412 protein-coding genes, 3 tRNA genes, 8 pseudogenes and 2 riboswitches (1 of these 425 only partly in view) are annotated in these 459,908 nt (G+C 69.9%); of the genes and pseudogenes, 242 read left to right on the top strand and 181 right to left on the bottom strand.

Features of this window, described 5'->3' with window-relative positions:
* Both OG395_RS22940 and OG395_RS22935 read left to right on the top strand, forming a co-directional pair.
* Positions 1-996, top strand: the 3' portion of a protein-coding gene (locus OG395_RS22940; protein ID WP_327244632.1) for a DUF2079 domain-containing protein. 477 nt of this gene lie to the left of the window's left edge; only the last 996 of its 1,473 coding nucleotides appear in the window; its start codon lies off the left edge, out of view; its stop codon occupies positions 994-996.
* Positions 997-1,040: 44 nt separating this feature from the next.
* Entirely contained in the window at positions 1,041-2,156 is a 1,116-nt protein-coding gene (locus OG395_RS22935; RefSeq protein ID WP_327244631.1) for a tetratricopeptide repeat-containing glycosyltransferase, read from the top strand.
* A 138-nt stretch (positions 2,157-2,294) separates the two neighbouring features.
* Here the strand turns inward: OG395_RS22935 and OG395_RS22930 are convergent, their stop codons facing one another.
* The 4 genes from OG395_RS22930 to OG395_RS22915 form a co-directional block, all read right to left on the bottom strand.
* Positions 2,295-2,681, bottom strand: coding sequence for an SCO4983 family protein (locus tag OG395_RS22930; protein WP_327244630.1), 387 nt, complete (start codon positions 2,679-2,681; stop codon positions 2,295-2,297).
* Positions 2,682-2,764: 83 nt separating this feature from the next.
* The gene (locus OG395_RS22925; protein WP_327244629.1) at positions 2,765-3,976 is read right to left on the bottom strand and encodes a pyridoxal phosphate-dependent aminotransferase; all 1,212 of its coding nucleotides are present in this window, start codon (positions 3,974-3,976) and stop codon (positions 2,765-2,767) included.
* Positions 3,977-4,190: 214 nt separating this feature from the next.
* Positions 4,191-5,024: an arylamine N-acetyltransferase family protein gene (locus OG395_RS22920; protein ID WP_327244628.1), complete on the bottom strand. Its 834-nt coding sequence runs from the start codon at positions 5,022-5,024 to the stop codon at positions 4,191-4,193.
* A gap of 176 nt (positions 5,025-5,200) precedes the next feature.
* The gene (locus tag OG395_RS22915) at positions 5,201-5,566 is read right to left on the bottom strand and encodes an iron chaperone (RefSeq protein ID WP_327244627.1); all 366 of its coding nucleotides are present in this window, start codon (positions 5,564-5,566) and stop codon (positions 5,201-5,203) included.
* Between the two features lie 126 nt (positions 5,567-5,692).
* Here OG395_RS22915 and OG395_RS22910 point away from each other — a divergent pair, with 126 nt between their 5' ends.
* Positions 5,693-6,559 (top strand): S1 family peptidase, encoded by an 867-nt coding sequence (locus OG395_RS22910; protein WP_327244626.1) that lies wholly within the window; start codon positions 5,693-5,695, stop codon positions 6,557-6,559.
* Positions 6,560-6,643: 84 nt separating this feature from the next.
* Here the strand turns inward: OG395_RS22910 and OG395_RS22905 are convergent, their stop codons facing one another.
* Entirely contained in the window at positions 6,644-7,510 is an 867-nt protein-coding gene (locus OG395_RS22905) for a DUF1206 domain-containing protein (RefSeq protein ID WP_327244625.1), read from the bottom strand.
* A 131-nt stretch (positions 7,511-7,641) separates the two neighbouring features.
* Here OG395_RS22905 and OG395_RS22900 point away from each other — a divergent pair, with 131 nt between their 5' ends.
* The gene (locus tag OG395_RS22900) at positions 7,642-7,809 is read left to right on the top strand and encodes a hydrophobic protein (protein WP_266982112.1); all 168 of its coding nucleotides are present in this window, start codon (positions 7,642-7,644) and stop codon (positions 7,807-7,809) included.
* A 56-nt stretch (positions 7,810-7,865) separates the two neighbouring features.
* Here OG395_RS22900 and OG395_RS22895 read toward each other — a convergent pair whose 3' ends face one another.
* Positions 7,866-8,699: a TetR/AcrR family transcriptional regulator C-terminal domain-containing protein gene (locus tag OG395_RS22895; RefSeq protein ID WP_327244624.1), complete on the bottom strand. Its 834-nt coding sequence runs from the start codon at positions 8,697-8,699 to the stop codon at positions 7,866-7,868.
* An 86-nt stretch (positions 8,700-8,785) separates the two neighbouring features.
* Here OG395_RS22895 and OG395_RS22890 point away from each other — a divergent pair, with 86 nt between their 5' ends.
* Positions 8,786-9,628 (top strand): siderophore-interacting protein, encoded by an 843-nt coding sequence (locus tag OG395_RS22890; RefSeq protein ID WP_327244623.1) that lies wholly within the window; start codon positions 8,786-8,788, stop codon positions 9,626-9,628.
* On the opposite strand, the gene OG395_RS22885 is transcribed toward OG395_RS22890, so the two are convergent.
* Positions 9,620-11,254, bottom strand: a complete 1,635-nt coding sequence (locus tag OG395_RS22885; RefSeq protein WP_327244622.1) for an N-acyl-D-amino-acid deacylase family protein — start codon at positions 11,252-11,254, stop codon at positions 9,620-9,622. The genes OG395_RS22890 and OG395_RS22885 overlap by 9 nt on opposite strands.
* Positions 11,255-11,566: 312 nt before the next feature.
* Positions 11,567-12,880 (bottom strand): alanine racemase, encoded by a 1,314-nt coding sequence (locus OG395_RS22880; protein WP_327244621.1) that lies wholly within the window; start codon positions 12,878-12,880, stop codon positions 11,567-11,569.
* A gap of 137 nt (positions 12,881-13,017) precedes the next feature.
* Here OG395_RS22880 and OG395_RS22875 point away from each other — a divergent pair, with 137 nt between their 5' ends.
* Genes OG395_RS22875 through OG395_RS22865 form a run of 3 tightly spaced genes read left to right on the top strand, consistent with a single transcriptional unit; the run spans position 13,018 to position 15,308 of the window.
* On the top strand, positions 13,018-14,136 hold the full coding sequence (locus OG395_RS22875; protein ID WP_327244620.1) for a sugar kinase: 1,119 nt from the start codon (positions 13,018-13,020) through the stop codon (positions 14,134-14,136).
* Positions 14,133-14,891, top strand: a complete 759-nt coding sequence (locus OG395_RS22870; RefSeq protein WP_327244619.1) for an IclR family transcriptional regulator — start codon at positions 14,133-14,135, stop codon at positions 14,889-14,891. The genes OG395_RS22875 and OG395_RS22870 overlap by 4 nt, the downstream gene beginning before the upstream one ends.
* 6 nt (positions 14,892-14,897) lie before the next feature.
* Complete coding sequence (locus OG395_RS22865) at positions 14,898-15,308, top strand: RidA family protein (RefSeq protein WP_266982100.1); 411 nt, start codon at positions 14,898-14,900, stop codon at positions 15,306-15,308.
* 364 nt (positions 15,309-15,672) lie between these two features.
* Here the strand turns inward: OG395_RS22865 and OG395_RS22860 are convergent, their stop codons facing one another.
* Positions 15,673-17,397 (bottom strand): chitinase, encoded by a 1,725-nt coding sequence (locus OG395_RS22860; RefSeq protein WP_327244618.1) that lies wholly within the window; start codon positions 17,395-17,397, stop codon positions 15,673-15,675.
* A gap of 742 nt (positions 17,398-18,139) precedes the next feature.
* Between OG395_RS22860 and OG395_RS22855 the strand changes: the two genes are divergently transcribed.
* The 14 genes from OG395_RS22855 to OG395_RS22790 all read left to right on the top strand — a co-directional run bounded on the left by OG395_RS22855 (position 18,140) and on the right by OG395_RS22790 (position 30,233).
* On the top strand, positions 18,140-18,988 hold the full coding sequence (locus OG395_RS22855) for a hypothetical protein (RefSeq protein WP_327249424.1): 849 nt from the start codon (positions 18,140-18,142) through the stop codon (positions 18,986-18,988).
* A 247-nt stretch (positions 18,989-19,235) separates the two neighbouring features.
* Complete coding sequence (cpaB, locus tag OG395_RS22850) at positions 19,236-19,943, top strand: Flp pilus assembly protein CpaB (RefSeq protein WP_327244617.1); 708 nt, start codon at positions 19,236-19,238, stop codon at positions 19,941-19,943.
* 7 nt (positions 19,944-19,950) lie between these two features.
* Positions 19,951-21,237, top strand: a complete 1,287-nt coding sequence (locus OG395_RS22845; protein WP_327244616.1) for an AAA family ATPase — start codon at positions 19,951-19,953, stop codon at positions 21,235-21,237.
* Between the two features lie 3 nt (positions 21,238-21,240).
* The gene (locus OG395_RS22840) at positions 21,241-21,711 is read left to right on the top strand and encodes a TadE family protein (protein ID WP_327244615.1); all 471 of its coding nucleotides are present in this window, start codon (positions 21,241-21,243) and stop codon (positions 21,709-21,711) included.
* Positions 21,712-21,714: 3 nt separating this feature from the next.
* The gene (locus OG395_RS22835; RefSeq protein ID WP_327244614.1) at positions 21,715-22,101 is read left to right on the top strand and encodes a TadE/TadG family type IV pilus assembly protein; all 387 of its coding nucleotides are present in this window, start codon (positions 21,715-21,717) and stop codon (positions 22,099-22,101) included.
* Between the two features lie 64 nt (positions 22,102-22,165).
* Entirely contained in the window at positions 22,166-23,503 is a 1,338-nt protein-coding gene (locus OG395_RS22830) for a CpaF family protein (protein WP_037688583.1), read from the top strand.
* An 11-nt stretch (positions 23,504-23,514) separates the two neighbouring features.
* On the top strand, positions 23,515-24,453 hold the full coding sequence (locus tag OG395_RS22825; protein ID WP_266982087.1) for a type II secretion system F family protein: 939 nt from the start codon (positions 23,515-23,517) through the stop codon (positions 24,451-24,453).
* Positions 24,454-24,467: 14 nt separating this feature from the next.
* Complete coding sequence (locus OG395_RS22820; RefSeq protein WP_037689519.1) at positions 24,468-25,355, top strand: DUF5936 domain-containing protein; 888 nt, start codon at positions 24,468-24,470, stop codon at positions 25,353-25,355.
* Between the two features lie 50 nt (positions 25,356-25,405).
* A complete protein-coding gene (locus tag OG395_RS22815) occupies positions 25,406-26,722 on the top strand; it encodes a sensor histidine kinase (RefSeq protein WP_327244613.1) in 1,317 nt (438 codons plus the stop codon).
* A 51-nt stretch (positions 26,723-26,773) separates the two neighbouring features.
* Positions 26,774-27,868, top strand: coding sequence for a response regulator transcription factor (locus OG395_RS22810; protein ID WP_327244612.1), 1,095 nt, complete (start codon positions 26,774-26,776; stop codon positions 27,866-27,868).
* Between the two features lie 221 nt (positions 27,869-28,089).
* On the top strand, positions 28,090-28,320 hold the full coding sequence (locus OG395_RS22805; protein ID WP_037688590.1) for a hypothetical protein: 231 nt from the start codon (positions 28,090-28,092) through the stop codon (positions 28,318-28,320).
* Positions 28,320-28,925, top strand: coding sequence for a pilus assembly protein TadG-related protein (locus OG395_RS22800; protein ID WP_327244611.1), 606 nt, complete (start codon positions 28,320-28,322; stop codon positions 28,923-28,925). Before OG395_RS22805 ends, OG395_RS22800 begins: the two co-directional genes overlap by 1 nt.
* Before the next feature lie 31 nt (positions 28,926-28,956).
* A complete protein-coding gene (locus tag OG395_RS22795; protein WP_327244610.1) occupies positions 28,957-29,574 on the top strand; it encodes a hypothetical protein in 618 nt (205 codons plus the stop codon).
* Between the two features lie 23 nt (positions 29,575-29,597).
* Positions 29,598-30,233, top strand: coding sequence for an OmpA family protein (locus OG395_RS22790; protein ID WP_442818767.1), 636 nt, complete (start codon positions 29,598-29,600; stop codon positions 30,231-30,233).
* A gap of 62 nt (positions 30,234-30,295) precedes the next feature.
* Here the strand turns inward: OG395_RS22790 and OG395_RS22785 are convergent, their stop codons facing one another.
* Together OG395_RS22785 and OG395_RS22780 are read right to left on the bottom strand one after the other, a co-directional pair.
* The gene (locus OG395_RS22785; protein ID WP_327244608.1) at positions 30,296-30,487 is read right to left on the bottom strand and encodes a hypothetical protein; all 192 of its coding nucleotides are present in this window, start codon (positions 30,485-30,487) and stop codon (positions 30,296-30,298) included.
* Between the two features lie 11 nt (positions 30,488-30,498).
* Positions 30,499-31,350, bottom strand: coding sequence for a helix-turn-helix domain-containing protein (locus tag OG395_RS22780; protein WP_327244607.1), 852 nt, complete (start codon positions 31,348-31,350; stop codon positions 30,499-30,501).
* Between the two features lie 307 nt (positions 31,351-31,657).
* Between OG395_RS22780 and OG395_RS22775 the strand changes: the two genes are divergently transcribed.
* Both OG395_RS22775 and OG395_RS22770 read left to right on the top strand, forming a co-directional pair.
* A complete protein-coding gene (locus tag OG395_RS22775) occupies positions 31,658-32,152 on the top strand; it encodes an ATP-binding protein (protein WP_327244606.1) in 495 nt (164 codons plus the stop codon).
* A 398-nt stretch (positions 32,153-32,550) separates the two neighbouring features.
* Complete coding sequence (locus OG395_RS22770) at positions 32,551-33,423, top strand: LLM class F420-dependent oxidoreductase (RefSeq protein WP_442818590.1); 873 nt, start codon at positions 32,551-32,553, stop codon at positions 33,421-33,423.
* Positions 33,424-33,552: 129 nt separating this feature from the next.
* Here the strand turns inward: OG395_RS22770 and OG395_RS22765 are convergent, their stop codons facing one another.
* Entirely contained in the window at positions 33,553-34,023 is a 471-nt protein-coding gene (locus OG395_RS22765; protein ID WP_327244605.1) for a transglycosylase SLT domain-containing protein, read from the bottom strand.
* A 506-nt stretch (positions 34,024-34,529) separates the two neighbouring features.
* A complete protein-coding gene (locus OG395_RS22760) occupies positions 34,530-39,098 on the bottom strand; it encodes a carboxypeptidase regulatory-like domain-containing protein (RefSeq protein ID WP_327244604.1) in 4,569 nt (1,522 codons plus the stop codon).
* A 103-nt stretch (positions 39,099-39,201) separates the two neighbouring features.
* Between OG395_RS22760 and OG395_RS22755 the strand changes: the two are divergent.
* Positions 39,202-40,366 (top strand): annotated as a pseudogene (locus OG395_RS22755) (IS701 family transposase).
* Positions 40,367-40,677: 311 nt separating this feature from the next.
* Here OG395_RS22755 and OG395_RS22750 read toward each other — a convergent pair.
* Positions 40,678-40,908, bottom strand: a complete 231-nt coding sequence (locus tag OG395_RS22750) for a helix-turn-helix domain-containing protein (RefSeq protein WP_327244603.1) — start codon at positions 40,906-40,908, stop codon at positions 40,678-40,680.
* A gap of 331 nt (positions 40,909-41,239) precedes the next feature.
* On the opposite strand from OG395_RS22750, the gene OG395_RS22745 reads away from it, so the two are divergent.
* The 3 genes from OG395_RS22745 to OG395_RS22735 all read left to right on the top strand — a co-directional run bounded on the left by OG395_RS22745 (position 41,240) and on the right by OG395_RS22735 (position 45,134).
* The gene (locus OG395_RS22745; RefSeq protein ID WP_327244602.1) at positions 41,240-41,833 is read left to right on the top strand and encodes a hypothetical protein; all 594 of its coding nucleotides are present in this window, start codon (positions 41,240-41,242) and stop codon (positions 41,831-41,833) included.
* Between the two features lie 126 nt (positions 41,834-41,959).
* Positions 41,960-44,377, top strand: coding sequence for a Tox-REase-5 domain-containing protein (locus OG395_RS22740; protein ID WP_327244601.1), 2,418 nt, complete (start codon positions 41,960-41,962; stop codon positions 44,375-44,377).
* A gap of 25 nt (positions 44,378-44,402) precedes the next feature.
* Entirely contained in the window at positions 44,403-45,134 is a 732-nt protein-coding gene (locus OG395_RS22735; RefSeq protein ID WP_327244600.1) for an Imm52 family immunity protein, read from the top strand.
* 158 nt (positions 45,135-45,292) lie between these two features.
* Here the strand turns inward: OG395_RS22735 and OG395_RS22730 are convergent, their stop codons facing one another.
* Entirely contained in the window at positions 45,293-47,674 is a 2,382-nt protein-coding gene (locus tag OG395_RS22730) for a PT domain-containing protein (protein ID WP_327244599.1), read from the bottom strand.
* Positions 47,675-47,873: 199 nt separating this feature from the next.
* Between OG395_RS22730 and OG395_RS22725 the strand changes: the two genes are divergently transcribed.
* On the top strand, positions 47,874-48,401 hold the full coding sequence (locus OG395_RS22725) for a hypothetical protein (protein WP_327244598.1): 528 nt from the start codon (positions 47,874-47,876) through the stop codon (positions 48,399-48,401).
* A 273-nt stretch (positions 48,402-48,674) separates the two neighbouring features.
* Here the strand turns inward: OG395_RS22725 and OG395_RS22720 are convergent, their stop codons facing one another.
* The 4 genes from OG395_RS22720 to OG395_RS22705 form a co-directional block, all read right to left on the bottom strand.
* Positions 48,675-49,124, bottom strand: a complete 450-nt coding sequence (locus tag OG395_RS22720) for a DUF3592 domain-containing protein (RefSeq protein WP_327244597.1) — start codon at positions 49,122-49,124, stop codon at positions 48,675-48,677.
* 20 nt (positions 49,125-49,144) lie between these two features.
* A complete protein-coding gene (locus OG395_RS22715) occupies positions 49,145-49,729 on the bottom strand; it encodes a hypothetical protein (protein WP_327244596.1) in 585 nt (194 codons plus the stop codon).
* A 35-nt stretch (positions 49,730-49,764) separates the two neighbouring features.
* Positions 49,765-51,798, bottom strand: coding sequence for a hypothetical protein (locus tag OG395_RS22710; protein ID WP_327244595.1), 2,034 nt, complete (start codon positions 51,796-51,798; stop codon positions 49,765-49,767).
* A 189-nt stretch (positions 51,799-51,987) separates the two neighbouring features.
* The gene (locus OG395_RS22705; RefSeq protein WP_327244594.1) at positions 51,988-52,149 is read right to left on the bottom strand and encodes a hypothetical protein; all 162 of its coding nucleotides are present in this window, start codon (positions 52,147-52,149) and stop codon (positions 51,988-51,990) included.
* A gap of 260 nt (positions 52,150-52,409) precedes the next feature.
* Here OG395_RS22705 and OG395_RS22700 point away from each other — a divergent pair, with 260 nt between their 5' ends.
* A complete protein-coding gene (locus tag OG395_RS22700; RefSeq protein WP_266982049.1) occupies positions 52,410-52,817 on the top strand; it encodes a hypothetical protein in 408 nt (135 codons plus the stop codon).
* 221 nt (positions 52,818-53,038) lie between these two features.
* On the opposite strand, the gene OG395_RS22695 is transcribed toward OG395_RS22700, so the two are convergent.
* Positions 53,039-53,410 carry a DUF192 domain-containing protein gene (locus OG395_RS22695; RefSeq protein ID WP_327244593.1) on the bottom strand — a complete coding sequence of 124 codons (372 nt, stop codon included), beginning with the start codon at positions 53,408-53,410 and terminating at the stop codon, positions 53,039-53,041.
* 113 nt (positions 53,411-53,523) lie between these two features.
* Between OG395_RS22695 and OG395_RS22690 the strand changes: the two genes are divergently transcribed.
* The 3 genes from OG395_RS22690 (at position 53,524) to OG395_RS22680 (ending at position 55,777) form a co-directional block, all read left to right on the top strand.
* The gene (locus OG395_RS22690) at positions 53,524-54,327 is read left to right on the top strand and encodes a prepilin peptidase (RefSeq protein ID WP_442818766.1); all 804 of its coding nucleotides are present in this window, start codon (positions 53,524-53,526) and stop codon (positions 54,325-54,327) included.
* An 85-nt stretch (positions 54,328-54,412) separates the two neighbouring features.
* Positions 54,413-55,195, top strand: a complete 783-nt coding sequence (locus tag OG395_RS22685; RefSeq protein WP_327244591.1) for a class I SAM-dependent methyltransferase — start codon at positions 54,413-54,415, stop codon at positions 55,193-55,195.
* Positions 55,196-55,318: 123 nt separating this feature from the next.
* Complete coding sequence (locus OG395_RS22680; protein WP_327249422.1) at positions 55,319-55,777, top strand: hypothetical protein; 459 nt, start codon at positions 55,319-55,321, stop codon at positions 55,775-55,777.
* Positions 55,778-55,828: 51 nt separating this feature from the next.
* On the opposite strand, the pseudogene OG395_RS22675 reads toward OG395_RS22680, so the two are convergent.
* A pseudogene (locus OG395_RS22675) lies at positions 55,829-56,980 on the bottom strand (winged helix DNA-binding domain-containing protein); the annotation flags it as partial.
* Positions 56,981-57,031: 51 nt separating this feature from the next.
* On the opposite strand from OG395_RS22675, the gene OG395_RS22670 reads away from it, so the two are divergent.
* The gene (locus tag OG395_RS22670) at positions 57,032-57,655 is read left to right on the top strand and encodes a hypothetical protein (protein ID WP_327244590.1); all 624 of its coding nucleotides are present in this window, start codon (positions 57,032-57,034) and stop codon (positions 57,653-57,655) included.
* Positions 57,656-57,900: 245 nt separating this feature from the next.
* Here the strand turns inward: OG395_RS22670 and mgrA are convergent, their stop codons facing one another.
* The gene (gene mgrA, locus OG395_RS22665) at positions 57,901-58,941 is read right to left on the bottom strand and encodes an L-glyceraldehyde 3-phosphate reductase (RefSeq protein WP_327244589.1); all 1,041 of its coding nucleotides are present in this window, start codon (positions 58,939-58,941) and stop codon (positions 57,901-57,903) included.
* Between the two features lie 200 nt (positions 58,942-59,141).
* On the opposite strand from mgrA, the gene OG395_RS22660 reads away from it, so the two are divergent.
* From OG395_RS22660 to OG395_RS22645, 4 genes are all read left to right on the top strand, one after another.
* Entirely contained in the window at positions 59,142-59,903 is a 762-nt protein-coding gene (locus tag OG395_RS22660) for an isoprenyl transferase (RefSeq protein WP_327244588.1), read from the top strand.
* A 567-nt stretch (positions 59,904-60,470) separates the two neighbouring features.
* Positions 60,471-61,793 carry a PhoH family protein gene (locus tag OG395_RS22655; RefSeq protein WP_037688637.1) on the top strand — a complete coding sequence of 441 codons (1,323 nt, stop codon included), beginning with the start codon at positions 60,471-60,473 and terminating at the stop codon, positions 61,791-61,793.
* 390 nt (positions 61,794-62,183) lie between these two features.
* Positions 62,184-62,885 (top strand): lytic transglycosylase domain-containing protein, encoded by a 702-nt coding sequence (locus tag OG395_RS22650; RefSeq protein ID WP_327244587.1) that lies wholly within the window; start codon positions 62,184-62,186, stop codon positions 62,883-62,885.
* Between the two features lie 134 nt (positions 62,886-63,019).
* Positions 63,020-64,444, top strand: coding sequence for an AI-2E family transporter (locus OG395_RS22645; protein WP_327244586.1), 1,425 nt, complete (start codon positions 63,020-63,022; stop codon positions 64,442-64,444).
* A gap of 68 nt (positions 64,445-64,512) precedes the next feature.
* Here OG395_RS22645 and OG395_RS22640 read toward each other — a convergent pair whose 3' ends face one another.
* Both OG395_RS22640 and OG395_RS22635 read right to left on the bottom strand, forming a co-directional pair.
* A complete protein-coding gene (locus OG395_RS22640; RefSeq protein ID WP_266982030.1) occupies positions 64,513-65,049 on the bottom strand; it encodes an alkyl hydroperoxide reductase in 537 nt (178 codons plus the stop codon).
* 12 nt (positions 65,050-65,061) lie between these two features.
* Positions 65,062-65,616 carry a peroxiredoxin gene (locus OG395_RS22635; protein WP_037688641.1) on the bottom strand — a complete coding sequence of 185 codons (555 nt, stop codon included), beginning with the start codon at positions 65,614-65,616 and terminating at the stop codon, positions 65,062-65,064.
* Between the two features lie 131 nt (positions 65,617-65,747).
* Here OG395_RS22635 and OG395_RS22630 point away from each other — a divergent pair, with 131 nt between their 5' ends.
* Positions 65,748-66,707 (top strand): hydrogen peroxide-inducible genes activator, encoded by a 960-nt coding sequence (locus OG395_RS22630; RefSeq protein ID WP_327244585.1) that lies wholly within the window; start codon positions 65,748-65,750, stop codon positions 66,705-66,707.
* A gap of 247 nt (positions 66,708-66,954) precedes the next feature.
* Here OG395_RS22630 and OG395_RS22625 read toward each other — a convergent pair whose 3' ends face one another.
* The 5 genes from OG395_RS22625 to OG395_RS22605 form a co-directional block, all read right to left on the bottom strand.
* The gene (locus tag OG395_RS22625) at positions 66,955-69,360 is read right to left on the bottom strand and encodes an FtsX-like permease family protein (protein ID WP_327244584.1); all 2,406 of its coding nucleotides are present in this window, start codon (positions 69,358-69,360) and stop codon (positions 66,955-66,957) included.
* Positions 69,357-70,043, bottom strand: a complete 687-nt coding sequence (locus OG395_RS22620) for an ABC transporter ATP-binding protein (RefSeq protein WP_327244583.1) — start codon at positions 70,041-70,043, stop codon at positions 69,357-69,359. Before OG395_RS22620 ends, OG395_RS22625 begins: the two co-directional genes overlap by 4 nt.
* Positions 70,040-70,564: a PadR family transcriptional regulator gene (locus OG395_RS22615; RefSeq protein WP_327244582.1), complete on the bottom strand. Its 525-nt coding sequence runs from the start codon at positions 70,562-70,564 to the stop codon at positions 70,040-70,042. Before OG395_RS22615 ends, OG395_RS22620 begins: the two co-directional genes overlap by 4 nt.
* A 126-nt stretch (positions 70,565-70,690) precedes the next feature.
* Positions 70,691-70,921, bottom strand: coding sequence for a hypothetical protein (locus tag OG395_RS22610; RefSeq protein WP_327244581.1), 231 nt, complete (start codon positions 70,919-70,921; stop codon positions 70,691-70,693).
* Entirely contained in the window at positions 70,918-71,862 is a 945-nt protein-coding gene (locus OG395_RS22605; protein ID WP_327244580.1) for an SPFH domain-containing protein, read from the bottom strand. Before OG395_RS22605 ends, OG395_RS22610 begins: the two co-directional genes overlap by 4 nt.
* A 223-nt stretch (positions 71,863-72,085) precedes the next feature.
* Here OG395_RS22605 and OG395_RS22600 point away from each other — a divergent pair, with 223 nt between their 5' ends.
* Positions 72,086-74,365 carry a transglycosylase domain-containing protein gene (locus OG395_RS22600; RefSeq protein WP_327244579.1) on the top strand — a complete coding sequence of 760 codons (2,280 nt, stop codon included), beginning with the start codon at positions 72,086-72,088 and terminating at the stop codon, positions 74,363-74,365.
* A 90-nt stretch (positions 74,366-74,455) separates the two neighbouring features.
* Here the strand turns inward: OG395_RS22600 and OG395_RS22595 are convergent, their stop codons facing one another.
* The 4 genes from OG395_RS22595 to OG395_RS22580 all read right to left on the bottom strand — a co-directional run bounded on the left by OG395_RS22595 (position 74,456) and on the right by OG395_RS22580 (position 80,594).
* A complete protein-coding gene (locus OG395_RS22595; RefSeq protein WP_327244578.1) occupies positions 74,456-75,919 on the bottom strand; it encodes a catalase in 1,464 nt (487 codons plus the stop codon).
* A gap of 147 nt (positions 75,920-76,066) precedes the next feature.
* A complete protein-coding gene (locus OG395_RS22590) occupies positions 76,067-78,037 on the bottom strand; it encodes a SpoIIE family protein phosphatase (protein WP_327244577.1) in 1,971 nt (656 codons plus the stop codon).
* A gap of 371 nt (positions 78,038-78,408) precedes the next feature.
* Positions 78,409-79,125: a cytidylyl-2-hydroxypropylphosphonate hydrolase gene (gene fomD, locus OG395_RS22585; protein WP_327244576.1), complete on the bottom strand. Its 717-nt coding sequence runs from the start codon at positions 79,123-79,125 to the stop codon at positions 78,409-78,411.
* Positions 79,126-79,169: 44 nt separating this feature from the next.
* A complete protein-coding gene (locus OG395_RS22580) occupies positions 79,170-80,594 on the bottom strand; it encodes a class II fumarate hydratase (protein ID WP_327244575.1) in 1,425 nt (474 codons plus the stop codon).
* Between the two features lie 106 nt (positions 80,595-80,700).
* Here OG395_RS22580 and OG395_RS22575 point away from each other — a divergent pair, with 106 nt between their 5' ends.
* Positions 80,701-82,230, top strand: a complete 1,530-nt coding sequence (locus OG395_RS22575) for a ricin-type beta-trefoil lectin domain protein (RefSeq protein WP_327244574.1) — start codon at positions 80,701-80,703, stop codon at positions 82,228-82,230.
* Between the two features lie 52 nt (positions 82,231-82,282).
* Here the strand turns inward: OG395_RS22575 and OG395_RS22570 are convergent, their stop codons facing one another.
* Complete coding sequence (locus tag OG395_RS22570; RefSeq protein WP_327244573.1) at positions 82,283-83,611, bottom strand: M18 family aminopeptidase; 1,329 nt, start codon at positions 83,609-83,611, stop codon at positions 82,283-82,285.
* 304 nt (positions 83,612-83,915) lie between these two features.
* On the bottom strand, positions 83,916-85,190 hold the full coding sequence (locus OG395_RS22565) for an MFS transporter (protein WP_442818589.1): 1,275 nt from the start codon (positions 85,188-85,190) through the stop codon (positions 83,916-83,918).
* Between the two features lie 70 nt (positions 85,191-85,260).
* Between OG395_RS22565 and OG395_RS22560 the strand changes: the two genes are divergently transcribed.
* Positions 85,261-86,247 carry a LuxR C-terminal-related transcriptional regulator gene (locus OG395_RS22560; RefSeq protein ID WP_327244572.1) on the top strand — a complete coding sequence of 329 codons (987 nt, stop codon included), beginning with the start codon at positions 85,261-85,263 and terminating at the stop codon, positions 86,245-86,247.
* A 110-nt stretch (positions 86,248-86,357) separates the two neighbouring features.
* On the opposite strand, the gene OG395_RS22555 is transcribed toward OG395_RS22560, so the two are convergent.
* Positions 86,358-88,025, bottom strand: coding sequence for a fumarate hydratase (locus tag OG395_RS22555; RefSeq protein WP_327244571.1), 1,668 nt, complete (start codon positions 88,023-88,025; stop codon positions 86,358-86,360).
* 284 nt (positions 88,026-88,309) lie between these two features.
* Between OG395_RS22555 and OG395_RS22550 the strand changes: the two genes are divergently transcribed.
* Complete coding sequence (locus OG395_RS22550; RefSeq protein ID WP_266981999.1) at positions 88,310-88,984, top strand: DUF1707 SHOCT-like domain-containing protein; 675 nt, start codon at positions 88,310-88,312, stop codon at positions 88,982-88,984.
* 168 nt (positions 88,985-89,152) lie between these two features.
* Entirely contained in the window at positions 89,153-89,524 is a 372-nt protein-coding gene (locus OG395_RS22545) for a WhiB family transcriptional regulator (protein WP_327244570.1), read from the top strand.
* A gap of 204 nt (positions 89,525-89,728) precedes the next feature.
* On the opposite strand, the gene glpX is transcribed toward OG395_RS22545, so the two are convergent.
* Positions 89,729-90,760 carry a class II fructose-bisphosphatase gene (gene glpX, locus OG395_RS22540; protein WP_327244569.1) on the bottom strand — a complete coding sequence of 344 codons (1,032 nt, stop codon included), beginning with the start codon at positions 90,758-90,760 and terminating at the stop codon, positions 89,729-89,731.
* A 167-nt stretch (positions 90,761-90,927) separates the two neighbouring features.
* Between glpX and OG395_RS22535 the strand changes: the two genes are divergently transcribed.
* Positions 90,928-91,446, top strand: coding sequence for a DUF4245 domain-containing protein (locus OG395_RS22535; RefSeq protein ID WP_266981997.1), 519 nt, complete (start codon positions 90,928-90,930; stop codon positions 91,444-91,446).
* A 91-nt stretch (positions 91,447-91,537) separates the two neighbouring features.
* On the opposite strand, the gene OG395_RS22530 is transcribed toward OG395_RS22535, so the two are convergent.
* From OG395_RS22530 to OG395_RS22515, 4 genes are all read right to left on the bottom strand, one after another.
* On the bottom strand, positions 91,538-92,128 hold the full coding sequence (locus tag OG395_RS22530; RefSeq protein WP_266981995.1) for a malonic semialdehyde reductase: 591 nt from the start codon (positions 92,126-92,128) through the stop codon (positions 91,538-91,540).
* A 191-nt stretch (positions 92,129-92,319) separates the two neighbouring features.
* Entirely contained in the window at positions 92,320-92,577 is a 258-nt protein-coding gene (locus tag OG395_RS22525; protein WP_327244568.1) for an exodeoxyribonuclease VII small subunit, read from the bottom strand.
* 66 nt (positions 92,578-92,643) lie between these two features.
* The gene (xseA, locus tag OG395_RS22520; protein ID WP_327244567.1) at positions 92,644-93,855 is read right to left on the bottom strand and encodes an exodeoxyribonuclease VII large subunit; all 1,212 of its coding nucleotides are present in this window, start codon (positions 93,853-93,855) and stop codon (positions 92,644-92,646) included.
* A 111-nt stretch (positions 93,856-93,966) separates the two neighbouring features.
* The gene (locus OG395_RS22515) at positions 93,967-95,313 is read right to left on the bottom strand and encodes an APC family permease (RefSeq protein ID WP_327249420.1); all 1,347 of its coding nucleotides are present in this window, start codon (positions 95,311-95,313) and stop codon (positions 93,967-93,969) included.
* A 115-nt stretch (positions 95,314-95,428) separates the two neighbouring features.
* Between OG395_RS22515 and OG395_RS22510 the strand changes: the two genes are divergently transcribed.
* The gene (locus OG395_RS22510) at positions 95,429-96,454 is read left to right on the top strand and encodes a 4-hydroxy-3-methylbut-2-enyl diphosphate reductase (RefSeq protein ID WP_376337642.1); all 1,026 of its coding nucleotides are present in this window, start codon (positions 95,429-95,431) and stop codon (positions 96,452-96,454) included.
* 129 nt (positions 96,455-96,583) lie between these two features.
* Positions 96,584-97,321 (top strand): polyphosphate--glucose phosphotransferase, encoded by a 738-nt coding sequence (ppgK, locus tag OG395_RS22505; protein WP_327244566.1) that lies wholly within the window; start codon positions 96,584-96,586, stop codon positions 97,319-97,321.
* 9 nt (positions 97,322-97,330) lie between these two features.
* Here ppgK and OG395_RS22500 read toward each other — a convergent pair whose 3' ends face one another.
* Positions 97,331-97,921, bottom strand: a complete 591-nt coding sequence (locus OG395_RS22500) for a DUF6542 domain-containing protein (RefSeq protein WP_376337646.1) — start codon at positions 97,919-97,921, stop codon at positions 97,331-97,333.
* A 194-nt stretch (positions 97,922-98,115) separates the two neighbouring features.
* Here OG395_RS22500 and ychF point away from each other — a divergent pair, with 194 nt between their 5' ends.
* Positions 98,116-99,204: a redox-regulated ATPase YchF gene (ychF, locus tag OG395_RS22495; protein ID WP_266981985.1), complete on the top strand. Its 1,089-nt coding sequence runs from the start codon at positions 98,116-98,118 to the stop codon at positions 99,202-99,204.
* Positions 99,205-99,376: 172 nt separating this feature from the next.
* On the top strand, positions 99,377-100,816 hold the full coding sequence (locus OG395_RS22490) for an ATP-binding protein (protein WP_327244565.1): 1,440 nt from the start codon (positions 99,377-99,379) through the stop codon (positions 100,814-100,816).
* A 439-nt stretch (positions 100,817-101,255) separates the two neighbouring features.
* Here OG395_RS22490 and OG395_RS22485 read toward each other — a convergent pair whose 3' ends face one another.
* Both OG395_RS22485 and OG395_RS22480 read right to left on the bottom strand, forming a co-directional pair.
* On the bottom strand, positions 101,256-101,444 hold the full coding sequence (locus tag OG395_RS22485; protein ID WP_176740223.1) for a hypothetical protein: 189 nt from the start codon (positions 101,442-101,444) through the stop codon (positions 101,256-101,258).
* Between the two features lie 151 nt (positions 101,445-101,595).
* On the bottom strand, positions 101,596-102,810 hold the full coding sequence (locus tag OG395_RS22480) for an IS110 family transposase (RefSeq protein WP_327244564.1): 1,215 nt from the start codon (positions 102,808-102,810) through the stop codon (positions 101,596-101,598).
* 825 nt (positions 102,811-103,635) lie between these two features.
* Between OG395_RS22480 and OG395_RS22475 the strand changes: the two genes are divergently transcribed.
* The 4 genes from OG395_RS22475 (at position 103,636) to OG395_RS22455 (ending at position 106,082) form a co-directional block, all read left to right on the top strand.
* On the top strand, positions 103,636-103,920 hold the full coding sequence (locus OG395_RS22475) for a hypothetical protein (protein ID WP_055570483.1): 285 nt from the start codon (positions 103,636-103,638) through the stop codon (positions 103,918-103,920).
* Positions 103,902-104,315, top strand: a complete 414-nt coding sequence (locus OG395_RS22470) for a PIN domain-containing protein (RefSeq protein WP_327244563.1) — start codon at positions 103,902-103,904, stop codon at positions 104,313-104,315. Before OG395_RS22475 ends, OG395_RS22470 begins: the two co-directional genes overlap by 19 nt.
* Before the next feature lie 226 nt (positions 104,316-104,541).
* The gene (locus tag OG395_RS22460; protein ID WP_327244562.1) at positions 104,542-105,099 is read left to right on the top strand and encodes a hypothetical protein; all 558 of its coding nucleotides are present in this window, start codon (positions 104,542-104,544) and stop codon (positions 105,097-105,099) included.
* Positions 105,100-105,263: 164 nt separating this feature from the next.
* Entirely contained in the window at positions 105,264-106,082 is an 819-nt protein-coding gene (locus OG395_RS22455) for a hypothetical protein (RefSeq protein WP_327244561.1), read from the top strand.
* A 301-nt stretch (positions 106,083-106,383) separates the two neighbouring features.
* On the opposite strand, the gene OG395_RS22450 is transcribed toward OG395_RS22455, so the two are convergent.
* Complete coding sequence (locus tag OG395_RS22450) at positions 106,384-107,154, bottom strand: AfsR/SARP family transcriptional regulator (protein ID WP_327244560.1); 771 nt, start codon at positions 107,152-107,154, stop codon at positions 106,384-106,386.
* Positions 107,155-107,160: 6 nt separating this feature from the next.
* Between OG395_RS22450 and OG395_RS22445 the strand changes: the two genes are divergently transcribed.
* Complete coding sequence (locus tag OG395_RS22445; protein WP_327244559.1) at positions 107,161-108,471, top strand: ABC transporter ATP-binding protein; 1,311 nt, start codon at positions 107,161-107,163, stop codon at positions 108,469-108,471.
* Positions 108,468-108,950 carry a S26 family signal peptidase gene (locus tag OG395_RS22440; protein WP_327244558.1) on the top strand — a complete coding sequence of 161 codons (483 nt, stop codon included), beginning with the start codon at positions 108,468-108,470 and terminating at the stop codon, positions 108,948-108,950. The genes OG395_RS22445 and OG395_RS22440 overlap by 4 nt, the downstream gene beginning before the upstream one ends.
* 212 nt (positions 108,951-109,162) lie before the next feature.
* On the opposite strand, the gene OG395_RS22435 is transcribed toward OG395_RS22440, so the two are convergent.
* The 3 genes from OG395_RS22435 to OG395_RS22425 form a co-directional block, all read right to left on the bottom strand.
* Positions 109,163-109,711, bottom strand: coding sequence for a carbonic anhydrase (locus tag OG395_RS22435; RefSeq protein ID WP_327244557.1), 549 nt, complete (start codon positions 109,709-109,711; stop codon positions 109,163-109,165).
* A gap of 465 nt (positions 109,712-110,176) precedes the next feature.
* On the bottom strand, positions 110,177-111,163 hold the full coding sequence (locus OG395_RS22430) for a hypothetical protein (RefSeq protein WP_327244556.1): 987 nt from the start codon (positions 111,161-111,163) through the stop codon (positions 110,177-110,179).
* Entirely contained in the window at positions 111,163-112,173 is a 1,011-nt protein-coding gene (locus tag OG395_RS22425; protein WP_327244555.1) for a hypothetical protein, read from the bottom strand. Before OG395_RS22425 ends, OG395_RS22430 begins: the two co-directional genes overlap by 1 nt.
* A 426-nt stretch (positions 112,174-112,599) precedes the next feature.
* Here OG395_RS22425 and OG395_RS22420 point away from each other — a divergent pair, with 426 nt between their 5' ends.
* Complete coding sequence (locus OG395_RS22420) at positions 112,600-113,103, top strand: levansucrase (RefSeq protein WP_327244554.1); 504 nt, start codon at positions 112,600-112,602, stop codon at positions 113,101-113,103.
* Between the two features lie 15 nt (positions 113,104-113,118).
* Here OG395_RS22420 and OG395_RS22415 read toward each other — a convergent pair whose 3' ends face one another.
* Entirely contained in the window at positions 113,119-113,487 is a 369-nt protein-coding gene (locus OG395_RS22415; protein WP_327244553.1) for a hypothetical protein, read from the bottom strand.
* Positions 113,488-114,090: 603 nt separating this feature from the next.
* Between OG395_RS22415 and OG395_RS22410 the strand changes: the two genes are divergently transcribed.
* The gene (locus OG395_RS22410; protein ID WP_327244552.1) at positions 114,091-114,573 is read left to right on the top strand and encodes a cupin domain-containing protein; all 483 of its coding nucleotides are present in this window, start codon (positions 114,091-114,093) and stop codon (positions 114,571-114,573) included.
* A gap of 36 nt (positions 114,574-114,609) precedes the next feature.
* Here the strand turns inward: OG395_RS22410 and OG395_RS22405 are convergent, their stop codons facing one another.
* Entirely contained in the window at positions 114,610-115,710 is a 1,101-nt protein-coding gene (locus tag OG395_RS22405; RefSeq protein WP_327244551.1) for a threonine synthase, read from the bottom strand.
* 226 nt (positions 115,711-115,936) lie between these two features.
* Between OG395_RS22405 and OG395_RS22400 the strand changes: the two genes are divergently transcribed.
* Positions 115,937-117,520: a S8 family peptidase gene (locus tag OG395_RS22400; RefSeq protein WP_327244550.1), complete on the top strand. Its 1,584-nt coding sequence runs from the start codon at positions 115,937-115,939 to the stop codon at positions 117,518-117,520.
* Between the two features lie 69 nt (positions 117,521-117,589).
* Here OG395_RS22400 and OG395_RS22395 read toward each other — a convergent pair whose 3' ends face one another.
* Complete coding sequence (locus OG395_RS22395) at positions 117,590-118,987, bottom strand: glycoside hydrolase family 18 protein (protein ID WP_327244549.1); 1,398 nt, start codon at positions 118,985-118,987, stop codon at positions 117,590-117,592.
* Positions 118,988-119,246: 259 nt separating this feature from the next.
* Between OG395_RS22395 and OG395_RS22390 the strand changes: the two genes are divergently transcribed.
* From OG395_RS22390 to OG395_RS22365, 6 genes are all read left to right on the top strand, one after another.
* Entirely contained in the window at positions 119,247-119,999 is a 753-nt protein-coding gene (locus OG395_RS22390) for a GntR family transcriptional regulator (RefSeq protein ID WP_327244548.1), read from the top strand.
* 302 nt (positions 120,000-120,301) lie between these two features.
* Positions 120,302-122,074 carry a purine-cytosine permease family protein gene (locus OG395_RS22385; protein WP_327244547.1) on the top strand — a complete coding sequence of 591 codons (1,773 nt, stop codon included), beginning with the start codon at positions 120,302-120,304 and terminating at the stop codon, positions 122,072-122,074.
* Positions 122,075-122,307: 233 nt separating this feature from the next.
* The gene (locus tag OG395_RS22380) at positions 122,308-122,490 is read left to right on the top strand and encodes an SPOR domain-containing protein (protein WP_266981936.1); all 183 of its coding nucleotides are present in this window, start codon (positions 122,308-122,310) and stop codon (positions 122,488-122,490) included.
* Positions 122,491-122,562: 72 nt separating this feature from the next.
* Positions 122,563-123,042 (top strand): (deoxy)nucleoside triphosphate pyrophosphohydrolase, encoded by a 480-nt coding sequence (locus OG395_RS22375; protein ID WP_327244546.1) that lies wholly within the window; start codon positions 122,563-122,565, stop codon positions 123,040-123,042.
* Between the two features lie 150 nt (positions 123,043-123,192).
* Positions 123,193-123,621 (top strand): ATP-binding protein, encoded by a 429-nt coding sequence (locus OG395_RS22370; RefSeq protein WP_327244545.1) that lies wholly within the window; start codon positions 123,193-123,195, stop codon positions 123,619-123,621.
* A 194-nt stretch (positions 123,622-123,815) separates the two neighbouring features.
* Positions 123,816-126,374, top strand: a complete 2,559-nt coding sequence (locus tag OG395_RS22365; protein ID WP_327249418.1) for a SpoIIE family protein phosphatase — start codon at positions 123,816-123,818, stop codon at positions 126,372-126,374.
* A gap of 51 nt (positions 126,375-126,425) precedes the next feature.
* On the opposite strand, the gene OG395_RS22360 is transcribed toward OG395_RS22365, so the two are convergent.
* The 3 genes from OG395_RS22360 to OG395_RS22350 all read right to left on the bottom strand — a co-directional run bounded on the left by OG395_RS22360 (position 126,426) and on the right by OG395_RS22350 (position 129,928).
* Positions 126,426-127,139, bottom strand: coding sequence for a PspA/IM30 family protein (locus tag OG395_RS22360; RefSeq protein ID WP_327244544.1), 714 nt, complete (start codon positions 127,137-127,139; stop codon positions 126,426-126,428).
* Between the two features lie 111 nt (positions 127,140-127,250).
* Complete coding sequence (locus OG395_RS22355; protein WP_327249417.1) at positions 127,251-129,359, bottom strand: TPM domain-containing protein; 2,109 nt, start codon at positions 129,357-129,359, stop codon at positions 127,251-127,253.
* A gap of 89 nt (positions 129,360-129,448) precedes the next feature.
* A complete protein-coding gene (locus OG395_RS22350; RefSeq protein WP_327244543.1) occupies positions 129,449-129,928 on the bottom strand; it encodes a hypothetical protein in 480 nt (159 codons plus the stop codon).
* A 188-nt stretch (positions 129,929-130,116) separates the two neighbouring features.
* Between OG395_RS22350 and OG395_RS22345 the strand changes: the two genes are divergently transcribed.
* Positions 130,117-131,070, top strand: coding sequence for a hypothetical protein (locus tag OG395_RS22345; protein ID WP_327249416.1), 954 nt, complete (start codon positions 130,117-130,119; stop codon positions 131,068-131,070).
* A gap of 23 nt (positions 131,071-131,093) precedes the next feature.
* Here OG395_RS22345 and OG395_RS22340 read toward each other — a convergent pair whose 3' ends face one another.
* The 5 genes from OG395_RS22340 to OG395_RS22320 all read right to left on the bottom strand — a co-directional run bounded on the left by OG395_RS22340 (position 131,094) and on the right by OG395_RS22320 (position 137,286).
* Entirely contained in the window at positions 131,094-132,611 is a 1,518-nt protein-coding gene (locus tag OG395_RS22340; protein ID WP_327244542.1) for a glucoamylase family protein, read from the bottom strand.
* 249 nt (positions 132,612-132,860) lie between these two features.
* A complete protein-coding gene (locus OG395_RS22335; RefSeq protein WP_327244541.1) occupies positions 132,861-134,063 on the bottom strand; it encodes a glycoside hydrolase family 1 protein in 1,203 nt (400 codons plus the stop codon).
* Between the two features lie 81 nt (positions 134,064-134,144).
* Positions 134,145-135,047, bottom strand: a complete 903-nt coding sequence (locus OG395_RS22330; protein ID WP_327244540.1) for a carbohydrate ABC transporter permease — start codon at positions 135,045-135,047, stop codon at positions 134,145-134,147.
* Complete coding sequence (locus OG395_RS22325; RefSeq protein WP_327244539.1) at positions 135,044-136,036, bottom strand: carbohydrate ABC transporter permease; 993 nt, start codon at positions 136,034-136,036, stop codon at positions 135,044-135,046. The genes OG395_RS22330 and OG395_RS22325 overlap by 4 nt, the downstream gene beginning before the upstream one ends.
* Positions 136,037-136,041: 5 nt before the next feature.
* On the bottom strand, positions 136,042-137,286 hold the full coding sequence (locus OG395_RS22320; protein ID WP_327244538.1) for a sugar ABC transporter substrate-binding protein: 1,245 nt from the start codon (positions 137,284-137,286) through the stop codon (positions 136,042-136,044).
* Positions 137,287-137,521: 235 nt separating this feature from the next.
* On the opposite strand from OG395_RS22320, the gene OG395_RS22315 reads away from it, so the two are divergent.
* Positions 137,522-138,514: an acetylxylan esterase gene (locus OG395_RS22315; RefSeq protein WP_327244537.1), complete on the top strand. Its 993-nt coding sequence runs from the start codon at positions 137,522-137,524 to the stop codon at positions 138,512-138,514.
* A 192-nt stretch (positions 138,515-138,706) separates the two neighbouring features.
* Here OG395_RS22315 and OG395_RS22310 read toward each other — a convergent pair whose 3' ends face one another.
* Complete coding sequence (locus OG395_RS22310; protein ID WP_327244536.1) at positions 138,707-139,777, bottom strand: LacI family DNA-binding transcriptional regulator; 1,071 nt, start codon at positions 139,775-139,777, stop codon at positions 138,707-138,709.
* Positions 139,778-139,934: 157 nt separating this feature from the next.
* On the opposite strand from OG395_RS22310, the gene OG395_RS22305 reads away from it, so the two are divergent.
* From OG395_RS22305 to OG395_RS22295, 3 genes are all read left to right on the top strand, one after another.
* Positions 139,935-140,396: a MarR family winged helix-turn-helix transcriptional regulator gene (locus OG395_RS22305; protein WP_327244535.1), complete on the top strand. Its 462-nt coding sequence runs from the start codon at positions 139,935-139,937 to the stop codon at positions 140,394-140,396.
* Between the two features lie 203 nt (positions 140,397-140,599).
* A complete protein-coding gene (locus tag OG395_RS22300) occupies positions 140,600-141,883 on the top strand; it encodes an MFS transporter (protein WP_442818765.1) in 1,284 nt (427 codons plus the stop codon).
* Between the two features lie 36 nt (positions 141,884-141,919).
* A complete protein-coding gene (locus tag OG395_RS22295) occupies positions 141,920-142,471 on the top strand; it encodes an isochorismatase family protein (RefSeq protein WP_327244534.1) in 552 nt (183 codons plus the stop codon).
* A 6-nt stretch (positions 142,472-142,477) separates the two neighbouring features.
* On the opposite strand, the gene OG395_RS22290 is transcribed toward OG395_RS22295, so the two are convergent.
* From OG395_RS22290 to OG395_RS22275, 4 genes are read right to left on the bottom strand one after another with little or no spacing between them, the layout of a single operon-like run.
* Positions 142,478-143,251 carry a succinate dehydrogenase/fumarate reductase iron-sulfur subunit gene (locus OG395_RS22290; RefSeq protein ID WP_327244533.1) on the bottom strand — a complete coding sequence of 258 codons (774 nt, stop codon included), beginning with the start codon at positions 143,249-143,251 and terminating at the stop codon, positions 142,478-142,480.
* Positions 143,248-145,206 (bottom strand): fumarate reductase/succinate dehydrogenase flavoprotein subunit, encoded by a 1,959-nt coding sequence (locus OG395_RS22285; RefSeq protein ID WP_327244532.1) that lies wholly within the window; start codon positions 145,204-145,206, stop codon positions 143,248-143,250. The genes OG395_RS22290 and OG395_RS22285 overlap by 4 nt, the downstream gene beginning before the upstream one ends.
* Positions 145,207-146,076, bottom strand: coding sequence for a hypothetical protein (locus OG395_RS22280; protein ID WP_442818588.1), 870 nt, complete (start codon positions 146,074-146,076; stop codon positions 145,207-145,209).
* A 9-nt stretch (positions 146,077-146,085) separates the two neighbouring features.
* Complete coding sequence (locus OG395_RS22275) at positions 146,086-146,331, bottom strand: hypothetical protein (RefSeq protein WP_327244531.1); 246 nt, start codon at positions 146,329-146,331, stop codon at positions 146,086-146,088.
* 284 nt (positions 146,332-146,615) lie between these two features.
* On the opposite strand from OG395_RS22275, the gene OG395_RS22270 reads away from it, so the two are divergent.
* The 7 genes from OG395_RS22270 to OG395_RS22240 all read left to right on the top strand — a co-directional run bounded on the left by OG395_RS22270 (position 146,616) and on the right by OG395_RS22240 (position 157,786).
* Complete coding sequence (locus OG395_RS22270) at positions 146,616-148,928, top strand: ABC transporter family substrate-binding protein (RefSeq protein WP_327244530.1); 2,313 nt, start codon at positions 146,616-146,618, stop codon at positions 148,926-148,928.
* A gap of 694 nt (positions 148,929-149,622) precedes the next feature.
* A complete protein-coding gene (typA, locus tag OG395_RS22265) occupies positions 149,623-151,494 on the top strand; it encodes a translational GTPase TypA (RefSeq protein WP_327244529.1) in 1,872 nt (623 codons plus the stop codon).
* 406 nt (positions 151,495-151,900) lie between these two features.
* Complete coding sequence (locus tag OG395_RS22260) at positions 151,901-153,544, top strand: peptide ABC transporter substrate-binding protein (protein ID WP_327244528.1); 1,644 nt, start codon at positions 151,901-151,903, stop codon at positions 153,542-153,544.
* Positions 153,545-153,711: 167 nt separating this feature from the next.
* On the top strand, positions 153,712-154,644 hold the full coding sequence (locus OG395_RS22255; RefSeq protein ID WP_327244527.1) for an ABC transporter permease: 933 nt from the start codon (positions 153,712-153,714) through the stop codon (positions 154,642-154,644).
* Complete coding sequence (locus tag OG395_RS22250) at positions 154,637-155,581, top strand: ABC transporter permease (RefSeq protein ID WP_327244526.1); 945 nt, start codon at positions 154,637-154,639, stop codon at positions 155,579-155,581. The genes OG395_RS22255 and OG395_RS22250 overlap by 8 nt, the downstream gene beginning before the upstream one ends.
* 11 nt (positions 155,582-155,592) lie before the next feature.
* The gene (locus tag OG395_RS22245) at positions 155,593-156,651 is read left to right on the top strand and encodes an ABC transporter ATP-binding protein (RefSeq protein WP_327244525.1); all 1,059 of its coding nucleotides are present in this window, start codon (positions 155,593-155,595) and stop codon (positions 156,649-156,651) included.
* Positions 156,644-157,786, top strand: coding sequence for an ABC transporter ATP-binding protein (locus OG395_RS22240; RefSeq protein ID WP_327244524.1), 1,143 nt, complete (start codon positions 156,644-156,646; stop codon positions 157,784-157,786). Before OG395_RS22245 ends, OG395_RS22240 begins: the two co-directional genes overlap by 8 nt.
* A 307-nt stretch (positions 157,787-158,093) precedes the next feature.
* Here OG395_RS22240 and OG395_RS22235 read toward each other — a convergent pair.
* Positions 158,094-158,452, bottom strand: a pseudogene (locus tag OG395_RS22235) (dipeptide/oligopeptide/nickel ABC transporter ATP-binding protein); the annotation flags it as partial.
* A gap of 243 nt (positions 158,453-158,695) precedes the next feature.
* Between OG395_RS22235 and OG395_RS22230 the strand changes: the two are divergent.
* The 6 genes from OG395_RS22230 (at position 158,696) to OG395_RS22205 (ending at position 165,693) form a co-directional block, all read left to right on the top strand.
* Positions 158,696-160,321 (top strand): peptide ABC transporter substrate-binding protein, encoded by a 1,626-nt coding sequence (locus OG395_RS22230; RefSeq protein ID WP_327244523.1) that lies wholly within the window; start codon positions 158,696-158,698, stop codon positions 160,319-160,321.
* A gap of 95 nt (positions 160,322-160,416) precedes the next feature.
* Complete coding sequence (locus OG395_RS22225; protein ID WP_266981885.1) at positions 160,417-161,340, top strand: ABC transporter permease; 924 nt, start codon at positions 160,417-160,419, stop codon at positions 161,338-161,340.
* On the top strand, positions 161,333-162,307 hold the full coding sequence (locus OG395_RS22220; protein ID WP_327244522.1) for an ABC transporter permease: 975 nt from the start codon (positions 161,333-161,335) through the stop codon (positions 162,305-162,307). Before OG395_RS22225 ends, OG395_RS22220 begins: the two co-directional genes overlap by 8 nt.
* Before the next feature lie 13 nt (positions 162,308-162,320).
* Positions 162,321-163,298 carry an ABC transporter ATP-binding protein gene (locus tag OG395_RS22215; RefSeq protein ID WP_327244521.1) on the top strand — a complete coding sequence of 326 codons (978 nt, stop codon included), beginning with the start codon at positions 162,321-162,323 and terminating at the stop codon, positions 163,296-163,298.
* Positions 163,288-164,478 carry an ABC transporter ATP-binding protein gene (locus OG395_RS22210; RefSeq protein WP_327244520.1) on the top strand — a complete coding sequence of 397 codons (1,191 nt, stop codon included), beginning with the start codon at positions 163,288-163,290 and terminating at the stop codon, positions 164,476-164,478. Before OG395_RS22215 ends, OG395_RS22210 begins: the two co-directional genes overlap by 11 nt.
* 216 nt (positions 164,479-164,694) lie before the next feature.
* Positions 164,695-165,693 (top strand): hypothetical protein, encoded by a 999-nt coding sequence (locus tag OG395_RS22205; RefSeq protein ID WP_327244519.1) that lies wholly within the window; start codon positions 164,695-164,697, stop codon positions 165,691-165,693.
* A gap of 139 nt (positions 165,694-165,832) precedes the next feature.
* Here OG395_RS22205 and OG395_RS22200 read toward each other — a convergent pair whose 3' ends face one another.
* Positions 165,833-167,968 (bottom strand): alpha/beta fold hydrolase, encoded by a 2,136-nt coding sequence (locus OG395_RS22200; RefSeq protein WP_327244518.1) that lies wholly within the window; start codon positions 167,966-167,968, stop codon positions 165,833-165,835.
* Between the two features lie 204 nt (positions 167,969-168,172).
* Between OG395_RS22200 and OG395_RS22195 the strand changes: the two genes are divergently transcribed.
* The 9 genes from OG395_RS22195 (at position 168,173) to OG395_RS22155 (ending at position 176,307) form a co-directional block, all read left to right on the top strand.
* On the top strand, positions 168,173-168,367 hold the full coding sequence (locus OG395_RS22195; RefSeq protein WP_266981873.1) for a hypothetical protein: 195 nt from the start codon (positions 168,173-168,175) through the stop codon (positions 168,365-168,367).
* A gap of 120 nt (positions 168,368-168,487) precedes the next feature.
* Positions 168,488-169,417 (top strand): N-acetyl-1-D-myo-inositol-2-amino-2-deoxy-alpha-D-glucopyranoside deacetylase, encoded by a 930-nt coding sequence (mshB, locus tag OG395_RS22190; RefSeq protein ID WP_327244517.1) that lies wholly within the window; start codon positions 168,488-168,490, stop codon positions 169,415-169,417.
* Positions 169,414-169,860 (top strand): DUF6113 family protein, encoded by a 447-nt coding sequence (locus OG395_RS22185; protein WP_327244516.1) that lies wholly within the window; start codon positions 169,414-169,416, stop codon positions 169,858-169,860. The genes mshB and OG395_RS22185 overlap by 4 nt, the downstream gene beginning before the upstream one ends.
* A gap of 175 nt (positions 169,861-170,035) precedes the next feature.
* Positions 170,036-172,150: a hypothetical protein gene (locus tag OG395_RS22180; RefSeq protein ID WP_327244515.1), complete on the top strand. Its 2,115-nt coding sequence runs from the start codon at positions 170,036-170,038 to the stop codon at positions 172,148-172,150.
* 137 nt (positions 172,151-172,287) lie between these two features.
* Positions 172,288-173,226 (top strand): ABC transporter ATP-binding protein, encoded by a 939-nt coding sequence (locus OG395_RS22175; RefSeq protein ID WP_327244514.1) that lies wholly within the window; start codon positions 172,288-172,290, stop codon positions 173,224-173,226.
* Positions 173,220-173,975, top strand: a complete 756-nt coding sequence (locus OG395_RS22170; protein ID WP_327244513.1) for an ABC transporter permease — start codon at positions 173,220-173,222, stop codon at positions 173,973-173,975. The genes OG395_RS22175 and OG395_RS22170 overlap by 7 nt, the downstream gene beginning before the upstream one ends.
* Positions 173,972-175,150 (top strand): sensor histidine kinase, encoded by a 1,179-nt coding sequence (locus tag OG395_RS22165; protein WP_327244512.1) that lies wholly within the window; start codon positions 173,972-173,974, stop codon positions 175,148-175,150. The genes OG395_RS22170 and OG395_RS22165 overlap by 4 nt, the downstream gene beginning before the upstream one ends.
* Entirely contained in the window at positions 175,147-175,758 is a 612-nt protein-coding gene (locus OG395_RS22160; RefSeq protein ID WP_266981860.1) for a response regulator transcription factor, read from the top strand. Before OG395_RS22165 ends, OG395_RS22160 begins: the two co-directional genes overlap by 4 nt.
* Positions 175,759-175,851: 93 nt before the next feature.
* On the top strand, positions 175,852-176,307 hold the full coding sequence (locus OG395_RS22155) for a GNAT family N-acetyltransferase (RefSeq protein WP_327244511.1): 456 nt from the start codon (positions 175,852-175,854) through the stop codon (positions 176,305-176,307).
* 35 nt (positions 176,308-176,342) lie between these two features.
* On the opposite strand, the gene OG395_RS22150 is transcribed toward OG395_RS22155, so the two are convergent.
* The 4 genes from OG395_RS22150 to OG395_RS22135 all read right to left on the bottom strand — a co-directional run bounded on the left by OG395_RS22150 (position 176,343) and on the right by OG395_RS22135 (position 180,998).
* Complete coding sequence (locus OG395_RS22150; RefSeq protein ID WP_327244510.1) at positions 176,343-177,077, bottom strand: class F sortase; 735 nt, start codon at positions 177,075-177,077, stop codon at positions 176,343-176,345.
* A gap of 151 nt (positions 177,078-177,228) precedes the next feature.
* Entirely contained in the window at positions 177,229-178,485 is a 1,257-nt protein-coding gene (locus OG395_RS22145; RefSeq protein WP_327244509.1) for a hypothetical protein, read from the bottom strand.
* Positions 178,486-179,149: 664 nt separating this feature from the next.
* Positions 179,150-179,986: a transglutaminase-like domain-containing protein gene (locus OG395_RS22140; protein ID WP_327244508.1), complete on the bottom strand. Its 837-nt coding sequence runs from the start codon at positions 179,984-179,986 to the stop codon at positions 179,150-179,152.
* Positions 179,987-179,996: 10 nt separating this feature from the next.
* On the bottom strand, positions 179,997-180,998 hold the full coding sequence (locus tag OG395_RS22135; protein ID WP_327244507.1) for a GNAT family N-acetyltransferase: 1,002 nt from the start codon (positions 180,996-180,998) through the stop codon (positions 179,997-179,999).
* Between the two features lie 117 nt (positions 180,999-181,115).
* On the opposite strand from OG395_RS22135, the gene fdxA reads away from it, so the two are divergent.
* Together fdxA and OG395_RS22125 are read left to right on the top strand one after the other, a co-directional pair.
* Complete coding sequence (gene fdxA / locus OG395_RS22130; RefSeq protein ID WP_037688837.1) at positions 181,116-181,436, top strand: ferredoxin; 321 nt, start codon at positions 181,116-181,118, stop codon at positions 181,434-181,436.
* A gap of 149 nt (positions 181,437-181,585) precedes the next feature.
* Complete coding sequence (locus OG395_RS22125; RefSeq protein WP_327244506.1) at positions 181,586-182,683, top strand: bifunctional succinyldiaminopimelate transaminase/glutamate-prephenate aminotransferase; 1,098 nt, start codon at positions 181,586-181,588, stop codon at positions 182,681-182,683.
* Positions 182,684-182,730: 47 nt separating this feature from the next.
* Here the strand turns inward: OG395_RS22125 and OG395_RS22120 are convergent, their stop codons facing one another.
* Both OG395_RS22120 and OG395_RS22115 read right to left on the bottom strand, forming a co-directional pair.
* A complete protein-coding gene (locus tag OG395_RS22120; RefSeq protein WP_327244505.1) occupies positions 182,731-183,177 on the bottom strand; it encodes an ATP-binding protein in 447 nt (148 codons plus the stop codon).
* 285 nt (positions 183,178-183,462) lie between these two features.
* Complete coding sequence (locus OG395_RS22115) at positions 183,463-184,404, bottom strand: hypothetical protein (RefSeq protein WP_327244504.1); 942 nt, start codon at positions 184,402-184,404, stop codon at positions 183,463-183,465.
* 168 nt (positions 184,405-184,572) lie between these two features.
* On the opposite strand from OG395_RS22115, the gene dapE reads away from it, so the two are divergent.
* Together dapE and OG395_RS22105 are read left to right on the top strand one after the other, a co-directional pair.
* Complete coding sequence (gene dapE, locus OG395_RS22110; protein ID WP_327244503.1) at positions 184,573-185,652, top strand: succinyl-diaminopimelate desuccinylase; 1,080 nt, start codon at positions 184,573-184,575, stop codon at positions 185,650-185,652.
* Between the two features lie 93 nt (positions 185,653-185,745).
* Complete coding sequence (locus tag OG395_RS22105) at positions 185,746-186,504, top strand: TIGR00730 family Rossman fold protein (RefSeq protein ID WP_266981845.1); 759 nt, start codon at positions 185,746-185,748, stop codon at positions 186,502-186,504.
* Between the two features lie 124 nt (positions 186,505-186,628).
* Here OG395_RS22105 and folP read toward each other — a convergent pair whose 3' ends face one another.
* Positions 186,629-187,501 carry a dihydropteroate synthase gene (gene folP, locus OG395_RS22100; protein ID WP_327244502.1) on the bottom strand — a complete coding sequence of 291 codons (873 nt, stop codon included), beginning with the start codon at positions 187,499-187,501 and terminating at the stop codon, positions 186,629-186,631.
* Between the two features lie 103 nt (positions 187,502-187,604).
* On the opposite strand from folP, the pseudogene OG395_RS22095 reads away from it, so the two are divergent.
* Both OG395_RS22095 and OG395_RS22090 read left to right on the top strand, forming a co-directional pair.
* Positions 187,605-188,003 (top strand): annotated as a pseudogene (locus tag OG395_RS22095) (hypothetical protein); the annotation flags it as partial.
* A 137-nt stretch (positions 188,004-188,140) separates the two neighbouring features.
* Complete coding sequence (locus OG395_RS22090; RefSeq protein WP_327244500.1) at positions 188,141-188,728, top strand: DNA-3-methyladenine glycosylase I; 588 nt, start codon at positions 188,141-188,143, stop codon at positions 188,726-188,728.
* A gap of 127 nt (positions 188,729-188,855) precedes the next feature.
* Here OG395_RS22090 and OG395_RS22085 read toward each other — a convergent pair whose 3' ends face one another.
* Positions 188,856-189,671: an enoyl-CoA hydratase/isomerase family protein gene (locus tag OG395_RS22085; protein WP_327244499.1), complete on the bottom strand. Its 816-nt coding sequence runs from the start codon at positions 189,669-189,671 to the stop codon at positions 188,856-188,858.
* Positions 189,672-189,983: 312 nt separating this feature from the next.
* On the opposite strand from OG395_RS22085, the gene OG395_RS22080 reads away from it, so the two are divergent.
* Positions 189,984-190,151, top strand: coding sequence for a DUF3117 domain-containing protein (locus tag OG395_RS22080; protein ID WP_003966491.1), 168 nt, complete (start codon positions 189,984-189,986; stop codon positions 190,149-190,151).
* A gap of 173 nt (positions 190,152-190,324) precedes the next feature.
* On the opposite strand, the gene OG395_RS22075 is transcribed toward OG395_RS22080, so the two are convergent.
* On the bottom strand, positions 190,325-190,990 hold the full coding sequence (locus OG395_RS22075) for an O-methyltransferase (RefSeq protein ID WP_327249413.1): 666 nt from the start codon (positions 190,988-190,990) through the stop codon (positions 190,325-190,327).
* 181 nt (positions 190,991-191,171) lie between these two features.
* Here OG395_RS22075 and sigE point away from each other — a divergent pair, with 181 nt between their 5' ends.
* The 5 genes from sigE (at position 191,172) to OG395_RS22050 (ending at position 196,124) form a co-directional block, all read left to right on the top strand.
* Positions 191,172-191,933 (top strand): RNA polymerase sigma factor SigE, encoded by a 762-nt coding sequence (gene sigE, locus OG395_RS22070; protein ID WP_327244498.1) that lies wholly within the window; start codon positions 191,172-191,174, stop codon positions 191,931-191,933.
* Entirely contained in the window at positions 191,930-192,925 is a 996-nt protein-coding gene (locus tag OG395_RS22065; RefSeq protein ID WP_327244497.1) for a zf-HC2 domain-containing protein, read from the top strand. Before sigE ends, OG395_RS22065 begins: the two co-directional genes overlap by 4 nt.
* 110 nt (positions 192,926-193,035) lie before the next feature.
* A complete protein-coding gene (locus OG395_RS22060; protein WP_327244496.1) occupies positions 193,036-194,769 on the top strand; it encodes a S1C family serine protease in 1,734 nt (577 codons plus the stop codon).
* 99 nt (positions 194,770-194,868) lie between these two features.
* Positions 194,869-195,345, top strand: coding sequence for a sec-independent translocase (locus OG395_RS22055; protein WP_327244495.1), 477 nt, complete (start codon positions 194,869-194,871; stop codon positions 195,343-195,345).
* Positions 195,346-195,464: 119 nt separating this feature from the next.
* Positions 195,465-196,124, top strand: coding sequence for a hypothetical protein (locus tag OG395_RS22050; protein WP_327244494.1), 660 nt, complete (start codon positions 195,465-195,467; stop codon positions 196,122-196,124).
* 173 nt (positions 196,125-196,297) lie between these two features.
* On the opposite strand, the gene OG395_RS22045 is transcribed toward OG395_RS22050, so the two are convergent.
* The 3 genes from OG395_RS22045 to OG395_RS22035 are packed head-to-tail and all read right to left on the bottom strand — an operon-like array spanning position 196,298 to position 199,298.
* Positions 196,298-197,431 (bottom strand): Mrp/NBP35 family ATP-binding protein, encoded by a 1,134-nt coding sequence (locus tag OG395_RS22045; protein WP_266981827.1) that lies wholly within the window; start codon positions 197,429-197,431, stop codon positions 196,298-196,300.
* 45 nt (positions 197,432-197,476) lie between these two features.
* A complete protein-coding gene (locus OG395_RS22040) occupies positions 197,477-198,034 on the bottom strand; it encodes a DUF1003 domain-containing protein (RefSeq protein ID WP_327244493.1) in 558 nt (185 codons plus the stop codon).
* Positions 198,024-199,298: a magnesium transporter MgtE N-terminal domain-containing protein gene (locus tag OG395_RS22035; RefSeq protein ID WP_327244492.1), complete on the bottom strand. Its 1,275-nt coding sequence runs from the start codon at positions 199,296-199,298 to the stop codon at positions 198,024-198,026. The genes OG395_RS22040 and OG395_RS22035 overlap by 11 nt, the downstream gene beginning before the upstream one ends.
* A 202-nt stretch (positions 199,299-199,500) precedes the next feature.
* Here OG395_RS22035 and OG395_RS22030 point away from each other — a divergent pair, with 202 nt between their 5' ends.
* Positions 199,501-200,265, top strand: coding sequence for a hypothetical protein (locus OG395_RS22030; RefSeq protein WP_327244491.1), 765 nt, complete (start codon positions 199,501-199,503; stop codon positions 200,263-200,265).
* A 197-nt stretch (positions 200,266-200,462) separates the two neighbouring features.
* Here the strand turns inward: OG395_RS22030 and OG395_RS22025 are convergent, their stop codons facing one another.
* The gene (locus tag OG395_RS22025; RefSeq protein ID WP_327244490.1) at positions 200,463-201,002 is read right to left on the bottom strand and encodes a hypothetical protein; all 540 of its coding nucleotides are present in this window, start codon (positions 201,000-201,002) and stop codon (positions 200,463-200,465) included.
* Between the two features lie 13 nt (positions 201,003-201,015).
* On the bottom strand, positions 201,016-202,131 hold the full coding sequence (locus OG395_RS22020; protein ID WP_327244489.1) for a magnesium and cobalt transport protein CorA: 1,116 nt from the start codon (positions 202,129-202,131) through the stop codon (positions 201,016-201,018).
* A gap of 409 nt (positions 202,132-202,540) precedes the next feature.
* On the opposite strand from OG395_RS22020, the gene OG395_RS22015 reads away from it, so the two are divergent.
* Positions 202,541-203,176 carry a suppressor of fused domain protein gene (locus tag OG395_RS22015; RefSeq protein WP_327244488.1) on the top strand — a complete coding sequence of 212 codons (636 nt, stop codon included), beginning with the start codon at positions 202,541-202,543 and terminating at the stop codon, positions 203,174-203,176.
* 87 nt (positions 203,177-203,263) lie between these two features.
* Here the strand turns inward: OG395_RS22015 and OG395_RS22010 are convergent, their stop codons facing one another.
* On the bottom strand, positions 203,264-204,496 hold the full coding sequence (locus OG395_RS22010) for an MFS transporter (protein ID WP_327244487.1): 1,233 nt from the start codon (positions 204,494-204,496) through the stop codon (positions 203,264-203,266).
* A 157-nt stretch (positions 204,497-204,653) separates the two neighbouring features.
* Here OG395_RS22010 and OG395_RS22005 point away from each other — a divergent pair, with 157 nt between their 5' ends.
* The 3 genes from OG395_RS22005 (at position 204,654) to OG395_RS21995 (ending at position 206,991) form a co-directional block, all read left to right on the top strand.
* Entirely contained in the window at positions 204,654-205,298 is a 645-nt protein-coding gene (locus OG395_RS22005; protein ID WP_327244486.1) for a DUF6758 family protein, read from the top strand.
* Positions 205,299-205,405: 107 nt separating this feature from the next.
* Complete coding sequence (locus OG395_RS22000) at positions 205,406-206,272, top strand: PHP domain-containing protein (protein ID WP_327244485.1); 867 nt, start codon at positions 205,406-205,408, stop codon at positions 206,270-206,272.
* A 113-nt stretch (positions 206,273-206,385) separates the two neighbouring features.
* Positions 206,386-206,991 carry a MarC family protein gene (locus tag OG395_RS21995; RefSeq protein ID WP_327244484.1) on the top strand — a complete coding sequence of 202 codons (606 nt, stop codon included), beginning with the start codon at positions 206,386-206,388 and terminating at the stop codon, positions 206,989-206,991.
* 77 nt (positions 206,992-207,068) lie between these two features.
* Here OG395_RS21995 and OG395_RS21990 read toward each other — a convergent pair whose 3' ends face one another.
* Positions 207,069-207,221: a hypothetical protein gene (locus tag OG395_RS21990; protein ID WP_167747282.1), complete on the bottom strand. Its 153-nt coding sequence runs from the start codon at positions 207,219-207,221 to the stop codon at positions 207,069-207,071.
* Positions 207,222-207,431: 210 nt separating this feature from the next.
* On the opposite strand from OG395_RS21990, the gene OG395_RS21985 reads away from it, so the two are divergent.
* Entirely contained in the window at positions 207,432-208,319 is an 888-nt protein-coding gene (locus OG395_RS21985; protein ID WP_327244483.1) for an NYN domain-containing protein, read from the top strand.
* A gap of 165 nt (positions 208,320-208,484) precedes the next feature.
* Here the strand turns inward: OG395_RS21985 and OG395_RS21980 are convergent, their stop codons facing one another.
* Together OG395_RS21980 and OG395_RS21975 are read right to left on the bottom strand one after the other, a co-directional pair.
* Positions 208,485-209,324, bottom strand: a complete 840-nt coding sequence (locus OG395_RS21980) for an alpha/beta fold hydrolase (protein WP_327244482.1) — start codon at positions 209,322-209,324, stop codon at positions 208,485-208,487.
* Between the two features lie 158 nt (positions 209,325-209,482).
* Positions 209,483-211,327: a DEAD/DEAH box helicase gene (locus OG395_RS21975; RefSeq protein ID WP_327244481.1), complete on the bottom strand. Its 1,845-nt coding sequence runs from the start codon at positions 211,325-211,327 to the stop codon at positions 209,483-209,485.
* A 475-nt stretch (positions 211,328-211,802) separates the two neighbouring features.
* On the opposite strand from OG395_RS21975, the gene OG395_RS21970 reads away from it, so the two are divergent.
* Positions 211,803-212,537 (top strand): ferritin-like fold-containing protein, encoded by a 735-nt coding sequence (locus OG395_RS21970; protein WP_266981799.1) that lies wholly within the window; start codon positions 211,803-211,805, stop codon positions 212,535-212,537.
* Between the two features lie 24 nt (positions 212,538-212,561).
* Here the strand turns inward: OG395_RS21970 and OG395_RS21965 are convergent, their stop codons facing one another.
* The 4 genes from OG395_RS21965 to OG395_RS21950 form a co-directional block, all read right to left on the bottom strand.
* Positions 212,562-212,831: a hypothetical protein gene (locus OG395_RS21965; RefSeq protein ID WP_327244480.1), complete on the bottom strand. Its 270-nt coding sequence runs from the start codon at positions 212,829-212,831 to the stop codon at positions 212,562-212,564.
* A gap of 234 nt (positions 212,832-213,065) precedes the next feature.
* Positions 213,066-213,293 (bottom strand): DUF3107 domain-containing protein, encoded by a 228-nt coding sequence (locus OG395_RS21960; RefSeq protein ID WP_030915442.1) that lies wholly within the window; start codon positions 213,291-213,293, stop codon positions 213,066-213,068.
* A 148-nt stretch (positions 213,294-213,441) separates the two neighbouring features.
* Positions 213,442-214,083, bottom strand: a complete 642-nt coding sequence (locus OG395_RS21955) for a TetR/AcrR family transcriptional regulator (RefSeq protein ID WP_266981795.1) — start codon at positions 214,081-214,083, stop codon at positions 213,442-213,444.
* 168 nt (positions 214,084-214,251) lie between these two features.
* On the bottom strand, positions 214,252-214,467 hold the full coding sequence (locus OG395_RS21950; protein WP_266981793.1) for a hypothetical protein: 216 nt from the start codon (positions 214,465-214,467) through the stop codon (positions 214,252-214,254).
* A 110-nt stretch (positions 214,468-214,577) separates the two neighbouring features.
* Between OG395_RS21950 and OG395_RS21945 the strand changes: the two genes are divergently transcribed.
* The 12 genes from OG395_RS21945 to moeZ all read left to right on the top strand — a co-directional run bounded on the left by OG395_RS21945 (position 214,578) and on the right by moeZ (position 229,767).
* On the top strand, positions 214,578-215,543 hold the full coding sequence (locus tag OG395_RS21945; RefSeq protein ID WP_327244479.1) for an alpha/beta fold hydrolase: 966 nt from the start codon (positions 214,578-214,580) through the stop codon (positions 215,541-215,543).
* Positions 215,528-216,904: a DUF3152 domain-containing protein gene (locus OG395_RS21940; protein ID WP_327244478.1), complete on the top strand. Its 1,377-nt coding sequence runs from the start codon at positions 215,528-215,530 to the stop codon at positions 216,902-216,904. Before OG395_RS21945 ends, OG395_RS21940 begins: the two co-directional genes overlap by 16 nt.
* Before the next feature lie 155 nt (positions 216,905-217,059).
* Positions 217,060-217,155 carry an Ms4533A family Cys-rich leader peptide gene (locus OG395_RS21935; protein ID WP_323135872.1) on the top strand — a complete coding sequence of 32 codons (96 nt, stop codon included), beginning with the start codon at positions 217,060-217,062 and terminating at the stop codon, positions 217,153-217,155.
* Positions 217,156-217,388: 233 nt separating this feature from the next.
* Positions 217,389-219,113 carry an ABC transporter substrate-binding protein gene (locus tag OG395_RS21930; protein WP_327244477.1) on the top strand — a complete coding sequence of 575 codons (1,725 nt, stop codon included), beginning with the start codon at positions 217,389-217,391 and terminating at the stop codon, positions 219,111-219,113.
* Between the two features lie 2 nt (positions 219,114-219,115).
* Positions 219,116-220,102 (top strand): ABC transporter permease, encoded by a 987-nt coding sequence (locus tag OG395_RS21925; RefSeq protein WP_327244476.1) that lies wholly within the window; start codon positions 219,116-219,118, stop codon positions 220,100-220,102.
* Positions 220,099-221,088, top strand: coding sequence for an ABC transporter permease (locus tag OG395_RS21920; protein WP_327244475.1), 990 nt, complete (start codon positions 220,099-220,101; stop codon positions 221,086-221,088). Before OG395_RS21925 ends, OG395_RS21920 begins: the two co-directional genes overlap by 4 nt.
* A complete protein-coding gene (locus OG395_RS21915; RefSeq protein WP_327244474.1) occupies positions 221,085-222,767 on the top strand; it encodes an ABC transporter ATP-binding protein in 1,683 nt (560 codons plus the stop codon). Before OG395_RS21920 ends, OG395_RS21915 begins: the two co-directional genes overlap by 4 nt.
* 191 nt (positions 222,768-222,958) lie before the next feature.
* Entirely contained in the window at positions 222,959-224,704 is a 1,746-nt protein-coding gene (locus OG395_RS21910; protein ID WP_327244473.1) for a DUF3492 domain-containing protein, read from the top strand.
* Positions 224,705-225,359: 655 nt separating this feature from the next.
* Positions 225,360-226,553: a hypothetical protein gene (locus OG395_RS21905; protein WP_442818764.1), complete on the top strand. Its 1,194-nt coding sequence runs from the start codon at positions 225,360-225,362 to the stop codon at positions 226,551-226,553.
* 184 nt (positions 226,554-226,737) lie between these two features.
* Positions 226,738-227,703, top strand: a complete 966-nt coding sequence (locus tag OG395_RS21900) for an NAD-dependent epimerase/dehydratase family protein (RefSeq protein ID WP_266981777.1) — start codon at positions 226,738-226,740, stop codon at positions 227,701-227,703.
* Positions 227,691-228,503 carry a spherulation-specific family 4 protein gene (locus tag OG395_RS21895; protein WP_327244472.1) on the top strand — a complete coding sequence of 271 codons (813 nt, stop codon included), beginning with the start codon at positions 227,691-227,693 and terminating at the stop codon, positions 228,501-228,503. The genes OG395_RS21900 and OG395_RS21895 overlap by 13 nt, the downstream gene beginning before the upstream one ends.
* 85 nt (positions 228,504-228,588) lie before the next feature.
* The gene (moeZ, locus tag OG395_RS21890; protein WP_327244471.1) at positions 228,589-229,767 is read left to right on the top strand and encodes an adenylyltransferase/sulfurtransferase MoeZ; all 1,179 of its coding nucleotides are present in this window, start codon (positions 228,589-228,591) and stop codon (positions 229,765-229,767) included.
* A gap of 158 nt (positions 229,768-229,925) precedes the next feature.
* On the opposite strand, the gene OG395_RS21885 is transcribed toward moeZ, so the two are convergent.
* The 3 genes from OG395_RS21885 to OG395_RS21875 form a co-directional block, all read right to left on the bottom strand.
* Positions 229,926-231,506, bottom strand: a complete 1,581-nt coding sequence (locus OG395_RS21885) for an alpha/beta hydrolase (protein ID WP_327244470.1) — start codon at positions 231,504-231,506, stop codon at positions 229,926-229,928.
* 109 nt (positions 231,507-231,615) lie between these two features.
* The gene (locus OG395_RS21880; RefSeq protein ID WP_327244469.1) at positions 231,616-233,226 is read right to left on the bottom strand and encodes an alpha/beta hydrolase; all 1,611 of its coding nucleotides are present in this window, start codon (positions 233,224-233,226) and stop codon (positions 231,616-231,618) included.
* A 208-nt stretch (positions 233,227-233,434) separates the two neighbouring features.
* A complete protein-coding gene (locus tag OG395_RS21875) occupies positions 233,435-236,182 on the bottom strand; it encodes a lysylphosphatidylglycerol synthase domain-containing protein (RefSeq protein ID WP_327244468.1) in 2,748 nt (915 codons plus the stop codon).
* Positions 236,183-236,418: 236 nt separating this feature from the next.
* Between OG395_RS21875 and OG395_RS21870 the strand changes: the two genes are divergently transcribed.
* From OG395_RS21870 to OG395_RS21845, 6 genes are all read left to right on the top strand, one after another.
* A complete protein-coding gene (locus tag OG395_RS21870; RefSeq protein ID WP_327244467.1) occupies positions 236,419-236,871 on the top strand; it encodes an MGMT family protein in 453 nt (150 codons plus the stop codon).
* A 209-nt stretch (positions 236,872-237,080) separates the two neighbouring features.
* Entirely contained in the window at positions 237,081-240,449 is a 3,369-nt protein-coding gene (locus OG395_RS21865) for an ATP-dependent helicase (RefSeq protein WP_327244466.1), read from the top strand.
* Positions 240,450-240,876: 427 nt separating this feature from the next.
* Complete coding sequence (locus tag OG395_RS21860; protein WP_327244465.1) at positions 240,877-244,338, top strand: ATP-dependent DNA helicase; 3,462 nt, start codon at positions 240,877-240,879, stop codon at positions 244,336-244,338.
* Between the two features lie 10 nt (positions 244,339-244,348).
* The gene (locus OG395_RS21855; RefSeq protein WP_327244464.1) at positions 244,349-245,743 is read left to right on the top strand and encodes a dipeptidase; all 1,395 of its coding nucleotides are present in this window, start codon (positions 244,349-244,351) and stop codon (positions 245,741-245,743) included.
* Positions 245,744-245,787: 44 nt separating this feature from the next.
* A complete protein-coding gene (nudC, locus tag OG395_RS21850) occupies positions 245,788-246,735 on the top strand; it encodes an NAD(+) diphosphatase (RefSeq protein WP_327244463.1) in 948 nt (315 codons plus the stop codon).
* A gap of 87 nt (positions 246,736-246,822) precedes the next feature.
* Positions 246,823-246,920: riboswitch (ZMP/ZTP riboswitch) on the top strand.
* A gap of 39 nt (positions 246,921-246,959) precedes the next feature.
* Positions 246,960-247,823, top strand: coding sequence for a bifunctional 5,10-methylenetetrahydrofolate dehydrogenase/5,10-methenyltetrahydrofolate cyclohydrolase (locus OG395_RS21845; protein ID WP_327244462.1), 864 nt, complete (start codon positions 246,960-246,962; stop codon positions 247,821-247,823).
* 149 nt (positions 247,824-247,972) lie between these two features.
* Here OG395_RS21845 and OG395_RS21840 read toward each other — a convergent pair whose 3' ends face one another.
* On the bottom strand, positions 247,973-248,215 hold the full coding sequence (locus OG395_RS21840) for a mycoredoxin (RefSeq protein WP_266981757.1): 243 nt from the start codon (positions 248,213-248,215) through the stop codon (positions 247,973-247,975).
* A gap of 132 nt (positions 248,216-248,347) precedes the next feature.
* On the opposite strand from OG395_RS21840, the gene OG395_RS21835 reads away from it, so the two are divergent.
* From OG395_RS21835 to OG395_RS21815, 5 genes are all read left to right on the top strand, one after another.
* Positions 248,348-250,597, top strand: coding sequence for an ATP-dependent DNA helicase UvrD2 (locus OG395_RS21835; protein WP_327244461.1), 2,250 nt, complete (start codon positions 248,348-248,350; stop codon positions 250,595-250,597).
* Positions 250,598-250,761: 164 nt separating this feature from the next.
* Positions 250,762-251,088 (top strand): hypothetical protein, encoded by a 327-nt coding sequence (locus tag OG395_RS21830; RefSeq protein WP_327244460.1) that lies wholly within the window; start codon positions 250,762-250,764, stop codon positions 251,086-251,088.
* A gap of 172 nt (positions 251,089-251,260) precedes the next feature.
* A complete protein-coding gene (locus tag OG395_RS21825; RefSeq protein ID WP_030915514.1) occupies positions 251,261-251,629 on the top strand; it encodes a WhiB family transcriptional regulator in 369 nt (122 codons plus the stop codon).
* 32 nt (positions 251,630-251,661) lie between these two features.
* Positions 251,662-251,985, top strand: a complete 324-nt coding sequence (locus OG395_RS21820) for a hypothetical protein (RefSeq protein ID WP_266990483.1) — start codon at positions 251,662-251,664, stop codon at positions 251,983-251,985.
* 346 nt (positions 251,986-252,331) lie between these two features.
* The gene (locus tag OG395_RS21815; protein ID WP_327244459.1) at positions 252,332-252,535 is read left to right on the top strand and encodes a hypothetical protein; all 204 of its coding nucleotides are present in this window, start codon (positions 252,332-252,334) and stop codon (positions 252,533-252,535) included.
* Positions 252,536-252,617: 82 nt separating this feature from the next.
* On the opposite strand, the gene OG395_RS21810 is transcribed toward OG395_RS21815, so the two are convergent.
* Positions 252,618-254,078 carry an ABC1 kinase family protein gene (locus OG395_RS21810; RefSeq protein WP_327244458.1) on the bottom strand — a complete coding sequence of 487 codons (1,461 nt, stop codon included), beginning with the start codon at positions 254,076-254,078 and terminating at the stop codon, positions 252,618-252,620.
* A gap of 41 nt (positions 254,079-254,119) precedes the next feature.
* On the bottom strand, positions 254,120-255,265 hold the full coding sequence (locus OG395_RS21805) for a ThiF family adenylyltransferase (RefSeq protein ID WP_327244457.1): 1,146 nt from the start codon (positions 255,263-255,265) through the stop codon (positions 254,120-254,122).
* A 271-nt stretch (positions 255,266-255,536) separates the two neighbouring features.
* On the opposite strand from OG395_RS21805, the gene OG395_RS21800 reads away from it, so the two are divergent.
* The 4 genes from OG395_RS21800 to OG395_RS21785 all read left to right on the top strand — a co-directional run bounded on the left by OG395_RS21800 (position 255,537) and on the right by OG395_RS21785 (position 259,330).
* On the top strand, positions 255,537-256,160 hold the full coding sequence (locus OG395_RS21800) for a M48 metallopeptidase family protein (RefSeq protein ID WP_327244456.1): 624 nt from the start codon (positions 255,537-255,539) through the stop codon (positions 256,158-256,160).
* A 107-nt stretch (positions 256,161-256,267) separates the two neighbouring features.
* Positions 256,268-257,863, top strand: a complete 1,596-nt coding sequence (locus tag OG395_RS21795; protein WP_327244455.1) for a TerD family protein — start codon at positions 256,268-256,270, stop codon at positions 257,861-257,863.
* Positions 257,864-257,874: 11 nt separating this feature from the next.
* On the top strand, positions 257,875-258,555 hold the full coding sequence (locus OG395_RS21790) for an AIM24 family protein (RefSeq protein ID WP_327244454.1): 681 nt from the start codon (positions 257,875-257,877) through the stop codon (positions 258,553-258,555).
* Between the two features lie 19 nt (positions 258,556-258,574).
* Positions 258,575-259,330: an AIM24 family protein gene (locus tag OG395_RS21785; RefSeq protein ID WP_266981738.1), complete on the top strand. Its 756-nt coding sequence runs from the start codon at positions 258,575-258,577 to the stop codon at positions 259,328-259,330.
* A 90-nt stretch (positions 259,331-259,420) separates the two neighbouring features.
* Here the strand turns inward: OG395_RS21785 and OG395_RS21780 are convergent, their stop codons facing one another.
* Together OG395_RS21780 and OG395_RS21775 are read right to left on the bottom strand one after the other, a co-directional pair.
* Positions 259,421-259,969, bottom strand: coding sequence for an NUDIX hydrolase (locus OG395_RS21780; RefSeq protein ID WP_327244453.1), 549 nt, complete (start codon positions 259,967-259,969; stop codon positions 259,421-259,423).
* A complete protein-coding gene (locus OG395_RS21775) occupies positions 259,966-261,414 on the bottom strand; it encodes a zinc-dependent metalloprotease (RefSeq protein WP_327244452.1) in 1,449 nt (482 codons plus the stop codon). The genes OG395_RS21780 and OG395_RS21775 overlap by 4 nt, the downstream gene beginning before the upstream one ends.
* Positions 261,415-261,604: 190 nt before the next feature.
* Here OG395_RS21775 and OG395_RS21770 point away from each other — a divergent pair, with 190 nt between their 5' ends.
* The 4 genes from OG395_RS21770 (at position 261,605) to OG395_RS21755 (ending at position 264,859) form a co-directional block, all read left to right on the top strand.
* Positions 261,605-262,747 (top strand): SDR family oxidoreductase, encoded by a 1,143-nt coding sequence (locus OG395_RS21770; protein WP_327244451.1) that lies wholly within the window; start codon positions 261,605-261,607, stop codon positions 262,745-262,747.
* A 119-nt stretch (positions 262,748-262,866) separates the two neighbouring features.
* Positions 262,867-263,328, top strand: coding sequence for a molybdenum cofactor biosynthesis protein MoaE (locus tag OG395_RS21765; RefSeq protein WP_327244450.1), 462 nt, complete (start codon positions 262,867-262,869; stop codon positions 263,326-263,328).
* Between the two features lie 127 nt (positions 263,329-263,455).
* Positions 263,456-263,626: a hypothetical protein gene (locus OG395_RS21760; protein WP_266981728.1), complete on the top strand. Its 171-nt coding sequence runs from the start codon at positions 263,456-263,458 to the stop codon at positions 263,624-263,626.
* 144 nt (positions 263,627-263,770) lie between these two features.
* On the top strand, positions 263,771-264,859 hold the full coding sequence (locus OG395_RS21755) for a YlbL family protein (RefSeq protein WP_327244449.1): 1,089 nt from the start codon (positions 263,771-263,773) through the stop codon (positions 264,857-264,859).
* Between the two features lie 53 nt (positions 264,860-264,912).
* Here the strand turns inward: OG395_RS21755 and OG395_RS21750 are convergent, their stop codons facing one another.
* Positions 264,913-265,482, bottom strand: coding sequence for a PPA1309 family protein (locus tag OG395_RS21750; RefSeq protein WP_266981724.1), 570 nt, complete (start codon positions 265,480-265,482; stop codon positions 264,913-264,915).
* Positions 265,483-265,609: 127 nt separating this feature from the next.
* Here OG395_RS21750 and OG395_RS21745 point away from each other — a divergent pair, with 127 nt between their 5' ends.
* The 4 genes from OG395_RS21745 (at position 265,610) to OG395_RS21730 (ending at position 271,236) form a co-directional block, all read left to right on the top strand.
* The gene (locus OG395_RS21745; protein WP_327249411.1) at positions 265,610-268,471 is read left to right on the top strand and encodes a UPF0182 family membrane protein; all 2,862 of its coding nucleotides are present in this window, start codon (positions 265,610-265,612) and stop codon (positions 268,469-268,471) included.
* Between the two features lie 54 nt (positions 268,472-268,525).
* Positions 268,526-268,599 (top strand) — tRNA-Met (locus tag OG395_RS21740).
* A 212-nt stretch (positions 268,600-268,811) separates the two neighbouring features.
* Complete coding sequence (locus OG395_RS21735; protein WP_327244448.1) at positions 268,812-270,893, top strand: sel1 repeat family protein; 2,082 nt, start codon at positions 268,812-268,814, stop codon at positions 270,891-270,893.
* A gap of 269 nt (positions 270,894-271,162) precedes the next feature.
* A tRNA-Met gene (locus tag OG395_RS21730) sits at positions 271,163-271,236 on the top strand.
* A gap of 66 nt (positions 271,237-271,302) precedes the next feature.
* Here OG395_RS21730 and OG395_RS21725 read toward each other — a convergent pair.
* From OG395_RS21725 to OG395_RS21710, 4 genes are all read right to left on the bottom strand, one after another.
* A complete protein-coding gene (locus tag OG395_RS21725) occupies positions 271,303-272,436 on the bottom strand; it encodes an ABC transporter substrate-binding protein (RefSeq protein WP_327244447.1) in 1,134 nt (377 codons plus the stop codon).
* 44 nt (positions 272,437-272,480) lie between these two features.
* Entirely contained in the window at positions 272,481-273,356 is an 876-nt protein-coding gene (locus OG395_RS21720; protein WP_327244446.1) for an ABC transporter permease, read from the bottom strand.
* Complete coding sequence (locus OG395_RS21715) at positions 273,353-274,162, bottom strand: ABC transporter ATP-binding protein (protein WP_327244445.1); 810 nt, start codon at positions 274,160-274,162, stop codon at positions 273,353-273,355. Before OG395_RS21715 ends, OG395_RS21720 begins: the two co-directional genes overlap by 4 nt.
* 538 nt (positions 274,163-274,700) lie before the next feature.
* Entirely contained in the window at positions 274,701-275,120 is a 420-nt protein-coding gene (locus OG395_RS21710; protein ID WP_266981714.1) for a Fur family transcriptional regulator, read from the bottom strand.
* A 151-nt stretch (positions 275,121-275,271) separates the two neighbouring features.
* Here OG395_RS21710 and OG395_RS21705 point away from each other — a divergent pair, with 151 nt between their 5' ends.
* Positions 275,272-276,741 (top strand): catalase, encoded by a 1,470-nt coding sequence (locus OG395_RS21705; RefSeq protein WP_327244444.1) that lies wholly within the window; start codon positions 275,272-275,274, stop codon positions 276,739-276,741.
* A gap of 81 nt (positions 276,742-276,822) precedes the next feature.
* Here the strand turns inward: OG395_RS21705 and OG395_RS21700 are convergent, their stop codons facing one another.
* Both OG395_RS21700 and OG395_RS21695 read right to left on the bottom strand, forming a co-directional pair.
* Complete coding sequence (locus tag OG395_RS21700; RefSeq protein ID WP_266981710.1) at positions 276,823-277,224, bottom strand: CBS domain-containing protein; 402 nt, start codon at positions 277,222-277,224, stop codon at positions 276,823-276,825.
* Positions 277,225-278,539: 1,315 nt separating this feature from the next.
* The gene (locus OG395_RS21695) at positions 278,540-278,872 is read right to left on the bottom strand and encodes a hypothetical protein (RefSeq protein WP_327244443.1); all 333 of its coding nucleotides are present in this window, start codon (positions 278,870-278,872) and stop codon (positions 278,540-278,542) included.
* 198 nt (positions 278,873-279,070) lie between these two features.
* Between OG395_RS21695 and OG395_RS58410 the strand changes: the two genes are divergently transcribed.
* A complete protein-coding gene (locus OG395_RS58410; protein WP_376335507.1) occupies positions 279,071-279,190 on the top strand; it encodes a hypothetical protein in 120 nt (39 codons plus the stop codon).
* Positions 279,191-279,255: 65 nt separating this feature from the next.
* Here the strand turns inward: OG395_RS58410 and hisN are convergent, their stop codons facing one another.
* Entirely contained in the window at positions 279,256-280,056 is an 801-nt protein-coding gene (gene hisN, locus OG395_RS21690; RefSeq protein WP_327244442.1) for a histidinol-phosphatase, read from the bottom strand.
* Positions 280,057-280,178: 122 nt separating this feature from the next.
* Between hisN and OG395_RS21685 the strand changes: the two genes are divergently transcribed.
* Complete coding sequence (locus OG395_RS21685) at positions 280,179-280,787, top strand: TetR/AcrR family transcriptional regulator (protein WP_327244441.1); 609 nt, start codon at positions 280,179-280,181, stop codon at positions 280,785-280,787.
* Between the two features lie 89 nt (positions 280,788-280,876).
* Here the strand turns inward: OG395_RS21685 and OG395_RS21680 are convergent, their stop codons facing one another.
* The 4 genes from OG395_RS21680 to OG395_RS21665 form a co-directional block, all read right to left on the bottom strand.
* Positions 280,877-281,200 carry a DMT family transporter gene (locus OG395_RS21680; RefSeq protein WP_030915586.1) on the bottom strand — a complete coding sequence of 108 codons (324 nt, stop codon included), beginning with the start codon at positions 281,198-281,200 and terminating at the stop codon, positions 280,877-280,879.
* 90 nt (positions 281,201-281,290) lie between these two features.
* Positions 281,291-282,307 carry a ribosome small subunit-dependent GTPase A gene (gene rsgA / locus OG395_RS21675; RefSeq protein WP_327244440.1) on the bottom strand — a complete coding sequence of 339 codons (1,017 nt, stop codon included), beginning with the start codon at positions 282,305-282,307 and terminating at the stop codon, positions 281,291-281,293.
* Between the two features lie 3 nt (positions 282,308-282,310).
* Positions 282,311-283,627, bottom strand: a complete 1,317-nt coding sequence (gene aroA / locus OG395_RS21670) for a 3-phosphoshikimate 1-carboxyvinyltransferase (protein ID WP_327244439.1) — start codon at positions 283,625-283,627, stop codon at positions 282,311-282,313.
* 103 nt (positions 283,628-283,730) lie between these two features.
* Complete coding sequence (locus OG395_RS21665; protein WP_327244438.1) at positions 283,731-284,444, bottom strand: M50 family metallopeptidase; 714 nt, start codon at positions 284,442-284,444, stop codon at positions 283,731-283,733.
* A 52-nt stretch (positions 284,445-284,496) separates the two neighbouring features.
* On the opposite strand from OG395_RS21665, the gene OG395_RS21660 reads away from it, so the two are divergent.
* From OG395_RS21660 to OG395_RS21620, 9 genes are all read left to right on the top strand, one after another.
* Positions 284,497-285,312 (top strand): SOS response-associated peptidase, encoded by an 816-nt coding sequence (locus OG395_RS21660; RefSeq protein WP_327244437.1) that lies wholly within the window; start codon positions 284,497-284,499, stop codon positions 285,310-285,312.
* Between the two features lie 18 nt (positions 285,313-285,330).
* A complete protein-coding gene (locus OG395_RS21655) occupies positions 285,331-285,981 on the top strand; it encodes an alpha/beta hydrolase family protein (protein WP_442818587.1) in 651 nt (216 codons plus the stop codon).
* Between the two features lie 326 nt (positions 285,982-286,307).
* Entirely contained in the window at positions 286,308-286,964 is a 657-nt protein-coding gene (locus OG395_RS21650; RefSeq protein ID WP_266990480.1) for a sigma-70 family RNA polymerase sigma factor, read from the top strand.
* Positions 286,961-287,272: a mycothiol system anti-sigma-R factor gene (gene rsrA, locus OG395_RS21645; RefSeq protein ID WP_327244436.1), complete on the top strand. Its 312-nt coding sequence runs from the start codon at positions 286,961-286,963 to the stop codon at positions 287,270-287,272. The genes OG395_RS21650 and rsrA overlap by 4 nt, the downstream gene beginning before the upstream one ends.
* 200 nt (positions 287,273-287,472) lie before the next feature.
* Positions 287,473-288,927, top strand: coding sequence for an HD-GYP domain-containing protein (locus tag OG395_RS21640; protein ID WP_327244435.1), 1,455 nt, complete (start codon positions 287,473-287,475; stop codon positions 288,925-288,927).
* The gene (locus tag OG395_RS21635) at positions 288,924-290,195 is read left to right on the top strand and encodes an HD-GYP domain-containing protein (RefSeq protein ID WP_327244434.1); all 1,272 of its coding nucleotides are present in this window, start codon (positions 288,924-288,926) and stop codon (positions 290,193-290,195) included. The genes OG395_RS21640 and OG395_RS21635 overlap by 4 nt, the downstream gene beginning before the upstream one ends.
* 91 nt (positions 290,196-290,286) lie before the next feature.
* On the top strand, positions 290,287-291,279 hold the full coding sequence (locus tag OG395_RS21630) for a tetratricopeptide repeat protein (protein WP_037689618.1): 993 nt from the start codon (positions 290,287-290,289) through the stop codon (positions 291,277-291,279).
* 123 nt (positions 291,280-291,402) lie between these two features.
* Positions 291,403-292,041: a peptide deformylase gene (gene def / locus OG395_RS21625; protein ID WP_037689027.1), complete on the top strand. Its 639-nt coding sequence runs from the start codon at positions 291,403-291,405 to the stop codon at positions 292,039-292,041.
* Between the two features lie 323 nt (positions 292,042-292,364).
* The gene (locus tag OG395_RS21620) at positions 292,365-293,102 is read left to right on the top strand and encodes a D-Ala-D-Ala carboxypeptidase family metallohydrolase (protein ID WP_327244433.1); all 738 of its coding nucleotides are present in this window, start codon (positions 292,365-292,367) and stop codon (positions 293,100-293,102) included.
* A 134-nt stretch (positions 293,103-293,236) separates the two neighbouring features.
* Here OG395_RS21620 and OG395_RS21615 read toward each other — a convergent pair whose 3' ends face one another.
* A complete protein-coding gene (locus OG395_RS21615) occupies positions 293,237-295,117 on the bottom strand; it encodes a family 20 glycosylhydrolase (RefSeq protein ID WP_442818586.1) in 1,881 nt (626 codons plus the stop codon).
* Between the two features lie 131 nt (positions 295,118-295,248).
* Positions 295,249-296,223 (bottom strand): GlxA family transcriptional regulator, encoded by a 975-nt coding sequence (locus tag OG395_RS21610; protein WP_327244432.1) that lies wholly within the window; start codon positions 296,221-296,223, stop codon positions 295,249-295,251.
* Positions 296,224-296,304: 81 nt separating this feature from the next.
* Here OG395_RS21610 and OG395_RS21605 point away from each other — a divergent pair, with 81 nt between their 5' ends.
* Positions 296,305-296,517 (top strand): hypothetical protein, encoded by a 213-nt coding sequence (locus OG395_RS21605; RefSeq protein WP_327244431.1) that lies wholly within the window; start codon positions 296,305-296,307, stop codon positions 296,515-296,517.
* On the opposite strand, the gene OG395_RS21600 is transcribed toward OG395_RS21605, so the two are convergent.
* The 3 genes and pseudogenes from OG395_RS21600 to tnpA form a co-directional block, all read right to left on the bottom strand.
* Complete coding sequence (locus OG395_RS21600; protein WP_327244430.1) at positions 296,514-297,527, bottom strand: ribonucleotide-diphosphate reductase subunit beta; 1,014 nt, start codon at positions 297,525-297,527, stop codon at positions 296,514-296,516. The genes OG395_RS21605 and OG395_RS21600 overlap by 4 nt on opposite strands.
* Entirely contained in the window at positions 297,527-299,923 is a 2,397-nt protein-coding gene (locus tag OG395_RS21595) for a ribonucleoside-diphosphate reductase subunit alpha (RefSeq protein WP_327244429.1), read from the bottom strand. The genes OG395_RS21600 and OG395_RS21595 overlap by 1 nt, the downstream gene beginning before the upstream one ends.
* Positions 299,924-300,079: 156 nt before the next feature.
* Positions 300,080-300,179: riboswitch (adenosylcobalamin-variant (AdoCbl-variant) riboswitch) on the bottom strand.
* 159 nt (positions 300,180-300,338) lie between these two features.
* Positions 300,339-300,725 (bottom strand): annotated as a pseudogene (tnpA, locus tag OG395_RS21590) (IS200/IS605 family transposase).
* 74 nt (positions 300,726-300,799) lie between these two features.
* On the opposite strand from tnpA, the gene OG395_RS21585 reads away from it, so the two are divergent.
* On the top strand, positions 300,800-302,017 hold the full coding sequence (locus OG395_RS21585; protein WP_327244428.1) for an RNA-guided endonuclease InsQ/TnpB family protein: 1,218 nt from the start codon (positions 300,800-300,802) through the stop codon (positions 302,015-302,017).
* A gap of 15 nt (positions 302,018-302,032) precedes the next feature.
* Here the strand turns inward: OG395_RS21585 and OG395_RS21580 are convergent, their stop codons facing one another.
* Positions 302,033-302,548 (bottom strand): GNAT family N-acetyltransferase, encoded by a 516-nt coding sequence (locus OG395_RS21580; protein ID WP_327244427.1) that lies wholly within the window; start codon positions 302,546-302,548, stop codon positions 302,033-302,035.
* A gap of 178 nt (positions 302,549-302,726) precedes the next feature.
* On the opposite strand from OG395_RS21580, the gene OG395_RS21575 reads away from it, so the two are divergent.
* Positions 302,727-303,437 (top strand): N-acyl homoserine lactonase family protein, encoded by a 711-nt coding sequence (locus OG395_RS21575; RefSeq protein ID WP_327244426.1) that lies wholly within the window; start codon positions 302,727-302,729, stop codon positions 303,435-303,437.
* Positions 303,438-303,510: 73 nt separating this feature from the next.
* Here the strand turns inward: OG395_RS21575 and mctP are convergent, their stop codons facing one another.
* The 3 genes from mctP to OG395_RS21560 form a co-directional block, all read right to left on the bottom strand.
* On the bottom strand, positions 303,511-305,166 hold the full coding sequence (mctP, locus tag OG395_RS21570; protein ID WP_266981678.1) for a monocarboxylate uptake permease MctP: 1,656 nt from the start codon (positions 305,164-305,166) through the stop codon (positions 303,511-303,513).
* Positions 305,163-305,417 (bottom strand): DUF3311 domain-containing protein, encoded by a 255-nt coding sequence (locus tag OG395_RS21565; RefSeq protein WP_327244425.1) that lies wholly within the window; start codon positions 305,415-305,417, stop codon positions 305,163-305,165. Before OG395_RS21565 ends, mctP begins: the two co-directional genes overlap by 4 nt.
* 202 nt (positions 305,418-305,619) lie before the next feature.
* Positions 305,620-306,384: a GntR family transcriptional regulator gene (locus OG395_RS21560; RefSeq protein ID WP_327249409.1), complete on the bottom strand. Its 765-nt coding sequence runs from the start codon at positions 306,382-306,384 to the stop codon at positions 305,620-305,622.
* Between the two features lie 305 nt (positions 306,385-306,689).
* Between OG395_RS21560 and OG395_RS21555 the strand changes: the two genes are divergently transcribed.
* The 4 genes from OG395_RS21555 (at position 306,690) to OG395_RS21540 (ending at position 311,422) form a co-directional block, all read left to right on the top strand.
* Positions 306,690-307,973, top strand: coding sequence for an extracellular solute-binding protein (locus OG395_RS21555; RefSeq protein WP_327244424.1), 1,284 nt, complete (start codon positions 306,690-306,692; stop codon positions 307,971-307,973).
* An 84-nt stretch (positions 307,974-308,057) separates the two neighbouring features.
* Entirely contained in the window at positions 308,058-309,044 is a 987-nt protein-coding gene (locus OG395_RS21550; RefSeq protein WP_327244423.1) for a carbohydrate ABC transporter permease, read from the top strand.
* Positions 309,041-309,871, top strand: coding sequence for a carbohydrate ABC transporter permease (locus OG395_RS21545; protein WP_327244422.1), 831 nt, complete (start codon positions 309,041-309,043; stop codon positions 309,869-309,871). The genes OG395_RS21550 and OG395_RS21545 overlap by 4 nt, the downstream gene beginning before the upstream one ends.
* A gap of 9 nt (positions 309,872-309,880) precedes the next feature.
* Complete coding sequence (locus OG395_RS21540) at positions 309,881-311,422, top strand: glycoside hydrolase family 3 protein (RefSeq protein ID WP_327244421.1); 1,542 nt, start codon at positions 309,881-309,883, stop codon at positions 311,420-311,422.
* Positions 311,423-311,789: 367 nt separating this feature from the next.
* On the opposite strand, the gene nagB is transcribed toward OG395_RS21540, so the two are convergent.
* On the bottom strand, positions 311,790-312,575 hold the full coding sequence (gene nagB / locus OG395_RS21535) for a glucosamine-6-phosphate deaminase (RefSeq protein WP_327244420.1): 786 nt from the start codon (positions 312,573-312,575) through the stop codon (positions 311,790-311,792).
* Positions 312,576-312,782: 207 nt separating this feature from the next.
* On the opposite strand from nagB, the gene OG395_RS21530 reads away from it, so the two are divergent.
* Positions 312,783-313,853 carry an SIS domain-containing protein gene (locus OG395_RS21530; RefSeq protein ID WP_327244419.1) on the top strand — a complete coding sequence of 357 codons (1,071 nt, stop codon included), beginning with the start codon at positions 312,783-312,785 and terminating at the stop codon, positions 313,851-313,853.
* Positions 313,854-314,207: 354 nt separating this feature from the next.
* Entirely contained in the window at positions 314,208-315,674 is a 1,467-nt protein-coding gene (locus OG395_RS21525) for a PAS domain-containing sensor histidine kinase (protein ID WP_327249408.1), read from the top strand.
* A 200-nt stretch (positions 315,675-315,874) separates the two neighbouring features.
* Here the strand turns inward: OG395_RS21525 and OG395_RS21520 are convergent, their stop codons facing one another.
* Positions 315,875-316,132: a WhiB family transcriptional regulator gene (locus OG395_RS21520; RefSeq protein WP_003953983.1), complete on the bottom strand. Its 258-nt coding sequence runs from the start codon at positions 316,130-316,132 to the stop codon at positions 315,875-315,877.
* 321 nt (positions 316,133-316,453) lie between these two features.
* Positions 316,454-317,422, bottom strand: a complete 969-nt coding sequence (locus OG395_RS21515; protein WP_327244418.1) for a diacylglycerol/lipid kinase family protein — start codon at positions 317,420-317,422, stop codon at positions 316,454-316,456.
* Between the two features lie 225 nt (positions 317,423-317,647).
* Here OG395_RS21515 and OG395_RS21510 point away from each other — a divergent pair, with 225 nt between their 5' ends.
* Entirely contained in the window at positions 317,648-318,025 is a 378-nt protein-coding gene (locus tag OG395_RS21510; RefSeq protein ID WP_327249407.1) for a hypothetical protein, read from the top strand.
* 81 nt (positions 318,026-318,106) lie between these two features.
* Here the strand turns inward: OG395_RS21510 and OG395_RS21505 are convergent, their stop codons facing one another.
* From OG395_RS21505 to OG395_RS21495, 3 genes are all read right to left on the bottom strand, one after another.
* Positions 318,107-319,033, bottom strand: coding sequence for an RNA polymerase sigma factor SigF (locus OG395_RS21505; RefSeq protein ID WP_327244417.1), 927 nt, complete (start codon positions 319,031-319,033; stop codon positions 318,107-318,109).
* Between the two features lie 23 nt (positions 319,034-319,056).
* Positions 319,057-319,470 (bottom strand): anti-sigma regulatory factor, encoded by a 414-nt coding sequence (locus OG395_RS21500; protein ID WP_030915678.1) that lies wholly within the window; start codon positions 319,468-319,470, stop codon positions 319,057-319,059.
* Positions 319,471-319,701: 231 nt separating this feature from the next.
* A complete protein-coding gene (locus OG395_RS21495; protein WP_327244416.1) occupies positions 319,702-319,962 on the bottom strand; it encodes a UBP-type zinc finger domain-containing protein in 261 nt (86 codons plus the stop codon).
* Between the two features lie 35 nt (positions 319,963-319,997).
* On the opposite strand from OG395_RS21495, the gene OG395_RS21490 reads away from it, so the two are divergent.
* Entirely contained in the window at positions 319,998-321,608 is a 1,611-nt protein-coding gene (locus OG395_RS21490) for a Na+/H+ antiporter (protein ID WP_327244415.1), read from the top strand.
* Here the strand turns inward: OG395_RS21490 and OG395_RS21485 are convergent.
* The 4 genes from OG395_RS21485 to OG395_RS21470 form a co-directional block, all read right to left on the bottom strand.
* Positions 321,575-322,492 (bottom strand): 1-aminocyclopropane-1-carboxylate deaminase/D-cysteine desulfhydrase, encoded by a 918-nt coding sequence (locus OG395_RS21485; RefSeq protein ID WP_327244414.1) that lies wholly within the window; start codon positions 322,490-322,492, stop codon positions 321,575-321,577. The genes OG395_RS21490 and OG395_RS21485 overlap by 34 nt on opposite strands.
* 49 nt (positions 322,493-322,541) lie before the next feature.
* The gene (locus OG395_RS21480; protein WP_327244413.1) at positions 322,542-323,132 is read right to left on the bottom strand and encodes an N-acetylmuramoyl-L-alanine amidase; all 591 of its coding nucleotides are present in this window, start codon (positions 323,130-323,132) and stop codon (positions 322,542-322,544) included.
* Between the two features lie 138 nt (positions 323,133-323,270).
* A complete protein-coding gene (locus OG395_RS21475; RefSeq protein ID WP_327244412.1) occupies positions 323,271-324,467 on the bottom strand; it encodes a globin domain-containing protein in 1,197 nt (398 codons plus the stop codon).
* Positions 324,468-324,550: 83 nt separating this feature from the next.
* Complete coding sequence (locus OG395_RS21470) at positions 324,551-324,997, bottom strand: RrF2 family transcriptional regulator (RefSeq protein ID WP_327244411.1); 447 nt, start codon at positions 324,995-324,997, stop codon at positions 324,551-324,553.
* A 177-nt stretch (positions 324,998-325,174) separates the two neighbouring features.
* On the opposite strand from OG395_RS21470, the gene OG395_RS21465 reads away from it, so the two are divergent.
* The 6 genes from OG395_RS21465 (at position 325,175) to OG395_RS21440 (ending at position 330,806) form a co-directional block, all read left to right on the top strand.
* Positions 325,175-326,581 carry a family 2B encapsulin nanocompartment shell protein gene (locus OG395_RS21465; RefSeq protein ID WP_327244410.1) on the top strand — a complete coding sequence of 469 codons (1,407 nt, stop codon included), beginning with the start codon at positions 325,175-325,177 and terminating at the stop codon, positions 326,579-326,581.
* 264 nt (positions 326,582-326,845) lie between these two features.
* On the top strand, positions 326,846-327,889 hold the full coding sequence (locus OG395_RS21460; protein WP_266981651.1) for a family 2 encapsulin nanocompartment cargo protein polyprenyl transferase: 1,044 nt from the start codon (positions 326,846-326,848) through the stop codon (positions 327,887-327,889).
* A 123-nt stretch (positions 327,890-328,012) separates the two neighbouring features.
* Positions 328,013-328,609, top strand: a complete 597-nt coding sequence (locus OG395_RS21455; RefSeq protein WP_266981649.1) for a GNAT family N-acetyltransferase — start codon at positions 328,013-328,015, stop codon at positions 328,607-328,609.
* A 66-nt stretch (positions 328,610-328,675) separates the two neighbouring features.
* The gene (locus OG395_RS21450) at positions 328,676-329,344 is read left to right on the top strand and encodes a DUF6304 family protein (RefSeq protein WP_327244409.1); all 669 of its coding nucleotides are present in this window, start codon (positions 328,676-328,678) and stop codon (positions 329,342-329,344) included.
* Between the two features lie 128 nt (positions 329,345-329,472).
* Entirely contained in the window at positions 329,473-330,444 is a 972-nt protein-coding gene (locus OG395_RS21445) for a DUF1648 domain-containing protein (RefSeq protein ID WP_327244408.1), read from the top strand.
* A 2-nt stretch (positions 330,445-330,446) separates the two neighbouring features.
* Positions 330,447-330,806: a GntR family transcriptional regulator gene (locus OG395_RS21440; RefSeq protein ID WP_327244407.1), complete on the top strand. Its 360-nt coding sequence runs from the start codon at positions 330,447-330,449 to the stop codon at positions 330,804-330,806.
* A 21-nt stretch (positions 330,807-330,827) separates the two neighbouring features.
* Here the strand turns inward: OG395_RS21440 and OG395_RS21435 are convergent, their stop codons facing one another.
* Positions 330,828-331,283 carry a group II truncated hemoglobin gene (locus OG395_RS21435; protein ID WP_327244406.1) on the bottom strand — a complete coding sequence of 152 codons (456 nt, stop codon included), beginning with the start codon at positions 331,281-331,283 and terminating at the stop codon, positions 330,828-330,830.
* A gap of 125 nt (positions 331,284-331,408) precedes the next feature.
* Between OG395_RS21435 and OG395_RS21430 the strand changes: the two are divergent.
* The 5 genes and pseudogenes from OG395_RS21430 to OG395_RS21410 form a co-directional block, all read left to right on the top strand.
* Positions 331,409-331,718: pseudogene (locus OG395_RS21430) on the top strand (LysR family transcriptional regulator); the annotation flags it as partial.
* A 92-nt stretch (positions 331,719-331,810) separates the two neighbouring features.
* A complete protein-coding gene (locus OG395_RS21425) occupies positions 331,811-332,815 on the top strand; it encodes an NAD-dependent epimerase/dehydratase family protein (protein WP_327249406.1) in 1,005 nt (334 codons plus the stop codon).
* 115 nt (positions 332,816-332,930) lie between these two features.
* Complete coding sequence (locus OG395_RS21420) at positions 332,931-333,293, top strand: DUF952 domain-containing protein (protein ID WP_327244405.1); 363 nt, start codon at positions 332,931-332,933, stop codon at positions 333,291-333,293.
* Positions 333,290-334,201 (top strand): NAD(P)H-binding protein, encoded by a 912-nt coding sequence (locus OG395_RS21415; RefSeq protein ID WP_327244404.1) that lies wholly within the window; start codon positions 333,290-333,292, stop codon positions 334,199-334,201. The genes OG395_RS21420 and OG395_RS21415 overlap by 4 nt, the downstream gene beginning before the upstream one ends.
* Before the next feature lie 66 nt (positions 334,202-334,267).
* On the top strand, positions 334,268-334,888 hold the full coding sequence (locus OG395_RS21410) for a nucleotidyltransferase domain-containing protein (protein ID WP_327244403.1): 621 nt from the start codon (positions 334,268-334,270) through the stop codon (positions 334,886-334,888).
* A gap of 37 nt (positions 334,889-334,925) precedes the next feature.
* Here OG395_RS21410 and OG395_RS21405 read toward each other — a convergent pair whose 3' ends face one another.
* On the bottom strand, positions 334,926-335,537 hold the full coding sequence (locus OG395_RS21405) for a TetR/AcrR family transcriptional regulator (RefSeq protein WP_266981636.1): 612 nt from the start codon (positions 335,535-335,537) through the stop codon (positions 334,926-334,928).
* A gap of 99 nt (positions 335,538-335,636) precedes the next feature.
* On the opposite strand from OG395_RS21405, the gene OG395_RS21400 reads away from it, so the two are divergent.
* On the top strand, positions 335,637-337,109 hold the full coding sequence (locus tag OG395_RS21400) for an MFS transporter (RefSeq protein WP_327244402.1): 1,473 nt from the start codon (positions 335,637-335,639) through the stop codon (positions 337,107-337,109).
* Positions 337,110-337,405: 296 nt separating this feature from the next.
* On the opposite strand, the gene sodN is transcribed toward OG395_RS21400, so the two are convergent.
* Positions 337,406-337,801: a superoxide dismutase, Ni gene (sodN, locus tag OG395_RS21395; RefSeq protein WP_266981604.1), complete on the bottom strand. Its 396-nt coding sequence runs from the start codon at positions 337,799-337,801 to the stop codon at positions 337,406-337,408.
* A 154-nt stretch (positions 337,802-337,955) separates the two neighbouring features.
* Between sodN and sodX the strand changes: the two genes are divergently transcribed.
* Positions 337,956-338,402: a nickel-type superoxide dismutase maturation protease gene (gene sodX, locus OG395_RS21390; RefSeq protein WP_327244401.1), complete on the top strand. Its 447-nt coding sequence runs from the start codon at positions 337,956-337,958 to the stop codon at positions 338,400-338,402.
* On the opposite strand, the gene OG395_RS21385 is transcribed toward sodX, so the two are convergent.
* Entirely contained in the window at positions 338,306-338,935 is a 630-nt protein-coding gene (locus OG395_RS21385) for a CGNR zinc finger domain-containing protein (protein ID WP_327244400.1), read from the bottom strand. The two genes, sodX and OG395_RS21385, sit on opposite strands and share 97 nt — an antisense overlap.
* A 95-nt stretch (positions 338,936-339,030) precedes the next feature.
* Here OG395_RS21385 and OG395_RS21380 point away from each other — a divergent pair, with 95 nt between their 5' ends.
* The 3 genes from OG395_RS21380 to OG395_RS21370 all read left to right on the top strand — a co-directional run bounded on the left by OG395_RS21380 (position 339,031) and on the right by OG395_RS21370 (position 341,190).
* Entirely contained in the window at positions 339,031-339,792 is a 762-nt protein-coding gene (locus tag OG395_RS21380) for a class I SAM-dependent methyltransferase (protein ID WP_327244399.1), read from the top strand.
* A gap of 145 nt (positions 339,793-339,937) precedes the next feature.
* On the top strand, positions 339,938-340,426 hold the full coding sequence (locus tag OG395_RS21375) for a SigE family RNA polymerase sigma factor (protein ID WP_327244398.1): 489 nt from the start codon (positions 339,938-339,940) through the stop codon (positions 340,424-340,426).
* On the top strand, positions 340,423-341,190 hold the full coding sequence (locus tag OG395_RS21370; protein ID WP_327244397.1) for a hypothetical protein: 768 nt from the start codon (positions 340,423-340,425) through the stop codon (positions 341,188-341,190). Before OG395_RS21375 ends, OG395_RS21370 begins: the two co-directional genes overlap by 4 nt.
* Positions 341,191-341,260: 70 nt before the next feature.
* Here the strand turns inward: OG395_RS21370 and OG395_RS21365 are convergent, their stop codons facing one another.
* Genes OG395_RS21365 through OG395_RS21355 form a run of 3 tightly spaced genes read right to left on the bottom strand, consistent with a single transcriptional unit; the run spans position 341,261 to position 343,961 of the window.
* Positions 341,261-342,022: an amino acid ABC transporter ATP-binding protein gene (locus OG395_RS21365; RefSeq protein ID WP_327244396.1), complete on the bottom strand. Its 762-nt coding sequence runs from the start codon at positions 342,020-342,022 to the stop codon at positions 341,261-341,263.
* On the bottom strand, positions 342,019-342,969 hold the full coding sequence (locus tag OG395_RS21360; protein ID WP_327244395.1) for an amino acid ABC transporter permease: 951 nt from the start codon (positions 342,967-342,969) through the stop codon (positions 342,019-342,021). The genes OG395_RS21365 and OG395_RS21360 overlap by 4 nt, the downstream gene beginning before the upstream one ends.
* A gap of 29 nt (positions 342,970-342,998) precedes the next feature.
* Positions 342,999-343,961: an ABC transporter substrate-binding protein gene (locus OG395_RS21355; protein WP_327244394.1), complete on the bottom strand. Its 963-nt coding sequence runs from the start codon at positions 343,959-343,961 to the stop codon at positions 342,999-343,001.
* 524 nt (positions 343,962-344,485) lie between these two features.
* Between OG395_RS21355 and OG395_RS21350 the strand changes: the two genes are divergently transcribed.
* The 5 genes from OG395_RS21350 to OG395_RS21330 all read left to right on the top strand — a co-directional run bounded on the left by OG395_RS21350 (position 344,486) and on the right by OG395_RS21330 (position 348,507).
* Positions 344,486-345,709, top strand: coding sequence for an NAD(P)-dependent malic enzyme (locus OG395_RS21350; protein WP_327244393.1), 1,224 nt, complete (start codon positions 344,486-344,488; stop codon positions 345,707-345,709).
* Positions 345,710-345,913: 204 nt separating this feature from the next.
* Positions 345,914-346,879 (top strand): zinc-binding dehydrogenase, encoded by a 966-nt coding sequence (locus OG395_RS21345; protein ID WP_327244392.1) that lies wholly within the window; start codon positions 345,914-345,916, stop codon positions 346,877-346,879.
* Between the two features lie 80 nt (positions 346,880-346,959).
* Positions 346,960-347,301: a hypothetical protein gene (locus OG395_RS21340; protein ID WP_327244391.1), complete on the top strand. Its 342-nt coding sequence runs from the start codon at positions 346,960-346,962 to the stop codon at positions 347,299-347,301.
* Positions 347,302-347,716: 415 nt separating this feature from the next.
* Positions 347,717-347,926 carry a sigma factor-like helix-turn-helix DNA-binding protein gene (locus OG395_RS21335; protein WP_014154112.1) on the top strand — a complete coding sequence of 70 codons (210 nt, stop codon included), beginning with the start codon at positions 347,717-347,719 and terminating at the stop codon, positions 347,924-347,926.
* Positions 347,926-348,507, top strand: a complete 582-nt coding sequence (locus OG395_RS21330; RefSeq protein ID WP_327244390.1) for a Clp protease N-terminal domain-containing protein — start codon at positions 347,926-347,928, stop codon at positions 348,505-348,507. Before OG395_RS21335 ends, OG395_RS21330 begins: the two co-directional genes overlap by 1 nt.
* A 40-nt stretch (positions 348,508-348,547) precedes the next feature.
* Here the strand turns inward: OG395_RS21330 and OG395_RS21325 are convergent, their stop codons facing one another.
* Positions 348,548-349,543, bottom strand: a complete 996-nt coding sequence (locus OG395_RS21325) for a PadR family transcriptional regulator (RefSeq protein ID WP_327244389.1) — start codon at positions 349,541-349,543, stop codon at positions 348,548-348,550.
* 1 nt (position 349,544) lies between these two features.
* Positions 349,545-350,402, bottom strand: a complete 858-nt coding sequence (locus tag OG395_RS21320) for a DUF4097 family beta strand repeat-containing protein (RefSeq protein ID WP_327244388.1) — start codon at positions 350,400-350,402, stop codon at positions 349,545-349,547.
* A 152-nt stretch (positions 350,403-350,554) separates the two neighbouring features.
* On the opposite strand from OG395_RS21320, the gene OG395_RS21315 reads away from it, so the two are divergent.
* A complete protein-coding gene (locus OG395_RS21315) occupies positions 350,555-351,376 on the top strand; it encodes a hypothetical protein (RefSeq protein WP_327244387.1) in 822 nt (273 codons plus the stop codon).
* 82 nt (positions 351,377-351,458) lie between these two features.
* Here the strand turns inward: OG395_RS21315 and OG395_RS21310 are convergent, their stop codons facing one another.
* The gene (locus OG395_RS21310) at positions 351,459-351,638 is read right to left on the bottom strand and encodes a DUF6104 family protein (protein ID WP_023586593.1); all 180 of its coding nucleotides are present in this window, start codon (positions 351,636-351,638) and stop codon (positions 351,459-351,461) included.
* A 233-nt stretch (positions 351,639-351,871) separates the two neighbouring features.
* Here OG395_RS21310 and OG395_RS21305 point away from each other — a divergent pair, with 233 nt between their 5' ends.
* The 8 genes from OG395_RS21305 (at position 351,872) to fxsT (ending at position 365,533) form a co-directional block, all read left to right on the top strand.
* Complete coding sequence (locus OG395_RS21305; protein ID WP_327244386.1) at positions 351,872-352,471, top strand: CU044_2847 family protein; 600 nt, start codon at positions 351,872-351,874, stop codon at positions 352,469-352,471.
* A gap of 56 nt (positions 352,472-352,527) precedes the next feature.
* Positions 352,528-354,552 (top strand): VMAP-C domain-containing protein, encoded by a 2,025-nt coding sequence (locus OG395_RS21300; protein ID WP_327244385.1) that lies wholly within the window; start codon positions 352,528-352,530, stop codon positions 354,550-354,552.
* A gap of 115 nt (positions 354,553-354,667) precedes the next feature.
* Complete coding sequence (locus OG395_RS21295) at positions 354,668-355,705, top strand: AAA family ATPase (protein WP_327244384.1); 1,038 nt, start codon at positions 354,668-354,670, stop codon at positions 355,703-355,705.
* 7 nt (positions 355,706-355,712) lie between these two features.
* A complete protein-coding gene (locus OG395_RS21290) occupies positions 355,713-359,156 on the top strand; it encodes an SAV_2336 N-terminal domain-related protein (RefSeq protein ID WP_327244383.1) in 3,444 nt (1,147 codons plus the stop codon).
* Positions 359,157-359,375: 219 nt separating this feature from the next.
* Positions 359,376-359,588, top strand: coding sequence for an FxSxx-COOH cyclophane-containing RiPP peptide (gene fxsA / locus OG395_RS21285; protein WP_327244382.1), 213 nt, complete (start codon positions 359,376-359,378; stop codon positions 359,586-359,588).
* A 219-nt stretch (positions 359,589-359,807) separates the two neighbouring features.
* Positions 359,808-361,031, top strand: coding sequence for an FxsB family cyclophane-forming radical SAM/SPASM peptide maturase (locus OG395_RS21280; protein ID WP_442818585.1), 1,224 nt, complete (start codon positions 359,808-359,810; stop codon positions 361,029-361,031).
* Positions 361,028-362,434 carry an aKG-HExxH-type peptide beta-hydroxylase gene (locus OG395_RS21275; protein ID WP_327244380.1) on the top strand — a complete coding sequence of 469 codons (1,407 nt, stop codon included), beginning with the start codon at positions 361,028-361,030 and terminating at the stop codon, positions 362,432-362,434. Before OG395_RS21280 ends, OG395_RS21275 begins: the two co-directional genes overlap by 4 nt.
* 102 nt (positions 362,435-362,536) lie before the next feature.
* A complete protein-coding gene (gene fxsT, locus OG395_RS21270) occupies positions 362,537-365,533 on the top strand; it encodes an FxSxx-COOH system tetratricopeptide repeat protein (protein ID WP_327244379.1) in 2,997 nt (998 codons plus the stop codon).
* Positions 365,534-365,622: 89 nt separating this feature from the next.
* Here fxsT and OG395_RS21265 read toward each other — a convergent pair whose 3' ends face one another.
* The 9 genes from OG395_RS21265 to OG395_RS21225 form a co-directional block, all read right to left on the bottom strand.
* Entirely contained in the window at positions 365,623-369,429 is a 3,807-nt protein-coding gene (locus OG395_RS21265; RefSeq protein WP_327244378.1) for a multifunctional oxoglutarate decarboxylase/oxoglutarate dehydrogenase thiamine pyrophosphate-binding subunit/dihydrolipoyllysine-residue succinyltransferase subunit, read from the bottom strand.
* Positions 369,430-369,688: 259 nt separating this feature from the next.
* Positions 369,689-370,765: a HAMP domain-containing sensor histidine kinase gene (locus OG395_RS21260; protein WP_327244377.1), complete on the bottom strand. Its 1,077-nt coding sequence runs from the start codon at positions 370,763-370,765 to the stop codon at positions 369,689-369,691.
* Complete coding sequence (locus OG395_RS21255; RefSeq protein WP_266981553.1) at positions 370,762-371,499, bottom strand: response regulator transcription factor; 738 nt, start codon at positions 371,497-371,499, stop codon at positions 370,762-370,764. Before OG395_RS21255 ends, OG395_RS21260 begins: the two co-directional genes overlap by 4 nt.
* 235 nt (positions 371,500-371,734) lie before the next feature.
* Positions 371,735-372,427, bottom strand: a complete 693-nt coding sequence (locus OG395_RS21250) for a spermidine synthase (protein WP_327244376.1) — start codon at positions 372,425-372,427, stop codon at positions 371,735-371,737.
* Between the two features lie 113 nt (positions 372,428-372,540).
* On the bottom strand, positions 372,541-373,149 hold the full coding sequence (locus OG395_RS21245; protein ID WP_327244375.1) for a hypothetical protein: 609 nt from the start codon (positions 373,147-373,149) through the stop codon (positions 372,541-372,543).
* The gene (locus OG395_RS21240) at positions 373,146-374,459 is read right to left on the bottom strand and encodes a hypothetical protein (protein ID WP_327244374.1); all 1,314 of its coding nucleotides are present in this window, start codon (positions 374,457-374,459) and stop codon (positions 373,146-373,148) included. The genes OG395_RS21245 and OG395_RS21240 overlap by 4 nt, the downstream gene beginning before the upstream one ends.
* Complete coding sequence (locus tag OG395_RS21235) at positions 374,456-375,259, bottom strand: ABC transporter ATP-binding protein (RefSeq protein WP_327244373.1); 804 nt, start codon at positions 375,257-375,259, stop codon at positions 374,456-374,458. The genes OG395_RS21240 and OG395_RS21235 overlap by 4 nt, the downstream gene beginning before the upstream one ends.
* A 10-nt stretch (positions 375,260-375,269) precedes the next feature.
* Positions 375,270-376,214, bottom strand: a complete 945-nt coding sequence (locus OG395_RS21230) for a hypothetical protein (RefSeq protein WP_327244372.1) — start codon at positions 376,212-376,214, stop codon at positions 375,270-375,272.
* Entirely contained in the window at positions 376,211-376,810 is a 600-nt protein-coding gene (locus tag OG395_RS21225; RefSeq protein WP_442818584.1) for an RNA polymerase sigma factor, read from the bottom strand. Before OG395_RS21225 ends, OG395_RS21230 begins: the two co-directional genes overlap by 4 nt.
* 152 nt (positions 376,811-376,962) lie before the next feature.
* Here OG395_RS21225 and OG395_RS21220 point away from each other — a divergent pair, with 152 nt between their 5' ends.
* Positions 376,963-377,778 carry a rhomboid-like protein gene (locus OG395_RS21220; RefSeq protein ID WP_327244370.1) on the top strand — a complete coding sequence of 272 codons (816 nt, stop codon included), beginning with the start codon at positions 376,963-376,965 and terminating at the stop codon, positions 377,776-377,778.
* On the opposite strand, the gene OG395_RS21215 is transcribed toward OG395_RS21220, so the two are convergent.
* Positions 377,705-378,322, bottom strand: a complete 618-nt coding sequence (locus OG395_RS21215; protein WP_327244369.1) for a hypothetical protein — start codon at positions 378,320-378,322, stop codon at positions 377,705-377,707. The two genes, OG395_RS21220 and OG395_RS21215, sit on opposite strands and share 74 nt — an antisense overlap.
* Positions 378,323-378,362: 40 nt before the next feature.
* Here OG395_RS21215 and lon point away from each other — a divergent pair, with 40 nt between their 5' ends.
* Both lon and OG395_RS21205 read left to right on the top strand, forming a co-directional pair.
* Complete coding sequence (gene lon, locus OG395_RS21210; RefSeq protein ID WP_327244368.1) at positions 378,363-380,783, top strand: endopeptidase La; 2,421 nt, start codon at positions 378,363-378,365, stop codon at positions 380,781-380,783.
* Positions 380,784-380,887: 104 nt separating this feature from the next.
* Positions 380,888-381,100, top strand: coding sequence for a hypothetical protein (locus OG395_RS21205; protein WP_327244367.1), 213 nt, complete (start codon positions 380,888-380,890; stop codon positions 381,098-381,100).
* A gap of 19 nt (positions 381,101-381,119) precedes the next feature.
* Here the strand turns inward: OG395_RS21205 and OG395_RS21200 are convergent, their stop codons facing one another.
* The gene (locus OG395_RS21200; protein ID WP_327249405.1) at positions 381,120-381,800 is read right to left on the bottom strand and encodes a polysaccharide deacetylase family protein; all 681 of its coding nucleotides are present in this window, start codon (positions 381,798-381,800) and stop codon (positions 381,120-381,122) included.
* A 255-nt stretch (positions 381,801-382,055) separates the two neighbouring features.
* Positions 382,056-382,907, bottom strand: a complete 852-nt coding sequence (locus OG395_RS21195; protein WP_327244366.1) for a lysozyme — start codon at positions 382,905-382,907, stop codon at positions 382,056-382,058.
* A 226-nt stretch (positions 382,908-383,133) separates the two neighbouring features.
* Between OG395_RS21195 and OG395_RS21190 the strand changes: the two genes are divergently transcribed.
* Positions 383,134-383,631, top strand: a complete 498-nt coding sequence (locus OG395_RS21190) for a MarR family winged helix-turn-helix transcriptional regulator (RefSeq protein ID WP_376335572.1) — start codon at positions 383,134-383,136, stop codon at positions 383,629-383,631.
* 127 nt (positions 383,632-383,758) lie between these two features.
* Here the strand turns inward: OG395_RS21190 and OG395_RS21185 are convergent, their stop codons facing one another.
* On the bottom strand, positions 383,759-384,544 hold the full coding sequence (locus OG395_RS21185; protein ID WP_327244365.1) for a hypothetical protein: 786 nt from the start codon (positions 384,542-384,544) through the stop codon (positions 383,759-383,761).
* A 366-nt stretch (positions 384,545-384,910) separates the two neighbouring features.
* Between OG395_RS21185 and OG395_RS21180 the strand changes: the two genes are divergently transcribed.
* The 5 genes from OG395_RS21180 to OG395_RS21160 are packed head-to-tail and all read left to right on the top strand — an operon-like array spanning position 384,911 to position 390,605.
* Positions 384,911-387,793, top strand: a complete 2,883-nt coding sequence (locus tag OG395_RS21180) for a sensor histidine kinase (protein WP_327249404.1) — start codon at positions 384,911-384,913, stop codon at positions 387,791-387,793.
* Positions 387,790-388,272 carry a roadblock/LC7 domain-containing protein gene (locus OG395_RS21175; RefSeq protein WP_327244364.1) on the top strand — a complete coding sequence of 161 codons (483 nt, stop codon included), beginning with the start codon at positions 387,790-387,792 and terminating at the stop codon, positions 388,270-388,272. The genes OG395_RS21180 and OG395_RS21175 overlap by 4 nt, the downstream gene beginning before the upstream one ends.
* The gene (locus OG395_RS21170; RefSeq protein ID WP_327244363.1) at positions 388,269-388,682 is read left to right on the top strand and encodes a DUF742 domain-containing protein; all 414 of its coding nucleotides are present in this window, start codon (positions 388,269-388,271) and stop codon (positions 388,680-388,682) included. Before OG395_RS21175 ends, OG395_RS21170 begins: the two co-directional genes overlap by 4 nt.
* Entirely contained in the window at positions 388,663-389,313 is a 651-nt protein-coding gene (locus tag OG395_RS21165; RefSeq protein ID WP_327244362.1) for a GTP-binding protein, read from the top strand. Before OG395_RS21170 ends, OG395_RS21165 begins: the two co-directional genes overlap by 20 nt.
* A gap of 44 nt (positions 389,314-389,357) precedes the next feature.
* Complete coding sequence (locus tag OG395_RS21160) at positions 389,358-390,605, top strand: styrene monooxygenase/indole monooxygenase family protein (RefSeq protein WP_327244361.1); 1,248 nt, start codon at positions 389,358-389,360, stop codon at positions 390,603-390,605.
* A 244-nt stretch (positions 390,606-390,849) separates the two neighbouring features.
* Here OG395_RS21160 and OG395_RS21155 read toward each other — a convergent pair whose 3' ends face one another.
* The 8 genes from OG395_RS21155 to OG395_RS21120 form a co-directional block, all read right to left on the bottom strand.
* A complete protein-coding gene (locus OG395_RS21155) occupies positions 390,850-392,190 on the bottom strand; it encodes a diacylglycerol/lipid kinase family protein (protein WP_327244360.1) in 1,341 nt (446 codons plus the stop codon).
* A gap of 219 nt (positions 392,191-392,409) precedes the next feature.
* Positions 392,410-392,823 (bottom strand): SHOCT domain-containing protein, encoded by a 414-nt coding sequence (locus OG395_RS21150; RefSeq protein WP_327244359.1) that lies wholly within the window; start codon positions 392,821-392,823, stop codon positions 392,410-392,412.
* 117 nt (positions 392,824-392,940) lie between these two features.
* Entirely contained in the window at positions 392,941-393,297 is a 357-nt protein-coding gene (locus tag OG395_RS21145; protein WP_327244358.1) for a carboxymuconolactone decarboxylase family protein, read from the bottom strand.
* 620 nt (positions 393,298-393,917) lie between these two features.
* Positions 393,918-395,087 carry a C40 family peptidase gene (locus OG395_RS21140; protein ID WP_327244357.1) on the bottom strand — a complete coding sequence of 390 codons (1,170 nt, stop codon included), beginning with the start codon at positions 395,085-395,087 and terminating at the stop codon, positions 393,918-393,920.
* A 194-nt stretch (positions 395,088-395,281) separates the two neighbouring features.
* Positions 395,282-397,915 carry an outer membrane protein assembly factor BamB family protein gene (locus OG395_RS21135; protein WP_327244356.1) on the bottom strand — a complete coding sequence of 878 codons (2,634 nt, stop codon included), beginning with the start codon at positions 397,913-397,915 and terminating at the stop codon, positions 395,282-395,284.
* 100 nt (positions 397,916-398,015) lie between these two features.
* Positions 398,016-398,282, bottom strand: coding sequence for a hypothetical protein (locus OG395_RS21130; protein ID WP_327244355.1), 267 nt, complete (start codon positions 398,280-398,282; stop codon positions 398,016-398,018).
* A 33-nt stretch (positions 398,283-398,315) separates the two neighbouring features.
* A complete protein-coding gene (locus OG395_RS21125; RefSeq protein ID WP_327244354.1) occupies positions 398,316-399,065 on the bottom strand; it encodes a TetR/AcrR family transcriptional regulator in 750 nt (249 codons plus the stop codon).
* A gap of 315 nt (positions 399,066-399,380) precedes the next feature.
* Positions 399,381-400,316 (bottom strand): AurF N-oxygenase family protein, encoded by a 936-nt coding sequence (locus OG395_RS21120; RefSeq protein ID WP_266981509.1) that lies wholly within the window; start codon positions 400,314-400,316, stop codon positions 399,381-399,383.
* A gap of 178 nt (positions 400,317-400,494) precedes the next feature.
* Here OG395_RS21120 and OG395_RS21115 point away from each other — a divergent pair, with 178 nt between their 5' ends.
* Positions 400,495-401,598 (top strand): ferritin-like domain-containing protein, encoded by a 1,104-nt coding sequence (locus OG395_RS21115; RefSeq protein ID WP_327244353.1) that lies wholly within the window; start codon positions 400,495-400,497, stop codon positions 401,596-401,598.
* Here OG395_RS21115 and OG395_RS21110 read toward each other — a convergent pair.
* From OG395_RS21110 to ligD, 9 genes are all read right to left on the bottom strand, one after another.
* Positions 401,486-401,854 (bottom strand): alpha/beta fold hydrolase, encoded by a 369-nt coding sequence (locus OG395_RS21110; RefSeq protein WP_327249403.1) that lies wholly within the window; start codon positions 401,852-401,854, stop codon positions 401,486-401,488. The two genes, OG395_RS21115 and OG395_RS21110, sit on opposite strands and share 113 nt — an antisense overlap.
* Positions 401,855-402,134: 280 nt before the next feature.
* Entirely contained in the window at positions 402,135-402,614 is a 480-nt protein-coding gene (locus tag OG395_RS21105; protein WP_442818583.1) for a DUF3291 domain-containing protein, read from the bottom strand.
* 87 nt (positions 402,615-402,701) lie between these two features.
* A complete protein-coding gene (locus OG395_RS21100; protein ID WP_327244352.1) occupies positions 402,702-404,159 on the bottom strand; it encodes a penicillin-binding transpeptidase domain-containing protein in 1,458 nt (485 codons plus the stop codon).
* Positions 404,156-405,535 (bottom strand): FtsW/RodA/SpoVE family cell cycle protein, encoded by a 1,380-nt coding sequence (locus OG395_RS21095; RefSeq protein WP_327244351.1) that lies wholly within the window; start codon positions 405,533-405,535, stop codon positions 404,156-404,158. Before OG395_RS21095 ends, OG395_RS21100 begins: the two co-directional genes overlap by 4 nt.
* Positions 405,536-405,590: 55 nt before the next feature.
* The gene (locus OG395_RS21090) at positions 405,591-406,934 is read right to left on the bottom strand and encodes a HAMP domain-containing sensor histidine kinase (RefSeq protein ID WP_327244350.1); all 1,344 of its coding nucleotides are present in this window, start codon (positions 406,932-406,934) and stop codon (positions 405,591-405,593) included.
* Entirely contained in the window at positions 406,931-407,692 is a 762-nt protein-coding gene (locus OG395_RS21085; protein WP_327244349.1) for a hypothetical protein, read from the bottom strand. Before OG395_RS21085 ends, OG395_RS21090 begins: the two co-directional genes overlap by 4 nt.
* Before the next feature lie 115 nt (positions 407,693-407,807).
* The gene (locus tag OG395_RS21080) at positions 407,808-408,125 is read right to left on the bottom strand and encodes a zinc-ribbon domain-containing protein (protein ID WP_327244348.1); all 318 of its coding nucleotides are present in this window, start codon (positions 408,123-408,125) and stop codon (positions 407,808-407,810) included.
* Entirely contained in the window at positions 408,122-410,293 is a 2,172-nt protein-coding gene (locus OG395_RS21075; RefSeq protein ID WP_327244347.1) for a HEAT repeat domain-containing protein, read from the bottom strand. The genes OG395_RS21080 and OG395_RS21075 overlap by 4 nt, the downstream gene beginning before the upstream one ends.
* Before the next feature lie 138 nt (positions 410,294-410,431).
* Positions 410,432-411,319, bottom strand: a complete 888-nt coding sequence (gene ligD, locus OG395_RS21070; protein ID WP_327244346.1) for a non-homologous end-joining DNA ligase — start codon at positions 411,317-411,319, stop codon at positions 410,432-410,434.
* Between the two features lie 70 nt (positions 411,320-411,389).
* On the opposite strand from ligD, the gene ku reads away from it, so the two are divergent.
* On the top strand, positions 411,390-412,448 hold the full coding sequence (gene ku / locus OG395_RS21065) for a non-homologous end joining protein Ku (RefSeq protein WP_327244345.1): 1,059 nt from the start codon (positions 411,390-411,392) through the stop codon (positions 412,446-412,448).
* A 126-nt stretch (positions 412,449-412,574) separates the two neighbouring features.
* Here ku and OG395_RS21060 read toward each other — a convergent pair whose 3' ends face one another.
* The gene (locus OG395_RS21060; RefSeq protein WP_327244344.1) at positions 412,575-414,524 is read right to left on the bottom strand and encodes a S53 family peptidase; all 1,950 of its coding nucleotides are present in this window, start codon (positions 414,522-414,524) and stop codon (positions 412,575-412,577) included.
* A gap of 397 nt (positions 414,525-414,921) precedes the next feature.
* Here OG395_RS21060 and glyA (OG395_RS21055) point away from each other — a divergent pair, with 397 nt between their 5' ends.
* Complete coding sequence (gene glyA, locus OG395_RS21055) at positions 414,922-416,220, top strand: serine hydroxymethyltransferase (protein WP_442818582.1); 1,299 nt, start codon at positions 414,922-414,924, stop codon at positions 416,218-416,220.
* A 130-nt stretch (positions 416,221-416,350) separates the two neighbouring features.
* On the opposite strand, the gene OG395_RS21050 is transcribed toward glyA (OG395_RS21055), so the two are convergent.
* From OG395_RS21050 to OG395_RS21040, 3 genes and pseudogenes are all read right to left on the bottom strand, one after another.
* Positions 416,351-416,767 carry a type II toxin-antitoxin system VapC family toxin gene (locus OG395_RS21050; RefSeq protein ID WP_327244342.1) on the bottom strand — a complete coding sequence of 139 codons (417 nt, stop codon included), beginning with the start codon at positions 416,765-416,767 and terminating at the stop codon, positions 416,351-416,353.
* Positions 416,764-416,961 (bottom strand): annotated as a pseudogene (locus OG395_RS21045) (CopG family transcriptional regulator); the annotation flags it as partial. The gene OG395_RS21050 and the pseudogene OG395_RS21045, both read right to left, overlap by 4 nt.
* Before the next feature lie 143 nt (positions 416,962-417,104).
* Positions 417,105-417,176 (bottom strand) — tRNA-Arg (locus OG395_RS21040).
* A 207-nt stretch (positions 417,177-417,383) separates the two neighbouring features.
* Between OG395_RS21040 and OG395_RS21035 the strand changes: the two genes are divergently transcribed.
* The 25 genes from OG395_RS21035 (at position 417,384) to OG395_RS20915 (ending at position 443,287) form a co-directional block, all read left to right on the top strand.
* Complete coding sequence (locus OG395_RS21035; protein ID WP_327244341.1) at positions 417,384-417,866, top strand: response regulator; 483 nt, start codon at positions 417,384-417,386, stop codon at positions 417,864-417,866.
* Between the two features lie 55 nt (positions 417,867-417,921).
* A complete protein-coding gene (gene nrtL / locus OG395_RS21030; protein WP_327244340.1) occupies positions 417,922-418,986 on the top strand; it encodes an ArgS-related anticodon-binding protein NrtL in 1,065 nt (354 codons plus the stop codon).
* Positions 418,987-419,012: 26 nt separating this feature from the next.
* Complete coding sequence (gene lysA / locus OG395_RS21025) at positions 419,013-420,404, top strand: diaminopimelate decarboxylase (RefSeq protein ID WP_327244339.1); 1,392 nt, start codon at positions 419,013-419,015, stop codon at positions 420,402-420,404.
* A 96-nt stretch (positions 420,405-420,500) separates the two neighbouring features.
* Positions 420,501-421,856: a homoserine dehydrogenase gene (locus OG395_RS21020; protein WP_327244338.1), complete on the top strand. Its 1,356-nt coding sequence runs from the start codon at positions 420,501-420,503 to the stop codon at positions 421,854-421,856.
* A gap of 6 nt (positions 421,857-421,862) precedes the next feature.
* Entirely contained in the window at positions 421,863-422,933 is a 1,071-nt protein-coding gene (thrC, locus tag OG395_RS21015; protein ID WP_327244337.1) for a threonine synthase, read from the top strand.
* A gap of 259 nt (positions 422,934-423,192) precedes the next feature.
* Positions 423,193-424,110, top strand: a complete 918-nt coding sequence (gene thrB / locus OG395_RS21010; RefSeq protein ID WP_327244336.1) for a homoserine kinase — start codon at positions 423,193-423,195, stop codon at positions 424,108-424,110.
* 384 nt (positions 424,111-424,494) lie between these two features.
* On the top strand, positions 424,495-426,501 hold the full coding sequence (rho, locus tag OG395_RS21005) for a transcription termination factor Rho (RefSeq protein WP_327244335.1): 2,007 nt from the start codon (positions 424,495-424,497) through the stop codon (positions 426,499-426,501).
* 371 nt (positions 426,502-426,872) lie between these two features.
* Complete coding sequence (locus OG395_RS21000; RefSeq protein ID WP_327244334.1) at positions 426,873-427,976, top strand: LCP family protein; 1,104 nt, start codon at positions 426,873-426,875, stop codon at positions 427,974-427,976.
* A gap of 182 nt (positions 427,977-428,158) precedes the next feature.
* Entirely contained in the window at positions 428,159-428,383 is a 225-nt protein-coding gene (gene rpmE, locus OG395_RS20995) for a 50S ribosomal protein L31 (RefSeq protein WP_037689259.1), read from the top strand.
* 183 nt (positions 428,384-428,566) lie between these two features.
* Positions 428,567-429,643, top strand: a complete 1,077-nt coding sequence (gene prfA, locus OG395_RS20990) for a peptide chain release factor 1 (protein ID WP_266981460.1) — start codon at positions 428,567-428,569, stop codon at positions 429,641-429,643.
* A gap of 39 nt (positions 429,644-429,682) precedes the next feature.
* Positions 429,683-430,528, top strand: a complete 846-nt coding sequence (gene prmC / locus OG395_RS20985) for a peptide chain release factor N(5)-glutamine methyltransferase (RefSeq protein ID WP_327244333.1) — start codon at positions 429,683-429,685, stop codon at positions 430,526-430,528.
* A gap of 64 nt (positions 430,529-430,592) precedes the next feature.
* Positions 430,593-431,240: an L-threonylcarbamoyladenylate synthase gene (locus tag OG395_RS20980; protein ID WP_327244332.1), complete on the top strand. Its 648-nt coding sequence runs from the start codon at positions 430,593-430,595 to the stop codon at positions 431,238-431,240.
* Positions 431,237-431,878 (top strand): arsenate reductase/protein-tyrosine-phosphatase family protein, encoded by a 642-nt coding sequence (locus tag OG395_RS20975; protein WP_266981456.1) that lies wholly within the window; start codon positions 431,237-431,239, stop codon positions 431,876-431,878. Before OG395_RS20980 ends, OG395_RS20975 begins: the two co-directional genes overlap by 4 nt.
* Before the next feature lie 82 nt (positions 431,879-431,960).
* Complete coding sequence (gene glyA / locus OG395_RS20970; protein WP_327244331.1) at positions 431,961-433,226, top strand: serine hydroxymethyltransferase; 1,266 nt, start codon at positions 431,961-431,963, stop codon at positions 433,224-433,226.
* Positions 433,227-433,318: 92 nt separating this feature from the next.
* Positions 433,319-434,704: an MraY family glycosyltransferase gene (locus OG395_RS20965; RefSeq protein WP_327244330.1), complete on the top strand. Its 1,386-nt coding sequence runs from the start codon at positions 433,319-433,321 to the stop codon at positions 434,702-434,704.
* A 262-nt stretch (positions 434,705-434,966) separates the two neighbouring features.
* Positions 434,967-435,404, top strand: a complete 438-nt coding sequence (locus OG395_RS20960; protein WP_327244329.1) for a hypothetical protein — start codon at positions 434,967-434,969, stop codon at positions 435,402-435,404.
* A gap of 210 nt (positions 435,405-435,614) precedes the next feature.
* Positions 435,615-436,451 (top strand): F0F1 ATP synthase subunit A, encoded by an 837-nt coding sequence (atpB, locus tag OG395_RS20955; protein WP_266990472.1) that lies wholly within the window; start codon positions 435,615-435,617, stop codon positions 436,449-436,451.
* Positions 436,452-436,523: 72 nt separating this feature from the next.
* Positions 436,524-436,751: an ATP synthase F0 subunit C gene (atpE, locus tag OG395_RS20950; protein WP_030386954.1), complete on the top strand. Its 228-nt coding sequence runs from the start codon at positions 436,524-436,526 to the stop codon at positions 436,749-436,751.
* A gap of 38 nt (positions 436,752-436,789) precedes the next feature.
* Positions 436,790-437,335, top strand: coding sequence for a F0F1 ATP synthase subunit B (locus OG395_RS20945; RefSeq protein WP_266981449.1), 546 nt, complete (start codon positions 436,790-436,792; stop codon positions 437,333-437,335).
* Positions 437,332-438,147: a F0F1 ATP synthase subunit delta gene (locus OG395_RS20940; RefSeq protein ID WP_327244328.1), complete on the top strand. Its 816-nt coding sequence runs from the start codon at positions 437,332-437,334 to the stop codon at positions 438,145-438,147. Before OG395_RS20945 ends, OG395_RS20940 begins: the two co-directional genes overlap by 4 nt.
* 133 nt (positions 438,148-438,280) lie before the next feature.
* On the top strand, positions 438,281-439,852 hold the full coding sequence (gene atpA / locus OG395_RS20935) for a F0F1 ATP synthase subunit alpha (protein WP_327244327.1): 1,572 nt from the start codon (positions 438,281-438,283) through the stop codon (positions 439,850-439,852).
* A 3-nt stretch (positions 439,853-439,855) separates the two neighbouring features.
* Positions 439,856-440,770, top strand: coding sequence for a F0F1 ATP synthase subunit gamma (locus OG395_RS20930; RefSeq protein WP_327244326.1), 915 nt, complete (start codon positions 439,856-439,858; stop codon positions 440,768-440,770).
* Positions 440,770-442,212: a F0F1 ATP synthase subunit beta gene (gene atpD / locus OG395_RS20925; RefSeq protein ID WP_327244325.1), complete on the top strand. Its 1,443-nt coding sequence runs from the start codon at positions 440,770-440,772 to the stop codon at positions 442,210-442,212. Before OG395_RS20930 ends, atpD begins: the two co-directional genes overlap by 1 nt.
* Positions 442,213-442,322: 110 nt before the next feature.
* Complete coding sequence (locus OG395_RS20920; protein ID WP_327244324.1) at positions 442,323-442,697, top strand: F0F1 ATP synthase subunit epsilon; 375 nt, start codon at positions 442,323-442,325, stop codon at positions 442,695-442,697.
* 143 nt (positions 442,698-442,840) lie between these two features.
* Positions 442,841-443,287 (top strand): DUF2550 domain-containing protein, encoded by a 447-nt coding sequence (locus tag OG395_RS20915; protein ID WP_327244323.1) that lies wholly within the window; start codon positions 442,841-442,843, stop codon positions 443,285-443,287.
* Between the two features lie 214 nt (positions 443,288-443,501).
* Here OG395_RS20915 and OG395_RS20910 read toward each other — a convergent pair whose 3' ends face one another.
* The 3 genes from OG395_RS20910 to OG395_RS20900 form a co-directional block, all read right to left on the bottom strand.
* A complete protein-coding gene (locus OG395_RS20910) occupies positions 443,502-445,376 on the bottom strand; it encodes a glycosyl hydrolase family 18 protein (RefSeq protein ID WP_442818581.1) in 1,875 nt (624 codons plus the stop codon).
* Positions 445,377-445,545: 169 nt separating this feature from the next.
* A complete protein-coding gene (locus OG395_RS20905; RefSeq protein ID WP_327244321.1) occupies positions 445,546-446,196 on the bottom strand; it encodes a response regulator transcription factor in 651 nt (216 codons plus the stop codon).
* Positions 446,193-447,389 (bottom strand): sensor histidine kinase, encoded by a 1,197-nt coding sequence (locus OG395_RS20900; protein ID WP_327249401.1) that lies wholly within the window; start codon positions 447,387-447,389, stop codon positions 446,193-446,195. Before OG395_RS20900 ends, OG395_RS20905 begins: the two co-directional genes overlap by 4 nt.
* 151 nt (positions 447,390-447,540) lie before the next feature.
* Between OG395_RS20900 and OG395_RS20895 the strand changes: the two genes are divergently transcribed.
* Positions 447,541-448,083, top strand: a complete 543-nt coding sequence (locus OG395_RS20895; RefSeq protein ID WP_327244320.1) for a hypothetical protein — start codon at positions 447,541-447,543, stop codon at positions 448,081-448,083.
* Positions 448,084-448,140: 57 nt separating this feature from the next.
* Here OG395_RS20895 and OG395_RS20890 read toward each other — a convergent pair whose 3' ends face one another.
* Together OG395_RS20890 and OG395_RS20885 are read right to left on the bottom strand one after the other, a co-directional pair.
* Complete coding sequence (locus OG395_RS20890) at positions 448,141-448,713, bottom strand: cob(I)yrinic acid a,c-diamide adenosyltransferase (RefSeq protein ID WP_266981430.1); 573 nt, start codon at positions 448,711-448,713, stop codon at positions 448,141-448,143.
* 247 nt (positions 448,714-448,960) lie between these two features.
* A pseudogene (locus OG395_RS20885) lies at positions 448,961-449,089 on the bottom strand (ABC transporter ATP-binding protein); the annotation flags it as partial.
* 80 nt (positions 449,090-449,169) lie between these two features.
* Here OG395_RS20885 and OG395_RS20880 point away from each other — a divergent pair.
* The 4 genes from OG395_RS20880 to OG395_RS20865 all read left to right on the top strand — a co-directional run bounded on the left by OG395_RS20880 (position 449,170) and on the right by OG395_RS20865 (position 454,092).
* Positions 449,170-449,811, top strand: a complete 642-nt coding sequence (locus OG395_RS20880) for a TetR/AcrR family transcriptional regulator (protein ID WP_327244319.1) — start codon at positions 449,170-449,172, stop codon at positions 449,809-449,811.
* Between the two features lie 173 nt (positions 449,812-449,984).
* Entirely contained in the window at positions 449,985-450,833 is an 849-nt protein-coding gene (locus OG395_RS20875; protein ID WP_327244318.1) for a 3-hydroxyacyl-CoA dehydrogenase family protein, read from the top strand.
* Positions 450,834-451,069: 236 nt separating this feature from the next.
* Positions 451,070-451,393 carry an STAS domain-containing protein gene (locus tag OG395_RS20870; protein WP_327244317.1) on the top strand — a complete coding sequence of 108 codons (324 nt, stop codon included), beginning with the start codon at positions 451,070-451,072 and terminating at the stop codon, positions 451,391-451,393.
* 212 nt (positions 451,394-451,605) lie between these two features.
* Entirely contained in the window at positions 451,606-454,092 is a 2,487-nt protein-coding gene (locus OG395_RS20865; RefSeq protein ID WP_327244316.1) for an ATP-binding protein, read from the top strand.
* Positions 454,093-454,170: 78 nt separating this feature from the next.
* Here OG395_RS20865 and nucS read toward each other — a convergent pair whose 3' ends face one another.
* Positions 454,171-454,842 carry an endonuclease NucS gene (nucS, locus tag OG395_RS20860; RefSeq protein ID WP_030971518.1) on the bottom strand — a complete coding sequence of 224 codons (672 nt, stop codon included), beginning with the start codon at positions 454,840-454,842 and terminating at the stop codon, positions 454,171-454,173.
* Between the two features lie 271 nt (positions 454,843-455,113).
* Here nucS and OG395_RS20855 point away from each other — a divergent pair, with 271 nt between their 5' ends.
* Positions 455,114-455,506 (top strand): SCO5389 family protein, encoded by a 393-nt coding sequence (locus OG395_RS20855; protein ID WP_030971516.1) that lies wholly within the window; start codon positions 455,114-455,116, stop codon positions 455,504-455,506.
* Positions 455,507-455,583: 77 nt separating this feature from the next.
* On the opposite strand, the gene OG395_RS20850 is transcribed toward OG395_RS20855, so the two are convergent.
* Positions 455,584-456,636, bottom strand: coding sequence for an LLM class flavin-dependent oxidoreductase (locus OG395_RS20850; protein WP_327244315.1), 1,053 nt, complete (start codon positions 456,634-456,636; stop codon positions 455,584-455,586).
* 198 nt (positions 456,637-456,834) lie between these two features.
* On the opposite strand from OG395_RS20850, the gene OG395_RS20845 reads away from it, so the two are divergent.
* Complete coding sequence (locus tag OG395_RS20845; protein WP_327244314.1) at positions 456,835-457,164, top strand: ATP/GTP-binding protein; 330 nt, start codon at positions 456,835-456,837, stop codon at positions 457,162-457,164.
* 21 nt (positions 457,165-457,185) lie between these two features.
* On the opposite strand, the gene OG395_RS20840 is transcribed toward OG395_RS20845, so the two are convergent.
* The 3 genes from OG395_RS20840 to OG395_RS20830 are packed head-to-tail and all read right to left on the bottom strand — an operon-like array spanning position 457,186 to position 459,838.
* On the bottom strand, positions 457,186-458,061 hold the full coding sequence (locus tag OG395_RS20840; protein ID WP_327244313.1) for an ABC transporter permease subunit: 876 nt from the start codon (positions 458,059-458,061) through the stop codon (positions 457,186-457,188).
* Positions 458,058-459,200 carry an ABC transporter ATP-binding protein gene (locus tag OG395_RS20835; protein ID WP_327244312.1) on the bottom strand — a complete coding sequence of 381 codons (1,143 nt, stop codon included), beginning with the start codon at positions 459,198-459,200 and terminating at the stop codon, positions 458,058-458,060. Before OG395_RS20835 ends, OG395_RS20840 begins: the two co-directional genes overlap by 4 nt.
* 17 nt (positions 459,201-459,217) lie before the next feature.
* Entirely contained in the window at positions 459,218-459,838 is a 621-nt protein-coding gene (locus OG395_RS20830) for a hypothetical protein (RefSeq protein ID WP_327244311.1), read from the bottom strand.
* Positions 459,839-459,908: the final 70 nt, after the last annotated feature.

Genomic DNA, 459,908 nt, shown 5'->3' with positions numbered 1-459,908 from the left:
GGTCTCGCGAGCGGGGTCGGCTCCGACTTCCATGAATGGGCCTTCGCCGTTCCCCTTCTCGCGTACTCACTCACGGCTCTCGCGACGGGCCGGATGCGTGCCGCGGTCTGCTGGGCTCTGCCCCTGCTGCTGGTGAAGGAGGACCTCGGGCTCACCGTGGTCGTGATCGGCCTCGTCATCGCCCGGCGTGGCGACCGCAAGCTCGGGATCACAACCGCCGCAGTCGGTCTGGCCGGGGCGCTGTTGGCGACGATGGTCATTCTGCCGGCCTTCAGCCCGAGCGGGTCCTACGACTACTGGCACTGGCTGAACGGCTCGGAAGGCAGTGAGGGTGGGCTGACGGATCTGCTGTACAAGAGCACGATCGGTCTCATCACCCCCGAGGTCAAGATCTCGACGCTCCTGCTCGTGCTGGCCCCGACCCTGTTCCTGGCCCTGCGGTCCCCGTTGATGTGGATCGCAGTGCCGACCCTGTTGTGGCGGGCTGCCTCAGAGCTCAGCACCCACTGGGGCACCGCCTACCACTATTCGCTCGTGCTGATGCCGATCGTCTTCGCGGCCTTCATCGACGCCTTGATCCGACGGAACCCGAGCAAAAGCAGCCTGCGCCGATACCTCGCCGGCTCCGCTGCGATCACACTCCTGGTCCTTCCGCAGTATCCGTTCTGGCAGTTGGTCCAGCCGGCCACCTGGCGGGACGATCCGCGCATCGCTGTCGCCCACCGTCTGATGGACCGGATCCCTGACGGCGCCACGGTCCAGGCGTCCAATCAACTCGTGCCCCAGCTCACGAACCGTACGAGTGCCAGCCTCTACGGCTGGCCCGACAGCCGCCCAAATCCTCAGTGGATCATGGTGGACACCAGGGTGCCGCTCAATGAGCGCTGGCCGCTGAACGTCCTTCAGGAACAGCAGGCCCTGGGCATTGCGCGGGCACAGGGCTATCTCACCGTGAGCAGTGAACAGGGCTTCGTACTGCTCAAGCGTCCGAGCTGACGTCGTGTCGTCGGTCTTCTGTCTCACCGAGTTGGAGGTGACCCGTGAAATCAACGGTCTGCCTGAACATGATCGTCAAGAACGAGGCCCCGGTCATCAGACGCTGCCTCGAATCCGTGCGCCCTTTGATCGACACGTGGGTCATTCTGGACACGGGCTCGACCGACGGCACCCAGGACGTCATCCGTGACGTCTTCAGTGACCTGCCCGGCGCCCTGCACGAAAGTCCCTGGAAGGGATACGACGGGAGCCGCAGCGAGGCGATCGACCTGGCGCGCGCCGAAGCGGACTATCTGCTGTTCATCGACGCCGATGACGAGATGGAGGTGGAGCCCGGCTTTCGCATGCCGGAGCTGACCCACGACGCCTACCAAGTCGCGCTGCACGACGGACCCATCACCCACTGGCGCCTCGCTCTGGTCTCAACCCGGTTGCCCTGGCGCTACGTCGGCGTCCTGCACGAGTACATCGACTGCGGAACGCCGTACACCTTCGGGACGTTCAAAGGCGCCAACATCCTCTCGGTGGGAGGCGGCGCACGCCTGAGAGGAGAAGGGCAGCGGAAGAAGTACCTGCGCGACGCCAAGGTCCTTCAGCAAGGCCTGATCAAGGAACCCGACAACTCCCGCTACGTCTTCTACCTCGCCCAGAGCTGGCGCGATGCCGGAGAGCCGAAGAAGTCACTCGCCGTCTACGACCGCCGGGCAGGCATGGGCGGCTTCGCGGAGGAAGTCTTCTGTTCCCACCTCTACGCCGCACGGCTTGCGGTAGAGCTCGGCAGGCCGCCGGCCGAGGTGATCAACCGCTACCTCCGCGCGCACGAAAGCCGTCCTTCGCGCGCCGAAGCAATCGGTGAACTCGCGCGCTACTGCCGCACGAATGGCCAGCGGTGGCCACTCGCGTACATGTTCGCGCAGCAAGCAGCGCAGATCCCATACCCGAAAGACATTCTGTTCGTCGAGTTCGAGTGGTACGACTGGTGCTCGCTCGACGAACTCGCCGTAGCCGCTTACTGGACCGGAAACTATGAGGAGTCGGAGCGCTGCAGCCAACACCTCCTCGAGAGCGGCAAGGTGCCCCCCGAGCACCACGACCGCGTGGTCGGCAACCTCGAGTTCGCCCGGCAGAAGCTGGGTTCGAGGGAACTCGTGAACGCCTGACCGACGGTCGGCGGGGCCGCGGTGGCCCGGCCGTGGAAGTGTTTCCGCGTCGCAGGCCGGTGGCCGCTCGAGACGGCCGGGTGCGGCACACGAATGGCACCCGGTCCGCGCGCCTCCCCGGCCCGCGGACCGGGGCCGTCAGGGGGCGCCGATCAGCTCGGCGTCACGCAGCGCGGCAGTGTGTGCGTCCATGCGCTCGGCGGTGAGAATCGCGGCGGCGGTGTCCGCGCGGGACGCGGCGACGACGAGCGCGCGGCCGGCGAGGGCGAGCGCCCGGTGGTGCAATGCGGCGGGCTCGGTCCGGGTCAGCGCGGCATGCCGCGCCGGTGGTGTTCCGCGCAGCCGGGCCACCTGCTCGGCAATGCGATCGCCCTGCCGGCCGAGCCCCAGCTCGTCGGTGACGGCGAGCAGGGCGGCCAGATGCCCGGCGAGCTGGATGTCCAGCTCCTCCTCGCGGGTGCGGTGAGGGTACTGCGCCGCGTCGGCCATCGAATGGACCGACTTGGTGCGGATCGGTTCGTACATGGGGATGGCCTCCTGCTCACGGTCAGGAGACCATCCTACATTGGATTCAGTCTAAAGTTGAGTGGTGTCGGGATCCGGCTGCCTCAGGGCTGTCCGTACCCGTCCAGGAACGCGCCGATCCTGGTCACCGCGTCCGTCAGATCCTTGGCCGACGGCAGCGTCACGATCCGGAAGTGATCGGGCTCCGGCCAGTTGAACCCCGTACCCTGCACGACCATGATCTTCTCGGTCCGCAGCAGGTCGAGGACCATCTGCCGGTCGTCCTTGATCTTGTAGACCGCGGGGTCGAGCCGCGGGAAGAGGTACAGCGCCCCCTTCGGCTTCACGCAGGTGACGCCCGGGATCTGTGTCAGCAGGTCGTACGCGACATCCCGCTGCTCCAGGATCCGCCCGCCCGGCAGCACGAGGTCGTCGATCGACTGCCGGCCGCCGAGCGCCGCGGCCACCGCGTGCTGCGACGGCATATTGGCGCAGAGCCGCATATTGGCGAGGATCGTCAGCCCTTCGATGTACGAGGCGGCGTGCCCCTTCGGGCCGCAGACCGCCAGCCACCCCGACCGGTAACCCGCCACCCGGTAGTTCTTGGAGAGCCCGTTGAACGTGAGCACCAGCAGATCGGGCGCGATGGCCGCCGTCGGGGTGTGTGTCGCTCCGTCGTACAGGATCCGGTCGTAGATCTCGTCGGAGCAGACCACCAGGTTGTGGCGGCGGGCGATCTCCGTCAGCCCGCGCAGCATCTCGTCGTCGTAGACCGCACCCGTCGGATTGTTCGGGTTGATGATCACGATCGCCTTGGTGCGGTCCGTGATCTTCCGCTCGATGTCGGCGAGGTCCGGCATCCAGTCCGCCTGCTCGTCGCACCGGTAGTGCACGGCCGTGCCGCCGGCCAGCGACACGGAGGCGGTCCACAGCGGATAGTCCGGTGCGGGTACGAGCACCTCGTCGCCGTCGTCGAGCAGCGCCTGCATCGACATCTGGATCAGCTCGGAGACGCCGTTGCCCAGGTAGATGTCCTCGACGTCGAGCGGGATCCCCTTGGTCTGGTAGTGCTGCATCACCCCGCGGCGCGCGGACAGCAGCCCCTTCGCGTCGCCGTAACCGTGCGCACCGGAAAGGTTGCGCAGTATGTCTTCGAGAATCTCGGGCGGGCACTCGAACCCGAACGCGGCGGGGTTGCCGGTGTTCAGCTTGAGGATGCGGTGACCGGCTGCTTCCAGCCGCATCGCCTCCTCGAGCACGGGGCCGCGGATCTCGTAACAGACATTGGCGAGCTTCGTGGACTGGATGACCTGCATGTCAGCGAGGATACGGTGGTGTTTCACAGGGTGCGCGAGGTTTGCCCGCGGGTTGACCCGCCCGGGGAACCCGGTCCGCCCACCCGGTCTTCCATCGCCATGCACCCGCCGTCCCCGACCGTGGGAACCCTGGCCGGGGGCGGCGGAGCGGCTTGGAATGGATGTGTGACGGGCCTGGACGGGTGAGATGCGCCACGCGAATGGGGCGTCGCCGTCACTCGGGCAGGCGCGTGCCGTCCGGGAGCCGGATGCCGAAGTCGTCCGCCAGGACCCGCAGCACCTCGTCGCCGTTCGCCAGCTCCCGCTCCTTCCGCGTGCCGTCGGGCGCCGTCTCCGTGAGCGTCCGGCCGGACAGGGCCACGTGGCCGTCCCCAGTGGTGCGCTGGACGTACACCAGGTGCTGGAACGGGGAGCGCGGATTGGTCGCGATGTGCCAGTTGATGACCTCGTAGTCCGGCGCCTCGAACGGCTCCAGCGTGAACGCGTACTGGTCCTCCCACTCCCCGCCCGCGGATCGCGTCTGCAGCTTCCACAGTGGCAGTGGGCCGCCGTGCGGTGCGTGGACGAGCCGGTGACGGCGGGGTGCGTCGTGCAGTTCGGCGTCCGCCACCAGCGCGATCGGCTCCAGCAGCGAGCTGCTCGCGCCGAAGCCGACATCGGCGAGATACGGGGTCGGCTCGCCCGGCACCCCGGCCAGCATCAGCATGTGGGTGCGCGGCCGTACGTCCCCGGGCGCAGCCCCCAGCACCACGCGCGCGCAGAGCAGCGTCACCGTGAATCCGAGCTCGGCCAGCACGGCGGCGAAGAGGGTGTTGTGTTCGTAGCAGTATCCGCCGCGCTCACTGCGTACGAGCTTCGCCTGTAGATCCGCGAGCGCGAGCGAGGGTGCGCTGCCGAGCACGGGGTCCAGATTCTCGAACGGGATGCCCAGCGCATGGGCGCGGTGGACGGAACGCAGTACCTCTACGGTGGGGAGGCGCTCCCCGGTCCAGCCGATACGGGCGAAGTACGCGTCGAGGTCGAGAGTGCGGTGGCGGTCGGTCGTCATGGACCGACCGTACGCAACCGGGGCGGCGGGAACCTCCGGCCAGGGATTGATCCCCCCGGTACGCGGGTCCTGGTACATGGGTCCTGGTTCCGGGCCCGACGCGTCTCCCCGCCTCGGATGTACCTCAACTCCGGCGAGGCGAGCGGTGGTACGGGGCGGCCCCACGCGCCACCCCGTCAGCAGACCGTGCCCGGCCGGGCCGCGGTGGCCCTCAACAGGTCGCGCACCAGGTCGAAGTCGATGTTCTCCGGCTTGCGGAAGCGCAGGCAGCCCTTGCCCATGTCCTGTCCGGCCAGCCGCTCCTCGAATGCCGCGCGGACGTCGGTGCGCAGCAGGTAGAAGGAGACGTAGTTCTTCTGGCTCGCGAAGGCGATCTCGGTGACCCCGTCCCGTTCGTAGGCGGGCATGCCGTAGGCCATGATCTCGCCGAAGCCCTTGAGTTCCTGGCGGCACATCAACCGCAGTCTGCGCAGGGCGTTCCGGCGCTCCTCCGGCACCTCGGCCAGGTATCCGTCCACGTCCTCCGCCTTGCTCTGCACCATGCACACAGCCTAAGGGCTGTCCCGAGGCCGGAAAGGGGGTCTTGCCCCCGACCCGCGCACCCCTAACAATGCGCATGACAAAACCGAAGGAACTTCGGTCACAGAGGTCATAGAGGGGACCCCCACATGAAAAAGCCTCTCCTCGGCGCGCTTTTCGCTGTTCTGCTCCTCGGAGCGGGAACGGCACCCGCTGTCGCGGCCACAAGCCACGACGCGGCCGCGCCGCAGAAGACGACACGGGCCGAGCGGATCACGGCCAAGGCGGTCGACTTCGCCGGCACGGTCGCGCTCAGCAACTGCTCCGGCTCCGTGGTCCGCACGGCTGCCTCGCTCCCGAGCGACCCGGCGCTCGTGCTCTCCAACGGGCACTGCATGGAGACCGGCTTCCCCGGTCCGGGCGAGGTCGTCCTCGGCCGGCGGTCCACCCGCAGCTTCACCCTGCTGAACTCGGCGGGCAGCGGAGTCGGCACCCTGCGCGCCAGCAAAATCGCGTACGGAACGATGACCGACACCGACATATCGCTGTACCAACTCACCCGTACCTACGCCCAGATCGAGAGCACCTACGGCATCAAGGCGCTGGAGCTCAACGCCGCGCACCCGGTCCAGGGCACCGCGATCACGGTCGTCTCCGGCTACTGGAAGCGCACGTACAGCTGCAACATCGACGGCTTCGTCTACCGCCTGAAGGAGGGCGAGTGGACATGGAAGGACTCGGTCCGCTACACCTCCGCCTGCCAGACCATCGGCGGTACATCCGGTTCCCCGGTGATCGACAACGCGACCGGCAAGGTCGTCGCCGTCAACAACACCGGTAACGAGGACGGACAGCAGTGCACGGACAACAATCCGTGCGAGGTCGACGAGAGCGGCAATGTGACGGTCCGTCATGGCATCAACTACGCCCAGGAGACGTACGGCATCGTGCCGTGCATCGGCGCCGGCAGCCAGATCGACCTCAACCGGACCGGGTGCACCCTGCCCAAGCCGTAGACGGAAAGCGTCCGCGCGCGTCACCCGGCCCGTCCCGGGCGACGCGCGCGGAGCGTGGTCCCACGCGGTGCGAGCGGCGGGGCGTCAGGTCCTGTGCCACCGGCCGCAGGCGCAGGAGAACAGGCCGAACGCGGCGAGACCGGCCGCGATCACGGCCAGCAGCCACGGGCCGACGGGGGTCTCGGCGAAGGACCTCAGGGTGTCGTCCATCCCCTTGGCCTTTCCGGGCTCGTGGCTCACCGCGGCGGCCACCAGGAAGCCGCCCGCCGTCGCGAAGACGATGCCGCGGGCCGTGCCGCCGAACACCCCGGTGACATCGACCGCCCGGCGCATCCGCTCGGACATCTCGGACATCCGCAGATCCTTGTGGTACTTCCTCAGGGCGGCCCGCCCGGCCGTCCAGAGACCCGCGCCGACGACGACCGCACCGGCGACGCCGGTGATCCACCGGCCCATGGGCAGGTCGAGAACCCTGGCCGTGATGTCCTGCGACTGCCGGTCGCCGGCCCCGCTGCCGCTGCCTCCGATGCCCGCGGCGAACGAGAGGACGGAGAGGGAGACGAAGCCGTAGAAGACCGCGCTCGCCCCCGAGGCCGCACGCGTGGTCACCTTCCGCCCGTCAGGACCTGCCGCGCCGAAAGCTGTCTCGGACAGCCGCCATACGGCCATCCCCACGAGTGCGACACCGGTGGCCCAGAGCAGCACGCTCCCGAAGGGTTGCTGCGCCATCTCGAACAGGGCTCCGCCCCGGTCGGCCTGCACTGCTCCACCGGCCCCGTCGCCACTGCCGCCTCCGTCGTGGAAGGCGATGCGCAGGGCGAGCATTCCGACCAGGAAATAGATCACCCCGCGGGCCGCGAAACCGGCCCGGGCGCCGGCCTCGATCGCCGAACCGTGGGCCGCTCTGCGGGCTTTTCCCCGGCCCCGGCGCAGAATTGCGGAAGTCTTCATGTCAACCGGTTTCCCCGGGGCGGGAAGCAGAAACAACGGGCCCGAAAGGCGCGGCCGGCGCGCCCGTACGGCACCCAACATGTGTGGACGACGAAATGTGGGGCACTCGATGGGCTGGAGGTTGATATCCCATGGTTCCCCTTCTTCTCGTTCTCCTGCTCGCCCTGCTTCTTTTCGGTGCCGGATTCGCGCTGAAGGTGTTGTGGTGGGTCGCCATCATCGTGCTGGCTGTGTGGCTGCTCGGGTTCATCGTCCGGCCCGGGAGCGGTGCGGGCCGAGGCCGCTGGTACCGCTGGTAGCCGGGCCGCCCGACCGCCGCACACCCGTCCCCGCGCGCCGTGAGACCCCACAGGTCTCACGGCGCGCCCGTGCGTCGCACCGCCGCCTCGATCCCGTCCAGCAGCACGCCGAGCCCGGTGGTGAACGTCTCGCGCGCCTGACGCTCCAGGTAGGGCACCGTGTCGTCGGCCGGTGGTGGCTCGGGTGCGCTCTCGCTCTCCAGACGGCCGACGTCCGGGAAGCGGTCCGCGAAGTCCGGGGCCACCTCGCCGAGCAGCGTCGAGCGGGCGAACCACCACTCCTCGTCGGACTGGCCGGTCACCGCCGCGGCCTGCCGGGACTCGGCGACCGTCTGCGCCGAGCCGCGGACGAAGTGGAACAGCGTGCCGATCAGCCGCCGCAGGAGATGCGCGTCGAGCCCGGCCCCGTACAGGAGGCGTACGAGGGTGTTGAGAGCGGTGTACTCGTGCGGGCCCAGCACCGGCCGGGCCTGGGAGACCTGGAGCACCCACGGATGGCGGAGGTGGAAGGCGAGGGTGTCCTCCGCCCAGCGCGTGAGGGAAGCGCGCCAGTCCTCCGTGTCCGGGTAGTCGGACGGGAGTTCGGCATGCACCGCGTCGTACATCAGGTCCAGGAGCTCGCTCCTTCCGGGGACGTACGTGTAGAGGGCCATGGCCGTCCGGCCCAGCCGCTCGCCCACCGCGCGCATCGAGAGCGCCGCCATGCCGTCCGCGTCGGCGACGGCGACGGCGGCGCTCACGATCGCGTCCACGGTCAGTCCGGGCTTGGGCCCCGATCTGGCCGGTCCCGTTCTGCCCGGCCCTGTTCCACCTGGTGCCGGAGCGCTCTCCGTGCGCCACAGCAGGGCGATCGAACGGCGGGCGTCGCCCTGTCCCGCATAGACCACCACTTGCGACTCCTTACGTCATAAAGTAACTTCGCCCAGACGATTCTTTACGGCATAAGGTATCAGGGTGAAAGAAGGTGTCCGCTCCGATGAGTCAGTCGCTGCCGGTGTCGTACGTCCAGGTTGTGGGAGTGGAGCGGATCACGCCGCGGATGGCGCGCGTCACCTTTACCGGAGATGCGCTGGCCGACTTGATCGAGGACCGGCCGGATCAGCAGATGAAGTTCTGCTTCCCGAAGGGGCAGGGCGCGCCCGTGCTGCCGGAACAGGACGCCGACGACACCTACGGGATGCGGTGGTACGAGGCGTACGTCGCGATCACGGAGGCCGAACGGCCGTGGATGCGGAGCTTCACCGTCCGGGCGTACGACCGTGAGCGCAACGAGATGACCGTCGACTTCGTGCTCCACGGCGACACCGGACCCGCCACCCGCTGGGGGCGGACCGCGCGGCCCGGGGACGTACTCGGCATGGTCGGCCCGTCCTCGGCGTATGCCCGGCCGCTGCCCGCCTCCGACTGGCTGCTGCTGGCCGGGGACGCGACAGCACTCCCCGCGATCGGCACGCTGCTCGAAGCACTCCCGGCCGGGATGCGCGCGGTGGCGTACGTGGCGGTTGTCGACGCGGGGGAGGAGCAGCGGCTCTCCTTCGCCGCCGAGGTGACCGTGCGCTGGGTGCACGAGGGGGAGGAACTGACGGACGTGGTCCGCGCGGCGGAGTTGCCGGGCGAGGCGGGGGCGGGGGCCGCATGGCTCGCGGGGGAGTCGGGGACCGTACGGACGCTGCGCCGCCACCTGGTCGAGGAGCGCGGGATGCCCAGGTCGGCGGTGGAGTTCAGTGGTTACTGGCGGCGCAGGCTGACCCAGGACGACGCCCCGACCGAGGAGGACCTGGCCTGGGCGAAGGAGCGGGCGGAGGAGGGTTCACCGTGAGCCGCGCACCGACCGGGGCGACCGGACCGCCCGTCCCGCCAGCACCGAGGTCCGCCTGCCGTCCTCGATGACGAAGCGGCCGTCGATCAGGACGTGCGGGATGCCCACCGGCAGCGTGCGAGGCGCCTCGAAGGTCGAGCCCGCCGCCACCGTCGCCGGATCGAAGAGGACCAGGTCGGCGCGGTATCCCTCACGGACGTAGCCCCGGTCGGGCAGCCGCAGCCGGGCCGCCGGGCGGGAGGTGAGATGGGCGACGCACTCCTCCAGTGAAAGGATGCCCAACTCCCTTACGTACCGGCCGAGATAATGAGGGAACGTGCCGTACGCGCGCGGGTGCGGCTTGTCGCCCTGGAGGATGCCGTCGCTGCCGCCGGTGTGGACGCGGTGGCGCATGATCTGCCGGACGTTCTCCTCGTGGCCGACATGCTGCAGGATCGTCGTACCGAGCCGGTCGCCGAGGAGCAGCCGCCGGGCGGTCACCCAGGGGGCCTCGCCCCGCAGCCGCGCGGACTCGGCCACCGTACGGCCGACATGGTCGGCGAGCGCGGGCACGCTCACGCCGGAGATCTCGATGGTGTCCCACTCGATCGGCACACCGTGGCAGCCGTCCGAGCCGAGGACCTCCAGGTGGTGGCGGACGGTTTCCGCCGTGGCGTCGTCCGCGAGCCGTTCCAGGACGGCCTCCGGGCCACCCTCGCTCGCCCAACTGGGCAGCATGGCCACGAGCGTGGTGCAGCCGGGGGTGTACGGGTACGTGTCGAGCGAGATGTCCGCGCCCGCGGCGAGAGCGTCGTCGAGGAGGGCCAGCAGGTCCGGCGCCTTGCCCTTGTTCACGCCGAAGTTCATGGTGGCGTGCGCGAGATGGAGGGCGCAGCCGGCGTTACGGGTGAGCTGGACCATCTCCTCGTACGCACCGAGCGCGCCCGCGCCGTACGAGCGGTGGTGCGGGCAGTAGTAGCCGTCGTACCGCGCCACCACCCGGCACAGCTCGGTGAGTTCGGCGTCGTCGGCATACATTCCGGGGGTGTACGTCAGCCCGGACGACATGCCGACCGCGCCGTCCGCCATCCCCTGCGCGACGAGCTCCTTCATCCGGGCCAGCTCGGCGTCGGTGGCGGGGCGGTCGTCCCAGCCGACGGCGTACATCCGAACGGTGCCCTGCGGGATGAGGTACGCGGCGTTGACCGCGATGCCCTCGCCGCCGAAGTTGCGGTCGAGACGGTCCAGGTACTCGCCGACCGTGCGCCAGTCGAAGTCGATGTCACCGCCGTCGCCGTTCCAGCCGGTGATCGCCTTGCGCACCTCGGCGAGGGTGCGGGTGTCGACCGGGGCGTACGACAGCCCGTCCTGGCCGAGCACTTCGAGGGTGACGCCCTGGGCGGCCTTCGCGCTGTGATCCGGATCGCGGAGAAGCGCGAGGTCGCTGTGGGCGTGCATGTCGACGAAGCCGGGGGAGAGGGCGAGGCCGCCGGCGTCGAGGGTGCGGCGGGCGGTCGGGCGGGGGCCGTGCCCCTCGCCCTCCTTGCGGATCTCGGCGATCCGGCCGCCGGTGATGCCGATGTCGGCGCGGTAGGAGGGGGTGCCGGTGCCGTCGATGACGGTGGCGTCGCGGATGACGAGATCCATGGTGTGCAGGCCTTTCAGCGCCGGTGTTCTTCCCCCTTCCCGCCCCTTCCCGTAACCGGGGGCGCTGCCCCCGGCCCCCTGGTCCTCAAACGCCGGACGGGCTGGAGTGGACCCGTGACCGGGGGCGCTGCCCCCGCACCCCCGCTCCTCAATCGCCGGAGGGGCTTGAGTGGACCCGCCGGAGGGGTTGGAGTGAACCCGGCGGCGGGCTGGAGTGGACCCGGCGGAGGGGCTTGAGGAGCGGGGGATCGGGGTGGCCCGGCGGGGTGGGAGAGCGCGACGTCCGGCGATTGAGGACGACGCCCGCAGGGATCAGAAGAACGTGCGAATGTAGTCCGTGACCGTGCCGTCCGCCTCGACGAGCGGAATCAACTGCCACTTGTCGAACGACGTGCACGGGTGCGACAGCCCCATGCCGACCCAGTCCCCGACCTCCAGCTCCACCCCGGCCTCGGTGCGCAACCACCCGTGCTGGTCGGACAGCCCGGTGACGGTGATGCCGGTGGCGGCCCGCACCGAACCGTCCCGCCCGGACCGCACGACCTGTGCCTGCGGAAGATCGAGGTCGTACGCCGCGTCCCGCTTCCCCGCGTTCACGAACGCCTGCTCGTCGGACGGCCGCGAGACGACCTGCGCCCAGAGGCGGAACGCGGGCTGCAGGGCGCCCTCCTCCGGAACCCGGTTGAACGGGGTGAGGTGCAGGTAGTGCCCGTCGTCGTGCGAGACGTACGCCCCCGAACGCAGCAGCTTGCATACCGGGCGCGTGAGGTCCGGAATCTCCGCGAAGACTTCCGCGACCGCGTCGAACCAGGCGCTGCCGCCCGCGCTGATCACGATCAGGTCGTCGCCGGCCAGTGTGGCGAACCGGTCCGCCTTGTCGAAGTCGGCGGCCACCCGGACGAGCCGGTGCAGCCAGTCCCGTACCCGCTCCGCGGACGCGTCCGGCACCTCGCCCTCGTAGCCGGCGACCCCGACCAGACGCAGCGTCCCCGCCGCGGCCACCGCGTCGGCGACCGCGACGCAGTCGGCCTCGGTGCGGGCACCCGTGCGGGCCCCCTCACCGGCGCCGAGTTCCACGACCACGTCCACCGGACGTACCGCACCCGCGGCGCGCAGCGCTTCGTCCATCAGCTCGACGCCGCGCACCGAATCGACGTAACAGATGAAGTGGAAGTCGGGGTCGGAGTCCAGCTCGCCGGCGAGCCAGCGCAGTGCGACCGCGTCGACGAGCTCGTTGGCGAGGAAGATCCGTTCGATCCCGTACGCGCGGTACACCCGGACCTGGTGCGGAACGGCGGCGGTGATGCCCCACGCGCCGTGCTCCAGCTGCCGGGCGAAGAGCTGCGGCGCCATGGACGTCTTGCCGTGCGGCGCGAACGCGAGCCCGTGACGTTCGGCGTACGTCTCCAGCAGCGCCAGGTTGTGCGCGACGGACTCGGCGGAGAGGGCGAGGACGGGCGTCGTGAAGCCGCCGGTGAAGAGGTTGCGGCGCTCGGCGGCGAGGGCGGCGACCGTGAGTCCGTCGGCGTCGGGCGGGAGCGCCTTGAAGCGGTGGTCGACGCGCTCGGCGGCGAGTTCGCCGAGCGTGTGGGGAGCTGTCGCGACGTCCTTGTCGGCGGCGGCCATGGACCCTCCTCGAAATCTGGTCGTTGCACCATATGCAACGCCCATTGCGCATATTGCTTGACGCTGTCTAACATCCGAGCCGACGCCGGGTCAATGGTGAGAGCCGGTGCGGAGCACTGACCAGCGAGGAGCCCAGAGTGTCCGGACCCGCAGCCGAGGGACGTGCAGCCGCCACCGCCGATGTCGTCTGCCTCGGTGAGTCCATGGTGACGTTCCTGCCCTCGCAGCCCGGCCGCCTCGCCGACGTCCCGTCCTTCGGCCGTGCGATCGGAGGCGCCGAGTCCAACGTCGCCTGCGCTCTCGCGGCGGCGGGACACCGCGCGAAGTGGGTCGGCCGGGTCGGCGCGGACGGGTTCGGCGACCACCTCGTCGACGCGATCGCGGCCTACGGGGTCGACACGTCGGCAGTCCGGCGCGACCCCGACCGCCCCACCGGCATCTACTTCCGTACGGCGGCGGACCGGGCGACGGGTACCCATGAGGTCGCGTACTACCGGGCAGGGTCGGCGGCCTCCGTGATGTCCCCGGCGAACCTTCCGTACGAGGACGTGCTCGACACGCGCATCCTGCACCTGACCGGCATCACGGCGGCCCTCTCCGCGGACTGCCTGTCCCTGCTCCGCTCCCTCACCGAGCCCCGCCCCGACCGCCCGTTGATCTCCTTCGACGTGAACCACCGCCCGCACCTGTGGCGCGCCGGCGACGAGGGACCGGGCGTGCTGCTCGACCTCGCGCGCCGCGCCGATCTCGTCTTCGTCGGTGAGGACGAGGCGGAGGAGGCCTGGGGGCTGCGGGGCGCCGACGCCATCCGCGAGGCGCTGCCGGAACCGGCGGTGCTCGTGGTCAAGCAGGGGGCGGAGGGGGCGACGGTCTTCTCGGCGCGCCACCCCGAACTCCGGACCGGCGGCCCGGGGGCTGCGCCTTCGACCTCCGACACCGTCACGACTGTCCCCGCCCTCCGCGTGGACGTCGTCGCCGCCGTCGGCGCGGGCGACGCCTTCGCCGCCGGTTTCCTCTCCGCCACCCTCCGCGAGCTCTCCGTCCGGGACCGCGTCCGCCACGGCCACCTCATGGCCGCCGCGGTCCTCACCGTCCCCGGCGACCTCACCGACCCACCGGCCCGTGCCCACGCCGACGAACTCGTCGCTCTCGACGACGCCGCCTGGGGGAGACTTCGTCTCGGTCCCGGCTGGACGGCAGCCGACCGCGCCGGCATCGACCGGAGCCCGGCCCCGCAGGAGGTACCCGCGACATGAGCCAGACCGTCGACCGCGCACTGAGCATCCTCCCGCTCCTGGCCGAGGGCCCCGCCGATCTCGGCCAGGTCGCCGACCGCCTCGGCGTCCACAAGTCCACCGCGCTCCGCCTGCTCCGTACGCTGCACGAACACGGTTTCGTCTACCGCCAGCAGGACCAGCGCTACCGCCTCGGAGCCCGTCTCTTCGCCCTCGCGCAGGAGGCCGTCGAGAACCTCGACGTACGCGAGATCGCCCACCCCCACCTCGTCGAGCTCAACGCGCAGTGCGGGCACACCGTCCATCTCGCGGTGTACGAGGAGGAAGAAGTCCTCTACATCGACAAGGTCGAGAGCCGCTACCCGGTCCGGATGTACTCGCGGATCGGCAAGCCCGTCGCGATCACCGTCGCCGCCGTCGCCAAGCTGCTGCTCGCGGATCTGTCCGAGCCCGAACGGCGGGCGATCGCCGAGAAGCTCGACTACCCCATGTACACGTCCCGTTCGGTCCCGAACGCCGGAGCCTTCCTCAAGGAACTTGCCGTCGTCCGCGAACAGGGCTGGGCCACCGACCTCGGCGGCCACGAGGAGTCCATCAACTGCATCGGCGCCCCGATCCGCGGCGCGGACGGCCGTGTCGTCGCCGCCATGTCGGTCTCCGCACCCAATGTGGTGGTCACGGCCGAGGAACTCCTCACCCTGCTCCCACTGGTGCGCCGCACCGCCGACACCATCAGCCGGGAGTACTCCGGCACCAACCGACCCAAGAAAGCCTGAACCGCGATGACCGAGAAGACCGCCCTCACCCCCAGCACCCACACCACGCCGCCCGCCAAGTTCTCGCACGGCGTGAAGAAGGGGAACATCCTCCAGGTCGCCGGCCAGGTCGGCTTCCTGCCCGCCGTTGAGGGCCAGGCCCCCACCCCGGCCGGCCCGACGCTGCGCGAGCAGACCCTCCAGACGTTCGCCAACGTCAAGGCGATCCTGGAGGAGGGCGGCGCGAGCTGGGACGACGTGATGATGATGCGCGTCTACCTCACGGATGTGGACCACTTCGCGGAGATGAACGAGATCTACAACACCTACTTCGGCGAGCAGAACCTCAAGGAGGCCCCTGCCGCCCGTACGACGGTGTACGTCGGCCTCCCCAAGGGCCTGCTGATCGAGATCGACGCGCTCGCCGTCCTGAGCTGAACGATCCCCGGCTGATCCGCTTGCCCCGCCGCACCACCACGCCACACGGCAAGGCGCTGCCCGAAAACCCCGTCCGCAACGGAGTTGCCCATGCTGCTCGCCGCCACCCCGCAGCCGGTCGAGACGGTCCTCTCGGTGGCGGGGTTCGCGGTGGCGGCGCTGCTGAGTCCAGTGATCTGACGCCGGTGGCGCCGTGGCGCGGGATGCCGGACCGGGCATTCCGCGCTTCTCGGCGCGGCGCGTCGGGCGGCGTCGCCCCTGCGCCACCGTCCGGCCTCCACCCGTCGACCATGCAGCAGCGCCACCGGGGGAGCGGCGGCGCTGCTGGTCAAGGGCTGGTGCGGGGGAACACCGGGGCGATGGGTTACGGCAGGCCGTGGACGTGCGGGGCCACCGCGTTCGACCAGGCGTTGCCCGACTTGGCGTCCCAGTTGGTGGACCAGGTCATGGCTCCGCGGATACCCGGGTAGGTCTTCGCGGGCTTGAAGGTGCCGCAGTTGGTGCCCGAGGCCAGGCAGTCCAGGGCCGCGTTCACGATGGACGGGGAGACATAGCCGCTGCCCGCGCCGCTCGTGGAGGCGGGGACGCCGAGGCCGACCTGTGACGGGTCGAGGCCACCCTCCAGCTGGATGCACGCGAGTGCGGTGAGGAAGTCGACCGAGCCCTGCGAGTAGACCTTGCCGTCGCAGCCGAGCATCGAACCGCTGTTGTAATACTGCATGTTGACGACGGTCAGGATGTCCTTGACGCCGAGTGCCGTCTTGAAGTACTCGCCCGAGGTCGACTGCATGTCGATGGTCTGCGGGGCCATCGTGATGACGAGACCGGATCCGGCCTTCTGCGACAGCGAGCGCAGCGCCTTCGTCATGTAGGTGGAGTTGAGGCCGTTCTCGAGGTCGATGTCGACGCCGTTGAAGCCGTACTCCTGGATCAGCGCGTAGACGGAGTCGGCGAAGTTGGTGGCGGATGCGTCGCTGTTGACGGAGACGGATCCCTTCTCGCCGCCGACCGAGATGATGACGTTCTTCCCGGCCGCCTGCTTGGCCTTGATGTCGGCCTTGAACTGGTCGACGGTGTAGCCGTTCAGGCCTGCCGTGTCCAGGTTGAAGGTGACGGCGCCCGGTGTGGTCGTGGCGTCGGCGAAGGAGACCGCGACGATGTCGTAGTTGGCGGGCACGTCGCTGAGCTTCTGCACGGTCGCGCCGTTGTTGAAGTTCTGCCAGTAGCCGGTCACCGCGTGCTTGGGGACCGAGGTGCCGGGGTTGCCGCCGCCGGAGGTGGCCGTGCGCCCGCTGATCGTCGAGGACTTGACGGACTCACCGGCCGCGTTGGTGGCGGTCACCGCGAACTGGTACGCCGTGTCGGCGGCCAGCCCCGTGACCGTCGCCGATGTCCCGGTGGACGTGGTGACCTTCGTACCGCCCTTGTAGACCGAGTAGCCCGTCGCGCCGGACACCGCGTTCCAGGACAGGGCGATGGAGGAGGACGTGGTCGTGCCGACGGTGAGACCGGCGGGAGCGGCCGGGATCGTCGGCGCGGGGTCGGTGCCGCCGCCGCCGTCGGGGCCGGTGACGGAGATGTCGTCGGCGAGGTAGGCGGCCTGCCCGTACCAGCCGTGGAGGTACACGGTCACCGAGGTGGTGCTCGGGCCGGTCGTGAATCCGGTGGAGAGCTTGGTCCAGCTGCTGGAGTCGGGGGACCAGGTCGACACGTCGGTCGTTCCGGTGCCGGTCACGCCGATGTACGCGTATCCGCCCTGCACCCAGCCGCTGAGTGCGTACGTGGAGTTCGGTTTCACGGCCACGGTCTGTGTGCACTGGGCGTTGTCCTGGCCGGCCGGGGTCGCCTTCAGGGCCGCGGCGCCGCCGTGCACGGGGGAGGAGACGGTGGTGCCGCTGCCGCCCGAACAGGTCCAGTTGGCGAGTCCGGACTCGAAGCCCGCGTTCTTGGCGACGTTGACGTCGGCAGCCTGGGCGGTGCCGACGAGGCCGGTGACGGTCAGCGCGCCGGCGGCGACAACGGCCATGCCCGCGCCGAGGAGCGGGCGGGTGTGACCTCTTCCGTGCCGGGTGCCGGGTGAACGTTCCACTTGCTGCCTCCGTGGGGGAGTGGGGGATGCCAGGGGGATTGCTGGGGATGCCTGGAGTGGTGGCTGGGGGTGCCGGCGAGTGTCGGGGGTAGGACACGGGGATGTCGCGGGGGTGGAGCGGAGGTGGGACGAGGAAACGTGACCACCGCTGGGCGATAAGCTGGTCCAGACCAATCGAGTTGTCAAGACCTCTGGCGGCAACGGCTGTGAGCGACGGGCTCGGTGGCCGTGGTGGGCGCGACGGAATCGCGGGGTTCGGTGGCCCGTACCACCGTCGGTCGAAGTCGTCCGGAGGCAGCCTCCGTTGACGCTTTCCGGTGATCTTTTCGCGCGCGGTTCGAGCGCTCTCGCGAGTGGGCGGGCCGAGATCGTCGGACAGTGACCGAGCCCCGACTCGGAGCCTGCCGCCGATCGGCGGAGATCCATTCTGACGTGCGCGAACGAATTCTGAACATCGGGAATCGGAACCGATTCCAGTAACCCTCCGCAGTGGTACGGAAGTTAACGAGTCTCGGTTTCGTCCGATTTCGCACCGGTGCGTTGCGTGCGGGTCACCCCCGCACCGCGCGCACCTTGTCGTACTGGCCTCCGAAAAGTGTTCTCTGGCTGGTAAGACGTGGATAAAGTGCTGACGCAGAAGCACGGAGCAGGAGCGATTGCGGCCGTTGTCGTGACGACAACGGCCGGAGCCGAACGGGGAACCAGCGTGCCGACCGCAATAACAGTGACCAGTGCTGATCTCGTGCTGCCGCCGACCGACCAGCAGACACCGACAGCCGCTTTACTCCGGGCTCCGGAAGACCAGACCATGGACCAGGCGATCGGCGACATGCATGTGCTGCTGGAGCAGCACGGGTATGTCGTCGCCATCTACTCGGCCAACCTGCCGATCGCCCATGAGCGCAGGATGCACTCCGTCAGATCGGTCCTGGAGAGTGACCGGATCGCCCTGCTCAAGGTGGATCTGCCACCGTTGGGCATCGCCGTACTGGTGCGTCAGCTGCGTCAGTTGTCGATCTGCGACTTCAGCCCGGGGGTGGTGGCATCCGCCGCTCGGCTGCTGCCCCACTACATCCACGCCGGCGCCCTGCTGAACTCCGTCACCAAGCTGGACCGGGTTCCGGTCAGCCTGAAGACGCATGCCAAGTCCTGGGTCCCGGGGTCCCAGTTCGCCGTGCTTGCGGGCCCGAACCCGCAGCTCATCAAGGTCGGTCCGACCGTCAAACCTATGGACGGACCCGAATTCGCGACGGATCTGCTGGTCGCCAAGGGGCAGTCGCAGTCCGAATGGGTGCAACAGACCTTGGCCCCCGCATGGAAGGTCCAGGCCATTCACGAGGCCGCCCTGCCTTCCGATTCCCCCGGCTGGTGGGGGACCGGAAAGCTGGTGGAATTTGCGGCTTACCTTCCGGACATCTCCGTGCTGTACCAACTCGTCGCCTCGGTAAGGCGGGAGATCTGCCACTGGTGCGGAATGGAGCTCATCGGGGACCGTTGCGGATTCTGTACGTCACCGCTTCACGCTCCCGAGAACCGAATGCCTTCCAGCGGTGTCCTCAGCCAGGGGGCACCTGCACCACCGGGCTCCTAGCGCCCCCGGATTCCTCCACAGTCGCATATATCTGCTCCCGCTCCTCGACCACCGCTCCTGAGCCCCACTCCTCGACCACCGCTCCTGCGCCCCGCCCCTGTCATCCGCAGTCCCTGTCAAGCCGCACACAAGGCCCATAGGCAGGTCTACGCGCAGATACAGACGCAGATTCAGACATAAAAAGAGTTACCGCGCATCCTTCTGTCCGCTGCCCCACGCATCCGATACGAACGAGGTTGTCCGGCCCATGAACTCCCGCCAGCGCCGCGGCGTGATACTCCTGCTCCTGTCGGTCCTGTGCGCCTTCGGCGCCTTCGCCGGGGTGCTCTCGGTGATCAGCGACGTCAACTCCAAGGTCGGCCCCGAGGTCTCCGCCTACCAGTTGAAGTCCGACGTCGCCCCCTATACGGCGCTGTCCACCGGACAGTTCAAAAAGATCACGATGCCGAAGCGCTGGCTCTCGACCAACGCCGTGACCGACCTCTCCGAGGTCAACGGCAAGATCGCCGTCACCCAGCTGCGCAAGGGCTCGCTGCTCCAGTCGGACATGATGCAGAAGCGTCCCGAACTGCAGCCCGGTGAGCAGGAGATCGCCATCATGATCGACGCCGCGACCGGTGTCGCGGGCAAGATCACCGCCGGTGCGACGGTCAACATCTATGCCACCTTCGCCGGGGAACGGGACGGCGCGCCGTCCCAGTCGAAGGTCATCGTCTCCAACGCCAAGGTCCTGGACGTCGGCAAGCTGACCGCCCTGGAGCCGGGCCGGGACGCCAAGTCGAACATGGGCACCGAGGCCGTCCCGATCACCTTCGCGCTCAACACGCTCGACACCCAGCGCGTCGCCTATGCCGAGTCCTTCGCGGAGCACGTACGCCTTGCGCTCCTCGCCTCCGGCAGCGACAGCACCATCCGCCCGGGCGACCGCACCTACACGCTCGACAAGGACAAGTGAGGATCGAATGACCACGAGGATCCTCCCGGCGGTCGGCGACCCCGACGCGGCCAGATCCGTCACCACCCTGCTCAGCCAGCTCCCCGACGCCGAGCCAGGGGCTCCCGTCGGCGACTCGACGCAGCTGATCGACACCCTCGCCCGGCTCGCCGGCGAGTCGCTCGACGAACTGCCCGAGGTCGTGCTGGTCCATGAGCGGATCGGCCCGGTGCCGGCTCTGGAACTGATCCGGGAGGTCTCGCTGCGCTTCCCCGCCATCGGGGTCGTGCTGATCACCGCCGACGCCAGCCCCGGCCTGTTCGCCGCGGCAATGGAGTCCGGCGCCCGCGGCCTGGTCACCCTCCCGCTGAGTTACGAGGAGCTGGTCAACCGGGTCCAGTCCGCCGCCCAGTGGTCGGTCGGAGTCCGCCGCCACCTGGGCACCGGAGGCGATGTCTTCACCGGTCCCGGCGGCACGGTCGTCACGGTCAGCGGCGCCAAGGGCGGGGTGGGCGCCACCGTCACAGCGGTCCAGCTCGCCCTGGCCTCCCAGGCGTCGGGCCGTACGGTCGCTCTCGTCGACATGGACCTCCAGGCCGGTGACATCGCCTCGTACCTCGATGTGCAGTTCCGGCGCTCCATCGTCGACCTGGCGGCGATCACCGACATCTCGCCCCGCGTCCTGTCCGACGCCGTGTTCAGCCACAGCTCCGGCCTCGCCCTGCTGCTGGCGCCCGGCGAGGGCGAACGCGGGGAGGAGGTCAGCGACCGGTCGGCCCGCCAGATCGTCAGCGCCCTGCGGTCGCGGTACGAGGTCGTGGTCATCGACTGCGGCAGCCAGCTCCAGGGCGCGAACGCGGCGGCCATCGAAATGGCGGACACGGCGCTGCTGGTCACCACTCCGGACGTGATCGCGGTGCGCGGCGCGAAGCGGACCGTACGGATGTGGGACCGGCTGCAGATCCGCAAGGCGGAGGAGACGCTGACCCTCGTCAACCGGTTCATCCGCAACACCGAGATCCAGCCCCCGCTGATCGAGAAGATCACCGGGACCCGGATGGCGAACACGGCCGTCCCCGCGAACTTCAAGGAGCTCCAGGGCGCCGTCGACGCGGGGCGGATGCATGAACTCGATGCCAAGAGCACGGTGAAGCAGGCGCTGTGGGGCCTGGCCGGAGAGCTGGGGATCGTGAAGGTCCCCGAAAACGCGGACAAGCGCGGCAAGTTCAAGAACGACCGAGGCTCGATCGGACGCCCGCGCAGACGGCGCGACGGTGACACCGGGGGCCGTGCGACGACCGAGGAGGCACGTTGAGCCATGGCGACCACCGAGATGAACGGCCCGGAGATACGGGAAACACAGGGAGTCCGAGGACGGCGTTACCGCACAGCCGACCGTGAGCACGACGGCTGCCGTGTGACGGGGCGGGACCGTGACCGCGGTCAGACCGCCATCGAGTTCCTGGGGGTCACACCGCTGATCATCCTGTTGATGATCGCGCTCTGGCAGTGTGCGCTGATCGGCTACACCTTCTCGCTCGCGGGGAACTCGGCGGACGAGGCCGCCCACAAGGGCGCCATCTCCGGCGGTCTGCGCGCACAGGCATGCAGGCAGGTCGCCACCGAGCACCTTCCGAAGGCATGGCGGGAGAAGTCCAGGACGACGTGCCGCTCCTCGTCCGACATGTACAAGGCCGAGGTCAAGCTCAAGGTGCCGGTCCTGGTGCCCGGCGTCCTGAACTGGCCCTTCCACGTCACCGGCAGCGCCGCCGCACCGCTGGAGGGCTGAGCGATGAACGCACGCACGCACACACCCGCACGCACCACCCGCCGCCGTGACCGGGGTCAAGTCGCCATCGAGTACATGGGCTTCATCCCGCTGCTGCTCCTGGTCGGTCTCCTCGCGATCCAGATGGGCCTTGCCGCGTACGCCGCCAACCAGGCGGGCACCGGCGCCCGTGCCGGAGCCCGCCTGTCCAGCATGTCCGCCAGCGGGTCCGACTGCGCGGGGGCGGGCAGGGACGCGATGAGCGACTGGACCGCGAACAGGGCCCGCTTCAGGGCGAAGCCCTCCTTCGACAAGGTCACCTGCACCGTCCGCGTCAAGGTGCCGCGCATCATTCCCGGCGTCGACATCTGGGGCTGGGCCGAACGAAGCTCCACGATGCCCCGCACCTGACCCCACAGCGCGCCGCACGTACGGCTGAGGCCCCACCGGTAAGCCAGAACGAGGAGTTACGGACATGAGTCTGCGGGCACGCGTCACCGCCCCCGAGAAGCACAGCGGGGCGAGGGAGGACGGCCACATGGTCGCCACCTACCGCGCCAAGCTGCTCGAAGAGATCGACCTGGCGGAGATGTCCTCGCTCGCCGCAGCCGACCGGCGGGCCCGGCTGGAGCGCGTCCTCAGCCACATCATCAGCCGTGAGGGACCGGTCCTCTCGACCGTCGAACGCACGCAACTGATCCGCCGGGTCGTCGACGAGGCTCTCGGTCTCGGCATCCTGGAACCGCTCCTCGAGGACGCGTCGATCACCGAGATCATGGTGAACGGACCGGACCAGATCTTCGTCGAGCGCAGCGGCAAGGTGGAGCAGCTCCCGATGCGCTTCGGTTCGCACGAGCAGCTGATGCAGACCATCGAGCGCATCGTGTCGACCGTCAACCGCCGGGTGGACGAGTCGAATCCGATGGTCGACGCCCGCCTGCCCAGCGGCGAGCGTGTCAATGTGATCATCCCGCCGCTCTCGCTGTCCGGTGCGACGCTCACCATCCGACGCTTCCCGAGGGCCTTCACGCTCCAGGAGATGATCAACATCGGCTCGCTCGACGAGCAGATGCTGATCCTTCTCTCCGGGCTCGTCCAGGCCAAGCTCAACGTCATCGTCTCCGGGGCCACCGGCACAGGAAAGACGACGCTGCTCAACGCTCTCTCCGGGCTCATCCCGGACAGGGAGCGCATCGTCACCATCGAGGACTCCGCAGAGCTCCAGCTCCAGCAGAGCCATGTGATCCGACTGGAGTCCCGCCCGGCGAACGTCGAGGGGAAGGGGCAGATCACCATCCGTGACCTGGTCCGCAACTCCCTGCGTATGCGCCCCGACCGGATCGTTGTCGGTGAGGTCCGTGGCGGTGAATCGCTCGACATGCTCCAGGCGATGTCGACCGGTCACGACGGCTCGCTCGCCACCGTCCACGCCAACAACGCCGAGGACGCGCTCATGCGTCTCCAGACCCTGGCGTCGATGTCCGAGATCAAGATCCCGTTCGAGGCCCTGCACGACCAGATCAACAGCGCCGTCGATGTCATCGTCCAGCTCACCCGGCACGCCGACGGCTCCCGCAAGGTCACCGAGATCGCCGTCCTCGACTCGCACGGCCGTGACCCCTACCGCATCGTGACCGTCGCCCGGTTCAACGCCCAGCCGATGGCCGCCGACGGGCGGATCTACGGCGAGTTCCAGTACCTCCCGATCCCGCGCAAGATCGCCGACCGTCTCTACATGGCCAGCCAGCCCATCCCGCAGGCCTTCGGAGTCGCCGCGTCCGCCGAACAGCTCGCCACCCGAGAGGCCAATTAGGTACCTGTGCCATGACAAATCTTCCTCTTCTCACGATCGGTGTCACGCTGCTCTGCGGCGTGACGGGCGTCATGGGCCTGCACGCCTACTCCGGCGGGAAGGCCGACCAGGAAGCGCTGGTCGACCGGCTGTCGCACACCGGCCAGATCCCCGAGGCAGGGCGCCACCGCCGCTTCCGGGGTGTCGACCGCAGGCTGCGCAAGACCGGGCTGGGCCGCAAGCTCGAACTGAAACTGGCGGCCACCGGACTCGAGATCACGCCCGGCGAATTCTTCGTCTACGCGCTCGCCGCGATGGCCGCACTGTGGATGATCGCCTCGTCGATCCTCGCCAGCTTCTTCGGTCCGGTCGCGGCACTCATCGGGCTCTGGGGCACCAACGCCTTCCTGAACTGGCAGCGGACCAAGCGCACCGAACGCTTCATCAACCAGCTCCCCGAACTCGCCCGCATCCTCGCCAACGCCACCCAGGCAGGGCTCGCGCTCCGCACGTCCATCAGCATGGCGGCGGACGAGATGGAGGACCCGGCGGGCGAGGAACTGGCCCGGGTCGCCCGCCGCCTCGCCGTCGGCGAATCCCTCGACGACGCGCTGAGTGAGCTGACCGACCGGCTGCCGTCGCGTGAACTCGTCGTCCTCGTCACGACGCTCGTCCTGTCCAACCGGGCCGGCGGCACGGTCGTCAGCTCCCTGCGCAACCTCACCGAGACGCTGGAGGAGCGCAAGGAGACCCGGCGCGAGGTCAAGACCCAGCTGTCCCAGGTGACGGTCACCGCCTACGCGGTCCCCGCTTTCGGCCTGGGCGCCATGCTCCTGATGAATGCGGTGATGCCCGGCGCACTCGACCGCATGACCGGCGCCCTCATCGGCCAGGTAGCGGTGATCGTCGCCATCGTCCTGTACGCGATCGGATTCATCGTGATCCGTCGCCTGTCCCGGATCGACGTCTGATGGGCGGCGCGAATATGGACCTGCTGCTCGCAGGCGTCGTAGGACTCGCGGTGTTCGGAGCCATCGCCGGTATCCGCATGTACCGGGCTGACGCCAAACTGCCCAGTGACCTCGCCATCGCCCTGGAGGTCGGCGCCACCCGCACCACTGCGGTCGGTTCCGGCATCGACCGGATGGGCATGCGCTGGGCCCCCATGGTGCTGCGGATGATGGGCCCCAAGGCGGTCAACAAGAAGCGCCGCCAGATCGACATGGCGGGCAACCCGGGCGGTCTGACCATCGACCGCTACGCCGCCCGCCGCTTCGTCTACGGCGCCCTCGGCGCGTTCGGCGCCCTGACGATGCTGATGCGCGGCCAGCTCTTCCTCGCCATTCTACTGATCGCCTTCGGTCTGTTCTGGGTCGAGGTCGGCATCTGGGCGGCGGTTCGTGTCCGCAGGGACCACATCGACCGGACGCTCCCCGACTTTCTCGACGTCCTCGCCGTCGTCGTCTCCGCCGGCCTCGGCTTCCGCCAGGCGCTCGGTCGTGTCGCGGAGAAGTACGAGGGCCCCTGGGCCGACGAGCTCCGCATCACCCTGCGCCAGATGGACATGGGTGTCAGCCGCCGCGAGGCGTTCGAGCAGCTGCGCAAGCGCAACGACTCGGAACAGGTCGCGATGTTCGTGACGACGCTCCAGCAGGGCGAGGAGCTCGGTGCGCCGATCGTCGAGACGCTGATCCAGATCGCCAACGACATGCGGCGTACGGACGCCCAGAACGCCCGCAGGAAGGCGGCCAGGGCCGTCCCCAAGGCGACCTTCGCGGTCACCTCCTTCCTGCTGCCGGGAACCCTGGTGCTGCTGACGGTCGGCTTCGTCTACGGAGCCAACGTCGACTTCAGCTTCCTCTCGGGCGGATGACATGGACGACGGAGCCGATGACCACGACCTACGGAGGAGGTGACAGGCACATGTCGTTCCCAATCGGCAGCGCGCAGACGGGACTGACGTCGGACGTACGTCAGGCTATTGCCGACCCCGGGCCGCGCCCGGCGTTCGCCATCCAGCTCAACGCGCTCCAGGCGATGTGCCGGCAGGTCTTCGGATTCCGGCTCGCCATGATTGGTATGGCCACCCCGTTCGCGATCGCGCACACGGAGCCGGGACCGGCCACCTGGCTGATCGGCTCGGCGATCCTCGTCACCTTCATGGGCTCGTACGTCCTGTTCCGGGACTGGGAGCGCTTCGGTCCCGTCCTGCTCCGCCACCCCTGGCTGCTCGGCATAGACGCACTGTTCGGTGCCCTGCTGCTGGTCACCGCCACACCCGAGTCCACGCTCGCGTACGTGACCGTCTGCACCCCGCTGCTGGCCGGACTCGTCTACGGCTGGCGGGGCGCGGCGGTTTTCGCGGCGCTCCAGACGGTGATCGTCTTCGGCGTGTACGCCACCGACCCGAAGCTGGATTCCGCCGACGCGACGGCACTCCTCCTGCCCGGCTTCTGCATCATCGCGGGCGCCGTCGGCGTGACCCTGCGCAATCTCCTCCTCCGCTTCGGCACGGCCAGCCAGGCGCTCACCGAGACCAGGGCACGGCTCGCGGTGAACGAGGCGGTGGAGGGCGAGCGCACCCGGCTCGCCCGGGAGATGCACGACTCGGTGGCCAAGACCCTGCACGGTCTGGCGCTGGCCGCCGACGGCCTGGCCGGCTCCTCCGACCGGATGGACCCGCTCACCGTCAAGCACCAGGCCGAACTGGTCGCGCGCTCCGCCCGCCGGGCGGCGGCGGAATCGCGGGAGCTCCTCTCCGACCTGCGCCGCGAGTCCGGACTCGACGGGGGAGTGGACGTGGTCAGCGAGCTCCGTGCCCGGGCGGACGACTTCACCCGCCGCCACGGACTCACGGCCACCTTCCGGATGCTCAACGAGGCCCCGGTCCCGTCCGTACCGCAGGTGGTCGCCCGCCAGCTGCTCACGGTCGCCTCCGAAGCGATGGAGAACGCCCATCGCCATGCCCACCCCACCTATCTCGTCGTGCTCGCAGGCGTGAAGGGCGATGTCCTGCGCGTCAGCGTGTACGACGACGGGCGCGGCCTGCCCCCGGGCACGACGCTCGACGACCTCAGGCGCGCCGGTCACTTCGGTCTCGTCGGCATGGTCGAACGCGCCGCGTCCATCGGCGCCCGCATCCGCATCGGCAAGGGCAAGGCGGCCAAGGGCACCGAAGTACGCCTGGAACTCCCGGTGGCCGCTCTCGTCGCCGGTCCGGAAACACAGCAACTGAACTGATCCGCTCCACCCCACCCTCACCCCCCATAGATCCTGAGAGGAGGTCGCAGAATGCCGGACGATGTCTCCCGCGCGTCGGGCCAGAACTGGGCGGCACAGAACCACACCTCCCAGCACACGTCCTCGCACATCACCCCGCTCACCTCGGAGCTCAGCTCCTCCGGGTTCCCCATCCCCCAGCAGCCCGCGGCATCCGAGGTCACACCTCCCTTCCCCGCAGCCCCGCCCCTGGCTCTCCCCAGCCCCCTGCGGGTCGTCGTCGCCGACGACAACCCCGTGGTCCGGGCCGGCCTGGGCGTGCTGCTCTCCGGCCGTGAGGACATCGAAGTCGTGGCGGAGGCCGTGGACGGCCGCCAGGCCTACGACATGGCCGTGCAGCACCGCCCGGACGTCGTCCTGCTCGACGTCCGCATGCCGGGCGTCGACGGCATCTCCGCGCTTCCGCACCTTGTGCGGGTCGCCCCCGTCATGATGCTGACCTACAGCCGCGAGAGCGAGATCGTCCACGAGGCGCTGCGGCTGGGCGCCGGTGGCTATCTGGTGCACGGCGAGTTCACGGCGGATCAACTGGTGCAGGCGGTACGGGACACCAAGAGCGGCCGCGCCCACTTCACCGCGACTGCGGCGAACGCGCTCCTGGCCCATATGCGGCAGGGGACGGCACCACAGGGGCAACCCCTTCCGGAGGGGCTGGGGACGGCGCTGACCACGGGCGTCCCCTACCCGAGGCCTGGATACGACGGACCCCCGGCGGGCGTGGCGCAGCAGGACGGTGCGCATGCACACGGCTCCGGTCCCGAAATGCTTCCACCTGCGCCACAACCGGTCCGAAACGCTCAGGGTCTTTCGCATCTGCAACCGGTTGTGGCACAGTCTTCACTGACCGGGACGGCGGGAACGGCACCCAACAGGCAGCAGTACGGGCTGAGTTCGCGGGAGGTGGAGGTCATGGAGCTGATCGCGTCCGGCATGAGCAACCAGCAGATCGCCGCCACCTGCTTCATCAGCGAGAAGACGGTCAAGAACCACATCAACCGCATCTTCACCAAGCTCCACAGCGGCAGCCGCAGTGAGGCGATCGCCCGCTGGCTCGGCACGGCCCCGACGGGTGGGCCCGGCGCGCGGGGGACTGGTGGCCGTGGCTGAGGCGAAGGTCCGGACATCGGACAACAGCGCGGGCCTCGGGACCCAACTCCCCTTTTGGGCCCGGGAATGGGCCCTGGGACCCTCTGGCGGGCAGGGTGTGCCGCCGTATGTTTCTCATGTCGCCAGCGGGACCGGCCAGGAGGAAGCCGGTACCGCGGGGGGCACCAGAGAAACGTGCGAGTCGGCCGGCTACCGGTCGGCCGAACCCGGAGGGGAACACCATGTCGAACATCACCCTGAAGACCGCCGTCCGCGTCAACGGCTGGGCCAACACCGCCGTCAGCAAGATCCAGAAGCGTTACGAGGCCAAGGACCGCGGTCAGACCGCGTTCGAGTACCTGGGCATCATCCTCGTGGTCGTGGCGATCATCGGTGCGATCGTGGCGACGGGTATCGGCAGCGCGATCTCGGGTCGGATCTCCGGCCTGGTGAGCTCCATCACCGCGGGCTGATGATTGGTCGTCGACGCCGCGATTCAGGGCAGGCCTTCCCCATTTATGTAGTGATGGTGGCGGGCCTGCTCTTTCTCGCGTTGGCGTTCTTCGCTGTCGGTAAGGCTGCAGCCTTGCGCAATGGGGCCCAGGGTGCGGCGGACGCCGCCGCACTCGCCGCTGCCCAGCAGGCTCGTGACGAGTTCGAGGCGCCGTTCCTCGCGTCACTTCCCGGGAACACGCTGGACCTGTATCTCCGCGCGCACCCCGTTGGCGGGTGCACTGCCGCTCAGGGGTATGCCGCAGCCAACGAGGCTGATCTAAAGCGCTGCTGGCCGATTCCTGGTGGCTACCGAGACCGGATCAAGGTCGAGGTCCAGGGACTCAAGGCGGTGGACTCGCCTGTGCTTCCCGGCTCGAAGAAGAAGGTCGCGACGGCCGAGGCGACTGCCGAGATCGAGTTCCGTTGCACTTGGAAGGCATTGGACTTCAATGATGACGGAGTCCAGGACTTGTACATCTTCAAGTGCGGTGGCGGCGGGGTCGTCGAAATCGCGCCTGGCAGCCCACCGCCCTGGTCCCAGGTGAGCAAGATTCTCTTCGACGTGCACCTGATCGACGACTGACAGCGAACGACGACTAAAGGAATCAGAACCCATGAGCATTCGGCGCACCACCAAGTCCCGAAGGGTTGTGGCAGCTGTCTCGCTGACAGCAGCATTGGCCCTGGTCATCACCGGGTGCGGTGCTGACGACGGTGGCGGAAAGACGAAGGACACGGGTTCTGAGTCGTCCTCCGCGCCCTCCAAGTCCTCCGACGGAGACAAGGGGGCGAAGCAGGAGGACACCGCCGCTGGAGACAACGTGGACCCGAATGTGAAGCTCGCCGAGGCCAGGGGGCAGGGCGGACTCACGCTCGTCATCAATCAGGTGAAGCGTGACTCTGGTGGCTTCGTCACCGTGCAGGGTGAGATCAAGAACGGGAGCGATGCGGCGCAGCCCACTGCGGGCTGGGCCGGCTCCGAAGAAGCCGTTGTGAGGCAGAACCCCAACTCCGTCGCCGGTGCTGCGCTGATCGACAAGGTCGGTAAGAAGCGCTACTACATCCTGCGGGACACCGAGAGCCGCTGCCTGTGCACCACGGGAATCCTGCCGCTTCAGCCCGGCAAGTCGACTGCTGTCTTCATGCAGTTCCCGTCTCCCCCCACCGGCACGACCGAAGTTGACTTCATGCTCCCGACCTTCGCCACCACCTCGCTGAAGATCTCCGGGTGATGGCCGACATGACCCACACCCGTATGCGCCGCAGGCCACCGCGTCTCGCGGGACACGTCATCGCGGCCACACTGCTGATGGCCAGTGTCACCGTCCTGGGGACCGCGCAGGCGATTGCCGACGACGGCCCCAGCGTGCCGCCCGGCACCGAGGCGTCATCGGTGCCGCCCGTCAAGGTGGACGGCAACGACCCCGACCTCAAGATGGCCGAGGGGGCCACACTCGCCCCGGCCAAAGTCCTCGACATCATCCAGGTCGTCGAGGACCAGGGCGGCGAGGAGCGCCGCGAGGACAGCAACGCCAGCATCAAGTTCGCGCTCCAGGCGGAAGTCCTCTTCAGCAAGGACAGCGCGAAGCTGAGCGCGGCAGCCAAGTCCCGCATCGCAGCGGTCGCAGCCGAGATCAAGAAGCAGAACGCCACCAAGGTGCGCGTCTTCGGCTTCACCGACAATCTCGGGTCCTCCGCACACGGCGACGTGCTGTCCAAGCAGCGGGCCGATGCGGTGCACGGCGTGCTGGTCGAGTCGCTCGGATCGACGATCACCTTCGAGATCCGCGGTTACGGCGAGCAGTACCCGATCGCCGACAACAGCACGGAAGAGGGCCGGAAGAAGAACCGGCGCGTGGAGGTCTCCTTCCCGCGCGGCAGCGCTTCCTGACCCAGCCGCGTACGCACGGGGCCCGGCACCGCGACTACCTCGCGGTACCGGGCCCTGCGCCGCTACAGCAGGTGGTCGGCGGCGCCGGCCTTGATGTCGCGGATCATCTGCTGGAGTGCTTCGCGGCTGTCGGTGAGGAAGTGCTCCTCCGCACCCGCGATGGTGATGTAGCTGTTGCCCTGCTCATCGGTTCCGATCCGGTAGCAGGAGTTCCCCTCGCCGCAGAACGCGTCTTCCCAGTTGACGTCCGGCATCCGTGATCCCTTCAGAGTTGGCGTGCGATGTTGTGGATGAAGTCCCGCGATTCGCTCGGCGGCAGTGCGATTCCTTCCATCCAGTCCAGGTGGGCCCGGTACTTCGCCAACTGCGCTTCCGAGTAGACGAAGACGGGCCCGTGCGAGTTGTCGATCTGTACGGTGTCGAGCTGGGATACCGGTCCCTCCGCGTACAGGACGGTCTGACCCGCTCCGGGGAACGCGCCTGCCTCGAACGGGATGACCAGCAGCGTCACGTTCGGCTGTTCGGACTTCTTCAGCAGATGCTGGAGCTGGGCGCGAGCCACCCCTCGGCCGCCGAACTGCATGCGGAGCGCGGCCTCATGGACGATGCCGGTGTACGGCGGTGGCGGGTCCCCGTCCAGGACCTCCTGGCGCTCCACGCGATGGGCCAGACGCAGTGCGATCTCGCGTTCCGGCAACTGGGGGATCACCACGCGGAACACGGCCAGGGCATGGTCCGAGGTCTGGAGCAGGCCCGGGATGTGCATGGAGTACGCAGCCCGCATGCGGAGAGCGTGCGCCTCCAATTCGGCGATATCAAGGAGCCCTTGAGGTAGTGACCCCCGGTATCTCTCCCACCATCCGCGACTTCGCGGCTGAGCCATTTCGACGAGCGCGTCGACGTACTTGTCGTCCGTGCAGGCGCAATTGCAGGCCAACGTGCGCAGGCGGTCCGGGCTGATGGGGCGTGCCCCCGACTCGATGTTCGAGATCTTTCCGCGGTCCACACCGAGCAGACCAGCCGCGAACTCGGCCGAGACGTCGGCCGATGTGCGCATTCTCCGCAGTTCGGCCCCAAGCCGCTTCTGGCGTTCGGTAGGCGACGTCCTTGCTGCCATGCCGTTCCTTTCCGCATGCGGTCACCGGCAGTCTGCCGCCTGTGCGTGCGACCCGGCCACGAAAGGGTCCAGTTTCCATGTGGGCAGGGTTATTTTGCCCTCTGGGCGCTACATTGGGTAACGCACTGCTCACGTTGCGATGAGTCGGAAGTGCATCGCGCGGTCCTGCCCGCAACCTCCTGCCCTGGGAGGGGCGTCCCGCGCCAGGGAGACAAGCCACTGCTCATTCAGCAGCGCACGAGCCACCTGTGCGCATCGACGCGATAGAGAGACCGCCAACTCGTCACCCGTACAAGGGGAGTCAGTCATGCCGCAATCTCCGCGTGCCGCGCTCTGCCCGGTAGCCACTGAGGAGCCCGCACCCGACCCGTACCGGACCGCGTACCCGAGGCGCCGCTCCGAGCGTGGGCTCGCGCTCAGTCTCACTCTTCCCGGTGATCCGCGGAGCGCGGCGATCGGACGCGACGCGATCACGGCCTCGCTGCACGCGTACGCGCTCACTCCCTACATCTGGCCGGCCGCGCTCGTGGTGAGCGAACTGGTCGGCGTCACCTCCACCATGACCCCGGGCCAGGAGCTGTACGTCTCCGCTCGACAGCGCGACAACGCGCTCCGCATCGTCGTCTGGGACCAGCACCCGCGCCACTCCGACCCGGACGCTGTCACCCTCTGCGAGACGCGGCGTCGACAGGCCCTGTGGCTGCTGGCGGCGGTCGTGGACGACTGGGGCGGGGAATGGGGTGCCTGCGACGCGCTGCCGCCGCACGCGGGCACCAAGTCCTGGGTGGCGCTGCCGCGCTGACCGGGCCCGAGTGGCGGGGGAACGAGCGCCGCAGGGGCCACGGAAGGAGAGCCCGTGGCCTCCTACGCGGCGTCGGCCGGCCGGAAGAGGACTTCGAAGAGCCGGTCGCGCCGGACGGAGCTTCTCTCCCGGCTGGAGTTCTTGAGAGCGCACGGAGGGATCCATTCGCACCGTCGGCGGCCCCGAACGGGTGAGGGTCGCGCCCCCGAGGCCCGCAGGCCGCGGGAATCGCTCGTGCCGCCATGGAGCCGGCACCCGGTTCGGCAAGGCCGTCGTCGCCGATCACGTTGGCCTCGGCACCCGTCCGGCCGTACAGGCCATGCCCGTACGGCCGGACGCGCCTAACATGACGAGGACTGCACAAGGTTGCCGAAGGTGTCCGGCGTGGAGGAGTGGACGTGAAGCTCGGTCTGCACTACTGGAACTACTCGCAGCCGGCCGATCCCGCACTCATCGCGCCCACGCTCGGCGAGTCGGCGCGGATCGCCGACCAGGGCGGGGTCGCGTCGTTCACGGTGATGGACCACTACTTCCAGATGGAGACCCCGCAGAGCGCGGCCGACGAGCCGATGCTGGAGGGGTACACGACCCTCGGGTACGTGGCCGCGCTGACCCAACGGATGACGCTCGGGCTGATGGTCACGGGCGTGATGTACCGCTACCCGGGCCTGCTCGCGAAGATCGTCACCAGTCTCGATGTGCTCTCCGGCGGCCGGGCGGTGCTCGGGCTCGGCGCCTCCTGGTACGAGCGGGAGCAGCGCGGGCTCGGGGTGCCGGTCGTCCCGGTGGCTGAGCGGTTCGAGCGGCTGGAGGAGACGCTCCAGATCTGCCTGCAGATGTGGAGCGAGGAGGACGGCCCGTACGAGGGGCGGCACTACAAGCTGGCCGAGACGCTCTGCGTGCCGGAGCCGATCGGGGAGCGGCCGCCGATCATGATCGGCGGCGGGGGCGAGAAGAAGACGCTGCGGCTGGTCGCCCGGTACGCGGACGCGTGCAACCTGTTCGCCACCGACGTCGACGAGGTGGCCCACAAGCTCGACGTCCTGCGGGAGCACTGTGCGGCGGTGGGGCGTGACTACGACGCCATCGAGAAGACCTTGATGTTCAGCAGGCCGGTCCTGGACGAGACCGACGCGTTTCTCGCCGACGTCGAGGCGTATGCGGAGCTCGGCATCAGCGCGGTCCAGGTGCTGCCGGACCGGCACCCGGTCAGCTTCGCCGAGCAGGTCGTCGCGCGCATCGTTCCCAGGCTCGCCACGATCGGCCAGTAGAGCCCCGTTACGCGGCCGGCCACGGGATCACCGGTTCCAGGTCTGACCGGGCAGGCTGAGGGCGGGTCCGCATGGCCGGGCCCTTGGGCAGGTCCTGACCGGGTTCGGCTGTGCAACCGACACGTTCGGTCAGTAGGCCGAGTTGACGTTGTCGATGGAGCCGTAGCGGTGGGCGGCGTAGTTGGCGGCGGCGGTGATGTTGGCGACCGGGTCGTAGATGTTCTTGGAGGTGCCGCTGACGTGGTACGAGTTGAACGTGGGGTCGATGACCTGGAGCAGGCCCTTGGACGGGATGCCCTTGGTGGCGTTGGAGTCCCAGTTGTTGATGGCGTGGGGGTTGCCGGAGGACTCGCGCATCAGGTTTTTGCGGATGCCTTCGTAGGTTCCCGGGATGCCCTTCGCGTGCATGACCTTGAGCGACTCGTTGATCCAGGCGTCGACGTTGCCGCCGCCGGACTGGGCGGGGGTGGCGGCCGAGGCGGCCGGGGCGCCTGCGACGGTGCCGGCCACGACTGCGGCACCAGCGGCGAGCATGCCCATCGAGATCTTCTTGGTCTTGGCCATGCGGGCGAACTTCGTGGACATCGCGGTGAACTGCATTCGGTAATTCCTCTTCCGTCGGGGGGTGATGCCAAGAATTGTTAATCGAGGACAAATCCCCGGTCAATGACCCCCCTTTACTAACCGGATTCGTACTGGGTGCCGGAAATGATCGGGAGAAGCGCCGTCAAGGCTGCGGACAGAGTCCCAGTGGCTCTACTATTCGGCTTCGGAGTGACGGCCGTCACGTGGCCCACTCCACACGGCAAATGCCGCGAATCGGGGCAAGAGTGGCGTGGGTCACGTGGTCTGCGTCATATAAAGGACGCCCTATTCGCTCACCGTAATGCTGAATAAACGCAATGTATTGATGGTGGGGTGGCGATTATCGGCGCGAATCGGCAAGGAGTTCCGACCGGTGGCCGGCCTGCGGCCGATCTCGTGTCGACGTCGTGCAACAGGGCCGATTCGGCGTTACGCGGCCGCATGAAGGCAGGGCTGTTGTAAGTGGAGACGGGAAGGGCCCGCGCCGGTGAACGGCGCGGGCCCGGTGGATCAGACTCCTCTCAGCAAGCGGTGGGGCGGAGGACGAAGTCGGTGGTCACCGCCTCGCCCGCCTTGAGGTTCACCATCCTGGACTGCGGCTTCCAGCCATCCTGAGCCGCGATGATCTCGACCGGGTTGTCCCTCGGAGCCCAGATGGCATACCGGCCATCCGCATCGGTCTTCAGGGTGTGGGTCCAGCCCTTCTTGCCGTTGATCTGGACGGTCGCCCCGCGCAGCGCGGTGCTGTTGCCACGGCAGTCGACGCCGGTGACGACGCCCGTCGCCTTGCCCCAGTCCTTGGGCGGCTGCACGGTCATCGTCACGTCGATCGGTGCCACGGGCGGGGTGTCCGACTTGATGCCGAGCTGGGCGGTGTACTTGCCGGGCTGCTGCACGCCCGCCGCCGTGGAGGCATCAAACCTTACGTTCACCGTGATGCTCTGCCCGGGCTGCAGCGTCGCCGAGGTCGGGGACGCGGACAGCCACGGTACGTCGGTGACAGTGGCGCACTGGTCGAAACCGGGCAGCAGTTCGCTGTCCGGTGTCGGGGTGAAGCCGCCGGTCGAGCCACCGACCTTGACGAACCCGCACGCCGCACCCGCCCGGTAGCGGGCGAAGTTGGCGTTGGGCAGCGCCGACCAGGAGTTGGCTGCCGGGTCGTACGCCCAGCCCTGGTTGGTGACCGTGGTGGAGTTGTTGATGACACCGGTGGAGACCATCAGCAGGCCGTTCGCGGTGTCCGCGGCCGTTCCCCAGGCGTCGACCGGCAGGTCGGCCATCTGGGTCCAGGTGTTTGCGCCCGGGTTGTAGGCGTACGTGCTCTTCAGCGTCGTCGGCCCGTTGCCGCCGGTGCAGTAGAGCGTGCCGTCGATCCCGCCGCAGCCCTGCCACGCCACCGCGACCGGGTACGCGGCGACCGTGGTGAACGTGTCGGCCCCCGGGTTGTACCGGACGGTCACATTGGACTTGTTGCAGGTTCCGTCCACGCAGCCGCCGACCAGGTAGATCTGGCCGTCGACCACCCCGATGCCGGGCGCGGCCCGCGGGGCCGGGTTGGTGCCGGCCCGGGTCTCCCACGCGTTGGTACCGGGGTCGTAGGCGTAGACCTTTGCCGACGTGTTGCCCGCCGGGTCCCAGCCACCGAAGACGTAGAGCTTGCCGTCGACGAACGCCGCTGCCGGCTTCTCCAGGGCCGTCGGCATGTCGGCGATCTTCGTCCAGGTGTTCGCCGCCGGGTCGTACACGTAGCTGTTGGCGAGGTTGGCGGCGCCGTCGGTTCCGCCGACCGAGTACACCTTTCCGTCGTACGCGGCCACGGCGTTGTCCATGACCTTGATCGGGTAGTTGGCCGTGTTGATCCACGGCGGCGCGTACGGGGTCGGCTCCAGGACGTCGCCGGGCTTGCTGTCGCCCCGCCAGGCGGGCGATACGCCGCCCCCCTTGACCCGGATGTTCTGCAGGCGCGCGCCACGTTTACCGAGGACGTCGGAGTTGCCGGCCCGCTCGGACAGCTCAAACGTGGCCGGTGCGGTGCCGTCGTTGCGGATTGTCGTCGTCGCCGTCTTGGTCTGGCCCAGCGTGAGGCTGCTCTCCACCGATGGCGGGGTGATGGTCAGCCGGCCCGCCTTGAGAGCGAAGTCCTCCCGCGTGGCCCGGTCAGCCGCCACACCCACCGTGGACGTGGCCGATTTGTACTGGTTTTTCGCCCCGGTGAACGGGTGGTTTCCGGTCAGGGTCGAGAACATCCAGTAGAAGCCGTCGCCGAGTTTGGCGTCGTCCGGAGTCGGGCCGGTCACCGTCTTCTCCGCCGGCTTGTCCTCGCTGGTCACTGTCGCATCGTTGAGCCCGGCGCCGGTGTTGCCGTCCAGCACCCGACCGACCACCAGACCACCCGGGATCGGGTCGCAGGTCCGGTTGACGACCGACACGTTGTCCAGCTCCCACCACCATGCGTAGGTGGCCTGGTAGTGGAACCGGATCCGCACGTCGGACTTCCCGGCCGCCTGCGGCACCGGGATCTCCTCCAGCACCGGACCACGCCGGCTGGTGCTGGTCCAGTGCGACACGTTCTTCCAGGTCGTGCCGTCGTCAACGCTCACGTCGACGTCGGCGAATCCGCCGAGCGCCCGGTAGTCGCTGTTGAACCGCAGCACCGGTGCCGGTACGGCGGACAGGTCCATCGCCGGGGTGATCAGCGCGGTGTCCATCGGCTTGCCGGAACCGGCGTTGTCGCTGTCCGCGATGGCGTACTTGCCGCTGCCGCCGGTGAGGTTGCCCCGGTTCTTCGGGTCGGTGAAGGCCCAGCCGCCGTTGGGGGTGGTGTTCACCACGCTCCAGTCGGCCGGCGTGTCCCCGGACTCGAACTGCTCGGCGACGACCGGTTCGCCGTAGCCGGTCTTGTACCCGGTGGCGTCGCAGGAGGTCTCGACCGCCAGGTCGAAGTTCCGCACCAGGTTGCTGTCACTGACGGTGACTTGTGCCGTGCCCTGCTGGTAAGACGGGTACATCGCCTTGACCGTCAGGCCGTACTCGGCCCCCTGCGGCAGATCGACGCTGTACGCGCCGGTCGCCGGGTCGGTGAAGACCGGGCCACCTGGCTTGCCGGCCACGTCGATGCGCGCGTAGAGCGGCCAGCCATGCCCGGAGCCGTCCTTCACCACGCCGCTGACCTTGCGCAGCGGAACCGGGTCGAGCGCGAAGTTCGCCGTCACCGCGCCACTGTCGGGCACGGTCACCGTCTCGGACTTCGACGCGTAGCCGAATGCCGAAGCGGTCGCCTCGTGCTGACCAGCCGGCAGGGTCAGCTTGTACCCGCCCTGGTCGTCGGTGACGGTGCCGCTACCGCCGACACGGACCGTCGCACCGGCGATCGCTCCGCCACCGGACTTGGTGACCTTGCCGTTCACCTCACCCCGCGGGCCGTTCACGCAGTTGGGGAACTTCATCGCGCCGATGCGGGTCTGCCAGTTGGCGGAGCTGGTCTGGGACATGTACTCGGAGGTGAACCAGAACGTACAGCCGTCCGTCGGGTCCACCGACATCGAGCTGTAGTCGCCCCAGCGGGCCGCCGAGTGGGTCTGTGCGCCGGTCCCGGCGATCAGGGTCCGCTCGCTCTGCCCCAGTTCGCCCAGCGGGTCACCGGAGAGTCGCCCGGCCACCCGGATCGACGGGAAGGACGTGCTGCCCGATGACGAGTAGCCGATGGCCATGTTGCCGGTGACATCCATGGCCGCGCTGGCCATCCACCGGTTCTCGCCGTCCGGCGCGTAGGTGCCCTGCTGATGGATGGCCCAATCGGTGGGCGCGTTGCTGCGCAGTTCGTACCACCGTACGCCTGCGTGGTCGCCGCCGACATCCACGGTGTGGTTGAGCACCATGGAGGCGTGGTCGCCGAAGTTGCGGTAGGCCGCCCGGTACATCAGCCGGTCGGCGATCGCGTCCAGCCGCGCCGTGGTGCCCTGCTGCGGGATGCAGGACCGGGCGCCGTTGCACATGTTCGAGTCGAACGGTGCGGTCTCCAGGGAGCGGTTCGGGGCCAGGTTGTTGCCGAAGGTGGAGTTCGCCGGGTTGGTCCAGTCGACGTGGAAGTCCCACATCAGCAGCCGGTCGGTGGGCGAGGTGCCCCACGCGTCGTCGTCGAACATGGAGAACGGGTTGGGTGCCCCGGCCGGCGGCGCCTGACCCTCTGCGTCGGCGGGCAGCAGGCCGCCGAAGTCCGGACCGAGGTGGAAGTACACCATCCGGGCCGGCTGGCCGGCGAGCATCTTCTCCCGCTCGAAGGCCACCGCTCCGGCGCCGACGAAGGACGGCGCGAACTCGTTGGTGGTCATGTAGTAGGCGTCCGGCCAGATCCCGTACTTCGGGTAGTCGTTCATCCGGGTCTGGTGGTAGAGGAAGTCGTACCGGTAGAAGGCCCCGGTCGGGTCCGGGGTCTGCGAGATCGCCATGCACTGGTGGTTGCCGGCGGATCCGCCGGGCAGGGCGAACTGGGTGATCATCCAACGATCGGCGGTCTCGTCGTAGAGGACCACCGGGTCGCCGTCGTTCCTGGTCTCGCACGGTCCGCCGAAGCCGGCGAAGACCGCATTGCCCGGCAGTGGCCCGAGCAGCTTGTTGCCGCTCTTGTCGAACACGGCGTAGTGGAGGTTGACCATCTGGACGTAGTGGTTGGGGCCGACATCGCCGTTGGTGTCCGGCGGAAGCACCCCGTCGACGTTGCCGACGCCTTCGAAGCTGGCCTTGAACTCGGGTACCTGGCTGGCGGTGAAGCCACGCTGGACCTGGCTGCTGCCCTCCTTCGCGGACGGGTCGACGGCGGCGCGCTCCAGCGAATGGGCCGGCTGTACGGAGGGCTTGGCGCTGCTGCGCTTGGTACCGCCAGGCTTCGCGGAGATGTCACGCAGCTTCGGGGAGAGGTCGTGTTGCACCGCGTCGCGTACCTGCGCCTTCGCGGCCGGCCGGTCTACGGGTGCGGCGGGCGCCGTGTCGGCGGGCTTCGCCATGGCTGGTAGGCCACCGACGAGCAGGGCCAACATGGCCAGGACTGCCACCAGTCCCGCTCGTATCGTTCTTCGTCGTGTACGTCGCATGGGACATTTCCTCCGTGCCTAGTACTGCAACCGCATGTGGCGTGACGGGTCGTCGTTTTGGTCGTTGGGCTGACTGTGTGATGAATCGCTGACGGTCGCGCAGATCGAGGGCTGGTCCGATGGGATAGCCGGGCTTCATGCCCGGTTTGCGGGACGTTTTGGCCGGTCGGAGCCACGTGAGCGGGCGTTGGACTACCTGTCCACGTTGCTCGCGCCGCTGGAAAGGAAGAATGGGTGGACGCTGGCTGAGCAGGCCGAGCCAGCGTCGCCCGGACGGTTTCCAGCGGCTGCTGAACTTCGCCGACTGGGACGAGCACGCGGTCCGCGACGATGTGCGCGACTTCATCGTCGAGACGATCGGCAGCAAGGACGCGGTACTGATCGGGGACGACACCGGCTTCCTGAAGAAGGGCGTCAAGTCGGCCGGGGTCCAGCGGCAGTACTCCGGAACGGCCGGGCGCACGGAGAACTGCCAGATCGGCACGTTCCTGGCCTACGCCTCCGCCGCAGGCCGGGCCTTGATCGACCGCGAGCTGTATATCCCTGTCTCCTGGACGGATGACAGGGAACGGTGCCGGGCGGCCGGGATCGGTGACGAGGTGCCCTTCGCCACGAAGATCGAGCACTTCAAGTGGATGCTGCAACGCGCGATCGACGCACGCGTCCCTTTCGCCTGGGTCACCGCGGATGAGGCATACGGCCAGGTCAAACACATGCGGGCCTGGCTGGAGGAACGACACGTCGCCTACGTCCTGGCCACCAAGGTCAACGACACCGTGCCCACCACCGGCGGCACGGACGCCGAGGTCCGCGACCTGGTCACCGCCGTGCCCCGGCAGGCATGGAAACGGATCTCCGCTGGTGCGGGCGCGCACGGCCAGCGGTTCTACGACTGGGCCCGGATCGCAATCCGCCCGGCATGGGAGGACGGCTTCGGGCACTGGGTCCTGGCCCGCCGCAGCATCAGCGACCCCACCGAGATCGCCTACTACGTCTGCTACGGCCCCGTCACCTCCCGGATGAAAGACCTGGTCAGGACCGCTGGCGCACGTTGGCAGGTGGAGGAATGCTTCCAGATCGCCAAGGGCGAATGCGGCCTGGACCACTACCAGGTCCGTCTCTACCGGGCCTGGTACCGGCACATCACCCTGGCAATGGCCGCCCTCGCCTACCTGACCGCCATCCGCGCCGCAGAAGCCGCAAAAGGGGCAGCGGAAACGACGAGCAAGACCTCATACCCCTCAGCGTCCCGGAGATCCGCCGACTGATCGGGCACGTCGTCATCACGCCCCACTGCCATTCCAACGAGCACCGTCTGCACTGGTCACACTTCCGACGCCGCAGCCAAGCCCGAGCCCGCCGCTGCCACTACCAACGCCGAGGCCATGACCCCCACATGCGGTTGCAGTACTAGGCAAACTGGGGATGTCTCAGACCACGTGGGGGGTTTGGGGTACAGGGGTTCGTATTCGTCGTCCGGGGTCCGGGTGACGTGTCCACAACAGTAAAGAGAAGGTAAGGCCTGCTGAGTAGAGTGATTTCCGGCCACACGTGGAGCCAGAGCCCGGACTCATCTGCCTCAGTCGTTGAGCAGCCGCCACGCGGTGAGGGCGAGCCCGGCCCGCATCGGCCCGGTGGACTCGGTCGGTTCGATGCCCAAGGTCTTTGCGATCGGTTCGAGTCGGCGAGCGACGCTGCTGTGGTGCAGGTGGGGAAGGTCGGCGGCTCGACGTAGGGAGCCGGTGGCGCAGTAGGCGTCCAGAACCTCCAGGTCTTCTGGGATGCCTGCGATTCGGGTGATGGCGGCCACGTCGGCGTTGTCGCGTGAGGCGTCCTGAGGTATCTCGGCCGGCTACCGATCGAGGTGGGTGTTCCGGGTATCGGAGTTGTCGGCGAGAACCACCCACCTGCCGACCGGAACGCCGTCGTCCGTCCGGGACTTCAGCTTTCCGTCCGGGGCCGACTTGGGTCCGTGGGCCCAAGCCCCGTTCCGGCGCGCTCATTACGCTCGTACACGACCAACCGTGAGGCATGTGACGACGCCGCCCCGAAGCGGCAATCCGGCATGCCCGCGCGCACGGAGAACTTCACGCTCCATTCGTACTGGCGAGGTGCCCCCACACCGATGAGGTGAAGTGTCGATGAGTGACGGATTCTTCTACTCGTACCACCTTGGCTGGAGCCGCCCCGATGCCGAGTCGCTGCTCGGTGATCTCGATGCGGCCGGACTGCGGATCACCCACCCCACCACCCGGCGCATCACCCTCGTCACCCCGGGACCCGAGCCTGCGATGACCCAGTCGTGGGTGACCAGGGAGCAGCTCGTGCTCCTGGCGGGCCTGCAGCGGCTCGACGAGATCGGGTTCCTGCTCTGGGTGAAGCGCGGCGCGGAGATCCATGTGCGCATCCGCCGCACGCGGGACGGCGTCGTCTCTCTCGAATTCGGGCTGGGCCGGCTGTCCCGGGACGAGCTGGAACTGGCCGTACGCGCGATCTGGGAGGCGATCGGCAGGGCTTCCCTGCTCTGCATCGGCTTCGTGGTCGACCGGGATGGTGCGTCGGCGGCGACCGACTGGCGGGCGGTCATCGTCAACGGCGCGACGCTCTTCGACAGTTGGCCCGACACACTCGCCGTGCGGCATGAGGTTGCGGACGTGCAGCCGCAGTTGTCGGGGGTGAGGGCCTTCGAGCAGTCGCCATGGATGCTGTTCGGGAGCGAGGTTCCCAGCAGGTAGGGCGGGCAGTCCGGGAGCTCGGGGCCGGGTTTGGGCCCTGGGGCCCATGCCCTGGACGGGGCGATGTGGTCGGATAAATGAAGTGGCCCAAGTCTGGCCACATGCCGACCAGTTGGGGGACTCGTCGTGTCTGGCACAGGCGGAATAGCAGTTCCGGGCGGCGGCGTCTCCCTGACCCGTTCCGGCAGGCAGTCGCTGCCGCGCCCGCTGCAGGCGGTGCTGATTCTCGTCCGGACGCTGTTCGTCTTCGCGGTCCTGGGCGGCATCGGTGTGCTCACGGTGGCGTCGTCGATCAACGAGGTCGACGGAAAGCTGATCGGACTGCTGCTGTACGCGGCACTGCCGAGCGTCTGTGCCTTCGTCCTCTCGCTGTACCTGCGTACCGGCGGCATCTGGATCTGGCGCGGGCTCCTCGCCGTCCACGTCTGGCTCACCCTCGGTGCGCTGGCGACGCTGGGCGCGGGCGGCGGGCGCGGGGCGACGCAGCTGGTGATGCCGGTCGTGATCGTCGTGCTGCTGTTCCGTCCGTCCTCCCGCGACTGGTTCGAACTCCCCCTGGAGCAGCGGCAGCCGCACCGGCCGTTCAGCATCGCGCGGATGATCAAGTGGCGCCGGGACGGCGGCCAGACCGCCATGGAGTACCTGGGCATGGTCCTGGTGGTCGTGGCCCTCATCGGCGGCCTCGTGGCGACGGGGATCGGCGCCCAGCTGACCGGGGAGATCCGGAGCGCGATCTGCCAACTGACCGGCAGCGCGTGCCCGGCGCCGGGTGGCGGTGACGTGGAGGCCGGGGGCGGGACGAACGGCGGGGGTACGGCATCCGGCGGGGGCACGGACTCGGGCGGCGCGGTCGCGGGCGGGGGCACGGACTCCGGCGGATCGGCCGCGTCCGGGGGCTCGGACTCCGGCGGGTCGGACTCGGGAGGCTCCGACGCGTCGGGCGGAACCAACGGCGCGGGCGGCTCCACCGAGGGCTCCGGCGCCTCGGGCGGATCCGACAGCACCGGCGGGAACGGCGGGACCACCGGCTCGGGCGGCACCGACACCACGACCCAGGACGGCGACGTCGACGAGGGCGGCGACGACATGGACCCCACCGAGGGTCCGGACGCCGACTACGGCGACTACGACGGCACCCAGGACAAGAAGGACGACGAGAGCTGCACCTCCGGCGTCGGAGCGTTCTTCTCGTGCGCCGCCCACCAGACCGGCGGCTTCTTCAAGGGTCTGGTCGGCGACGGCCTGTGGGGCGATATCACCGGCACCTTCGACACGATCATCCACCCCATCAAGGCGTGGAACGGCCTGATGGACTACGGCAAGAGCCTCGGCGACAAGTGGGTCGAGGACTCCAAGGACGCGGGCGACAAGTGGTCCAAGGGTGACTACCTCGGCGCCGTCTGGGACTGGACCAAGGCGTCCGGTGGAACGGGCCTGAAGGTCCTCGACGACATGTTCATCGGCGACGAAGTCCGTGACATGTGGAAGAACGGCAACGAGGGCCAGGCGATCGGCACCGGTCTCTGGAACATCGGCTCGCTCTTCATCCCCGGCTACGGCGAAGCCAAGCTGATCGGCAAGGTCGGAAAGCTGGGCAAGCTCGGGAAGCTCGGCAAGGTCGGTGAGCTGGCCCAGAAGGCCTCTGAAGCCGCCTCCAAGGCCAAGAAGCTTGCCAAGGCCGGCGATGTGGGCGGCGCGGAGAAGGCGGCGAAGGAGGCGCGTCAGCACGCCGACGACCTGGAGAAGAAGGTCGAGAGCAAGGGCTGCCCGATCGGCGCGGGCCCTCTCGGCCGTACGGGCATCCGGCCGGGTGCCACCACGGTCACCACGGCCTCCGTACGCACGACGGCAGGCACGACAGCAGCCACGACGACACGTACGACGACATCCGGCGACACACGGGCCACGTACGCCGGATACGCCACCTTCCCCACTGGCTTCCGTGCCGAGGGCTGCGAGGCCTCACCGGATGAGGTCGAGGCGGCCAAGCAGGCGAAGAAGGACGCGGACGACGCCGACAAGGCGGCCAAGGACGCCAAGCGCGAGGCCGAGCGGAAGCGGCTCGCGAAGATGGAGAAGCCGTCCTGGTACGACCAGCTCAAGAACCCGCGGGCGGGCACCAAGGACCTCGGCGACGGCAAGTGGAAGTCGAAGAGCGCCGACACGTACGCGTACCCGCAGGAGATGGGCGCCCGCTACCAGGAGCAGGTCTCCGGCGTGAAGCGCGGCAAGGAGTACGAGGTCCCGCTCGACAAGATGGACGGCAAGCCCGTCGAGTTCGACGGTTGGGACTCCGCGAACCAGACGTACATCGAGACGAAGTGGGGCTACCGCGGGCCCCGGTTCTACAACGAGGCGACGGGTCAGCTCACCAGCCTGGCGACCAACCGCTGGGTGCAGCAGGCGACACGGCAGCTCGACGCCGCGCGCGGAAAGCCCGTGGTCTGGCACATGTCGGACCCCGATGTGGCCCGGGCCACGCAGGAGATGTTCGACGACCGGGGCCTCGACATTACTGTGGAGCCCACCCCGGTGAAGCCCTGACCGGGCAGCGTGAGAGGAGACCCCGTTGCTGAATGTCACGGTCCACGGGCTGTGGGGCGTGCGGAAGGAGGACCCGCAGGAACTCGCCGAGCGCTGGGGGCCCCTGCTCCGTACCCTCGGCGGCATCGATGCCGATGCCTGCGGGACCTGGCGGGCGGCGGAGGCGGAGGACGACCCGACGGCACCGCCGGTGGAGCTCGACGTACCCACGCTGACGGAGTACCTCCTGCTCACCAACCCGGACTCGGACGCCCCCTACATCGGCTACACCGCGTCCCTGTGGTCGGGACGGCTGGACACGGTGAAGGTGACCGTCTCCGTCACCGCGGGAGGATCGGCGAACCGGGCGCCCGACTCGTGCGTGGTGGGGCTCGTCTCGGCCGCGGACGATGCGCCGGAACTGGTGCGCCGCTCCACGGCCGTTCTGGAGGCGCTCGTCTCCTGCTGGGGCCCGGACTGGGGCGAGGCGTACAGCAGGGAGGAGTTCCGTGCGGTGAAGACGGAGTTCGGGCTCCGGGCCGGCGCCCCGCGCGCCGGCCGGTCGGTGTATCTGTCGCCGGGCCGGGCGGACCGCGTACCGGAGGGGCTGCCGGGGACGTACACCCGTACGGCAGATGGCGGCCTGGTCGTCGATCTCACGCGTGGTGGCACGGAGCTGCCCGGAATCGACACGATCACCGAGGTGAACAGGCAGCTGCTGGCGGCCGGGGCGCTGGAGCCGCTGACGGTCCCGTTCGACCGGGCCACGTTCCCGTAGTACTTCGGCAGGTCGTGCCGCGGGACAGCCGGCCGCGACCCTGAACAGACAGCCGTCACAGCACTACCGGGCCGGTCAGGAGGAAGGCCCCGCCCCCTCCTGGATGGAGGGGGCGGGGCCTTCGCTGTGAGCGTCGTGCCTGAGCCGAACGAACGACCCTAGCTCGCGGCGGCCTTACGGCGGCGCATCCACCAGGTCAGGCCCGCTCCGCCGACGGCGAGTGCCGCGGCGACGGAGGCGATCAGGCCGACGGGGGTGTCGGAGCCGGTGTGGGCGAGGTTGCCGTCCGGGTCCTTGGGGGAGCCCGTGGGGGCGGGAGTGCGGCTGTCGGACGGATCCGGTGCCGGGGTGGTGGGCTCGTGGGTCGGCTTGCTGGTGGGCTTGGCCGTGCCGGTCGGCTTCGGGCCCGGGGTCTCGTTCCCGCCGCCGTTGTAGACCTGGCCGGAGCTGGAGCCGCCGAACATGACGGTGTTGCTGTTGCGGTAGGTGACCGTGGTGGTCCTGGACGTCTTGGTGGTGGTGTCCGTCCTGGGGTGCTGGAGGTTGAACTCCGTCTTGGAGATGTTGCGCTTCGGGGCCTTGGAGAAGTCGACGCCGCCCATGATGCAGGTCTTGTTCTGGCCGTCGACCTGGCAGGGGTAGCTGTAGTCGCCCTGCGTGTAGGACTTCATGTACTCGTCCCACGTCTGCTTCGGGGTCCAGGTCCTGGCCTTGCCCCGCAGTGGCCACCGAGCCACGTTGTTGCTGTTGATGAGGGGCCGGAAGTCGGTGACGTGGTCCTTGTCCTGGGTGCGGATGTACTCGGCCGCGACGCGGGCGTTGTAGACGCGGCGCAGGTCGGCGTACGCGCTCCCGCTGTTGACCTTCTCCTCGACGTCGGGGATGACGTACTGCTCGACCAGGCGCTGTGAGGTGTTGACCTGGGCCTCGGTCAGGTCGCACTTGCCGTTGGGGCTGGGGAAGTTGACCTTCTGCGGCTCGGCATTGACCTTCAGCGGCGCATCCAGGATGTACAGGCCGTTGTTGTCGGCGCGGACCTTGGCGGTCTTGGGGACGATCCACAGCCGGATCTGGTGCCCGCACGGGATGTTCGCGGCCGTCATGGCATCCCAGTACTGCTTGCCGATGCCGCTGCGGGGGTCCATGTCACGCGCGTAGTCGTGCTTCATCTCCAGGTCGGCCTGAAGCAGAACACGTCCGGCGTCGGTCTTCCCGAACGTCTTGTCCATGATCTTGTCGGGCTGGTCCGGGTTGAGGTTGACCCAGAACTTGTCCGGCGTCAGCGCCAGCCAGGCGAACATCGCATCGGAGGAGAGCTGAAGGCGCTGCTCACCGCCCCAGCCGGGGTTCTTGTCCTCGTCCTCGACCATGTCGGCCTTGAAGGAGTAGTCGAGACCCTTGCCCTTGGCCGGGTTGCCGACGTACTGAAGCTCCAGGGTGGAGAAGTCGATGCCTCCGGGCCGCCCGAAGCCGCCGCGGGTGTTGACCTGGTTGTACTGGTGCTGGAGCTTGCGTGCCTGCTCAGGGCTCTTCGCCGAGCGCCACACGTCGTCGTGCAGCGGGCCGTAGGAGCCGACGCGGCGCGGATCGGGGTTGAAGACCTTGTCGTAACGGGTGTACCTGTTCGGCGTCCAGCGGGCGTGGCCGTTGGCGCGCTGCTCGCGAATGGTGGCCTGGGGCAGGCCCGTGCCGCGTTCGCTCTGGAGCTGCCGGTTCAGGGACGCGTACTGGCGCTTGGTGTTGCCCGTGGTCTCGTCGCCGGTGATCAGGCGGAGCTTGTGGTCGGCGTACTCCTTGTTGCGCAGGATGTGCTTGTCCCAGCGGAGCTGTTCGGCGATGTGCTTGCCGTTGGACTTGAACTCGACGAACTCTTTGGTCTTGGCGTTGTAGGCGTCGTACTTACGGACCGCCTGCTCGCCGGTCTTGGGGTTGATGACCGCCTTGCCGTTCTTGTCGAAGACCGGCACTTCCTTCTGGCAGATCCACTCCGGTCCGACGAGCTTGAACTGCTTGACGATGCGGGATTCGAAGCCGTCGCCCTTGCGCTGGTTGGCCTCGTTGCCGATGACCCTCTGGTCGAGCCAGAGGGGGAAGTCCTTCATCTTCCGAGGGCCGTCGCCGACGAGCTGCTTGTTGTAGCGGGCGTAGATCTCCAGGGCCCGGTACTGCGGGTCACCGGTCTGGCCGTACTTCTTCTTCCACTTCTGGACGTCGGCTTCGGACTTGCCGGCAGCGTCCAGCTTCGCCTGGTCCGGCGTGGGCATCCCGTCGAAGGCGTGGGAGGGGTTGTCGAAGAAGTAGTCGCCCCAGGTGTCTTCGGGGTTCTGGCTGTAGGGGGTGTTCTTGCCCTGGATGCCGCGGGCCTCGTCCATGTTGTATTTGCGGCCGAGGAACTTCTCATCGCAGCGGATCTTGCCCGGTGCGGCGTCGGCTGTGCCCTGGAAGGCGGGCAGGCCGGTGACGACGAGTCCGGCTGCGGCGGCGGTGGCGAAGCAGGCGGCCAGCCGGAATCGTATGCGTGATCGTATGGAGGTACTCAAGTGTCTGTCCCTGTGGGGGGGGCTCATGGGACACGGAGTTGGACGGTGCGGGCCCCCGTGCTTGCCACCGTCCGGCCCCACACCCTAGAGCCTCATGCGTCGGTCGATACAACGGGTTGTTGAGGTATGGCGTGTCAACTGGCGTGACACGGCGGACAGTTCGTTCCTACGGTCCGGGAGTCTGTCTACAGTGGGCGGCATGGCTGACCGCACGGACCACGGCATCGACCCGCAGACCCACCCCGACCTGCCGGCGTGGCTGGCCGAACGCGCCCGGAACTTCGAGCACTGGGCCGAGGCCACCGGCACCCCTGGGACATGGGACTTCTCACCCCGGTCCCTGGACGCGCTGGAGGCCCTCGTCCGCAGCCGGTTCGACAGCGACGCGGAGACTCTCACAGCGCGACGCGACGCATTCCTTCAAGGGGCGTGCTGGTACATCGGGGAAGTGGTGTGCCGCACCCGGGGGGCGGTGTGGAAGTTCGAGCCGTTCGCCGTGAAGGGCGCCGAACTGCCCTCCCTGTTCGGGGAGGCGGATCCGTCGGGGGTCATCGACGACCCCTGCGTGGGGATGCCGGGCGAGGACACGGAGGAGGCCATCTATCCGATGGGCGCCGTGCACGGACTGTTCTGCACGGAGGACGAGCTGGGCAACCCCATCGAGCAGCACCTCTCCGACGTGCTGGGCGATTTCGACGAGGACGACGAAGACGACGACGTGGAGTAGCCGGGGCCGCCGCGATCACGGCCGGTGGGGCGGATGCGCCCGCCGGCGGAGGCGCAGCGGGCGGTCGACCGGCGCGGCGTGGTGTGGATCCGCGGCGAGACCGGGACCCGGTTCACGACGGACGGCAAGCGGTGACTTCCTGCTACCGGACCGGACCCGACCGGCTTGAGTGGACCGGGCTGGAGGCGGCCCGCTGACCGATACACAGCCACGACGCGAGCGGCGGCACAGGCTCATCCACGTGAGTCCGGACAGCCCGCCCGGACGACGGCCTCAGAGCCAGCCCCGCATCGCCGCGAACCCGACCAGCAGCCCCGCCGCGAACACCCCCAGGACCACCGTGAACACCGCGGGCATCAGTACCGGACCCCAGGCCCGCGGCCCGGCGACCGTGGCGCGCTTCTCCGGGTCCGCCGGATCGTACGAGACCCGGACCGGCGCCCCGACCTCGAAGCCGAAGGGTCCGGGAGCATGGTCGACGAACTCGACCTCGCGGCCGTCGAGCGTGCGGAACGCGAACACGTACTCCGTCGCATAGCTCCGCTCCCGGTCCGCCCCCCGGTCCACGACCCGGCGCTCCGCACACCGCCCCTCGGCCCGCTCCCCGTGTCGTACGAGGCTCAGCACGCGGCTCAGCCGCAGCGCCGACCGTACGGCGAACGCGCCGAGGAACAGGCCGAACAGCAGCAGGAAAGTGGCGGTCCCGCCGGGCAGTACATCCATGAACGCCAGTCCTCCACCCGCTACTTCACGGTGATCGAGCCCACGAACGCGTCGAGATCCTGAGCGCTCAGCGAGCCCTTCACCGCATTGATCCGGATGGCGAACGGTACGTCCTTCGAATCGACCCCCGCCACCACGACCCCCGTCATCCGGGTGCCGCTCGCCGGGGTCTGCTCCTTGCCGGACGAGGTGAACTCGTAATCGATCCGACGCGCCTCACGGGCGCTCTCCTCGCCGGCGAGCCGCACGTCGGTGGTGCCCTTGCGGGTGGCACCGAGGCCGATGCCCGCGCCCGCCGCGGAGGCGGCCTCGCTCGCGTCGTCGATGCCGGTCGCGAAGTCGAGCTGGACCGAGACCATGCCGGTGCGCAGCCCGCTCTCCTCCTTGAGTGCGACGGCCGCGTTGTTCTTGTTGCGGTCGGCGGCGGACTGCTCCTTGTAGCCCTTGTCCTCGGGGTAGCCGACGGACACGCTCCTGGTGTCGAGCGTGCCCCAGCCGTCCGGGACGGCGGCGGCGTCCGAGGAGCCGCAGCCGGTGAGCAGGGTGAGACCGAGGGCGGCGGCAACAACCGCGCCGGACGTCCGGGACTTCCTCACTGCCGTCATCGCCTTTCGTTGTGCGGGGTGCTGCGTAGGGGGGCTCACTTCGCGCAGTAGCTGTACGGGAGGAACGCGCGCTTGTCGCCCTGCGGAGCTCCGAGGAACTGCGCGTCCGTCAGTGTCTCCTTCTTGTGCTCGTCCGAGAGGGAGAATCCGAGGCTCATGCCGAGCGAGACCTCGAAGCCGAACTCCTGGGCGTCCGTCTCGCCGTGGTACTGCATCGTGCTCGACAGACCGTCCTGGAACATCATCTGGTCGAACGGGTCGGTTCCGTCGGGCTTCTGCTGCAGGGACTTGTCGCCGAACATGTACTCGAACGGGGCGGTGTTGTTGCCGCTGCCGTCCAGCCACTGCTCGGCGATGGCCCGCTTGTCCTCGGTCGCCTTGTCGGTGTCCTTGCCGAAGACGATCGAGTTCGTCTGGACCTCGATGCCCGTGTCGCCGGACGAGTCGGTGGCGCCCGCCTTGCCGCCGCGCTTGTCGCCGTCCTTCTTGCCGTTGTCGCCCTTGGCCTCGCCCTTGTCGGACGTGGAGCCCGTCTCGACCGTCTTCGTCATGTCGATACGGACGATCTTGCCGGTCTTCTGGTCACGGGTGACGGTGATGGCCCCGGTACGGGTGTCCTTCGCGCCGGCCGTGCCGGTGAGCGGGCCGGCCGAACCGCTGACCTTGCCCTCCAGTTCGAGCTTGGCGGTGTACGTGTACGACTCGTTGCCGTTGACGTCGTCCTTCGAGATGGTCACGTCCGGGGAGAACTTGGCCTTGCCGCCGAGCTTCGCGCCGAGCTCGGACTCGTCGCCCGCGCTGATGTTGAGACCGCCGTCCGCGTACGCATTGAGGCCGATCGTCGAGTAGGAGATCTTCTTGTTGCCGATCTGCTTCTCGACGTCCTCCTTCTTGTCCGCCCACTTCATCCCCGAGTACCAGTTACCGCCGTAGGCGCCGCTGTACTTCGTGGAGGTCTCCCACATCTTCATTTCCTCGATGTCGTCCCGCATCTTCTTGGCGTCCTCCTCGCTCTTGAAGACCCAGGTGTCACCGTTGGTGATCTTGACGCCGCCACCGACGTCGACATCCGCCTTGCCCAGCTTGCCGAGCTTGAAGCCGGGGGTGCTGGCGGTGGCGCCCACGGACGCGGCGTCCGTGAACGTCATGTAGACCAGCTTGTCGTTCTCGTCGACCTTGCCGTCCTCGTTCACATCCGTGTTGGCCTGGCTGACCTTCTGCTGGAAGCCGTACTCGTTGCCCCACTCGAACCAGCCGATCTTGACCTTGTCACCGACCGTGTCGGAGACGCTGGAGATCTGGCAGAGCTTGGGCTCGTAGTCGGCATCCGTCTTCGGCTTCGCGACCGGGTTGTTGCCACCGGTGGTGCACCCGCCACCGCCGCCACCGAGCGAGCTGATCGCACACCGGATCCGCTCGCCGATCTGGCCGCCGACACCGGCCATCGCCATCGCGCCGATCATCGTGACGACGAGGACGATCACCCCGAGGTACTCCATGGCGGTGGCACCGCTGTCCCGCCATGAGTACGAGTTCGGCGTGACGGACTCCGCGCTGTCGTCCTCCTCCAGCAGCCGGTCGACGGCCAGCCCGGCGGCCGAACCGGTGACCAGCACCACGAACGGCATCAACACGCCCTCGATGCCGACGAGATGCCACGAGACGAAGAGGCCGTACGCGAGTCCGGCGACCGGCACACCCAGGGTGGCGGCCAGATACACCGGGCGGGACTCCCGCTGCTCCTCGGGCAGGACGCGGGCGGCGGCCAGGACGGTGAGCAGAGAGGTGATGACACTGGGCACATGCAGCAGGCCCAGCCGCCAGGTGAACTCTTCGAGCCGCTCACCGGTGGCGAGGGTCTCCACCAGCCCGCGGCTCACCAGGAACCCGGCGACGATGTAGACGAGGGCGCCGACGGCCCAACTGCGCGACAGCGGAAAGAACGCACCGCCGTTGCCCCGGGCTCCGCCGTTCCAGCCGGGGCCGCCACCACCGCCCGGACGGCCGGGTCCCTGCCCCGGCGGTATGCGGCCTGCGCTTCCGTGTCCCCAGCCCCCGCCACTGCTCACGGCTCTCCCTCTCCGACGCTCACTCGCCCTGCACTGCCCCGCTGACCGAACCTCGGGTGTGGCGTGAGCGTACGGGCGAACTGGCCGCGTGACCTGGGCCCTTGGCCCCAAAATCGGGCCCAAGTGCGCAGCGGTGGCGGCGAATTCGGCGGTCGGGCCGGGTCCGTCGGACGGAGTGGCTCGACGTCGTCAGCGGGAGCTCAGGAACCGGATGAACCGGGACGGGCCGGTCGGGGCGCCGAAGATGGCCGTGCCGAACGAGACCGAGCCCTTGGCGATGACTCCGGTGGCATCCGAGCGGACGATCCACCGGGCGTCCCGGCTGCTGTCCGCCGACGGGTCGCCGACCACGAGTCCGGCGCGCCCGTCGACGTCGCCGGGCGCCGTGGCGCCCTCCGCTGACGCGGCCGGCCGACGGCCACGGGGCCTGCAAAAGGACGGTCCTGCTGCCCCGCGACGGCTCGGGCTGGGCCCCGGCATGAGCCCTGGGACCCAAGACGGCCCGGCCGATGGGTCGTTAGCGTCGCATCCCTGAGGTTCTGAACGTTCCGCCGGCACCCACGTACGCACCACGACCGCGGGGCCGCGCGGGCTCCCGGAAGGGTGGAAGGGTGACGACTGGCGTGCAGACGGCGGAACAGCTGACGCTGACCGATGAGGAGTCCCAGCTCCTGCAACAGGGCTTGATCGAGTGGAGCGGCCCAGCACGGTGCACGGAGGAGTTCGCCGTGGCCATGGGCTTCGACGACGCGGACGACCTGAACCGGCGAGGCGCCCGGATCCGGACCGCACTCGCGGCCAAGGAGCCCCTGGAACCGATGGACTGGGCGCGGGCCCTGCTCGCGACGGAGCTGGCGTTCGCCAGCGAGATGGTCGGCTCGGGATACGAATGGTCCACGACCACCGGCTGGTCCGACGACATGACGGTGAAGGTCCTGCGCTCCACCCAGCTGAAACTGATCCGCACGGTGACCCCGCTCGTCGGCCGCGGCCTGGGTACACGCCGCCCGGCCTCCTGAGAGCCTGTCGGGTGACCTCTGATCGGGCGGCCACGCCCTGGCACGCACGCTTCTCCCGCCGCCTTGGAATCGCACGCACCGGACCGCGTCCGCCATCCGATCGAAGGTCACCCGACAGGCTCTGAGCCGTACACCATCGCCCGCCGCGAACGCCCGGACCGAGCCCGGCGCGGCGGGCGGCGAAGCAGATCTCCCCTGACCTCCCGACCCAAGTCCCCGCGTCAGGAGGTCTGGACGACCCGCACCCGGGCCCCGGGCCGCAGCCCCCACTTCTCCATCGTCCCGGCCTCCGACTCGATCACGTGTCGCGACCGCAGTCGCACCATGCCGAGCCGCCCCGGTTTCATCGTGTGGACCGCCACGACGTCGAACTTCCGGTCCAGGTAAGCCACATCGATCGCAAACCGCATCCGGAACGTGTGCACACTCCCGCACGGGGTGATCATCAGTGCCCCGTCGATCCCGTTCTGCCCGAGCAGCCCCTTGGACCGCGCCCGATACGAGGCGGCGATCCGCAGCGGCACCTCCTGCTCCGGTCCGCCCTCCCGGTCCGTGACCGTCAACGTCCCGTTTCCATTGCGCCATTGACCCATGGCCACGACCGTAGCGCCCGGTGACCGTCGCTGGGCCCGGAACCGTGCGCAGTGGGCCCCTGGACCCATGACCCGTGCGCGTCCACCGGCCTAGGGTCGGTTCCGTGTTCGCCATGTTGCTGGGGGTCGCCGCGCTCTGGGGCGCCGCGACCGGACTGCTGGTCCCTCGCGCCGCCTACCGGTTCTCGGTCGAACCGGACGACGCATGGCGGGACACATGCCCCGCCGGCCACCCCTTCAGCGGGGTGGCCCGCGGCTGGCTCGGTTCTCCCCGGTGCGCTGCGTGCGCCGGGGTACGGACGGCTCCGCGAGCGGCGACGGTTGCCGCCTCCGCGCCGGATGCAGGCAGTGATGGAGCCGGGAGAACGACTGAGCGTTACGCCCCCTCCCTCCTCGCCCCCGTCGTGACCGCCCTCGGCTGCATCACCCTGGCCGCGGCCACCGGACTCCGCCCCGAGCTCGTCGTCTGGCTGCTTCTCGCCCCTGTCGCCGTGCTTCTCGCCACCATCGACCGCCGCGTCCACCGGCTGCCGGACCAGCTGACGCTGCCGCTCGCCGGCGCGGCCGCCCTGCTCCTGGGCGGTGCGGCGCTGCTTCCGGAACATGCCGGATCGTGGACCTCCGCACTGCTCGGCGGCCTCGCGCTCGGCGGCTTCTACCTCCTGCTCTTCCTGATCAACCCGAACGGGATGGGCTTCGGCGACGTCAAGCTCGCCCTGTCGCTGGGCGTGGCCCTCGGCTGGTACGGGTGGGCGATCGTCTGCGCGGGAGGCTTCGCCGGGTTCGTGTTCGGCTCGGTGTACGGGTTCGGGCTGATGATCCTGCGACGGGCCGGGCGCAAGACGGGCATCCCGTTCGGGCCGTTCATGATCGGGGGCGCCCTGCTCGGCCTGCTGCTGGGCGGTCTCGCCGCCTAACCTGTCGTACCGCTCACGGACCGCCGGGCACGGCGCACCCGGAATCCGGTCGCGTCCGCGGGCGCACCGGTGACACCATCCCCGTATGCCTGGAACACCCGAAAAGGAACGCGCACGCTTCGACGCGCTCGTGGCCGAGGCCGATGCCGTCTCCGTCGACGGCTGGGACTTCTCCTGGCTCGACGGCCGGGCCACCGAACAACGCCCCTCCTGGGGCTACGCGCGCGCCATGGGGGAGCGGCTGGGCCGGGCCCGCGCCGCCCTCGACATCCAGACCGGCGGAGGCGAGGTCCTCGCCTCCGCGCCGAAGCTGCCTCCGCTCACCGCCGCCACCGAGTCCTGGCCGCCGAACATCGCCCACGCCACCGCCCGACTGCACCCGCTCGGAGTCGTCGTGGTCGCGGATGCGGACGAGCCGCCGCTGCCGTTCGGGGACGCCGCCTTCGACCTGGTGACCAGCCGTCACCCGGTGACCACCTGGTGGACGGAGATCGCACGCGTCCTGCGACCCGGCGGCACGTACTTCTCGCAGCAGGTCGGTCCGGCGAGCGTCTTCGAACTCGTCGAGTACTTCCTCGGACCGCAGCCGCCCGAGGCGCGCGGCGCCCGCGACCCGCAACGGGCCGGCGCCGAGGCCGAGGCGGCCGGGCTGGAGGTCGTCGATCTGCGGCTGGAGACGCTGCGTACCGAGTTCTTCGACATCGGCGCCGTCGTCTACTTCCTGCGGAAGGTGATCTGGATGGTGCCCGGCTTCACGGTCGAGCAGTACCGGCCGCAGTTGGCCGCCCTGCACCACCTCATCGAGACCGAGGGGCCGTTCGTCGCGCACACCACCCGCTTCCTGATCGAGGCCCGCAAGCCGCGGTAGGCGACCAGCGCCGCCCGCGCCCTCCTCGTCGAGATCCCCGAGGGCGCGACGGCCGCCTCATCCACCGACGTACGCCCAAATGATGCGACCCTGGGCGGTCAGTGGACGGGGAAGGAGCAGGCCATGAGGGTGGAGCACGACGAGGAAGCCTTCCGCAGCCCGCGACGCGGGGACTCCGAATGGCTCAGAGGGGCACGGATCACCGGCGTCCTCGGCCTCTTCTACCGGCCGGAGGGGCGGATGGGGGAACCGGAGGCCGTCGAGTTCCTGCTCTCCGACGGCCAGTCGGTTCTCCTGACCTGCGCCTCCGACTGGACCCTGCATGTCGGTCCCGGCACCTGGCCGCAGCTGCCCGACTGGTGCGTACCCGCGGGACAGTGGGGGTTCTCGGCCCTGCCGCACCTGCCGGAACCGCCCGCGGGCGGGTGGACGGTCACCCGCACCGAGGAGCGCCGGGACGAGCGCGGCGAGGTGCACGAAGCCGTCATCCGGTGCGAGGGCGGGAGGTTCGTCGTCATCGGCGGCGACACGGTGGTGATCCGCTTCACCCGGGGGCACCGCGGCGCGGAAGCGGTCACGTAGCGCGTGGGGCCGCTCGTGCGGAGCCCGGACGAAAGACGCTACGCGTGCGGCCCCCACCGTCACCTCCCCCACTGTCAGCTCCGCCGTCCCTTCCAGCACCGCCCCCACCCGTTCCACCTGCTCCTCCAACTCCCGCAGCTGCACGGTGGTGAGCGGGGACAGCGGTTCCACGGTCACCGCGATCAGGCGGCCCGAGCGGCGCTGGTGCCAGACCCCGGCGACCGTTCCGTCGATCAGCAGCACGGGGAAGTTCCCCGCCTGGCCGCGTGCCAGCGCGCGCTCGTACGCCGCGCCGGGGAAGAGCCGCTCGCGCGGCTGGGACGCGATGGCGAACGCGTCGAGATAGGGGAGCAGCCGCACCCCGCGCGCCGGTCCGGCGGGGAATCCGGTGTCGCCCGCCACCAGCCACGCCGTACCGCCGCCACCACCGCTCTCGCACGCCACCTCTTCGATCACCCCGTCCCCGGCCAGCTCCGCGAAGACCGACACCGCCCAACCTTTCGGCGCCGCGAGCCATGTGGCGAAGTGCGCGGGGGTGGCAGGGCCGTACGCGTACAGATAGCGCCGCACAAGTCCGGCGAGCGCCGCCGGACCGTCGAGCGCAGTGGCGCCCGGGTTGGTGAACGTGACCTTGCGGCCCCGGTCCGGGGCGAAGCACAGCACACCGCGGTGGCCCGCCAGATGCATCACCTGCCGCCAGCGCGGCCACAGTTCCTGGAACGCGGGCATCACCCGCTCCCCGGCCCACGGACCCGTGCGGGCGACCACCGCGTCGGACAGTTCGTCGATCGTCAGCTCGGCGCCCGTCAGCGCATCGCCGATCGCCGCGAGGACCTCCTCGGTCTGCCCGGGGCTCATCCGGACGTCCTCCGGGAACGGACCGGCCCCGGCGGGAACGGCGGACAACGCACCGGTCCACATCGGCAGTTCGGCCGCAGGCAGCAGATGCACGGTGCCACGCGGACCGTACGTCCTGACCAGGGTGCGGTCGGTCCACAGCGCGGTGTGTACGTCGGTACGCGTCCCGCCGGTCAGCCGCAGCCCGACGGACATCTCGGCGGCGGACCGCACCTGCGCGTGTGCGGCGAGCATCGCCGCCACGGCGTCGGCGGGGGAAGCGGCCAGAGGGGCGGAGAGGCCCTGGCGCTCGATCCGGCGTGCGTTCGCCCTCGTCCAGGTCACGGTTGCTGCTCGGGTCGTCATGATTCGGAAACTAGCGGCCCATCAGGTCAGAGGCTGTCCCATACTCGGCCGATGACCTTCGCGAGACGTACAGCTGCGGTCCTGATCGCCGCGACGGTGCTGTTCCTGGCTCCGGCACTGGCGGGCTGCGGGAAGGGGCGGACCCCGAGCGCCGCACCGACCGCCGCGGCCCCCGCCGCTGCTTCTGCCTCTGCCACGACGGCGACCGCGCCCACGAGCCCGGCTGCCGCGAGCGCCTCCGCACCCGTCACAGCGTCCGGCTCCCCGCCCGTCGGCGCGAGTCCGTACCAGGAACCCGGCACCGTGGACGGCGCGCCGCACTACAAGGAGAACCACGCCTTCCAGCAGGCGCGCGAACTGTCCCCGGCCGAACAGGCCGAGGGCGATACACGGGCCGCGCGGATCAAGGAGGCGCTGACCCCGGCGGCCCAGGACCCGCACACCACCGACTCCGGTGTCCGCGAGATCCTCACCGAACTGGGCTACGCCTCCAGGGCCATCACGACCAGCTCCCGGGGCCACGATCACACGTACCTGATCGACAACGGCCCGATCTGCCTCGAAGGCGTGGTGTACGGCGCGGTGGACGGCGCGAGCCGCGGCCAGGTCACGGCCGAGGCGCACGGCCGCTACATCGAGGGCACCGGCTGCGTGAAGCCGGAGGGCGGTCACTGACCTCCGGCGGGGAGTGCCCGGCGTCAACCCGGCGCCTCCGGCAGCGCACCCGACTCATCCGCCCCTTCCGCCCCCGGGTGCCGTGCTCGGAACGGAGTCCACCGAATTCGGAGAGTAATTATCGGGTGGCGTGGCACGCAGCATCACTTACGAAGGGTTATGGTGGAAACCCCCCCTCGGGCCGGTCCGTATCCCCCCCCACGGACCGGCCCGTTTTTTGTACCCGTCCGGCGAAGACCGGAGTCTCAGCCCCGTCCGGCCCAGATGTTGGTGCCCGCGGTGTCCACGGCGAAGGTGTCGATCTCCTTCAGCTCCTCGGCCGACAGCGCCGGTCCGGCGAGCGCCGCGACGTTCTCCTCCAGCTGCTTCACGCTCGAAGCTCCGATCAGGGCCGACGTCATCCGGCTGTCCCGCAGCACCCAGTTGAGTGCCAGCTGGGCGAGTGACTGGCCGCGCCGCTGCGCGATGTCGTTCAGCCCGTTCAGCCGGCGGATCACCTCGTCCGAGAGCAGGTCCGGGTCGAGGGACTTGCCCTGGGTCGCGCGCGAACCCTCCGGGATGCCCTTCAGGTATTTGTTCGTGAGCAGTCCCTGGGCCAGCGGCACGAAGGAGATGCAGCCCATGCCGGCCTCCTCCAGGGTGTCGAGCAGCCCGTCGTCCTCGGTCCAGCGGTTGATCATCGAGTAGGACGGCTGGTGGATCAGGGCCGGCACGCCCATCTCCTTGAGCAACGAGGCTGCCTCGGCGGTCTGCTCCGAGTTGTACGAGGAGACGCCCACGTACAGCGCCTTCCCCTGCTGCACGGCGGAGGCCAGCGCACCCATGGTCTCCTCGAGCGGAGTGTCCGGGTCGAAGCGGTGCGAGTAGAAGATGTCGACGTAGTCGAGCTGCATCCGCTTCAGCGAGGCGTCGAGCGACGACAGCAGATACTTCCGGGAGCCCCACTCGCCGTACGGGCCGGGGTGCATCTCGTACCCGGCCTTGGTAGAAATAATCAGTTCGTCCCGGTACTGGGCAAAGTCCTGGTGGAAGATCTTCCCGAAGTTGAGTTCGGCTGAGCCGGGCGGCGGCCCGTAGTTGTTGGCCAGGTCGAAGTGGGTCACGCCGAGATCGAAGGCGCGGCGCAGAATCGCCCGCTGGGAGTCCAGGGAGCGGTCGTCGCCGAAGTTGTGCCAGAGGCCCAGCGAGACGGCGGGGAGCTTGAGGCCGCTGCGGCCGGTGCGGCGGTACTCCATGGAGTCGTAGCGCGAACCGGCGGCCTGGTAGGAGAGAGAAGAATCAGTCACGTTTCCCTCCTTATCACGGACTTGTGACAGACCGGGTTGGGCCGGTGCGGTGCCTGCGCAGTAATGTGGCGGCTTCGGGGACTGCCACGGCACGGCGGAGCAACGGACTCTGCGGACCGGTGCGACGATCCCCACGGGGTCGACCCCGGACCCCGGGAAATGGGGCGGGAGGGCCCGCACAGAACCGAGAGGTGAACTCAGTGAACTTGCGCGACCTGGTGTACGGGCTCTACGCGCGCCGGGTGGAGGCCCGCCTCGACCACGCCCAGGTGCCCAAGCACATCGGTGTCATCCTCGACGGCAACCGGCGCTGGGCGAAGGCGTCCGGCGGCACGGCCGCGCAGGGGCACCAGGCGGGTGCGGACAAGATCCAGGAGCTTCTCGGCTGGTGCAGTGAGACCGATGTCGAGGTCGTCACCCTGTGGCTGTTGTCCACGGACAACTTCGACCGGCCCGAGTCCGAGCTGACACCGCTCCTCGGCATCATCGAGAACACGGTGCGCGACCTGGCGGCGGACGGGCGGTGGCGCGTCCACCACGTCGGCACCCTCGACCTGCTGCCCGCGCACACGCAGACCGTCCTCAAGGAGGCCGAGCAGGCCACGGTCGGGGTCGACGGAATACTGGTCAATGTCGCCGTCGGCTACGGCGGGCGGCAGGAGATCGCGGACGCGGTCCGGTCGCTGCTGCTCGACCACTCGTCCAAGGGGACGTCCTTCGAGGACCTGGCGGAGATCGTCTCCACCGACCTGATCTCGGAGCACCTGTACACGCGGGGGCAGCCGGATCCGGACCTGGTGATCCGCACGAGCGGTGAACAGCGGCTGTCCGGCTTCATGCTCTGGCAGAGCGCGCACTCCGAGTACTACTTCTGCGAAGTCTTCTGGCCGGCGTTCCGCAAGGTCGACTTCCTCCGGGCGCTGCGCGACTACGCCGCCCGAGGCCGCCGCTTCGGCGGCTGACGCCGCCCGTCTCCTCCACGGACCGGGCCAGGGTCTCGCCCGGCCCCGGCCCCCAGGGTGGCCGGTTCCGTCCTTCTCGAACGCCGGACGGGCCGGAGTTGCCCACCCGAACGGCTCAATAAGCGGGCCCGGACCCGTGTTCCGGGGTGGCCCGAAAAGCACGCGTCCGGCGATCGAGGACGCGAGCCCCGGGCCCATGCGGCCCAGGGGCACCACGGCCGCCCACGGCGGCGCCGGGGGCCGGCGCAGCAGACCCACGTGCCCGGGGGCACACTCCCAGCTCAGCCCGCCCACCCCGGGCGGCATGGCTTCGCGTGTTCGAGGGAATACCCCTGTCAGGTCGACGTCCGGTCAAAAACCAGGCGGACGTCGTGTCCAAGTGAGCGGCATGGAGTCCGCTCGCCCGGGAGGCCCTTTGCACACGAAGGACCGTACATACTGTGCGGCTGACGCGGAGGGCCGGCACTCGGCCCGCGCAAGAGGGTCGCAGCCCGGTCCGTCCTCTCCCTTTGGGATGCTCCGCGACGCCGTCGCACCCCAACCTCGTCCGAGGGGGTACGTCCTTCCGTGGTGACCAGCACAAAGCGCCGCATGCCCGACAGGCGCACCTATGTTCTCGACACCAGCGTCCTGCTGGCCGATCCGAACGCCATGGCCCGGTTCGACGAGCACGAAGTCGTGCTCCCGATCGTCGTGGTCACGGAACTGGAGGCCAAACGGCACCATCCGGAGCTCGGCTACTTCGCCCGGCAGGCCCTGCGTCTGCTGGACGACTTCCGGGTCCGGTACGGCCGGCTGGATGCCCCGATTCCGCTCGGGGATCTCGGCGGGACGCTGCGCGTCGAACTCAACCATTCCGACCCCGGCGTACTGCCCGCCGGCTACCGGTTGGGGGACAACGACTCACGGATTCTCGCGGTCGCGCGCAATCTCCAGGCCGAGGGGTACGACGTCACGGTCGTCTCCAAGGACCTGCCGCTACGCATCAAGGCATCCTCGGTCGGCCTCCTCGCGGAGGAGTACCGCGCCGAACTCGCCATCACCGACTCCGGCTGGACGGGCATGTCGGAACTGCCCCTCTCCGCCGAACAGGTGGATCTGCTCTTCGGAGAGGAGACGCTCTACGTCCCCGAGGCCGCCGACCTGCCCGTGCACACCGGACTGGTGCTGCAGTCCGAGCGCGGTAAGGCGCTCGGCCGGATCACCGCCGAGGGCAATGTGCGTCTCGTCCGCGGCGACCGGGAGGCCTTCGGGATCCATGGCCGCAGCGCCGAGCAGCGCATCGCTCTCGATCTGCTGCTCGACCAGGACGTCGGGATCGTGTCGCTGGGCGGCCGGGCCGGCACGGGCAAGTCGGCGCTGGCGCTCTGCGCCGGTCTGGAGGCCGTCCTGGAGCGGAGGCAGCACCAGAAAGTAATGGTCTTCCGGCCGCTGTACGCGGTCGGCGGCCAGGAGCTCGGCTATCTCCCCGGCACCGAGGCCGAGAAGATGAGCCCGTGGGCGCAGGCCGTCTTCGACACGCTCTCGGCGGTCGCCGGGCGCGAGGTGATCGAGGAGGTGCTGGGGCGCGGGATGCTGGAGGTTCTGCCGCTCACCCACATCCGGGGCCGCTCGCTTCACGACGCGTTCGTGATCGTCGACGAGGCGCAGTCGCTCGAACGGAACGTCCTGCTGACCGTATTGTCCCGAATTGGGGCGAATTCCCGGGTCGTGCTCACGCATGACGTGGCGCAGCGGGACAACCTCCGGGTCGGCCGGTACGACGGAGTCGTGGCCGTGGTGGAGAAGCTGAAGGGCCATCCGCTCTTCGCGCACGTCACGCTCACCCGTTCCGAGCGCTCGCAGATCGCCGCGCTGGTGACCGAAATGCTGGAGGAAGGCCAGATCTGATACGGGATACGACCATTGATGCCGCCCGGCGAGCCAAAGAGCTTAGCCGGGCGGCATCGTGCTGCGGCACCTTTTCCGTAAAACACGTGGACCAAACGGGGTGTGAGCTTTCACACGCAACGGAGAATTGCTTCGCGGCGGCCCGTTCCGGCAGAGTCTTGCTTCCGTCAGGCCCCGCATACGGCACACCCGCACCTCCAGAGGTGCCACGCATCAGACAACTCAACAATTGCCGTCCGTATGCCGCCCGCGAGCACCACGCGGCACTCCTCCAGGGGAGTTGCCCACCGGGCCCGTGCCTCCCGTGACCCAAGCAGTAGGGAGGCCAGCGTCAGGGGCACGATTGCGTCCGCGAGGTCACCTAAGCGGGCGATGCTGGAAGGACACCGTGTGAGCCGGATCTCGGTCCGGGGGTTCGCCGTGGCATCTGCCACTGCGGTCACCACCGTCGGCGCCGTCGTAGGCGTTGCATCGGGCAGCACTCCTGCTGCCGACGACAACAACTTCGAGGCGACCGCAGCCGACACGACGCTTCTCGCCGACATCCCTGCGGGCCAGCAGGCCCAGGTGCAGACCGCCTCGCTGACGCAGCAGGCGGACGCCCAGGCGTCCGCAGCCGACGCGGCAGCGAAGAAGTCCGCGGAAGAATCGGCCCGCATCCAGGCCGCCAAGGACGCCGAGTCGAAGAAGCAGGCGGCCGAGGACAAGCTGGAGAAGGAGCGTCAGGCCAAGGAAGACGCCGAGCGCGCCAGCCGGTCCGCGGTGCGTTCCGCCTCCGCCTTCGCCACGCAGAGCTCGTACACCGTGGCCGAAGTCCAGGCGATGGCTCGCCAGATGATCCCCGGCGACCAGTACCAGTGCTTCAGCAACATCGTGAACCACGAGTCGAGCTGGAACTACCGGGCGACCAACGCGTCCTCCGGTGCGTACGGGCTCGTCCAGGCGCTCCCCGGTTCCAAGATGGCGTCCGCCGGTGCCGACTGGCAGACCAACCCGGCCACCCAGATCAAGTGGGGCCTCAGCTACATGGACGGCCGTTACGGCTCCCCGTGCGGCGCCTGGTCCTTCTGGCAGGCGAACAGCTGGTACTAGAACCTTCCGAGGTTCCGGTCTCAACCTTGCGAAGCCCCTCACCGTCCTACGGTGGGGGGCTTCGCGCGTGTACCGTCGTCCGGACGACTCCGGGGGGAGTGGTGGGGAGAGAACTCGGGGGTAGAGGAACACTTATGTCGAAACTGCCAGGGTGGCTCGGGCGGCTGGGCGTCGAACTGACCGAGCTGGGCGATCGCCTGGAGGAACGTCGCGCCGCAGCGGAGGCCGAGGGGGACCTCGAGGGGGGCAGGGACGCGCAGGCCGTGGTCCCGGTCGCGATCGTCGCCGCGGTGTCCACCGCCGAAGACCGGTCCACCGACCCCGGCCGGGTCCCGGCGCCGCCCGCCTACGCACCCGCAGTCGCCGCCCGCCCCGATCCGGTCGCGGCGATCCCCTGGGGGATGCGCGTCGCGGCCGAGGCCGGCTGGCGGCTGCTCGTCCTCGCGGGCACGCTCTGGGTGCTGATGAAGGTCATCAGCGCCGTACAGCTGGTGGTGCTGGCGTTCGTCGCCGCGCTGCTCGTCACCGCGATGCTGCAGCCGACCGTCTCCCGGCTGCGGAGGTACGGACTTCCGCGGGGTCTCGCCACCGCCGTCACCGCGATCCTGGGCTTCGTCATCATGGGCCTGGTCGGCTGGTTCGTGGTCTGGCAGGTCATGGACAACCTCGACACCCTCTCCGACAAGGTGCGGGACGGTATCGACGAGTTGAAGCGCTGGCTGCTCGACAGCCCCTTCCATGTCACCGAGCAGCAGATCAACGATGTCGCGAAGAATCTCAGCGACACCATCGGCACCAACACCGAGGAGATAACCTCCGCCGGGCTCCAGGGCGTCACCGTGATGGTGGAGGTCCTCACCGGGATGCTGCTGGCGATGTTCTCGACGCTCTTCCTGCTGTACGACGGAAAGCGCATCTGGCACTGGGTGCTGAAGCTGGTGCCCGCGCAGGCGCGGCCGGGTGTCGCGGGCGCCGGGCCGCGTGCCTGGCTGACGTTGACCGCCTATGTGCGGGGCACGGTGCTGGTCGCCCTGATCGACGCGATCTTCATCGGGCTCGGCATCTGGTTCCTCGATGTGCCGATGGCGGTGCCGCTCGCCGTCTTCATCTTTCTCTTCGCCTTCATCCCGCTCGTCGGCGCCGTGATCTCCGGAGCGCTCGCGGTGGTCGTCGCGCTGGTCACCGAGGGCGTGTTCACCGCGCTGATGGTGCTGCTCGTGGTGCTGGCCGTGCAGCAGATCGAGGGCCATGTGCTGCAGCCGTTCATCCTCGGCCGTGCGGTACGCGTCCACCCGCTCGCCGTCGTCCTCTCGGTCGCCGCGGGCGGCATGATCGCGGGCATCGGCGGTGCGGTCGTCGCGGTGCCGCTGGTCGCCGTCACCAACACGGTGGTCGGCTATCTGCGGAAGTACGGGCAGGAGGAGGCGCTGCGGCACGCACCGCAGCCGCGCGGTGCCACGGCGGTCGGCGTCGCGCCGACCGGGGCGCCGGGACCGTCACGCGAGGAACGCGGCGACGGTGACGCCTATGGGGAAGCGGTGCAGCCGGAGACGGAGTAGGGCAGAAAGAAGGGCCCCGTGGACGGTCGGTCGTCCTCGGGGCCCTTCTCGTATCAGGGGTCCTGCTGCTACTGCTCGGCGAGCACGGCCTCGGCTTCGAGGGTGACGCCGACCGCCTGGATCACCGAGGCGATCTTGACGGCTTCCTGAATGGTCTCACGGTCCACGCCGGCCTTGCGCAGCACCTGTTCGTGGGAGTCCAGGCACTGGCCGCAGCCGTTGATCGCGGAGACGGCGAGCGACCACAGTTCGAAGTCGACCTTCTCCACGCCCGGCTTGCCGATGACGTTCATCCGCAGACCCGCACGGAGCGTCCCGTACTCGGGGTCCGACAGCAGGTGCCGGGTCCGGTAGAAGACGTTGTTCATCGCCATGATGGCGGCCGCCGACTTCGCCGCGGTGTACGCCTCGGCGGAGAGGTTGGCCTTGGCTTCCGGCTCCAGCTCGCGCAGCACCTTCGGCGAGCGCGAGGCGATCGCGCAGGCGAGGACGGTGCCCCACAGCTGCTGCTGCGGGAGCTCGCTGTTCCCGATGACCGAACCGAGGTTCAGCTTCAGGTCCTTGGCGAAGTCCGGAACAGCGGCCTTCAGTTCGTCGAGTGCCATGTCGGTGTCAGCTCACTCGCCCGAGAGGAGCGCGACCGGGTCCAGGGTGTTCTCGCCCTTGGTCCAGTTGCACGGGCACAGCTCGTCGGTCTGCAGGGCGTCGAGGACCCGGAGGACCTCCTTGGGGTTACGGCCCACGGAACCGGCGGTCACCATCGTGAACTGGATCTCGTTGTTCTGGTCGACGATGAAGACGGCGCGCTGCGCGAAGCCGTCCTCGCCCTCGATGCCGAGGTCACGCATGAGCTCGTGCTTCGAGTCGGCCATCATCGGGAAAGGCAGGTCGGTCAGGTCCGGGTGGTCCTTGCGCCAGGCGTGGTGCACGAACTCGGAGTCACCGGAGAAGCCGAGGATCTGGGCGTCACGGTCGGCGAACTCGTCGTTCAGCTTGCCGAAGGCGGCGATCTCGGTGGGGCACACGAAGGTGAAGTCCTTCGGCCACGCGAAGACGATCTTCCACTGACCCTCGTAGGTCTTGTGGTTGATCTGCTCGAACTCCTTGCCGCTCTCCAGCGAAACACAAGCAGTCAGGTCGAACTCGGGGAACTTGTCACCGACAGTGAGCACGCGCTCTCCTTGTAGCGTAGGAATTCCCTTTTGCGGGACTTCCTGAGGGTTGGACGATGTCCACCATGGCACAGAGTGCATTGATCACGGAAATAGCTACACTTGGTCGTGATGATCGGAGGTGCCTATCAGTGGCGCAGAGTAACCAGGGCAATCGCCCCAAACAGCCCAGCCTGTCGCAGCTGCGCGCCTTCACGGCCGTGGCCGAACATCTGCACTTCAGGGACGCGGCGGCAGCGATCGGGATGAGTCAGCCCGCGCTCTCCGGAGCCGTGTCCGCACTGGAAGAGGCACTCGGTGTCCAGCTCATCGAGCGTACGACGCGCAAGGTGCTGCTCTCGCCCGCCGGGGAACGGCTTGCGGTGCGGGCCCGGGTGGTGCTGGAGGCCGTGGCTGAGCTGATGGAGGAGGCCGAGGCGGTCCGGGCGCCGTTCACCGGAGTGCTCAGACTCGGTGTGATCCCGACCGTCGCCCCGTATCTCCTGCCGGCCGTGCTGCGGCTGGTCCACGACCGCTACCCGGAGCTCGACCTCCAGGTGCACGAGGAGCAGACCTCGTCGCTGCTGGAGGGGCTGGCCGCCGGACGGCTGGACCTGCTGCTGCTCGCCGTACCGCTCGGGGTACCGCAGGTGACCGAACTCCCGCTCTTCGACGAGGACTTCGTGCTGGTCATGGAGCGCAGCCACTGGCTGGGCGGGCGCGCCGACATCCCGCGCGAGGCGCTGCGCGAACTGCCGTTGCTGCTGCTCGACGAGGGGCACTGCCTGCGCGATCAGGCCCTCGACATCTGCCGGGAGGCGGGCCGTACGGAGGGGGCGCCGGTCACCACGACCGCGGCCGGGCTCTCCACGCTGGTGCAGCTGGTCGCGGGCGGACTCGGGGTGACACTGCTGCCGCGCACCGCCGTGACCGTCGAGACCGCCCGCAACGACGCGCTGGCCACGGGGTACTTCGCGGACCCCGCTCCTTCGCGGCGGGTGGCACTGGGAATGCGGACAGGGGCGGCCCGGCAGGGCGAGTTCGAGGAGTTCGCCGCCGCGCTGCGCGAGGCGATGCGGGTGTTGCCCGTACGGGTGGCCACGGACGCCTAGGTCCTGCCCGGTGCATCGCAAGGCGGCCGGACGTCCTTGGACGGGGTCTCCCCTGCTCGAAAACGGAGTGGAGAGCTTGGGGAAGGAACCACCAGGGTTTTTGACCGACGCGGAAGGGGGTCCCCCTGGCCCTCAAGGCATCGGGGGAAGGCGTGCCGGGCGGTGCGACGGGGCAAAAGCTTGCCGGGAGGGGCACTGGAACACGGGGCGTGGTCCGTCCTCCCGGAGGAACCGCGCCCCGCCTCCCTCACTCGGTACGGAGACCGTCCGGCCGCATCAGGCGCCACAGGGCGGGCAGCGAGACCAGAGTGACCAGCAGGATCAGTCCCGCACCCGCACCGATCATCGGCAGGAACAGCCACCAGTCGGTGACCTTCTTGGCGATCATCCGGATCATCACCGCGCCGAGCCCGAGCCCGCCCGCGACCGCCACCACCAGACCGACGACCACCGGTACGGCGGTCTGCCACAGCACCGACCAGCCGAGCGTGGTCCGCCGAGTGCCGAAGGCGACGAGGACCGACAGCAGGCGCCCCCGCTCCCGCAACTGCTCCAGCTGGGAGACCAGCATCGACGCGGCGATCAGCAGCAGGGTCGCGGTCGCGCCGACCTGAAGTCCCCGCTGCACGCTGGCGTACTGCCGGTCGCGCGCGACCGACCTCAGGGTGACCACCCGCATGCCGGGATCGAGCCGGGCCGCCGTGTTCCGTACGTACTCGGCGACGTCCTCGACGCCCTCGTCGACCCGGATCTGCGCCCTGGTCGTCGCGCCCGGCAGCTTGCTCGGGTCGATCGCACCCACGGTCGCCATGATGCCCCAGTGGTCCTCGCCCATCGGGTCGCGGCGGTCGACCACCGTCGGGGCGTCGGCGGGCAGCGTCCAGCGCTTCGCCTCCTTGCCGTTCTGCTGGGCCGAGTCCGAGCTGATCTCCACCTCCTTGCCCTTGCGGGCGGCCTTGTCCACCCAGTCGCTCATCTTCTTGTCGTTCCGCGGGTGGACGACGAACGCGCCGCCCTCCTTGCAGGAGCCGATCCGGGCGAGCTCGCGCAGAGTCGCGCAGTCGCCGATGGTCAGCAAGGTGGTGGGCTGGATCTCGTCGCCGGTGTACGTGCCTGGCTTGGTCGCGTACACCTCGACCGTGCCGATGACCGCCTCCACGCCCTTGGTGGCCCGGAACTCCTTGATGGTCCGGGTGGCGGCGTCACCGCTCACGTTCTCGGAGAACGTGAAGAACTGGGCTCGCGCCGGGTCCTGACCCGTCACCCGGTTGAACTCGTCGCCCACCGCGGCGAACAGCATCTGCAGGGCCACCGCGCCCGCCACCGCGACCGTGATGCCGCTGACCGCGCGGGCCGCCGCCCCGCTGTTCAACTGCAGACGGCGCGTGGCGAGCTGCCAGGGGACCGGTCCGCCGCGCAGCCGCTTCACGCATGCCTCGACCAGCCACGGCAGCAGCAGTGCGAGCCCCACCAGGAACAGCACGGCACCGCCCGCGATCGGATACGGATCGACGGGGGCGTCGGGGGAGACCTTGCCGGTCACCCCGAGTACCACCAGTCCCGCGACCGGCACCAGCAGCCGCCACCAGAGTCGGCGCCTGCGGCTGCGGCTGTTGCGTACGACGCCGAGCGGCTCGATCACCACGGAACGCAGGGCGGTCAGGGTGACGAGCACCGCCGAGACCGGAACCGCCACGGCGATCAACGCGGCCAGCCAGGGCTCGGGCACCAGGTCGGACGGGAACGCGCTGACGTCCCACACCTCGACGCTGCCCACGAACTCACGCCCCACCAGGAACAACGCCAAGCCGGCGAGGAGACCGAGCACCGAACCGAAGAACGCCTCGCCGGCGGCGATCCGGCGGGTCGTCCGGATGTCCGCACCCACCAGGCGCAGTGCGGCGAGCCGGCGGTCGCGGCGGTCGCCGCCGAAGCGGACGGCCGTCGCGATGAAGATCGCGACCGGCACCAGCAGCACGACGCAGATCATGATGATCAGGACGATGAGAACGGGTGTCAGGGGCTCCGCGGGGCCGGGGTCGCCGTAGCCGGCCAGCCGGTGACCGCCACGGGCGGGGGTCAGAGTGTCGCTGCCCGCGTAGAAACGCAGTTCGCCGGGGGCGACCAGGCCGGTGTCGGTGATCGTGCCGGTGATCCTGTACGGCAGCCGCTCCTTGAGCAGACCGCCGTCCGAGGAACCGAGCAGCTCCTTCAGGGCAGGTGAGACGACCATCTCGTCCGGACCCGGGAAGCGTGCGACTCCGGGCGGGGTGACCGGGTGCGTACCGTCCGGACGCATCAGGAAACCCGTGACGGTGCGGCCGCGGTACTCGGTCTCCGCGTCGATCCGCAGGACCGTGGTGTCCGACTTCGGGACGGCGGATCGGGACGGGCCCGCGGCCTCGGTTCGGGCCTGCTCACGCGCGGAGCGGTGGTCGATCAGATGCGGTACGGAGGCGGCGGCCAGCAGCAGCGCCACACCGAGACCCACGCCGACGGCGGTGAGTAGGGTGCGGGTCCAGCCCTCGCGACCCCCTGAGCAGGCGAACCGTATGCCGAGACCGAGATCGCGCAGCAGTGCGGCGAACCGGGAGGGCTCGCTGGGCCGGGGCCGCTCGGTGACCGGGTCCGTCGTGCGGTCGAGCAGGGTCATACCGCGTGCTCCAGATCGAGGGCCCGGCCGTCGCGCACCGTGACGTCACGGTCGGAGTACGCGGCGACGCGGGCCTCGTGCGTCACCAGGACCACGGCGACGTTGGCGGACCGGGCGGCATCGGTGAGCAGCTCCATGACCCGCTCACCGTTGAGGGAGTCCAGGGCGCCGGTCGGCTCGTCCGCGAAGATCACCTTGGGGGAGGAGGCGAGGGCGCGGGCCACGGCCACGCGCTGCCCCTGGCCGCCGGAGACCTCGGCCGGGCGTTTGGCGCCGAGGTCGTCGACCTCCAGGCGCTCCATCCATGTCAGGGCGGTGCGCTCGGCGTCCTTGCGCCGGGCGCCGCTGAGCCGGAGCGGCAGGGCGACGTTCTCCACACAGGTCAGCTCCGGGACGAGCTGGCCGAACTGGAAGACGAAGCCGAACTCGGCGCGGCGCAGGGCGCTGCGTTCGGCGTCGGACATCGTGGAGAGCTCGCGGCCCGCGTAGGTGATCGTGCCGCGGTCGGGGGTGACGATCCCGGCGAGGCAGTGCAGCAGGGTCGACTTGCCGGAGCCGGACGGACCCATCACGGCGACGACCTCGCCGGGGTGGATGGAGAACGAGGCGCCGTCGAGCGCCGACGTCGAACCGTACGACTTGTGCAGGTCGTGAGCGGTCAGCAGGGAACCGGCGGGGGTCATGGGTTCACCACCTTCGCCAGCTGGCCGAGTCGCGCGGCGGTCAGTTCCAGCCAGCGGAGGTCGGCCTCGAGGTGGAACAGCGCATGGTCGCAGATCAGCTGGTCGGCCAGGTCGCCCCTGCGCTTGCGGTCGGTGAGGATACGCATCAGGCGCAGGTGCTCGGAGCGCTGGGCGTCCAGCAGATCGGCGGCGCTGCGGCCGGTGAGCAGGGCCAGGACGACCTTGGTGTAGAGCGTCGACTGGAGATACGGCTCGGGCTTCTCGGGCTGGGCGAGCCAGGCCGAGACATCGGTGATCCCGGCCTCGGTGATGGCGTACCGCTTGCGCTCGGGGCCGCCGCCGCTCTCGATGCCGTCGACCTCGACGAGGCCGTTCTTGAGGAGCCGGGACATGGTCGAGTAGACCTGGCCGTAGTGCAAGGGGCGGTCGTGGCCGAACTTCTCGTCGAACGTGCGCTTGAGGTCGTAGCCGTGGCGGGGGCCGGACTCCAGGAGTCCCAGCAGGGTGTGACCGATAGACATGTCCAGCACTGTACATGGCGTGTATACCTGCGGTGTATACCTGGCCTCGGACCGACCCGTGGACCCTTCCCCGCCCAAGGACTCGATCACCCGACGGGCTGGGTGTCCCGGTCCCTCCGGCGATCGCTACTCGTCCCCGTCGGAGGTCGGTGGTCGTGGAGGGCGGCCGCGGCGCGGCAGGGGACCGGCGGCGCGCGGCAGCCGGCCCGCCTCCGCCAGCGCCCTCCGCAGCAGGAACTCGATCTGCGCATTCGCGCTGCGCAACTCGTCCGACGCCCACCGCGCCACCGCGTCATGCACCGCCGGATCCAGTCGCAGCAGCACCTGCTTGCGGGCGGGTGGCCTGTCTCCTGTCACTGGTACAGGGTGCCCGTATTGAGTACCGGCTGCGCCGCCCGGTCTCCGCACAGCACGACCATCAGATTGCTGACCATCGCCGCCTTGCGTTCGGAGTCCAGCTCCACGATGTCCTGCTCGGCGATCCGGGTGAGCGCCATCTCGACCATGCCGACCGCGCCCTCGACGATCTGCTGACGGGCCGCGACGACGGCCCCTGCCTGCTGTCGCTGAAGCATGGCGGAGGCGATCTCGGGGGCGTACGCGAGGTGGCTGAAGCGGGACTCGATGATCCGTACGCCGGCGGCCTGCACCCGGGCCGTGAGTTCGACGGCCAGCTTCTCGGTGATCTCCTCCGCGTTGCCACGCAGTGAAAGGCCGCCTTCGTCGTGGGCGTCGTACGGGTACTCGATCGCGATGTGCCGGACCGCCGCCTCCGTCTGTGTGGCGACGAACTCCAGGAAGTCGTCGACCTCGAAGAGTGCCTGAGCCGTGTCCTCGACCTTCCAGACGACGATCGCGGCGAGCTCGATCGGGTTGCCGTACGCGTCGTTGACCTTCAGGACCGCGGTCTCGTGGTTGCGGACCCGGGTGGAGATCTTGCGGCTGCTGGTGAGCGGGTTGATCCAGCGCAGTCCGTCGGCGCGGATCGTACCGACGTACCGGCCGAAGAGCTGGATGACGCGGGCCTCGCCGGGCGCGACCATCTTGACGCCGCTCATGCAGAAGAACGAGGCGATGACGAGCAGCAGGCCGAGGATGAAGATCGGGATCCCCGCCCCGTTGTGCCCGTTCGCGCCCAGGACGCCGCCGATGATCGCCAGGCCGACGCCGAGGAAGACGCCGAGGACGGTCAGGAGAAGGCCGAGCCCGCCGGGAATGGAGTGGGCCGTGGTCTCCCGGACCTGGGGTTCCGGCATCTCGGGGAGCGGGTCGGTGTGCGAAGCGGGGTGGTCGGTCATGGAATCCCCCTGTTTGTCTGCTGGAAGAGTACTAGCAATCTGATATCAGATTAACTGTTCTCGCAACCTTGCGCACCTCTCGTTCGTCGGTTCCCTAAGGAACGGGTGCTGATTGTCACGTCCACAAAGGACCGGATCTCTTGCTTTTTGTCCCTGCCGACAGTGTTAGCTGGCTGGGCCGAGGGGGATCCGGGCGAGCAGAGAAACAGGGAGCAACACAGCGATGGGTCGAGCGGATGCGCGACGAGCCCAACAGCGCGGTGCGCGACGGGCCACGAAGAGCGGCGGCATACGCAGACTCTTCACCTGGAAGAAACTGCTGGGCACGTTCTTCGGGTTCTGCCTGCTCGGCATGGGCGCGTTCTTCGTGCTCTACATGATCGTGGACGTGCCCGAGGGCAACGCCCAGGCCAAGCTCCAGAGCAACGTCTACAAGTACCCCGACGGCACCGTCCTGGCCCGCACCGGCAAGGTCAACCGGGAGATAGTGGGGCTGTCCGAGGTCCCCAAGGACGTGCAGCGGACCTTCGTCGCCGCCGAGAACAAGTCCTTCTACACGGACAAGGGTGTCGACTTCAAGGGCACCGCGCGCGGACTGATCAACACGATGTCCGGCAAGGGCAAGCAGGGTGGCTCGACCATCACCCAGCAGTACGTCAAGAACTACTACCTGGACCAGGACCAGACGGTCACCCGCAAGCTCAAGGAGCTGGTGATCTCCCTCAAGGTCGACCAGAAGAAGAGCAAGAACGACATCCTCGCCGGGTACATCAACACCAGCTACTACGGCCGCGGCGCCTACGGCATCCAGGCCGCCGCGCAGGCGTACTACGGCAAGGACGCCCGGGACCTGGACGTCGCCGAGGGCGCCTACCTCGCGGCGCTGCTCCAGGCGCCGAGCCAGTACGACTGGGCCGTCGCCTCGCCCGTGGGTAAGCGCCTGGTCAAGGAGCGCTGGAACTACGTACTGAACAACATGGTCGAGGAGCACTGGCTGGACGCCGGCAAGCGCCAGGGGCTGGAGTTCCCGCTGCCGCAGGACCCCAAGCCCGCGGACGGTCTCACCGGCCAGAAGGGCTACATCGTCAACGCGGCGCGGGCCGTGGTGCAGAAGCAGGAGCACCTCAGCGACGAGCAGTTCGACGCGGGCGGCTGGACCATCACGGTCACCATCGACAAGAAGAAGCAGCAGCAGCTGGAGCAGTCGGTCAAGGCCAGGCTGACCAGCAAGCTCGACACGAAGGGCCGCAGCGTCGACAAGGACGTGCAGGCCGGCGCGGTCTCGGTGAACCCGAAGACCGGCGCGGTCGTCGCCCTGTACGGCGGCACCGGGCTGACCGAGCACTGGACGTCGAACGCCACCCGGCGCGACTACCAGCCCGCCTCCACCTTCAAGCCGATCATCCTCGCCGCGGCGCTCGACCAGAAGGCCCAGACGCAGAACGGGCAGCCGATCACCGCCAACACCCGGTATGACGGCAACAGCCGGCGCCCGGTCGAGGGCAGTGACATCGCCTTCGCGCCGCCCAATGAGGACAACGCGAACTATGGCCAGGTCACCGTCCAGACGGCGATGAACAAGTCCATCAACTCCGTCTTCGCGCAGATGGGCGTGGACGTCCACATGGACAAGGTGATGCAGACCGCGGGCAAGCTCGGCATGGACGTCGAGGGCCTGCCGGTCGTGCCCGCGCAGACCCTCGGTTCGATGGGCGCGAGCCCCATGGAGATGGCCGGGATCTACGCGACGCTCGACAACCACGGCAAGAAGGTCACCCCGTCGATCGTGAAGTCCGCCTCCCGGCAGGGCGGCGCCCCGATCGCGCTGCCCGACCCGATCGGCGAGCAGGTGATCAGCCGCCAGGCCGCGGACTCGGTGACCTCGGTGCTGACCGGCGTGGTCGACGACGGCACGGCCCGGGTCTCGGTGCGCGACGCCCCGGGCCGCGGAGGCCAGCAGGTGGCCGGCAAGACGGGTACCTCGGACAACAACAAGTCGGCCTGGTTCACCGGCTACACCCCGAAGCTCGTCACCTCGGTCGGTCTCTTCGGTGAGGCCGCAGAGTCCCAGAAGGGGGCCGACGGCAAGCAGATCCGGAAGGGTTCGCAGGTCACTCTGAAGGGCGCCGCGGGCGGCGGCCGCGTCAACGGCGGTGGCTTCCCGGCCGAGATCTGGGCGGACTACACGTTCCAGGTGATGGGCGGGAGAAGCGCCTTCGACCTGGACACGGACATGGGGGCGGCCGTGACGCCGCCGCCGTCCTCGACCTCGCCGAGCCCGAGCGGACAGCCGTCGGAATCGGCCAGCCCGTCCGACCAGCCGTCCAGCGAGGCACCGTCCTCCGAGCCGCCGACGGACAGTCCGCCCCCGTCGGCGCCGTCCGACCCGACGCCCTCGGGCGGCACGTCGAGCGGGCCGCCGACCGTCCCGGACCCGACGGACAGCGCCCAAGTCCCGCTGAAACCGGGGGACGGCAGGCAGAACAGCGGAGTGCAGGGCTGACGCGGTCACGCACAGCTCACCGGTTGATACGGCGAAGGGTGCCACGGAGCGTATCCGTGGCACCCTTCGCCGTGTGTCCGGCGTGCGCGGTCAGCCGCCGTTGACCTCCTTGGCGACCCGGTCGCCGAGGTCCTTGTCCACGTTGCGCCAGTACTGCAGCGCCCGTTCCAGGACTGGGCGGCTCACACCATCCAGGAGATGGCCGGAAATGTTCGACACGAGCCGCTCGCGCGCCGCGTCGTCGAGCACCTTGCGGACCATGGTGCCCGCCTGGCCCCAGTCGTCGTCCTCCCGGTGCAGCTTGTACGCCTCGTGGACCATCTCGCCCGCCGTGGCCCAGCCCGCCGGGTCGCCGAAGCGCTCGGTGTCCGCGGCCGGTCCGCCGTACGAGTTCGGTGCGTAGACCGCTCCCGTGCGCGTCGGCTCGTACCGCATCGGGCCGTCCTTCGCGTACGAGTTCCGGCCGAAGCGCGGCCGGTTCGGAGGCAGCTGCGCGTAGTTCGGGCCGATCCGGTACCGGTGGGTGTCGGGGTACGAGAAGAGCCGGCCGAGCAGCATCTTGTCGGGCGACGGGCCGATGCCGGGCACCAGATTCGACGGCTCGAAGGACGCCTGCTCGATGTGGACGAAGAAGTCCTCGGGGTTCTCGTTCAGCGTCATCCGGCCGACCTCGATCAGCGGGTAGTCGCCGTGCGGCCACACCTTGGTCAGGTCGAACGGGTTGAACCGGTAGTCCGGTGCGTCGTCGAACGGCATCACCTGGACGTACAGCGTCCAGCTCGGGTGATCGCCGCGCTTGATCGACTCGAACAGGTCGCGGCGGTGGACATCGCCGTCGATACCGGCCATCTCGTCGGCATCGGCCTGGGTGTAGAAGTCGATGCCCTGGTCGGTCTTGAAGTGGTACTTGATCCAGAACCGCTCGCCACCCGCGTTCACCCACATATAGGCGTGCGAGCTGTAACCGTTCATGTTGCGGTAGGTCTTCGGGATGCCCCGGTCGCCCATCAGCCACGTCACCATGTGCGCGGACTCGGGGGAGAGGGTCCAGAAGTCCCACTGCATGTCGTGGTCGCGGATCCCGCTCTCCGGGCGGCGCTTCTGCGAGCGGATGAAGTCCTGGAACTTCATCGGGTCCCGTACGAAGAAGATCGGCGTGTTGTTGCCGACCATGTCGTAGTTGCCGTGCTCCGTGTAGAACTTCAGCGCGAAGCCGCGGGGGTCGCGCCAGGTGTCGGGGGAGCCCTGTTCGCCGGCGACCGTGGAGAATCGGGCGAGCATGGCGGTCTGCTTGCCCGGTTGGAAGAGGTCCGCCTTGGTGAACTGGCTGACGTCGTTGGTCACGACGAAGGTGCCGTAGGCCCCGGAGCCCTTGGCGTGGACCACCCGTTCGGGGACCCGTTCACGGTTGAACTGGGCCATCTTCTCGATGAGGTAGTGGTCCTGGAGCAGGATCGGCCCGTCGGATCCGACGGTGAGCGAATGTTCGTCGCTCTCCACCGGGATCCCGGCGTTGTTCGTGGTGTAGGGAGTGTTCTTGGTTTTCTCGGACACGAGCGTCCTCCCGTCGGTGCGGGGTGTCGGTCAAATCGTCCAGGCGGCGCCCGGTCACGACTGAAGTCAACTCCGACGACGGGAGGATGGCAACATGTGGAGATCGTCCCTATTTGTCCAAATGTGGCGCGGTGCTGTGAGCTCCTCTTACTGGCTGCGGGTCGGCATCTCGAACCAGACGACCTTGCCGGTCGACAGCCGGGTCGCCCCCCACCGCCTGGCCAGCCGGTTCACCAGGAACAGTCCGCGGCCGCCCTCGTCCATGTCGCGTGCCCGGCGCTGCCGGGGCAGCTGCGGGGCGTCGTCACCGACCTCGCAGCGCAGGATGTCGGTCCGCAGCAGCCGCAGCGTGACCGGCCGCTCCGCATACCGCACCGCATTGGTGACCACCTCGCTGACCAGCAGTTCCACCGAGTCCGAGAGATCGTCGAGCCCCCACCGGCTGAGCGCCCTGCGGGCCAGTCGGCGGGCCCGTCCGGGGGCGGAGTCCTCCGGTTCCAGGAACCAGTAGGCGACATCGCTCGGCGCGATCCCGTCGAAGCGGGCGGCGAGCAGCGCGATGTCGTCGTCCCGGTCGCCGGGGCCGAGCATGTCGAGCACGTCGTCGCAGAGCGCCTCCAGCGGCGGCGAATGGTCCGGTCCGGTGAGCCGGGCGGTGGCGGCGAGCCGTTCGCGCAGCTGCTCGATCCCGGTCCAGACGTCCCGCAGCCGGGACTCCACCAGACCGTCGGTGTACAGCAGCAGCGTGGCGCCCGAGGGCGCGTCCAGCTCGACCGCCTCGAAGTCGACCCCGCCGACGCCGATCGGGGCACCGGGCGGCACCCGAAGCACTTCCGCGCGGCCGCCCAGGTGAAGCAGGACGGGCGGCGGGTGCCCTGCGTTGGCGATGGTGATCCGGTGCGCGACCGGGTCGTAGACCGCGTACAGGCAGGTCGCCATGCGGTCGCTGCCGAGTCGCTGTGCCTGCTCGTCGAGGTGGTGCAGGACCTCCTGCGGCGGCAGGTCGAGCCCGGCGAGGGTCTGCGCGGTGGTACGCAGCTGCCCCATGATCGCCGCGGAGGTCATGGAGTGGCCCATGACGTCGCCGACGACGAGGGCGACCCGGCTGCCGGGCAGCGGGATCGCGTCGTACCAGTCGCCGCCGACCCGGGCGGTCTCGGCGGCAGGAAGGTAGCGGGAGGCGAGCCGGACACCGGTGGGCTGCGGCAGCGAGTCGGGCAGCATGGTGCGCTGCAGTTCGTCGGCGATGTACGCCTCGCGCCCGTACAGCACGGCCTTGTCGATGCCGAGCGCGGTGTGCGTCGCCAGCTGCGCGGCCACCAGCAGATCGTTGGCCTCGAAGGGGGGGCGCTCGGTCCCGCGCAGGAAGACGGCAGCACCGATCACCCTCCGGCGGCCGCGCAGCGGGGCGAGGATCGCCCGGTGGCCGGAGGGTACGGTGCCCCCGGCGCCGAGCAGCTCGGGCAGGGCGACGCGGGCCGTCGCGGAGTCACCGAAGACGGGCCGTACGCCGCGCAGCACCTCCGCGAGCGCGCCGCCCGCCCGGACCTCGCAGAGCTCGGCCGCGGGCATCAGATCGGCGTGCGGGTCGAGGGCGGGCAGCCGCAGCCGCTCGCTCTCCGCGGAGGGGGAGACATCGGAATCGTCATCGTTTAAACGCAGCCGGTCGGACCGGCGCAGCCGCAGCACGAACGGAGTGACGGGACGCTCGTCGCCGACCGGGAGCGGGTCGCGGAGGTAGACGAGTATGGCGTCGGAGAACGTCGGCACGCTGGCCCGGCACAGCCCCAGGACGATCTCGTCCAGGTCGATGCCGCGGGCGATCCGGCGGGTCGCGGCGCCCACGAAGCGCAGCCGGTCGCCCTCGCGGCGGGCCACCGCCTGCGGGTCCGGTCCGGCCGCGGCGGTGCTCGGCGCGGTCGCCGGGTTCGGTGCGCCGGCGGGGCCGGGAATCGCCGTGGGATTGGAGCCGGAGCCGGGCGCCGGGGCCGGCCCCGGGATCGCTGCGGCGGCAGGCGCGGCCTGCGGCGCGGCATCCTGCTGCCGCGGTCGGGCGCGTTCCTGCGACCGGGCGGCGAGAGGCTGCCGGCCTTCGTGGGAGGTGGGATGCTCCGTCACGCGTGGGGTTCCGTCCGTCCGGGCCGGTTGTATGAGGCAATCACCTTGTGGGGCGCCACTGTGCCCCGGCAAGAGCGGCGATGACAACGGCTGTCACCGCATGCCCCGCTCGGCGGGGCCGAAACCGTATGCCTGCGAGGTGTGTAGGTGACAACGTTTCCGGCGCGTGGGCGGCGGACAGCGTGCACGTCTCCACCCCCTCGTCGTGGTCCATGCGGATTTTGCGACTCATGCAACTGATGCGGCTCATGAAGATCGTGCAACTCGTGCGATGACTTGCGGTCAGGTCCTGCGCCGCGCCCGCCGGTTGAAGCGGAGCAGCCCTCCGGAGGACGATCCTACGTTTGCCCCCCTGGGGTGCATCAAGGGTCTCACGACGGCATATGCGAGGGCGTACGGTCCCAGTCATCCGGCAGCGCGGGTACCCGCCACCGCGGATCGGGCCGCCAGTTCTCCCAGCCGTCCCGGAACGGAGCCCCCCACGCGTCGATCACGCGGACGGCCGCGCGGCCCGCCTCCCGTACCCGCCACGCGGTCTCCCGGTCCATCAGCCCGACCCGCTGCGCCTGCGCGAACTCGTCCTCGTCCAGCCAGCGCCAGCTGCGGTCGGGGCGGACGGCGATGTCGAGGAAGTGATCTTGGGAGTCGATGCCACCCGCCCAGCGGGTGCGCGGTTCCTCCAGGTTCACGTACCAGTTGCGAAAGCTCCAGCCGCGGTCCCAGAACAGCCAGACCGACCAGGGTTCGCCGGGCCGGGCGAGCTTGAGCACGCCGGTGCCGAACCAGGTCGAACGGGCGGTGGTACGGGGCGCGGTGTATCGGGTGGCGAGGGGCTCGGCGTGCACATTGGTGCCGTCGGCGAGGACCGGCTTCACGCATTCGGTGCCGGGTGCCATCCACACGGCGAGCAGCTCGGCGGTGTCCTGGACCACGGTGACGGGACGGCAGATGTGGACCGGGCTGTGGGCGCGGCCGGGCGACCGCGGACCGTTGCCGCGGTAGCGCCACAGAATCTGATCACCCGGCGCCCAGAACGTGGTCTCTCCGGGCTCGACTTCTCCGGGTTCGCTGTCTCCGGTACCTGCCATGGAGAGATCTTAGGGATGCGCCCGCCCGGTCGCTGCGATCCACGTCACGGGCGGGTCATACGCAACACGTCGAGTGCCTCGTCGAGCTGTTCCACCGTGAGATCGCCGCGCTCCACATACCCCGAGTCCAGCACCACTTCACGGATCGTCCGCCGCTCGGCGAGCGCCTTCTTGGCGACCTTCGCCGCCTCCTCGTAGCCGATGTACTTGTTCAGCGGCGTGACGACGGACGGCGAGGACTCCGCGTATTCCCTGGCCCGCTCCACGTCGGCGGTGATGCCGTCGACGGTGCGGTCCGCCAGCAGCCGGGAGACGTTGGACAGCAGCCGGACGGACTCCAGCAGATTCTTCGCGATGACCGGCAGCATGACGTTCAGTTCGAAATTGCCCGCCGCGCCCGCGACGGCGACCGTCGCGTCGTTCCCCATCACCTGGGCCGCCACCATCAGCACGGCTTCAGGAATGACCGGATTCACCTTCCCCGGCATGATCGACGAACCCGGCTGGAGGTCGGGAAGACTGATCTCGGCCAATCCGGTGCGCGGCCCGGAGGCCATCCAGCGCAGATCGTTGCAGATCTTGGTGAGCGAGACGGCGATCGTACGGAGCTGGCCGGACGTCTCGACGAGCCCGTCCCGCGCGCCCTGCGCCTCGAAGTGGTCACGGGCCTCGGTGAACGGCAGTCCGGTGACACGGGCGACCTCGGCGATCACGGCGGCGGAGAAGCCGGGCGGGGTGTTGATGCCGGTGCCGACGGCCGTGCCGCCCAGCGGCAGCTCGGCGAGGCGCGGCAGCGATGCGTACAGCCGCTCGATGCCGTACCGGATCTGCGCCGCGTAGCCGCCGAACTCCTGGCCCAGCGTCACCGGCGTGGCGTCCATCAGGTGGGTACGTCCCGACTTCACGACCGCCGCGAACTCGACGGACTTGCGCTCCAGGGCGGCCGCCAGATGATCCAGCGCCGGGATCAGCTCGCCGGTGACGGCCGCGGTCGCGGCGATGTGGATGGATGACGGGAAGACGTCGTTGGACGACTGCGAGGCGTTGACGTGGTCGTTGGGGTGGACGTCGCGGCCGAGGCGTTCGGTGGCGAGGGTGGCCACGACCTCATTGGTGTTCATGTTGGAGGACGTGCCGGACCCGGTCTGGAAGACATCGATGGGGAAGTGCGCGTCCCAGCGGCCCTCGGCGACCTCGGCGGCCGCGTCCTGGATCGCGGCGGCGATGTCCGGGTCGAGCACCTTCAACTCGGCGTTGACCTTCGCCGCGGCCGCCTTGATCCGGGCCAGGGCCTCGATGTGGGCCCGCTCCAGGCGCTGGCCGGAGATCGGGAAGTTCTGCACGGCTCGCTGCGTCTGAGCCCGCCACCGGGCATCCGCGGGCACCTTCACCTCGCCCATCGAGTCGTGCTCGATGCGGTAGTTCTCGCCGGCTGTGCCGCTGTTCGCCGGGACCTGTACGTCGTCCATGGGGTTCAACCTCCTGAAAAAGTTGAGCACTTGTCTTGTTCTGTGTATTCCCAAGTCGCCTACCGACCAGTAAATACCGGGGGTAACCACAACCAGGGGAGGCGCAATGAGGCGCACCAGGCACAGACTTCGCTGTACGGTCGCGGCTGCCGCGGCCATGGCGGCGGCGTTCGGCGGCATGGCCGCTGCCGCCGGACCGGCAGGCGCGGCAGACCGGTCCGGTACCACCACTACCGCATCGACCCCCCTCCCGCCCCAGCTGGAGGCCATCCGCGCGGCCGAAGCCACCCAGCTGTACGGGAGCCCGGCCGAGCGCCCGCTCGCCGACCGCAAGACCGGGCTGATCTCGCTCGGCGACAGCGAGATTTCGGGCGAGGGCGTCGGGACGTACGAGGCGGGGACGAACGGCCCCGACAACTGGTGCCACCGCTCACCCGACTCCGCGATCCACCAGACCGGGATCCCGGCCGACGTCACGTACAACGTCTCCTGCTCCGGCGCGTACACCGGCAACATCGTCATCGGCGGCTCGAAGCAGTACGCCGACGAGCTCGTGCAGAGCGACAACCTCGCCATCAAGGCGCGCAACACCCGTATCAAGATGATCGTGCTCGTGGCCGGCGCCAATGACGACCTCCAGTTCGGCCCGGTCATGACGGACTGCGTCCAGCGCTGGGTGCTCTCCCAGGGCACCTGCCGGCCGAAGTACGAGGGCGGCTGGCAGGCCCGTGTCGACGCACTCGTCCCCAAGGTCGAGAAGACCGTCCGTGACCTGAAGACCGTCATGTCCGACGCCGGCTACGCGAGCAGCGACTACAAGCTCGTGGTCATGGGCTATCCGAGCCCGATCGGCCCGGACTTCTACGACAACCCGAGCTTCCCCGGCAAGCTTCCCGGCGGCTGCGCCGGATACGACTCCGACGCCGCCTGGGGCCGGAACGTCGCCGTCCCCGCCTTCGAGCGCGGGATGCGGCAGGCCGCCGCCGACACCGGCGCCGTCTACCTCGACAACTCCCGTCTCTTCCACGGCCACGAGGTCTGCAGCGAGTCCACCTGGGCCCGCGGTCTCTACATCGACCTCTCGCAGTTGCCGTGGGACTCCAACTCCGTCCGGCAGTCCTTCCACCCCAATGCGCGCGGGCACGCGGCCTTCGCGTCGTGCCTGACCCAGATCTACAACTCCGGCCTGCGCGAGGCGAGCTGCGCCGACCCGGCCGGCACCGGAAAGCCGGTCCTGGAGCCGGCCGCCTGGGACTCACTCTTCAAGCCCCTCAAGAACGAGGCCACCGGCACGTGTGTGGACGTCCCCGCCTCGGTGACCCGTAACAACACCCCGATCGGCGGCTGGGACTGCCACGGCGGCCGCAACCAGGGCTGGTGGTACGACACCGCCGGCAGGAGCATCCACACCGAGCTGAGCCACGACCGGTGCCTCGATGTGCCGGGCGCCGACTACAGGGCGGGCGCCACGGTCATCCTGTGGAACTGCTCGGGCGCGGCCAACCAGCAGTTCGTCAGGCAGTCGGGCACCGTGCGCCCGGCCGCGTCGACCGGCCTGTGTCTGACGCTGGCGGCGGCCAAGGACCCGCTGAAGCTGCAGGCGTGCGACGGGACGGCGAAGCAGCGCTTCGCGTAACGCCCGACGGGGCGGGGCGGCCGCCTGGTGCGGTCGCCCCGCCCCGTTCCGCTCACCGGCTCGCGGTCTCGCTCACGAACGCTCCCAGTACGGCGGCCAGATACCCCGGATCATCCGCCCCGCACAGCTCGCGCGCCGAATGCATGGAGAGCCCCGGCACCCCCACGTCGACCGTCGGGACGCCCAGCCGGGCCGCGGTGAGCGGGCCGATCGACGTGCCGCACGGCAGCGTGTTGTGGGAGACGAAATGCTGCCACGGTGCGCCGGCCCGTTCGCACGCCGACGCGAACACCGCCATGCCGGTGCTGTCGGTGGCGTACCGCTGATTGACGTTGACCTTGATCGCCGGCCCGCCGTTGGGCAGCGGGTGGTGATCCGGGTCGTGCCGTTCCGCGTAGTTGGGGTGGACCGCATGCGACATGTCGGCGGAGACGCAGAAGGTACCCGACAAGGCGCGCGACCAGTCCTCGGAGCTGCCGCCGCGCGCGGTGACCGAGCGGCTGAGGAGCCGCTCCAGCAGCGGGCTCTGCGCACCCGTCTCGGAGCCGCTGCCGACCTCCTCGTGGTCGAAGGCCGCCAGGACGGGGATGTACGAGGGCGGCTCGGCACCCGTCGCCGCGTTGACCAGGGCGGTGACGCCCGCGTGCACCGACACCAGGTTGTCCAACCGCGACGAGACCACGAACTCCTGGTCCACGCCCAGGTATCCGGGCGGCTGGACGTCGTGCAGCATCAGGTCCCAGCCCAGCACCTCGGCCGGGTCCACCTCGGCCGCCGCAGCCACCCGGCGCACCAGCGCGCCGTCCTCGGGTGCGCCGAGCGACCACAGCGGGGCGACATGGCGCTGCCGGTCGAGCGCCAGACCGTCATTGACCGTACGGTCCAGATGGATCGCCAGCTGAGGTACGCGCAGAATCGGTTCGTCGATCCGGACGAGCCGCGACGTGGTCGTGCCACCGGGGCCGCGCAGCGCGAGCCGCCCGGATATCCCGAGGTCCCGGTCGAGCCAGGTGTTGAGCGGGACTCCGCCGTAGATCTCCACGGCGATCTGGCGCCAGCCCGCCGAGCCTGTGTCGGGGGTGGGCTTGACCCGCAGATTCGGTGAGTCGGTGTGCGAACCGATGATCCGGAACGGCGTGTGGGCGGGGACGCCCTCGGGGACGTACCAGGCGATCAGCGCGCCGCCGCTGGTGACGAAGCTGCCGCCGGTGGTGCCCGTCCAGTCGGCCGTGCCGGGCAGCTCACGGAAGCCGGCCTTCTCCAGGCGCTGGGCGGCCTCGGCCACCGCGTGGTACGGGGACGGGGCGGCGCCGATGAAGGCGAGCAGGTCGTCGGAGTGGCTGCGGCGGCTGGCGTGGCTGAGATGAGGGGCCGGCGTCATACGGCGTCCACCTTTCCGGTGTTCGGTAGCGAGAGTGAGGGTGGTGGAGCGGGTGGCACGCGGGTGGTGGCGCGGCCGGCGGCACAGGGAATCGGCGGAGTGCTCCGGGAACGTCCGCCAACCCTTGGCACGGTCCCGGAGCGGCGCAAGCCCGATCCGCTGCTCCCTGCGTGAAAGCGGCGGTGCGGGATTGTCGCGTTCGGGGCCCCGTCGCAGGGGTCGCTGGGAGGAGGGCACAGCGGCGCCGGGTCCAGGGCGCAGTCCCCGCCCGCTCCGGTACGGTCCGCGGCTCCCGCAGGTGGTCTCAAGATTGGCTGAATCCCGTCCCTCTGCGCAGCCCCGCCACCCGGAGCACGAACACCAGCGCGACGAGGATCGCTGCCCCGTGGGACCACCCGACCACGGTCAGCGGGGTGTAGCGGTCAAGTGCCGCCGCGACAAGGATCATTCCGACACCGAAGCCGAGATTCTCGAATGTCGCGGAGAGCCCGAAGGCGTGACCGCGCGGGCCGGCCGGGAGTGTCTGCAGATGCGAGGTGTACGAGACCTCCGTGAACCCGTCCGCCGCGCCCGCGATCAGCGCGATCACGGCCGTCGCGACGAGTGGGAACCCCGCGAACGCGAGGATGAAGGACCCGGACATCACGATCGTGCCGTAACCGAAGCCCAGCGCGCCCACCGACCGGCCGGTGCGCTTCGCGTACCGCTGGATCACCTGCTGCGCGAGGACGTTCCCCACCGCCCACAGACACCAGAAGGAGCTGACGAACACCGCGGGGTGCGAGGGGTCGAGATCGGCGGAGTGGACCGGCAGCCCCGCGTTGTGGGACGAGGAACCGAAGGCGTCCACCCCGCGCAGCGCCACCATCAGACCGAGACCGGGCGCGGCGGCCAGCGCGGCGAACGCGCCGGGCTTCCCCGACCGCCGCCCCGCCCGCTCCGCGGCCTCGCCCGTCCTGCCGCCGCCCGCGACCGGCAGCAGCGCCACCGTCACGGCACACAGCACGAACGTGACCATGTCCACCACGAACGCGGCCGTGTACCCGACCAGCGACACCACCACACCCGCCGAGGCGAAACCGGCCACCATCGCCAGTGAACGCCCCGTGATGGAGAGGGAGTTCGCCCAGCTGCGCCGCTCCTCGCCCACCATCTCGGGAATGGAGCTGCGCAGCGCCACCATGAACAGTGTTCCGCAGGCACCGATCACCACGGACACGGCCACCAGCGCCGCTGTCCGCAGCCCGTCCGGCGCGAGGATCAGCAACAGCATCACGGCCGCCTGCGCCGCGTTCGTCCAGAGCATGACGGTCTTGGCCGTGAAACGCGCGAGCAGCGAGCCGGCCGTCATACCGGCGACGAAGCCGGCACCCAGCCGCACCGCCATGAACAGCCCCATGGCGATCGCCCGACCCGTCGTCTCGTAGACGAACAGATTGAGCGCCACCATATTCAGGAACGTGCCGTAGGAGGAGACGGCGTATCCGGCGACCAGGAAGCGATAACGCCGCTCGCCGCGGGCCGAGTTGTCCGGCCGGCCGGCCGAATGGTCGGGGGAGTGGTCGATGCGGAGCGTCACCCGCACATAGTGGTCGAGTAACCGCGAACCCGGATGTCGGCCCGTTTGCACGAATGTAATCTGCATACTTGTGAAGGACGATCATTCCAGCCCAGGCGCATGTGATTGCCGCGAATCGTCGTCGGACCGCCCCTGCGCCACCGCCCTGACGGCCTACCGGCGCGCCCTGATGGAAGGAAGCCTTCCGGAAACCGAGGCGCCTGCCTGTCTGCGTGCCCTCCAGCTGGTGGTGGCGGACCGCGAAGCGCCGGGCTCCCTGATCCCCGTACCGCCGGAGACGGCCTCCTTCGCCGCGCTCGGGCCCATCGAGGAGGCGATCGTCCGGCAGCGCCGGACCCTGCGCGCCACCCGCGCCGCCCTCGCCGCCTTCGAGGGGCTGTACGCGGATGTGCACCGGACGGAACAACCCGCCCTCACCCGGCTCGCCGGAAGAGCCGTCATCAACAAGGCGCTCGACGCCGCCGTCGGGAGCTGCCGGGAGGAGCTGCTCACCGCGCAGCCCGGCGGCGGACGCCCCGCGCACGTCCTGAGCGAGGCGCTGCCGCGCGATCTCGCGATGCTGCGGCGAGGCGTGCGACAGCGGACGATCTATCAGCACACCGTCCGTACGCACCGTGCGACGCTCTCGTACATCGAGCAGGTCACGTCGGCCGGCGCCGAGGTACGGACGCTTGCCGAGGTCGTCGACCGGGTCATCGTCTGCGACCGCGACGTCGCGTTCGTCCCGGTTCACGAGGAGCTGCACACAGCCCTGCGGGTCCAGCACCCGGCCCTGATCGCCCTGCTGGTCCGGCACTTCGACCACGCCTGGTCCCGCTCCGTCCCGATCCGCCCGGAGGACGCGCCACCGCGCTCCCCGGCCATCACGTCCGACCTTCAGCGCACCATTCTGCTGGCGGTGGTCGGCGGTGAGACGGACGCGTCGATCGCCCGCAGGCTCGGCATGAGCCGCCGCAGCGTCGCCGAGCACATGCGGAAGGTCTCGGAACAACTGGGCAGCAACAGCCGCGCCCAGCTGGGCTATCTGCTCGCCACGTCAGGACTGCTCGACACCTGAACGAAGGGGCGCGGACGCACGGCGGTCAGGCGCCGACTCCGTCACGGACGTGCCGCGGGGGCGCCCCGGCCGAAACCGTGACGCCCCCGAAGCGGGCCGAGTCCCGCCGGTCAGGCGAGACCGGGACCGCGCACCGGAATGCTGGTGAACGTCGGCGCCGGAGCGGGCTCGGTGAAGAAGTCGTTGCCCTTGTCGTCGACGACGACGAACGCCGGGAAGTCCTCGACCTCGATCCTCCAGACCGCCTCCATGCCGAGCTCCTCGTACTCGACGACCTCGACCTTCTTGATGCAGTCCTGCGCAAGACGCGCCGCCGGGCCGCCGATCGAACCGAGGTAGAAGCCGCCGTGCGCATCACACGCGTCGGTGACCTGCTTGGACCGGTTGCCCTTGGCGAGCATCACCTTGGAGCCGCCCGCCGCCTGGAACTGTGCGACGTAGCTGTCCATGCGCCCGGCCGTCGTCGGGCCGAAGGAACCCGAGGCGTACCCCTCGGGCGTCTTCGCCGGACCCGCGTAGTACACCGGGTGGTCCTTCAGGTACTGCGGCATCTCCTCGCCCGCGTCCAGCCGCTCCTTGATCTTGGCGTGCGCGATGTCACGCGCCACGACCAGCGGGCCGGTCAGCGAAAGGCGGGTCTTGACCGGGTACTTGCTCAGCTCGGCGAGGATGTCGTCCATCGGCCGGTTCAGATCGATCCTGACGACGTCACCCGCCTCGTCCAGGTGCTCGTCCGTGGTGTCCGGCAGGAAACGCGCCGGGTCCTTCTCCAGCTGCTCCAGGAACACACCCTCGGCGGTGATCTTCGCGGTGGCCTGACGGTCCGCGGAACAGGACACGGCGATCGCGACGGGCAGCGAGGCACCGTGCCGGGGCAGCCGCACCACGCGCACGTCGTGGCAGAAGTACTTGCCGCCGAACTGCGCGCCGATCCCGATCTTCTGCGTCAGCTCGAAGACCTTCTCCTCCAGCTCCTTGTCGCGGAAGCCGTGACCCGTGGGGGAGCCCTCGGCGGGCAGCTCGTCCAGGTAGTGCGCGGAGGCGTACTTCGCGGTCTTCAGCGCGAACTCGGCCGACGTGCCGCCGACGACGATCGCCAGGTGGTACGGCGGGCAGGCCGCGGTTCCCAGCGAACGGATCTTCTCCTCCAGGAACTTCATCATGGAGGCCTCGTTCAGGACGGCCTTCGTCTCCTGGAAGAGGAACGACTTGTTGGCCGAGCCGCCGCCCTTCGCCATGAAGAGGAACTTGTAGGCGCCGCCGTCGGTGGCGTACAGCTCGATCTGGGCCGGGAGGTTCGAGCCGGTGTTCTTCTCCTCCCACATGGTGAGCGGAGCCATCTGCGAGTAGCGCAGGTTGAGCTTGGTGTACGCGTCGAAGATGCCGTGCGAGAGCGCCTCTTCGTCACCACCCGAAGTCAGCACGTTCTGCCCGCGCTTGCCCATGACGATCGCGGTGCCGGTGTCCTGGCACATGGGGAGGACGCCCGCGGCGGCGATGTTGGCGTTCTTCAGCAGGTCGAGCGCCACGAACTTGTCGTTGGACGACGCCTCCGGGTCGTCGACGATCCGCCGCAGCTGTGCCAGGTGAGCGGGGCGCAGGTAGTGCGAGATGTCGTGCATCGCCTCGGCGGCCAGGGTGCGCAGCGCCTCCGGCTCGACCTTGAGGAACGTACGGCCGTCGGCCTCGAAGGTCGAGACGCCCTCGGCGGTCACCAGCCGGTACGGCGTGGTGTCCTCTCCCAGAGGGAGCAGATCGGAGTACGCAAACTCTGGCATTACGGCCATTCCTCACTCGGCGACAGCGGCTGGCCTCCCTTGGACAGCGCACCCACCAGGGTAGAACGTCGCAAGGGCGCCGAAGCTGTGAGGTAAGGCTCAGTCGAACGCACGCGGCCGCCCGCCGTGCGCCGTGGGCCGCTCTTTCGGATCATGCCGGGCCCGGGGCCGGGCGCGCACATCTGCGGCGCTGTCGTCACTCCGTGGCGGGCCGTTCCCTGATCCGGCCCGATCCGACGGAGAGGCTCTAGTCGCGATCTATCGCGTTTGGGTACGCTTGGCCGGTGGACCTCGAAAAGCACCCCCAGCAGCCCGCCGCCCCGGCGCAATCCGCGCCCGCGGGTATCCGTGCCTCCGACGCGGACCGCGACCGGATCGCGGACATCCTGCGCGATGCCATGGCCGAGGGCCGGCTGACCGCCGAGGAGCATGCCGAGCGGGTCGACGCGGTCTACCGGGCCAAGACCGTCGGTGAACTCGAACCGCTGGTACGGGATCTGCCGACCCCCGGAGGGGGCGCCCTGCCGTCGTCCGCCGCACCGTACGCGTACGGCCCCGAGGCCCCCACCGGCCCGGCCGACAACCTGGTGGCGATCTTCAGCAGCTCCACCCGCAAGGGCCGTTGGCGGGTCGGCGGCCGTACGAACGCCTTCTCGCTCTTCGGCAGCGTGGAGATCGATCTGACCGAGGCGCTTTTCGGCCAGAGACTCACCGTCATCAACGCGACATCCATCTTCGGAAGTGTCGAGATCAAGGTCCCGGAGAACATCTCGTTGCGCGGCAGCGGGACGGGCGTCTTCGGTAATTTCGAAGTGGTCACACTGGAATCCGCAGACCCGGAAGCACCAGTGGTCATCGTCAACGGCTATTCGGTCTTCGGTAACGTCGAGGCGAAGCCGAAGCGCGGGAAACTGATTACGGATCTCCACAACAAGCTGCGCAAACACCTCGGCCACTGAACCACGGCAAGCCGCGCCGGCCCGCACCGTGTCCAATCAGGCCAATTTTCCGATCGATCACAATTTCGCCGCCCGGAACTCGGTGCCACTCAGTGCATAGGCGTACGCACAGCGGGTAGGGACTGCTGCATCGTCTCTCGCTCGCGAAGCCGTCGTCAGGAGTAGACCGTGCTGCAACCGCCGCATCAGCCCCTGCAGGTCGCCGCCGTCCCCACCCAGCGCACCCCTGCTCGGGAGGACGAGGCCGGCCCCTGGCACTCGGAGGCGGTGTGCCGCCGGGACGAAGCCGGGCTGTTCTTCGCCCCGTCGAAGGAGCCGACTGCTGCCCGACTGTCACGAGAGGAGTCCGCGAAGCGGGTCTGCGCGCGCTGTCCGGTGATGATCGAGTGCCGGGAGCACGCCTTGGTGCAGCCCGAGCCGTACGGAGTGTGGGGCGGCCTCACCGCCGCCGAACGCCGTGTGGTGCTCGCCCGCCGCAGACGGCGCGAGATGGAGCTCAAGGCCGCTGCTTCGGCCGACCACATCGCCGCAGCCGGCTGACCGGAGCGGACCTGACCTCGGCGGACCGGAGGGGCCGCGCGGGACGCGACGAGCGACTCCATCGGGGCGGGGGCGGCTCCCCGGACGCGACCGAGCCGCCCCCCACCCGCCGTCGACGCGGAGAGGCGCCCCCACCGCACATGGGGGGCGCCTCTTCACGTTCTCCCGGCCGGGCGAGGTCCGCTCACGCGTGCCTCGCGCGGTCTACTTCGCGCGGTCGAAGTCGATCGCGCTGTAGGCACGCAGCTTCGACAGCCGGTGGGTCGAGTCGATCTTCCGGATCGTGCCGGACTTGGACCGCATCACGATCGACTCGGTGGTCGCCGTCTCGCTGCGGTACCGCACGCCGCGCATCAGCTCACCGTCCGTGATGCCGGTCGCGACGAAGAACACGTTGTCGCCGCTGACCAGGTCGTCCGTGGACAGCACCCGGTCCAGGTCGTGCCCGGCGTCCAGCGCGCGCTGCCGCTCGGCCTCGTCCTTCGGCCAGAGCTTGCCCTGGATGACACCGCCGAGGCACTTTATGGCGCACGCCGAGATGATGCCCTCGGGGGTGCCGCCGATGCCCATCAGCAGATCGACGCCGGTGCCCTCGCGGGCGGCCATGATCGAACCGGCGACATCGCCGTCGGTGATGAACTTGATGCGGGCGCCGGTCTCCCGGATCTCCTTGACGATGCCCTCGTGGCGCGGGCGGTCCAGGACGACGACGGTGACGTCCTCGGGGGCGGAGTTCTTCGCCTTCGCGACCCGGCGGATGTTCACCGCCACCGGGGCGTTGATGTCGACGAAGTCGGCGGCCTCGGGGCCGGTGACCAGCTTGTCCATGTAGAAGACCGCGGACGGGTCGAACATGGAGCCGCGGTCGGCGGCGGCCAGTACGGCGATGGCGTTCGGCATGCCCTTGGCATTCAGGGTCGTGCCGTCGATCGGGTCCACGGCGATGTCGACCTCGGCGCCGGTGCCGTCACCGACCCGCTCGCCGTTGAACAGCATGGGGGCTTCGTCCTTCTCGCCCTCACCGATGACGACGACGCCGTTCATCGAGACGGTCGAGACGAGGGTACGCATGGCCTTCACGGCGGCGCCGTCGGCGCCGATCTTGTCGCCGCGGCCGACCCAGCGCCCGGCGGCCATGGCGGCGGCCTCGGTGACCCGGACCAGCTCCAGGGCCAGGTTGCGGTCGGGGGCCTCCGGGGAGACCTCTAGCTGGGACGGCAGATGATGCTCGGACATCGGAGCGCACCTTTCTGTACGACGACGACCGGAAGAGGGTGCTCTGACTCTATCGCCAGGTCGATAAAATGAGCAGACCGGGTCACTTATGAGCGGCAGGATGGGGTGGGTGTCGCGTCCGTCTGCCCCTCGGTCGGCCCCGTCGGACGTGATGCGACCATGGACCCGTGGCAAGCAAGCGAGGCAAGCAGACAGCGCGGGACATGATCCTGTCGATGGCGGTGATCTCCGCCGTCGCGGGGGTCGTTTACATTTTCGTCCCGCACGACGACAAGGCCAACCCGGTCAAGGCGGTCGACTACCGCGTGGAGCTCGTGACAGCCAGGCGCGCGGCCCCGTATCCGGTCGCTGCTCCGGCCGGTCTGTCCAAGGACTGGAAGCCGACCTCGGTCAGTTATGAGCGCCAGGCCGGCAACGGCTGGCACCTGGGTTTCCTCGACCCGGACGGCAAGTACGTCGCGGTGGAGCAGTCGACGTCCCCGGCGGAGAAGTACGTGTCCGAGGTCAGCCGGGACGCGCGGAACACCGGGCGCACGCAGCAGGTCGCCGGTGAGACGTGGCAGCACTGGGAGGGCCCGAAGTACGACGCCCTCGTGCGCCACGACAAGGGCGCGACCACGGTCGTCACCGGATCGGCGTCGACGGAGCGGCTGGCGGAGATGGCCGCCGCGCTCAGGACGTCCTGAGCCGCGAGCCGTACGGCCCCGCATACGGGCGTACGGGGAAGGGCCCCGGAGCATTATGCTCCGGGGCCCTTCCCCGTACGGCTGGAATGCCTCAGACGGTCGTGATGACCTCGTCGTAGGCGAGACGCGGCAGGCGCGGGAACCAGGCGTCCTCGCCCGGCTTGCCGATGTTGACGACCATCAGCAGGCTGTGGTCGCCGTCCAGGAACTCCTTCTCGATGCCCGCGGCGTCGAAGCCGGTCATCGGGCCGGCGGCCAGGCCGGCGGCGCGGACGCCGATGATGAAGTACGCGGCCTGCAGGGCGGCGTTCAGCGCGGCGGACGACTCGCGGACCGGGCGCTCGGAGAAGAACGCGTCCTTGGCCTGCGGGAAGTGCGGCATCAGGGCCGGGAGCTCGTCGTGGAACTCGTTGTCGGCGGCCAGGATCGCGACCAGCGGAGCGGTGGAGGTCTTCGGCTGGTTGCCCTCGGCCATGTGCTTCACGAGGCGGGCGCGGGCGTCGTCGGAACGGACCAGGACGACGCGCAGCGGCGACTGGTTGAAGGCGGTCGGGCCGTACTTGACCAGGTCGTAGATCGCCTGGACCTGCTCCTCGGAGACCGGCTCGTCGGTGAAGGTGTTGGCGGTGCGGGCCTCACGGAAGAGGAGGTCCTGGGCAGCGGGGTCAAGAACGAGGGACATCTTGCGAATTACCTTCCGGACGAATACGGATCAAGCGATACGGCGACCGTAACGGAGAGGTAGGTTAACGTTCAACTAAAACCTGACCTGAGTGACCCACTCCACAATCGTGTGCGAAGTGCGCCCGGCCGCCCCGACTTCTGACGAGGCGCACAACCACCGGGCGCGCCGGAACTATTCCGGGACCGGGCTCAGCCCGCGTCGCCCTGCCCGTCCGGCTGCTCCTTCCCGGGCTGGGCGAGCGCCTCGTCCAGCCGGGCCCGGGCACCCTGCAGCCAGTGCCGGCACACCTTGGCCAGCTCCTCGCCGCGCTCCCACAGCGCGAGCGACTCCTCCAGCGTCGTGCCGCCCGCCTCCAGGCGCCGCACGACCTCGATCAGCTCGTCCCGCGCCTGCTCGTACCCGAGCGTGTCCGTGGCGGCAGGTGTCGTCGTCGCGTCGTCCGTCATGTGATCCACCCTATGTGTGAGGTACGACAACCAGGTCCGAGCCGAAACGGCGGGGCGGCGCGTACGTCATTCCGCCACCCGCACGGTGAACTCGCCCTCCGACACCCGCGCCCGCAGCTCGTCGCCCGGCGCCCCGGCGTCGGCCGGGGAGCGGACCACATGACCGTCCGGCCGCTGCAGCACCGCGTACCCGCGCTCCAGCGTCGCCGCGGGCGACAGCGCGACGACCCGCGCCCGGGTGTGGGCGAGCTCCGAGTCCGCCCGGTCCAGCAGATGGCCCAGCACCCGGCGGCTCCGCCCGGTCAGCGCGTCGACCTCCGCCGCACGCTCGTCCACCATCCGCTGCGGCTGCTGCATGGAGGGCCGGCCGAGCGCATGGGCCAGTCCCCGCTCCTCCCGGTCGAGCAGCCCTCGTACGGTCCGCAGGGCCCGGTCCCGCAGCTGCTGCACCCGGTCCAGCTCCTCGCCCACGTCCGGCACGACCTTCTTCGCCGCGTCCGTCGGCGTGGACGCCCGCAGATCCGCGACCAGGTCGAGCAGCGGGGAGTCCGGCTCGTGCCCGATCGCGGACACCACCGGCTTGCGGCACTCGGCGACCGTACGGATGAGCTGCTCGTCCGAGAACGGCAGCAGGTCCTCCACGCTGCCGCCGCCGCGCGCCACGATGATCACATCGACATCGGGCAGGTCGTCCAGCTCCTTCACGGCCTGGACCACCTGGCTCACCGCGTGCACGCCCTGCACCGCGGTGTTGCGCACCTCGAAACGGACCGCGGGCCAGCGCCGCCGTGCGTTCTCCAGCACGTCGCGCTCGGCCGCCGACGCCCGACCGCAGACCAGACCGATCAGCTGCGGCAGGAACGGCAGCGGCTTCTTCCGGTCCAGGGCGAAGAGCCCCTCCGCGGCCAGGGACTTCTTCAGCTGCTCCAGCCGGACCAGCAGTTCGCCGATGCCCACCGGCCGTATCTCGGTGGCCCGCAGGGACAGCTGGCCGCGGGGCGCGTACCACTCGGGCTTGGCCAGCACGACGACCCGCGCACCCTCCGTCACCACATCCGCGATCCGGTCGAAGACCTGACGGAAGCAGGTCACGCTCACGGAGATGTCGTGCGACGGGTCGCGCAGCGTCAGGAACACGACCCCGGCACCCGGCCGCCGCGACAACTGCGTGATCTGCCCCTCGACCCAGACGGCGCCGAGCCGGTCGATCCATCCCCCGATCAGCCGTGACACCTCGCCGACGGGCAGCGGAGCTTCCGCGGACGTATTGAGAGCCATGCGAGCGAGCGTATCCGCCACCACGGACAACGAGGCGGCCCGACGACACGCGAGGGACCCCGTCCGGCCGCCCCAACGACAGGGAGTGGGCTCCCCGTCATGGGGCGGCCGTCATACAGCCGGGTGCCGCCCCCACTGCAACGCCAGCACCACGATCCCCACCGCCAGCCAGAAGACCCCCACCACCTGCGCGCTTGCCGCCGCCTCCGCGATCACCGCGACCAGCACCCCCGCACCCACCACCGGCACCAGCACGTGCCTCCACCAGCTGGGCGGCCCGTCCATCCGGCGTACGGCGAACCAGCCGATCACCGACGCGTGCAGCAGTACGAACGCCGTCAGCGCACCGATGTCGACCACCGACACCAGACGGTCGAGGCCGTCGGCGCGCCGGGCCGCCCAGACCGCTGCCACCAGCGTCACGGCCGCGGCGATCAGGATCGCGGTCCGCGGTACTCCGGACCGCCGGTCGACCCGGGCCAGCATCGAGGGCAGCCGCTGCTCCCTGGCCATGGCGAAGAGCAGCCGCCCTGCCGCCGCCTGCCCGGCCAGCGCCGCGAACGCCGCCCCGATCGCCTTGCTGACCGCCACCAGGTCGTGCAGCCAGGTGCCGACGGCGAAGTCCACCGTGTCGTAGAAGGCGGACCCCTGCCTGGCCGGATGGGCGGCCAGCTCCGCCGACGTCATCGGCTCCAGCAGGGTCGCCAGATAGCCCTGCGCCACGAACAGCACCCCTGCGATCACCAGACAGAAGAGCACCGCCCGCGCCACCTTCTCCGAGCCCCCGGTGGCCTCCTCCGCGAACGAGGCGATGGCGTCGAAGCCCAGGTACGAGAGCACGGCCACCGACACCGCGCCCAGCACCGCCGACGTCGAGAAGCCGGAGTCCCCGGTGAACGGGGTCCACCAGCCGCGTTGCGCCCCGTCCCGCACGAGCACGACCACCGCCGAGACCAGGAACACCCCCAGCACCGCGATCTCCATCGCCAGCACCGCGAAGCCGACCCGGGCGGCAGCCCGCACCCCCCACAGGTTGAGCAGCGTGGTGACGACCACCGCGAGCGCCGTCCAGACCCACCGCGACACCGACGGCACCAGCGAGTTCATCGCGATCCCGGAGAAGAGATAGGCGACCGCCGGGATCAGCAGATAGTCCAGCATCGCCATCCACCCGGCGATGAAACCGGGCCCCTCCCCGAGCCCCTTGCGCGCATACGCGAAGACCGAACCGGCCAGCGGCGCGACCCGCACCATCTGGGCGTAACTGAAAGCGGTGAACGCCATGACGACGGTCGCCGCGACGTACACGAGCGCGACCGCACCGTCCGATTTCGCGTCGAGCGTGCCGAAGATGCCGACAGGCGCCATGGGCGCGATGAACAGCAGCCCGTACACCACCAGATCCCGGAACCCGAGCGTCCGGCGCAGTCCCGCCCTGTCCGTACCGCTGCCGGCCATGAGCCCTCCGTAGATCGCGCGGACACAGTCGCGTACGGGGCGTACGTGGCGTACGTCGCGTATGAGCAAGTCTCCCGACCCGGCTGATCCTGCGCCTGTTCGGCACGGCCTTACGATGGGACGCATGACTGCTACGCCCAGCCCGTCACCCGCCACCGACCCGAGTGCGGGCGCCACGCGCCGCGTCCTGCTCGCCGCGCCCCGTGGCTACTGCGCGGGCGTGGACCGTGCCGTGATCGCCGTCGAGAAGGCCCTGGAGCAGTACGGGGCCCCGATCTACGTCCGCCACGAGATCGTGCACAACAAGTACGTCGTGCAGACGCTGGAGAAGAAGGGCGCGATCTTCGTCGACGTCACCGCGGAGGTCCCCGAGGGCTCCATCGTGATGTTCTCCGCGCACGGCGTCGCACCGACCGTCCACGCCGAGGCCGCGGAGCGCAAGCTCGCCACGATCGACGCGACGTGCCCGCTGGTCACCAAGGTCCACAAGGAAGCGGTCCGGTTCGCCAAGGAGGACTACGACATCCTCCTGATCGGCCACGAGGGCCACGAGGAAGTCATCGGCACGAGCGGCGAGGCGCCCGACCACATCACCCTGGTCGACGGCCCCGAGGACGTCGCCCATGTCTCCGTGCGCGACGAGTCGAAGGTCGTCTGGCTCTCCCAGACCACGCTCTCGGTCGACGAGACGATGGAGACGGTGGACGCGCTGAAGGAGAAGTTCCCACAGCTCCTCTCGCCGCCGAGCGACGACATCTGCTACGCCACGCAGAACCGCCAGATCGCGGTGAAGAAGCTGGCCGAGGACGCCGAGCTGGTCATCGTCGTCGGCTCCAAGAACTCCTCGAACTCGATCCGCATGGTCGAGGTCGCCCTCGACGCGGGCGCCCCCGCCGCCCATCTGGTGGACTTCGCGCACGAGATCGACGAGGCCTGGCTGGAGGGCGTCACCACGGTCGGCCTCACCTCCGGAGCCTCCGTCCCCGACGTGCTGGTCGACGGCGTACTGGAGTGGCTCGCCGAGCGTGGCTACGCAGACGTGGAGACGGTGAAGACGGCAGACGAGTCGATCACCTTCTCGCTGCCCAAGGAGCTCCGCCGGGACCTGCGCGCAGAGGCTGAGGCACTCTCCGCGAAGTAACGACCTGGTGCGAGAGGCCGCGCACATGGGTGGGGCGGCCTCTCATCCATGCATCACCCCCCCCCGGGGCGCGGGCCCGTGCCCCGGGAAGTGGGGCGCGGTGCGGCGCGGGCCCGTACCGTGGGTCGCATGCAGATCTTCGGCGTGGACATCGGCGGATCCGGGATCAAGGGTGCTCCCGTGGACCTGGACCGCGGAGACCTGGCGCAGGAGCGCCACAAAGTACTGACACCGCATCCGGCCACGCCCGAGGACGTGGCCGACAGCGTGGCCGAGGTGGTCGGCCACTTCGACTGGTCGGGACCGGTCGGCGTCACCTTCCCGGGCGTAGTCACCAGCGGTGTCACCCGCACAGCGGCCAATGTCGACAAGGGTTGGGTCGACACCGATGCCCGTACCCTCCTCAGCAACAAGCTGAGCCTTCCGGTGACCGTCCTCAACGACGCCGACGCGGCGGGAATCGCCGAGATGACGTTCGGCGCCGGGCGCGGCCGCAAGGGGACCGTGATCATGCTGACGTTCGGTACGGGGATCGGCAGCGCTGTCTTCATCGACGGGCACCTCGTGCCCAACACCGAGCTCGGCCATCTGGAGCTGAACGGACACGACGCCGAGAAGCACGCCTCCACGAAGGTCAAGGAGGACGAGGATCTGAGCTGGCACCACTGGGCGCACCGGGTGCAGAGGTACCTGACCCACGTGGAGATGCTGTTCTCGCCCGAGCTCTTCATCATCGGCGGCGGAGTCAGCCGCAAGGCGGACAAGTTCCTGCCGCTGATCGACCACGTACGGGCCGAGATGATCCCCGCGGAGCTGCAGAACAACGCGGGCATCGTCGGCGCGGCCATGGCCGCGGCAGGCAGCTGACCGGGGGAGCTAATCCTTCGGACGCCGGGTGGACCGCGCCGTCCGCGCGGCCAGCAGCATCCGCCGCCGGCGCTGCCGCATCAGCCGGATCTTGCGCACGGTGGCGATGAGCCCCGCGACGAGCGTGCCGCCGTACAGCCAGCCGGCATGGACGGCGAGCGCGGTGACGACCGCCATCGTCTGCCCGCCGAAGCCGCCCGTTCCGCCGGAGATCGGAATCACACCGACGGCGAACGCGATCGGCACACTGATCGGTGCGGTCACCAGATCCGCCGGCCGCACCCACAGTGCGGTCAGCGCGCTGACCGGCAGGAACAGCACCCCGTACACCACCGGCGAACCGTCGAACAGCAGCCAGTCGAGGCACGCCAGCGAGAACATGACGGCGGCGGCGAACAATCCGGCACCGATGCCGGTGAGCCGAGGACTGGGCAGTCGGCGCAGCGCGAGCACGGCGGGCGGCACCGGGCGTGCCCGGGGGCGGGGCGAGCCCACAGTCCGATAGACGGCGTCGGCCTCGTCGAGGGCGCCCTGCGGGGACAGCGGGGGCTGCTGAGGCGACTGCCGGTGCCGAGGGGGACGTGTTCTGGGCTGCTCCACCGGGACAACGTAGGTCGCGAAGCGGGAGGACAGAGGCGTTGGACACGCCCTTTGGGTGACCTTGGCGATGAGTTCGATGCCACATGGCCGAACGGGAACCGGATCGGCCCGGACCAGATCTGTGACTACCCGCTTGCCCCCGCCCGTAAACTGGAGAATCGGCCCATCCATCCTTACTGCAGGAAGTCGCCAACGTGTCGCTCACGATCGGAATCGTCGGTCTGCCGAATGTCGGCAAGTCGACCCTGTTCAACGCCCTGACCAAGAACGACGTGCTGGCGGCCAACTACCCGTTCGCCACGATCGAGCCGAACGTCGGTGTGGTCGGCGTCCCCGACGCGCGCCTGAGCAAGCTCGCGGAGATCTTCAACTCCCAGAAGCTGCTCCCGGCCACCGTCGACTTCGTGGACATCGCCGGCATCGTGCGCGGCGCGAGCGAGGGCGAGGGCCTCGGCAACAAGTTCCTTGCGAACATCCGCGAGTCCGACGCCATCTGCCAGGTCATCCGTGCCTTCAAGGACGAGAACGTCGTCCACGTCGACGGCAAGGTCTCGCCCAAGGACGACATCGAGACGATCAACACCGAGCTGATCCTCGCCGACCTCCAGTCCATCGAGAAGGCCGTCCCGCGCCTCACCAAGGAGTCCCGCCTCCAGAAGGAGAAGGTCGCGGTCCTCGCCACGGTCGAGGAGGCCCAGAAGATCCTGGAGTCCGGCCAGACCCTCTTCGCCGCGGGCATCACCGCAGGCACCGAGAAGGGCAAGCTCCTCCACGAGTTGCACCTCCTCACCACCAAGCCCTTCCTCTACGTCTTCAACGTCGACGAGGACGAGCTGGTCGACGAGGACTTCAAGAACGAACAGCGCGCCCTGGTCGCCCCCGCCGAGGCGATCTTCCTCAATGCGAAGATCGAGTCCGAGCTCATCGAACTCGACGACGACGAGGCCCTCGAACTCCTCCAGTCCATGGGCCAGGAAGAGCCCGGCCTGGCCACCCTCGGCCGCGTCGGCTTCGACACCCTGGGCCTCCAGACCTACCTCACGGCAGGTCCGAAGGAAACCCGCGCCTGGACGATCAAGAAGGGCGCCACGGCCCCCGAGGCGGCCGGTGTCATCCACACCGACTTCCAGAAGGGTTTCATCAAGGCGGAGATCATCTCCTTCGAGGACCTGGTCGAGACGGGCTCGGTCGCCGAGGCCCGCGCGAAGGGCAAGGCCCGCATGGAGGGCAAGGAGTACGTGATGCAGGACGGCGACGTGGTGGAGTTCCGCTTCAACGTGTAGCGGGCGCTGTATCGCCACGTCGCTGATCTGGCAAACATGCAGGTCGGAAGGGGTCCGACTCTTCGGAGTCGGGCCCCTGGTTTTTTTCCCGTTCGGTCCGTCAGCTCAGAGGTGAAGTAAGATTCAATCTACGTAAGAATCTATCTACGTTAATTGTCCTCAGGGGTGCGTCGTGGAGTTTCAAGGTCGGGCCGGAGATCTTGAGCTGCTGGCTGAGCAGTACCGGACAGTGGCAGAGGGGGTTGGAGCCACTCGGGGGCGGGCTGTGATCATGACGGGTCGGCGCCGAGTAGGGAAGTCGCGACTGGTCCAGGAGTTCTGCGACCGCTCGGGAGCGCCATACGTGGTGTTTCAGGCCACCCGTGGGCGCAACCCTGTGACGGAGCGCGCCGACTTTGCCGCGACGCTCGCGCAGTCGCTACTGCCTGGGGCGGAGCTGGTCGCCGGCCTCCAGGCGCAGGACTGGAACCAGGCCCTGCGCTCGCTGGCGCTCGCGGTACCCGATGACTCGCCCAGCATCGCGGTGATCGACGAGGTGCCCTGGCTGGTCGAGCAGGATCAGGAATTCGAGGGCGCACTCCAGACTGTCTGGGACCGTCACTTGTCCTCCAAGCCCGTGCTTCTGCTGCTGGTTGGCAGCGATACATCGGTGATGGAGGCACTGCAGTCGTACGGACGCCCATTCTTCGGTCGGGCAGCGAAAATGACCGTCCACCCCCTGAACCTGGCCGACGTACAGGCCATGACCGAACTCGACGCCGCAGGGGCCGTCGACGCCCAGTTGATCACTGGCGGATTCCCCGAGATCGTGCAGTCGTGGCGGCCGGGAATGGGGCGTACAGCCTTCTTGCAGGCGTCGGTCGCCAATCCTCTCTCGCCCCTGCTGGTGGCTGGCGAGCTGTCCCTGCTGGGCGAATTCCCCGAGGCTTCGCACTCACGGGCCGTGCTGGAAGCGGTTGGCAGCGGTGAGCGCACGTTCAGTGCAATCGCAGCCCAGGCCGGCGGCGCCAGCGCTCTGCCGTCCGGCACGCTCTCCCCGCTGCTGGCCACGCTGCAGGCCAAGCGAGTCCTGGCTGCTGATCTCCCCCTGTCGGTCAAGCCGGACAGCAAGAACAAGCGCTACCGGATCGCCGACCCGTATCTGCGGTTCTGGCTGGCGTTCCTGGCACGCGCGATCCCACTCATCGAGCGAGGCCGCGGTGACTTGGCACTGGAACGCATCGAGCGGTCATGGACCAGTTGGCGCGGGCGAGCGGTCGAGCCACTGATCCGCGAGTCCTTGCTGCGTCTGATGCCCAATGATGAGTGGCCCGAGACCGAGGCCATCGGCGGTTGGTGGAACCGTCAGAACAACCCCGAGATCGACCTCATCGGTGCAGACCGCGAGCCGGTGGCCCGGCAGGTGTCCTTCGTCGGGTCGGTCAAGTGGCTGGAGACCCAGCCCTTCGGCCGTCATGAGTACGACGCCTTGGTGCGCGACATGCTCGCCGTCCCCGGTACCGCCCCGGATACTCCACTGGTCGCGGTCTCCCGCTGTGGGGTGACCGATGATCTGCCGCTCACCGCGCACTGGGGGCCGGAGGACCTCGTACGGGCGTGGCAGCCCCGATAGCCGCGAAGTCCGGGATCTCTCACGTCGTGAGTGATCCGGCGGAGCCCCGCACAGGAGCATCGTCAGCAATGCGCTCCGACTCGCACCTTGCGAGATGAGCGCAGCGACGAGGTCTACCTCGGCCGGATCGGCCCCACTGCCTCAACACTCATACCTTGAGGACCGTCGGCACCAGAACGCGCCCTCTATGCGCTCTGGTCACGGCCGGTGTGCCCCTCCCGGGCAGGCCCACACTCCCCAGCGAAGGAGGCCGCGGGCACGGGTCATGGCGACGAGGAGCTGACTGCGCGCGAGTTGCGGGCGTCCGGTCTCCGCTTCCACGGGACCGGGGGCGCGGGAGGCAGACCTGGGTCCGTACCTCAGATCCCTCGGTGTCGATCCGTCGGCAGGCCGTGGCGTGGCGGGGCGATGCCCACGGCAGTCCCGGCCGTGGTGGTGGCTACGGCGTGGGGATGATGCCTCCGTCCAGCGCGCCGTGGCGGATGCGCCGTGTCAGGGCGAGCTGTTCGCGCAGCAGGCGCTCGTGTTCGTCCAGCTGTGTCATCGTGTCGGCGATCGCCTGCTGGGTTGCGAGGTCGGGCAATACCACGGGCAGATCGCCGAGTACGCCGAGGGAGATGGTCTTCATCTTCATGCTCCCCGTGGAGTGGGTTTCCAGCCACGTCCGTGCCTCCGGACCGCGCAGGTACGCGGCGAAGTAGTCGGCGTCGAGTCCGGCGGGGGGGCCTCTATGTCCTTCGTCAAGTTCGTGCTGCCGGTTTTGAGGGTTTTCATCCTGGTCATGCGGCGAGGGTGACGGTGGGGGTTCGGGACTCGTAGAAGGTGCCGTCTCGGAGCATGGCGAACAGGACGCTGGTGCGTTGGCGGGCGAGGCGGAGGAGGGCCTGGGTGTGGGTTTTGCCGCGGGCGTGTTGCTTGTCGTAGTAGGTGCGGGAGGCGGGATCGGCGTTCATGCAGGCGAAGGCGGAGAGGAACATGGCGCGTTTGAGTTGCCGGTTGCCGCCTCGGGGTGCGTGCTCGCCGTGGATCGATGTGCCGGACGATTTCGTGGTGGGGGCGAGGCCGGCGTAGGAGGCGAGGTGGGCGGCGGTGGGGAAGTTGGTGCCGTCTCCGACGGTGACCAGCAGGACGGCGGCGGTCCTGACGCCGACGCCGGGCATCGACGTCAGGACCGGGGAAAGAGGGTGAGCCTCCAGCAGGGTGTTGATCTGGGCTTTTAGAGCCCGGCGCTGTTCCTGGACGGCCGCGAGCGAGCGGGCCAGGGAGGGAACGACGATGTCGAGGGTGCCGGTCCCTGGCACGACGACGGTCTGCTCGTCGAGCGCGTCGAAGACGTCGTCGATCAGCCGAGTGGCCATGCGCGGGGCCTTGGGCCGGACGAGTTCGACGAGGCGGCGGCGTCCGGCCTTTCGCAGTGCGGCCGGGGATCCGTGGCGTTCAAGAAGCCAGGTGACGGCCTGGTGGTCGAGACGGGGGCCCAGGACACGCTCCAGGCTTGGGTGGAACTGGGTGAGCAGGCCGCGTATCCGGTTGGACGTGCGGGTGGCCTCGGCGGCCAGGTCCTGGTCGAAGCCGACGAGCACGGTCAGTTCGGCGGTGATCTCGTCGGTCAGTTCCAGAGAGCGCAGGGTGTGCGGCAGGGTGCGGGCCGCGTCCGCGATCACCGCCGCGTCACGAGCGTCGGTCTTCGCCTCGCCCGGATAAAGGTCGGCGATCCGGCGCATTGCCAGGCCGGGCAGGTAGGCGACCTTGCAGCCCGCGTCGCGGGCCACGGCCAGCGGGAGGGCGCCGATCGAGGCGGGCTGGTCCACGATCACCAGGACGGTGCCGAACTTCGCGGTCAGCTTGTCGAACGCGGCCCGCAGCCTCGGCTCGCTGTTGGGCAGCTGCTTGTCGAGGACCTTCTTCCCGGCCGGGGTGAGTCCGTGGCCGTGATGAGCACTCTTGCCGACGTCCAGGCCGAGGAACACACCCACGTCTTCGGTATCGAACATCGCGCCCCTCCAGGCGAGTTGAACGTGCCGGCCTCGGCAGTGGTGTCGTACGCGCGCATCCACGTTATGCAGACCTGCCGCCCGCGAGCTGTCCGGCATTGCGCCGGACCGGGCAGTGGCCGGACCTCTCATCAGCGTCTCCGACGGCACCTCCCGGGCCCGGTGACACCACCCCCCAGGTCATCTGTTCGACAGGGGGACACAGTCATGCCGGGCCCGGAGGCCAGCGGCCCTCTTGCAGGACCGCGAAGAACATAACGGGGGAGCGGTCGCTCACCTGCGCGGTCTCGTCGACGGCCTGGCCGGTGTGGCATGGATTTCTGTGCCTCGGCACGGCCGGCGCGAGTCCGCAGACAGTCCGCAGGACACCCGTAAATGCCCGTCGGAAGCCAACGCATCCCAACGGGGAATTGCCTGGTCAGAGCCGTGATCGATGCTCCGCCGCAGGTCAGATCCAGCCCCGATATGTTCCGCTTCAACGTGTAGCGGGCGCTGTATCGCCACGTCGCTGATCTGGCAAACATGCAGGTCGGAAGGGGTCCGACTCTTCGGAGTCGGGCCCCTGGTTTTTTCCCGTGCTGGGATGGTGCTGGGAAACCTGACCCCTCGTCACCTGTCATCATCCCTGCTCATCCCTGCCGTGCTGGGATCGTGCTGGGACGGCGGCCGGCTCCCGTGCTGAGTCGCGGACCGTGCGGTGCGCGACGAGAGGAGGGTGGGCGGGGCGGGCGACTCTTCCCCGGCCCTTCCCCGGGTGGCTCCCCGCGCGGGTGGCGGGAGGGTGGGCCGTCGCGCTTTTCCTACTCGTTTGACACACTGGGGGGTATGGCTGAGACGACGTACAGCATCGGGGAAGGGCCGGCGACGCGGGTGAGCCTGTCGCTGCCGGAGGGGACCGCGGAGGCGATCCGGGCGCGGGTGGGCAAGCGGGAGTTCTCCGCATTCATCGCCGCGGCGGTTGAGCGTGAGCTGCGCGGTCAGGTGCTGGACGAGTACCTGGCGGACTACGAGAACCGGAAGGGGCCGGTCTCCGAGCAGGCCCGTCAGCGGGCACGGCAGGTCTTCGACGAGGTGTTCGCCGAGGAGGCCGAGTGGCCCGCCGCAAGCTGAGTCACGAGGGGACGCTGGTCCTCGACAGCGAGGGGCTCTCGAAGCTGCTCGCCGACGACGAGCAGGTGGTTGCTCTGGTTGCTGAGGCGCGCTCGCGCGGTATGGAGGTCGTGATCAGTGCGCTCACCATCATCGAGGTCGTCCACGCCCGTACGAACAAGTCTCGCCTGAACTGGGTGCTCTCCGGACTGCGCGTAGTCCCGGTGGGCGACGAGGAGGTGAGGGCGGCCTCGAAACTGCTGATGGATGCCGGCTTGCACGGGCACAAGTACGCGATCGATGCGGCGGTCGCCGAGGCCGCGCTGCGACAGCACCGCCCTGTGGTCATGTTGACCTCCGATATCGACGACATGACGAAGCTCTGCGGCGATCGCGCCCGGCTCGTGGCGGTGTGATCTCCTGCGGTCGAGGGCGGCGCGGGCGGATCGGGCCGGATCCAGCGCGGCCAACGGCGAGGACGCGGGTGCCAGCCAGGTCGGGGTCCTCGCCGATGGCCTGGGTGGCGGCCAGGCCGTCCGTGCCGGGCTGCGGATGTCCATGAGGACGATGTCGGGCTGTTGGGCGCGGGCGAGTTCGACGGCTTCGCGCCTGTCGGCGGCCTCGCCGACCACCTCGTTGCTGGTGCCCGAAGGCGTTGCCACCGACAACGACGTCACCGTTTCCGATGTCTGGGACTACCTCGCGCACGACGAGTGGGAAGTGGCGCTCGGCCTGCTCGAGGAACTGGGTGACGGATGGACGGCACCGAAGGGTTTCTGGGAGCAGCTGGAACGCGTGGCGGTGATGCTGGGGCTCGAACGGAGCAGGGAGTGGTGCCGGTGGCGGGGTACCGAGACACGAGTGGGCGTCATCCGGGCTGATCTCGTGCTCCTCCCGGCCGGTGAGACGTTCCGGCGTACTCCGATCCCCGGAGCTGGGGTGCTGCGGCCGATGTGGGACATCGGCCACCGGAGGGAGGACGGGGCATCCGACCTGGACATCGCCCGCGTGTGGGTCGAGTTCGCTCCCGACCTTGCGCCCGGCGCTCGGGCTCCAGTGCGCCGCCTGCCCCTGACACCCGCGCGGTGGAGGCACCTCGTCCCTGGCGACCGGATCACGCTGTACGAGACTGCGGTGGCCGGCGGGACGGCGTCGATCCTGGAGGCACACCCTCCAGAGGATGGGGAGAATGTGAGATGACTCGTACGACGCCTGCCCGGCCGGTGGACGTGGAGGCCGTATTTCCGGAGTTGAGTGGGCACGCCTTGACGACCGCTCGTCTTCACCCGAGGCGGGGGAACCCTTCCATCCATGACAGCTCGGTCGGCGGGCCGTTGCTGTGGCCGGAGGATGAGCCTTGGCCCGTGTGTGCTGAGGTGCATCGCAAGGACCGGGGAGAGCTGCTGGCCCATGTACGCGAAGCGCGGCGCATGCGTGATGACTTCCGTCGACGTGGAACGGATCCCGATGACGAAGAACGCGAACGCTGGGAGGCGTTGGAGAAGCGGGGGCGGTACGCGCCCGACGTCCGGCCTGAGGATCCGATTCCGCTGCTCGCGGTGGGGCAGTTCTACGCTCGTGGCATTCCGGGTCTGGAAGCGCCCTCCGGGTGCGATCTGCTGCAGGTGCTGTGGTGTCCCTTCGAACGGCACGACGGTCATCAGGTCCATCTGCGGCTGGTCTGGCGATCTACGGCTGATGTGAGCAAGCCTTTGGCGACGCTGCCGGAGTTTCCGGTGGTCGGCCGTGAGGGCTATGTGCCGTCGCCGTGTGTCGTGCATCCGGAGACCGTGCGCGAGTATCAGTACGTCGAGCTGCTGCCGGCGGATCTGCAGGCGAAGGTGGATCGATGGACGAACTGGGATGACGAGGATGCCCCGGATTACCAGTCGGATCTTTCCGTTGCGCCAGGCTGGAAGATCGGCGGGTTCGTCGCGTGGAACGTGACCGGGCCGGGGGAGGTGCCCGCGCACTGCGGCCGGTCGATGCGGCTGTTGCTCACTGTCGCCACCCATGAATGGGACGGCGGGAATCGCAGCTGGGTGCCGGTTGAGGATCAGCGAAGTGTCGGGATCAGGGGGGCGAACATCCCCACCGATATTTCAGTTTCGCGTTGGGGGAAGATGTACGTTTTCGTCTGCGCCGAAGACGCGTCCCACCCTCATTGGATCATGACTCAGTAATGCTGCTTTCGGCCGTCGGAGGCCAACGCATGCCAACGGAGAAACCCATGGTCAGAACCCTGGATGGGGCTCCGCCGCAGGTCAGGATCGGCGGGCAGACATTCCGCTCCGACGTGTAGCGGGTGACATGGCACCACATCGCTGATCTGGTAAACATACAGGTCAGAAAGGGCCCGGCTCTTCGGAGTCGGGCCCTGGTTTTTCCCGTACTGGGATGGTGCTGGGAAATCTGATTCCTCGTCACTCGTCATCGCCCCTGCCCACCACTACCGTGCCGGGTTGGTGGGGATGCTGCGGTGCATCACGCGGCGCCCAGGGCGCCACAGCGGAAGATGCGACGGTCCATGGGATTGCCCCGCAGGATCGCCTCGCGCAGATCCTGCAGCTCGCGGCTCAGATCCAACCCCAGCCGCGCGGTCATTCGTGCTCGCGCCGAGGACAGCACTCGCAGCGCATCCGCGCGACGGCCGCACTCGTAGAGCGTGGCCGCACGGAAGGCCAAGAGCATCTCGTGTTCCGGGTGGTCCTCGGTGAGCCGCGCAAGCTCCGCGGCAAGCGACCAGTAGTTACGCAGCTTGAACTCCGCCGCGACACGCAGCAGTTGTGCCGAGATCAGCAGTTCGTCGAAAGCGGTACCGACACCTCGGCGTGTCCGCTCGGATGCGACGTCCTCCAGCACCGCCCCCCGCCACTCGGCCAGGGCGGACGAGGCGAGTCGTGAAACCTCCTGCGGCTCGGTGCCCTGCTGAGCCCGGTTGACCAGCTGAGTGAAGCGGTGCAGATCCACCAGCTGCGGATCGCCGGTCAGGGCGTACGTCGAGCCGCTCCGCACCAGCCGCACCGACCCGTCGCACCCGCCCTGGCGAAGGCTCGCCCGCAGCCGGCAGACATGCACATACAAATCGGTCCGGGACGGCGGTCGTTCGTCCTCGTCCGACAGCAGATCGATCAGCCGGTCCATCGGGAGCGGCCGGCCCATCTCCAGCAGGAGTAAACCCAGCAGCAGACGCTCGCGGCGGCGACCGATGGCTCTGGGGCGTCCGTCGACGGACCACTCAACTCTGCCGAGCACTCGAAAATGCGACCCCGTGGCAAGCATGGCGGCCTCTTCGCCCACCTGGCCAACAGCCGCCATCGCGCGGACATGTTCTGGCGCACCAGCAACCTCGCCCGCCGCCAGATCTTCTACCGAGGGCTCCTCACCGACACCCAAGCGGCGAAAGAGATCCGCCTCTACGGCCTCGGCGGCTACTTCGCGCAGCGCATGCGTACCGATCTCGACAGCATCAACCAGCAGGAGGAACGCCTCGATCGCCGCCTCGCCACCCACGAGACGGCCCTCGCTGTCCTCGGAGCCGGCGTCTCCACCGGCGCACTCGTCTGGGGCGTGCACCAGGCAGCCACCCACGCCCTCACCGCCGGTGACGTGTCCCTCCTCGTCGCCGCCCTCGCCGGCATGCAGACGGCACTCGTCAGCCTGGTGGGGTGCATCGCCCAAAGCCACCAGACGGCCCTGCTGTTCAGCCACTACCTGCATGTCACCCAGGTCCGGGACGACCTCCCCGCCCCGGCCGTCCCGATCGCCCCACCGTCCCTGAGCCACGGCGTCGAACTCCGGGACGTCTGGTTCCGTTACACCGACGACGGACCGTGGATCCTCCGCGGAATCAGCCTGACCATCCCGCACGGCACCAGCCTGGCCATCGTCGGTCTCAACGGGGCCGGCAAGAGCACCCTTGTCAAACTGCTGTGCCGCCTCTACGACCCGCAGCGGGGCAGCATCCACTGGGACGGCATCGACCTCAGGGACTTCCCTGCGGACCAGCTGCGCCGGCGAGTCAGCGTCGTCTTCCAGGACCCGATGGAGTACGACCTCACCGCGGGGGAGAACATCGGTCTCGGTGACCTCGGCTCTCTCCACGACCATGGGCGCATCCACGCCGCCGCCGCCGACGCGGACATCCACACCGCCCTCGCCCGCCTCCCACAGGGGTACGACACCATGCTCAGCCGGATGTTCTTCCCCGACGACACCGAAGACACCAGCCCTGGTGTCCAGCTGTCGGGCGGCCAGTGGCAGCGCCTCGCGCTCGCCCGGGCCCTGATGCGTTCCGAACGGGATCTCATGATCCTCGACGAACCCAGCACCGGCCTCGACGCGGTCGCCGAACACCACGTCCACGACCGGCTCACCTCACTGCGCCAGGGCGCGACGAGCATCCTCGTCTCCCACCGCCTCAACACCGTCCGCGCCGCAGACGCCATCGTCGTCATCGCCGACGGAACCGTGCAGGAGACAGGCACCCACGAACAGCTCATGACTGCCCACGGCACCCATGCCGAGCTCTTCACCACCCAAGCCGAAGGCTACGAGGAGACCGTCCGGTGACCGCCGCAGCCCCGGTGCTCCTCGCCCTCGCAGGACTCCTCGTCCTCGTCGCAGCCCTGTTGCTGGCGCGTGGGCGGCTGGTGGCTGTGACCGTCCGCGGACACAGCATGTCGCCGACCCTCATGCCCGGCGACCGGGTCCTCATGCTCCGTGGAAGACGCCGTGTCGCCACGGGCCGGGTGGCCGTCGTCGTCGCACCCCACCCCGAGCACGGCTGGCACTCCCCCACGGGCACCACGCCCGACTCGTGGTACGTCAAACGCATCGTCGCCGTCGCCGGAGAGCCCGTACCGCAATGGGCCGGCCGATGCCCCGGTACCCACGTGCCGCCGGGCATGCTCGTCCTCCTGGGCGAGAAGCCGGGCTCGATGGACTCCAAACAGTTGGGCTACTGCCCCGAGGACAAGCTCATCGGAACTGTCCTGCTCCGCCTGCGGGCCGCTGCGGATTCCGGTGCACCTTCTTCGCTTCCTTCTTGAGGCCGGGACGTACCGTGCTGGGACGGTGCTGGGATGGCCCGCGTCGGAACGACATCCGTGCAGGTGGCAGCTCTGTGCTCGGCATTCTGGTTCAACGTGTGACCGGTTCGGCACCGCACGTCCGATGTGCAGGTCGGAAAGGGGCGGGCTCAGTTGAGCCCGGCCCTTTCCGTGTTCCGTGCTGACGTGGTGCTGACATTCATGTCCGCCGGTCAGGAAGGCGCGCCGGCCAGGACGTCCACCTTGCCGGTATCGAGCGAGTAGTAGGCGCCGACCACGGCAAGCGCGCCTTTTGCCACGAGTGGGGCGAGGTCCTGGTTGGAGCGCAGGTCGGCCGCGGTCAGCGTGACCTGGGCGCGGGCCATGGTCTCGACCGGGTCGGCGCCCCCCTCCCGGACTGCCTGCTCGTACGCCGGCCGCAGCGCCCTGGCGATCGCCTCCAGGTTTCCTGGCAGCGGTTTGCCGTCACGGATGGACTTGTACGCCGCTCCGACGGCGCCGCACCGCTGATGCCCGAGGACGACGATGAGCGGAGTGCCACTCGTCATGGGCCCGTACTCCACGGAACCCGTGACCACGGGGCCGACCGCCTCCCCACCGGTGCGCATCACGTAAAGGTCACCCAGCCCGGTGTCGAAGAGGAGTTCGGGCGGCACCCGGGAGTCGATGCACGAGAGGATCGCCCCGAAGGGTTCCTGCGCCTGGGCCACGAGCTGGCGCCGGTCCGGATCCCGGTCGGGATGTCGAAGTTCTCCGCTCACCCAGCGCTCATTGCCGTCCATCAGTCTTGCGAATGCCGCGGCGGGTGTGGTCGGCCGCGCTTGCGGCGAAGCGCTGGTCGCCGACGGGGCGGCGCTCGTCGATGAGCACCCCGCAAGCGCGACCGTGGCGACCACAATTCCGCCGGCGAGCAGAGCTCTGCGATCCGGATGTCCCGTTCTGTCCATCGGTCGTTCCCCTCACTCCGCTGAGACCCGTCCGTCCGTCTTGACCAGGGCGATTGTTCAGCGCGGCGCGGGAACCCGACGGCAGGCGCAAGCGGGCGTCGGTCGCTTTGCCACCGACGGCCCACAGAACCGGGCCGGGCGGCTTCTTGAGTGCCTGATGTGCGAGGCGGGCCTGCACAGTGTGAACCCATGCCGGCCCCGATTCTCAGCAGGCGCCGGTTCCGACAGACAGGCGGGGGCGCAGTTCCGCATACGGTGAGCAGGGCGGCACGGCCCGGCTCACCGTCCGTGCGGGGAAGCGGGTCCGGCCGCGGCCGAGTCGAGCATGTAGTGCATGACGGCGACGGGCAGCGCCGGGTTCTGGGCCGCGGACTCCGCCGTGGCCGTGTCCCGCAGCAGCCGGATCAGGGTGCGGGCCGGCAGGCGCGGGTGGGTCGCGGCCGCGTGCCGGACCGATCTCCGTGGGTCGTTGAGGAGTCGTACCGCGGAGACGGGTGACAGGCGTGGGTCGGTCGCGGCCCGGTGGCGTACCTCCTCATGGGTGTCCCGGCTGAAGCGTTCCACCAGGTCGGCCTTGGAATCCGAGTCGTCCAGGGCCAGTTGGCGCATGCGCGGGTGCGGGTTCTCGGCGTACCGGAGGAGGTCGCTGCGGGGAAAATTCGGGTGGCCGCGCGGGCGGTCGGGGTACGAGAAGCTGCCGGACCACCACTGCCACACCTCCAGGAGCAGCTCGGCGGGTGCGTCGTCGCAGGACTCGGCGAGGAAGAGACGTACGACGCGGTCCTCGTCCCGGGCGAGGAGTTCGACGACGTCCGGCGGCAGGTGCCTGGCGCGGGCGGCTCCGCGGCGCAGCAGCAGATGGGACGAGGCGGCGCAGCGGCGCATGGCCGCCGGGTCGTCGTGGAGCGCGGCGATCCAGGGAAGTTCACGGCGCATGACGTGCGGGTCGATGTCGATGCGAACGGACGCCCGCTGTTTCTCGCTGAGCTCAGGACGTACGGAGACGGCGAGACGCACCTCGTCGTCCGGGTCGTCGGCGAGGGCGGCGACGAGTTCCGGCTTCAGGTGCGGGTTGCGGGCGAGGGCGCGACGGCGGGCCGGGTCCTCGTGCACGGAGAGTTGTGCGGCCAGTTCGTCGTCCAGGCAGTACGTCTCGGCCGCGTGATCGCCGTACGGCAGTGCGTCGTAGACCGACCGGGGCATCGGCTGGTCCTCGTAGTGCCGGAACAGCGCTGCCGTGCGCACACCCCTGTCGGGGTCGGCCATCAGGCCGTCCCGTGCCCGAGCATCCAGGCGCGCGGGACGGCCTCGGCCCGCACGCGGGGATCGGGGTCGGCCACGAGTGCGGTGAGCAGCTGTACGGGCAGACCGGGGAGGCGGGCGGCCTCTGCGCGGGCACTCGGTTCGGCGGCGGTGGCGAGCTGTTCGTACCCCGCGCCGGTGAGTTGGGCGTGCTTGTCCGCGGCGAGTTCGGCGAGGAGGTGGCGGCGTGCGCTGCTGGGTTCGTTCAGCACGAGCCGGGTCCACTGTTCCGGTGTCAGGTCCGGTTGGCACTCAGCTGTCCGACTCCGTACCTTCCACTCGGGGTGGGCCACGGCCGCATCGACGACCGCTGTCGGCAGCTTGCGCCAGAGGAGGTGCGGGGCCGTTTCGAGCAGCCGCAGGAGTACGTCCTCGGGTGAGGTCCGGTTGTGCTGCAGTCCGTCGATCCACGCCGCGCGCAGTCGCTCGGGCGGTCCGGGCTGCCGGAGGAACGCCTTCCAGGCGGCCTCGTACTCCTCCGGGGTCTCCTGCGCCTCCTCCGCCGCCTCTTCCTCCAGCCGTGCCTTCACGTCGGCGACCGCCATGAGCCAGATCTCGTGCTCCTCGGAGGTCGCTCCCAGCAGGGTGTCGCCGCCCATGGAGAGTGTGACGAACTCCGGGTGCCCCGGGCGGTCCGCCAACACCCCGGCCAGGTCCCACTGTTCGGTCAGCCGCACCCGGGTCCACCGGCTCGGTCCGCAGTCGCAGTCGGTTCCGGCGGCGGCATGAATGAGGAACACGCCGTCCCCGCCGATCACCCCGTGCTCGACCGCGAGCCGGTGCCACTGTGCGTTCAGTTCGGTGACGAGGTCGGGGCGGTCCTGCGGTACAGCGATGGTCGGCACCGCATCGAACGCCGCGAGGGGGTGCCAGGCGGCCGACGGCGGAAGCACGTCCTCGGCCCACCCGTCACCCATGATGTCCAGCCCGGCTCGCTGCAGTAGCTCCACGCGGCTGTTCCTGCAGTCCGTCATGGTGCCCATCCTGCCGGAGCGGGCCCCACACCACGTCGGCGACGGGTGCAGGGGATGCGGCGCCACGTCGTGGCGAGGACGGCGAGCATGCCCTGTCGGCCATGTCGAACTCGACCGCTGCGTCGAGCTGGTTCGATGACGTGCGTGACCGGACGATCAGTCCGTCGGGCACCCGGGCGACCCTGACGATGCCGCACGCGAACGGCTTCCCGGTGGCGCCCCAAGCAGGACCTCGCCGATGCGATTGCGGGCGCCGGAGCCACGACGGGCGGCGCGCCCCGACAGGTGGCAGGGATTGTCTTCGACCGCCTGCGCCCCGGCCGCGCCGTCGGGCACTTCCGCTGCGGAACCGACCTCGGCGCACGTGTGAACCCACAGGGTGCCCCGGGTTTCCGGAGCGTGCCCGGCCCGTGGACAATCGCCGCCATGAGCGAAGAGTCGATACGGAACTACCTGGCCTCGGTCGAGGGCCGACTGGCGGCCGACGGCTGCGGGCCGCGCTGGGAGGACTGGGCGGGCGTGCCGGTTCTCGTCGGCCGGCGGGCCGACTTCCGGATGCGGTGGGCGGCCACCAACCTGCACCTGTTCACCGTGGCCGCCGCCGTGCCCGAGATCACCGTCCCGGTCATCGACACGTTCACCACGCAGGTGCTCGCGTACGCCAAGAAGAACAAGGGCGGGCTGCCCGTCGGCATGCAGACCGGCGTCGCCTGCTTCCCTCTCCTGGTCAGCGACCGGATCGACCCGGCCGCGATGGCCTGGGCGGAGGAGAAGCAGCGCAACCGATTCGCCTGCTTCGCCCGTCCGGTCGTCGTCGACACGGTGCAGGGATACGTGGGGATGTACCGCGGGAAGCCGGCCATCGGGCGCGCCTACGCCGGGCACCTCATCGAGAAGGGTGCCCTGTACTTCCAGCCGCAGCCGCGCTGAGGGACCGGTCCGGGGTCAGGGGTACTTCAGGCGGCTCAGCCACCACGGGGTGTCCGCTGATCCGGCCGCAGGATCGTTGAGGGTGTGCCGCAGGAACCGCTCGTCGAGTGGGGTGAGCACTGCGCGCAACTCGCGGGCGCAGTGCGGCGAAAGCGTGTGGAGGAGTACGTCGAGCGCGCCGCGCCGTTCCTCCGGACCCCAGTAATCGCCCTGGCCGACCAGCCCTCCCACACCCGTCCGCAGCGGGTGGAGCACTCCCTGCCCGGGGATGTCAGCCAGCTGCCGCCAGTGCCGGAACGCAACGCAGGCGGCGCCCGGCCAGAAGCGTTCCCGTTCGGCGTGAGCGAGTTCGGTCAGGGCGCGCATCGAGAGCCTGGGCACCACGGCGCGGCTCTCCCAAGGGCGGTGACGATGCCGCAGGCCCTTGCGGACGGCGGCGGGCGGCTTAGAGCCTGTCGGGTGACCTCTGATCGGGCGGCCACGCCCTGGCACGCACGCTTCCCGCGTTGCCGAAATGTCCCAGTAGCTCCTTCCCCGAGCTCTCAGCTTCGTTCGAGCAGGGGAGGCCCCATCCGAGGACATCCCGCCGCCTTGGAATCGCACGCACCAGACCGCGTCCGCTATCCGATCGAAGGTCACCCGACAGGCTCTTACGCGGCATGGGCCTTTCGTGTGTCGGTCATGCCGTCCATGACGCGCTGCCCCCGGGGGCGTGCGCGAGCGGTTTCGGCCGAGCGGTGCGCCCATGCGGCCTCGGTGCCCCCGACCGTCGGCCGTCGGCGCGGGGACGGCCGGCGGTCGGGGGAGACGCCGCGTACGTCAGGGGCGCCGGCGGGGCGATCAGCGCGCCCGCGATCAGGTGGGGAGGGACCGTGGCGAGAGAGAGACGCGCGAGACGCTCACTGTGCGAACGTAAGGGCGCCGACGCCGCAGGCGGGCGACGCGCGGGGTGATCGGCTGACAGTTCGATCGACGGAGGAGAACGGCATGTCGTACCCGGAACCGACGTACACGGACGACAAGGGCGAGATCAGCGCCACGTACCGGCCGGCGAGCACGGCGGCGAACCTGCTGACCCGCAGCGGCGGGAGTACCCACTACCTGGCGACCACGGAGACGACGCACGGCGAATTCGGGCTCTACCGGATGGACATGGCGCCCAGAGCCGGCGGCCCTGCCACACACTTCCACCGGTCCATCTCGGAGTCGTTCTTCATCCTCGACGGGACGGTGCGGATCTACGACGGCGCGCAGTGGGTCGACGCGACGCAGGGCGACTTCGTCTACGTACCGCAGGGCGGACTGCACGCCTTCCGGAACGACTCCGAGGCACCGGCGTCGATGCTGCTGCTGTTCACACCGGGTGCGCCGCGCGAGGAGTACTTCGAGAAGGTGGCGGAGGCCGCGCAGTGGTCGGAGGAGGAGCGGACCGAGTTCTTCATCAAGCACGACACGTACTGGACGGACTGACCCCTGCTCGCTCCCTCGCCTTCGGCAGCTCCCTGATCAGGGAGCCAGGCCCGTCTTGAGTCCAGCCCCGCACAGAGGGACGACGACACTGCGGTCCGTCCGGTCGCCGACCGCCGCCCAGCAGGCGACCCCGGTCGTCTCGACGTAGAAACCGCGGGCCGCCAGGTCCCTCTGTGCGGTACGGATCTGATCTTCCGTCACTGTGAGGAAGGTGCCGCCCGACTCCCGTACCGCCGCCAGGATCTGTCGGGCGCGCGGTGGGCGGGGGATGGCGATGCCCTCGGCGAGCGTGGGGGCGGGGGCGGCCCGGTCGGGAGGGTCGGGCAGGCCGTCCGCGCCTTGGTGGAACGCGGTGGCCAGCGGCGACACGGCCTCGGCTTGCACGGCGATCAGGGCGGGACGCGTGTCGATCAGGCCCTGGGCGAGGAGTTCCGCGGTGGCCAGCGCCGCGCCGAGCAGCAGCGTGCCGTTGCCGACCGGCACGGCGATGGCGTCGGGGAGCCTGCCGCCGAGGTCTTCCCACATCTCGTACACATACGTCTTCGTGCCGTGCAGGAAGTACGGGTTGAAGACGTGCGATGCGTAGAAGGTGCCGGGGGAGTCGGCGGCGGCCCTGGCGGCCAGCGCGGTGGCCTCGCGGTCGCCGGGGACGATCTCCAGGCGGGCGCCGTGGGCCCGGATCTGCTCGGTCTTCTTCGGGGATGTGCCCTCGGGGACGTACACGGTGCAGGGCAGTCGGGCCCGCGCGCAGTACGCGGCGACGGCCGTTCCCGCGTTGCCACTGCTGTCCGCGACGACGCGTCCGGGGGAGAGACGGCGGGCCAGCTCGGCGAGCATCACGGCGCCGCGGTCCTTGAAGGAGAGGGTCGGCATCAGGAAGTCGAGCTTGGCGGAGACCGTGTCGGTGAGCGGTACGAGCGGCGTGCGGCCCTCGCCGAGGCTGGTGGTGGGCGAGGAGAGGGGCAGCACTTCTTCGTAACGCCACAGTGAATTGACGCGTCCGGCAAGCGCGTTGACGGAGAGCGGTGCATCCGGCTCGAAGTCGAGGTCCCAGGGGCCGCGGCAGACCGGACAGCACCAGGTCAGGGATGTGGTGTCGGCGCGGGTGCCGTCCTGCGGGCAGAGATACGTGGCCATGTCCGCCAGCATGTCAGCCGTGTGGCGGGTGAATGGCAAAGGTATGGCGTTCCCCAAGGCCGTCTTGTGGGATTCCTATGGATCGGTCAATCTTTCGCAGACAGCAGGGAACGGGCAGCGCGGAAACCGGCGTTGTGATTGTCATGCTCATGCTATCTCGCTCGATCCGTTCCCGGGCGGCCCGCAACGCCACACCAACGCACCGCAATTGAGGAGGATCCCTCACATGTCAGTGATGCGTCACACCCCCCACGCGCGTCGAAGATTCGCTGCGGCGAGCGCCGTAGCAGGCGCCGCCCTCGCGCTCTCCACCGCGGCGGCGTTCCCCGCCACCGCGGCCGGCGCCGCGGCGGAAGGCCGGATCGAGAACGCGGGCGCGCCGGGCGCCATCAGCGGCAGTTACATCGTCACGCTCGACGAGGCGGCGGCTGAGGCCGGCTCCCCGCAGGGCAAGGCGCTCGCCAAGGAGTACGGCGCCACGATCAAGAAGACCTACCGTGCCGCCCTCAACGGCTACGCGGTCGAGCTCTCGGAGGCGCAGGCGAAGAAGTTCGCCGCGGACCCGGCCGTCGAGTCCGTCGTGCAGAACCGGACCTTCACGGTCTCCGGCACCCAGCCGTCACCGCCCTCGTGGGGACTGGACCGGATCGACCAGAAGACCCTGCCGCTGAACCAGAGTTACACCTATCCCGACAAGGCGGGCGAGGGTGTCACCGCGTACATCATCGACACCGGTGTCCGGATCACCCACAGCGACTTCGGCGGCCGGGCTTCGTACGGCTACGACGCCATCGACAACGACAACACCGCGCAGGACGGCTACGGCCACGGCACGCACGTGGCGGGCACCGTCGCGGGTTCCGCGTACGGCGTCGCCAAGAAGGCGAAGATCGTCGCCGTGCGGGTCCTCGACAACAGCGGCTCCGGCACGACCGCACAGGTCGTCGCGGGCATCGACTGGGTGACGGCGCACGCCGTCAAGCCCGCCGTCGCCAATATGAGCCTGGGCGGAGGGGCGGACTCCGTGCTCGACGCCGCCGTGCGCAACTCCATCGCGTCCGGCATCACCTACGCCGTGGCCGCGGGCAACGAGTCGACCAACGCCTCCACCAAGTCCCCGGCACGCGTCACCGAGGCCATCACCGTCGGCTCCACGACCAGCACCGACGCCCGCTCCAGCTTCTCCAACTACGGCAGCGTGCTGGACATCTTCGCCCCGGGCTCGTCGATCACCTCCTCCTGGAACACCAGTGACAGCGCCACCAACACCATCTCCGGTACGTCGATGGCGACCCCGCACGTCGCCGGCGCCGCGGCCCTCTATCTGGCCGACCACCCCGCCGACACTCCCGCACAGGTCTCCGCCGGACTGGTCGCCGCGGCCAGCACCGGAGTGGTGACCAGCCCGGGCACGGGTTCGCCGAACCGGCTGCTGAACGTCGGCAGCGGCACCACGACGCCGCCGGGCCCGAAGTTCGAGAACACGACGAGTTACACCATCAGCGACAACTCCACGGTCGAGTCGCCGATCACCGTCACCGGTGTCACCGGCAACGCACCCGCGGCGCTGAGCGTGCCCGTCAACATCACGCACACGTACATCGGCGACCTGAAGATCGACCTGGTCGCGCCCGACGGGTCGGTCTACAACCTGAAGGCGTACGGAACGGGCGGCAGCACCGACAACGTGATCACCACCTACACGGTGAACGCCTCGTCGGAGGTGGCCAACGGGACCTGGAAGCTGCGGGTCAGCGACAATGCCGCGGCCGACACCGGGAAGATCAACTCCTGGGCCCTGCAGTTCTGATCCTTGCGACGGCGGGTCCGTGAACGGACCGAGGGTGCGGGGGCGGCTGCCCCCGCACCCTCTCGCCTGCTAATGCCGGCCCAGGCCCTGGTCGACGGCGGTCATCAGCTCGCCGTCGTCCGTGTCCCCGTCCAGCGACCAGAACATCGCACCGCCGAGGCCGTGGCTGCGGATGTACGAGGTCTTGGTGCGCAGCACCTGCGGGTCGTCGTACGTCCACAGGGTCGTGCCGTCGAACAGCCAGGCGTGCCCGTTCCTCACATCCCGGTGGATCTTGTACGTACCGGAGTCGGCCAGCTTCTTGAGGGCCTTGTAGTCCTCGTAGCCCGCCGCCCAGGTGGCGGGTGCGGGGGCCGCGGCCGGCCGGCCGAGACCGTCGCCGCCGCCCGTCACGCCGGTCCAGCCCTGACCGTAGAACGGCATGCCCATCACCAGCTTGCGGGCAGGGGCGCCGCGCTCGATCCAGTCGCCGACGGTCTGGTCGACGCTGAAGTCGCCCTTCGCGTACAGCGCGGACTGCTGCGCGGTGGTCTTCTCGCCGGAGACATGGAAGTCGTAACCCTGGAGGTTCACGAAGTCGAAGTCCCGCATGATGCGGCGCACGTCGAAGCCCGCGTCGATCTTGGCGGGGGCGGTGGGGACGAACGCGGAGAGGTCGTAGTGCTTCGGCCTCGCGCCGTGGCCCTTCCCTTTCCGCGCCTTCGCGCTGCTCTTCGCGTACGCGTCGAGCTGGGTACGGAACTCGTGCACCAGGGCGGTGAAGTTCTGCTTGTCCTCGGGGCGGTAGACCGTGTCCGTGTCGCCGGCGGAGCCGGGCCACTCCCAGTCGATGTCCACGCCGTCGAAGAGCCCGGCTGCGGCTCCCTCGCCGCCGCGCGCCCCGTCCACCGGCAGATTGCCCTTGATGTACAGGTCGATGCAGGAGGAGACGAACTTCTTGCGGGAGGCGGAGGTGCGGGCCGCGTCCGAGAAGTGGGTGGACCAGCTCCAGCCACCCAGCGAGATCATCACCTTCAGACCGGGGTGCTTGGCCTTGAGCTCGCGCAGCTGGTTGAAGTTGCCCGCGAGAGGCTGGCTGTCGGTGTCCGCGACGCCGTCCACCGACCCGGCGGCGTCGAGCGGACGGACGTAGTCCGCCCAGGCGTCCGCCTCACCGGGCACATTGCCGGCCAGGCACGTGCCGTCGGCGCTCGCGTTGCCGAAGGCGTAGTTGATGTGGGTGAGTTTGGCGGCGGCACCGCTCGTGTCCAGGTCCTTGACCTGGAAGTTGCGCCCGTAGACGCCCCATTGGGTGAAGTAGCCGACGCGCTTGTAGGCGGGGGCGGACGCGGCGGCATGGCGGCCGTCGCTTCCGGTGCCGCTGGTGGGGCGATCTGCCGTGGCGGAGGCGGAGGCGGGGGCGATGCCGGCCGCGAGCGAGAGGGCGGAGGCGGCAAGGGCGAGTCCGGACAGGGTTCTTCGACGCATGAGGCCCGTTCCTGTGCGTGTGCCGAGAAGTACGAGAGCCGTGCTGTGAGTCGTGCCGTGTGCAGAGGAAGTTATTGGTCTGGACCAAGCGTGGTCAAGGGGTGGGGGCCGGTCGCGGGTGATCGGGGGGCGGCCGGGAGGCGGGTATGCGTCGTGCGGCGCCATGTCATCACTTCGGGTGAAACTTTGGCCTGTGCTTGCGGTCCACAACCGACGGTTGCCAGGCTGTTGCAGACTGTCAACCTGTTGGGAGTGGCCTGTGACTTTCGGTGAGCAGCCCGCCTATTTGCGCGTTGCGAGCGATCTGAGAGAGAAGATCGCCAATGGTTCGCTGCCGCCGCATACGCGCCTGCCGTCGCAGGCCCGTATCCGCGAGGAGTACGGAGTCTCCGACACGGTCGCGCTGGAGGCGCGCAAGGTGCTGATGGCCGAAGGGCTGGTCGAGGGGCGCTCCGGTTCCGGTACGTATGTGCGCGAGCGCCCGGTCCCGCGTCGCATCGCCCGTTCCGGAAACCGTCCGGGCGCCGGTGCCAGCCCGTTCAGCCAGGAACAGACGGCGGACGGGGTGCGGGGGACGTGGGAGTCCCGCAGCGAGCAGGAAGGGGCGAGCCCGGAGATCGCCGAACGGCTCGGCATCGAGACGGGTGACCGGGTGATGCGTACGAGATACATCTTCCGGGAAGCGGGGGAGCCGATGATGCTCTCCACTTCCTGGGAGCCCCTCGCCATCACGGGGCGTACGCCGGTGATGCTGCCGGAGGAGGGCCCGTTGGGCGGCTGCGGGGTGGTCGAGCGGATGGCCGCGATCGACGTCGTCGTGGACAACGTGGTCGAGCAGGTCGGCGCGCGCCCGGGGCTGGCGGAGGAGCTCCTGGCGCTCGGCGGTGTGCCGGGTCATGTGGTGATGGTGATCGGGCGCACGTACTACGCGTCGGGGCGGGCGGTCGAGACGGCGGACGTGGTGGTGCCCGCCGACCGCTACCGGATCGCCTACCACCTTCCTGTCAGGTGAGCGGCGGTTCGCGCGCAGGTGGGCTTCATCGGGGCCCGCTGTCGAGCCCTCGGTCGAGCTCGGCGCCGATCCCTTTGCCGAGTGCTCCGGCGGGACTTTTCCTGGCGCCCGGCGGGCTCCCGGCCGGGATTTCTGTCGAGTGACCGATACCCGGACGGCCTGTCCGGGGCCCGTGACGACGAGTTAACGCCCCCTCGGTTCCCGTAACCGAGGGGCAATCACTGGCCGTAACGAGTTGTCATGTCCTGCTCCTACCTTCCCGTTCGTACCCGCACACCGGACAGACGAACGGGAAGTCACCGATGACGGACACAGCCACCCCCACGACGGCCGGGGTCCCGCAGGCGCAGCCCGCCGGAGCTTCGGGATCCGACGGGGCTGCCGGGACACCGGTCGCCGCCCCGCCGCCTCCCGGACGCGGCTATGCCGGACTCGCCGCCGACGAGAGCCGGGAGGACTACTCCCTCCGCTACGCACCGCATTCCTTCCGGCGCTGGTCGCCCTCGGTGGTCGCGGGCACCGCGCTCGGCGGGATCGCCTATCTCGCCGACTTTGCGATCGGTGCCTCGATCGTCTTCACCTACGGCTTCACCAGCGGTCTCGCCTCGATCCTCACCGCGGCGACGATCATCTTCCTCACCGGTATTCCGATCGCCCGGGCCTGTGCGAAGTACGGCCTCGACATGGACCTGGTCACGCGCGGCGCCGGCTTCGGCTACTTCGGCTCGACGCTGACCTCGTTGATCTACGCGTCCTTCACCTTCATCTTCTTCGCCCTCGAGGGCTCGATCATGGCGCAGGCCATGCACCAGGCCGTCGGGCTGCCGGTCCAGGCCGGCTATCTGCTGACCACATTGATCGTCATCCCGATCGTCTTCCGGGGCATGGGCGCGCTCGCCAAGGTGCAGGCCTGGACCCAGCCGATCTGGATTGTCGGCATGGTCCTGCCGTTCGTGGTACTCGCCTTCAAAGCACCGGACGCCTGGGGCGCGTTCGGCTCCTTCGGCGGTACGGAAGGCGCGGGCTCCGGCTTCTCCTGGATCGGGTTCGGACTCGGCACGGGCGTCGCCCTCTCGCTGATCGCCCAGATCGGCGAACAGGCCGACTATCTGCGCTTCATGCCCGCCAAGACCGAGGCCAACAAGCGCCGCTGGAACCTCGCTGTGCTCGCCGCCGGGCCCGGCTGGGTCATCATCGGGGCGGCGAAGCAGCTCGGCGGCGCGCTGCTCGCCTTCGTGGCGCTGGAGGCGGTCGGCAAGACACACGCACTGGAGCCGATCGCACCGCAGATCGAGGCGCTGAGGCCGTGGCTCGGCTCGTTCGCCCTGCCCGCCGCCGCGGTCTTCGTGATCGTCTCCCAGATCAAGATCAACGTGACCAACGCCTACAGCGGTTCACTGTCCTGGTCGAACTTCTTCTCCCGCATCACCCACAAGCACCCGGGCCGGGTCTGGTACATCTTCCTCAACCTCGCCATCGCGCTCACGCTGATGGAGATGGACATGTTCGCGGCCCTCAACAAACTGCTGGGCTTCTACTCGAACGTGGGCATCGCCTGGATCGCAGCCGTCGCCGCCGACCTGGTCATCAACAAGCGGATCGGTCTGAGTCCCCGGTACATCGAGTTCAAGCGCGCCTACCTGTACGCGGTGAACCCGGCCGGATTCGGCGCGATGGTGATCTCCTCGACCGTTTCGATCCTTGCCTTCTTCGGGCTGTTCGGCACCTACGCGGAGGCCTTCTCGACCTTCATCGCCGCCGGACTCTCCCTGACGCTCTGCCCGTTGATCGCGTGGGCGACGAAGGGCGCGTACTACCTGGCCCGCCCCAACCCGGTGAACGGGCCGGGCGTCGAGATCGAGGACCTCACCGCCACCCACACCTGCTCGGTCTGCGACACCGCCTACGAGCTCCCGGACATCGCCGACTGCCCGGTCCAGTCGGGACCGATCTGTTCGCTGTGCTGCTCGCTGGACGCGGAGTGCGGGGACATCTGCCGCAAGGACCCGACCGCCGGCCCGGTCCTCATGCCGATGCCGATGCCGACGCTGCGCACGGCGCCGGGGCCGGCCTAGCTGGCGGAGGTGGCGGAGGTGTAAGCGGCACGACCACTCCGCGAGGCATTGGGGGCGCATCCGAATGGGTGCGCCCCTTCGCGTTGGCCGGATCGGTGCCTCTTTGTGTAATTACGTATGCGTTGCGTAAAGGTCAGGCGTACGCTCGGGCATATGCGTACTGCGGTTTCCTGGGGATCCTTAGAGGCGTGCACGCCGTTCAGGGGAGGGGCTCAATGCTCGGGAGGGACACGATGAGCGACGGCGGTGCCGTGCTCCCTTGGCTGGTGATACGGCAGGACGACAACGGCAATCGGTACCGCGTCGGCAGGTACGCCACGCGGGACGAGGCGCAGAAGATCGCCGACAAGCTCGACAATCGCGGACACAAGCAGCTCTATTGGGTGGAGCGCATGGGGCAGAGCGCCCGGCCGTGACCGGCGGGCGGCAACGGGGGTGGTACGGGGCGGGGCCTGTGAGGGGCGGAACCGGGGACTACGCTCCGGCCTATGAGTGATCGCGTGGTGGTGGCCGGAGCCGTCTATGACCAGGGGCGCCTGCTGGCCGCGCGTCGCAGTGCGCCGCCCGAGCTGGCCGGCCGCTGGGAGCTGCCCGGTGGAAAGCTGGAGCCGGGGGAGAGCGGCGAACAGGCGCTCGTACGTGAACTCCGCGAGGAACTAGGCGTCGAGGCCGAGCCGCTGGAGCGCATCCCCGGCGAGTGGCCGCTCAAGCCCGGATACGTACTCCGGGTGTGGACCGCGCGACTGGTGTCCGGCGTGCCCGCACCGCTCCAGGACCACGACGAGCTGCGCTGGCTCGGGCCCGGCGAGGGTGACGAGATCGACTGGCTGGATCAGGACCGGCCCGCCGTCGCCGAAGCCATGCGCCGCCTCCCGGCCGGATCCGCGCCGACCGAATCCACACCGACCGAATCCACACCGACCGGGACCGCGCCGACCCGGAGCTTGCCGGGCGGTGCACGCCACTGATCGGGTGCCCCCTCCGTGCCCGCGCTGCGCGCACGTCGCCGTACGCCCGTACGCCCTACGCGTCGATTCCGGCGATAGGCCGCCCTAAATATCGGGTATGTGCTGATTAGCCCCCGTAAACAGGACGTTCCTCGTTGCTGGTCTTGGGAAGTGATCGGCGTGATCGATACCGAAGGCGACTGCGCCGAGTGGACCTTTCCAGCAGTGCCCGGCGCCGTCCGTACTGCTCGGCATGCGGTCCACGAGGCGCTGCGGGGGTGGGGACTCGACGCGGCCGTCGGTGATGTGACCGTCCTGCTGGTCAGCGAGCTGGTGACCAATTCCTTGCGCTACACCTCGGGCCCCATCGGGGTACGGCTGGTGCGCCCCCACCTCGATGGCGAAGTTCCGGACGCCCGCCCCGGACTGCTTGTGGAAGTCTCCGATCCGCTTCCGGATCCGCCCACCGAACGTGCTGCCGCACCCGACGACGAAGGTGGCCGAGGACTGCAGCTGGTGGCCTGTTCCGCACGCCGCTGGGGGACCCGGCGCGGAAAGAGTGGCAAGACGGTGTGGTTCGAGCTGGCCCTCCCTGGTTAGGAGTGGGGGTGGGACGCACAGCGATCACCAGAGGTCGGGCAGAACCTGGCTGAAAGGGACTGTGGCCGTGCTGTGATCGTGAACGCCGTGTCGGTAAGCGCCGTAGTGCTGAATACTGCGGGCAGGACCGGTCCGGTGTGTGAGCTGGAGGGGACGGTCGCGTGAGCGAAATACCTGGGACAGCGGGCGACGTCGTGTGGCAGAGCAGCCCGCCTGGCTCGATCTATGACTACATCAGGGTCGCCTCCTTCTCGATCGGCCCCGACGGGCTGATCGAGCAGTGGAGCCGCCGGGCCGCCGGCCTCTTCGGCATTGCCGCGCACGAGGCGGTGGGCAGGGACCCGGTCGAGACCTTCATGCCCGCAGAGCTGCGCACCGGTGGCCATCGCCGGGTCGGCGAGATACTCGACGGCAAGGAGTGGACGGGCCTCGTCCCCTTCCGGATGCCAGGCGAGAACGCCGTGCACGGTCTTGCCGAGGTCTATGTCATGCCCAGCGAGACGGAGAGCGGGGAACCGGCCGCCCTCTGTATCGTCGTGGACGTCCGCGCCCTGCGGCGTATCGAGACGGACCTTGCGGCATCGCAGGCCATTTTCGGTCAATCTCCCTTCGGTTTCGTGCTGTTCGGCACAGACTTCACGGTCGTGCGCGCCAACCAGCGCTTTGCCACCGTCTTCGGCGGCCAGGCCGACGACCACCGCGGCCGCACGGTCGACGACTATCTCGCCCGCCCCGAGGCCGAGCGGCTCACCGCCACACTCCGGCGTGTTCTGGAGACCGGGGACTCCGTCACCGATCTCCAACTCGTCGGCACCGCGCCGGGCGACTCCGAGAGCCGCCACTGGTCGATGAACCTCTACCGCGTGCACAGCGGAGCAGGCCGCCCCATCGGCATAGCCGGACTGGCCACCGATGTCACCCGCCGACACATCGCCGCCCGCGAGGCCGCCAGCGCCCGCCGCAACCTCGCCCTGCTCAACGAGGCCGGCGCCCGCATCGGCAACTCCCTCGACCTGGAGACCACCGCCCGCGAACTCCTCGGCGTCGCTGTACCCGGCTTCTGCGACCTCGCCTCGGTCGACCTCTATCAGGGGCTGCTCACCGGCGACGAGGCGCCGCCCGGCAGTTGGGGCTCGCTCCACCACGAGTCCGTCGGCGGATCCGCGGAACTGCGCCGTGTCGCCTTCGCCAGTGCTGTGTCGGATGCCCTTCCGGCCACCGCCCCGGACAGCGCCTCGACCGACGATGCCATCAACCCGCCCGCCCTGGGCGCCGTCCACCGCTACTCCTTCAACTCCCCCTGTTCCATAGCCCTGCGGACCGGCCAAGTCGAGGACGTCCCCGGCGACGACCGCGGCTTCGTCCAGTCCACCCTTGCCGTTCCGATGGTCGCCCATGACACCGTCGTCGGTCTCGTCCAGTTCTCCCGCACCAAGGGCAGCGAACCCTTCGGCGAACGCGACCGGGCCCTCGCCACCGAACTCGCCGCCCGCGCCGCCGTCTGTATCGACAACGCCCGCCTCTACCGGCGCGAGCACGAGCGCGCGCTCATCCTCCAGCGCAGCCTGCTGCCACCGGGCGATCCCGAGGCCGCCGGTCTCGACATCGCCTGCCGTTATCTCCCCGGCAACACCGCGACCGAGGTCGGCGGCGACTGGTTCGACGTGATCGAACTCCCCGGACACCGCACCGCCCTGGTGGTCGGCGACGTCATGGGCCGTGGACTGCGGGCCGCCGTCGCCATGGGCGAACTGCGCACCGCCGTAAGGACCCTGGCCCTCCTCGACCTGGAACCCGCCGAGGTGCTCTCCGCCCTCGACGAGGTCGCCCGCGGTCTGGGCACCCCCGGTGTCAGCTCCCCCTCCGACGGCCTCGGCGGCGCCCAGTGGCCGTCACGGGCGTCCCACAAGGCCCGGGATGCAGATCTCTCCGAGGTCTATCTGGCGACCTGTGTCTACGCCGTCTATGACCCGGTCACCCGGCGGTGCACCTTTGCCAACGCCGGACACCTCCCCCCTGTTGTGGTCGAGCCGGGCGAACCCGCCCTGCTGCTCGACGTCCCGCCCGGGATGCCGCTCGGCGTCGGCGGCGAACCCTTCGAGGAAGTCGAGGTCGAACTGAAGGAGGGTGCCCTCCTCGCCCTCTACACCGATGGTCTCGTCGAGTCCCGCGACCACCCGCTCGACGAAGGACTGCAGGCACTGCGCAACGCCCTCATCGAACCCGAGCTCCCGCTCGAGGACGTCTGCGACCACGTACTGACCACCCTCGACACCCGGCACGGTGAGGACGACATCGCCCTGCTGATGGCCCGCATCCAGGGGCTGCCGATCGACGCGGTCGGCGACTGGCGGCTGCCGCGCGAACCACGCTCCGTCGGCCGTGCCCGCGAACTGGCCCGTCGCCAACTGCTCGCCTGGGAACTCGATGACCTGGTGGACACCACCGAACTGCTCGTCAGTGAGCTGGTCACCAACGCTCTGCGCTACGGCGAGGGCGAGATCCGGCTCAGGCTGCTGCGCGACCGTACGCTCGTGTGCGAGGTATGGGACGCGGGTCTCGTCCAGCCGCGGCGACGCCGAGCACGCGACACGGACGAGGGCGGGCGCGGGTTGCAGCTGGTCGGACTGCTGAGTGCGGCCTGGGGTTCGAGGCGGACTCCGCGCGGCAAGACCGTCTGGTTCGAGCTGCCGCTGCCCGACGGGGAACCGGCCGCAGAACGCACGGTCGAGCAGTTGCTGAGCATGTTCTGAACGCGGGACCGGGACCTGGGGTCGGAACGGCTGCCGCTCCGGGTGCGGCGGTCATGACGCCGTTTTCAGGGCAGCAAGCCGGGCCTCGATCTCGGCGCTGTCGCCCAGGCTGTCCAGCCGCTCGAACTGGGCGTCCAGGGACGATGCGGCGAGCTCCTGCTTGCCCATCGCCTTCGCCTCCTCGCGCCGCACCTTGTCCTCGAAGCGGCTGAGCTCACTGGTCGGGTCCAGCACATTGATGTTCTTGACGGAGTCCAGCATCTGGTTCTGCGCCTGGGCGGACTTGGCGCGTGCGACGAGCTCGTCCCGCTTGGACTTCAGCTCTGTCAGCTTGTTCTTCATCTGGTCCAGGCCGGACTTGAGCTTGTCCACCACCTCCGTCTGCGCGGCGATCGTCGGCTCTGCGGTCTTCGCCTCCTTCTCCGACTGCAACTGGCGGCCGAGCGCGACCTTGGCCAGGTTGTCGAACGTGTCGGCCTCCTCTGCCGAGCCCGCCGCCCGCAGCTCATCGGCCTTGCGACTGGCGGCGAGTGCCTTGTCGCCCCATTCCTTGGCGGCGTCGACGTCCTCCCGGTGGTCCTGCTCCATCAGCCGCAGATTGCCGATGGTCGCCGCCACCGCCTGTTCGGCCTCCGAGATGTTCGCCGTGTAGTCGCGGATCAGCTGGTCCAGCATTTTCTGCGGATCCTCCGCCTGATCCAGCAGCGCATTGATGTTGGCCTTTGCCAGCTGAGTGACGCGGCCGAGGATGGTTTGTTTGGTCATGGCACCTCTCCTTGGTATGGGCCGTGTGGACCGTATGAATTCCATGGGCTGTGCGAATCGGGCAGGCCGTACGGGCAGTCCGAACGCTCGCGCGCATGTTGCGCCGATTTTTCAGAAGCGGCCGCCGCCGCCCCGCCGGCCACGGGTGCCCCCGCCGCCGAAACTGCCGGGCCCGCCCCCGCTACCCCTCCCGCCGAATCCGCCCCCGAACCCCCCTCCGTAGCCGCCGCCCCCGCCGCCCAGGAGACCGCCGAGGATGATCCCGCCGAGGACTGCCCCGCTCATCCCGCCTCCGCCTCCTTGTACACCGCCCGGACCGTTTCGGTTCCCGTACGCCCGCACATCCTGTTCGGCCAGGCTCTGCGCCTGTCCGGCCAGCGAGTCCGCCCGGTGCGCCTCTGCCAGCGCGCCCTGCGGATCGTCGTTCCCGGCCAGCTCCCGGGCCCGCTCCAGTCGCCGCTGCGCCTCCGCGAGGCGGGTCCGGGCCTGGCTGCCCACCGCCCCGCGGTTCGTCGTGATGTAGTCCGCGGCTGCGGCAATGGCCGAGCGTGCGGTGAGCGTCGCCCGGTCGAGCAGGGACTGGGCGCGGCGATGGCCCTGCTCCCGCTCGCGCGCCCCGGCCAGCGCCTTGTCGAGCGCCGCATCCGCCTCCTCCACTCTGCGCAGCGCATCGATGGGGTCGTAAGGCCCGGCCGCCAGCTCCCTCTTCACCTCGCCGAGCACCGACCGGGCCCGGGCGATCCGGCCCCGCAGATCCGCGGTCGGCACGTTTTCCGCGGTGCCTTCGAGCAGCCCGTTCGCATCGGCCAGATCGGCTTCTGTCTCGGTGAGTGCGGCCGGCAGCTTCGCCGCCGCCTCCGCGAGCTCCTGGGCCCGCCGGTCCACGGCGTCGACGAGGGTGGTCGCCTGACCGACCGCGCCCTCGGTGGCCCGTACGTACACCGCGGCTGCCGCGTTGTTGCCCCTGTCCACCGCCTGTCGCGCCTGGTTGAGACTCGAGGTCGCGAAGACGAGACGGTCCTTCGCCTGTTCGACATCGCCCGTGACGGAGGAGGAGGCCGATTCCGCATACCGACTGCGCAGCGTGGTGAGAACCGTGTCGGCCGCCGAGACCCGGCCCGCGAGCGTACGGAAAGCGGACTCGGCGGTGGCCACGGCCTGCGGAGCGTTGCGTTCCAGTGCGCGCAGCCCGTCGAAGTCCTCGGACACGGCGTCGAGTCGTGTGTTGGCCTCGGTGCAACGACTGATGATCTCGTCCAGCATCCGACGGCGCGTCGCGTCGTCCTCGGGGAAGGCGTCGTCGAGCTGCTGGCGCAACCGGAACGCGGCGGTCAGCTCGTCTTTCGCGAACGTGACGGCCCCAGTGAACGGGGCGGCGGTCTCCTCCCCGAACTGCGCGGTGGCAAAACCGAGTTCCTCTTCGCTGGTGCGGACCGCGTCGTCCGTGTCCACCAGCGTCTGTTTGGCCCGGGCATCGAGTTCCGGAAGCGGAGTCGGCGGCTCCGGCGGAGGGGCGCCCCGTCCCCAGCCGGTCGCGCCGGGAGTGGTGCGGGTCGTGGTGCGTTTCTTCCGGCGGATGTACGCATGGGCGGCGACCGCTCCCGCCCCGCCGGCGAGGGCCACGGGCAGGAGCAGGTCCCAGGCGCTCGTCCCGCCGGGATTCCCCGTTCCGGGATCGTTGGCGCCGGGTGTGACGGCGGGGGTGGGCACGGCCTTCCCGGCCAGCACGGCGGTATAGCCGTCGGCCGCTCCGATGGCGGCGCCCGCCCAGTCACTCTCCCTGAGGGCCGGTTCGATGGCAGTGCTCGCCACGTCCCGAAGCTGGGCGTCGGTCAGGCGGGAGCCCTGGTCGACGGTGTACGCGTACTGCCGGTCGTGTGTGGCGACAGCGAGCAGCACGTCCTCCAGGCCGAGCCCGTTCTTACGGGCGGTCTCATCGGTCCAGTTCTGCGCGGAACGGCCGGAGAAGTCACGTACATACACGACGAAGAGCTGGATGCGGCGGTCGGCGTAGAGACGGTCGAGTGCGGCGACCACTTCGGACCTTCGATCACCGAGAGCACCCACTTTGTCGGTGATCTGCCCGTCCCGGGACAACGTCACGGGGTCGTCGGCGCGGGCGATCGGCGCAGCGGGAAGGGCCAGCCAGGCCAACGCGAACAGCACGGCGACGAGGGCGCGGCCCGGTATGAGGATCCGGGTACGGCTCACGAGCTGCATCACCTTTGTGAGGTTATGTCCACCCTCAGTCACCCGCGACCCGGCGGTCCGCCCGGCGTTGTCGCGACGTGATCCTCCGCGGTGGGGTCCTACGGTCCGCACTGCGGGGGATCGATGACGCCGTCGTACAACCGCATCCGCCACCACGCCTCCCGTCGCCACGGATGACCGGGCGCGCGCGGATCGGGGAGGGTCCGGCGCAACAGCTCCCTGTCGATTCGGGCGACGAGGCGGCCCAGCTCGGCCTGCGGTCGGGGCGGCAGCAGGGCCAGGACGTCGTCGAGCACGTCCCTGGCAAGGGTCACGTCGTCGAGCGAGCAGCCCCGGCAGGGGCAGTCGGCGAGGCCGGGGTACAGCGTGCGGCCCGGGAGGCCGAAGAAGGAGTGACAGCGACGCAGGGCTGCGGCCGTGGCACCCGGGAAGACCGTGCACCCATCGTTCTCATGCTCCACACGACGGATCGCGGCGCTGGTGGAGAGGGACAGCCGGTGGATCCTGCCCGGCTCGAACAACCATCCTGCCGTTCTCTGCTGGGCGGCGCGCAGCGCGCCGGGCTGCTTACGCGGCATCGGCCCTTCGGCAGGGAGGAGTCATGGCGGTCATACTGCCACGGCACGCCGACAAGCAAGGGGGTACCGGAGTGCGTATGCGTATGAGAGCTATGGCCGGTGCTGTGCGGAATCGGGTGGGCCTGTTCCGCTGGAGCCGGCTCTGGGAGACCTGGCCGCGACGGATCGCGCTCGGCCTCGTCCTGGTGATGGTGGTTCCGGTGGTCACGGCGGGTGTCGCGCTGCGGATCAACTACTCCGGCGATCCCGGCGCCGGGACCCGTACCCGCGGCCGTGATGCCGTCTGGCTGGGCCACGCCTGGGTCGACGGGCGCAAGACCGACAAGGACCTCGCCGCGTTCGCCGCCCGGATCAGGGGGACCGGGATCAAGGACCTGTACGTCCATGCCGGGCCCCTGGAACACGACGGCACACTGCCCACCACCCGCTACCCGAAGGCGCGATGGCTGCTCGATGCCGTGCACCGCACTCTGCCGGGCATCCGGGTGCAGGCCTGGCTCGGCGACGTCCTGGCCACCGAAGGTCCCGACGGGCTTCGTCTGGAACGGTCCGCGTCCCGCACCGCGGTGGTCGCCTCCGCGCGGCAGATCCTCGATGCCGGTTTCGACGGTGTCCACTTCGACCTCGAACCCCTGCACTCCGGCGACCGGCACTATCTCTCGCTGCTCGACGACCTGCACGCCCTCACACAGGCCCGATCGGCACCGCTCTCCGTCGCCGCCCACCAGATCGACCCGCTGCCCGCCGCGCACAGCGTCGTGGGCACGCTCAGCGGCAGCCCCAAGTGGTGGTCGCAGAAGTTCTTCGGGCAAGTGGCACGGCGTGTGGATCAGATCGCCGTCATGTCGTACGACAGCTGGATGCCGCTGGAGGGCATGTACGGCGGCTACGTCGCGGAGCAGACCGCGCTCGCCCTCGAAGTGACTCCCCGGGAGACCGATCTGCTGATGGGCCTGCCGTTCTTCCACGAGGACGATCTCGGGCACCACGAGTCGGCGGAGACGGTCGAGGCCGCGGTCCGCGGCACCAGACTGGGTCTGGGACGCACGGACCGCGGCCGGGAACGGTTCGGAGTCGCGCTCTATGTGGACTTCGCCGCGCGGGAAGGTGACTGGGCGACGTACCGCGAGGGCTGGAACTGACCCCGTTGCACGCCGCCGGGGGGTCAGATGGAGAAGCGCTCCTTGGCGAGCAGCGGACGCACCTTCGACCGGAACCCGCCCGTCCTGAAAGGCCGTTGCAGCAGGCCGGGGCGGATCGCCTGGGCCAGTGCCGCGGCGATCATGCCCTGGTCGAGGGCGAGCATGTAATCACTGACCCGTCCGGTGCGGACATTGACGGAGTCCCGGAAGCCGTAACCGTCGTGGTAGGCGCCGAAGTCGCGATCGAGCGCCCGCAGGTTGGCGATCGCCTCCACCGGTGCGTACGGCAGGGCGAGAAATGAGGCGTGCGGGGTGACCACACCGTTCGTGAATGCCGACGCGGGCGGCAGCGGCGCGCCGTCCGTGGTGTACGTGCGGTCGGTATTGGAGGCATAGCCGTCAACCTGCATGCCGATGGCGTCGACGCCGTACTCCTGGTAACCACCCTCGGGAATGTTGGCGGGGGAGAAACCCCAGTACCCGTACTTCGCTTCGTCCATGCCGTGTTCGATCTGGCTGCGGACGTAACGCTGGTGGGTGAGGCCCCAGGACTGCGGCGACCACTCCGGCTCCGGCACGAACAGCGGCACCATCAACGCCTCGAACATCGAACCACCCCAGCTGGGGACGATCTTCCGGCCGCGGTGGTTGTAGTGGCCCTGCCAGACGCGGATGCCGTCCATGGCGACGTACGAACCCTGCGGATGCTGCTCCTGCCCGTGCTCCGGAAGCATCGTGCGCAGCAGGTGCCAGTAGTGGTCAGCCGGCAGTGATCCGTCCGCGATGCCGAGGTAACTTGCCATGCGCGGCTCGGTGTTGAGCGCGCCGTAATGGTGACCGGTGGGCTCCTCGGTGTCGGGCCAGAAGCCGCCGCGCAGCTGGCCGGGGCCGGCGACCGGGTCGGCCGGGTCGTACGGCGTGTAGTAGTACGACCAGTCGGCGGTAGCCAGGATCCGGGAGACGCGCGGGCGCAGCGCGGGCGAGGCGTCGGCGGCGATGCGCAGGCCGGTGATCAGCCAGGCGTTGTCGACGGAGGAGAGGAACGGGCGGACCGGGTCGCCGGTGCCGGGCCACTCGGACAGCACCGAACCGTCGTGCGCGTCGTACCAGTTGAGCCAGAAGCCGTGGTGGCGCTCCAGCTTCTCGACGGCCTGCACGGTGCGCTCGAGCCTGCGGTGCATTGTGGCGTCGCCGATCACGCCGAGACCGCCCGCGGCCACGGTCGACCAGAGTCCGCAGCCGATATTGGTGGGCGACGTCTGGCGGGACTGGACGGGTCCGCCGGACCCGCTGACATCGATCTTGTCCGTGGCCAGACCGAGGTCGGTCGTCATTGCCTCGATCGAGTGGTACGTGTCGCGGAACCAGCGCAGCAGCAGCGGTGTATCAAAGGCATGAACAGGATGTGCGCCATGCGAGGCATGCGTGGGTTGACCGGATCGAGCGGTCGGAGCGGCGCTCGCGGAGGACGCGGATACGGCTCCGAAGGACAGGGCGGCAGCCCCGGTCCCTGCAGCGGTGATGAACGTGCGACGGTCCATGAAGGTCCAGCTCCCGGTGGCAGAAGGGGGATGGGGGGATTTCGTGGCGTGCTCGATGCGGCGGCAGGTAGACGGCCGCGGGTGTGGCTGCGCCGATGGCGCGGTTTTCGGGTGTGGCTGTCGGCACGTCCGAGGCCGTGGGGCGTCGGGCACGCCGAAGGGTGCAGCGCGGGAACCGGCGGCCGTCAGGTTCCGCCGGTTCCCGCACTGGAGGGGGCCGTCAGGTGGCTCCCGGTCTGTGGGGTTTCGTCAGTCGGCGATGCGCGGCAGGGTGCGGGTGCGGCCCATCTCGCCCAGCCAGACGGCGGACGGCTTCGGCAGCCGCTCGAAGGTCTCCGGGTTCCAGCCGATCAGACCGAAGGTGGGCTTGTAGGAGCCCCACTCGTAGTTGTCGAGCGCGCTCCACGCCAGATAGCCCTGAACGTTGAGACCGTCCTGCAGCGCGGACGCGACCTCGTTCAGAGCCCCGGTGTAGTAGTCGACACGGCGACTGTCGACATCGGTCGCGATGCCGTTCTCGGTGACGATCAGTGGCACCTCGCTGCCGACCACCTCGGCGGTGTGGCGCAGCGCGTAGCCCACCGCGGACGGGTAGTACTCCCACTGCGTGAGGGTGCGCTCGACGCCCTCGGCCGTCGGGATCGGTCCGTCGGCGCCGATCCTGGTACGGGTGTAGGACTGGACGCCGATCCAGTCGTCGCCGCGGGCGGCCTCGATGAAGATGTCCTCGCGCGGGTAGCGGTACGCGGCCGTGACGTCCTCGGCGCCCGGGAGCGCCTGGTAGACCTGGTTGGCGATGGTCCAGCCGACCTGGATGTCGGCGTTGATCGCCTTGACCTCCTTGACGGCGGCGTGGTGGGCGGCGATGACGGCCTGGGTGGTCTCGTCGTCCGGGGTCGGCAGCCCGGCCGGCGGGAAGCTGTTGTCGCCCCGCTTGGCCTGGCCGGCCATCACGGCGATCATGTTGGGCTCGTTGATGGTGCAGACGTGGCTGACGTCCTGACCGATCACCGGTGCGCAGGCGGCGACGTAGCGGGCGAAGAGCTCGGTCGCACCCTCGGCGGTCCAGCCACCGCGCGCCTCGAACCACTGCGGCACGGTGAAATGGTGCAGGGTGATCATCGGGCGCAGGCCGCGCTCGACGGCGCCTTCGACCATGCGGCGGTAGTGGGCGAGTTCGGCCCGCGAGAACTGGCCCTCGGCCGGCTCGATGCGCGCCCACTCGATGGAGAACCGATAGTCGGTGAAACCGAGACCGGCGAGCACGTCCATGTCCTCGTGCCAGCGGTGGTAGCTGTCGCAGGCGTCCAGGCTGGGCTCCTGGATGTGGGTGCCCGTGGTGTGTTCCTTGACCCACCAGTCGCTGTTGGTGTTGTTGCCCTCGATCTGGTGGGCCGCCGTGGAGGCGCCCCACAGGAAGCCTTCGGGGAACGGGACCTGGGTGTGAGTCATCGCAAAATGTCTTTCTGGTGCATGGAGGGGTGTGGCCGACAGGGGAGTGGGGTGCGGCCTTGTGCGTTTTGGCCGGGCGGGCTACTTCATGCCGGCTGTGGCAATGCCCTGGGTGAAGTGGCGCTGCAGCGCGATGAACAGGACCAGCACGGGCAGCACGACCAGGAACGCCCCGGCCATCAGCATGCCGTTGGAGCCACCAGCTTTGTTGGGATCCGTGGCGAAGGTCGCGAGTGCCACCGGCAGGGTGTATTTGTCCGGGTCGTTGGTCGCGATCAGCGGCCAGACGAAGTTGTTCCAGGAACCGAGGAAGGTGAAGATCGAGAGCGTTGCGAGGGCAGGCTTCACCAGCGGCATCACGATCCGCCAGAAGATGTACCACTCTCCGGCGCCGTCCATCCGGGCCGCTTCCAGCAGTTCGTCCGGGATCGACTGCATGAACTGCCGCATCAGGAAGACACCGAAGGCTCCGGCGGCGAAGGGCAGCACGAGCCCCGCGTAGGTGTCGATCAGCTGGAGCTTGCTCATCAGCACGAAGAGCGGCAGCAGCATCAGGTTGCCGGGCACCATCAGGGCGCCGAGGACCAGCCCGAAGATCTTGTTGCGTCCGACGAAGTTCAGCTTGGCCAGGGCATAGCCGAGCATCGAGCAGAACACCAGGTTCGAGAGGGTGACCAGCACCGCCACGATCACCGAGTTCATGAAGTACAGCGGCAGATCGAGCTTGTCGAGCAGGTCCCGGAAGTTGTCCAGGGTCCACTCGGTGGGGATCCACACAGGAGGGCTGGCCGACAGTTCGCTCGACGTCTTGAAGGCCGAGAGAGCCATCCAGAGGAACGGTGCCGACATGATCAGCAGACCGACCGAGAGCAGGACGTAGACCAGCGGCCGCTTGGGGTTCCGGGTCCTCTTCACGCCCTGGGGCCGGATCGGCTCCTTCGACTTCGCCGTCGGGACGGCGCCGGGTGCACGGGTGGCGCTCATTTCGTGTTGTCCTTCAGCAGTCGGAGCTGGAGCACAGTGATGCCCATGATCACTACGAAGAGGACATACGCCATGGCGCTCGCATAGCCCATGTGGAAGAAGTTGAAGCCCTCGCGGTACATGTTCAGCGAGACAGTGAGGGTGGAGTCCGAGGGTCCGCCCTGCGTCATCACGAACGGTTCCTCGAAGACGTTGAGGTAGCCGATGGTGGTGATGACCGTGGCGTAGAGGAGCGTGGGCCGCAGCAGAGGCACGGTGATCCTGCGGAACTCGTGCCAGACACCGGCACCGTCGAGCTTCGCGGCTTCCCGTACCTCGGTGGGAATGGCCTGCAGTCCCGCAATGAAGAGAACCATGACCGTGCCGAGGTTGCGCCATACGGCCATGGCGATCATCGACGGCATCGCCAGCGTCTCGGAGCCGAGGAAGTCCGGAGGAGTGAGGCCCACTTCGGTGAAGAGACCTGCGATCAGTCCGTCGCTCGGGTCCAGGACAAACCGCCAGACCACGGCGACCGCGACGATCGTGGTGACCACCGGAGCGTAGAAACCGACCCGGAAGAAGGTCCGCGCCCGGTCGATGCCGTTGTTCAGCAGCACCGCGGCGACCAGCCCGAGGAAGATCGTCAGGGGGACACCGATGACCACGAAGTACGCCGTGTTGAAGAGCGACTTGAGGAACTTGTCGTCGCTGAACAGATTGACGTAGTTCTCGAAACCGATGAACTTCGCGTCCAGCGGGTGCGTGACATTGCGCAGCCCGAAGTCGGTGAAACTCATCAGCAGAGTGGCGAAGATCGGGAACGCCATGAAGACGGTGAAGAGGACGAGGAAGGGAGTGGAGAACAGCCAGCCGGCCGCGTTCTGCACACCCATCGAAGCCCTCTTGCGACCCCGGCGCCCCTGTGGCCCGGCGGCCGGGGACGCGGAGGTCCCCGGCCCGGCGTGCACCTTGGCCGGCTGTGCGGCCTTTCCGGTCGTGGTGCTCATGGCTCCTACTTCACGAGGCCTTCGATCTGGGACTGCGCCGTCTTCAGCGCGTCCTCGGCGGAAGCCTTGCCCTGGGTGACCTTCGCGATGGCCTGGTCGACCTTGTCGGTGATCTCGGTCCACTTGGCGAGCGAGGGAGAGGCCTTGGCAGTGTCCATCTGCTTCTTGAAGACCTGGAGGTTGGCGTCGTCGGCGAGCGCTCCGGAGGTCCAGGCCGCGGTGTTGGCGGGCAGGTCCTTGGTGCGCTTGTACCAGTCGGCCTGACCCTTGGTGTCGGTCAGGTACTTGATGAACTCCGTGGCAGCGGCCTTGTGCTCACTGTCCTTGGAGATCACCAGGGAGGAGCCGCCCGCCATGGAGACGGAGGACTTGTCGGTGGGGACGTTGGCCACCGCCCACTTGCCCCTGATCTGCGGCTGACCCTCGTCCAGCAGGGTCACGTGCCAGGGGCCGCCGAAGAACATGGGGACGCGGCCGTTGCCGAAGTCCTTCACGACGTCGTAGCCGGGCTGCACGGACTTGTTGGAGAGACCCTTGTCGAAGTACGAGCCGTACTCCTTCAGTGCCTTGACGGCCTCAGGGCTGTCGATGACGGCTTCGCCCTTGTCGTTGACGATCTCGCCGCCGGCTGAGTACAGGAAGGAGTAGAAGTTCTGCACCGTGTCCAGGCCACTGGGCTGGATGGACAGGCCCCACTTGGTACCGGCCTTCTTCTGGTAGGCGGTCGCGAGGTCCTGCATCTCCTTCCAGTTGGTCGGGGCCTTGTCGATGCCGGCCTTCTCGGCCAGGTCGGTGCGGTAGTAGAGGACGCGGGTGTCGACGTACCACGGCACGCCGTACGCGGTGCCGTCCACCTCGCCCTGGCTCCAGCCGGAGGCGAAGAAGTCCTTCTTGTCGAAGGTCTTGGTGTCCACCGGCTCCAGGACGCCCAGCTCGGAGAACTCGCCCATGTAGCTGCCGCCCATCTGCGCCACGTCCGGCATGGTGCCGGCGGCGGCCGCGGAGACCAGCTTCTGGTGGGCGACGTCCCAGCCGACCGGGGTCACCTTGACGGTGATGTTCGGGTGGGACTTCTCGTAGACCTTTGCCACATCCGCGAGCTTCTCGCCCTCGGCCCCCATGGCCCAGACGGTGATCGTCTGCTTCTTGTCCGCGGCGACGTCGTCGCCACCGGAACTGCCGCACGCGGTGATGCCGAATGCGAGAGCGACTGCTATGCCGACCGAGGCGGTTCTGACGGTGCGGGACATGGAGGGCTCCTCCTTGAGCAATCCGAATGTATGCGCTGCCTGTAAGCGCATACATCACTCTGCGACACATATTCGGGGATGCGCAAGAGGGTGCTAGGTCACACTCGTGCAACGTGCCGGACATCCGGATGTTCGACTTTGGAACCGTAAACGGGGCGTTTGTGAATATGAAGCCGATGTGACCGATTCGGTAAGTGGTCTGGATCGGAAATGGTGGGGCGATACTGTCGCGATCATGGCTTCGTTCACGCATGACTTCCCGTTCGATCCGTCCTACGGGCGCTCGCTCGATGAGCTCCTGCGCGTCCCACCGCCTGCCGCCCCGGGCGATTTCGCGGCCTTCTGGCGAGCCCGCCACGACGAGGCCCGCAAGGTCGCCACGGAGCCGCGGATCGGCCCGTTGGAGGCGGAGCGCGACGGGCTCCGGATCCACGGTGTGGCGTACACCTCCGTGGGTGGGGCCCGGATCGGCGGCTGGCTCGCACTGCCTGCCGAGGGGGCGGCGGAGCACGGATTCGTGATCGGCCACGGCTACGGCGGCCGGCAGGAACCCGGGCCCGATCTGCCGCTGCCGCTGCCCCGGTCCGCCGCGATCCTGCCCTGCGTGCGCGGCATGGGCAGCCGCGGCCTGCAGCCGGGCATCCCCGACGCCGCCGACGCGCATGTCCTGCACGGCATCGAGTCGCGCGACACGTATGTCATCGGCGGCTGTGTGGCCGACCTGTGGTGCGCGGCCTCGGCGCTGCACGAGCTCGTCCCGGAGCTGGCTCCCGAGGGCGGGGAGGGGGCTCCTCGCCTGGGCTACCTCGGGGAGAGCTTCGGCGGTGGACTCGGCGCGTTGGCCCTGCCGTGGGACGACCGGTTCGGGGCCGCTCAGCTGACGGTGCCGACGTTCGGGAACCACTCGCTGCGCATCACGCTGCCGTGTATCGGCAGCGGTGAATCGGTGCGCGCGCACCACCGGGAGCACCCTGAAGTCACCGATGTGCTGCGGTACTTCGACGCGGCGGCGGCCGCCGCGCAGGTGGAGCTGCCGACACTGGTGGCGGCCGCGCTGTTCGATCCGGCGGTGCCGCCGCCCGGTCAGTTCGCCGTACACAATGCGCTCAGCGGGCCGCGGGAACTGCAGGTGCTGAGCGCGGGGCACTTCGAGCACGAGGGGCTCGCGGCGGAGGCGGCGGAGCTGCGGGAGAACCGGCGGCGGTTCTTCGGTACGTACCTGGCATAGCCCCGCCGTCAGGCGGATCGGGGCCGGCGTCGTCCGGTCGGCGGGTCGTCCTCACACGTTGCCCTCGGGCGCCGGGCGGACCGGTTCCTTCGGGCTGATCCCGGGGGACTGGGGTCAGCCGGCTGCCGGGTTGTCCTCAGGTGCCCGAGACGCTGGGATGCGCGCCCGGTCGTGGGTGACTTCCGGCGTCCGTCAGCCGCAGCCGCAGCTGGCCCGGCGAGCCGGCGAGACCGGGAGCATGAGGGAGACCGGGGGGCGTTCCCGGTTGCTCAGGCGCTGCACCAGCAGTTCGACCGCCTGCTCGCCCAGCTGGCGGATCGGCTGCCGTACGGTCGTCAGTGATGGTCGTACGATCCGGCTCAGCGGGATCCCGTCGAACCCGGTCACGGCGAGGTCCTCGGGCACCCGCACCCCCCGCCGCTCCAGTGCGCGCAGTGCGCCCACCGCCATCTGGTCATTGGCGAACAGCATCGCCTGCGGGCGTTCGGAGTCGCTGAGGCCCGTGTTCCGGTCCAGCAGTGCCTCTGCCGTCCGGGCGCCCTCGGCCTGCGTCATCATCTCGGCCCGCAGGTCCGGTGCGTCCGGCACCGGGAGCCCGGCGTCCCGGCAGGCCTGCTGGAAGCCGCGGAACCGTGCCTCCGCGTCCGGGGACTCCACCTCGCCCCCGATGAAGGCGAGCCTGCGCAGTCCGTGGTCCTCGATCAGATGGCGGGCCAGTTCGCGTTCGCCGTCCGCGTTCGCGACGACGATGTGGTCGAGGTGGTCGATCTCGCGCGGCCCGGCGAGCATCACCACCGGCAGCCGGCGCGATATCACTTCGAGGTCCTCGGTCGGCACGGTCTGCGCCAGTACGGCGAAGCCGTCGACCCGGCCCGCGACCTTCGCGACGAGGCTCTCGGGCCCGCCCTCCAGCGATGCTGCGATCAGCAGGGCGTATCCGTGCCGCCGCGCCGCCCGTTCCATGCCGCGGATGATCTGGTCGGAGTAGAGCATCACCGCGTCGTCGGCGTCGCTGTCCGCCTCCGCGTCGGCCTCGGCGTCCGGGTCGGCGTAGTCGGGGAAGCAGAGTCCGAGCACGCCGGTCGTCCGGCTGGCCAGTCCGCGGGCGTTCCCGCTGGGTACGTAACCGAGCTCGCGGGCTGCTTCGAGAACCCGTTCGCGGGTCTGGGCGCGGACGGAATCCGGGTTGCGGTAGACCCGCGAGACCGTCGCGATCGAGACCCCCGACCGCTCGGCGACGTCGTACACCGTTGGGGCGCTCACCCGACCGACCGTCCGCTTCTTCTTCCGTACCGATATTTCTTCTGAAAGCGCATTCACCCTAGATCGCGGGGTCGTGCACGAGCAAGGTCCCGAGCGGCTCCGAGAAAATAGACAGGCAACCTTGCAAGATGGCCTGTGCATCTTTTACTTTGGGGACATGCGGGAACCGGCATTGCCCGAAGACGCACCCCTCGAGCCGAGCGCCGAGCAGGTGGCGACGCAGCTTGCCTCCGTCGTCAACCGGCTGCTACGGCGGCTGCGCACCAGTTCGTCGGACAGCCTGCTCACCCCCACCCAGCGCTCGGTGCTGGCGCGGCTGGGCCGGGAAGGTCCGGACACCACAGCCGGGCTGGCCCGCGCGGAGTACGTACGGCCCCAGTCCATGCGGCTGACCCTCGGTGCGCTGGAGAGCCAGGGGCTCGTCGAGCGGGCCCCCGATCCCGCCGACGGCCGGAAGTCGGTCGTCTCCATCACCGAATCCGGCCGCACCACGCTCGACGCCCTCCGGGCCGCCAAGCACAACTGGCTGGCCGAAGCGATTGCGGCCGGACTCGACGGCGACGAGCGCCGCACCGTCGCCGAGGCCACGGCCCTTCTCGACCGCCTGGTCGAGAAGTGACCGCCCGCGAACCGATACCACTCCGGGCGGTCGGCGACCGGCCGGCACCGGAAGGGATCTCCGGCCCGACCGCCACCACCGCACCCACGTCCGGCCCGGCCGCCGCAGCAGCCCCCGGCCCGGACGCCACCATCCCCGGCTTCAGCGCCCGCCTCACCGCCCCGCTGCTCCTCGGCTCCGTGCTCAACCCGCTCAACACCACCATGATCTCCACCGCCCTGGTGGCGATCGGGCATCACTTCGGCATCGGTGCCGCCGACACCGCGTGGCTCATCTCGGTCCTCTACCTCGCCAGCGCCGTGGCCCAGCCGGTTCTCGGCAAGCTCGCCGACACCCTCGGCCCGCGCCGCGTCTTCCTCGCCGGTCTGGTCGTCGTCATCGCATCCGGCCTGGTCGGGGCGTTGGCGCCGAGTTTCGGCTGGCTGATCGCGTCCCGGCTGCTGCTCGGCATCGGTACGTCGGCCGCCTACCCGGCCGCCATGGCAGTCCTGCGCGACGAGTCCGCCCGGGTCGGCCGCGCCACCCCGCGCCCCGTCCTGGCCCGGCTCTCCTTCGCCGCCCTCGGCAGCGCCGCCGTCGGGCCGACGCTCGGCGGGCTGCTCGTCATGGTGGTCGGCTGGCGCGGCATCTTCGCCGTCAATGTGCCCGTCGCCCTGATCGCGCTGGGCGCCGCGCTGCTCTGGATCCCGGCGGATCCACCGCGCACGCGCGCCGCGGACGGTCGTGCGCCCCGCCTCGACCTGGATCCGCTGGGCATCGGCCTCTTCTCCACCGCCCTGACCGTGCTGGTCTTCTTCCTGCTCGATCTCGCCCACCCGGTGTGGTGGCTGCTCGGCCCCTTCGTCGTGCTGACCGCGGCCCTGGCGTGGTGGCAGCTGCGCCGCCCGCAGCCCTTCATCGATCTGCGGATGCTGGCGGGAAACGCCGCGCTCGCCCGCACGTATCTGCGGCACGGGCTGAGTTATCTGCTGATCTACTGCGTGATGTACGGATTCACGCAGTGGTTGGAGGAGGTACGCGGCTACTCCTCCGGGCACACCGGACTGCTGATGCTGCCGATGTCGGTCGCCGCACTGGTCTGTTCGCTGCTCGGAGCCCGCACGAAGGGCATCCGCGGCCCGCTCACACTGGCCTGCGTCCTGCTGACCGTCGGCGCCACGATGCTGCTGTTCCTCTCCGGCTCCACCCCGCTCGCCGTGCTGCTGCTCGCCGGAGCCTGCTTCGGCATACCGCAGGGGCTGATCGGTACGAGCAACCAGGCCGCCGTCCAGACGCACGCACCACCGGAGAGCATCGGCTCCGCCGCCGGACTCCAGCGCACCGCCCAGTACATAGGGGCCATCACCGCGTCCAGCCTGATCGCCCTCGCCTACGGGCAGTCGGCGAGCGACGGCGGACTCCACCTGATGGCAGCGGTCTCGGCCGTACTCGGCCTGCTGCTGATCGTGCTGACCGTCACCGACCGCGCACTGCGCACCCGTAACTGACCCCCCACCGAAAAGAACCGAGCAAGGAGCTCCACCATGACCGCCACCACCCTGGACGCGAAGACCGCCCTGGTCGTCGTCGATCTCCAGAAGGGCATTGTCGGCCTGCCCACCGCCCACCCGGCGGCCGACATCGTCGCCAACTCCGCGACCCTCGCCGACGCCTTCCGCGCCAAGAGCCTCCCCGTCATCCTGGTCCGTGTCACCGGCGGCGCCCCCGGGCGTACCGAGGGCCCCCGGCGCTCCGGGCAGCCCGCCGCCGACTGGGCCGAGATCGTCCCCGAGCTCGGCCCGCGCGAGGGCGACGTCGTGGTCACCAAGCAGCAGTGGGGCGCCTTCTACGGAACCGATCTCGACCTTCAGCTGCGCCGCCGCGGCGTCACCCAGGTCGTGGTGACGGGAGTCGCGACGAGCATCGGCGTCGAGTCCACCGCCCGGGCCGCACACGAGCACGGCTACCACGTCACCGTCGTCACGGACGCGGTCACCGACGTGGATGGCGGCTCCCACACCAACAGCATCGAGAAGATCTTCCCGAGGCTCGGCGAGACGGACACCACCGAGGCGATCGTCAAGCTGCTCGGCTGACCGGCATCAGGGAGCCTCCCGCCGCCGGATCCTGTTCCCCAGCCACACCAGCGGGTCGTACTTGCGGTCCACCGCCCGCTCCTTCAGGGGGATCAGCGCATTGTCCGTGATCTTGATGTGCTCGGGGCACACCTCCGTACAGCATTTCGTGATGTTGCAGTAGCCCAGCCCGTGCTCCTCCTGCGCCGTCGCCTTCCGGTCGAGTCCCGACTCGGAGGCGGCGTCCAAGGGGTGCATGTCCAGCTCGGCGATCCGCATCAGGAAGCGCGGTCCGGCGAAAGCCCCCTTGTTCTCCTCGTGGTCGCGGACCACATGGCAGGTGTCCTGGCAGAGAAAGCACTCGATGCATTTGCGGAACTCCTGCGAACGCTCCACATCGACCTGCTGCATCCGGTAGTCGCCCGCCTTCACGCCTTCGGGCGGTACGAAGGCGGGCACCTCCCGTGCCTTGGTGTAGTTGAAGGTCACGTCCGTCACCAGATCGCGGATCACCGGGAACGCCCGCAGCGGAGTGACGGTGATCGTCTCGTCCCGGTCGAACACCGACATACGGGTCATGCACATCAGGCGTGGCCGTCCGTTGATCTCCGCGCTGCACGAACCGCACTTGCCCGCCTTGCAGTTCCAGCGCACCGCCAGATCGCCCGCCTGACCGGACTGGATCCGGTGGATGATGTCGAGGACGACCTCGCCGTCATTCACCTCGACCGAGAAGTCCTGCAGGTCACCGCCGTCGGTGTCGCCGCGCCAGACCCTGAACCGGGCTTCGTAGCTGCTCACTCGTACAGCTCCTCTTCGGCGAGGTACTTGACCAGCTCCTCCTTGTCGAAGAGGGAGAGCAGGTCCGGTCGGATGGGTTCGGTCGTCTTCCGTACGAGTTCGATCCGACCGCCCAGCGGCAGGGCGCCGTCGTCGGACGGCCGGCAGAGCAGATTGACCGGCCGCCAGGAGCGCTCCATCGTCGGACAGTCCTCGCGGGTGTGACCGCCGCGGCTCTCCGTGCGTTCCAGCGCGGCCCGGGCGATGCACTCGCTGACCAGCAGCATGTTCCGCAGGTCCAGGGCGAGGTGCCAGCCCGGGTTGAACTGGCGGTGGCCCTCGACCCCGGCGCGGCGCGCCCGTATCCGCAGCTCGGCGAGCTTCTCCAGCGCCTGTTCCATCTCGGGTGCCCGCCGGATGATGCCGACCAGGTCATTCATCGTCTGCTGGAGTTCCTGGTGGAGGGTGTACGGATTCTCCGCCGGCCCCCCGGCGGCGTCAGGCTCCTCGGCGCTGAACGGACGCAGTGCCTCCGCCGCCGCCGCGTCGATCTGTTCCTCGTCCACCACCGGCGGGTCACCGATCCCGCTTGCGTACTCGGCGGCGTGCAGTCCGGCGCGTCGGCCGAAGACCAGCAGGTCGGAGAGGGAGTTGCCGCCGAGCCGGTTGGAGCCGTGCATACCACCGGCGACCTCGCCCGCCGCGAACAGACCGGGCACGGCGACGGTTGCCGCGGTGTCCGAGTCGACGGCGATACCACCCATCACGTAGTGGCAGGTCGGGCCGACCTCCATCGCCTCCGCCGTGATGTCGACATCCGCCAGCTCCTTGAACTGGTGGTACATCGAGGGCAGCCGCCGCCGGATCGTCTCGGCCGGCATCCGGGTGGACACGTCCAGGAAGACGCCACCGTGCGGTGAGCCGCGGCCCGCCTTCACCTCGGAGTTGATGGCGCGGGCGACCTCGTCGCGCGGCAGCAGCTCGGGCGGGCGGCGATTGTGGTCCGGGTCCTCGTACCAGCGGTCGCCCTCCTCCTCCGACTGCGCGTACTTCTCCTTGAACACATCGGGGACGTAATCGAACATGAACCGCTTGCCCTCGGAGTTGCGCAGCACCCCGCCGTCGCCGCGCACCGACTCGGTGACGAGGATCCCCTTCACCGACGGGGGCCAGACCATGCCGGTCGGATGGAACTGTACGAACTCCATGTTCAGCAGGGGTGCGCCCGCCAGCAGCGCGAGGGCGTGGCCGTCGCCGGTGTACTCCCAGGAGTTCGACGTGACCTTGAAGGACTTGCCGATGCCGCCGGTGGCGAGGACGACCGCGGGCGCTTCGAGGACGAAGAAGCGGCCGGACTCGCGCTCGTAGCAGAAGGTCCCGCTGACCCTCCCCCCGAGCCTTCGGCCGGGGGGGACCCCCCTCTCGCTTCGCCCGCCGTCCTTGAGCACCCGCGTGACGGTGCACTCCTGGAAGACCTTCAACCGAGCTTCGTGGTCGCCGTGCTCGCGGAGGTCCTCCTGCTGCAGCGAGACGATCTTCTGCTGGAGGGTGCGGATCAGCTCGAGGCCGGTACGGTCCCCGACATGGGCGAGCCGTGGGTACTCATGGCCGCCGAAGTTGCGCTGGGAGATCTTTCCGTCCGGCGTACGGTCGAAGAGCGCCCCCCAGGTCTCCAGCTCCCAGACCCGGTCCGGCGCCTCCTTGGCGTGCAGCTCCGCCATCCGCCACTGGTTGAGGAACTTCCCGCCGCGCATGGTGTCGCGGAAGTGCACCTGCCAGTTGTCCCTGGAGTTCACATTGCCCATGGAGGCGGCAATTCCGCCCTCCGCCATGACCGTGTGTGCTTTGCCGAAGAGCGATTTGCAGATGACCGCGGTACGGGCCCCGCGCTCCCGCGCCTCGATGGCGGCGCGCAGCCCGGCGCCTCCGGCACCGACCACGACGACGTCCCACTGCTGCCGTTCGAGCTCAGTCATTCAGAAAAACCTCGGATCGTCGAAGGCGCCGGAGGCCACGAGATACACGTAGAAGTCGGCGACCGCCACGCTGATCAGGGAGGCCCAGGCGAGGAGCATGTGCCGGGCGTTCAGCCGGCCCACCCAGCCCCACAGCCGGTAGCGCACGGGGTGTTTGGAGAAGTGCCGCAGCCGGCCGCCGATGATGTGCCGGCAGGAGTGGCAGGACAGGGTGTACGCCCAGATCAGCGTGATGTTGATGAGGAAGATCAGGGAGCCGAGGCCCATGTGGCCCCAGGCGTAGTGCTCGTCGCGGAAGGAGAGCACGGTGTCGTACGTGAGGATCCCGGCGACCGGCACCGCGGCGTAGAAGAAGTACCGGTGGATGTTCTGCATGATCAGCGGGAAGCGGGTCTCGCCGGTGTACGTCGTGTGCGGCTCGGCGACCGCGCAGGCCGGGGGTGAGGCCCAGAAGCCCCGGTAGTAGGCCTTGCGGTAGTAGTAGCAGGTCAGCCGGAAACCGAGCGGGAAGATCAGGATCAGCAGGGCAGGTGAGAGGCCCCACCAGCTGCCGAGGATTTCCCAGTTCGGGCCGTGCCGCATGGGGGCGCAGTTCTCCGCCAGACAGGGCGAGTAGAACGGCGACACATAGGGGGCGGCGTAGTAGTCGGCGTTCGAGAAGGCCCGCCAGGTCGAGTAGACGATGAAGGCGAGGAGCCCGCCCGCGGTGACCGCGGGCGCCAGCCACCAGCGGTCGGTCCGCAGATGGCGGGCGGCGATGGCAGCCCGCGAGGCGTCGTGCACGCCGGACGGCCGGGTGGTGGGTGCGCCGCGCCGCGCGGGGTCCTTGCGTCGGGATGGTTCCGTACCTGGTTCTGTGCCGGTGGCCAAGGAACTCTCCTAGGGGGCGTGCCTGCCGCGGACGCCCAGACCCTCGTCGTCCGAGTCCGTCCACAGGCTGGCGTCGTACGGCGCCTCGGTGATCGTGATGACGCCGTCGACGGGATCGGTGCCGGCGGGGCCGGGCGGCTGCGGACCGGTGTCGGCCGCGCGCAGCTGCGCAAGGCTCCGCTCCAGCCGTCCGACGGTGCGGACCAGGTCGTCGAGGCAGTGCTGAACAGCAGTCAACTCGTCCTGCAGTGACATGACTTGCTCTCACCTCCGCGGTCGCGGGTGGCAATGCTCATGCGCATGCGAGTGTCGCGCGTCACATCCCCTTTGGGAAGGGAGCGGGCCGACCCGTCTTTGCCCGGTGCTCCGCTGCCCGGGTGAGGTTCGCGGGCCGTGCGTCGTGTCTGCGCCGTCTCGCGCGCGTGGGCGCCTTCATTGGATGAGCGGAACTAGTGTGATCAACAGCCAATGCCACCAAACACGCATAATCTGGCCCATTCGAGTACGGGTGGGCCGGGCCGGCCCCGGAGGTATCAGCCATGTCCCACGTCGGCGTCCCGCGCGGGACGGTCCGAAAGCGCCGCCCGCTCGCGCTCCTTGTCGCCGGTGTGCTCACGATCCCCGCGCTCGCCGGGTGCGGCAGTTCGGACGAGGACGCCATCGCCGTTCCGCAGGACGTGGCACCCGCGGGCCGGGGCCAGGTCGCCGAGGGCGGCACGGTCAACTGGGCGATCGACGCGATGCCCGCGACCTTCAACGCCTTCCAGGCGGACGCCGACGCCACCACCACACGCATCACCGGGGCGCTGCTGCCGACGCTCTTCCCGCTCGACGCCAAGGGCACCCCGCGGATGAACACGGACTACCTGAAATCCGCAAAGGTCGTCGAGCGCGAGCCCAGGCAGGTCGTGCTCTACCGGCTCAACCAGCAGGCGGTCTGGAGCGACGGCCGGGATATCGGAGCCCCCGACTTCGTCGCCCAGTGGCGGGCGCTCAGCGGCAAGGACTCGGCGTTCTGGACCGCCCGCAACGCCGGCTACGAGCGGATCGAACGGATCGAGCGCGGCGCCAACGACCTGGAGGTCCGGGTCACCTTCGCCAAGCCGTACGGGGACTGGCGCTCCCTGTTCTCCCCGCTGTACCCCAAGGAGGTGACCAGCTCCCCGAACGCCTTCAACGACGGAGCACGGACCACGCTCAAGGCCACCGCAGGCCCCTTTCAGCTGCGCAGCGTGGACCGGGGGAAGGGCACCATCACCATGGTCCGCAACCCGCGCTGGTGGGGTGGCCAGGCGAAGCTCGACTCGATCGTCTTCCGTGCGGTCAAGCCGAAGGACCGCACCGCGGCGCTGGTCGAGGGCAAGGTCGATGTCGCCGATGTCGACGCGGCGGCGGCGCACCGGATCGTGGCGGCGGGACGGGACAAGGGAGGCAACGGGCAGCCGCTCACCCACGGCCCCGGCTGGGAGATCGGCCCGGCTGCCGCGATGCGCTCCTGGGCCGTGGCGCACGGCTCGGACGAGAACGCGGCGGCGGCCGCCCGGGCGGCGAGGGAGAAGACCAGGGCAGCCGCCGAGGTGTACGCCTCCGAGCAGGACGGGCTGCGCGCCTATGTTCTCCGCAAGTCGCTGGAGCCCGCCTACACCCAGCTCGCGCTGAACGGCGAGTCCGGGCCACTGGCCGACAACCGGGTGCGCCGCGCGGTCGCCCGGGCCCTGAACCGCCAGGAGATCGCCGACGCCGTACTGAGCCCGCTCGGCCTGCCCGCCGCCCCCCTCGGCAGTCACCTGGCAGTGGCCGGACAGCGTGGCTACCACGACGGCAGTGGCGCGCTCGGCGACCAGGACACCAAGGCGGCGCAGGCGCTGCTGGCGGACGCCGGCTGGACCCGGGACGGCGCGGCGAAGAAGCCCGACGGCACGAAGGCGGGCAGCGAGGGCGAGAAGGCGAAAGGCAAGACGGCTGAGGAGAAGGCGGACAAGGCCGCGAAGGACGAGAAGGCGGCGAAGACCGGCAGCGACAACAAGCCGGGTGGCGACGAAGGATTCGGCCGCGTCCTCGCCCCCGCTCCGGCCGCCGCCGTCCAGAGCGCCGCACTGCTGCGCCAGGCCGGCACCTTCTCGGACGCGTACGCGGACGCCCGCACCGTCGCCGACACCAGCCCTGCCGAGGGCACCGGGGAGAAGGTCACCGCCCAGGAACGCGGGCCGGGCGGCGCCGCCGGCGCCTACGCCCCCGCCGGGACTGCGGCTCCGGCCAAGGCCGCCGACTCCGCCCGCGGCCCCCTCGGCAAGGACGGCAAGCCGCTGACCTTGCGTTTCGTCCTGCCGTCCGGACCCGGCTCGGAGTCGCTGCGGACCGTGGGGGACAAGATTTCGGCCATGCTCGACGCGATCGGCATCCGCACCGAGATCATCAAGGTCTCGGACGCCAGCTACTTCAAGGACCATGTCGCCTCCGGCGACTACGACCTGGCGCTGTACTCCTGGCCCGCCACCGCCTACCCGGCCACCGACGACCGGCCGATCTTCGCCAAGCCGGTCCCCGCCACCGACGGTTCGCTGCTCGTCGAGCAGAACTACACCCGCGTCGGTACGGACCACATCGACCAGCTCTTCGACCAGGCGGTCTCCGAACTCGACGAGGGGGCTGCCGAGGAGCTGATGAAGCAGGCGGACGCCCGGATCTGGGCGGCTGCAGGATCGATTCCGCTGTATCAGCGCCCACAGCTCGTGGCCACCGACAAGAAGCTCGCGAATGTCGGCGCCTTCGGCTTCGGAGTCCCGCACTACCAGGACATCGGTTTCAAGAAGCCGCAAGCGGCAGGACCCCCCGCGAATCGTAAGAAATAGCAGGTCAGGACCGCAGAGGAAGCTCAGAACCGGCTCAATTCCCTTGCCCGCCGAGGTACTCGGCGGGCAAGGTCGTGGCTACCTGTTGACCCGGGCAATCAATGTGTGGACACCCCCCACGACCGCGCATCCCCTTCCCCTCCGAGGTCGCTCAACTGCCGCGGCGAGCGGCCCCCGGCCGGGAGCGTGTCCATGACCGCCGGTGAAATTCACCGGAAGACACGACCACGGGGGCAGAAACACGGAGCGCGAGGGCGGTGGGCTGACGCCGCATCGACGCGCGGGGCGACGGCTCCGGCCCGGAAGGCGGCGGACAGGGGCCGCGGCCGCGCGGCCGGACGGCCGGTATGTGGCGTACAGCACTCCGGCTGGTCGAGGCCGATTTCCGCTCCTCCGCGACGGGGGAGCGGAGGGCGAGCAGACCGTCGGACATGTGGCGAACTGAAGCGTTTCGGGTACCGGAGTGGTCGGCTGTGACGAGGCGTTCGGCGCGAACGGCCCGGCCGCGGCCCGCGCAGTCGGCGGCGTCGGTCGCCGTCCGTGAGCGGCCGGTAACCCTTGCCCCGGAAGCCGCTACGGCGTCAGCCCCGTACCATGGGGGGTAGCCGTGGCGCGTCCGCCCGGCGGGCGTACGAGGACTTGAGACCGACTGAGACGCCTGATCCCACGATCCGAGAGAAGCGCAAGCCACCCAATGCCCACGCGCCACGACATCCGTAACGTAGCCATCGTCGCCCACGTCGACCACGGCAAGACCACGCTGGTCGACGCCATGCTGAGGCAGGCCGGCGCTTTCGCCGCGCACGCCGCCGAGAACCTCGACGAACGCATGATGGACTCGAACGACCTGGAGCGTGAGAAGGGCATCACGATCCTCGCCAAGAACACGGCGGTGAAGTATCACCCCAAGGACGGCGGGGACCCGATCACGATCAACATCATCGACACCCCCGGCCACGCCGACTTCGGCGGCGAGGTCGAGCGCGGTCTCTCGATGGTGGACGCGGTCGTGCTGCTCGTCGATGCCTCCGAGGGCCCGCTCCCGCAGACCCGCTTCGTGCTGCGCAAGGCGCTCTCCGCGAAGATGCCGGTCATCCTCTGCATCAACAAGACGGACCGTCCCGACTCCCGGATCGCCGAGGTCGTCGACGAGACGTACGACCTGTTCCTGGACCTGGACGCGGACGAGGACCAGATCGAGTTCCCGATCGTCTACGCCTGCGCCCGCGACGGCGTCGCCTCGCTGACCAAGCCGGATGACGGCACCGTCCCGGCCGACAGCGAGAACCTGGAGCCGTTCTTCAACACGATCCTGGCGCACGTCCCGGCTCCGGAGTACGACGACGAGGCGCCGCTGCAGGCCCACGTCACCAACCTGGACGCCGACAACTTCCTCGGTCGTATCGCGCTCTGCCGTGTCGAGCAGGGCGAGCTGCGCAAGGGCCAGACCGTCACCTGGATCAAGCGCGACGGCACGATGTCCAACGTCCGCATCACCGAGCTGCTGATGACCGAGGCGCTCACCCGCAAGCCGGCCGAGAAGGCGGGCCCGGGTGACATCTGCGCCATCGCCGGTATCCCGGACATCATGATCGGTGAGACGCTGGCCGACCCCGAGAACCCGGTCGCGCTGCCGCTGATCACGGTCGACGAGCCGGCCATCTCGATGACCATCGGTACGAACACCTCGCCGCTCGTCGGCAAGGGCGGCAAGGGCCACAAGGTCACCGCCCGCCAGGTGAAGGACCGCCTCGACCGCGAGCTGATCGGTAACGTCTCGCTCCGCGTCCTGGACACCGAGCGCCCCGACGCCTGGGAGGTCCAGGGCCGCGGCGAGCTCGCGCTGGCCATCCTCGTCGAGCAGATGCGCCGTGAGGGCTTCGAGCTCACGGTCGGCAAGCCGGAGGTCGTCACCAAGCAGGTCGACGGCAAGACGCACGAGCCGATCGAGCGCATGACGATCGACTCCCCCGAGGAGCACCTCGGCGCGATCACGCAGCTGATGGCGACCCGCAAGGGCCGCATGGAGACGATGACGAACCACGGTTCGGGCTGGGTCCGCATGGAGTGGATCGTTCCGTCCCGCGGCCTCATCGGCTTCCGCACGGAGTTCCTGACGCAGACCCGCGGTACGGGCATCGCGCACTCCATCTTCGAGGGCCACGAGCCGTGGTTCGGCGAGCTGCGCACCCGCCACAACGGCTCCCTCGTCGCGGACCGCGCGGGTTCGGTGACCCCGTTCGCCATGGTCAACCTGCAGGAGCGCGGTGTCATCTTCACCGAGGCCGGCACCGAGGTCTACGAGGGCATGATCGTCGGCGAGAACTCCCGCGCCGACGACATGGACGTGAACATCACCAAGGAGAAGAAGCTCACCAACATGCGTGCCGCCTCCGCGGACACCACGGAGAACGTGGTACCGGCCCGGAAGCTGTCGCTGGAGCAGTCCCTGGAGTTCTGCCGTGAGGACGAGTGCATCGAAGTGACCCCGCAGACCGTGCGTATCCGCAAGGTCGTCCTTGACCAGAAGGAGCGCGGCCGCGCCGCGTCGCGCGCCAAGCGCTGACCTCGTACGACCCATTGACACCGGGCCCGGGCCCCCGCAGACACTGTGGGGGCCCGGGCTTTTCGTCAACTCGATTTCCTGCCCGGGGTGTCCGGATATCGGGCGTCGCTCTCCGGAACATGTGTTAACGGTCCGTTTCGCGGGTGTCTGTCTGGGATCACTTTGTCCGGATTTCGGTCAACCAGGCCCGGTCGATGTTGTCAAACCGAGACCCTTTAAGTGTGGTTTACAGCCCGGGCGTACTTAATAGTTGGCTCCATTGAGCTCGGGTCAATGGGTCACGCACTGTGGGGAGTGCCGACTCACGAGCACACTCGAGGCACTGAAACGATCACCGTCAGGGGTGTCGGTGTATCACGCCAGTGCCTTTCTTGCAGTCAAAAGTGGACTCATGAGGAGGAAACCCATGCGTGGTGCCAAGAGCGCCAAGTGGGTCGCGGGAGCGGCCATCATCGCCCTGGCTGCGACCGCCTGTGGTGGCGGCGGCGACAGCGGTAAGGGCAAGGGGAGTGACAGCGGCAAGGGTGCTGTCAATGCCAACGGCATCTTCTCCGTCGAGACCGGTGAGCCGCAGAACCCGCTGCAGCCGGCGAACACGATGGAGTCGAACGGCAGCATCGTCACCGACGCGATCTTCTCGCAGCTGGTCGACTACGACCCGTCCGGCAAGCTCGTGATGGTCAACGCGGAGTCTGTCGACACCAAGGACAGCAAGCTCTGGACGGTCAAGCTCAAGAAGGACTGGAAGTTCCACGACGGAACGCCGGTCACCGCCGAGTCCTACGTCAAGGCGTGGAACTGGGCCGCGAACATCAAGAACGCCCAGACCAACGCGTCCTGGTTCGGAGACATCAAGGGCTTCGCCGACGTCCACCCCGACGACGAGAAGGCCAAGCCCAAGGCCGACGCCATGTCGGGTCTGAAGGTCGTCGACGACAGCACCTTCACCATCGAGCTCAACAGCCCGCTGCCGTACTTCGCGTACAAGCTCGGCTACACGGTCTTCTCGCCGCTGCCCGAGTCCTTCTACGCGGACCCGAAGGCCGCCGGTGAGAAGCCGATCGGCAACGGCGCCTACAAGTTCGTCAGCTGGGACCACAAGAAGCAGATCAAGGTCGTCCGCTACGACGACTACCAGGGCCCCGACAAGGCGAAGAACGGTGGTGTGATCTTCAAGAACTACACCACCCTCGAGACCGCCTACGAGGACCTGAAGTCCGGCAACGTCGACGTGCTGCGCCAGCTCGCGCCGAAGGATCTCCCGGTCTACCGGGCCGACCTCGGTGACCGCGCGGTGGACAAGGCGTACTCCGCCATCCAGACGCTCGGTGTCGCCATGTACACCAAGCAGTGGAAGAACACCGACCCGAAGGTCCTCCAGGGCCTGTCGATGGCGATCGACCGCGCCACCATCACCAAGACGGTGCTCCAGGGCACCCGCGAGCCGGCCACGGGCTGGGTCGCCAAGGGCGTTCTCGGCTACCAGCCGAACGCCGCGGGTGACGTCACCACGTACAACCCGACGAAGGCCAAGGCTCTCATCAAGGAGGGCGGCGGTGTTCCCGGTAACAAGATCTACATCCAGTTCAACTCCGACGGCGGCCACAAGGAATGGGTCGAGGCTGTCTGCAACAGCATCACCCAGGCGACCGGCGTCGCGTGCGCCGGCGACGCGAAGGCCGACTTCCAGGCCGACCTGAACGCCCGCGACGCCAAGCAGGTCAAGTCGTTCTACCGCAGTGGCTGGGTGCTCGACTACCCGGTGAACGCGAACTTCATCAGCGACCTGTTCCGTACGGGTGCGGCCGGCAACAACGGCCGTTTCTCGAACAAGGACATCGACGCCAAGATCAAGGCCGCGGACTCCGCCGCCACGCTCGATGAGTCGGTCAAGGGTTACCAGGAGATCGAGAAGCAACTGGTCAACTACATGCCGACCATCCCGCTCTGGTACTACAAGGTCAACGCCGGCTACTCGGAGAAGGTCCAGAACGTTCAGTACGCCCAGGACGGCGACCCGATCCTGACTGCAGTTCAGGTCAAGAAGTAACCGACGACGTAGTCCGCGGGCCGGTGCGGGACCGACACTGACATCGGTCCCACACCATCCTGCACGCCGTGGCCGGGGGGCCCTCCCACGACATCGATGACCTTACGAGGGGTCGATGACGGGGGAGGGCCCGTCGGTTGCCGCTTGCCTATTTACATGGAGGCACGATGGGGCGCTATGTCGCACGACGACTGCTCCAGATGATCCCGGTCTTCATCGGGACAACTCTGCTGATCTTCCTGATGGTCTACACCCTGCCCGGCGACCCCGTGCGGGGACTCTTCGGGGACAAGGGTGCCGACCCTGCCACCCTGGCCGCCATGCGGCACCAACTGGGGCTGGACCAACCGATCCTGCAGCAGTACTGGAATTACATGTCAGGCATCGTCCTGCATGGTGATTTCGGCACTCAGATAGCCAGCGGTCGCCCGGTCACGGACGTACTCGGTGACGCGTTCCCCGTCACCCTGCGACTGGCCGCCATGGCGTTCCTCATCGAGATCGTGCTCGGCATCGGCCTCGGCATGGTCGCCGGGCTGCGCGCCGGCCGCCTCGCGGACAACGTGGTCCTGGTCTTCACCCTGCTGATCATCTCGATCCCGGTCTTCGTTCTCGGCTTCATCATCAAGTCGGTGTTCGCGTTCCAGCTCAACTGGATCGCGCCGAACGTCTCGAACGAGGCGACGTGGAGCGAACTGATAGCACCGGCCATCGTGCTCGGGTCGCTCTCCCTCGCCTACGTGGCGCGACTGACGCGTACGACGATGGCCGAGAACCTGCGCTCGGACTACATGCGCACCGCCGTGGCCAAGGGACTTCCCAAGCGCCGCATCATCGGTGTGCACCTGATGCGCAACTCACTGATCCCCGTCATCACCTTCCTCGGCACCGACCTGGGTGCCCTGATGGGCGGCGCGGTCGTGACCGAGGGTCTGTTCAACGTGAAGGGCATCGGCGGCACCATCATGGAGTCGATCGTCCGACGCGAGGGCACCACCATGGTCGGTCTGGTCACCATCCTGGTGCTCGTCTACCTCTTCATGAGCCTCATCGTCGACCTGCTGTACGCGGTCCTGGACCCGAGGATCCGTTATGCCTGACGCGATCAAGACCGCACCCGCGACCGAAGACCCGAAGACCGCAGCCGCGGAGCCGGTGGCCGTGAAGGCCGAGAAGGCCCGCAGCCTCTGGGGCGACGCATGGATCGATCTGCGCTCCAACTGGTACTTCATCATCTCGTCCGTCCTCATCCTGATCCTGCTCGTGATGACGGCGTTCCCGGGCCTGTTCACCGGTGCCTCGCCGACCAAGGGCGACCTGGTGCACCACTTCCTGAGCAAGCCCGAGCTCAGCAAGGTCGGTTCGCCCGAGTGGCTGGGTTACGACCTTCAGGGCCGCAGTGTCTACGCGCGTACCATCTACGGCACCCGGGCCTCGGTGATCGTCGGTATCTCCGTCACCGCGCTGGTGACCGTGTTCGGCGGCCTGATCGGCATGCTGGGCGGATACTTCGGCGGCAAGGTCGACGCGCTTCTGTCCGGGTTCACCAACATCTTCCTCGGACTGCCCTTCCTGCTCGGCTCCATGGTGGTCCTGCAGGCGTTCGCCGACCGCACCGTCTGGGTCGTCATCCTTGCCCTCGCGTTCCTCGGCTGGACCCAGATCGCGCGTGTCATGCGCGGTGCCGTGATCACCATCAAGCAGGCGGACTACGTCCAGGCGGCCAGGGCTCTGGGAGCGGGCACGTCCCGGATCCTGTTCAGGCACATCCTGCCGAACGCCATGGCCCCGGTGATCGTCGTCGCGACCATCTCGCTGGGTGTCTACATCTCGGCCGAGGCGACCCTGTCCTACCTGGGTCTCGGGCTCGCCGACCCGACGATCTCGTGGGGCATCGACATCTCCGGTGGCCTCAGCCAGATCCGCGTCGCGCAGCACGTGCTGCTGTACCCGTCGATCATGCTCAGCATCACCGTTCTGGCGTTCATCATGCTCGGCGAAGCCGTCCGCAACGCCCTCGATCCGAAGTCGCGATAAGGAGGGCGAACGTGACCACCATCGACAAGACCGCCGAAGTCCCGTCCGCACGCTCGGGTGACGACCACGTCGGCCCGCTGCTCGAAGTCCGCGACCTGCACGTGGAGTTCCACACCCGCGACGGTGTGGCCAAGGCCGTCAACGGCGTCAACTACAGCGTGAACGCCGGAGAGACCCTCGCCGTGCTCGGCGAGTCCGGCTCCGGCAAGTCCGTGACGGCGCAGGCCATCATGGGCATCCTCGACATGCCGCCGGGCAAGATCCCGCAGGGCGAGATCTTCTTCCGCGGCCAGGACATGCTGAAGATGTCCTACGAGGAGCGCCGCCAGATCCGTGGCCAGAAGATCGCGATGATCTTCCAGGACGCGCTCTCCTCGCTGAACCCGGTACTCACCGTCGGCTACCAGCTCGGCGAGATGTTCCGGGTCCACCAGGGCCTGTCCAAGAAGGACGCGAAGGCCAAGGCCATCGACCTGATGGACCAGGTCAAGATCCCGGCCGCCGCGGCCCGGGTCTCGGACTACCCGCACCAGTTCTCCGGCGGTATGCGCCAGCGCATCATGATCGCCATGGCGCTGGCCCTGGAGCCGGACCTGATCATCGCGGACGAGCCGACCACCGCGCTCGACGTGACCGTCCAGGCCCAGGTGATGGACCTCCTCGCGGAGCTTCAGCGCGAGTACAACATGGGTCTGATCCTGATCACGCACGACCTCGGTGTCGTCGCGGACGTCGCGGACAAGATCGCCGTGATGTACGCGGGCCGGATCGTCGAGACCGCCCCGGTCCACGAGATCTACAAGCGCCCGGCGCACCCCTACACCAAGGGTCTGCTGGAGTCGATCCCGCGCCTGGACCAGAAGGGCCAGGAGCTCTTCGCGATCAAGGGTCTGCCGCCCAACCTGCTCCGCGTGCCCACGGGTTGTGCCTTCAACCCGCGCTGCACGATGGCGCAGGACATCTGCCGTACGGACATCCCGGACCTGAGCCCGGTGACCGAGCAGGACGGCACCGAGCTGGTCGGCCGCGGCAGCGCCTGCCACTTCTGGAAGGAGACGATCCATGGCTGACATCGACAAGGAGCCCGTGGACGCCACCCCGAACGTCACCGAAGTGGAGACGGTCGACGCCGCCACCGAGGCGGAGGCGGTCGCCGTCATCGAGGCGCCGGTAGCGCAGGGCGAACCGATCCTCCAGGTCCGCAACCTGGTCAAGCACTTTCCGCTGACCCAGGGCATCCTGTTCAAGAAGCAGGTCGGTGCGGTCAAGGCCGTGGACGGCATCTCGTTCGACCTGTACCAGGGCGAGACGCTCGGCATCGTGGGCGAGTCCGGCTGTGGTAAGTCCACCGTCGCCAAGCTCCTGATGACGCTGGAGCGGGCCACCGCGGGCGAGGTCTTCTACAAGGGCCAGGACATCACCAAGCTGTCCGGCCGTGCGCTGAAGGCCGTGCGCCGCAACATCCAGATGGTGTTCCAGGACCCGTACACCTCGCTGAACCCCCGCATGACGGTCGGCGACATCATCGGGGAGACCTTCGAGATCCACCCCGAGGTGGCTCCGAAGGGGGACCGGCGCCGGAAGGTCCAGGACCTGCTGGACGTCGTGGGTCTCAACCCGGAGTACATCAACCGGTACCCGCACCAGTTCTCCGGCGGCCAGCGCCAGCGCATCGGCATCGCCCGCGGCCTCGCGCTCAACCCGGAGATCATCATCTGCGACGAGCCGGTCTCCGCGCTCGACGTGTCGGTGCAGGCGCAGGTCATCAACCTGATGGAGAAGCTCCAGGACGAGTTCAACCTCTCCTACATCTTCATCGCGCACGACCTGTCGATCGTCCGGCACATCTCCGACCGGGTCGGCGTCATGTACCTCGGCAAGATGGCCGAGATCGGTACGGACACGCAGATCTACGACCACCCGACGCACCCCTACACCCAGGCGCTGCTGTCGGCGGTCCCGGTTCCGGACCCGGATGCCCGCGAGCGCCGCGAGCGGATCATCCTCAGCGGTGACGTCCCGTCGCCGGCGAACCCGCCGTCGGGCTGCCGCTTCCGCACCCGCTGCTGGAAGGCGGAGGACAAGTGCGCCACGGAGATGCCGCTGCTGGCGATCCCCGAGCGCTTCAAGTCCTCGGACACCCCGGCCGCGCATGAGTCGGCCTGCCACTTCGCCGAGGAGAAGGACGTCGTCGGCGCGGCGTGATCCTGCCTCGACAGGCATACATCGACAGGGCGCCCGGAACACGGTTCCGGGCGCCCTGTCGTGTGCCCGCGCAGTCACTCCGGGCGGTCCCGGCAGGCGTATGTCCAGGTGCCGGACGCCGATGGGTTGTTGCTTCCTCCGGACGGACGGACTGCCGCCCGTTTCGGACGAAGGCCGTACCCCCGCGTGATGCGGGGGCGCGGGCCTTCGCCGACCCGGGAACCCGGGGGCTCAGGGAGTTCTTGTCGAGCTCGGGGCCGTCGGAGGCGGTACGCGCCTGCGGGACGTCCGGGGCGGTACCGGAGGCCTCCGGACGGTGACAGGCCGTCAGAGGCTGTCACGGCTGCCCGTCACCTGTACCGGCGGCGGTGCCTCGCTCACGCACCTGCCCTTGGCCTTCCAGCAGCGGGCACGGCGGACAGCACCGCGCTCGTGTACGGGCGGCGCGGGTTGCCCCACTGGTCCTCGCGGTCCGCGATTTCCACGATCCGGCCGAGGTACATCACCGCGACGCGCTGCGAGAAGTGGCGCACGATGACCAGGTCCGATCGGCTTCGGCTCCGGGGCAGGCGCGCGGGCCACCCCGACGTGCTACCGCTGACCGCCGGAGAACTCGTGAGGGAAGCGGTCGTCGTGCTCCGGATCGAGCCCCACGATCTCCAGCAGTCGGGTGGACCCGATCAAACAAATGCGGGGCGTCCTCCGGCTGCACGGCGCCTTCGCGGAATGGGGCAAACGGATCGGATCGGGCGGCCGTGTCCGATCCCTGGTCCGTCTCTTTCGTTGTGCGGGGGCATCCGGCCGTTCCGGTGACGGCGTACCACGGACGGTCGTAGTGCTGATGCGTTGATCTGTTGATGAGGTGATATTTGGCTCTACGTGTGATGAGGACCGATAAGGAGGCTTTCCATGCGCGGAGCCACACAAGCCAAGTGGGCTGCTTGCGCAGTTGCCGTTGCCCTGACGGCGACGGCCTGCGGCGGGGGCGGCGGTGGTGGCAGTGGCGCCAATGGGATGGTGAGCTCCTCGTGGGGTGACCCGCAGAACCCGCTCGAGCCCGCCAACACCAATGAGGTGCAGGGCGGCAAAGTCCTCGACATGGTCTTCCGGGGGCTGAAGAAGTACGACCCGAAGACCGGTGCGGCCACGAACATGCTGGCCGAAAAGATCGAGTCCACCGACTCGCAGAACTTCACCATCACTCTGAAGGACGGCTGGATCTTCAGCAACGGCGAGAAGGTCACGGCGCACTCGTTCGTGGACGCCTGGAACTACGGCGCCCTGCTGAAGAACAATCAGAAGAACGCCTATTTCTTCGGCTACATCGACGGCTACGACAAGGTCCACCCGAACACCGGCAACGCCTCCGCGGCCACGCTCTCCGGCCTCAAGGTCGTCGACCCGAAGACCTTCACGGTCAAGCTGTCGCAGAAGTTCTCGCTCTGGCCGGACACCCTCGGCTACCCGGCCTTCGCACCCCTGCCGAAGGCCTTCTTCACCGACCACGCCGCCTGGTTGTCCAAGCCCGTCGGCAACGGCCCGTACACCATCGAGAACTACACCAAGGGCTCCTCGATGAGCCTGCGCAAGTGGGACGGTTACCCCGGGGACGACAAGGCGCAGAACGGCGGCATCGATCTCAAGGTCTACACGGACAACAACACGGCCTACACCGACCTGGTCGCGGGCAATCTCGACCTCGTCGACGACGTGCCGGCCTCGCAGCTGAAGAACGTCAAGGCGGACGTCGGCGGCCGCTACATCAACACCCCGGCCGGCATCATCCAGACGATCGCCTTCCCCTTCTACGACAAGAAGTGGGACACCCCCGGAGGCATCAAGGTCCGGCAGGGCCTGTCGATGGCGATCAACCGGGACCAGATCACCAGCCAGATCTTCCAGAAGACCCGCACCCCCGCCTCCGACTGGACCTCCCCGGTCCTCGGCGAGGAGGGCGGCTTCAAGAAGGGGCTCTGTGGTGCCCCGTGCGAGTACAACGCGGCGGACGCCAAGAAGCTGGTCCAGGAGGGCGGCGGGATCCCCGGCGGCCAGCTGAAGATCTCGTACAACGCGGACACCGGCTCGCACAAGGAGTGGGTCGACGCCGTCTGCAACAGCATCAACAAGGCGCTGGGCAACAACAAGGCCTGCGTCGGCGCCCCGGTCGGCACCTTCGCCGACTTCCGCAGCCAGGTCTCTCAGCAGAAGCTGACCGGACCCTGGCGCGCGGGCTGGCAGATGGACTACCCGCTGATCCAGAACTTCCTGCAGCCGACCTACTACACCAACGCCTCGTCCAACGACGGCAAGTGGAGCAACAAGCAGTTCGACTCCCTGATCGACAAGGCCAACGCCGAGTCCGACAAGGCCAAGGCCGTCTCCACGTTCCAGGACGCGGAGAGGGTCCTCGCCGATCAGATGCCCGTCATCCCGCTCTGGTACCAGAACGGCAGCGCCGGCTACTCGGACCGGATCACCAACGTCTCGCTGAACCAGTTCAGCGTCCCGGTGTACGAGGAGATCAAGGTCAAGTAGGACCCGGAAGCCGGGTGGCCGGTGTACTCCCCGCACCGGCCACCCGGCTTCCCCATCCCCGAGCAACTGCCCCCCCGCGACCCCCGGAGCCCCTCATGGGACGTTATGTGATCCGGCGGCTGCTGCAGATGATCCCGGTCTTCTTCGGCACCACGCTGTTGATCTTCCTCATGGTGAACGTGATGGGTGACCCCATTGCGGGTCTCTGCGGCGAGCGCCAGTGCGATCCTGCGACCGCCGCCCAACTCCGCAAGGAATTCGGCCTCGATAAGCCGGTCTGGCAGCAGTACGTCACCTACATGGGCAATGTCTTCACCGGCGACTTCGGCACCGCGTTCAACGGCCAGAAGGTCACCGAGCTGATGGCCACCGCCTTCCCCATCACCATTCGGCTCACCGTCATCGCGATCGTCTTCGAAGTCGTCATCGGCATCAGCCTCGGCGTCGTCACCGGTCTGCGCCGCGGCCGCCCCGTCGACACCACTGTGCTGATCCTGACCCTGGTCGTCATCTCCGTCCCGACCTTCGTCACCGGTCTGCTGCTCCAGCTCCTCCTCGGCGTGAAATGGGGGATCATCGATCCGTCCGTCTCTTCGGAGGCGCCGTTCAACGAACTCCTCGTCCCTGGGCTCGTCCTCGCCTCGGTCTCCCTGGCGTACGTCACCCGGCTCACCCGGACCTCGATCGCCGAGAACGCCCGCGCCGACTACGTCCGCACCGCCGTCGCCAAGGGCCTCCCCAGGCGCCGGGTCGTCATCCGGCATCTGCTGCGCAACTCTCTGATCCCCGTCGTCACCTTCATCGGTACGGATGTGGGCGCCCTGATGGGCGGGGCGATCGTCACCGAGCGCATCTTCAACATCCACGGCGTCGGCTACCAGCTCTACCAGGGCATCCTGCGTCAGAACTCCCAGACCGTCGTCGGGTTCGTCACCATCCTGGTCCTCGTCTTCCTGGCGGCCAACCTGATCGTCGACCTCCTGTACGCCGTACTCGACCCGAGGATCCGCTATGCCTGAGCAGACCCCGGACGAAGCGATCTCTGCGGGAGGAGCGGGTGCGGGCATGGACCTCGCCATCGAGGAAGGGGAGACCCTGGAGAAGACCCCGGGCGGCCCCGAAGGGACCGGGCCGGCGGAGAAACCCCGCAGTCTCTGGTCCGACGCCTGGCGCGACCTGCGCCGCAACCCGGTCTTCATCATCTCCACCCTGATCATCCTCTTCCTGGTGATCATCTCGATCTGGCCGTCGCTGATCACGAACCAGGACCCGCTCAACTGCGACCTGGGCAAGGCTCAGGAGGGCTCACAGCCCGGCCACCCGTTCGGCTTCGACGGGCAGGGCTGCGACGTCTACACCCGTACGGTCTACGGGGCCAGGGCCTCCGTCACCGTAGGTGTCTGCGCCACCCTCGGAGTCTCGCTCCTCGGCGGCATCCTGGGCGGTTTCGCCGGCTTCTTCGGCGGCTGGTCGGACTCGATCCTCTCCCGTCTCACCGACGTGTTCTTCGGCATCCCGGTCGTCCTCGGCGGCCTGGTCTTCCTCTCCGTGGTGCCCGGCTCCACCGTCTGGCCGGTGATCGGCTTCATCGTTCTGCTGGGCTGGCCGCAGATCGCCCGTATCGCACGTGGCTCGGTCATCACCGCCAAACAGAACGACTACGTCCAGGCGGCCCGAGCGCTCGGCGCCTCCAACTCCCGGATCATGCTCCGCCACATCGCCCCCAACGCGGTCGCCCCCGTGATCGTCGTCGCGACCATCGCCCTCGGTACGTACATCTCTCTGGAGGCGACCCTCTCGTTCCTCGGCGTCGGCCTGAAACCGCCGGCCGTCTCCTGGGGCATCGACATCTCCGCAGCGGCCAACTACATCCGCAACGCCCCGCACATGCTGCTCTGGCCGGCCGGAGCGCTGGCGATCACCGTGCTCGCCTTCATCATGCTCGGCGACGCGGTGCGCGACGCCCTCGACCCCAAGCTGCGCTGAGGAGCCCGCTGCCATGTTGCTCGAAGTGCGCGATCTGCACGTGGAGTTCCACACCCGGGACGGTGTGGCCAAGGCCGTCAACGGGGTCAACTACTCGGTGGCCGAGAGCGAGACGCTCGCCGTGCTCGGCGAGTCCGGGTCCGGCAAGTCGGTCACCGCGCAGGCGATCATGGGGATCCTCGACATGCCGCCCGGGAGGATCAGCGGCGGCGAGATCCTCTTCAAGGGCCGCGATCTGCTGAAACTGAAGGCGGAGGAGCGCCGGAAGGTCCGCGGTCAGCAGATGGCCATGATCTTCCAGGACGCCCTGTCCTCCCTCAACCCCGTGCTCAGCGTGGGGGAGCAGCTCGGCGAGATGTTCGTGGTGCACCGAGGGATGTCCCGCAAGGACGCCAAGCTGAAGGCCGTCGAGCTGATGGACCGGGTCCGCATCCCCGCCGCGAAGGAACGGGTCGGGAACTACCCGCACCAGTTTTCCGGCGGCATGCGCCAGCGCATCATGATCGCCATGGCGCTGGCGTTGGAACCGTCGCTGATCATCGCGGACGAACCCACCACCGCCCTCGATGTGACCGTCCAGGCCCAGGTGATGGACCTCCTCGCCGAGCTCCAGCGGGAGCTCCACATGGGCCTCATCCTGATCACCCACGATCTGGGCGTGGTCGCCGATGTCGCCGACTACATCGCCGTGATGTACGCGGGCCGGATCGTCGAGTCGGCCCCCGTCCACGAGATCTACAAGGCGCCCGCCCACCCGTACACCAAGGGCCTGCTCCAGTCGATTCCGCGGCTGGACCAGAAGGGCCAGGAGCTGTACGCCATCAAGGGACTGCCGCCCAACCTTCTGCACATCCCGCCCGGCTGCGCCTTCAATCCGCGCTGCCCGATGGCCCAGGAGATCTGCCGAGGCGAGGTGCCGCCGCTGTTCGAGGTGGCCCAACACCGTGAGAGCGCCTGCTACTTCTGGAAGGAGACGCTCGATGCGCGCTGAACAGGGGAGCATCCGCGCGGGCGGCGAACCCATCCTGGAGGTCATCGACCTCGTCAAGCACTACCCGCTGACCCAGGGCATCCTGATCAAGAAGCAGGTCGGTGCGGTCAAGGCGGTCGACGGTGTCTCGTTCGAGCTGGCCGCGGGCGAGACCCTCGGGATCGTGGGGGAGTCCGGCTGCGGCAAGTCGACCGTCGCCAAGATGCTCGTCCACCTGGAACAGCCGACGTCCGGCGCGATCAAGTACAAGGGCGAGGACATCACCAAGTTGGCCGGGCGTGCGTTGAAGGCCGTGCGGCGCAACATCCAGATGGTGTTCCAGGACCCGTACACCTCGCTCAATCCGCGGATGACGGTCGGCGACATCATCGGGGAGCCGTACGAGATCCACCCCGAGGTCGCGCCCAAGGGCGAGCGGCGGCGCAAGGTGCAGGACCTGCTCGATGTCGTGGGTCTCAACCCGGAGTACATCAACCGCTATCCGCACCAGTTCTCCGGCGGCCAGCGTCAGCGCATCGGCATCGCCCGCGGGCTGGCCCTCAACCCCGAGATCATCGTCGCCGACGAACCGGTCTCGGCCCTCGACGTCTCCGTACAGGCCCAGGTCATCAACCTGCTCGACCGGCTGCAGGCGGAGTTCAACCTGAGTTACGTCTTCATCGCGCACGACCTCTCGATCGTCCGGCACATTTCCGACCGGGTCGGCGTGATGTATCTGGGCAGGCTCGCCGAGATCGGTACGGACGAGCAGATCTACGATCACCCCACGCACCCGTACACGCAGGCCTTGCTGTCCGCGGTGCCGGTGCCGGACCCGATGGCGCGCGAGTACCGCGAGCGGATCATCCTGCACGGCGACGTGCCGTCCCCGGCCAACCCGCCGTCGGGCTGCCGCTTCCGCACCCGCTGCTGGAAGGCGCAGGAGCGGTGCGCGCTGGAGGTGCCGCTGCTCGCGGTCCCGGCGGTCTTCCGGCTGACGGAAACTGCGGCCGCACACGATTCTGCGTGCCACTTCGCGGAGGAGAAGCAGGTGGTGCCGCCGGAGGTACCGGAGACGGAGCCGGTGGAGCCCGGGGCACCGGAGGAGCCGGGCGGGCCCGGTGAACCGGCTGCGTCCGACGACGCCGCGGGCAAGGGCGACGGGCCGGCACCCCCGTCCGGAGGCGCGCACGCCGACTGACCGCCGCCGGGAACGCAACCCCGGATTCGTTAACGCACGGGCAACTTGACCGTCGCACGTCCGATATACGAACGCATCACCATGGACAACGTACGGCCGTGCGGGTGCCGTGAACCGGTCGGGGGGCTGTCATGTCCCTCCGGCCGGTTACCCGGTTCAACCGGGGTGCCGGCGTCCCCCTTGGCGGGTGACCGGGCCCGGTGGAGTATCGCAGGCGTGATACTCACGCGCGGGGCACGCGTCACCGGGGCAGTCCTGTGCGCTGTGCTCGCGGTGACCGTCGCGGGCTGGCTGGTGCGGGATGTCAGGGCCGTCGGACATCCTGGCGAACTGTGGCGGTACTGGGCCGGCTACGTCGACGCACGACCGAAGCTGAGCACCGGCACGTCGCCGATCGATGTGGCGATGCTCGTGGTGTACACGGTTGCCGGGGTCGCCGCTCTGCGGTCCTCGGTGGCCGCAGCCGCACTGGTCGCCACCGGAGTGGCCACTGTCGCGCTGCGACTGCCCGGGGTCTGGAACATCGGCGTCGACGGGATGGACGCCCGATTTCCCCACGAACTCCGCACCCGCGCCCTGATCTGCGCCTTCGTGGCCCTCGCGGCCGGGCTCGCGCTGATCGTCACCGCGGGTGCGGGCCGCAGGCCGCCGCGGGACTTCTACGATCGGCCGCCCACCCGGCCCGGCCGGGGTGCCTCCGTCACGACGTTCCTGCTGCTGGGAGCTTCGGGAGCGGTGGTGATCGCCTGGGAGATCCGCCAGGCCGTCACGTACCCCTCCAGGTACCCCGAGTGGGTCGTGGGCGGGGGCTCCCTCACCGAGCCCCTGACCGACCCTCCGCCGGGATGGGGCAGCGCCGTGGCGGCGCTGCTCTGTCTCTTCGCGGGGATCAGCGCCCTCTCCCGTGCGGTGCACGCCCGGCCGTTCGGCATGATCGCCGCCGGGCTGCTGCTGCCCGGCGGAATCATTGGAATCGCCCGTGTGCTGCACTTCGAGCTGCTCGACCACTTCGGGAAGCTGCCGACCGAGGGCCGGCTCACGGTACTGACGTGGTTCTTCGAAACGACCGCCGGAGTGGTGGTGCTGCTGGCCATGGCCTGCAGAGGCTTCCCTGACAGCGCCCCCGCTCCCACTGCCCAGGACTGGCGCCACGGCTACCCGCAGCCCGATGTGTTCGGGCCTCCGCCGCCCTCCCAGCCCCCACCGGGCTGGTAGCCCGCCCGACCGGCAGAAGCCGTCGAGGGTCTCCCCCCGGCCCTTGGGGCCCGGGGGAGACCGAGGACGGAGCGCCCGACCAGTGCCGCGACCGGGCGTGCCGGGCGGTGCGACGGGACAAAGCGTGCCGGGAGGGGCACTAGGCCCTGTCCAGCCCCAGCGCCCGCTTCAGGAAGTCCACCTGCAACAGGAGCAGATTCTCCGCAACCTGCTCCTGCGGAGTCATGTGCGTGACCCCGCTCAGCGGCAGTACCTCATGCGGCCGCCCGGCCGAGAGCAGCGCCGACGACAGTCGCAGCGAGTGCGCGACCACCACGTTGTCGTCCGCCAGCCCGTGGATGATCATCATCGGTCGGACCTGGTCCGCGGCCTCGGACAGCCCCTCGTCGGTGAGAAGCGAGTTGTACGCGTACACCTCGGGCTGCTCGACCGGATCGCCGAGATAGCGCTCGGTGTAGTGCGTGTCGTACAGCCGCAGATCCGTCACCGGCGCACCCACCACTGCCGCATGGAAGACGTCCGGCCGCCGGAGCGCGGCCATGGCCGCCAGGTATCCGCCGTACGACCAGCCGCGGATCGCCACCTTGGAGAGATCCAGCGGGAACCTTTCGGCGAGTGCGTGCAGCGCGTCCACCTGGTCGTCGAGGCTGAGGGCGAAATTGTTCTTGACCGCCTTCTCCCAGCCGGGTGAGCGCCCCGGTGCGCCCCGGCCGTCCGCGACGACGACCGCGAAGCCCTGATCGGCGAACCACTGCGACGTCAGGTGCGGATTGTGGGCGGCAAGGACCCGTCGCCCGTGCGGTCCACCGTACGGATCCATCAGCACCGGAAGCGGACCATCTGATTCCTGATAGTCGGTGGGGAGCAGCACGGCGCACGGAATCCGCTGTGCGCCCCCCTCGGTGAACTTCACCCGGGCCGTCAGAACCGGCTCCTCCGCGTGGTTCGCGACCGTCGCGACCTGCTTGCCGCTCCGGAGCACCCGCACCTCCGTGCCGGGCCGCTCCGGCGACGCCGAGACCAGCACGGTCACCTCGCCCGCCCGGACCGCGGAGTGCACCCCCGCCCCCTCGGAGACCCGCTCCACACCCAGCTCGTTGACCCGGTAGACATGGCTCTGCCCGATCTCCGGCTCCGCCGCGTCCTCGCCTGCCGAAGCCGACACCAGGACGTCCGACTCGCCGATGTCCAGGACTGCCTGGATCTGCAACTGCGCCCCGGTCAGCGGCCGGTCGCCGACCGCGAGGACCCGAGCCCCGCCCTCGTCCACGATCCGCACGAGCCGCCCGTCCGGCGCCCACGCCGGCACCCCGGGGAACAGGTCCAGCCACACCGGGTCCTCGTCGACGTGAACCGTCCGCGTCGCACCGCTCTCCGTGTCCACCGCGAGGAAGAGCTGACTGCGCTGGTCACGGGCCTGCACCAGGATCAGCGGGGCGCCGTCCGACGACCAGTGCACCTGTGCCAGATACGGATACCGGCCCCGGTCCCACACCACTTCGGTACGGGCCCCGTCCAGGTCCGTCACCAGGAGCCGCACCTCTGCGTTGGGCGTCCCCGCCGCCGGGTACGCGACCTCGGTGGGCTTGCGGTCCGGGTGCGCCGGGTCGGCGATCCACCACCGCTTCACCGCACTGTCGTCGACTCTTGCGACCAGCAGCCGGTCCGACTCCGGCGACCACCAGAAGCCGCGCGAGCGGTGCATCTCCTCGGCCGCGATGAACTCCGCGAGACCGTACGAGATGTGCGCGTCCTCGGGCTCCGCGAGCGCCCGGTCCCCGTCACCCTCCGCCCCCACGACGCGCAGTGCGCCCTTCGACACGTACGCGACATGGCGCCCGTCGGGCGACGGACGCGGGTCAAGCACCGGGCCCGGTACCGGCAGCGCGCGGGCCGTCCCGGCCCGCAACTCGGCGACGTACACCTTCCCGGAGAGCGCGAACGCCGCCAACTCGGCCGCGGAGTCGACCGCATAGCCGACGATCCCCGCAGACCCCTCGCGGCTCCGCTCGCGCCGCGCCCGCTCCTGTGGGGACAGCTTCTCCGACGAACCGCCCAGCAGCGCCGCGGGGTCGGCGACGAGCCGCTCCTTCGGCGTGGAACCGTCCGCCAGGTCCAGCACCCACAGCCGGTTGATCCGGTCCGTGCCGGAGGCCGACCGCAGGAAGATCACCCGCTCCCCATCCGGAGAGACGGTGAACGCCCGCGGGGCGCCGAGGGTGAACCGCTGTGTTCTGGCGTGCTGACGGGGAAACGAGAGCTTCTGCGAGGTCATACCCCCGAACCCTAGGGCCTGATCGGAGTGAGAAACGCGGAACGGGACATAGCGCCCGACCGTCCGGTCGTGCGCCCCTCGTGCTGCTGTGCCCCGATCAATGCGGTGGCACGGATAGTTATGATCCGTAGCGCTCGGTGGGTATGAACCTGCTGGCTCCATGTGTGCTGCCCGTCCCGACCGTACTGATGGAGGTGAACCGCCGTGGCACTCTCGATTTCGGCGGTAGTGCTGCTGGCGATCGTCGTCTTCCTGCTGATCCGGAAATCCGGACTGAAGGGCGGACATGCGGTGGTCTGCATGCTGCTCGGTTTCTATCTCGCGAGTTCGTCCATCGCACCGACCATCTCGGAGCTGACCACGAATGTGGCCGGCATGATCGGCGACATCAAGTTCTGATCCGGGTCCAGTCCTTCGGGTCATGCCGGGCTCGCGGGGGGTCCGGCACGCGCAGCTGCGACGGGTCCCGGCCCCCGCCGTGGTCGGCCCCCAGGGCAGTCGGCTCGTAGGGTGGGTCCCATGACGGACCTTCCCGCCCGTCGTCTGCTCCTGGTGCATGCGCACCCCGACGACGAGTCGATCAACAACGGCGCCACCATGGCCCTGTACGCGGCCCAGGGCGCCCGGGTCACGCTGGTGACCTGCACGCGCGGCGAGGAGGGCGAGGTCATCCCGCCCGAACTCGCCCATCTCGCGGCCGATCGGGACGACACCCTTGGTGACCACCGCATAGGTGAACTCGAGGCCGCGATGAAGGAGCTCGGGGTCACCGACCACCGTTTCCTCGGCGGACCCGGACGGTTCCGCGATTCCGGAATGATGGGTGCCGAGCAGAATCACCGCCCCGGCGCCTTCTGGAACACGGACGTGGACGAGGCCGCCGGGTACCTCGTGGAGGTGATCCGCTCGGTACGCCCCCAGGTCCTCGTCACCTACGACCCCGACGGCGGGTACGGGCACCCCGACCACATCCAGGCGCACCGCGTCGCGATGCGTGCCGCGGACCTGGCAGCCGACCCCGCGTACCGCAGCGGACCCGGTGCCCCGCACGCCATCGACAAGATCTACTGGAACCGGGTGCCGCGCTCCGTCGCCGAGCGGGCCTTCGCGCGGCTGCGCTCGACGGCCCCCGACGCCTTCCCGGGGATCGCCGCGATCGACGACGTACCGGGTGTGGTGAACGACACCCGGATCACCGCGGAGATCGACGGTGCCGCCCACGCGGCGGCCAAGACGGCGGCGATGCGGGCACACCGCACCCAGATCGCCGTGGACGGCCCGTTCTTCGCCCTCTCGAACGATCTGGGGCAGCCCGTCTTCACCACCGAGTACTACGAGTTGGTGCGTGGAACGTCCGGAGCGCCCGCGGGTGCACGGGAGCACGATCTCTTCACGGGCGTACCGGGTACGGGGGACGTGCCGGGGGCTGAGTCGGGAGTACGGTCATGAGCAGCGGCAAGCAGCGCCGACCCCGAGCCGACTCTCCGCCCCGGGAGCCCGTGCCCACCGGTCTCGCCGCACCCCTGAACCCGGGCCGTATCGGGGCCTACCTGGGCCTCGCGGTTCTCGGCGCGCTCGTCGGGCTCGCGGGAGCGTTCGTCCAAGCCGCCTGGTTCCCGGGTGGTTTGCTGCTCGCACTGGTGGCCTGCGCCGGACTGTTCTACGGGGGCCGCATCCTCATCGGGACCCAGATCGGCGCCCTCGCGCCCGCCGCGGGCTGGCTGATTTCGGTCATCGTTCTGCTCGGCGGACGGCCGGAGGGCGACTACGTCTTCGGCGACGAACTGGGGCTCACCCTCTTCATGCTGGGGGGGATGGCCGTCGCTGTGATGTGTGCCACCATGTCGCGGTCGCCCCAACAAGGCGCCGACAACGGCCGACCTGGCAAGTAATGTGCCACGTCCGATCCCGTAATGCCCCCTGTCCGTCGGGGAGGCGCACCGTCGTTTCCCCCGGTCGCGGGGTGTCTGTCGGTGGCGGCCAGTATGGTGGTTCGCGCGCCGAGCCGTCCCCTGGCCTGCGGCACGGGGGAAGTACGGGCGGCGGAGCCAATCGGGAGAACCTGCTTTGAGTCGTGAAACTGACAGTTCGTCCACCGGCCCCCAGGGGCGCGGGGGAGCCGCGTATCCCTCGGGTACGCCGCCGTACGGATCACGCCAGTATCCGTCGCTGCACCCTTCGCAGGACGCCCCGGAGGAGACCCCGGAGCCTGCGGATCCACCTCAGTCCGAAGAGCCGAGGACCGAGACGACGCTGACGACGCGTATCCGGATCAACATCCCCGGCTCGCGGCCCATCCCGCCGGTCGTGATGCGTACGCCGATGGGCGATGCCGACGCGGACGCCGCGCGTGAGCGCACGGGCAGCACACCGCGCCCGGGCGCACCCGAGTCCGGCGGTACGCCGGGCGGATCGGGCAAGCCGGGCGCATCGGGCGGACAAGCCACCAACGCGAGAGACGGCTCCGCGACCGCGGACCCGAGCGCCGAGAAGCCGGCCAGGGAGAAGAGCGGCAGCGACTGGTTCGCCCCGCGCAAGGCACCGACGAACACGTCGGTGGTCGACGCCGCGGCCGGGCCGGCCGGCAGCGCCGCTGCCGGATCCGCCGGTGCGGACGGGGGTGCCGGATCCGGTGCTCCCACCCCGCCGCGCGCCGATCTGCCGTTCTTCTCGGACGGCCCGCAGCGCACCGGCGACCAGGGCGCGCCCCGCCCCGGCGACGACTCCGCGGTCCCGGGCGGGCCGCGTGCCACGCCGAATCTCGGTGTGCGTACGCCGGGTCCGTCCGGCCCGACGACCGGCCCGGTCACCGGCACCTCGTCCCTGGCTCCCCGCCTCGGCGGACCGGACGGCTTCGGCCCCGGCCCGGCAGGTCCGGGTGCGGGCCAGGCGCGTCCCGGCGGACCGTCCGCTCCCGGCACCCCCGGTGGCGTACCCCCGCGGATGTCCGACGACACGGCCGTCCTCACACCGCAGTTCGCACCGCCCGGCCCCGGCGGTCATGTCTCGGGGGAGACGCTCAACAGCGGTATCCCTGTCGTCCCGCCGGAGCACCGCTCGCCGTCCGCCCCGTCCCTGTTCCCGAACGCGGGCGGCCCCGCGGGTCCGGGTTCGCGCGCCGACCTGCCGCCCCGAGGCCCGAACGACCCGATGGGCAGCGGACCGGCAGGACCGGGCGGCCCCGCCGCCCAGGCGTCCGCCCCCGCCCGCCCTGCCCCGGCCCCGGCGAAGAAGAAGGGCCGCTCGAAGCCGGTCCTGCTCGGCGCGGGCGTCGTCGTCCTGGCCGGTGTCGCCTACGGCGCGGGGCTGTTGATGAACCACTCCGAGGTCCCCAAGGGCACCACCGTCCTCGGCGTCGACATCGGCGGCGGCACGAAGGAGCAGGCCGTCGCCAAGCTGGACGCGGCTCTCGGCGAGCGCGCCAAGACCCCCCTCCAGCTCTCCGTCGACGGCAAGAACGAGAAGCTCGCCCCGGAGAAGGCCGGTCTCGCGCTGGACAGCGTGGAGACCGTGCGCGGCGCTGCGGGCAGCGACTACAACCCGGTCTCGGTGATCGGCTCCCTCTTCGGCGCCGAGCGCAAGGCCGACCCGGTGATCCCGGTCGACGAGGAGAAGCTCGGGGTCGCGCTGACGGACCTGGCGGGCGTGTCCGGCTCCGCCAACGACGGCACGATCAAGTTCGAGCCGGGCAAGGCCGTCGCGGTCCCCGGCAAGGTGGGCAAGGCGCTGGACGTCAACAGGTCGATGATCTCGGTACGGGACGCGTACCGCGCCCAGGTGCAGACGGGCAAGGCGGCCACGGTCCAACTGCCGGTCACCACCCGCCAGCCCACCATTGCCCAGGCCGAACTGGACCGGGCGATGAAGGACTTCGCGAAGCCCGCGATGTCCGGCCTGATCACGATCAAGGCAGGGCCCAAGCAGATCCAGTTCGGACCGGCGAAGTCGCTGCCGCAGATCCTCTCGATGAAGGCGGTCGACGGCCGGCTGGTCGAGGTCTACAACAAGACCGCGATCGACACCCTCTGCGACGGCGTCTTCGACGGCATCATGATCACCAAGGGTGACGGCAAGAAGCACCAGCTCAGTGCGGACGACGTGGCACACGCCATGCAGACCGCGCTGCTCGGCAAAACCCCCACCGAGCGCACCGCCACCATCGCCCTCGACGGCAACGGATAGCACCACCGAAGCACGGATCCCGATGACGCCGCCCCTGTTCCGGGGGCGGCGTCATGCGTGGGGCATGACATCTGTCATCCCCGATTCACGACCCGTGACCCTGCCGGGCGGCCACTCCACTCCGCCAGCCTGGACGCATGACAACGACAGCCACCGAAGCCACCACCGCGCGCGCCGCAGTGGTCAGCTTCGACCAGGTCAGCAAGGCGTACGGAGACGTATGCGCCGTCGACGGGCTCACCCTCGACCTGCACCCCGGCGAGACGGTGGCGCTTCTCGGCCCCAACGGCGCCGGCAAGTCCTCCACTCTCGACCTGCTCCTCGGCCTGCGCACCGCGGACTCCGGCACGGTCCGGCTCTTCGGCGCTTCCCCGCAGGAGGCGATCGCCAAGGGCCGGGTCGGCGCGATGCTGCAGACCGGCGGCCTGATGGAGGACGTCACCGTCGAGGAGATCGTCCGGCTCGTCTGCGATCTGCACCCGCGGCCGTACCCGGTCGGCGACGTACTGGCCCGTGCGGGCATCGCGTCGATCGCCGACCGGATGGTCAACAAACTCTCCGGCGGCCAGGAGCAGCGCGTACGGTTCGCGCTCGCCACCGCCGGGGCCAATGACCTGATCGTCCTCGACGAGCCGACCACCGGCATGGACGTCACCGCCCGCCAGGCGTTCTGGGCCACCATGCGGGAACAGGCCGAGCAGGGACGTACCGTCCTGTTCGCCACCCACTACCTCGAAGAGGCCGATGCGATCGCCGACCGCGTCCTCGTCCTCCACAAGGGGCGGCTCCTCGCCGACGGCACCGCTGCCGAGATCAAGGCGAAGGCCGGAGCCCGCCGGATCTCGTTCGAACTCGAGGGCGCGGTCGACGAATCGTCCCTGCGCGGCCTGCCGTTCCTCTCCACGCTCGACATCAGCGGCAACCGGGTCCGTATCCAGTCGCACAACGCCGACGCGACCGTCCACGCGGTCTACGCGCTCGGCCTCTACCCGCGCGAACTCGAAGTCGCAGGACTCGGCCTGGAGCAGGCCTTCGTCGCCATCACCGAGGCCGAGGAGGCCAGGACCGCATGCTGAATTTCTTCTCGTGGGCACTCATCAAGCTCGAAGTGACCCGCACCCTGCGGAACAAGAAGTTCATGTTCTTCTCGGTCATCTACCCGTCGGTGATCTACCTGCTGATCTCCGGAACCCGGAACACCACCGACAAGGTCCCGCACACCGACCTGACCCTGCAGGCCTTCTTCATGGTTTCGATGGCCTCCTTCGGCGCTCTGACCGCCGTCCTCATGGGCAACAGCGAGCGCATCGCCAAGGAGCGCGAGAAGGGCTGGGTCCGCCAGCTGCGCCTCACCCCGCTGCCCAGCCGCGGCTACGTCCTGGCGAAGATCGCCAGTGCCGCGATGGTCACCCTGCCCTGCATCGTGGTCGTGTTCCTGGTCGCCGCCGTGGTCAAGCACGTACGGATGGAGACCTGGCAGTGGTTCGCGCTGATCGGGGTCATCTGGGCCGGATCGCTGGTCTTCGCGGCGCTCGGCGTCGCCATCGGCTACGTCGCCAGCGGGGACGCGGTCCGCCCGATCACCATGATCATCTACTTTGCGCTGTCGATCCTCGGCGGCCTGTGGATGCCGAGTGCGACCTTCCCGCAGTGGCTCCAGAACATCTCCGAGTGGCTGCCGACCCACGCGTACGCTTCACTCGGCCAGGCGGTCGAGATGGGCGGCTCGCCGCACGCCAAGGACGTCGCCATCCTCTGCGTCTACTTCCTGCTCTTCGCGGGCGGCGCGGCCTGGCTCTACCGGAAGGACACCCTGAAGGCGTGAACGACGACGAGACGTTCGTGGGGATCGGGCGCCCGCCGACCAACCGCCGTCAGGTGGGCGTCAAGCTGCTCTGGATCGGCATCTGGCTCGCGTTCATGAGCGCCCCGGTCAAGGACCTCATCGACGGCAACCACACCCCGTTGGCCGCCGGGCTGGGAGCTCTCGGCCTGCTGGTCTTCGTCGGGACATACCTGGTCCTGGTCTTCCGTCACACCTCGAAGGCGCTGGACCGCCGCCGGGTCGGGGCGGCGATCACCTTCCTCGGCGCCCTGGCAGCAGCCCTCTCCCTGACGCTGGGCACCCCGTGGCTGGTCCTCTTCGTGTACGTCTCCGTCACCGTCGGGGCCACCCTCCCCCTGAGGACCGCCGGCTGGCTGATCCCCGTCGTCACCGCCGTACTCGTCGGTCTCGGCCTGACCGGCGACCACCCGCGCGAGGTCATCACCGCCCTGGTCTTCCCCGCCCTGCTCGGCGGGTTCGCCATGACCGGCGTACGGCAGATGATCCGTACGACGGTCGAGCTGCGCGAGGCCCGTGCCACCGTCGCCCAGCTCGCCGCCAACGAGGAGCGGCTGCGGCTCGCCCGCGATCTGCACGACCTGCTCGGCCACTCCCTCTCCCTGATCACGCTCAAGAGCGAGCTGGCGGGGCGGATGCTCCCCGACCACCCCGAGCAGGCCGCGCTCCAGGTCGCCGACATCGAACAGGTCAGCCGCCAGGCACTGGTGGACGTCCGCAGCGCGGTCACCGGCTACCGGCGGCCCACGCTCCCCGGTGAGCTGGCCGGGGCCCGTACCGCACTCGTCGCCGCGGGCATCGTCGCCGACATCCCGACGGACGCCCCCGCCGAGTTGCCCGAGAAGCCGGAGGAGGTCCTCGCCTGGGCGTTGCGGGAAGCCGTCACCAATGTCGTACGCCACAGCGGCGCCCGCCGCTGCGCGGTCACGCTCACCCCCCGCCAGACGCTCGGCGGCCGGGTACTCGAACTCAGGGTGGCGGACGACGGCCGGGGCGGCTCCGGAACGAAGGCGGGCAACGGCCTCACCGGCATCAGCGAACGACTCGCCACGGTCGATGGCACGCTGACCACCCGGGCCACCGACTCCGTTTCCGGTAAAGGCTTCACCCTCACCCTCAGTGTTCCACTCGGATCCGGCCTAGGATCCGGTGAATGAGCATGATCAGACTCCTCCTCGCCGAGGACCAGTCCATGGTGCGCGAGGCCCTCGCGGCGCTGCTCGGTCTGGAACCCGACATCGAGGTGGTGGCCCAGGTCGCCCGTGGTGACGAGGTCCTCGCGGCGGCCCGCGAGAATGCCGTCGATGTCGCCCTCCTCGACATCGAGATGCCGGGCATGACCGGCATCGAAGCGGCGGGCGTGCTGCGACGGGAACTCCCGGCCGTGAAGGTCGTCGTCGTCACGACCTTCGGCCGCCCCGGCTATCTGCGCCGGGCGATGGAGTCGGGCGCGGACGCGTTCCTGGTGAAGGACGCCCCGGCGTCCCAGCTCGCGGAAGCGGTACGGAAGGTGCTCGCCGGTGAGCGCGTCATCGATCCGACTCTGGCGGCCGCCGCACTCGCCGACGGCGCGAGCCCACTGACCGAGCGCGAACGCGATGTGCTGCGCACGGCGGCCGACGGCTCCACCAACGCGGAGATCGCCACAGCGCTCCATCTCTCGCAGGGCACGGTCCGCAACTACCTGTCCACGGCGATCCAGAAGACGACGGCACGCAACCGGGCGGAAGCGGTGCGGATCGCGAGCGAGAAGGGCTGGCTGTAGGGCCGGCTCTGGGGGCGCGGCAGCCTAGGCGCCGCCCTGACCTGGAGAAATTCCGGTTTCGCGGGATCAGCGGAGCTGGCACACTCCTGCTTCATGACGACGGGACACAGCGCGGGCGTGAACCTGCGCGTCGGTGCGGAGGACGCGGAGCTCTCCGCCCGGCTGAGCGAAGAGCTGACGGCCTTCAACAACCATGCGACGGGCGCCCACGACGACCGGGGGCTCTCGGTGCGGGTCACCGACGAGGCGGGTGACCTGGTGGCGGGGCTGGTCGGCTGGACCTGGGGCGGGTGCGCCGGGATCTCCGAGGTGTGGGTGCGGGCCGACCGGCGTCACGAGGGGTGGGGCGCCCGACTGGTGCGCGCCGCCGAGGACGAGGCTCTGGCGCGCGGCTGCACCTCCGTGATCGTCTCGTCGATGTCCTTCCAGGCACCCGGTTTCTACCGTCGGCAGGGCTATCTGGAGACCGGTAGCGGCGGTGGGCTCCCGGGCGGCCACACCCGTCATCACTTCTTCAAGGAGTTGGAACGGACGGAGAACGTCAGCTGAGGGGCAGCCAAGGGCTGTCCCGTAGGTCAGGTGGTTCAGGCGCGTGTCGCCTTGTCGAGATGGGCGAACACCACCACGTTGTCCTTGTAGTCCTTGGCCTTCCTGTCGTAGTTGCCGCCGCACGTGATCAGGCGGAGCTGGGCGGACGGAGTGTCGGCGTACACCCGCTTGTCGGGGAAGTTCGCCTTGCTGAAGGTCTCCACCGAATCGACCTTGAACGAGGCGACGCTGCCGTCCGCCCTCGTGATGTCGACCGTGGCGCCCGGTTTCAGGAACTGGAGCTGCAGGAACACCGCCGGGCCGGTCGTCGTGTCGACGTGGCCTGCGACGATGGACGCGCCGCGCTCACCGGGCGTCGCGCCGTCCTTGAACCAGCCCACCAGGTTCTTGTCGTTGGGGGGCGGTGCGTTGAGCTGTCCGGTCGGGCCGATGGACAGGGGGGTGAAGGGGGCGTCGACGGCGATCGTCGGGATCCGGAGCCGCTTGGGCTTGGAAGCGGGCATGGACAGGCCCTGGAGAGAAGCGGAGGCCGAGGGAGTGGTTGGGGCTGGGGGGGCGGGTGCGGGGGCCGCGGGAACGCCGGGCCCGGGGACGGCGGGTGCGAGCACCGCGGGGGTGGTCAACGGCTTGTTGTCGTCCGAGACGCCGAGGGAGTTGTAGATCAGGAGCAGGCCCAGCCCTGCCGCTGCTGCGGGCCAGAGAAGGGCGCGGCCGATGGCGGGGGAGCCGGGCCGGGAGGGGGTGGAATCGGACGACTGCGGGGCGGCCATGGAAGCGTGCCTTTCTTCTGTCCTTCTTCTGTGTGGCATCGGTCAGTTGGTGCTCGGCCAGTCAGCGGAACCGGGGAAACGCAGCCGCCGCGACCGCCGCCCCGGGGGACGGCGACCGCGACAGCTGCGCGAGAACAGCGGTTCAGTTCGTTCAGGCCACCGCGCCGCCCGTGGCCTGACGGCGGCGCACCTTGTATGCACCGACGCCGAGCCCACCGATGAGCAGCGCCGAACCGGCAGCCAGACCGCCGCCGGTCATCGCGGTCCCGCCGCCACCGGCGTGGACGCCACCGCGGGGCTTGCTCTCGTCGCCGCCACGGCCTCCGCCGTAGCCGCCCTCGTTGCCGCCACGGCCGCCGCCGTAGCCGCCCTCGTCGCCGCCACCGCCGTAGCCGCCTTGGTCGTCGCCTCCGCCGTAGCCGCCTTCGTCGCCGCCACGGCCGCCCTTGTCGCCGCGGTCGTCTCCGCCCTTCTTCGAGTTGTCGCCGGAGTCGTTGCCGGGCTGCCACTCCTTGGCCACCGTCATGGCCATGGCGCCGCCACCGGTGTGGACGCCACCGCGGGGCTTGTCGCCCTTGCTACCGTGGTGGCCCTTGTCGCCGTGGTCGTCCTTGCGCCCGTGGTCGTCCTTGCGCCCGTGGTCGTCCTTGCGGCCGTGGTCGCCCTTGCCCTTGTCGCCGTGCTTGTCGCCCCAGCCGCCCTTGCCGTGGTCGGGCCGGGCGTCCTTGTCGCCCTTGTCGCCCTCGTCGCCTCCGCCGTAGCCGCCTTCGTCGTCGCCGCCGCCGTAGCCGCCTTCGTCGTCGCCGCCGCCGTAGCCGCCCCCGTCGCCGCCGTCGCCGTAAGAGTCGCCGGAGTCGCTGCCGGAGTCGCTGCCGGAGTCGTTGCCGGGCTGCCACTCCTTGGCCACCGTCATGGCCATGGCGCCGCCACCGGTGCGGACGCCACCGCGGGGCTTGTCGCCCTTTTCGCCCTTGCCGCCGTGGTGGCCCTTGTCGCCCCAGCCGCCCTTCTCGCCGTGGTCGCCCTTGTCGCCCCAGCCGCCCTTCTCGCCGTGGTCGCCCTTCTCGCCGTGGTCGCCCTTCTCGCCGTGGTCGCCCTTCTCGCCGTGATGGCCCTTCTCGCCGTGATGGCCCTTCTCGCCGTGGTCGCCCTTCTCGCCGTGGTGGCCCTTGCCGCCGTGGTCGTCTTCGCGGTCGTCGCCGCGACCGCCGTGGTCGTCGCCGCGGTCGTCGCCGCGACCGCCCTGGTCGTCTTCGCGGTCGTCGCCGCGGCCGCCGTGATCGTCGCTGCTGGAGGAGGAGCCGCCGTCCCAGTCATCGGCCAGCGTGATGGCATGGGCGGCAGGAGTGGTGATGGCGAGGACCGCGGTGATCGCGGCCGAAGCGAACAGTGTGCGGGCAGAGCGCATCTGAACACATTCCTTCCGACGCGACTGCGATGAGTGACGGGATGCCGACTCAAGGTGACGCAGTTGCGACGTGATCCACCGTTAACCGGAATGCGACTCGGCGCCATCGGGAACCTGTGCATTGGGGCTACGCCGTGGGCCCTTCGGGTGGCGAATTACTGATAATCACCCATCGGACTGCATATCATGGCGTAATCAGGTTTGGTCCTGCAGAGCCGCCTTTTTGCTGACACTTCCTCATGGTGACGCGCCGTGCGATCGGTGCGGCGAGACCCTGATGGTCGGCCCGAACTCGCGTGCAGAGATGGCTGGTTGATGGTGTGCCCCGTGCGCGTGTGATCGCCTGGGGGTGTTCTCCTCGTCACTCGAGAGGCGCTGCGGGGCCGGTGCGAGGAGCGGCGCGCGTGGCACGCAGAAGAGACCTGGCTCCCGCTCGGGCGACCTCCGGAAATGCGCCGCTCCCGTTCCGACCCGATGGAGGCCTGCCGCACTCGACCCGGGGCTTCAGCTGCCGTGTTCGGTACGGGAGACGGGGGGTTTCCGCCGTGGCGCCTGCGCACCGGGCCCGGCCTCCTGGCCCGTGCCTTGACCGAGCACACGGCGAAACCGACCCGCGGGCGTTTCGGACCCGCCGGACGGCCCCGGTCCCCGCGCCTGTGCACCTCTAATTCAGCAAGGCCCGCGCCGCTCGTGCCCGCCCCCGAACCATCTCTGCCGCCGCCGGCTCCACTGCTTCCACCAGCTCCGCGTACTCCTCCATCTCCTCCGCCCCGCGAAGGAACTCCCCGCTCTGTACGAGCAGCTGCGCCCGCTCGTAGCGCAGCCGCGCCGGATGCGAGGGCAGCAGCAGCGACAGTTCCACCGCCCACAGCGCCACCCGCGTGCACTCCGGGCGGGCCGCCGCCCACGCCCTGATGTTGTTGAGGATCCGCAGCACGATCTCCAGCGGCCGGGCCGGCACCAGCATCGACGGCTCGAGCGGTGCCCCGGTCGCCCCCGTCACCAGCAACTCCGCGTCCTGGCCGGTCATCGGCCTGCCGCCGGCGAACGGGTCGGCCAGCACCTGTTCCGCCGGATCGCCGAACCCGACGACGAAATGACCCGGCAGCGCCACCCCGTACACCGGAGCGCCCGCCCGCCGCGCCACCTCGATCCACACCACCGACAGCAGGATCGGCAGCCCGCGTCGGCGCCGCAACACCTCGTGCAGCAGCGACGACTGCAGCCGCTGGTAGTCCGCCGACGAGCCCACGAACCCGCACCGCTCGCCGAGCAGTTCGGCCAATGCCGAGGCCCAGGCGCGCCCGCCCCGTACCCCGTACGGAAGCAGTCCCGCCAGCCGGTCCAGTTCGATCTGCGCAGCGTCGATCCCGTCCGCGTCCAGCGCCGGGTCGGCCTCCGCGGCCAGCAGCAGGCAGAGCAGCGCGAGGTCCGGGCGTTCGGCGCGGGCCTCCTCGGCGAACTGCTGCCGCGGATTCAGCCCTGGGTTCATGGGGGACATGCTCCTGCCCCTACGCGGACCGGAAGTGGTGGTACAGGTGGTGGGTCACGAACCCCATCCGGTCGTACAGCGCACGTGCCCCCTCATTCTCCGCCTCCACCTGCAGCCACGCCGCCGACGCACCCTCGTCCAGCGCCTGCCGGGCCAGTGCGGTCATGACGGCGGAGGCCAGGCCCCGCCGCCGGTACGCGGCATCGACCTCGACGGCCATGAAGCCCGCCCAGCGCCCGTCCACGACACACCGTCCGATCGCGGCAGGCGCGTCGCCCGCCGCGTCACCCGGCACGGTCGCGAACCACACCGAGGGCCCGCTGCCCAGCACCTTCAGTACGTGCGGGCCCGGAGTGTCGAAGCGCTGGTACCGGGAGAGCCACGCCTCGTCGATCCCCCGGCTCAGCCGCACCCGCGCGACGTCCGCGTCCAGATCGCCGATCGGCGCCAGAGCCGCGATCCGCACCTGCGCCGTGACCTCGCGCCGCCACCCGTGCTCCTCCAGCTCCGCGCACAGATTCTCCTGTGTGCCCTCCGCGCCCGTCGCGGTCTGGATGTAGGCGGGCAGCGCGCGGTCCTCGTACCAGCGCTCCACCCGCGCGAGCGCCTCGTCGAGCGGCACCCCGGGATCGCCGAGCGGCAGCACGGAGTTGGCGCGCCGGGTGAAGCCCTCCGCCGCGCGCAGCTGCCAGTCGCCGAGCGGTTCGCTCTCCACCGGCTGCCAGGCGCGCGCACAGACGTGGGCGAGTTCCGCGAACGTGGCCGACGGGCCCCGGCGCCGGGCCGGCGCGGAGGGGACGACCTTGCCCGCCACCAGCGAGGATTCCGCGATGTGGACGGATTCACCGCTCTTCGGTGTGATCGACAGCACATGTTTGTTCCAGGATGTGAGAACCCCTACGGTGTCGGTGAATCTCCAGCCCGCCGTGCCGCCTTCCGAACGACGTCGGACTGATACCCGTTTGCCCACGTCAGCCGGGGTGATCCGGACCTCGGCCCGTCCGCCCATGGTGAATTCCACAGCTCTCTCCGCCCCTCCTGTTCGGTTCGCGCCCAGGAACGGAGATACTAGATGCGGGCATCGACGACGCCGCGCTCCCGCGCGAGAGCCAACGCCCTACCGAGGAGGAACGACAGCGTGACCTACGTCATCGCGCAGCCTTGTGTCGACGTCAAGGACAAGGCCTGCATCGAAGAGTGCCCCGTCGACTGCATCTACGAGGGCCAGCGGTCCTTGTACATCCACCCGGACGAATGCGTCGACTGTGGAGCCTGTGAGCCGGTCTGCCCGGTCGAGGCGATCTTCTACGAGGACGACACCCCGGAGGAGTGGAAGGACTACTACAAGGCGAACGTCGAGTTCTTCGACGACCTCGGTTCGCCCGGTGGTGCCTCCAAGCTGGGTCTGATCGAGCGAGACCACCCGTTCATCGCAGCATTGCCGCCGCAGAACCAGTAGTCAGCGGCCAGCACGTGCGCCGCCCCGGTCCCGTACGGCTCGTCACCGTGCGGGACCGAGGTGTTTTCCGGTCCGAGCCGCAGGCAGACCCGGCGCCGCACGAACCACCCGAACCACCTCGTCACCCTCGTACGAGAAAGCAGAGAGCCGTGTCCGCAGCAGTCTCCTCCCGCCTCCCGGTCTTCCCCTGGGACAAGCTCGCGCCCTACAAGTCGACCGCTGCGGCCCACCCGGACGGCATCGTCGATCTTTCCGTCGGCACGCCCGTCGACCCGGTGCCGGAGCTGATCCAGCAGGCGCTCGTCGCCTCCGCGGACAGCCCCGGCTATCCGACGGTGTGGGGGACGACCGAACTCCGCGACGCCCTCACCGGCTGGGTGGAGCGGAGGCTCGGCGCGGTCTCCGTGGCGCACGAGAACGTGCTGCCGGTCGTCGGCTCCAAGGAGCTCGTCGCCTGGCTGCCGACCCAGCTCGGCCTCGGCGCGGGCGACAAGGTGGCGTACCCGCGGCTCGCCTACCCGACGTACGAGGTGGGTGCCCGGCTCTGCGGCGCCGAGCCCGTCGTCTACGACGACCCCACCGAGCTCGACCCGGCCGGACTCAAGCTGCTCTGGCTGAACTCGCCGTCCAACCCCACCGGCCGGGTCCTGTCGAAGGACGAGTTGATCCGGATCGTCGCCTGGGCGCGCGAACACGACGTGCTGGTCTTCAGCGACGAGTGCTACCTGGAGCTCGGCTGGGAGGCCGAACCGGTCTCCGTGCTCCACCCCGACGTCTGCGGCGGCACGTACGAGGGCATCGTGGCCGTCCACTCCCTCTCCAAGCGCTCCAACCTCGCCGGATACCGCGCGGCGTTCATCGCGGGCGACGCGGCCGTCCTCGGCGAACTGCTGCTGATCCGCAAGCACGGCGGGATGATGACGCCCGCCCCGGTCCAGGCCGCCACCGTCGCGGCGCTCGGCGACGACACACACGTGGCCGAGCAGCGGACCCGGTACGCGGACCGGCGCACCGCGCTGCGGGCGGCGCTGGAGGCCCACGGCTTCCGGATCGAGCACAGCGAGGCGAGCCTCTACCTGTGGGCGACCCGCGACGAACCCTGCTGGGACACCGTGGCGTACCTTGCGGAGCTCGGCATCCTGGTGGCGCCGGGCGACTTCTACGGACCGGCGGGCGACCACTTCGTGCGGGTGGCGTTCACGGCGACGGACGAGCGCGTGGCAGCCGCGGTCAAGCGGCTGTCCTGACTCCATACCGGACATGCGCGAGGGCCTCGCGCATGTCCGGTACGAAGTCAGCCGATCGGCAGGCCCCGGGTGGGCAGGCCCTGGGGCGTCGGCAGACCGCCACCGGCGAGACCGTCGGTCGGCAGACTGCCCTTGGCCGCCGCACCGGTGGCCCCGCCGACCAGCTCACCGGCTTTGCCCGCCGCCTTGCCGGCGACCTTCTGCGCCGCGGGGGCGGCCTTGCTGCCCGTGCTGCCGACGGTCCTGCCCGCGGCCGGAACGGCCGTCCCGACGATCTTGCCGCCGGTGACGCCCGCGACCTTGGCGCCCTGCTCGGACGCGCCGTCGACGGTCTTGCCGAGACCGGCGCCGTCGACGGTCGTCAGACCGCCGAGCTGCGGGGCCTGCGGGAGCTCCGCGGCACCTGCGGCGCCGGCCGCACCGACCACGGGGGCTGCACCCGCCGCGATCAGCAGCGCGGCACGGGCGATCCGACGGGTCAGGGGGAGGGACATGATGCTCCTTCGACGGGGTGGAATTTGTCTGTCCGTTGATCGGACGCAGTGACAACCGTCGTGGGGGCGGGGGAGGTTGCGGTGGACCGAAGTAAAGAGTCGGTAATGCGTCACATAATCCGCAACGGAGGAACCCGGGCAAACATTGCATTACTCAAAGGCTGGATGAGTCGTCACTTCCCTTTTCCCGCAAGGGAATCGGTGCATGAAGTGGAGACTGCCGGAGGGGTGCGCGGACAGTGGCTTCCCGACGGGCTGGATGGCCCCTACGAGGGATCCTTCGTACTAGTGAACGAGTCGCATGCGTACCTGCGTGGTGCCTGATTCCGCACGGTCCGTCCGCCAGCCCGACCCGGTGCTCCATACCCGGCCCGCGTACGCGACCTCGTCGATGCCCAGTGATTCGGCCTGTGCCACCGCCCAGTGCGCGAGTTCCCAGCCGCGCTGCGCCCTGCCGCCGTCCCCGGCGGTCCGCGCCGCCTTCACCGGCACCGAGACCGTGCCCGCAGCCGCCGCCCCGCCCGCCGCCCCGTCGCCCGCCTTGCCCGAGGAGGGCAGCACACCCTTGCCGAAGGCCCGTACCAGCGCCGACCGCACCTTTGCCGCATCGGCGGGCCCCGCCGCCGTCTGCGTCGGCGTGCAGGTCAGCGCGGCGGGCGTACGGCCGGTCAGCGCGGCGGACAGCAGCGCGGCATCCGGCTCGTGCTTCGCGTAGGCCTGCGGGAAACCACTGCGCTGCACCCGCTGCGCGGCCACCGTCAGCGGCAGCCGCGAGTAACCGGGGACCTCGGCCAGATGCTGGTAGAACTTCCCGGCCGAGTAGACCGGGTCCAGGATCTGCTTCTCGGTGCCCCAGCCCTGCGAGGGGCGCTGCTGGAACAGCCCCAGCGAGTCCCGGTCGCCGTGCTCGATATTGCGCAGCCCGGACTCCTGCAACGCCGTGGCCAACGCGATCGTCACCGCACGCTCAGGCATTCCGCGCGTGGTGCCGACCGCGGAGATCGTCGCGGCGTTCGCGGCCTGCTCCAGGGTCAACCGGTACGTACGTCCCCGGCCCGCCGAACCGTCGGCGGACTGCACGGTGCACCGCTCGACGCCCTTGTTGCCCGAGATGTACTGAACGGTGAGGTAGCCGGCCAGGGCCACGAGCACGGCAAAAGCCGCCGCGATACGGAAGAGGCGGCTGCGGCCGGTGTGTCGGCGGGCGGAGGAGGCGGTCCGGGGCACGCGCCCACGGTACTGGAGGGCCCGACCGGGGCCGACGGCGATGTCCCTCAGGGACTTTTCCTCCGGATCCTGCCGGGCTCGCGGGGGTCCCCGGGCCGGCCCGGTCCGAAAGGAAGTCCCCGGGCCCGTCCGGCGGATCGGGGCCGGACAGGCCTTAGGGTCGGGGCCATGCCCGAAAGCACCCTTGACCTCACCCTGGACGGTCCGGCCCTCACCGCCCGCCTCGTCGACTTCCCGTCGGTCAGCGGGGACGAGAAGGAGCTGGCCGACGCGATCGAGACGGCCCTGCGCACGCTCCCGCACCTGACCGTCGACCGGCACGGCAACAACGTCGTGGCCCGGACGAACCTCGGCCGCGACGAGCGCGTCGTACTCGCCGGACACATCGACACCGTGCCGATCGCCGACAACGTCCCGTCCCGGCTCGACGAGAACGGCGTGCTCTGGGGCTGCGGGACCTCCGACATGAAGTCGGGCGTCGCCGTCCAGCTGCGGATCGCGGCGACCGTGCCCGAGCCCAACCGCGACCTCACGTTCGTCTTCTACGACAACGAAGAAGTCGCCGCGCACCTCAATGGGCTCGGCCATGTCGCAGACGCCCACCCCGACTGGCTGGCGGGCGACTTCGCCGTCCTCCTCGAACCGTCCGACGCCCAGGTCGAGGGCGGCTGCCAGGGCACCCTGCGGGTCTTTCTCCGTACGGAAGGGGAGCGGGCGCATTCCGCGCGCAGCTGGATGGGGTCCAACGCCATCCACGCCGCCGCACCGATCCTCGACCGCCTCGCCGCCTACGAACCGCGCCGGCCGGTCATCGACGGGCTGGAGTACCGCGAGGGCCTCAACGCGGTACGCATCGAGGCGGGTGTCGCCAACAACGTCATCCCGGACGCCTGCACCGTCGTCGTCAACTACCGGTACGCCCCCGACCGCAGCCCCGAGGAGGCCGTGGCCCACGTCCACGAGGTCTTCGCGGACTGCGGCGTCGTCGAGTTCACCGTCGACGACCACTCCGGCGCGGCGATGCCCGGCCTCTCCCACCCGGCGGCCAAGGCGTTCATGGAGTCGGTCGGCGGCACCGCGCAGCCGAAGTTCGGCTGGACCGACGTCTCCCGCTTCGGCGCGCTGGGCGTCCCCGCCGTGAACTACGGGCCCGGTGACCCGCTCCTCGCGCACAAGCGCAACGAGCACGTCGCGGTCGAACGGATCACCCACTGCGAGGACCGGCTCCGCTCCTGGCTCACCAGCTGACCCATCGCATACCCCCGCCCGTGACCTCCGTAGATCTACCCTGACCTGACACAGCACGTCGTCATGGCGTCACGTCGTCGGAGGGAGCAGGTCATGGGCAACCCCGAAGAAGCTCACGTCCCCGAGGAGCAGCGGCTCGGTCCGGTACTGCGCCGCAGGGAACAGGTACAGCCCGGTACCACCGATCAGCGCTTGCTGGACTCAGAGGGCGATTCCGAGTGGGTGCACACCGATCCCTGGCGGGTGATGCGCATCCAGTCGGAGTTCGTCGAGGGCTTCGGCGCGCTGGCCGAGCTGCCGAGCGCGATCAGTGTCTTCGGCTCGGCCCGCAGCCCGGCCGACGGCCCGGACTACGAGGCGGGCGTACAGATCGGCAAGGCGCTGGTCGAGGCCGGTTTCGCGGTGATCACCGGGGGCGGTCCCGGAGCGATGGAGGCGGCGAACAAGGGGGCGCGGGAGGCGAGGGGCATCTCGGTCGGCCTCGGTATCGAGCTGCCCTTCGAGTCCGGGCTCAACCCGCACGTCGACATCGGCGTGAACTTCCGCTACTTCTTCGTCCGCAAGACGATGTTCGTGAAGTACGCGCAGGGCTTCGTCGTCCTGCCCGGCGGCCTCGGCACACTCGACGAGCTCTTCGAGGCGCTCACCCTCGTCCAGACGGGCAAGGTGACCCGCTTCCCGATCGTGCTCTTCGGCACCGCGTACTGGGGCGGCCTGGTGGACTGGCTGCGGAACACGGTGGTGGCGCAGGGGAAGGCGTCCGAGAGGGACCTGCTGCTGTTCCACGTCACGGACGACGTCCACGAGGCGGTCGACCTGGTCACGAAGGAAGTCGGCCGCTGGCCACGGTGAGCCCCTCCGGTGACTGAGGGGCCCGATCCGGGGCAGTGCCCCGGATCGGGAAGGGGCGGGCAGGGGACACGTCTCGCGCAGCGGCCCCGGCTCGCGCCCGTCACGCCCCGCTGCCGCACCGCCGCTACGCCAGTCCGCGCCGGGCCACCGCCGGCTCCCGGTGCCCCGCGATCGACGCCACCATGTCCAGCACCTGCCGCGTCTCCGCCACCTCGTGCACCCGGTAGACCTGCGCGCCCAGCCACGCCGAGACCGCCGTCGTCGCCAGCGTCCCGATCACCCGTTCCTTCACGGGCCGGTCGAGCGTCTCCCCGACGAAGTCCTTGTTGGACAGCGATACGAGGACGGGCCAGCCGGTCTCCGCCATCTCACCGAGGCGACGCGTCGCCTCCAGGGAGTGCCGGGTGTTCTTCCCGAAGTCATGACCGGGGTCGATCATGATGCCGTCCAGTCTGACCCCGAGCTCCACGGCCCGCTCGGCCAGCCCCAGCGTCACCCGCAGGATGTCCGCCATCACGTCGTCGTACGCGACCCGGTGCGGCCGGGTCCGTGGTTCGGCTCCGCCCGCGTGCGTACACACCAGCCCCGCTCCGTACCGCGCGGCCACCTCCGCGAGCTTCGGATCGACACCGCCCCACGCGTCGTTCAGCACATCGGCACCGGCCTCGCAGACCGCCTCACCGACCTCGTGGCGCCAGGTATCGACGCTGATCACCACATCGGGGTGACGCCGCCGCACCTCGGCGACGAACCCGACGGTGCGGCGGGCCTCCTCCGCGGCGGTCACCTCCTCGCCGGGACCGGCCTTCACCCCGCCGATATCGATGATCGCTGCGCCGTCGGCGACAGCCTGCTCGACCCGGGCGAGCGCGGGCTCGTCGCGGAAGGTCGCGCCCTGGTCGTAGAAGGAATCCGGAGTACGGTTCACGATCGCCATGATCACCGGCTCGTGCGCCCCGAATTCGCGCTGCCCCAGCCTGAGCGCACCGCTTCGCATCCTGTGTTTCTCCTCTGGATAGATCGCCCACCGCCGCCTGCGACCCTAACTGTCGGTACCGCATGGCACGATCGGAGGCGGACAGGTTTCCGCCCCAGGGGAGATGCGCGTGTTCTGGTTCTTGCTGCTGGCGATGGTGGTGGTCGTGGCCGCGGTCACCCTCGCGGTGGTCGGCGGAGGAAAGAGTGCCGTCCTGCAGGACGTGGCGCCCGAGCAGCTGACCGACCCGCTGCCCGCGACCCGTCCGGTCGGCCGCGCGGACGTCGAGGCGCTGCGGCTGCCGGTGACGGCACGCGGATACCGGATGGCCGACGTCGACGACGCGCTCGGCCGGCTGGGCGCCGAGCTCGCCGAGCGGGACGCGCGGATCGCCGAGCTGGAGTCGGCGCTCGCCGGAGCGCAGGCGACGGCGGTGGGCGGTGTCGGGCTCCTCAAGGAGCCGCAGGACCGGCCGCGGCCCGAGCGGACACCCTGGGCGGCGCCGCAGTCCGGGCAGCAGCCCGACCGGCAGCCGGAGCCGCGTGCCTGGCCCCCGTCCGGACCCCAGTACGGACCGCAGTACGGGCCCCGGTCCGGATCCCAGCAGGAGCCGCCGCCCGGTCCGGAGTCCGGGCCCCGGTCCGGCGAGGAGCCGCGGCGATGAGCGGCGGCGCCGAAGCGGGGGCGGACGGCCGGCTGCGCTGCCCGTGGGGACTGTCCACCCATGACTACCTCGCCTACCACGACACGGAATGGGGCCGCCCCGTCCACGGCGACGACGCCCTGTTCGAGCGGCTCTGCCTGGAGGCGTTCCAGTCCGGGCTGTCCTGGCTGACGATCCTGCGGCGCCGGGAAGGATTCCGCAGTGCCTTCGCCGGGTTCAAGATCCGCGCAGTGGCGGAGTTCACCGACGCCGACAAGGATCGCCTCCTTGCCGACGCCGGAATCATCCGCAACCGCGCGAAGATCGAGGCGACGCTCGCCAATGCCAAGGTGCTGGCCGCATGGCCGGACGGCGAGCTGGACGAACTGATCTGGTCGTACGCCCCGGACCCGGCCACCCGCCCCGCCCCGCGCATCCTCGGCGACGTACCGGCGGTCACGCCGGAGTCCACCGCGCTCGCCAAGGACCTCAAGAAGCGTGGCCTGCGCTTCGTCGGCCCCACCACGGCCTACGCCCTGATGCAGGCGTGCGGCCTGGTCGACGACCACCTGGCCGACTGCGTGGCCCGCGGCACCGGGGCGTAGCCACGCTGCGGGGGTCGGCGGTGCCGTGGAGGAGGCCACGCTGCGGGGCCGGCGCTGCCGCGGTGGAAGCCATCCACCGGTGAGCAACCGTCCACGGCCCCGGGCCCGGACTGACCCCTGCCGGGCCCTATCGCCCCAGATACTTCGGCTTCGCCTTGTCCAGGAAGGCCTGCACCGCGATGGTGTGGTCCTCCGAGGCGCCCGCCTTCGTCTGGAGTTCGTCCTCCTTCTCCAGCGTCTCGCTCAGCGTGTGCCCGGCGCCGTAGGCCAGCGACGCCTTGAGCGCGGCATACGCCACCGTCGGGCCGTCCGCCAGCTTGCGGGCCACTGCCAGGGCCTCCGCGGCGAGGTCGGCCGCGGGCACCAGCTTGTTGACGATGCCCAGCTCGTACGCGTCCTGAGCCGAGATCGACCGCGGGAAGAGCAGCAGGTCGGCTGCGCGGCTCTGGCCGATCAGCCGGGGCAGCGTCCACGAGACACCTGAGTCCGCGGTGAGGGCGACCCCGGCGAACGAGGTGTTGAACGACGCGCTGTCGGCGACCACCCGGTAGTCGCAGGCGAGCGCGAAGCCGAAGCCCGCACCGGCGGCGACCCCGTTCACCCCGGCGACGACCGGCTTCTCCATCTCGGTGATCGCCCGCACGACGGGGTTGTAGTGCTCCTGCACGGTGCTCAGCGCATTGCCGGAACCCGATTCGCGGGTGGCGGTAAGCGTGGCGACGTGTTCCTTGAGGTCCTGGCCGACGCAGAAGGCGCGCGAGCCGGCCGCCGTGAGCAGAACCGCCCGGACAGCGGTATCGGCCGCGGCCGACTGAAGCGCGTCACGGAGGGCCGCCTTGGTCGCTGTGTTCATGGCGTTCATCGCGTCGGGACGGTTGATCGTGATCGTCGCGAGTCCGTCCGTCACTTCGTAGAGCACGGTGTCGGCCACGTGGTCCGCCATTTGCTGTCCCCTTTGCGCCTCGGGCAATGCCTGTTCAGGCAAGCATGGCCGACATCACCGAGGGGGAACATGTGACCTGCGTCTAACGATTGCGCCCCGATGGAGGGGGGAGGGCGACGGAGTATCGCAGTCGGATCGCCGAATTGGGTGGTTTTGCGAGAGCGCGTTGCGCAAGCGATGCAGACCGATGTTGGTCATCGGGGTCTGTGATGCGGGATAATGGCCTGGAAGCAATGTGTTCGATGCCGGTGAGACAGCGCCTGTCATGGGGCCGCCGGTTGTTATGAGCTGGTTTCAGGAAGGGGAACGAGCATGGCGGCCATGAAGCCGCGGACGGGCGACGGCCCGCTCGAGGTGACAAAGGAGGGGCGGGGCATCGTCATGCGCGTTCCGCTCGAAGGCGGCGGTCGGCTTGTTGTGGAGCTGACTCCGGACGAGGCCGATGCACTCGGCGACGCCCTCAAGAAGGTCGTCGGCTGACGCAGAGGCGCCCACACTTCATCACTGCCCCGGCACGGACCCGTGCCGGGGCAGTGATGCATTCGGAACAAGCGCCTCGAAGGGCGTTCCCAGTCCCTTCGAGGCTGTGGGGCAGGTCCGAGGGGACCGAGGACGTCCGGCCGGCCCGGTGAGGGGCAAGGGGCGATGAGCGGTCACCCCCGCCGGACGGCGCAGAGCAATCCGTCGCCCACCGGCAACAACGTAGCCATCAGTTCCTGGCTCTCCCGCACCGCCCGCAACAGCTCCCGCAGCCGCAGTACCTCCGCCGGCTGCGCCGCGGAGTCGACCGTACGGCCGTCCGCGAAGACGCCCTCGAAGCAGACCAGACCGCCAGGTCGCAGCAGGCGCAACGATTCAGCGAGGCAGTCCAGGCTCTCCAGCCGGTCGCCGTCGCAGAACACGAGGTCGTATCCGCCGTCCGCGAGCCGCGGAAGTACGTCGAGGGCTCGGCCGGGGATGAAACGGGCCCGATTGGCCGCGAACCCTGAAGCCCGGAAGGCCTCGCGGGCGAACTGCTGCCGCTCCGGCTCCGGATCGACCGTGGTCAGCACCCCGTCCGGCCGCATCCCCTGCAGCAGGTAGATGCCGGACACGCCGGTTCCGGTGCCGATTTCGGCCACCGCCTTGGCGTCGGTCGTGGCAGCGAGCAAGCGCAGCGCGGCGCCGGTGCCCGGTGACACCGAGCGGAGCCCTGCCTCCCGGGCCCGGTCTCTGGCCCAGCGCAGTGCTTCGTCCTCGGCGACAAAGGCGTCGGCGAACGCCCAGCTCGTCTGCCGGTTGGCGGTAATGACCCTCTCCTGTCCCCGTAGTTGGCGCAACGGTGACTGTATCCGCTGCACCCGGGAACCCGCAGATGGGACCGGGCGTTAGGAAGGGGCAGGGGAAAGCTCATGGATCCGGCCCGCAGATCGGGTCCGGGACCATGGGCCGACGGTTCCGGGGATGATCCCGGACCCCAGCAGGAAAAAGGCTTATCCGGAGCTAACGGGCGAGGTGGCTATGGTAGGGGCTCCACTGGACACCACCAGAGCCGACAGGGGAGGTGCGGCTGCGCCTGTGGGTCGGGGACGAGTGCTGCGGCGCTTTCTCGGATCAGCGGGTGAGCCGAAATCCGTGACCAACATTGCTGACCGTTCTTCCAACGACTCCGCACCGACCGCGACCTTCGCCTCAGATGCGGACTCCCAGGCGTGGATGCCGCCCTCATGGGAAGAGATCGTCAGCACGCACAGCGGTCGTGTCTACCGCCTTGCCTACCGTCTGACGGGAAACCAGCACGATGCCGAGGACCTCACTCAGGAGGTCTTCGTCCGGGTGTTCCGTTCGCTGTCGACCTACACGCCCGGCACCTTCGAGGGCTGGCTGCACCGCATCACGACCAACCTGTTCCTGGACATGGTCCGTCGTAAGCAGCGGATCCGTTTCGACTCCCTCGGTGACGACGCCGCCGAGCGGCTGCCGAGCCGTGAGCCGTCTCCGCAGCAGGTCTTCAACGACACCCACTTCGACGCGGACGTGCAGCAGGCGCTGGACACCCTTGCGCCCGAATTCCGTGCCGCGGTCGTGCTCTGCGACATCGAGGGACTTTCGTACGAGGAGATCGCCGCGACCCTCGGCGTGAAGCTCGGTACCGTGCGCAGCCGTATTCACCGCGGCCGCTCGCACCTGCGCAAGGCTCTGCAGCACCGCTCTCCCGAGGCCCGCGCCGAGCAGCGCTCGCTGGCGGGAGCAGTGGTGGCAGGGGAGGGCGGGCCGGCGTGAGTGGCACAAGTCCGACCCCTGCGGAACAGCACCTGGGGGACCGCCTCGCCGCGCTTGTCGACGGTGAGCTCGAACATGACGCCCGCGATCGGGTGCTCGCCCATCTCGCGACCTGCGCGAAGTGCAAGGCCGAGGCTGCCGCCCAGCGGCGGCTGAAGAGTGTCTTCGCGCAGTCCGCCCCGCCGTCGCCGTCCGAGGGGTTCCTCGCCCGGCTGCAGGGCCTTCCCGGGGGACCGGGCGGTGACGACGACCACCAAGGAAGACCATTCGGCGGCTCCGGGCGGTTCGCCGACGGACTTTTCCCGGTGATGCAGCCCCCCGGCAGCCGCACCGATCCGCCTTCGGGAAAGTCGCCGCTGGACCGTTTCGGCTACCTCGGGACGCCGCACGGCTCGACGGCCGTGCTTCCGGTCGACGGATCGCGTTCGGCGTTCCGGATCCATGAGGTGGGCCGGGAAGGGGACCGGTCGCCGTGGCGCGGCCGCAGGTTCGCCTTCGCGGCGGCCAGCGCCGTCTCGCTGGCGGCCATCGCGCTGGGTGGCGCCCTGCCGACAGGAGCGGGTCCCGATGCCGCGACCCGCGCCGAGGGCGCCGGAAGCAACGTGACTCCGCTCGATGCCGCCACGCGGGCCGAGAGCGGCAGCGTGACCAGCCGTCGCGGTGGCAGCAGCCTCGGCACGTCCGGCGTGCCCGGCGGTGGTTCCACGCTCGGTACCCCGGCTCAGCCACCGAATACCGCGGCACCCGTTCCCGCGCTGTTCGGCGCCGGCCGGCTCACGGCCAACCCCTTCGCCGCGGCGGTACTGACGGATGTGTCCGCATCCCCGCTGATACGTCCGACCGCCACCAGCCCGCTGTTCACGCACGCGCTCGGAAGCGGCCTGAACCCCGTTTCCCTCACGCCCTCGCCGACCGCGTCCCGGACACCCACGTCGGCGGCCGTCCTGCCCGCCTCCGCCGATCGCCGTCTGCCGCTTTCCGCCCGGCGCTGACGGGGGTCTGCGCAGCGATTCGCAAACCTGGTTGAATCCCCGGAGGAATTCCGGGAGGGATGTCCTTTCGGGCGCGTGCAGAGGCCAGTTGTGGCGGTTGCGGGGAGAACATGGACGACGGGAAGCCCACCGGGCCGAAGGCGAAGTGGTGGAGCCGCCCCACGGCGGGGCGCACCACCGCATCAGCGCCGCAGGACGCCCCCGCCCCGGCGGAGGACGTGCGGGACGTGGACACACCGGCCGGTGACCCGGACACCGCGGTCGTCGCAGACGTGAGCCCGGCGCCCGTACTCCCTGCCCAGCCCGCACCGCCCGAGCCCGTGGCGCCCGCACCGCTGGTGGCGCCCGCGCCGGTGACGTCCGAGTCCGGGGTGCATGCACCCGCAGCGACGGCCCACGCGCCGGTGCCTGCGGTGAAGCCGTTGCACGAGCCCGATCAGTACAGCACCCCGCCGTACGGCGGCCCCGGCCCCTGGGCGCCCGCACCACCCGTACAGCGCCCGGTGCCGACACCGGCGCACGGCACTCCTCTGCCCCCGGCGTACGCAGGCACCGGTACGAACGGCGCAGGCATGCCAACGGCCCCCGCGCCCGTCCCGGCCCCTGCCCCGGCCTTCACGCCCCCGTCCCAGCCGCCGCAGTCCTCGCAGTGGGTGCAGTACGACCCCTGGGGTGCGCCCCGGCAGCCGCTGACCCACCCCGGCCCCCCACTCGGGTCGGACGGCGGGCGCAGGAAGAGCCGACGCGGCTCCCTGCTCGTCGGCGCGCTGCTGCTCGCCCTGGTGGCGGGCGGCATCGGCGGCGGCATCGGTGCCTACGTCGAGCGCAACGGCGGTCTGACCACGGTCGAGCTTCCGCAGGCCGCGAGGAACAGCGGCGGCCGCGCACCCGACAGCGTCGCGGGCATCGCCGCCAGCGCCCTGCCCAGCGTGGTCACCCTCCATGTCAGCGGCACCACCGAATCCGGCACCGGCACCGGCTTCGTCCTCGACAAGTCGGGCCACATCCTCACCAACAACCATGTCGTCGCCCCGGCCGGCTCCTCCGGTTCCATCACGGTGACGTTCAGCGGCGGCGAGACCGCGCGCGCCGAGGTCGTCGGCAAGGACAGCGGTTACGACCTGGCCGTGGTGAAGGTCACCGGCGTCTCCGGACTCAAGCCGCTGCCGCTGGGCAATTCCGACAATGTGCAGGTCGGTGACCCGGTGGTGGCCATCGGCGCTCCCTTCGACCTGTCCAACACCGTCACCTCCGGCATCATCAGCGCCAAGGACCGGCCGATCACCGCGGGTGGCGAGAAGGGCGACGGCAGCGACATCAGCTACGTCGACGCGCTGCAGACCGACGCCCCGATCAACCCGGGCAACTCCGGGGGACCGCTCGTCGACACCGACGCCCATGTCATAGGCATCAACAGCGCCATCCGTGCCGCCGACAACAGTTCGTCGACCGAGGGCGGCCAGGCCGGTTCCATCGGCCTCGGCTTCGCCATCCCGATCAACCAGGGCAAGCGGGTCGCCGAGGAGCTGATCAACACCGGCAGAGCCACGCATCCGGTGATCGGTGTGACCCTGGACATGAAGTACACCGGTGACGGTGCCAAGGTCGGTACGCGGGGCGCGGCGGGCAAGCCCGCGGTGACGCCCGGCGGTCCCGGGGCGAAGGCCGGCATCAAGCCGGGCGACATCATCACCGAGGTGGACGGGCAGCGGGTGCACAGCGGCGAGGAGCTGATCGTGAAGATCCGCGCGCACCGTCCGGGTGATCGTCTGGACCTCGGTTTGACACGCGGTGGTAAAGACCTGTCCATGACTTTGACCCTGGGGTCGGCAACCGGCACCTGACGTCCCCGGGACGCTACCGCCCGGACAGTTCGGCCGGGTACCGTTGGCCGGGTCCGGACCTCATCCGACCTGGGCTCGGGGAACACGAGGAGCAACAAGGTGTTCAATGACATAGGCGCACTAGAGCTGGTGACGCTCGTGATCCTCGGCGTGCTGATCTTCGGCCCGGACAAGCTGCCCAAGGTCATCCAGGACGCCTCACGCTTCATCCGCAAGATCCGCGAGTTCTCCGAGAGCGCCAAGGAAGACATCCGTACGGAGCTCGGCCCGGAGTTCAAGGACTTCGAGTTCGAGGACCTCAACCCGAAGACGTTCGTCCGCAAGCAGCTCATGGACGGAAACGACGATCTCGGGCTGAAGGAGATCCGCGAGAGCTTCGATCTCCGTAAGGAGATGGCCGAGGTCACCGACGCGGTCAACGGTCGCGAGAGCGCGTCCCAGGACTCCGCGGGCGGCGTGTCGGGCAGCGCGGCGATCACTGCGGCGAACGGCTCCCCGGGCGCCCCCGACCTGCTCAAGAAGCGCGAGCAGCCTGCGAAGGACGATCGTCCGCCCTTCGACGCAGACGCCACCTGACACCGGTCAATCCCGACTCGTCCGGACGGTATCGCTATTCTCCATCTGTCCGGTTGCGAGGACGCCCGAGGGGGGCGGGCCGCTGCGGACCCCTAGGGATCGAGGAGGCGGCCGGGCAGATGGAGACGACGAGTCGGGCAGGCGCGGAAGGTGTGCCCAGCACAGTCACCGCAGAGGGGGTGCCGACGACCCGGCGTACGGTCGACGGCTATCTGCAGGCGTCGTTCCCCTGGTACGGACTGGACGAGGCCTTCACCGGGCCGCGCTGGCTGATGCAGGTCGGCACGGCGGCGGACGGCACGGTGCAGCACGGTTCGACCGGGCACGGTGAGGAGCCTCAGGTACGGGGTGACTCCGGGGGCGACAAGCACCGGTTCGCGGTCGTGGTGACGGTGGCGAGCAGTCCCGTACGGCGCAGTGGCGACGGTACGGGGGTGCTGGAGGCGACCACGGTGTCGTCGGCGGCGTGGCTGGCGGGCTCGGGTCTGCTGGCGTACACGTGGCCCCCGCAGTTGGACCACGCGCTGCGTGACGACTGGCTGGACCAGCAGACGGAGACGGCGTTCGAACTCGCCGACGATCTGGACGGGCCCGCATGGTCGGTGCTGTCCCTGCCGGTGGACGGTGTTCCGGTGCCGTTCCACTACCGGGAGTCCGAGTTCGGCTGGGTGCTGGCGGGGTCGGCACCGGGCGGGGTGCACATCGGCGCGTACGGGCGGGGGATGAGCGCGTACGGGCTGGGGTTCTCCGTGGTGGCGGACATCGCGACGTACGCGTAGCGGGTGCGGTGACCGGGGCGCCCGGTTGCCGCTCCGCCCTCGATCGCCGGACGGGCCCGATGGTGCCGCCGCGCGCCGTGGGATCGCTCGCCGAACGGGACCGACAGTGCCGCCGGGCGGGGCCTGATGCCCTGCCCGGCGGCTGTGTTGTGGCCCCGTCAGGGGGCCGCGGTTCAGAACTTGTTGCGCGGGGTGATGCCCAGCGACATGCCCGACAGACCGCGCCGGCGGCCACCCAGCCTGTCGGCGATCGTGCGCAGGGCCTTGCCGGCCGGGGAGTCCGGGTCCGAGAGGACCACCGGCTTGCCCTCGTCGCCGCCCTCGCGCAGGCGTACGTCGATCGGAATGGAGCCGAGCACCGGGACCTCCGCGCCGACCGTCCTGGTCAGGCCCTCGGCCACCTTCTGGCCGCCACCGGTGCCGAACACGTCGACCATCTCGTCGCAGTGCGGGCACGGCAGGCCCGACATGTTCTCGACCACGCCGACGATTTTCTGGTGGGTCTGCACGGCGATCGAGCCGGCCCGCTCGGCCACCTCGGCCGCGGCCATCTGCGGGGTCGTGACGACGAGGATCTCGGCGTTCGGCACGAGCTGGGCCACGGAGATCGCGATGTCACCGGTGCCCGGCGGCAGGTCGAGCAGCAGGACGTCCAGGTCGCCCCAGTACACATCCGCGAGGAACTGCTGCAGTGCGCGGTGCAGCATCGGTCCGCGCCACACCACCGGGGCGTTGCCCGGGGTGAACATGCCGATCGAGATGACCTTCACGCCGTGCGCCGACGGCGGCATGATCATGTTCTCGACCTGGGTCGGCCTGCCGTCGGCGCCGAGCATCCGCGGCACGCTGTGCCCGTAGATGTCCGCGTCCACGACGCCGACCTTGAGGCCGTCGGCCGCCATCGCCGCCGCCAGGTTCACCGTCACCGACGACTTGCCGACGCCGCCCTTGCCGGACGCCACCGCGTACACCCGGGTCAGCGAGCCGGGCTTGGCGAACGGCACCTCGCGTTCCGCCGTACCGCCGCGCAGCGACGACGTGAGCTCCTTGCGCTGTTCGTCGCTCATCACGTCGAGCGTGACGTCGACCCGTGTGACGCCTTCGACCTTCGCCACCGCGTCGGTCACGTTCTTGGTGATGGTCTCGCGCATCGGGCAGCCGGAGACAGTGAGATACACCGTGACAGCGACCGCACCGTCAGCCGCGATCTCGACCGACTTGACCATGCCGAGTTCGGTGATCGGTCGGTGGATCTCCGGGTCGTTCACTGTCGCCAGTGCTTCGCGCACCGCGTCTTCGGTAGCCATACCGACGATGTTACGGCGCCTGCCGCTACGCGTGAGTAGCCCCCGTCAGCGGTCTTCGTCACTCTCGGCCGGGTACAGGGCCTGCTGGTCGTGCAGGTCCCGCGCGAGGTCTTCCAGTTCGGAGCGGATCCAGTCGCGCGTGGCGACCTCGCCGAGACCCATCCGCAGCGACGCGATCTCCCGCGTGAGGTACTCGGTATCCGCGATGGAGCGCTCGCTCTGCTTACGGTCCTGCTCGTAGGTGACCCGGTCGCGGTCGGCCTGCCGGTTCTGCGCGAGAAGGATCAGCGGGGCCGCGTACGAGGCCTGGAGCGACAGGACCAGAGTCAGGAAGATGAACGGGTAACCGTCGAACCGCCACCCCACGGGTGCGAAGGCGTTCCACAGCACCCAGGCGATGATGACCAGTGTCATCCAGGCGATGAAGCGCCAGGTGCCCAGGAAGCGGGCGATCCGTTCGGAGAGCCGGCCGAACGACTCGGGGTCGTATTCGGGCAGCAGCCGACGACGCGGGGACTTCGGCTGGTCCAGCCGGGAACGGGGTGGGCGCGCGATGCCCGAGGCTCCCGCCGGCGCCCCCTTCGAGCGGTCCTCACCGGCCACGCGCGATCTCCTCCCCACCGTGGAGGTCGGTCTCCCGCCAGTCCTCGGGCAGCAGGTGGTCGAGGACGTCGTCGACGGTCACCGCGCCGAGCAGTGATCCGCTCTCGTCCACGACCGGCACGGAGACCAGGTTGTACGCGGCCAGATAGCTCGTCACGTCCGGCAGCGGAGTGTCGGGTGTGAGGGGGACGAGATCGCTGTCGACGATCGAGCTGACCAGGGCGTACGGCGGATCCCGCAGCAGCCGCTGAAAGTGCACGGTGCCCAGGTACTTGCCGGTCGGTGTCTCGTCGGGGGAGCGGCACACGTACACCTGGGCGGCGAGCGCCGGGGACAGATCCGCCTGCCGGACCCGCGCGAGTGCGTCGGCGACCGTCGCGTCCGGCCGCAGAATGATCGGCTCGGTGGTCATCAGACCGCCCGCGGTCCGCTCCTCGTACGACATGAGGCGCCGCACATCCGCCGCGTCGTCCGGCCGCATCAGGGTCAGCAGCCGTTCCTTGTCCGCCTCGGGCAGTTCGGAGAGCAGGTCGGCCGCGTCGTCCGGGTCCATGGCCTCCAGGACATCGGCGGCGCGATCCTCCTGGAGCTTGCCGATGATCTCCACCTGGTCGTCCTCGGGCAGCTCCTCCAGGACGTCGGCGAGCCGGTCGTCGTCGAGCGCGGCCGCGACCTCGGCCCGACGCTTCGGCGACAGATGGTGCAGCGCGTTGGCCACGTCGGTCGGCCGGAGCTGCTCGAACGTGGCGACCAGTGATTCGGCGCCCTGCCCGTCCTCCTCCAGTGAGAATCCGCTGACCGCCGACCATTCGACCGTCAGGGCCTCGCCCTTGCGCCGCAGTGCCCCGCCCTTGCCCTTGCGTACGAAGTACTTGTCGATCTCCCAGTCGCGGCGGGCCGGGAGCTGCGACACGGAGACATCGAGGATGGTGACCTCCTCGCCGGTCTCCACGAGGCGGACCCGCCGGTCGAGGAACTCGCCGAGCACCAGGCGTTCGGTGGGCCGCTGTTCGAAGCGCCGCATGTTGACCACGCCGGTGGTGATGACCTGACCGGACTCGATACCCGTCACCCGGGTCATCGGGAGGAAGATGCGGCGGCGGCTGAGCACCTCGACGACCAGACCGAGCAGCCGGGGCGGCCGGCCGCCGACCCGCAGCATCGCGACCAGATCACGGACCCGGCCCACCTGGTCCCCGTTGGGGTCGAAGACCGGCACACCGGAGAGGTGCGAGACGAAGACCCGGGGGACACCTGCCGCCATGCTCTGCGCCTCCTTCCGTCCCGTGGAGAGGGGCCGGTCCATTCAAGGGTGATTTTCACCGTTATGACGGGATCAGGCTAGCCCGTACCGCTCCGGGTCGGCCCGGTGAGCAGTCCGTACGGCTCTGCGCCGGACGGCGTGGGCGACACGGGTACGCTGCGGTCTGCCAGCCCCCGACATGCAGATGAGAGGCAGTGCGCCAGTGACCTCTTTTGTCCCGCCCGTCCGGACCCGCCGCCGGACCGCTCTTGCCGTCGTGCTCTGTGCGGGGCTGACCGCAGCCCTGACGGGGTGCGGCGACGAGGATCCGGACAAGGGGACCAACGGCATCGGCAGACTCTCGGCGGCCCGGATCGAGAAGAAGGCGCAGGCGGCGGCCGACTCCGCGGACGCGGTGCGGCTGGCCGGGACACTGGTCAGCAAGGGCGGCACGTACAAGCTCAACATGCGGCTCAAGGCGGACGGCGGCACGGGCTCCGTCACCTCGAGGACCAGCACGTTCGAGTTGCTGCGGATCGGTGACGAGGTCTATCTGAAGGCCGACTCCGGCTTCTGGAGCCATGAGGAGAAGGACAAGCAGAGCAGTGATTCCGGCGCGGCGGCGGGGGACAAGCTCCAGGACAAGTATGTGAAGGTCCCGCAGGACGACCCGACGTACAAGCAGCTGCGCGGCTTCACGGACATGAAGACCCTGCTCGACGGGATGCTCACACTGCACGGCAAGGTCAACAAGGGCGACCGCGGCAAGGTCGGCTCCGTCCGCACCATCCAGATCCTGGGCGGCAAGGGCGAGGGCGGGGCGCTCGACGTCTCGCTGAAGGGCACGCCCTATCCGCTGCGGTTCGCCCGTGGCGGCGGCGGGGGCACCATCACGCTCGCCGACTGGGGCAAGGACTTCACGCTGGAGGCCCCGGCCAAGGAGGACACCGTCGACTACGGGCAGCAGCTCCCCAGGTCGACCTCGTGACGCCGCGGCAGACGTGCGTGCCGGACCCCACGAACCCTGCATGAACGAAAGACCCCAAGGGCCGCCCCGTCATCCCTGGCGGAACGGCGTGCGGCGTCGGATGCGGTACGTCGCAGGGCGGAGGGGCGTCCGCATGCTGGACGCATTCGGACGTTCCGACAACGCGGCGAGGCGCCGTAGCTGTCGTCGTGCGCCCGTCAGGGATGACGGGCCGGCCCTTGGCGGCGGCGCTTCAGCAGCAACCGCGGGAGCGCGTCCGGGACGGGACGGCGGGTGGTCGCCGGGGTCGGCAGCGGCGCCGCCGCGTGCGAGGTGTCCGGCAGCTCCGTACGGGATTCGCCGGGCGTCAGCCGCAGCACCCGGCACGTGCGCGCCCAGCGCTCGGTCATCTGCTCGGCGTCCGGCGCGTTCAGCCGCTTGCCCTTGAGTTCGGCGACCGCCGCCTCCCACTCCTCGGAGTGCGGCGCGAGCTCCGTCACGGCGGCGGTCCAGGCGATCAGCCGGCCGCCCTTGTCCTTGCTGCGCACGGTCACTTCGGCGGCGGACCCGTCGGCGAGACCGGCCGGGAGCGGCTGCTCGCCGGGGCCGTCCCCGACGAGATGGGCCGCGCCTTCGTGCCATACGTGCCACAGCGCCCGCGCGGGCCCGGTGCCCCGTACCCAGATCAGGCCGGACTTCTTGGTGGCCTCCTCGACGAGGGCCGGTCCGAGCAGCGAGTCAGCGGCAGCAGCAGTCATGCCGTCAACTGTATTAGAGCCAGCCGTTGCGCTTGAGCGAGCGGTGGATGGAGAAGCAGACGACCCCGATGACGCCCATCACCATCGGATAGCCGTACGTCCACCGCAGCTCCGGCATGTGCTTGAAGTTCATGCCGTAGACGCCACAGATCATCGTCGGTACGGCGATGATGGCCGCCCAGGACGTGATCTTGCGCATGTCCTCGTTCTGCGCGACGGTTGCCTGCGCCAGGTTGGCCTGCAGGATCGAGTTCAGCAGTTCGTCGAAGCCGATGACCTCTTCGTGCACCCGTGCCAGGTGGTCGGCGACGTCCCGGAAGTACTTCTGGATGTCCGGATCGACCAGCCGCATCGGCCGCTCGCTGAGCAGCTGCATGGGCCGCAGCAGCGGGGAGACGGCCCGCTTGAACTCCAGGACCTCACGCTTCAGCTGGTAGATCCGGCTTGCGTCCGAGCCGCGCGGGCTGCCCTTCGCGGGGGTGGAGAAGACCTCGATCTCCACCTCGTCGATGTCGTCCTGGACGGCGCCGGCCACGGCGATGTAGCCGTCGACGACATGGTCGGCGATGGAGTGCAGGACCGCCGAAGGTCCCTTGGCGAGCAGCTCCGGGTCGTCCTGCAGCCGGTGGCGCAGCGCCCGCAGCGAGCCGTGTCCGCCGTGCCGGACGGTGATGACGAAGTCCCGGCCGGTGAAGCACATCACCTCACCGGTCTCGACGACCTCACTGGTCGCGGTGAGCTCGGCGTGCTCGACGTAGTGGATGGTCTTGAAGACGGTGAAGAGCGTGTCGTCGTACCGCTCCAGCTTGGGCCGCTGGTGGGCGTGGACGGCGTCCTCGACGGCGAGCGGGTGGAGGCCGAACTCCCGGGCGATCCCGGCGAATTCCTCCTCGGTCGGCTCGTGCAGGCCGATCCAGGCGAAGCCGCCGTCCTCGCGCACCCGAAGCATCGCCTCGTGCGGGGTCAGGCAGCCGGCGCTCTCCACGCGGCGTCCGTCGCGGTAGACCGCGCAGTCGACGACCGCGCTGGAGGCGGACGGGTCACGGGTGGTGTCGTAGCTGTTGTGCAGGGCGTTGGTCTTGCGCAGGGACGGGCGCACGGCAGCGCGCAGGTCACGGATCATCGACATGGCTGGCTCCTTCACGGAGGGCCGTCGTCGGGCGCGTGGAACAGCCCGGAATGGGGACGTGTGCTCACATCCGCAAAGCGGGCGGCACCGCGGCGGCGCGATGACGGCGTTCGCTACAGACAGGCAAAAAAGGAGTGCTCTTCCGTCGTGCGCAACGCCCTGGTTCCTGACGGGGGAGGCGTCAGATCACCGAAGAAGGGTGTGGGGCGGAAGAGCGGTTGGTACTGCACGATCGACTTCGATCCATTGCAGCCCCACCTCCTCCAGCCGGTCCCCCGTGGGGGATGACGTGTTGTCGGGACTGAGAGCGACGCTTCTGCGTGCTGTCCCGACCAGCGGCCAAGACTATCAGCCGCCTCCGGGCCAATCCCTTACTTTGCCCGTTCCATACGCGTCCTATGCTCGCAGCATGGAAGAAATTCTTGCTCTGGTCGAGTCCCGGCTCCGTACGGCTCTCGGTGAACCGGACGCGCGCGCCGCGGTGACGTTTCTCGGTACGGACCGGATCGAGGTACTCCGTTTCATCGACGGCGATGTGGTGCGCTACGCCACGCTCGGCATGTCCGCCCAGCCGATGTCCGATCCGACCGCGGCCCTCGCGGACCCGGTGAAGGGGCCGCGCGCCGAGCTCGTCCTCTCCGTGCGGGCCGGGCTCGCCGACACCGACAAGGTGCTCCGCGGACTGGCCGTGCTGGCGGCCTCCCCGCAGGTCGAGGGGTTGATCGTGGCTCCCGGCGCCTCGCTGGACCTGGGTGAACCGCTGTGGCCCGGGGCGCCGTTCAGCTCCGTACTGGTCGCCGAGCCGGGCGGGCTGGTCGAGGACCTGGAACTGAATGAGCCTGCGCCGCGCAGCGGCTCCGTGGGGGGCGGTGGCCGGGAGACGGGCGGGCCGATGGAGCCGGTACGGTTCCTGCCGCTGCTGCCGATGACGCCCAACGAGGCGGCGTGGAAGCGGGTCCGCGGGGCGCAGGAGCTCCAGGAACGGTGGTTGTCGCACGGGACGGATCTGCGGGATCCGCTGCGTACCTCCGTGACCCTGGACTGAGACGAACGCCATACGTACCGGGGAAGGCCCCGCCGCACGGCCAGGAGGGGGAGCCGCGGGCGGGGCGGAACAGGGTTCGCGCAAGAGTCAGTTGGCGAAGGCGGTGACGCCGTCCTCAGTGGCGTGCTTCGGCTCCAGCTCCTGCGCCTCATGGGTCAGTGCCGTGCGCCGGACCCAGACGACGACCGCGCCGACGACGGCCGCGACCGCGGCGACCACGAACGGGATGTGGATGTTGCTCCATTCCTCGATCTTCGGGGCGAGGTACGGGGCGGCTGCCGCGGCGAACCAGCGGACGAAGTTGTAACCCGCGCTCGCCACCGGGCGCGGCGCGTCCGAGACGCCGAGCGCCAGCTCCGTGTAGACGGTGTTGTTCATGCCGATGAAGGCGCCGGAGACGATCGTGCAGACGATGGCCGTGGTGTGGTTGCCGTAGCCGAGGATCAGCAGGTCGGCGGCGAGCAGCACCAGTGAGGCGCCGAGCACCATGAGCGAGCCGAGGCGCTTCTGCAGCCGGGGCGCGACGAGCACCGAGAAGACGGCGAGCAGCAGACCCCAGGCGAAGAAGACCGCTCCGGACTTGTACGGCGTCATGTTCAGCACGAACGGCGTGAACGCCAGGATCGTGAAGAACGCGTAGTTGTAGAAGAACGCCGAGGTCGCGACGGAGGCGAGGCCGCCGTGGCCGAGCGCTTTGACCGGGTCGAGCAGTGAGGTCTTGCGGGCGGGCTTCGGCTGTTCCTTCAGGAACGCCGTGATGCAGATGAAGCCGATCGCCATCAGGGCCGCGGTGCCGAAGAACGGATAGCGCCAGCTGGCGTCGCCGAGCAGCGCGCCGAGCAGTGGCCCGCACGCCATGCCGAGGCCGAGTGCCGATTCGTACAGCAGGATCGCCGCCGAACTGCCGCCCGCCGCCGCGCCGACGATCACGGCGAGCGCGGTCGAGACGAAGAGCGCGTTGCCGAGGCCCCAGCCGGCCCGGAACCCGACGAGTTCCGCCACGGACGACGAGGTGCCGGAGAGTGCGGCGAAGACGACGACGAGCGCGAGACCGGTCAGGAGGGTCTTGCGGCCGCCGATCCGGCTGGAGACGAAGCCGGTGACGAGCATCGCGACCGCGGTGATCAGGAAGTACGAGGTGAAGAGCAGGGACACCTGGCTGGGCGTCGCCTCGAGCCCCTTGGCGATGGACGGCAGGATCGGGTCCACCAGCCCGATTCCCATGAATGCGACAACAGAGGCGCCCGCGGTGGCCCAGACGGCCTTCGGCTGGCGCAGGATGCTGCCCGCTCCTTGATCGAACGGATCCTCTCCCTGCATGGGTCTTCTCGCTCTCCACTAGATCGATGAGTTATGCACAGAATAAATTAGAGAGGCTAATGATTGCAAGTTACATCTAATGCCCCTGGTGGGAGCCACGCTGCGGACGGGTGATCGTCCTTGACGCGGCGACAGCCGGGGAGGACCGTTGGTCGCTATGAGGGGCGAACCCAGTTGCCCGAAGTGCGGAGGCCGGGTCAGGGCGCCCGGTCTTTTCGCCGATACCTGGCAGTGCGCGGTGCATGGCGCCGTGTATCCGCTGCAGCCGGTGACCCCGCCCAGCGTCGAGGCGCTCGGGGTGGTGGTGGCCCGCGCCCAGGTGCCGGTGTGGATGCCCTGGCCGCTGCCCGTCGGCTGGCTGTTCACCGGTGTCTCGTACGCGGGCGACGACCGCAGCGGCGGCCGCGCCACCGTCGTCGCCTGCTCGGGGCCCGGTCCACTCGGCGGTATGGGTGAGCTGCTGCTCGTCGCCGAGGAGCTGGGGGTCGGACTCGGTGCGCGCTACGCCGGGATCGACGGCCCCGACCCCGGCCCGTACCTCAACGTCGACGGACCTCCCGACGCCAAGGTGCTCGCCGCCGGGCGCCCCACCTCGCTCTGGCACGTCAAGGGCGCCCCCGAGGACCGGGCGGTCTTCGCCGGTGAGGCGCGCGGGCTCTGGCTCTGGGCGATCGTCTGGCCCGAGCAGTCCGGGCTGCTGATGTACGACGAACTGATACTGGCCGATCTGCGCGAGGCCGGGGCGGAGGCCGAACTCGTGCCGTGCGGGGCGCTCACGCCACGGCTGCTCGACCGGCCCTGACCGCCGGACGCGCGCCCGGTCGTCGTCGTGACCGGCCGGGCGCTGTTCGAATGCCGGTTATCCTTGGGCGTCCCCCCTGTCCGGCTGCGAGCACTGGAGTACGCGTCGTGCGCATCGACCTGCACACCCACTCCACCGCCTCGGACGGCACGGACAGCCCCGCGGAGCTGGTGCGGAACGCCGCCGCCGCGGGCCTCGATGTCGTCGCCCTCACCGACCACGACACCGCCCGCGGCCATGCCGAGGCGATTGCCGCGCTCCCCGAGGGTCTCACCCTCGTCACCGGCGCCGAGCTCTCCTGCCGGGTCGACGGTGTGGGGCTGCACATGCTCGCGTACCTCTTCGACCCCGACGAGCCGGAACTAGCACGCGAACGCGAGCTGGTACGGGACGACCGGGTGCCGCGCGCACAGACCATGGTCCGCAAGCTCCAGGAGCTCGGCGTCCCGGTCGAGTGGCAGCAGGTCGCCCGGATCGCGGGGGGCGGCTCGGTCGGCAGGCCGCACATCGCCACCGCACTCGTCGAGCTCGGCGTCGTCGAGACGGTCTCGGACGCCTTCACGCCCGAGTGGCTCGCGGACGGCGGACGCGCCTACGCACGGAAGCACGAGCTCGACCCGTTCGACGCGATCCGGCTGGTCAAGGCCGCCGGTGGTGTCACCGTCTTCGCCCACCCGTTCGCCGTCAAGCGCGGCGAAGTGGTGCCCGAGGCGGCCATCGCGCGGCTCGCCGCCGCGGGCCTCGACGGCATCGAGGTCGACCACATGGACCACGACGAGCCGACCAGGGCCCGGCTGCGCGGGCTCGCCAAGGAACTGGGGCTGCTCGCCACCGGCTCCAGCGACTACCACGGCAGCCGGAAGACCGTACAGCTCGGCGAGTACACCACCGACCCGGAGATCTACGGCGAGATCACTCGGCGCGCCACAGGAGCCTTCCCGGTGCCGGGCGCCGGCGGGCCCCGCACCGCGTAAGCGCCTGTCCGCGCCTCTCGCCCCTCTTCACCTCTTCTCGCACGCCCGGCCGCTCACGGCTGCGGACTGCGCACGTCCCGTCTCGACCCGCTCTCTTCTCGCAAGGCCTCACTGTGTTCGACGTTGCTGTCTTCGGATCCCTATTTCTCACGCTTTTTGTGATTATGGATCCACCCGGAATCACCCCGATCTTCCTCGCCCTCACCGCCGGGCGGCCCGCCAAGATGCAGCGCAGGATGGCGCTCCAGGCGGTTGCCGTCGCCTTCGGTGTAATAGCCGTCTTCGGTCTGCTCGGCCAGCAGATCCTCGACTATCTGCATGTCTCCGTCCCCGCCCTGATGATCGCGGGCGGGCTCCTCCTGCTGCTGATCGCACTCGATCTGCTGACCGGCAAGACCGACGAACCGACGCAGACGAAGGATGTCAACGTCGCGCTCGTGCCGCTGGGAATGCCGCTGCTCGCCGGCCCCGGCGCGATCGTCTCGGTGATCCTTGCGGTGCAGCACGCCGACAGTTTCGGGAGTCAGGTCTCGGTCTGGACGGCGATCGTCGCCATGCACCTCGTGCTCTGGCTGACCATGCGCTACTCGTTGCTGATCATCCGCGTGATCAAGGACGGCGGGGTCGTCCTGGTGACGAGGCTCGCGGGAATGATGCTCTCGGCCATCGCCGTGCAGCAGATCATCAACGGAGTCACCCAGGTCATCCAGAACTCCTGACGCCGACCCGGACACCACGGCGCCCCCATACGGACCGTCCGTGCGGGGGCGCTTCGTCTTTGTACGTCGGTGAGGCGTTACGAAGCCGAGTTCTCGGCCGGGCGGATATAGATGCGCTGGCCTATCGAAGCGGCCTGCTGCACGATCCGGTTGACGGAGGCGGCGTCCACGACGGTGCTGTCCACGGCGGTACCGTCGACATCGTCGAGTCGCATGATCTCGAAGCGCATAAGGCTTCCCTTCGTCTGATCCTCCTGCTGGAGAACTACTGGGAGGACGGGTGACCCGTCCGCAAGGATGTGGAGCGTCGGACATCGGCGTCCCGCGCTCCACAGGGTGTACAACGGCTTGCCACCGGCAAACATTCCCTACGCTAAGGAAATTTTTTGGATGTCTAAGTACCAGCGGGAAATCGGCCGTGCGCGGACAATGAGGTCCGCATGAACGAGGCGCAGATCGGCGAACGCCTGGACCTCACCAACGAGCTGCTTCAGCGCATGCTCGCCGAGGTGTCCAAAACCCCCTCGACCCACGCGATCTTCGTGGACGCGGGCTATGTGTACGCCGCGGCCGGGCTGCTCGTCACCGGCACGGAGGACCGGCGCTCCTTCGATCTCGACGCGGAAGGGCTGATCGAGGCCTTCATCGACAAGGCCCGCACCATCTTCGCGGACAGCAGACTTCTGCGCGTGTACTGGTACGACGGGGCCAGGCGCAGGATCCACACAGTCGAGCAGCAGTCCATCGCCGAACTTCCCGACGTCAAGGTCAGACTCGGCAACCTCAACGCCAACAACCAGCAGAAGGGCGTCGACTCACTCATCCGCACCGACCTCGAATCCCTCGCCCGGCACCGCGCGATCAGCGACGCGGCGCTCGTCGGCGGCGACGAGGACCTGGTGTCCGCGGTCGAGGCGGCGCAGGGGTACGGGGCCCGGGTCCACCTCTGGGGCATCGAGGCGGGCGAAGGGCGCAACCAGGCCGAACCGCTGCTCTGGGAGGTCGACAGCCAGCGCACCTTCGACCTGGACTTCTGCCGCCCGTATGTCACCAGACGCCCCGTCACCACGTACGAGGACGACACCCCGGCCCCCTCCCGCGAGGACGTCCGCTTCGTCGGTGCGCAGATCGCCGCCACCTGGCTCTCCGCCCGAGGCCGCGACGCCCTCGCCGACCTGCTGCCCGGACACCCCTACCTGCCGGGCTCCGTGGACCAGGACCTGCTGGTCGAGGCCGAACGGCTGCTCCAGCACTCGCTGCGCGGCCACGCCCATCTGCGCCGGGCGCTGCGCGACGGCTTCTGGCAGCACCTGCAGGCGCAGTACTGAGCCAAGGGCTGTCCCGTCATTCCTGACGGGCGCACGACGACAGCCACGGCACCTCGCCGCGTTGTCGGAACGTCCGAATACATCCCGTATGCGGACGCCCCTCCGCCGTGCGATGCACCGCATCCGACGCCGCGCGCTGTTCCGCCAGGGAGTGCGGGACGGCCCTTACACGCCGTCCCAGAAGGCGGCCAGCGCGGCAGCGGTCTGCTCCGGGCGGTCCGTGTTCGGGGAGTGCTCGGCGCCCGCGATCCGGCTGCGGTGCGCGCCGAGCCGCTGCGCCATCTCGTCGAGCAACGGCACCGGCCAGGTGTCGTCGCGCTCGCCGGAGAGCACATGGACGGGCAGCGGTACGGTGGCGAGTTCGGCCACCCGGTCCGGCTCCGTCGCCAGCTGCCGCCCGGTGGCGATCAGCTGGGCGGGACGGTGGCGCAGCCAGCGCCGGCGCAGCCCCTCGCCGTCCGCTGCCGCCGCGTCCTCGGGCGGGTCGAGGGCGCGCATCGCGTCCCACACCTCGGCCATGCTCAGCGTCGTGAGCGCGTCGCTGAGCATCTTCACCTTGAGCTGCTGAGCCTCGACCACCTGGGCGGGGCCGGAGGACATCAGCGTCAGCGAACGGAACGGCGAGGCGTCGAGCAGCACGGCGGCGCGGGCGATCTGCCCGCCGAGCGAGTGGCCGAGAAGATGCACGGAGCCACCGAGTGCGTCGGCCTGCGCGAGCACGTCACAAGCCAACTCGCTTTGCTCATAGGCTTCCTGACGGTCCGTGCCATCTGTCTCGTACTGCCCGCGCCCGTCGACGGCGACGATGCGGTAGCCGGCGGCGGAGAGCGGTTCGAGGAGCGCGATGAAGTCCTCCTTGCTGCCCATGTATCCGGGCAGCAGAAGGGCGGTGCCGCGCGGCTCGGTGGGCGGCGAGGCATCCAGCACGGCGAAGGCCCCGCGCGCGGTGGGCAGCGCGTGGGCGCGGGTGCAGGAGGGCGGGATGAAGGTGGGCGGCCGACTCATGACACGAGGCTATGTCCTCACACACCGGACGGGCCGACTGCGTCCTCAAACGCCGGACGGGCCTGAGGATGTCCTCAAGCCCGTCCGGCACGATCAAGCCCCTCCGGCAATCGAGGAGCGGGGTCCGGGGCGGAGCCCCGAACACCATCGGCGTGTGCTCAGCCCTCGGTCCTGGCCGCAGTACGCGGCGCCCGCCGCCTCCGCGGCTTGGCCTCGCCCTCCGCGACCGGAACCTCCACCACGGTCTCCGCCTTCGGCTTCGCCGCGGCCCGCGTCCGCCGACGCGGCCTCTCCGGCTCGGGCTCGGCGATCGGCGCGATCTGGAAGTCGACCTCGTCCTCGGCCGGCTTGGCGACGATCCGGGCTCGGCGCCGCGGCTTCGTCACCGTCTTCGCCTCCACCACCGGCTCGGCCATGGGTGCGATCTGGAAGTCGACCTCGTCCGCAGGCTTGGTGACGGTGCGGGCCCGACGGCGACGCGGCTTGGCCTCGGCCTCCGCTTCGACTGCCGGTGTCCCGACGACGGCCGGAGCCTCCGCCAGGGCCACTGCGGCCTCGGCCGCGACATCCGGGACCGCGACCCGCGTACGGCGACGGCGGCGCGGCGTGCGCGGCTCCACCGGGGCGTCGGCGGCGGGCGCGGCCACCGCAGCCTGCGCGGGCTCCGTGGCCGGCGACGGCACCGCGGCAGCAGTGCCCTCCGTGAGCGCGGATCCGCCCCGTGTACGACGACGCTGACGCGGCGTACGCGGCGCCCGCTCCTCCCGTACCGCAGGAGCCGACGGCGCGGACGACTTGCGGCCGCGGCCGCCCGTCTCGCCCAGGTCCTCGATCTCCTCGGCCCGCAGACCCGCACGGGTCCGCTCGGCGCGCGGCAGGACACCCTTGGTGCCGGCCGGGATGTCGAGCTCCTCGAACAGGTGCGGCGACGTGGAGTACGTCTCGACCGGGTCGTTGAACTTCAGGTCCAGGGCCTTGTTGATCAGCTGCCAGCGCGGGATGTCGTCCCAGTCGACCAGCGTGATCGCGATGCCCTTGGCGCCCGCACGGCCGGTCCGGCCGATGCGGTGGAGGTAGGTCTTCTCGTCCTCCGGCGACTGGTAGTTGATGACGTGCGTGACGCCCTCGACGTCGATACCGCGGGCCGCGACATCGGTGCAGACGAGCACGTCCACCTTGCCGTTGCGGAAGGCGCGCAGCGCCTGCTCACGGGCGCCCTGGCCGAGGTCGCCATGGACCGCGCCGGACGCGAAACCGCGCTTCTCCAGCTGCTCGGCGATGTCGGCTGCCGTCCGCTTGGTGCGGCAGAAGATCATCGCCAGCCCACGGCCGTTGGCCTGCAGTATCCGCGAGACCATCTCCGGCTTGTCCATGGAGTGGGCACGGAAGACGTGCTGCGAGATGTTGGCGACGGTCGCGCCCTCGTCGTCGGGCGAGGTGGCGCGGATGTGCGTCGGCTGCGACATGTAACGCCGCGCGAGGCCGATGACCGCACCCGGCATGGTCGCCGAGAACAGCATCGTCTGGCGGGTCGGCGGCAGCATGGTGATGATCCGCTCGACGTCGGGCAGGAAGCCCAGGTCGAGCATCTCGTCGGCCTCGTCGAGGACGAGGGCACGCACGTGCGACAGGTCGAGCTTGCGCTGGCCGGCCAGGTCGAGCAGGCGGCCCGGGGTGCCGACGATCACGTCGACGCCCTTCTTCAGGGCCTCGACCTGCGGCTCGTACGCACGGCCGCCGTAGATCGCGAGAACGCGGACGTTACGCACCTTGCCGGCGGTCAGCAGGTCGTTGGTGACCTGCTGACAGAGCTCACGCGTGGGGACGACGACCAGCGCCTGCGGCGCCTCGGTCAGCTGCTCGGGCTTGGCCCGGCCCGCCTCGACGTCCGCGGGGACGGTGACGCGCTCCAGCAGCGGAAGACCGAAACCGAGCGTCTTGCCGGTACCGGTCTTGGCCTGTCCGATCACGTCGGAGCCGGAGAGTGCGACGGGGAGCGTCATCTCCTGGATGGGAAAGGGGGACACAATGCCGACGGCCTCAAGGGCCTCGGCCGTCTCGGGAAGAATCCCGAGGTCTCGGAACGTAGTCAGGGTGCTGCCTCTTCTGTGAGACGCGGTCCGAGGCGAACGCTGGGGGTCGTACCGTGCCGGGGTTGGTCATCCGGCCGTGGATGGGCCGGGTGGCGCGGGACCACTGCCGTCGCTCGAGCGCTCGTGCCGCTGAGGGGGCCCCTCATCTGCGGTCGTACATGGTGTACGCCCCGCGTGGAGGGCTGTCGGGTCGGAGCCGATCGGGCCACCGACCGGGCATCCTCATTCAATTTCGCGTCACCGGTACATCCAAAATACTCAGTAACCGCAATACCACTGTACCCCGGATTCGCGCATGTGTGTTGGGCGAATTCATCGGAACGGTGTGATGGCACCGGCTGACCAGGCCCTTCCATCCTTCGACGGGCGGGCTATTCTGCGGTTCATGGAGACGCCTGACAACGCCACTGAAGCACCCGCACCCACCGGAATCGCCGCCCAGGACTGGGCCACCGCATCCGCTGAGCCGCAGTACCGTGCCGCGGTCGTGGATCTGCTGGGAGCACTCGCGTACGGGGAGCTGGCGGCCTTCGAGCGGCTCGCCGAGGACGCAAAACTCGCGCCGACGCTGGCCGACAAGGCGGAGCTGGCAAAGATGGCGTCCGCCGAATTCCATCACTTCGAGCGGTTGACGGACCGGCTGACCGCGATCGAGACCGAGCCGACCGGGGCCATGGAGCCGTTCGCCAAGGCGCTCGACGACTTCCACCGCCAGACCGCCCCGTCGGACTGGCTGGAGGGTCTGGTCAAGGCGTACGTCGGCGACTCGATCGCCAGTGACTTCTACCGTGAGGTCGCCGCCCGCCTCGACTCGGACACCCGCTCGCTCGTCCTCGCCGTGCTGGACGACACGGGCCACGGCAACTTCGCCGTCGAGAAGGTGCGCGCGGCGATCGAGGCCGACCCGCGGGTCGGCGGCCGGCTCGCGCTGTGGGCCCGGCGGCTGATGGGTGAGGCGCTCTCCCAGGCCCAGCGGGTGGTCGCCGACCGCGACGCGCTGTCGACGATGCTGGTGGGCGGCGTGGCGGACGGGTTCGACCTGGCCGAGGTCGGCCGGATGTTCTCGCGGATCACCGAGGCGCACACCAAGCGGATGGCCGCGCTCGGACTGGCTGCCTGACAGACCGACCGCCGACGGGCCCGCTCAGGCCGCCGCTGATCGGCTCAGGCGGCGGCTGCGCGGGCGGATCAGCAGCGACAGCGTCACCGCGCCGATCAGCGCCGCGCCGATCAGAGTGGGCAGGACATGTCCGGGGCCCAGCACCGAGTGCATCAGATACGCGCCGAACAGGGCACCCAGAGCACCGGTGGCGAAGACGGCGCGGCCGGACGGGAGCCGGCCGGGCAGCAAGCGGAGCGCCGCCCAGGAGAGGACGAGTCCGAGCGCGACGGAGCCGAGGGATTCCCAGATCACAGACGATCACCTCGCGGGTTGCGGAGGGGTGCCCCCCATGCTCGCAGAGCGATGGGGGAGGGCAAAACGGTCGTAGGCCGTACTACCCGTGGGCTGCGGAACGCAACCCTCCCGGGGACAGGTTCCGCACAGGTGCCGCACCGCGGAAACCGGCGCTGAGCAGCGGCAGAACGCAGCAGCGGCCCGGAGGGGATACACCCCTCCGGGCCGCTTCGCACTGCTGCACCTCTGTCCCTACAGCGCGCCGAACCCCACCCGCCGCGTGCTCGGCTCGCCGATCTCCACATAGGCGACCCGGTCGGCCGGCACCAGGACCTTGCGGCCCTTGTCGTCCGTGAGGCTGAGCAGCTGCGCCTTGCCGGTGAGAGCCTCGGCGACCGCGCTCTCGACCTCCTCGGCGGAAAGCCCGCTCTCCAGAACGATCTCCCGGGGTGCGTGCTGCACGCCGATCTTGACCTCCACGGCTATGTCCCTCCGACGGTCAGTCCTCATGCGCGTGAGCCGCGCCGTACGCACCACACATTAGCCCGGTGAGCGGAGCTGTCAGAGGTCGGCAGGCAACGCCCGCAGCGAACACGTACCGCGGACACGGATGAGTACCGACCGGACGTCAGTGCTGATCGATGCCGTGCAGGGGGAACCCGGCGATGCCACGCCAGGCCAGCGAGGTGAGGAGCTGTACCGCCGTGTCGCGCGGGATCCCCGACCGGCTGGACAGCCAGTACCGGGCGACGACCTGGGACACGCCCCCCAGACCGACCGCGAGCAGCATGGACTCGTCCTTGGAGAGCCCCGTGTCCCCCGCGATGACGTCGGAGATCGCCTCCGCGCACTGCAGCGAGACCCGGTCGACCCGTTCCCGTACGGCCGGCTCGTTCGTCAGGTCCGACTCGAAGACCAGCCGGAAGGCGCCGCCCTCGTCCTCGACGTACGCGAAATAGGCGTCCATCGTCGCGGCGACACGGAGCTTGTTGTCCGTCGTCGACGCCAGCGCGGTACGGACCGCCTGCAGCAGCGATTCGCAGTGCTGGTCGAGCAGCGCCAGATAGAGCTCCAGCTTGCCCGGGAAGTGCTGGTAGAGCACCGGCTTGCTGACACCGGCCCGCTCGGCGATGTCGTCCATCGCGGCGGAGTGGTAACCCTGCGCGACGAAGACCTCCTGCGCGGCGCCCAGCAGCTGGTTGCGTCGGGCGCGGCGAGGCAGGCGAGTGCCCCGCGGGCGCGCCGCCTCTGTCTGCTCGATGGCTGTCACGCCGCCTCCCAAAATTGTGATCGAACACAGCCTTTTTCTGCACGCTGCGCCGTACAGCCATCGTACTTTTGAGTAACCCGGGTACGCGCGGCGCGGACGCAGAATTTCACGGACCGGACGGCTGCGGTAGCCACAGATTCGTCGACCTGCACGGCAAAGCGGGACGTATCAGCGGTAATCGTCCTCGTCCTCCGCGACGACGCGGGCCTGCTCCGCCGCGTCTGCCTCATTTGCGGTGTCCCGGTCGATGTCCGTGAGCGGATCGTCGCTCCTCGGCCGGAGGTCGGCCTGCTGTTCGGCCGCGTCAGCCTCGGGTGCCTCCGGGTCCGGCTCGTCCGGCTGAATTCTCTCGAAGGTCTCCGGGTCGCTGGGGTCGACCGTCATGGTGACTCCCTTCCTTAGCTTCGAGCGTAGGAGCTACCCCGGCACGGCGCTATGCGATCTGTGACGGCGAACACATGAACCACGGTGTGATCGTCTCGTAACATTGCCGCATGTCTTCGACCGAGCTGCCGGGAGTCCGAGCCGCCGCTGCAGCGGCGGCCCCCACGGTGAGCGCCGTCCGGGTTGCCGAGGGGGAGGAGCTGCGCTCCGTCGCGCTTCCCGGCCTGACGCTGAACGTCCGCGCCCGGCCGCCGGAGCGGACCGGTCTGCCGCCCGCGCTCTACGTGCACGGGCTCGGCGGCTCCTCGCAGAACTGGTCGGCGCTGATGCCGCTGCTCCAGGACGTGGTGGACGGCGAGGCGGTCGACCTGCCCGGCTTCGGGGACTCCCCGCCGCCGGACGACGGCAACTATTCGGTCACCGGGCACGCCCGCGCGGTGATCCGGCTCCTGGACGCGGGGGAGCGCGGTCCCGTCCATCTCTTCGGTAATTCGCTCGGCGGCGCGGTGGCCACCCGGGTCGCGGCCGTCCGTCCCGACCTGGTGAGGACGCTCACCCTCATCTCGCCGGCGCTGCCCGAGATCCGGGTGCAGTGGCCCGCCGTGCCGACCGGACTGCTCGCCGTTCCGGGGGTCGCATCCCTGTTCTCCCGGATGACCAAGGACATGACGGCGGAACAACGGACGCGCGGAGTCATGGCACTCTGTTACGGCGATCCGGCACGCGTCTCCGAAGCCGGCCTCCGCGAAGCGGTGGCCGAAATGGAGAGACGGCTGGAACTGCCGTACTTCTGGGATGCGATGGCGCGCTCGGCGCGTGGCATCGTCGATGCGTACACGCTGGGCGGGCAGCACGGACTGTGGCGCCAGGCCGAGCGTGTGCTCGTACCGACCCAGCTCGTGTACGGCGGACGGGACCAGCTCGTCTCGTACCGGATGGCACGCAGAGCGTCCGCGGCCTTCCGCGATTCGCGGCTGCTGACACTGCCCGACGCCGGGCACGTAGCGATGATGGAGTACCCGGAAGCGGTCGCCCAGGCGTTCCGGGAACTGCTCGATGAATGCGGCGGGAGCTGATCCGGGGCGTGGGACGACATAGCCGAAAAGGGCCCCAAGCCGGCGAACGAGATATCGATTCCGGAGCGGCGGACCGGGGTGGCGCTCGTGAGGCGACCCGGCCGGAGCCCGGCAGCGGACGACGCAGGAGGGTGGCCGGAGTACCGCCCGGCGCGGACGGGCACACCCCGTTCCAGGGGGTCCCGCAAGTGCGTGGTGGCCATCCCGAGCAGCGCGAGCCGGGGGGTGGCTGGGGGGCCGGACCGCAGCCGGTGTTCGGTGAGCAGGCTCCGGGGCGGCCGGGCGGGCCGGGGCTGCGGCCCGGGAAGTCGCAGATGCCTCGGCCCACAGCCCGGCCGATACCGCAGGGGATGTCGGATCGGCAGCCCGCGGCCGGTACGCGGTCGCTGATACCGGGTCCGCGACGGGAGTTCGTCGACGCCTTCGACGCACCGCCCGCGCCACCCGCTCCTCGTGCTCCGTCCGCCCCGCCGGCCGACCCGTTCACCGCGGTCGGCGACGGGGAGGAGCAGCCGCCCCCCGGCGGCGCCGGGACTCCGCCGGTCACCAGGAGCAGTAGGGGGCGCACCTTCACCGGTGTCGCGGCCGCCGCCGTGACCACCGTGCTCGCGGTGGTCGTGGCCGGTCAGGTCGCACATGACCGCAGTGGGCGCGTCGGCATGGCCGCACCCGGCGCGGGCGTCGACCGGGACGGTGGCGAGGGCACCTCCTCCCGTTCGGACGACCGGCCGACGCCGAAAGCGGTGGCGGCCGTGCCTCTTTCGTATGAGCAGAAGATGGCCGTGGCCTATCCGCTCGCTCCGGAACTCAAGGGTTCCGGACGCTTCGAGACGGTTCCGGGAACGGCGAAGGCTCCGGGCAAGGGGCATAAGTATCGCTATCGGATCGACGTCGAGAAAGGTCTCGGCCTCGACGCCGGACTTTTTGCCGAGGCGGTCCAGAGAACCCTTAATGACGACCGCAGCTGGGCGCACGACGGCGTCATGACTTTCGAGCGGATCTCCTCGGGCGATCCGGATTTCGTGATCACTCTGGCCAGCCCGGGGACCACCGGTGACTGGTGCGAGAAGTCGGGTCTCGATACGACCGAAGACAATGTGTCGTGCGATTCGGCGGCGACCGAGCGCGTGATGATCAACGCCTATCGCTGGGCGCAGGGATCATCGACGTTCGGCCCGAAGAAGCTCTTCTCCTACCGCCAGATGCTGATCAACCACGAGGTCGGCCACCGGCTGGGTCACAATCATGTGAGCTGCCGCACTTCGGGTGCACTGGCTCCCGTGATGCAGCAGCAGACCAAGTCTCTCGATATCGACGGCATCAAGTGCCGCCCCAACGCCTGGGTGTATCCGAGCAGTTGAGTCCGGTCGGACCGCCCGTCGGCTCCCGTCGGCCGCCTCCCGGCCGATGCCGCGATGAGGCCGGGTGTCCGGCCCTCGGTGAGGGTGTCCGACATGTGGGACGGCTGTCTCATTCCGCGTTGACATCAAGGGTGTCGTCGCGCATATTTCTCGGCATGTCACGCAGCCCCGTCACCTTCGAACGCGCAGCCATAGAGCTGGCGCTCATCGGTGTGACCGGGCACAGCGTCGCCGACATTCACTGTTGCTGACGTCTGCCTGAGCGCGCGTCGACCCCCTTTTCCGAGCCCTGTGTCCCGCAGGGAACGGCTCTTCCCGACTGCCGCGCCGGGCGTACTCCGTCCGCAGGCGCGGCAGTTTCGGTGTCCCGGTCCGGTTCATTCTGATCCCGGACCGTTTGTCCCACCCCGCACCCTCGCTGCTGCCTGCACGGATCCTCGTTCAGCCTTCTTCCGTCAGCAGTACTCCGAGAGGTCATCTTCCGATGCGTCAACCGTCCGTCATATCGCGCCGCGTGGCAGCGGCCGTCGTGGTTCTCGTCGTGGGTTCGGGCGCCGCCGCGTGCGGGCCCCAGGACACCAAGGGCAGCGACGCCGGCTCCGGCGCTGCGGGCAAGCCCGCCAAGGGCGGCACGCTCACCGTCCTCAACAGCAACGCGCAGGAGGACTTCGACCCCGCGCGGCTGTACACCTCCGGTGGCGGCAACGTCCCGTCCCTGGTCTTCCGTACGCTGACCACCCGCAACCGGGAGGACGGCGCGGCCGGCGCGAAGGTCGTGCCCGACCTGGCGACCGACCTGGGCACGCCCAGCAAGAACGCCACCGTCTGGACGTACACGCTCAAGGACGGCCTGAAGTACGAGGACGGCACAGCGATCACGAGCGCCGACATCAAGTACGGCATCGAGCGCTCCTTCGCCGCCGAACTCTCCGGCGGTGCGCCCTATCTGCGCGATTGGCTGATCGGCGGCGCCGACTACCAGGGCCCCTACAAGGACAAGAAGGGCCTCGCCTCGATCGAGACGCCCGACGCGAAGACGATCGTCTTCCACCTCAACAAGCCGGAGGGCGAGTTCCCCTACCTGGCGACGCAGACCCAGACGACCCCGGTGCCGAAGGCCAAGGACACCGGCACGAAGTACGAGAACCATCCGATCTCCTCGGGTCCGTACAAGGTCGTCAAAAACGAGGGCGACGGCGAGCGCCTCGTCCTGGAGCGCAACACGTTCTGGTCGGCCGCCACCGACGAGGAGCGCAAGGCGTACCCGGACCGGATCGACGTACGCTCCGGACTCGACTCCGCCGTCATCAACCAGCGGCTCTCCGCCTCCCGGGGCGCCGACGCCGCCGCCGTCACCACCGACACCAACCTCGGGCCGGCCGAGCTCGCCAAGGTCACCGGCGACAAGAAGCTCGCCTCCCGTGTCGGCACCGGCCACTTCGGCTACACGAACTACATCGCCTTCAACCCGAAGGTGAAGCCGTTCGACAACCCGAAGGTGCGCCAGGCGATCTCGTACGCCGTCGACCGCACCTCGGTCATCAACGCGGCCGGTGGCTCCTCGCTCGCCGAGCCCGCCACCACCTTCCTTCCGGAGCAGCCGTCCTTCGGCTACAGCGCGTACGACGCCTTCCCGGCCGGCCGGACCGGCAACGCGGCCAAGGCCAAGGAACTGCTGAAGGAGGCCGGTTACGCCAAGGGCCTGACCATCACGCTCACGCACTCCAACGAGAAGAACTTCGCCACCAGCCCGGAGATCGCCACCGCGATCCAGGAGGCGCTGAAGAAGGCCGGGATCACGGTCGAGCTGGAGGGCCTGGAGGGCAACGCCTACTCGGACAAGATCTACAACGTGAAGAGCGAGCCCGGCTTCTTCCTCACCGGCTGGGGCGCCGACTGGCCGTCCGGCGGTCCGTTCCTCGCACCGATCTTCGACGGACGCCAGATCGTCAAGAACGGCTACAACTTCAACGCCTCCCAGCTCGACGACGCCTCCGTCAACAAGGAGGTCGACGAGATCAACAAGCTGACCGACCTGAGTGCGGCCGCGAAGCGCTGGGGCGCACTCGACAAGAAGATCGGTGAGCAGGCGGTGACCGTGCCGCTGTTCCACCCGGTCTACAAGCGTCTGTACGGCGAGGCCGTCAAGAACGTCGTCATCAGCGACTGGACCGGCGTGCTCGACATCTCGCAGGTCGCGGTCAAGTAACCATGGCCGAAGCACTGCTGGTCAAGGAGGCGGGCGCCGCTGCGGCGGCCCCCGCCTCCGGGGCCTCCTCGTTCCGCCGGCGGCTGCGCGCACGGCGCTCCGCCGTCGTGGCGGCCGTCGTCGTCGCCCTGCTGGTCCTGGTCGCGCTGGCCGCGCCGCTGCTGGCGGGCATCGAGGGCCAGGACCCCACCACGTACCACGCGAACCTCGTCGACTCCGCCACCGGCGGCGTACCGCTGGGATCGTTCGGCGGCATCAGCGCCGAGCACTGGCTCGGCGTCGAACCGCTCACCGGCCGCGACCTGTTCGCCCGCGTCGTGTACGGGGCGCGGGTCTCGCTCGGCGTCGCGCTGGCCGCGACCCTGCTCCAGGTGATCATCGGCGTGGTCGTCGGTCTCGCCGCCGGACTCGGCAACCGGTTCGTCGACCAGGCGCTCAGCCGCGTCACCGACATCGTCGTCGCCCTGCCCGTCATGGTGATCGCGCTCGGCGCGCTCGCCGTCGTCCCCGCCGACTTCCCGCGCCCGGTGCTGATCGCCGCGATCGTCGGGCTGGTCGGCTGGTCCGGCATCTCCAAGATCGTGCGCGCCCAGACCCTCGCGCTGAAGTCGCTCGACCATGTGGCGGCCGCCCGGCTCAGCGGCTGGGGCGGCCTGCGGATCGCCCGGCGCGAACTGCTGCCCGCGCTCGCCGCACCCGTCATCACGTACGCCGTGCTGCTCTTCCCGGGCAACATCGTCGTCGAAGCGGCGCTGTCCTTCCTCGGCGTCGGCATCAAGCCGCCCACGCCGTCCTGGGGACAGATGCTCAGCGACGCCGACACCTGGTACCAGGCGGCGCCCACCTATCTGCTGATCCCCGCCCTGCTCATCTTCATCACCGTGCTGGCGCTGACCGTCCTCGGCGAAGGTGTACGCAACGCACTCGACCCGCGTGTCGCCTCGCGGCTGCGGATCGGCACCGGACGCAAGAAGGAGGCCGGAGGATGACCCGGTTCCTGCTGCGGCGCCTCGGCGGGGCGCTGTTCGTGCTCCTCGCCCTCAGCGTCGTCGTCTACGCCGCGTTCTACGTCGCCCCGGGCAACGTCGCACAGATCGCCTGCGGGCCGCGCTGCTCACCCGCCCAGGTGGCGCAGGTCAGCGACCAGCTCCGGCTCGGCGACCCGCTGTACGTGCAGTACGCGCACTTCCTCCAGGGGATCTTCGTCGGCCGCGACTACTCGACCGGCACCGGGATCCTGCACTGCCAGGCCCCCTGCCTCGGCCGCTCCTACCAGGACGACCAGCAGGTCACCCAGATGATCCTCACCAAGCTCCCGGCCACCGCCTCGCTCGCCATCGGCGCCTTCGTGCTGTGGATCCTGCTCGGCGTCGGCACCGGACTGCTCTCGGTGTGGCGGCGCGGCCGGGCGACCGAGCGGATCCTCACCGGACTGACCCTGGCCGGCATGGCCACACCGGTCTTCGTCGTCGGTCTGCTGCTGATCATCGTGTTCTGCTCGGCGCTGCAACTGCTGCCGTTCCCCGACTACGTACCGCTCACCGAGAACCCGGAGCAGTGGGCCTGGAACCTGCTGCTGCCCTGGGTCTCGCTGGCGCTGATCTCCGCCGCTCCGTACGCCCGGATGACCCGGTCGTCCATGCTGGAGACCCTCGCCGAGGACCATGTGCGCACCTTCCGCGCATACGGGGTGAGCGAGCGCGGCCTCGTCGGACGGCATGCGCTGCGCGGCGCACTCGGCCCCGTGATCGCGCTCGGCGCGCTGGACATCGGCTCGATGTTCGGCGGCGCCGTCCTCACCGAATCGCTGTTCAACATCCCCGGCGTCGGACGTGAACTCGTCGACGCCGTGAAGAACGTCGACCTTCCGGTCGTCGTCGGCCTGGTGCTCGTCACCGGCTTCTTCGTCGTCCTTGCCAATGCCGTCGCGGACATCCTGCAGGCGATGGCCGACCGTCGGGTGGTGCTGTCATGAGCCTCGTCGAGGTCTCCGATCTGACGATCTCCTTCGACGGTGCGGCGGGCGCCCGGGCCGTGGACGGACTCTCCTTCACGCTGGAGGCGGGCGCCGCGCTCGGTGTCGTCGGTGAGTCCGGCTCCGGCAAGAGCGCGTCGGCGTACGCCCTGCTCGGACTGCACCGGGGGACAGGAGCCACCGTCGGTGGCTCGATCCGGGTCGCGGGCGTGGATGTACAGGCCGCGACGGACGCGGAACTGCGGGCCCTGCGCGGGGCGAGGGCCGCGATGGTCTTCCAGGACCCGCTGTCGTCCCTGGATCCGTACTACGCGGTCGGCGACCAGATCGCCGAGGTGTACCGGGTCCACACGCGTGCCTCACGGCGGGCGGCGCGGGCGCGGGCCGTGGAGGTCCTCGACCGGGTCGGCATCCCCGACGCGGCACGGCGTTCCCGGTCCCGGCCGCACGAGTTCTCCGGCGGGATGCGGCAGCGGGCCCTCATCGCGATGGCGCTCGCCTGCGAGCCGCAGCTGCTGATCGCCGACGAACCGACGACCGCGCTGGACGTCACCGTCCAGGCCCAGATCCTCGACCTGCTGCACCACCTGCGCCACGAAACCGGCATGGGACTGCTGCTGGTCACCCATGACGTGGGCGTCGCGGCGGAGAGCGTCGACGACGTGCTGGTCATGCAGTCGGGCCGGGAGGTGGAGAGCGGGCCGGTCGCCGACGCGCTCGGTGCGCCCCGCCGGCCGTACACGCGCGAACTCCTCTCCGCAGTGCCGCGGGTGGACGCGAAGCGGGCGACGCCGGCTGCGGCACCGGACGTGAAGGGCCCGGTGCCGGTGCCGGTCCCGGCGCCGCGGGATGCGGGCGGTGGCGAGCCGCTGCTCGAAGCCGTCGGCCTGCGGCGCGAATTCGGGCGCGGCAGCGGCCGGGTCATCGCCGTGGACGGCGTCTCCCTCACCGTCCACCGCGGCGAGACACTCGGCATCGTCGGCGAGAGCGGCAGCGGCAAGACGACGCTCGGCCGGATGCTCGTGCGCCTCCTCGACCCGACCGGGGGCAGCCTCCGCTACGGAGGTGCGGAGATCGGCTCCCTGTCCGACAAGGCACTGCGGCCGTACCGGCGCGAGCTCCAGATGGTCTTCCAGGACCCCGTCGCCTCGCTCAACCCGCGCCGCTCGATCGGCGAATCCGTCGCCGATCCGCTGCGCGCCGCGGGCGTGCTCGACGACACCGGGATCCGGAGTCGTGTCCAGGAACTGCTGGAACGCGTCGGGCTCGACCCCGACCGGTACGACCGCTACCCGCACGAATTCAGCGGCGGACAGCGCCAGCGCGTCGGCATCGCCCGCGCACTCGCCGCCGGCCCCGAGCTGATCGTCTGCGACGAACCGGTCTCCGCGCTCGATGTCACCACCCAGGCGCAGGTCACCGCACTCCTCGCAGAACTCCAGCGGGAACTGGGGCTCGGGCTGGTCTTCATCGCCCATGACCTGGCCGTCGTCCGGCAGGTCAGCGACCGGGTCGCGGTGATGCGGCAGGGTCGGATCGTCGAACAGGGCAGCGTCGACGAGGTCTACGGGGCGCCGCAGGATCCATATACCAAGCAGCTCCTCGCCGCCGTACCCGCGCTCGATCCGGCGCTCGCGACGGTGCGCCGGGCGGCCCGCAAGGAACTGGCCGCAGCCTGACTCCGCGTAACCGATCATCCTCATAGCGCGACAGAACGCTACGGGGACGGGAAAGTTACGACTGTTCACCCCTTTCGGTGGCGCGATGGACAACCGTCCGTCGCGCCACCGGCGTATCCGCTTACGGTCGTCCCGCTGCGAGTCGCCAAAACCATCGGCGGCCGCCCACAAGGAAGATCGGGGTTGCGCTCGTGCGGATCGGACTCCTCACCGACGGTGGTTATCCGTATGCGACCGGTGAGTCCAGACTCTGGTGCGACCGTCTGGTGCGCGGGCTGACGCAGCACGAGTTCGACCTCTACGCGCTCAGCCGCTCCGCCGAGCAGGAGGCGCAGGGTTGGGTACAGCTTCCGCTCCAGGTCAGCCGGGTACGGACGGCGCCGCTGTGGATGACCGAGAAGGACATCCTGGGCGGCCACGTCCCCAAAGGGCTGCTCGCCCGGCTGGTGACCGGAGGGGGCGGGCGGTCGTACGGACGGCGCGAGCGGCGCCGGTTCACGGCGCACTTCACGGCGCTCGCCACGTCGATCTGCACGTCGGACGCGACCGCGGAGGGCGGCGCCGACGGATCGACGGCCGGCGCCGCCCACGCGCAGTTCACCGACGGGCTGTACGGACTCGCCGAACTGGCCTGCGAACACGGCGGACTTCCCGCGGCACTCCGCTCCGAGACCGCTGTACGCGTACTGGAAGCAGCCTGCCGCGCCCCGGGCACCGGGCGGACCGTCCAGGCAGCGACCGTCCCCGACTTCCTCGCCCTCGCCGCGGAACTGGACCGCGTCCTGCGCCCGCTCTCCCTCGACTGGTACGACGAGGGGAGCCTCGGTGCGGTCGACCTCTGCCACGCGGCGTCCGGCGGGGCAGCGGCCCTGCCCGGGCTGTTGGCCAAACGCTTCTTCGGCGTCCCGCTGCTGGTCACCGAGCACGGCGTGCAGTTGCGGGCCCACTACCTCGCAGCGACCGGCACGGCCCTGGGTGCGCCGGTACGCGCCCTGCTTGCCGGGTTCCACGGACGGCTCGCCACCGAGGTGTACCGGCAGGCCGCGCTCATCACCCCCGGCAACACGCACGCACGCCGCTGGCAGGAACGGTGCGGCGCCGACCGCGCCAAGCTGCGCACGGTCTACCCCGGCATGGACGCGGCCCGCTTCGCAGCCTTGGGGGAGAGCAATGACGAGGGCGGTCCCGACACCCTGGTCTGGGTCGGCCGGATAGAGCCGGCCAAGGACCTGATCGCACTGCTGCACGCCTTCGCAGTGGTACGGAAGGCCGAACCGGACGCCCGGCTGCGGATCGTCGGCGCACCGGCACCGGGCGCGGAAGGCGCCACGTACCTCGCGCACTGCCGGGGACTCGCCGCCCAGCTCTTCCCCGACGAGGCCGCCGACGCACACGCCGAAGGCGACAACCCGGTCTCCTTCGAGGACATCGGCGGCGCCGAGGTCGCGGACCTCGCCGGGGCGTACGCGGCGGGCGGGATCGTCGTCCTCTCCAGTGTCGTCGAGGGCTTCCCGATCAGTCTGGTCGAGGCGATGTTCTGCGGACGGGCCACGGTGTCGACGGATGTCGGCGCGGTCGTCGAGGTCATCGGCGGTACGGGTCTTGTGGTGCCCCCGCGCAACCCCCGGGCGCTTGCCGACGCGTGCATCACGTTGCTGCGCGACCCCGAGCGCCGTGCACGTCTCGGCGCGGCGGCGCGCGCCCGCGCGCTCGAACTCTTCACCGTCGAACAGAACCTCGCGGCATTTCGCGGCATTTACCTGGAGCTGATCTCCCACTCCCCGGTGCGCAGGGAGGTGGACGGCGCCCCGCGCCCGTTCGCGTCTCCGCCCGAGGCCCAGGTCCTGGGCAGTTGGACGGTTCCCGCGCACATCCCGAGCTGGGCCACCGAGGGCGTGTGCGCGGGTGCGCTCGGGACGGCGGACCGCGATGTGTGAGCAGCAGACGGACAGAAGGACGAGCCGGTCCGGCGGACTCGGCATGGATCACGGAGGATTTCCCATGGGCGGCCGCCCGACCGAGGCGCTCGACGTCCCCGGCACCACGACGACCGGTAGGAGCTGGGACCCCCGCTCGGAGGCCCTGCTCTCCGAACCCCGGGTCACGGAGATTTCCGCCCCAGCCTGGGAGCGGCCCGGGGCGGGGGCGATGCCGGGCCTTGCGGGGGTGGGGCCCCTGCGAACGGTGGCGGTGATGGAGAATTCGCCGACGAGGGGGGCGACCGGGGGGCCGGACTCCCCGCAGGAACGGGACCCGGACGCGGATTCGCTGCGGGACCCGGCGCCGGATCGGGAATCGGCGCGGGCGCCGGACGTGACCGGGAGTCCGGCACCCGACTCCCCCGCGACTGCCGACGAGTCCCCTGCCGCCACGGGCTGGGCGCTCACCGGCGTCGGAACCGCCGATGTGCGTGCGGACCCCGCAGAGTTCGGACTGCCTGGCGCCGGCGCCGCGCAGGGCACCGGTGCTGTGGCGGAGAGCGGAGGCGCGTCCGAGGACGGTGTCCTCGCGGAGGCCGAGCCCCCTGCCGGGCCCGCAGCCTGCGCCCCGGGTGCGGCCGAGACCGAGACGCGGACCGACACGCCGGCCGAGATGCGGACGCGGATGCCGACCCGGACACACCCCGACAGCGACGACGCACCCGCCTCCAGCCCCCGGGCCGCCGAGATCGCGCACACCCGTGCCACCCCCGCACGCAAGCTCAGTGGATCCCGGCGCGGGCCCGTCGATCCTGTGAAGACCCTCATGCACCGCCACCGCGACCTGTGCGAACGCGCCGTCGACCCGCTGGAGATCGCCGCCGGGCTCGAAGCCCACGGGGTCACCGACCGCACCGCCGCCCGTTACCGGCACCGCGATGTCTTCTCGCTCGCCGAGGAGCTCTACGCGCGGGTGCCCGCCGTGACGGGGGAGCCGGCGCGCGCGGTGCCTCCCGGGCCGGTGCGCGACATCGAGACGCGCGCCGTCTGGTCGCTCCTCGCGCTGCTGCCCGGTGCGGCCTGCACCGCGACCGCCGTCGTCCTGAAACTCACCGAGGGAACACTCGGCGGCGGGGCGCGGCTCACCGTGTCCCTCATCGGGGCACTCGTCGCGTTCCTCGGGCTCGGCCTCTGCCTGCGGAGTGGCCCCCTGCGCGCCCCGGAGGGCCGCTCCTCGGCGGCAGCCACCCTGTACGCGGGCTGGCTCCTCGGTTACGTCCTGTACGGCCAGGCGCTGCTCGACCAGGTCCTCAGCGGTGGCCCGGAAGGGCCCTGGGCGCTCACCCCCGCACCCCTGCTGGGGCTCGCGCTCGCCGTCGCTCCCGCCGCCTGGTGCGCGCACCTCTACTCCGTACACGCACACCGCAGGCTCACCGGCAGCCGCGCACTGGAGGAGTTCGCCGCAGGGGTGCGCCCCCTCCTCTTCGGGACCGTCGCCCTCTTCCTCTGCGTGCTCTCGGGGCTGCTCCGCCTCGCCGAACTCGGGTACGGAGGCGGCGGCAGCCTCGTCGCGGCCGCCGCACTCGGCGTACTCCTCCTGCTCGCCCGGCTGTTGACCGTCCACGGCTTCCCGGAGCCCGCCACCACCGGACTCGCCGCCGCCTGCGCCGCCGAAGCGGCCGCCCCCGCCCTGATCCTGGCCGGGCGGCTGCCCGGCCTCGATGTCCTCGCCCGCCCCGTCGACGCGGTCATCGAGGCGGGCGGCACCGGAGCCGTACCCGCCATCGCCTGCGGCGCAGCCGCGCTCGGGCTGCTGATCCACGCCACCGTCGCCCTCTCCAGGGCGTCCGCCCACACCACCGCATAAGCCGCGATGAAGAGCCACTCCCTGTGCGACTCCCGCGGAGCCGACGCCGCGGGTCCTTGCCCCTCGGCGCCTGCCTTTGGACCCGACAGGCACTTACCGCCCACCACCTCCCCAAGGAGACACCGGACATGACCCCCCAATCCCCCGCACCGGCAGCCCGCCGTCGGCACGAAGGGGGCACCCGATGAGGGTTCTGCTGCTCGGAGCCAACGGGTTCCTCGGCCGGTTCGTGGCCGACCGGCTGCTCGCCGACCCCGCCGTGCACCTCACGGCGCTCGGCCGCGGCGACGACGCCGACGTACGGTTCGACCTCGCGGGCGGTTCCCCCGGAGCACTCACCCGCTTCCTGGACGCCGTCCACCCCGGCGTCGTCGTCAACTGTGCGGGCGCCACCCGCGGCGGCGCCCGGGACCTGACCCGGCACAACACCGTCGCCGTCGCCACCGTCTGCGAGGCGATGCGGCGCAGCGGCTGCAGTGCCCGCCTCGTCCAGCTGGGCTGCTCCTCGGAGTACGGGCCCTCGCAGCCCGGCTCCTCGACGGCGGAGGACGCCATCCCGCGCCCGGGTGGGCCGTACGGCGTCTCCAAGCTCGCCGCCACCGAACTCGTCCTCGGCTCCGGCCTCGACGCGGTCGTACTGCGGGTCTTCTCGCCGGTCGGCCCCGGAACCCCGGCGGGCTCCCCGCTGGGCCGGCTCGCCGAGGCGATGCGCCGCGCCATGCAATCCGGCGACGGCGAGCTGAAGCTCAGCGGCCTCGGGGTGCAGCGCGACTTCGTCGACGTACGGGACGTCGCCCGCGCCGTGCACGCCGCCTCGCTCTCCGCCGCGCAGGGGGTCGTCAACATCGGCACCGGCCGTGCCGTACGGCTCCGTGACGCCGCCGCCGTGCTTGCCAAGGTCGCGGGCTACCCGGGTGCGCTCCACGAGCTGGACACGCCTCCCGCACGGATGCCCATCGGCGCCCCCCGCACTTCCTCCGAGTCCGTCATCGAACATCTCTCGGCGACCCCGTCCCCGTACCCCGACGGCTGCGGCGCCTGGCAGCAGGCAGACGTCCGCACCGCCCGCGACCGGCTCGGTTGGCGGCCCCGGATCAACCTGGAGGAGTCCCTCGCCGACATCTGGATGGAGGCGGCATGCCGCATCTGACCAGCGCCGGAACGGCACGCAGGACCGGCGGCGCCGAGCAGCTCGGCTTCGGCGTCCCCGGCTACGCGCATCCGCTGCTCGCCCCCACCGAATGGGCCGAACTGACCCGCCCCGGCACCCACCTGCACTGGGTGGTCCTCAACATCGACACCGGTCCCGGCGCCCGGCCCGACCCGCACTGTCTGGAAGCCGCGGGCCGGCTGCGCAACGCCCGCGAACGGGCCCTGGACGGCGACACCGCGCAGGACACCGTCCGGGCGGGCGGTGGCCGGCTGCTGGGCCACCTCGATCTGGCCCACGGTGACCGTCCGTTCGACGAGCTGATCACCGACGCGCAGTCCTTCCTCGACTGGTACCTCGTCGACGGCTTCTACCTGGACCGGTGTCCCGCCGACCGCGCCGACCTCCCGGCGGTCCGCCGCCTCACCGGCACGCTCGCCACACTCCTCGAGGACGGGCTGCTGGTGCTCGGGCACGGGACCCACCCGTATCCCGGCTACGCCGAGACCGCCGACCAGCTGGTCACCTTCTCCGGGGCCTGGACCGACTACCGCTGGTCGCAGGTGGCGGAGTGGACCGCCGCCTATCCGCCGGGACGCTTCGCGCACTTCGTGCACGGTGTTCCGCGCACCCACCTCGACGAGGCCATGCGCATCGCCCGCTGGCAGGGCGCGGGCACGATCTTCTTCACCGACCGCACCGCGCGGAAGGGCAGCAGGGGACAAAGCGATCCATTCACGGCGCTGCCCGGGTACTGGGACGAAATCGTCTCGCGGATCGGACCTGGTATCTCGGAATGAGAGGGGGCGTGGCAGTGTTACGGCAAGAACAACCGTACGTAGATGAAGTACGTAGAAACCGACCACCTGCATTGTTGAGGTTCCTGTGTCGCTGCCACCCCTGGTCGAGCCAGCTGCTGAGCTCACCGTCGACGAGGTCCGCAGGTACTCCCGCCACCTGATCATCCCGGATGTCGGGATGGACGGGCAGAAGCGGCTGAAGAACGCGAAGGTGCTCTGTGTGGGCGCCGGCGGTCTCGGCTCGCCGGCCCTGATGTACCTGGCCGCGGCCGGTGTCGGCACGCTCGGCATCGTGGAGTTCGACGAGGTCGACGAGTCGAACCTGCAGCGCCAGATCATCCACAGCCAGTCCGACATCGGCCGTTCCAAGGCGGAGTCCGCCAAGGACTCGGTCCTCGGCATCAACCCGTATGTGAACGTGATCCTTCACGAAGAGCGGCTCGAGGCCGAGAACGTGATGGAGATCTTCTCCCAGTACGACCTGATCGTGGACGGCACGGACAACTTCGCCACCCGCTATCTCGTCAACGACGCTGCGGTACTGCTGAACAAGCCGTACGTGTGGGGTTCGATCTACCGCTTCGACGGCCAGGCGTCCGTCTTCTGGTCCGAGCACGGTCCCTGCTACCGCTGCCTCTACCCGGAGCCGCCGCCCCCCGGCATGGTCCCGTCCTGCGCCGAGGGCGGCGTCCTGGGCGTACTCTGCGCGTCCATCGGCTCCATCCAGGTCACCGAGGCCATCAAGCTGCTCGCCGGTGTCGGCGACCCGCTGGTCGGCCGACTGATGATCTACGACGCCCTGGAGATGCAGTACCGCCAGGTCAAGGTCCGCAAGGACCCCGACTGCGCGGTCTGCGGCGAGAACGCGACCGTCACCGAACTCATCGACTACGAGGCCTTCTGCGGCGTCGTGTCCGAGGAGGCCCAGGAGGCGGCGCTCGGCTCCACGATCACTCCGAAGCAGCTCAAGGAGTGGATCGACGCGGACGAGAAGATCGAGATCATCGACGTCCGTGAACCGAACGAGTACGAGATCGTCTCGATCCCCGGCGCAAAGCTGATCCCGAAGAACGAGTTCCTGATGGGCAACGCCCTCCAGGGACTCCCGCAGGACAAGCGCATCGTCCTGCACTGCAAGACCGGCGTCCGCAGCGCCGAGGTCCTCGCGGTCCTCAAGTCGGCGGGCTTCGCCGACGCGGTGCACGTCGGTGGCGGCGTGATCGGCTGGGTCAACCAGATCGAGCCCGAGAAGCCGGTGTACTAGTGCCCCTCCCGGCACGCCTTGCCCCGTCGCGCCGCCCGGCACGCACGCTCGGACGACACTCCTCGTGGGGCAAGCATCGCCGGTCGCGGCACTAGAGGCGAAAAGCTTCGAAGGGGCCGGTCCGCTCATGCGGGCCGGCCCCTTCTCCGTTCACTCCGTCACGAACAGGTCCTGCCGTCCGCGGGCACCTTCCCGTCCAGGAAGTACGCGTCCACCGTCGACGTCACACAGCTGCTCACACCGTACGAGCCGTGGCCCTCGCCCTTGTTGGTGAGCATGATGCCGACGCCCTTGCCCAACTCGTCCGCCATCCTCTGCGCCCCCTCGTAGGGTGTCGCAGGGTCGCCGGTCGTGCCGATGACGAGGATCGGACCGGCGCCCGGAGCGCTCGCCTCCGGGGTGTCCAGCTCACCCTTCACCGGCCAGTGGGAACACCAGCCGGCCGTGTCCCACGCCAGGAACGGGCCGAAGACCGGGGACAGCTTCCGGAACTCGGGCAGCAGGGCCCTGGCTTCCGCGACCGTCGGCCGGAGGCTGCTGTCCGCGCAGGAAATGGCGCGCTGCGAGTGGTTCTGGGTGTCGTAGTGCCCCTTCTCGTCACGACCGTTGTACTGGTCGGCCAGCTGCAGCAGCAGATTGCCGGTGCCCTGCTTCTCCGCCTCGTCCAGCGCGTTCGTCAGGACGGGCCAGCTGCTCTTCGAGTAGAGCGGCAGGACGATGCCGGTGACCGCCATCGCCTCGTTGAGCTCGCGGCCCGAACCGGTCGGCAGCGGCTTCCTGTCGATCCGCTCCAGCATCCGGGCGATGCGCTGCGTGCCGGCGTTCGGGTCCTGGCCGCGGTCCTTGAAGTAGTTCTCCAGGGCCCGCTGGAAGCCGGTCGTCTGGTTGCGGGCGTGCCCGATCGTGTCGGCGGTCGGGTCGACGACCGCGTCGAGGACCGCGCGTCCCACGTTCTTCGGGAAGAGGTGCGCGTATGTCCCGCCGAGCTCCGTACCGTACGAGATGCCGAAGTACGTCATCTTCCTGTCGCCGAGAACCTGGCGGATCAGGTCCAGGTCCCGGGCGGCGTTCGTCGTACCGACGTACGGCAGGACCTTGCCCGAACGGCGCTCGCAGCCGGCGCCGAAGTCCGCGCCGTCCTTCATGAAGGCCGCCTCCTCCGCCGCCGTGTCCGGAGTCATGTCGACCTTCCGGTTGGCGTCCTCCTGCTCCCGGTCGGTGCGGCAGTTCACGCCGGCGCTGGCCGCGACCCCGCGCGGGTCGAAACTCACCAGGTCGTAGCGGGCGTTGAGCTTCCCGTACGAGCCGGCGGCGCGCGGCAGTATCGAGACGCCGGAACCGCCGGGGCCGCCGAAGTTGAACAGCATCGAGCCGAGCCGGCGGCTCTTGTCCCGGGCCTCCTTGCGGATCAGCGCAATCCCGATCGTCCTGCCGTCCGGCTTCGCGTAGTTCAACGGCACCTCGACCGTCGCGCACCGCCAGTCGACGCCGGGTGCGGTGCCGCCCTCGGGGGCCTTGCACCGGTTCCAGTCCGGGTGCTGGGAGGTGAGGGACGCGGGCAGGGCGGGCAGGGCGGGCTTCCCGTCCGAGGCCTTCGACGATCCGGTGGACGAGGGTGCGGCGCCGGCGCTCGCCTTGTCGTCCGACGTCGGGGCCGTACCCCCGCCGCAGCCCGCGAGTACCCCCGTGAACAGCAGTGCGGCAGCGGCCAGCGCTCCGGCGCGTGCATGGTGGACCACGTGTACGTCCCTCCCCTTGGTGCCTGTGCGTACGGAGTGCGGCGGCAGGCCAGGGCCCGTGAGCCCGGCGTGATCCGGAAGGGGGCCCTGGGCGCCGCCGCCGACAGCTTCAGCGGCAGACGGTACCGGCCGCCGGGACCGTGCCGTCCAGCAGGTAGCTGCCCACCGTCTTCTTCACACAGGCGTTGCCGCTGTTGTACGCGCCGTGCCCCTGGCCCTCGTAGGTCATCTGCACCCCGACGCCCTGGCCCAGCCCATCCGCCATCGCCTTTGCGCCCTCGTACGGGGTCGCCGGGTCTCCCGTGTTGCCGATGACCAGGATGGGCGCCGCGCCGGGAGCGCTGACGTCCGGGGTCTTCCACGCACCCGCGACCGGCCAGTCGGTGCACTGCATCAGACCCCAGCCCAGATAGTCGCCGAAGAGCGGCGACGCCTTCCGGAACTCCGGGATCAGCGCCCTCGTCCCGTCGACGGTGAACCGCTGCTTCGAGTCGGCGCAGTTGACGGCCGCGTTGGCGGCCGTCGAGTTGTCGTACCGGCCGTTCTGGGAACGGCCGTTCAGCGAGTCGGCGAGAGCCAGGAGCAGCGCGCCGTTCCCACCGTCCGCCTCGTCGATCCCCTGCTCCAGCAGCGACCAGGTCTCCCTGGAGTAGAGCGAGGCCGCGATTCCGGTGGTGGCCTGGGACTGCGTCAGCTGCCGGGATCCGAGCCCCTGGATCGGCTGCTTCTCCAGCCGGTCGAGAAGTTCGGCGATCCCCTGCTCGACCTCCTTCCCGGTGGTACCGGGAAGCTTGCAGGCGGCGCCGCGATCCGCGCAGTTCTGGGTGAAGTTGTCCAGCGCCAGCTGGAAGCCCTTCGCCTGGCCGAGGGAGGTCTGCTTGTAGTCCTCGGTCGGGTCGACGACCCCGTCGAGCACCGCCCTGCCGACCTTCTCCGGGAACAAGTGTGCGTAGACGCCGCCCAGTTCGGTGCCGTACGAGATGCCGAAGTAGTGCAACTTGTCGTCGCCGAGCACCTGGCGCATCAGATCCATGTCGCGGGCGGCATTGGCGGTGCCGACGTAGGGGAGTTCGGAGCCGGAGTTCTTCTCGCAGGCCGTGGCGAACATCTTCTGCTGGTTGAGGAGGGCCTTCTCCTCGGCGGCGTTGTCCGGGGTGGCGTCGCTCTGGAAGCGCGCGTCGAGCTGTTTGTCGTTCTCGCACTTCACCCCGTAGCTGCGGCCGACCCCGCGCGGATCGAAGCTCACCAGGTCGTAACGGGTACGGAGGTTGGCGTAGGTGGGGCCGAAGGCGGGCAGCGTGGCGACGCCGGAGGCGCCGGGGCCGCCGAAGTTGAAGATGAGCGAGCCGATTCGCTTGTTCTGGTTGACGGCCTTGGCGCGGATCAGCGCCAGCGAGATCGTGTTGCCGTCCGGCTTCGCGTAATCGAGCGGGACCCTCATGAAGGAGCACTCCCAGGCGGCGCCGCCTGGGAGCGGGGACGGGGCGATTCCGCCGCCCTGCGCCGCGGACGGGGCGGGGCAGGGTTTCCATGTCAGTTTCTGGGAGGCCAGGTCGGCCGATCCGGATGGGTCGGCGGCGTTCGCCGCGTGCGGAGAGTTCTTCGTACGGTCCGTACCGGTGGCCTCGTTGCCGCTGTTGTCCGAACAGGCGGTGAGGGGCAGCAGAACGGTGGCGGTGGCCGCGAGGGCCGCGGCGCGCAGGGCAGGGGAGGTCCTCATCGCCCCATCGTGCGACGGCGCGCGGGGCGGCGCGCGGGACACCGGTCCAAGTGGGTGGCCCCGGTGTCTTTCGTTCGGATCGGGCCGGACCCCGCGAGCCCGGCATGATCCAGACGGAAGCCCTCAGGGCACCCCGGCGCGGGGTTGACCCGGGGCAGGGGCCGTGGAGGGTCTCTCCGATGGGCGGTTTCCACAGGGCGGCGGCGTGTCAGAGGGCGCCCTTGCGGGTGAGGTGGTTGAAGCAGAGCCAGCCCGGCAGAACCGGCAGCCACAGGGTCATCAGCCGGTACAGCAGCACGGCGGGCGCCGCGACCTCCTTCGGCAGACCGACCGCGATGAGTCCCAGCGTCAGCGCGCCCTCGACCGCACCCATACCGCCCGGCGTCGGCGCAGCCGACCCCAGTGCGTTGCCGGCGAGGAAGACCACCGCGATGCTCGCGTAGCTGAGCTGCGGCACATCGGGACCGCTGAACGCCCGGATCGACGCGTCCAGGCACATCACGAACAGGATGGTCAGCAGCAGCATGCCGCCGATACCGGTGAACAGCTTCTGCGGGCGCTGCACGACGTCGAGCATGCGCGGTACGACCCCGGCGAACAGCGACCGCACGCGCGTCACCACGAACTTCCGCAGGAACGGGATCGCGGTCACCACCAGGACCAGCACCGCGACCGTCAGCAGTCCGGCGATCACCGTCCGGGACGGGGTGAGCGACGACGGAGTCTTCTCGGTCCCGGTCAGATATCCGAACGCGGCCAGCAGCAGGATGTGGCAGCCGAGCCCGAACAGCTGCGAGGCGCCGACACTCGCGACGGCGAGCCCCGGGCGTACCCCGGAACGCTGCAGGAACCGCGTGTTCAGCGCCACGCCGCCGACCGCGGGCGGCGCGACGATCTTCACGAACGAACCGGCCACCTGGGCCAGCACGGTCTTGACGAACGGCACCCGCTCCGGCACGAACCCCAGCAGGCTCATCGCCGCCGCGATGTAGCTGAGCGCCGAGAACCCGAGCGCCGCCGCCACCCAGCCCCACTCCGCCTGCTCGACGACCGCGCCGAAGTCGGCCTCCGTGACCTGGGAGATCAGGAAGTACGCGGCGATCGCACCGGCGATGAAGCTGAGCAGCGTGCGCGGCTTGATCCGCTCCAGCCGGACCGGCTCCACGGGTGCCTGCGGCCGGATCAGCAGCACCTGGCGGCGGATCTGGGTCAGCAGATCCTCCTCCCGGGCCTCGTCCAGGGCATCGTCTATCGCCCGCTTCTCCGCGCGCTTCTCCGCCTGCTTCTCGTTGCGGAGCGCCTTGCGGTCGGCAGGGACCGATGCCTGTGCCTCCTGGGCCTTGGCGAGTTTTGCCGCGTCCGACGCCGCGATCACCGCCTCGCGCTCGCGCTGCGACCGCTCGCGGGCCAGCCTGCGCAGCGCCGCCCGGGTGGAGCGGCTGAGGGCGATCGGCTGGAGCAGCGGCAGGCAGTCCGCCACGGCATCGGGGCCGAGGACTTCGAGCGCCGTCGCGACGGCCCGCTCGGCCCCCACCCGCAGACCGGTGGTGGTGAGCAGCTGTGCGATGTCCATCCGCAGCAACAGATCACCGGCCGCGATCTCGCCGCCGCGCAGATCGGTCACGAACACCGTGCCCGAACGATCCACCAGGATCGCGTCGCCGGTGAGCCTGCGGTGCGCGATCCGCCGGGACTGGAGCGCCTTCACCTGTCGCCAGGCGCCGCGCACCAGGTCGTCGGTGATCTCCACGTCCTCCAGCGCATCGAGGGAGCGCCCGCCGATGTGCTCGTACACCAGCATCACGGCGTCGGGACCGAGCTCCGAGGTGGCGATCAGCTTGGGGGCGTTGGCTCCGGCGGCGATCGCCGCGTACGCGAGGAGCGCCTCCTGCTCCAGGGCCTGGCGCAGCGACTGGATGGACCGGCGCTGGGTGATGCCGCGCAGGGTGAGTCTGCGCCACACCCGGTAGAAGAAGCCCTGTGCCTGCTGTTCCCGGTCGACGACCGTCACATCCAGCGGTGGACCGTCCTCCAGGGAGACCAGATAGCGGCGGCCCCGGTCGCTCGGGTCGCCGGAGTCGGGGGTGTCCTCGGCGCGCATCGCGGTGACCGGGCGGAAGCCCACGTGACGCAGACCGGCCATCAGATGCTGGCCGGTCGGCCGGACGTTCGGCGAGCCGACCGTGTACAGCGTTCCGTACGCGACGGTCCAGCCGATCAGCACGGTGAGGACGATCGAGAACGGGGTCGTGTAGCCGCCCACCAGCATGGCGAAGGCGTCGAGCAGCAGCACCACCCACAGCACGACCCGCCAGCGCGGCCGTCTCGCCATCCCGACCGCCGTCATGTAGGCGATCACGGGGGCGAGATAGCCGTGTACGGGATCGGTGAGCGCGGCACCGGGCTGAGGCTGGGTGAGGGCGTCCTGAATGGTGCCGGGGGCGGACTTGGCGACCCAGAGGTCGGTGGCGAGCGTCACCCCGTGAGCGAGGACGGCGGCGAGGACACCGTCCGCGATCCGCAGCCCGTCGCGTTTGATCAGCCGCTCGATGGCGAAGGCGACGGGGACCAGCAGCACCGCGATGCTGGAGACCAGGCCGGCGAGCTTGATCAGAACGTCGGGTGCCTGGTCCGTACCCTTGTTGATGTCGTTTTCGAGACCGGTGGTGGTGCCGTGGGCGAACGCGGCGATGGAGAGCAGGACGACGATCGCCAGGAGACCGACGAGAAGCCGCATGAGGTCCGAGGGGCGGTGCACCCGGGCGGGGAGCAGCGGCTCGTCACCGGAGACCCGGTCGGCCTGTTCGGCCTCTGCGACGGTCGAGAGGGTGGAGCCGACCAGATGGCGCGGGGCGGATTCCCGCTCCTCGCGCTTCCGCGTCGGCCCCTGTTGCTCCCGCTGCTCTTCCGGGCGCCGCTCGGCGTCAGAGGCGTCGGCCGCCTTCGGTGGCTGCACGCCCTGCTCCTTCGTCGCCTCTGATTGGTCTTCGTGGTCTCGTATCACCGGTCACCGCCCGCATGATGGTGGCACGGCCCGGAGGCAGAGGGGGGTATCAGGGTGCACTGCACGGTCGCGCGATGCGCAAGATACGCCCCTTTGCTCCTGCGTGCACACTCAGTGAATGCACGCCTACGCGTCCATCGGCCGGGGACCGGGCCGGACTGTCGGTGGCGTACGGCACCATGGGCCGGATGAGCCAACACCGGACGAGCGGCGACGGGGCGAGGGGCGACCGGGCGCCCGAGGCGTCGCCGGAGTACGACGCACTGCCGGAGTACGCGGAGCGCGTGCTCGATGTCGCCGACCTGATTCCGCCCGGCCGCGTCATGACGTACGGCGATGTCGCGGAGTGGCTGGGGGAGGGCGGCCCGCGCCAGGTCGGCCGGGTCATGGCCCTGTACGGCGCCGCGGCGCCGTGGTGGCGGGTGGTGCGGGCCGACGGGGCGCTGCTGCCCGGTCACGAGCTGCGGGCGCTGGACCACTACCACGAGGAGAGCACCCCGCTGCGCGAGGCCCCGCGCAGCGCGGAGGGCCATCTGCCGCGGCTCGACATGAAGCGCGCGCGGTGGGACGGCGTGACCGGTGGGGACGGGGGCACCGACCGGGACGGGGACCAGGACGGGGTCGGGGGAGCTCACACCTGACAGCTTCCGCCATTCGGCCCCATGACGGACAGAGCCGGGCCCGTTCGATGGACGAGAAAACCTGCGTGACCTGCCGTGCGACGCGGAACGTGACGTTCGACGCAGTGGACCCGCCGCATCCCACGCCCCCGCTGGCGTAGCGTCGACAGTTCGCGGCAGGCACCCCCGCCCCCTCACCATCAGCACACCCCCCAGGACCGGCGATCCACGTGAGTTCCTCCTCCTTCACCCGGCACAGTCCGCACCGTCAGGCACGGCAGAGGACCACGGGCGCGTACCGACTGGTGCGTACCCCGCCGGGTTCCGTGGACCCCCCTGTTCTGGACGCAGCGCAACAGACGGTGGTTGATCACCCCGGCGGCCCGCTGCTGGTCCTCGCCGGACCGGGCACCGGCAAGACGACCACACTCGTCGAAGCGGTCGCCGCCCGCGTCGCCGGGGGCGGCGACCCGGCCCGCATCCTGGTCCTCACGTTCAGCCGCAAGGCGGCGGTGGAGCTGCGCGACCGGATGGCCGCCCGGCTCGGTGCCGCCCGCGGCCCGCAGGCCACCACGTTCCACTCCTTCTGCTACGCACTGGTCCGCGCCCATCAGGACGCCGACCTCTTCGCCGACCCGCTGCGGCTGCTCTCCGGACCCGAGCAGGACGTCACCGTCCGCGATCTCCTGGCCGGCCAGCTCGAACTGGAACAGGAGGGCATCGCGCACATTCGCTGGCCCGACGAGCTGCGGGCCTGCCTGACCACGCGCGGCTTCGCCGACGAGGTACGCGCGGTGCTCGCCCGCAGCCGCGAGCTGGGCCTCGGCCCGGATGCCCTCGCCGACTTCGCGCGCCGCACCGGCCGCCCGGACTGGGGCGCGGCCGCAGCGTTCCTCGCCGAGTACCTGGACGTGCTCGACGCGCAGGGGGTGCTGGACTACGCGGAGCTGGTCCACCGGGCGGTGCTCCTGGCCGAGCGCCCCGAGGTGTCGGCGGTGCTGGCCGGGGCGTACGACTCGGTGTTCGTCGACGAGTACCAGGACACGGACCCGGCGCAGGTGCGGCTGCTGCACGCGCTGGCGGGCAACCGCGGGAGCGCGCCGGGGGCCGGCGGCGGCCGGGACCTGATCGCCTTCGGCGACCCGGACCAGTCGATCTACACGTTCCGGGGCGCCGACGTGAACGGCATCCTCGACTTCCCTGAGACGTTCCGGCGGGCGGACGGCGGCCCGTCCCCGGTCGGCGTCCTCACCACGTCGCGCCGCTCCGGCGCACAGCTGCTGGCCGCCACCCGGCTGCTCACCCGCCGGATGCCGCTGACCCGGCTGCCGTCGGCGAAGGTCCGCGCCCACCGGGAGCTCGCCTCGGTACGCGAGGGCGGGCGCGTCGAGACGTACACCTACCCGACCGCCTCCACCGAGCTGGACAACGTCGCCGACCTGCTGCGCCGCGCCCACCTGGAGGACGGCGTGCCATGGAACGAGATGGCAGTGCTGGTACGTGCCGGGGGCCGCACGATCCCCGCGGTGCGCCGCGCCCTGACGTCGGCGGGCGTGCCTCTGGAGGTCGACGGCGACGACCTCCCGCTGCGCCACGAACCCGCTGTGACCCCGCTCCTCACCGCCCTCCGCACGGTCGCCACGGCCGCGCTGCACCGCACGACGGCTGCGGAGCCGGCCCCGGACGACGGCGCCGCCGCCCCCGCGTCCGAGGGGCCCGCCGCCCCCTGGCTCGACACCGAGACCGCCCTCACCCTCCTCACCTCCCCCCTCGGCTCCATGGACGCCGCCGATCTGCGCCGGCTCGGCCGGGCGCTGCGCGACGAGGAGCGCGCCGCCGGGAACCGGGTACCACCGCCCTCCGGCGAGTTGCTGGCCCGCGCGCTCGCCGAACCCGAACGCCTCGTCGCACACGACCCCGCGTACGCCCGCGGTGCCCAGCGCCTCGGCGCGCTGCTGCGCAAGGCACGCGAACTCCTCGAAGGCGGCGGCACCGCCGAAGAGGCCCTGTGGGAGCTGTGGGCGGGCACCCCCTGGCCGGGGCGGCTCGAACGCGCCGCGCTGCGCGGCGGCGCGGGCGGCCGCAACGCCGACCGCGATCTCGACGCCGTCTGCGCACTCTTCGACACCGCGGCCCGCGCCGAGGAACGCACCGGCGGCCGCGGCGCGCTCAACTTCCTCGAAGAGATCGACGCCCAGGACATCGCCGCCGACACCCTCTCCAAGCGGGTCGGACGCCCCGACGCCGTACGGCTGATGACCGCGCACCGCTCGAAGGGTCTGGAGTGGCGGCTGGTCGTTGTCGCCGGGGTGCAGGAGGGACTCTGGCCGGACCTGCGCCGCCGCGGCTCGCTGCTCGAAGCGGACCGGATCGGCCGCGACGGCCTTGCCGAACCGCTCACCCCGGGCGCCCTCCTCGCCGAGGAACGACGCCTCTTCTACGTGGCGGCGACTCGCGCACGGGAACGGCTGATCGTCACCGCGGTGAAGGCCCCCGCCGACGACGGCGACCAGCCGTCCCGCTTTCTCACCGAGCTGGGCATCGAACCGCGCGACGTCACCGGACGCCCGCGCCGCCCGCTCGCCGTCGCCGCGCTTGTCGCCGAGCTGCGCGCGACCACCGTCGACCCGGACGCCTCCGACGCCCTGCGCGACGAGGCCGCCCACCGGCTGGCCCGGCTGGCCGCGCTCACGGACGACGAGGGGCAGCCGCTCGTGCCGTCGGCCCATCCGTACCGCTGGTGGGGGCTGTACGAGCCGACCCGCTCGGCCGTCCCGCTCCGCGACCGGGACCACCCCGTGGCGCTCTCCGGCAGCGCACTCGACCAGCTGGCCAACACCTGCGCCCTGCAGTGGTTCCTCGGCCGAGAGGTGAAGGCGGACGCCCCGGCGACGGCCGCGCAGGGATTCGGCAACGTCGTGCACGTACTCGCCGACGAGGTCGCCTCCGGTCGTACCCCCGCCGACCTGGCGGTCCTGATGGAGCGCCTCGACTCGGTCTGGGACGGGCTGGTCTTCGACGCCCCCTGGAAGTCGCAGCAGGAGAAGGAGCAGGCGAGGGTCGCCCTCGAACGCTTTCTGCGCTGGCATGTCATGGACCGCACCGGCCGCACCTCCGCCGCGAGCGAGCACGACTTCGACGTGACGCTCGAAGCGGGGGAGTACGAGGTACGGATCCGCGGCTCCATGGACCGCGTCGAACGGGACGCCGACGGCCGTGCGTACGTCGTCGACTTCAAGACCGGCAAGCAGGCCCCGACGAAGGACGAGGTCGCCCGCCATCCCCAGCTCGCCGTGTACCAGCTGGCCGTCCGGGAGGGGGCCGTCGACGAGATCTTCGACGGCCACCGCCCCGCCCCCGGTGGCGCCGAACTCGTCCAACTGCGGCAGCCGGCCCCGAAGAAGGAGGGCGGCGACGCCCTTCCCAAGGTGCAGGCCCAGGAACCGCCCACCACCGAGTGGGTCTCCGACCTGCTGGCCACGGCCGCGGGCCGGGTCCTGGACGAACGCTTCACACCTACGACCGGCCAGCACTGCACCCACTGCACGTTCCGGGCCTCGTGCAGCGCTCAGCCCGAGGGCCGCCACATCCTGGAGTGACCGGGTTGCGGCTCCGGCCGGTCGAGTTGAACCACAGCGGTCGTGGGCGTGCAGCCGGCGACAACCCTGAGGCGGCAGTCCCGCAGGATCCTCGGGCCCGGATCATCCGCTGCGATCACCCACTCACCGTGCGATCCATGCGCGGCCGCGCCGCCGGGGATGGCCCCGGAGCGGCCAGTGGCGGAGGCCACATCTCTGCCCCAGGGGGCCCGGACGCTCTCAGAGGGTCCGTCTCGTGCTCAACCGTCCGGGCGCCCCACTCGGCAGACGTCCCAGGTGGCCGTCCTCGCAAGGCCGTTGAGGCGATCGGATGCGATCGCCGGAGGTCAGTGCCCGACGCGGACCACAGGTGGCCTCCCGACAAGGCACGTCCCGGCCTTCTCGCGGACCCCGCACGCTGTCGGTGCGCCCGGTTAGCCTCTGTGGGGTGTCCTCACGTATCACCGATCCCGAGCAGCTCAAAGAGCTCCTCGGGATCCCCTTCACCCCGGAGCAGACGGCCTGCATCACCGCGCCGCCGGCCCCGCAGGTGATCGTGGCCGGAGCCGGGTCGGGGAAGACCACGGTGATGGCGGCGCGTGTGGTGTGGCTGGTCGGGACCGGGCAGGTCGCCCCGGAGCAGGTACTCGGACTCACCTTCACGAACAAGGCGGCGGGCGAGCTCGCCGAGCGCGTCCGCAAGGCACTCGTCGCCGCCGGGGTCACCGACCCGGACGCCATCGACCCGGACAACCCGCCGGGCGAGCCCAGCATCTCCACGTACCACGCCTTCGCCGGACGGCTCCTCACCGAGCACGGGCTGCGCATAGGACTCGAACCCACCACCCGCCTTCTCGCCGACGCCACCCGCTACCAGCTCGCCGCCCGCGTGCTGCGCGAGGCCCCGGGCCCGTACCCGGCACTGACCAGGTCGTTCCCCACCCTGGTCAGTGATCTGCTGGCACTCGACGCCGAGCTGGCCGAGCATCTCGTACGCCCCGAGCAGCTTGCGGCGTACGACAGCGAACTCCTCCGTACGCTGGAAACGGCCCGGCTCACCAACGCCGAGCTGCGCAAGATCCCCGAAGCCGCCGAAGCCCGCCGCGAGCTGCTCTCGCTGACCCGGCGCTACCGGGACGCCAAGCGCAGCCGCGACCTCCTCGACTTCGGCGACCAGATCGCGCTCTCCGCCGAGCTCGCCCTCACCCGCCCGGAGGTCGGCGCGATCCTGCGCGATGAATACCGGGTCGTCCTGCTCGACGAGTACCAGGACACCTCCGTCGCCCAGCGGCTGCTGCTCTCCGCCCTCTTCGGCAGCGGCCCCGGCGGCACCGCGTCCGGGCACGCCGTCACCGCCGTCGGCGACCCCTGCCAGGCGATCTACGGCTGGCGCGGCGCCTCCGTCGCCAATCTCGACGACTTCCCGCGCCACTTCCCGCACGCCGACGGCACCCCCGCCACCCGGTACTCCCTCAGCGAGAACCGCCGCAGCGGCGGTCGCCTGCTGCACCTGGCCAACGGGCTCGCCGAGCCGCTGCGCGCCATGCACGAGGGTGTGGAGGCGCTGCGCCCCGCCCCGGGCGCAGAACGCGACGGCATCGTCCGCTGCGCCCTGCTGCGCACCCACACCGAAGAGATCGACTGGCTCGCCGACTCGATCGCCCATCTCGTACGGACCGGGAAGGAACCCGGCGAGATCGCCGTGCTGTGCCGCACGGCGGGCGACTTCCCGGAGATCCAGGCCGCGCTCGTCGCCCGCGACATCCCCGTCGAGGTCGTCGGCCTCTCGGGGCTGCTGCACCTGCCCGAGGTCGCCGACCTCGTCGCAGTCTGCGAAGTCCTCCAGGACCCCGGCGCCAACGCCTCCCTGGTCCGGCTGCTCACCGGGCCCCGCTGGCGGATCGGCCCCCGCGACCTGGCCCTCCTCGGCCGCCGCGCCCGCCTCCTCGTCCACCGCGCGGCTCATGCAGACGACGACTTCGACCCCGACCGCCGGCTCGCCGAAGCGGTCGAAGGCATCGACCCGGCCGAGGTGATCTCGCTCGCCGACGCCCTCGACACCTTCCTCGAATCGAGCGGTACGGAGGACGACGGGCTGCCGTTCTCCGCCGAGGCACGCGTCCGCTTCGCCCGCCTCGCCACCGAACTGCGCGAGCTGCGCCGCTCGCTGGCCGACCCGCTCATGGACGTCCTGCACCGGGTCCTCGCCACCACCGGTCTCGAGGTGGAGCTCTCCGCGTCGCCGCACGCGCTGGCCGCCCGCCGCCGCGAGACCCTCGCCAACTTCCTGGACGTCGCGGCCCGCTTCGCCACAGCCGACGGCGAGGCCACGCTGCTGGCCTTCCTCGGCTTCCTGCGCACCGCCGTCCAGTACGAGAAGGGTCTGGACAACGCACTGCCCGGCGGCGAGAACACCGTCAAGGTCCTCACCGCCCACAAGTCCAAGGGCCTGGAGTGGGACGTCGTCGCCGTGCCCGGCCTGGTCACCGGACAGTTCCCCAGCGCCCGGTCCCGCGACGCCTGGACCTCCCAGTCCAAGGTCCTTCCGCACGCCCTGCGCGGCGACGCACCCACCCTGCCCGTCATCCACTCCTGGGACGCCAAGGGGCTGGGGGGCTTCAAGGAGGAGATGAAGGAGCACCAGCACACCGAGGAACTCCGCCTCGGCTACGTCACCTTCACCCGGCCGCGCAGCCTGCTGCTCGGCTCCGGCCACTGGTGGGGGCCGTCCCAGAAGAAGCCGCGCGGCCCGTCGGACTTCCTGCAGGCGCTGTACGAGCACTGCGTGGCCGGACACGGCGAGATCGAGGCATGGGCGGACGAGCCGGCCGAGGACGAGGAGAACCCGGCACTCGCGGAGGCGGCCGCCGACCACGCCTGGCCGCTCCCGCTGGACGACACGGCGCTGGCCCGCCGCTGGGCGGCCGCGGAGACGGTGCTGGCCCACCTGGAGACGCTGGCGGGGGAGTCGGCGGCGGGTGCGGCGCCAGGGGCGTACCCCGCGGCACCGGACGACCAGCGGTTTGCGGACGACGAGCCGTACCCGGACGAGGCCGCGGACTGGGACTCCCTGTCGAGCGAGCCTCCCGCCGACCCCGCCCCCACGTCATCGCCCCCTCGGATCCCCGCCCCCCACGTCCCCGCCGCCCGGACCCCCTCACGGCTCACCCCGGAGGAGACGCGCACCCTCGCGTCCTGGGACCGGGACCTCGACGCGCTCGCCGGTGAGCTGCGCCGCGCCCGCGCCACCGTGCGCGAGGTCCTCGTGCCCGCCTCGCTCTCCGCCACGCAGCTGCTGAGGCTCGCCGACGACCCCGACGGCTTCGCCCAGGAGCTGGCCCGGCCCATGCCGCGGCCGCCCGCGCCCGCGGCCCGCCGGGGCACCAGGTTCCACGCCTGGGTGGAGGCCCGCTTCGAGGAGCTGCCGCTGCCCATGCTCGGCCCCGACGAGCTGCCCGGCGGCGACGGGAGCGACACCGACATCGCGGACGAGCGCGACCTCGTCGCGCTCAAGGAGGCCTTCGAGCGGACCCCGTACGCCCACCGCACCCCGTACCGCGTCGAGACACCGTTCCAGATCACGCTCGCGGGCCGCGTGATCCGGGGCCGGATCGACGCCGTGTACCGCACGGAAGGTGCGGATGGCGTCACCTACGAGATCGTCGACTGGAAGACGACCCGTCACGCCCCCCACGGCCACGAAGACACGTCGGCCGTCCGCACGGCCGACCCGCTGCAGCTGGCCGTCTACCGCCTCGCCTGGGCCGAACTGCACGACGTACCGCTCGACTCCGTCACCACCACGTTCCTGTTCGTCCGCACCGGAGAGGCCGTCCACCCCACCGATCTCCCCGGCCGGGCCGAGCTCGAACAAATCCTGTGGGACGAGCCACCTCCCGCAGGCCGATAGGCTCAAGACCATGAGCGACACCCCGGACAGCGCCGTCCGTACGTACACCGAACAGCACCGCACAGCCTTCCTCGACGACCTTGCCGAGTGGCTGCGCATCCCCTCCGTGTCCGCCCAACCGGAGCACGACGGAGACGTACGGCGCAGCGCCGAGTGGCTGTCCGCCAAGCTCAAGGAGACCGGCTTCCCGGTCACGGAGGTCTGGGAGACGCCGGGCGCCCCCGCCGTCTTCGCCGAGTGGCCGTCCGAGGACCCGGAAGCCCCGACCGTCCTCGTCTACGGCCACCACGACGTGCAGCCCGCCGCCCGGGAGGACGGCTGGGACACCGACCCGTTCGAACCGGTGATCCGGGACGGCCGGATGTACGGGCGCGGCGCCGCCGACGACAAGGGCCAGGTGTTCTTCCACACACTCGGCGTCCGGGCCCACCTCGCCGCCACCGGCCGCACCACCCCTGCCGTCCACCTCAAGCTCCTCGTCGAGGGCGAGGAGGAGTCCGGCTCCCCGCACTTCCGCGCCCTGGTCGAGCAGCAGGCCGCGCGCCTCGCCGCCGACGCCGTGATCGTCTCCGACACCGGCATGTGGGACGAGACGACCCCGACGGTCTGCACCGGCATGCGTGGTCTCGCCGAGTGCGAGATCGAGCTCCACGGACCCGAGCAGGACATCCACTCCGGATCGTTCGGCGGCGCCGTCCCCAACCCGGCGACCGCCGTGGCCCGCCTCGTCGCCGCGCTGCACGACGCGGACGGACGGGTCGCGATCCCCGGTTTCTACGACGGCGTGACGGAACTCACCGACACCGAGCGCGCCCTCTTCGCCGAGCTCCCCTTCGACGAGGCCGGCTGGCTGCGTACCGCCAAGTCGCAGGCCGCGACGGGCGAGGCCGGCTACTCCACGCTGGAGCGCATCTGGGCGCGCCCCACAGCCGAGGTCAACGGCATCGGTGGCGGCTACCAGGGCGCCGGAAGCAAGACCATCATTCCGTCCTCCGCCCTCGTGAAGATCAGCTTCCGGCTGGTCGCGGGCCAGGACCCCGACCACGTCCAACAGGCCGTCCGGGCCTGGGCCGAGGCGCAGTTCCCGGCCGGCATCCGCCATCGGATCACCTTCGCCCCCGCCACCCGCCCCTGCCTGACCCCGCTGGACCACCCCGCCCTGCAGGCCGTGGCCCGCGCCATGGGACGGGCCTTCGGCCAGAAGATCCTCTTCACCCGCGAAGGAGGCTCGGGTCCCGCCGCCGACCTGCAGGACGTGCTCGACGCCCCCGTCCTCTTCCTGGGCATCTCCGTACCGTCCGACGGCTGGCACGCCCCCAACGAGAAGGTGGAGCTGGACCTCCTGCTCAAGGGCGTGCAGACGACCGCCCACCTCTGGGGCGAACTGTCCACCGCACTCCGCTGAATCCTCTGAACACCCGATCCGTCCCGGGGGAGTAGGAAGCACCTGTGAGCACCTTCGACAACGCCACCACAGACCGGCCCATCGGTCTCACCGCGCCCAACGGCATCGACCGCGCCGCGCACCATCGCCTCGACGAGGCCTGGCTCTCCGCCGCCTGGAGCCACCCGACCACCCGGGTCTTCGTGGTCTCCGGCGGGCAGGTGCTGATCGACGACACCGCCGACGGCGGCACGGAGATCGTCATGACCCCGGCCTTCGAGGCCCCGGTCACCGAGACCCACCGCTACTTCCTCGGCACCGACGAGGACGGCGTCAGCTACTTCGCGCTCCAGAAGGACTCGCTGCCCGGCCGCATGGACCAGCCGGCGCGCCCGGCCGGGCTGCGCGAGGCCGGACTGCTCCTCGGCCCGCGCGACGCGGGGCTGATGGCGCATGCGGTGGCGCTGGAGAACTGGCAGCGGCTGCACCGCTTCTGCTCCCGCTGCGGCGAACGCACCGTCATCGCAGCGGCCGGCCACATCCGCCGCTGCCAGGCCTGCGGCGCCGAGCACTACCCGCGCACCGACCCGGCGGTGATCATGCTGGTGACGGACGACCAGGACCGCGCCCTGCTGGGCCGTCAGGTGCACTGGCCGGAGGGCAGGTTCTCGACGCTCGCGGGCTTCGTCGAGCCCGGGGAGTCGATCGAGCAGTCCGTCGCCCGCGAGGTGTTCGAGGAGGCGGGTGTCACGGTCGGTGAGGTCGAGTACATCGCCAGCCAGCCCTGGCCCTTCCCGTCCAGCCTGATGCTGGGCTTCATGGCGCGGGCCACGTCGTCGGAGATCAACGTCGACGGCGAGGAGATCGAGGAGGCGCGCTGGTTCTCCCGCGAGGACCTGACGGCGGCCTTCGAATCGGGCGAGATCCTGCCCCCGTTCGGCATCTCGATCGCGGCCCGTCTGATCGAGCTCTGGTACGGCAAGCCGCTCCCGAAGCCGGGCAGCGTCGGCTGACACACGGTGCGGGGCGGGCGACGGAGCACGCACGGCCGGGGTCCGCCCACCACTGAGCCCCGCTACTCCCCCCGGGACGTTAATCTGGACCCGGGCCGTGACTGGCGCTGAGGTGGAGCACCACCGGGGAGCGGTCCGACGGAAACACTCGACAACCGTCGATGCCGTGCGCCTGGGCGATTCATCGTGATCCTCGTGATCCAAGTGACGCTCAGGAGTGAAGCGTGGCCCAGACACAGACAGCCCGTCCGATGGACGGCACCGCTCTCGCCCGCCGCATCATCGAGACCAGCGCCGCGACAGCGGCGGAGCTCCGGCTGCGCACCGGGAAGGCACCCTGCCTGGCGACCGTGCTGGTCGGCGACGACCCGGCGTCGGTGACCTACGTCCGGATGAAGCGTCGCCGCTGCGAAGGCGCGGGCATCACGTCACGGCACGTGGCCCTTCCCGCCACCTCCACCACACAGGACGTGGTGGACGCGGTCACCGCACTGTCGAACGACCCCGATGTGCACGGCATCCTGCTGCAGCATCCCGTCGGTCCCCACATCGACGAACGCGCCGCCTTCGAGGCGATCGACCCGGCCAAGGACGTCGACGGGGTCACCATGCACTCGTTCGCGGCGATGAGTTTCGGCCTTCCCGGCTTCGTCTCCTGCACGCCCGGCGGCATCATGCGCCTCCTCGACGAGTACGAGGTCGACCTCGCGGGCAGGCACGCGGTCGTCGTGGGCCGCAGCGCCATCCTGGGCAAGCCCGCCGGGATGCTGCTGCTCGGCCGGGACGCCACTGTGACGTACTGCCACTCACGGACGGCCGGCCTCCCGTCGATCGTGCAGCAGGCGGACGTGCTACTGGCCGCGGTCGGCAAGCCGCGCTTCATCGCCGGTGCGGACATCAAGCCGGGTGCGGTGGTGCTCGACGCCGGATACAACGACGGCAACGTCGGCGATGTCGACCACGAGACCGCGGCCGAGCGGGCACGGCTGATCACCCCGGTCCCGGGCGGCGTCGGACCGATGACCATCGCGGTCCTCCTCGAACAGACAGTGGCCGCGGCCGCATTGCAGCTCGGCGCCGCGGCGTGAGCTGACGCCCCGTTGCCCGGCGGAAGCGCCCGCCGGCTTGCGGGCACGGAAACGCCCGCCGCCTTCCGGCGGACCGGAAGGTTGGCGGGCGTGTCTGCAGGCGCGTCGGTGCGCGCGTTCCGCTGCCGCGAGGCGCGAGGCTCGCTCGCTCAGACGCCGATCTTCTGCTTGACCTGGGCCAGCGAGGGGTTCGTCAGTGTCGAACCGTCCGCGAAGAGCACGGTCGGGACGGTCTGGTTGCCCCCGTTGGCCTTCTCGACGAAGGCTGCGGACGCCGGGTCCTGCTCGATGTTGATCTCGTTGTACGTGATGCCCTCGCGGTCCATCTGGCCCTTGAGCCGGCGGCAGTAGCCGCACCACGTGGTGCTGTACATCGTCACAGTGCCCGGCATGTTTTCGCGCTCCTCTGTCTTGTTCGTCTCACTCACGACTGCGGAAAAGCCGCCCATGCGCATCCCCGCAGGGAGTGGAACGTACGTGACCTGGTCACCATTCCCGCCGTCGGCCCCGCATTAGTACGACGGATGCTGCTCCCCTGTGGACAACTTCCGCGTCCGCCTCTCCCGACCTGGCAGCATGGCGGGGTGACAGCAGCAACGCATTCCTCTCTTTTCCCGCAGGTCCCCGAGTCGGCGGACGCCGTGCTCGACGGCCTGGACCCCGAGCAGCGCGAGGTCGCCCTGGCCCTGCACGGCCCGGTGTGCGTGCTGGCCGGAGCCGGTACGGGCAAGACGCGAGCGATCACGCACCGCATCGCGTACGGGGTGCGCGCCGGAATACTCCAGCCGACCAGTGTGCTGGCCGTCACGTTCACCAACCGGGCCGCGGGCGAGATGCGGGGCCGCCTCCGCCAGCTCGGCGCAGCCGGGGTGCAGGCGCGGACCTTCCACTCCGCCGCCCTGCGCCAGCTCCAGTACTTCTGGCCGAAAGCAGTCGGTGGCGAGCTGCCGAGGCTGGTGGAGCGCAAGGTCCAGCTGGTCGCCGAGGCCGCCGCCCGCTGCCGCATCCGGCTCGACCGCAACGAGCTGCGGGACGTCACCAGCGAGATCGAGTGGGCGAAGGTCACCCAGACCGTGCCCGCCGACTATCCGGCCGTGGTTGCCAAGTCCCAGCGCGACGCTCCGCGCGACACCGCCGAGATCTCCCAGATCTATGCGATGTACGAGCAGCTGAAACGCGACCGCTCGGTGATCGACTTCGAGGACGTGCTGCTCCTCACCGTCGCCATCCTCCAGGACCGTCACGACATCGCCGACCATGTCCGCCGCCAGTACCAGCACTTCGTGGTCGACGAGTACCAGGACGTCAGCCCGCTCCAGCAGCGTCTGCTCGACCTCTGGCTGGGCGACCGGGACAACCTGTGCGTCGTCGGGGACGCCAGCCAGACGATCTACTCCTTCACCGGGGCCACCCCCGAGCACCTGCTGAACTTCCGCGCCCGCCACCCGAACGCGACCGTGGTCAAGCTGGTCAGGGACTACCGCTCCACGCCCCAGGTGGTCCACCTCGCCAACGGCCTGCTCGGCCAGGCCCGTGGCCGCGCCGCCGAGCACCGGCTCGAACTCGTCTCGCAGCGGGAGAAGGGTCCCGAGCCGGCCTACACGGAGTACGGGGACGAGCCCGCGGAGGCGGAGGGCACCGCCCGCCGGATCCGCGATCTGATCGCCGCCGGCGTCCCGGCCGGGGAGATCGCCGTGCTCTACCGGGTCAACTCCCAGTCCGAGGTCTACGAGCAGGCCCTCTCCGACGCGGGCGTGCCCTACCAGCTGCGCGGCGCGGAGCGCTTCTTCGAGCGCGCGGAGGTACGGGAAGCGGGCGTCGCCCTGCGCGGCGCGGCGCGCGCCGGGGGGAACGACTCCTTGCTCGACGACGCGGAGGGGCTGCCCTCCCAGGTGCGGGCCGTGCTCTCCACCAAGGGGTGGACCACGGAGCCGCCCGCGGGCTCCGGCGCGATGCGCGACCGCTGGGAGTCCCTCGCCGCGCTGGTCCGGCTGGCCGAGGACTTCGAACAGGCCAAGCCGGGGGCGACGCTCTCCGATCTGGTGGCGGAGCTGGACGAGCGGGCTGCCGCCCAGCACGCCCCGGCGGTCCAGGGAGTCACGCTGGCCTCGCTGCACTCGGCGAAGGGCCTGGAGTGGGACGCCGTGTTCCTGGTCGGGCTGACCGAGGGAATGATGCCGATCACGTACGCCAGGACGGATGAGCAGATCGAGGAGGAGCGCCGCCTGCTCTACGTCGGTGTCACCCGGGCGCGCTTCCATCTCTCGCTGTCGTGGTCGCTGTCCCGGTCGCCGGGCAGCCGCGGCGGGCGGCGACCGAGCCGCTTCCTGAACGGACTGCGTCCCGGCTCGGCGGCGCTCGGCGGGCGTGGCACGGTCGGCGGCGGAGGAGGCGTCGAGCGTCCCGCGGTGACCAAGCGCAGGCGTCGTGGCCTCGCGCTGTGCCGGGTCTGCGGCAAGACACTCACCGACGCCGGCGAGATGAAGCTGATGCGCTGTGAGGACTGCCCCTCCGACATGGACGAAGCGCTGTACGAGCGGCTGCGCGACTGGCGGGCGGACCGGGCGAAGGAGATCGGCCAGCCCGCTTACTGCGTGTTCACCGACAAGACGCTCATGGCGATCGCGGAGGCGGTGCCGGGCAGCGAGGGCGAACTGGCTGGAATCTCCGGGGTCGGTGTCCGGAAGATGGACCGGTTCGGAGAAGCCGTGCTGGCCATTTGTGCAGGTGAGGACCGGGTCGAGGAGCTCGGGGGAGACGACGGGGAGGCGTGAGAAAAACTCGTCGAAAAAATAGTTTGCGCCCGCCCCAGTCATCACCATAGGTTCTTAACCACGGGAACAGCGACTTCTCTGAAGCCCTGATCCTGTGCTGTACTTATCCGAATACGCAGGACCGGCCCGCCGGTCCACCGAGACGCCGAGAGGAGGCGATTGTCGTGATCAGCATCATCGAGACCAACAAAATGACCGATCTGTCGGTCGTCTCCGCCTGCTCGCTCGGCCTCGCCTGCTCTTCGGAATCTTCGCTTCGTGGCACCGGTCTGTCCGGCATTTCTGCCGCCAGCCCGCTGTCCCTGGCGAGCCTCCCCGTGCGGGAGCGCAATGAGCGACCGATCCAGGCATCGACGGCAGCAGTAGCGAAGGGACAGGCCAAGGCGGCCTATGCCTTTGCGGCAGTCGGTGCCGGAGCCGAGCAGCAGATGACGCACCACCACACGATGTGGGCCTTCCGTGGGCCTGAACCCTGGAGTGATCCAGCCTGATCCACCATCAGGCCGGCGCCTTCAGGGCCGCGGAACCCCACTCGGGATCCGCGGCCCTTTTGTTTTGTCCCAACGGACGACACAGCGAGAAGGCGCCTCGGGACAAGCCGTACCCGGTACCAGCAGCCACCCGGCCGACCGGCCGGAACAACCAGACGAGGACACCACCACCGTGCAACTCGAAGCGCACGCCCCGTCCGTACCGCCTTCCGAAACGATCCCCCCGCCCGGCCTCACGGAGGACTCCACCTTGATCCCCCTCACTGCGCTCACCGCGCTCGACGACGCCATCGAGAACCTCGGCGTGCCCGTCCCCTGCCGTTCCTACGACCCGGAGGTCTTCTTCGCCGAGTCGCCGGCCGATGTCGAGTACGCCAAGTCGCTCTGCCGCACCTGCCCGCTCGTCGAGGCCTGCCTCGCCGGCGCCAAGGAGCGCCGCGAGCCGTGGGGCGTCTGGGGTGGCGAGCTCTTCATCCAGGGCGTCGTCGTCGCTCGCAAGCGGCCGCGTGGCCGTCCGCGCAAGAACCCGGTCGCGGCGTGACCGCCGGCCTGGGAGCCACGGCCCCCAAACCCATGAAGCGCATCGGAACCATCGACCGTCCCCGGACCCACGACCCTCGAAATCAGGCACCAATGACCGTCCCCACGAATGAGCCCATCGGCTCCGCGACACCGAACGTCACGATCATCGGCGCGAACGACTCGCGTCAGAACAGGACCCGCGAAATGCAACTCATCCCAGAAGCCCTGGCGCGTGCGCATATGCACGACCGCCTGAGGGAAGCCGACGCGGAGCGCCGGGCCGTGCGCCTGGTCACCGCTCGGCGGATGCAGCGTCGGGCAGAGCGCGCTTCGATGCGCGCCCGCCGTGCGCTGGCCATGGCGGTCATGCACTAGTGCCCCTCCCGGCAAGCTGTGCCCCGTCGCACCGCCCGGCTCGCCCTTCTGGTGGCTCCTTCCCCAAGCTCTCAACCCCGTTCGAGCAGGGGGACTCCCTCCAAGGACGTCCGGCCGCCTTGCGATCGCACGCACCGGACGACGCTCCTCATGGGGCAAACACTGCCGGTCACGGCACCAGCCAGGCCGGAAACCGCAGCACCCGCTGCCGGGCGCCGCTCCGCCCGGCAGCAAGCAGCACCCCCTTGTCAGCACCCCTTCCGCAGGGCCGGTCCGAACGGACCGGCCCTGCGGTCGTGCTGTGTGGTGCCGTGCCGCGCAGCGGGGACGGAGTTATCGTCACGGGGTGGACGAGGAGACTCATCACCCCGAGCAGCCGGGTGCCGAGATCGTGGTGTGCGCCAGGTGCGGCACCACCGCCGACAGCGCGTACGCTCCGCCGACCTGGATCTGCTCCGTGGAGAACGGCAGGCGCCAGTACTTCTGCGACGACTGCGCCCGCACTCATATCAGGGCGATCGAGGGCCGCCTCGATTCGGTCTGGTGGTGACCTGCCCCCTCGGCGCCAGGGCTCATGCCGGCGCCCCCGGGGGCCGGGGCGGCGGGGACGGTCCTGGACACCGCGACGGACCTTAGGCCGGCCGGTCGTCGAGCAACTCGTCGTCGGTCAGCTCCTGGCCGGCCAGGTCCTGATCCGGGAGCTCCAGATCCCGGCTCTGCTGCTCGGGCACGTCCTCGACGGGCAGGAACCCCGGGACCCAGGACTCCAGTTCGTCCCGCAGCCGCACCGTCGCACCCAGCTGACACAGCACCCCGATCGTGCTCAGCGTCACCCGGTGTATCAGCAGATAGGCGGGCGGCAGATTCAGCTGCTTGCCCAGCTGATGGGCGGGGGAGCGGGGATCCGCTATCCGGGCCGCCTGATTGCGCATCCAGCTCCGGGTGAAGGTGAACTCCTCCACCTGCGCCGGCTCGATGATGGGCAGGAGGTAGTCGAGTACCTCATCCGGGTCGAGATCGATGGATTCCTTGACGAAGCCCTCCTCGCGCAGCAGTTCGTACACTGCCTCCGCGTCACCCTCCAGCGTCAGCCGCAACGAGTCCCCGATGGGCTGAGGCAGGCCGCCCGGCAGCCGGTCCACCGTGCCGAAGTCCAGCACCCCGAGCCGCCATGGTCCGCTCCCGCAGCCTTCCGCATCCCCGTCCGCTTCCCCGCCCCCGGGCAGGAGCCGGAAGTTGCCCGGATGCGGGTCGGCGTGCAGCAGATTCGTGCGCGCCGGACCCGAGAAGAGGAATCGTGCCAGTAGCTGACCCGCCCGGTCCCGTTGTTCCTGGGTGCCCTCCGCGATCACCTCGGACAGCGGGACGCCGTCGATCCACTCCGTCACCAGCACCTGGTCGGACTGGTGCACCACACCGGGAACCACCACATCGGGGTCGTTCGCGAACTCCTCGGCGTGTTCCCGCTGCGACTGCGCCTCCAGTTCGTAGTCCAGCTCCTCCGACACCCGGTCGCGCAGCTCCGCGATGAGCGGCTTGATATCCATTCCGGGGATCAGCGGGCCGAGCAACCGGGCGAAGCGGCTGAGTTGGGTCAGATCCGAGAGCAAGGCCTCCCCCGCGCCCGGATACTGCACCTTCACGGCGACGGCCCGCCCGTCGTGCCAGACCGCCCGGTGCACCTGCCCGATCGACGCGGCGGCCGACGGCTTGTCGTCGAATTCGAGGAACAGCTCCCGCCAGTCCTCACCGAGCCGCTCCGTGAGCACCGCGTGGACGGTGCGGGTCGGCATGGGGGGAGCGGCTTCCTGCAGTTTGGTGAGCGCCGCCCGATACGGCCCGGCGACCTCCTCGGGCAGCGCCGACTCGAAGACGGACAGGGCCTGACCGAGCTTCATGGCACCCCCCTTCAGCTCGCCCAGCGTGCGGAACAGCTGGTCCGCCGTGCGCTGCTGGAGCTCACGGGCCACTATCTCCGCGGGCTTGCCGCCGATCCGCTTGCCGAGCCCCCACGTGGCACGGCCGGCGAAGCCGAGTGGCAGTGCGGCCAACTTGGCTGTTCGGGTGACCGCTTTCCGGGGAAGATCAGACATACGCCCCTCCAAATCCCAGACTGCCGTGCCGCGTGCGGCGGTTACCCGGCCATTGTGTCCTGCGCCGCGCCGAGCCCGGAGGTGCGCTGCCTCCCAGTGTGCCCACCCGCCCCGCAGGAACAGTCGAGGTGTGGCCCGATCCGCTCCGACCGCCAGTCCAACAGCGGCAGGACGGCCTCGCATCTGGCTCCCGTGCCGGCGGGCAGTTCGCCGTCGAGAAACGCCAGCGCCTGGGCCGCCGCGAGACCGGCCACCGCTGTCGCCAGCCCCAGGTCGCACGCCTGCACGGCGCCGCGCCGCCCGGACCGCCACTGCGCCAGCATCCGCGGCCACTGCGGATCCCGATCCGTGCGGTGCAGGTCCAGACATCCCGCGCAGGCCGTACCGCCGGGCAGTACCAGCGGACCGACCACACCTGTGGCCTCGATCACCCCGGCATAGAGATGAGGAGTGCCCGAAGCGATCCATGGTTCGGCTGCACGAGGGTCGGGGGCGTACACCGCGAGACCGTCCCGCGGAGCGACCACGACCAGGGACAGCCCAGGACCACCACGCGACGGGGAGCGGTCCGTCCCGGTCGTGCGGGGGGCGGGACCGACAGCGGATCGTCGCACCAACTGCCGGGCGGCGGTGTCCCTGCGCTCACCGACCGCAGTGGCCGGAAGCCCGCCGGGTGCGACGTCCGACGGCTCGGTGACCCCTCCGTCCAGGACCTCGACCAGGCCCACACCGGACCCGGACAGCACCGCCGCGATTGCCGCGCCGACCCGGCCGGAGCCCCGCACCTGGACCCGCATCGCGCGGCGGGCCGCCAACCGTCGCAGCCCGCCCCCCGGTTTGGGGTGCACGACCGAGAGCGACGCGAGGTCGGGGCGCTGTCGCTCCAGGACGTCGGCCCGGTTACGCAACGCGTCGGCTTCCGGCCCGCCCGCCCGGACATCGTCGACCAGGCCCGCTTCCACCAATCGCGCCACCAGCATGTCCACTTGACGGTCGGACAGGTCCAGTGCCCTGGCTTCCTCGCGCAGCAGTGGCAGGCCGCGTGTTCCGTCGAGCAGTTCCAGGAAACTGCCCGTGGCGATATCCATCGGCCCCACCTTCACCGCGTGAGCGGGCGTCACCCCGAATTGCACGGTGTTCCTGCCACGCCACGCTCGGCGTAGTGCGGGTTTCAACATCGGATGCATGGCTTCCCCTGCCCGTGTTCGTCCTGCTGCTGTCTCTTCCGGGCGATCTCTGTGTGGTCTCTGTGCGGTCCGGAGTGATCTGCGTGCGTCGGCGGCGAACCGGAGCTTCGCGAGATCAGTTGCCAGAATGCAGGCCGGCGTCGGAGCGTGCAGAAAGTTATCCACAGGCATGGGGTATTAGTCGTTCAAATGGTGCATGCCATCGAACGGATCATGCGCGAACCGTCCCGGAGGCGGGACTTCCCGCACTGACAGCGGGTAACGTCGGGGCGTGCCCGCCGACCCGTCACCCGGCTTCGCCGGCGAGACCCCCGCGCGCAGCGCCAAAGACCATCAGCGCAGCGCGGCCAGCCATTCGCCCCGCGTCTCGGTGACGAGCGCGGTCGAGGTCCGCAGGAGCACCCGCCGCAGCAGAACGGTCTCCGCGTACCGGGAGGGCGACCGCACCATCGTGCTGATCCCCGCCAGGATGTCGGAGGCGGAGGAGCGGCGCTGGGTGACCGTGATGCTCGACAAACTCGCGGCCCAGGAGAGCAAGCGCATCCTCGGCGACAGCGAACTCGCCGAGCGGGCCGAGCGGTTGTCCGCCCAGTATTTCGCGGGCAGGGCCAGGCCCGCCTCGGTGCGGTGGGTGACCAACCAGAACACCCGATGGGGGTCCTGCACCCCGGCGGAGGGCAGCATCCGTCTGTCGCACCGTCTGCAGGGTATGCCGGAGTACGTCGTCGACTACGTGCTCGTCCACGAGCTGGCGCATCTGCTGGTCCCCGGTCACGGTCCGCGGTTCTGGCGGCTGCTGGAGGCGTATCCGCGTACCGAGCGGGCCCGTGGCTACCTCGAAGGAGTGGTGGCGGCGGACCGGCTGCCTCATCTGCCTGCCGCGCGTGGTGAGTGACGTTCAGTGATTCTGTACCGGGTGTGTACCGGCTTAGCTCAATGTCGGAGTTTGCGGTTAGCCTGGCGCGACGCATTCACATTCGGGATGGGGGACGGTCGTTACGCATGGCCAGGGAATTCCAACGCGGCCACAAGGCCAAGATCAGTGATCTCACGCCGGGGACGGATCTGTACGTAGGTGTGCAGATCGCCGGTCCTGGACTGACCTTCGACATCAGCTGCTTCGGCCTCGATGCCCATGAGCAGCTCTCCGACGACCGGTATTTCATCTTCTTCAACCAGCCGAAATCGCCCGAGGAGTCCATTCAGCTCCTCGGTGCCCAGTCCGGTGACACCGAGTCGTTCCGCGTCACTCTGGACCGCATTCCGGCGAACATCCACAAGCTGTCGTTCACCGCGACCGTCGACGGCGCGGGACAGATGTCGCAGATCGGTCCGGGGTACATCCGGATCGTCGCGGGTGGCGAGGAAGTCGTCAGGTACGCCTTCACCGGCTCCGAGTTCACCACCGAGCGCGCGGTGATGCTGGGCGACTTCTACCTGAAGGACGTCTGGCGGTTTGCCGCTGTCGGACAGGGCTTCGACGGCGGCCTCGACGCGCTGCTGAAGAACTTCGGCGGCGAGGTCGCCGAGGAGGCGCCCGCCGCACCGCAGCCGCAGGCGGCTGCCCCTTTGTTCGCCCCGCCCGCGCAGGCCCCGGCGCCCGCTCCGTCCTTCGGTGTCCCGGCCGCCCCCCAGCCCCCTCAAGTCCCGCAGCCGGCTCCGTCCTTCGGCGCCCCGGCCGCGCAGGCCCCCACTCCGCAGCAGCAGATGCATGCCGCGCCGACGATAGCGGCACCGATGGCACCGCAGGGCGGTACCGTCCCGCCGCCCGCGCCCGCCCCCGCTCCCTACGGTCAGCCGGGACAGCCGCCCCAGTTCGGGCAGTTTCCCGGTCAGGTCATGCCGGCCGCCCCCTACGGGCAGCAGCCCCCGGCACCGTACGGGCAGCAGCCCCCCGGAATGCAGCCGGGCATGCCACAGGGTGTGCCGCAGGCCGGCGCCGGTCTGCAGGCCGCGCTCCAGCCGTACAAGGAGACAGCCACCGGCCAGCGTTGGACGCCGCAGAACCAGCAGCTCATGCGGGTGGACCTCACCATGGGCGGTACACCGGTGCTCGCCCGTCAGGGCTCCATGGTGATGTATCAGGGGAAGGTCGACTTCAGCTACAAGGGTGCCGGTTTCGCAGGCCGCATGGTCGGGAATGCGACCGGCCAGGAAATGCAGCTGATGCGCTGTACCGGTCGCGGCCAGGTCTTCCTCGCCGAAGACGGCGCCCATCTGCACTCCATCGAGCTCCAGGGCGACGGCATCTGCGTCTCCGCGGAGAGCGTCCTCGCCTTCGACGAGTCGCTGCAGTACGAGGTCCGCAGGATCGAGGGTCACGGCATCCCCGGCGGCGCCCTGTTCACCATGCAGTTCCAGGGCAGCGGCACGGTCGTCGTCAAGACCCACGGCGTCCCCGTCGTCCTGCCGGTCACGCCGACCACGTTCGCCGACTGCAACGCCGTCGTGGCGTGGTCGTCCGCGTCCCAGGTGATCATCTCCAGCCAGGTCCGGCTGCGCCGTAACGCATACCCGGGGCACAGCGGAGAGACCGTGAACCTCCAGTTCCGGGGAGCCCCCGGCAACTTCATCGTCGTCCAGCCCTACGAGGTCTGAGGGAGCCCGTCATGAACCAGCAACTCGCGGGCTTCGCCCCGACCCCCGTCACGGCCCGTATGGAGAACCACGGCCATACGATGCTCAAGGTCGCCATGGCCACGGGCCAGGACCTCTACGCACGTACCGGCTCGATGGTGTCCTACGAGGGCTTCATCCAGTACGAGCCCAACCCGCCGGCCGTCCGGCAGATCGCCTCCCAGTGGATCACCGGCGAGGGCGCACCCCTGATGAAGTGCTCCGGTGACGGGCTGCTCTACCTCGCCGACTACGGCGCCGATGTGGTCGTCATCAATCTCAACAACGAATCCCTCTCGGTCAACGGCACCAACGTCCTGGCCTTCGACGGCCACCTCACCTGGGGCGTGGAGCGGGTCAAGGGGCTGGCGAAGTTCGCCGGCCAGGGCCTGTGGAACGTCTGCATCGCCGGCACCGGCTGGGTCGCGATCACCTCGCGCGGCACGCCGATCGTCGTCGACTGCGGACGCGGCGACGACGAGACCTACGTCGACCCGGACGCCCTTGTGGCGTGGTCCCCGAACCTCAAGGTGAAGGGCAAGCGCAGCTTCAAGGCCTCCTCGCTGATCGGGCGGGGAAGCGGCGAGGCGTTCCAGATGGCGTTCTCCGGCCAGGGCATCGTCGTCGTCCAGCCGAGCGAGGACAGTACGGACCGCCTTCGGGTCCGGAACTGAGGGGGAGCGAGAACACACCATGCAGAGTCCGCTTTTCAACTACACGGAACAGCAGTCCCAGGACCGCTACACCCTGCAGAATCCGCAGCTCCTGCGGGTCTCGCTGACCGGCCACGACGACGTCCTCGCCCGCAAGGGCGCCATGGTCGCGTACCAGGGGCTGATGGAGTTCGACGGCGAGTACCAGTCGCACGGGCAGCGCCGTGCCCGCGCGAACACCGGTGAGGGCCTCGACCTGATGCGCTGTTCGGGCCAGGGCACCGTCTACCTCGCCAACCTCGCGCAGTACGTCCATGTCGTGGACGTCGACCACGACGGCATGACGGTGGACAGCGCCTATGTGCTGGCGCTCGACTCGTCGTTGCACACCGAGGTCATCGCCGTGGACAGCCAGTACGGCATCTCGGGCACGGGCAAGTACCAGCTCAACATCTCCGGCACCGGCAAGGTCGCCCTGATGACGTCCGGCCAGCCACTGATGATGCAGGTCACGCCCGACAAGTACGTCAACGTCGACGCCGACGCGATCGTCGCCTGGTCCAGCTCGCTGCGCGTGCAGATGCAGGCACAGACGCATTCCTCGGGCGTCTGGCGTCGGCGCGGCAACACCGGCGAGGGCTGGGAGCTCAGCTTCCTCGGACAGGGCTTCGCCCTGGTCCAGCCGAGCGAGGTGCTGCCCCCGCAGAGCGCCCAGATCGGCCAGGGGCTGCGCGCGCAGTACGGCATGGGCCAGCAGGGAGCGCACGGCCAGAACCAGAACAACGCCTGGAACTGAACCGTGGCGCACGGACACGGGTAAGGGGCGGCCTCGCGGGAGGACGCCCCTTACCCGTTGATGTGCCGGTCCCGAGGGCCGTCGGTACGGCTACCGGCCGCCTTCCAGCGCCGCGCGCGTACGTGCCACCAGCTGCACGACCGAGGTGTCGGCCACTTCGGCCACCTCGTCGTATGCGAACCAGCGCAGATCCAGCGACTCGTCGGTGATCTCTTCCGTCGCGCCCGACGGCGCCAGCGCCGCGTACTGCACATCCAGATGCCAGTGGCAGGGCGCCGGGATCGCATGCCGGTCCAGCACCACCGGGCCGCCCGCCAGCAGCGTCAGACCGCTGATGCCGGACTCCTCGGTGGCCTCACGCAGCGCCGCAGCCGCCAGCGTGGCGTCCTCGGGCTCGCAGTGGCCGCCCATCTGCAGCCACATCTGCAGCTTCCGGTGCAGTGTCAGCAGCACCCGTCCGCGCTCCGGATCGACGACCAGCGCGCTGGCCGTCAGATGCCCGGCCCCGCACGCCTTCCACATGCCGTCCGGATGCTGTGCCAGATGGTCCAGATAGGTCTGCCGCAGCTGCTCCTGGTCAGCGTCGGCCCGGTCCTCGTATTTCTTCAGTACGAGGACGGCGTCGTCGTACAGGCTCACTGGTCGGTGTCTTCCTTGCCGTCGCCGTCGCCGTCGCTGGTGGCGCCGGTTTCCTCGCCCTTGTCGTCCGCGGGCTTCCGGGGACCCTTCGCGGCCTCGCCGAGCATCTTGTCCAGCTCGGAGAAGTCCAGGTGCTCGTGGTGCACGAACCCGTCCGGGTCGTCCAGGTCATGCGCGGTCGGCAGCATGTCCGGGTGCTCCCAGAGTGCGTCGCGCCCGTCGAGACCGCGCGCGTCCGTGAGCGACGCCCAGAGCCGCGAGGCGTCCCGCAGCCGCCGCGGCCGCAACTGCAGCCCGATCAGCGTGGCGAACGTCTGCTCGGCCGGGCCGCCGGAGGCACGGCGCCTGCGCATCGTCTCGCGCAGTGCGTCCGCCGAGGTCAGCCGGGACTTCGCGGCCTCGTGGACCACCGCGTCCACCCAGCCCTCGACCAGCGCGAGCGCCGTCTCCAGCCGGGCCAGTGCCGCCTTCTGCTCCGGCGTGTCCTCCGGCTGGAACATGCCCTGCTGAAGGGCGTCCTGCAACTGCTCGGGCTGCGACGGGTCGAACTGGCCGACCACGTCCTCCAGCTTGCTGGTGTCGACCTTGATGCCGCGCGCGTACCCCTCGACAGCGCCGAACAGGTGCGAGCGCAGCCACGGCACATGGGCGAAGAGCCGCTGATGGGCAGCCTCGCGCAGGGCGAGATAGAGCCGCACCTCGTCCTGCGGCACGCTCAGGTCCTTGCCGAACATCTCGACGTTCAACGGAAGGAGCGCGGCCTTGCCCGCCGGGCCGAGCGGCAGCCCGATATCGGTCGAACCGACCACCTCGCCCGCCAGCACACCCACGGCCTGCCCGATCTGCTGACCGAACATCGCACCGCCCATCGACCTCATCATGCCGATCAGCGGGCCGGCCATGGCCTGCATCTCCTCGGGCAGCACATCGCCCATGGCCATGCCGACACGCTCCGCCACCGGGTCGACCAGCTTCTGCCAGGCGGGAAGGGACACCTCGACCCACTCCGCACGGCTCCACGCCACGGTCGAGACCGCACCGGAGGGCAGCGACGTCACGCCGTCCAGCCAGTGGTCCGCCAGGCGCAGCGCCTCGTCGACCGCCGACCGCTCGGACGGGCCGACGCTCGCGTCCTTCGTGCCGTCCGGCGTGCCCTGCGCAACCGTCTGGCGGGCGATCTGCTTGGCCATGTCCCAGTTCACGGGACCGCCCTCGTAGCTCAGCATCTGCCCGAGCTGCTGGAAGGCGGCTCCCAGGTCGTTGGGGTTCATCGTGCCGAACATCGCCGCGAACGGGTTGTCCCCGCCCGCGCCCGGCCCGAAGCCGAACGGGTTCGCCGGCCCGCCCGAACCCTGCCCACCTCCGGTGGGGTCCTTCTTCTTGCCCTCGTCGCCGTTCTCCGGCTCCTCCGGCGGAAGGCCGAATCCGAATGGGGTGTCACTCACGGGTTTCCTCGGCTCGTAGGGCCGCCGGCTCGAACCGACGGCGACTGCCCGACATCACCATCCAGCGTAGACACCATGTCCGCTCAGGGCCTCAGTGCTCCGCCGGGTCCCGGCCTGCGGCAGGATGGACGCCACCTGGTACGTACGCGTCATTCGGGTACGTACTGAAGACAACCGCTGGAGACGCCCGGTGAGTTCCCCAGATCCTCAGGTTCGCGCAGCGCGAAACCTGGCTGACCCTTCGCCCGAGAGCACGCCCTCGAAATGCCGCTCCAAGAGCCGCGGCCCCGTCGTCGCGGTCACCGGTGCCGCGACCGGCGTCGGTGAGCTGCTCACCGCGCGCCTCGCGGCATCCGAGGAGATCAAGCAGGTCATCGCCATCGACGAGCGCCGAGGCGAGGTCTCCGACGCGACCTGGCACATCCTCGACGTGCGCGATCCCGCCATCGCCGAGAAACTGCGCGGCGCAGACGTCGTCGTCCATCTGGCACTCGATCTCGACCTGGAGACCGACGCCGCCGCCCGTACCGCGTACAACGTCCGCGGCACCCAGACCGTGCTGACGGCCGCCGCGGCCGCCGGGGTCCACCGGGCCGTGCTCTGCACCTCGGCGATGGTCTACGGGGCGCTGCCCGACAACGACATCCCGCTCGCCGAGGACGCAGAGCTGCGTGCCACGGCCGAGGCCACCGGTGTCGGTGACCTCCTGGAGATCGAACGGCTCGGCCGCCGCGCACCTCGTGCCCACCCCGGGCTCAACGTCACCGTGGTCCGCCCCACCGTTCTGGTCGGCGGTACGGACACGGCGCTGACCCGCTACTTCGAGTCGCCGCGCCTCCTCGTCGTCGCCGGATCGCGCCCCACCTGGCAGTTCTGCCACGTCGACGACCTGGTCACGGCCCTCGAGTACGCCGCGCTGGAGAAGATCGACGGGGAGTTCGCGGTCGGCTGCGACGGCTGGCTGGAGCAGGAGGAGGTCGAGGAGCTCAGTGGTGTACGCCGGATGGAGCTGCCCTCCGCCGTCGCACTCGGCGCCGCAGCCCGCCTGCACCGGATCGGTCTCACCCCGTCCCCCGCGGGCGACCTCGCGTACACGATGCACCCCTGGGTGGTCAGCGTGAGCCGACTGCACGACGCCGGCTGGCGTCCCCGGTGGACCAACGAGGAGGTGCTCGCCGCGCTCCTCGAAGAGGTCGAGGGCCGCCACACCGTCGCCGGACGCCGGCTCGGCCGCAAGGACGCCACCGCCGCCGGTGCCGCCGGTGCGACCGTCGCGCTGCTCGGCACCGCCGCCCTGGTCCGTCGCGCCCGCAAGGCGCGCCGTCGTATCTAGGCCCCGTCGTCGACCCACCGTCTGCCGGGCGGGGCTGTAGAAGGCTCCAAGGCTGCCGACGGTCCGCCGGTGGAAAGGGCTATTCCGTGATGTCAGTGCGGTACGGCACCATGGGCGGCATGGCACCCACCCACGACCACCCCGGTGAGCAGGCGGCACAGGACCCGATCCGGCTGCTGGAGATCCGCGGGACACCGCTGTCGGTCGACGAGATCTTCCGCGCCGTCGGAGACGACGCCGCGGGCGGCACCGCGCTCTTCGTCGGCACGGTGCGTAATCACGACGGCGGACAGGACGTCGGCGCGCTCGGCTACTCCTGCCATCCGTCGGCGCAGGACGAGATGCGCCGGGTGGCCGAGAAGGTCGTGGCCGAGTTCCCGGTCCGGGCGCTGGCGGCGGTACACCGTGTGGGTGAACTGGAGGTGGGAGATCTGGCTGTCGTCGTCGCCATCTCCTGCCCGCACCGCGCGGAGGCGTTCGCGGCGTGCCGCAAGCTCATCGACGACCTCAAGCACGAGGTTCCGATCTGGAAACACCAGCGGTTTTCCGACGGTACGGAGGAGTGGGTCGGCGCCTGCTGAGCTCAAACCCAACCAGCGGTCATCCGCCCCGATTTGCGTAACCGCACCCCTGCCATGAGCGTTGATTCTGCAGATGGCTAATCTGCTGATCGGCAGTTGCGGTCGCTCATGGGGTAGGGAGGTCGTCATGGCAGCACTCGCCTGGTTGCTGATTCCGCTTTTCGCTGCTTTCGGCGCTGCGATATGGGGGAGCTGGGCCGCCAGAAATCGCACGACCGGCGATGTCACCGAACTCGCCGGGTATGCCCGGTTCCGTGAGGCGATGGAGAAATCTCACTCCGGTTCCGACGCTGCCTGAGGCAGCACCGCACGTACGCAGTCGCCAATCCGCATCGCGGCGCCGACTGCCCCGCCGATCGGCAACAGCAGCGCACCCGCCCCTCCGCCCCTGACGGACCGGCCCCAGCGGTGCACTGACAGACCCTTCCCGTACTGTCGTTCCATGCCACGCCGCACCGCGACGATGCTCGCCTCCACACTGATCCTCATCGCGCTGCTCTGCGCAGGTGTGCTGATGAAGGTGCCGTACTCGGAGATGTCTCCCGGCCCGACGGTGAACACGCTCGGCAAGGTCGGCGGAGAACCGGTCCTGCAGATCTCCGGGCGCAAGACGTACAAGACGTCCGGCAACCTCAATATGACGACGGTGCGGGTCACGGGCGCCGACTACAACATGAACCTCGTCGAGGCCGTCTACGGCTGGCTCGCCCACGACACGGTCGTCGTCCCGCACGACACGCTGTATCCGAACGGCAAGACCGAGCAGCAGTCGACGCAGGAGAACGCCGAGGAGTTCAGCCAGTCCCAGGAGAGCGCCAAGGTCGCCGCCCTGACCGAGCTGGGCATCCCGGTGACCTCGCGCGTCGTGGTCTCCACGGTGATCAAGGACAGCCCCGCGCAGGGCAAGCTGCACGCGGGCGATGTGATCAAGGCTGTCGACGGTACGGCGGTCAAGCAGCCCGAGGACGTCGCGAAGCTCGTCACCAAGCACAAGCCCGGCGAGAACGTCACGTTCACGGTGATTCCGGCCAAGACGGCGGCCGCCGCCGAGAAGGCCGGCAAGGAGCCGCAGGGTTCCGAGAAGATCACCATCACGACGGCGAAGGCGGCCAAGGAGAACCGGGCGATCGTCGGTATCCAGGCCGGGACGGACCACACGTTCCCGTTCCGGATCGACATCAGGCTCGCCGATGTGGGCGGCCCGAGTGCCGGCCTGATGTTCTCCCTGGGCATCATCGACAAGCTGACACCCGGCCAGCTGACCGGCGGCAAGTTCATCGCGGGCACCGGCACCATCGACGACCGGGGCAAGGTCGGCCCGATCGGCGGCATCAACATGAAGCTGGTCGGCGCGCGCAACGCGGGCGCCAGGTACTTCCTGACGCCGGACGACAACTGCAAGGCCGCCGCGTCCGACACTCCCGCCGGGCTCACGCTCGTGAAGGTCAAGACGATCGACGACGCGAAGAAGTCGCTGGAGAAGATCCGCACGGGGGACACGGCCGCTCTGCCGAGCTGCTCGGCAGGCTGACCGCGCCCCCCACGACCACGGCGGACGCGATACCGCCCGCCGTGGTCGGACTCTCAGGACTCGAACGTGGCGGCCAGCGCCTCGGCCAGCCCCGGTACCAGACCCGCGCCGGTCAGTACCTCACTCGGGGAGTCCTTCTCCCGGAGCCGTACGGCGGACTCCCGTGCACCGTTGCGCAGGACGGCCACGGTCATCCGCACCTCCTGCCGGTCGGGGTGCCGGGCGACCCACTTCGTCAGCTGGGCGTCACTGAGCCCGTCCGGTACGGAGGCCTCGGCGGACGGCGGCAGCATCAGGCGCTCCACCGTCATCGCGCATCCGGCCACCGCGTCGGGCCAGGCAATGGTGGCGAGGAACTCGTCCAGCGCCTTTCCGCGGGGGATCTCCTCCTGCTCGATCGGGGTGAGTGCGGCGGTCGTGGACTCCGGGCTGTCGAGACCGAGCTGGGCGGCGAGCCCCGGCTCCTGGGCGCGCAGCTTGGCGGTGTCGACGAGAGCGAAGAGCCGGGCGGGCTGGTCCCAGCCGAGGCCGGCGGCGTACTCGTCGATTTCGAGCACGGCGACGGTGAGGGGGCTTGCGGCCATCGGGGGGCCTGAGGGGGAAACGTTGGGCATGCCCAACATCCTGCCTCCTTCCGCCCCGGGAACGGGAACTAGGTAAAGCCTCAGTAAGTTGCATAGGTGGGCTCTACGATCGCTGGGCCCGTTTCACACGACCGCGAACTTCGAGGTGCGCACGTTGGCTTTCCAGATGCCGGACCGCGGCGGAGGCCCGACCGGGCCACGGATCAGAGTCGGCCGCCCGTCCCGGCGCGCCCGTACCCTGCTCATGACACTCGGCGTCCTGGCGATTCTCGCCATGGCGTTCGTCATGTTCGCCGGGTTCTGGACGGACTGGCTCTGGTACCGGTCGGTCGCCTATTCATCCGTCTTCACCACCACCCTGTGGACCAAGATCGGACTGTTCCTCGTCTTCGGACTGCTGATGGCGATCGCTGTCGGCCTGAACATCTGGCTCGCGCACCGGCTCCGGCCGCCGCTGAGCGCGATGTCGCTGGAGCAGCAGAGCCTGGACCGCTACCGGATGAGCGTCGCCCCGTTCAAGAAGTGGGTACTGCTCGCGGTCACCGCGCTCGTCGGGCTGATCGCCGGGGCGTCCGCATCGGGCCAGTGGCGCACGTGGCTGATGTACGTGAACGGCGTGGCGTTCGGGCAGAAGGACCCCCAGTTCCATCTGGACGTCTCCTTCTACGCCTTCGACCTTCCGTGGTATCGATTCCTGCTGGGCTTCGGCTTCGCTGCCACGGTGCTCTCGCTGATCGCAGCCGCGCTCACCCACTACCTGTACGGCGGGCTCCGCGTCACCAGCCCCGGCGCGCGGGCGACCGGTGCGGCCACCGGCCATCTGTCGGTGCTGCTCGGCGTCTTCGTCTCGCTGAAGGCCGTGGCGTACTGGCTCGACCGGTACGGGCTGGCGGTGAAGTCCAGCGACTTCAAGGCGACGGACAACTGGACCGGCCTGCGGTACGTCGACGCCAACGCCTATCTGCCGGCGAAGACGATCCTGTTCTGCATCGCCGCGATCTGCGCCGTGCTTTTCTTCGCGACGCTGTGGCGCCGCACCTGGCAGCTCCCGATGATCGGCTTCGGTCTGATGGTGCTCTCCGCGATCCTGATCGGCGGTCTGTACCCGGCGATCGTGCAGAAGTTCCAGGTCCAGCCGAACGAGCAGGCCAAGGAAGCCCCGTTCATCCGGAAGAACATCCAGGCGACGCGTGACGCGTACGACATCGACGACGCCCAGGTGAACGACTACTCGGGCAAGAGCACCACGACGGACGACGCGAAGCTGCGCGCGAGCGCGGACGACGCGGCGAGCTACCGGGTGATGGACCCCAACGTCGTCTCCCCGGCCTTCCAGCAGCTCCAGCAGAAGCGCAACTACTACCAGTTCCCCAAGACACTGGACGTCGACCGTTACAAGGACGCCACCGGCAAGGACCAGGACACGGTCATCGGTCTGCGCGAGCTCAACCTGGACGGTATCCCCAAGCGCAACTGGATCAACGACCACTTCACGTACACCCACGGTTACGGCGCCATCGCCGCGCGGGGCACCACGACGGGCAAGAACCCGAAGGGGTCCCCGGACTTCACCGAGTCGGGTCTGCCGACCACCGGCGAGCTCGGCACGTACGAGCAGCAGATCTACTACGGCGAGAAGACCGAGCAGTACTCCATCGTCGGCGGGCCCCAGAAGGAGCTCGACTACGAGGAGGACGGCGAGCAGACCACCAGCTACAAGGGCAACAGCGGAGTCAGCCTCTCCAACGCGTTCAACCGCGCCGCGTACGCGGTCTCGTTCAGCGAGCCGCAGATCCTCTACTCGGGGGCCATCGGCGAGGGTTCGCGGATCCTGTACAACCGCACGCCCAAGGAGCGCGTCGAGGCGGTCGCCCCGTGGCTGACCATCGACGGCGACGCGTATCCGGCCGTGGTGAACGGCCGCATCCAGTGGGTCGTCGACGCGTACACCACCACCAACGGGTACCCGTACGCCTCGCGTACGACGCTCGGTGACACCACGGCCGACTCGCTGACCACCAACCAGCGCGCGGTCGTTGCCCAGCAGAACCAGGTCAACTACATCCGCAACTCGGTGAAGGCCACCGTCGACGCGTACGACGGCAAGGTCAAGCTGTACGAGTGGGACACCAAGGACCCGGTCCTCAAGACCTGGCGCAAGGCGTTCCCGGGGACGGTGGAGCCGCGGGCCGACATTCCGCAGGACCTGATGGCCCACCTGCGGTACCCGCAGGACCTGTTCAAGGTTCAGCGCGAGCTGCTCACCCGCTACCACGTCACCAACCCCGCACAGTTCTACAGTGGCAGTGACGCGTGGCAGGTCCCGGACGACCCGACCAACAAGGAGTCCGGCGCCGTCCCGCCGTACTACCTGAGCATAAAAATGCCGGACCAGCCGGCTCAGAAGTTCTCACTGACCACGACGTTCACCCCGAAGGGGCGGCCCGACCTCGGGGCGTTCATGGCGGTGGACGCGGATGCGGCCAGCAAGGACTACGGCACCATAAGGCTGCTCAGAGTCACCACGACGGTGAAGGGCCCCGGGCAGGTGCAGAGCGAGCTCAACGGCAACGACGACGTCGCCGAGTTCGTGAGAAACCTCAAGGGAACCGACTCCGACATCGAGTACGGCAACCTGCTGACGGTGCCGCTCGACGGGGGCTTCCTCTACATCGAGCCGGTCTACACGCGTGGTGGCACGCAGAACTATCCGCTGCTGCGCAAGGTGGCTGCCTCGTACGGCTCGAAGACCGTCTTCGAGAACAGCCTCGGGGAGGCGCTCAACGCGGTCTTCGGGGTGGACGGCACCGAAACCACGCAGCCGCCGGGCGAGACCACGAAGCCACCTGCGGCCACCGGTGACGCCGCGCTCAAGCAGGCGATCGCGGATGCGCAGAAGGCCTATGCGGACGGTGAGGCGGCCCTGAAGAAGCAGGACTGGAGCGCCTACGGCAAGGCCCAGGCCGATCTGCAGGATGCGCTGAAGCGTGCGGCGGAGGCCGCGCCCAAGGCGGACAAGGGCAGCTGAGCAGCTGCCGGTAAAGCCCCACCCCCGCGTCGTGGTACGGTTTGAACACAACGACGCGGGGTGGAGCAGCTCGGTAGCTCGCTGGGCTCATAACCCAGAGGTCGCAGGTTCAAATCCTGTCCCCGCTACTGAAAGATGAAGGCCCGGATCCTTTCGAGGATCCGGGCCTTCGTCGTGCCGTGAAACCTTCCCATGTGGTGGGCGTTAAGTGCGGTTCGCTGGGCGCGAGTTGGGCCCGGACGTGTTTGACTTATCTCTCTGTGGGCATGTCGACAAAACGCTGAAGTGACCTCACTGGCCGCGGTATACCAGGTGTACGCGGGTTGCAGGTGGTGGGACGATGGTATTTATGGGGGACAGGGCAACTCTGTTGGAGACAGGGCGGTTTGTGCAGCGGCACGTCCATGGGATGGAAAACGTGACGGACGCGGCTTTTGTCGCTGACGCTGCGGGCAGCGCCGTGACCGTTGAGAACGCCGAGACCGTGGAAGGCGTCGAGGTCGCGGGGGCGGCCGGGACCACGGGAATCGCCGGGACCGCGGCGGCTTCCGGCGGCGCCGAGAGCACGGAGAGCGCCGAGACCGAAGCGCGGCACCGCCGCGCCGCCGACGCCGGGGACACCGCGTCCATGAGCGTCCTCGGCGCACTGCTGCTGCGCCGTGGTGATCTGAACGGCGCCGAGCCCTATCTGCGGGGAGCCACGGCCGACGGCGACCGGGCCGCCGCCAACAACCTGGGCGTTCTCCTCCATCAGCGAGGCTATGCCGACGAGGCGGCCGGCTGGTGGCGCATCGCAGCCGTCGCCGGTTCCGCCGCCGCCGCGCACGCCCTGGGCCGCCACTACCGCGAGCGAGGCGACGAGCCCGGCGCCGAGTACTGGCTGCGCCAGTCCGCCGAGCAGGGCCATGCGCTGGGCGCGTACGCCCTCGCCGACCTGCTGGAACACCGCAGTGACGTCGGCGCCGAGCGCTGGTTGCGCGCCGCCGCCGAGCAGGGCCACCGGGAGGCCGCTTACCGCCTGGCACGCGCCCTGGAGCGCAGGGCCGCCGACGACCCGCACGACGCTTTCGGCCGTCCCGGAGCGGATGCGGGGCTCGGGATGGGCATGGGGCCCGGTCCGGGCGCAGCCGGTGGTCCCGTGACCGGTACACGTAACGCGGCCGGGGCTGCCGCGCGCAAGGACGACGGACCCGTGGCCGGTTCCGCCGCGGGGCGGGCAGGTGAGGCCGAGCAGTGGTACCGGCAGGCCGCCGCGCGCGGACACCGTCGCGCCGCCCTGCATCTCGGCGCCATCCTCGAACGGCGCGGCGAGCTGAAGGAGGCCGGCCGCTGGTACCTCACCTCCGCCAAGGGCGGCGAGGCACGGGCCGCCTGCGCGCTCGGCTTCCTGCTGCGCGATGCGGGCGACGAGGAGAGCGCCGCCGTGTGGTGGCTGCGCGCCGCCCAGGACGGTGACGGCAACGCCGCCAACGCCCTGGGCGCCCTGCACGCCGCCCGCGGCGAGCAGCAGACCGCCGAGCGCTGGTACCGCGCCGCCATGGACGCGGGCGACGTCAACGGCGCGTACAACCTCGGACTGCTCTGCGCCGCCCAGGACCGTACGCCGCAGGCCGAGCAGTGGTACCGCCGTGCCGCGTACGCCGGTCATCGCGAGGCCGCCAACGCACTGGCCGTGCTGCTGCTCCAGGCGGGGGACGCGACCGGTGCGGAGCCCTGGTTCTCCAAGGCCGCCGAGGCGGGCAGCGTCGACGCCGCCTTCAACCTCGGCATCCTGCACGCAGGGCGCGACGAGGACCGGGCAGCGCTGAGCTGGTACGAGCGGGCCGCCGCCGCCGGGCACACCGAGGCGGCGCTCCAGGTCGGCATGGCGCTGCTGCACCACGGCGAGGAGCAGGAGGCCGAGCGTCATCTTCGCTGCGCCGCGGGCGGCGGCAGTGCCGAGGCCGCCTTCCGGCTGGCCGGGGTGCTGGACTCGCGGCAGCCGCCGCCCGGACCGCCCGCGCTCGGCGAGCCGATGCCGGAGAAGACCGAGTGCGAGGAGTGGTACGAGCGGGCCGCCGAGCAGGGGCACCGCCGCGCCCAGGTGCGCGTCGGCATGCTTGCCGCGGCTCGCGGCGATGTGGACAGCGCCGCCCGCTGGTACCGCGAGGCGGCCGAGGCGGGCAGCCGCAACGGGGCCTTCAACCTCGGGCTGCTCCTCGCCCGCGAGGGCAGCGAGCGCGAGGCCGCGTTGTGGTGGAGCCGTGCCGCGAACGACGGGCACGGGAGGGCCGCGCTGCGCCTCGCCCTGCTCGCCGCCCGCCGCGGCGAGCTCACCGAGGGGCAGCGCTGGTGCGCCCGGGCGGTCGAGCTGGGCCCGGCGGAGGTCGCCGAGCGGGCGGCACGGCTGCGCGAGGCGCTGCACCAGGAGCTGACCGCGTAGGGGGCGCCAGGGGTGCGGTACGGGGCGCGGCGCCGGTCGTAGCGCCCCACGTCCGAGCCGGTGCAGGGCCGCCGGGCATGCCGCATGCCACGGGATGTGCCGGCCGGTCCGGCGCCGTACCACGCGGTCAGTCCGGTCACCCGCGATCCTTCCCGAGCCCCCGGCCCGCTGTGCGGGTCGGCATGCCGAGTCGCCGGCAGGGCCCCGCGCCCCTCCACCGAAACGGATTTGCGCTGGTCGGGGGCGTCACGTAAAGTTGTGTTCATCGACGCGGGGTGGAGCAGCTCGGTAGCTCGCTGGGCTCATAACCCAGAGGTCGCAGGTTCAAATCCTGTCCCCGCTACTGAAGACAGAGGGCCGGATCCTTTTACAGGGATCCGGCCCTCTGTTCATGTCCGGGGCCTTCGCCTCAGAGCGTGTGGCCCACCGCCTCCCCGTACATCGCCCGGTCGACGGCCTTCTCCTCCGGCACCGGCTTGCCGGCCGAGACGCCCGCATCGCGGTACGCCTGCTGCAGGCGGTCCGTCGTGCCCTTCCGGATCTCCCAGTCCATTCGCATCGACGGAGTCGACCGCAGCGTCGCCTCGTCGATCTTCATCAGCTTCGCCAGTTCCGCGACGAAGGCGGGATCGGACTTGTAGTCCCCGGAGAAGTAGGTGTTCACCGTGCGGATGTAGGCGCGGAGGAAGGCGACGCCCGCGTCCGGGTCCTTGGTCAGCAGCGTCGGGCCGAAGAGCAGGCCGCCGAGCGGTTCGCCGAGCGGCTGGCCGCCGAGGAACGCGTACTTCTTGTCGCCGTCGACCTTCCGCCAGACCGGGTCGAGCAGCCAGGCGGAGTCCACGCCCCCGTTCTGTAGAGCGGTCAGCACATCCGCCGAGCCGAGCTGCTGGAAGCTGATCTTGTCGAGCCCGCCGCCGTGCTTCTTCAGCGACGTGTCCATCGGGTACGCGATGACCGACCCCTTGCCGATCATGGCGCCCATCCTCCGGCCCGCCATGTCGACGTGACCGGCGCTCTCGCCCTCCTTGAGGCGGACCCACAGTCCGCTCTTCGAGGTGGGGTCGGGGGAGAAGTTCCCCGCCACCCACTTGATGTCGAAGCCGCCGTTGATGCCGTTCATCACGGCCGCCTCGGGGGCCGCCCACTGGGCGTCGACATCGCCCTTGGCAAGCAGCGGCAGGGCGTCCGGGGTGGGGAGCACCCTCAGTTCGACGGTCAGGCCTTCCTTCGCGAACTCGCCCTTCGCGACGGCGACCTGGAGCGGAGCAACGTACTCCGCGCTCAGGGTGCCGGTCGCGACGGTGATCTTCCGCTTCTTCGCCAGCGGCTGCGCGGCGGGCGCGCCCTTGTCGCAGCGGGCAGGTTTCCGGTCCGGTGCCAGATCGGCCGGGTCGGTCCAGCTGCCCGTACCGCAGCCCGTGACGGGCTTGACGGTGCGTGGCGCGGCAGCGGCGCCGGTGTCGTTCCCGGCGCAGCCCGCCGCGGCGACCAGTGCTGCCGCGACGAGCGCGACGGTGCGGGTGAGAGGGGTACGTGTACGCACAGTGCCTCCGTACGGGGAACTCGATGGAGCAGGGGAGGTGCCGTTCACGACTGGCCGCGTCCGCGGTCGCGCGGCGCCCACGGGGTGAGCAACCGTCCGGCGATCCGCACCACTTCGGAGAAGACGACGCCGAGTACCGCCACACAGACGATGCCGACGAACATCACGTCGTTCTGGAACAGCGCCCGGGAGTCGAAGATCAGATGCCCGAGCCCGTCCGCCGCGGCGATCTGCTCGGACGCCACGATCACCAGGACCGCCACCCCCGCCGCGATCCTTGCGCCGACCAGCACCGCGGGCAACGAGGCGGGCAGCAGCACATGCCGGAACATCTGCCAGGGCGAGGCGCCGAAGACCTGGCCGGCGTCGCGGTGACCCGCCGGGACGGCGAGGACGGCAGCCATGGTGGAGATCCAGACGAAGAAGAAGACCGTGGCGGCGACCAGCGCGAGCTGCGGCCCCTCGCCGAGGCCGAACATATTGAGGAAGACCGGCAGCAGAGCCAGCTTCGGTACGACGTACAGGGCATCGAGCAACGGTTCCAGCGCGGCTCGTACGAGGGAGAGCGCCCCCATCAGCAGGCCGAGCGCATATCCGGTGACGGTGCCGATAGCGTAGCCGCCGAGGACCCGTTTGAGCGTGGCCCACACATCGGGCCACAGCTCGCCGTCGGCCGCGCGGTCCCAGCCGTCCGCGAGGATGGTGGACGGGGCCGGATAGACCCGGTCGTCGATCCAGGACTGCGCGGCGGCCAGCTGCCAGAGCAGGACGAGGAGCAGGGGTACGGCGACGGCGAGCGCCAGCTCCAGGGCGCGACGCCTGCGATGGGTGCGTACGGGATGCAGCTCCTGCGGGCCCGGCCTGCGCACCAGGACGGCCCCACCGCCTTCCTGACGTGCGCGTTTCACTGCTGTGCTCATGCCGGGGCCACCTCTCTGCGGACCTCGCCGCGCAGCAGCTCCCACAACTCGCTCTTCAGTGCGATGAATTCGGGCGCCGAACGGACGTCGCCGGTGCGCGGCCGGGCGAACGGCGGTCGGCGCTCGGCGATGATCCGGCCCGGCCTGGCGGACATCACCAGCACCCGGTCGCCGAGCACGATCGCCTCCTCCAGGCTGTGGGTGATGAAGAGCGTGGTGGTACGGGTGGTCTGGGTGAGGTCCAGCAGTTCGTCCTGCAGGATCGTCCGTAGCTGGGCATCGAGCGCCGCGAACGGCTCGTCCATCAGCAGGAGTTCGGGTTCGACCGCGAGGGCGCGGGCGATGGCGACGCGCTGCCGCATCCCGCCGGAGAGCGCAGCGGGGTAGGCGCCGGCGAACTCCGCGAGCCCCATCCGGGCGAGCCAGTCGCGCGCCCGGGCGTCGCCCTCCTTGCGCGGCACGCGCTGGATGTCGAGGCCGAACCGGACGTTGGCGAGGACGGTCTTCCAATCGTGGATCCCGTAGTCCTGGAAGATCATCGCGGCCGGGCGGGGTGATGCCGTACGGATGGATAGTTCGCCCGCGCTGGGGCGGAGCAGTCCGGCGGCGATCCTCAGCAGCGTGGACTTCCCGCAGCCGGACGGGCCGACGATGCAGGTGAACTCACCCGGCGCGATGTCGAGATCGACCGGGCCGAGGGCGGTGAGGGTCTTGGCGCCGCGCCCGAACGAACGGGTGAGCGCCTGTGCCCGGAGCTTCGGGGTGGCGGGTGCGGGTGGGGATGTGCTCGGGTGCGGATCTCCCACGGGTCTCTCCTCGTGCGGTCGAGGTGTGGATCCGCCGCGGGGCGGACGCGATCGCCGCCGACGATATGACGACCCGTCAGATTCGGGAAGGGGGTACGCGCGGGATGGGTGTGCCGCACATCTGGGTCCCCGGGACGCACGGTTCTCGGCGCACCTGCGGCAGCTTGTCCGACGGTTCGGCCGACCGCCGCCGCTGGACGCGCCCGTGGGGCGGAGCTCGCGTCCGGGAATGCGGGGATTCGCCGCTCGCTGCAGGTGGATCCGCCCGGTCGGCGTCCGGGGAGGAGGCTGCCGCCGCAGGAGCGGCGGTCGGCGGGTGCTCGTTCGCGCAGGACCGGGCCGTCCCTCATCGGGGAGTCGGCGGCCCCGATCATGACGCTGCGGTCGATGCGCAGCTCCTCGCCGGCCATCTGCCGGGCGCCGGGGCCGGGCGGCGAGCATCGTCGGCACCAGGTGCGGTCCGGTGCTCAGGTCCTGGGGTGTCGGCATGCGAAAGGCCCGGTGCGAGTGTCGCTCGCACCGGGCCTTTCGCGGCGTCTCAGGCCGTTGCCGCGCAGTTCGGGCAGATACCGCGGTACGTCACCTCGACATCGGAGACCGTGAAGCCGAAGCGCTCGTCGGCCGGCAGGTCCGCCAGCGGATCGCCCGCCGGGTGCACGTCACGGATGGCGCCGCACCGGGCGCAGACCAGGTGGTGGTGGGGGCGGTGTGCGTTCGGGTCGTACCGCTTCGCGCGGCGATCCGTGGAGACCTCGATGACCTCACCGAGGGTCACCATCTCGCCGAGCGTGTTGTAGACGGTGGCGCGGGAGATCTCCGGCAGCTTGGCGACGGCCCGGGCGTGGACCTCGTCGGCCGTCAGGTGCACATGGTCCCCGTCGAGGACCTCGGCCACGACACGCCGCTGCGCAGTCATGCGCCAGCCGCGTCCGCGGAGCCGTTCCAACAGGTCACTCATGGAAGCAAGCCTAACAGTGAGGGGACCCTGGTCCCGAATGGGTGTGACTTTAGATGTTCACTTGACTTGGACTTAGTCCATTGTAGGATCGGGATCGGCATACGCCAAGGGACAGGCTGTGCGGACATCAGGACATGACGGATGTACAGGAATGACGCAGGAGGCGCACGTGACGCAGGGACCGCTCACCACGGAGGCCGGCGCGCCGGTGGCCGACAACCAGAACAGCCAGACCGCGGGCGTCGGCGGTCCGGTCCTGGTACAGGACCAGTCGCTCCTGGAGAAGCTCGCGCACTTCAACCGTGAGCGCATTCCGGAGCGCATCGTGCACGCCCGTGGCGCCGGTGCGTACGGGACGTTCACGCTGACCCGCGACGTCTCGCAGTGGACGCGGGCGAAGTTCCTCTCCGAGGTCGGCAAGCAGACCGAGACGTTCCTGCGCTTCTCCACCGTCGCGGGCAACCTCGGTTCCGCCGACGCGGTGCGTGACCCCCGCGGCTTCGCGCTGAAGTTCTACACCGAAGAGGGCAACTACGACCTCGTCGGCAACAACACCCCGGTGTTCTTCATCAAGGACGCCATCAAGTTCCCGGACTTCATCCACACCCAGAAGCGCGACCCGTACACCGGCTCGCAGGAGGCGGACAACGTCTGGGACTTCTGGGGTCTCTCGCCCGAGTCCACCCACCAGGTGACCTGGCTCTTCGGTGACCGAGGCATCCCGGCCACGCTGCGTCACATGAACGGGTACGGCTCGCACACCTACCAGTGGAACAACGAGGCCGGCGAGGTCTTCTGGGTCAAGTACCACTTCAAGACCGACCAGGGCATCAAGAACCTCACCCAGGCCGAGGCCAACAAGCTCGCCGGCGAGGACCCGGACAGCCACCAGCGCGATCTCCGTGAGGCGATCGAGCGTGGCGACTTCCCGTCCTGGACCGTGCAGGTCCAGATCATGCCCGCGTCCGAGGCGGCCACCTACCGCTTCAACCCGTTCGACCTCACCAAGGTGTGGCCGCACGCGGACTATCCGCCGATCGAGATCGGGAAGCTGGAGCTCAACCGCAACCCGGAGAACATCTTCGCGGAGACCGAGCAGTCGATCTTCAGCCCCGCGCACTTCGTGCCGGGCATCGGCCCGTCCCCGGACAAGATGCTCCAGGGCCGCCTCTTCGCGTACGGCGACGCCCACCGGTACCGCGTCGGCATCAACGCCGACCACCTGCCGGTGAACCGTCCGCACGCCACCGAGGCACGGACGAACAGCCGTGACGGCTACCTGTACGACGGCCGCCACAAGGGTGCGAAGAACTACGAGCCCAACAGCTTCGGCGGTCCGGTCCAGACCGATCGTCCGCTGTGGGAACCCACCACGGTCACCGGTGAGATCGGTACGCACGAGGCACCGAGCCACGCCGAGGACAACGACTTCGTGCAGGCCGGAAACCTCTACCGGCTCTACTCCGAGGACGAGAAGGCGCGCCTGATCGACAACCTCGCCGGGTTCATCGCCAAGGCCTCGCGCGACGACATCGCCGAGCGCGCGATCAACAACTTCCGTCAGGCCGACGGCGACTTCGGCAAGCGATTGGAAGCGGCGGTCCAGGCCCTGCGCGCCTAGTACCGGCTCTCCCGCCAACGATGGGCCTGTCCCCCTTCACCGAGGGGGGCAGGCCCATCGGCCGTACGTAAGTGGAGGAACTCAGCCGACCAGCTCCACCGGGTGGCGCCGGGCGGGTGCCCAGCAGCGGATGATGTCGCGGACCGAGACGATGCCGACAGGCCCGTGGTCGTCAAGCACGATCAGATGACGGAATCCGCCGTGCGTCATGGCCTCCGCGGCCTCTTCCAGGGTCCAGCTCGGCGCGGCGAAGACCACATCGTTGGTGGTGTGGGTGGACGCGGTCTCGGTATCGGGGTTCTGGCCGGAGCCGACCGAGTTCAAGATGTCGCGCTCGGTGAGAATTCCGATCCCGCTGGTGTCGCGGTCGAGGACGACCGCTGCCCCGATGCGGCGTGCCGACATCAGTTGGGCCGCCTGGCGGAGCGTATGAGTGGGGCCGATAGTGAGGACCATCGTGCTCATGGCGTCACGGACGAGCATGAAGGGAGCCACCTCCTTCGTGAAGCGACTGCGTGAGCCGATTCACAAGTTCACAAGTGGGGGGACTCTCAGCGTTGCATCCCTGGGGGAGTCCAACAAGGGGTGCGTGGAGATCATTCGAGGGGCGCGCGGAAGTGCATCACACGCCCCTCGGGGTCCGCATGCGTCGTGACGGCCCGGGACCAGTAGCGCTGGTATTGAACCGTCGCTCCGGCGGGATGCGGCATCGCTCTGCAACATGCCGGAGAGATGCGCGGTTGTGGGCGTCATTGGTCGTCGTCGGCCATCGTCGGCCTCCCTGGGACGGCCCACAGACGACTCCGGCCGGCCGGAGTCGTCGGGTGCGTCTGTGTAGATGCAGGCCGGTGTCCTGGGATGATCCTGGAGTCATATCCGATTCCCGGCTTGTGGCTGTGCACCCGCGGTCGCCCACGGTGGCCGGTGATGGCTCCCACGGCGCCCGGGGCAATGGTGAGCCTTCTGGATCGCGAATACCGCAGCGCCCTGAAGGGGAGCAGGACCCAAGGGATTGATGGGGTTGCCCGCAATCAGGATTTCTCAACTAGGTTGCGCCGAGCAACGATTGCGAGGCGGCGCTTCAGGATCGACCGGTGATATTCGCCCGGGACTTGGGAACGAGGAAGCCCCGGTGATCTCGGCAAGTGCCGCCGATGTCGCCGACCCGTCAGCCGCCGGGTCCTCCCCTGCCAAAAGCCCCACCGTTGTCATCCTTGGGTACGTCCCTTGGCGAAGAGGGCCGGTTGATCTCATATGGGCTGAGACCTTCCCCGAAATCATCTGCAGCCCTCAAGTTTTCGCTGCTTCGGGACGAACGTTCGGCCCGTGGTCCCTGCTGTTGTGCCCGAGACCGACGGCGCGCGTCCCACCAGAGGAGGCCAAGCAGAACGGCGACTACGACCACTGCTATACCGAGGGGGAAAATCCAGCGCACAGCCGAAGCGGCCAGTGTGATGTCACTGATGGGCACCTGGCTCACAAGGTGGCTCATCTGGCCCACGTCCTTCCTGAGGGGATTCCACCGCTCACAAAGCGAGGCAGAGGATTCCGCTCATTGGAGAGAGCCCGCGATGGCTGGAGCCGTGAGAAACTCCGATCCCGCCGCCCTTGGGGGGATCAATCTCGCGTGGCCCGCCTGAAATGGACTTCTGGCAAGGCTCAAGCTCCCTGATAAGTCTACGGCGGGGAGCGTACGGGGACCGCATAGTGCGCGGCGGGTGTATCAGCGGCCGGAGAGGCATCTACACGAGAGTGAGTGCATGCCTGTGCCGATCTCGGGTGATGGCGTTCCACCGTTCTAGGGCTTGTGGTCCGGCACTGACTCGGGCAGTCCTGCGTACCAGCCCTGGACGGCCAGCCAGAATCCGGCCAGCACTATGGCGACGAGCGCGACGCGGCCTGCGTACCCGGCAACGGACGGCCCGGCTGTCCATCGCCGGGGCAGCAACCACGCTGACAAAGTGGCTACCACTCCGATGAGAACGGTCAGCGGAAGCTCCGCGTACAGCACGCTCCAGTCCGGCCCTGCTTCGAATCCGGCGCGCGCCCGGAGTTCGGCATCCGCGGCCCATCCCAGCAGCCCGACGAATCCACCGGCCAGGGCCACCCCGGTACCACTCAGCGCTTCCACGCGTTCTCTCATGATTACTGGAGACGCCGGCTACTTCGTGAAAGTTCCGGAGAACCGCACTGGGGAAGTGCTCATCGCTTCGGGGTCCCGCGGGGAACGGTACATCGATCCGCGCGCCGGCCGTGTCACCGTGCGGCAGCACGCCGAACGGTGGCTGGCCTCGCTCACCATGGATCCTGGCACTTCGTGAGCACCTAGGTGCGCATTCGACTGCACGTCCTACCGCATCTGGGTACCAGCTCGATCGACTCGCTGCGGCCGATCCACGTCCGTGAGTGGCTGCCGAAGCTCCAGGACGGGGGGCCCGAAGAGCGATGACGGCCCCACGACGGCCCAGGGGGCGTGAGCGAAGGGAAAATATGCAGGTCAAGCCGCAAGCTGCGTCAGTAGCGCTGGTTGAGATACCCCAACAGCTCGTGGTGGAGCAGGCCGTTCGAGGCTGCCGCGTTCCCGCCGCCCGGACCGGAGACTCCGTCCAGGCTGGTGAACCGGCCCCCCGCCTCCTGGACGATGATCGCGTTCGCCGCCATGTCCCAGAGTGAGAGCTCCGGCTCCGCGCAGATGTCGACGGAGCCCTCGGCGACCATCATGTACGGCCAGAAGTCGCCGTACCCACGCGTACGCCAGCAGGCCCGTGTCAGGTCCATGAAGCCGTCGAGCCGGCCCTGCTCCTCCCAGCCGGTCATCGAGGAGTACGCGAATGAGGCGTCCGCGATCCGCTCGACCTTCGAGACCTGCAGCCGGGTCGCGGAGGTGAGGCTGCGGCCGGAGTACGCCCCCGCGCCCTTCGCCGCCCACCAGCGGCGGCCCAGCGCGGGCGCCGACACGACACCGACCACCGGCTGGAACCCGTTCTCGCCCGCCTCCATCAGTGAGATCAGCGTCGCCCAGACCGGGACACCGCGGACGTAGTTCTTGGTGCCGTCGATCGGGTCGATGACCCAGCGGCGGGGACCGGTGCCCTCGATCCCGTACTCCTCGCCGAGGATCGCATCGCGCGGACGTGCCCGATGGAGGTGGCCGCGGATCAGTTCCTCGGCGGCCTTGTCGGCCTCGCTCACCGGCGTCATGTCCGGCTTGGTCTCGACCTTGAGGTCCAGAGCCTTGAACCGGTCCATCGTCGCCGCGTCGGCGGCGTCCGCCAGCACGTGGGCGAGGCGCAGATCATCGTGGTAATCGGGCATGTCGTCACAGTATCGACCGCAGGTGAACGGGGCTACACGGCCCCGGGGGCTGCTCGAAGTCTTGACAGTGCCCAGTGGCGCGTCAACTCTGAACCGCAGAGTCCCTGGCGTGGGAGGCGACGATGCCGACAGCGCGCGAAGCATTGCTGGACGCCGCCCTCTCGGCGCTCACCACCCGGCCCTGGCCGATCGTGCGGATGGTCGATGTCGCGTCCGCCGCCGGAGTCTCCCGGCAGACCCTCTACAACGAGTTCGGCAGCAAGGACGGCCTGGCCCGGGCTCTGGTCCGGCGCGCTGCCGACGGCTATCTCGCCGGTGTCGAACGGGCGCTGGGATCGCCCGGCGGCACGGGGGACAGACTCGCCGCGACCGCTGCCTGGACAGTGCGGGCGGCCCGTACGAACGCACTGGTCAGGGCGTTGCTCACGGGCTGCTGGAGCGAGCGATTACCCCGTCCCGTACGCCTGGCGGCGCCGACCGGTTCGTCCGTACCGGCGCAGCGGCGGGCCGATGCCGGACCGCCGACCCCCGTCGAACTGCTCGGTCTGGTGTGTGATCGCGTGGTGGCCGCGCTGGACGAGGGGCGCCCGCCGCACGACCCGGCGGCACTGGCCACGACCTGCGAGATCGCGATGCGGCTCGCGCTGTCGTACGCGGTCGCCGCGTCCGCCCTCCCCTCGGACGCGGCGCCGCTGGTCCGCGAGGTGGTGGAGCGGTGGCCCGCGGCGTGACGGGCGGGCCACCGGCGCCCGGAGCGCGAGCGCTGCGGGCGCGAGGCGCCGGCCATGGAAGTGGCCGGGCACAGCGCCGCCTGTCACTGTCAGTGGGACGAGCCCGACAGCTGCAGTCCGATCACACCCAGGATCACCAGCGAGATCGACACCAGCTTGAGGGTGGAGACCACATCGTCCAGGAAGACCATGCCGTAGATCGCGGTGCCCGCCGCGCCGATGCCCGTCCAGACGGCGTAGGCGGGCCCGACGTCGAGCTTCTTCAAGGAGAGCGTCAGCAGCCCGAAGCTGCCGAGTGCGAAGATGCAGAACGCGATGGTCGGCCAGAGCCGGGTGAAGCCGTGGGACAGCTTCAGGCAGACGGCGAAGCCGGTCTCCAGAAGTCCAGCGACCACGACCAGCAGCCACGCCATCGTCAGTGCCCTCCCACGTCGGTGACTGCTCCGTCCCGCTGAGCGCGATTATGCACTTACCGTCAGCAGCAGGTCGCAAACGTACCCGGGTCAGTCGCCTTCGCGTCGTTCCCGGGTGGCCAGCAGTCGGTGCAGGGAGTCCAGCCGTGCCGGATCGGCGTGCCCAGCGGCGACCCAGGCACCCAGCGCGCATTCCGGTTGGGTGGCGTCATGGGTGCAACCGCGGGGACAGTCCTCGGTGCCCGGCTCCAGGTCGGGGAACGCGTGGATGACCCGTGAGGGGTCGATGTGGTTCAGCCCGAAGGAGCGCACTCCGGGGGTGTCGACCACCCAGCCGCGCCCGTCCGGCAGTGGCAGCGCGAGCGCGGAGGTGGTGGTGTGCCGGCCGCGGCCGGTGACCGCGTTGACGACACCCGTCGTACGCCGCCGGTCCTTCGGCACGAGGGCGTTGACCAGGGTGGTCTTCCCGACACCGGAATGCCCGACAAAGGCGGTCACCCGGTCGTTCAGCTGCTCGCGCACCCAGTCCGCCGCATCGCCGTTCTCCAGCTCCTCGCGGCTGGTGACGATGTACGGGACCCCCAGTGGGGTGTACGCCTCCAGGAGCTTGTCCGGCGATGCGAGGTCGGATTTGGTCAGGACCAGGAGCGGGGAGAGTCCGCCGTCGTACGCCGCCACCAGGCAGCGGTCGATCATCCGCGGGCGGGGTTCCGGATCCGCCAACGCGGTGACGATCGCCAGCTGGTCGGCATTGGCGACGACCACCCGCTCGTACGGATCGTCGTCGTCCGCCGTCCGCCGCAGCACCGAGCGGCGCTCACCGATCCGGACGATGCGCGCGAGGGTGTCCTTGTCGCCGGACAGATCGCCGACGATCGAGACGGTGTCGCCGACCACCGCGGCCTTCCGGCCCAGCTCCCGGGCCTTCATGGCCATGACCGTACGGCCGTCGACGAGACACGTCAGGCGGCCGCGGTCCACGGTGAGGACCATGCCTTCCTCGGCGTCCTCGTGCTTCGGGCGGGTATGTGTACGAGGCCGGTTGCCCTTCGGGTTGGGGCGGAACCGGATGTCGTCCTCGTCGGGGTTCTTGCCGTAGCGACGCATGATTCAGGCCCCGAGCATTCGGGTCCACATCTGCGGGAAATCCGGCAGGGTCTTGGCGGTTGTCGCCACGTTCTCGATCTCCACTCCGGGGACGGCAAGGCCGATGATCGACCCGGCGGTTGCCATCCGGTGGTCGTCGTACGTATGGAAGGTACCGCCGTGCAGCGGGCGCGGCTCGATGTGCAGCCCGTCGGCGGTCTCTGTGACGTTCCCGCCGAGCTCGTTGATCTCCTTGGTGAGCGCGGCCAGCCGGTCCGTCTCGTGCAGCCGCAGATGTGCGACACCGCTCAGTGTGGACGGGGAGTCGGCGAGGGCCGCGACCGCAGCGATGCCGGGGGTCAGTTCGCCGACCTCGCCGAGGTCCACGTCGATGCCGTGGATACGGCCCGATCCGGTGAATGTCAGACCACGCTCGGTCAGCTCACAGCTGCCGCCCATGGCGGTGAAGATCTCACGCAGCGTGTCACCCGGCTGGGTGGTGTACTCCGGCCAGTCCGGGATCGTCACCCGGCCACCGGTGACCAGCGCCGCCGCGAGGAAGGGCTGGGCGTTGGAAAGGTCCGGCTCGACCGTCAGGTCGCGGCCGAGCAGCGCCGACGGGGACACCCGCCAGACATTCGGCTCGCCGCCCGTCTCCGGCTCGTCGACCTGGGCGCCGACGGCCCGCAGCATGTCGACCGTCATCCGGATGTGCGGCATCGAGGGCAGCCGGGAACCGGTGTGGCGTACCTCCACGCCCTGGTTGAAACGCGGCGCCGACAGCAGCAGCGCCGAGACGAACTGGGACGACGAGGAGGCGTCGATCGCAACCGGGCCGCCGTCCAGCGCCCCGCCGCCGTGCACGGTCATCGGCAGCGAACCGCGCCCGTCGTCGTCGATCCGGGCGCCGAGCACCCGCAGTGCGTCGATCACGCCGGTCAGCGGCCGCTCGTACGCACGCGGGTCGCCGTCGAAGCGGATCGGGCCGTCGGCGAGGGCGGCGACCGGCGGCAGGAAACGCATCACCGTTCCGGCGTTGCCGACGTCGATCGTGGTGGGGCCGTGCAGCCCGGCCGGAATGACCCGCCAGGCCTCGCCGGAGCCGTCCGGGCCGACGCCCTCCTCGATGCCGACGCCCATCGCGCGCAGCGCCTGCGCCATCAGCAAGGTGTCGCGGGAGCGCAGCGGGCGGCGCAGCCAGCCCGGCTCGGCGGCGAGAGCGGCCAGGACCAGCGCCCGGTTGGTGACCGATTTCGATCCGGGCACGATGACGGTCGCGTCGACGGCTCCGCTCGCATGGGGGGCGGGCCAGAGGGCGGGGTGCACGGAACTTTCGGTCATGGACCTCACTTTAGTGGCTCGCCGCAATCCCGAATCTTGATCAAACCGTCCGAAACCGGGGCGTAATAGAAGCATGGTAGGCGTCGCCGCGGGCTGTCGTCCCTCACCGGCCGAGCATCCAGCGGCCGCCGCCGATCAGCGAGCAGATCGACACCGCATGGAAAAAGCCCAGCCACAGCACGGCCGGCACATCCGTGAGCCGGGACAACTGGTCCGCGTCCGAGTCCGGCGCCCCGCCGCGCCGTCGCTTCGACTGCAGCTCGAACGCCGGACGTACACCCCCGAGCAGCAGGAACCAGACCACGGTGTACCCGAACAGCGACTGCACCGCGGGTGAAGCCAGCCAGGAGACCAGCAGGAACGCCGTACCGGTGAAGATCACCGTGAGCGCCCCGTACAGATTGCGGATCATCACCAGCATCACCGCGAGCAGCGCGGTCGACACCCACAGCAGCAGCGTGATCCGGCCGTCGGTGAGCAGCCAGGCGCCGCCGAGTCCCAGCAGCGGCGGCGCGGTGTACCCCGCCGCCGCGGTGAGGATCATGCCGACGCCGGTGGGCCTGCCGCGGCTCACGGTCAGCCCGCTGGTGTCCGAGTGCAGCCGGATGCCTTCCAGCCTGCGCCCGCTGACCAGGGCGATCAGCCCGTGCCCTCCCTCGTGGGCGATGGTGATCGCGTTGCGCGAGAGCCGCCACAGGACGTTCGGTACGACGGCGATGAGCGCGACCGTGGCCGTCACGACCACCAGCCACTGCTCGGGTGCGGGCTGGGTACCGAAGACGCGATGCCACAGATCGCCCAGTTCGGTGCTGTCCATGTGGGGGCGGCTCCTTGCGGTCGTGGCGGTGGGTCGTGGCAGTCTGGCACTTATGTGCGGACGGTATGCAGCGAGTCGGCGGCCCGAGGATCTCACCGGACTCTTCGGCGTCGAGAAATGGGAACCGGCGGAGGCACTGGAGCCCGACTACAACGTGGCGCCGACCAAAGAGGTCTACGCCGTACTGGAACGTCCCCTGAAAGACGCGGATGATCAACGCCCGGTTCGCCAGCTGCGCGCCCTGAAGTGGGGACTCGTCCCCTCATGGGCCAAGTCGCCCGAGGGCGGAGCCCGGATGATCAATGCCCGCGCGGAGACCGTCCACGAGAAGCCGTCCTTCCGCCGCCCCTTCGTCTCGCGCCGCTGCATCCTGCCCGCCGACGGCTACTACGAGTGGGTCACCGGCGCCGACGAGCGGCAGCTGGAGGAGAAGGGGAAGAAGAAGCGGCCGCGGAAGCAGCCGTACTTCGTGACGCCCGCCGACGGATCGGTCTTCGCGATGGCCGGACTGTACGAGTTCTGGCGTGACCGGACGCTGCCGGACGACCACCCGCAGGCCTGGTGGGTGACCTGCTCCGTGATCACCACCGAGGCGGAGACCACCCCGCTCGCCGTCGCCCCCGCCGAGGGCCCGGGCGCGCTCTCCGACATCCACCCCCGGATGCCGCTGATGCTGACCCCGGACCGCTGGGACGCCTGGCTGGACCCCTCGCGCACCGACGTCGAGGAGCTGCGGGCGCTGCTGGCACCGCCGCCCGGCGGACTGATGCGGGCGTACCCGGTGGCCACGGCCGTCAGCAACGTCCGCAACAACGGGCCCGAGCTCCTGGAGGAACTGACCGCGCCGGAGGTCGGCACGCTCTTCTGACCGGGCAGGATGGGCGCTGTGAGTCGTAGAGAGACAGCCCCGACGGCCGAGACGGTCGACACCGCCACCGGGCCTGCCCGGATCACCTGGCTGCCCGCGCGCCGACCTCGCCTGGTGCTCGCCGTCAGCCACGGGGCCGGTGGCGGCATCGAGGCCCGCGACCTCCAGGCACTGGCCGCCGCACTGCCCGCACGCGGCGTGACCGTCGCCCTGGTGGAGCAACCGTGGCGGGTCGCCGGGAAGAAGCTCGCGCCCGCCCCGAAGACGCTGGACACCGGCTGGCGCGACCTGTGGCCCGCCCTCACCGCACCCGGGCTGCCCGTCGTTGCCGGCGGACGCAGCGCAGGCGCGCGGGTGGCCTGCCGCACGGCGGCCGAGCTCGGCGCGCACGCCGTCCTCGCGCTCAGCTTCCCGCTGCACCCGCCGGGCAGACCGGAGAAGTCCCGCAAGGACGAGCTGCTCGGCGCGGGCGTCCCCACGCTCGTCGTGCAGGGCGGCCACGACCCGTTCGGTCGGCCGGCCGAATTCCCTCCGGGGGAATACGAGATCGCCGAGGTGCCGTACGGGGACCACGGCTTCGCCGTACCGAAGAAGTCCGGACTGACCGAGGACCGGGCGATGGAACTCCTCACCACTGCCGTGACGGAGTGGCTGGACCGACTCCCGTGACGCAGGCCCGTACATCCCCCGGGTGGATCGGCTCACACCCGCGCGGACGACCCGGCGCACCCCGGGAATGTCGCGTCGGGGACCACTGTTGACGGGGACATCGGTACATCAACGTCCTACGTGGAGAGGGAGTCCGTCGCATGGGTTCGACCATCTGCCCGCGCCGCTCGAACGCCGCTGACCTGGAGTGGACGGTGCTGCACGCGGCGAAGACCACCCCCGGGCGGGCACGGAGCGGATCGGAACGACAGCCCGCGTCGAAGCAAGGTCGACTATTCTCCGATTCGAGCGGGTCCGGTCTCGGAACCGCCACAGCGTTGGAGGAGGTGGGTCCGGTCACCGGTACCGACACAGGGACCGACGACGGCCGCGCGGAGGAGACGACTGCCGAGCGCAATGCGCGCTTCGAGCGGGACGCCCTCGGTTTCCTCGACCAGATGTACTCGGCCGCGCTGCGCATGACGCGCAATCCCGCGGACGCCGAGGACCTGGTTCAGGAGACGTATGCAAAGGCGTACGGCTCCTTCCACCAGTTCCGCGAGGGGACGAACCTCAAGGCGTGGATGTACCGCATCCTCACCAACACGTTCATCAACTCGTACCGCAAGAAGCAGCGCGAACCCCAGCGCAGTGCCGCCGAGGAGATCGAGGACTGGCAGCTGGCGCGCGCCGAGTCGCACATGTCCACAGGTCTGCGCTCCGCCGAGTCGCAGGCGCTCGATCACCTGCCGGACTCGGACGTGAAGTCCGCGCTGCAGGCGATTCCCGAAGAGTTCCGCATCGCGGTTTATCTCGCCGATGTAGAGGGCTTTGCCTACAAGGAGATCGCGGACATCATGGGGACTCCCATCGGTACGGTGATGTCCCGACTGCACCGGGGCCGCCGCCAACTGCGCGGCATGCTGGAGGACTACGCCCGTGAGCGCGGGCTCGTCCCGGCCGGTGCCGGAGAGTCGGACGATCGGAAAGGCTCGGGCTCATGAGCTGCGGAGAGCCGCACGAGACGGACTGCTCAGAGGTCCTCGATCATCTCTACGAGTTTCTCGACCATGAGATGCCCGACAGCGACTGCACCAAGTTCGAGGTGCACTTCGAGGAGTGCTCCCCGTGCCTGGAGAAGTACGGGCTGGAGCAGGCGGTGAAGAAGCTGGTCAAGCGCTGCTGCGGTCACGACGACGTGCCGGCCGACCTGCGCTCCAAGGTGATGGGCCGGATCGATCTGATCCGCTCCGGGCAGGCCGTGCCGGACCAGGACGTGGTGGCCGAGCTGCCGACCGCCGCCACGGACTGACCGGCGGCCACCCCTGAGGACGGGGGCCTTTTCTGCACGCCGAGGGCGTGCCACGACTGTCGTGGCACGCCCTCACCCTCACCACCGCCGACGCGTGCGCTTCACCCGAACGTGCTAATCGGGCTCAACCGTGCTCGACCGAGTGCCCAACTCGCTAGCGTGGCGCCTCCATTGACCTAGTTGGGGGGCGGGCGGGTCGGGTGAGAGGCACCGGGGGTGCGGCGCGCGCGGTCATTCTGGCCGCCGCGGTCTGCGCTGTCCTCTGTGTGCGGCCCGCACTGCCGGCCGGCGGTACGGAGGTGCCCTGGGGTACCGTCGGTCTGCTCGCCGGGCTCTATCTGGCCTGTGAACTGCCCGGACGCTACCCGTTCTTCGGCAGTTCCGTACCGATCAGTGCCGGATCGTTCTTTCCGCTGCTGCTCGCGGCGGCGTTCCTGCTGCCGCCCGCCGCCGCGGCGCTGGTCGCGATCCCCGGCTCACTCGCCGGCCGGGTGGAGAACGCGCCCGTCGCGGCCCGCCGCGTCTGGCGCACGGCCCAGTTGGTGATCACTGTCTGGGTGGCGTCGACCGTCCATGGCCTGCTCGGCGGCGGCGCCACGCTCGGCGGGCCCGACCCCGGCCTGCTGCCCGACTTCCCGTACGCCGTCCTGCCCGCCTGCGTCGCCGCGCTGGCCTTCAGTCTCGTCCTGACCGCCCTGGACGGCTCGATCCTGGCCGCGGCCGAACGGCTGCCCGTCAGGCGGGCCTGGAGCGGGCTGCTGCCGAGCTCGCTCGGACCACACCTGGTGCACGGGCTCGCCGGACTGATGATGGCCCTGCTGTGGCGCAGCTCGTACGGGCCGCTGTCGGCGCTCTTCGTCCTGCTGCCGATGCACATTTCCTGCTGGGCCTTCTCGCAGTACCACCGCCAGCAGGCCGCACACCGCGCCACCATCCGGGCGCTGGTGCAGGCCGTCGACATCAAGGACACGTACACCCGGGGGCACAGCGAGCGCGTCGGGCGGGCCTCCGTGCTGATCGCCAGGGAGCTGGGCATGGCGGAGGACCGGCTCGAAGTGCTCCGGTTCGCCGGGATCCTGCACGACGTCGGCAAGCTCGGCGTGCCGACCCGGGTGCTGCGCAAGGACGGGCCGCTCACCCCGGAGGAACGGCGCGTGATCGAGCTGCACCCGGAGTACGGCCACGAGATCGTCCGGGGCATCGGCTTCCTGGGCGAGGCGCGGGCGGCGATCCTGCACCATCACGAGCGGCTCGACGGCAGCGGCTACCCCTACGGGCTGAGCGGGCGGGAGATTCCCGAGTTCGCACGGGTCGTCGCGGTGGCCGACGCGTTCGACGCGATGACGTCGACGCGGTCGTACCGCAGGGGACGGCCGGTGCCGGTGGCGGTGGCGGAGCTGAAGCGCTGTGCGGGGACGCAGTTCGATCCGCAGATGGTGCGGGCGCTGGCGCGGGCGGTGGGGCGGTGCGGGTGGGCTGCGGAGTCGGTGGCGGTGACGGCGGACGAGGCAGTTCCGTTGGCGGGTGCGGGTGCGGGTGCGGGTGCGGGTGCGGGTACGTGCTCCGGGTTCGTCCGGCAGGCGTCTCGTCCTCGGCCGCCGGACGGGCTCGATGATGCCGACGGGCTCGACGCTGCAGCGGAACGTCCCCGGTGACCGGCGCCGTCCCTGCCGTTCGTGGCGGTGCCGTTGTGCTCGCCCTCGGGGGGCTGGCCCACACTCTCTGGCACGGAGTTCATCAGCCCGGGCATGCCCTTGCCTTCGGGGTGCTCATCACCGTCGGCGAACTCGCCCGCTGGGGTGCGCTGCCCGGGGAGCGGGAGCCCGCGCCTCTCGGGGCCGCCGGCGCGCTCGCCTACGCCCTGCTCGGCCGCAGTGGCGGGCAACCCACCACCCACGGGGTCCTCCAGGTCATCGCCGTTCTCGTCGCCGCGCAGCTTGTCGCCGCCGTGCCCCATGTGGCGCGCGGCAGCGGGCCCACCGCCGACCAGCTCGCGCGGCGGATCGTCACCGTCTCTTTCGCCGCCGTGTGCTTCCAGCCGCTCTACAACTCCGGCCGGACCGCCGACTGGTTCGGCGACGGACCGTTCTTCGCGCTCTTCCTTCTCGTCCTGCTCGGGCTCACCGCCCTGTGCGACGCCGTGCTCGGCGCCCTGCTGCTGCGCTCCGGCGCCCTCCCTCATGCCTTCCGGAGCAGGGGAGGCACGTCCATCCCGTACGGACCGTTGCTCCGCGACGAGCTGCGCGCCCTCCTCGGCATCGGTTCGGCGGTCTGTGCGACCGGTGCGGTGATGGCGCTGGGGGTCGCGGTCGCCGGGCTGTGGGCGCTGCCCGTGCTCTGCGTACCTCTGCTGCTGACCCAGGTGTCGTTCCGCAGGTTCGTCGCCGTACGCACCACCTACCGGCAGACCATCGCCTCGCTCGCCCGGTCCACCGAGATCGCCGGCTACACCCCCCACGGGCATGCCCGCAGGGTGGCGGTCCTCTGTACAGCCGTCGGCCGGGAACTGGGGCTCTCCGGGGCCGAGCTCACCGTGCTGGAGTACGCCGCCCTGATGCACGACATCGGTCAGCTCTCCCTCGTCGACCCGGTGCCCGACGGGGCGACCGCCCCGCTGCCCGCCGCGGAGCAGCGCCGGATCGCGCTGCTGGGCGGGGCCGTGGTCCGGCAGACCGGCGTGGACTCCGAGATTGCCGTCGTGGTGGAGCGGCAGGCCGACCCGTACCGCGAGCAGCCGCTGCCCGCCCGGATCGTCCGCGCCGTCAACGCATACGACGACCTCTGCGGGGAAGGTCTCAGCGGCCCGCTCGGCGCTCTGGAACGGCTCCGGCTCGGCACCGCCCACGACTACCAGCCGGAGGTGGTCGAATCGCTTGCCAAGGTCCTGGCCCGGGGCGGTCTGACCCCCGTCACGCCTGGGTAACCCATGGGTAATGAGCGGGCGTCCTGCCAGGCATGGTTGGATGCGAAGGAGAGCGCAAGACGAGGGTGTCCAGTCGGGACAGGCGGGAATCGTGAGGATCTTCGGGAAGGTACGGCATCGGCCCTCCGCCTCTTGGCGGCAGGCCACGGACCGCGCGTTCACGCTGATCGGCGACGGCCGGTACGAGGACGCGGGCGCACTGCTGACACGGGCGGCGGACCTGGAACCCTGGCTCTCCGAGTCATGGTTCAACCTGGCGCTGCTGCACAAATTCCGGCATGACTGGGAGCAGGCGAGAGCGGCCGGGCTGCGCGCCGTCGCGCTCCTCGACAAGGAGTCCGGCGCCCCCGACTGGTGGAACGTCGGGATCGCCGCCACCGCCCTGCAGGACTGGCCCCTGGCCCGCCGCGCCTGGCAGGCGTACGGCCTGAAGGTGCCCGGCGCCGGCCAGCACACGGCGGCGGCCAACAGCGAGCCGGTCGGTATGGAGCTGGGCAGCGCGGCCGTGCGGCTGTCGCCCGAGGGCGAGGCCGAGGTCGTCTGGGGCCGCAGGCTGGATCCGGCCCGGATGGAAGTGCTGTCGATCCCGCTGCCCTCCTCCGGGCGGCGCTGGGGCGAGGTCGTCCTGCACGATGGAGTACCGCACGGCGAGCGGGTCACCGCGGCCGGCCCTTCGTACCCTGTGTTCGACGAGATCGAGCTCTGGGCGCCGTCCCCCGTACCCACCTGGGTGGTTCTCCTCGAAGCGGCCACGGAGGCGGACCGGGACGCTCTTGAGCAGCTGGCGTCCGATGCCGGGTTCGCCGCCGAGGACTGGTCGTCATCCGTGCGGCTGCTCTGCCGGGCCTGTTCCGAGAGCCGGATGGAGAGCGACGAGGGTGACGGCGAGCATCTCGACCCGCACGACCACAGCGAGCCCGGCCATCCGGGTCCGCTCGGCCATCGCACCGCCGGAGACCTGTGGGTGCCGGAGCGCGAGTGCGGGATAGCGGCCCCGGCCGGGCTGGTGCGTGGGCTGCTGGACGGCTGGGTGGCGGACAGCCCGGACAGCCGTGAGTGGCGGGATCTCGAAGAAGTCTGCTGAGCTGTGCGTCTGCGGCCCGGCCGTGGGCGACTCCCCGCGATCGGGAGCCCGCTCCCTGCCGTGGGGGAGGCCGTTACGCTGTACGGGCATCGATTCGGGTTTTGAGGAAGGCGTACGGCGGACATGGCGCAGCAGGAGACGGACGAGCAGATCAGCGTCGACGACGAAGGCTTCGTCGTGGACACCGAGGACTGTGAGGCGCGTGAGGCGGCGTACCGCGAGCGCGGGACCTCCCGTCCGATCACGGTCGTGGGCAACCCGGTGCTGCACAAGGAGTGCAAGGACGTCACCGAGTTCGGTGACGAGCTGGGCCGGCTGATCGACGACATGTTCGCCAGCCAGCGTACGGCGGAGGGCGTGGGCCTGGCCGCCAACCAGATCGGCGTGGACCTCAAGGTCTTCGTCTACGACTGCCAGGACGACGACGGGGTCCGGCACGTGGGCGCCGTCTGCAACCCGGTGCTCGAAGAGCTGCCGCCGGAGGAGCGCATCCTCGACGACTCCAACGAGGGCTGCCTCTCCGTCCCGACCGCGTACGCCTCGCTGGCCCGCCCGGACTACGCGGTGGTGCGCGGACAGGACGCCAAGGGCAACCCGGTCAGGATCCGCGGCAACGGCTACTTCGCGCGCTGCCTGCAGCACGAGACGGACCACCTGTACGGCTACCTGTACATCGACCGGCTCTCGAAGCGGGACCGCAAGGACGCGCTGCGGCAGATGGCGGAGAACACGCCGCGCTACGAGATCGTGCCGAACGATTAGTGCCGTGACCGGCAATGTTTGCCCTTGAGGAGCGTCGTCCGGTGAGTGCGATCGCAAGGCGGCCGGAAGTCCTTGTAGCGGAGCTACCAGGGCTTTTGGCCAATGCGGCGAGCGGGCGTGCTGGGCGGTGCGACGGGGCAAAGCTTGCCGGGAGGGGCGCTAGATTTCGGCGGGCCCGGTCCCCCCGCGTGCGGGGCCGGGCCGGTTTGCGTTCCTCCGTACTCCCACTGATCCTCAACTGCCCTTTCTTCAAGCCTGGTTGACGCGCGTCGACCGTTCCGACAGGCTCTGCCTCCATACCTTCGTCGTGGTAGGGAGCCCCCATGCTCGGACGTACCGCAAGACTCCTGCTCGGTCTTGTCATGACCATGGCTTTCACCTGGGGCGGGGCGGTGATCACCTCCGGCACCGCACAGGCCGACGGTTGCTACACCTGGACCCGCACCCTGTCTCCGGGCGCCACCGGCAACGACGTCGTCCAGCTCCAGATCCGGGTTGCCGGCTACCCCGGCTACAACTCCGTACTCGCCATCGACGGCTCGTACGGCCCCGCCACCACCGCAGCCGTCACACGCTTCCAGGCCGCCTACGGCCTGGCCGCGGACGGCGTCGCCGGCCCGGCCACCCAGGCCAAGCTCTACGCACTCCAGGACGACGACTGCACGCCGATCCACTTCACGTATGCCGAACACAACACCTGCAACAGCACCTGGGCAGGTGGTGCCGTCGCGGCGGGCACGGCCAAGGCCAACGCCCTCAGCACGATGTGGAAGCTGGAGGCGCTGCGGCACGCCCTCGGTGACCAGTCCATCCGGGTCACCAGCGGCTTCCGCTCCACGGCCTGCAACAGCGCGGTCGGCGGCGCCTCGAACAGCCGCCATCTGTACGGGGACGCGGCCGACCTCGGAGCCGGGCCGCACGCCCTGTGCACCCTGGCCAAGGAAGCCCGTAACCACGGCTTCAACGGGATCCTCGGCCCGGGGTACCCGGACCACGGAGACCACGTCCACGTGAACCAGGGCCCCAGCCACTACTGGTCGGCACCCAACTGCGGCATCTGACCCCGCACATGGAAGGGCCCCGCGCGCCGGCGATCAGGTGATCCGGCGGGCGGGGCCCCGTTCTGCGCGGCGTCAGGCGGATTGCACCGTCGGCCGGGGCGCCTCGGGCGGGTTGCGCCCTCGGCAGGGTCCGGTCAGGCGGCGCCCGCCATCAGCCGGGTCGCGCCCGTCGTCTGGACCGCGACGCCGTCCGAAGCCCGCTCGGTCAGGTGCAGCTGCGAGATCGCGTTGCGCAGCGTCAGCGCACCCGCCCCGGTATCCAGCTGCCAGCGTTGCGTGCGCGCCGTCGCCGAGCAGTTCCCGAGCGACAACTCCGCCCCCACCTCCAGCGGCGCGCCCAGATACTTCTTGCCGCGCACCGCGTCCAGGCACTGACCGGTCTCAGTGGACCGCACCGTGTAGTACCCGTCGGCGGTCGCCGTCAGCGCCCAGGAAGCCGCGCTGTTCTTGACCAGGGACACACCCGCGTCCGCCCCGGGGGTGAGTGCCTTCGCGCCCGTGGTCAGCCGGTACGTACCGTCGGCGAGCGGCGTGCGGTCGGTGTTCTCCCAGCCCGGTGCGTGACCGATCCTCCGGGCGAGCGCCTCGAAACCGGCGTACGTCGGGCTCGGCTTCGGGCCGCCCCAGGTCGCCTGCGCCACGAATCGCAGCGGCATGAAGGTCTTCGCCTCGACCTCGTTCTCCGTCTCGGCCGCCGCGCTGTCCGGCCACAGGCTGATCTTCGCGCCGGTGAGGTCGGCCGCCCCCTGGGACAGCGTCTGGCCCTCGAAACGCAACGGCGTCCAGTCGCTCTCGTACAGCTTCTGCGTCTGCATCGTGAAGCCGCCGCGCACCAGGTAGAGCGAGTAGGCGGAGTTCATGACCGGCCGGCCCTCGGCCAGCAGCGAGGACGGCTGCTGGATGGAACCGCCGCCCAGCCAATGCTCGACGGTGATGTCACGGTCCAGCGGGACGACGGTGTTCCTGCCGGCGAGCCCGTCGTTCCAGATCCGGAGCGACCTGCCGTCCGCCTTCACATGCGCGTTGACCTGGTTGATGAAATCGGTGAAGAGATCGTCCGGAGTGGCCGACGCACCGAACTTCGCGGTCGCCGCGGCCTGCAGTTGCGGGTAGTTCGGATAGGAGGAGCCGATCATGTACTCGTCGGCGCCCATGTGCCAGTAGCGGCTGTCCCAGACCTTCAGCGCCTCGTCGACCATCGAGGTGTAGTACGCCAGCGCCTCGGGCCGGGAGATGTCGAGCCGGGGCGGGGAGGCGACCCCGCCGCGGTCCTTGAGCTGGAGCTCCGGGTGCTTCTCCAGATAGGTGTCCATGTGGCCGGGGGAGTTGATCTCCGGCACGAGCTCGATGTGGTACTTCCTGGCCATGGCGACCAGCGTGCGGACCTGCGCCTTGGTGTAGTAGCCCCAGAAGGCGGACGCCGGATCGGTGCCGCTCTTGACCTTGGCCTCGATCCACAGCTGGTTGAGCTTCTGCGATGCCATGTCCTTCATCAGCCGCTCGAACCACTGCGTCGAGACGTTGATGTAGCAGGCGCAGACTCCGACTCCGCGCTCGCGGTACGCGGGCACATCGGTCGCCGAACCGCGTGCGGCTCGGCCGTCGTCGTTCAGCAGCTGGAGGACGGTCCGGCTCCCGTAGAACACACCGGTGGAGGTCGCCGCGGTGACAGTGAGCCGGTCGCCCACGTCGAGACGGTAGCCCTCCGCGCCCAACTCGCCCTTCTGGGACGGGTCCTGGCGGAGCACGATGTCCCCGGAACGGGCCGCGCGACCCCGTGACACCGATGCCTTGCCGTTCAGTTCGCCGGCGAATCGGCCTGCGTCGGCGGCCGTACGACTGTCCCGCACCCCGTCCAGCACGATTCTGGCCCGGTCGGTGAGCGTGAACTCGCCCTGACCGTCCTGCCATTCGCGGAGTGTGGGCAGCACCTCGGGCGGGGCCGCGGCGGCCGAGCCGCCCTCGGCCGCCGCGCTCTGCCAGGGCAGCAGCGCGGCGGCGAGCGCAGTCACCAAGGCTCCGATCGTCCTTCGTCTTGCCATCCGCATGTCCATGCGCCCGACCTTTGCGGGAAGCGGGGACCATGGTCCATGGACTGATGTGGAAAATGGTTGGACGAATGATCGGACGTCAGGTCTGATGTGGATCAGGCGGCTTCGGAGACCGGTGTCGGGCCACGGAACGTGCGGCGGTAGGAATTCGGAGTGGTGCCCAGGGACTTGACGAACTGATGACGCAACGCTGCGGCGTTTCCGAAGCCGGTCCGGCTGGCGATCACATCCATCGTTTCATCGGAGGTCTCCAGCAAGTGCTGTGCCAGCAGGACTCGTTGTCGTAGCAGCCAGCGGTACGGGGTGGTGCCCGTCTCCTGCTGGAAGCGGCGTGCGAAGGTGCGCGGCGACATGTGCGCCTGCGCGGCGAGCTGTTCGACGGTCATCTCCTGGTCGAGATGGCGCTCCATCCAGGCGAGCGTCCCGCCGACCGTGTCGCACGCGGTGCGCGGCAGTGGGCGCTTGATGAACTGCGCCTGGCCGCCGTCCCGGTGCGGCGGCACCACCATGCGGCGGGCGATGGCGTTGGCGACATCGGGGCCGTGCGCCTGACGGACCAGATGCAGACAGGCGTCGATCCCGGCGGCGGTGCCGGCCGAGGTGATGACCGGCCCCTCGTCCACGTACAGCACATCCGGCTCGACGACGGCCCGCGGGAAGCGGCGGGCCAGCTCGGCGGCGTGGCGCCAGTGGGTGGTGCAGCGGCGGCCGTCCAGCAGCCCGGCCGCGCCGAGGACGTACGCGCCGGAGCAGACGCTCAGCACGCGCGCCCCGCGGTCCACCGCACGGCGCAGGGCGTCCAGGACCTCCTTGGGGTACTCCCGGTCCATGAAGTGGCTGCCGGCCGGTACGGCGACGAGGTCGGCCTCCTCCAGCCGGTCCAGTCCGTGCGGTGTGCTGATGGTGAATCCGGCATGGGTCTGCAGCAACGGGCCTTCCGCGGAGACCACCGCGAAATCGTGGACCGGCAGGCCCTCGTCGCTGCGGTCGAGGCCGAACACCTCGCACAGCACGCCGAGTTCGAAGGGGTGGACCTCGTCGAGCAGGAGAGCGGCGACATTCTTCAGCATGACGTCAGTGTGGCAGTAATTCGATGCTGCGTGACAGTCCTGCCACTGCCGAAATACGGCCGCACGGACGACAGTAGGGGCATGAACACATTCATGAACTTCCTGGCCATAGCCGCACTTTTCGCTCTCGTCCTGCTGCCCGCACTCATCGGGCTCGCACGGGAGCGCCGGATCGACCGTGAGCTGCGCGCCGCGGAGTACGAACGGCGGGCGGAGCCCCCGGAAACGGCAGGCGCCGCGCAGCCGGTCACGGCCACGCGGCGCCCGTATCCCAGAGCCGGGGTCAGGGTCTAGAAGTCGTCGTCGAAGGCGACCGAGCCCTCCACCGCCACCTGGTACGCCGACGGGCGGCGCTCGAAGAAGTTCGTCAGCTCCTGAACACCCTGCAACTCCATGAACGAGAACGGGTTCTCGGAGCCGTACACCGCCGGGAAGCCGAGCCGGGTGAGCCGCTGGTCGGCGACACACTGCAGGTACTCGCGCATCGACTCGGTGTTCATGCCCGGCAGTCCGTCGCCGCACAGGTCGCGGCCGAACTGCAGCTCCGCGTCGACGGCCTCCTTCAGCATGTCGGTGACCTGCTGCTGGAGCTCGTCGTCGAAGAGGTCGGGCTCCTCCTTGCGGACGGTGTCGACGACCTCGAACGCGAAGTTCATGTGCATCGTTTCGTCACGGAAGACCCAGTTGGTCCCCGTGGCGAGACCGTGCAGCAGACCGCGCGAGCGGAACCAGTAGACGTACGCGAACGCGCCGTAGAAGAACAGCCCCTCGATGCACGCCGCGAAGCAGATCAGGTTCAGCAGGAAGCGTCGGCGGTCCGCCTTCGTCTCCAGCCGTTCGATCTTTTCGACCGAATCCATCCACTTGAAGCAGAACTGCGCCTTCTCGCGGATGGAGGGGATCTCCTCCACCGCGTCGAACGCGGCCGCGCGGTCGTCCGGGTCGGGCAGGTACGTGTCGAGCAGCGTCAGATAGAACTGGACGTGCACGGCCTCCTCGAAGAGCTGCCGCGACAGATACAGCCGCGCCTCGGGGGAGTTGATGTGCTTGTACAGCGTCAGCACAAGGTTGTTCGACACGATCGAGTCGCCGGTCGCGAAGAACGCGACGAGCCGGCCGATCATGTGCTGCTCGGCGGGTGTCAGCTTGGCGAGATCGGCGACGTCGGAGTGGAGGTCGACCTCCTCGACCGTCCAGGTGTTCTTGATCGCGTCGCGGTAGCGCTCGTAGAAGTCCGGGTAGCGCATGGGCCGCAGGGTCAGTTCGAAGCCCGGGTCGAGCAGATTCTTGTCGGTTGAGCTCATTACTGGCAGGCCTCGCAGGACTCGGGGTTTTCGAGGGAACAGGCGATCGCGTCCGCGTCGGGAGCCGAAGCCTGCTGTCCGGGAAGGGCAGCGGCGACCGTGGCCTGACCGGACGCCGCCCGGGCGATCCGGGTGGCCGGGCGTGAGCGCAGGTAGTACGTCGTCTTGAGCCCCTGCTTCCAGGCGTAGGCGTACATCGAGGAGAGCTTGCCGATCGTCGGCGTCTCCAGGAACAGGTTCAGCGACTGGCTCTGGTCCAGGAACGGTGTACGCGCCGCCGCCATGTCGATCAGACCGCGCTGAGGGATCTCCCACGCCGTGCGGTACAGCGCCCGTACGTCCTCCGGGATCCAGGCGAAGCCCTGCACCGAGCCGCTCGCCTCGCGCAGCGCCTCGCGGGTCCGCGCGTCCCACACGCCCAGCTGCTTCAGCTCGTTCACCAGGTAGGCGTTGACCTGGAGGAACTCACCGCTGAGGGTCTCGCGCTTGAAGAGGTTGGAGACCTGCGGCTCGATGCACTCGTACACCCCGGCGATCGAGGCGATCGTGGCGGTCGGAGCGATGGCGAGCAGCAGCGAGTTGCGCATGCCGGTCTGTGCGATCCGGGCGCGCAGCGCTTGCCAGCGCTCCGGCCAGCTCAGCTCGGTGTCGTAGTGGTCGGGGTGCAGTACGCCGCGGGCGGCGCGCGTCTTTGACCAGGCGGGCAGCGGACCGGAACGCTCGGCGAGGTCGCAGGACGCCTCGTACGCGGCGAGCATGATCCGCTCGGAGATCTTCGTGGAGAGCGCGCGGGCCTCGGGGGAGTCGAACGGCAGCCGCAGCCGGAAGAAGACGTCCTGGAGCCCCATCGCGCCCAGCCCCACCGGACGCCAGCGAGCGTTGGAGCGGCCGGCCTGCTCGGTCGGGTAGAAGTTGATGTCGACGACCCGGTCGAGGAACGTCACGGCGGTACGGACGGTGGCGTCCAGCCGCTCCCAGTCGATGTCGCCGTCGGCCACGAACGAACCGAGGTTGACCGAACCGAGGTTGCAGACGGCGGTCTCGCCGTCGTCGGTGACTTCGAGGATCTCGGTGCACAGGTTCGACGAGTGGACGACGCGACCCGGCTCGGCCGTCTGATTGGCCGTCCGGTTGGAGGCGTCCTTGAACGTCATCCAGCCCTGACCGGTCTGCGCGAGCGTCCGCATCATCCGGCCGTACAGCTCACGCGCGGGCATCGACTTGCGGGCCAGGCCCTTGGCCTCGGCGGCCCGGTACGCGGCGTCGAACTCGTCGCCCCACAGGTCGACCAGTTCCGGCACGTCGGCGGGGGAGAACAGCGACCAGTCGCCGTCCGCGTCGACCCGGCGCATGAACTCGTCCGGGATCCAGTGCGCCAGGTTGAGGTTGTGCGTACGCCGCTGGTCCTCGCCCGTGTTGTCGCGCAGCTCCAGGAATTCCTCGATGTCCGCGTGCCACGTCTCCAGGTAGACGGCGGCGGCGCCCTTGCGGCGGCCGCCCTGGTTCACTGCGGCGACCGAGGCGTCGAGCGTCTTCAGGAACGGCACGATGCCGTTGGAGTGCCCATTGGTGCCGCGGATCAGTGAGCCGCGGGCGCGGATCCGGGAGTACGACAGGCCGATGCCGCCCGCGTGCTTGGAGAGCCGCGCCACCTGGTGGTAGCGGTCGTAGATCGAGTCGAGCTCGTCCAGCGGCGAGTCCAGCAGATAGCAGGAGGACATCTGCGGGTGCCGGGTGCCGGAGTTGAAGAGTGTGGGGGAGGAGGGGAGGTAGTCGAGGCGGCTCATCAGGCCGTACAGCGAGGCGACCTCGTCCAGTGCGCGTACCGACTCGTCCTCGGCGAGACCGGCGGCGACGCGCAGCATGAAGTGCTGCGGCGTCTCGATGACCTGGCGGGTGAGCGGGTGGCGCAGCAGATAGCGGCTGTGCAGCGTCCGCAGCCCGAAGTAGCCGAACCGGTCGTCGGCGCCGTCGGCGAGGGACTGCTCGACCAGCGCGTCGAGCCGGGCCGCGTGGAGTGCCACGAACGCGGCCGTGCGGTCCGCGATCAGACCTTCGCGGTGGCCGACGGCTACCGAGGCGGAGAACGACAGCGCGCCCTGACCGGCCGCCTCGTCCGCGATGGTGCGGGTCAGGAGGCGGGCGGCGAGCCGGGAGTACGAGGGGTCCTCGGCGATCAGACCCGCGGCGGCCTCGGTGGCCAGCGCGCGCAACTCCGCCTCGTCCGACGCGGCGTTGCGGCCGCGCAGCGCGGCGGCGGCGACGCGACCGGGGTCGGTGTCGGGCAGATCGGCAGTGAGGTCGGTCAGGGTCCGCAGCAGTGCGGTACCGGGTCCGTCGTTCGTGGTTCCCGCGGACTCGGCGACTGAAGCCGGATCGGCTGGCGCGATGGTCACGTGGTGCTCTCCCTCGCTCGGCTCGGGGCCGGCGGGGGAGCGGGGCAGCCGCGCGGAGGCATGCCCGAAGAAGGAGGGCAGCACTGCGTGCGGCGTCCACCGGCCCATCCGCGAGGCCCGGACGTCTGGGCGTCCGGATCGGTCGAGCCGGACGCGCTGTCGGCAGGTCCTCGGACTTTCAGGGTGCGCAAAGGGGCACCGAATACACCGTTGCGGGACAGTTCCGGATTCGCACCGGATTTCCCTGCGGCGACAGCGAGCACGAGCATACATGTGGGGGCCGCCCGATGAGGCGGCCCCCACATGTTGTGTCGTACGGGTTCAGCATGATCGTACAAGGAGTCCCGATGCTTGGGCCCGGGAGGAATTGTTTCCCGTGGCTCGTAGGTGCGGAGTGCTGGAACAGTTTCGAAGGTCAGGTGGGTCGTTTCTGTTGCTCGATGTACTCCTTGATGAGGGACAGGGGTGCCCCGCCGCAGGACGGGGCGAAGCGGGACGGTGACCAGAAGTGCTGGCCCCACAGGTACTTGTGGGTGAGGTCGGGCAAGTCCTGTCGGAGGTGGCGAGTGGAGGCGTCCTTGAGGCAGCCGGCGAGTTCGGAGAGCGCGACTTTGGGCGAGTAGTGGACCAGGAGATGAACGTACTTGGTCCTGTTTGCCGTTGAACTCGACCAGCGTGGTACCGAAGTCCGCTCGCACGTCCCCCATGACCTGCGCGCAGCGCATCAGGATCTCGTCGGTGAACACGCCCCGCCGTATGTGGGGATGAAGACCAAGTGGGCGTGCAGGGTATGAATGATCATTCTTCCTCCGTGTATATCGGTGTGTAGTGCCTAATCTCAGGACGTGGGTCAATCTTGGGCGTTAGTCTGGCCGGGTGAAGCTGGTGGTGCAGGTCAAGCTCTTACCGACGTCCGTGCAGGCGGCGGCACTTGAGGCGACCCTGCGTGCCTGCAACGAGGCAGCCTCGTGGGCGAGTGAGGTTGCGTTCGAGAGGGAAACGTTCCGGAACTTCGCGCTGCGCGAGCACACCTACGCCGAGGTGAAGGAGCGGTGGGGGCTGGGAGCGCAGGCCGCCCAGCACGTGATCAAGAAGACCTGCGACGCGTACACCACGCTGCAGGCGAACCTGCGGGCGGGGAACCTCGGCAGGCCCGGCACGAAGCGCCACCGCCAGACCACCGGCAAGCCGGTCTCCTTCCGGTCCCATGCGGCCCAGCCCTATGACGACCGGATGCTGTCCTGGCAGATGGACACGCGCACCGTCTCGATCTGGACGACTGCCGGGCGGGTCAAGGGAGTCGCGTTCACCGGCAGTACGGAGCAGCTGGCCACCCTCGCCCGCTATCGCAAGGGTGAGTCGGATCTGGTGTGCCGGGACGGCTCCTGGTACCTGGTCGCGACCTGCGAGGTGCCCGAAGCGGAACTGAATACCGATCCGGTGGATTTCCTTGGGGTTGATCTGGGGATCGTGAACATCGCCACCACTTCGGACGGCCGCATCATGGCCGGACGGCAGCTCAACCGCATGCGGCTCCGCGACCGGAAGCTGCGCACCAAGCTGCAGAAGAAGAACACCAAGTCCGCCATGCGCCGCGCCGTACGGCGGCGCCGCAAGGACGCGCGGCGGGCCCGGGACATCAACCACAAGATCGCGAAACATATCGCGGCCGAGGCTGAACGCACCTCGCGCGGAATCGCCCTGGAAGACCTCACGGGCATCCGGGCGAGGGTACGGCTTCGCAAGCCCCAACGGGCCACGCTCCACACCTGGGCCTTCGCCCAGCTGGGAGAGTTCATCGTGTACAAGGCCCGCCGGGCAGGAGTGCCGGTGGTGTACGTCGACCCGGCGTACACCTCCCGCACCTGCGCCCAGTGCGGGCACATCGACAAGGCGAACCGGGTCTCCCAGGCCCGGTTCGTGTGCCGGTCGTGCGGATTCGTTGATCACGCCGACCGGAACGGCTCCCGCAACATCCGCGCCCGCGCGTGGACGTTGTGGCGACGCGGGGCCCCGTCAACGGCCCCTGCCGTCCCGCCTCCACGGCGGACGGCTGAACGCGGACAACGCATCACCGCCAGTGATGTCGCGTAACGCAAGCCCATCGCCTCAGCGACGGGTAGTTGACAGGCTCAGGCTGTACGTGAGCAGCGGGAGACCTGGAATGGGATCCCAGTCGCGCTCCGGAGTCCGTACGAAGCCCAGGCGGCGGTAGCCCCGGTGGGCCGCGAGCATGGCCGGCGTCGTCGACAGGACGAGCCGCGCGATGCCTTCCGTGCCGCGAGCCCGGTCGATACAGGCCTGTACGAGCGCCTCGCCGGCGCCAAGGCCGCGCGTCTCCCGTGCGACGGCGAGCATCCGGAACTCGGCCTCGTCGGGGCCGGCGACGTCAGCCCACGTATTGCCGGGCGGTGCATACGTGACTCCGCCGAGGAGCGTGCCGTCGGCACCGACGGCGACGAACACCTCGGCCTCGGCGACGCGACGGAGCACGGCCCGGAGCTTTTCGAGATACGGATCGTCGGCGCCGAAGTCGAGCAGACCGTCGTCGAGGTCGGCGTGGGCGGTGATCTCCCCGAGGGCGGTGTGTTCCGCTGGGGTGATCGGGCGGATCAACAGGTCCATGCCGGGGGTGTGCCGTACCGGCGAGGGAACCAGGGACTGTCTTCCGGATCGGGCCTGATCCAGACGAAAGGCCCTAACGCTGACGGCTGCTCAGGCCAGCTGTTTTCGCTGTGAGCCCGCCGTGTCCGCTGTCGGTGGACAACCCGGAAAGAACACAACGGTGCGCCATCATGACCGGATGGAGCGGAACGCAGCGGTGCATCGACTCGACCTGGGGTACTTCGTCCGACCTGCATCCGAGACCGGCGGCCCTCAGCCGCGGGTTGAACCCGTGCTCGCCTATTTGGTGCGGCGCGATGAAGGACTGATCCTCTTTGACACCGGTGTCGGATCCGCCGATCCCGAGGCCGAGGCCCACTACCGCCCTCAACGACGGCCGCTGGAGGGCGCCCTCGCGGCGGTCGGCGTCACCCTCGCGGATGTCTCCCTGGTCGTGAACTGCCACCTTCACTTCGACCACTGCGGCGGGAACCCCTTGCTGGCCAGAAAGCCGATCCTGGTGCAGGCCGTGGAGCTGGCCACTGCTCGCCAAGGCGATTACACGATTGACGAACTCATCGACTTCCCCGGTGCGACCTACGAGGAGATCGGCGGCGAAGCCGAGGTCTGGCCTGGAGTCTGGATCATTCCGACCCCCGGGCATACCGACGGGCACCAGTCGCTGGTGGTCAGGGAGAGCGATGGGACGGTGGTCCTCGCCGGTCAGGCGCACGACTTCGCGTCCCATTTCGCGTCGGATCACCTTGCCCGCCAGGCCACGCTCCAGGGTCTGGAGCAGCCGCTTCCGACCTATCAACGATGGCTGGAGCGGCTCACCGACTTCGACCCCCGACGCGTGCTCTTCGCACACGACTGCTCGGTCTGGGAGCCGCCCCGTCGGAGCGGCTGAGAACATCCACCCCAGGCGATACCCGGCTACCCAGGACAGGACTGGACCCTTCGACAAGATTTTCAGCAGTCTTCTAGCCGGCGGACGGGCTCGCGTCGGGTGACGGGCTCGACTCGGGCCTGGCCGACGGGAGTTCCACCCGGACGCCCGGGTCGCCCGCGTCCGCCGTGTAGTCCGCCGGGGAGGTCTCGTCGACGCCCGCCGGGGCCTTCACCGCGTTCAGGACGAACGTCAGCACCACGGTCACCACGGCGTTCAGCACGAACGCCGTCAGACCGATGTAGCCGATCTCGCCGATCCCCGGGATCTCCTTCGAGGATCCGCCGAAGTGCGCCTGGGTCGGGCTCGCCACTCCGTACGCGGCGAGCGTGCCGTACACCATGCCGACGGCCCAGCCCGCGAGCAGCGCCCAGCGGTGGAACCATCGGGTGAACAGGCCGCCGACCAGCGCCGGGAACGTCTGCAGGATCCAGATCCCGCCGAGCAGCTGGAAGTTGATCGCGACCGTCTTGTCCATGGTGAGGACAAAGACGAGCGCACCGACCTTCACCAGCAGCGACACCAGCTTGGAGACCTTCGTCTCCTGGGCCGGGGTCGCGTCGGGCTTCAGGAAGTCCTTGTAGATGTTCCGGGTGAAGAGGTTTGCCGCGGCGATCGACATGATCGCGGCGGGCACCAGCGCGCCGATGCCGATCGCGGCGAACGCCACACCGGCGAACCAGTCGGGGAACATGTTCTCGAACAGCTGCGGGATCGCCAACTGTCCGTTCTCCACCTTGACTCCGGCGGCGATCGCCATGAAGCCGAGCAACGCCAGCAGGCCCAGCATCAGCGAGTACAACGGCAGGATCGTGGTGTTCCGCCGGATCACCTCACGGCTGCGGCTGGAGAGCGTCGCCGTGATCGAGTGCGGGTACATGAAGAGGGCGAGCGCCGACCCCAGGGCCAGGGTCGCGTAACCCCATTGGCCGGGATCGGCCGGTGCGAGGGCGCCGCGCGGTTTGCCGGTTGCGGGGTTGGTCTGCGAGAACGCGTCGCCCGCCTTGGCGAAGATGTCGTCGAAGCCGCCCAGCTTGATCGGGATGTAGATGATTGCCACCGCGATGACCAGGTAGATCAGCCCGTCCTTGACGAACGCGATCAGCGCGGGGGCACGCAGCCCGGAGGAGTACGTGTACGCGGCGAGCACCGCGAACGCGATCAGCAACGGCAGGTCCTTGACGAACCAGTTGGTGTTCTCGCCGCCGCCGACGCCCATCACGTCAAGCACCGCCTGGATGCCGACGAGCTGAAGCGCGATGTACGGCATCGTGGCGAGGATGCCGGTGACGGCGACCGCCAGCGACAGACCCTTCGATCCGAAGCGACCGCGGACGAAGTCCGAGGTGGTGACGTACCCGTGCTTGTGCGACACCGACCACAGCCGCGGCAGGAAGGTGAAGATCAGCGGGTACACGAGGATGGTGTACGGGACCGCGAAGAAGCCGGCCGCTCCCGCTGCGTAGATCGCGGCGGGTACGGCGACGAAGGTGTACGCGGTGTACAGGTCGCCGCCGAGCAGGAACCAGGTGACCCAGGTGCCGAACGACCTGCCGCCCAGGCCCCATTCGTCGAGACTGGCCTCGTTCTCGGCCTTGCGCCAGCGCGCGGCCATGAAGCCGATGACCGTGACAGCCAGGAAGAAGAAGATGAAGACGCCGAGCGCGACGCCGTTCACGCCGTCCTTCATGCCGACGCACCCCCCTTGCGGGCGCGCTGGTCACGCTGCCAGAGCTTGTACGCGACCATCGTGAGCGCCGTGGAGATCAGCACCCAGACCATCTGGTACCAGTAGAAGAACGGGATGCCGATGAAGGTGGGGTCCACCTTCGCGTACGAACCCACCCAGAGCATCGCCACGAACGGGGCGGCGAGACAGAGGGCGATGAGCACTCTCACCGGTGTGACTGTCGGTGGTTTCGCGTCTGTTTCCTCGGGCATGTGGAGCCTCCATCTCCTCGCTGATCACCTGTTGTAATGTGCAGGCAATCTAGGGGAGCGTTTTGGCCACCGTCACCCCCTGTCCGCATTGCGGTCCGGCAACGGTGTGACGGAGCCGCTGGAGGGATTCTGCCCGGGGGACCGACTCCTGATGCTCTGTCCGGGGCCGGACAGTTGTCCGATCAGGAGCCGGTCCGCGGCCTCAGTCGGTCGGCCGCTTCAGCCGCGCCACGAACTTGTAACGGTCGCCGCGGTACACCGACCGCACCCACTCGACCGGTTCGCCCTGTCCGTCCAGGGAGTGACGGGACAGCATGAGCATCGGCAGGCCCACGTCCGTACCGAGCAGACCGGCTTCGCGCGGGGTGGCGAGCGAGGTCTCGATCGTCTCCTCGGCCTCGGCGAGCCGTACGTCGTACACCTCGGCCAGCGCCGTGTAGAGCGAGGTGTACTTCACCAGTGAACGACGCAATGCGGGAAAGCGTTTGGCCGAGAGGTGCGTGGTCTCGATGGCCATCGGTTCACCGCTGGCCAGGCGGAGCCGCTCGATCCGCAGCACCCGGCCGCCGGTGGTGATGTCGAGGAGCCCGGCGAGGGTGTCGTCGGCCGTGACATATCCGATGTCGAGTAGTTGAGATGTCGGTTCCAGGCCCTGGGCGCGCATGTCCTCGGTGTACGAGGTGAGCTGCAGGGCCTGGGAGACCTTCGGCTTGGCCACGAACGTGCCCTTGCCCTGGATGCGCTCCAGTCGGCCCTCGACGACCAGCTCCTGGAGCGCCTGGCGCACGGTCGTGCGCGAGGTGTCGAACTCTGCGGCCAGGGTCCGCTCCGGTGGCACCGGGGTGCCTGGCGGCATGGTGTCCGTCATGTCGAGGAGGTGGCGCTTCAGCCGGTAGTACTTCGGGACCCGCGCGGTGCGCGTGCCCGCGCCCGTCTCGTTCTCCGTACTGCCGCCCTCGGCACTCATGGCCCGCCTTCCCGACTGCTGCGTTGCTGCCGTCACCTGCTCCTCCGTCTGTCGCGGCTCACATGGTGGCACGGTCCGGTCACGGCTCGTCGCCCTCCCTCAGGTGTCGGTCCTATAACGGACGCGAGTGCACTTCTTATACACCCTTGACACCCCTAAAGGTCTAGGCCAAGCTCCGGGTACTGGTCTAAACCATTAAAGACCAGGTCCCAGCCCCACGGGCAGTACCCGTCGTATGCAATTGTGCGGCGGACGGCGATCTCGGGTGGTGGGGGGAATTCTCTTGCATCCCTGAGGAGGGTGTCGTGAAGCGCGGACTCATCGCGGCCATCGGTGTGGTGGCTCTCTTGGCCGGTGCCACTGCCTGTGGCTCGGACGACAAGACCGACAGCAGCAGCAAGAAGACCGTGCCCGACAGCTACAAGGGCCAGACGCTGACCGTCTGGGCCATGGACGGCTCCACGCCTCCCGGCTGGACCAAGGACCTCACCGCCGCCTTCAAGAAGAAGACCGGCGCCACGCTGAAGTTCCAGACCCAGAAGTGGGACGGCATTCAGCAGAAGATCACGACGGCTCTCTCCGAGTCGACCCCGCCGGACGTCATCGAGGTCGGCAACACCCAGACCCCGGCCTACGCGGCCACCGGGGGCCTCGCCGACCTGAGCGACCTCAAGCAGGAGATCGGCGGCGACTGGGTCGACGCGCTCAACAAGTCCTCGGTCTTCGACGGCAAGCAGTACGCCGCCCCGTGGTACTTCGCCAACCGCGTCGTCATCTACAACAAGAAGGTCTGGGCCGACGCCGGCATCACGGACACCCCGAAGACGCGCGACGAGTTCTTCAAGGACCTCGACGCCATCAAGAAGAAGGGCCAGGCCGAGCCGATCTACATGCCCGGCCAGAACTGGTACTTCTTCGACGGCCTGACCATCGGCCAGGGCGCGGACCTCGTGAAGAAGGAAGGCGACAAGTACGTCTCCAACCTCTCCGACCCCAAGGTCGCCGCGGCCATGGAGCTCTACAAGAAGTACCAGTCCTACTCCAAGGCCCCCAAGGACAAGGACGAGGCCACCCCGCAGCAGGCCGAGGTCTTCGCCAAGGGCAAGGTCGGTGCCTTCATCGGCATGGGCTGGGAGGCCGGCACGGCCATCGCGGCCAACAAGAAGATCGAGGGCGACATCGGCTACTTCACCATCCCGGGTGAGACCGCCGACAAGCCCGAGGGAGTCTTCCTCGGTGGCTCCAACTTCGCGGTAGCCGCGGGCAGCAAGAAGCAGGACCTCGCCAAGGAGTTCCTGAAGCTCGCCCTGTCCGACCAGTTCGAGGGCCAGCTGGCCAAGGAGAACGGCGTCATCCCGAACAAGGAGTCGCTCAACTCCAACCTGACGGGCAACGGTGCCGCCGAGGCCGCGGCCCCGGCCGCCACCGGTGGTGGCACCACCCCGCTCATCCCCGAGTGGGCCGCTGTCGAGAACGCGCCGAACCCGATCAAGAGCTACATGACCGCGGTTCTGAACGGTAAGTCCCCGGCCGACGCCGCCAAGGCGGTCGAGGCGGAGATCAACAAGCGTCTCTCGCAGAAGAGCTGACCGCACGCGCCGGGGGGCGGGCATCTGCCGCCCCCCGGCGCTCCCGCGTGACTCGACCGTACGGCCCAAGAAGAGATGGCGAGCATGTCAGCGCAGACCGAACAAGTGGACTCGGTCCCGGCAGCCGGCGTCCACAAGGATGACGCCCCTCCCGGCGGCCCCGCCGCATCGAGCACGGAGCGGGCCGGTGGATCCGCCCCCTACCTCCTCCTCCTGCCCGCACTGCTCGCCACAGCGGTGCTCCTGGGCTACCCGCTGGTCAAGAACGGCATGCTGTCGTTCCAGAACCTCAACCCGCGCCAGTTGATCCTCCACCTGACCGAGTGGAACGGCGTCGACAACTACAAGGAAATCCTCGGCAGCTCGGACTTCTGGAGGGTCGTCGAGCGGTCGGTCCTCTTCACCGCCGCCAACGTCGTCCTGATCATGCTGCTCGGGATGCTGGTCGGCCTGCTGCTCGCGCGGCTGGGCAAGAAGATGCGACTGCTGCTCATGCTGGGCCTGGTGCTCGCCTGGGCCATGCCGATGATCGCGGCGACCACGGTCTACCAGTGGCTGTTCGCCCAGCGGTTCGGTGTCGTCAACTACGTCCTCGACAGCCTCGGCTGGCACTCGATGGCCGACTTCAACTGGACGAGCAGTCAGTTCTCCACCTTCTCGCTGGTCACCCTGGTGATCGTCTGGCAGTCCATCCCGTTCGTGGCGATCAACCTGTACGCCGCGTCGACGACGATCCCCAAGGAGCTGTACGAGGCCGCCTCGCTCGACGGCGCCGGCTCCTGGAAGAGCTTCACCTCGGTGACGCTCCCGTTCCTCAAGCCGTTCCTGCTGGCCACGACGTTCCTCGAAGTCATCTGGGTCTTCAAGTCCTTCGCCCAGCTCTTCGCGATCAACGGCGGCGGCCCGGACCGGCTCACGGAGACCCTGCCCGTCTACGCGTTCGTCGAAGGCGTCGGCAACCAGCACTTCGGCATGGGTGCGGCCATCTCGTTCCTGACGATCATCGTTCTGCTGGCGATGACCGGTTACTACCTGCGCACCGTACTCAAGCAAGAGGAGGACGAGCTATGAGGCGCTCACTGTTCGGCCGGATCTGGCCCAACCTGACGGCTGTCGTCCTCTTCATAGGCTTCGCCTTCCCCGTCTACTGGATGTTCAGCACGGCGTTCAAGCCGACCGGCGACATCATCACCGACACCCCGGTGTGGATCCCCACCGACATCACCCTCGGGCACTTCAAGAAGGCCATCGCGGCCGACCACTTCTGGACCCTGGTCGGCAACTCGTTCACGGTGACGATCCTCTCCGTGGCCGCCTCGCTGGTGATCGCGCTGCTGGCGTCCTTCGCGATGGCGCGCATGCGCTTCAAGGGCCGCCGCGGCATCCTGCTGACGTTCATGATCGCGCAGATGGCGCCGTGGGAAGTCATGGTCATCGCGATCTACATGCTGGTCCGCGATGCGGACATGCTGAACAGCCTGGTCCCGCTGACGGTCTTCTACATGATGATGGTCCTGCCCTTCACCGTCCTGACGCTGCGCGGCTACGTCGCCGCGGTGCCCAAGGAACTGGAGGAGTCCGCCATGGTCGACGGCTGCACCCGCCCGCAGGCGTTCAGGAAGGTGATCCTGCCGCTGCTCGGCCCCGGTCTGATGGCGACCTCGCTCTTCGGATTCATCACCGCCTGGAACGAGTTCCCGCTCGTCCTCATCCTCAACAAGGACATCGAGTCCCAGACCCTGCCGCTCTGGCTCTCGCAGTTCCAGACCGCGTTCGGTGACGACTGGGGGGCGACCATGGCTGCCTCCTCGCTCTTCGCGATCCCGATCCTGATCCTCTTCATCTACTTGCAGCGCAAGGCCGTCAGCGGTCTTACCGACGGCGCCGTGAAGGGATAACGCCGCGTCATGACCACGCTCACCTCCACCACGGACACCGTCACGCGCGACGCCCTGGCCGTCCTGCAGCCGGGGTTCGCCGGCACCACCGCGCCGGACTGGCTGCTGCGCCGAGTCGGCGAGGGACTCTCCTCCGTCGGTCTGTTCGGCCGCAACATCGAGACGCCGGAGCAGCTCTCCGCGCTCACCGCCCAGCTCCGGGCCGAGCGGGACGACGTACTCGTCGCGATCGACGAGGAGGGCGGTGACGTCACCCGGCTCGAGGTGCGTCACGGCTCGTCCTTCCCAGGCAACCTCGCACTCGGCGCCGTCGACGACCTGGGGCTGACCCGTGCGGTCGCCCAGGAGCTCGGCCGCCGGCTCGCCGAGTGCGGCGTCAACCTCAACTGGGCGCCGTCCGCCGACGTCAACTCGAACCCGGGCAACCCGGTCATCGGCGTACGGTCCTTCGGAGCCGACCCGCACCTCGTCGCCCGTCACACCGCCGCGTACGTCGAGGGACTCCAGGCCGCCGGGGTCGCCGCCTGCACCAAGCACTTCCCGGGGCACGGCGACACCGCGGTCGACTCGCACCACGCGCTGCCCCGCATCGATGTGGACCTCGACACCCTGCACGCCCGTGAGCTGGTGCCTTTCCGGGCGGCGATCGCGGCAGGTTCCAAATCGGTGATGAGCGCGCACATTCTGCTTCCCGCGCTCGACCCCGACCGCCCGGCGACGCTGAGCCCGCAGATCCTCACCGGCCTGCTGCGCGAGGAACTGGGTTACGACGGGCTGATCGTCACCGACGGCATGGAGATGCGGGCCATTTCCTCGACGTACGGGATTGAGCGCGGTTCCGTCCTCGCGATCGCCGCGGGCGCCGACGCGATCTGTGTCGGCGGCGGGCTGGACGACGAGGACACCGTGCTGCGGCTGCGCGACGCGCTGGTCGCGGCGGTACGGACCGGCGAACTGCCCGAGGAGCGGCTGGCCGACGCGGCGGCGCGGGTACGTGCCCTCGCGTCCTGGACGCGGCGGGCGAGGGGGGTTGTCCCGGAGCCGGGCGCGGCAACGCAGGAGGGGACCGCGCCCGGCACCGGTATCGCTTCCGACATCGGCCTGGTGGCCGCCCGTCGTGCGGTGCAGGTGTCCGGCACGGCCGGACCACTGACCGAACCGGCGTACGTCGCCGCGTTCACTCCGGTCGCGAACATTGCGGTCGGCGACGAGACCCCGTGGGGCATCGCGGCCGAACTGGCCCGGATCCTGCCGGGCACCGGCACCGACACCTACAACAGCGAGACCGAGGCCCCCGTGACAGCGGTCCTGGACGCCGCGGGGGACCGCCGCATCGTCGCGGTCGTCCGCGACGCCCACCGTCACCCGTGGATGACGGACGCCATGGACGCCCTGATCGCCGAGCGCCCCGACACCGTGGTCGTCGAAATGGGCGTTCCCCAGGAGTCCCCGAGAGGCGCGCTGTACGTAGCCACCCACGGCGCAGCCCGAGTCTGCGGCCAGGCAGCAGCAGAGGCCATCACGGGATCATCCGGCCCGTCCGGAGCCTGACACGGGAACGGTCCGCACGCCGCCAGGGGGGTTGAGCCGGGACTCACTCCTGCTCACTGCCCAGGACCGGTTCCGACCTCGGTCCGGCGATCGAGGAAGACGCGCCCGCCGGTCGCGCAACCGGCACACGAAAGGGCCGGGACACCCCATGCGGTGTCCCGGCCCTTTCGAGCCATCAGGCCCTGTCCGGCAAGCTTTGCCCCGTCGCACCGCCCGCTCGCCGCGTCGGCCAAAAGCCCAGGCGGCTCATTCCCCCTGCTCTCCACTCCGTTCGAGCAGGGGGACCCCATCCGAGGATGTCCGGCCGCCTTGCGATCGCACGCACCGGACGACGCTCCTCATGGGGCAGACATGGCCGGTCGCGGCGCTAGATCCCCTGCCACCGCGGCTTCGCCGCATACGTGGCCCGGAAGTAGTCCGCCAGCTTCAGCTTCGACGCCGCGGCCTCGTCCACGACCACCGTCGCATGCGGATGCAGCTGCAGGGCCGACGCCGGTACGAACGACGCCACCGGCCCCTCGACCGTCAGCGCCACCGCCTCGGCCTTGCCCTCGCCCGTCGCCAGCAGGATCGGGTGGCGGGACTCCAGGATCGTGCCGATGCCCTGCGTGATGACGTGGTGCGGCACCTGGCTGATGTCGTTGTCGAAGAAGCGCGCGTTGTCGACGCGGGTCTGCTGGGTCAGCGTCTTGATCCGGGTACGGGACGCCAGCGAGGAGCACGGCTCGTTGAACCCGATGTGCCCGTCCGTGCCGATCCCGAGCAGCTGCAGGTCCACTCCGCCCGCCGTGGCAAGCGCCTGGTCGTACGCCTCGCAGGCGGCCTGGACGTCCTCGGCGGAGCCGTCCGGGCCCATGAAGGACTCCTCTGACAGTCCGAGCGGCTCGACGACCTCGCGCAGCACCACCGAACGGTACGACTCGGGGTGGCCGGCCGGCAGTCCCACGTACTCGTCGAGCTGGCAGATGCGCGCACGCGAGGCGTCCACCTCGCCGGAGCGCACCTTGGCCGCCAGCGCCTGGTAGATGGGCAGCGGGGTCGAGCCGGTGGCAACGCCGAGAAGGGCGTCGGGCTTGCGGCTCAGCAGGGCGCCGATGGCTCCCGCGATGAGTTCGCCGCCTGCCTTGGCGTCCGGGACGATGACAACTTCCACGCGGGGCCTGCCGATCTGAAGAGTCGCGACATGTGGTATAGACCAATCTAAGGCTAATCTAGCAGAGCCTGGCAACCCGCAGGTGACGTCCGGCTTCCCTTCGTGCGCTGTCCGGCCGCAGCCCGCTGGCGGCGCTCCCGCACCCCGTGGTCGACTTGGTCGAACGGCGCTCCGGACGCACCGAGACACCCCTGGGAGGCGCCCGACATGTCCGCCACGTTTTCGGCCGGTCAGGAGGAGCAGCCGGGCCGGATCATGTCCGGCGAGATGGCCGAGCAGCCCGGGGTGCTGCGCCGCATCCTCGACCGGGGCGCCCCCCTGATCCGCGCGGTGGCCACCGAGATCGCGGCGAAGAAGCCGCGCTTCGTCCTCCTCACCGCCCGCGGCACGTCGGACAACGCCGCGCTCTACGCGAAGTACCTGCTGGAGATCCGGCTCGGGCTGCCCTGCGGTCTGGCCTCGATGTCGACCACCACCGCGTACGGTGCGAAGCCGGACCTGCGCGACGTCCTCGTCATCACGGTCAGCCAGTCCGGCGGCTCGCCCGACCTGGTGGCGTCCACCGGAGCGGCCCGCGAGGCCGGTGCCCTCACCCTGGCCGTCACCAACAACCCGGACTCGCCGCTCGCCGCCGTCTCCGAGTACCACATCGACATCCTGGCGGGTCCGGAGAAGGCTCTCCCGGCCACGAAGACCTACACCGCCTCCCTGCTGTCCCTCTATCTCTTCGTCGAGGGCCTGCGCGGCGGTGACGGCGGCGCCGCCGCGAGCCTGCCGGAACTGGCGGAGGCGATCCTGGCCCGCAAGGACGAGGTCAAGGCCTTGGCCGCGCGCTACCGTTTCGCCGAGCGCATGGTCATCACCTCGCGCGGCTACGGCTACCCGACGGCCAAGGAAGCCGCTCTGAAGCTGATGGAGACGAGCTACATCCCCGCTCTCTCCTACTCGGGCGCGGATCTGCTGCACGGCCCGCTCGCCATGGTCGACAACATCTCCCCGGTGATCGCCGTCGTCACGGACGGCCGGGGCGGCGAGGCCCTCCAGCCGGTCCTGGACCGGCTGCGCGGCCGCGGCGCGGACCTCTTCGTGGTCGGCCCCAAGGCCCAGGTGGAGGCGGCGTCCGGGGGATTCGTACTGCCGACGGCCGGGGTCGCCGAGGAGGTCCAGCCGATCCTGGAGATCCTGCCGCTGCAGATGCTGGCGTACGAGGTGACGATCGCCCGCGGCCAGGACCCGGACGCGCCCCGTGCCCTGGCCAAGGTCACCGAGACCCGCTGACCGCGCCGGTCTCCGGTGGGAGAGGTCCGCAGAGACACCCGCGGGCCGCGGCGCCGGGGCGGGACCCTCAGCCCGTCCGGCACCGCAGCCCGGAGTTGCTCGGCCGGCGGTGTGCGGTGCCCCCGGCCGGGGGAGGTACCGGCGCAGTCAGGGCAGAGAGCGCGGGTACCTCGATCCACTCTCCTGTGCGGGGAGAGCGGAAGCTCTGTCTTGAGCATTGTGGACTAGACCATTCTCGTCTGTCCATCCATCGGAGCACGCCAATTTGCGGCCACTGTCCCCTTGCACGTACGGGCAGGCCGTTCGGTTCGGAACCGGTGCGTATCCACAGGTACGCTCGCACACGTGCCCTCCATGAACGACCTCGTCCGCCAGCACACAGCCCTCGGCGACACCGACCTCGAGTGGCTGCATCTACTGGTCTCGGAGTGGCAGCTGCTCTCCGACCTGTCCTTCGCCGACCTCGTCCTGTGGGTGCCCACCCGCGACGGGACCCGCTATGTGTCCGTCGCCCAGATGCGGCCCAACACGGGACCCACCTCGTACCAGGACGACATGGTCGGCCATCTGGTGCCGCGCGGCCGCCGCCCGCTGCTGGACGCGGCGCTGGACGAGGGCCGGATCGTCCGCGAGGGCGACCCGGAGTGGCGCGAGGAGGTGCCGGTACGGGTCGAGTCGATCCCCGTGCGCAGGGAGGGCCGGGTTCTGGGCGTCATCGCCCGCAACACGAATCTCCTGACCGTCCGTACCCCGTCCCGGCTGGAGCTCACCTATCTGCAGTCGGCCTCCGACCTGGCCCAGATGATCGCCGCGGGGTCCTTCCCGTTCCCGGGCCAGCAGGTCGACATGGATGCATCGCCGCGTGTCGGTGACGGACTGATCAGGCTCGACGCCGACGGTGTCGTTCAGTACGCCAGCCCCAACGGCCTCTCCGCATACCACCGCCTCGGTCTCGCCTCCGACCTCGTCGGACACCACCTCGGCAGGACCACCGCCGAACTCGCCCCCTCCCGCGGCCCGGTGGACGAGGCCCTGGTCAAACTGGCGAGCGGTTATGCGCCCCGGGAGTTCGAGGTCGAATGCGCGGGCGGTGTGATCCAGCTCCGGGCGATCCCGCTCAAGCCCAAGGGGGTCAGGATCGGCTCCCTGGTCCTCCTCCGTGACGTCACCGAACTGCGTCGCCGCGAGCGCGAGTTGATCACGAAGGACGCGACCATCCGGGAGATCCACCACCGGGTGAAGAACAACCTTCAGACGGTGGCTGCCCTGTTGCGTCTGCAGGCCCGCCGGATGGGGTCCGCGCAGGGCCGCGAAGCCCTCAACGAGGCGGTACGGCGCGTCGGTTCGATCGCCATCGTCCATGAGACGCTGTCCCAGAATCTGGACGAGCGAGTCGAGTTCGACGAGATCGCCGACCGGGTCATCGCGATGGTCGCCGAGATCTCCCCGGGCCGGGTCACCTGCCGGCGTACGGGGCGCTTCGGCATCCTCGATGCGGAAGTGGCCACTCCGCTTGCCATGGTGCTCACCGAGGTGCTTCAGAACGCCCTGGAGCACGCGTTCACCGTCGGCCAGAGCGGCACGGTCGAGGTCTCGGCGGTGCGCGGCGGCTCGTCGGCCGAGGCGCGATTGCTGATCACCGTCCAGGACGACGGGTGCGGGCTGCCCGAGGGGTTCGACCCGCAGCGGGCCGGCAACCTGGGGCTGCAGATCGTACGGACGCTGGTGGAGGGCGAGTTGAGCGGATCGTTCGGCATGGTCCCGGCCCCCGGGCGCGGCACCCAGGTGGTCCTCGACATTCCGGTCCGCGCGGAGAAGTGACCGGGCCGCCGCCGGGGCGCACCCGACGGACGGCGCGAACGGGAATGCGCAAAGCAGTGGGCCCGGACCGTTGATCACGGTCCGGGCCCACTGCTTCATGCGTGCGCTTTTGGGGTACTGCGCGCTGCGACTCGGGGGGCGGGTTCGTGCGTACGCTCTGTACGCGCCGCCTGACTGAGGCTCGTAGCGGTGGCGTCGAATCAGGCGCTGGCGTTACGCGCCCGGTTGCGAGCGGCACGGCGCTTCATTGCGCGGCGCTCGTCCTCGCTGAGGCCACCCCAGACGCCGGAGTCCTGGCCGGACTCGAGCGCCCACTGCAGGCACTGCTCCATGACGGGGCAGCGACGGCAGACGGCCTTGGCTTCCTCGATCTGCAGCAGCGCAGGACCGGTGTTGCCGATGGGGAAGAACAGCTCGGGGTCTTCCTCACGACAAACGGCGTTGTGACGCCAGTCCATGGCTGCTACCTCTCCTTGGTATTACATACACGTTGCTTGTGAATGTGAACGCTTTCACGAATCCCCCCACAAGTGATGGGCCGACGCCCAGATGAACTGGTTGTGGTCCTGTGCAAGTGAGGAGGGGTTCTGGCTCTCAGTGGAGGCCGTTGTTGCGGGCCGTCCCGATCGCCATGTAGAGATTCGCAAACCTCGGCGGCGGATACAACCCCTTCTGGAAACTTTTTTTTGATTCCTCGGTGTCGGCTAGGTCACAGCCGTACTTCCATGGGGTGGAAGCCAGTCCAAACGTTCGAGTTAAAGGACTTTTGCTCCTTCCGCTCACACAATCACACGCAGTGCACGGCGTACGCCTGTGAACGTCACACTCGTGCGCAGGCCCAGGTGGTCACCGTCCATCTGGAAGGGCAGCGGGACCTTTGAATGCAAGGTGAAGTCCGTGAGGTCGTGGAGTGAAACCGCGTGCTTGCCGTGCGGGCCCTTCTCGGGGCTCGAGGTGAGCAGCTGGGTGCCGTACCGGGCGACCGCCGGAGTGGAGAGGCGCTTCAGGCCGAGGACGTCCAGGGCTGTGTCGAACGACGCCTTCGGGGACGCGTACATCGGGCGGTTCCCCAGGTAGGTCCAGGGGGCGGTGTTCGAAATTATGGAGAGCGCGAGATCGGTGACCGGGTCCTGGCCGGGGACGTCCAGCGTGATCACCCCGTGCCGCCGGTGCGGCTCCTCCAGGAACTGCCGGACCACCTGGCGCACGTACAGCGCATGTGTGGACCGCTTCCCGCGTTCGCGTTTCTGTTCGACGCGACCGACCACGCCCGCGTCGAACCCGAGACCGGCACAGAACGTGAACCAGCGTTCGGGGACCGACTCGTCCTCGGTGCCCGGCGTGCCGGCCGCAAGCCCCAGGCCGACCGTGCGTTCGGTCCGGTTGGCGAGCGCGTCCAGGATGGCTCCGGTCGCCTCCACCGCGTCGTTCGGCAGGCCGAGTGCGCGCGCGAAGACATTGGTGGAGCCACCGGGGACCACGGCCAGGCTCGGCAGGTTGCCGATGTCGGGACCGCGGTGCAGCAGACCGTTCACGACCTCGTTGACCGTGCCGTCGCCGCCGAGGGCGACGACGAGATCGATGTCGTCCGAGTCCGCGGCCCGCCGTCCCAGGTCCCGGGCATGCCCCCGGTACTCCGTGGTCACCGCCTCGAGCTTCATCTCGCTGGCGAGCGCGTGGATGAGCACGTCACGGGTACGCGCACTGGTGGTGGTAGCAGCTGGATTGACCACGAGGAGTGCGCGCATGGCCGCCAGACTACCTACCGCGCGGTACCCGTCTGAAGTCCCGCCCCCCGCCCTTCACGTTCGGTGACGGCACGGCTGCAAGGGGCTCGGGCGCGGCACCCCGGCCAGGACCCCGGCTTCGCTTTCAGCGGGCCGGGATGTCAACCTGCAAGGGTGAGTACTCAGCAGAACATGCCGTCCTCGTCGCCCATGGCCGAGCCGACGAAGCCGGCCAGGATCACTCTCGTGGCCGGGCTCAATGTCCTCGAAGGGGCGGCGCTCGCCCTCGGCGGGATCTACATGCTGGTCATGGGGCTGCTCGGTCGGCCCGAGAGCCCGCAGCAGGCGGAGATGGGCGGGCTCACTCTGATCGCCCTGGGCCTGATCCCGCTGATCGCGTCCCGCGGACTGGTGCGGCGGCGCAGCTGGAGCCGCGGCCCGGCGCTCATCACACAGATCATCGCGCTGCCGGTGGCCTGGACGCTGCTGCGGTCGCACGGCGCTCTGATCCCGGCCGGGATCGTCCTCGCCGCGGTTTCGCTGACGGCGCTTTTCCAGCTGGCCAGGCCGGCGACCCGGGAAGCGCTCGGCATCCGCGGACCGGGCGCGACGCCGGACGCGTGACCTGGCGGCGCAGCACGTCCGCAGCCGGACGCGGAAGCGCACCGTACGGCCGCTGAACCACAGCGCCCGCAGCCCGTCCGGCTACTCCTCGACGAGCAGCCGCTCGCGCAGCTGCGCCAGCGTGCGTGCCAGCAGACGCGAGACGTGCATCTGCGAGATGCCGACCTCCTGTGCGATCTGCGACTGGGTCATGTTGCCGAAGAACCGGAGCAGCAGGATGCGCTTCTCCCGGGGTGGCAGGTCCTCCAGCAGCGGCTTCAGTGACTCCCGGTATTCGACGCCCTCCAGCGCCTCGTCCTCCGAGCCCAGCGTGTCCGCCACCGCCGGGGACTCGTCGTCCGTGTCCGGCACGTCGAGCGACAGCGTGCTGTACGCATTGGCCGATTCCAGGCCCTCCAGGACCTCTTCCTCGGAGATGCCCAGCCGCTCCGCCAGCTCGTGCACCGTGGGCGACCGGCCGTGCTGCTGGGAGAGCTCGGCGGTGGCCGTGGTGAGCGAGAGGCGCAGCTCCTGCAGCCGGCGCGGCACCCGGACCGCCCAGCCCTTGTCGCGGAAGTGGCGCTTGATCTCGCCGACGACGGTCGGCGTGGCGTACGTCGAGAACTCGACGCCCCGGTCCGGGTCGAACCGGTCCACCGACTTGATCAGGCCGATGGTGGCGACCTGGGTCAGATCGTCCAGCGGCTCGCCGCGGTTGCGGAACCGGCGGGCCAGATGTTCCACGAGCGGGAGATGCATCCGCACGAGCCGGTTGCGCAGCTCGGCCTTCTCCGGCGAGCCGTCGGGGAGTTCCCGCAGCTCGTAGAAGAGCGCCCGCGCCCCGCTGCGGTCGTGTGGATCGTGGTGCCCGTGCTCGCTCATCTGGCCTGCCCGCTTCGCCTGCGACTGCTCCACCGCGACCGTACGGACCACCGGCCCGTCCGCCTCGTCCACCGGATGGGGCATGGCCTGCTGCTCCGGGATGCCTGCTGCTCGCACCACCCCTGGTCGGATCGTCTCGTCTCGCACAGGACCGTCCCCGTTCCCGTTGCTCACGCCGGCCCGGGTCCCGCGCCGCGCTGTTTGTACAGGCTGATGCTGACCGTACGGTCATCGGCGACCGTGGAGTCGACCTTGCCGGCCAGCGCGGAGAGCACTGTCCAGGCGAAGGTGTCGCGCTCCGGGGCCCGGCCGTCCGTTGTCGGGGCGGCCACCGTCACCTCAAGGGAATCGTCGACGAGTCGGAACACGCAGCTGAGGACGGAGCCCGGCACGGCCTGCTGAAGCAGGATCGCGCAGGCCTCGTCGACCGCGATACGAAGATCCTCGATCTCGTCGAGAGTGAAGTCCAAGCGCGCTGCGAGACCGGCCGTGGCCGTACGCAACACCGACAGGTAGGCACCCGCAGCGGGCAGCCGGACTTCCACGAAGTCCTGATTCCCGGGCTCGCCTGCGATCTGGGACACCCTCACCTCCAAGGTGGCACAAACTCATTCGAGGTTCCGGGAGGGCGCCCCGGAGCCATGCGGTACGTCTTCGGTTCTTGGTCCGGCGACGCTATCGCGATCCATGATGCCGTGTCGCCGGGACCTCATCCCATGACTGTCACTCATGGTAAACCCATGAGTACACACAGTGGCTAGAGGTCTGCGGCAGTCAATTGCGAAGAACCGGCGCCGGTTTGACGTACCCAGCCATCACACGATCGAACCGTCCTCGAAGCACCAGCGCCAGCTCTCTCCCGCCTCGAAGCTCCGCATGATCGGGTGGCCGGTCTCCTTGAAGTGTCCCGTCGCGTGCTGCAGGGGCGACGAGTCGCAGCAGCCGACATGGCCGCAGGCCAGGCAGAGCCGCAGTTGCACGGGGTGGGTGCCCGCGGCAAGACATTCGGGACATGTCTCGCTGAGCGGGACAGGCTCGGGGCGGGGCAGTTCGGGAACGTGCAGGCACTCACTCATGATTGTCAGGTTACGACGGATGCGAGGGCCGTGAGATGGATGTATTGCCGCTGGTGGCACTGGTCGCGGCCAGTGCCGCGATCGCGGGCGCGGCGAGGCGCACCCCGGTACCGGCCCCGCTGCTGCTGGTCGCCGCGGGGCTGCTCGCCTCCTATCTGCCCGGGGTGCCGACCTACACCCTGGACGCGCACATCGTGCTGCCGCTGCTGCTGCCGCCACTGCTCTACACGGCTGCGGTCGACAGCTCGTACCTCGATCTGCGGGCCAATGCCCGGCCGATCGCCCTGCTCTCCGTCGGCTACGTCCTCTTCGCGACCTTCGCGGTCGGCTGGCTGGCGTACTGGCTCGTGCCCGACCTGCCGCTGACCGCCGCGCTGGTGCTGGGCGCCGTCATCGCGCCGCCGGACGCCGTCACGGCGGCCGCCATCGCCCGCCGGGTCGGGCTGCCCAGCCGGGTCACGACGATCCTGCAGGGCGAGTCCCTGGTGAACGATGCGACGGCGATCACCGCCTACAAGGTGGTGCTGGCCGCTGCCGTCGGCGAGGGCGTCAGCTGGGGCGCCGGGATCGGCGAGTTCCTCGTCGCGGCGGTCGGCGGTGTCGGGGTCGGCCTGGTGCTGATGGTGCCGCTGCACTGGCTCCGTACGCACCTCAAGGAAGCCCTGCTGCAGAACACCCTGTCGCTGCTGATCCCCTTCGTGGCGTACGCGGCGGCGGAACGCGTGCACGCCTCCGGAGTGCTCGCCGTGGTCGTCGTGGCGCTCTATCTGGGGCACCGCTCCTGGCAGGTCGACTTCGCGACCCGGCTCCAGGAGGCGGCCGTGTGGAAGATGGTCGCGTTCATCCTGGAGTCGGCGGTCTTCGCGCTGATCGGACTGCAGCTGCCCTTCGTGCTCAAGGGGCTCGGCACCTATGCCGTCACGGAGGCTCTCTGGTACGCGGTTGCCGTCTTCCTCGCCGTCGTCGTGGTCCGCTTCATCTGGGTGTACCCGGCCACGTATCTGCCGCGGTGGCTGTCGAGACGGATCAGGGAGCGCGAGCCCGAGACCAACTGGACCGCGCCCCTGATCGTCGGCTGGGCCGGGATGCGCGGCGTCGTCTCGCTCGCCATTGCCTTCTCCATCCCGCTGGTGATGACCTCCGGGGAAGCCTTCCCCGCACGCAACCTGGTGCTCTTCCTGACCTTCACGACGGTCATCGGCACGCTGGTCATCCAGGGGCTCACCCTGCCTCTCCTGGTGCGCGTCCTGAAGCTCCCCGGGCGCGACGCGCAGGCCGAGACCCTGGCCGAGGCACAGGCCCAGAGCGAGGCGTCCACGGCCGCCGAGGCGCGCCTGGTAGAGCTCCTCCAGGATCCGCGCAACTGCCTGCCCGGACCGCTCACCGACCGGCTCCGCGCCGTCCTGGAGCGCCGCCGCAACGCCGTGTGGGAGAGGCTCGGCGCCTCCAATCCGCTGACCGGGGAGTCGGCGGACGACACCTACCGGAGGCTGGCCGGCGAAATGATCGAGGCCGAGCGCACCGTCTTCGTCCGGCTGCGGGACGAGCGCCGGATCGACGACGAGATGCTGCGGAACCTGCTGCGGCGGCTGGACCTGGAGGAGGCGGCAGCCTACCGGGAGGAGTCCGGTACCCCCCAGCGCTGACCCGTGACGACAGCGGCGACCGTGGTGCCCGGAGCGAACGCGCCCTCCTCGGCGAGTGTCGTCAGTCCATAGAGCAATTTGGCGACATAGAGCCGCTCGACAGGCAGCCCGTGCCGGTCCTCGAAGTCGTCGGCGAAGGCGTGCAGCTCCGGTGTCGTCCGGGCGTAGCCGCCGAAGGCGAAGCGCTCGTCCAGCGACCACGCCCCGGCCGGGCCGCCGAACGCCTCCCGCTGCAGCTCCCGTACCGCGTCCCCCAGGAAGCCGCCGCGCAGCACCGGGATGCCGAGTGCCCGCTGACCGGGTGCGAGGCCCGCGGCGAGACCGGCGAGGGTGCCACCGGTGCCACAGGCCACCGCGACCACGTCGGCCAGGCCGTGCAGCTCCCGCCCCAGCGCTGTGCAGCCCTGTGCGGCCAGGGCGTTGCTGCCGCCCTCCGGGACGACGACGCACTCCCCGCAGTCGCTCAGCAGCCCCGCCAGGACCGCTGGATCGGCCTTCGCGCGGTACGTGGCGCGGTCCACGAAGCACAGACGCATGCCGTCCGCCGCGCACTGTGCCAGCGACGGGTTGAGCGGGCGGCCGGCCAGTTCGTCGCCGCGCACGACGCCGACGGTCGGGAAGCCGAGCAGCCGGCCGGCGGCGGCGGTGGCGCGCAGATGGTTGGAGTACGCACCGCCGAAGGTCAGCACGGTGCGTCCGGCGGCGGCCGCCAGGTTGGGGGAGAGTTTGCGCCACTTGTTGCCCGGCAGATCGGGGTGGATCAGATCGTCGCGTTTGAGCAGCAGCCGCACGCCGTGCCGGGCGAAGCGCTCGTCCTCGGCCGGTTGCAGGGGTGACGGGAGCACCGGATGCAGCCGGGAGAGGGCGGGCGGATCGGAGGGCATGCGCCCATTGTCGCCCGGCGGCCCGGTGACCTCGGGCGGGGCGTGCGGGCTACTTCAGCCGGTCGCGGATCCGGGCGCGCATGGAGTCCATCGTGAAGCCGCGCGGATCGACCTTGCCGGGCTGCCACTCCCTGTGTCCGATGACGGACCGGGAGGTCCAGCCGTGGTGGCGGCAGATGGCGGCGGCGGCCTTCTCGACGGCGTCCAGCTGGACATCGGGCCACGGGTCCTGGCCGTCGCCGAGGTTCTCGCACTCGAAGCCGTAGAAGTGCCTGTTCCCGTCGGTGTTGGCCTCGTTGTCGGCCGGCAGGCGCTTCTCGGCGACGACGGCGCGCAGGACGTCGTCGTCACCGAATCCGGCGTGGTTGGTGCGGCCGTAGCCGACCAGATGGATCCGGCCGTCCTTGGCGATCACGCCGTGGCAGAGCGGTCCGGGAAGCTCCGGGTAGCCGTCACGGCAGATGCGGACGGTGGCCTCGGTGCCCCTGGTGGCGGTGTGATGGATCATCACGCCGTTGACGGGCCCCCAGGGGCCCTTGTGGTTGCGGTTGTGCGTACGCCAATCGCCGACCCGGAGGACGGTGAGCCCTTCGTTCATCAGGGCTTCGAGGAAGGTGCTCGCGGACATGGGTGAGGACATGGCCGACTCCTTGGGCGCATGGGGGAGCGAGTCCTTACAGCGCTTGTACCGGAGCGCAGGGCTCCGGGCCATTCCCGGGCCCTGCGTTCGGGCGGTGTGCGAGCCGATCCGGTCAATCCCGCGAGCACCCGCGGCGGTTCAGCCCTGGGCGAGCCACAGGTCGGGGCCGAACACCTCGTAGTGGATGTCGGCCGCCGGGACACCCTTGGCCAGCAGCTGGGTGCGCACGGCCCGCATGAAGGGCAGCGGACCGCAGAGGTACGCGTGCGTGCCGGGCCGGACCGGGATGCTGCCCAGGTCGACCAGGCCGGTGCGGTCGGCCGGGTGGCCGGGCTCCGGGCTCTCGTACCAGAAGTGTGCTGCGCCGTCCGGGAGCTTGGCGGTGAGCTGTGCATGGTCGGTGCGCAGGGCGTGGTCGGCGGGGGAGCGGTCGCCGTGCACGACGGTGACCGGGGCCCGGTGGCCGGTCGCCGCGAGGTGCTCCAGCATCGACAGCATCGGGGTGCAGCCGATGCCCGCGGAGGCGAGCAGCAGCGGGGCGTCGACGGCGTCGATGACCAGATCGCCGTACGGGGCGGAGACACGCAGGCGGTCACCGGCCCGGGTGGCGGCGTGCAGGTGCGTCGAAACCTCGCCGTCGGGCGATCCGTCGCCGTGCACCCGCTTGACGGTGATCGAGTGCAGCCGGGAGCCGGGGCCGCCGGAAAGGCTGTACTGCCGAATCTGCCGGGCCCCGTCGGGCAGTTCCACCTGCACGGAGACGTACTGGCCGGGCCGGAAGTCGGGGGCGGGCGCGTCGTCGGCCGGGCGAAGCTGGAAGGTGGCGACGTCGTCGTTCTCCTCGATCCTCGCAACCACCTCCCACTCGCGCCAGACGTCACCGGCGACGAGGCCCCGCTGGGCGTAGAGCCGGTCCTCGATGGCGATCAGGGCGTTGGCCATCAGCCAGTAGACCTCGTCCCAGGCGGCCGCGACCTCCGGTGTGACCGCGTCACCGAGCACCTCGGCGATGGCGGCGAAGAGATGGGTGTGCACCACCTCGTACTGTGCGGCGGTCACGCCGAGCGAGGCGTGCTTGTGGGCGATGCGGCTGAGCATCACGTCGGGACGGATGTCCGGGTGCTCGACCAGCTGGGTCGCGAACGCGGCGATGGACCCGGCGAGGGCCTGGCGCTGGGCGCCGGAGGCCTGGTTGCCGCGGTTGAAGAGGTCGCGCAGCAGCTCGGGGTGGGCGTCGAAGAGTTTCCGGTAGAAGAGATCGGCGATGTCCCCGATGGCTGCGCCGACGGCGGGGAGGGTGGCACGGACGGTGGCGGTCGACGACTCGGAGAGCATCGGGCGGACTCCTCAAGGTGAATTGGTATCTGAGATTCTTATTTTTGGGCAGAGGTGAGGCCGGGGTGTACCCGGCGGGGGATTCAGTCGGCGGGACGGCTGCTGCTGATGCCGATCAGCAGGGGGCCGGTGGGGGAAGCGACGAGTTCGGTGACGGTGATCGGGTCGAGCGAGGCGTAGAAGGCCTCCTCCGCCAGGCGCAGGGCGCCGCGCAGCCGGCAGGCCGAGCGCAGCGGGCAGGGGGTGCTGCCCTCGCACTCGACGACATCGCCGGGCCCTTCGAGCTCGCGGACGAGTCCGCCGATCGAGGCGGACCGGCCGGCTCCGGTGAGGGTGAGCCCGCCGCCGCGGCCGCGGCGCGCCTCGATCAGGCCGAGGTGCTGGAGCCGGGCGACCACCTTCGCGGTGTGGGTGTACGGCACCTGCATGGTCGCCGCCACCTCCCGGGTGGTCGGCGGATCCTCGTTCTCCACGACGGCGAGGCGCATCAGTACGCGCAGCGCCACGTCGGTGAATCTCGTCAGCCGCATGACCGCCACGTTAGATAACTTGCATCGAGGATGCAAGTTATCCGGCCCCAGGGACGTCGCCGAGCGTCGTGCCCAGCCCAAAGCGCGACTAGTCACACTCTTTTGTGTAATGGCGTGCCGTGTCCCCGTGCTGAAAGGCTTTTCACGCAGGTCAGCCGATGATCGAGAGGACGTCAGATGTCCGTTGGTGAAGAGGTTCAGAACGCGCAGGTACCGCCGCAGCAGAGTCTGGGCACGGCGGCGGCGCGGAACCTCGCGACGACCACCAAGTCCGCTCCGCAGATGCAGGAGATCACCTCGCGGTGGCTGCTGCGCATGCTCCCCTGGGTGCAGGTGCAGGGCGGCACGTACCGGGTGAACCGCCGGCTGAGCTACTCGGTCGGAGACGGCCGGGTGACCTTCGTGCAGACCGGCGACCGGGTCACGGTGATCCCCGCGGAACTCGGCGAGCTGCCCGCCCTGCGGGACTTCGCCGACGAGGAGGTGCTCGCGGAGCTCGCCCGCCGGTGCGAACAGCGCGAGATCGCCGCGGGACAGGTGATCGCCGCGTCCGGGGAGTCGGCGGACCGGGTCTTCCTGCTGGCGCACGGCAAGGTCGAGAAGGTCGGCACCGGTCCGTACGGCGACGAGACCGTGCTCGGGGTGCATGCCGACGGGGCGTACTTCGGCGACCACGCGCTGATCGAGGGCGACGCCGTCTGGGAGTACACCGCACGTGCCGTCACGGCGTGCACGGTACTCACGCTGAGGCGGGCGGACGTGCTCAACCTCGCCGAGCGGGCGGACTCGCTCCGCACGCATCTCGCCGGGCTGCTCAACATCCCCCACCAGCGCACCAACAAGTACGGCGAGGCGGAGATCGACCTCTCCGCGGGCCATGTCGGCGAGGCCGTCGTCCCGCACACGTTCGTGGACTACGAATCGGCCCCTCGTGAGTACGAGTTGAGCGTCGCCCAGACCGTCCTGAAGGTCCACAGCCGGGTCGCCGACCTCTACAACCAGCCGATGAACCAGACCGAGCAGCAGTTGCGGCTCACGGTCGAGGCGCTCCGCGAGCGCCAGGAGCACGAGCTGATCAACAACCGAGAGTTCGGGCTGCTCAACAACTGCGACTACGGGCAGCGCCTCCAGCCGCACGACGGGGTGCCCAGCCCCGACGACATGGACGAACTGCTCTCGCGCCGCCGCGGCTCGAAGCTCTTCCTCGCGCACCCGCGGGCCATCGCCGCCTTCGGCCGCGAGTGCAGCAAGCGCGGACTGGTGCCGGAGAGTGTGGAGATCGGCGGACACCATGTGCCCGCCTGGCGCGGGGTGCCCATCTTCCCGTCCAACAAGATCCCGGTCACCGACGCCCGCACCACGTCGATCATCTGCATGCGAACGGGCGAGGCCGAGCAGGGGGTCATCGGACTGCAGCAGACCGGCATCCCGGACGAGATCGAGCCGAGCCTCTCGGTCCGGTTCATGGGCATCGACGAGCAGGCGATCATCTCGTACCTCGTGACGGCGTACTACTCGGCGGCCGTCCTGGTGCCGGACGCCCTGGGAGTCCTGGAGAACGTCGAGGTCAGCCGCTGGCGCTGACGGTCAGGGGCCCGGCCGGACCGTCAGGATCCGGCCCTGGCCTGTGACGGCCCCGGCCCGGGGCGCGGCCGACCGGGGTGCCCCGCCGCGATGCCCCGTGGAAACCACCCACGCACCGAGTCCATCCCTGCCCCGGGTCCGGGTCGCTCCGGACCCGGGTGCTCACCGAAACCATCCATGCCCCCGGTCCGGGGGTGCGCCTGACCGGGGTGCCCCGAGCCGGCGTACCCCGGTCAGGGGGTGCCCCAGGGGGAGCCTGTGACCATGATCAGTACGGACGCCGCCACCGAGGGCAACGAGGCCGCGGCGCTCCTGGAATGCGCGCGGAACCTCGTGGACCCACAACTGCGGTCCGCAGTCGAATCGTTGCCCGGATCCATCCGGCGCGTGGCGATGTACCACTTCGGCTGGGAGCACGCCGACGGCTCCGCGGCCGGCGGGCAGGCCGGCAAGGCGATCAGGCCCGCGCTCGTCCTCGCCGCGACCAGGGCGGTGGGCGGCGACCCCGAGCGGGCGGTGCGGGCAGCCGTGGCCGTGGAGCTGGTCCACAACTTCAGCCTCCTGCACGACGATGTCATCGACGAGGACCGGACCCGCAGGCACCGTCCCACGGCCTGGACGGTCTTCGGTGTCCCGGCCGCCGTCATCGCGGGCGACGCCATGCTCTCCCTCGCCCACCGGCTGCTCGCCGAGGACACCCGTCCGGCCTCGGCGCGCGCCTCGGCCCGGCTCGCCGGCTGCGTCATCGAGCTGTGTGCGGGGCAGCAGGCGGACTGCTCCTTCGAGGAGCGCGGCCCCGACGAGGTCTCGCTGGACGAGTGCCTTGCCATGGCCACAGCCAAGACCGGCGCCCTGCTTGGCTGCGCCTGTGCGCTCGGCGCGCTGTACGCGGGGGTGGAGGAGCGGGCGGTCGGTGCGATGGACGGCTTCGGCCGGGAGGCGGGCCTCGCCTTCCAGCTCATCGACGACCTGATCGGCATCTGGGGGGACCCGATGCAGACCGGGAAGCCGGTCGGGGCGGATCTCGCCGCCCACAAGAAGTCCCTGCCGGTGGTCGCCGCACTGACCTCCCACACCCCGGCCGCGGCCGAACTCGCCGGGCTCTACCGGGGCTCCATGAACACGCCCGACGAGGTGAGCCGCGCCGCCGATGCCGTCGACCGGGCCGGCGGCCGGGACTGGGCACAGGCCTGCGCGGGGGACCGGATGGCCCGCGCCGTCCACCATCTGTCCCGGGCGGTGCCCGACCTGACCGCGGCGGGCGACCTGCTGGCCCTGGCGGAGTTCGTCACCCGCCGGACGCACTGACCGGAGAGAGGGGGAGCGGGGACCGGCCGGGCTCCCGCCGGATCCGTACGGCTTCAACTCTAAGATCCTGTACCTAGGTTGAGGGCGCGCGAGTTCGTGGGCGAGTGAGGGTGGGAGCCGGGCATGGGCGTACGGATACGGCAGGCGGACGAGGCGGACCGGGAGCAGGTCGTGCGCCTCCTCGACGAGGCGTTCCACGACGACCCGGTCAGCAGCTGGGTCTTCCCGGACGAGACGCACCGCCGGGCCGTTCACGGAAAGTTCCTCGGCGTCTTCGTCGATGTCACGCTCGCCGAAGGCCGTATCGATGTGCTGGAGGACGGAACGGCCGTGGCGTTGTGGCTGCCGGTGCCCGCCGGTGAACCCACGGAGGAGGACCCCACCCCTGCGCTGATGCGGGCGACCGCGGACCCCGACAACGAGCGGACCGAGCTGGTCGGGAAGCTGACGGGTGCGATCCATCCGCACGACCGGGCCCATGAGTACCTGCTTTTGATCGGGGTGTCCCCGGAACGCCAGGGGGAGGGGATCGGGGCGGCCCTGATGGCCGAGGTGCTGGAGCGCTGCGACCGCGATGGCGTTCCCGCCTATCTGGAGGCGAGCAGCGCGCGCAGCCGCCGGCTCTACGAGCGGCTCGGGTTCACCTTCATGGGCACGACCGTGGATCTTCCGGACGGCCCGGCGATGTGGCCCATGTGGCGCGAACCGCAGGCGGGCTGAGCCCGCGCGCACGCAAGCGGAGGGCGGCAGAGGGACGCCGGCGGGCACGGGCTACAGTCCCTGCCCATGACAGACGAGTCATGGGCAGGCTGGTACCGGGACCGCCAGGGTTCCGACGCCATCATCCTCACCACCGACGGACAGCAACTCCGCATCCGGATCCGGGGCGTCGATTTCGAGGGCGAGAGCTTCGACGACCTCGGACCGGTCTCCGGCATGCCGCCGGAGAGCGGCATGTTCGCCCTGGCGGACGGCGCGCTCACCGACTGCGTGCTGGAGTGGGACCTGCCGCTGCCGGTGATCTCGGACGGCACGGTTCATCAGGCCACCCTCAGCTGCCTGCTGTCGCTGCGCCGCCCCGACGCCGATCTCCATCTGGAGCTGCACTTCGGCGGCGCGGTCTACGGTTCGCGCCGGGCCGAGTGCGACTTCGCCACCGCGCTCGCCACGATCCAGCGCATCCTGCCACCCGGAGTCCGTCTGCAGACCTGCATCGCCTGCGCGTTCTCGGACTACTTCCCGGCGCCCGGCCGTGGACTGTCCGGTGGCCTCGCCTGCTTCCGGGGTGCGAAGGACGCGTACCGGGGGGCGGCGGGCGAGGACGACGTCATCGGTCTGTGGGACCGGCGGACCGGATTCGTCCAGGAGATCTGGAGCTGCCGTGAGTTCGAGGCGCGCCCGGCGGAGGGAGCGGGCACCGGACACCGAGGCGCGTTCCCCCTCGAACACGCCTGACCTCTCTCTCGCCCGACGACATGTCGGGTGACGCGCTGTGCCCCGTACCGGATGAACCTTCCCGGTGCGGGGCACAGCGCTTTACTGGGGCCTCATTGTTCTACTAGCATGCGAACAAGGAGGTTTTAATGAATCGGAAGAATGTCGGCCGCGCGACCCTTGTCGCCCTGCCGTTCCTGCTCGCGCTCATCGTCGACCTGGCCCTCTTGGCCGCGTTCCGTGACCGGCTGCCCGGACAGTTGGCCAGCCACTTCGAGGCCGGCGGGCAGGCGAACGGCCATGTGGGCCGGACGTCGTACGTCCTCGTCACCGTCGTCCTGTTCGTGGTGACCGGCGCCTTGTGGGCCACCACGATGGTGAAGGAGAACTTCTCCGGCCGGGCCTACCGCCTGCTGGTCGCCGGGGGATACGCCTTCGCCGGATTCTTCGGCTATCTGATGGCCGCCGTGCTGATCGTGAACTTGGACGCCGGGGAAGGCGCGCCGGGTGTGTCGTTCCCGATGTGGCAGTTGGCCGCCGCCCTCGGCGCCGGCGTGCTCGCCGCCGGTCTCGGATTCGTGCTGGCCGCACTGGGCCCCGTACCGCAGCAGCCGGACCGCTCCGCGGAGGTCATGGACGGAGAACGCATTGTGCTCGCCGACGGGGAGGTCGCCGGATGGGCGCGCAGCGCCGACAGTTGGTGGCTGCCGCTCGTCGCGCTCGGACTCCTCGTCCTCGGAGTCGTCCTCTTCTTCCTCGGCAACTGGTCCGCCGCTGTTCTGCTGCTGATCGTCGGCATGGTGCCGGCAAGCTTCGCCCGGCCGTATGTGAGCGTGGACCGGCGGGGCATCACCGTCTCCGGGATGCTGCCCTGGCCGCGCATCCGGGTGCCGCTCGACCGGATCGAGGCGGCGACCAGCCGGGACATCAACGCCCTTGCGGAGTACGGCGGCTGGGGCTACCGCATCCGGCCCGGACGGACCGGGGTCATGATCCGCTCGGGCGAGGGGATCGTGGCGAAGCTGGTGGACGGGCGGGAATTCGCGGTAACCGTCGACGACTCCGCGACCGGTGCCGCGCTCCTCAACACCCTGGTCGACCGGCGCCGGGCGGGGCACTGACCATGCTCTTCCGGGTCGATCCCACCTCCACCGTGCCGCTCGGCGACCAGATCGCGGCCTGCGTCCGCCGGGCCGTCGCCGACGGAGCAGTGGTCCCGGGCGAGCGGCTCCCCGCCGCCCGGGTCCTTGCCGAGTCCCTCGGCGTCAACGTCCATACGGTGCTCCGCGGTTACCAGCAGCTCCGTGAGGAAGGGCTGATCGAACTGCGCCGGGGCCGGGGCGCGGTCGTCACCGGTGGCGCCTCGCCGCACCGAGCCCGGCTGCTGGAACACGTACGCGACGTGGTCGCGGACGCGCGCGAGCTGGGAATGACGGAGGACGAACTGCTGGCCCTGATCCGTGCCGAACTCGACAACACATGAAGGCCGTTGAAGGGGCTGGGGTCAGCGCAGGCCGTCCCATCCCCAGCGCGGTGTCGGCCCGGGATCGCCGAGGTCCTCGCCGGCCGGGGACGCCGAGATGTCGCGTGCGATCTTCGTGCCCCAGTCGAAGTACTCCACGACGCGGCGGCGGAGCAGCTCGTCGTCCGGCAGCTCCTTGTCGACCGCCGCCGTCATCAGCTCCATCCAGCGCAGCCGCTGTGGCTCGGTGATCGACAGCCCGAGATGGGAGCGCAACAGGGACTGGTGGCCGCCGAACCTCGCGGTGTAGTCGGCGGGACCGTCGAAGATCTCGGCCAGCCATACGGCGACATGCTCGATGTGCGTCGGGGTGAAGTCCGCGAAGACGGGGGCGAGCAGCGGGTCGGCCAGCGCCTCGTCGTAGAAGGTGTTGCTCAGCCGGTGCAGTACGTCGATACCGCCGACGGCCTTGTACAGCGTTTCCGGACGCTCGCTCACGCGCGTACCTCCATGGGTGGCCCGACCCTCGCGGGCCGCTGGGCCCAGCATCCAGCAGGGGGCCGGCCACACCGGGACCGTTCGCTGCCGGCGCATCAAGCGGGGGCGCGCGTTCCCCCGGTCGGGACGGACTGCGGCGGGTGTTCGGCGCGGCCGGTCCCACCTCGACCGCCCTGCACGGCGATTGCCTCCCCGGTCGTCCTCGGCGAGGCGGGCGCCCCCTGCCGGCCCGCCTCGGGCCCGCGCCACGACACGGCCATCCGCCCCTTGCGCGACGACCCGTCGGCCGTACGGCTGCTGGTGTCCCGGTCGGGCGCCGACATGGGTCCGGTGTACGGGGAACTGGAAGCGGCGTACCGGGAGGCGGCGCAGCGGGTGGCCGGGTACCACCGGTGGCTGGTGCGCCACCGCAGCCCGCTCGCGCGGATGCCATGACGTCCCACCCGGACCCGGCCGATTCCGCCCACAGCGAGGGGATGTTCCCAACTGGCCCGGCTGCGGGCAGAGTCGGCCCCATGAAGCTCTTGATCCTGGGCGGTACGGAGTTCGTCGGGCGCGCAGTCACCGAGGCGGCGCTCGCACGGGGCCGGCAGGTCACCGTGTTCCATCGCGGCCGCCACACACCCCCCGCGGGCGTCACAGAGCTGTTCGGCGACCGCACCAGCGCCGACGGACTCGTGGCGCTCGCCGCCGCCGCGGGGGAGAGCGAGGGAGGGGCGCACACCTGGGACCTGGTCGTCGACACCTGGAGCGGCGCCCCCTCGGCCGTACGGGACGCGGCCCGGCTGCTCGCCGGCCATGCCGGGCAGTACGCCTATGTCTCCAGCCGGTCGGTGTACGACCACCCCGCCCCGGCCGGACTCCCCGAGGACGGCCCGCTGGTGGACGGGGCCTCGCCGGACGCGGGGGCGGACGTCCCGTACCCGCAGGCCAAACGCGGCGGTGAACTGGCCGTACTCGACGTGTTCGGCGACCGCGCCCTGCTGGCCAGGGCGGGGCTGATCCTCGGGCCGTGGGAGAACGTCGGCAGGCTGCCGTGGTGGTTGCGGCGGATCGCCCGTGGCGGACCGGTACTGGCCCCGGGGGTACCGGACACCCCGCTCCAGTACATCGACGCCCGCGACCTCGCCGACTGGCTGCTGGACGCGGCGGAACGCGGACTGCACGGACCGTACAACGTGGTCAGCCGCCCGGGGCACACCACCATGGGTGAGCTGCTGGACGCCTGTGTCCGGGCCACCGGCTCCGGCGCCGAACTGCGCTGGACGGCCGCCGAGAAGATCCTCGCGGCGGGCGTCGAGCCATGGAGCGAGCTGCCGATCTGGCTGCCGCCGGGCGAGCTGTACGACACCATGCACCAGGGCGACGTCAGCCGGGCACACGCGGCCGGGCTGCACTGCCGGCCAATCGGGGAGACGGTCACGGACACCTGGGACTGGCTGCGCGGGCTGGGTGGCGCGGCGCCGCAGCGGCCGGACCGGCCCTCGGTGGGACTGGACCCGGAGACCGAGGCGAAGCTGCTGACGGCCTGAGAGCCTGTCCGCCGCCGGCGGCACGGCCGGGCGGATCGCGAGTGTGCTGCTCGCGGCCGGTTCACTGGCCACGCCGATGGCCCGGAGGATGCGCCGACGCGGCTAGTTTGGCCCCATGGCCGAACTCCTGCTGCACCTCACCGAAGGCCCTCTGTGGGAGGCGGCCCGCGGGATCGGGACGTACGAGATGTCCACCCGCGGCCGCACCCTGCACGAAGAGGGCTTCATCCACTGCTCGCTGCCCCACCAGCTCCCCGGCGTGGCCGAGATGCTGTACGGCGCCGGGGCCGATGCCGATGCCGAGACCCCGGCCGACCTGGTGGTGCTCGTCATCGACCCCGCGCGGCTCTCCGCGCCCGTGCGGTACGAGTCGTTTGCGCCCGGCGGCGAGGAGTTTCCGCACATCTACGGCCCCGTCCCGGTGGACGCGGTCGTGGAGGTACGTCCCTGGCCGCGCAAGGAAGGCAGTCCCGCATGACCACCACACCCCCCACCGACGCCCCGATCATCGCGGTCACCGGAGCGAGCGGCGCAGTCGGCGGCAGCGTCGCCCAGCGGCTCGTGCGCGCCGGCGTCCCAGTCCGGCTGCTGGGCCGTGACCCGTCCCGGCTGCCGGACCTGCCCGGGGCGGTCGCCGCTCCACCCGCCTCCTACGGCGACGGGGCGGCCATGCGCCGGGCACTCGCCGGGGCGCACACCCTGTTCCTCGTCTCCGCGCACGAGAGCCCCGACCGGGTACGCGAACACACCACCGCCGTGGACGCGGCGGTCGCCGCCGGCGTCGAACGCATCGTGTACGTGTCCTTCCTCGGCGCCGCACCCGACGCCACGTTCACCTTCGGCCGCGACCATTGGCACACCGAGGCGCACATCCGTGTCTCGGAGGTGCGCTACACCTTCCTCCGCGACAGCTGGTACCTCGCCGGGATCCCGGCGATGACCGGGTCCGACGGAGTGCTGCGCGGCCCGGGCGGCGACGGCCGGGTCGCCGCGGTGGCGCACGAGGACATCGCGGACGCGGCGACGGCCGTCCTGCTGGCCGACACCGAGAGCGAGGACACCCGCCACGACGGGGTGACGTACGACCTCACCGGACCGGAGGCGTTCACCCTCGCCGAAGCAGCCGAGGAACTGAGCCGGGCCACCGGACGGACCATCACCTACCACCCGGAGACCCGGGAGGAGGCATACGCGTCACGCGCGCAGTACGGCGCGGCGGACTGGGAGGTCGCCGGCTGGGTGACGTCCTACGAGGCGATCGCGACCGGCGAGTTGGCCACCGTCTCGGACGCCGTACCTCGTCTGACCGGCCGTCCGGCGCAGAACCTGGCCACGTACCTCCGGGAGCATCCGGGCAGCTACCGGCACCTGCTCAGAACCGACTGAACTCCCGGCGGTCCGGCCGGGACGCCGGCCGGACCGGACCGGCCCGACGGGACGGAACGACGGCACATGCGCACAGACACCCGCTGGGGCCCGTGGGACCCCGCCCCGCTCCCCGAGGTCGCCCGCCGCTTCTCCGTACTGCACACACCCTGGTGGATCGCAGGCGGATACGCGGTCGAACTGGCCGTCGGACACGCCTTCCGGGACCACGCCGACATCGACGTCCTGCTGCTCCGCCGCGACCAGCTGACCGCCCAGCAGGTGCTCGCCGGCTGGGAGTCGTGGGCCGCCGACCCGCCCGGCACCCTGCGCCCGTGGCTGCCCGGCGAGACGCTGCCGCCCCACGTCCACGACATCTGGTGCCGTCCGGGCCCCGGCGAGTCCTGGCGCGTCCAGCTCATGCTCGACGAGGCGGACGACGACGGCCACTGGGTCTTCCGCCGCGACCCCCGCATCCGCCTCCCGCTCGACCGATTGGGCCGGGTCTCGGGGGACGGCGTCCCGTATCTGGTCCCGCAGGTGCAGCTGTTGTACAAGGCCAAGTCCCGGCGTCCCAAGGACGACCAGGACTTCGCGACCGCTCTGCCGATGCTGAGCGCCGACCAACGTGCCTGGCTGACCGAGACCATCACCCTGGCGTACGGCGCCGACCACCCGTGGGCGGTGAGGCTGCGCAGGCAGTGGTGAGGGAGCGCGGCGCAGCCCCCGCCCGGCGCGCACCGCGTCACCTCACGTACACGCCCGCGCGCGCCGCAGCCGCCGCGGCCTCGGCGGCGAGGTCGGCGGCCGCCGCGTCGAGGGGAGCGCCGCTGGCCAGCAGCCGGTAGTAGAGCGGGGCCGAGACCGCGCGGATCACCTCGTCGGGATCCGTGCCCGCGGGCAGCTCGCCGCGTTCCAGGGCCGCGGTGACGCAGCCCGCCCATTCCTTGACGCGGATCGCGTAGAAGCGGTGCAGGGACTCGGCCGTGCGGGGGTCGCACGTCGCCGCGGCGATCACCGACGTGAAGAGCGGGCCCTGGCGTGGGTCGGTCAGGGTCTTCACCACGAGCTGAGCATTGGCCCTGAGGTCCTCGATCAGTGAACCCGTGTCCGTACGGGGAGAGGACTGCTCGGCCATGTCGTCGAGCAGATCGGCGATGAGACCGGTGGTGGTGGACCAGCGCCGGTAGACGGTGGTCTTGCCGACCCCCGCACGGCGGGCGACATCGGCGAGGTCGAGGCCGTCGAAGCCGTGCTCGACCAGGGCGTCGCCCGCCGCCCGCAGGACGGATTCCCTGACCCGGGCGGTACGCCCACCGGGCCGCACGGTGCCGGGCTCCACACCCTCAGAAGTCATAACGGGTCTCCAGTTCCATTAGACGGCTTCCGCTGCTACGGTGACTCCACCTTAACGGAACCGTGGAACCGTTAAAACTCCTGCCCGAGGAAGACACTCATGTCCGCACCCCGCACAACCCCGTCACCGACGGTCGAAGCCGCCGCCGCAGCCTCCGCGCAGCCCGGGATCCGCATGACCGGGCGGCAGAAGGTCGTCCTCACCCTTCTTCTCGGCGCCCAGTTCATGATCGCCGTGGACTTCTCGATCCTGAACGTCGCACTGCCGGTCGTCGGCAAGGGGCTCGGTTTCTCCCTCGCCGGCCTCCAGTGGATCGCGACCGCCTTCGCGCTCGCCGCCGCCGGCTTCACCCTCCTCTTCGGGCGCGTCGCAGACATCGTCGGGCGCAAGCGGCTGTTCCTCGGCGGGATGGCCGTCCTCGGCGCCTCCTCCCTCCTCGGCGGACTCGCCACCTCGCCCGAAGTCCTGCTCTCCGCGCGCGTGCTGCAGGGTCTGGCCACCGCGGCCGTCACTCCGGCCGGGCTCGCCCTGCTGACGACGGCCTTCAAGGAGGGCCCGCTGCGTGAACGCGCCCTCGGTCTCAACGGAGCCCTGATGTCAGCCGGGTTCACCGCGGGAGCCATTCTCGGCGGACTCCTCACCGACCTGCTCTCCTGGCGCTGGGCGTTCTTCATCAACGCCCCCGTCGCCCTGCTCGTTCTCGTTCTCGCTCCGTCCGTCATCACCGATTCGCGCCCCAGCGAGCGGCCCAGGCTCGACATCCCCGGCGCCGTGACCGTCACCGGCGGACTCCTCGCCCTCGTCCACGGACTCACCCAGGCCGGTGCGACCGGCTGGACCACCCCCACCACCCTGGCCGCACTCCTCGCGGGCGTCGCCCTTCTCGTCGCCTTCTGGTTCGTCGAGAAGCGGGCCGCGACGCCCCTCGTGCCCGTACGGATCCTGAGGCGACGCAGCGTCATCTGGGGCAACGCGGCGGGGCTGATCGCCTTCGTCACCGAGACCTCGCTCGTCTTCCTCCTCACCCTCTACCTGCAGGAAGTCCTCGGCTACTCACCCCTCGCCACCGGATTCGCCTTCGGCGTCCTGGGCCTGGGCACGGTCATCGGCGGCACCCTCGGCGGCCGCGCCGTCGGTCGCTGCGGGACCCGGGCCACCATCGTCGCCGGCGGCATCGTCCAGGCCGCCGCCACGCTCACCCTGGTCGCCCTCGGCACCTCCGGCGCCTGGATCTGGCTCCTCCTCGCCGCCACCTTCATCGGCGGCATCGGCAACATGCTGATGATCGTCGGCTTCATGGTCACCGCCACCTCCGGCCTCCCCGACACCGAACAGGGCCTGGCCACCGGCCTCGCCACGATGACCCAGCAGGTCGGCATCACCATGGGCATCCCGGTCATGAGCGCCGTCGCCGCCGCCCGGATGACCTCGCTCGGTGACACCGGACCCACTGGCGTCCTGTCCGGAGTCACGGTCGCGATCCTGGTCAACTCCGCACTGGTCCTGATGGGTTCGCTGCTGGCCGGCGCGTTCCTGGGAACCCGGCGGCGAGCGGGAGCCACCGGCCGGTGACCGCCCTGGCGGTCCCGCCGAATCGGGGAGCCGGCCATTCACCCTGGTCATCCACCTGACCCATGCCGCGTATGTCCGCGAGCACGGCCCGGACGCGTTCCTCGGAGCGGGCGGCTCCCCGCCGAACGTGCTGCCCGAGCCGGAAGATCGGGGCGGGGCCGAGACCTCGTACTCGCCCACCGTCCAACGCCAGGAGAGCCCGGCAGCCGAAGCTGCCGGGCCCTCCTGTCCGTGTACGCCGTCCGCGCTGCGGCAGTCGGGTCCGTCCGGACCCGTCGCATGCGCCAACTCGGCGATCAGGCCTTCTTGGTCTCCCAGAAGATCTTGTCGATCTCGGCGATGTAGTCCAGCGCCTTCTGGCCCGTCGCCGGGTCCGTGGAGGCCTTCGCGGCCGACAGCGCCTTGAGGGCGTCGTTGACCAGCTGGTGCAGCTCCGGGTACTTCTCGAAGTGCGGGGGCTTGAAGTAGTCGCTCCACAGCACCGAGATGTGGTGCTTTGCGAGCTCGGCGCGCTGCTCCTTGATGACCACCGCGCGGGCCCGGAAGTGCGGGTCCTCGTTGGCCTGGTACTTCTCCTGGACGGCCTTGACGGACTCCGCCTCGATGCGGGCCTGGGCCGGGTCGTACACGCCGCAGGGCAGGTCGCAGTGGGCGCTGACCTTCACCTTGGGGGCAAACAGGCGGGAAAGCATTGAGCTGTCCTTCCTCGTGATCGTCTTCTCAGGTGGGACATTACTCCGTGAGGGACGTGTTTTCGTGGGTGCCCCCATGGGCTTAGGCCAAAAGTCCAGGGCGAGTATGGGACCAGTGGTCGAATGCACGGAACGGACCGGGGAGGTGCCGGAGATGCCGGAGGTACCGGAGTTGGCGCAGGAGCCCGTGCGGGGCAGGGCGGGGCGGCTGCCGTTCCAGGTGGTGGAGGTGACGGGGCCGTCGATGGTGCCCACGCTGTACCACGGGGACTGGCTGCTCGTGCAGTACGGGGCGCCGGTGCGCCCCGGTGACGTGGTCGTCCTGCGCCACCCCTTCCAACAGGACCTGTTGGTCGTCAAGCGGGCCACCGAGCGCCGCGCGGGCGGCTGGTGGGTGCTGGCCGACAACACGTTCGCCGGCGGGGACAGCACGGACTACGGAACGGTGCCCGAAGAGTTGGTGCTGGCCCGGGTCCGGGCCCGCTACCGGCCGCTGAGGAGGGATCAGCGTTCGGTCCGCGCGGTGCTGGCCTGGGCGGTCTCCGCGCTGCGGCCGGTGTCGGCGGCGCGCTCCGTCTCCAGACGCTTGCGGGCCCGGTAGGCGGCCACATTGGCGCGGGTCGCGCAGCGGTCCGAGCAGTAGCGGCGGGACCGGTTGGTCGAGGTGTCGAGGTACGCGTTGCGGCAGGGTGCGGCCTCGCAGAGCCCGAGCCGGCCCACCCCGTACGACGTGAGGTGGAAGGCGAGACCCATCGCTGCGATGGCGGCGTAGCCGGCCGTCGCGTTCGAGGGGTGGTCGGCCAGATGCATGTGCCAGTCCGGTTTTCCGTCCGCGTCACGGGTGTCGTGGCCGGAGATCTGCGGGCTGACCGGGAACTCCAGCAGCAGCGAGTTCAACAGGTCGACGGCGAGCGTCTCGTCGCCGATGTCGGCCGCCTCGAAAACGGCGCGCAGCCGCGCCCGTACCGACCGGAAGCGGGTCACGTCCGCGTCGGTGGCGCGCCTCGCCGCCTGCCCGTTGGCGCCGAACAGATCGCGGACCGCCTCGACGGAGGTGAGGACGTCCTTGTTGCGGGCCGGCTCCTCGGTGTTGACCAGGCGCACCGCATAGTCCGAGTAATAGGCCAGTTCCACTTGTAGTCCTTACGGGGTCGGTCTAAGGTCTGGATACGGTGACCGATGTAACGGTCGTTTCTGCTTCGAGGGTATTACGTAGTGGAGGGGTTCGGGTGACGGAGACATCGACGGGCACTGACTGGCAGGCTTGGCAGCAGAGCTGGGACCGGCAGCAGGAGTGGTACATGCCCGACCGCGAGGAACGGTTCCGGGTGATGCTGGACATGGTCGAGGCCTTCGTCGGGCCACGGCCGAGGGTGCTCGACCTCGCGTGCGGTACGGGAAGTATTACGGACCGGCTCCTCAAGCGGTTCCCCGAGGCCACCAGTACCGGCGTCGACCTCGACCCGGCGCTGCTCGCCATTGCCCGCGGCTCCTTCGCCGGCGACGAGCGCGTCACCTTTGTCACGGCCGACCTCAAGGACCCCGCCTGGGCCGAGCGGCTGCCGTACGACACGTACGACGCCGTTCTCACCGCCACCGCCCTGCACTGGCTGCACAGCGAACCGCTCACCACGCTCTACGGGCAGCTCGGCGGACTCGTCAGGGACGGCGGGGTGTTCATGAACGCCGATCACATGATCGACACCGACACCCCCCGCATCAACGCGGCCGAACGCGCCCACCGCCATGCCGGGATGGACCGTGCCAGGGCCGCGGGAGCCCTCGACTGGGCGGACTGGTGGGCCCTCGCGGCCAAGGACCCGGTCCTCGCCGCCCCGACCGCCGAACGGTACAAGATCTACGGCGAGCACGCCGACGGCGACATGCCGTCCGTACGGTGGCACGCGGACACTCTGCGCGCCGCGGGCTTCGGCGAGGCGCGGGCCGTCTGGGCCTCCCCGTCGGACGCCCTGGTGCTTGCCGTGAAGTAGCGGCACGAGCGCCGCACGGGGCGGTACGGACTCCGGTCCGTACCGCCCCGAACTTTTTCCGTCTCTGCTGCAACCCGCCGCGCACCCCGGCGCATTGGAAGGGTGAGACGGTCCGCACCCGCGGACCCGGGAGGGGGCGCCGACGATGCGGAGCGATGACGAAGCCGCGCTGCACGCCTTCGTCGAGGGCAGACGTACGGCACTGTTCCGCAGCGCCTATCTGCTCTGCGGCGACCGGCACGAGGCCGAGGACCTGGTCCAGTCGACGCTGGTGAAGGTCGTGCTCGGCGGACGGCGGCACGGGCGGCTGGACAACATCGAGGCGTACGCGCGCAAGACGCTGGTCAACACCTTCATCGCCGCCCGCCGCCGGTTCTGGCGGCGGGAGCAGGCGTACGGCGAACTGCCCGACGGCGCGGGCCAGTCGCCCGACACGGACACCGGCCTTGCGGTACGGGCGGCCCTCGCCCGGCTCTCGGCCAAGCAGCGGGCCGTCCTGGTGCTGCGGTACTGGGAGGACCTGAGCGTCGAGGCCACGGCCGACATGCTCGGGATGCGCGAGAACACGGTCAAGAGCCACACGGCTCGGGGGTTGGCGGCGCTGCGCGCCGAAATGGTGGAGGAATACGCATGAGCGACGTCAGGGAACTGCTGGGGCGGGCCGCCGAGCACGCGGGGCAGCCGGTGATCAGCGCCGAAGGCGTGTACGCGAAGGCCGCCCGGGTGCGGTGGCGACGCCGGGCCACGGTCGCGGCGGCCGCGTTCGCCGTGGTCACGGCCGGAGCGCTCGCGGTCCCGGGGCTCACCGGACAGGAGAAGCCGCAGACGAGTTCGGTGGCCGCGCCCGCCGAACTGGCCGGCAACAGCGGCCGGGCGAAGCAGCTCGTCAAGCTGCTGCCCAAGGGAGTCGGCTCGGTCGAGCAGGTCTCGCTCGCCGTGATCATCAAGAACGCGACCCCGCAGCAGGCCAAGGAGCATCCGGTGGGGCCGCTGGACGGGCAGTACGCCGTCCGCAGGGACGGAGGCGTCGGCTACCTCGTCGTCGGCGTCATGAACGGCAAGCAGGTCGGGCAGAAGTTCGGCGGCATCGATCCGGCCGCGAACCTCTGCAAGCCGACCAATGGGGAGCGGCGCCCGGCCGACTGCGTACGCGAGGAACTGCCGGACGGCCGGGTGCTGACCATCTGGAGCGACTCGATGGAGTACGGCGGTACGCCCCTGTGGGGTCATGAGCTCGTCGCACGGCTCACCCTGAAGGACGGCGGGCTGCTGGCCGTACGGGACAGCACCGGCCTCAAGAACGACACCGCGCAGGGGCCGCTGCTCAAGAACACCCCCCTCACGCGTGCCCAGCTGCGCACGCTGATGCTGAGCCCGGAACTGCTGCCGAAGAAGTAGCCCGGGGCCGGATACGGGAGAGGGCGGTGCGGACCGGAGTCCGCACCGCCCTCGTGTCACTCCCGTACCGCTACAGCACCTTCGACAGGAACGACTTCGTCCGGTCGTGCTGCGGGTTCGTCAGTACGTCGCGCGGGTGGCCCGACTCGACCACCACCCCGTCGTCCATGAAGACCAGCGCGTCGCCGACCTCCCGGGCAAAGCCCATCTCATGGGTCACGACGACCATCGTCATGCCGTCCTCCGCGAGCCCGCGCATGACGTCGAGGACGTCGCCCACCAGCTCCGGGTCGAGCGCCGACGTCGGCTCGTCGAAGAGCATCAGCTTCGGCTCCATGGCCAGGGCGCGGGCGATCGCCACCCGCTGCTGCTGGCCGCCGGAGAGCTGCGACGGGTAGTTCTTCGCCTTGTCGGCCAGGCCGACCCGGTCCAGCAACCGCTCGGCGCGGGCCCTGGCGACGGCCTTCGCCTCGCCCTTGACCTGCACCGGGGCCTCCATGACGTTCTCGATGGCCGTCATGTGCGGGAAGAGGTTGAAGCGCTGGAAGACCATGCCGATGTCCCGGCGCTTCAGGGCGACCTCGCTGTCCTTGAGCTCGTAGAGCTTGTCGCCCTTCTGGCGGTAACCCACCAGCTCGCCGTCGACATAGAGCCGGCCGGCGTTGATCTGCTCCAGGTGGTTGATGCACCGCAGGAACGTCGACTTGCCGGAACCGGACGGGCCGATTAGACAGAAGACCTCACGCGGGGCGACCTCCAGGTCGATGCCCTTGAGGATGTGCGCGGCGCCGAAGGACTTGTGGACGCCCTCGGCCTTCACCATGGCGGTCATGCCATGCCTCCTTTCGGGCGGCCCAGGGACAGCAGGTTGGCCCTGATCTTCTGCAGCGGGGTGGGCGGCAGGCTGCGGCTCGACCCGCGTGCGTAGTACCGCTCCAGGTAGAACTGGCCGACGCTCAGCACCGAGGTCATGATCAAGTACCAGGCCGCGGCCAGGAAGTACATTTCGACCGGGGCTCCGGACGACTGCCCGATGTCCTGGGCGTACTTGAACAGCTCGTAGAACTGCACGGCCGCCACCAGCGACGTCGTCTTGAGCATGTTGATGACCTCGTTGCCCGTCGGCGGCACGATCACCCGCATCGCCTGCGGGATCACGACGCGCCACAGGGTCTTGCCGTGGCTCATGCCGAGCGCGTGCGACGCCTCCGTCTGGCCCTCGTCGACCGAGAGCAGACCCGCACGGCAGATCTCCGCCATGTAGGCGGCCTCGTTGAGGCCCAGGCCGAGCAGCGCCGTCAGCAGCGGCGTCATGAAGCTCGACCAGTAGTCCTTGTAGATCGGTCCGAGGTTGATGTACTCGAAGACCAGACCCAGGTTGAACCAGACGAACAGCTGGACCAGGACCGGGGTGCCGCGGAAGAACCAGATGTAGAACCAGGCGATCGACGAGGTCACCGGGTTCTTCGACAGCCGCATGACGGCCAGCAGAACGCCGCCGACGATGCCGATCACCATCGACAGGGCGGTCAGCAGCAGGGTCTTGCCGACGCCCGTGATGATGCGGTCGTCGAAGAAGTAATCGGGGACCGCACCCCAGTTGATCTTGCCCTGGCTGAAGGCGTAGATGATCGCGACGAGTGCGCCGATGGCGATGACGGCCGAGACGTACCGGCCGTAGTGCCGGACCGGAATGGCCCTGATCGCCTCAGGTCCGGCCGACGGGGTGGGGGGTATGGGCGGCTGGTCGGCCGTGCCCGTCTTCTCGATGTCAGTCACAGGAAAAGCCTTTCAGCGCCGGAGCCGGTTCAGGATCCGCCGTTCAGCTTGGCCTCGGTGACCGCGCCCGCCTCGACGCCCCACTTGGCGATGATCTTCCCGTACTCGCCGCTCTTGATGATTGCGTCCAGGGCCGCCTGAACGGCCTTGGTCAGCTGATCGTTGCCCTTGGCGACGGCGATGCCGTACGGGGCGGCCTCGACCTGCTCGCCGACGATCTGGAAGTCCTTGCCGCCACCCGAGGTCTTCACCGCGTACGCGGCCACCGGGAAGTCGGAGGAGCCGGCGTCGGCGCCACCGCTGCGCAGCCGGGTCTGGGCCTCCAGGTCGTTGTCGAACGTCTCGATGGCGATCTTCTTGCCGCCCGTACACTTCTTCGACTCCGCCTTGGCGAGGTCGTGCGAGACGGTGCCGCGCTGGACGGCGATCTTCTTGCCGCAGAGGTCCGCCCAGGTCTTGATGCCCTGGTCGTCGCCCTTCCTGGTGTAGATCGAGACACCGGCGGTGAAGTAGTCGACGAAGTCGACACCCTCGCCGACCTTCTTCTTCGTCTCGGAGTCGACGCCCTCCTGGCGGTCCTTCGTGTCGGTCATCGCCGACATCGCCAGGTCGTAGCGCTTGGAGCGCAGGCCCGTGATCAGCGTGTCGAACGTGCCGTTCTCGAACTGGAACGTCACGCCGAGCTCCTTGCCGAGCGCGGCGCCGAGGTCGGGGTCGATGCCGACCGTCTTGCCGGACTTGTCCTTGAACTCGACCGGCGGGTACGCGATGTCCGAGCCGACCTTGATGACGCCCTGGGACTTGATGTCCGCCGGCAGGAGGTCGGCGGGGGAGGAAGCCCCGGAGGAGCTCTTCGTCGATTCGGACGCCTTCGTTCCGCCCTTGGTCTGGTCGCCGCAGGCGGTCAGCAGCATGGTGCCGGCGACCGCGATGGCGCAGACCGCTGCAATCCGGGACTTTGCGGTCGTACGACGGGTGGTGCGTGCGGTCATGATCGGGTTCCTCCGGCAGGTGAAGGTGGAGTTGCCAGGCGGTATGGCACACATCGTCGGATGTCGCCGCCTCGTGTGATTACGGCATCTTGCCATTCGGACTAGCCCAATCAGGGGGCCAGTCATGTCAAAATCGGGTAACGGGCGATCCCCGAACCTCAACAGGCCGGTACACCAAGGCCGGACCTTCTGTGGGGTTTTCTGCTTCGGGCCGGAGAATCTTCGGTGTGTCTCGACTGGTGGACGCATATTTGGTTGATTAGTCGACTTGTCCAGATATTCGACTATGAGGCACGTCACCGCGTCGGTTTCGACTCGTCCGGGATGCGGTCTGTCCGGTAAGAAAGACCTTTACACCCCTCATCCGGGGCTCAGGGCGCGTGTGCGGCGCGCCCGCGCGTACGTACCTCCCCCCTGCCGGAGCGGGCCAACCGCCCAGTGCAGGGAACGTGCGCGGTGCCCGCCCACCCCTCCTCAACCAGGAGTGGCCACCCTCAAACGAAGAAACTTAAGGGGTCAACACCATGGCAGCGGAGATCGTCAATCCTCGCAGCGACAGCACGACTGACAGCAGTACCGGGAGCGCCACCGATGAGCCGTTCGACGCGGCCTTCGCGCTCCACCGCGGCGGGAAGATGGCCGTGCAGGCCACCGTCCCGCTGCGTGACAAGGACGACTTGTCCCTCGCATACACACCGGGCGTTGCCAAGGTGTGCAGCGCCATCGCGGAGAATCCCGAGCTGGTTCACGACTACACCTGGAAGTCGCAGGTCGTCGCCGTCGTGACGGACGGCACCGCGGTGCTCGGGCTGGGAGACATCGGGCCGGAGGCGTCCTTGCCCGTGATGGAGGGCAAGGCGATCCTCTTCAAGCAGTTCGGCGGGGTCGACGCGGTGCCGATCGCGCTCGCGACGACCGATGCGGACGAGATCGTGGAGACGGTCGTCCGGCTCGCACCGTCCTTCGGAGGGGTGAATCTGGAGGACATCTCGGCGCCCCGCTGCTTCGAGATCGAGCGCAAACTGCAGGAGCGGCTCGACATTCCGGTCTTCCACGACGACCAGCACGGTACGGCCGTGGTGACCCTGGCCGCGCTGCGCAACGCCGCGAAGCTGTCCGGGCGGACCCTCGGTGACCTGCGCGGCGTCATCTCCGGCGCGGGGGCGGCCGGGGTGGCCATCGCCAAGTTCCTCCTGGAGGCGGGGCTCGGTGACGTCGCCGTGGCCGACCGCAAGGGGATCGTCAGCCGGGACCGCGAGGACCTGACGGACGTCAAGCGTGAGCTCGCGGAGATCACCAACAAGGCCGGCATCTCCGGTCCGCTGGAGACCGCACTGGTCGGCGCGGACGTCTTCATCGGCGTCTCCGGCGGTACGGTTCCGGAGGCGGCGGTCGCGTCGATGGCGCCCGGTGCGTTCGTCTTCGCCATGGCCAACCCGAACCCGGAGGTCCACCCCGACATCGCGCACAAGTACGCGGCTGTCGTGGCGACGGGCCGGTCGGACTACCCGAACCAGATCAACAACGTGCTGGCCTTCCCCGGCATCTTCGCCGGTGCCCTGCAGGTGCGGGCGTCCCGGATCACCGAGGGCATGAAGATCGCCGCGGCGAATGCGCTGGCGGATGTGGTGAGGGACGAGCTGGCGGCGGACTACGTGATTCCCTCGCCGTTCGACGAGCGGGTTGCTCCCGCGGTGACGGCCGCGGTTGCCGCGGCCGCGCGCGCGGAGGGTGTGGCGCGCCGCTGAGGTGAGCTCGGGGCGGGGTGGGGGTGCGGGACGCCTGCGGCGGACCTTCGTCCCGTCCCGCCCCACCCCTTCCCGAACCCCGGGCCCCGGGCCTCGAACGCAGGTTGGGCTGAACGATGCCCCGCGCCCCGGGTGTGGCCACGCGGGCCACGTCACACCCCTGGCCGGTTCCGCCGCACCCACCCCGCGCCTAGTGTCAGGTCCATGTTCGCCGCCTACGCAGCCCGCATCGACCGAGACCAGCCCCTCACCGGCCTCGAGCTGGGCGAGCGCCCCGCCCCCGAGGCGCGCCCCGGCTGGACCACCGTCAATGTCCGGGCAGCTTCCCTCAACCATCACGACCTCTGGTCGCTCCGTGGCGTCGGCCTCGCCGAGGACAAGCTGCCGATGATCCTCGGCTGCGACGCAGCCGGGATCGACGAGGAGGGCAACGAGGTCGTCCTCCACTCCGTCATCGGCCAGACCGGGCACGGCGTCGGCCCGAACGAGCCCCGGTCCATCCTCACCGAGCGATATCAGGGCACCTTCGCCGAGCAGGTCACCGTTCCCAGCTGGAATGTGCTGCCCAAGCCGAAGGAGCTCACCTTCGAGCAGGCCGCCTGTCTGCCGACCGCCTGGCTCACCGCGTACCGGATGCTCTTCACCAATGCCGGAGTGCGGCCCGGTGACTCCGTCCTCGTCCAGGGTGCGGGCGGTGGTGTCGCGACCGCCGCGATCGTCCTCGGCAAGGCTGCAGGGCTGCGGATCTACGCCACCAGCCGCGACGAGGCCAAGCGCAAGAGGGCGGTCGAGCTCGGGGCGATCGAGGCGTACGAGCCCGGCGCAAGGCTGCCGCAGCGTGTCGATGCCGTCATCGAGACGGTCGGCGCGGCCACCTGGTCCCACTCGGTGAAGTCGCTGCGCCCCGGTGGCACCCTGGTCATCTCCGGCGCGACCAGCGGCGACCGGCCCTCGCACGCCGAGCTGACCCGGATCTTCTTCCTGGAGCTGAAGGTCGTCGGTTCGACGATGGGGTCCAAGGACGAGCTGGAGGACCTGCTGGCGTTCTGTGCGACGACCGGAGTGCGGCCCGCCATCGACGAGGTACTGCCGCTGGACCGTGCCCGCGAGGGGTTCGAGCGGCTCGCCTCGGGCGGCCAGTTCGGAAAGATCGTACTCACCACATCCTGAGGTGCTGTTCTCCGACCTGGCGGTGATGACCCGTCGGGTCTGCTGCTGAGATCTGCCGCCATGCGCATGGTCGGAGCATCATGGCGGCAGTTGTCACTTCGTCCGTGTCGGGGTCGGGGTCCTCGCCCCGCCGCCGACACGCTCCCGGCCCGCAGCCGCATGGCATTCCTCGGCCGGCCGACGAGCACGGCCGGGTCCTCGCCCTGCGCGGCCGGAACGTCGAGGACCCGGCGAACCGTGGCGACCTGCACCGAACGGCCTTTGGTGGCGGCCCGGTCCTGCACCTTCTCGGCGACGACCCGCCACGGGCCGGGGTCCTCGTACAGACGGGTGGAGGCGTGCGGGGCGGCGGCCGCGACGTGCACGGAGAACGATCCGTCGGGGTGCGGGGTGAACGCGAGCCCGTCCGTGCGGGTGGCTGAGGCCGGGATGGTGCGGTGGCCGAACGCCGGGCGAAAGGGTCCCGACGGGCATCGATCAGGACGTGGCTGCCGTACCCACGGGCCCGGTCCAGGATCCGCCCGACCCGACCCGACCCGACCCGACCCGGCGCGGACGTGCCTCGCCGCCCCTGCACCGGCTCCAGGCATGCCGCTCGGCGACCGGCCGTCGACGCCCGCTTCACTCACCTGTGTGCGCCCCGCACTTCTGCTGTCCCGCTCCTGCCGTCGGCGCGCCGGTGCGCGTCCCGGTCGACGGGTGCCGCGGTGCGCAGGCGCGGGGTGGGGTGCGGATGGAGGTCTGCGGGGGAGTGCGGGGCTGTCACGGTGGCGGAGCCCGACGCGGATCATGTCAACCATGGTTGACGCGGACCTCATGTCAACGTAAGTTGACATCATGACCGAAGCAACGGATCTCGCCGCACGCGCCGGCGACCGCGACCCGCGCGTCGGGTTGCGCGCCGTCGCCGCCCTGCGACGGCTGCTGGAGCAGCTCGAAGCCGTACAAGTCAGAAGCGCCCGCGTCCAGGGCTGGTCGTGGCAGGAGATCGCGGCCGAACTGGGCGTCAGCCGACAGGCCGTCCACAAGAAGTACGGGAGGCATTGATGTTCGAGCGATTCACCAGCGGTGCCCGCGCCGTCGTGTCCGGCGCCGTGGACCACGCCAGGAAGACCGGTTCCGACTCCGTCACCGAGGAGCACATGCTGCTCGCCCTGCTCGACCAGCAGGGCAACCGGGCCGCCTTCGCCGTCGCGGTCCTCGGGCTGACCGACCGCCGCGCCTCGGTGGAGGCGGCGCTTGCCGAGGCCCGTCGGCGGGGCGGGCTGACCAAGGCCGATACGGACGCACTCGCCGACATCGGCATCGATGTGACGGAGATCGTCACGCGGATCGAGGACGCCCACGGCGAGGGCGCTCTGGCCGCGGACCGGAAGGGCCGTCGCGGGCGGTCCGGGCGGCCTGCCTTCGCCCGGGGTGCAAAGACGATTCTGGAGAAGTCCCTGCGGGTGGCGGTGGGGCGCGGTGACCGGTTCATCGGCGAGGAACACATCCTGCTGGCGTTCACCGTCACACCCGGTGTGGTCGCCGATGTGCTGACGGAGCACGGGGCGACGCACGAGGCGGTCACGCGGGCGCTGTACGGGGACGGTGCCGGGGGAGCCGAGGGACAGGCGAAGGCGGGGTAGGGATGTGGTGGACGGGCCGGGGCATGCCCCCGGCCCCTGCTCACTCCTTGGCGTCGGCGTCCTTCCGCAGAAGCGCGCCGATGCGGGCGGCCGCCGTCGACAGATGGCGGCGGGCCTCCACCAGCTGGTCCTCCGTCACGCCCCGGTCGCGGGCCGCGTCGCGGATGTCGTCCCGGAAACGGTCGAGCAGGCGGTCCAGGTCGCGGGCAGGGTCGCCCGTCGTGCCCGTCTCCTTGCCCCAGTCGGGGTCGCCGGCCGGCGGTTCGGGCCTGGTGTACGGGGGCCGGCCGGTCGTCCCGGTGTAGCCGGCCAGGCGGCCGGTGATCTCGGCCAGCCCCTCCCGTACGCCGGTGGGCCAGTCACCCCGGGCGAAGTGCTCCTGGACCTGCCGGGCCGCGTTCTGCATCTGCTCGCGCGCCCTCTCCTGGGCCTCCTTGGCCTGGCGGCGTGCCTGCTGGGCGTCCTCGCGGGCACGGCGGGACTCGTCCTTCGCCCGGCGGGCCTGCTCCTTCCACTCCTGTTTGGCCTTGCGCAGCTCCTCCTTGGCGGTGCGCCAGGCCTCGCTGTCGCCGAAGTCCGTGAAGTCGCCGAAATCACCGAACGGGGAGCCCCGGTCGCCCTTCGCGCCGGTCCCGGTGGCGGAGGTGTGCCGGGTCTCGCCGGCTGCCGCGCGCATCTCGCTGCGCAGCTTCCCCGCCGCGCCCCGCACGTCGTCCCGCATCTCGGCGGCCAGTTCGGAGACCGACTCGCGGATCTCCAGCTCCAGATCGGCCAGTTCGCCGCCGCGGTCCGCCAGTTCGGCGCGGCCCGCGTCGGTGATCGAGTAGACCTTGCGGCCGCCCTCGGTGGCATGCGTGACGAGGCCCTCGGCCTCCAGCTTGGCCAGGCGCGGATAGACGGTGCCCGCCGACGGTGCGTACAGACCCTGGAAGCGTTCCTCCAGGATCCGGATCACCTCGTAACCGTGGCGGGGCGCCTCGTCCAGGAGTTTCAGCAGGTAGAGGCGGAGCCGCCCATGGGCGAATACGGGGGGCATGTCAGAGCACCTTTCCGGTCGGCTCGGCGTCGTACGGATCGTCCTCGGCCGGTGGGCGGCGCAGCAGGGCTATCGACCCCGACACGGTCGTGGCCCTCAGGGTGCCGGTGCCTGCGCCGAGCGTCCCGGTGATCCGCTTCGCACCCCACTGGCCGCCGACCCGCAGATCCTCGAAGCCGTTGGAGACGGCGCCGCTGGCCGTGTTCGCCTCGACCGTCGCGTCCGCCGGATGCGGCAGCCGGATGGCGACCTCGCCGGAGACCGTGGTCAGCCGGATGTCCGTGGGCTTCCCGGTCGGGTCAAGGTCCAGCACCATGTTGCCGCTGACCGATTCGGCCCGTACCGCTGCCCCGGCGCCCTCGACGACCGTCAGATCGCCGGAGACCGATTTGAAGCGGAGCTCTCCGGTGACGGACTGGGCCTCCACATTGCCGGAGACCGTGTCCGCGCGGACCGTGCCGGCGAGGCCGACGAGCGTGGTGTCGCCGGTGATGCCGCGCACGTCCGTGCGTCCCCGGATGCCCGAGACCAACGCTCCGGCGCCGACCGTGCCGAGCTCGACCGTCGACCCGGCCGGCACGGCGAGCGAGACCACCGCGCTGCGGTGCCGCCCCTTGCGGTCGAACCACTTCAGGAAGCCGTGCCAGGGCAGATCCTCGTAGGCGACCGTGAGGATGCCGTTCTTCTGCGTCACGCTGAGCGGCGGGCCCTCGATCGCGGAGACCTCCAGCCGTGCGGTCGGCTCCTCGGTGCCGACGACGTTGACGGTGCCGTTGACGATGCGCACGCTGAGCGCGGTCACCGGGTCGTCGAAGGTGAGCTTCTGAGGCTCGGCGATGGCCCACGTCGACACAGGCATGGATCTGACCTCCCAGGAGCGCGCCCTGACGCAACATATCGCGTCTCTTGGCAACACGATATATCGCGGATCGGGGAAGTCAAGGGAGAGTGAGGCGACCTGGGGTGATCAAAGGGCGCCAAATATGGGTGAATTGCCCTACGGTGTGGGACATGAACGCGACATCACCCGTGGGTGCGCTGCTGCTCTGCCGGGCCGAACCCGACTCCGTGCGCCCGGTGGCCCATCTGCTGCGCGAGCGGATGCTGCTCGCGCCCGCCGGTGACGGGTGGAGCGTCCTCGTGCCGGAGGGAATGCCCTGGCAGGACGGGGGAGAAGGGGATCAGCCGGTCGACAGTGTGGTGGGCGGCTGGGCCACCGCACTCGCGGTCGGCTCCATCTGGCCGGTTCTCGCACTGTGGTGGGACGGCGACCGGGCCGGCTACACGCTCGCGTCCGACTTCCGGCGGCCCGTCGGATACGTCTGGCTGGCGGACGGGACTCCCGCGGGTGAGGACGAGGCGATGCGTACGTTCGCCGCGCGGCTCGGCCTCGACCCCGTCCTGGACATCCAGCGGCTCGAAACGCTGACCCGCCCGGATCCCGACGCGGACGCCCGCACCCGGCTGCGCGGCCTCCTCGCCGCGCTCACCCGCATCGGACTGATCCTCCCGGCCGGCCTCGATCCCGGCGAACCCGCCGATCGGCTGCACGCCTCGGCCGACAGCAGGCCGGGAACGGAGCGGATCGCCTGGGCGGGCTGGCGCGACGCCGTGAAGATCGAACTCGACGCGGTCGAGAACAGCAGACTCGGCCCGTGGCTGCGAGGCCCCAAGGCGCGTGCGCTCGCCACCGCCCAGCTCGCCACCGGGGTACCGCTCGTCATCTGGGGGATCGGGCGCCGCAGAGGAGGGTGGGCGTTCGCGGGAGCACTGCTGATCGTGCACGGGGCACTCGGTCTTGCGTACGACCGGATCCGGGCCGACGGGCGCTGATCCCGGACGGAGGCGCTGATCCGGGCCGACGGGGGCTGATCCGGGCCGATGGAAACCGGCGGACGCGCCCCGGGGCGTCGCCCTATTCCTCGTCCTCGTCGTCCAGCCGGGCCAGCCAGGTGGCGAGGCGCTCGACGGGGACCTCGAAATCGGGATTGAGGTCGACGAACGTACGCAGCTGCTCGGCGAGCCACTCGAAAGTGACCTCCTCCTCGCCGCGCCGCTTCTCCAGCTCCTCGATGCCACGGTCGGTGAAGTACATGGCCGCAAGTTTAATGCCTGGTGACAGCCCCCAGGGGGCCGGGAGCGAGGGCGCAGGGACCCTCGGCGGGGGCGACGGAATCCGGCCGGGAAACGTCCGAGAACCGGTGCACCCGGCCCCGGCGTCCTGACGGATGTGCATCGCATCGATCGCGTACTGCCGTTAACCTGCGGGGAGTTCGGGGAACGGGGGGTGTCATGAGTGACAGCGGGGCCCGTATTACACGCATTGAGATGCCGGACGGTACACCGGTCTGGGCGCGCATCTCCGGGGCCGAGGAACTTGAGCGGCGGCCTGCCGGGAACGGACTGTCCTACACGGACACCGGCTTCTCGGACTTCACCGACCATGTGCAGGCCCGGGTGGAGAGCCTGCAGGGGGTGGTGACCAGCGTCGCGCGGTCGCTCGCCGAGCCGCTGCGGGCCGTGCGGCCGGACGAGGTCAGCGTCGAATTCGGCATCGAGCTCACCGCCAAGGCGGGCAAGGTGGTCGGACTCCTCGCGGACGGGGAGGCCAAGGGCGCCATCAAGGTCACGCTCACGTGGAGCGGCGGCGGCCCGGCCGTCGATCCGCCGATCACGCCGCAGGTGCCCGCGCAGGCCGCCGCGCCGCCCACGCCGCCCGTCCCGTCCGCCCCGCCCGCGCCGCCTGCACCACCGGCGCCGCCGGGACCGGCCCCCACGGGGTCCGCGCAGCCGGGGTCCGCACGGCCCGACCCCGCGTCCCCGCCGTCGCACGCCCCCGCATCCGCGGACGATGCGTCCGCCGGAGCATCCCCCGGCGCACCGGCGCACCCCGACGGTGCCGCGACCGCCGACGGCGGCGGGTCATGACGCAGGAGACCGCCGGGGGCGCAGAAGGGGGTCCGGGGCCGGAGGAGGCTGCGCTCATGGACCTCGTGCGGGACGCCACCGTACGCATCCATCGCCGGGGGGACGGGTATGCCACTGACGGACCCGGCCCGGGCTTCCTGGGGAGTGGCTTTTTCATCGCCCCGAGCTGGGTCCTCACGTGCGCACATGTCGCCATGCAGGGGGAGGGGCGCGAGGTGAACGTGCTGTTCAGGGCCGACCCCTACGACGCCGAGCTGACCGAGGTCCCCGGTGTGGTGCTCGCCGCGCTGCCCGAGACCCGGCCGGCCGGCGACCGGGGCTGGCCCGCGCCCGACCTCGCGCTCATCCAGTTGCGGCGTCCCGTCGAACACCCCTGTGTGTACGTCACCGAGCGCTCGGAGGCCATGCTCCGCGGCCGCAAGGTCCGCGTCGTGGGCTGGGCACCCTCCCCGGGCGGCGGGCTGACGACGCTCACCGGCGACTGCGAGGTGAAGGGCACCTTCGGCGGCTGGGCCGATGCCGACCAGCAGATCCGGCTTGCCGAGGACTGGCTGGCGCCCGGGATGTCCGGCGGGCCCGTCGTGGACGTCACCCGCGGCGAGGTGGTCGGCGTGATCAAATCGCGGCTCGACGGCCACCAGGGCGGCACCGCCATCGGAATCGAGCGGCTCCGCTCCCTCACCGTGCCCGCCGGACCCGTGGAGACCGAGACGGACGACACGTACCAGGCCGTCTTCCACGCCCACGACCGCTACCACGCCGACCGGCACAACAGCCCCGCGTCCACCGAGCGGACCTGGGCCGATGTGCAGAGCGAGCTCCCCGGCCCGGCCGGCCGGGTGCTCAGCCCCAAGCGGCGGATCGACCTCCTGGGCAGGCTCGCCGAGTTCCCGCCGCCGGTCAGCACCCGCAATCTGCTGCGGCTCCTCGACGGCCTGCCGAACGTCCATGCGCGCGATCTCCGTCCGGCGCCGCGCGGCTGGCGCGACGGACTCGGGGCGCTGTACGACGCCCGCGTCCGCGACCGCGACGCCGCACTCGAACTGATCCTGCGCTACTGCATGGGCGTCCTCGCCGCCGACCGCCCGTACGACGTGCCGTCCACCCGGGCCGCCACGAAGTCCCTGTGGGAATGGGTGAAACGGATCGCCGACGAGGACCTGTCCCGCGACTTCCGGCAGGAACTCGTGCTGCACTGGCGCGCCGTCCGGCAGAGCCGGGACCAGGCACACCAGCGGGCCCCCGAGCCGAGTGGCGAACCGGCCCGGTACGGCGAACGCGCCTTCGTCCTGCTGGAACTGGAACCGCGGGGCTGGGAACGGGACCGTTACGACTGGCGGATCGGCGTCGCCCGCCGCACCGGGGAGGTCCTGCCCGTCGCCGAGGACAGCCAGGGCACGGGACCCGGGGCTCTCCCGGACCGGCTGGCCGCCCCGCTCGCCGAGGCGTTCCGGCGGTGCGACGAACCCGACAGCCCCGCCATGCTCCAGGTCGCGGTCCCACCGGCGCTGCTCGGCCTGAACGTCGACAACTGGAAGGTGACCCCCGACGGGCTGCCGCTCGGAGCCGTACGCCCGGTCGTCGTCCGCCGCTCGACGCGGGATCAGCCGCCGCACGACGACGTGGAAAGACTGCGCAGGGCCCGCTGGAACGGCACCCGGAACTCCTCGGTGCAGGCCGAAGTCGTCGACTGCGAGGACGGAATGGGAGTACGCGTACCGGAGGTGGCGAGGCTGCACACCCTGGCGTACGAGACCGTGCCGGTCCTCTGCCGGTACGGCGGCCGGCCGGACCCCGAGACCACGGCCGGACTGGTGCGGATCCTCGACGGCGGCTTCGGGGTGGCCCTGTGGCGGCGGACCGGGGAACCGGACGGAGTCTGCTCCGAATTCCATCGGCGCGCCCTCAACACCGTCGCGGAGACCCGCACCGCCGACCGGCTGCCGCAGCGGATCCACGAGCTGAGAAGGGACGTGAAGGCGGAACGTGCCGATGCGTTCTGGTCCTACGGCGTCGTTCTGTTCTATGACGATCCGCACCATATGCTCCCCGGTTCCGGTCAGCTCCTGGAGGCGCCGTGAACAGCGCCGGCCGGCCTCTTACGGGGGAGTTCACGGATCGATACCGTGAGGCACGTTCGACGGCTGCTGCCCCTCACACCGGACCTGGCGGACGAGTGACGACGAGGAACACGCTATGAGTGAACCCAGCGAGTGGCTCATCTACCGAGGGGCCGGTGAACCGCACGACGGCATCGAACGGCTGCCGTCCCCGCCGCCCTGGCGGGACTTCGCAGCCCGCGAGGCCCCGGACCCCGGCGACGGCGGTACCGGGGGGGACCGGGCGGACGGGTCCGCCACCCGGCGTCTCGGCGGCCACCGGCACATCGCGGAACTCCACCGGCCCGGCGCCGAAGAACTCGAAATGATCAACGCGGCGCTGTACCTGCGTCGCCCGCTGCTGGTCACCGGCAGCCCCGGCGCCGGAAAGAGCACCCTGGCCCACTCCGTCGCCCATGAACTCAGGCTCGGCCGAGTCCTGCGCTGGCCGATCGTCAGCCGGTCCACGCTCCTCGACGGCCTCTACCACTACGACGCGATCGCCAGGCTGCAGGACGTCCAGATCGCCGCGCACGGCGCGGCGGCCGGCTCCGACGCGGCGGAGAACGTCGGCAGCTACATCCGGCTCGGCCCGCTCGGCACCGCGCTGCTGCCCTCCGACCGGCCCCGTGTGCTGCTCATCGACGAGCTCGACAAGAGCGACATCGACCTGCCGAACGACCTCCTCAACGTGCTGGAGGAGGGCGAGTTCGGCATTCCGGAACTCGAGCGGATCGCCGACCGGCTGCCCGACGGGGAAGCCGAGGTGCTGACCGACGACGGCATCAAGGTGACGGTCAAGGGCGGCCGTGTGCAGTGCGGGGCGTTCCCGTTCGTCGTGCTCACCAGCAACGGCGAGCGCGACTTCCCGGCCCCGCTGATGCGGCGCTGCATCCACCTGGAGCTGGGGCGCCCCGACCACCAGCGGCTCGCCACCTTCGTCCGCGCCCACCTCGGCGATGAGGCGGCGCGCTCCGGAGACGATCTCATCGCCCATTTCCTGGAGCGGTCGCGGAGCGAACTCCTGGCCACCGACCAGCTGTTGAACGCCATCTATCTCACCGACGCGGCCGCCCCCGCCGGCCGGGACCGGCTCGCCGACCTGCTCATCCAGCGACTCGACCGGCCGAGGTGATGAGCTGATGCCCGACGCCACGGCACGCCACGGCCCGGACGGAGCAGGGGGAGGGCGTCCTGCGGAACCCGAGCCGTACGACGGAGGGCTGCTGCCCGCACTCGTCGCCCGGCTGCGCGAGGCCGGGCTCGACCCCGACGCGGAACAGCTCTGCGACGCACTCTGGCTCGCCCGATGGACCCGTCGCGCCGACACGCCGGAAGGCGCCGAGGAGCAGGGCGGCCCCGCCGTACCGTTCTCACGCGCCGAGCTGTCCGACGCGGGACCGACCGCGCCGTCCGCCCGCACCGCGGCGGGGGGCCCCCGTGGCACGGACGCCGCACCGAACGACGACGAGCCCGCGGAGCAGGGGGATCCCGCGGCCGCCGACCGCCGGATAGCTCTGTATCCGGTACCGCCCGGGGACTTCGCCGCGGACCGCGACGGGCAGCGCGAGGGGGGCGGGCCGCACAGCCATGGGCGCGGCAGCGCCGCCACCCTCACCCTCGGCGTGCCCGCCGCTCCCGCCCTGCCCGCACCTCTTGAAGTCCAGCGAGCCTTACGTCCCCTGCAGCGCTACCGCCCCGCCGCGCCACCTCTGCGCCGCACCCTGGACGAGACGGCCACCGCCGAACTGAGCGCCCGCGCAGGGGGGTTGATCATCCCGGTGTTCCGCGGGGTGTCCCGCGCCGACGCGCTGCTGCAGTTCGTCATGGACGCCTCCTCGTCGATGCGTGTCTGGGACCGCATGTTCAGCGAACTCCAGCAGATCTTTAGTCAGTTGGGCGCTTTTCGGGATGTCCAGGTGCGCTATCTGCACCGTGGCCCGGACGGGTCCTGCGCGGTCAGCCGCAGCCCCGATCCGGCCGCCGCCCCGCTGAACTCCGCGGACCGGCTCAGTGATCCGACCGGCCGCCGCGTCACCGTCCTGGTCAGCGACTGCGCCGGACCGCTCTGGCACAGCGGGCGCGCCCACCGGCTGCTCCACCAGCTGGCCCGGCAGGCACCCACCGCCGTACTGCAGCCGCTGCCGCAGCGGATGTGGAACCGCACCCGGCTGCCGGTGACCTACGGAGAGCTCTCCCGTGGCGAAGGGCTCTCCGGTGCCGCGGTCCTGAAGGTCACCGAAGAGGCGGGCGGGGCACCCACCGCACGTCCCGGCGCCCTCGCCGTCCCCGTACTCCCGCCCGTGGCGGGCGCGCTCGCCGCCTGGGCGCGACTGCTCTCCGGCACCGGCGCCGGCCGGATCTCCGGGGCGGTCGGCTGGGTCAGGGCCGACCAGCCCGCCGCGCCCGCACCGCGCCCCGGCGACCGGCTGTCCTCGCTCCAGCTGGTCAGCCGCTTCCGTTCGGCGGCCTCCCCGGTCGCCGGGCAGCTCGCGGTCTATCTCGCTGCGGCGCCGCTCTATCTGCCCGTGATGCAGCTGGTGCAGCGGACGATGCTGCCCGACTCCGGCCCCTCCGAACTCGCCGAGGTGCTGCTCAGCGGACTGATCTCGCGGAGCAAGGGCGACGGAGCGGGCGACGGGCAGTGGTACGAGTTCGTGCCCGGCGTCCAGGAGGCGCTGCTCGGACCGCTCGGACGGGATGAGGCGCTGCTCGTGCTCAAGCACTGCTCGGAGTACATAGAGCAGCGGTTCGGCAAGGGCGGTCCGAACTTCCCGGCGCTGGCGTTCGCCCAGCTCGGGGACGGCCGGCGCGCCCCCTCGTACGCCACCGACCTCGGCCGCCGCACGCAGAGCGGCGGCATCGCGGAGAACGACGAGGGCGACGAGAACGGGGAGAGCGACGGAAGCGGCGGGTCGCGCGTTCCCCATCCCTTCGCCGAGGTCGCGGCGCGGGTACTGGAGCGCTTCATGCCCCTGCCCGAGCAGTTCGCGCTCTACGGCGACCGGGGCGGTCGCGATGCCCCCGGCCGGACGACACACACGGCGGTGGAGAGCGCCCGAGCACTCCTGCGCCAGTTCGACTCGGACAGCATGGTGCAGTACCTGATCGACGCCGTGCAGCTGCTCCGGGGCGCGACCGAGCGCGAGCGGTACCCGGGCGCCGACCCCGAGCTGTGGGCCGAGTACGCCCGCTGCGTGCTGAGGCTGTGGGAGGTCCAGGGCGGCGACGGTCTTCTGCGCGAGGCCGAGAACGCGGCGGAACGGGCCGCCGCGCATCCCGGGGCGGTACGCGAACGGGCGGTGCTGGCCAAGGTGCTGCACGCCGCGGCCGACGACCGGCGCAGGCGCGGCGACCGGCGCGGCGCACTGGCCCTGCTCCGACGCGCCGACCGCGAGTACACGGTCGCCTGCGCGGCCCCCGGCCTCGACCCGGGCGAGGCGCTTCGGCTCACCCTGGAGCGGGTACGCGCCCTGGAGGCGCAGTGGCGCCTCGGCGGCGACAGCGCCCTGCTGCAGGCCGCGGCAGGAATGCTGGAGGCGTTCGCCGACGTCTGGCCCGACCAGGAGAACCGTCCGGCCGCGCTGCCACTGGCGCATGGCCGGGCCCTGCTCAAACTGGCCGGGGCGACCGTCGACCCCGAACAGGCACGGGTGTACGCGGGGCAGGCGGCCCGCTCGCTGCGCACCGCGTTCGGGGCGGGCGGCGGGCGGCACACCCTGGGCACGGAGGTACGGATCCTGCTGGACCTGGTGGACGCCCTGCTGGCCTCGGGCGGCGAACCCGACGAGGCGGCGACCCTGATCGACCAGGCGCTGGTGACCGTGAGGGAACAGCGTCAGCGCGCCGCGCTCCAGACCAGGGCGGGCCGGGTCAGGGTCACCCGCTACGAGCAGCTGGACGCACCGGACGAACTCGTGGGGGCCGCCGAGTGGTTCGCCCGCGCCTCCCGCGGCGTCCCGCGCGACTCCCAGGCCCATGCGGATCTGCTCGCCGAATGGGGCGGAACCCTGTTGCGGCGTGCCGAACTGCCGGACGGGCGCGAGTACATCGGCGCGGCGGTGCGGGTGCTGCGCGACTGCCGTACGGAGACGCCGTCCGGCAGCGCGCGCCAGGCCGAGCGGCTGCTGATGCTCGGCCGGGCCCTGATGCTGCGGCACCGGGCCACCGAGGACCGGGTCGATCTGCGGGAGGCCGAGCACCTCTTCGGTCTCGCCGCGCAGGAGGCCCGCGATCCGCTGACCGCGGCGCGCTGCTGGCTGGCGCTGGGCCGGTCCCATCTCGATGCCTCGCGGGTGCTGCAGCGGCCGGCCAGGCTCGACGACGCGGCCGAGGCGTTCCGGGACGCGGCCGAATCCGCCCGCACAGCGGAAGCGGAGCTGGAGAGTCCACAACAGCGGCAAGAGGCAGTGGAGTTGGGTGCTATGGCCAACCACTGGCGGGGTATGACGTATGAGAAGGCGGGGCGTCCCCGGGCCGCGCGCGAGGCGTACCGGGCGGCCGGCCTCGAATGGCGCAAACTGCCGAACGGCGGCGGCGCGGCGGGCGAGTCGACCGCCGAGCGGCTGGCCGAGCTGGAGCGATGAGCGCACGACGGAGTGCGCTCGGCGGGCGGACGGGGTGCGCCGGGCTGCCTGGACCGGGGCGCCCGGTGCAGGAGGTCCGGCCCTGGGCGTCCGGTCCGGGCGCGGGGTGCGAGGCAGCGGTACGTACGTGGGGCAGGGACGCGAGTTCGGCGGTGGGCGCTCAACGACGAGTGCGCGACCACGAGCCCGCTGCAAGGACAACGGGAACGGGGAGGCGTGATGGGCGAGTCGCGTGAGGTGTACGAGCCGAGCCGATCGGCAGTCGACGGCGGGCCGGGCGGTGAACTGCCGGAACTGCCGGATCTGCTGGAGCTCGACCTGGAAACCCTGCGGACGCTGGACCATCCGGTCCTCGCGGCCGTGGTCGCGGATCTGCGGGGCCGGGCGAACCAGCCGCGGGAGATGCTGTGGGGATTCACCAGCGCGTTGTGAACGACCGCTGAGTCATCCGGATCGGCCGCCGAATCGTTTCCGGAGCCGAGCCGACCCGCACGGTTTCGGCCCCGGACTCCGCCGAACCGGACGTCGCAGCCCGGCCGGGTTTGCCCTCCCGGAGGGCCAGGCATACTCGCTTCGGGCCGCCACCGAGGGCCGTCGACGCGGCCGTATGCAGGAGTTGTCCCAAGGGTCCGTGCAACAGGGGGTGCCAGGTTGTCCCAACAGGCGACCCCTCGCGTGCCGTGGCACACCGGCCCTGTGAGCCACACCCCCGTCCCTTTCGGACAGTTCATCGTCAAGGTGCACGGCCGCTGCAATCTGGCCTGCCGCTACTGCTATCTGTACGAGGGCCCCGACCGGTCCTGGCGCGACCGCCCGTCCGCCGCCCCACCCGCAGTCCTGGAGCACACCGCCTCGCGCATCGGCGAACATGCAGCGGCTCACCGGCTGCGGGAGGTCGCCCTCGTGCTGCACGGCGGCGAACCCCTTCTCGCGGGCGCCGACCTGTTGGCCGGATTCGCCGACCGGGTGCGTGACCTGGCTCCGGCCGACTGCACCGTACGCGTCACTGTCCAGACCAACGCCACTCTGCTCAACGACGCGCGTATCGCCACATTGGCCCGCCACCGCATCAGCGTCGGTATCAGCCTGGACGGCGGTCTGCCCGCCCACAACACCCTGCGCACCGACCATGCGGGACGCCCCTCCTGGGCGATGGCGTCGCGCGGCGCCCGGTTGCTCGCCGACCGGCATCCCGAGGCGTACGCGGGCATCCTCACCGTCGTCGACCCGCGGACCGACCCGGTCGAGATGTACGAGTCGCTGCTCGCCCTGCGCCCACCGGCCCTGGATCTGTTGCTGCCGCACGGCAATTGGACGGCCCCACCGCCCGGCCTGCCCACCACGCACCCGGCGCACTCCGCGCACCCCGGCGGAATCGGACGTCCCACCCCCTACGGCGACTGGCTGTGCACCGTTTTCGACCGCTGGTGGCCGGCCGGGCGACGGGAGACCAAGGTCCGGCTCTTCGAGGAGTGCCTCGCCCTGCTGCTCGGCCTGCCCGCCGCCACCGAATCGCTCGGACTCGACCCGGTCAATGCCGTCGTGGTCGAGACCGACGGCTCGATCGAGCAGATCGACTCCCTCAAGTCCGCCTATGACGGGGCCACGGCCACCGGACTCGACGTCTTCCACCACACCTTCGACGCCGCTCTGCGGCACCCCGGCGTCGCCGCCCGCCAGGCCGGCGCCGATGCGCTCGCCGCCGTCTGCCGTTCGTGCCCGCTGCTCACCGTCTGCGGCGGCGGCCACTACGCCCACCGCTACCGCGCAGGACACGGCTTCGCCAACCCCTCCGTCTACTGCGCCGACCTCGACCGGCTGGTCCGCCATGTAGCGGCCCGGCTGGCCGAAGCGACTGCAGGAGACCCCCCATGAGTACCGCTCTCCCCCCTCGCGCTCTCCCCCCTCGCGCGCTGCGCGAACTCGGCCGCACCGAAGGCGATGCCGAGGCCCTGGAACTACTCGTCCGCGACCAGGACACCCGCCGCCTCGTCCTGCTTCGCGCCCTGCTCGACGCGGCGGCGGCCGCCTCCGTGACCGTCTGCCCACCGGACCTGCTCGACCGGCTCCACGAGGACTGGGCGCTGCTGGCGGCGGCCGAACGTACCGACCGCGCCGCCGCACGCTCCGTGCTGCTCTATCCGCTCGTGGGCCCCTGGGCCGAGCGCTGCCTGAACGCTCTCACCGCCGGCCCACCGCTCCCGGAACTCCGGACCGATCTCGGCCACTTGGGGGCGCTGGCCGCCGCGGCCGCAATCCGCGCCGGGCTGCCCTTCGCGACCCGGCTCACCGCACGCGGCGCGGTGCTGCATCTGCCGCTGCTCGGCGCTGCCCACCTGGGCCCGGGCTCGGTCGATCTCTTGGCGGACGGCGAGGAGGTGAGGCTCAGCCAAGGGCGTTCGGCTGAAGTCTTCGTACGGGTCGACTCGGGTGTCGCGAGCTCCTTGGACCCACGCTGGCTGCCCGTGCCCGCGCTGCCCGCCCTGCTGCCGGGCGGCAGCCCGGTACCGCTGGACGACCTCGACCCGTACCGCGCCGCGGGCGGCGGTCTCGAGCGCCATGGGCTGAGTGGCACGACCCGTCTCGACGACGACGGGCGCAAGACGTGGGCCGCGTCCTGGTCGGGCGTGGAGCACCTGCTCCGGATCGGCGGCGAGCACCGGTCGGCCGAGGCGGCCGCCCTCCTGCGCTGCCTGGTGCCACTTGCCCCGCCACCCGGGACCGCCTCCTCCGGCGAGGGCGCGGCGCACTGCAGCGGCACCCGGCGCGAGGCGTTCGGGGCCATCCTCAGCAGCAGGCCGACAGACGCTGTCCACTTCGCCTCGACCCTCGTGCACGAGCTCCAGCACACCAAGCTGGCCGCGCTCAGCGCCCTCCTACCCCTGCACCACGAGGACGCCGCACCCCGGCACTTCGCACCCTGGCGCCCCGACCCGCGGCCCTTCGACGGGCTGCTCCAAGGGGCCTATTCGCACATCGCGCTCGCCGACTACTGGCAGCGGTTCGCGCTCGGCGCGGAACGTGCCACGTTCAGCCAGCGGGATCTGGCGTGGTCCGAGCACGCTCGCCGCCGTGAGCAGGTCGGCGCCGTTCTGCCCGTTCTCGCCGGATCCGGCGCCCTGACCCCCGAAGGCCGCGTGATCGTCAACGAAATGATCACTCTCTACCACCGTCTGGCGGATTGGCCGCCCCCAATGGGGCATGTGGCTCGCGCGAGGGCGTACGTGGCCACGGCCAGGGTGATATGGCAGCAGAGGAACCATTCGCAACGAGCCTGACAGGGTGCCGTGGATCAAGCGGCAACAGACTTCAGAAGTGAGGTCCGACCCGGTCACCGATGTATTTTAATAGGGCTTATATCGATGCAGGGAGACGGTTGAATGCCCGTAGCGCGTAAGCAAGTTGGAGCAACGGGGGCGTCCACCGTCACCATCAGTTTCGCCGGCTTCAACCGGGCCTGGGCGGCCTGGATCGGGGACCGTCTCGAACGGCGTGGTGTGCGGGTCGTGTTCCAGCGCTGGGACCCCCCGGTCAAGACGCCGCTGGAGGACGCGCTGCAGGACCTGATGCTCGCCCCCGGCCGCATCCTCGTCATCCTCAGCGACTGGTACTTCCAACTGGGCCCCCGCAGTCACAGCGAGTGGAACACGGCCCTGCGAGAGGTGGTCGCCCCCGATGCCGAGCGCTTCGCAGCCGTCTCCATCTCCGCCGCGGCCATGCCCGGCGCCACCTCGGTCTTCGCCGCGGCCGACCTGACCAACGTCGGTGCGGAAGAGGCCGAGCGGCGCATGCTCGCCCGCCTCGACCTGACCGCCGCCCCGGTGTCGCAGCCCGCCGAAACGAAGCCCGGCCCCCGCTTCCCGGCCGACACCCCCGAGGTATGGGGCGGAGTACCGCGCCGCAACACCCGGTTCACCGGCCGTGAGGGGCTGCTCAACGACGCGTACCACGCACTGCAGGAGGCAGGTTCCGGCGCGGGTGTCGTGACGCTGCACGGCATGTCTGGCGTCGGCAAAACGCAGCTGGCTGCGGAGTACGTCTACCGGTTCGGCTCCGAGTACGACGTCGTGTGGTGGGTGCCCGCCGACCGCCGCGCCCTCTACCGCCAGAAACTGGCCGAACTTGCCCCGGAACTGGGCCTGCCCACCGGCGCCGAGTACGGCGAACGGCTCCGCGCGGTCAGGGACTCGCTGCGCCGTGGCGAACCGCACTCCCACTGGCTCCTCGTGCTCGACGGAGCCGACGATCCCGAACAGATCTGGGACCTCGTGCCGACCGGTCCGGGACATGTTCTGATCACTTCACGCAACCCTGAGTGGGGCGAGCACAACAGCAACCTGCTCGAGGTGCCGATCTACAGCCGGGACGAATCGGTTGCCTTCATCCGCCGCCGGGCCCCACGGCTGACGCACACCGAGGCCGCTCAGCTGGCCGAGGCGCTGGAGGACCTCCCGCTGCTGCTCGACCAGACAGCGGGCTGGCTCAACGACTCCGACATGTCGATCGAGGAGTACATCGATCTGCTCCAGGGCGGCATCGACCAGGACGTTGTCAAGGTCTCCAAGGACTTCCCGATCGCCTTCCAGACCGCCTGGTCAATACTGCTGAACAAGCTCAAGGAGACCGTCCCCGAGTCCATCGACCTGCTGCGGCTGTGCAGCTTCTTCGCGCCGGGCTCCATTCCCGTGCGGCTGCTGAAGGAGATGCCGCCCGGTGAGCTGCCGGAACAGCTCACCGGCCTGATGAACGACCCGCTGCTCTGGAACAGGGCGATCGGCCAGCTGCGGCAGTACTCCGTGGTCCGGCTGGAGTCCCACGAGTCGGCGGACGAGGAGGTCTCGTCCTCGGGGGAGTCGCTCTATCTGCACCGCATGGTCCACCAAATCGTGGGCAAGGACATGCCGGAGCGGGACCGCGAGGAATTCATCGACGTCGTCCGCCGGGCTCTCGCAGCCGCTGACCCCGGACGGCCCATCGACGCCACGCAATGGCCCGCGTACGCCGAGATCGCCCCTCACCTGAAGTGGGCCGGCGTCCTGGAGAGCACTGACCCGGCGGTGCACACCCTGGTCCTCAACTGCCTGCGTTACATGTACTTCTCGGGCGAGTACCGGGCGGGCATCAAGCTCGGCGGCCGCGCCATGACGGCGTGGCGCGAGCTGCTGGGCGAGACCCACCCCAGGCTCTGGGACCTCAGCTACAACTACGCCAACCTGATGCGGGCCGTCGGAGACTACGCGGGCACCGAGGCCATGGAGCGCGCCGTGGTCGACTATCTGCGCACCGAGCGAGGGGGACAGGACCTCGAACATCTGCGCGCCGCCAGTGGCCTCGCTGCGGACCTGCGGGGGCTCGGCCGCTACGAGGAGGCGCTGGAGATGTCCGGCTGGATCCTCGAGACCTACCGCGAGCTGCTCGGGGACCAGGACTCCCGCACCGTCAACGCCCAGAACAATCTGGCCATTTCACTGCGACTGCTCGGCCGGTACGAAGAGTCACGGGAGCTCAACCGGCGCACTCTGGAGGCACGGCGGCAGCTGTTGCGGCCCCGGCACAGCTGGACCCTCCTCTCCGAGATCAACTACGCCACGGATCTCCGGCTGCTCGGCGGCTACAGCGAGGCCGAATCGCTCCAGGCGCAGAGCGCCAGGGTGCACCGCATCGTTCTCGGCGACGACAACCCCCAGACGCTGCTCGCCGAACACAACCTTGCGCTCTGCCGCTACCGCAACGGCGAACGTGGCAAGGCCGCGCCGGCGTTCACCCGGATCCTCGAGCGCGGCGAGCGGGTACTGGGTGAGGACGACCCGCTGACCTTGATGTTCGCGGCCAGCCAGAGTTTCTTCGCGCGCGAGCACGCCGACGTCGACCAGGCCAGGACCATAAGCGAGTACGTCGTCGACGGATACACCACGATGCTCGGCGAGGACCACCCGTATGTGGCCGGCACCCGCGCCAACCATGCCCTGATCCTGCGCAATGTCGGCGAACGGGACCACGCCCACCTGCTCACCGAAGAAGCACTCGATCAGATGACGCGGGCCGTGGGCGAGAACCACCCATGGACGCTGGGCTGCGCGATCAACGCGTCGGCACTGCGCAACCTGGTCGGCGACCCGGAATCAGCCGCCGCGCTGACCGACGCCTGCGTCACACGGGCCATCGAGACCCTCGGCCGGACCCATCCGCTCACGCTCTCCGCCCGGATCGCCCACGCGGCGGACCTGCGAGGCATGCGGGAGAGGCAACGGGCCGACAAGGTCGAGAGCGAGGCGTTGGGCGACCTCGCCGCCATGCTGGGAGCGCAGCACGTCCACACGGTTTCGGCGCGGTCCCGCAACCGCCCGTTCTGGGACTTTGAGCCGCAGATCATCTGATCCGGTCACCGAAGGAACGGCGACACGCCGGAGGGCCCGGCCCCGCGAGTTGATCGCGGGGCCGGGCCCTCCGTACGTACAGCCGCTGATCAGGCCTCGAAGACCTCGGCGACCAGCTGCGCCTGCTCGGCCTGGTGGCGCTTGGCCGAGCCGACCGCCGGGGAGGAGCTGTGCGGCCGCGAGATGCGACGCAGGCGCTCACCGTGCGGGACGTCGGCGCCGACGGCCAGGTCCAGGTGGTCGATCAGGTTCAGGGCGATGAACGGCCAGGCACCCTGGTTTGCCGGCTCCTCCTGGGCCCAGAGGTACTTCTCGGCGTTCGGGTACTTGGCGATCTCGGCCTGCAGTTCGGCACCCGGCAGCGGGTACAGACGCTCCAGCCTGATGATGGCCGTGTCCTTGATGCCGCGCTTCTCGCGCTCGGCATCAAGGTCGTAGTAGACCTTGCCGGCGCAGAAGACGACCTTGCGGACCGCGTTCGGGTCGACCGAGTCGTCGCCGATCACCGGGCGGAAGCCGCCGGTGGTGAACTCCTCCGCCTTGGACGCCGCCGCCTTGAGGCGGAGCATCGACTTCGGGGTGAAGACGACCAGCGGTTTGTGGTGCGGGTTGTGCACCTGCCACCGCAGGAGGTGGAAGTAGTTCGACGGGAGCGTCGGCATGGCGACCGTCATGTTGCTCTGCGCGCACATCTGGAGGAAGCGCTCCGGGCGGGCGGACGAGTGGTCCGGGCCCTGGCCCTCGTAGCCGTGCGGCAGGAGCAGCGTGACGCCCGAGGTCTGGCCCCACTTCTGCTCGGCCGAGGAGATGAACTCGTCGACGACGGTCTGCGCGCCGTTGACGAAGTCACCGAACTGCGCCTCCCAGATGACCAGCGACTCCGGGCGGGCCAGCGAGTAGCCGTACTCGAAGCCCATCGCCGCGTACTCGCTGAGCAGCGAGTCGTAGACGTTGTAGCGCGCCTGGTCGTCGGAGAGGTAGAGCAGCGGGGTGTAGTCCTCGCCGGTCACCTGGTCGACGAGGACCGCGTGACGCTGGCCGAAGGTGCCGCGGCGGGTGTCCTGGCCGGCGAGCCGGACCGGGGTGCCCTCCATCAGCAGCGAACCGATGGCCAGGGTCTCGCCCATGCCCCAGTCGATCGTGCCGTTCTCCACCGAGGCGGCACGGCGCTGCATCTGCGGCATCAGGCGCGGGTGGACCGTGATCCGCTCCGGGATGTTGACCTGGGACTCGGCGATCCGCTTCACGACCTCCGCGGAGACCGCGGTGGTGACGGCGACCGGGAACTCGGGCTGCGCTTCCGGAACATGGGTCTGGGCCGGAGCCGAGGTGGCTTCGCGAACCTCCGCGAAGACCTTCTCCAGCTGGCCCTGGAAGTCCTGGAGCGCCTGCTCGGCCTCTTCCAGCGTGATGTCGCCGCGACCGATGAGGGACTCGGTGTAGAGCTTGCGCACCGAGCGCTTCTTGTCGATCAGGGTGTACATCTGCGGGTTGGTGAACTCCGGGTTGTCGCCCTCGTTGTGACCGCGGCGGCGGTAGCAGATGAGGTCGATGACGACGTCCTTGTTGAACGCCTGCCGGAACTCGAAGGCCAGCCGGGCCACACGGACGACGGCCTCGGGGTCGTCACCGTTGACGTGGATGATCGGCGCCTCGATCATGCGTGCCACGTCGGTGGCGTACATCGAGGAGCGGGAGGACTCCGGGGCGGCGGTGAAGCCGACCTGGTTGTTGATCACCACGTGCACCGTGCCGCCGGTGCGGTAGCCGCGCAGCTGCGACATGTTGAGCGTCTCGGCGACGACGCCCTGGCCCGCGAAGGCCGCGTCGCCGTGGAGCGCGACGGGCAGGACCGTGAAGTCCGTGCCGCCCTTGTTGATGATGTCCTGCTTGGCGCGGGCGATGCCCTCGAGGACCGGGTCGACCGCCTCCAGGTGCGAGGGGTTGGCGGCCAGCGAGACCTTGATCTGCTCGCCGTCCAGACCGGTGAAGGTTCCCTCGGCGCCCAGGTGGTACTTGACGTCGCCGGAGCCGTGCATCGACCGCGGGTCGAGGTTGCCCTCGAACTCCCGGAAGATCTGCGCGTACGACTTGCCGACGATGTTCGCCAGGACGTTCAGGCGGCCGCGGTGGGCCATGCCGATGACGACCTCGTCGAGGCGGGCCTCGGCGGCGGAGTCGATGACCGCGTCGAGCAGCGGGATGACGGACTCGCCGCCCTCCAGCGAGAACCGCTTCTGGCCGACGTACTTGGTCTGCAGGAACGTCTCGAACGCCTCGGCGGCGTTGAGGCGGCGCAGGATCCGCAGCTGCTCCTCGCGCTCCGGCTTGGGGCGCGGACGCTCCACCCGGTCCTGGAGCCACTTGCGCTGCTTCGGGTCCTGGATGTGCATGAACTCGATGCCGGTGGTGCGGCAGTACGACTCACGCAGCACACCGAGGATGTCGCGGAGCTTCATCATCGTCTTGCCGGCGAAACCGCCGACCGCGAAGTCCCGCTCCAGGTCCCACAGGGTGAGGCCGTGCTCGGTGATGTCCAGGTCGGGGTGCTTGCGCTGGCGGTACTCCAGCGGGTCGGTGTCGGCCATGACGTGGCCGCGGACCCGATAGGAGTGGATCAGCTCGAAGACCCGCGCGGCCTTGGTGACGTCGTCGTCGTGCGAGGCGTCGATGTCCTTGAGCCAGCGGACCGGCTCGTAGGGGATGCGCAGCGCCTTGAAGATCTCGTCGTAGAACTCGTTCTCGCCGAGCAGGAGCTGGGACACGATCCGCAGGAACTCGCCGGAGGCGGCGCCCTGGATGACGCGGTGGTCGTACGTCGAGGTCAGGGTCATGACCTTCGAGATGCCCAGCTTGTTCAGCGTGTCCTGGGAGGTGCCCTGGAACTCCGCCGGATAGTCCATCGCGCCGACACCCATGATGAGGCCCTGTCCGGGCATCAGGCGGGGCACCGAGTGGACGGTGCCGATGCCGCCGGGGTTGGTCAGCGAGGCGGTGACTCCGGTGAAGTCGTCCATGCCGAGCTTGCCGATGCGGGCGCGGCGGACGATGTCCTCGTACGCCTGCCAGAACTCGAAGAAGTTGAGCGTCTCGGCCTTCTTGATGGCCGCGACGACCAGCTGGCGGTCGCCGCTCGGCTTTACCAGGTCGATGGCCAGACCGAGGTTGACGTGCTCCGGCTTGACCAGGGTCGGCTTGCCGTCCTTCTCCGCGAAGGAGTGGTTCATCGACGGCATGGCCTTGAGGGCCTGCACCATCGCGTACCCGATGAGGTGCGTGAAGGAGATCTTCCCGCCGCGGGCACGCTTGAGGTGGTTGTTGATGACGATGCGGTTGTCGAAGAGCAGCTTCACCGGAACGGCGCGGACGGACGTGGCCGTCGGCAGTTCCAGGGAGGCGTTCATGTTCTTCGCCACGGCGGCGGACGGGCCGCGCAGCGTCACGTACTCGGGGCCCTCGGCGGTAGTGGCCGGGGCCGCCTTGGCGGGCGCGGCGGCCTTCGCGGCCGGAACGGCGGGCGCGGCCGGAGCGGCGGGCGCGGCCGGGGCCACCGGGGCAGCGGCCGGAGCGGCAGCCACGGGCTTCGCCGGGGCGGCGGCCGGGATCTGCGCCGGAGCGGCAGGCGCGGTCTGGGCCGGTGCGGTGGCGGCCGGGGCCACCGCAGCCCCCGCGGCTGCGGCGCCGGGAACGGGCTTGTCCGCCGTGCCGGACGTACCCGGCTTGTAGTCGGCGAAGAAGTCCCACCAGGCGCGATCGACCGAATTGGGATCCTGGAGGTACTGCTGGTAGATCTCGTCGACGAGCCACTCATTGGGGCCGAAAGCCGCAGCCGGGCTCGTGCCCGGGCTGGCTTGGTCGGTCGAGATGCTTGAGTTACTGGGGGACTGAGACGACACGGCGGCAACCGCCCTCTTCCGCTTCACAAGGTGATGGACAGCGGAAATCAAGGCTACGCCTCCTTGACCGTTCCATGCAGACCGGGCCGGTCTTCGTCGTGCAAGTCACATCAAAGAGCGGGTTTCGGCGCAGGAAATGGCGGGAAACAAGCCTGGTTTCGCTTCAGTCCGGGTACGCGAGGCCGTGGCTACGGCCACGTGGACCGTATCCCCTCGTGGGACGACACGTAGAACGTGCCCTTCCGGTTCGAACCCTATGTCAACTGCGTGGTTGAGGGATCCCTGGAAGAGTGACTTGGATCCGGCAGCCGCGAGCTGATTCAGCCACTCCGATGCGGCCGCCGTGCAGATCCACCGCCCAGCGGGCGATCGCGAGCCCCAGCCCCGTACCGCCGTCGCTGCCCGGACCGTGCGGGGAAGGCGCCTCGCCACGGTTGAAGCGCTCGAAGACCCGGTGCCGCTCGGACTCGGGGATGCCCGGACCCTCGTCCAGGACCTCCAGATCCAGCGACTCCGGCTGCGCGCCGCGCCGCGCCCGTACCGTGACCCGGCCATGCGGCGGGCTGTGCTTGACAGCGTTGTCGATCAGATTGGCCACCACCTGGTGGAGCCGCTCCGCGTCCGCGTGCGCGGTCAGCTCGGGCGGCGACACATCCAGATGCAGATGTACGTCCTTGCGGCTGTGGTTCCCGGAGCCGGAGGACAGCCGGCGGTGCGAGGCGGCCAGGTTCGCTTCCTTCAGCACGCCCGAGAGATACGGCCACACCTCGAAGCGCCGGGCCTTCAGGGTGACCACCCCGTGGTCCAGCCGGGAGAGGTCCAGGAGCGTCTCCACCAGCCCGCCGAGCCGCTCCGTCTGTTTGAGCGCCGTGCGCATCGTCTCCGGATCGGCCGCGGAGACCCCGTCCACGACGTTCTCCAGCACTGCTCTCAGCGCCGCGATCGGCGTCCGCAGCTCGTGCGAGACGTTGGCCACCAGCTCCTTGCGGTGCCGGTCCACGGCCTCCAGATCGTCCGCCATGAGATTGATCGTCTGTGCCAGGTCGCCGAGCTCGTCACGCCGGTCGGCGCCCCTCACCCGTCTGGTGTAGTCGCCGTGCGAGATCGACCGGGCGACCTTCGTCATCTCGTCCAGTGGCGCCGTCAGACCGTGCGCCACGAACTGCGTGATCAGCAGCGTCGCGATCACCGAGAACACGGTGATGAACCGCAGCTCGGTCCTGGTACGCACCGCCACCATCAGAAGCCCGGTCGTGATGAACACCGAGACCACGACGAGCGTGCCCAGCTTGGCCTTGACCGAGAAAGGACGCAGTCGGGAGCCGGGCCGGGTCATGGCGCCGGGGTCTCCAGGGCGTAACCCACACCGTGCACGGTACGGATGCGCTCCGCGCCGATCTTCCGGCGCAGCGCCTTGATGTGGCTGTCGACGGTGCGGGTGCCGGAGGCGTCCGCCCAGTCCCAGACCTCCGCGAGCAACTGCTCCCGGGAGAGCACCGCACGCGGTGTGCCGGCCAGGCAGACCAGCAGATCGAACTCGGTCGGCGTGAGGTGGACGTCCTCGGCACGCACCCGCACCCGGCGCTGCGCGTGGTCGATCTCCAGCTCGCCGAGGCGCAGGATGCCGCTGCGCGGCGTCACCGCGGCCAGTGCTGCACGCTCCACCCGGCGCAGCAGGACATGCACCCGGGCCGCCAGTTCGCGCATCGAGAACGGCTTGGTCATGTAGTCGTCCGCGCCGACGCCGAGGCCGACCAGCATGTCGGTCTCGTCGTCCCGGGCGGTCAGCATCAGCACGGGCACCGGCCGTGTGGCCTGCACCCGGCGGCACACCTCCAGACCGTCGAAGCCCGGCAGCATGATGTCGAGCACCATCAGATCGGGCTGCCAGGACTCGGCCGCGTCGACGGCCGCGGGGCCGTCGAGCGCGGTCTGCACCAGGAAGCCCTCGGCCCGCAGGCGGGCGGAGATGGCATCGACGATCGTCGCGTCGTCCTCGACCACCAGCACCCGGCGCTGCGCGCCCGGGGTGGCCGCGACACCGTTGTGGGTGGTGTGTGTCTGTTCCATCGCCCCGCCCCTGCCCGTTCTCGCGGGGGCCATTCCCCCGGACGCACGGTCTTCGCTTGTGAATTTCGTGGGTGATCCCGTTTGCCGCTCAGCAGCGTAAAGCCACCGGACGGCTCCCGGCTACGCAGGGTGTAACGGCACGGGAACGGGTTGGGCGCGAGGAGGAGGCGGAGTGTCTGCCTTGTGGCGCTTGGCCCCGGGCGTCCGGGGTCCGCGCATACCCGGTGGGGGGACCTCAGGCGCTCCGAAGTGCGAGATGAACCACGTCGGGCACACCTCGGGCAACATGCACCTCTTCCGTCCTTACCCCGCTGAATCCGGCATTCCGCAAGGCCTGTTCGAAGTCGGCGGACGGCTGCGCGGACCAGACCGCGAGTACCCCGCCCGGATTCAGCCGCTCCCGGCAGTCGGCGAGCCCGGCCGGCGAGTACAGGCTGGTGTTGTCGTCGGTGACGGTCCAGTCCGGTCCGTTGTCGATGTCCAGGCACAGTGCGTCGTAACGGTCCGTAGTCGTGCGGAGGTACGCAACCAGATCCGTCGCCAGGATCTCGGTCCGCGGATCGGCGAGCGCGGCACCGGTGATCCGGGCCAGCGGGCCACCCCGGTGCCAGTCGATGATCGCCTGCTCCCGCTCGACGACCGCGATCCGCCCCCAGCGCGGTTCGGCTGCGGCGTGGGAGAGGGAGAAGCCGACCCCGAGACCGCCGATCAGCACCGCCGGGTCCGGCCGCCCGGCGGGCAGTGCGGCAAGCGCAGCGTCGATCAGCAGCCGCTCGGAGCGACCGTCCGCGGTGTCCATCAGGAAGCAGCCGTTGGCGATGATCTCGAAGTCGTCACCCCGCTCCCGCAGGACGACCTCCCCGTACGGTCCTTCGCGGCGGTCGAGCGTGACGGGGCTGTGGGCGGTGCGGCGGTCGGCGGTGGGCATGTCCTCGGTCTCCGGTAGAGGGCGGGTGAGTCCCTGCCATCCTCGCCCGGCCGCGCGGCCGGGACCAGCGAATTGCCGGATCGGTGCGGGGCGCGGAGAGGCGAAAGGCGTGGTCACACGGGCTCCGGCCGTGCGCCGCGCACCACGAGGAGCGCCCCGCCTGCCACGTACGCCGCCACTGCCACCGCCCACGCCGCCCCCTGCGGCCCCGGCTGCATCGGCCAGGCCCAGACGGCGGCCGCGCCACCCGGGGTGCGGGGCGCCGCCAGGTAGACCGCGCCGCCGTAGACCGTCATCGGCAGCCAGCTCAGCCGGGCACCGATCAGCGCTGCCGACCCGGCCGCCACCCCGGTCGCCCCGAGCATGTTGCGCACCATCCCCGGCGCGCCGAACGCCTCCGGATGCCCCGGGACCGACAGCGCGAGTGCCCCGGTCGCGAGCACGGTCAGTGCGAGCAGATGCAGCAGCCGGCGCGGCCACCAGGGGCGTACGGCGGTCCGGTCCAGCTCGGCGGTGTGCGCGTGCATGCCGGTGGAGATCGCAGCGGAGGCGAGCAGCGGGGCGAGCACCAGGACCGGGACGCGCCCGGTGTGGTCGAAATGGTCCTGCAGCCAGTCCGCGGCCCAGGCGGCGATGAGCACGATGCCGGCCAGGGCGGCGGTGGTGAGGGGGAGGGCGCGCGAGCGGATGTAGAGGAGCGGTCCCTGCGCGGTTCCGTTCACAGGGTCGGCACCTCCGCCGGGTCGCAGCTCTCCCGGGAAGCCAGGTAGCGGCCGAGCCAGGCCCTGCGGCCGGTGTCCGGCATGGCTTCGAGACGGCCCAGGGGGCCCTTGACCTGCGGGTTCTGGGCGGCGGGGTCGTTCAAGGGAACCAGCCACTCCTGTACCGCGGAGTCGGTGCGGTGCACGCGCCGGTATTCCTCGCTCTCTTTTCCGGTCCCCTCCGACGGGCAGTCCCGCCTCATCAGGTCGGCGGCGGCGTCCTGCGCGTACGCACGGGGATCGAGCAGCTTGTTGCGCACGACGTCCCAGCCGCGCGTCAGGCGCGCCAGTGGTACTTCGCCGCCGTCGGGGCGTGCGCCGTTCTCCACGTACCGGGTCGGTGCGTTCGGGACCCCGTCCAGCCGGGAGAGCATGCCGCTCAGGGCGTCCGACACCTGCGTCAGCATCGGGCCGTCATGCCCGTTCACACAGATCTGCGGTACGCCCTCCGTGCAGATCCGGCGGGCCACCGTGGGGTCGTCCCGCCACAGCTCCTCGCCGGTCCGGACGATGAGAGACCCGGCGGCGACAGCCACGACGAGCGGTACGACAGCGAGCACCCGGCGCCGTGCCGCGTACCCGAGCAGCACGGTGAGGGCGAGACCGCCCAGCCAGGCCACCATGACCGGGGCGAACCACCACACCGGGACGGTTACATCCAGTTCGACCTGCTCGCCCGGGCCCAGAAAGCGGAACTCCGACTCCAGATAGGAGGGGACGCCCAGCCCGACGTACGTGCAGACCGCCAGGACCGGTGCGGTCAGCCGCCACGGCGACAGCCGCCCGACGACGAAGCCGACCAGTGCGATCGACGCCAGCAGGGAGCTGTCGGAGACGGCGAGGGAGAGGGACGGGCCGCGGCCGGTCGCGTACGGCAGGTTCGCGACCACCAGCACCGCCAGCGCCACGAGATACCCCACCGCTGCCCACAGGGCGACGGGCGCCGCCGCCGTCACGGCCCGGCGCAGTCGGCTGCGGGGGACGGCGGACAGCAGCTCGGTGGTGCGGGCGCGGCGTTCGCGGCCGCCCTGCCAGCAGGCGGCCGCCGCCGTGAGCGGACCGCAGAGCAGCGCGTTCGAGGAGCGCAGCAGCGACTGGGTCTCGCCCCAGTCACCCTGCCACTGGTCCGCCCTCGCGCCCAGGGTGACGAGGAGGGTGAGCGCGACGGCCGCGCCGGTCCACGACGGGATGCCGCGCCGCAGCTCGGTGCGCAACGGCGTACGGGAGGCTGCGGTGCCCGCGTCCCGGATGCGGGTCAGGGTGCCGGTCATCGGCCCGCCACCGCCGCACGGTGAGCGCGCAGCGCGGCGGTGTAGCCCCGCTCGATCGAGTTGTCGCCGAGGCTGTGGTCCGCCCCGTTGCTGCCGATCGCGGTGAGTTCGGCGGTGGTTCCGCGGTAGGCGATCCGGCCCGCCTCGACGAGCGTCACCTCGGTGCAGGCCGCTGCGACGTCCTCGACGAGGTGCGTGGAGACGATCACCGTGGACGTCTCGCCCAGCTCACGCAGCAGCGCCCGGAACTCGACACGCTGCTCCGGGTCGAGGCCGGCGGTCGGCTCGTCCAGCAGCAGGAGGTCCGGATCGTTGACGATCGCCTGCGCGATGCCGACGCGCCGCACCATGCCGCCCGACAGGGTCTTCACCTTCGCATCGATCCTGTCGATCAGCCCGACCCGTGCCACGGCCCGTTCGACCGCCTCCGGGACCTGCGCGGCGGGCATCTCCTTGAGCCAGGCGACATAGCTGACGAACTCGCGGACGGTGAAGCCCGGGTAGTAGCCGAATTCCTGGGGCAGATAGCCGAGACGACGCCGGACGGCCGAGCGGCTGCGGTGGTCCGTCACCGCGCCGACCTCGCTGCCCAGCAGCTCGACCCTGCCCCCGGAAGGTGCGGCGACGGTCGCGAGGACCCGGATCAGAGAGGTCTTGCCCGCCCCGTTCGGCCCCAGCAGGCCATGGACCCCGGGAGCGAAATCGAGGTCGACGGCGTCCAGCGCGGTCCTCCTGCGGTGGCGGACCGTCAGCCCGCTGACGCGGACGGTACGGGTGTTTCGGACTGTCACGGTGCTCATGCGTTCACGCTCACAGCTTCTCCAGGTGGTCGAAGGAACGACGGCGTACGGTCAGCAGCGCGGCGCACAGCAGCGCCCCCGCCGCCCAGCCGCTCTGCGCGAAGGGCCCGGCGAAGTACCGGGCCGCCCCGTCGGCCAGGGCGTCCGGGTCCAGGGCCGGCGCCCCGGCGGACGGCACGACGACGGCAAGGGCCCAGGCCGCGGTGACCGACGAGGCGCCGGTACGGCACCCGGTGTACGAACCCAGCGCCAGCGCGGCCAGAGTCATGGCGACGGCCGGCACCAACCAGGCGACCGCACCGGGCGCACCCGCCGAAGCGGGCAGTACCGCTCCCGCCGCGGTCAGCAGCGGGACGCTCACGCCGAGGACCGCGGCCGTCCTGATCAGCAGGAGCCGCAGCCCCCCGGACGGGGTGGAGGCGGCGAGTTCGTACACCGGATCCGCGTGCCGCCCGTACGAGACGCCGACCCCGGCGAGCGGCAGCACCGGCGCGATCAGGAGCAGCAGCGGACGGGCCGGGAGATTGCTCCCCGCCCCGGTCCCGCTCCGGGCGCCGTACACGAGGGCGACGGCCGCGGCCGCCACCAGCAGCACGGCCACCAACCAGGGACCACGCAGCGCGGGTCCGGCGGCCCGGAGAACGGGGGAGAGGAGGGGAACACGGTGGTGGCGGGGTGCGGACGGGGGCACGGATGCCGGGGCCCGAGTGGGTCCCCGCACCGCGGCCGATCCGCGGACCGCCTCCGTCCCGCCCGCCGCCACGGCGAGCACCGCCGCCCGCACGTCGTCGACCACTGCCGCCGCGGCCCCCTGCCCGCATACCGCCGCCGACACCCGCGTCGCGCACCCCCCGCACACCTCGATGTGCTTCTCCAGGGACCAGGCGTCGGTCTCCGCCGCCGTGCCGGACGCGTACCGCCGCGCCAGCTCCTCGCCCACATGCCAGCCCGTCATGCCATGCCTCCCAGCGGTTCGCCGCCCGGCGTCAGCCGGTCCAGGGCTGCGCGCAGTTCGCGTCTGGCGCGCATCGCCCGGGTCTTGACCGTGCCCTCGGGTATGCCGAGGAGCTGTGCGGTCTCGCGGGTCGTCAAGCCGTCGATGACCGTCGCGCGCAGGACCTCCCGCAGTTCGGGCGAGATCCGGTCCAGTGCCGCGCCCACGTCCGCGTACTCCAGACCGGCCAGCACCCGTTCCTCCGCGGACGGGGCGACGGCGGACCAGTCGGTGCCCCCGGTCTGCTCGGCCCGGGTGGCGCGTTCGGTGCGGGCCTCGGCGCGCCGGGCGTCGACCAGGCGGCGTGAGGCGATCACCCACAGCCAGCCGCCCACCTGCCCGCCGCGGTGCGCACCGGCGGACCGCCACGCGGTGACGAACGTGTCCTGCAGTACTTCCCTTACCGTCTCCGGGTCCGCGCACCGGCGGCTCAGCCGGGTGAACAACCAGCCGGCATGCCGGTCGTAGAGTGCGGCGAGGGCCGCCGCATCCCCCTGTGCGACGGCGCGCAGCAGCGCGTCGTCGTCATCGGTCCGGTTCTCCCCCGAGGGGCGCATCAGCCTCACACCCCCTCTATCGGGCCGTGGCCCCTCGCCGGTTCACCGTGTGGCATGCGCCATAGACGGTGTGGACATGATCGCGGAGGGTTGGGCGTTGTCCTCCGGGGGCGTGAGAAAACCGGGGGCGTGAGAAAGGGGAGTCCGGCAAGGTGCACCGGAGTACGCATGGGGCAGCACAGGTACGAAGTGACACGGTCCCGCTGCTCGATGCCGTCCCGGGGCCGCGGCGTACGGAACCGGCGGCCCCCGTACCGCCGCTCGACGCGCCCGCCCGGTCCCGGTTGTGGAGGTTGCTGCCGACGCCCGCAGGGACACCGTTCACCTTCTGCTATCTGCTGGTGCTCGTCGCGACGTCCCTGTTCACCGCGTACGCCGATCCGGACACCGTCTCCGCCGTGCTGCGCGGATCGAGCACCGATGTCGCGCATCTCACGCGGGCCCCGCTGCTCGTTCTCGTCGCCAGCGCCCTGTGGATCGCGGGCGGGCTCACCTCTCCGTACGCTCTCGGCTTCGCCCTCGTCCTGACCGCCCTGGAGCGGCGCATCGGCGGGTGGCGCACCGCCGGGGTCTTCCTGCTCGGGCATGTGGTGGCGACGCTCGCCACGGAGATCCCGGTCGGGATCTCCGTGGTGGCCGGCCATCTGCCGGAGACCTCGCTGCACCGGCTCGACTACGGCATCAGCTTCGGTCTGATGGCGAGCGTCGGCGCGCTCGCCGGACTGCTCACCCCACTGGTCCGCGCCCTGGTGCTGGGCGGCGTCGGGGTGATGCTGGCGCACGATCTGCTCGTGTTCACCGATCCGCTCACCGGCTGGGGGCATCCGCTCGCCCTGCTGCTCGGGGTGGCCTGCTGGCCACTCCTGCACCGGCGCGAGGGTCTGGTCGGTGCGGTCATGGGCGCGGTGCCTTCTCGCCGTGGACCGCGACGTACTCGGCAGCCGGCCAAGGCGCCAGATCGTCGGTGAGCAGGCCGAGAACGGCCGGGTCCGCCGAGGGGGTGCGACCGGTGGCCGCGGCGGTAGGCATCTGCTCGGTCCGCTCCGGGTAGTCCGGCCGAAGATCTCGGCGCGCTCCTGGAGATCGCTGGTCCAGCCGCCCCAGCGCGGCATGACCAGGGTGAACCCCGACCGGACGATGCGTCGGGCGGCCCCGCGGCCGAGGTTTCTGCGTTCGGCGTCCGTGGTGGCCGCGGCGGTCCACCGGCGTCGGCGGGGGGAGCGACAGGCACAGATCGGAGGCACCGGGAATGGCCGTGCCGCGCGGAATGCTGCCGTAGACGTGGGCGCTGTGCAGTTGCGTGGCGTCGAACGCGTCGGCGATCCGGGTGCGGGCCGCTTCGACCACGGGGGTGAACTCCGCCGGCAGGCGGCTCAGCGAGCCTTCACGTCGGATCGTCCCGTCGTCGGACAGTCCGCGGCTGCCGAGTGGTTTTTCGCAGGTGACGGGCCGGTGGAAGAAGATCGCTGAGAGCGAACACAGCCCCGGGAACATACAGTCGCTCAGGAGCATTGAGTCTGCATAGCTCAAGTTGACTGCCGAAGGGGAGATCATGGCTACTGAGTCCAACGCGGTCACTCCGCTCACCTTGCCTGTGCTGCCGCTCGACGACGAGGTCGTGCTGCCCGGAATGGTGGTTCCTCTGGACCTGTCCGACACCGATGTCCGGGCCGCCGTCGAGGCTGCCCAGGCCGCCGCCCGTCCGGGTGGTGGCAAGCCCGAGGTGCTGCTGGTGCCACGGATCGACGGGACCTACACCGGGACCGGTGTACTCGGTACCGTCGAGCAGGTCGGTCGGCTCTCCGACGGGGACCCGGGCGCCCTCATCCGCGGCCGTGACCGTGTGAGGATCGGTGCCGGAACCACCGGACCCGGGGCCGCGCTCTGGGTCGAGGGGACCCGCGTGGACGTCTCGGCTCCCGATCCGCTCCCCGGCGCCGCCGCCGAGCTGGTCAAGGAGTACAAGGCCCTCGCCACCAGCTGGCTGAAGAAGCGCGGCGCCTGGCAGGTCGTGGACCGGGTCCAGCAGATCGACGACATCTCCGCACTCGCCGACAACTCGGGCTACTCACCGTTCCTCACCACCGGTCAGAAGGTGCAGCTCCTGGAGACCGCCGACGCGGTCGCCCGGCTGAAGCTCGCCATCCAGTGGCTCGGCGAACACCTCGCCGAACAGGACGTCGCCGAGTCGATCGCCAAGGACGTCCAGGAGGGCGTCGACAAGCAGCAGCGCGAGTTCCTGCTGCGGCGCCAGCTGGAAGCCGTACGCAAGGAGCTGTCCGAGCTCAACGGCGACGCGGAGGACGAGTCCGACGACTACCGGGCGCGCGTCGAGTCCGCCGATCTTCCCGAGCACGTCCGTGAGGCCGCGCTCAAGGAGGTCGACAAGCTGGAGCGCTCGTCCGACCAGAGCCCCGAGGGCTCCTGGATCCGAACCTGGCTGGACACCGTCCTCGAACTGCCGTGGACCGAACGGACCGAGGACGCGTACGACATCCGCGCCGCCAAGGAGATCCTCGACGCCGAGCACGCGGGCCTGGAGGACGTGAAGGAGCGGATCACCGAGTACCTCGCGGTGCGCAAGCGCCGTGCCGCACGCGGCCTCGGGGTCGTGGGCGGGCGTCGGGGCGGTGCGGTGCTGGCCCTCGTCGGACCGCCCGGCGTCGGCAAGACGTCCCTCGGTGAGAGCGTCGCGCACGCCATGGGCCGCAAGTTCGTCCGCGTCGCGCTCGGCGGTGTGCGGGACGAGGCGGAGATCCGAGGCCACCGGCGTACGTACGTCGGTGCGCTCCCCGGACGCATCGTCCGCGCCATCAAGGAGGCCGGTTCCATGAACCCGGTCGTCCTGCTCGATGAGATCGACAAGGTCGGCTCCGACTTCCGCGGCGACCCGGCCGCGGCGCTCCTCGAAGTGCTCGACCCGGCCCAGAACCACACCTTCCGCGACCACTACCTGGAGGTCGAACTCGACCTCAGCGACGTCGTCTTCCTGGCCACCGCCAACGTCCTGGAAGCCATTCCGGAGGCGCTGCTCGACCGCATGGAGCTGGTCAGGCTCGACGGCTACACCGAGGACGAGAAGGTCGTCATCGCCCGCGACCACCTGCTCCCGCGCCAGCTGGAGCGTGCCGGTCTGGAGAAGGGTGAGGTGACGCTCGACGAGTCGGCGCTGCGCAAGCTGGCCGGCGAGTACACCCGTGAGGCGGGCGTACGCAATCTGGAGCGGGCCGTCGCCCGGCTGCTCCGCAAGGTCGCGGCCCAGCACGAACTGGGCGATCGGGAGCTCCCGTTCACCGTCACCGACGAGGACCTGCGGGGTCTCGTCGGACGGCCGCACCACGTTCCCGAGTCCGCCCAGGACCCGGCCGAGCGCCGCACCGCGGTGCCGGGCGTGGCGACCGGACTCGCGGTGACCGGCGCCGGTGGTGACGTGCTGTTCGTCGAGGCGTCGCTGGCCGACCCGGAGACCGGCGCGGCCGGACTGACCCTCACCGGTCAGCTCGGCGACGTCATGAAGGAGTCCGCGCAGATCGCGCTGAGCTTCCTGCGCTCGCACGGCGCCGAGCTGGAACTGCCCGTCGCCGACCTCAAGGACCGGGGAGCGCACATCCACTTCCCGGCGGGCGCGGTGCCCAAGGACGGTCCGAGTGCCGGTATCACGATGACGACGGCGCTGGCCTCGCTGCTCTCCGGACGGCTGGTCCGCACGGATGTGGCGATGACCGGCGAGGTGTCGCTGACGGGACGGGTGCTGCCGATCGGCGGGCTGAAGCAGAAGCTGCTGGCCGCCCACCGGGCCGGTATCACCACCGTGGTGATCCCCAAGCGGAACGAGGCCGATCTGGACGACGTCCCGGCCGAGGTCCTGGAGAAGCTGGAGGTCCACCCGGTGACGGATGTCCGACAGGTGCTGGAGATCGCCCTCGCCCCGGTCACGGCCGGGGCGGAGGAGAGGATCCCGGCCGCGGCGTGAGCGCCATGGCGTGACGGGCGTGGCTTGACGTGCGCGGCCGGTCGGACGGCCCGTGCCACCCGAAAGGGAGGTGCGGGCCGTTCCGCGTATCCGGGTGCGCGGACGTGCTGTTCCGCGTTCGGGCGGGGAGCGGAAAGGCCACGTCGGCCCCGCAGACCGGCACGCCGCGGTCCGTCGGCCGGACCGCCGTCCCCGTGGACTCCGTGGTGCGGCCGGTCGGCGAGGTGGCGGCCGAGCGGGAGCTCGCGCGGCGCCGGGCGAACCCGGACGACATCGGGCTCAAGGACACCGTCGAGCCGGTGACGGGGCCCCGCTGAGTGTCGTGACCGGCCGCACTCAGGGGCGGTAGACGGTCCCCGGCACCGGCTCCGCGGGGGCCATCAGCTGCGGGACCGTCACCAGGGTGTAGCCGCGCTCCTTCAGCGCGTCGATGATGCCCGGCACCGCGGGCACGGTCCCCTTGTAGATGTCGTGCAGCAGGATGATGCCGTCCTGGCTCGCCTGGTCGAGTATCCGCTTCTTGATCAGCGCGGAGTCGGTCGTCGAGTAGTCCTTGGCGGTGGCGCTCCAGAGGATCTGCGAGAGCCCCAGGTCCTTGCTGATCCCGGAGACCGTGTCGTCGGTACGGCCCTGCGGCGGGCGCATCAGCCGCGGCTTCTTGCCGGTGATCTTCGCTATCGCGTCCTGCGTCTTCTCCAGCTCGGCACGTATGTCGGCGGGCTTCCGATCCGTCAGGATCTTGTGCGACCACGTGTGGTTGGCCACCTCGTGACCCTCCGCCTCGATGCGGCGCACCGTGTCGGGGTGCTTCAGCACGTGGTTCTTGCCGAGCAGGAAGAAGGTGGCGTGCACCTTCTTCTCCTTGAGGATGTCCAGCAGGCGCGGGGTGTCCTCGCCGGGCCCCGCGTCGAAGGTCAGCGCTATGCACTTCGCCTTGCGGCAGTCCACCGGGCCGAACGAGCCCTTGGCGTCGGAGGTTGCGTCCCCCCGCGCCGAGCCCGGGGCCGTGGTCTGCATCGAGCAGCCGCTCAGCGTGAGGGTGACCGCCGTCACAAGAGCGACGGCCAACCCCGTACCGATCGACTTCGTCTTCCTGGGCAAGAGCACGTCACTCCCTCACGGCTGGACAGCGCACGCCGTGTGCGCTGCTCAGGGACTATACATGGAGTGTATACATCGAGTGCATAGTGACCGCCGGGGTGGAGCTGACGGTCGAGGCATGCGGGAGCCCCGGTGACGGGGTGCGTCACCGGGGCTCCGGGGAGCGGAGGCTCAGCCGTTGGCGAGTGCCTGTACGCGGTCGAGAGCGCCGTTGAAGTGGTTGTGGTCGCCGACGTACGGGCCGGACGACGTGTACTGCCAGATCGTGTAGTAGTCCCAGCCGGCCGGGAGTGTGCCGACGGTGGTGTCGTAACGGGCCACCCACAGCGGGTTGGTGGTGCCGAAGCCCGCGTTGTTCCCGGTGCATGTCGTCCACCAGCTGGTCGCGGTGTAGATGACCGCGTCACGCCCGGTGCGCGCCTTGTACGTGTTCACGAAGTCGCGGATCCAGGCCACCATGCCGGCCTGCGTCTTGCCGTAGCACTGCGCGCCGTACGGGTTCCACTCGATGTCGAGCACGCCGGGCAGCGTCTTGCCGTCCTTCGACCAGCCGCCCCCGTGGTCCACGAAGTAGTTGGCCTGGGTGGCGCCGCTGGTGGTGTCCGGGGTGGCGAAGTGGTACGCGCCGCGGATCATGCCGACGTTGTACGAGCCGTTGTACTGCTGCGCGAAGTAGGGATTCGTGTAGTACGTGCCCTCGGTGGCCTTGGTGTAGGCCCAGCGGACGCCGCTGTTCCAGAGAGTCGCCCAGTCGACGTTGCCCTGGTGACTGCTGACGTCCACGCCTTCGGTCTGGACGACACGCGTGTCGCGCGGCAGGCCGCCCTGGCCGTCGTGGGCGATGACGCCCATGCCCATCGTGGCCGACCCGCGCGCGGGCTTCTTGGCGGCGGCCGTGGGGGAGTCGGCCGCTGTGGCCGCGCCGGGCAGGGTGAGCAGAAGCGAAAGTGCTACGAGGAGGGTTCCCAGCGCCGCTAAGCGTGAGCGGCGGGTCGTTCCGGATCCGGATCTGTGCACGGGCATGTGCGTGCCTCCGAGGCCTCGGTGGGGGGATCTGCAGACCCAGGGGGGCGGCTCGGCGCACCCCTGTGGCATGTCATGGTGTGAACATGCCAGTAGTGACGCTACGCACGTAGACCCGCGCGGCGGAAGAGGGCCTGGGCGGTGCCGTTGGTCTACGCCTGCGAAATACTGGCGGAGCTGCGGCGATGACCAGCGGCGAAAGAAACTTTCAGCGGCAGGAAAGCTCATGAGGGGTGTTGACGTGCACGGGAGCGAAAGCGGTAGTGAACCCGGCGCGGCCGGAGGAAGTGGTGTGGACCACGAATTCCTGGCACTGGAGCGGGAATTGGCCGTATTTCTGCGCCGCGCGCGGGCCAGTTCCGGTGAGATGGCGCGGGAGGTCCATCCCGAGCTGGAGGCCGCGGCGTACGGGCTCTTCGTACGGCTGGAGTCGGTGGGGCAGCAGCGAGCCACCGATCTCGCCGCGTACTTCGGCGTCGGGAAGGCGACCATGAGCCGTCAGCTGCGCGCCCTGGAGGAGCTCGGACTGGTGGCGCGCGAGCCCGACCCGGCCGACGGGCGGGCCTTCCTCGTCCACCTCACGGACGAGGGGCTGGCGCGCTTCCGCAGCGTCCGCGATGCGCGCCGCGACCGGTACGTGAGGAAGCTCGCCGACTGGGACCGGACCGAGGTGGCGGAATTGGCACGGCTGCTGCACCACTTGAACGCCCGGGCCGAGGACTGACGCCGGCCGCCCGAACCCGGTCGGGCCCGACCCCGGCCCGGCCAGGTGTCCCCGGGTGTTCTCGGACCCCCGCCCCCGTGGAAACCACCCACGCCGCCGGCGCGGGCCGACCCCGTACCCCGGTGACCTACAGCACCACGTAGACCGCTGTCGCGTCGTCGTGCGTCTTGCTGCGCCGCAGATACGCCCGCCCCGTGTCCGCGTCCTCCAGGGACCTGACCCGGTCGATCAGCCCCTGCGTGCCCTCCTTGTGGAGTACCGCGAGGCAGGCCGCCCAGTCCCCCTCGTGGAACATCTCCGTCCACCGGCTCGCCCCGTCCGTCAGCGCGGCCACCGCCCGCACCTCGACGAGCGGCGTCCGCCCGGTCACGGCGCGGACCGCCACCCCGGGGTCGGCGGCGGCGGTGAAGAAGCCGCCCTCCTTGTTCCGCACCTGCGCATCGGCGATCTCGTCGGTGGCCAGGGAGCCCGGCGGCAGCCGGTCGAGCCGGTCGTCGAGCAGCGCGCGCACCGATCCGTCCGGCGATTCGAACAGTAGTACGGAGTCGGAGAGCACCAGGTGCTCGATCTCCTCCGCATCCCAGCGCACCACGACGACGGTCGCCTGAGGAGTGCGTACGTGAGAAAGGTCACACAGGGAACGGTGCGTGTCGGCGGTGCGCCGGATGGACTCGGTGAGGATCTCGGTGAGCGTCAGATCCCGCCGCGAACCCGACAGTTCGACCAGTGATCCGCCCAGCCGCGCGGTGAACCAGGGCACGGAGTGCACACAACCGTCGTCCCCATGCGGCGGAGTGACTCCGTCGAGCAGAACCAGCGTCCCACCCGCGCCGGAAGCGGGAAGGGCGGTGGCTGCCCAGTCCTCGTTGGGACGCTCGGGGCTGCCGGGGGCCGTGGCGAGTTCGATGCGCATGCGGCCAGTCTGCACGATGCCTTCACGGGGCCTGCACGATCGCGGCGTTGGGCCGTACCAGCAGGTCAGTGCGGTGGCTTGAGCGGAAGGAGTGGCTCCGTGCCGGGTGCGGGCGGGCATCCTGCCAAAGCCCGGGCGGAAGTTCCAGCCGATGGTCCAGGTGTGGGCTGCAGCGTCCGGGGGGAGACTTGTTCGTCAACTCAGGAGTGATGTTCACTCGTTCAGGTGGCGGAGCCGTTGATGCGCGTCCCCCTCTCAAAAGCGCTGGAATGGTCGGAAGCCGTACCAGGGGTTGGGGTGTCATTCCACTTATGACCGTGCGTCACCTCTGCTTCAAGGGTGGACGATTCAAGATTGCGAGCACCGGTGCAGAAGAAGCGGCCTCGGAGCAAAGGCAGCGAGCGAAGCGGTACCGGGGCGACACCTCCGGCGCCGAGCGGGAGTGAGCCGACCCGGCGCACCGTCCGTGTACGCAGCCGGCTGGTCGTCGGCGTCGCGGTCGTCGGCATCACCGTCATCGCTGCGGGCGCACCCGCGGCCCTCGGCGCCTCCGCCGAACTGACCGAGTCCCAGCGGCTGGTCACCCTTGCCCAGCTGAACCAGCAGGCGGTGGCCCTCGCCCACTCCCTCGCGGACGAGCGCGACGAAGTCACCGCCTACATCGCGGGCGGCCGGGACGGAAAGTCCGAAGCGAAGAAGGACGGCCCCAGCGCCCGCGTCGACCAGCAGATCGACGAGATCCGCGACACGGCCCCCGCCGCGCTGCGTCGCGACCTCTCCACGATCCCCTCCCTGCGCCGCACCGCCCTCACCGGCAAGGGCTCGGCAATCACCGCCCACCAGGCGTACTCCGAGGTCATCGCCAAGCTCCACGACCTCGCCGACGAACTCGCCGAGAAGACCCCGCCGCGCGCCGCCGAGGCCACCCGTGCGCCCCTCGCCCTCGGCCAGGCAGCCGATCAGGCCTCCGCCACCCGCGGGCTGCTGATCGCGGCGCTCTCCGTGCCCCGCAAGGAGGCCACGGTCCCGCAGATCGACCCGTTCACCGGGCTGCCCGTCCAGACCCAGGACGAGGGCAGCAGCGAGGACGACCGTAACCGTGACGAGCTGAGCGCCGCCGCCCAGCAGGCCAGGGTCCGCGAGCTCTCCTCGCTCGCCGACTTCGACCAGGCCGCGGGCAGCACCGCCCGCGAGAAGCTCTCCTCCACCGTCACCGGGCCCGACGTCAACCGTGCGGAGAAGTACCTCGCCGCACTCACCGACCGTCCCGAGCTGTCGGACTCCGACCAGAAGACCGACCGGAAGAAGGTCGAGGCGGCACTCTCCGCCCGCATCGACCGGATGCGCAGCGTCGAGTCCGCCCTCGGCACCGCCCAGGTGCGACGCCTGGAGCAGTTGCGCGACGACGACGTCACCGCCCTCGAACTGCGCATCGCACTCCTCGGCGGCTGTCTGCTGATTGCCGTCGGCGTCTCCACCGCCGTGGCCCGTACGCTGACCCAGCCGCTCGCCGTCCTGCGGATCGGCGCCGCCCGCCTCGCCGCGGAGCCCGCCACCGCCGAGCCGGTCCGCTACACCGGCCGCAACGACGAGTTCGCCCAGGTCGTTCGATCCCTCAACGCCCTGCACGGCAAGCTGCACGGGCTGCTCCACGAGTTCAACGGCCGGTTCGAGGATCTGGAGAACGAGCGCGGCGAACTGATCGCCGGACGCGAGGCCCTCACGCTCCAGCGCGCCGAACTCCAGGTCCGCACCGCCGATCTGGCCGCCCAGCTGGAGCGGCTCAGGAACACGGTCCACCACACCTTCGTCAACCTCTCGCTGCGCACCCTCGGCCTCGTCGAGCGCCAGCTCGGCGTCATCGAGAGCCTGGAGGAGCGCGAGCAGGACCCGGAGCGGCTCGCCACCCTCTTCAAGCTCGACCACATGGCCACGGTCATGCGGCGCCACAGTGAGAACATGCTGGTCCTCGCGGGCGCCGAGCACGGGCACGGGCACTCCGGCCCGATCCCGCTGGTCGACGTGTTGCGTGCGGCCGTCAGCGAGATCGAGCGGTACGAGCGGGTCACCATCCAGTCCCTGCCACCGCACGCCCAGATCGCCGGTTTCGCCGCCGACGACCTCAGCCACCTGGTCGCCGAACTCCTGGAGAACGCGACCTCCTTCTCGCCGCCCGATTCGCATGTCGAGCTGTCCGGCTGGCTGCTGGAGACTGGCGAGGTGATGCTCTCCGTGCAGGACGAGGGCATCGGCATGTCGTCCGTACGGATGGGTGAGCTCAACGCCCGCCTGGCCGACCCGTCCTCGTTCGAGGCGGGCGAGCAGAACGCCGACGGCGCGGGCCTCGGACTCCAGGTGACGTCGCTCCTCGCGGCGCGCCACGGGGTGCGGGTCCAGCTGCGCGAGCAGAAGGGCAGCGGGGTGACGGCGGTCGTCGTGCTGCCGCAGGCGCTGCTGCCGAAGGCGCCCCCCGGCGCCACGCCGCCGCCCGTGACCGCGCCGGGGGACGCGCCTGCGGTGAACCTGCCCGGATCGGTCGCCGAGGCGAACTCCAATGCCCTGCCGGGCCGGACGCTCGCGATGCCCGGCGACCCGCTGATCGCCGCCGCCGAGCAGGCGATCCGCGAGTCGGCACCGGACCCGGCCCGGACGGAAGTGCCCGCTCCGGCGGAGGTGCCCGCTCCGGTGGAGGTGCCCGCTCCGGCGGCACCCGAGCCGGTCGCCGTCGAGTCCGAGGCCGAGACCACGATGCAGGTCCGGCTCCCGGAGCTCCGGGACGTCCCCGCGGCTCAGCCGGTCCCGTCGGCCGCACCGGCCCACGCGACCCCGGCGCCCTCCGACCCGTACGCCATCGGCCCCGACCGTCACGAGCGCACCGCTGACGAGACCCCGGAGCCCTTCACCGCCCCGGCTCCTTCTCCGGTGCCCGCCGCCGAGGCCCTTCCCGGCCCCCGGCAGCCGGAGCCGCAGGCCGAGCGCATCACCGACAAGGGTCTTCCCAAGCGCACCCCCAAGGTCGTCAAGCCCGCAGCCGCCCCCACCGCCGAGCGCAAGGGCAGCCTGGACAAGGACGCGCTGCGCCGCCGCCTCGGCGGTTTCCACCAGGGGGCGAAGGACGGCCGCCGCGACGTCGAGGCGGAGATCGCCGACGGTGCCGGCACCGCACAGACCGAGCAGACCGAGCAGGCAGACCGTTTCGGTGGTCGAACCGATGAGACGGGGGACACAGTCGAGGAGGCACGCAGTTGACTGCGCCCAGCACATTCGGGCTGAGCACCGAGGCCCGTAACCTTCACTGGTTGCTGAGCAATCTCGTGGAGGAGGTGCCAGGGGTCCATTCGGTCACCGTTGTCTCGTCCGACGGACTGATGCTGCTCTCCTCCGACCCCGGCCGTCAGACAGCCACAGCGACAGACGGCCTGCAGGACGGCCCTCGGGGTTCCAGCGCCGACCTGGCGACCATCGTCTCCGGCATCGGCTCCCTCACCATCGGCGCCGCGAAGCTGATGGACGGCGGCGGCGTCAAGCAGACCATGGTGGCCATGGACGAGGGCAGCGTCTTCGTCATGTCGATCAGTGACGGCTCGCTGCTCGGCGTGCACGCCACCCCCGACTGCGACATGAGCGTCATCGCGTACCACATGGCGCTCTTCGTCGGCCGTGCCGGACACGTACTCACCCCCGAACTCCGCAGTGAACTGCGCAAATCGATGGAGAGCGCCCAGTGACGCCCGCTGCTGAACCCGCCCGCAGGCTCCCGGTCCGCGGGTCGGACCGACGGCCCGCCCGGGTCCGCCCGTACTCGCTCACCGGCGGCCGCACCCGCTTCGGTCACGTTCTTCTCGTCGAGACGTTCGTGGCCGCGCTGGAAGCGCCCGAGGAGCGCCGCGAACTCACCAACGGCAACCTCGCCACGCGGGTGATGCCGGAGCTCCGGGCCATTGTCGAAATCTGCCGCCGCATGCGTACGGTCGCGGAGATCTCGGCCCTGTTGAAGATGCCGCTCGGCGTGGTCCGAGTGCTGCTCAGCGACTTGGCCGACCAGGGAAAGATCCGTGTGTACGGGACCGGTCACGGCACCGGCCAGCCCGACCGCGCACTGCTCGAAAGGGTGCTGAATGGACTCCGTCGTCTCTGATCCGCTCCTGTCCGTCCCGCGTCAGCCGGGACCGGAGGACCAGGCCGAGGAGTCGCTCCAGGCCTGGCAGTTGGATCACACCAGGGCCCCCATAGCCACGAAGATAGTGGTCGCGGGCGGGTTCGGCGTCGGCAAGACGACCTTCGTGGGATCGGTCTCCGAGATCACCCCGCTGCAGACCGAAGCGCTGATGACCCAGGCCAGCGAGGAGACCGACGACCTCACCGCGACGCCCGACAAGGTCACCACGACCGTGGCGATGGACTTCGGCCGCCTCACGCTCGACGACGACCTCGTGCTGTACGTGTTCGGCACGCCCGGACAACAGCGCTTCTGGTTCATGTGGGACGACCTGGTGCGCGGCGCGATCGGTGCGGTGGTGCTCGCCGACACCCGGCGGCTCTCCGACTGCTTCCCCGCGCTCGACTACTTCGAGAGCTGCGGACTGCCGTACATCGTGGCCGTCAACCACTTCGAGGGGACACCCGGTTACGAGGCGGAGGACGTCAGGGAGGCCCTGACCGTACCCCCGAACGTACCTGTTGTGATCATGGACGCGCGTAACAGGATCACCGTCGTCGAGTCGCTGCTGGCCCTCGTGGGTCACGCTCTTGACGCGACCCCCGCCTAGACACACCTCGCGCACGTACCACGTAGACGTAACGGAGAACCGCGATGCGGAAGATACTCATAGTCGGAGCCGGCCAGTCCGGTCTCCAGCTCGCCCTCGGACTGCAGTCCAGTGGGTACGAAGTCACCCTGATGTCCAACCGCACCGCCGACGAGATCCGGTCCGGCCGGGTCATGTCGACGCAGTGCATGTTCGACACCGCGCTGCAGCACGAGCGTGACCTCCAGCTCAACTTCTGGGAGTCCCAGGCCCCGCGCATCGAGGGCCTCGGCGTCTCGGTCGCCGCCCCCGACTCCTCGCGCGCCATCGACTGGGTCGGCAAGCTGGACGGCTTCGCCCAGTCCGTCGACCAGCGCGTGAAGATGGCCGGCTGGATGGAGACGTTCGCTCAGCGCGGCGGACAGCTCGTCATCCACGGAGCGGCCGTCTCCGACCTCGACTACTTCTCCCGCACCTACGACCTGGTGATGGTCTCCGCGGGCAAGGGCGAGCTGGTCTCCATGTTCGGCCGGGACGCGTCCCGTTCGCCGTTCGACGCCCCGCAGCGTGCCCTGGCCGTCGCGTACGTCCACGGCATGGGCCCGCGCCCCGAGCACCCCGAGTTCGACGCGGTCCGCTGCAACCTGGTCCCCGGTGTCGGCGAGCTCTTCGTGATGCCGACCCTGACCACGTCCGGCCGCGCCGACATCCTGTTCTGGGAGGGCGTCCCGGGCGGCCCGCTGGACGTCTTCCAGGGCATCAAGGATCCCTCCGAGCACCTCGCGAAGACGCTGGAGCTCATGGAGCAGTTCACGCCGTGGGAGTACGCGCGTGCCACCAAGGTCGAACTGACCGACGCCAACGGAACCCTGGCGGGCCGTTACGCCCCGACCGTGCGCAAGCCGATCGGCCGGCTGCCCGGCGGCGGCCTGGTGCTCGGCGTGGCCGATGTCGTCGTCGCCAACGACCCGATCACCGGCCAGGGCTCCAACTCCGCCTCCAAGTGCGCCGACGCGTACCTGAAGTCGATCATCGAGCACGGCGACCAGCCGTTCGACGCGGACTGGATGCAGTCCACGTTCGACCGCTACTGGGACACCGCGCAGCACGTGGTGAAGTGGACGAACGCCATGCTCGGTGTACCGCCGGAGCACGTGCTGAACCTGATCGGCGCGGCAGGCCAGCTGCAGCCGGTCGCCGACCGGTTCGCCAACGGGTTCAACAACCCGGCGGACTTCGACAACTTCTTCTTCGACCCGGAGAAGACGAACGCGTATCTGGCCCAGGTGTCCGGGGCTGCATCCGCCGCCTGACCTGCGAAGCAGCGGTTGGCTTCGGTCGACGTTGGTGGTTGTGGGCCGTCCTCGGACGGCCCACAGGCGGCCCGAGGGGAGAGCTCAGCCGGCGCACGCCAGGGGTACGGTGTCGCAGCGGAGTGGTTCCCCCTCACCACCGCCGAACAGCCCGCCCAGCCCGGACCCGATACCGCTGCTGCTCCTCCTCCCACCGACGAACAATGACCGCCCTACGTCCGCCGAGCCGACACCAGCCGTTCGCTCAGGCGGCACCACGTCCTGCCGCGACCCGCCCCATCGTCAGTGCCAGACGCCGCACCCGCCGCCAGTCCATCGGCGGGGCACCGTGCGGCACGCCGGGCCGGTGCCGGGGCACGCGCACGCGCAGAGCGCCAGCCGCGAGGCAACAGTGCACCGGAGTGGGCAACACCAGGGCCTCGCCGTCGACACCGACCGGGATGACGGGAGCGTTGGCGTCGACGACGACTTCTCGGGCGGCGGCCGCGGTCAGCCCGCGGCCCTGCCGGCCACGCAGCAGGAGCTCTGTCGCTTCGGTGGCGTTGCCGACGTTCACACAAAGCACCCCCAGCTCGCCGGAGTCCAGTCGCTCCCGGCGCCCCATCCCGGCCGAGTCGCCTCTCGCATAGGGGTTGTTGCTCACCAGTACGGCCTGGGGGCCGTCCATGGTCAGCGAACCGGCACGGACACTCAGCCGCGTGCCGCTGGGTTGTGTCAGCAGATCCGGCAGCATCTCCAGGACCGTGCGGGCCTTGTCGTCGCGATAGGCGGGACTCTGCACGACTTCCGCGTACACGCCGAACGAGGCGTTGTTGATGAAGACGCGCTCCGCGCTCCGGTCCGCAGGCTCTCCCGCATGGAGGTAGCCGAGGTCGATGCGCAGTTCGACGCCGTCGGTCAGTGCCTCCAGACACTTGGAGGGATCCTGCCGGTCCAGGCCCAGATCCCTGGCGAAGTGGTTGCGAGTGCCGGCGCTGATCACCATGAAGGGGATGTCGTGCTCTGCAGCCACACGGGCGACCGAGGCCTGCGTACCGTCACCACCCGCAACGCCGAGCAGGTCGGCTCCACCCTGGACGGCCCGCCACGCCAGCTCGGTCACATCCTGCCGCTGCGCCGGATCCAGCACGACGACCTCGGCACCAAGGGCTCTGGCTCGTTCCGCCAGGTGGAACCTCTCGACCTTTCCGCCACCTGAGAGCGGATTCATGATCAGGAATGGTCGCTTTGCCCGGCTGACGGAGCGCTCAGTCATGCTCGGGGATGTGTCTTCGACAAGTGCGGCCCTGCCTGCGGAAACGGCCAGCGCCCAGAGGCCGAGCGAGACCAGCACGACCCATAGCAGCCCGGCAGCCGCATACAGAAGCAGGACACCGAGCGGCGCGGCGACCACCAGTAGCGCGGCCAGGACCCTGATCCAGCCGGTGTGGGTGAGCATCCACCACATGCCGGCCGCAGTGAGCGCCAGTCCTGCCCACCCCACCCCCATGAGTACGAGGCTTCCGAGCCCGCCGAAGACCACCAGCACCAGAAGCGCCGCTGCGCCCGCCGCCAAGGCCAGACGCGCGATCCCGCGCCTGCTCATGGGGCACCTCCCGCCGCTCCGCCGGCTGCCGGAACAGGAATCTCGAGCGCTGCGTACCGGGTGAGCCCACTTCCCGCGGACATGGACGACCGCAAGGGGTCGGCAAGGTCCCCGACCGCCGCACGCCTCCGCCATTCGGGTGAAGTGCAGAGAAGCACCGGCGAGCAGAAGCCCTCGTGCCAGGCCGGCCCACAGGCCAATTCGCACGCGAACGGCGCTTCAGTGCAGGATCTTCCCCTTGGCCCGCTGGAACTCCTCGTCCGTGAGGTCGCCTCTGGCCTTGATCTCCGAGAGCTTTGCAAGTTCCTCGGCCGCACTCGGCTTGGCGGTGCCGGCGGCCTCGCGGACGTAGCTGTCGAACGCGTGCTGCCGGGCTCGGGCCTGATGCGCTTCGCGCTCCCCCATGCCTTTGCCGCGCGCTATCAGGTACACGAACACACCGAGGAACGGGAGCACGACCGCGAAGATGGACCACCCTGCCTTGGCCCACCCGTTGAGGGAGTCGTCACGGAAAATGTCCGAGAAAATCCGGAAGAGCAGGAAGATCCACATCACCCAGAGGAAAATCCACAGCAAGGTCCAGAATGCGCCCAGGAGCGGATAGTCGTAGGCCAAATTCATCTCGCCGGTCATGTGCGTTCTCCTCTTCAGCGCCATCGCTGATCCACGTCAGTGGCGATCGCCGCGCAGACGGCATTGCCACGCTCGACGATCAGTCCAGCTCCTCCGCCCTGGCGAGCGAGGATTCACTCAGGACTGGCTCCGGTTATGGGCTCCGGCCTCGGCGATCGCTTCTGCTTCGGACTCGGCTACCTCGATGGCAATGCCGAGTGCCTCGGTGATGTGAGTTGCGGCCGACATGACGCGTGCCGTGCCCACGACCGGGGCGATGGCAACGAGAACGTCCTGTACTTGCTCGATCGTCAAGTCCGCCTTCATAGCCGGGTCGACATGCGCAACGTAGGAGATCGTGGGTGCGTCCATGGCCGCGAGCGCTGCCAGGCGCGTGAGAATGAGTGTGGTGTCGTCCAGCCCGCAACGCTCGATCGAGTCCACTGTCATGGCGGAGAGCGTCTCGAGAACGGGGGCGTCTGTCGTCTTGGTCATCTCCGAACCATCTTCCGGTGCTGTGCGGAGCCGATACACGCCCCGCTGCACACGGCAGCCCCGACGCATCATCGACCTACTCTTCTACGGTAGAAGCCCCGGAGAAAGCACGCCCGCTGGGCTGAGCAGGTCTTGATGGAGCAGGGAAACCTCTCACGAGCTGACGGTTTCTCGCCTGCCTCGCTGCCTGGCTACCCGAGCATCCCAACTCGGTGTCAAGCCGGCAGTGGATGCAGGCCCGGATTCCGTCGGCGCCACAGTGACCCGGCCATGACGCTGCGGGTGTACGCCCACCTGATGCCGAGTAGTCGGGAGCGCACGCGCAAGGCCATCGCGACGGCCTACAACGGGGGGCCGATCCGGGGCTGACGGCCCACAGACGGCCCACGGGATGCCAGGGAGTCCCCCATATGCGGAGAGTTCGCAGGTGGGAGGCTTGTGTCGTGTACGGCTTGCTTCTCCGACCCGGAGAGGACGAACGCGTACCTCGCGCAGGTCTCGGAGGCAGCGGTGGCCTGACCGTCGTACCACCAGCACAGACACGACAGCCGGACCGGTTACCGTCGGGAGAGCGACGGTGCGCGGCCCGGCTGACGTGTGTACGGGGGTACGGCATGCGGCTACTCGTCGCCGGGCGCGGACGAGGAGTTGTACCCGGCATCCGAGCCGCCGGACGCGTCCCGGGCCGGCTCCGGGAGGCTGTAGCTGCTCAGCGACGGGCTCTTCGGATCCGGACGCACGGCGCCCAGCAGCGGATTCGACGCCAGCGGCGAGACCTTCACCTGCGACCCGGGCCGGGGCGCCTGCACCACCAGGCCGTTGCCGACGTACAGGGCCACGTGCGTGGCCTTCGGGAAGTAGATCACCAGGTCACCCGGGCGCAGCGTGTTCAGCGGTACCTTCCGCAGCTGCCGCCACTGCTCCTGCGAGGTCCGCGGAATCGCGCGCCCCGCGTTCGCCCAGGCCTGCGAGGTGAGCCCGGAGCAGTCGAACGACCCCGGACCCTCCGCGCCCCACACATACGGCTTGCCGAGCTGCCTGACCGCGTACTTCACCGCCTCGTCGCCCTCCTGGGACGGCGGTCGGGCCGAGGACAGGGCGCCCGAGGTGACCAGCGTGCCCTGGGCCTTGTCCGTGGCCTGCTGCTCCAGCCGGGACACCTTGGCGATCTGCTCGGCGGAGAGCTTGGCCAGCAGCGCCTCCACCTTCCTCAGCCGCGACTGCACGGTGTCGCGCTGTTTCTTCTGCCGCGCGGCCAGCACTCGCTGCTTCTCGAGCACCTTGCGGGACGCGGAGGCCAGTCCGTCCGCACGCTTCTCGGCGCCGGTGAGCCGCTTCACGGTCGCGGCCCGGCCGGCCGTCACCCGCTGGATCACGTGTTCCTGGTCCAGGGCGTGCTCGGGATCGCGGGACAGCATCAGCTGGACGTACGAGGAGAAGTCGGACTGCCCCTGGTACTGCTCCCGGGCCAGCCGCCCCGCGTCGTTGCGGCTGCGGCCCAGCGCGGTCCGCGCCACGGCGAGACCGGTGTCCAGCTTCTTCGCCTCCGCCTGTCTCTTCTTCAGCTTCGCCGTGGTTCCGTTGTACGCCTCGCTGGCTTCCTCGGCCTGCTGATACAGCTTCTTGAGCTCGGTCAGCAGCTCAGCGACGTTCTTCGTGGCGCGTGGCTCACGGGCGGGGCCGGAGGCGCCGGGACTGCTCGGGTCCGCGGGGGCGGCGACGGCGGGTGAGACCGCGACCAGCGTGGCGAGTGCCGCCGCGCAGACGGTGCGCAGAACCCTGGACGGCATGGGATCACCTCCGTTGACGGGGCGATCGTGGGACTACCCCATGAGTGAGCGCAACGCGTCAATACGGTCACTCGGGGGCGGGCGATGCAAGAACCGTGCGGCGTGGCGGCACCCGGATTCGCCCGGACGGCGGGACGACCCGCAAGGGGCCCGGCGGATCACGGCCGGGGCCCTGATCCGCCGGGCCCCCGAGGTCACTTCACGGGGAACGCGTAGAACATCCGTTCCCGCTGGACGACGGCGGACTTCCCGAAGGCCAGCACCCGGTACGGGGCGGTGACCGTGGCGCCCTTCGGGTCCTGCACCCCGATGTCCTGGAACTTCCACAGTCGCCGGCCGTCCGCCGCGGCGAACGCGGTGACCTGCGCGTCTCCGGCCGCCAGCACGGTCTTGCCGCTGGAACTCACGGTGACGACCGGCGCCCATCCGCCGGGCACCGCCTCGGTGGACCGCCGCCAGCGCAGCTTTCCGGACTCCCGCTCGACCGCGCCCACTTCCTGGTTGCGGCTGGTGGTGTGCAGCAGGGCCCCGGCCGGGACCGGTGTCCCGAACACGGACCCGGGCGTGCCGTTCAGCGTCCACTTCGGCTTGCCCGTGGGCATCTCGAACGACTGGAGGGCGTCGCCCGCCGCCGCGTACAGCAGTCCCTGGCCATCCCCGACGGCTGCCCCGTCCGGACCGACCGTGCCGAACGACTTGGTCCACAGCAGCTTCCCGCTCTTGCGGTCGAACCCACGGAAGACTGCCTTGCCCTTGGCGGCCTTGACGTCGCCGGGGGTGAGCGTCGCGCTCTTCTGGCGTACGACGATGTCGTCGGGGCGGACGGCGATCAGCTGGTAGGCGGGGGTCGTCGATTCCCGGCCGGTGGGTACGGGGGTCCGCCACAGCTCCTTGCGCCGCACGATGTCGTACGCGAACAGGAACGACATGACGACCTGCGTGTCCTTCCCGCGCTTCTTGCCCTTCTTCGGCTTCTTGGCCTTCACGGTGAACTTGTGCGAGCCGGTGAACCAGATCGCCGGACCCGACTGGCCGATGACGTCGGACACCGTCAGGAACGCCGCACCCTCGAACTCGTTCGCGTACGCCACCCGGTGCGCGACCGTTCCGTCCTTCGGCGACAGCCAGAGGAACTCGGACGGCCCGGCGACGAAGCAGAACGCGTCACCGGCAGCCAGGGCCGCCTGCCCCTTCGCCGCGTCCGGGCACTCCCAGAGGCGGCGGCCGGTCCGCAGATCGACGGCGGAGGCCTGCGTCTCGCCGGTCAGCACGAGCAGCCGGTCGCGCCAGAGTGCGGCGGTGAGCGGCGCGGGTTCGGCCTCGGGGTGCCCGTACACCCAACGCGGCTGCGGCGGCAGCCCGGCTACGGTGGGGCCGCTGGGGGACAGGGCGGGCTTGCCGTCGTCCGGGGCGTCGGAGCCGTCGGACCCGAGGGCGAGCACACCCCCACCGCCGACGATCAACCCGGCCGCGCCGGCGGCCGCACCGAAGAGCAGGGTGCGACGGTCCAGGGCGGCTGAGGGGGACGAGGAAGAGGAGGGTGTGGGTGCGGGCGTGGGCGTCACGGGCGGCGGGGGCGGGGCGGGAATTGCCGCTGCCGGGGCCGGGAGGGGGCGCGGCACGAGCGGCGCGACAGGCGGCAGCCCGACGGGCAGCCGGTCGGGGGGGCCGGTCCGTTCACGCGGGATGGACAGCTGGGTGGTCGGCCGGTCGGGCTCCGGGGCGCGGGGGCTGCCGACGCTTCCGATCCGGGTGGTCCGGGTGTCCTCTCCGATGCCGCCGTCGCCGGGCGCGCCGGTGGCGGGGCTGTCGGTGGCGGGGCTGTCGGGCGTGGCGTCGGCAGGTTCGTTGAGAGACCCGCGCGGGGCTGTGCCGACGGGGCTGTCCGCCGGCTCGTCGGCCGCCCCTTCGGATACCAGCTCCCTGACGCGGGACTCCTGTTCCGCAAGCGTCTTCGACAGCTGCTCCGGCAGCCAGCCGCCTCTCGCGAGGCCTGCCGCGCCTTCCAGTGCCAGTTCCGCCGCCACCGTCCCGGAGCTCGGCCGCTCGGCCGGGTCCTTGGTCAGGCAGCGCGCGATCAGCCCGCGCAAGTCCTCCGGGACCGCGCCCAGTTCCGGCTCCGCGTGGGCGATCCGCTCGGCCGCCTCCGCCGCCGGGCCGTCCGCGAGCGGGGTCGTGCCGGTCGCCGCGTACGCCAGCAGCAGACCGAGCACGAAGAGGTCGGAGGCCGGTCCCGCCGTCTCGCCCTCGACCTGCTCCGGGGTGAGATATCCGAGCCGCACGGAGAGCTGCCCGCCCGTTCTGGCCTCGGCATCGGCCGCCGCGCCCAGCGGGCCGAAGGCGGTGAGCCGCGGTCCGTCCCCGGCCAGCAGCACGGTCCTCGGGGCGAGCCCCTCCAGCACGGCCCCGGTGGCGTGTACCCGGGAGAGCGTCTCGGTGATGCCCGCACCCAGTATCCGCACGGCACGCTCGGGGAGGGGACCCGCGGCGTCGATCGCCTCGGCGAGCGTCAGCGCCGGTACGTACGCCACGGCCGTCCACAGCTCCCCGCCGTCCGTACGGGTGGCGAGCTGCGGCTGGACCCAGACACCCGCCAACCGGTCCGCGGTGCGTGCCTCCGCCTCGAAGCGGCGGCGGAAGGCGGGCAGTGCGGCAAGCTCGGGCCGGGCCGCGGTGATCACGACGGTGTGGTCCGCGGTGCCGTCAGCGGTGTCGGCCGCGCTCGTGTCGTGCGCGAGGTAGTGGACAGCGCTCGCCGTCTCGCGGAACCGCGCCAGCACGGTGTACGGACCGAAGCGGCGTGGATCGTCCTGACGCAGCGCCTCCATGGCGCACCCCCTTGTGACCGTTGTCGTGACCATGGATCCGTCGATCCTAGAGGTTCCGGCAATCGAGAGGCGGGCGACGCACCCCGCCCGGACCAGCGGGTCAGCTCGGTTTCGACCAGGGCCACTTGAGAGTGTGGCGCTCGCGGCCCTCGGGGGCGTACTCGTACACCCAGCCGCGCTGCACACCCAGCCGCTTGGAGTATCCGGCCGGGACCCGCCGGTACGCGTACACGGTGGCCGGTCCGCCGTCGGCGTCCGGCACCGGGACCTCGTACCACTTGGGCGGGTGGCCGGTCGAGCCGACGAGGACGGGGAGGACCCGCCCGTCCAGCGGGCCGCCCCTGAAGGTGGTGTTCTCGCTTCTCACGTCCCCAGTCTGACCCAGGGTGTGTTCCGGGGCTCAGTCCGGCAACAGGTGGACCGCCCCGCCGACCACGGGGACCAGCCGGACCGCCAGCTTCCCGGCAGGACCGGATGCGGCCTCCAGCGGCAGCAGTGCCGCCACCACGGACGCTGTCTCCTCGTCCGTCGCCGCGGTGGCCGCGAGCAGGGCGATCAACTGGTCTACCAGCCAGTCGCGCAGCTCGTCGGCGACGGGCTGTTTCTCCTCGTCCAGCCAGATCAGCGAGGCCGCCTCGACGGCTGCGATCCAGGTCCGTACCAACATCCGCAGCCGGGGCCCGGGCGCACATCCGTCTCCCCGGCCCAGATGCAGCAGGATCTGTTCGGCCGCCGCCCGCCGCACCTCGTCGACGATCGCCGTCGTCCGGGACGTCTCGGCGACACTTCCGCCGCGCAGCAGGGCGCTGAACCCGGCGTCGTGCTCGTCGACGAACCTGAGGTAGCGGCCGAGCACTCGCGTCACCCGTTCCGTGGGCGGGCCCTCGGCCGGCTCGGCGAAGCAGAGTTTCAGTTCGTCCGCCGCGGACCGGAGCGCCGCCTCGTACAACTGCTGCCGCCCACCGGGGAAGTAGCGGTAGACGAGCGGACGGGAGACGCCGGCGACCGCCGCGACCTCGTCGAGCGAGACCTCGTCCGGCGCCCGGTGCGCGAACAGGGTGAGGGCGGCGCCGAGGAGTTGCGTGCGACGCTCCTCGACGCTGAGCCTTCGGTACGCGCGGTTCGGCGGGGCTGCGGCGGCAGGGGTCATGCCTCGAAGCCTAGGGGGTGTCCGGCGGATCGGGGGCGGACAGGTCGCGGCTCCCGGCCATGATCCGCCGGACACCCTCTGGGGCGCTCCTTCCGCCGGGGAAGCCGGCTCAGAGCCTGTCGGGTGACCTCTGATCGGGCGGCCACGCCCTGGCACGCACGCTTCCCGCGTTGCCGAAATATCCTGGTAGCTCCTTCCCCGAGCTCTCAGCTTCGTTCGAGCAGGGGAGACCCCATCCGAGGACATCCCGCCGCCCTTGGAATCGCACGCACCAGACCGCGTCCGCTATCCGATCGAAGGTCACCCGACAGGCTCTCAGGCCAGCAGACCCGAGCTCTTCCACAGCTTGCGCCCCACCCCGTTCAACACGCCGATGTCGTCGAGGAAGTCCGTGAGCCGCTTCGCACCCGACTGCATGACCTCCGCCCGGTGGCCGCTCGCCTTCACCTGGGCGACGGCCTCGCGGCGGTCCAGGCCGACGTTCTCGTACACCTGCGGGTTGATGAAGCAGACGGAGAAGACGCGCGCCGCCTCCCCGCAGCTCAGCCGGGTGAACTCGCGCTCCCAGCGAGGTGCCGTGACCATCTGGCGACGCAGCTCCTCGCGGGCGTAGCGCACGTGCCGTGCCTCCTCGACCACATGGATCCGGGTCACGCCGCGCACCAGCGTCTGGACGCGCTCGTCCGGGAACGTCAGCCGTTGCATCCAGTCGAGGATCTCCTCGCCGAGCAGGGTCGCGGCGAACGAACCGGGCGTCGTGGACACGGTCTTCAGCACCCGCGCCAGGTTGTGGTAGACGCGCGGAACGGGATAGCTGGGCGCCTGTCCCCACTGGATCATGCGGCCGAACATCATCGAGTGCCGGCACTCGTCGGCTATCTCGGTCAGCGCGTAACGGACATGATTGCTGGTCACCGGCTTGTCGTAGATGTGCCGGACCAGCAGCTGCATCAGGATGATCTCGAACCAGATGCCGAGCGAGGCCAGCGACGCCGCCTCGTGCCGGGCCAGGTCCATCCGCTGCTCCTCCGACATCTTCCGCCACAGCGGGGTGTCGTAGAGGGAGACGAGCTCGGGCGGCCAGAACCACTTGCCGTCCTCGACCGCCGCATCCCAGTCGAGTTCGGTGTCCGGATCGAAGGAGTGCTTGGCCGAGGACTCCAGGAGGCGCTCCGCGATCTGCTCGCGGTCCCGTAGCGGGCCGAGTGCGTCGCGGAGCACCTGCACGTCGCGTTCGGTCACTGTCGTCATGGCTGGGGGCACCTCACACGTGGGTTACCGGGGGTCACTCCTTATGAGACTGCTCGTCAGTAAGGCAGTCAATCCCTCGCGCACGACTTGTTGACCCGGCGTCTACCAACGTGTGAACCTGCCAACTGACTCAACCTCAGGGGAACTTATCCGAGCATGCGAGGCGAAGGAGCCGTCCGTGTCGACACACGACCTCTACACCACCGCCCCCGACACGCCCCTGTGGCAGGTGCCCGCCTCCGGCGCCGCCCGCTTCAGCTGGGACTACGACGACGGCCGTGAACGCCTTCTCGCCCTCTACCAGAAGGGCAAGGACAAGCAGTGGGACGGCAACAAGCGCATCGACTGGTCCCTGGAGGTCGACCCCGCCGACCCGCTGGGCACCCCCGACGAGGCCCTCACGCTGTACGGCACCCCGCACTGGGCCAAGATGACCGAGAAGGACCGGGGCGAGCTGCGCAAGCACTACACCTCGTGGCAGTTCAGCCAGTTCCTCCACGGTGAACAGGGCGCGATGGTCTGTGCGGCCCGGATCGTGGAGTCCGTCCCCGACCTGGACGCGAAGTTCTACTCCGCCACCCAGACCATGGACGAGGCCCGGCACGCGGAGATATACGGCCGGTTCCTGCACGAGAAGGTGCAGATGCTCTACCCGATCAACGACAACCTCCAGGGCCTGCTCGGCGACACCCTGCGCGACTCCCGCTGGGACATGCCCTACCTGGGCATGCAGGTCCTGATCGAGGGCCTGGCGCTGGCCGCGTTCGGCATGATCCGCGACACCACGACCAAGCCGCTGCCCAAGCAGATCCTCGCCTACGTCATGCAGGACGAGGCCCGGCACGTCGCCTTCGGCCGGATGGCGCTGCGCGACTACTACAAGCAGCTGAGCGACGCCGAACTGCGCGAGCGCGAGGAGTTCGTCATCGAGGGCTGCTATCTGATGCGCGACCGTCTCAGCGGCGTCGAGGTGCTGGAGAACTTCGGCATAGGCAAGCAGGAGGCCAAGGACCTCTCCGAGCACTCGGAGTACCTGCAGCTCTTCCGCAAGCTGCTGTTCAGCCGGATCGTCCCGTGCGTCAAGGACGTCGGACTGTGGGGCGAGCGGCTGCAGAAGGCGTACGTCGACATGGGCGTCTTCGAACTCGGCGACTCCAACCTCGACCTGCTCATGGCCCAGGACGAGGAGATAGCCGAGCAGCTGGACCGGGACCGCTTCGCGGCGGAGGAGCAGGCGCGGGTTGCGGAGGTCGAGGAGGCGATAGCGGGGGGCGCTGCCTAGAGGATGCGGACGGCCCGGTGCGAGGGCCTTCCTGCTGCACGTACTCCGCGGGGATCCGCCGGCCCGCCGAAGCCCGTGACATCGCCCCGATGTCGGCCGGCTGCCGCGCGACCGGCCCGGGGTCCAGCCCCGGATGCTGCGCGGGCCGGCCCCACCGGAAGCCGTCCCGGTCGACGGCTCCCCGCACCCGACCCGGCCGCTCCGCGGCGTACAGCGCGGCGAGCATCCCGCCCAGCGAGTGCCCGACCGGGACCACCGGGCCGGTGATCCCCCGGGCGGCGAGCGTCTCGTCCAGATCCGTGAGCACCGCACCGAAATGGCTGCAGCGGCGAGAGCCGTTGAGCTGAGGAACCCCGAGTCCGCCCGGAGCGTATTGCTCCAGGGGGACGGAGGCGGACGGCGCGACCGTGCCGTAGCCGTCGAGGAGTCCCCCCGCCGGCTACGGCCGCACGGTCGCCAGATCGTGCCGCAGAGCTGAATCAGCCGGCGGCGGGCACTGCCTGCGTCCGTGCCGAGTCGCGCACTCCGATCGGCGATCAGCCCGCGGACGGGGCGGGCGCCGGGAAGCTGGTCCGCAGCGTGAACGCCCTGTCCGTCGGGCCGTGTTCGCGCAGGATCCGCAGGCGCTCCTCGGCGTCCTGTACCGTCGGGCGCTCGCCCGCCGGAACCCACCACAGGGCGGTCATCGCCTCCTCCACCCGCTCGAACCATTCGCGGCGCCGGGCGAGGAGTTCGCGATGCTGCCCCTGATACATGAAGGCCGTCAGTGCGTCCGTGTCGCGCCACACCGACATGTTCACGATCAACCAGGAGTCTCCGAAAACCGGTACGTCGGTGGCGTTCCCGGTCTCACCCCGCAGCCTCCAGATGAACCCCGCGGCCTGGTCGGCGACCGCGTTGACCGGATCGAGGGCATCGACAAAGTCTTTCAACTGGGGTGAGTCCAGCGGGAATGCGAGCCGGGCGATGTTCACCTGGGCGAGTTCGTGGCCGTTCTCCGATGTCATGGATGTCATGGCCGCACAGTAATCAGCGCGTGCCACGCCGTACGGGCCGTTCCGAGCCGCGAGACGGTCCGGATGGTGGTGCGCCCCTGCGTGCCGTCAGCCCCGCAGCGCCACCTCCATGACGGCCCGGGCGATCGGCGCCGCGCTGCCGCCCCCGCTGATGTCCGCCCGCTTCGCGGCGGCGTCCTCGACGACCACCGCGACCGCGACCGCCGGCCGGCTCGCGTTCGGAGCCTGTGCCCAGGAGATGAACCAGGCATAGGGAGTACCGGAGTTGTCGATGCCGTGCTGAGCGGTGCCGGTCTTGCCGCCGACCGTCGCCCCGTCGATCGCGGCATTGGACCCGGTGCCCTGCTCGACGACGTCGATCATCATCTGCCGCAGCTGCGTCGCCGTCCGCGAGCTCATCGCCTGGTGGTAGGGGCGCGGGCCGTTCTGATGGACGGTGGTGCCGCTCCTGGACGTCGTACGGTCCACCAGATACGGGTACTTGAGGTCACCGCCGTTCGCTACGGCCGACGCCACCATGGCCATCTGCAGCGGTGTCGCCGTCGTGTTGAACTGTCCGATCGACGACAGGGCCAGCTGGTCGTTGCTCATATCGGTGTCGAAGTTGCTTCTGGCCACGCCGGACGGGATCCTCAGCCCGCTGTCGTTGAAGCCGAACTTCCGCGCCGCCTTCACCATCCCGTCGAGCCCGACCTCCACCCCCAGATGGGCCATCACGGTGTTGCACGACACCCGGATCGCCTCGGCGAGCGACGCGTACTCGCAGCCGCGTGCCTCATTGGGGAGCGTGGTGCTGGTCCCCGGAAGGACGTACGGGGACGGGGTGTCGGTCTCCGCGTCGGGGTCCTCGACCACATCCGAGTCGAGCGCCGCAGCCGCCGTCACGATCTTGAAGGTGGAGCCCGGCGGATAGGTCTGCCGGATCGCCCGGTTGAGCATCGGCTGGCTCCTCGCCCTGTTGAACTGCCGCCAGGCGTCGGTGACCGACGAACCGGTGCCGGAGAGCCGTTCGGGGTCGTACGAAGGGGTCGAGACCAGCGCCAGGATCTTGCCGGTCGACGGTTCGAGGGCGGCGACCGCACCCCGCCGCCCGCCCAGCCCGGCGTACGCGGCGCGCTGCATGGAGTCCTTGACGGTCGTTGCGACGTTGCCGCCGGGCTGCCGGCTGCGGGTGATCTCGTCCCACAGCGGCAGCGGGGCGAGCAGCGGATCGGTACCGGAGAGGATGTCGTCCTCGGCGTTCTCGATGAGCGTCGTGCCGTACGTCTGCGAGGCGTACCCGGTCACCGGCGCGTACAGCGGCCCGTCGGTGTAGGTGCGCTCGTAGGAGAGCCGCTCGTTCGTGTTCTTGGAGCCGGTGACCGATTTCCCGCCGACCAGGATGTTGCCCCGCGGCTGGTCGTAGCGCTCGATCGTCCGGCGGCGGTTGGCGGGGTTGTCGTCCAGCTCGTCCGCCTGGAAGACCTGGATGCGGGCGGCGTTCAGCAGCAGCGCCATGAGCAGCAGCAGGCAGAACGCGGCGGCCCGCCGGATGTAGCGGATCACGACGGGTCCTCCACGATCGGTGCGATGTCCCCGGTCTCCACCTGGTCGGGGTGGGGGGTGCGGGCGAGGTCGCTGATCCGGATGAGCAGCGCCACGATGATCCAGTTGGTCACGACGGACGAACCGCCCTGGGCGAGGAACGGCATCGCCATGCCCGTCAGCGGGATCAGTCCCATCACGCCACCCGCGATCACGAAGACCTGGAGGGCCAGGATCGATGCGAGCCCGATCGACAGCAGCCGCCCGAAGGGGTCGCGCAGGGCGAGCCCGGCCCGGTAGCCGCGGGCGACCAGCAGCGCGTACAGCAGGAAGACCGCGGTCAGCCCGGAGAGCCCGAGCTCCTCGCCCGCCGTGGCCAGGATGAAGTCGGACTTGGCGGCGAAGCCGATGAGGATGGAGTGGCCGAGACCGAGCCCGGTGCCCAGCATCCCGCCCGCGGCGAACGCGAACAGCGACTGGGCGAGCTGGCTCGGTCCCTCGCCCGCGTCGATGGAGGCGAACGGATCGAGCCAGTCCTGCACCCGGCTGTGCACATGCGGCTCGAAGGAGCCGACGGCGAACGCTCCGACGGCGGCGAGCAGCAGCCCCACCGCGATCCACCCGGTCCGGCCTGTCGCCACGTACAGCATGATCACGAAGAGGCCGAAGAAGAGCAGCGAGGTCCCCAGATCGCGCTCAAGGACCAGCACCCCGACACTGAGCAGCCAGATCGCCACGATCGGGCCGAGCACCCGGCCGGTGGGCAGTTGGAGTTTCCAGATCCTGCGCCCCGTGTAGGCGAGCGCGTTGCGGTTCGCGGAAAGGTACGCGGCGAAGAAGACGGCGAGCAGGATCTTGGCGAACTCGCCGGGCTGGAACGAGAATCCGCCGATCCGGATCCAGATCTTGGCACCGTTCACGGCGGGGAAGAAGATCGGCACGATCATCAGGACGAGCGATGCGGCGACCGACAGGTACGCGTACCGCTGGAGCACCCGGTGGTCGCGGAGGAAGACGACGACCACGATGAAGAGCGCGACCCCGAGCGTCGACCAGATCAGCTGGGTGGGCGCCGCCTGGTCCTTCGGGGTCTCCAGGTCGAGCCGGTAGATCAGCACCAGCCCGAGGCCGTTGAGCAGGACGGCGATGGGGAGCAGCAGCGGATCGGCGTGCGGGGCACGGAAGCGGACGGCGAGATGGGCGAGGAGTGCGAGCAGCCCGAGGCCGGCACCGTAACCGGCGACATCGGGCGGGATCGCGTGGTCGTGCGCGAGGCCGACGGCGGCGTAGCCGTAGACGGAGATGAGGACGGCTCCGACGAGGAGCGCGAGCTCGACCCCGCGCCGCTTGGGCAGGCGTAGCTGCGGCGGGGGTGCGTCCGTCCTCGTTGCGGTCATGCCACGCAACGTAGCAAGAGGTGCACCATATTCCCCTTATGTCAGTTCATTTCCCTTACCTCGCCTCTGTCTGGTCGTCATGGCCGGGCGGTTCGCCGCCGTCGAGCCCTACGTACTCCGGGAGCGTCAGCCGCGCCACCGCCCCGCCGTCCTCCGCGTTGGCGAAGACGAGCTCGGCGCCGATGACCGCCGACTGCCCGACGGCGATGGTCAGTCCGAGCCCGTGGCCCTTGCCGCTCCCCTCGGTACGGAACCGCTGCGGACCACCGGCCAGCAGATAGTCCGGGAACCCCGGACCGTGATCGCGTACGGTCACCACCGGCCCGTCGACCGTCACGACCACCGGCGGCCGGCCGTGCTTGTGCGCATTGGCGATCAGATTGCCGAGGACCCGCTCCAGCCGCCGCTTGTCGGTCTCCACCCGCACGGGCCTCGCCCGGGTTCCGCCTTCGGCCCCGGTTCCGGCTTCCGCCCCCAGGACGCGGACCTCGGTCTCCGTTCCCGAGGCGCCCGCCACTCGCATGGCGAGCGGAGCCAGTTCGTGAACCGCGAGATCGACCTCTTCCGTGCGGGCGTCGAGCCGGGAGATCTCCAGCAGATCCTCCGTCAGCGCCCGCATCGTTCGCACCCGGTCCCGCACCAGTTCGGCCGGGCGGCCCGCCGGCAACAGCTCGGCCGCGGCCGAGAGGCCGGTCAGCGGGGTGCGCAGCTCGTGCGCCACGTCGGCGGTGAAGCGCTGCTCGGCCAGCAGTTTGCGCTGGAGCGTGGACGCCATGGTGTCCAGCGCACCGGCGACGATCGCCACCTCGTCCTGCGGGCGCGACGGGTCCGAGGTACGGGGATCGTGGACGCGGGCGTCGAGATCGCCCGCACTGATCCGGCGCGCCACCCGGGCGGTCTGGTGCAGCCGACGGGTGACCCGGGTGACGGCGAACGCGCCGACCAGCAGCGTGGCGCCGATCGCCAGCAGCGAGGAGCCGACGATCGCCCGGTCGAGGCTGTTGATGACGTGGGCGCTCCGGCTGTAATCGATCGCGGTGGCCAGCGCGCGGCCGTCGGCCGGGCCTGCCGCCCACATGGTCGGACGCCCGTGGAGGTTGGCGACGAGCGTGCCCTGATGCCCGCTCACGGCGAGGGCGCGCAAGGTCGCGGGCAGCCCGGGCGGATCGATGCCGGAACCCGGCGGGAGCGCCTCGCCCGCCTTGTACGCCGCGGTGACATCGCTCAGCCGGGAGAGCGCGTCGGCGCGGGCCTCGTCGACGGCATCCCGGGTCACCGCGGTGTGCACCAGTACGCCCAGCAGCGCGGCGAATGCGCAGGACATCACGGTGATGAACACCGCCGCCTTCCAGGTGAGCGTCGCGGTCCACGCGGGCGCGCGCAGTCTCCGTCGCCTCATCGCCGCCCCGCGGAGGCGGTGACCGTCGGCGGCGCCATGGTCGGTTCAGGGCTGGGCTCCGTGCTCGGCCGGCCGCTGGGCGCCGTCTCCGGGGCCTCCCGCAGGATCTCGTCCCGCGTCGGCAGCATCGCGCGCTGGTGGTCGTCCCAGGACCAGGCCGTCCGGTATTCGTATCCGGCGATCGCCGACGGTACTCGCATGATCACGTCCCGCCCGGCCAGCTCCACGCTGATCACGGAGTCCGAGACGGCCATGATCCGGGTCAGCCTGCCCGCCTCCGCCATGTAGACGCGCACGGAGAGCCGCCCGTCGCTCCGCCGCACGCCGAGCACCATGTCGTCCCTGCCGCCGCCCGTCAGATCGCGGTAGTACGGCTGCAGGACCGGGCAGGCGGCCGGCGCGGTGCGGCACGCGGTGATCTTCCGGGCCGTGTCCGCGGGAAGCTCGTCCGAACCGCTGGACCGGCTGGTGGTGGCCTTCAGGCCGGCCTGCACCACGGCGACCGGGTCCACCTCGTGCACATCGTCGTGCGGGACCGTGATCCCGGGGATGCGCGCCGTCGCGCCCTCGCCGTAGTCGTACGGGGCGGCGGAGGCGGGCGGCAGCTGCGGCCAGAGCCGGGCGGGCCCGATGGCGGTCGGGGCCCTTCCGGCACTCTTCAGCTCGCCGCCGGCGCCACAGCCGGCCAGCAGCGCGGTGCCGAAGCCGGCCACGAGGGCCGCCTTCGCGCGGCGCGTCACCCGGCGATGCGGGCGCATGACTCCCTCCCTTCCCGGACGTCCGAGGTCTTGGGTCTGCCGACCCGTGACCCATCGACCTTATGCGGAAGGAAGTCCCTTATGCCCTTTTGCTACCGGTGCTGTCGGAGGTGTATCAGCGCTGGTAGGGGTTCTGTCCGTCCTGGGCATACCCCGGCTGCGGCTGGGCCTGTCCGAACGGGTTGCCGTCCTGCGACGCCACGTGCTGCGCCAGCAGTTGGTCGGCCTGCTCCTTCGGGATCTTCTGCTCCCCGCCGCAGAACGTGCACTGCGTCGCGTACTTCGTCGAGAACGGGAAGAGGGGCACGAAGAACAGCGTGAACTTCGTGACCCGCTTCCGCAGTGTGTGCGCGGACGGATTGCCGCACCAGCCGCAGACCATAGTCAGAACGGCCAGTTGGTACAGATAGCCTCGCGTACCAAAAATGATCATGTCGTGGGCCCCTTCCCCGTTACTTCGTGAAGCGCTCGCCGGCAGAGCACCAGCAGCTTTTCGTCCTCGTATGTGTCGTGGCTGCCGTACCCGCCGTCCATGGCGTTGTGACGTCGTACGGAGGCGAGTTCGGCACGCAGCACTTGTGCCGCATCCGACCCTGCACCAGCAACACCCATCAGCGCCAGGCATTCCGCCACCCGGACCCTGACATGACGGTTCTCCTCCCAGGCGGCGAGCATGACCGGTACGGACTCCTCGGACCGCCCCGTCACCTCCCACAGCGCGATCGCCGCATCCACCCGCAGCCACAACTCGTCGTGGAGCAGCAGCGCCCGCAGCCGGGGCGCCACGGCGGCCGCGTGCGCACCCAGCCCGCCCAGCGCGCTCACCGCCGAGCGCCGCTCGTGCGCGTGCTCCGCCCCCAGGCCCTCGACCAGAACCGGCAGCACGGCCTCCGCGTCCCCCTCGACCGCCCACAGCGCCTGAGCCGCTTCCGTCGCCGCCGGGGTCCCCGGGCGGCGGATCAGCGCCCGCAACTCCGGGACGGCACACCGGGCGGCCGGACCGAACGAGCCGAGCGCCCGCAGCGCCGAGGTCCGCAGCCACTCCCCGCGGTACTCCGGCGCCCCGCGCAGTACCCGAAGCACCTCCGGCGCCGCCTCGCCCGCCCGCAGCGCGGTCAGCCCGCCGAGCAGCGGACTCGCCCGGTCGTACACCCCTTCGTCGAGATCGAGCCCGCCCAGCCTGCGCCGCAGCACTCCGGCGAGCGGGGCCGCGGCCGCGCCCAGATATCCGATGGCGAACCCCACGTCGTGCGGCACCTCGGGCCGCTCCAGCGCGGCGGCCAGCGCGGGCACCGCACGGGCGTCACCCAGCCGGGCCAGCGCCTTCACCGTGCTGCCGAGCCCTGTCGGCTCGCTCTCCCACTCCTTCACCCAGGACCCGGGATCCGACGCCACCCGCGCAGCCAGCGCGTCCGCGGCGGGCGCGGCCAGCCCGAACAGCTCCTCCAGCATGTGCGAGGCGGCGTCGGCCAGCCGCGGTTCGGGGTCCGCGAGTTGGGCACCCACGAGGCGGACCAGCTCCTCGTACGAGCCCCGCCAGGCCCGTATCAGCCCGCTGCTCATCCGTACCGCATCGATGCGCTGCCAGCGGTCGGGGCTGCGCAGCTGGTCGATCAGCAGCGCGCTCCGGTCGGCGACCCGGTTGTCGAGCCCGACATGCAGCGTCCGCAGCAGATCCGCCGTCCAGGGGGCGCTGCGCCCGGCGGATTCCGCCGCGGACAGTGCCCGCACCTGCCCCATCAGGGTCACCGGCGCACCCCGCTCCTCGGCGGGTTCGCCCGGACCCGGCTCGTCGACCTGTGCGGCGGCGCCCACCGGGTCCGGTACGCCGACCGCTGTGCCGGGCGTCGAGCGCAGCTCCGTCAGCAGCCCCGCCACCATCCGTACGACATCGTCCGGCAGCGCGTCCGGCGCACAGCGGGCCAGCTGGGCGAGGGCAGCCAGCCGCAGCGCCGGGGCGTACGCCTCCCCGGCGATGCGGCTCAGCCAGTCCGCCGCCTGCCCGGCCAGCGGGCGGTTCCGCAGCGCGACCCGACCCGCCGCCTCCACGAGCGCGAGCCGCACCTCCTCGTCCGGCTCCACCGGCAGCCGCTCCCGCAGCAGCGCGAGGACCCGCACCGGGTGACTGTGCAGCGTGGCGAGCGCCAGCGGCGCGGCGAGCCGTACCCCCGGGTCCTCGTCGGCGATGAGCTCGAAGAACGCCCCGGCGCCGGCGGTGACGGCCGAGGCCGCCATCGCGTAGTTCGCCGCGTCCTCGATCTCCTCCTCGTCGATCTCCTCCTCGTCGATCTCCTCGTCGGTCTCCTCCTCGTCGTCCTCGTCCAGATCGATGCCGCCGATGCTGGTGAGCAGCTCGACGATGCTGCCCCGGTCGTGGATCCCCGGATCCACGACCAGCTCGAAAAGGAAGGGAATGCAGGCGAGTGTGCAGGCGTACACATCCCCCTGGTGGTGAACAGCTCCGTACATACCGTCCAGCGCCTGTTCGCGCTCCGCCGGATCGGCGGACGCGAGCCCCCGCAGCAGGCCCGGCACGTCGTCGGCAGGCCCGTAGGCATGCTCCATCGAGGTCCAGTCGACCTCGTCGATCCCCGCGAACATGCCATCGCCTCCTCGCAGATTCACGTATTGCAGTGTCTGCGCAGAGTGTGCACCACGTCCCGGGCAGTCCACCCGCCACATGCAGCCTTTTGCTCGCAGGCATGACAACGGCCGGATGCGTGCGCCACGAACCGGGGATCAGGGCAACGGCCGGGCCCGGTTCGGATTGATGAGCGGGCCGAGCAGATCCCCGTACCGCTCCAGCCGCCCGGCCATGTCATCGGCCAGCAAGACCAGCTCGGCGGGGCTCCGGCAGTCCTCGATCTCGGCCCAGGTGACGGGCGCGGACACGGTCGGCTCGGCCCTGGCGCGCAGCGTGTACGGGGTGGCGGTCGTCTTCGCCGCCGCGTTCTGACTGAAGTCGACGAACACCTTCCCGGGCCGCAGCGCCCGCGTCATCCGGTGTACCACCAGCTCCGGAAGATCCCGCTCAGCCTCCACCGCCAGCTGTTTGGCGTACGCCGACACCCGGTCGGAGGAGGCCGGCTCCAGTGGCACGAGAACATGCAGCCCCTTCGATCCGGAGGTCTTCCCGTACGCGAGCAGCCCGTCCGCCGCCAGTCGGTCGCGCAGCCACAGGGCCACCGCGCAGCACTCCACGACGGTTGCCGGAGCCCCCGGATCGAGGTCGAACACCATCCGGTCGGCGATGCCCGGGCTGTCGGCCTGCCACTGCGGCGTATGGAACTCCACCACCAGGTTCGCCGCCCACATCAGCGACGCCAGATCCTGGATGAGCACCTGTCCGGCCTGCTGCGCCGTATGCCGCGGCACCTCGGCGATCCGTACCCAGGACGGGGTGCCCGGCGGGGGGTTCTTGGTGAAGAACCGTTCCCCGTCCGGCCCGTCCGGATAGCGCAGGAAGGACACCGGCCGGTTGTACAGATGCGCGAGCAGGGCCCCCGCCGCCGTGACCGCGTAATAGTGCAGCACCTCGCCCTTGGTGGTTCCGGTGGCCGGATACAGAACCTTGTCGAGATTGCTGAGCGCCAGGCGCCGCCCCTCCACCTCTGTGATCGGCGTCATACGATAAGAATCACATGAATTCGGGATCAACAGTGATCTATCGGTGTCTCCATGAACAAAGGGGTGAACGGTGAGGTCCATCTGGAACGGCGCGATCTCCTTCGGGCTGGTCAGCATCCCTATCAAGCTGGTCAACGCCACCGAGAGCCACTCGATCTCCTTCCGCCAGATCCACCTGGCCGACGGCGGCCGGATTCGCTACCGGAAGGTCTGTGAAATCGACGAGCAGGAAGTGACAGCCGCCGAGATCGGCAAGGGGTACGAGGACGCGGACGGCTCGATCATCCCGATCACCGACGAGGACCTCGGCTCGCTCCCGCTCCCCACCGCGAAAACGATCGAGATCGTCGCCTTCGTGCCCGCCACCGAGATCGACCCGCTCCAGATGGACACGGCGTACTACCTCTCCGCCAACGGAGTCCCCGCCGCCAAGCCGTACACGCTGCTGCGCGAGGCGCTGAAGCGGAGCCAGAAGGTGGCCGTCGCCAAGTACGCGCTCCGCGGCCGGGAACGGCTCGGCATGCTGCGCGTCGTCGACGACGTGATCGCGATGCACGGCCTGCTCTGGCCCGACGAGATCCGCGCCACCGACGGTGTGGCCCCGGAGACCGACGTCACGGTCCGCGAAGCCGAACTCGACCTGGCCGACGCACTGATGGCCACTCTCGGCGAGGTCGACATGGACACGCTCCACGACGACTACCGCGAGGCGGTCGAGGCGCTGATCGCCTCGAAGGCCTCCGGCGAAGCACTCGAACCGGCAGCGTCCGGCGACACCGGCGGCGGCAAGGTCATCGACCTGATCGCGGCGCTGGAGAACAGCGTCCGGGCGGCGAAGAAGGCCCGCGGCGAGGAGGCGGAAGAGGCGGCGGAGTCCGAGAGCGCACCGGTGGCCGAGGTGACGTCGCTCGCCGCCCGCAAGAAGAGCGGCGGAACCGGCGCGAAGAAGAAGGCCTCCGCGACCGCCACCCCCCGGAAGACCACCGCGAAGAAGTCGACGCCGGGCAGAGCCCCGGCGAAAAAGACCGCCGCGCGGTCGACCACGAAGTCGACCGCGAAGACGGCGACGAAGAAGACCGCGAAGACGACGGCCAAGAAGGCAACACCCAAGAAACGCGCTTCGGCCTGACGGGACGCGGGCAGTCACTGCGTCTGCCCGCGGCGACATGGCGCTGCCTATCTGCTCGCAGGGGCTGCCACGCAGGACTGCCCCGGAGCCGAAGCCCCGGGGCAGTCATCGCATCGAGCCCGTGCGTCAGTACCGGCGGTACGAGTTCACGTATCCGGCTGCCGGAGTCCCGACACCCGTCACGTCGTCGTATCCCCTGACCGCCTTGAGCGAGGCGTCCTTGCCGAGGCTGCGCACCGACGTCAGCAAGCCGTCCGCCGCGTCGGCGCCGTTGGCGAAGTCGAGGCGGGCGACCGCGAGGTCACGGTCGGCACCCAGCGGGTGGTCGGTGACGTCGTGGTACGCCGTCGAGCCGTACCGGGCGTAGATCGCCGGGTTGGCGAAACCGAGCGGGCCGCCGTGCTGGGCCTGCTGCGCGAGCGCCTGGACGCCCGCGATGACCGGCGCCGCCAGCGACGTACCGCCGATGCGGTACTCGTCGTAGCCGAGGGAGCCGTCGGGCAGTGTCTGCGTCTGGCCGACCAGGAAGCCGGTGTTCGGGTCGGCGACGGCCGCGATGTCCGGGGCCGTGCGCATCCGCTTCTTCCCGTTCGCCTGCGCGAGCGAGTCCGGGACCACGCCGCGCTGGTAGAACGGCTGCTTCACGGTCGAGCTGGTGCCGCCCCCCGCACCCGAGGTGTACGCGCCGGGGAAGCCGGTCCAGCTCTTGCCGTCGGCCGCGAGGGACGCCTTCAGCGTGCCCCAGCCGGTCTCCCACTGGTACGTGTCGTTCTTGCCGACGGCCAGTGAGGTGCCGCCGACCGATGTCACCCAGGCGGAGTTGGACGGGACGTCGATCTGCTTCGTGCCGGTGGACGCGACGTTGTCGCCGTCGTCGCCGGAGGAGAAGTAGAAGCCGATGCCCTCGACCGCACCCATCTTGAAGACCTGGTCGTACGCGGCCGCGACGTCCGGGGTCTCGTTGGCCTCGATGTCGCCCCAGGAGTTGGAGACGATGTCGGCGAGCCGGTGGTCGACGATCTTGTTGAGCGAGTCCAGCAGGTCGGCGTCGTAGCAGGACGCGCCGCCCACGTAGACGATGTCGGCCGAGGGTGCGACCGCGTGCACGGCCTCGACGTCGAGGGTCTCCTCGCCGTACCAGCCGGAGGCCCCGCACTCCTCGGTCTTCGTGTAGTCGTCCGGCAGGACCTGGCTGAGCTGGCCGCGCCTGTACGGGGCGTCGCCGTTGCGCGCGGCGTACTCCGCGGCGTCCTTCGCGATGGTCGGCGAGGCGTACGCGTCGGTGATCGCGACGGTCACGCCCTTGCCGGTCCAGCTGCCCGCACCGTACGCGGCACGCAGCTGCTTGCCGGTGTAGCCCTTGATCGCGTACGGCACCTTGGAGCCGTAGGCGTTCGGCAGCGTCGAGGCCGTCCTGGAGCCGAAGTACGAGGAGAACGGACCGGAGTTGCGGAACACCGCGTCCGGCGGCGGCAGCGTCTCGTCGTGGCTCGACTTGTGCGGCGCGTTGTCCAGACCGGAGACGGCGAGGACGGCGTCGCTCAGCGCGGCCGGGACAGAGGCCGTGGAGGACGGGGCGCGGTAGGTCCGGCTGCCCTTGCGGTAGTTGCGCAGCTGGGTGCTGAACGCCTTCTCGGCCGCGGCGACGTCACCGGTGGCGGAGACGTAGTGCTGATGGGCGCCGGTGACGGTCAGACCGCTCGACTTCAGCCACTGGACCACCTGATCGATCTGCTGCTGGGTCGCCCCGAACCGGACCTGCGCCTCCTTGGCGCTCAGGTACTTCCCGTACGAGGGGGACGCCGGGTCGGACACGGCGGCGGCGTAGGCCGCCAGCCCCTTCGCGTCCCGGCCGGCCAGATGGACCCGGACACTCACCTTTCCGCTGTCGGCGGTGGCGCCCTGGTCGGCCTTGGCCGTGGCCCAGACCGGCTTGCTGCCCTGCAGAGCGTCGCGACCCGCTGGTGCGGAGTCCGCGCTGGCGGACGGTATGCCGAGCGCGAGTGCACCGGCGAGCAGCGGCAGTGTCGCTGCCATGCTCAGCCCGGCGCGACGCCTGGCGCGACTGGTTCTCATGTAACCCCCTGCGATGTGGGTCTTCGCGTGTGGAGCATGTGCCGGATGATGTGCACATGTAAGGCGCCACTCTGGCGAGGAACCCTTTACGTAAGGGGCATGCATTCGCCAAGAAACTGTCAAGAGGGGGAAAACGAAGGGGAGTTCGAGGTGAAAGGTCGGGAATGAGCGCAACCGGGAAGGTGCTGCTCCGACCGCCTCTGACCGGTTGTCTGCGCGTGTCTCTCCAGGCCGGGCGGGAATGCGATCAGTAGACTGAGAGGCGCCGCGACTGGCGCGCATCCCGGCAGGGGTGCTCCGTGGAACCGACCACGAGGAAGCGGCACACTCCGGGCCTGCCCGGAGGCGTCACCGCCGGAGAGCCGTCCGCCTGGGCATCCGGGTCCACGCCGCAGCAATGCGCCAGACCCGGGAGGATCCCGTGACGACACCCGAGAACCGCCGCCCCGCACTCACCGCCACCGACCCGGAGCTCGCCGCCCTCGTCACCGCGGAGGAGCGGCTCCAGGCCGACACCCTGCGCCTGATCCCCAGTGAGAACTACGTCTCCGCAGCCGTGCTGGAGGCCTCCGGCACGGTGCTCCAGAACAAGTACTCCGAGGGCTACCCCGGCAAGCGGTACTACGAGGGCCAGCAGATCATCGACCAGGTGGAGACGGTGGCCGTCGAACGGGCGACATCTCTCTTCGGCATGGATCACGCCAATGTGCAGCCGTACTCCGGCTCGCCCGCCAACCTCGCGGTGTACCTGGCTTTCCTGCAGCCGGGCGACACCGTGCTCGGCATGTCGCTGCCGATGGGCGGCCACCTCACACACGGCTGGGGCGTCTCCGCGACCGGCACCTGGTTCCGCGGTGTGCAGTACGGCGTCCGCCGCGACACCGGCCGTATCGACCTGGACGAGGTCCGCGACCTGGCCCTCGCCGAGCGCCCCAAGGTGATCTTCTGCGGCGGAACGGCAGTGCCCCGGGAGATCGACTTCGCCGGCTTCGCCGAGATCGCCAAGGAGACCGGCGCGGTCCTGGTCGCCGACATCGCCCACATCGCGGGCCTGATCGCGGGCGGCGCCCACCCCTCGCCCGCCCCGTACGCCGACGTGGTCTCCACCACCACCCACAAGACCCTGCGCGGTCCGCGCGGGGCGATGCTGCTGAGCCGGGCGGAGCACGCCCGCGCCATCGACCGCGCAGTCTTCCCCGGCCTCCAGGGCGGCCCGCACAACCAGACGACCGCAGCGATCGCGGTGGCCCTCAAGGAGGCCGCGACCCCCGGCTTCAGCGCCTACGCCCATCAGGTCGTGGCCAACGCCCGCGCCCTGGGGGAGGAGTTGGCCTCCCGCGGCTTCGACCTGGTCTCCGGCGGCACGGACAATCACCTCCTGCTGATCGACCTCACCGGCAAGGACGTACCCGGCAAGATCGCGGCGAAGGCCCTGGACCGGGCCGGCATCGTCGTCAACTACAACGCCGTCCCGTACGACCCCCGCAAGCCGTTCGATCCGTCCGGCATCCGCATCGGCACCCCCGCCCTGACCTCCCGCGGGATCCGCGCCTCCGAGATGGGCACGGTCGCGGAGTGGATCGATCGGGTGGTCGACGCGGCGCGCACCGGTGACGAGGCCGTGGTGGAGAAGGTGCGCGCAGAGGTGAAGACCCTGATGGACGCGTACCCGGCGCCGGGGCTGCCGGTGGGCTGACCGAGTCCGACCGCTCCGTCGGATCCTGCGCTCCCCGGATCCGGCGGAGGTCAGGACAGTTGGCGGACGCCTGGAGAAGCATGTTCGCCCCAGGTTAGGAAATACCCGGAATGCCCTGAAATCTGAAGTGTCAGACCTTGATGGCGGTGATTCGGCTGCCGCACAGCGCGATGAGGTCTTCCGGGTCGGAGGTGATCACGGTGGCGGGTTGGGGGGAGGCGAGGGCGGTAGCGCCGAGCATGGCATCGACGGCGTACTTGTGGCCGTGCAGGCCGGCGTCAGCGAGCAGGGTTGAGGCGTGGCGTGCGATCGATTCGGTAACCGGCTCGACGACAAGGCGGGAGAGGGTCCACTCCAGGGCGGGGCGGTTGATGTGAGGGTGGGTTACTTCCACGAGGGTGGCGGCTGACGTGATCACGCGCAGGTCGTCGGTGCGGGCGAGGGCGAGCCAGGCGGTGACGGTGCGGTCGCGCAGCACGGCCTTGGCCAGTCCTTCGCTGTCGAGGACGAGCGTGCCGCCCGGGACGGCGGGGGGGGGGCGCGTCACGCCGCGTCCGCCCCATGGTGGGCCTGCTGCCGGCGTGCCTGGTGGAGCTCATCGCGGAGGCCCTGGATCTCATCCTCGGTGATGGGTCCGTGTTCGGCCTCGGCAACCTGGATGAGCTCATTGAGGTTGTCGCGCTCGATCTGGCGGGCGACGGCAGCGGCCACGTAGGCGGATAGACCGGCGAGTGAGCTGCGATCACCCCTGAAAACCCACTCGCCACTCACTTGCGATCAGTGACGCACAACGACAAAGGGTCGGACTCAGTGAGACTGAGTCCGACCCTTTGTGCTTGGCACTTTGCCTGGTCAGCGGCTTGATCACGCTGTCCGGACTGCGGTGCCCCCGGCAGGATTCGAACCTGCGCACCCGGCTCCGGAGGCCGATGCTCTATCCCCTGAGCTACGGGGGCGTGTCGCCGTACTGCTTGGTGACGGGTGAAACATTACCAGCTTCCGGCGGGTGTCCGTGAACAGGTATTTCCGTGCGGTCACTGTCGCGCGTCGCCCCCGCGCCCCGGCGCCGCCGTGCCCCGCGTCGCCGGCCCGGTCGCGCGCCCGTCCGCAGGGCCGCCGTGTCGGCCATGTGCCCCCCGCCGACCACCCGTCCGGGGCCGGAAATGGGCAAAACCCGGACGCGGCCCCTACGCCCGACCTACCCTCGGGGTGTGTCAGGGGCGTGTGGCCGCGTGCTTGTTGTCGACGACAACGAGGTCATCCGGCAGTTGATCAGGGTCAATCTTGAGCTTGAGGGCTTCGAGGTCGTGACCGCGGCCGATGGTGTCGAGTGTCTGGATCTGGTGCATCAGGTCTGTCCGGATGTGATCACCCTTGATGTCGTCATGCCCCGGCTCGACGGTCTGCAGACCGCCACCCGGCTCCGTTCCGATCCCCGGACCAGCCATCTGCCTGTCGCGATCATCAGCGCCGGTACGCAGTACGACGTGGACAACGGCGTCGCCGCCAGGGTCGACGCCTTCCTGGCGAAGCCCTTCGAGCCGAGCGAGCTGGTGCGGCTCGTACGACAGTTGGCGAACAGGGAGGCCCCGCCGTCGATCGACGGCAGACATCCTGCCGGGAGGGCGGAGAGCGCCGCGGGCTGACCGCATGGCGAAACCGGGTCGCGAAAGGCACCCTTCCCTCCCCTACGCTTGTCCCGTGACCCCCGCCGATCTCTCCAGGACCGTGCTGCACGCTGTGCGCCGCGCGGTCGACGAGGACGTCCTGCGCGCGCCCGTGCCCGCGCGGGTGCGGGTGGAGAGGACCAGACCCGGCGGGACCGGGGACTACGCCTGTGCCGTCGCACTGCAGCTGGCCGGCCCTGCCGCGCGTCCGGCCAGGGAAGTGGCCGAGATCCTGCGGGACCGGGTTGCCGGTGCACCCGGGATCGGGCGGGTCGACGTCACCGGGCCCGGGTTCCTGAGCTTCACCCTCGACGCGTCGGCCGATGTCCGGGCGCGCGAGGCACTCGTCCGCGAGGTGCTGGCGCGAGGGACCCGGTACGGACACGGAGACGCGCTCGCCGGAGACATCCTGCAGTTCAGCCACGCCCGCGAGGTCCGGGCGGCGGTCACCGCCCACACGCTGCGCGCGATCGTGCGCACGCAGGGCGCGCTGGTGCGTACCAGCTGCGACGGGTCGCCCGACCCGGACTGGGCGCGGCTGGGTGTCCATATCGACGCACAGGGGAAGCCGCCGGCTCCGCCCACCGCCGTCCGGCCCGTTCCCGCCGGTGCCGGTGCGGGGGAGCTGCTGCGGCGGCTCGGCCGCGACGCCACCCGGTGGGGACTGCTGCGGCCGGCCGGACACGACCACGCCCCGCTCGGTGCGGAGCTGCTCGTCCAGGGCGCCGGCAACCCGCTCTTCCTGGTCCGTTACGCCCACTCCCGGGTCTGCGCCCTCACTCGCGGCGCGGCCCTGCTCGGATTCACCGGGACGTACGACGACGACATCGACGCCCCCGCGCTGCTGCGTACGTTGGCCGACTACCCCCAGGCTCTCGCCGCCGCTGCCCGTCACCGCGCGCCCGACCGGCTCGCCCGGCAGCTCGAAGAGGTTGCGCACGCCTTCTTCGACTTCCACGACGCCTGCCCGCCGCTGCCCAAGGGCGACGAGAAACCCTCGGCCGCCCACCGCTCCCGGCTGGCTGTTGCCGAAGCTGCCGGGGCGGTGCTCGCAGGCGGCCTGTCCCTGCTCGGCATCAGCGCACCCGAAGTCCTCTGAGAGACCTGAGAGAGCAGAGCAACACCATGAGCCGATCCGCACACCCCGCCGGTCCCCGTCACGCCGACGTCCTGACCGAGGGCCACTACGCAGCCCCGCCCGCCGACCTCAACGTCCTCGACGAGAAGGTCTGGGCCCGTACGGTCTCCCGCAACGACGACGGCGTGGTCGCCGTCGGCGGGATCGAAGTGACCCGGCTGGCCGAGGAATTCGGGACGCCCGCCTACTTCCTCGACGAGAGCGACTTTCGCGCGCGCTGCCGCGCCTGGGCCGACGCCTTCGGGCGGGACGCCGATGTCTTCTACGCCGGAAAGGCGTTCCTGTCGCGGGCCGTCGTGCGCTGGATCCGGGAGGAGGGGCTCAACCTCGACGTCTGTTCCGGTGGTGAGCTGACCACCGCGCTCGACGCCGGGATGCCCGCCGAACGCATCGCCTTCCACGGCAACAACAAGACCGTCGCCGAGATCGAGCGCGCCATCGAGGCCGGCGTCGGGCGGATCGTGCTCGACTCGTTCCAGGAGATCGTCCGGGTCTCGCACGTCGCGCAGCGGCTCGGCAAGCGGCAGCGCGTACAGATCCGGGTGACCGTCGGCGTCGAGGCGCACACCCACGAGTTCATCGCCACCGCGCACGAGGACCAGAAGTTCGGCATCGCGCTGGCCGGGGGAGAGGCCGCCGAGGCGGTCCGTCGGGCGCTCGCCCTCGACGGGCTCGAACTCATCGGCATCCACTCGCACATCGGCTCGCAGATCTTCGACATGGCCGGCTTCGAGGTCTCCGCCCGACGTGTGGTCCAACTCCTCGCCGAGGTGCGCGACGAGCACGGCATCGAACTGCCGGAGATCGACCTCGGCGGTGGTCTCGGCATCGCGTACACCCCCGACGACGACCCGCGCGAGCCGCACGAGATCGCCAAGGCGCTCGGCGACATCGTGACCCGCGAGTGCGAGGCGGCCGGGCTCGCCACCCCGCGGATCTCGGTCGAGCCGGGGCGCGCCATCGTCGGGCCCACCGCGTTCACGCTGTACGAGGTCGGCACCCTCAAGCACCTCGAAGGGCTCCGTACGTACGTCAGTGTCGACGGCGGCATGTCGGACAACATCCGCACCGCGCTGTACGACGCCGAGTACTCCGTTGCGCTCGTCTCCCGCCGCTCCGACGCCGAGCCCATGCTCGTCCGCGTCGTCGGCAAGCACTGCGAGAGCGGCGACATCGTGGTCAAGGACGCGTTCCTGCCGTCGGACCTCGCACCCGGCGACCTGATCGCGGTGCCCGCCACCGGCGCCTACTGCCGCTCCATGGCGAGCAACTACAACCACGCGCTGCGCCCGCCCGTCGTCGCCGTGCGCGACGGAGAGGCGCGCGTGATCGTCCGGCGGGAGACGGAGGAAGATCTCCTGCGTCTTGATGTCGGTTGATGAAATAGATGTCTCAGGATCCGGACGGGTGACAGAAACGCCCGTCCGGTGAGTGAGACTGGTCCACACATGAGCATGTATGAGAAACGAGGTCGGATGATGCGTACGCGTCCGCTGAAGGTGGCGCTGCTGGGCTGTGGAGTGGTCGGCTCAGAGGTGGCGCGCATCATGACGACGCACGCCGACGACCTCGCCGCGCGCATCGGCGCGCCCGTGGAGCTCGCCGGCGTCGCCGTCCGCCGTCCTTCCAAGGTGCGCGAGGGCATCGACCCCGCACTCATCACCACCGATGCGACCGCCCTGGTCAAACGGGGCGACATCGACGTCGTCATCGAGGTCATCGGCGGCATCGAGCCCGCCCGCACGCTCATCACCACCGCCTTCGAGCACGGCGCGAGCGTCGTCTCCGCCAACAAGGCGCTGCTCGCCGAGGACGGCGCCGCACTGCACGCCGCCGCCGAGCAGCACGGCCGGGACCTCTACTACGAGGCGGCCGTCGCCGGTGCCATTCCGCTCGTACGGCCGCTGCGCGAGTCCCTCGCCGGCGACAAGGTCAACCGGGTGCTCGGCATCGTCAACGGCACGACCAACTTCATCCTCGACAAGATGGACACCAGCGGCGCCGGCTACTCCGAGGCGCTCGACGAGGCCACCGCCCTCGGGTACGCCGAGGCCGACCCGACCGCCGACGTCGAGGGCTTCGACGCCGCCGCCAAGGCCGCGATCCTTGCCGGGATCGCCTTCCACACCCGGGTGAAGATCGGTGAGGTGCACCGCGAGGGCATCACCGAGGTCACCGCCGCCGACATCGCCTCGGCCCGCCGCATGGGCTGCACCGTCAAGCTCCTCGCCATCTGCGAGCGGGCCGCCGACGGGCAGTCCGTCACCGCGCGCGTGCACCCCGCGATGATCCCGCTCAGCCATCCGCTGGCCTCCGTCCGCGAGGCGTACAACGCGGTCTTCGTCGAGGCCGAGGCCGCCGGGCAGCTGATGTTCTACGGCCCCGGCGCCGGTGGCTCCCCGACCGCCTCCGCGGTCGTCGGCGACCTGGTCGCGGTCTGCCGCAACAAGCTCGGCGAGGCCACCGGCCCCGGTGAGTCCGCGTACACGCGTCTGCCGGTCAGCCCCATGGGCGAGGTCGTCACGCGGTACCACATCAGCCTCGACGTGGCCGACAAGCCTGGCGTACTCGCCCAGGTCGCGACGGTCTTCGCCGAACAGGGCGTATCCATCGATACGGTCCGCCAGCAAGGCCGAAATCCAGGCAGCGGCGACGAAGTCGCCATCGAGCAGGGTGGCGGCGGGCGACGGGCGGGCGGAGACGGCGAGGCATCCCTCGTCGTCGTCACCCACCGCGCGCCCGACGCCGCCCTCTCGGCGACCGTCGAGGCGCTGCGCAAGCTCGACACCGTGCGCGGTGTCGCCAGCATCATGCGTGTTGAAGGGGAGTAAGGACCCATGACCACCAAGGGCACCCACCAGTGGCGCGGCATCATCGAGGAGTACAGGGACCGTCTCCCGGTCACGGGCACGACGCAGGTCGTCACGCTTCGTGAGGGTGGTACGCCGCTCGTTCCCGCTCAGGTCCTCTCCGAGCGTACGGGCTGCGAGGTGCACCTCAAGGTGGAGGGCGCCAACCCCACCGGGTCCTTCAAGGATCGCGGGATGACGATGGCGATCACCCGGGCCAAGGAGGAGGGCGCGCAGGCGGTCATCTGCGCCTCCACCGGCAACACCTCCGCCTCCGCCGCCGCGTACGCGGTGCGGGCCGGTATGGTCTGCGCCGTCCTCGTGCCGCAGGGCAAGATCGCGCTCGGCAAGATGGGCCAGGCGCTCGTCCACGGCGCCAAGATCCTGCAGGTCGACGGCAACTTCGACGACTGCCTGACGCTGGCCCGCTCGCTCTCGGACAACTACCCGGTGGCGCTGGTCAATTCGGTCAACCCGGTGCGGATCGAGGGCCAGAAGACCGCGGCGTTCGAGATCGTCGACGCGCTCGGCGACGCCCCGGACATCCACGTCCTGCCGGTCGGCAACGCGGGCAACATCACCGCGTACTGGAAGGGTTACACGGAGTACGCGGCGGACGCGATGTCCACGCACAAGCCGCGCATGTGGGGCTTCCAGGCCTCCGGCTCCGCGCCCATCGTCCGCGGCGAGGTCGTCAAGGACCCGTCGACCATCGCCACCGCGATCCGGATCGGCAATCCGGCCTCCTGGCAGTACGCGCTGGCCGCACGGGACGAGTCGGGCGGCTTCATTGACGAAGTCACGGACCGTCAGATCCTGGCCGCCTACCGGCTGTTGGCCTCACAGGAGGGCGTCTTTGTCGAGCCCGCCTCGGCTGCGTCGGTCGCCGGTCTGCTCAAGGCCGCCGAAGAGGGCAAGGTCGACCCGGGCCAGAAGATCGTCTGCACGGTCACCGGCAACGGCCTGAAGGATCCCGACTGGGCCGTCGCAGGTGCCCCGCAGCCGGTCACGGTACCGGTCGACGCGGCCACCGCCGCGGAGAAGCTGGGCCTCGCGTAACCGGAACAACAGCAGCTCAACCGCCCCTTTTCGGGGCGGAGAGCGCATGGGAGGCGTGCGACACGCATCGTGCGCCTCCTGTGCGCCCTATGTCGCGACAGAACCTTCCTTCGATAAGCTGTACCCAACCTGCCACGCCGCACCTGCCGCGGTGCTGCCGTCGTGGCCATCGGGTTCTCCACAGGCTTACGAAAGATCCACCGCCACAATCCCCACCGCAACACATCCCCGCTGCCTCACAAGGAGAGTCGTCGAAGCGATGGCCGGTCCCGCCTTCCGAGCCGCCGCCGTCCGGGTGCGCGTCCCTGCTACCAGCGCCAACCTGGGCCCGGGTTTTGACGCCCTCGGCCTGTCGCTGGGGCTCTACGACGACGTCGTCGTCCGCGTCGCCGACTCCGGCCTGCACATCGACATCGCCGGCGAGGGTGCCGACACCCTGCCCCGCGATGAGAGTCACCTCCTCGTGCGCTCCCTGCGCACCGCCTTCGACCTGCTCGGCGGACAGCCCCGCGGCCTGGAGATCGTCTGCGCCAACCGCATCCCGCACGGGCGCGGCCTCGGCTCGTCCTCCGCCGCCATCTGTGCCGGCATCGTCGCGGCCCGCGCCGTGACCACCGGCGGCGACGCCCGGCTCGACGACGCGGCGCTGCTGGAGCTCGCCACCGAGATCGAGGGCCACCCCGACAACGTCGCCGCATGCCTGCTCGGCGGCTTCACGCTTGCCTGGATGGACGGCGGGTCCGCCCGGGCGATCAGGATGGATCCCTCCGATTCCATCGTTCCGGTGGTTTTCGTCCCCGGCAAGCCGGTCCTCACCGAGACGGCCCGCGGACTGCTGCCGCGCACCGTCCCGCACGTCGACGCCGCGTTCAACGCAGGCCGTGCGGCGCTCCTTGTCGAGGCGATGACACGGCGCCCGGAGCTGCTGCTCGCCGCGACCGAGGACCGACTGCACCAGGAATATCGCGCCCCGGCGATGCCGGAGAGCGTGGAACTTGTGAACCGACTGCGCGCCGACGGCGTCCCTGCAGTCATCTCCGGTGCCGGGCCGACCGTGCTCGCGCTGGCCGAGGACGGTGCGGCCGACAAGGTCGCACGGCTGGCGGGCGAGGGATGGGCGGCCAACCGGCTCACTCTCGACGCCTCGGGTGCGAGTGTGCTGCCACTCGCCTCGTAGCGAGAAGTGATTGCCGGTGAGTGAGAGGGGGAATGTTTGTTGGAGCCGGTAGTGTTAACCTCGAGTCTGCAACCGACGTCTACGTGGCGCGTTGCTTCGTGTCCCTTTCCGGGGCCACCATTTCTTCCGAGAGCCTCCCCAACTGCCTGAGCAGCCTGCCTGAGCAGTTTCGAGCACGCTCCGGAACCGGCACGACACCCCTCGCTTGTCCAGGAGTGGGCCGAGCAGGGGGATGCTCGCGCCGGACCCTTGCACATTCATCTCTCCGCCGTACACGGCGGACCACCGCCCCGGCACGGTCCGCAAGATCAAAAGACCGCAGTCGGACAGCACAACCGGTCGCCGAGCCAGAAGGCCGACGTCCGCTCCAGGGAAGGACCCTTCGTGAGCGACACCACCGATCTGATGGGCGTGACTGCCGACAAGACCGTCGACAGCGCCGCGCCCGCCGAAGGTGCTGCCACTGGCACCACCGCACGGCGCCGCCGCTCCGGCACCGGCCTCGATGGCATGGTCCTGGCCGAGCTGCAGCAGGTCGCGTCCGGCCTCGGCATCAAGGGCACTGCGCGGATGCGCAAGAGCCAGCTGATCGAGGTCATCAAGGAGGCGCAGGCCGGCACTGCTGCGCCCAAGGCCGCTGCCGCGGACGCCGAGACCAAGCCCAAGCGGCGCGCCACCTCCAAGTCGCGCACCGGGGACGAGTCCGCCGCCGCGCCCGCCGAGAAGGCCACGGCTCAGCAGCAGATCGACATCCCCGGCCAGCCGGCCAGTGACGACCAGCCCGCGGGTGAGCGTCGTCGGCGCCGTGCGACCGCGCAGGCGGGCAGCCCGGAAACCAAGGCGGAGCCCAAGGCCGAGGCCAAGGTGGAGACGCAGGCCGAGCCCAAGGGCGAGGACCGCTCCGAGGCGAAGGCCGAAGCCGCCGTGGACACCGCCGACGGACGCCGTGGCGACCGTGGTCAGCGCGGTGAGCGTGGCGACCGCGGTGAGCGCGGCGACCGCCGTGACCGCCAGCGCGACCGCCGTGGCAAGGGCGACGAGCAGGGCGGTGGCCAGGGCCAGCAGGGCGGCCAGCGCCAGCAGCGCCAAGGCCAGGGGCAGAGCCAGCAGGGTGGCGGCGGCCCGCAGGACGACGGTTACGACGACGAGGCAGGTGGCCGTCGCGGCCGCCGTGGCCGCTACCGCGACCGCCGTGGCCGTCGTGGCCGCGACGACTTCGCGAGCGACGCACCGCCGGTCACCGACGACGATGTCCTGATCCCCGTCGCGGGCATCCTGGACATCCTCGACAACTACGCGTTCATCCGGACCTCCGGCTACCTGCCGGGCCCGAACGACGTGTACGTCTCGCTCGCCCAGGTCCGCAAGAACGGCCTGCGCAAGGGTGACCACGTCACCGGTGCGGTGCGCCAGCCCAAGGACGGCGAGCGCCGCGAGAAGTTCAACGCGCTCGTCCGCCTCGACTCCGTCAACGGAATGGCGCCGGAATCCGGCCGAGGCCGCCCGGAGTTCCAGAAGCTGACCCCGCTCTACCCACAGGACCGGCTCCGTCTGGAGACCGACTCCAACGTCCTGACGACGCGGATCATCGACCTGGTCGCTCCCATCGGCAAGGGCCAGCGAGGCCTGATCGTGGCCCCGCCGAAGACCGGCAAGACCATGATCCTGCAGGCGATCGCGAACGCGATCACCGTCAACAGCCCCGAGTGCCACCTGATGGTCGTCCTGGTCGACGAGCGTCCGGAAGAGGTCACCGACATGCAGCGGTCGGTGAAGGGCGAGGTCATCTCCTCGACCTTCGACCGTCCCGCCGAGGACCACACCACCGTCGCCGAGCTGGCCATCGAGCGCGCCAAGCGTCTCGTCGAGCTGGGTCACGACGTGGTCGTCCTGCTGGACTCGATCACCCGCCTCGGCCGCGCGTACAACCTCGCGGCCCCGGCATCCGGCCGCATCCTGTCCGGCGGTGTCGACTCGACCGCGCTGTACCCGCCGAAGCGATTCTTCGGTGCCGCGCGCAACATCGAGGACGGCGGCTCGCTGACCATCCTGGCCACCGCGCTCGTCGAGACCGGCTCGCGCATGGACGAGGTGATCTTCGAGGAGTTCAAGGGCACCGGCAACATGGAGCTCAAGCTCGACCGGAAGCTCTCGGACAAGCGCATCTTCCCGGCGGTGGACGTCGACGCGTCCAGCACCCGTAAGGAAGAAATCCTGCTCGGCAGCGACGAGTTGGCGATTGTCTGGAAGCTGCGCCGGGTGCTCCACGCGCTCGACCAGCAGCAGGCGATCGAGCTGCTCCTGGACCGGATGAAGAAGACCCAGTCCAACGCGGAGTTCCTGCTCCAGATCCAGAAGACCACGCCCGCTCCGGGCAACGGCAACGACTGACCTCGTACCGTCCCGGCAGTCCTGGACCGCCGGTCGTCAAAAGGGCCGACCCCGTCACTTCGGTGACGGGGTCGGCCCTTTTTTCGGGTCTTTTCCTCGAACCACCCGATCCGAGACCTTCGCCACACGGCGACCGTTTCGCTTCCGCGCCCGATTTGGCTGTAACGGGCAAGAAACCGCAGGTGGACGCGGGATCACCGGCTGTTCACCGGCGCTGCGTGCGGGTTCAGTCCTCACGCGGGCATCACAGGCCGCTGTGCAACCCTTCAACGAGTCACGGCGTCGTACGAAGTGGCGACAAGGCGACACAACCAGTGCCCGAACACCACAGCAGGGGGTAGCCGGGAGCAGGCGGGGATCAAGGGAGACGGATGAGCGGGCAGAGCGGCAGCAGCACCCGAATACGCGCCACCGGCAAGCGCCGGAGGAAGCCGTCCCGCCGCCGCCGGGCCACGGTCGTAGCCGCCTGGACTGCGGCCGGTGTGGTCGTCGTCGGCGGTGCCGGGCTGGGATACGCGTACGTCAAGCTCAACGACAATCTCAAGGCCGTCGACATCAACGCCGCGCTCGGCAAGAACCGCCCCGTCGACGTCGACAACGGCTCGCAGGACATCCTCGTCCTCGGCTCCGACTCCCGCTCCGGCGCGAACTCCGCGTACGGCGTGGACGAAGGCTCCGCCCGCTCGGACACCGCGATGGTCCTGCACGTCAACAAGGGCCACAAGACGGCAAGCGTCGTCTCCATTCCGCGCGACACCCTCGTCACCCGCCCCGACTGCACGAGCGACACCACCGGTGAGACGGTCGCGGGCCAGCGGCGCGCGATGTTCAACACGGCCTACGAGGTCGGCGGACCGGCCTGCGCGGTCAAGACCGTCGAGTCGATGTCCGGCATCCGCATGGACCACTACGTCGAGGTCGACTTCACCGGCTTCAAGAAGCTCATCGACCAGCTCGGCGGCGTCAAGATCACCACCACGCGGGCGATCGACGACTCCAAGAGTCATCTGCATCTGCAGCCCGGCACCCACACCCTCGACGGGGAGCAGTCGCTCGGACTGGTCCGCACCCGCAAGAGCGTCGGCGACGGCAGCGACCTCGGCCGCATCCAGCTCCAGCAGGCGTTCATCAAGGCGCTGATGGAACAGGCTAAGGGCGTCGGGGTGTTCTCGAACCCCAAGACCCTGTTCGACCTCGCGGACACGGCGACGAAGGCCGTCACCACCGACTCCGACCTGGGTTCGGTCAAGAAGCTCACCGGCTTCGCCACCGGTCTCAAGGGGCTCGGCTCGAAGAACGTCACCATGGTGACGATGCCTGTGCAGTACGACCCGGCCGATCCGAACCGCGTCATACCGCTGGAGGAGTCCGCGCAGCAGGTGTGGACCGCCCTCAAGCACGACAAGCCGATCCCGGCCTCCGCCACCGAGAAGTCCGCGGGCGACAAGGGCGAGGCCGGTAAGGTCGTCCAGTAGACCTCCGTCACATCAGTAACAGGACAGTCGCGATGTGTTCCCGAACGGTCGGGAATAGTTGCGACCCGCCCCCGGTTTTGGGAGATACGGCCGGTCCTGGCAGACTGGTACGTCGGCCCCGGTTCACGGATGCGCAAATCCGCGCGTGCGACCCGGAGCCCTCCCGAACCTAGGAGACACCCTTGAAGCGCGACATCCACCCCGAGTACGTCGAGACGCAGGTCAGCTGCACCTGCGGCGCGTCGTTCACCACCCGGAGCACCATCGGCGGCGGCAACATCCGCGCCGACGTCTGCTCCGAGTGCCACCCGTTCTACACGGGCAAGCAGAAGATCCTCGACACCGGTGGCCGTGTGGCCCGCTTCGAGGCCCGCTTCGGCAAGGCTGCAGGCTCCGCCAGCAAGTAGCGAGCTCATGCGCCGGTCCTTGGCGCCCTCTTCCGGGGGCGCCGGGACCGGCGTTTTTTTCCGGCCGGGTGTACGGGTCCCCCGCACCCCGCCCGGACAGCACGACGCCGTGCAGCAGGCATATCGAGTAACTTCCCCGAGCTCTTGACGAGCAGGGGATACCCCACCCCCCAGGAGCCCCCGATGTTCGAGGCGGTCGAGGAACTGATCGGCGAACAGGCCGATCTTGAGAAGAAGCTCGCGGATCCCGCGGTCCACGCCGACCAGGCCAACGCGCGCAAGCTCAACAAGCGCTACGCCGAGCTGACCCCGATCGTCGGTGCGTACCGCTCCTGGAAGCAGACCGGTGACGACATCGAAACCGCCCGCGAGCTCGCCGCGGACGACCCCGAGTTCGCCGCCGAGGTCAAGGATCTGGAGAAGCAGCGCGAGGAGCTCACCGAGAAGCTCCGCCTCCTCCTGGTCCCCCGAGACCCCAGTGACGACAAGGACGTGCTCCTGGAGATCAAGGCGGGCGCGGGCGGCGACGAGTCCGCCCTCTTCGCCGGCGATCTGCTGCGCATGTATCTGCGGTACGCCGAGCGCATCGGCTGGAAGACCGAGATCATCGACTCCACCGAGTCCGAGCTCGGCGGCTACAAGGACGTCCAGGTCGCCGTGAAGACCAAGGGCGGCAACGGTGCCACCGAGCCCGGCCAGGGCGTATGGGCCCGGCTGAAGTACGAGGGCGGGGTGCACCGCGTCCAGCGCGTGCCGTCCACCGAGTCACAGGGCCGCATCCACACCTCCGCCGCCGGTGTGCTCGTCACGCCCGAGGCGGAGGAGGTCGACGTCGAGATCCACGCCAACGATCTCCGTATCGACGTCTACCGTTCCTCGGGCCCCGGCGGCCAGTCCGTCAACACCACGGACTCCGCCGTCCGCATCACGCACCTGCCGACCGGTGTCGTCGCCTCCTGCCAGAACGAGAAGAGCCAGCTCCAGAACAAGGAGCAGGCGATGCGTATCCTGCGTTCGCGACTGCTTGCCGCGGCCCAGGAAGCGGCCGAGCAGGAAGCCTCGGACGTCCGACGCAGCCAGGTGCGTACCGTCGACCGTTCCGAGAAGATCCGTACGTACAACTTCCCGGAAAACCGGATCTCGGACCACCGCGTCGGCTTCAAGGCGTACAACTTGGACCAGGTGCTCGACGGGGAGCTGGACGCCGTGATCCAGGCCTGTGTCGACGCCGACTCCGCCGCCAAGCTCGCTGCCGCATAAGAACGCCAGCCCCGCCCGTAAACCGTACGGAGAACCGCGATGAACCTGCTGCTCGCCGAGGTGGCCCAGGCCACCCAGCGGCTGGCCGACGCCGGTGTACCCTCGCCGCGATTCGACGCGGAGGAACTCGCCGCGTTCGTGCACGGCGTCAAGCGGGGCGAGCTGCACCAGGTGCCGGACGAGGACTTCGACGCCCGGTACTGGGAGGCCGTCGCCCGCCGCGAGGCCCGCGAACCGCTTCAGCACATCACCGGCCGCGCCTTCTTCCGCTACCTGGAGCTCCAGGTCGGCCCCGGTGTCTTCGTGCCCCGCCCGGAGACCGAGTCGGTCGTCGGCTGGGCGATAGACGCCGTCCGCGCGATGGATGTCGTCGAGCCGCTGATCGTCGACCTGTGCGCGGGATCGGGCGCCATCGCCCTCGCCATGGCCCAGGAGGTGCCGCGCTCGCGCGTGCACGCCGTGGAGCTCTCCGAGGACGCCCTCAGATGGACGCGGAAGAACGCCGAGGGGTCTCGGGTCACCGTGCACCGCGGAGACGCTCTGACGGCCCTTCCCGAGCTCGACGGCCAGGTCGACCTGGTCATCTCCAACCCGCCGTACATCCCGCTCACCGAGTGGGAGTACGTGGCACCCGAGGCCCGTGACCACGATCCGGAGATGGCGCTCTTCTCCGGCGAGGACGGCCTCGACACCATCCGCGGCATCGAACGCACCGCGCACCGTCTGCTGCGCCCCGGTGGCCTCGTCGTCATCGAGCATGCCGACACCCAGGGCGGCCAGGTGCCGTGGATCTTCACCGAGGAGCGGGGCTGGGCCGACGCGGCCGACCACCCCGATCTGAACCGACGGCCCCGGTTCGCGACGGCCCGCAAGGCCATGCCGTGACCGGCGCCCCGCACCCGCACGACCCGTACCCGTCATACCCGTACATGCTTGAGGAGGCCGGCTGATGGCACGGCGATACGACTGCAACGACGCGACCGACCGTACGACGGGTCTGCGTGAAGCCGCGTCCGCCGTCCGCCGCGGAGAACTGGTCGTGCTGCCCACCGACACCGTGTACGGGATCGGTGCCGACGCCTTCAGTGCCGAGGGCGTCGCCGACCTGCTCGACGCCAAGGGCCGCGGCCGCAACATGCCGACCCCTGTCCTGATCGGCTCCCCGAACACCCTGCACGGCCTCGTCACGGACTTCTCCGAGCAGGCCTGGGAGCTCGTCGACGCCTTCTGGCCGGGAGCCCTCACGCTGGTCGCCAAGCACCAGCCCTCGCTCCAGTGGGACCTCGGCGACACCCGCGGCACCGTCGCCATCCGGATGCCGCTGCACCCGGTCGCCATCGAACTGCTCACCGAGGTCGGCCCGATGGCCGTCTCCAGCGCCAACCTCACCGGACACCCGGCTCCCGAGGACTGCGACGCCGCCCAGGAGATGCTCGGCGACTCCGTCTCCGTCTACCTCGACGGCGGCCCGACGCCCGGCATCGTGCCGTCCTCGATCGTCGACGTCACCGGCAAGGTCCCGGTCCTGCTGAGGGCCGGAGCCCTCTCCGTGGAGGAACTCCGCAAGGTGGTACCGGACCTCGAGGTGGCCAATTGACCGCCCCTGAGGGGCGTGGCATAGCGGGGCGGACCGACACTTTCCGCATCCTCCACGTCAGCACCGGCAACGTCTGCCGCTCGCCGATCACCGAGCGGCTGACCCGCCATGCCCTGGTGGACCGGCTCGGCGACCCGCTCAGCGGCGGCCTGATCGTGGAGAGCGCGGGCACCTGGGGGCACGAAGGCGCCCCCATGGAGGCCAACGCCGAGATCGTCCTCGCCGACTTCGGCGCCGATGCCACCGGCTTCGTCGGCCGCGAGCTCCTCGACGAGCACGTGATCCGCGCCGACCTCGTCCTGACCGCCACCCGGGACCACCGCGCCCAGGTGATCTCGATGGGTCACTCGGCCGGCCTGAGGACGTTCACGCTCAAGGAGTTCACCCGGCTGGTCCGGGCCATAGACCCCGCGACGCTGCCCGACGCGCGCGACGAGGGCGTCGTCGAACGCGCCCGTGCGCTGGTCCGTGCGGCCGCCGCGCTGCGCGGCTGGCTGCTGGCTCCCACCGCCGAGGCGGACGAGGTCTACGACCCGTACGGCGCCCCGATCACGTTCTTCCGTTCCATCGGCGACGAGATCAATCAGGCGCTCGACCCGGTGGTCACCGCACTGACGGGCGTACCGGCCCCGCACTGACGCGCCCGGGCAGCGGGCGGGCGCACGCGTACCGGCCTACATTGGATCCGACGCCAACCCTCCCCAGGCCCGGAGCCGTCAGATGTCGGTCACCACTCCCGCCGCACCGTCCTCCGCCCCCGTCACCACCCTGCCGCAGGACTTCGGCGCCCTGCTCCGGGGAGACCCGGAAATCGCCGACGTGCTGCTGGGGGAGCTGCACCGGCAGTCGAGCACGCTGCAGCTGATCGCCGCCGAGAACTTCACCTCGCCCGCGGTCCTCGCCGCCCTCGGCTCGCCGCTCGCCAACAAGTACGCCGAGGGCTACCCCGGCGCCCGCCACCACGGCGGCTGCGAGCTGGCCGACGCCGCCGAACTCATCGCCGTCCAGCGGGCCACCACGCTCTTCGGCGCCGAGCACGCGAACGTTCAGTCGCACTCCGGCTCCTCGGCCGTCCTGGCGGCGTACGCGGCCCTGCTGCGCCCCGGTGACACGGTGCTCGCGATGGGACTCCCGTACGGCGGGCATCTCACCCATGGCTCGCCCGCCAACTTCTCCGGCCGATGGTTCGAGTTCGTCGGGTACGGGGTCGACTCGGAGAGCGGCCTGATCGACTACGAGCAGGTGCGCACCCTGGCCCGGGCACACCGGCCCAAGGCCATCGTCAGCGGCTCGATCTCGTACCCCCGCCATCCCGACTACGAGGCGTTCCGCGAGATCGCCGACGAGGTCGGCGCGTATCTGATCGCCGACGCCGCGCACCCGATGGGCCTGATCGCCGGGGGAGCGGCGCCCAATCCCGTGCCGTACGCCGACGTGGTGTGCGCCACCACGCACAAGGTGCTGCGCGGGCCGCGCGGCGGCATGATCCTGTGCGGAGCGGAGCTGGCCGAGCGGATCGACCGGGCGGTCTTCCCGTTCACCCAGGGCGGCGCGCAGATGCACACGGTCGCGGCGAAGGCGGTCGCGTTCGGCGAGGCGGCGACACCGGCGTTCGCCACGTACGCCCATCAGGTGGTGACACACGCCCGGGTGCTGGCGGCCGGCCTGGAGGCCGAGGGGTTCGAGGTGACCACCGGCGGCACGGACACCCATCTGATCGTCGCGGATCCGGCGCCCCTGGGCGTCGACGGCCGCACCGCCCGCGAACGGCTCGCGGCGGCGGGCATGGTCCTGGACACCTGCGCGCTGCCTTACGGGGACGCCCGGGGCATCAGGCTCGGCACGGCCGCGGTCACCACCCAGGGCATGAACGACACCGACATGGCGCGGCTCGCGGTGCTCTTCGGAGCTGCGGTACGTAAGGAAGGCGACGTCCGCGCCGAGGTGAGGGAACTGGCCGGGAAATATCCTCCCTATCCGGGGTAGACGCGGTCCATGCAACCATCACCCGTACCTCCGTGTCCTCAAACATGAGGCCGACGTAGTTAAGGTGTGGGCTGAGATGGCCGGCGATATCTGTGGGGCAGCCCGTGCGTGATTACTTGCTGACACTCTGTGTCACGGCCGCGGTGACCTATCTGCTCACCGGCCCGGTGCGGAAGTTCGCCATCGCGGTCGGGGCGATGCCCGCGATCCGTGCGCGTGACGTCCACCGAGAACCGACACCGAGGCTCGGTGGCATCGCCATGTTCGGCGGGCTGTGCGCCGGACTGATCGTCGCGGCCCATCTGTACAACCTCGACAGTGTGTTCCAGCTCTCCAGCGAACCGCGGGCGCTGCTCTCCGGCGCCGCGCTGATCTGGCTGATCGGCGTCCTCGACGACAAGTTCGAGATCGATGCGCTGATCAAGCTCGGCGGGCAGATGATCGCCGCCGCGGTCATGGTCATCCAGGGTCTGACGATCCTGTGGCTGCCGATCCCCGGCATCGGCACGGTCGCGCTCACCCAGTGGCAGGGCACGCTGCTCACCGTCGCGCTGGTCGTCATCACGATCAACGCGGTCAACTTCGTCGACGGCCTGGACGGTCTGGCGGCCGGCATGGTGTGCATCGCCTCCGCCGCGTTCTTCCTCTACACGTACCGGCTCTGGTACGGGCACATGATCGAGGCGGCCGCCCCCGCGACGCTCTTCACGGCGATCCTGATGGGCATGTGCCTCGGCTTCCTCCCGCACAACATGCATCCCGCCCGGATCTTCATGGGTGACTCCGGCTCGATGCTGATCGGTCTCGTGCTGGCCGCCGGTGCGATTTCTGTCACGGGGCAGGTCGACCCGGACGCGATGAAGCTCTTCGCGGGCAGTGAGCGAGAGGCCACGCACGCGATGCTGCCGGTCTTCATTCCGCTGCTGCTGCCGCTGACGATCATCGCGATCCCGGCCGCGGACCTGGTGCTGGCGATCGTCCGGCGCACCTGGAAGGGCCAGTCGCCGTTCGCCGCGGACCGCGGCCATCTGCATCACCGGCTGCTGGAGATCGGCCATTCGCACAGCAGGGCCGTGCTGATCATGTACTTCTGGTCGGCCCTGATCGCCTTCGGTGCGGTCGGCTATTCGGTGCATTCGGCGTCGCTGTGGATCGTGCTGGTGGTCATGGGGCTGAGCGCGGTGGGTCTGGTCCTGCTGCTGATGCCCCGCTTCACACCGCGCGCCCCGCGCTGGGCGGAGCGCTTCGTGCCGCCCCGCTACCGCCGCTGGGACCAGCGGGGCAAGAGGTCCTCAGCCGCGTCCTCAGCCGCGTACGAGGCACAACAGGAGCCCCAGGACCCGCAGATGGGGCAGGACGAGCACGAGCCGCGGGAGCCGGCACGTGTCGTCGTCGGTGTCTCCGGCGTCAACGGAGCGACCGCGATCGGACCCCGTTCGCGCTCCTCGGAAAGTCGTAAGGCCGATTCCGCCCGCTGACGATTCGGACACCGAGGGGCAATACCGGACAGGATGTTGAGTTGTCTTGCTCACACGCGCGGATTAACTCTCATGTGTGACAGCAAGCACACTTTCTTGGTAAAGACCTCATCAAATAGTTTGTGATACCGTTCACTAAGCCCGGTGACACAACCGAAGGACCCTGGTGAGACGGTCCATCGGCCCGAGGCATCGACTCGGACCGGGCCTACGCTCGTCCATGACGACACACTGCCCACCCCCTGCAAGCGGAGCTGCCGCCATGCCGTCCAACGACGTCCGGACTCTCCTTCAAGCCGCCGTACCCACCGCTGTCGCCGGCGCCGTTGCCGTCGCCGTCAGCGGTGGCGTCGCCGGTGGCAAGGGAGCCCTCGGGGCGCTCGTTGCGACCATCGTGGTGGTCCTCTTCATGGGGATCGGCCTTGTGGTTCTGCAACGGACCGCCAGGTCCCTGCCTCACCTGTTCCAGGCGATGGGGCTGATGCTGTACACGGCTCAGCTTCTCCTGCTGTTCATCTTTGTCGCCGCATTCAAGAACACGACGATGTTCAACCCGAAAGCCTTCGCGATCACTCTGGTCGCGCTGACTCTCGTGTGGATCGGCGCTCAGGCGCGTGCGCATATGAAGGCCAAGATCCTTTACGTCGAGCCCGAGTCCGACCAGGGCGACAAGCCCACGAACACGGGCCCGAAGGCGTGAAGGGTAGGGGCGGAATAAGTGCAGGTTCGAGACCCTGCTATCGTCCGGTTCCAACTGCGGCACTGCGGGCGCGGGCATGTGAGCTGACGCCTGCTCGATCGCGAGGCTCAATGCCTGACTGCCGCTCACACATCCGTAACACCAGTCCAGTGCCGAACCGCGGCTGCGCGCCGCGCCGACACAACGAGGTTGCCGTACCTATGCGCCACGCTGAAGGAGCCCGCGGTGAGTGCTGACCCGACACAGGTGCTCGCCTTCGAGACCGATTGCCACATCTTCTCCGGTTGTGGTTTCCCGGGTCCTGGCTTGCACTCTTTCCTGTTCGAGCCGATCTTCGGTGACGCGGACAGCAACGTCTACTTCAACAAGACGATGCTGCTGGCGCTCCTCGGTACGGTCATCATCGTCGGCTTCTTCTGGGCCGCCTTCCGCAAGCCGAAGGTCGTCCCGGGCAAGCTGCAGATGGTCGCCGAGGCCGGTTACGACTTCGTCCGCCGCGGCATCGTCTACGAGACGCTCGGCAAGCGCGAGGGCGAGAAGTACGTCCCGCTGATGGTGTCGATCTTCTTCTTCGTCTGGATGATGAACCTCTGGTCGATCATCCCGCTCGCCCAGTTCCCGGTGACGTCGATCATCGCGTACCCGGCGGGCCTGGCGGCGATCGTCTACGTCCTCTGGATGAGCATCACGTTCAAGCGCCACGGTTTCGTCGGCGGCTTCAAGAACCTGACGGGCTACGACAAGTCGCTCGGCCCGGTGCTGCCGCTGGTCATGGTCATCGAGTTCTTCTCGAACGTCCTGGTCCGGCCCTTCACGCACGCGGTCCGACTCTTCGCGAACATGTTCGCCGGTCACACGCTGCTGCTCCTCTTCACCATCGCCAGCTGGTACCTGCTGAACGGCATCGGTATCGCCTACGCGGGTGTCTCGTTCGTGATGGTCATCGTGATGACCGCCTTCGAGCTGTTCATCCAGGCTGTTCAGGCGTACGTCTTCGTGCTCCTGGCGTGCAGCTTCATTCAGGGCGCTGTCGCCGAGCACCACTGATCGCGCCTCCCCTCCCCCCAGTCGTCCGGTGGCCAACCCCCACCGGTCCGTGAAAGAGAAGGAAGAACTGGCATGTCCCAGACCCTTGCCGCCGTCACCGGTTCCCTCAGCTCCGTCGGATACGGCCTGGCTGCCATCGGCCCCGGCGTCGGCGTCGGCATCATCTTCGGTAACGGCACGCAGGCTCTCGCTCGTCAGCCCGAGGCTGCCGGCCTGATCCGCGCCAACCAGATTCTCGGCTTCGCCTTCTGTGAGGCGCTCGCCCTGATCGGTCTGGTCATGCCGTTCGTCTACAGCTGACGAACTGCGACTAGTCCGTTCCGACGAAAGGCACTGATGTGAACCCCCTGGTTCAGCTCGCGGCGGAAAAGCCTGAGAATCCGCTCGTTCCGCCGATCCCTGAGCTCGTCATCGGTCTGATCGCCTTCGTCATCGTCTTCGGCTTCCTCGCCAAGAAGCTTCTCCCGAACATCAACAAGGTTCTGGACGAGCGCCGCGAGGCCATCGAAGGCGGTATCGAGAAGGCCGATGCGGCCCAGACCGAGGCCCAGAGCGTGCTTGAGCAGTACAAGGCTCAGCTCGCCGAGGCTCGCCACGAGGCCGCGCGCCTGCGCCAGGAGGCTCAGGAGCAGGGCGCCGTGATCCTGCAGGAGATGCGGGCGGAAGGCCAGCGGCAGCGCGAGGAGATCATCGCTGCCGGCCACGCCCAGATCGAGGCCGACCGCAAGGCCGCGGCTTCCGCGCTGCGTCAGGACGTGGGCAAGCTCGCCACCGACCTGGCCGGCAAGCTCGTCGGCGAGTCCCTCGAGGACCACGCCCGGCAGAGCCGCACCATCGACCGTTTCCTCGACGAGCTCGAGGCGAAGGCCGAGGCCGTCCGATGAACGGCGCGAGCCGCGAGGCACTGGCTGCCGCACGTGAGCGTCTCGACGCGCTGACCGACAACACGTCGGTGGACGCGGCGAAGCTCGCCGAGGAGCTGGCCGCCGTCACGGCGCTGCTCCAGCGCGAGGTCTCACTGCGGCGGGTCCTGACCGACCCGTCGCAGGGCGCCGAGGCCAAGGCGGAGCTGGCCGGACGACTGCTGCGCGGTCAGGTGGGCGGCGAGACCGTCGACCTGATCTCGGGCATGGTCCGCTCCCGCTGGTCGCAGTCGCGTGACCTGGTCGACTCGGTCGAGGAACTGGCGAGCACCGCAGATCTCACCGCCGCCCAGCGCAGCGGGGATCTCGACGACGTCGAGGACGAGCTCTTCCGGTTCGGCCGGATCGTCGCCTCCGACAAGGAGCTGCGCGCCGCGCTCACCAACCGGTCCGCGTCCGCCGCTGCCAAGGCTGAGCTGGTGCACAGCCTGCTCGGCGGCAAGGCACGGCCCACCACCGAGCGCCTCGTCGTGCGGCTTGTGACCCAGCCCCGCGGACGTAGCCTGGAAGCGGGACTCGAGTCCCTCTCCAAGCTTGCCGCGGAGCGCCGGGACCGCATGGTCGCCGTGGTCACGTCGGCAGTGCCGCTGAGCGATCAGCAGAAGCAGCGCCTCGGCGCCGCACTGACGGCGATCTACGGTCGGCCGATGCACCTGAACCTCGACGTGGACCCGACGGTCCTCGGCGGGATCGCGGTGCGGGTCGGTGACGAGATCATCAACGGCAGCGTCGCGGAGCGCCTCGACGAGGTGTCCCGCCGCATGGCCGGCTGACACAGCGCAGCAACAGAACAAGCAAGACCAGCGGCCCGGTTGGGCCGTGCAGAAATTGCAGAAGATTCCTGGGGGTCGGCCCCCAGACCCCCTTAAGAAACTTCGGGCCCAACAAGGAGAGCAGGGAACCCAGATGGCGGAGCTCACGATCCGGCCGGAGGAGATCCGGGACGCGCTGGAGAACTTTGTCCAGTCGTACAAGCCGGACGCGGCCTCGCGCGAGGAGGTCGGTACGGTCAGCGTTGCCGGCGACGGCATCGCGAAGGTCGAGGGTCTTCCCTCGGCCATGGCGAACGAGCTGCTGAAGTTCGAGGACGGAACCCTCGGTCTCGCCCTCAACCTCGAGGAGCGCGAGATCGGTGCGATCGTTCTCGGCGAGTTCAGCGGAATCGAGGAGGGCCAGCCGGTGCAGCGCACCGGTGAGGTGCTCTCCGTCGGCGTCGGCGAGGGTTACCTCGGTCGCGTCGTCGACCCGCTCGGCAACCCGATCGACGGTCTCGGCGAGATCGCGACCGACAGCCGCCGCGCCCTCGAGCTGCAGGCCCCTGGCGTCATGGTCCGTAAGTCGGTGCACGAGCCGATGCAGACCGGCTACAAGGCCGTCGACGCCATGGTGCCGATCGGCCGCGGCCAGCGTCAGCTGATCATTGGTGACCGTCAGACCGGTAAGACCGCTCTGGCCGTCGACACGATCATCAACCAGCGCGACAACTGGCGCTCGGGCGACGTGAAGAAGCAGGTGCGCTGCATCTACGTCGCCATCGGTCAGAAGGGCTCCACCATCGCCTCCGTGCGCGGTGCCCTGGAAGAGGCCGGCGCGCTCGAGTACACGACCATCGTCGCCGCCCCGGCGTCCGACCCGGCCGGCTTCAAGTACCTTGCGCCGTACACCGGTTCGGCCATCGGTCAGCACTGGATGTACCAGGGCAAGCACGTCCTGATCATCTTCGACGACCTCTCGAAGCAGGCCGACGCCTACCGCGCCGTGTCGCTGCTGCTGCGCCGTCCGCCGGGCCGTGAGGCCTACCCGGGCGACGTCTTCTACCTCCACTCGCGTCTGCTGGAGCGCTGCGCGAAGCTCTCCGACGCGATGGGTGCCGGTTCGATGACGGGCCTCCCGATCGTCGAGACCAAGGCGAACGACGTGTCGGCGTTCATCCCGACCAACGTCATCTCCATCACCGACGGTCAGTGCTTCCTGGAGTCCGACCTGTTCAACGCCGGCCAGCGTCCGGCCCTGAACGTCGGTATCTCGGTCTCCCGTGTCGGTGGCTCCGCCCAGCACAAGGCGATGCGCCAGGTCTCCGGCCGTCTCCGTGTCGACCTCGCCCAGTACCGCGAGCTGGAGGCGTTCGCCGCCTTCGGTTCCGACCTGGACGCGGCCTCGAAGGCGTCGCTGGAGCGCGGTAAGCGCATGGTCGAGCTGCTGAAGCAGCCGCAGTACTCCCCGTACCCGGTCGAGGAGCAGGTCGTCTCCATCTGGGCCGGCACCACCGGCAAGATGGACGACGTCCCGGTCGAGGACATCCGTCGCTTCGAGAGCGAGCTGCTGGAGTACCTGCGCCGTGAGCGCAAGGATCTCCTGACCAGCATTGCCGAGGGCGCCAAGATGTCCGACGACACGCTGCAGTCGGTCGCCGACGCGGTGGCCGCCTTCAAGCAGCAGTTCGAGACCTCGGACGGCAAGCTTCTGGGCGAGGGCTGATCGATGGGCGCTCAGCTTCGCGTTTACAAGCGCCGCATTCGCTCCGTCACCGCCACGAAGAAGATCACCAAGGCGATGGAGATGATCGCCGCTTCGCGCATCGTCAAGGCGCAGCGTCAGGTGGCGGCGTCGACGCCGTACGCGACCGAGCTCACCCGTGCGGTGACCGCGGTGGCGACCGGCTCCACCACCAAGCACCCGCTGACCACCGAGGCCGACGCACCGGCACGGGCCGCGCTCCTGCTCATCACGAGCGACCGCGGTCTGGCCGGCGGTTACTCCTCCAACGCCATCAAGGCGGCGGAGCGACTGACCGAGCGCCTGCGCGGTGAGGGCAAGGAGGTCGTCACGTACGTGATCGGCCGCAAGGGTGTCGCCTACTACGGATTCCGCGAGCGCAAGATCGAGGATTCGTGGACGGGCTTCACCGACAGCCCGACGTACGCGGATGCGAAGCGGGCTGCGGCTCCGCTGATCGAAGCGGTCACCCAGGAGACCGCCGAGGGTGGCGTGGACGAGCTGCACATCGTCTTCACCGAGTTCATCTCGATGATGACGCAGAACCCGGTGGAGAGCCGGATGCTGCCGCTCAGCCTCGACATCACGAAGGACGAGGACGGCAAGGGCGAGCTCCTGCCGCTGTTCGACTTCGAGCCGTCGGCGGAGGACGTCCTCGACGCCCTGCTTCCGCGGTACGTCGAGAGCCGGATCTACAACGCACTGCTGCAGGCCGCTGCTTCCGAGCACGCTGCCCGCCGCCGCGCGATGAAGTCGGCCACCGACAACGCCGGAGATCTCATCAAGAGCCTCTCCCGGCTTGCCAACGCGGCCCGCCAGGCCGAAATCACCCAGGAAATCAGCGAGATCGTCGGCGGTGCCAGTGCGCTGGCCGACGCGACCGCGGGGAGTGACAAGTAATGACGACCACAGTTGAGACGGCCGTTGCCACGGGCCGCGTCGCCCGGGTCATCGGCCCGGTCGTCGACGTGGAGTTCCCCGTCGACGCAATGCCGGAGATCTACAACGCGCTGACCGTCCAGGTGGCCGACCCGGCCGAGAACGGCAAGCTCAAGAAGCTGACGCTCGAGGTCGCCCAGCACCTCGGTGACGGCGTCGTCCGCGCGATCTCGATGCAGCCCACCGACGGTCTGGTCCGCCAGGCCCCGGTGACCGACACGGGTACCGGCATCACGGTGCCGGTCGGCGAGATCACCAAGGGCAAGGTGTTCAACACCCTCGGTGAGATCCTGAACAAGCCCGAGGCCGAGGCCGAGGTCACCGAGCGCTGGCCGATCCACCGCAAGGCGCCCAACTTCGACCAGCTCGAGTCGAAGACCGAGATGTTCGAGACCGGCGTCAAGGTCATCGACCTTCTCACCCCGTACGTCAAGGGTGGAAAGATCGGTCTGTTCGGTGGTGCCGGTGTCGGCAAGACCGTTCTGATCCAGGAAATGATCTACCGCGTGGCCAACAACCACGACGGTGTGTCGGTGTTCGCCGGTGTCGGCGAGCGCACCCGTGAGGGCAACGACCTCATCGAGGAAATGGCCGACTCGGGCGTCATCGACAAGACGGCGCTTGTCTTCGGTCAGATGGACGAGCCCCCGGGCACCCGTCTCCGTGTCGCGCTTGCCGGTCTGACCATGGCGGAGTACTTCCGCGATGTGCAGAAGCAGGACGTTCTCTTCTTCATCGACAACATCTTCCGGTACACCCAGGCCGGCTCCGAGGTCTCCACGCTGCTCGGCCGTATGCCGTCCGCAGTGGGTTACCAGCCGAACCTGGCCGACGAGATGGGTCTGCTGCAGGAGCGCATCACGTCGACCCGCGGTCACTCGATCACCTCGATGCAGGCGATCTATGTCCCCGCGGACGACCTGACCGACCCGGCGCCGGCGACCACCTTCGCCCACCTGGACGCGACGACCGTTCTGTCGCGTCCGATCTCGGAGAAGGGCATCTACCCGGCGGTCGACCCGCTGGACTCGACGTCCCGCATCCTGGACCCGCGCTACATCGCGGCGGACCACTACGAGGCCGCCATGCGTGTCAAGGGGATCCTCCAGAAGTACAAGGACCTCCAGGACATCATCGCGATCCTCGGTATCGACGAACTGGGCGAGGAGGACAAGCTCGTTGTCCACCGTGCCCGTCGTGTCGAGCGCTTCCTGTCGCAGAACACCCACGTCGCCAAGCAGTTCACCGGCGTGGACGGTTCGGACGTGCCGCTCGACGAGTCGATCGCCGCGTTCAACGCGATCTGCGACGGTGAGTACGACCACTTCCCGGAGCAGGCGTTCTTCATGTGCGGTGGCATCGAGGACCTCAAGGCCAACGCCAAGGAGCTCGGCGTCTCCTGAGCCCATGGCTCACCGAGGGGGGCGGGTGCGTCCCGTCCCCCTCACCACGCCCCGTAGAATTGACCCAACACCCGGCTCCAACGGCCGGGTGGTGACCCGAGGAGCCACTCTTGGCTGCTGAGCTGCACGTCGAGCTGGTCGCCGCGGACCGCAGTGTCTGGTCCGGCGAGGCCACCCTGGTCGTCGCGCGTACCACGTCCGGCGACATCGGCGTCATGCCCGGTCACCAGCCGCTTCTCGGTGTGCTGGAGTCGGGCCCGGTGACGATCCGTACGAGCGAGGGCACAACCGTTGTCGCGGCTGTGCACGGCGGTTTCCTCTCGTTCGCGGACGACAAGCTTTCGCTGCTGGCGGAGATCGCCGAGCTGGCGGACGAAATCGATGTCGAGCGCGCCGAGCGTGCGCTGGAGCGTGCGAAGTCGGACACGGACAGCGCCGCCGAGCGTCGCGCCGATGTGCGAATCCGCGCGGTGGCGGTGCGTTAGGCACCCCGCCGAATGTCTTTACCCTCAGCCGCGGCCCGAGCTGGAACTCTCCAGACCGTGTCGCGGCTGAGGCGATGCAGGTGCAGTTGCAGGTGCAGTCCGGGTGGTATCCGTTACTCGACGATGCGAGGAGGTCGGTGGAGATGGTCCTCGCTTTGTGGGTGTGCGGCCTGGTCGTCGTACTGGTTGCGGTGGGGCTCTTCGTCTTCGGTCTGCGCCGGCGGCTGATCCAGCGCTCCGGTGGGACCTTCGACTGCAGCGTGCGGTGGAACGTGTCGGCCGAGCCCGATCTCTCGGGCAAGGGCTGGGTGTACGGCGTTGCGCGCTACAGCGGCGACCGTATCGACTGGTTCCGCGTCTTCTCGTACGCTCCCCGGCCCCGCCGGGTCCTTGAGCGTTCCGCGATCGAGGTGATCGACCGGCGGCTGCCCGACGGCGAGGAGGAGCTCGCGCTGCTCTCCGACGCCGTCGTGCTCGGCTGTCTCCACCGGGAGACGCGCCTGGAGCTGGCGATGAGCGAGGACGCCCTGACCGGTTTCCTCGCCTGGCTGGAGGCGGCTCCGCCCGGCCAGCGAGTCAATGTTGCCTGAGAAGGGCCTCGCATGAAGGGGGCCCGGTCCCCCCGGACGATGTCCGGGGGAGGGTGAGCGTCGGCTGAGGCCCGCAACGGCACCCGCGGCACGGACACCACTGATGACACGGGGAGCACCACAGCACGGCGAAAAACCGGGGAGACAGGGGGCGGACCTGTCTCCCCGGCTGCTTTCCGGGGTCGTGCGCTGATCCCGAAGGGGACCGTGGGGGTTACTTCAGACCGTTGTTGATCGCGCTCACGAGCTCACCGTTGCTGGTGTCGCCGCTGAACTCCCAGAAGAACGCGCCTCCCAGGCCCTGGCTCTTCGCCCAGGTCATCTTGGACGCGATGGTGGCCGGGGTGTCGTAGCTCCACCAGTTGGTGCCGCAGTGCGCGTACGCCGTGCCGGCGATCGTGCCGGTGGCGGGGCAGCTGGTCTTGAGGACCTTGTAGTCCTCGATGCCCGCCTCGTACGTACCGGTGGCCGCACCGGTGGCGGTGCCGCCGGGCGCGTCCTGGGTGACGCCGGTCCAGCCGCGGCCGTAGAAGCCGATGCCGAGCAGCAGCTTCGAGGCGGGGACGCCCTGGGCCTTCAGCTTGGCGATCGCGTCGGACGCGTTGAAGCCGGCCTGCGGGATGCCGCTGTACGAGGTGAGCGGGGAGTGCGGGGCCGTCGGACCCTTGTCCGCCCATGCGCCGAAGAAGTCGTACGTCATCACGTTGTACCAGTTCAGGGACGTGGCGGCGCCGGCGTAGTCGGCGGCGTCGATCTTGCCGCCGCTCGAGCCGTCGGCGGTGATGGCGGCCGTCACCAGGTTGTTGCCGCCGAACTTCGAGCGCAGCGCGGTGGTGATGTTCTTCAGCGCGGCAGGGCCGCTGGTGTCACAGGTCAGACCGCAGGCGTTGGGGTACTCCCAGTCGATGTCGATGCCGTCGAAGACATCGGCCCAACGGGGGTCCTCCACCAGGTCGTAGCAGGACTGGGCGAACGCGGCCGGGTTCTTCGCCGCCTCGCCGAAGCCGCCGGACCAGGTCCAGCCGCCGAAGGACCACAGGACCTTGATGTTCGGGTACTTCGCCTTGAGCTTGCGCAGCTGGTTGAAGCTGCCGCGCAGCGGCTGGTCCCAGGTGTCGGCGACTCCGTCGACGGACTTGTCGGCGGTGTACGCCATGTCGTAGTCGGCGTAGGCGTCGCCGATCGCGCACTTGCCGCCCGTCACGTTGCCGAAGGCGTAGTTGATGTGCGTGATCTTCGCGGCGGAACCGGACGTGTCCAGGTTCTTGACGTGGTAGTTCCGGCCGTAGACGCCCCAGTCGGTGAAGTAACCGAGGTTGACCTTGCCGCCGGTGCCCGGGTCGGGGTTGCCGCCGCCGGTGGTGTGGACCTTGACCGCACCGCTGGCCGGACCGGTCTGGTCGGCCGTGTCACGGGCCCGGACGGTGTACGAGTAGTCGGTGCCCGCCGTGAGACCGGTGTTGGTGTACGTCGTACCGGTGACTGTGGCGACCACGGCGCCGTCGCGCAGCACGTCGTAGTTCTTGATGCCGTTGTCGTCGGTGGCCGCGGTCCAGCTCAGCTTCGCCGAGGTGTCGGTGATGGAGCTCGCCGTGGGGGTGCCGGGCGCGGAGGGTGCGTTGTCGCCCGGGACGCTGCCGCCGTCACAGGAGGAACCGTTCAGCTTGCAGCCGCTGGGGGCGCCGGGGCCGGCGCCGTTGAAGCCGAAGCTGACGCTGGCGCCGGGGGCGACCGTACCGTTGTAGCCGGCGTTCTTGGCGGTCCAGTGGGTTCCGGAGTTGGTGACGGTGGCGTCCCAGGCGGACGTGACCGACGTGCCGGAGGGGAAGTCCCACTCGATCGTCCAGGAACTGAGGGCGGTGGTGCCGGTGTTCTTCACCGTCCACTGGCCCTCGAAGCCGGTGCCCCAGTCGGACTTCTTGAGGTACGTGGCGGTCGCGGAGGTGGCCGCCTGGGCGGGGGTGGCCAGTCCGACCATCGCGGCGAGGGGGAGAAGCAGCGCGGTGAGGCCTGCCATCACTCTCGTGCGGGTGGTGGTGGCCGGACCGAATCTGAATCTGGTTCGGTGTTGGGGGGTTTGGGTGCTCAACGGTGCTCCTCGGGTGAGGTCCGGACAAACGGGGGTGGTCCGTGGACTGCAAACCCTGCGCCGCCCTGAGCCCGCCTTGTCATGGCGTGCTCACCGCAGTGTGCTCGGTGAGATTAGGAAGGTCTGGACCAACCGTCAAGAGGTCTGGACCATAGATCGGTTCTCAACCTCAGATGCCCAACTCCTGTGCCAGCACCGCGGCCTGGACCCGGCTGCGCAGATCCAGCTTCCCCAGCAAGCGGCTGACGTGCGTCTTCACCGTCGCCTCCGCCATCGAGAGCCGCACTGCGATCTCGGCGTTAGACAACCCCTGGCCCAGGCACCCCAGTACCTCGCGCTCGCGTCGCGTCAGCGCGTCGAGGACCGCAGGATCGGGTGCGTCGGCCGCTCGCGCCGGGGCGGTCCCGGCGAACTCCGCGATCAGACGACGCGTCACGGCCGGGGCGATCATGCCCTCGCCGCGCGCCACCGTACGTACCGCTCGGAGCAGTTCACGCGCCTCGGTGTTCTTCAGCAGAAAGCCCGCAGCGCCCGCACGCAGAGCGCCGAAGACGTACTCGTCCAGATCGAACGTCGTCAGCACCAGCACATCGGCCAGCCCCTCCGCCACCACCTGCCGCGTCGCCGACACCCCGTCCAGCCGGGGCATCGACACGTCCATCAGCACCAGATCCGGGCGCAGTTCACGGGCCAGCCGCACCGCCGCCTCGCCGTCCGGTGCCTCCCCGACCACGTCGACATCGGGCGCGCTGCGCAGAATCAGTACCAGCCCCGCCCGCACGGCCGACTGGTCCTCCGCCACCAGTACCCGGATCGTCATCCCTTCACCGTCCTTTCCTCGACGGGCAGTTCGGCCCGCACCCGCCAGATCTTCGGCCCGTCCCCGGTGGTGACGGGTCCCGCCGCGATCTCGCCGCCCAGCAGCGCGACCCGCTCCTGCATTCCGACGAGGCCTGCCCCCGACCCCGGTGCGCGCGGCCCCGGGCGGTCCCCGAGCACGCTTGTGACCTCCACCGTCAGCAGCCGTCCGGCCCGCCCGAGCCGCACCCCCACCGGGCCGGGCGCTGCATGCTTGAGCGCGTTCGTCAGGGACTCCTGGACGATCCGGTACGCGGCCAGCTCGACCGGCGTCGGCAGCGCCTCCTGCTCGCCGCGCGTGTCCTCGAGGGTGCAGGTCAGCCCGCTCGACGCGGCGACCGTACGGGTCTGCTCGATCAGTGTGTCCAGGGCGGCCAGGGTCGGCGCGACGCTCGGTTCGGCCCCCTTGCTCCCGGTACGGAGCAGCCCGATCAGCCGTTGCATCTCGGCCAGCCCCTCGACGCTGTTCTGCCGGATGACGCCGAGCGCGTCCCGGGAGGTCGAGGGCTCGTCGATGGAGAGCGCCGCGGTGGAGTGGATGGCGATCGCGGAGAGATGGTTGGCGACCATGTCGTGCAGTTCACGGGCCATCCGGGCACGTTCGGCGGTCACCGCCTGCGCCCGGTCCATCTCGGCCAGCAGCGCCGTCTGTTCGGCGCGCAGCCGTGCGGTCTCCGCGGCGTCCCGGTGGTTCCGTACGCTGACCCCGGTGATCGCGGGCCCGAACGAGACCAGGCCGGAGACGATGCCGATGAGCAGTGCCTCGGGGCTGCGGAACCAGGCCAGGAACCCGATCGTGACCGCGACCGTGATGAGGAACGTGGTCACCGGGATACGCCGGGCGGCGGCCGGGGATCCGTACACCACCGCCGCGTACACGAGGTCCGTGAACATCAGCACGGTCGCCAGGTTCCCCGGTGTGAACTGATCGGCCGCCAGTGTGAGCGTGCCGATGACCAGCGCCGTCTGGGGCGCCGATCTGCGCAGCAGCTCCAGCGACGACATCACCGCGAGCGGCGGCAGGGTGGCCCACAGGGAGTCGAAGGGCCGGCCGGTCTGCATGGCCAGACCGACGGCCGCCAGGGATACACCGCTGAACAGCCCGATGACCGCGATGAGTACGTCGTGGCGGTGCGGGCGGGCAGGAAGGAGCACCTCCCCATCCAACACGGCCGTCGCGCCTCGGTCCTCCGTACCCGGGGCGATACGCGACTACATCGAAGGATGCAGTCGCGGTTCGTCACCGGCGACGACGAAGCGCGCAGGTGGAGCAAGCAGGATGAAGGGGAACGGGAGGAGAAGTGCCGTGATCGTCACGCTGATCGTGCTCTGCGAGGTCGCCTTCTGGGTGCTGCTGGCCGGGGGACTCGCGCTGCGGTACCTGGCGAAGAAGCCGAGGCTCGGGGCTGCACTGCTGCTGTGCGAGCCGCTGTTGGAGGTCGTGCTGCTGGTGGTGACGGCCATCGACCTGAAGAACGGCGCCGAGCCGGACTGGAAGCACGGACTGGCCGCGGTGTACATCGGCTTCACCGTCGGACTCGGGCACTCGACGATCACGTGGGTCGACGCCCGCGTCGCCCACCGGTTCGCAGGTGGCCCGCCGCCGGTGAGACCGCCGAAGTACGGGTTGCCGAGGGCGGTCCACGAGTGGCGGGTCGCGACGCGGTGGGTGGTCGCGGCGGTGACCGCGCTGGCGCTGCTGGAAGGGGCGATCCGGTACGTGGGCGGGGACGGGGACGTGGGGTCGCTGCGGTCGTGGCAGCAGACGATGCTCTTCGTGATCGGGATCAACCTGATCATCGCCGTGAGCTACACGGTGTTCCCGAAGCGGGCGAAGGCGGAGCGGTAGGGGCCGGTCCCGTCCGGCCGGCGTTGCCCTCGAACGCCGGACGGGACGAACCCCGGCCTACCGCTCCCCGCCCGGTACCCACAGCACGTCGCCGACTTCCTTGTTCGCCGTCCTCGCGAGGATGAACAGAAGGTCGGAGAGGCGGTTGAGGTACGTCGCGGTCAGCGCGTTCATCACCTCGCCGTGCACCTCCAGCGCCGCCCAGGTGGACCGCTCGGCCCGCCGGACCACCGTGCACGCCTGGTGCAGCAGCGCCGCCCCCGGCGTACCGCCCGGCAGGATGAAGGACCGCAGCTTCTCCAGCTGCTCCAGGAAGTGGTCGCAGTCCGCCTCCAGCCGGTCGACGTAGTGCTGCTCGACCCGCAGCGGGGGGTACTTCGGTTCCTCGACGACCGGCGTCGACAGATCCGCACCCACGTCGAACAGGTCGTTCTGCACACGGACGAGGACCTTCACGACCTCCTCCGGCAGCTGCCCGAGCGCGATCGCCGTACCGATGACGGCATTGGCCTCGTTGGTGTCGGCGTACGCCGAGATCCGCAGATCGGTCTTGGCGGTGCGGCTCATGTCGCCGAGGGCGGTCGTGCCCTGGTCGCCGGTACGGGTGTAGATGCGCGTCAGATTGACCATGCGGCCGAGCCTAGTGCTGCGACCGGAAAGGTTCACCGGCTCGCGACGCCCGGCACGGCACCTCGCTGCGTTGTCGCCTCGCCCGAGTACGTCCGGTTCGAGGGCGATCCTCCGCCTTGCGAAGCACCGCACCGGACGCCGCGCTTCCAGGCAAACCTTTCCGGTCGCAGCACCAGCCGGGGTCGCGCCGGCCGGGGCGGGCCGGCCGCCGAGAGCGGCGGCCTGGTGAGCACAGGGCCGAAGAACAGCCGTTGGGCCCGAGGAAGCCGAGGATCTCGCCGCCCTCGACGCGGAGGCCGATGGAGCGGGCTGCTTCGACGGGGCCGCGTCCGGTTGTGAAGGCCCGGGCGTGCCCGATTGCGGTGAGGGCCGGCATGGCACCAGAAAAACAGAGCCCCTGAAACTTTGTGATGACACCAAAAATTAAGTGACGTCAGCAAAGCTTAGGATGGCGGTATGGCAGAGGGGCTCAGGGAGCGGAAGAAGCGGCAGACCAGGCAGCACCTCTCGGACGTGGCCACCGCCCTCTTCCTGGAGCGCGGCTTCGACGCGGTCACCATCGCCGAGATCGCGCAGGTCGCCGAGGTCTCCGTGAACACGGTCTACAACTACTTCCCGACCAAGGAGGACCTGTTCCTCGACCGCGGCAGCGATGTCGTCGGCCTCCTCTCGCGGTACGTGCGCGGCCGCCACCGGGGCGAGTCCGCCGCCGACGCCGTCCTGCGCGAACTGCGTGTCCAGGTCGAAAGCGTCTCGTCGACGGTCGGCCTGATCGAGGGGTACGAGCGCTTCATGCGGGTCGTCCACGAGGCCGACAGCCTCAAGGCCCGCCTCTGGTACATCCAGCAGGATGCGCTCGCCCATCTGGAGACGACCCTGCGCGAGGAGGCCGGCGCACGCCCCGGCGACCCGAAGCCCCTGCTGGTGGCCGGTCAGCTCTCCTGGGTCCACTCCACCCTCCTCGGCCACATCGGGCGCGAGATGGTCGCCGGCCGCAAGCCCGCCGAGGTGTCCCGCGAAGCCCTCGTACTCCTCGACGAGATGGAGGACGTGCTCGGGGACAAGGTGCTCAACTACGCGCGACGCGCTGCCGAATGACGCGTCCCGGTGTGATGTCCGTCATGTGAGACGTGACGCGCATCTCTTCGCCCCCCCAGCGCGCCTCACGGGTACTAATCTCCGCCGGAGAGCATGTGAACAACCGTTAAGAATCCGTCCGGACCGTCATCGCGGACGACGGCCGTCGGGGCCGAACACAAAGGGGTGCGAACGTGGCCAGGAAGCTCGCCGTCATCGGGGCCGGACTCATGGGGTCCGGTATCGCGCAGGTCTCCGCCCAGGCGGGCTGGGACGTCGTGCTGCGCGATGTCACCGACGCGGCCCTGACCCGTGGTCGCGACGGCATCAAGGCCTCGTACGACAAGTTCGTCTCCAAGGGGAAGCTGGAGGCGGCCGACGCCGACGCCGCGCTGGCCCGTATCACCACGACCACCGATCTCGACGCGGTCGCCGACGCCGACGTCGTCGTCGAAGCCGTCTTCGAGAAGCTCGAGGTCAAGCACGACATCTTCCGGGCCCTCGACAAGATCGTGCGGGACGACGCCGTCCTCGCCTCCAACACCTCCGCCATCCCGATCACCAAGATCGCGGCTGTCACGGAGCGCCCGGAGCGCGTCGTCGGTGTGCACTTCTTCTCGCCGGTCCCGATGATGCAGCTCTGCGAGCTCGTACGCGGCTACAAGACGAGCGACGAAGCCCTCGCCACCGCGCGTGAGTTCGCCGAGTCCGTCGGCAAGACCTGCATCGTGGTCAACCGTGACGTCGCCGGCTTCGTCACCACCCGGCTGATCTCGGCGCTCGTCGTCGAGGCCGCCAAGCTGTACGAGTCGGGTGTTGCCTCGGCCGAGGACATCGACATCGCCTGCAAGCTGGGCTTCGGCCACGCCATGGGGCCCCTCGCGACGGCGGACCTGACCGGCGTCGACATCCTGCTGCACGCCACGTCCAACATCTACACCGAGTCGCAGGACGAGAAGTTCGCGGCGCCGGAGCTGATGCGCCGGATGGTCGATGCAGGTGACATCGGCCGCAAGAGCGGGCAGGGCTTCTACACCTACTGACCGTTTTTGCGCCCCCGGGTGCCTGATCTGCCGTCGATCAGGCCCGGGAGCCGGGGGGCGACTCCCGGCTGCGGTGGGCCTTCAGCGGGCCGATGTCACTCCACGGAGTGAATTCGGTATCGGTTCGCTTACAGACGGCAACTTCCCTGTGGCCGGCACAGTCAGTTGTGGCAGAGACGGAGCAGGGTCAGGAACAGACAGACGGACCGTCCATGGAGTATTCCCGGGGAGCGCATATGCACATCAGGGGCGACCACACCGAGCTGGTCGTCGGGGGCCGCCTCGACGTCCGGAGCGCGGCGGACGCCCGTACGGTCCTGCACTCCGCCCTCGACGACGGAGCCGGCGACCTGGTGCTCGACCTGACCGAGCTGGACTCCTGGGACGCCACCGGACTGGGCGTCATCATGGGCGCACACCGGAGGGCCGGGCGGGCCGGCCGGCGGCTGGTGCTCCGCGGCGTGCCGCCGCAGATGCAGCGCCTGCTGGTGGCGACCCGACTGCACCGCATTCTGGCCATCGAGGGTGGAATCGCCGCAGACTCCCTGCCGCGGGTGTAAAGGACGTCCGTCCGAACACGCACAATCCTCACGAGACCATGACGTCCTGGGCGGCGTGGTACCCCGATGGTTTGTAGATACTGTGCGAAGGTCTAGGGTTCGGCCGTCCCCCGAATGACGGAACCCTTGGGGCGGACACCGGACCAGAAGCGACAGCGGTGCGTGCGAGGCCGGGAAGGGCAACCGCGCGACGCGTCTGGGGGACTTTGGCGATGGACCCGATACACCGGGGGCCGGAAGATTTCGGCCATGAAAATGACGGCTTCGGCGAGGAAAACAGCCGGCGAACGCAGCCCCGCGCGCCGCTGACCAGTGATTTCGGTCAGCAGCCGACACAGCAGGCGCGTGTCGTGCAGGTCGTCTCCGGCGACTTCCTGCTCACCGTCAACCCGGTCGACGGCAGCGAGGTCGAGCTCTGCCCGCCGGGGGAGCAGCCCCCCGTGCCGGTCCGCCGCACCGCCGCCGAGCGCACCGATCGCGAGCGTGCCGCCGCACCACCCGTACCACCGGGTCCGCCCGCCCCCCAACTGCCGCTCCTGGAGCGCCAGGAGGAGCGCGAGCGGCTGGTGCGTCTGCTGGCGCGCGGCCGCTCGGTACGGCTCACGGGGCCGACCGGATCCGGCCGCACGGCGCTGCTGGGCGCCGTCGCCGCCGACTGCGCGGACCTCGCACCGGACGGAGTCGTCCGGCTCTCCGGCCTCAAGCGCACCGTCACGGACCTGCTGTACGGGCTCTTCGAGGCGGTCTACGACGCACCGCTGCTCCGCCCCGACCGCGCCGTGCTTCTCGAAAAGCTCCGGTCCATCGGCGCCGTCGTCGTCCTCGACGACCTGGAGTTCGGCGGGGCCGCGCTGGACGAGCTGCTCGACGCGACGCCCGAGTGCGCCTTCCTGATCGCCACCACCCCCGACGTCCCGGCGCCCACCGCCGACGCGCACCTCGAAGAGGTCTTCCTCGCAGGACTCGGCCGCAGCGCCTCCGTCGCGCTGCTGGAACAGGTCGTCGAGCGGCCGCTCACCGACGACGAGGCGAACTGGGCGGGTGACCTCTGGTTCGAGTCCGAGGGGCTGCCGCTGCGCTTCGTCCAGGCGGGCGCCCTGCTGCGCCAGCGCGACATGCTGCGCACCGACCCGACCGCCTACGACGAGCGGGGCTACGCCGAGGGCCGGCCCGTCGACGACGTCTTCGCGAAGGGCGCCGACGCCGACGGCCAGGACGTACCGCTGCCCAGCCTCGGTGAGGGCGCGGCACCCGCCGCGCTGCTCGCCTCCCGGCTGAGCGGTCCGGCACGCGACACTCTGCACTTCGCGGTCGCACTCGGCGGCGAAGTGCCGCACCAGGCGCATCTGCCGGCGCTCGTGGGGGACACCCACGCCGATGCCGCGCTCGGTGAGCTGGCCGGCTGCGGACTGCTCTCCCCGGCCGGTTCCCGCTACCGGCTGGCCCCCGGAGTCGTCGCCCAGCTGGAGACCGCCGGATACGGCGAGGACGCGGACGACCGGGCCCGCACCGCCGCCCAGCACTACGCCTGGTGGGCCGGGCACCCCTCGGTCACCGCCGCCCGTGCCGTCGCCGAGGCCGACGCGATCGTCTCGGCCATGACCCGGCTGGTCCCCGGTGGCGGGGCCGGACAGGCCAGCGCCGCCGTGCTGCTGGCCCGCAGCGCGGCCCCCGCTTTCGCGGCCGGGCTGCACTGGAGCGGCTGGGAGAAGATCCTGCGGCTGGGGCAGGAGGCCGCCAGGATCGCCGGTGAGGTCGCGGAGGAGGCCTACTTCCACCACGAGTTGGGCGTCCTCGCGCTCTGCAACGGGAATCCGGACCGGGCCAGGGCCGAACTGGAGACCTCGATCGGCATGCGCGGCGCGCTCGCCGACAAGCCCGGGGCGGTGGCCGGACGCCGGGCACTCGCCCTGGTCGCGGACCGCTCCGGCACGTTGCCCGGCGGCCGCACACCGGCAGGCGAGGAGATACCGGCCGCACGGTACGGCGAGGCCGTGTCGCCGTCCGGCGGCACACCCGCGATACCCGCGGCCGGGCCGATGGTGCTGCCGCGGATGTCCGAGGACGACACCGCGCTGATATCCCGGGCCGTCCCGGCATCCGGCACCGATGGATTCGACGGCCGCAAGGCGGTGCTGGGCGGAGCCCGGCGCAATCTGGTCGCGGCGGGCGCGGGCGTCGTGCTGGCCGCGGTGCTCGGCACCGTGGTGACGCTCGGCATGACGTCCAGCAGCGACGCCCAGGACGGCGGAAGCGTCTCGACCGAACAGTCGGCGGGCGAGGACGACAGCGAGAACGGGCTCCCGGCCGACGAGCCGGCGGACGACTCGACACCGGGCGGAGCCTCGTCGAGCGGCTCGCCCTCGACGCCGGGACCGTCCGGCAGTCAGGTCACCCCGAGCGGCAGCGGTGCACCGTCCTCGGAGTCGAGCGGGCCGAGCGACAGCCCGAGTTCGGGCCGGCCGACGAGCGGGAGGCCCAGTTCCCCGGGCACGCCCACCAAGTCGCCGACCAGGACACCCACGAAGACGCCGACCAAGTCGGCCACTCCGACCCCGACGGAGACGGAACCGACCGACACCCCCACCCCGACCGACACCCCGACGGATCCGACACCCCCGGGCACCTCCGACTCGGCGAGCGGCCCGTCCACGACGGCGAGCGCCTCCGGCACCTCCGCGGAACCGGTCGTGGCCTGAGCGCACGTCCGCACAGACGTGGAAGGCCCCGGACCGCACAGCGCGGGTCCGGGGCCTTCCACGGTGCGGTGGCCGTGGTCAGAACAGGCGGAGCTTGTCGTCCTCGATGCCGCGCATGGCGTCGTAGTCGAGCACCACGCAGCCGATTCCGCGGTCCGTCGCCAGCACCCGGGCCTGCGGCTTGATCTCCTGCGCCGCAAAGATGCCCTTCACCGGGGCGAGGTGGGGATCGCGGTTGAGCAGCTCCAGGTAGCGGGTCAGCTGCTCCACGCCGTCGATGTCACCGCGGCGCTTCAGCTCCACGGCCACGGTCTTGCCGTCCGCGTCCCGGCACAGGATGTCGACCGGGCCGATGGCGGTGGGGTATTCGCGGCGGATCAGGGTGTAGCCCTCGCCGAGGATCTCGATCCGGTCAGCGAGGAGTTCCTGCAGGTGCGCTTCCACGCCGTCCTTGATGAGGCCCGGATCGACGCCCAGTTCGTGCGAGGAATCGTGGAGGATCTCCTCCATCGTGATGATCAGTTTTTCGCCCGCTTTGTTCACCACGGTCCAGACGCCCTCGGTGTCGTCGGCGCCCTCCTTCAGCGTGCAGGGCGGTGACATCCAGTTGAGGGGTTTGTACGCCCTGTCGTCGGCATGGATGGAGACGCTCCCGTCCGCCTTCACCAGGATGAGACGGGGAGCGGAGGGCAGGTGGGCCGTGAGCCGGCCCGCGTAGTCCACGGAGCAGCGGGCGATGACGAGACGCATGGTCCGCAACGCTACTCGACGACGGGGGCCCGGCGCGATTCTCGCTTCGCCACCCCACCACCACCGCCCACCACAGCGCTTCAGGACCTCGGGCTTGCCCCTCTTTGCGCGCCTTCGTTATTGGCCGGTTGTGTTCCCAATCTCCTGGTGCGGCCCGGACTGCGCCCTTACCGTGGAAGCAGGAGGTCGCCGCGCGTGTACGCTGCGTCGCCGTCCTCCTTCCCTGCCCGTAAGGCCCCGGCCGTCCGCCGGGGTCGCGAGAGGAGAACCCATGTCGCTCGACGTCTCACCGGCGCTGTTGGAACAGGCCGAGCGAGGCGAGGTCGACGAAGCCGACTTCGTCGACTGCGTCCGGACCTCCCTGCCCTACGCATGGGAGATGATCAGCTCTCTGGTGGCCCAGCTGAAGGTCGACGGCGGCGAGTTCGCCGACAACCAGACGCCCCCGCCGGACGAGCAGGCACGTGGTCAGCTGCTGCGTGCGCTCGCGAGTGATGCGATACGCGGTGCGCTGCAGCGGCACTTCGGGGTGCGCCTGGCATTCCAGAACTGCCACCGCGTCGCGGTGTTCCCGCTGGACGCCTCGGTCGACGAGCGGCTGGCCCGATTCACTTCGGTGAGGGGACAGTTGCTCAACCAGTCGCCCGAACTACGGGACTGCTGAACGCTTCTGCTGCCGCTCCGGGCCGCGGGAGGTGCAACTGGCTCCGGGGCGGCAGCTCCCCGTACTCCTACGGGTGTTCATGTCAGTAGTGGCAGTACCTCGGTGCCCAGCCGCGCTACGTTCTCCTCCGTGGCCGCCAGATCTCCCGAACCCTCCACCAGGAGCGCGAACCTGGTGATGCCTGTCCGCTCGGCGGTTGCGGCGAGCCGGTCGGCGGCGAGCCCGGGCGGGCCCACCGGATGAAGGCCGCACAGCAACTCCGTATAGGCGACCGGGTCGCGCATCACGCGGTGCCTGCCGTCGACCGTCACATGGGCGTCCAGTCCCTGTCGCAGCCACCCCGGCATCGCCTTCACGAGTGTCTCCACGGCATCCTCGGACCGGTCCGCGATCTGGGCGACGCCCGCGGAGACATGGCCCGCTTCCCGGACACTCTCGGGCGACCGGCCCGCGGCGAGCGCGGTGGAGCGCCACAGGGCGACCATTTCGGCCTTCTCCTCGTCGCCGCAGTGCATTCCGAGGAGCATCGGCAGGCCGTTCTCGGCGGCGAGTTTCACGCTCTTCGGCGACGTGCACGCGACGATCACCTCGGGGCCGGCCGGCCCTTGCGTGCCGTTCCCGTCGTTCTCGTCGAGCAGCTCGTCGGCCCGGGGGACCACCGCGACCTCACGGAAGCCGAATCGCTCCCCGTTGCCCGCCACGCGTGGTTCGCGCAGCCAGTCGAGCAGCAGGCCCAACGACTCCGGGAAGCCCTTCTCGTACGCCTCCAGGCCCCCTCCGAACACCTCCAGGTCCACCCAGGGGCCGCCCCGTCCCACGCCGAGGGAGAACCTGCCCCCGCTGGTGAGATGGAGCAGCGCGGCCTGTTCACCGAGCGCCACCGGATGTTGGTTCGGCAGCACGCTGACCGCCGTACCGACCCGGATCCTGCGGGTGCGGCCGAGCAGCAGCGCGGCCAGAGTGACGGCGGACGGGCAGACCCCGTACGGCACGAAATGATGTTCTGCCAGCCAGACCGAATCGAGCCCGGACTTCTCCGCGACCTCGGTGGACCGGATCGCGCGATGCAGCGCTTCCCCCGGCCCCTGCCCCGGAAACTGGGCTGCCAGTACGAACGTTCCCACGCGCATCGCCAATTGCCTCCTTGTGGCCGACGCGGCTCTCCCCTACTGGCAACAACGCCTGACACGTGCCAAAGGCACGGTCCACGGCGAAGTTGTTGCGATTTTCCGGTAACCCGTCCTGTCCGGGGCGGTACCGGACGCCTGCCCCGCCCGAATGGCCCTACGCTTGACAGGAACTGCCCAGCCTGCCCCGTGAGGTGTCACGTGTCCCCGCGCCGTAACCGTCCCCGAGGCGGCGAGAGTCCTCCCGACAGCTCGAGCGTGTCGGGGGAGCGCTACGGCGGGGGCGGGCGCGCCGAGGAATGGCAGGGCGAGCAGTGGTCGGTGCGCCCGGTCAGCGGTGCGAGCGCGGCGGGAAAGCGGTATCGCTGCCCCGGCTGCGACCAGGAGATCCCGTCCGGCGTACCGCACCTCGTCGCCTGGTCCGAGTACGGCGGGATCGACGACCGCAGGCACTGGCACAAGGCGTGCTGGAACGCGAAGGACCGCCGCACCACGAGGGTGCAGCGGTCCAGGAACGCGCCACGCTATTGAGCTCCGCAGGACGGGAACCGGTCAGACGTCGCGGCTCTCCAGTGACGCGAAGGCACCGATCATGGTTACGGCCGTGACGCCGATCATGATCCACAGCGGCTCCCAGCCGGACGGCCCCGACGCGGAGACCGAGGCGTCGTAAAGCCCGCCGAGCTGGCTGGGGATCGAGTACTCGAAGAGGGCCTGCTGCACATCGGCGAGCGACTGCGAAAACATGAACATGGCCAGCACCAGCGGCAGTAGTACCACCGCGATCATGATCGTGATCGCCCCGGCGGAGTGCCGGATGAGGGCGCCGACCGCGAGCGACAGCAGTCCCAGGGTCGCGATGTAGAGACCGACGCCGACCGTGGCGCGCAGCCAGTCGTCACCGCTCGCGGTACCGCCGCCCAGGATGGCCGTCTGCAGCGCGGCGACGAGCGTGGTCATCACGGTCGTGATGGTGAAGGTGAGCAGGAAGAAGACGATCGCCTTCGCGCCCAGCACCCGGGCGCGGCTGGGGCAGGCCGTCAGCGTCGTACGGATCATGCCGGTGCCGTACTCGGTGGCGATGGTCATCACGCCGAGTGTGATCACACAGATCGAACCGAGAAGCACACCGAAGAAGCCGAAACTGAGCACCTTGGTGGAGCCGATCTCGGCGTCGGACGCGTTGACGGCGACGGCCGACAGCAGTCCGATGCCGAGCAGCAGCACGATCATGATGCCGAGCGTCCACATCGTGGAGCGCACGGAGCGGATCTTGGTCCACTCGGAGGCGAGCGCGTCGGCGAGGGTGGCGCGGCGCTGCGGGATGGGCGAGGTGTACAGATCGGTGGGCGCCGGCGCCCAGTTCTGCTGCGGGTACTGGTGCGCCTGCTGCTGGTACGGCGCCTGCGGGGTCGGCGGCGTTGTCATCGGGCGTCCTCGCTGGTGTCGCGCTTGGTCAGGTCTGCGGGGCCGGCTGCGGGCGCGGCGGGCGCGGGCACGGCCGGGGCGGCCACGGGGGGTGCCGCGTACGGATTCTGTCCGGGCGGCGGCGGGGCGTACCAGCCCTGCTGCGGCACCTCGGGGACGGTCGGCAGCGGGGGTGCGTATCCGCCGCCCGGCACGGGCTGCTGCAGCCCGGCCTTCTGGTCCACCGTGGAGCGGTAGTCCACGGCGCCCTGCGTCATCCGCATGTACGCCTCCTCCAGCGAGGCCTGGTGCGGTGAGAGCTCCCACAGCCGCACATCCGCCCCGTGCGCCAGGTCACTGATCCGCGGCAGCTGCAGCCCGGTGACCCGCAGGGCCCCGCCAGGCTCCGACATGACCTGGCCGCCCGCCTCCGTGAGCGCGGCGGTCAGCTTCTCCCGCTGCTCGGGCTGCGCATCCGGGACCCGTACCCGTGCGAAATCGGCCGAGTTGGCGGAGATGAAGTCCTTGACGCTCATATCGGCGAGCAGTTGACCGCGCCCGATCACGATCAGATGATCGGCGGTGAGCGCCATCTCGCTCATCAGATGGCTGGAAACGAAGACCGTACGGCCCTCGGACGCCAGCAAACGCATCAGATTGCGGACCCAGAGGATGCCCTCCGGGTCGAGGCCGTTGACCGGCTCGTCGAAGAGCAGCACCTGCGGGTCGCCCAGCAGCGCGGCCGCGATTCCGAGCCGCTGCCCCATGCCGAGGGAGAATCCCTTGGACCGCTTCCTGGCGACGTCCTGCAGGCCCACGACACCGAGCACCTCGTCGACCCGGGCGGCCGGGATACCCGCGAGCTGCGCCAGCGAGAGCAGGTGGTTACGGGCGCTGCGGCCTCCGTGCACCGCCTTGGCGTCCAGCAGCGCACCCACCTGGCGCGGTGCGTTCGGCAGGCTGCGGAAGGGATGTCCGCCGATCGTCACATGGCCGGACGTCGGCCGGTCCAGGCCGAGCATCATGCGCATCGTGGTGGACTTGCCCGACCCGTTGGGACCGAGGAATCCGGTGACGGCGCCGGGCCGCACCTGGAAGGAAAGGTTGTACACGGCCGTCTTCGCGCCGTAGCGCTTGGTCAGGCCGACTGCCTCGATCATGCTCCAGCCCCATCGACTTATCTGTCGTCGGGGCCCAGGCCGTCAGGCCGCACGCCCCCCGTAAGAGTTAGGAGGATATCCAGGCCTTGACGGTTCCGGCCAAGCCGTTCAGCGGAGCGAGTCGCCGAGAGGCGGCAGGTCGTCGTAAAGCCGCAGGTCGACGGAAGCGTCGAGGTACGGCAGGAAGTCGGTCTGCGGGTGCCTTCCTCGCGCAGGGCGGGATCGATGTCCGCCTTCTTGACCCAGGACGACGGGTCGGGGCCGAGCAGTTCACCCAGACGGGGCGAAGCGGCGAGCAGGGCGGCGAGGAGCTCGGACTGGTCGCCGGCGCCGGGACGCGGCGTGCCGTCCGGACCGGCCGGTACACCGTGCGAGCTGAAGTAGATGTACGCGCCGCCGAGCCGTTCCCCGGACGGCATGGTCATCGGGAATTCGTCGCCGGGCAGTATCGCCCGCCGGTGGTCGGGGAACGCGGTGGCATCGACGGCTGCCAGCTGCTCGGCGTCCAGCCAGGCGACGACGAGGACCGCGCTCGCGCCCCGGTCCACGTACGGCGTGCTCGCGACATAGCCGGCCGGACTGATGTGCCCGGAGCAGCCGACGCCGATGCCCTCCACCCGTACCGGCACCATCGGCACGGTGACGGGGATGCCGAGCCGGGTGAGCTTGTGGCCGACCTGGCCGGGGGACGCGTTGGAGCCGACCGCG

The organism is Streptomyces sp. NBC_01320, from assembly GCF_035974375.1.
GTDB lineage: Bacteria > Actinomycetota > Actinomycetes > Streptomycetales > Streptomycetaceae > Streptomyces > Streptomyces yanii.
Note: the sequence above shows the minus strand (reverse complement) of the source record. Positions and strands in the feature narration are given on the sequence as shown.

Bases quoted from the DNA above. Each gene is read 5' to 3' on its own strand.
- OG395_RS22830 (WP_037688583.1), top strand. From the start codon at position 22,166: ATGAGTCTGCGGGCACGCGTCACCGCCCCCGAGAAGCACAGCGGGGCG.
- OG395_RS22430 (WP_327244556.1), bottom strand. From the start codon at position 111,163: ATGGCCGACCCCGACAGGGGTGTGCGCACGGCAGCGCTGTTCCGGCAC.
- OG395_RS21870 (WP_327244467.1), top strand. From the start codon at position 236,419: ATGAGCCAACACCGGACGAGCGGCGACGGGGCGAGGGGCGACCGGGCG.
- OG395_RS22785 (WP_327244608.1), bottom strand. From the start codon at position 30,487: ATGCCGGACGTCAACTGGGAAGACGCGTTCTGCGGCGAGGGGAACTCC.
- OG395_RS21080 (WP_327244348.1), bottom strand. From the start codon at position 408,125: ATGATCATTTTTGGTACGCGAGGCTATCTGTACCAACTGGCCGTTCTG.
- OG395_RS21165 (WP_327244362.1), top strand. From the start codon at position 388,663: ATGGACTCCGTCGTCTCTGATCCGCTCCTGTCCGTCCCGCGTCAGCCG.
- typA (WP_327244529.1), top strand. From the start codon at position 149,623: ATGCCCACGCGCCACGACATCCGTAACGTAGCCATCGTCGCCCACGTC.
- thrB (WP_327244336.1), top strand. From the start codon at position 423,193: ATGGCCGGTCCCGCCTTCCGAGCCGCCGCCGTCCGGGTGCGCGTCCCT.
- OG395_RS21075 (WP_327244347.1), bottom strand. From the start codon at position 410,293: ATGTTCGCGGGGATCGACGAGGTCGACTGGACCTCGATGGAGCATGCC.
- OG395_RS22615 (WP_327244582.1), bottom strand. From the start codon at position 70,564: ATGTCTATCGGTCACACCCTGCTGGGACTCCTGGAGTCCGGCCCCCGC.
- OG395_RS21940 (WP_327244478.1), top strand. From the start codon at position 215,528: ATGCGGCGGGAGCTGATCCGGGGCGTGGGACGACATAGCCGAAAAGGG.
- OG395_RS21820 (WP_266990483.1), top strand. From the start codon at position 251,662: ATGAAGCGCATCGGAACCATCGACCGTCCCCGGACCCACGACCCTCGA.
- OG395_RS21310 (WP_023586593.1), bottom strand. From the start codon at position 351,638: ATGTACTTCACCGACCGTGGCATCGAGGAGCTGGAGAAGCGGCGCGGC.
- OG395_RS21190 (WP_376335572.1), top strand. From the start codon at position 383,134: ATGAGGGGTGTTGACGTGCACGGGAGCGAAAGCGGTAGTGAACCCGGC.
- OG395_RS21560 (WP_327249409.1), bottom strand. From the start codon at position 306,384: ATGAGTGCCGAGGGCGGCAGTACGGAGAACGAGACGGGCGCGGGCACG.
- OG395_RS21485 (WP_327244414.1), bottom strand. From the start codon at position 322,492: ATGCCCTCCGATCCGCCCGCCCTCTCCCGGCTGCATCCGGTGCTCCCG.
- OG395_RS21160 (WP_327244361.1), top strand. From the start codon at position 389,358: ATGCGGAAGATACTCATAGTCGGAGCCGGCCAGTCCGGTCTCCAGCTC.
- OG395_RS21580 (WP_327244427.1), bottom strand. From the start codon at position 302,548: ATGGACCTGTTGATCCGCCCGATCACCCCAGCGGAACACACCGCCCTC.
- OG395_RS22090 (WP_327244500.1), top strand. From the start codon at position 188,141: ATGAGCGGCGGCGCCGAAGCGGGGGCGGACGGCCGGCTGCGCTGCCCG.
- OG395_RS22210 (WP_327244520.1), top strand. From the start codon at position 163,288: ATGCGCGCTGAACAGGGGAGCATCCGCGCGGGCGGCGAACCCATCCTG.
- prfA (WP_266981460.1), top strand. From the start codon at position 428,567: ATGTTCGAGGCGGTCGAGGAACTGATCGGCGAACAGGCCGATCTTGAG.
- OG395_RS22510 (WP_376337642.1), top strand. From the start codon at position 95,429: ATGGGACGCATGACTGCTACGCCCAGCCCGTCACCCGCCACCGACCCG.
- lysA (WP_327244339.1), top strand. From the start codon at position 419,013: ATGAGCCGATCCGCACACCCCGCCGGTCCCCGTCACGCCGACGTCCTG.
- OG395_RS21530 (WP_327244419.1), top strand. From the start codon at position 312,783: ATGTCCGCCACGTTTTCGGCCGGTCAGGAGGAGCAGCCGGGCCGGATC.
- OG395_RS21970 (WP_266981799.1), top strand. From the start codon at position 211,803: ATGGAGACGCCTGACAACGCCACTGAAGCACCCGCACCCACCGGAATC.
- OG395_RS20890 (WP_266981430.1), bottom strand. From the start codon at position 448,713: ATGGTCAATCTGACGCGCATCTACACCCGTACCGGCGACCAGGGCACG.
- OG395_RS21035 (WP_327244341.1), top strand. From the start codon at position 417,384: ATGGGCAAAACCCGGACGCGGCCCCTACGCCCGACCTACCCTCGGGGT.
- OG395_RS21540 (WP_327244421.1), top strand. From the start codon at position 309,881: ATGACCACGCTCACCTCCACCACGGACACCGTCACGCGCGACGCCCTG.
- OG395_RS21355 (WP_327244394.1), bottom strand. From the start codon at position 343,961: ATGACCGCACGCACCACCCGTCGTACGACCGCAAAGTCCCGGATTGCA.
- OG395_RS21610 (WP_327244432.1), bottom strand. From the start codon at position 296,223: ATGCTGAAGAATGTCGCCGCTCTCCTGCTCGACGAGGTCCACCCCTTC.
- OG395_RS20835 (WP_327244312.1), bottom strand. From the start codon at position 459,200: ATGATCGAGGCAGTCGGCCTGACCAAGCGCTACGGCGCGAAGACGGCC.
- OG395_RS21920 (WP_327244475.1), top strand. From the start codon at position 220,099: ATGACCCGGTTCCTGCTGCGGCGCCTCGGCGGGGCGCTGTTCGTGCTC.
- OG395_RS20930 (WP_327244326.1), top strand. From the start codon at position 439,856: ATGGGCGCTCAGCTTCGCGTTTACAAGCGCCGCATTCGCTCCGTCACC.
- OG395_RS21145 (WP_327244358.1), bottom strand. From the start codon at position 393,297: ATGACCAAGACGACAGACGCCCCCGTTCTCGAGACGCTCTCCGCCATG.
- rsrA (WP_327244436.1), top strand. From the start codon at position 286,961: ATGAGCTGCGGAGAGCCGCACGAGACGGACTGCTCAGAGGTCCTCGAT.
- OG395_RS21000 (WP_327244334.1), top strand. From the start codon at position 426,873: ATGAGCGGGCAGAGCGGCAGCAGCACCCGAATACGCGCCACCGGCAAG.
- OG395_RS21980 (WP_327244482.1), bottom strand. From the start codon at position 209,324: ATGAGTCGGCCGCCCACCTTCATCCCGCCCTCCTGCACCCGCGCCCAC.
- OG395_RS21835 (WP_327244461.1), top strand. From the start codon at position 248,348: ATGCTGCTCCCCTGTGGACAACTTCCGCGTCCGCCTCTCCCGACCTGG.
- OG395_RS22725 (WP_327244598.1), top strand. From the start codon at position 47,874: ATGGCTGACCGCACGGACCACGGCATCGACCCGCAGACCCACCCCGAC.
- OG395_RS21020 (WP_327244338.1), top strand. From the start codon at position 420,501: ATGATGCGTACGCGTCCGCTGAAGGTGGCGCTGCTGGGCTGTGGAGTG.
- OG395_RS20940 (WP_327244328.1), top strand. From the start codon at position 437,332: ATGAACGGCGCGAGCCGCGAGGCACTGGCTGCCGCACGTGAGCGTCTC.
- OG395_RS21935 (WP_323135872.1), top strand. From the start codon at position 217,060: ATGTCACGCAGCCCCGTCACCTTCGAACGCGCAGCCATAGAGCTGGCG.
- OG395_RS21260 (WP_327244377.1), bottom strand. From the start codon at position 370,765: ATGACCCGGCCCGGCTCCCGACTGCGTCCTTTCTCGGTCAAGGCCAAG.
- OG395_RS22715 (WP_327244596.1), bottom strand. From the start codon at position 49,729: ATGACGGCAGTGAGGAAGTCCCGGACGTCCGGCGCGGTTGTTGCCGCC.
- OG395_RS22920 (WP_327244628.1), bottom strand. From the start codon at position 5,024: ATGACGACCGACCGCCACCGCACTCTCGACCTCGACGCGTACTTCGCC.
- OG395_RS22930 (WP_327244630.1), bottom strand. From the start codon at position 2,681: ATGTACGAACCGATCCGCACCAAGTCGGTCCATTCGATGGCCGACGCG.
- lon (WP_327244368.1), top strand. From the start codon at position 378,363: ATGGCTACTGAGTCCAACGCGGTCACTCCGCTCACCTTGCCTGTGCTG.
- OG395_RS21495 (WP_327244416.1), bottom strand. From the start codon at position 319,962: ATGAGTGAGTGCCTGCACGTTCCCGAACTGCCCCGCCCCGAGCCTGTC.
- OG395_RS22720 (WP_327244597.1), bottom strand. From the start codon at position 49,124: ATGGATGTACTGCCCGGCGGGACCGCCACTTTCCTGCTGCTGTTCGGC.
- OG395_RS21930 (WP_327244477.1), top strand. From the start codon at position 217,389: ATGCGTCAACCGTCCGTCATATCGCGCCGCGTGGCAGCGGCCGTCGTG.
- OG395_RS22285 (WP_327244532.1), bottom strand. From the start codon at position 145,206: ATGACTGAGCTCGAACGGCAGCAGTGGGACGTCGTCGTGGTCGGTGCC.
- OG395_RS21415 (WP_327244404.1), top strand. From the start codon at position 333,290: ATGACCACCACACCCCCCACCGACGCCCCGATCATCGCGGTCACCGGA.
- OG395_RS21125 (WP_327244354.1), bottom strand. From the start codon at position 399,065: ATGACCCCTGCCGCCGCAGCCCCGCCGAACCGCGCGTACCGAAGGCTC.
- OG395_RS22485 (WP_176740223.1), bottom strand. From the start codon at position 101,444: ATGAAGACCATCTCCCTCGGCGTACTCGGCGATCTGCCCGTGGTATTG.
- OG395_RS21550 (WP_327244423.1), top strand. From the start codon at position 308,058: ATGTCAGCGCAGACCGAACAAGTGGACTCGGTCCCGGCAGCCGGCGTC.
- OG395_RS22865 (WP_266982100.1), top strand. From the start codon at position 14,898: ATGACCGAGAAGACCGCCCTCACCCCCAGCACCCACACCACGCCGCCC.
- OG395_RS21120 (WP_266981509.1), bottom strand. From the start codon at position 400,316: ATGACGACAGTGACCGAACGCGACGTGCAGGTGCTCCGCGACGCACTC.
- OG395_RS20915 (WP_327244323.1), top strand. From the start codon at position 442,841: ATGGTCCTCGCTTTGTGGGTGTGCGGCCTGGTCGTCGTACTGGTTGCG.
- OG395_RS21565 (WP_327244425.1), bottom strand. From the start codon at position 305,417: ATGCCCGAGGAAACAGACGCGAAACCACCGACAGTCACACCGGTGAGA.
- OG395_RS21525 (WP_327249408.1), top strand. From the start codon at position 314,208: ATGAACGACCTCGTCCGCCAGCACACAGCCCTCGGCGACACCGACCTC.
- OG395_RS21320 (WP_327244388.1), bottom strand. From the start codon at position 350,402: ATGCCTGTGTCGACGTGGGCCATCGCCGAGCCTCAGAAGCTCACCTTC.
- def (WP_037689027.1), top strand. From the start codon at position 291,403: ATGGCGCAGCAGGAGACGGACGAGCAGATCAGCGTCGACGACGAAGGC.
- OG395_RS21810 (WP_327244458.1), bottom strand. From the start codon at position 254,078: ATGTCTGATCTTCCCCGGAAAGCGGTCACCCGAACAGCCAAGTTGGCC.
- OG395_RS22400 (WP_327244550.1), top strand. From the start codon at position 115,937: ATGTCAGTGATGCGTCACACCCCCCACGCGCGTCGAAGATTCGCTGCG.
- OG395_RS21290 (WP_327244383.1), top strand. From the start codon at position 355,713: ATGCCCGACGCCACGGCACGCCACGGCCCGGACGGAGCAGGGGGAGGG.
- OG395_RS22185 (WP_327244516.1), top strand. From the start codon at position 169,414: ATGAGCAGCGGCAAGCAGCGCCGACCCCGAGCCGACTCTCCGCCCCGG.
- cpaB (WP_327244617.1), top strand. From the start codon at position 19,236: ATGAACTCCCGCCAGCGCCGCGGCGTGATACTCCTGCTCCTGTCGGTC.
- OG395_RS22410 (WP_327244552.1), top strand. From the start codon at position 114,091: ATGTCGTACCCGGAACCGACGTACACGGACGACAAGGGCGAGATCAGC.
- OG395_RS22905 (WP_327244625.1), bottom strand. From the start codon at position 7,510: ATGAAGACTTCCGCAATTCTGCGCCGGGGCCGGGGAAAAGCCCGCAGA.
- OG395_RS22315 (WP_327244537.1), top strand. From the start codon at position 137,522: ATGGCTTCGTTCACGCATGACTTCCCGTTCGATCCGTCCTACGGGCGC.
- OG395_RS21365 (WP_327244396.1), bottom strand. From the start codon at position 342,022: ATGACCGCCATGGTGAAGGCCGAGGGCGTCCACAAGTCCTTCGGCGCC.
- OG395_RS21240 (WP_327244374.1), bottom strand. From the start codon at position 374,459: ATGACCGGCACCCTGACCCGCATCCGGGACGCGGGCACCGCAGCCTCC.
- glyA (WP_442818582.1), top strand. From the start codon at position 414,922: ATGCGCCAGACCCGGGAGGATCCCGTGACGACACCCGAGAACCGCCGC.
- OG395_RS22345 (WP_327249416.1), top strand. From the start codon at position 130,117: ATGGTGGTTCCGGTGGTCACGGCGGGTGTCGCGCTGCGGATCAACTAC.
- OG395_RS21515 (WP_327244418.1), bottom strand. From the start codon at position 317,422: ATGCGCGCACTCCTCGTGGTCAATCCAGCTGCTACCACCACCAGTGCG.
- OG395_RS22880 (WP_327244621.1), bottom strand. From the start codon at position 12,880: ATGGCCGCCGCCGACAAGGACGTCGCGACAGCTCCCCACACGCTCGGC.
- OG395_RS22600 (WP_327244579.1), top strand. From the start codon at position 72,086: ATGGGTCGAGCGGATGCGCGACGAGCCCAACAGCGCGGTGCGCGACGG.
- OG395_RS21345 (WP_327244392.1), top strand. From the start codon at position 345,914: ATGTTCGCCGCCTACGCAGCCCGCATCGACCGAGACCAGCCCCTCACC.
- OG395_RS22765 (WP_327244605.1), bottom strand. From the start codon at position 34,023: ATGCAGTTCACCGCGATGTCCACGAAGTTCGCCCGCATGGCCAAGACC.
- OG395_RS21700 (WP_266981710.1), bottom strand. From the start codon at position 277,224: ATGCTCGTCCGTGACGCCATGAGCACGATGGTCCTCACTATCGGCCCC.
- OG395_RS21900 (WP_266981777.1), top strand. From the start codon at position 226,738: ATGAGGGTTCTGCTGCTCGGAGCCAACGGGTTCCTCGGCCGGTTCGTG.
- OG395_RS21340 (WP_327244391.1), top strand. From the start codon at position 346,960: ATGGCGGCAGTTGTCACTTCGTCCGTGTCGGGGTCGGGGTCCTCGCCC.
- OG395_RS22915 (WP_327244627.1), bottom strand. From the start codon at position 5,566: ATGGTGCAGAGCAAGGCGGAGGACGTGGACGGATACCTGGCCGAGGTG.
- glyA (WP_327244331.1), top strand. From the start codon at position 431,961: ATGTCGGTCACCACTCCCGCCGCACCGTCCTCCGCCCCCGTCACCACC.
- OG395_RS22045 (WP_266981827.1), bottom strand. From the start codon at position 197,431: ATGGCTACCGAAGACGCGGTGCGCGAAGCACTGGCGACAGTGAACGAC.
- OG395_RS21840 (WP_266981757.1), bottom strand. From the start codon at position 248,215: ATGCCGGGCACTGTGACGATGTACAGCACCACGTGGTGCGGCTACTGC.
- OG395_RS22005 (WP_327244486.1), top strand. From the start codon at position 204,654: ATGAGGGGCGAACCCAGTTGCCCGAAGTGCGGAGGCCGGGTCAGGGCG.
- OG395_RS22175 (WP_327244514.1), top strand. From the start codon at position 172,288: ATGACAACGACAGCCACCGAAGCCACCACCGCGCGCGCCGCAGTGGTC.
- OG395_RS22620 (WP_327244583.1), bottom strand. From the start codon at position 70,043: ATGACCCCCGCCGGTTCCCTGCTGACCGCTCACGACCTGCACAAGTCG.
- OG395_RS20880 (WP_327244319.1), top strand. From the start codon at position 449,170: ATGGCAGAGGGGCTCAGGGAGCGGAAGAAGCGGCAGACCAGGCAGCAC.
- OG395_RS21465 (WP_327244410.1), top strand. From the start codon at position 325,175: ATGTCCGTTGGTGAAGAGGTTCAGAACGCGCAGGTACCGCCGCAGCAG.
- OG395_RS21095 (WP_327244351.1), bottom strand. From the start codon at position 405,535: ATGACCGCAACGAGGACGGACGCACCCCCGCCGCAGCTACGCCTGCCC.
- OG395_RS21490 (WP_327244415.1), top strand. From the start codon at position 319,998: ATGGATGTATTGCCGCTGGTGGCACTGGTCGCGGCCAGTGCCGCGATC.
- sodN (WP_266981604.1), bottom strand. From the start codon at position 337,801: ATGCTTTCCCGCCTGTTTGCCCCCAAGGTGAAGGTCAGCGCCCACTGC.
- ppgK (WP_327244566.1), top strand. From the start codon at position 96,584: ATGCAGATCTTCGGCGTGGACATCGGCGGATCCGGGATCAAGGGTGCT.
- hisN (WP_327244442.1), bottom strand. From the start codon at position 280,056: ATGCCCGATTACCACGATGATCTGCGCCTCGCCCACGTGCTGGCGGAC.
- OG395_RS21620 (WP_327244433.1), top strand. From the start codon at position 292,365: ATGCTCGGACGTACCGCAAGACTCCTGCTCGGTCTTGTCATGACCATG.
- OG395_RS21925 (WP_327244476.1), top strand. From the start codon at position 219,116: ATGGCCGAAGCACTGCTGGTCAAGGAGGCGGGCGCCGCTGCGGCGGCC.
- OG395_RS21765 (WP_327244450.1), top strand. From the start codon at position 262,867: ATGGCACCCACCCACGACCACCCCGGTGAGCAGGCGGCACAGGACCCG.
- OG395_RS22120 (WP_327244505.1), bottom strand. From the start codon at position 183,177: ATGTCCCTCCCCCTGACCCGTCGGATCGCCCGTGCCGCGCTGCTGATC.
- OG395_RS22685 (WP_327244591.1), top strand. From the start codon at position 54,413: ATGCCTGGAACACCCGAAAAGGAACGCGCACGCTTCGACGCGCTCGTG.
- OG395_RS21090 (WP_327244350.1), bottom strand. From the start codon at position 406,934: ATGAGGCGACGGAGACTGCGCGCGCCCGCGTGGACCGCGACGCTCACC.
- OG395_RS21085 (WP_327244349.1), bottom strand. From the start codon at position 407,692: ATGCGCCCGCATCGCCGGGTGACGCGCCGCGCGAAGGCGGCCCTCGTG.
- OG395_RS22025 (WP_327244490.1), bottom strand. From the start codon at position 201,002: ATGACTGCTGCTGCCGCTGACTCGCTGCTCGGACCGGCCCTCGTCGAG.
- OG395_RS22295 (WP_327244534.1), top strand. From the start codon at position 141,920: ATGACCGCCACCACCCTGGACGCGAAGACCGCCCTGGTCGTCGTCGAT.
- OG395_RS22885 (WP_327244622.1), bottom strand. From the start codon at position 11,254: ATGGATCTCGTCATCCGCGACGCCACCGTCATCGACGGCACCGGCACC.
- OG395_RS22825 (WP_266982087.1), top strand. From the start codon at position 23,515: ATGACAAATCTTCCTCTTCTCACGATCGGTGTCACGCTGCTCTGCGGC.
- OG395_RS20865 (WP_327244316.1), top strand. From the start codon at position 451,606: ATGGACCCGATACACCGGGGGCCGGAAGATTTCGGCCATGAAAATGAC.
- OG395_RS21785 (WP_266981738.1), top strand. From the start codon at position 258,575: ATGCAGAGTCCGCTTTTCAACTACACGGAACAGCAGTCCCAGGACCGC.
- OG395_RS22690 (WP_442818766.1), top strand. From the start codon at position 53,524: ATGTTGCTGGGGGTCGCCGCGCTCTGGGGCGCCGCGACCGGACTGCTG.
- OG395_RS22260 (WP_327244528.1), top strand. From the start codon at position 151,901: ATGCGTGGTGCCAAGAGCGCCAAGTGGGTCGCGGGAGCGGCCATCATC.
- OG395_RS21945 (WP_327244479.1), top strand. From the start codon at position 214,578: ATGTCTTCGACCGAGCTGCCGGGAGTCCGAGCCGCCGCTGCAGCGGCG.
- OG395_RS22790 (WP_442818767.1), top strand. From the start codon at position 29,598: ATGCGCCGCAGGCCACCGCGTCTCGCGGGACACGTCATCGCGGCCACA.
- OG395_RS21060 (WP_327244344.1), bottom strand. From the start codon at position 414,524: ATGAGAACCAGTCGCGCCAGGCGTCGCGCCGGGCTGAGCATGGCAGCG.
- OG395_RS22010 (WP_327244487.1), bottom strand. From the start codon at position 204,496: ATGCAGGGAGAGGATCCGTTCGATCAAGGAGCGGGCAGCATCCTGCGC.
- OG395_RS22140 (WP_327244508.1), bottom strand. From the start codon at position 179,986: ATGTCCCCCATGAACCCAGGGCTGAATCCGCGGCAGCAGTTCGCCGAG.
- OG395_RS21235 (WP_327244373.1), bottom strand. From the start codon at position 375,259: ATGAGCACCGTGACAGTCCGAAACACCCGTACCGTCCGCGTCAGCGGG.
- OG395_RS22810 (WP_327244612.1), top strand. From the start codon at position 26,774: ATGCCGGACGATGTCTCCCGCGCGTCGGGCCAGAACTGGGCGGCACAG.
- OG395_RS21315 (WP_327244387.1), top strand. From the start codon at position 350,555: ATGAACGCGACATCACCCGTGGGTGCGCTGCTGCTCTGCCGGGCCGAA.
- OG395_RS22820 (WP_037689519.1), top strand. From the start codon at position 24,468: ATGGACCTGCTGCTCGCAGGCGTCGTAGGACTCGCGGTGTTCGGAGCC.
- OG395_RS21855 (WP_327244464.1), top strand. From the start codon at position 244,349: ATGAGCGACACCCCGGACAGCGCCGTCCGTACGTACACCGAACAGCAC.
- OG395_RS21755 (WP_327244449.1), top strand. From the start codon at position 263,771: ATGCCACGCCGCACCGCGACGATGCTCGCCTCCACACTGATCCTCATC.
- OG395_RS21790 (WP_327244454.1), top strand. From the start codon at position 257,875: ATGAACCAGCAACTCGCGGGCTTCGCCCCGACCCCCGTCACGGCCCGT.
- OG395_RS21200 (WP_327249405.1), bottom strand. From the start codon at position 381,800: ATGCAGACCACGGCCCCGGGCTCGGCGCGGGGGGACGCAACCTCCGAC.
- folP (WP_327244502.1), bottom strand. From the start codon at position 187,501: ATGCGAAGCGGTGCGCTCAGGCTGGGGCAGCGCGAATTCGGGGCGCAC.
- OG395_RS21660 (WP_327244437.1), top strand. From the start codon at position 284,497: ATGTGCGGACGGTATGCAGCGAGTCGGCGGCCCGAGGATCTCACCGGA.
- OG395_RS21735 (WP_327244448.1), top strand. From the start codon at position 268,812: ATGGTATTTATGGGGGACAGGGCAACTCTGTTGGAGACAGGGCGGTTT.
- OG395_RS22150 (WP_327244510.1), bottom strand. From the start codon at position 177,077: ATGGCCGCCCCGCAGTCGTCCGATTCCACCCCCTCCCGGCCCGGCTCC.
- dapE (WP_327244503.1), top strand. From the start codon at position 184,573: ATGCCCGAAAGCACCCTTGACCTCACCCTGGACGGTCCGGCCCTCACC.
- OG395_RS21105 (WP_442818583.1), bottom strand. From the start codon at position 402,614: ATGACATCCATGACATCGGAGAACGGCCACGAACTCGCCCAGGTGAAC.
- OG395_RS21405 (WP_266981636.1), bottom strand. From the start codon at position 335,537: ATGACTTCTGAGGGTGTGGAGCCCGGCACCGTGCGGCCCGGTGGGCGT.
- OG395_RS21400 (WP_327244402.1), top strand. From the start codon at position 335,637: ATGTCCGCACCCCGCACAACCCCGTCACCGACGGTCGAAGCCGCCGCC.
- OG395_RS21950 (WP_266981793.1), bottom strand. From the start codon at position 214,467: ATGACGGTCGACCCCAGCGACCCGGAGACCTTCGAGAGAATTCAGCCG.
- OG395_RS22795 (WP_327244610.1), top strand. From the start codon at position 28,957: ATGAGCATTCGGCGCACCACCAAGTCCCGAAGGGTTGTGGCAGCTGTC.
- OG395_RS21225 (WP_442818584.1), bottom strand. From the start codon at position 376,810: ATGCGCCCCTCGGGGGAGAACCGGACCGATGACGACGACGCGCTGCTG.
- OG395_RS21705 (WP_327244444.1), top strand. From the start codon at position 275,272: ATGACGCAGGAGGCGCACGTGACGCAGGGACCGCTCACCACGGAGGCC.
- OG395_RS21680 (WP_030915586.1), bottom strand. From the start codon at position 281,200: ATGGCGTGGCTGCTGGTCGTGGTCGCTGGACTTCTGGAGACCGGCTTC.
- OG395_RS21745 (WP_327249411.1), top strand. From the start codon at position 265,610: ATGCCGGACCGCGGCGGAGGCCCGACCGGGCCACGGATCAGAGTCGGC.
- OG395_RS22405 (WP_327244551.1), bottom strand. From the start codon at position 115,710: ATGGCCACGTATCTCTGCCCGCAGGACGGCACCCGCGCCGACACCACA.
- OG395_RS22170 (WP_327244513.1), top strand. From the start codon at position 173,220: ATGCTGAATTTCTTCTCGTGGGCACTCATCAAGCTCGAAGTGACCCGC.
- OG395_RS22215 (WP_327244521.1), top strand. From the start codon at position 162,321: ATGTTGCTCGAAGTGCGCGATCTGCACGTGGAGTTCCACACCCGGGAC.
- OG395_RS22570 (WP_327244573.1), bottom strand. From the start codon at position 83,611: ATGACGCCGGCCCCTCATCTCAGCCACGCCAGCCGCCGCAGCCACTCC.
- fxsA (WP_327244382.1), top strand. From the start codon at position 359,376: ATGGGCGAGTCGCGTGAGGTGTACGAGCCGAGCCGATCGGCAGTCGAC.
- OG395_RS21605 (WP_327244431.1), top strand. From the start codon at position 296,305: ATGAACACATTCATGAACTTCCTGGCCATAGCCGCACTTTTCGCTCTC.
- OG395_RS22015 (WP_327244488.1), top strand. From the start codon at position 202,541: ATGGAAGAAATTCTTGCTCTGGTCGAGTCCCGGCTCCGTACGGCTCTC.
- OG395_RS21985 (WP_327244483.1), top strand. From the start codon at position 207,432: ATGAACGAGGCGCAGATCGGCGAACGCCTGGACCTCACCAACGAGCTG.
- OG395_RS21805 (WP_327244457.1), bottom strand. From the start codon at position 255,265: ATGCATCCGATGTTGAAACCCGCACTACGCCGAGCGTGGCGTGGCAGG.
- OG395_RS22480 (WP_327244564.1), bottom strand. From the start codon at position 102,810: ATGTTCGATACCGAAGACGTGGGTGTGTTCCTCGGCCTGGACGTCGGC.
- mctP (WP_266981678.1), bottom strand. From the start codon at position 305,166: ATGAAGGACGGCGTGAACGGCGTCGCGCTCGGCGTCTTCATCTTCTTC.
- OG395_RS21975 (WP_327244481.1), bottom strand. From the start codon at position 211,327: ATGACGCTCCCCGTCGCACTCTCCGGCTCCGACGTGATCGGACAGGCC.
- sigE (WP_327244498.1), top strand. From the start codon at position 191,172: ATGGTAGGGGCTCCACTGGACACCACCAGAGCCGACAGGGGAGGTGCG.
- OG395_RS22870 (WP_327244619.1), top strand. From the start codon at position 14,133: ATGAGCCAGACCGTCGACCGCGCACTGAGCATCCTCCCGCTCCTGGCC.
- OG395_RS22580 (WP_327244575.1), bottom strand. From the start codon at position 80,594: ATGGACGACGTACAGGTCCCGGCGAACAGCGGCACAGCCGGCGAGAAC.
- OG395_RS21460 (WP_266981651.1), top strand. From the start codon at position 326,846: ATGATCAGTACGGACGCCGCCACCGAGGGCAACGAGGCCGCGGCGCTC.
- OG395_RS21140 (WP_327244357.1), bottom strand. From the start codon at position 395,087: ATGCCGTCCAGGGTTCTGCGCACCGTCTGCGCGGCGGCACTCGCCACG.
- OG395_RS22780 (WP_327244607.1), bottom strand. From the start codon at position 31,350: ATGGCAGCAAGGACGTCGCCTACCGAACGCCAGAAGCGGCTTGGGGCC.
- OG395_RS21720 (WP_327244446.1), bottom strand. From the start codon at position 273,356: ATGAGCACAGCAGTGAAACGCGCACGTCAGGAAGGCGGTGGGGCCGTC.
- OG395_RS22815 (WP_327244613.1), top strand. From the start codon at position 25,406: ATGTCGTTCCCAATCGGCAGCGCGCAGACGGGACTGACGTCGGACGTA.
- OG395_RS21905 (WP_442818764.1), top strand. From the start codon at position 225,360: ATGCGGACGCGGATGCCGACCCGGACACACCCCGACAGCGACGACGCA.
- OG395_RS20905 (WP_327244321.1), bottom strand. From the start codon at position 446,196: ATGACGATCCGGGTACTGGTGGCGGAGGACCAGTCGGCCGTGCGGGCG.
- OG395_RS22840 (WP_327244615.1), top strand. From the start codon at position 21,241: ATGGCGACCACCGAGATGAACGGCCCGGAGATACGGGAAACACAGGGA.
- OG395_RS21350 (WP_327244393.1), top strand. From the start codon at position 344,486: ATGGCAGCGGAGATCGTCAATCCTCGCAGCGACAGCACGACTGACAGC.
- OG395_RS21295 (WP_327244384.1), top strand. From the start codon at position 354,668: ATGAGTGAACCCAGCGAGTGGCTCATCTACCGAGGGGCCGGTGAACCG.
- fxsT (WP_327244379.1), top strand. From the start codon at position 362,537: ATGCCCGTAGCGCGTAAGCAAGTTGGAGCAACGGGGGCGTCCACCGTC.
- nucS (WP_030971518.1), bottom strand. From the start codon at position 454,842: ATGCGTCTCGTCATCGCCCGCTGCTCCGTGGACTACGCGGGCCGGCTC.
- OG395_RS22425 (WP_327244555.1), bottom strand. From the start codon at position 112,173: ATGACGGACTGCAGGAACAGCCGCGTGGAGCTACTGCAGCGAGCCGGG.
- OG395_RS21520 (WP_003953983.1), bottom strand. From the start codon at position 316,132: ATGGACTGGCGTCACAACGCCGTTTGTCGTGAGGAAGACCCCGAGCTG.
- OG395_RS21300 (WP_327244385.1), top strand. From the start codon at position 352,528: ATGGACCTCGTGCGGGACGCCACCGTACGCATCCATCGCCGGGGGGAC.
- OG395_RS22445 (WP_327244559.1), top strand. From the start codon at position 107,161: ATGCGACCCCGTGGCAAGCATGGCGGCCTCTTCGCCCACCTGGCCAAC.
- OG395_RS22300 (WP_442818765.1), top strand. From the start codon at position 140,600: ATGATCTCCACCGCCCTGGTGGCGATCGGGCATCACTTCGGCATCGGT.
- OG395_RS22020 (WP_327244489.1), bottom strand. From the start codon at position 202,131: ATGTCGATGATCCGTGACCTGCGCGCTGCCGTGCGCCCGTCCCTGCGC.
- OG395_RS22525 (WP_327244568.1), bottom strand. From the start codon at position 92,577: ATGACGGACGACGCGACGACGACACCTGCCGCCACGGACACGCTCGGG.
- mshB (WP_327244517.1), top strand. From the start codon at position 168,488: ATGACGGACCTTCCCGCCCGTCGTCTGCTCCTGGTGCATGCGCACCCC.
- OG395_RS21230 (WP_327244372.1), bottom strand. From the start codon at position 376,214: ATGACGGGCTGGCATGTGGGCGAGGAGCTGGCGCGGCGGTACGCGTCC.
- OG395_RS21335 (WP_014154112.1), top strand. From the start codon at position 347,717: ATGACCGAAGCAACGGATCTCGCCGCACGCGCCGGCGACCGCGACCCG.
- OG395_RS21370 (WP_327244397.1), top strand. From the start codon at position 340,423: ATGAGCGACGTCAGGGAACTGCTGGGGCGGGCCGCCGAGCACGCGGGG.
- OG395_RS22555 (WP_327244571.1), bottom strand. From the start codon at position 88,025: ATGCCAGAGTTTGCGTACTCCGATCTGCTCCCTCTGGGAGAGGACACC.
- OG395_RS22380 (WP_266981936.1), top strand. From the start codon at position 122,308: ATGAGCGACGGCGGTGCCGTGCTCCCTTGGCTGGTGATACGGCAGGAC.
- OG395_RS22355 (WP_327249417.1), bottom strand. From the start codon at position 129,359: ATGCAGCTCGTGAGCCGTACCCGGATCCTCATACCGGGCCGCGCCCTC.
- OG395_RS22640 (WP_266982030.1), bottom strand. From the start codon at position 65,049: ATGGCACTCGACGAACTGAAGGCCGCTGTTCCGGACTTCGCCAAGGAC.
- OG395_RS21760 (WP_266981728.1), top strand. From the start codon at position 263,456: ATGGCAGCACTCGCCTGGTTGCTGATTCCGCTTTTCGCTGCTTTCGGC.
- OG395_RS22320 (WP_327244538.1), bottom strand. From the start codon at position 137,286: ATGTCCCGCACCGTCAGAACCGCCTCGGTCGGCATAGCAGTCGCTCTC.
- OG395_RS21685 (WP_327244441.1), top strand. From the start codon at position 280,179: ATGCCGACAGCGCGCGAAGCATTGCTGGACGCCGCCCTCTCGGCGCTC.
- atpD (WP_327244325.1), top strand. From the start codon at position 440,770: ATGACGACCACAGTTGAGACGGCCGTTGCCACGGGCCGCGTCGCCCGG.
- OG395_RS22160 (WP_266981860.1), top strand. From the start codon at position 175,147: ATGAGCATGATCAGACTCCTCCTCGCCGAGGACCAGTCCATGGTGCGC.
- OG395_RS21445 (WP_327244408.1), top strand. From the start codon at position 329,473: ATGAATCGGAAGAATGTCGGCCGCGCGACCCTTGTCGCCCTGCCGTTC.
- OG395_RS21150 (WP_327244359.1), bottom strand. From the start codon at position 392,823: ATGACCGGCGAGATGAATTTGGCCTACGACTATCCGCTCCTGGGCGCA.
- OG395_RS22845 (WP_327244616.1), top strand. From the start codon at position 19,951: ATGACCACGAGGATCCTCCCGGCGGTCGGCGACCCCGACGCGGCCAGA.
- xseA (WP_327244567.1), bottom strand. From the start codon at position 93,855: ATGGCTCTCAATACGTCCGCGGAAGCTCCGCTGCCCGTCGGCGAGGTG.
- atpA (WP_327244327.1), top strand. From the start codon at position 438,281: ATGGCGGAGCTCACGATCCGGCCGGAGGAGATCCGGGACGCGCTGGAG.
- OG395_RS22680 (WP_327249422.1), top strand. From the start codon at position 55,319: ATGAGGGTGGAGCACGACGAGGAAGCCTTCCGCAGCCCGCGACGCGGG.
- OG395_RS21665 (WP_327244438.1), bottom strand. From the start codon at position 284,444: ATGGACAGCACCGAACTGGGCGATCTGTGGCATCGCGTCTTCGGTACC.
- OG395_RS21195 (WP_327244366.1), bottom strand. From the start codon at position 382,907: ATGCCCGTGCACAGATCCGGATCCGGAACGACCCGCCGCTCACGCTTA.
- OG395_RS21375 (WP_327244398.1), top strand. From the start codon at position 339,938: ATGCGGAGCGATGACGAAGCCGCGCTGCACGCCTTCGTCGAGGGCAGA.
- OG395_RS22330 (WP_327244540.1), bottom strand. From the start codon at position 135,047: ATGAGCGCCACCCGTGCACCCGGCGCCGTCCCGACGGCGAAGTCGAAG.
- OG395_RS21330 (WP_327244390.1), top strand. From the start codon at position 347,926: ATGTTCGAGCGATTCACCAGCGGTGCCCGCGCCGTCGTGTCCGGCGCC.
- OG395_RS22220 (WP_327244522.1), top strand. From the start codon at position 161,333: ATGCCTGAGCAGACCCCGGACGAAGCGATCTCTGCGGGAGGAGCGGGT.
- OG395_RS22250 (WP_327244526.1), top strand. From the start codon at position 154,637: ATGCCTGACGCGATCAAGACCGCACCCGCGACCGAAGACCCGAAGACC.
- OG395_RS21990 (WP_167747282.1), bottom strand. From the start codon at position 207,221: ATGCGCTTCGAGATCATGCGACTCGACGATGTCGACGGTACCGCCGTG.
- OG395_RS22340 (WP_327244542.1), bottom strand. From the start codon at position 132,611: ATGGACCGTCGCACGTTCATCACCGCTGCAGGGACCGGGGCTGCCGCC.
- OG395_RS22890 (WP_327244623.1), top strand. From the start codon at position 8,786: ATGAGTCAGTCGCTGCCGGTGTCGTACGTCCAGGTTGTGGGAGTGGAG.
- OG395_RS22645 (WP_327244586.1), top strand. From the start codon at position 63,020: ATGTCGAAACTGCCAGGGTGGCTCGGGCGGCTGGGCGTCGAACTGACC.
- OG395_RS21155 (WP_327244360.1), bottom strand. From the start codon at position 392,190: ATGAGCAGGCGCGGGATCGCGCGTCTGGCCTTGGCGGCGGGCGCAGCG.
- OG395_RS22060 (WP_327244496.1), top strand. From the start codon at position 193,036: ATGGACGACGGGAAGCCCACCGGGCCGAAGGCGAAGTGGTGGAGCCGC.
- OG395_RS22105 (WP_266981845.1), top strand. From the start codon at position 185,746: ATGGGCAACCCCGAAGAAGCTCACGTCCCCGAGGAGCAGCGGCTCGGT.
- OG395_RS22225 (WP_266981885.1), top strand. From the start codon at position 160,417: ATGGGACGTTATGTGATCCGGCGGCTGCTGCAGATGATCCCGGTCTTC.
- OG395_RS22350 (WP_327244543.1), bottom strand. From the start codon at position 129,928: ATGCCGCGTAAGCAGCCCGGCGCGCTGCGCGCCGCCCAGCAGAGAACG.
- OG395_RS22745 (WP_327244602.1), top strand. From the start codon at position 41,240: ATGAGTGACGGATTCTTCTACTCGTACCACCTTGGCTGGAGCCGCCCC.
- OG395_RS22200 (WP_327244518.1), bottom strand. From the start codon at position 167,968: ATGACCTCGCAGAAGCTCTCGTTTCCCCGTCAGCACGCCAGAACACAG.
- OG395_RS21450 (WP_327244409.1), top strand. From the start codon at position 328,676: ATGACAGACGAGTCATGGGCAGGCTGGTACCGGGACCGCCAGGGTTCC.
- OG395_RS22080 (WP_003966491.1), top strand. From the start codon at position 189,984: ATGGCGGCCATGAAGCCGCGGACGGGCGACGGCCCGCTCGAGGTGACA.
- OG395_RS22900 (WP_266982112.1), top strand. From the start codon at position 7,642: ATGGTTCCCCTTCTTCTCGTTCTCCTGCTCGCCCTGCTTCTTTTCGGT.
- OG395_RS21895 (WP_327244472.1), top strand. From the start codon at position 227,691: ATGCCGCATCTGACCAGCGCCGGAACGGCACGCAGGACCGGCGGCGCC.
- OG395_RS21275 (WP_327244380.1), top strand. From the start codon at position 361,028: ATGAGTACCGCTCTCCCCCCTCGCGCTCTCCCCCCTCGCGCGCTGCGC.
- OG395_RS20960 (WP_327244329.1), top strand. From the start codon at position 434,967: ATGCCGTCCAACGACGTCCGGACTCTCCTTCAAGCCGCCGTACCCACC.
- OG395_RS20840 (WP_327244313.1), bottom strand. From the start codon at position 458,061: ATGACAACGCCGCCGACCCCGCAGGCGCCGTACCAGCAGCAGGCGCAC.
- OG395_RS20870 (WP_327244317.1), top strand. From the start codon at position 451,070: ATGCACATCAGGGGCGACCACACCGAGCTGGTCGTCGGGGGCCGCCTC.
- OG395_RS22835 (WP_327244614.1), top strand. From the start codon at position 21,715: ATGAACGCACGCACGCACACACCCGCACGCACCACCCGCCGCCGTGAC.
- OG395_RS22530 (WP_266981995.1), bottom strand. From the start codon at position 92,128: ATGTCCCTCGTTCTTGACCCCGCTGCCCAGGACCTCCTCTTCCGTGAG.
- OG395_RS21325 (WP_327244389.1), bottom strand. From the start codon at position 349,543: ATGCCCCCCGTATTCGCCCATGGGCGGCTCCGCCTCTACCTGCTGAAA.
- OG395_RS22240 (WP_327244524.1), top strand. From the start codon at position 156,644: ATGGCTGACATCGACAAGGAGCCCGTGGACGCCACCCCGAACGTCACC.
- OG395_RS20855 (WP_030971516.1), top strand. From the start codon at position 455,114: ATGTCGCTCGACGTCTCACCGGCGCTGTTGGAACAGGCCGAGCGAGGC.
- OG395_RS21420 (WP_327244405.1), top strand. From the start codon at position 332,931: ATGGCCGAACTCCTGCTGCACCTCACCGAAGGCCCTCTGTGGGAGGCG.
- OG395_RS21710 (WP_266981714.1), bottom strand. From the start codon at position 275,120: ATGAGTGACCTGTTGGAACGGCTCCGCGGACGCGGCTGGCGCATGACT.
- OG395_RS22605 (WP_327244580.1), bottom strand. From the start codon at position 71,862: ATGACCGACCACCCCGCTTCGCACACCGACCCGCTCCCCGAGATGCCG.
- OG395_RS22695 (WP_327244593.1), bottom strand. From the start codon at position 53,410: ATGGGTCAATGGCGCAATGGAAACGGGACGTTGACGGTCACGGACCGG.
- OG395_RS21455 (WP_266981649.1), top strand. From the start codon at position 328,013: ATGGGCGTACGGATACGGCAGGCGGACGAGGCGGACCGGGAGCAGGTC.
- OG395_RS20980 (WP_327244332.1), top strand. From the start codon at position 430,593: ATGGCACGGCGATACGACTGCAACGACGCGACCGACCGTACGACGGGT.
- OG395_RS21480 (WP_327244413.1), bottom strand. From the start codon at position 323,132: ATGTCCTCACCCATGTCCGCGAGCACCTTCCTCGAAGCCCTGATGAAC.
- atpE (WP_030386954.1), top strand. From the start codon at position 436,524: ATGTCCCAGACCCTTGCCGCCGTCACCGGTTCCCTCAGCTCCGTCGGA.
- OG395_RS22625 (WP_327244584.1), bottom strand. From the start codon at position 69,360: ATGACCCTGCTCGACCGCACGACGGACCCGGTCACCGAGCGGCCCCGG.
- aroA (WP_327244439.1), bottom strand. From the start codon at position 283,627: ATGACCGAAAGTTCCGTGCACCCCGCCCTCTGGCCCGCCCCCCATGCG.
- OG395_RS21575 (WP_327244426.1), top strand. From the start codon at position 302,727: ATGGAGCGGAACGCAGCGGTGCATCGACTCGACCTGGGGTACTTCGTC.
- OG395_RS21545 (WP_327244422.1), top strand. From the start codon at position 309,041: ATGAGGCGCTCACTGTTCGGCCGGATCTGGCCCAACCTGACGGCTGTC.
- OG395_RS22475 (WP_055570483.1), top strand. From the start codon at position 103,636: ATGGCTGAGACGACGTACAGCATCGGGGAAGGGCCGGCGACGCGGGTG.
- OG395_RS21135 (WP_327244356.1), bottom strand. From the start codon at position 397,915: ATGGAGGCGCTGCGTCAGGACGATCCACGCCGCTTCGGTCCGTACACC.
- OG395_RS21410 (WP_327244403.1), top strand. From the start codon at position 334,268: ATGCGCACAGACACCCGCTGGGGCCCGTGGGACCCCGCCCCGCTCCCC.
- OG395_RS22575 (WP_327244574.1), top strand. From the start codon at position 80,701: ATGAGGCGCACCAGGCACAGACTTCGCTGTACGGTCGCGGCTGCCGCG.
- OG395_RS21305 (WP_327244386.1), top strand. From the start codon at position 351,872: ATGCCGGACGGTACACCGGTCTGGGCGCGCATCTCCGGGGCCGAGGAA.
- OG395_RS22360 (WP_327244544.1), bottom strand. From the start codon at position 127,139: ATGACCAAACAAACCATCCTCGGCCGCGTCACTCAGCTGGCAAAGGCC.
- OG395_RS22255 (WP_327244527.1), top strand. From the start codon at position 153,712: ATGGGGCGCTATGTCGCACGACGACTGCTCCAGATGATCCCGGTCTTC.
- OG395_RS21250 (WP_327244376.1), bottom strand. From the start codon at position 372,427: ATGCCCACCGCCGACCGCCGCACCGCCCACAGCCCCGTCACGCTCGAC.
- glpX (WP_327244569.1), bottom strand. From the start codon at position 90,760: ATGTCCGAGCATCATCTGCCGTCCCAGCTAGAGGTCTCCCCGGAGGCC.
- OG395_RS21915 (WP_327244474.1), top strand. From the start codon at position 221,085: ATGAGCCTCGTCGAGGTCTCCGATCTGACGATCTCCTTCGACGGTGCG.
- rsgA (WP_327244440.1), bottom strand. From the start codon at position 282,307: ATGCGTCGCTACGGCAAGAACCCCGACGAGGACGACATCCGGTTCCGC.
- OG395_RS22325 (WP_327244539.1), bottom strand. From the start codon at position 136,036: ATGAGCACCACGACCGGAAAGGCCGCACAGCCGGCCAAGGTGCACGCC.
- OG395_RS22775 (WP_327244606.1), top strand. From the start codon at position 31,658: ATGCCGCAATCTCCGCGTGCCGCGCTCTGCCCGGTAGCCACTGAGGAG.
- OG395_RS22230 (WP_327244523.1), top strand. From the start codon at position 158,696: ATGCGCGGAGCCACACAAGCCAAGTGGGCTGCTTGCGCAGTTGCCGTT.
- OG395_RS21795 (WP_327244455.1), top strand. From the start codon at position 256,268: ATGGCCAGGGAATTCCAACGCGGCCACAAGGCCAAGATCAGTGATCTC.
- OG395_RS22420 (WP_327244554.1), top strand. From the start codon at position 112,600: ATGAGCGAAGAGTCGATACGGAACTACCTGGCCTCGGTCGAGGGCCGA.
- OG395_RS21215 (WP_327244369.1), bottom strand. From the start codon at position 378,322: ATGCTCCTGAGCGACTGTATGTTCCCGGGGCTGTGTTCGCTCTCAGCG.
- OG395_RS21470 (WP_327244411.1), bottom strand. From the start codon at position 324,997: ATGCGGCTGACGAGATTCACCGACGTGGCGCTGCGCGTACTGATGCGC.
- OG395_RS21440 (WP_327244407.1), top strand. From the start codon at position 330,447: ATGCTCTTCCGGGTCGATCCCACCTCCACCGTGCCGCTCGGCGACCAG.
- OG395_RS22385 (WP_327244547.1), top strand. From the start codon at position 120,302: ATGACGGACACAGCCACCCCCACGACGGCCGGGGTCCCGCAGGCGCAG.
- ligD (WP_327244346.1), bottom strand. From the start codon at position 411,319: ATGACGCCGATCACAGAGGTGGAGGGGCGGCGCCTGGCGCTCAGCAAT.
- sodX (WP_327244401.1), top strand. From the start codon at position 337,956: ATGCCGGAGGTACCGGAGTTGGCGCAGGAGCCCGTGCGGGGCAGGGCG.
- OG395_RS21185 (WP_327244365.1), bottom strand. From the start codon at position 384,544: ATGCGCATCGAACTCGCCACGGCCCCCGGCAGCCCCGAGCGTCCCAAC.
- OG395_RS22035 (WP_327244492.1), bottom strand. From the start codon at position 199,298: ATGGCGGCAGGTGTCCCCCGGGTCTTCGTCTCGCACCTCTCCGGTGTG.
- OG395_RS22670 (WP_327244590.1), top strand. From the start codon at position 57,032: ATGACCTTCGCGAGACGTACAGCTGCGGTCCTGATCGCCGCGACGGTG.
- OG395_RS22270 (WP_327244530.1), top strand. From the start codon at position 146,616: ATGTCCCACGTCGGCGTCCCGCGCGGGACGGTCCGAAAGCGCCGCCCG.
- OG395_RS22760 (WP_327244604.1), bottom strand. From the start codon at position 39,098: ATGCGACGTACACGACGAAGAACGATACGAGCGGGACTGGTGGCAGTC.
- OG395_RS22800 (WP_327244611.1), top strand. From the start codon at position 28,320: ATGATTGGTCGTCGACGCCGCGATTCAGGGCAGGCCTTCCCCATTTAT.
- OG395_RS22375 (WP_327244546.1), top strand. From the start codon at position 122,563: ATGAGTGATCGCGTGGTGGTGGCCGGAGCCGTCTATGACCAGGGGCGC.
- OG395_RS22275 (WP_327244531.1), bottom strand. From the start codon at position 146,331: ATGTCACTGCAGGACGAGTTGACTGCTGTTCAGCACTGCCTCGACGAC.
- prmC (WP_327244333.1), top strand. From the start codon at position 429,683: ATGAACCTGCTGCTCGCCGAGGTGGCCCAGGCCACCCAGCGGCTGGCC.
- thrC (WP_327244337.1), top strand. From the start codon at position 421,863: ATGACCACCAAGGGCACCCACCAGTGGCGCGGCATCATCGAGGAGTAC.
- OG395_RS21475 (WP_327244412.1), bottom strand. From the start codon at position 324,467: ATGCTCTCCGAGTCGTCGACCGCCACCGTCCGTGCCACCCTCCCCGCC.
- OG395_RS22085 (WP_327244499.1), bottom strand. From the start codon at position 189,671: ATGGCGGACCACGTGGCCGACACCGTGCTCTACGAAGTGACGGACGGA.
- OG395_RS21600 (WP_327244430.1), bottom strand. From the start codon at position 297,527: ATGAGCTCAACCGACAAGAATCTGCTCGACCCGGGCTTCGAACTGACC.
- OG395_RS22155 (WP_327244511.1), top strand. From the start codon at position 175,852: ATGACGACGGGACACAGCGCGGGCGTGAACCTGCGCGTCGGTGCGGAG.
- OG395_RS22515 (WP_327249420.1), bottom strand. From the start codon at position 95,313: ATGGCCGGCAGCGGTACGGACAGGGCGGGACTGCGCCGGACGCTCGGG.
- OG395_RS22925 (WP_327244629.1), bottom strand. From the start codon at position 3,976: ATGCAGGTCATCCAGTCCACGAAGCTCGCCAATGTCTGTTACGAGATC.
- OG395_RS22305 (WP_327244535.1), top strand. From the start codon at position 139,935: ATGCGGGAACCGGCATTGCCCGAAGACGCACCCCTCGAGCCGAGCGCC.
- OG395_RS22910 (WP_327244626.1), top strand. From the start codon at position 5,693: ATGAAAAAGCCTCTCCTCGGCGCGCTTTTCGCTGTTCTGCTCCTCGGA.
- OG395_RS22805 (WP_037688590.1), top strand. From the start codon at position 28,090: ATGTCGAACATCACCCTGAAGACCGCCGTCCGCGTCAACGGCTGGGCC.
- OG395_RS21880 (WP_327244469.1), bottom strand. From the start codon at position 233,226: ATGAGGACCTCCCCTGCCCTGCGCGCCGCGGCCCTCGCGGCCACCGCC.
- OG395_RS21255 (WP_266981553.1), bottom strand. From the start codon at position 371,499: ATGGAACAGACACACACCACCCACAACGGTGTCGCGGCCACCCCGGGC.
- OG395_RS21750 (WP_266981724.1), bottom strand. From the start codon at position 265,482: ATGTTGGGCATGCCCAACGTTTCCCCCTCAGGCCCCCCGATGGCCGCA.
- OG395_RS22395 (WP_327244549.1), bottom strand. From the start codon at position 118,987: ATGCGTCGAAGAACCCTGTCCGGACTCGCCCTTGCCGCCTCCGCCCTC.
- OG395_RS20850 (WP_327244315.1), bottom strand. From the start codon at position 456,636: ATGCGCGTGGGAACGTTCGTACTGGCAGCCCAGTTTCCGGGGCAGGGG.
- fomD (WP_327244576.1), bottom strand. From the start codon at position 79,125: ATGGCAGGTACCGGAGACAGCGAACCCGGAGAAGTCGAGCCCGGAGAG.
- OG395_RS22050 (WP_327244494.1), top strand. From the start codon at position 195,465: ATGGAGACGACGAGTCGGGCAGGCGCGGAAGGTGTGCCCAGCACAGTC.
- OG395_RS22145 (WP_327244509.1), bottom strand. From the start codon at position 178,485: ATGCGCTCTGCCCGCACACTGTTCGCTTCGGCCGCGATCACCGCGGTC.
- OG395_RS22335 (WP_327244541.1), bottom strand. From the start codon at position 134,063: ATGACTCACACCCAGGTCCCGTTCCCCGAAGGCTTCCTGTGGGGCGCC.